The sequence below is a fragment of the Marinoscillum sp. genome, assembly GCF_965229915.1.
Classification (GTDB): Bacteria; Bacteroidota; Bacteroidia; order Cytophagales; family Cyclobacteriaceae; genus Marinoscillum.
Map to the genome: position 1 here is coordinate 1,760,515 of NZ_CBDDJZ010000001.1, position 461,373 is coordinate 2,221,887.

General features: G+C 43.0%; 386 protein-coding genes, 6 tRNA genes and 3 pseudogenes (2 of these 395 cut by a window edge). 166 read left to right on the top strand and 229 right to left on the bottom strand.

The window, feature by feature from the left end:
- Positions 1–297: the 5' end (the start) of a 3-isopropylmalate dehydratase large subunit gene (gene leuC, locus ACO067_RS07635; RefSeq protein WP_421872643.1), read on the bottom strand. Its footprint begins 1,101 nt before the window's first position; the window shows 297 of its 1,398 coding nt (coding positions 1–297); the start codon lies at positions 295–297; its stop codon lies off the left edge, out of view.
- A 157-nt stretch (positions 298–454) separates the two neighbouring features.
- Here leuC and ACO067_RS07640 point away from each other — a divergent pair, with 157 nt between their 5' ends.
- Both ACO067_RS07640 and ACO067_RS07645 read left to right on the top strand, forming a co-directional pair.
- Positions 455–2,002: a hypothetical protein gene (locus ACO067_RS07640; protein WP_421872645.1), complete on the top strand. Its 1,548-nt coding sequence runs from the start codon at positions 455–457 to the stop codon at positions 2,000–2,002.
- Positions 2,003–2,162: 160 nt separating this feature from the next.
- Entirely contained in the window at positions 2,163–2,726 is a 564-nt protein-coding gene (locus tag ACO067_RS07645; protein WP_421872647.1) for a SiaB family protein kinase, read from the top strand.
- Here ACO067_RS07645 and ACO067_RS07650 read toward each other — a convergent pair.
- The 10 genes from ACO067_RS07650 to ACO067_RS07695 all read right to left on the bottom strand — a co-directional run bounded on the left by ACO067_RS07650 (position 2,723) and on the right by ACO067_RS07695 (position 15,000).
- Entirely contained in the window at positions 2,723–3,784 is a 1,062-nt protein-coding gene (locus ACO067_RS07650) for a VOC family protein (RefSeq protein WP_421872649.1), read from the bottom strand. The two genes, ACO067_RS07645 and ACO067_RS07650, sit on opposite strands and share 4 nt — an antisense overlap.
- A 76-nt stretch (positions 3,785–3,860) precedes the next feature.
- Positions 3,861–5,882, bottom strand: coding sequence for an excinuclease ABC subunit UvrB (gene uvrB / locus ACO067_RS07655; RefSeq protein WP_421878284.1), 2,022 nt, complete (start codon positions 5,880–5,882; stop codon positions 3,861–3,863).
- 4 nt (positions 5,883–5,886) lie between these two features.
- Positions 5,887–6,630 (bottom strand): shikimate dehydrogenase family protein, encoded by a 744-nt coding sequence (locus tag ACO067_RS07660; protein ID WP_421872651.1) that lies wholly within the window; start codon positions 6,628–6,630, stop codon positions 5,887–5,889.
- Positions 6,631–6,723: 93 nt separating this feature from the next.
- Positions 6,724–7,620: a DUF368 domain-containing protein gene (locus ACO067_RS07665; protein WP_421872652.1), complete on the bottom strand. Its 897-nt coding sequence runs from the start codon at positions 7,618–7,620 to the stop codon at positions 6,724–6,726.
- Positions 7,617–8,378: a phosphosulfolactate synthase gene (locus ACO067_RS07670; protein WP_421872654.1), complete on the bottom strand. Its 762-nt coding sequence runs from the start codon at positions 8,376–8,378 to the stop codon at positions 7,617–7,619. The genes ACO067_RS07665 and ACO067_RS07670 overlap by 4 nt, the downstream gene beginning before the upstream one ends.
- A gap of 69 nt (positions 8,379–8,447) precedes the next feature.
- Positions 8,448–9,848: a tetratricopeptide repeat protein gene (locus tag ACO067_RS07675; RefSeq protein WP_421872656.1), complete on the bottom strand. Its 1,401-nt coding sequence runs from the start codon at positions 9,846–9,848 to the stop codon at positions 8,448–8,450.
- A 101-nt stretch (positions 9,849–9,949) separates the two neighbouring features.
- Positions 9,950–10,660, bottom strand: coding sequence for a tyrosine-protein phosphatase (locus ACO067_RS07680; RefSeq protein WP_421872658.1), 711 nt, complete (start codon positions 10,658–10,660; stop codon positions 9,950–9,952).
- A 39-nt stretch (positions 10,661–10,699) separates the two neighbouring features.
- A complete protein-coding gene (locus ACO067_RS07685) occupies positions 10,700–13,030 on the bottom strand; it encodes a polysaccharide biosynthesis tyrosine autokinase (RefSeq protein ID WP_421872660.1) in 2,331 nt (776 codons plus the stop codon).
- Positions 13,027–13,824: a polysaccharide biosynthesis/export family protein gene (locus tag ACO067_RS07690; protein WP_421872662.1), complete on the bottom strand. Its 798-nt coding sequence runs from the start codon at positions 13,822–13,824 to the stop codon at positions 13,027–13,029. The genes ACO067_RS07685 and ACO067_RS07690 overlap by 4 nt, the downstream gene beginning before the upstream one ends.
- 66 nt (positions 13,825–13,890) lie before the next feature.
- Positions 13,891–15,000: a glycosyltransferase family 4 protein gene (locus ACO067_RS07695; protein WP_421872664.1), complete on the bottom strand. Its 1,110-nt coding sequence runs from the start codon at positions 14,998–15,000 to the stop codon at positions 13,891–13,893.
- Between the two features lie 84 nt (positions 15,001–15,084).
- Between ACO067_RS07695 and hflX the strand changes: the two genes are divergently transcribed.
- From hflX to ACO067_RS07715, 4 genes are all read left to right on the top strand, one after another.
- Complete coding sequence (gene hflX, locus ACO067_RS07700; RefSeq protein WP_421872666.1) at positions 15,085–16,227, top strand: GTPase HflX; 1,143 nt, start codon at positions 15,085–15,087, stop codon at positions 16,225–16,227.
- Between the two features lie 63 nt (positions 16,228–16,290).
- Entirely contained in the window at positions 16,291–18,009 is a 1,719-nt protein-coding gene (locus ACO067_RS07705; protein WP_421872668.1) for a GMC oxidoreductase, read from the top strand.
- A gap of 2 nt (positions 18,010–18,011) precedes the next feature.
- Complete coding sequence (locus ACO067_RS07710) at positions 18,012–18,545, top strand: gluconate 2-dehydrogenase subunit 3 family protein (RefSeq protein ID WP_421872670.1); 534 nt, start codon at positions 18,012–18,014, stop codon at positions 18,543–18,545.
- Between the two features lie 12 nt (positions 18,546–18,557).
- Positions 18,558–19,478 (top strand): sugar phosphate isomerase/epimerase family protein, encoded by a 921-nt coding sequence (locus ACO067_RS07715; protein WP_421872672.1) that lies wholly within the window; start codon positions 18,558–18,560, stop codon positions 19,476–19,478.
- Here the strand turns inward: ACO067_RS07715 and ACO067_RS07720 are convergent.
- Together ACO067_RS07720 and ACO067_RS07725 are read right to left on the bottom strand one after the other, a co-directional pair.
- Complete coding sequence (locus ACO067_RS07720; protein WP_421872673.1) at positions 19,475–19,993, bottom strand: DUF350 domain-containing protein; 519 nt, start codon at positions 19,991–19,993, stop codon at positions 19,475–19,477. The two genes, ACO067_RS07715 and ACO067_RS07720, sit on opposite strands and share 4 nt — an antisense overlap.
- Complete coding sequence (locus ACO067_RS07725; RefSeq protein WP_421872675.1) at positions 19,983–20,774, bottom strand: hypothetical protein; 792 nt, start codon at positions 20,772–20,774, stop codon at positions 19,983–19,985. The genes ACO067_RS07720 and ACO067_RS07725 overlap by 11 nt, the downstream gene beginning before the upstream one ends.
- Before the next feature lie 199 nt (positions 20,775–20,973).
- On the opposite strand from ACO067_RS07725, the gene ACO067_RS07730 reads away from it, so the two are divergent.
- Positions 20,974–21,045 (top strand) — tRNA-Arg (locus ACO067_RS07730).
- A gap of 331 nt (positions 21,046–21,376) precedes the next feature.
- Here the strand turns inward: ACO067_RS07730 and ACO067_RS07735 are convergent.
- From ACO067_RS07735 to ACO067_RS07770, 8 genes are all read right to left on the bottom strand, one after another.
- Positions 21,377–26,431, bottom strand: coding sequence for a sugar-binding protein (locus tag ACO067_RS07735; protein ID WP_421872677.1), 5,055 nt, complete (start codon positions 26,429–26,431; stop codon positions 21,377–21,379).
- A gap of 263 nt (positions 26,432–26,694) precedes the next feature.
- On the bottom strand, positions 26,695–28,290 hold the full coding sequence (locus ACO067_RS07740) for a hypothetical protein (RefSeq protein WP_421872679.1): 1,596 nt from the start codon (positions 28,288–28,290) through the stop codon (positions 26,695–26,697).
- Between the two features lie 35 nt (positions 28,291–28,325).
- Positions 28,326–29,543 (bottom strand): glycoside hydrolase family 71/99-like protein, encoded by a 1,218-nt coding sequence (locus ACO067_RS07745; RefSeq protein WP_421872681.1) that lies wholly within the window; start codon positions 29,541–29,543, stop codon positions 28,326–28,328.
- Between the two features lie 42 nt (positions 29,544–29,585).
- The gene (locus tag ACO067_RS07750; protein ID WP_421872683.1) at positions 29,586–29,897 is read right to left on the bottom strand and encodes a RagB/SusD family nutrient uptake outer membrane protein; all 312 of its coding nucleotides are present in this window, start codon (positions 29,895–29,897) and stop codon (positions 29,586–29,588) included.
- A complete protein-coding gene (locus tag ACO067_RS07755) occupies positions 29,894–31,132 on the bottom strand; it encodes a RagB/SusD family nutrient uptake outer membrane protein (RefSeq protein WP_421872687.1) in 1,239 nt (412 codons plus the stop codon). Before ACO067_RS07755 ends, ACO067_RS07750 begins: the two co-directional genes overlap by 4 nt.
- A gap of 12 nt (positions 31,133–31,144) precedes the next feature.
- A complete protein-coding gene (locus ACO067_RS07760; RefSeq protein WP_421872688.1) occupies positions 31,145–34,603 on the bottom strand; it encodes a SusC/RagA family TonB-linked outer membrane protein in 3,459 nt (1,152 codons plus the stop codon).
- Positions 34,600–35,634 carry a FecR family protein gene (locus tag ACO067_RS07765; protein ID WP_421872690.1) on the bottom strand — a complete coding sequence of 345 codons (1,035 nt, stop codon included), beginning with the start codon at positions 35,632–35,634 and terminating at the stop codon, positions 34,600–34,602. Before ACO067_RS07765 ends, ACO067_RS07760 begins: the two co-directional genes overlap by 4 nt.
- Before the next feature lie 134 nt (positions 35,635–35,768).
- Entirely contained in the window at positions 35,769–36,434 is a 666-nt protein-coding gene (locus ACO067_RS07770; RefSeq protein ID WP_421872692.1) for an RNA polymerase sigma factor, read from the bottom strand.
- A gap of 188 nt (positions 36,435–36,622) precedes the next feature.
- Here ACO067_RS07770 and ACO067_RS07775 point away from each other — a divergent pair, with 188 nt between their 5' ends.
- Both ACO067_RS07775 and ACO067_RS07780 read left to right on the top strand, forming a co-directional pair.
- Positions 36,623–37,492 (top strand): sterol desaturase family protein, encoded by an 870-nt coding sequence (locus tag ACO067_RS07775; RefSeq protein ID WP_421872695.1) that lies wholly within the window; start codon positions 36,623–36,625, stop codon positions 37,490–37,492.
- Positions 37,489–38,310 carry a M23 family metallopeptidase gene (locus ACO067_RS07780; RefSeq protein ID WP_421872697.1) on the top strand — a complete coding sequence of 274 codons (822 nt, stop codon included), beginning with the start codon at positions 37,489–37,491 and terminating at the stop codon, positions 38,308–38,310. Before ACO067_RS07775 ends, ACO067_RS07780 begins: the two co-directional genes overlap by 4 nt.
- 20 nt (positions 38,311–38,330) lie before the next feature.
- Here the strand turns inward: ACO067_RS07780 and asnS are convergent, their stop codons facing one another.
- Positions 38,331–39,779: an asparagine--tRNA ligase gene (gene asnS, locus ACO067_RS07785; RefSeq protein WP_421872699.1), complete on the bottom strand. Its 1,449-nt coding sequence runs from the start codon at positions 39,777–39,779 to the stop codon at positions 38,331–38,333.
- Between the two features lie 109 nt (positions 39,780–39,888).
- On the opposite strand from asnS, the gene rpoN reads away from it, so the two are divergent.
- Together rpoN and ACO067_RS07795 are read left to right on the top strand one after the other, a co-directional pair.
- A complete protein-coding gene (gene rpoN / locus ACO067_RS07790) occupies positions 39,889–41,331 on the top strand; it encodes an RNA polymerase factor sigma-54 (protein WP_421872701.1) in 1,443 nt (480 codons plus the stop codon).
- Between the two features lie 12 nt (positions 41,332–41,343).
- Positions 41,344–41,949: a hypothetical protein gene (locus ACO067_RS07795; RefSeq protein WP_421872704.1), complete on the top strand. Its 606-nt coding sequence runs from the start codon at positions 41,344–41,346 to the stop codon at positions 41,947–41,949.
- Here the strand turns inward: ACO067_RS07795 and ACO067_RS07800 are convergent.
- Positions 41,946–42,635, bottom strand: coding sequence for a hypothetical protein (locus ACO067_RS07800; RefSeq protein ID WP_421872706.1), 690 nt, complete (start codon positions 42,633–42,635; stop codon positions 41,946–41,948). The genes ACO067_RS07795 and ACO067_RS07800 overlap by 4 nt on opposite strands.
- Positions 42,636–42,873: 238 nt before the next feature.
- Between ACO067_RS07800 and ACO067_RS07805 the strand changes: the two genes are divergently transcribed.
- Positions 42,874–42,947 (top strand) — tRNA-Arg (locus tag ACO067_RS07805).
- A 519-nt stretch (positions 42,948–43,466) separates the two neighbouring features.
- On the opposite strand, the gene ACO067_RS07810 is transcribed toward ACO067_RS07805, so the two are convergent.
- Complete coding sequence (locus tag ACO067_RS07810; RefSeq protein WP_421872708.1) at positions 43,467–45,197, bottom strand: ATP-binding protein; 1,731 nt, start codon at positions 45,195–45,197, stop codon at positions 43,467–43,469.
- Between the two features lie 66 nt (positions 45,198–45,263).
- The gene (locus ACO067_RS07815) at positions 45,264–46,391 is read right to left on the bottom strand and encodes an amidohydrolase family protein (protein WP_421872709.1); all 1,128 of its coding nucleotides are present in this window, start codon (positions 46,389–46,391) and stop codon (positions 45,264–45,266) included.
- Between the two features lie 79 nt (positions 46,392–46,470).
- Between ACO067_RS07815 and ACO067_RS07820 the strand changes: the two genes are divergently transcribed.
- Complete coding sequence (locus tag ACO067_RS07820; protein ID WP_421872711.1) at positions 46,471–47,208, top strand: murein L,D-transpeptidase catalytic domain family protein; 738 nt, start codon at positions 46,471–46,473, stop codon at positions 47,206–47,208.
- Here ACO067_RS07820 and ACO067_RS07825 read toward each other — a convergent pair.
- Both ACO067_RS07825 and ACO067_RS07830 read right to left on the bottom strand, forming a co-directional pair.
- Complete coding sequence (locus tag ACO067_RS07825; RefSeq protein ID WP_421872713.1) at positions 47,205–48,800, bottom strand: L,D-transpeptidase family protein; 1,596 nt, start codon at positions 48,798–48,800, stop codon at positions 47,205–47,207. The genes ACO067_RS07820 and ACO067_RS07825 overlap by 4 nt on opposite strands.
- 102 nt (positions 48,801–48,902) lie before the next feature.
- On the bottom strand, positions 48,903–49,328 hold the full coding sequence (locus ACO067_RS07830) for a hypothetical protein (RefSeq protein ID WP_421872714.1): 426 nt from the start codon (positions 49,326–49,328) through the stop codon (positions 48,903–48,905).
- Between the two features lie 310 nt (positions 49,329–49,638).
- On the opposite strand from ACO067_RS07830, the gene ACO067_RS07835 reads away from it, so the two are divergent.
- Both ACO067_RS07835 and ACO067_RS07840 read left to right on the top strand, forming a co-directional pair.
- Positions 49,639–49,908, top strand: a complete 270-nt coding sequence (locus tag ACO067_RS07835; protein ID WP_421872716.1) for a hypothetical protein — start codon at positions 49,639–49,641, stop codon at positions 49,906–49,908.
- Between the two features lie 2 nt (positions 49,909–49,910).
- Complete coding sequence (locus tag ACO067_RS07840) at positions 49,911–50,102, top strand: PspC domain-containing protein (RefSeq protein WP_421872718.1); 192 nt, start codon at positions 49,911–49,913, stop codon at positions 50,100–50,102.
- On the opposite strand, the gene ACO067_RS07845 is transcribed toward ACO067_RS07840, so the two are convergent.
- The 5 genes from ACO067_RS07845 to carB form a co-directional block, all read right to left on the bottom strand.
- Positions 50,103–51,269 carry a formimidoylglutamase gene (locus ACO067_RS07845; RefSeq protein WP_421872720.1) on the bottom strand — a complete coding sequence of 389 codons (1,167 nt, stop codon included), beginning with the start codon at positions 51,267–51,269 and terminating at the stop codon, positions 50,103–50,105. It abuts the gene before it with no gap.
- Between the two features lie 103 nt (positions 51,270–51,372).
- Complete coding sequence (nqrF, locus tag ACO067_RS07850) at positions 51,373–52,674, bottom strand: NADH:ubiquinone reductase (Na(+)-transporting) subunit F (protein WP_421872722.1); 1,302 nt, start codon at positions 52,672–52,674, stop codon at positions 51,373–51,375.
- Between the two features lie 128 nt (positions 52,675–52,802).
- On the bottom strand, positions 52,803–53,642 hold the full coding sequence (gene accD, locus ACO067_RS07855) for an acetyl-CoA carboxylase, carboxyltransferase subunit beta (RefSeq protein ID WP_421872724.1): 840 nt from the start codon (positions 53,640–53,642) through the stop codon (positions 52,803–52,805).
- A gap of 102 nt (positions 53,643–53,744) precedes the next feature.
- Complete coding sequence (locus tag ACO067_RS07860) at positions 53,745–53,996, bottom strand: DUF4834 family protein (RefSeq protein ID WP_421872726.1); 252 nt, start codon at positions 53,994–53,996, stop codon at positions 53,745–53,747.
- 14 nt (positions 53,997–54,010) lie between these two features.
- Positions 54,011–56,824, bottom strand: a complete 2,814-nt coding sequence (gene carB / locus ACO067_RS07865) for a carbamoyl-phosphate synthase large subunit (RefSeq protein ID WP_421872728.1) — start codon at positions 56,822–56,824, stop codon at positions 54,011–54,013.
- 166 nt (positions 56,825–56,990) lie between these two features.
- On the opposite strand from carB, the gene ACO067_RS07870 reads away from it, so the two are divergent.
- The 5 genes from ACO067_RS07870 to ACO067_RS07890 all read left to right on the top strand — a co-directional run bounded on the left by ACO067_RS07870 (position 56,991) and on the right by ACO067_RS07890 (position 60,132).
- Entirely contained in the window at positions 56,991–57,968 is a 978-nt protein-coding gene (locus ACO067_RS07870; RefSeq protein ID WP_421872730.1) for a helix-turn-helix transcriptional regulator, read from the top strand.
- A gap of 57 nt (positions 57,969–58,025) precedes the next feature.
- Positions 58,026–58,652 carry a GyrI-like domain-containing protein gene (locus tag ACO067_RS07875; protein WP_421872731.1) on the top strand — a complete coding sequence of 209 codons (627 nt, stop codon included), beginning with the start codon at positions 58,026–58,028 and terminating at the stop codon, positions 58,650–58,652.
- A 71-nt stretch (positions 58,653–58,723) separates the two neighbouring features.
- The gene (locus ACO067_RS07880; RefSeq protein WP_421872733.1) at positions 58,724–59,404 is read left to right on the top strand and encodes a VOC family protein; all 681 of its coding nucleotides are present in this window, start codon (positions 58,724–58,726) and stop codon (positions 59,402–59,404) included.
- A gap of 3 nt (positions 59,405–59,407) precedes the next feature.
- Positions 59,408–59,851, top strand: coding sequence for an SRPBCC family protein (locus ACO067_RS07885; RefSeq protein ID WP_421872735.1), 444 nt, complete (start codon positions 59,408–59,410; stop codon positions 59,849–59,851).
- A gap of 62 nt (positions 59,852–59,913) precedes the next feature.
- Positions 59,914–60,132, top strand: coding sequence for a hypothetical protein (locus ACO067_RS07890; protein WP_421872737.1), 219 nt, complete (start codon positions 59,914–59,916; stop codon positions 60,130–60,132).
- A 57-nt stretch (positions 60,133–60,189) separates the two neighbouring features.
- Here the strand turns inward: ACO067_RS07890 and ACO067_RS07895 are convergent, their stop codons facing one another.
- From ACO067_RS07895 to ACO067_RS07905, 3 genes are read right to left on the bottom strand one after another with little or no spacing between them, the layout of a single operon-like run.
- On the bottom strand, positions 60,190–61,923 hold the full coding sequence (locus ACO067_RS07895; protein WP_421872739.1) for an OmpL47-type beta-barrel domain-containing protein: 1,734 nt from the start codon (positions 61,921–61,923) through the stop codon (positions 60,190–60,192).
- Positions 61,924–61,950: 27 nt separating this feature from the next.
- Complete coding sequence (locus ACO067_RS07900) at positions 61,951–63,681, bottom strand: ATP-binding protein (protein ID WP_421872742.1); 1,731 nt, start codon at positions 63,679–63,681, stop codon at positions 61,951–61,953.
- A 58-nt stretch (positions 63,682–63,739) separates the two neighbouring features.
- Entirely contained in the window at positions 63,740–66,193 is a 2,454-nt protein-coding gene (locus ACO067_RS07905) for a zinc-dependent metalloprotease (RefSeq protein ID WP_421872744.1), read from the bottom strand.
- Positions 66,194–66,415: 222 nt separating this feature from the next.
- Between ACO067_RS07905 and ACO067_RS07910 the strand changes: the two genes are divergently transcribed.
- Positions 66,416–68,089: an FAD-dependent oxidoreductase gene (locus tag ACO067_RS07910; RefSeq protein ID WP_421872746.1), complete on the top strand. Its 1,674-nt coding sequence runs from the start codon at positions 66,416–66,418 to the stop codon at positions 68,087–68,089.
- A gap of 65 nt (positions 68,090–68,154) precedes the next feature.
- Here the strand turns inward: ACO067_RS07910 and lpdA (ACO067_RS07915) are convergent, their stop codons facing one another.
- The 3 genes from lpdA (ACO067_RS07915) to ACO067_RS07925 all read right to left on the bottom strand — a co-directional run bounded on the left by lpdA (ACO067_RS07915) (position 68,155) and on the right by ACO067_RS07925 (position 73,914).
- Positions 68,155–69,552: a dihydrolipoyl dehydrogenase gene (gene lpdA, locus ACO067_RS07915; protein WP_421872748.1), complete on the bottom strand. Its 1,398-nt coding sequence runs from the start codon at positions 69,550–69,552 to the stop codon at positions 68,155–68,157.
- Between the two features lie 92 nt (positions 69,553–69,644).
- The gene (gene odhB, locus ACO067_RS07920) at positions 69,645–71,189 is read right to left on the bottom strand and encodes a 2-oxoglutarate dehydrogenase complex dihydrolipoyllysine-residue succinyltransferase (RefSeq protein WP_421872750.1); all 1,545 of its coding nucleotides are present in this window, start codon (positions 71,187–71,189) and stop codon (positions 69,645–69,647) included.
- A gap of 10 nt (positions 71,190–71,199) precedes the next feature.
- On the bottom strand, positions 71,200–73,914 hold the full coding sequence (locus tag ACO067_RS07925) for a 2-oxoglutarate dehydrogenase E1 component (RefSeq protein ID WP_421872752.1): 2,715 nt from the start codon (positions 73,912–73,914) through the stop codon (positions 71,200–71,202).
- A 209-nt stretch (positions 73,915–74,123) separates the two neighbouring features.
- Here ACO067_RS07925 and ACO067_RS07930 point away from each other — a divergent pair, with 209 nt between their 5' ends.
- The 12 genes from ACO067_RS07930 to ACO067_RS07985 all read left to right on the top strand — a co-directional run bounded on the left by ACO067_RS07930 (position 74,124) and on the right by ACO067_RS07985 (position 85,228).
- Positions 74,124–74,807: a 30S ribosomal protein S16 gene (locus ACO067_RS07930; protein WP_421872754.1), complete on the top strand. Its 684-nt coding sequence runs from the start codon at positions 74,124–74,126 to the stop codon at positions 74,805–74,807.
- Positions 74,808–74,819: 12 nt separating this feature from the next.
- Positions 74,820–75,353: a ribosome maturation factor RimM gene (gene rimM / locus ACO067_RS07935; protein WP_421872756.1), complete on the top strand. Its 534-nt coding sequence runs from the start codon at positions 74,820–74,822 to the stop codon at positions 75,351–75,353.
- The gene (gene trmD / locus ACO067_RS07940) at positions 75,350–76,024 is read left to right on the top strand and encodes a tRNA (guanosine(37)-N1)-methyltransferase TrmD (RefSeq protein WP_421872758.1); all 675 of its coding nucleotides are present in this window, start codon (positions 75,350–75,352) and stop codon (positions 76,022–76,024) included. The genes rimM and trmD overlap by 4 nt, the downstream gene beginning before the upstream one ends.
- Before the next feature lie 111 nt (positions 76,025–76,135).
- Positions 76,136–76,759 carry a hypothetical protein gene (locus tag ACO067_RS07945; RefSeq protein ID WP_421872760.1) on the top strand — a complete coding sequence of 208 codons (624 nt, stop codon included), beginning with the start codon at positions 76,136–76,138 and terminating at the stop codon, positions 76,757–76,759.
- Complete coding sequence (locus ACO067_RS07950; protein WP_421872762.1) at positions 76,756–77,361, top strand: hypothetical protein; 606 nt, start codon at positions 76,756–76,758, stop codon at positions 77,359–77,361. The genes ACO067_RS07945 and ACO067_RS07950 overlap by 4 nt, the downstream gene beginning before the upstream one ends.
- Entirely contained in the window at positions 77,337–78,131 is a 795-nt protein-coding gene (locus ACO067_RS07955; protein WP_421872765.1) for a sensor histidine kinase, read from the top strand. The genes ACO067_RS07950 and ACO067_RS07955 overlap by 25 nt, the downstream gene beginning before the upstream one ends.
- A complete protein-coding gene (locus tag ACO067_RS07960; RefSeq protein WP_421872767.1) occupies positions 78,128–78,751 on the top strand; it encodes a response regulator in 624 nt (207 codons plus the stop codon). The genes ACO067_RS07955 and ACO067_RS07960 overlap by 4 nt, the downstream gene beginning before the upstream one ends.
- A gap of 100 nt (positions 78,752–78,851) precedes the next feature.
- A complete protein-coding gene (gene rplS / locus ACO067_RS07965) occupies positions 78,852–79,205 on the top strand; it encodes a 50S ribosomal protein L19 (RefSeq protein WP_421872769.1) in 354 nt (117 codons plus the stop codon).
- A gap of 160 nt (positions 79,206–79,365) precedes the next feature.
- Positions 79,366–80,145, top strand: a complete 780-nt coding sequence (dapF, locus tag ACO067_RS07970) for a diaminopimelate epimerase (protein WP_421872771.1) — start codon at positions 79,366–79,368, stop codon at positions 80,143–80,145.
- 46 nt (positions 80,146–80,191) lie between these two features.
- Positions 80,192–83,548: a preprotein translocase subunit SecA gene (gene secA / locus ACO067_RS07975; protein WP_421872773.1), complete on the top strand. Its 3,357-nt coding sequence runs from the start codon at positions 80,192–80,194 to the stop codon at positions 83,546–83,548.
- Complete coding sequence (locus ACO067_RS07980; protein ID WP_421872775.1) at positions 83,527–84,039, top strand: SPOR domain-containing protein; 513 nt, start codon at positions 83,527–83,529, stop codon at positions 84,037–84,039. Before secA ends, ACO067_RS07980 begins: the two co-directional genes overlap by 22 nt.
- Positions 84,032–85,228 carry a M20 metallopeptidase family protein gene (locus ACO067_RS07985; protein WP_421872777.1) on the top strand — a complete coding sequence of 399 codons (1,197 nt, stop codon included), beginning with the start codon at positions 84,032–84,034 and terminating at the stop codon, positions 85,226–85,228. The genes ACO067_RS07980 and ACO067_RS07985 overlap by 8 nt, the downstream gene beginning before the upstream one ends.
- Positions 85,229–85,231: 3 nt before the next feature.
- On the opposite strand, the gene ACO067_RS07990 is transcribed toward ACO067_RS07985, so the two are convergent.
- Positions 85,232–86,407: a porin gene (locus ACO067_RS07990; protein ID WP_421872779.1), complete on the bottom strand. Its 1,176-nt coding sequence runs from the start codon at positions 86,405–86,407 to the stop codon at positions 85,232–85,234.
- Between the two features lie 134 nt (positions 86,408–86,541).
- Here ACO067_RS07990 and ACO067_RS07995 point away from each other — a divergent pair, with 134 nt between their 5' ends.
- The 4 genes from ACO067_RS07995 to ACO067_RS08010 all read left to right on the top strand — a co-directional run bounded on the left by ACO067_RS07995 (position 86,542) and on the right by ACO067_RS08010 (position 90,258).
- Positions 86,542–88,263, top strand: a complete 1,722-nt coding sequence (locus ACO067_RS07995) for a Na/Pi cotransporter family protein (protein WP_421872781.1) — start codon at positions 86,542–86,544, stop codon at positions 88,261–88,263.
- A 33-nt stretch (positions 88,264–88,296) separates the two neighbouring features.
- On the top strand, positions 88,297–89,439 hold the full coding sequence (locus ACO067_RS08000) for a Na/Pi symporter (protein WP_421872784.1): 1,143 nt from the start codon (positions 88,297–88,299) through the stop codon (positions 89,437–89,439).
- Between the two features lie 71 nt (positions 89,440–89,510).
- A complete protein-coding gene (locus ACO067_RS08005) occupies positions 89,511–89,867 on the top strand; it encodes a phage holin family protein (RefSeq protein WP_421872786.1) in 357 nt (118 codons plus the stop codon).
- Entirely contained in the window at positions 89,854–90,258 is a 405-nt protein-coding gene (locus tag ACO067_RS08010) for a hypothetical protein (protein ID WP_421872788.1), read from the top strand. The genes ACO067_RS08005 and ACO067_RS08010 overlap by 14 nt, the downstream gene beginning before the upstream one ends.
- Here ACO067_RS08010 and ACO067_RS08015 read toward each other — a convergent pair.
- The 7 genes from ACO067_RS08015 to panC all read right to left on the bottom strand — a co-directional run bounded on the left by ACO067_RS08015 (position 90,255) and on the right by panC (position 95,962).
- The gene (locus ACO067_RS08015; protein ID WP_421872790.1) at positions 90,255–91,172 is read right to left on the bottom strand and encodes a helix-turn-helix domain-containing protein; all 918 of its coding nucleotides are present in this window, start codon (positions 91,170–91,172) and stop codon (positions 90,255–90,257) included. The two genes, ACO067_RS08010 and ACO067_RS08015, sit on opposite strands and share 4 nt — an antisense overlap.
- Before the next feature lie 126 nt (positions 91,173–91,298).
- On the bottom strand, positions 91,299–92,438 hold the full coding sequence (locus ACO067_RS08020; protein WP_421872793.1) for an acyl-CoA dehydrogenase: 1,140 nt from the start codon (positions 92,436–92,438) through the stop codon (positions 91,299–91,301).
- Between the two features lie 138 nt (positions 92,439–92,576).
- Positions 92,577–93,275: a zinc metallopeptidase gene (locus ACO067_RS08025; RefSeq protein WP_421872795.1), complete on the bottom strand. Its 699-nt coding sequence runs from the start codon at positions 93,273–93,275 to the stop codon at positions 92,577–92,579.
- A gap of 10 nt (positions 93,276–93,285) precedes the next feature.
- The gene (gene rfaE2 / locus ACO067_RS08030) at positions 93,286–93,762 is read right to left on the bottom strand and encodes a D-glycero-beta-D-manno-heptose 1-phosphate adenylyltransferase (protein ID WP_421872798.1); all 477 of its coding nucleotides are present in this window, start codon (positions 93,760–93,762) and stop codon (positions 93,286–93,288) included.
- On the bottom strand, positions 93,749–94,738 hold the full coding sequence (locus tag ACO067_RS08035) for a lysylphosphatidylglycerol synthase transmembrane domain-containing protein (protein ID WP_421872799.1): 990 nt from the start codon (positions 94,736–94,738) through the stop codon (positions 93,749–93,751). The genes rfaE2 and ACO067_RS08035 overlap by 14 nt, the downstream gene beginning before the upstream one ends.
- Positions 94,739–94,755: 17 nt before the next feature.
- Entirely contained in the window at positions 94,756–95,106 is a 351-nt protein-coding gene (gene panD / locus ACO067_RS08040; protein ID WP_421872801.1) for an aspartate 1-decarboxylase, read from the bottom strand.
- A 7-nt stretch (positions 95,107–95,113) separates the two neighbouring features.
- Positions 95,114–95,962: a pantoate--beta-alanine ligase gene (gene panC, locus ACO067_RS08045; RefSeq protein ID WP_421872803.1), complete on the bottom strand. Its 849-nt coding sequence runs from the start codon at positions 95,960–95,962 to the stop codon at positions 95,114–95,116.
- 107 nt (positions 95,963–96,069) lie between these two features.
- On the opposite strand from panC, the gene ACO067_RS08050 reads away from it, so the two are divergent.
- The 3 genes from ACO067_RS08050 to glmS are packed head-to-tail and all read left to right on the top strand — an operon-like array spanning position 96,070 to position 100,056.
- Complete coding sequence (locus ACO067_RS08050; protein WP_421872805.1) at positions 96,070–96,879, top strand: glycogen/starch synthase; 810 nt, start codon at positions 96,070–96,072, stop codon at positions 96,877–96,879.
- Entirely contained in the window at positions 96,872–98,203 is a 1,332-nt protein-coding gene (locus ACO067_RS08055) for a hypothetical protein (protein WP_421872807.1), read from the top strand. Before ACO067_RS08050 ends, ACO067_RS08055 begins: the two co-directional genes overlap by 8 nt.
- A gap of 14 nt (positions 98,204–98,217) precedes the next feature.
- Positions 98,218–100,056, top strand: a complete 1,839-nt coding sequence (gene glmS, locus ACO067_RS08060) for a glutamine--fructose-6-phosphate transaminase (isomerizing) (protein WP_421872810.1) — start codon at positions 98,218–98,220, stop codon at positions 100,054–100,056.
- Between the two features lie 168 nt (positions 100,057–100,224).
- Here glmS and ACO067_RS08065 read toward each other — a convergent pair whose 3' ends face one another.
- The 4 genes from ACO067_RS08065 to ACO067_RS08080 all read right to left on the bottom strand — a co-directional run bounded on the left by ACO067_RS08065 (position 100,225) and on the right by ACO067_RS08080 (position 103,665).
- A complete protein-coding gene (locus tag ACO067_RS08065; RefSeq protein ID WP_421872812.1) occupies positions 100,225–100,719 on the bottom strand; it encodes a hypothetical protein in 495 nt (164 codons plus the stop codon).
- Positions 100,720–100,804: 85 nt separating this feature from the next.
- The gene (locus ACO067_RS08070; protein ID WP_421872814.1) at positions 100,805–102,184 is read right to left on the bottom strand and encodes a HAMP domain-containing sensor histidine kinase; all 1,380 of its coding nucleotides are present in this window, start codon (positions 102,182–102,184) and stop codon (positions 100,805–100,807) included.
- On the bottom strand, positions 102,171–102,866 hold the full coding sequence (locus tag ACO067_RS08075; RefSeq protein WP_421872816.1) for a response regulator transcription factor: 696 nt from the start codon (positions 102,864–102,866) through the stop codon (positions 102,171–102,173). The genes ACO067_RS08070 and ACO067_RS08075 overlap by 14 nt, the downstream gene beginning before the upstream one ends.
- Positions 102,867–103,221: 355 nt before the next feature.
- Entirely contained in the window at positions 103,222–103,665 is a 444-nt protein-coding gene (locus ACO067_RS08080; protein WP_421872818.1) for a hypothetical protein, read from the bottom strand.
- Positions 103,666–103,820: 155 nt separating this feature from the next.
- On the opposite strand from ACO067_RS08080, the gene ACO067_RS08085 reads away from it, so the two are divergent.
- The 4 genes from ACO067_RS08085 (at position 103,821) to ACO067_RS08100 (ending at position 106,496) form a co-directional block, all read left to right on the top strand.
- Positions 103,821–104,198 carry a RidA family protein gene (locus ACO067_RS08085; RefSeq protein ID WP_421872820.1) on the top strand — a complete coding sequence of 126 codons (378 nt, stop codon included), beginning with the start codon at positions 103,821–103,823 and terminating at the stop codon, positions 104,196–104,198.
- A complete protein-coding gene (locus ACO067_RS08090; protein WP_421872822.1) occupies positions 104,195–104,665 on the top strand; it encodes a hypothetical protein in 471 nt (156 codons plus the stop codon). Before ACO067_RS08085 ends, ACO067_RS08090 begins: the two co-directional genes overlap by 4 nt.
- A 71-nt stretch (positions 104,666–104,736) precedes the next feature.
- Complete coding sequence (gltX, locus tag ACO067_RS08095) at positions 104,737–106,263, top strand: glutamate--tRNA ligase (protein ID WP_421872824.1); 1,527 nt, start codon at positions 104,737–104,739, stop codon at positions 106,261–106,263.
- A gap of 23 nt (positions 106,264–106,286) precedes the next feature.
- A complete protein-coding gene (locus ACO067_RS08100) occupies positions 106,287–106,496 on the top strand; it encodes a hypothetical protein (protein WP_421872826.1) in 210 nt (69 codons plus the stop codon).
- A 58-nt stretch (positions 106,497–106,554) separates the two neighbouring features.
- Here the strand turns inward: ACO067_RS08100 and ACO067_RS08105 are convergent, their stop codons facing one another.
- From ACO067_RS08105 to lpdA (ACO067_RS08135), 7 genes are all read right to left on the bottom strand, one after another.
- Positions 106,555–106,734 (bottom strand): PID-CTERM protein-sorting domain-containing protein, encoded by a 180-nt coding sequence (locus ACO067_RS08105; RefSeq protein WP_421872828.1) that lies wholly within the window; start codon positions 106,732–106,734, stop codon positions 106,555–106,557.
- Positions 106,735–106,857: 123 nt separating this feature from the next.
- Positions 106,858–111,123, bottom strand: a complete 4,266-nt coding sequence (locus ACO067_RS08110; protein ID WP_421872830.1) for an Ig-like domain-containing protein — start codon at positions 111,121–111,123, stop codon at positions 106,858–106,860.
- Between the two features lie 120 nt (positions 111,124–111,243).
- On the bottom strand, positions 111,244–111,852 hold the full coding sequence (locus tag ACO067_RS08115; protein WP_421872832.1) for a response regulator transcription factor: 609 nt from the start codon (positions 111,850–111,852) through the stop codon (positions 111,244–111,246).
- A 1-nt stretch (position 111,853) separates the two neighbouring features.
- On the bottom strand, positions 111,854–113,401 hold the full coding sequence (locus ACO067_RS08120; protein WP_421872834.1) for a tetratricopeptide repeat-containing sensor histidine kinase: 1,548 nt from the start codon (positions 113,399–113,401) through the stop codon (positions 111,854–111,856).
- Positions 113,383–113,721, bottom strand: a complete 339-nt coding sequence (locus tag ACO067_RS08125) for a hypothetical protein (RefSeq protein ID WP_421872836.1) — start codon at positions 113,719–113,721, stop codon at positions 113,383–113,385. The genes ACO067_RS08120 and ACO067_RS08125 overlap by 19 nt, the downstream gene beginning before the upstream one ends.
- Before the next feature lie 80 nt (positions 113,722–113,801).
- Positions 113,802–116,012, bottom strand: a complete 2,211-nt coding sequence (locus ACO067_RS08130) for a DUF2225 domain-containing protein (protein WP_421872838.1) — start codon at positions 116,010–116,012, stop codon at positions 113,802–113,804.
- Between the two features lie 150 nt (positions 116,013–116,162).
- Positions 116,163–117,557, bottom strand: coding sequence for a dihydrolipoyl dehydrogenase (gene lpdA, locus ACO067_RS08135; RefSeq protein ID WP_421872840.1), 1,395 nt, complete (start codon positions 117,555–117,557; stop codon positions 116,163–116,165).
- A gap of 235 nt (positions 117,558–117,792) precedes the next feature.
- On the opposite strand from lpdA (ACO067_RS08135), the gene fabG reads away from it, so the two are divergent.
- Positions 117,793–118,539: a 3-oxoacyl-[acyl-carrier-protein] reductase gene (fabG, locus tag ACO067_RS08140; protein ID WP_421872842.1), complete on the top strand. Its 747-nt coding sequence runs from the start codon at positions 117,793–117,795 to the stop codon at positions 118,537–118,539.
- A 70-nt stretch (positions 118,540–118,609) separates the two neighbouring features.
- Complete coding sequence (locus tag ACO067_RS08145; RefSeq protein ID WP_421872844.1) at positions 118,610–120,649, top strand: hypothetical protein; 2,040 nt, start codon at positions 118,610–118,612, stop codon at positions 120,647–120,649.
- Here the strand turns inward: ACO067_RS08145 and ACO067_RS08150 are convergent.
- Genes ACO067_RS08150 through ACO067_RS08165 form a run of 4 tightly spaced genes read right to left on the bottom strand, consistent with a single transcriptional unit; the run spans position 120,646 to position 124,358 of the window.
- A complete protein-coding gene (locus ACO067_RS08150; protein WP_421872846.1) occupies positions 120,646–122,727 on the bottom strand; it encodes a TonB-dependent receptor in 2,082 nt (693 codons plus the stop codon). The two genes, ACO067_RS08145 and ACO067_RS08150, sit on opposite strands and share 4 nt — an antisense overlap.
- Positions 122,724–123,449: a tetratricopeptide repeat protein gene (locus ACO067_RS08155; protein ID WP_421872848.1), complete on the bottom strand. Its 726-nt coding sequence runs from the start codon at positions 123,447–123,449 to the stop codon at positions 122,724–122,726. The genes ACO067_RS08150 and ACO067_RS08155 overlap by 4 nt, the downstream gene beginning before the upstream one ends.
- A 52-nt stretch (positions 123,450–123,501) precedes the next feature.
- Complete coding sequence (locus ACO067_RS08160) at positions 123,502–123,789, bottom strand: winged helix-turn-helix domain-containing protein (protein ID WP_421872850.1); 288 nt, start codon at positions 123,787–123,789, stop codon at positions 123,502–123,504.
- On the bottom strand, positions 123,786–124,358 hold the full coding sequence (locus ACO067_RS08165) for a hypothetical protein (protein WP_421872852.1): 573 nt from the start codon (positions 124,356–124,358) through the stop codon (positions 123,786–123,788). Before ACO067_RS08165 ends, ACO067_RS08160 begins: the two co-directional genes overlap by 4 nt.
- A gap of 247 nt (positions 124,359–124,605) precedes the next feature.
- Here ACO067_RS08165 and ACO067_RS08170 point away from each other — a divergent pair, with 247 nt between their 5' ends.
- Positions 124,606–124,803, top strand: coding sequence for a hypothetical protein (locus ACO067_RS08170; protein WP_421872854.1), 198 nt, complete (start codon positions 124,606–124,608; stop codon positions 124,801–124,803).
- 53 nt (positions 124,804–124,856) lie between these two features.
- Here ACO067_RS08170 and ACO067_RS08175 read toward each other — a convergent pair.
- The 3 genes and pseudogenes from ACO067_RS08175 to ACO067_RS08185 form a co-directional block, all read right to left on the bottom strand.
- Positions 124,857–127,399: pseudogene (locus ACO067_RS08175) on the bottom strand (ATP-dependent Clp protease ATP-binding subunit).
- A gap of 116 nt (positions 127,400–127,515) precedes the next feature.
- The gene (locus ACO067_RS08180) at positions 127,516–128,136 is read right to left on the bottom strand and encodes a WbqC family protein (RefSeq protein ID WP_421872857.1); all 621 of its coding nucleotides are present in this window, start codon (positions 128,134–128,136) and stop codon (positions 127,516–127,518) included.
- Between the two features lies 1 nt (position 128,137).
- On the bottom strand, positions 128,138–128,767 hold the full coding sequence (locus tag ACO067_RS08185) for an L-threonylcarbamoyladenylate synthase (protein ID WP_421872860.1): 630 nt from the start codon (positions 128,765–128,767) through the stop codon (positions 128,138–128,140).
- A gap of 126 nt (positions 128,768–128,893) precedes the next feature.
- On the opposite strand from ACO067_RS08185, the gene ACO067_RS08190 reads away from it, so the two are divergent.
- Positions 128,894–129,943: an inositol-3-phosphate synthase gene (locus ACO067_RS08190; protein ID WP_421872862.1), complete on the top strand. Its 1,050-nt coding sequence runs from the start codon at positions 128,894–128,896 to the stop codon at positions 129,941–129,943.
- Here the strand turns inward: ACO067_RS08190 and spt are convergent.
- Positions 129,940–131,130 carry a serine palmitoyltransferase gene (gene spt, locus ACO067_RS08195; protein WP_421872864.1) on the bottom strand — a complete coding sequence of 397 codons (1,191 nt, stop codon included), beginning with the start codon at positions 131,128–131,130 and terminating at the stop codon, positions 129,940–129,942. The two genes, ACO067_RS08190 and spt, sit on opposite strands and share 4 nt — an antisense overlap.
- 72 nt (positions 131,131–131,202) lie before the next feature.
- A complete protein-coding gene (locus tag ACO067_RS08200) occupies positions 131,203–131,937 on the bottom strand; it encodes an NTP transferase domain-containing protein (RefSeq protein WP_421872866.1) in 735 nt (244 codons plus the stop codon).
- Between the two features lie 96 nt (positions 131,938–132,033).
- Between ACO067_RS08200 and ACO067_RS08205 the strand changes: the two genes are divergently transcribed.
- Complete coding sequence (locus ACO067_RS08205; protein WP_421872868.1) at positions 132,034–133,155, top strand: hypothetical protein; 1,122 nt, start codon at positions 132,034–132,036, stop codon at positions 133,153–133,155.
- A gap of 46 nt (positions 133,156–133,201) precedes the next feature.
- On the opposite strand, the gene ACO067_RS08210 is transcribed toward ACO067_RS08205, so the two are convergent.
- Genes ACO067_RS08210 through ACO067_RS08230 form a run of 5 tightly spaced genes read right to left on the bottom strand, consistent with a single transcriptional unit; the run spans position 133,202 to position 137,791 of the window.
- On the bottom strand, positions 133,202–134,119 hold the full coding sequence (locus ACO067_RS08210; RefSeq protein WP_421872871.1) for a CDP-alcohol phosphatidyltransferase family protein: 918 nt from the start codon (positions 134,117–134,119) through the stop codon (positions 133,202–133,204).
- A 7-nt stretch (positions 134,120–134,126) separates the two neighbouring features.
- Positions 134,127–135,059 (bottom strand): fatty acid desaturase, encoded by a 933-nt coding sequence (locus tag ACO067_RS08215; RefSeq protein ID WP_421872873.1) that lies wholly within the window; start codon positions 135,057–135,059, stop codon positions 134,127–134,129.
- A 55-nt stretch (positions 135,060–135,114) separates the two neighbouring features.
- Positions 135,115–136,212 carry a phospholipase D-like domain-containing protein gene (locus ACO067_RS08220; protein ID WP_421872876.1) on the bottom strand — a complete coding sequence of 366 codons (1,098 nt, stop codon included), beginning with the start codon at positions 136,210–136,212 and terminating at the stop codon, positions 135,115–135,117.
- Between the two features lie 16 nt (positions 136,213–136,228).
- A complete protein-coding gene (locus tag ACO067_RS08225; protein WP_421872878.1) occupies positions 136,229–136,972 on the bottom strand; it encodes an aspartyl/asparaginyl beta-hydroxylase domain-containing protein in 744 nt (247 codons plus the stop codon).
- Between the two features lie 57 nt (positions 136,973–137,029).
- Positions 137,030–137,791 carry a DUF3108 domain-containing protein gene (locus ACO067_RS08230; protein ID WP_421872881.1) on the bottom strand — a complete coding sequence of 254 codons (762 nt, stop codon included), beginning with the start codon at positions 137,789–137,791 and terminating at the stop codon, positions 137,030–137,032.
- A 20-nt stretch (positions 137,792–137,811) separates the two neighbouring features.
- Here ACO067_RS08230 and ACO067_RS08235 point away from each other — a divergent pair, with 20 nt between their 5' ends.
- Positions 137,812–138,918, top strand: a complete 1,107-nt coding sequence (locus ACO067_RS08235; RefSeq protein ID WP_421872883.1) for a glycosyltransferase family 4 protein — start codon at positions 137,812–137,814, stop codon at positions 138,916–138,918.
- 7 nt (positions 138,919–138,925) lie between these two features.
- Positions 138,926–139,798: a DUF6492 family protein gene (locus ACO067_RS08240; RefSeq protein WP_421872886.1), complete on the top strand. Its 873-nt coding sequence runs from the start codon at positions 138,926–138,928 to the stop codon at positions 139,796–139,798.
- Here ACO067_RS08240 and ACO067_RS08245 read toward each other — a convergent pair.
- The 3 genes from ACO067_RS08245 to aepX all read right to left on the bottom strand — a co-directional run bounded on the left by ACO067_RS08245 (position 139,795) and on the right by aepX (position 143,549).
- A complete protein-coding gene (locus ACO067_RS08245; protein WP_421872889.1) occupies positions 139,795–140,901 on the bottom strand; it encodes a 2-aminoethylphosphonate aminotransferase in 1,107 nt (368 codons plus the stop codon). The two genes, ACO067_RS08240 and ACO067_RS08245, sit on opposite strands and share 4 nt — an antisense overlap.
- 152 nt (positions 140,902–141,053) lie before the next feature.
- Positions 141,054–142,172: a phosphonopyruvate decarboxylase gene (aepY, locus tag ACO067_RS08250; RefSeq protein WP_421872892.1), complete on the bottom strand. Its 1,119-nt coding sequence runs from the start codon at positions 142,170–142,172 to the stop codon at positions 141,054–141,056.
- 81 nt (positions 142,173–142,253) lie between these two features.
- Positions 142,254–143,549 (bottom strand): phosphoenolpyruvate mutase, encoded by a 1,296-nt coding sequence (gene aepX, locus ACO067_RS08255; protein ID WP_421872895.1) that lies wholly within the window; start codon positions 143,547–143,549, stop codon positions 142,254–142,256.
- Between the two features lie 237 nt (positions 143,550–143,786).
- Between aepX and ACO067_RS08260 the strand changes: the two genes are divergently transcribed.
- Together ACO067_RS08260 and ACO067_RS08265 are read left to right on the top strand one after the other, a co-directional pair.
- Positions 143,787–144,506, top strand: a complete 720-nt coding sequence (locus ACO067_RS08260; protein WP_421872898.1) for a sugar phosphate nucleotidyltransferase — start codon at positions 143,787–143,789, stop codon at positions 144,504–144,506.
- A 12-nt stretch (positions 144,507–144,518) separates the two neighbouring features.
- Positions 144,519–145,364 (top strand): aspartyl/asparaginyl beta-hydroxylase domain-containing protein, encoded by an 846-nt coding sequence (locus ACO067_RS08265; protein WP_421872900.1) that lies wholly within the window; start codon positions 144,519–144,521, stop codon positions 145,362–145,364.
- Between the two features lies 1 nt (position 145,365).
- On the opposite strand, the gene ACO067_RS08270 is transcribed toward ACO067_RS08265, so the two are convergent.
- Positions 145,366–145,860, bottom strand: coding sequence for a LicD family protein (locus tag ACO067_RS08270; RefSeq protein ID WP_421872902.1), 495 nt, complete (start codon positions 145,858–145,860; stop codon positions 145,366–145,368).
- A 130-nt stretch (positions 145,861–145,990) separates the two neighbouring features.
- Between ACO067_RS08270 and ACO067_RS08275 the strand changes: the two genes are divergently transcribed.
- The gene (locus ACO067_RS08275) at positions 145,991–146,905 is read left to right on the top strand and encodes a Stealth CR1 domain-containing protein (protein WP_421872903.1); all 915 of its coding nucleotides are present in this window, start codon (positions 145,991–145,993) and stop codon (positions 146,903–146,905) included.
- Positions 146,906–147,020: 115 nt separating this feature from the next.
- Positions 147,021–147,830: a hypothetical protein gene (locus tag ACO067_RS08280; RefSeq protein WP_421872905.1), complete on the top strand. Its 810-nt coding sequence runs from the start codon at positions 147,021–147,023 to the stop codon at positions 147,828–147,830.
- A gap of 75 nt (positions 147,831–147,905) precedes the next feature.
- Here the strand turns inward: ACO067_RS08280 and ACO067_RS08285 are convergent, their stop codons facing one another.
- Complete coding sequence (locus tag ACO067_RS08285; protein WP_421872907.1) at positions 147,906–148,697, bottom strand: glycosyltransferase family 92 protein; 792 nt, start codon at positions 148,695–148,697, stop codon at positions 147,906–147,908.
- A 153-nt stretch (positions 148,698–148,850) separates the two neighbouring features.
- On the opposite strand from ACO067_RS08285, the gene ACO067_RS08290 reads away from it, so the two are divergent.
- Positions 148,851–149,615 (top strand): hypothetical protein, encoded by a 765-nt coding sequence (locus ACO067_RS08290; protein ID WP_421872909.1) that lies wholly within the window; start codon positions 148,851–148,853, stop codon positions 149,613–149,615.
- Between the two features lie 18 nt (positions 149,616–149,633).
- On the opposite strand, the gene ACO067_RS08295 is transcribed toward ACO067_RS08290, so the two are convergent.
- The 4 genes from ACO067_RS08295 to ACO067_RS08310 are packed head-to-tail and all read right to left on the bottom strand — an operon-like array spanning position 149,634 to position 153,606.
- Positions 149,634–150,908, bottom strand: coding sequence for a glycosyltransferase (locus ACO067_RS08295; protein WP_421872911.1), 1,275 nt, complete (start codon positions 150,906–150,908; stop codon positions 149,634–149,636).
- Positions 150,901–151,551: an FkbM family methyltransferase gene (locus tag ACO067_RS08300; protein WP_421872913.1), complete on the bottom strand. Its 651-nt coding sequence runs from the start codon at positions 151,549–151,551 to the stop codon at positions 150,901–150,903. Before ACO067_RS08300 ends, ACO067_RS08295 begins: the two co-directional genes overlap by 8 nt.
- A 55-nt stretch (positions 151,552–151,606) precedes the next feature.
- On the bottom strand, positions 151,607–152,464 hold the full coding sequence (locus tag ACO067_RS08305; RefSeq protein ID WP_421872915.1) for a hypothetical protein: 858 nt from the start codon (positions 152,462–152,464) through the stop codon (positions 151,607–151,609).
- On the bottom strand, positions 152,461–153,606 hold the full coding sequence (locus tag ACO067_RS08310; RefSeq protein ID WP_421872917.1) for a hypothetical protein: 1,146 nt from the start codon (positions 153,604–153,606) through the stop codon (positions 152,461–152,463). The genes ACO067_RS08305 and ACO067_RS08310 overlap by 4 nt, the downstream gene beginning before the upstream one ends.
- Before the next feature lie 122 nt (positions 153,607–153,728).
- Between ACO067_RS08310 and ACO067_RS08315 the strand changes: the two genes are divergently transcribed.
- Positions 153,729–155,333 carry a cyclic peptide export ABC transporter gene (locus ACO067_RS08315; RefSeq protein ID WP_421872919.1) on the top strand — a complete coding sequence of 535 codons (1,605 nt, stop codon included), beginning with the start codon at positions 153,729–153,731 and terminating at the stop codon, positions 155,331–155,333.
- Here the strand turns inward: ACO067_RS08315 and ACO067_RS08320 are convergent, their stop codons facing one another.
- The 3 genes from ACO067_RS08320 to ACO067_RS08330 are packed head-to-tail and all read right to left on the bottom strand — an operon-like array spanning position 155,334 to position 158,148.
- A complete protein-coding gene (locus ACO067_RS08320) occupies positions 155,334–156,266 on the bottom strand; it encodes a glycosyltransferase (RefSeq protein ID WP_421872921.1) in 933 nt (310 codons plus the stop codon). It lies immediately after the preceding gene.
- Positions 156,256–157,197: a glycosyltransferase gene (locus ACO067_RS08325; protein ID WP_421872923.1), complete on the bottom strand. Its 942-nt coding sequence runs from the start codon at positions 157,195–157,197 to the stop codon at positions 156,256–156,258. The genes ACO067_RS08320 and ACO067_RS08325 overlap by 11 nt, the downstream gene beginning before the upstream one ends.
- A gap of 33 nt (positions 157,198–157,230) precedes the next feature.
- A complete protein-coding gene (locus ACO067_RS08330; protein ID WP_421872925.1) occupies positions 157,231–158,148 on the bottom strand; it encodes a glycosyltransferase family 2 protein in 918 nt (305 codons plus the stop codon).
- A 243-nt stretch (positions 158,149–158,391) separates the two neighbouring features.
- Between ACO067_RS08330 and ACO067_RS08335 the strand changes: the two genes are divergently transcribed.
- The gene (locus ACO067_RS08335) at positions 158,392–158,784 is read left to right on the top strand and encodes a hypothetical protein (RefSeq protein ID WP_421872928.1); all 393 of its coding nucleotides are present in this window, start codon (positions 158,392–158,394) and stop codon (positions 158,782–158,784) included.
- Here the strand turns inward: ACO067_RS08335 and ACO067_RS08340 are convergent.
- Positions 158,781–159,629, bottom strand: coding sequence for a hypothetical protein (locus ACO067_RS08340; protein ID WP_421872930.1), 849 nt, complete (start codon positions 159,627–159,629; stop codon positions 158,781–158,783). The two genes, ACO067_RS08335 and ACO067_RS08340, sit on opposite strands and share 4 nt — an antisense overlap.
- A gap of 99 nt (positions 159,630–159,728) precedes the next feature.
- On the opposite strand from ACO067_RS08340, the gene ACO067_RS08345 reads away from it, so the two are divergent.
- The 5 genes from ACO067_RS08345 (at position 159,729) to ACO067_RS08365 (ending at position 164,558) form a co-directional block, all read left to right on the top strand.
- A complete protein-coding gene (locus tag ACO067_RS08345) occupies positions 159,729–161,210 on the top strand; it encodes a hypothetical protein (protein WP_421872932.1) in 1,482 nt (493 codons plus the stop codon).
- Positions 161,211–161,277: 67 nt separating this feature from the next.
- A complete protein-coding gene (mltG, locus tag ACO067_RS08350) occupies positions 161,278–162,312 on the top strand; it encodes an endolytic transglycosylase MltG (RefSeq protein ID WP_421872934.1) in 1,035 nt (344 codons plus the stop codon).
- 5 nt (positions 162,313–162,317) lie between these two features.
- Positions 162,318–162,725, top strand: a complete 408-nt coding sequence (locus tag ACO067_RS08355) for an acyl-CoA thioesterase (RefSeq protein ID WP_421872937.1) — start codon at positions 162,318–162,320, stop codon at positions 162,723–162,725.
- On the top strand, positions 162,722–163,678 hold the full coding sequence (locus tag ACO067_RS08360; protein WP_421872939.1) for a YihY/virulence factor BrkB family protein: 957 nt from the start codon (positions 162,722–162,724) through the stop codon (positions 163,676–163,678). The genes ACO067_RS08355 and ACO067_RS08360 overlap by 4 nt, the downstream gene beginning before the upstream one ends.
- Positions 163,679–163,823: 145 nt before the next feature.
- Complete coding sequence (locus tag ACO067_RS08365) at positions 163,824–164,558, top strand: helix-turn-helix domain-containing protein (protein WP_421872941.1); 735 nt, start codon at positions 163,824–163,826, stop codon at positions 164,556–164,558.
- A gap of 5 nt (positions 164,559–164,563) precedes the next feature.
- Here the strand turns inward: ACO067_RS08365 and ACO067_RS08370 are convergent, their stop codons facing one another.
- Positions 164,564–164,935 (bottom strand): group III truncated hemoglobin, encoded by a 372-nt coding sequence (locus ACO067_RS08370; RefSeq protein ID WP_421872943.1) that lies wholly within the window; start codon positions 164,933–164,935, stop codon positions 164,564–164,566.
- Between the two features lie 181 nt (positions 164,936–165,116).
- Here ACO067_RS08370 and ACO067_RS08375 point away from each other — a divergent pair, with 181 nt between their 5' ends.
- Positions 165,117–165,677 (top strand): hypothetical protein, encoded by a 561-nt coding sequence (locus ACO067_RS08375; RefSeq protein WP_421872945.1) that lies wholly within the window; start codon positions 165,117–165,119, stop codon positions 165,675–165,677.
- A 114-nt stretch (positions 165,678–165,791) separates the two neighbouring features.
- The gene (locus tag ACO067_RS08380; protein WP_421872947.1) at positions 165,792–166,688 is read left to right on the top strand and encodes a YihY/virulence factor BrkB family protein; all 897 of its coding nucleotides are present in this window, start codon (positions 165,792–165,794) and stop codon (positions 166,686–166,688) included.
- A 701-nt stretch (positions 166,689–167,389) separates the two neighbouring features.
- Here ACO067_RS08380 and ACO067_RS08385 read toward each other — a convergent pair.
- Positions 167,390–167,584: a hypothetical protein gene (locus tag ACO067_RS08385; RefSeq protein WP_421872949.1), complete on the bottom strand. Its 195-nt coding sequence runs from the start codon at positions 167,582–167,584 to the stop codon at positions 167,390–167,392.
- A 146-nt stretch (positions 167,585–167,730) separates the two neighbouring features.
- Between ACO067_RS08385 and ACO067_RS08390 the strand changes: the two genes are divergently transcribed.
- Genes ACO067_RS08390 through ACO067_RS08400 form a run of 3 tightly spaced genes read left to right on the top strand, consistent with a single transcriptional unit; the run spans position 167,731 to position 169,340 of the window.
- Positions 167,731–168,501: a hypothetical protein gene (locus ACO067_RS08390; RefSeq protein WP_421872951.1), complete on the top strand. Its 771-nt coding sequence runs from the start codon at positions 167,731–167,733 to the stop codon at positions 168,499–168,501.
- 9 nt (positions 168,502–168,510) lie between these two features.
- The gene (locus ACO067_RS08395) at positions 168,511–169,128 is read left to right on the top strand and encodes a DUF5675 family protein (protein ID WP_421872953.1); all 618 of its coding nucleotides are present in this window, start codon (positions 168,511–168,513) and stop codon (positions 169,126–169,128) included.
- Between the two features lie 2 nt (positions 169,129–169,130).
- On the top strand, positions 169,131–169,340 hold the full coding sequence (locus tag ACO067_RS08400; protein ID WP_421872955.1) for a hypothetical protein: 210 nt from the start codon (positions 169,131–169,133) through the stop codon (positions 169,338–169,340).
- Positions 169,341–169,517: 177 nt separating this feature from the next.
- Here the strand turns inward: ACO067_RS08400 and ACO067_RS08405 are convergent, their stop codons facing one another.
- The 5 genes from ACO067_RS08405 to ACO067_RS08425 all read right to left on the bottom strand — a co-directional run bounded on the left by ACO067_RS08405 (position 169,518) and on the right by ACO067_RS08425 (position 172,895).
- Entirely contained in the window at positions 169,518–169,808 is a 291-nt protein-coding gene (locus ACO067_RS08405; protein ID WP_421872957.1) for a DUF6943 family protein, read from the bottom strand.
- 249 nt (positions 169,809–170,057) lie between these two features.
- Positions 170,058–170,387, bottom strand: a complete 330-nt coding sequence (locus ACO067_RS08410; RefSeq protein ID WP_421872959.1) for a hypothetical protein — start codon at positions 170,385–170,387, stop codon at positions 170,058–170,060.
- Between the two features lie 735 nt (positions 170,388–171,122).
- Complete coding sequence (locus ACO067_RS08415) at positions 171,123–171,899, bottom strand: ImmA/IrrE family metallo-endopeptidase (protein WP_421872961.1); 777 nt, start codon at positions 171,897–171,899, stop codon at positions 171,123–171,125.
- 2 nt (positions 171,900–171,901) lie between these two features.
- Positions 171,902–172,315 (bottom strand): hypothetical protein, encoded by a 414-nt coding sequence (locus tag ACO067_RS08420; protein ID WP_421872963.1) that lies wholly within the window; start codon positions 172,313–172,315, stop codon positions 171,902–171,904.
- Positions 172,308–172,895 carry a hypothetical protein gene (locus ACO067_RS08425; protein ID WP_421872965.1) on the bottom strand — a complete coding sequence of 196 codons (588 nt, stop codon included), beginning with the start codon at positions 172,893–172,895 and terminating at the stop codon, positions 172,308–172,310. Before ACO067_RS08425 ends, ACO067_RS08420 begins: the two co-directional genes overlap by 8 nt.
- A gap of 133 nt (positions 172,896–173,028) precedes the next feature.
- Here ACO067_RS08425 and ACO067_RS08430 point away from each other — a divergent pair, with 133 nt between their 5' ends.
- The 5 genes and pseudogenes from ACO067_RS08430 to ACO067_RS08450 all read left to right on the top strand — a co-directional run.
- Positions 173,029–173,202, top strand: coding sequence for a hypothetical protein (locus tag ACO067_RS08430; RefSeq protein ID WP_421872967.1), 174 nt, complete (start codon positions 173,029–173,031; stop codon positions 173,200–173,202).
- A gap of 8 nt (positions 173,203–173,210) precedes the next feature.
- The gene (locus ACO067_RS08435) at positions 173,211–174,341 is read left to right on the top strand and encodes a nucleotidyltransferase domain-containing protein (protein WP_421872969.1); all 1,131 of its coding nucleotides are present in this window, start codon (positions 173,211–173,213) and stop codon (positions 174,339–174,341) included.
- Positions 174,331–174,732: a hypothetical protein gene (locus ACO067_RS08440; protein ID WP_421872971.1), complete on the top strand. Its 402-nt coding sequence runs from the start codon at positions 174,331–174,333 to the stop codon at positions 174,730–174,732. Before ACO067_RS08435 ends, ACO067_RS08440 begins: the two co-directional genes overlap by 11 nt.
- Positions 174,733–174,738: 6 nt before the next feature.
- Positions 174,739–175,377: an STING domain-containing protein gene (locus ACO067_RS08445; RefSeq protein ID WP_421872973.1), complete on the top strand. Its 639-nt coding sequence runs from the start codon at positions 174,739–174,741 to the stop codon at positions 175,375–175,377.
- A gap of 266 nt (positions 175,378–175,643) precedes the next feature.
- Positions 175,644–176,357: pseudogene (locus ACO067_RS08450) on the top strand (cyclic GMP-AMP synthase DncV-like nucleotidyltransferase); the annotation flags it as partial.
- 16 nt (positions 176,358–176,373) lie between these two features.
- Here the strand turns inward: ACO067_RS08450 and ACO067_RS08455 are convergent.
- The 3 genes from ACO067_RS08455 to ACO067_RS08465 all read right to left on the bottom strand — a co-directional run bounded on the left by ACO067_RS08455 (position 176,374) and on the right by ACO067_RS08465 (position 179,166).
- Complete coding sequence (locus ACO067_RS08455; RefSeq protein ID WP_421872975.1) at positions 176,374–177,333, bottom strand: nucleotidyl transferase AbiEii/AbiGii toxin family protein; 960 nt, start codon at positions 177,331–177,333, stop codon at positions 176,374–176,376.
- Positions 177,330–178,058, bottom strand: a complete 729-nt coding sequence (locus tag ACO067_RS08460) for a DUF6088 family protein (RefSeq protein ID WP_421872977.1) — start codon at positions 178,056–178,058, stop codon at positions 177,330–177,332. The genes ACO067_RS08455 and ACO067_RS08460 overlap by 4 nt, the downstream gene beginning before the upstream one ends.
- 229 nt (positions 178,059–178,287) lie before the next feature.
- Positions 178,288–179,166 carry a helix-turn-helix transcriptional regulator gene (locus ACO067_RS08465; RefSeq protein WP_421872979.1) on the bottom strand — a complete coding sequence of 293 codons (879 nt, stop codon included), beginning with the start codon at positions 179,164–179,166 and terminating at the stop codon, positions 178,288–178,290.
- Positions 179,167–179,448: 282 nt separating this feature from the next.
- Here ACO067_RS08465 and ACO067_RS08470 point away from each other — a divergent pair, with 282 nt between their 5' ends.
- From ACO067_RS08470 to ACO067_RS08490, 5 genes are read left to right on the top strand one after another with little or no spacing between them, the layout of a single operon-like run.
- Positions 179,449–179,841 (top strand): lecithin retinol acyltransferase family protein, encoded by a 393-nt coding sequence (locus ACO067_RS08470; protein ID WP_421872981.1) that lies wholly within the window; start codon positions 179,449–179,451, stop codon positions 179,839–179,841.
- 1 nt (position 179,842) lies between these two features.
- Positions 179,843–180,346 carry a Pycsar system effector family protein gene (locus tag ACO067_RS08475; RefSeq protein WP_421872983.1) on the top strand — a complete coding sequence of 168 codons (504 nt, stop codon included), beginning with the start codon at positions 179,843–179,845 and terminating at the stop codon, positions 180,344–180,346.
- The gene (locus ACO067_RS08480; RefSeq protein ID WP_421872985.1) at positions 180,343–181,353 is read left to right on the top strand and encodes a hypothetical protein; all 1,011 of its coding nucleotides are present in this window, start codon (positions 180,343–180,345) and stop codon (positions 181,351–181,353) included. The genes ACO067_RS08475 and ACO067_RS08480 overlap by 4 nt, the downstream gene beginning before the upstream one ends.
- A 1-nt stretch (position 181,354) precedes the next feature.
- Entirely contained in the window at positions 181,355–182,002 is a 648-nt protein-coding gene (locus ACO067_RS08485) for a hypothetical protein (protein WP_421872987.1), read from the top strand.
- Between the two features lie 49 nt (positions 182,003–182,051).
- The gene (locus tag ACO067_RS08490) at positions 182,052–183,353 is read left to right on the top strand and encodes a hypothetical protein (RefSeq protein ID WP_421872989.1); all 1,302 of its coding nucleotides are present in this window, start codon (positions 182,052–182,054) and stop codon (positions 183,351–183,353) included.
- A gap of 14 nt (positions 183,354–183,367) precedes the next feature.
- Here the strand turns inward: ACO067_RS08490 and ACO067_RS08495 are convergent, their stop codons facing one another.
- The 12 genes from ACO067_RS08495 to ACO067_RS08550 all read right to left on the bottom strand — a co-directional run bounded on the left by ACO067_RS08495 (position 183,368) and on the right by ACO067_RS08550 (position 197,781).
- Complete coding sequence (locus ACO067_RS08495; RefSeq protein WP_421872991.1) at positions 183,368–186,421, bottom strand: type I restriction endonuclease subunit R; 3,054 nt, start codon at positions 186,419–186,421, stop codon at positions 183,368–183,370.
- 2 nt (positions 186,422–186,423) lie between these two features.
- A complete protein-coding gene (locus ACO067_RS08500; RefSeq protein WP_421872993.1) occupies positions 186,424–187,209 on the bottom strand; it encodes a hypothetical protein in 786 nt (261 codons plus the stop codon).
- Positions 187,202–188,341, bottom strand: coding sequence for an AAA family ATPase (locus tag ACO067_RS08505; RefSeq protein ID WP_421872995.1), 1,140 nt, complete (start codon positions 188,339–188,341; stop codon positions 187,202–187,204). The genes ACO067_RS08500 and ACO067_RS08505 overlap by 8 nt, the downstream gene beginning before the upstream one ends.
- Positions 188,341–189,720, bottom strand: a complete 1,380-nt coding sequence (locus tag ACO067_RS08510; RefSeq protein WP_421872997.1) for a DUF262 domain-containing protein — start codon at positions 189,718–189,720, stop codon at positions 188,341–188,343. The genes ACO067_RS08505 and ACO067_RS08510 overlap by 1 nt, the downstream gene beginning before the upstream one ends.
- Before the next feature lie 35 nt (positions 189,721–189,755).
- Entirely contained in the window at positions 189,756–191,117 is a 1,362-nt protein-coding gene (locus ACO067_RS08515; protein WP_421872999.1) for a restriction endonuclease subunit S, read from the bottom strand.
- A 1-nt stretch (position 191,118) separates the two neighbouring features.
- Positions 191,119–193,467 carry a type I restriction-modification system subunit M gene (locus tag ACO067_RS08520; protein WP_421873001.1) on the bottom strand — a complete coding sequence of 783 codons (2,349 nt, stop codon included), beginning with the start codon at positions 193,465–193,467 and terminating at the stop codon, positions 191,119–191,121.
- Positions 193,468–193,538: 71 nt separating this feature from the next.
- A complete protein-coding gene (locus ACO067_RS08525) occupies positions 193,539–194,687 on the bottom strand; it encodes an HsdM family class I SAM-dependent methyltransferase (protein WP_421873003.1) in 1,149 nt (382 codons plus the stop codon).
- 149 nt (positions 194,688–194,836) lie between these two features.
- Positions 194,837–195,019, bottom strand: a complete 183-nt coding sequence (locus tag ACO067_RS08530) for a hypothetical protein (protein ID WP_421873005.1) — start codon at positions 195,017–195,019, stop codon at positions 194,837–194,839.
- Positions 195,016–195,600, bottom strand: a complete 585-nt coding sequence (locus ACO067_RS08535) for a restriction endonuclease subunit S (RefSeq protein WP_421873007.1) — start codon at positions 195,598–195,600, stop codon at positions 195,016–195,018. The genes ACO067_RS08530 and ACO067_RS08535 overlap by 4 nt, the downstream gene beginning before the upstream one ends.
- A gap of 211 nt (positions 195,601–195,811) precedes the next feature.
- The gene (locus tag ACO067_RS08540; protein ID WP_421873009.1) at positions 195,812–196,546 is read right to left on the bottom strand and encodes an ATPase; all 735 of its coding nucleotides are present in this window, start codon (positions 196,544–196,546) and stop codon (positions 195,812–195,814) included.
- Between the two features lie 243 nt (positions 196,547–196,789).
- On the bottom strand, positions 196,790–197,203 hold the full coding sequence (locus ACO067_RS08545) for a hypothetical protein (protein WP_421873012.1): 414 nt from the start codon (positions 197,201–197,203) through the stop codon (positions 196,790–196,792).
- 299 nt (positions 197,204–197,502) lie between these two features.
- A complete protein-coding gene (locus tag ACO067_RS08550; protein WP_421873014.1) occupies positions 197,503–197,781 on the bottom strand; it encodes a helix-turn-helix domain-containing protein in 279 nt (92 codons plus the stop codon).
- 551 nt (positions 197,782–198,332) lie between these two features.
- Between ACO067_RS08550 and ACO067_RS08555 the strand changes: the two genes are divergently transcribed.
- Positions 198,333–198,551, top strand: coding sequence for a hypothetical protein (locus ACO067_RS08555; protein WP_421873016.1), 219 nt, complete (start codon positions 198,333–198,335; stop codon positions 198,549–198,551).
- 166 nt (positions 198,552–198,717) lie between these two features.
- Positions 198,718–199,572 (top strand): DUF4238 domain-containing protein, encoded by an 855-nt coding sequence (locus ACO067_RS08560; protein WP_421873019.1) that lies wholly within the window; start codon positions 198,718–198,720, stop codon positions 199,570–199,572.
- Here the strand turns inward: ACO067_RS08560 and ACO067_RS08565 are convergent.
- The 7 genes from ACO067_RS08565 to ACO067_RS08595 all read right to left on the bottom strand — a co-directional run bounded on the left by ACO067_RS08565 (position 199,565) and on the right by ACO067_RS08595 (position 210,010).
- Entirely contained in the window at positions 199,565–200,824 is a 1,260-nt protein-coding gene (locus ACO067_RS08565; protein WP_421873021.1) for a hypothetical protein, read from the bottom strand. The genes ACO067_RS08560 and ACO067_RS08565 overlap by 8 nt on opposite strands.
- A gap of 316 nt (positions 200,825–201,140) precedes the next feature.
- Positions 201,141–201,473, bottom strand: a complete 333-nt coding sequence (locus tag ACO067_RS08570; protein WP_421873023.1) for a hypothetical protein — start codon at positions 201,471–201,473, stop codon at positions 201,141–201,143.
- Positions 201,474–201,556: 83 nt separating this feature from the next.
- Positions 201,557–202,771, bottom strand: coding sequence for a TlpA family protein disulfide reductase (locus ACO067_RS08575; protein ID WP_421873025.1), 1,215 nt, complete (start codon positions 202,769–202,771; stop codon positions 201,557–201,559).
- A 190-nt stretch (positions 202,772–202,961) separates the two neighbouring features.
- A complete protein-coding gene (locus ACO067_RS08580; RefSeq protein ID WP_421873027.1) occupies positions 202,962–204,308 on the bottom strand; it encodes a RagB/SusD family nutrient uptake outer membrane protein in 1,347 nt (448 codons plus the stop codon).
- 24 nt (positions 204,309–204,332) lie between these two features.
- A complete protein-coding gene (locus ACO067_RS08585; RefSeq protein WP_421873029.1) occupies positions 204,333–207,878 on the bottom strand; it encodes a SusC/RagA family TonB-linked outer membrane protein in 3,546 nt (1,181 codons plus the stop codon).
- A gap of 247 nt (positions 207,879–208,125) precedes the next feature.
- On the bottom strand, positions 208,126–209,172 hold the full coding sequence (locus ACO067_RS08590) for a FecR family protein (RefSeq protein WP_421873032.1): 1,047 nt from the start codon (positions 209,170–209,172) through the stop codon (positions 208,126–208,128).
- A gap of 316 nt (positions 209,173–209,488) precedes the next feature.
- On the bottom strand, positions 209,489–210,010 hold the full coding sequence (locus ACO067_RS08595; protein WP_421873034.1) for an RNA polymerase sigma-70 factor: 522 nt from the start codon (positions 210,008–210,010) through the stop codon (positions 209,489–209,491).
- Positions 210,011–210,383: 373 nt separating this feature from the next.
- Between ACO067_RS08595 and ACO067_RS08600 the strand changes: the two genes are divergently transcribed.
- Together ACO067_RS08600 and ACO067_RS08605 are read left to right on the top strand one after the other, a co-directional pair.
- On the top strand, positions 210,384–211,463 hold the full coding sequence (locus tag ACO067_RS08600) for a ComEC/Rec2 family competence protein (RefSeq protein ID WP_421873037.1): 1,080 nt from the start codon (positions 210,384–210,386) through the stop codon (positions 211,461–211,463).
- A 25-nt stretch (positions 211,464–211,488) separates the two neighbouring features.
- Positions 211,489–212,511, top strand: coding sequence for a hypothetical protein (locus tag ACO067_RS08605; protein ID WP_421873039.1), 1,023 nt, complete (start codon positions 211,489–211,491; stop codon positions 212,509–212,511).
- A 113-nt stretch (positions 212,512–212,624) separates the two neighbouring features.
- On the opposite strand, the gene ACO067_RS08610 is transcribed toward ACO067_RS08605, so the two are convergent.
- Both ACO067_RS08610 and ACO067_RS08615 read right to left on the bottom strand, forming a co-directional pair.
- Complete coding sequence (locus ACO067_RS08610; protein WP_421873041.1) at positions 212,625–213,872, bottom strand: site-specific integrase; 1,248 nt, start codon at positions 213,870–213,872, stop codon at positions 212,625–212,627.
- 256 nt (positions 213,873–214,128) lie between these two features.
- Positions 214,129–214,213, bottom strand: a tRNA-Ser gene (locus ACO067_RS08615).
- A 400-nt stretch (positions 214,214–214,613) separates the two neighbouring features.
- On the opposite strand from ACO067_RS08615, the gene ACO067_RS08620 reads away from it, so the two are divergent.
- Positions 214,614–214,826, top strand: coding sequence for a hypothetical protein (locus tag ACO067_RS08620; protein WP_421873043.1), 213 nt, complete (start codon positions 214,614–214,616; stop codon positions 214,824–214,826).
- Here the strand turns inward: ACO067_RS08620 and ACO067_RS08625 are convergent.
- Entirely contained in the window at positions 214,816–215,847 is a 1,032-nt protein-coding gene (locus ACO067_RS08625) for a Gfo/Idh/MocA family oxidoreductase (protein WP_421873045.1), read from the bottom strand. The genes ACO067_RS08620 and ACO067_RS08625 overlap by 11 nt on opposite strands.
- A 151-nt stretch (positions 215,848–215,998) precedes the next feature.
- On the opposite strand from ACO067_RS08625, the gene ACO067_RS08630 reads away from it, so the two are divergent.
- The gene (locus ACO067_RS08630) at positions 215,999–216,367 is read left to right on the top strand and encodes a hypothetical protein (protein WP_421873048.1); all 369 of its coding nucleotides are present in this window, start codon (positions 215,999–216,001) and stop codon (positions 216,365–216,367) included.
- 79 nt (positions 216,368–216,446) lie between these two features.
- Here the strand turns inward: ACO067_RS08630 and ACO067_RS08635 are convergent, their stop codons facing one another.
- From ACO067_RS08635 to ACO067_RS08670, 8 genes are all read right to left on the bottom strand, one after another.
- Positions 216,447–218,903 (bottom strand): carbohydrate-binding protein, encoded by a 2,457-nt coding sequence (locus tag ACO067_RS08635; RefSeq protein WP_421873050.1) that lies wholly within the window; start codon positions 218,901–218,903, stop codon positions 216,447–216,449.
- Positions 218,904–219,099: 196 nt separating this feature from the next.
- Complete coding sequence (locus ACO067_RS08640) at positions 219,100–220,524, bottom strand: glycoside hydrolase family 30 protein (protein ID WP_421873052.1); 1,425 nt, start codon at positions 220,522–220,524, stop codon at positions 219,100–219,102.
- 33 nt (positions 220,525–220,557) lie between these two features.
- Positions 220,558–222,909, bottom strand: a complete 2,352-nt coding sequence (locus tag ACO067_RS08645; protein WP_421873054.1) for a glycoside hydrolase family 3 N-terminal domain-containing protein — start codon at positions 222,907–222,909, stop codon at positions 220,558–220,560.
- A 108-nt stretch (positions 222,910–223,017) separates the two neighbouring features.
- On the bottom strand, positions 223,018–223,860 hold the full coding sequence (locus ACO067_RS08650) for a hypothetical protein (protein WP_421873057.1): 843 nt from the start codon (positions 223,858–223,860) through the stop codon (positions 223,018–223,020).
- Between the two features lie 24 nt (positions 223,861–223,884).
- Entirely contained in the window at positions 223,885–225,414 is a 1,530-nt protein-coding gene (locus tag ACO067_RS08655) for a RagB/SusD family nutrient uptake outer membrane protein (RefSeq protein ID WP_421873061.1), read from the bottom strand.
- Between the two features lie 21 nt (positions 225,415–225,435).
- Positions 225,436–228,567, bottom strand: a complete 3,132-nt coding sequence (locus tag ACO067_RS08660) for a SusC/RagA family TonB-linked outer membrane protein (RefSeq protein ID WP_421873064.1) — start codon at positions 228,565–228,567, stop codon at positions 225,436–225,438.
- Positions 228,568–229,102: 535 nt separating this feature from the next.
- A complete protein-coding gene (locus tag ACO067_RS08665) occupies positions 229,103–230,569 on the bottom strand; it encodes a glycosyl hydrolase (RefSeq protein WP_421873066.1) in 1,467 nt (488 codons plus the stop codon).
- On the bottom strand, positions 230,566–233,277 hold the full coding sequence (locus ACO067_RS08670; protein ID WP_421873069.1) for a carbohydrate-binding protein: 2,712 nt from the start codon (positions 233,275–233,277) through the stop codon (positions 230,566–230,568). The genes ACO067_RS08665 and ACO067_RS08670 overlap by 4 nt, the downstream gene beginning before the upstream one ends.
- Before the next feature lie 257 nt (positions 233,278–233,534).
- On the opposite strand from ACO067_RS08670, the gene ACO067_RS08675 reads away from it, so the two are divergent.
- Both ACO067_RS08675 and ACO067_RS08680 read left to right on the top strand, forming a co-directional pair.
- Entirely contained in the window at positions 233,535–236,432 is a 2,898-nt protein-coding gene (locus ACO067_RS08675) for a triple tyrosine motif-containing protein (RefSeq protein WP_421873072.1), read from the top strand.
- 15 nt (positions 236,433–236,447) lie between these two features.
- Positions 236,448–236,624 (top strand): hypothetical protein, encoded by a 177-nt coding sequence (locus ACO067_RS08680; RefSeq protein ID WP_421873074.1) that lies wholly within the window; start codon positions 236,448–236,450, stop codon positions 236,622–236,624.
- Here ACO067_RS08680 and ACO067_RS08685 read toward each other — a convergent pair whose 3' ends face one another.
- The 3 genes from ACO067_RS08685 to ACO067_RS08695 all read right to left on the bottom strand — a co-directional run bounded on the left by ACO067_RS08685 (position 236,625) and on the right by ACO067_RS08695 (position 239,488).
- Entirely contained in the window at positions 236,625–238,496 is a 1,872-nt protein-coding gene (locus ACO067_RS08685; protein ID WP_421873077.1) for an ATP-binding protein, read from the bottom strand.
- 95 nt (positions 238,497–238,591) lie between these two features.
- Complete coding sequence (recR, locus tag ACO067_RS08690; protein WP_421873079.1) at positions 238,592–239,203, bottom strand: recombination mediator RecR; 612 nt, start codon at positions 239,201–239,203, stop codon at positions 238,592–238,594.
- 3 nt (positions 239,204–239,206) lie between these two features.
- Entirely contained in the window at positions 239,207–239,488 is a 282-nt protein-coding gene (locus tag ACO067_RS08695) for an ATP-dependent Clp protease adaptor ClpS (protein ID WP_421878286.1), read from the bottom strand.
- An 88-nt stretch (positions 239,489–239,576) separates the two neighbouring features.
- Here ACO067_RS08695 and ACO067_RS08700 point away from each other — a divergent pair, with 88 nt between their 5' ends.
- Positions 239,577–241,016: a sodium:solute symporter gene (locus tag ACO067_RS08700; protein ID WP_421873081.1), complete on the top strand. Its 1,440-nt coding sequence runs from the start codon at positions 239,577–239,579 to the stop codon at positions 241,014–241,016.
- A 17-nt stretch (positions 241,017–241,033) separates the two neighbouring features.
- Positions 241,034–241,210, top strand: a complete 177-nt coding sequence (locus ACO067_RS08705; protein WP_421873084.1) for a hypothetical protein — start codon at positions 241,034–241,036, stop codon at positions 241,208–241,210.
- On the opposite strand, the gene ACO067_RS08710 is transcribed toward ACO067_RS08705, so the two are convergent.
- Complete coding sequence (locus ACO067_RS08710; RefSeq protein ID WP_421873086.1) at positions 241,199–241,540, bottom strand: MGMT family protein; 342 nt, start codon at positions 241,538–241,540, stop codon at positions 241,199–241,201. The genes ACO067_RS08705 and ACO067_RS08710 overlap by 12 nt on opposite strands.
- 46 nt (positions 241,541–241,586) lie before the next feature.
- Between ACO067_RS08710 and ACO067_RS08715 the strand changes: the two genes are divergently transcribed.
- Positions 241,587–242,264, top strand: coding sequence for an SDR family NAD(P)-dependent oxidoreductase (locus tag ACO067_RS08715; RefSeq protein WP_421873088.1), 678 nt, complete (start codon positions 241,587–241,589; stop codon positions 242,262–242,264).
- On the opposite strand, the gene ACO067_RS08720 is transcribed toward ACO067_RS08715, so the two are convergent.
- Positions 242,261–242,683, bottom strand: coding sequence for a hypothetical protein (locus ACO067_RS08720; protein WP_421873090.1), 423 nt, complete (start codon positions 242,681–242,683; stop codon positions 242,261–242,263). The genes ACO067_RS08715 and ACO067_RS08720 overlap by 4 nt on opposite strands.
- A 92-nt stretch (positions 242,684–242,775) precedes the next feature.
- Here ACO067_RS08720 and ACO067_RS08725 point away from each other — a divergent pair, with 92 nt between their 5' ends.
- The 3 genes from ACO067_RS08725 to ACO067_RS08735 are packed head-to-tail and all read left to right on the top strand — an operon-like array spanning position 242,776 to position 245,135.
- The gene (locus tag ACO067_RS08725; protein WP_421873092.1) at positions 242,776–243,489 is read left to right on the top strand and encodes an ABC transporter ATP-binding protein; all 714 of its coding nucleotides are present in this window, start codon (positions 242,776–242,778) and stop codon (positions 243,487–243,489) included.
- Positions 243,486–244,046 carry a cob(I)yrinic acid a,c-diamide adenosyltransferase gene (locus tag ACO067_RS08730; RefSeq protein ID WP_421873093.1) on the top strand — a complete coding sequence of 187 codons (561 nt, stop codon included), beginning with the start codon at positions 243,486–243,488 and terminating at the stop codon, positions 244,044–244,046. The genes ACO067_RS08725 and ACO067_RS08730 overlap by 4 nt, the downstream gene beginning before the upstream one ends.
- Before the next feature lie 24 nt (positions 244,047–244,070).
- Positions 244,071–245,135, top strand: coding sequence for a branched-chain amino acid aminotransferase (locus tag ACO067_RS08735; RefSeq protein ID WP_421873095.1), 1,065 nt, complete (start codon positions 244,071–244,073; stop codon positions 245,133–245,135).
- 52 nt (positions 245,136–245,187) lie between these two features.
- Here the strand turns inward: ACO067_RS08735 and ACO067_RS08740 are convergent, their stop codons facing one another.
- Positions 245,188–248,577, bottom strand: coding sequence for an amidohydrolase family protein (locus ACO067_RS08740; protein WP_421873097.1), 3,390 nt, complete (start codon positions 248,575–248,577; stop codon positions 245,188–245,190).
- Positions 248,578–248,883: 306 nt separating this feature from the next.
- On the opposite strand from ACO067_RS08740, the gene ACO067_RS08745 reads away from it, so the two are divergent.
- Complete coding sequence (locus ACO067_RS08745; RefSeq protein ID WP_421873099.1) at positions 248,884–249,342, top strand: CBS domain-containing protein; 459 nt, start codon at positions 248,884–248,886, stop codon at positions 249,340–249,342.
- Here the strand turns inward: ACO067_RS08745 and ACO067_RS08750 are convergent, their stop codons facing one another.
- Positions 249,343–249,849: a ferritin-like domain-containing protein gene (locus tag ACO067_RS08750; RefSeq protein ID WP_421873101.1), complete on the bottom strand. Its 507-nt coding sequence runs from the start codon at positions 249,847–249,849 to the stop codon at positions 249,343–249,345.
- 169 nt (positions 249,850–250,018) lie between these two features.
- On the opposite strand from ACO067_RS08750, the gene ACO067_RS08755 reads away from it, so the two are divergent.
- The 4 genes from ACO067_RS08755 to ACO067_RS08770 all read left to right on the top strand — a co-directional run bounded on the left by ACO067_RS08755 (position 250,019) and on the right by ACO067_RS08770 (position 253,205).
- Positions 250,019–250,189, top strand: coding sequence for a hypothetical protein (locus ACO067_RS08755; protein ID WP_421873103.1), 171 nt, complete (start codon positions 250,019–250,021; stop codon positions 250,187–250,189).
- Positions 250,190–250,292: 103 nt separating this feature from the next.
- A protein-coding gene (gene prfB, locus ACO067_RS08760; protein WP_421873106.1) for a peptide chain release factor 2 occupies positions 250,293–251,385 on the top strand; the annotation gives its coding sequence in 2 pieces (ribosomal slippage) (positions 250,293–250,352 and positions 250,354–251,385; 1,092 coding nt in all).
- Positions 251,386–252,552 carry an MFS transporter gene (locus ACO067_RS08765; RefSeq protein WP_421873108.1) on the top strand — a complete coding sequence of 389 codons (1,167 nt, stop codon included), beginning with the start codon at positions 251,386–251,388 and terminating at the stop codon, positions 252,550–252,552.
- A complete protein-coding gene (locus ACO067_RS08770; RefSeq protein WP_421873110.1) occupies positions 252,549–253,205 on the top strand; it encodes a lysoplasmalogenase in 657 nt (218 codons plus the stop codon). Before ACO067_RS08765 ends, ACO067_RS08770 begins: the two co-directional genes overlap by 4 nt.
- Here the strand turns inward: ACO067_RS08770 and ACO067_RS08775 are convergent.
- The 7 genes from ACO067_RS08775 to ACO067_RS08805 all read right to left on the bottom strand — a co-directional run bounded on the left by ACO067_RS08775 (position 253,202) and on the right by ACO067_RS08805 (position 258,999).
- On the bottom strand, positions 253,202–254,086 hold the full coding sequence (locus tag ACO067_RS08775; protein WP_421873112.1) for a hypothetical protein: 885 nt from the start codon (positions 254,084–254,086) through the stop codon (positions 253,202–253,204). The genes ACO067_RS08770 and ACO067_RS08775 overlap by 4 nt on opposite strands.
- Positions 254,087–254,131: 45 nt before the next feature.
- A complete protein-coding gene (dnaJ, locus tag ACO067_RS08780; protein WP_421873114.1) occupies positions 254,132–255,256 on the bottom strand; it encodes a molecular chaperone DnaJ in 1,125 nt (374 codons plus the stop codon).
- Position 255,257: 1 nt separating this feature from the next.
- Positions 255,258–255,839 carry a nucleotide exchange factor GrpE gene (locus tag ACO067_RS08785; protein ID WP_421873116.1) on the bottom strand — a complete coding sequence of 194 codons (582 nt, stop codon included), beginning with the start codon at positions 255,837–255,839 and terminating at the stop codon, positions 255,258–255,260.
- Between the two features lie 99 nt (positions 255,840–255,938).
- Positions 255,939–256,928, bottom strand: coding sequence for a GTPase ObgE (obgE, locus tag ACO067_RS08790; protein ID WP_421878288.1), 990 nt, complete (start codon positions 256,926–256,928; stop codon positions 255,939–255,941).
- Positions 256,925–257,500, bottom strand: coding sequence for an adenylate kinase (locus ACO067_RS08795; protein ID WP_421873118.1), 576 nt, complete (start codon positions 257,498–257,500; stop codon positions 256,925–256,927). The genes obgE and ACO067_RS08795 overlap by 4 nt, the downstream gene beginning before the upstream one ends.
- 51 nt (positions 257,501–257,551) lie before the next feature.
- Positions 257,552–258,088 carry a hypoxanthine phosphoribosyltransferase gene (gene hpt, locus ACO067_RS08800; protein ID WP_421873121.1) on the bottom strand — a complete coding sequence of 179 codons (537 nt, stop codon included), beginning with the start codon at positions 258,086–258,088 and terminating at the stop codon, positions 257,552–257,554.
- Positions 258,085–258,999: a M20/M25/M40 family metallo-hydrolase gene (locus tag ACO067_RS08805; protein ID WP_421873123.1), complete on the bottom strand. Its 915-nt coding sequence runs from the start codon at positions 258,997–258,999 to the stop codon at positions 258,085–258,087. The genes hpt and ACO067_RS08805 overlap by 4 nt, the downstream gene beginning before the upstream one ends.
- A 90-nt stretch (positions 259,000–259,089) precedes the next feature.
- Between ACO067_RS08805 and ACO067_RS08810 the strand changes: the two genes are divergently transcribed.
- A complete protein-coding gene (locus ACO067_RS08810; RefSeq protein WP_421873125.1) occupies positions 259,090–259,545 on the top strand; it encodes a hypothetical protein in 456 nt (151 codons plus the stop codon).
- Here ACO067_RS08810 and sdaAA read toward each other — a convergent pair.
- Positions 259,542–260,450, bottom strand: a complete 909-nt coding sequence (sdaAA, locus tag ACO067_RS08815) for an L-serine ammonia-lyase, iron-sulfur-dependent, subunit alpha (RefSeq protein ID WP_421873128.1) — start codon at positions 260,448–260,450, stop codon at positions 259,542–259,544. The genes ACO067_RS08810 and sdaAA overlap by 4 nt on opposite strands.
- A 106-nt stretch (positions 260,451–260,556) precedes the next feature.
- On the opposite strand from sdaAA, the gene hemE reads away from it, so the two are divergent.
- On the top strand, positions 260,557–261,570 hold the full coding sequence (hemE, locus tag ACO067_RS08820) for a uroporphyrinogen decarboxylase (RefSeq protein WP_421873130.1): 1,014 nt from the start codon (positions 260,557–260,559) through the stop codon (positions 261,568–261,570).
- On the opposite strand, the gene ACO067_RS08825 is transcribed toward hemE, so the two are convergent.
- The 3 genes from ACO067_RS08825 to ACO067_RS08835 all read right to left on the bottom strand — a co-directional run bounded on the left by ACO067_RS08825 (position 261,571) and on the right by ACO067_RS08835 (position 266,223).
- The gene (locus ACO067_RS08825) at positions 261,571–263,892 is read right to left on the bottom strand and encodes a response regulator (protein WP_421873133.1); all 2,322 of its coding nucleotides are present in this window, start codon (positions 263,890–263,892) and stop codon (positions 261,571–261,573) included.
- A gap of 148 nt (positions 263,893–264,040) precedes the next feature.
- Positions 264,041–265,024, bottom strand: a complete 984-nt coding sequence (locus ACO067_RS08830) for a bifunctional heptose 7-phosphate kinase/heptose 1-phosphate adenyltransferase (RefSeq protein ID WP_421873135.1) — start codon at positions 265,022–265,024, stop codon at positions 264,041–264,043.
- Positions 265,024–266,223 carry a pyridoxal phosphate-dependent aminotransferase gene (locus ACO067_RS08835; protein WP_421878290.1) on the bottom strand — a complete coding sequence of 400 codons (1,200 nt, stop codon included), beginning with the start codon at positions 266,221–266,223 and terminating at the stop codon, positions 265,024–265,026. The genes ACO067_RS08830 and ACO067_RS08835 overlap by 1 nt, the downstream gene beginning before the upstream one ends.
- Before the next feature lie 125 nt (positions 266,224–266,348).
- Between ACO067_RS08835 and ACO067_RS08840 the strand changes: the two genes are divergently transcribed.
- Together ACO067_RS08840 and ACO067_RS08845 are read left to right on the top strand one after the other, a co-directional pair.
- Positions 266,349–267,329, top strand: coding sequence for an outer membrane beta-barrel protein (locus ACO067_RS08840; protein WP_421873137.1), 981 nt, complete (start codon positions 266,349–266,351; stop codon positions 267,327–267,329).
- A complete protein-coding gene (locus ACO067_RS08845) occupies positions 267,329–268,108 on the top strand; it encodes an HNH endonuclease (RefSeq protein WP_421873139.1) in 780 nt (259 codons plus the stop codon). The genes ACO067_RS08840 and ACO067_RS08845 overlap by 1 nt, the downstream gene beginning before the upstream one ends.
- Before the next feature lie 57 nt (positions 268,109–268,165).
- On the opposite strand, the gene ACO067_RS08850 is transcribed toward ACO067_RS08845, so the two are convergent.
- From ACO067_RS08850 to ACO067_RS08865, 4 genes are all read right to left on the bottom strand, one after another.
- Positions 268,166–269,038, bottom strand: coding sequence for a sigma-70 family RNA polymerase sigma factor (locus ACO067_RS08850; RefSeq protein WP_115867797.1), 873 nt, complete (start codon positions 269,036–269,038; stop codon positions 268,166–268,168).
- Between the two features lie 247 nt (positions 269,039–269,285).
- Positions 269,286–271,907: an ABC transporter permease gene (locus tag ACO067_RS08855; protein WP_421873141.1), complete on the bottom strand. Its 2,622-nt coding sequence runs from the start codon at positions 271,905–271,907 to the stop codon at positions 269,286–269,288.
- Positions 271,904–274,531 (bottom strand): FtsX-like permease family protein, encoded by a 2,628-nt coding sequence (locus tag ACO067_RS08860; protein WP_421873143.1) that lies wholly within the window; start codon positions 274,529–274,531, stop codon positions 271,904–271,906. The genes ACO067_RS08855 and ACO067_RS08860 overlap by 4 nt, the downstream gene beginning before the upstream one ends.
- Positions 274,532–274,858, bottom strand: a complete 327-nt coding sequence (locus ACO067_RS08865; RefSeq protein ID WP_421873146.1) for a PadR family transcriptional regulator — start codon at positions 274,856–274,858, stop codon at positions 274,532–274,534.
- A gap of 131 nt (positions 274,859–274,989) precedes the next feature.
- On the opposite strand from ACO067_RS08865, the gene ACO067_RS08870 reads away from it, so the two are divergent.
- Both ACO067_RS08870 and ACO067_RS08875 read left to right on the top strand, forming a co-directional pair.
- Positions 274,990–276,420, top strand: coding sequence for a bifunctional metallophosphatase/5'-nucleotidase (locus tag ACO067_RS08870; protein ID WP_421873148.1), 1,431 nt, complete (start codon positions 274,990–274,992; stop codon positions 276,418–276,420).
- 62 nt (positions 276,421–276,482) lie between these two features.
- Positions 276,483–277,613, top strand: coding sequence for a hypothetical protein (locus ACO067_RS08875; protein WP_421873149.1), 1,131 nt, complete (start codon positions 276,483–276,485; stop codon positions 277,611–277,613).
- Here ACO067_RS08875 and ACO067_RS08880 read toward each other — a convergent pair.
- Entirely contained in the window at positions 277,610–280,276 is a 2,667-nt protein-coding gene (locus tag ACO067_RS08880) for an ABC transporter permease (protein WP_421873151.1), read from the bottom strand. The genes ACO067_RS08875 and ACO067_RS08880 overlap by 4 nt on opposite strands.
- Entirely contained in the window at positions 280,273–280,623 is a 351-nt protein-coding gene (locus tag ACO067_RS08885) for a PadR family transcriptional regulator (protein WP_421873153.1), read from the bottom strand. Before ACO067_RS08885 ends, ACO067_RS08880 begins: the two co-directional genes overlap by 4 nt.
- A gap of 186 nt (positions 280,624–280,809) precedes the next feature.
- On the opposite strand from ACO067_RS08885, the gene ACO067_RS08890 reads away from it, so the two are divergent.
- From ACO067_RS08890 to ACO067_RS08920, 7 genes are all read left to right on the top strand, one after another.
- Positions 280,810–281,151 (top strand): PadR family transcriptional regulator, encoded by a 342-nt coding sequence (locus ACO067_RS08890; RefSeq protein WP_421873155.1) that lies wholly within the window; start codon positions 280,810–280,812, stop codon positions 281,149–281,151.
- A complete protein-coding gene (locus ACO067_RS08895; RefSeq protein WP_421873157.1) occupies positions 281,144–282,853 on the top strand; it encodes an ABC transporter permease in 1,710 nt (569 codons plus the stop codon). The genes ACO067_RS08890 and ACO067_RS08895 overlap by 8 nt, the downstream gene beginning before the upstream one ends.
- Positions 282,854–282,892: 39 nt before the next feature.
- Positions 282,893–283,714: an ABC transporter permease gene (locus tag ACO067_RS08900; RefSeq protein WP_421873159.1), complete on the top strand. Its 822-nt coding sequence runs from the start codon at positions 282,893–282,895 to the stop codon at positions 283,712–283,714.
- Between the two features lie 20 nt (positions 283,715–283,734).
- Positions 283,735–284,046 (top strand): MmcQ/YjbR family DNA-binding protein, encoded by a 312-nt coding sequence (locus ACO067_RS08905; protein WP_421873161.1) that lies wholly within the window; start codon positions 283,735–283,737, stop codon positions 284,044–284,046.
- Positions 284,047–284,127: 81 nt separating this feature from the next.
- Complete coding sequence (locus tag ACO067_RS08910; protein WP_421873163.1) at positions 284,128–286,467, top strand: TonB-dependent receptor; 2,340 nt, start codon at positions 284,128–284,130, stop codon at positions 286,465–286,467.
- Between the two features lie 4 nt (positions 286,468–286,471).
- The gene (locus tag ACO067_RS08915) at positions 286,472–287,407 is read left to right on the top strand and encodes a DUF4249 domain-containing protein (RefSeq protein WP_421873164.1); all 936 of its coding nucleotides are present in this window, start codon (positions 286,472–286,474) and stop codon (positions 287,405–287,407) included.
- Positions 287,408–287,503: 96 nt separating this feature from the next.
- Positions 287,504–287,674, top strand: coding sequence for a DUF4249 family protein (locus ACO067_RS08920; protein ID WP_421873166.1), 171 nt, complete (start codon positions 287,504–287,506; stop codon positions 287,672–287,674).
- 85 nt (positions 287,675–287,759) lie between these two features.
- Here the strand turns inward: ACO067_RS08920 and ACO067_RS08925 are convergent, their stop codons facing one another.
- Together ACO067_RS08925 and ACO067_RS08930 are read right to left on the bottom strand one after the other, a co-directional pair.
- Positions 287,760–290,402, bottom strand: coding sequence for an FtsX-like permease family protein (locus tag ACO067_RS08925; protein ID WP_421873168.1), 2,643 nt, complete (start codon positions 290,400–290,402; stop codon positions 287,760–287,762).
- Positions 290,399–290,725, bottom strand: a complete 327-nt coding sequence (locus ACO067_RS08930) for a PadR family transcriptional regulator (RefSeq protein ID WP_421873170.1) — start codon at positions 290,723–290,725, stop codon at positions 290,399–290,401. The genes ACO067_RS08925 and ACO067_RS08930 overlap by 4 nt, the downstream gene beginning before the upstream one ends.
- A gap of 118 nt (positions 290,726–290,843) precedes the next feature.
- Here ACO067_RS08930 and ACO067_RS08935 point away from each other — a divergent pair, with 118 nt between their 5' ends.
- Together ACO067_RS08935 and ACO067_RS08940 are read left to right on the top strand one after the other, a co-directional pair.
- On the top strand, positions 290,844–292,055 hold the full coding sequence (locus ACO067_RS08935; protein WP_421873172.1) for an MFS transporter: 1,212 nt from the start codon (positions 290,844–290,846) through the stop codon (positions 292,053–292,055).
- Positions 292,052–292,831: an SDR family NAD(P)-dependent oxidoreductase gene (locus tag ACO067_RS08940; RefSeq protein WP_421873174.1), complete on the top strand. Its 780-nt coding sequence runs from the start codon at positions 292,052–292,054 to the stop codon at positions 292,829–292,831. Before ACO067_RS08935 ends, ACO067_RS08940 begins: the two co-directional genes overlap by 4 nt.
- Here ACO067_RS08940 and ACO067_RS08945 read toward each other — a convergent pair.
- On the bottom strand, positions 292,828–293,487 hold the full coding sequence (locus ACO067_RS08945) for a DUF6090 family protein (protein WP_421873175.1): 660 nt from the start codon (positions 293,485–293,487) through the stop codon (positions 292,828–292,830). The two genes, ACO067_RS08940 and ACO067_RS08945, sit on opposite strands and share 4 nt — an antisense overlap.
- A 22-nt stretch (positions 293,488–293,509) precedes the next feature.
- Positions 293,510–294,724 (bottom strand): TCR/Tet family MFS transporter, encoded by a 1,215-nt coding sequence (locus ACO067_RS08950; RefSeq protein WP_421873177.1) that lies wholly within the window; start codon positions 294,722–294,724, stop codon positions 293,510–293,512.
- A gap of 162 nt (positions 294,725–294,886) precedes the next feature.
- Here ACO067_RS08950 and ACO067_RS08955 point away from each other — a divergent pair, with 162 nt between their 5' ends.
- The 8 genes from ACO067_RS08955 to ACO067_RS08990 all read left to right on the top strand — a co-directional run bounded on the left by ACO067_RS08955 (position 294,887) and on the right by ACO067_RS08990 (position 305,900).
- A complete protein-coding gene (locus ACO067_RS08955) occupies positions 294,887–296,527 on the top strand; it encodes a TldD/PmbA family protein (RefSeq protein WP_421873179.1) in 1,641 nt (546 codons plus the stop codon).
- A gap of 19 nt (positions 296,528–296,546) precedes the next feature.
- Positions 296,547–297,863, top strand: coding sequence for a TldD/PmbA family protein (locus tag ACO067_RS08960; protein WP_421873180.1), 1,317 nt, complete (start codon positions 296,547–296,549; stop codon positions 297,861–297,863).
- Between the two features lie 242 nt (positions 297,864–298,105).
- Positions 298,106–298,726, top strand: coding sequence for a DUF4159 domain-containing protein (locus tag ACO067_RS08965; protein ID WP_421873182.1), 621 nt, complete (start codon positions 298,106–298,108; stop codon positions 298,724–298,726).
- Between the two features lie 290 nt (positions 298,727–299,016).
- Entirely contained in the window at positions 299,017–300,012 is a 996-nt protein-coding gene (locus ACO067_RS08970; RefSeq protein ID WP_421873184.1) for an AAA family ATPase, read from the top strand.
- A complete protein-coding gene (locus tag ACO067_RS08975) occupies positions 300,012–300,899 on the top strand; it encodes a DUF58 domain-containing protein (protein ID WP_421873186.1) in 888 nt (295 codons plus the stop codon). Before ACO067_RS08970 ends, ACO067_RS08975 begins: the two co-directional genes overlap by 1 nt.
- Positions 300,899–302,050, top strand: a complete 1,152-nt coding sequence (locus ACO067_RS08980; protein WP_421873188.1) for a BatA domain-containing protein — start codon at positions 300,899–300,901, stop codon at positions 302,048–302,050. Before ACO067_RS08975 ends, ACO067_RS08980 begins: the two co-directional genes overlap by 1 nt.
- Complete coding sequence (locus ACO067_RS08985) at positions 302,047–304,239, top strand: hypothetical protein (protein ID WP_421873190.1); 2,193 nt, start codon at positions 302,047–302,049, stop codon at positions 304,237–304,239. The genes ACO067_RS08980 and ACO067_RS08985 overlap by 4 nt, the downstream gene beginning before the upstream one ends.
- A complete protein-coding gene (locus ACO067_RS08990; protein ID WP_421873192.1) occupies positions 304,236–305,900 on the top strand; it encodes a hypothetical protein in 1,665 nt (554 codons plus the stop codon). Before ACO067_RS08985 ends, ACO067_RS08990 begins: the two co-directional genes overlap by 4 nt.
- Here the strand turns inward: ACO067_RS08990 and ACO067_RS08995 are convergent, their stop codons facing one another.
- Genes ACO067_RS08995 through ACO067_RS09010 form a run of 4 tightly spaced genes read right to left on the bottom strand, consistent with a single transcriptional unit; the run spans position 305,901 to position 309,121 of the window.
- Positions 305,901–306,734, bottom strand: coding sequence for a DUF3667 domain-containing protein (locus tag ACO067_RS08995; RefSeq protein WP_421873194.1), 834 nt, complete (start codon positions 306,732–306,734; stop codon positions 305,901–305,903).
- A 23-nt stretch (positions 306,735–306,757) separates the two neighbouring features.
- A complete protein-coding gene (locus ACO067_RS09000; protein WP_421873196.1) occupies positions 306,758–307,204 on the bottom strand; it encodes a hypothetical protein in 447 nt (148 codons plus the stop codon).
- A gap of 26 nt (positions 307,205–307,230) precedes the next feature.
- The gene (locus ACO067_RS09005; protein ID WP_421873198.1) at positions 307,231–308,541 is read right to left on the bottom strand and encodes an MATE family efflux transporter; all 1,311 of its coding nucleotides are present in this window, start codon (positions 308,539–308,541) and stop codon (positions 307,231–307,233) included.
- Between the two features lie 37 nt (positions 308,542–308,578).
- Entirely contained in the window at positions 308,579–309,121 is a 543-nt protein-coding gene (locus ACO067_RS09010; protein ID WP_421873201.1) for an NUDIX domain-containing protein, read from the bottom strand.
- Between the two features lie 202 nt (positions 309,122–309,323).
- Between ACO067_RS09010 and ACO067_RS09015 the strand changes: the two genes are divergently transcribed.
- The 5 genes from ACO067_RS09015 to ACO067_RS09035 are packed head-to-tail and all read left to right on the top strand — an operon-like array spanning position 309,324 to position 312,468.
- Positions 309,324–309,923 carry a ribonuclease HII gene (locus ACO067_RS09015; RefSeq protein ID WP_421873203.1) on the top strand — a complete coding sequence of 200 codons (600 nt, stop codon included), beginning with the start codon at positions 309,324–309,326 and terminating at the stop codon, positions 309,921–309,923.
- 28 nt (positions 309,924–309,951) lie between these two features.
- Positions 309,952–310,584 (top strand): hypothetical protein, encoded by a 633-nt coding sequence (locus ACO067_RS09020; RefSeq protein WP_421873205.1) that lies wholly within the window; start codon positions 309,952–309,954, stop codon positions 310,582–310,584.
- Positions 310,585–310,603: 19 nt separating this feature from the next.
- Complete coding sequence (locus ACO067_RS09025) at positions 310,604–311,479, top strand: hypothetical protein (RefSeq protein WP_421873207.1); 876 nt, start codon at positions 310,604–310,606, stop codon at positions 311,477–311,479.
- A complete protein-coding gene (locus ACO067_RS09030) occupies positions 311,437–311,814 on the top strand; it encodes a tRNA-binding protein (protein WP_421873209.1) in 378 nt (125 codons plus the stop codon). The genes ACO067_RS09025 and ACO067_RS09030 overlap by 43 nt, the downstream gene beginning before the upstream one ends.
- Before the next feature lie 24 nt (positions 311,815–311,838).
- The gene (locus ACO067_RS09035) at positions 311,839–312,468 is read left to right on the top strand and encodes a CatA-like O-acetyltransferase (protein WP_421873210.1); all 630 of its coding nucleotides are present in this window, start codon (positions 311,839–311,841) and stop codon (positions 312,466–312,468) included.
- A gap of 7 nt (positions 312,469–312,475) precedes the next feature.
- Here the strand turns inward: ACO067_RS09035 and ACO067_RS09040 are convergent, their stop codons facing one another.
- Together ACO067_RS09040 and ACO067_RS09045 are read right to left on the bottom strand one after the other, a co-directional pair.
- Entirely contained in the window at positions 312,476–312,883 is a 408-nt protein-coding gene (locus tag ACO067_RS09040) for a DUF1987 domain-containing protein (protein WP_421873212.1), read from the bottom strand.
- Between the two features lie 2 nt (positions 312,884–312,885).
- Positions 312,886–313,311: a hypothetical protein gene (locus ACO067_RS09045; protein WP_421873214.1), complete on the bottom strand. Its 426-nt coding sequence runs from the start codon at positions 313,309–313,311 to the stop codon at positions 312,886–312,888.
- A gap of 178 nt (positions 313,312–313,489) precedes the next feature.
- On the opposite strand from ACO067_RS09045, the gene ACO067_RS09050 reads away from it, so the two are divergent.
- From ACO067_RS09050 to ACO067_RS09060, 3 genes are read left to right on the top strand one after another with little or no spacing between them, the layout of a single operon-like run.
- Positions 313,490–313,855, top strand: coding sequence for a hypothetical protein (locus ACO067_RS09050; protein WP_421873216.1), 366 nt, complete (start codon positions 313,490–313,492; stop codon positions 313,853–313,855).
- Positions 313,833–314,921 carry a PP2C family protein-serine/threonine phosphatase gene (locus ACO067_RS09055; protein ID WP_421873218.1) on the top strand — a complete coding sequence of 363 codons (1,089 nt, stop codon included), beginning with the start codon at positions 313,833–313,835 and terminating at the stop codon, positions 314,919–314,921. The genes ACO067_RS09050 and ACO067_RS09055 overlap by 23 nt, the downstream gene beginning before the upstream one ends.
- A 7-nt stretch (positions 314,922–314,928) precedes the next feature.
- The gene (locus ACO067_RS09060; protein ID WP_421873220.1) at positions 314,929–315,459 is read left to right on the top strand and encodes a heme NO-binding domain-containing protein; all 531 of its coding nucleotides are present in this window, start codon (positions 314,929–314,931) and stop codon (positions 315,457–315,459) included.
- Here the strand turns inward: ACO067_RS09060 and ACO067_RS09065 are convergent.
- Complete coding sequence (locus tag ACO067_RS09065) at positions 315,456–315,836, bottom strand: DUF1987 domain-containing protein (RefSeq protein ID WP_421873222.1); 381 nt, start codon at positions 315,834–315,836, stop codon at positions 315,456–315,458. The genes ACO067_RS09060 and ACO067_RS09065 overlap by 4 nt on opposite strands.
- Positions 315,837–315,929: 93 nt before the next feature.
- On the opposite strand from ACO067_RS09065, the gene ACO067_RS09070 reads away from it, so the two are divergent.
- The 4 genes from ACO067_RS09070 (at position 315,930) to ACO067_RS09085 (ending at position 318,981) form a co-directional block, all read left to right on the top strand.
- Positions 315,930–316,289 carry a glyoxalase superfamily protein gene (locus ACO067_RS09070; protein WP_421873225.1) on the top strand — a complete coding sequence of 120 codons (360 nt, stop codon included), beginning with the start codon at positions 315,930–315,932 and terminating at the stop codon, positions 316,287–316,289.
- Positions 316,290–316,364: 75 nt separating this feature from the next.
- Positions 316,365–317,144, top strand: a complete 780-nt coding sequence (locus ACO067_RS09075) for an exodeoxyribonuclease III (RefSeq protein WP_421873227.1) — start codon at positions 316,365–316,367, stop codon at positions 317,142–317,144.
- Between the two features lie 47 nt (positions 317,145–317,191).
- Positions 317,192–318,274 carry a glycine cleavage system aminomethyltransferase GcvT gene (gcvT, locus tag ACO067_RS09080; RefSeq protein WP_421873229.1) on the top strand — a complete coding sequence of 361 codons (1,083 nt, stop codon included), beginning with the start codon at positions 317,192–317,194 and terminating at the stop codon, positions 318,272–318,274.
- A complete protein-coding gene (locus ACO067_RS09085) occupies positions 318,271–318,981 on the top strand; it encodes a 2-phosphosulfolactate phosphatase (protein ID WP_421873231.1) in 711 nt (236 codons plus the stop codon). The genes gcvT and ACO067_RS09085 overlap by 4 nt, the downstream gene beginning before the upstream one ends.
- Here the strand turns inward: ACO067_RS09085 and ACO067_RS09090 are convergent.
- From ACO067_RS09090 to ACO067_RS09105, 4 genes are read right to left on the bottom strand one after another with little or no spacing between them, the layout of a single operon-like run.
- The gene (locus ACO067_RS09090) at positions 318,974–319,258 is read right to left on the bottom strand and encodes a YciI family protein (protein ID WP_421873233.1); all 285 of its coding nucleotides are present in this window, start codon (positions 319,256–319,258) and stop codon (positions 318,974–318,976) included. The two genes, ACO067_RS09085 and ACO067_RS09090, sit on opposite strands and share 8 nt — an antisense overlap.
- Position 319,259: 1 nt before the next feature.
- Positions 319,260–319,667 carry a DUF2721 domain-containing protein gene (locus ACO067_RS09095; RefSeq protein WP_421873235.1) on the bottom strand — a complete coding sequence of 136 codons (408 nt, stop codon included), beginning with the start codon at positions 319,665–319,667 and terminating at the stop codon, positions 319,260–319,262.
- A complete protein-coding gene (locus ACO067_RS09100; RefSeq protein ID WP_421873237.1) occupies positions 319,667–319,993 on the bottom strand; it encodes a nucleotide pyrophosphohydrolase in 327 nt (108 codons plus the stop codon). The genes ACO067_RS09095 and ACO067_RS09100 overlap by 1 nt, the downstream gene beginning before the upstream one ends.
- A 6-nt stretch (positions 319,994–319,999) precedes the next feature.
- Positions 320,000–320,569 (bottom strand): hypothetical protein, encoded by a 570-nt coding sequence (locus ACO067_RS09105; protein ID WP_421873239.1) that lies wholly within the window; start codon positions 320,567–320,569, stop codon positions 320,000–320,002.
- Positions 320,570–320,718: 149 nt separating this feature from the next.
- Between ACO067_RS09105 and ACO067_RS09110 the strand changes: the two genes are divergently transcribed.
- Positions 320,719–321,252 carry a DUF2911 domain-containing protein gene (locus tag ACO067_RS09110; RefSeq protein WP_421873241.1) on the top strand — a complete coding sequence of 178 codons (534 nt, stop codon included), beginning with the start codon at positions 320,719–320,721 and terminating at the stop codon, positions 321,250–321,252.
- Positions 321,253–321,286: 34 nt separating this feature from the next.
- Here the strand turns inward: ACO067_RS09110 and ACO067_RS09115 are convergent, their stop codons facing one another.
- The 3 genes from ACO067_RS09115 to ACO067_RS09125 are packed head-to-tail and all read right to left on the bottom strand — an operon-like array spanning position 321,287 to position 326,531.
- Positions 321,287–322,159 (bottom strand): YicC/YloC family endoribonuclease, encoded by an 873-nt coding sequence (locus tag ACO067_RS09115; protein WP_421873243.1) that lies wholly within the window; start codon positions 322,157–322,159, stop codon positions 321,287–321,289.
- 8 nt (positions 322,160–322,167) lie between these two features.
- Positions 322,168–325,491, bottom strand: coding sequence for a translocation protein TolB (locus ACO067_RS09120; protein ID WP_421873245.1), 3,324 nt, complete (start codon positions 325,489–325,491; stop codon positions 322,168–322,170).
- Positions 325,488–326,531, bottom strand: coding sequence for an NAD(P)/FAD-dependent oxidoreductase (locus tag ACO067_RS09125; RefSeq protein WP_421873246.1), 1,044 nt, complete (start codon positions 326,529–326,531; stop codon positions 325,488–325,490). Before ACO067_RS09125 ends, ACO067_RS09120 begins: the two co-directional genes overlap by 4 nt.
- Positions 326,532–326,588: 57 nt before the next feature.
- Here ACO067_RS09125 and ACO067_RS09130 point away from each other — a divergent pair, with 57 nt between their 5' ends.
- From ACO067_RS09130 to ACO067_RS09150, 5 genes are read left to right on the top strand one after another with little or no spacing between them, the layout of a single operon-like run.
- Positions 326,589–327,230, top strand: a complete 642-nt coding sequence (locus ACO067_RS09130; protein WP_421873248.1) for an MBL fold metallo-hydrolase — start codon at positions 326,589–326,591, stop codon at positions 327,228–327,230.
- A complete protein-coding gene (gene pssA / locus ACO067_RS09135; protein WP_421873250.1) occupies positions 327,227–327,913 on the top strand; it encodes a CDP-diacylglycerol--serine O-phosphatidyltransferase in 687 nt (228 codons plus the stop codon). Before ACO067_RS09130 ends, pssA begins: the two co-directional genes overlap by 4 nt.
- 24 nt (positions 327,914–327,937) lie before the next feature.
- Positions 327,938–331,276 (top strand): type IX secretion system sortase PorU, encoded by a 3,339-nt coding sequence (gene porU / locus ACO067_RS09140; RefSeq protein WP_421873252.1) that lies wholly within the window; start codon positions 327,938–327,940, stop codon positions 331,274–331,276.
- A gap of 30 nt (positions 331,277–331,306) precedes the next feature.
- Positions 331,307–332,527, top strand: coding sequence for a type IX secretion system outer membrane channel protein PorV (porV, locus tag ACO067_RS09145; protein ID WP_421873254.1), 1,221 nt, complete (start codon positions 331,307–331,309; stop codon positions 332,525–332,527).
- Complete coding sequence (locus ACO067_RS09150; protein WP_421873256.1) at positions 332,505–333,770, top strand: M16 family metallopeptidase; 1,266 nt, start codon at positions 332,505–332,507, stop codon at positions 333,768–333,770. The genes porV and ACO067_RS09150 overlap by 23 nt, the downstream gene beginning before the upstream one ends.
- Here the strand turns inward: ACO067_RS09150 and ACO067_RS09155 are convergent.
- Positions 333,767–335,929: a WG repeat-containing protein gene (locus ACO067_RS09155; RefSeq protein WP_421873259.1), complete on the bottom strand. Its 2,163-nt coding sequence runs from the start codon at positions 335,927–335,929 to the stop codon at positions 333,767–333,769. The two genes, ACO067_RS09150 and ACO067_RS09155, sit on opposite strands and share 4 nt — an antisense overlap.
- A gap of 32 nt (positions 335,930–335,961) precedes the next feature.
- Positions 335,962–337,224 carry a glutamyl-tRNA reductase gene (gene hemA, locus ACO067_RS09160; RefSeq protein WP_421873262.1) on the bottom strand — a complete coding sequence of 421 codons (1,263 nt, stop codon included), beginning with the start codon at positions 337,222–337,224 and terminating at the stop codon, positions 335,962–335,964.
- A gap of 117 nt (positions 337,225–337,341) precedes the next feature.
- Here hemA and ACO067_RS09165 point away from each other — a divergent pair, with 117 nt between their 5' ends.
- Genes ACO067_RS09165 through ACO067_RS09175 form a run of 3 tightly spaced genes read left to right on the top strand, consistent with a single transcriptional unit; the run spans position 337,342 to position 343,056 of the window.
- Positions 337,342–338,268: a ComEA family DNA-binding protein gene (locus ACO067_RS09165; RefSeq protein WP_421873264.1), complete on the top strand. Its 927-nt coding sequence runs from the start codon at positions 337,342–337,344 to the stop codon at positions 338,266–338,268.
- Positions 338,269–338,278: 10 nt separating this feature from the next.
- Positions 338,279–342,274 carry an AAA domain-containing protein gene (locus tag ACO067_RS09170; RefSeq protein ID WP_421873267.1) on the top strand — a complete coding sequence of 1,332 codons (3,996 nt, stop codon included), beginning with the start codon at positions 338,279–338,281 and terminating at the stop codon, positions 342,272–342,274.
- 2 nt (positions 342,275–342,276) lie between these two features.
- Complete coding sequence (locus tag ACO067_RS09175) at positions 342,277–343,056, top strand: DUF5995 family protein (protein WP_421873269.1); 780 nt, start codon at positions 342,277–342,279, stop codon at positions 343,054–343,056.
- Here ACO067_RS09175 and ACO067_RS09180 read toward each other — a convergent pair.
- From ACO067_RS09180 to recQ, 4 genes are all read right to left on the bottom strand, one after another.
- On the bottom strand, positions 343,053–343,526 hold the full coding sequence (locus ACO067_RS09180) for a gliding motility lipoprotein GldH (RefSeq protein WP_421873271.1): 474 nt from the start codon (positions 343,524–343,526) through the stop codon (positions 343,053–343,055). The genes ACO067_RS09175 and ACO067_RS09180 overlap by 4 nt on opposite strands.
- Positions 343,523–344,713: a PSP1 domain-containing protein gene (locus ACO067_RS09185; RefSeq protein ID WP_421873273.1), complete on the bottom strand. Its 1,191-nt coding sequence runs from the start codon at positions 344,711–344,713 to the stop codon at positions 343,523–343,525. The genes ACO067_RS09180 and ACO067_RS09185 overlap by 4 nt, the downstream gene beginning before the upstream one ends.
- A 77-nt stretch (positions 344,714–344,790) precedes the next feature.
- Complete coding sequence (gene purD, locus ACO067_RS09190) at positions 344,791–346,077, bottom strand: phosphoribosylamine--glycine ligase (protein WP_421873275.1); 1,287 nt, start codon at positions 346,075–346,077, stop codon at positions 344,791–344,793.
- Positions 346,078–346,168: 91 nt separating this feature from the next.
- The gene (gene recQ / locus ACO067_RS09195; protein ID WP_421878292.1) at positions 346,169–348,349 is read right to left on the bottom strand and encodes a DNA helicase RecQ; all 2,181 of its coding nucleotides are present in this window, start codon (positions 348,347–348,349) and stop codon (positions 346,169–346,171) included.
- Positions 348,350–348,454: 105 nt separating this feature from the next.
- On the opposite strand from recQ, the gene ACO067_RS09200 reads away from it, so the two are divergent.
- On the top strand, positions 348,455–349,588 hold the full coding sequence (locus ACO067_RS09200; RefSeq protein ID WP_421873278.1) for a mannose-1-phosphate guanylyltransferase: 1,134 nt from the start codon (positions 348,455–348,457) through the stop codon (positions 349,586–349,588).
- Here ACO067_RS09200 and rlmB read toward each other — a convergent pair.
- A complete protein-coding gene (rlmB, locus tag ACO067_RS09205) occupies positions 349,581–350,327 on the bottom strand; it encodes a 23S rRNA (guanosine(2251)-2'-O)-methyltransferase RlmB (protein WP_421873280.1) in 747 nt (248 codons plus the stop codon). The genes ACO067_RS09200 and rlmB overlap by 8 nt on opposite strands.
- Positions 350,327–351,475, bottom strand: a complete 1,149-nt coding sequence (locus tag ACO067_RS09210; RefSeq protein ID WP_421873282.1) for a GWxTD domain-containing protein — start codon at positions 351,473–351,475, stop codon at positions 350,327–350,329. Before ACO067_RS09210 ends, rlmB begins: the two co-directional genes overlap by 1 nt.
- 51 nt (positions 351,476–351,526) lie before the next feature.
- Between ACO067_RS09210 and ACO067_RS09215 the strand changes: the two genes are divergently transcribed.
- Together ACO067_RS09215 and ACO067_RS09220 are read left to right on the top strand one after the other, a co-directional pair.
- A complete protein-coding gene (locus ACO067_RS09215; protein ID WP_421873284.1) occupies positions 351,527–352,297 on the top strand; it encodes a class I SAM-dependent methyltransferase in 771 nt (256 codons plus the stop codon).
- Between the two features lie 15 nt (positions 352,298–352,312).
- Complete coding sequence (locus ACO067_RS09220; RefSeq protein ID WP_421873286.1) at positions 352,313–352,753, top strand: Dps family protein; 441 nt, start codon at positions 352,313–352,315, stop codon at positions 352,751–352,753.
- Here the strand turns inward: ACO067_RS09220 and asnB are convergent.
- Positions 352,734–354,623 carry an asparagine synthase (glutamine-hydrolyzing) gene (asnB, locus tag ACO067_RS09225; protein WP_421873288.1) on the bottom strand — a complete coding sequence of 630 codons (1,890 nt, stop codon included), beginning with the start codon at positions 354,621–354,623 and terminating at the stop codon, positions 352,734–352,736. The genes ACO067_RS09220 and asnB overlap by 20 nt on opposite strands.
- A 131-nt stretch (positions 354,624–354,754) precedes the next feature.
- Here asnB and ACO067_RS09230 point away from each other — a divergent pair, with 131 nt between their 5' ends.
- Positions 354,755–355,141 (top strand): C40 family peptidase, encoded by a 387-nt coding sequence (locus ACO067_RS09230; RefSeq protein WP_421873290.1) that lies wholly within the window; start codon positions 354,755–354,757, stop codon positions 355,139–355,141.
- Here ACO067_RS09230 and ACO067_RS09235 read toward each other — a convergent pair.
- The 3 genes from ACO067_RS09235 to ACO067_RS09245 form a co-directional block, all read right to left on the bottom strand.
- On the bottom strand, positions 355,138–355,839 hold the full coding sequence (locus ACO067_RS09235) for a potassium channel family protein (RefSeq protein ID WP_421873292.1): 702 nt from the start codon (positions 355,837–355,839) through the stop codon (positions 355,138–355,140). The two genes, ACO067_RS09230 and ACO067_RS09235, sit on opposite strands and share 4 nt — an antisense overlap.
- A 12-nt stretch (positions 355,840–355,851) precedes the next feature.
- Positions 355,852–357,615 (bottom strand): TrkH family potassium uptake protein, encoded by a 1,764-nt coding sequence (locus ACO067_RS09240; RefSeq protein ID WP_421873294.1) that lies wholly within the window; start codon positions 357,613–357,615, stop codon positions 355,852–355,854.
- Between the two features lie 91 nt (positions 357,616–357,706).
- A tRNA-Ala gene (locus ACO067_RS09245) sits at positions 357,707–357,780 on the bottom strand.
- Positions 357,781–358,053: 273 nt separating this feature from the next.
- Here ACO067_RS09245 and ACO067_RS09250 point away from each other — a divergent pair.
- From ACO067_RS09250 to ACO067_RS09260, 3 genes are all read left to right on the top strand, one after another.
- Positions 358,054–358,563: a hypothetical protein gene (locus ACO067_RS09250; protein ID WP_421873296.1), complete on the top strand. Its 510-nt coding sequence runs from the start codon at positions 358,054–358,056 to the stop codon at positions 358,561–358,563.
- 77 nt (positions 358,564–358,640) lie between these two features.
- Positions 358,641–360,377: an ABC transporter ATP-binding protein gene (locus ACO067_RS09255; RefSeq protein ID WP_421873298.1), complete on the top strand. Its 1,737-nt coding sequence runs from the start codon at positions 358,641–358,643 to the stop codon at positions 360,375–360,377.
- Between the two features lie 136 nt (positions 360,378–360,513).
- Positions 360,514–361,014 (top strand): uridine kinase family protein, encoded by a 501-nt coding sequence (locus ACO067_RS09260; protein WP_421873300.1) that lies wholly within the window; start codon positions 360,514–360,516, stop codon positions 361,012–361,014.
- On the opposite strand, the gene ACO067_RS09265 is transcribed toward ACO067_RS09260, so the two are convergent.
- Positions 361,011–361,472 (bottom strand): 3-oxoacyl-ACP synthase, encoded by a 462-nt coding sequence (locus ACO067_RS09265; protein WP_421873302.1) that lies wholly within the window; start codon positions 361,470–361,472, stop codon positions 361,011–361,013. The genes ACO067_RS09260 and ACO067_RS09265 overlap by 4 nt on opposite strands.
- A gap of 84 nt (positions 361,473–361,556) precedes the next feature.
- Between ACO067_RS09265 and ACO067_RS09270 the strand changes: the two genes are divergently transcribed.
- Positions 361,557–363,935: an ABC transporter permease gene (locus ACO067_RS09270; RefSeq protein WP_421873305.1), complete on the top strand. Its 2,379-nt coding sequence runs from the start codon at positions 361,557–361,559 to the stop codon at positions 363,933–363,935.
- Between the two features lie 145 nt (positions 363,936–364,080).
- On the opposite strand, the gene ACO067_RS09275 is transcribed toward ACO067_RS09270, so the two are convergent.
- The 3 genes from ACO067_RS09275 to ACO067_RS09285 form a co-directional block, all read right to left on the bottom strand.
- On the bottom strand, positions 364,081–365,631 hold the full coding sequence (locus ACO067_RS09275) for an aldehyde dehydrogenase family protein (protein ID WP_421873307.1): 1,551 nt from the start codon (positions 365,629–365,631) through the stop codon (positions 364,081–364,083).
- 141 nt (positions 365,632–365,772) lie between these two features.
- Positions 365,773–367,263 carry a Do family serine endopeptidase gene (locus tag ACO067_RS09280; protein ID WP_421873309.1) on the bottom strand — a complete coding sequence of 497 codons (1,491 nt, stop codon included), beginning with the start codon at positions 367,261–367,263 and terminating at the stop codon, positions 365,773–365,775.
- Between the two features lie 178 nt (positions 367,264–367,441).
- Positions 367,442–367,873, bottom strand: a complete 432-nt coding sequence (locus tag ACO067_RS09285; RefSeq protein WP_421873311.1) for an Hsp20/alpha crystallin family protein — start codon at positions 367,871–367,873, stop codon at positions 367,442–367,444.
- Positions 367,874–368,162: 289 nt separating this feature from the next.
- On the opposite strand from ACO067_RS09285, the gene ACO067_RS09290 reads away from it, so the two are divergent.
- Together ACO067_RS09290 and ACO067_RS09295 are read left to right on the top strand one after the other, a co-directional pair.
- A tRNA-Asn gene (locus ACO067_RS09290) sits at positions 368,163–368,236 on the top strand.
- Between the two features lie 535 nt (positions 368,237–368,771).
- The gene (locus ACO067_RS09295) at positions 368,772–368,954 is read left to right on the top strand and encodes a hypothetical protein (RefSeq protein WP_421873313.1); all 183 of its coding nucleotides are present in this window, start codon (positions 368,772–368,774) and stop codon (positions 368,952–368,954) included.
- A 166-nt stretch (positions 368,955–369,120) separates the two neighbouring features.
- Here the strand turns inward: ACO067_RS09295 and ACO067_RS09300 are convergent, their stop codons facing one another.
- The 3 genes from ACO067_RS09300 to ACO067_RS09310 all read right to left on the bottom strand — a co-directional run bounded on the left by ACO067_RS09300 (position 369,121) and on the right by ACO067_RS09310 (position 371,461).
- On the bottom strand, positions 369,121–369,840 hold the full coding sequence (locus tag ACO067_RS09300; protein ID WP_421873315.1) for a hypothetical protein: 720 nt from the start codon (positions 369,838–369,840) through the stop codon (positions 369,121–369,123).
- A gap of 145 nt (positions 369,841–369,985) precedes the next feature.
- Positions 369,986–370,567, bottom strand: a complete 582-nt coding sequence (locus tag ACO067_RS09305) for a hypothetical protein (protein WP_421873318.1) — start codon at positions 370,565–370,567, stop codon at positions 369,986–369,988.
- A 3-nt stretch (positions 370,568–370,570) separates the two neighbouring features.
- Positions 370,571–371,461 carry an NAD(P)H-binding protein gene (locus ACO067_RS09310; RefSeq protein ID WP_421873320.1) on the bottom strand — a complete coding sequence of 297 codons (891 nt, stop codon included), beginning with the start codon at positions 371,459–371,461 and terminating at the stop codon, positions 370,571–370,573.
- A gap of 499 nt (positions 371,462–371,960) precedes the next feature.
- Between ACO067_RS09310 and ACO067_RS09315 the strand changes: the two genes are divergently transcribed.
- Positions 371,961–373,358: a methyl-accepting chemotaxis protein gene (locus tag ACO067_RS09315; protein ID WP_421873323.1), complete on the top strand. Its 1,398-nt coding sequence runs from the start codon at positions 371,961–371,963 to the stop codon at positions 373,356–373,358.
- Between the two features lie 14 nt (positions 373,359–373,372).
- On the opposite strand, the gene ACO067_RS09320 is transcribed toward ACO067_RS09315, so the two are convergent.
- From ACO067_RS09320 to ACO067_RS09365, 10 genes are all read right to left on the bottom strand, one after another.
- Positions 373,373–374,698 (bottom strand): Gfo/Idh/MocA family protein, encoded by a 1,326-nt coding sequence (locus tag ACO067_RS09320; protein ID WP_421873325.1) that lies wholly within the window; start codon positions 374,696–374,698, stop codon positions 373,373–373,375.
- Positions 374,699–374,711: 13 nt separating this feature from the next.
- Complete coding sequence (locus ACO067_RS09325; RefSeq protein ID WP_421873327.1) at positions 374,712–375,923, bottom strand: Gfo/Idh/MocA family protein; 1,212 nt, start codon at positions 375,921–375,923, stop codon at positions 374,712–374,714.
- Positions 375,923–377,272: a 3-keto-disaccharide hydrolase gene (locus tag ACO067_RS09330; RefSeq protein ID WP_421873329.1), complete on the bottom strand. Its 1,350-nt coding sequence runs from the start codon at positions 377,270–377,272 to the stop codon at positions 375,923–375,925. The genes ACO067_RS09325 and ACO067_RS09330 overlap by 1 nt, the downstream gene beginning before the upstream one ends.
- Positions 377,273–377,370: 98 nt before the next feature.
- On the bottom strand, positions 377,371–378,384 hold the full coding sequence (gene mgrA / locus ACO067_RS09335; protein WP_421873332.1) for an L-glyceraldehyde 3-phosphate reductase: 1,014 nt from the start codon (positions 378,382–378,384) through the stop codon (positions 377,371–377,373).
- Positions 378,381–381,656 (bottom strand): VCBS repeat-containing protein, encoded by a 3,276-nt coding sequence (locus ACO067_RS09340; RefSeq protein ID WP_421873334.1) that lies wholly within the window; start codon positions 381,654–381,656, stop codon positions 378,381–378,383. The genes mgrA and ACO067_RS09340 overlap by 4 nt, the downstream gene beginning before the upstream one ends.
- Positions 381,657–384,932, bottom strand: coding sequence for a VCBS repeat-containing protein (locus ACO067_RS09345; protein WP_421873336.1), 3,276 nt, complete (start codon positions 384,930–384,932; stop codon positions 381,657–381,659).
- Positions 384,933–384,940: 8 nt separating this feature from the next.
- Entirely contained in the window at positions 384,941–385,516 is a 576-nt protein-coding gene (locus ACO067_RS09350; RefSeq protein ID WP_421873338.1) for a hypothetical protein, read from the bottom strand.
- Entirely contained in the window at positions 385,503–388,772 is a 3,270-nt protein-coding gene (locus ACO067_RS09355) for a VCBS repeat-containing protein (RefSeq protein ID WP_421873340.1), read from the bottom strand. The genes ACO067_RS09350 and ACO067_RS09355 overlap by 14 nt, the downstream gene beginning before the upstream one ends.
- Before the next feature lie 111 nt (positions 388,773–388,883).
- On the bottom strand, positions 388,884–390,515 hold the full coding sequence (locus ACO067_RS09360; RefSeq protein ID WP_421873342.1) for a RagB/SusD family nutrient uptake outer membrane protein: 1,632 nt from the start codon (positions 390,513–390,515) through the stop codon (positions 388,884–388,886).
- 13 nt (positions 390,516–390,528) lie between these two features.
- On the bottom strand, positions 390,529–393,459 hold the full coding sequence (locus ACO067_RS09365; RefSeq protein ID WP_421873344.1) for a SusC/RagA family TonB-linked outer membrane protein: 2,931 nt from the start codon (positions 393,457–393,459) through the stop codon (positions 390,529–390,531).
- 308 nt (positions 393,460–393,767) lie between these two features.
- Here ACO067_RS09365 and ACO067_RS09370 point away from each other — a divergent pair, with 308 nt between their 5' ends.
- The 3 genes from ACO067_RS09370 to ACO067_RS09380 all read left to right on the top strand — a co-directional run bounded on the left by ACO067_RS09370 (position 393,768) and on the right by ACO067_RS09380 (position 395,426).
- Positions 393,768–394,787, top strand: coding sequence for a LacI family DNA-binding transcriptional regulator (locus ACO067_RS09370; protein ID WP_421873346.1), 1,020 nt, complete (start codon positions 393,768–393,770; stop codon positions 394,785–394,787).
- A 92-nt stretch (positions 394,788–394,879) separates the two neighbouring features.
- Entirely contained in the window at positions 394,880–395,191 is a 312-nt protein-coding gene (locus ACO067_RS09375; RefSeq protein ID WP_421873348.1) for a thioredoxin family protein, read from the top strand.
- Positions 395,172–395,426 (top strand): DUF6952 family protein, encoded by a 255-nt coding sequence (locus ACO067_RS09380; protein ID WP_421873350.1) that lies wholly within the window; start codon positions 395,172–395,174, stop codon positions 395,424–395,426. Before ACO067_RS09375 ends, ACO067_RS09380 begins: the two co-directional genes overlap by 20 nt.
- Positions 395,427–395,473: 47 nt before the next feature.
- Here ACO067_RS09380 and ACO067_RS09385 read toward each other — a convergent pair whose 3' ends face one another.
- The 5 genes from ACO067_RS09385 to ACO067_RS09405 all read right to left on the bottom strand — a co-directional run bounded on the left by ACO067_RS09385 (position 395,474) and on the right by ACO067_RS09405 (position 401,969).
- Positions 395,474–396,040, bottom strand: a complete 567-nt coding sequence (locus ACO067_RS09385) for a hypothetical protein (protein ID WP_421873351.1) — start codon at positions 396,038–396,040, stop codon at positions 395,474–395,476.
- A 100-nt stretch (positions 396,041–396,140) separates the two neighbouring features.
- On the bottom strand, positions 396,141–397,292 hold the full coding sequence (locus tag ACO067_RS09390) for a PepSY-associated TM helix domain-containing protein (RefSeq protein ID WP_421873353.1): 1,152 nt from the start codon (positions 397,290–397,292) through the stop codon (positions 396,141–396,143).
- A gap of 150 nt (positions 397,293–397,442) precedes the next feature.
- On the bottom strand, positions 397,443–399,890 hold the full coding sequence (locus ACO067_RS09395) for a YbcC family protein (RefSeq protein WP_421873354.1): 2,448 nt from the start codon (positions 399,888–399,890) through the stop codon (positions 397,443–397,445).
- A 19-nt stretch (positions 399,891–399,909) separates the two neighbouring features.
- On the bottom strand, positions 399,910–401,568 hold the full coding sequence (locus ACO067_RS09400; RefSeq protein ID WP_421873358.1) for a proton-conducting transporter membrane subunit: 1,659 nt from the start codon (positions 401,566–401,568) through the stop codon (positions 399,910–399,912).
- Positions 401,569–401,651: 83 nt separating this feature from the next.
- The gene (locus tag ACO067_RS09405; protein WP_421873360.1) at positions 401,652–401,969 is read right to left on the bottom strand and encodes a hypothetical protein; all 318 of its coding nucleotides are present in this window, start codon (positions 401,967–401,969) and stop codon (positions 401,652–401,654) included.
- 102 nt (positions 401,970–402,071) lie between these two features.
- On the opposite strand from ACO067_RS09405, the gene ACO067_RS09410 reads away from it, so the two are divergent.
- Positions 402,072–402,986, top strand: coding sequence for a LysR family transcriptional regulator (locus tag ACO067_RS09410; RefSeq protein ID WP_421873362.1), 915 nt, complete (start codon positions 402,072–402,074; stop codon positions 402,984–402,986).
- Between the two features lie 534 nt (positions 402,987–403,520).
- On the opposite strand, the gene ACO067_RS09415 is transcribed toward ACO067_RS09410, so the two are convergent.
- A tRNA-Val gene (locus ACO067_RS09415) sits at positions 403,521–403,595 on the bottom strand.
- Between the two features lie 188 nt (positions 403,596–403,783).
- Between ACO067_RS09415 and ACO067_RS09420 the strand changes: the two genes are divergently transcribed.
- A complete protein-coding gene (locus tag ACO067_RS09420) occupies positions 403,784–404,305 on the top strand; it encodes a hypothetical protein (protein ID WP_421873364.1) in 522 nt (173 codons plus the stop codon).
- A 1-nt stretch (position 404,306) separates the two neighbouring features.
- On the opposite strand, the gene ACO067_RS09425 is transcribed toward ACO067_RS09420, so the two are convergent.
- Positions 404,307–404,969: a DUF2461 domain-containing protein gene (locus ACO067_RS09425; protein ID WP_421873365.1), complete on the bottom strand. Its 663-nt coding sequence runs from the start codon at positions 404,967–404,969 to the stop codon at positions 404,307–404,309.
- A 76-nt stretch (positions 404,970–405,045) separates the two neighbouring features.
- On the opposite strand from ACO067_RS09425, the gene ACO067_RS09430 reads away from it, so the two are divergent.
- Entirely contained in the window at positions 405,046–406,167 is a 1,122-nt protein-coding gene (locus ACO067_RS09430) for a TRAP transporter substrate-binding protein (protein ID WP_421873367.1), read from the top strand.
- 211 nt (positions 406,168–406,378) lie between these two features.
- On the opposite strand, the gene ACO067_RS09435 is transcribed toward ACO067_RS09430, so the two are convergent.
- The 24 genes and pseudogenes from ACO067_RS09435 to ACO067_RS09550 form a co-directional block, all read right to left on the bottom strand.
- Positions 406,379–407,113, bottom strand: a complete 735-nt coding sequence (locus ACO067_RS09435; protein WP_421873370.1) for a LytR/AlgR family response regulator transcription factor — start codon at positions 407,111–407,113, stop codon at positions 406,379–406,381.
- Positions 407,110–410,220, bottom strand: a complete 3,111-nt coding sequence (locus tag ACO067_RS09440) for a histidine kinase dimerization/phosphoacceptor domain -containing protein (RefSeq protein WP_421873374.1) — start codon at positions 410,218–410,220, stop codon at positions 407,110–407,112. The genes ACO067_RS09435 and ACO067_RS09440 overlap by 4 nt, the downstream gene beginning before the upstream one ends.
- A 228-nt stretch (positions 410,221–410,448) precedes the next feature.
- Entirely contained in the window at positions 410,449–410,628 is a 180-nt protein-coding gene (locus ACO067_RS09445) for a PID-CTERM protein-sorting domain-containing protein (protein WP_421873377.1), read from the bottom strand.
- Positions 410,629–410,779: 151 nt separating this feature from the next.
- Entirely contained in the window at positions 410,780–414,031 is a 3,252-nt protein-coding gene (locus tag ACO067_RS09450) for a BspA family leucine-rich repeat surface protein (protein WP_421873379.1), read from the bottom strand.
- A 129-nt stretch (positions 414,032–414,160) separates the two neighbouring features.
- The gene (locus ACO067_RS09455; protein WP_421873381.1) at positions 414,161–414,859 is read right to left on the bottom strand and encodes a LytR/AlgR family response regulator transcription factor; all 699 of its coding nucleotides are present in this window, start codon (positions 414,857–414,859) and stop codon (positions 414,161–414,163) included.
- The gene (locus ACO067_RS09460) at positions 414,856–416,724 is read right to left on the bottom strand and encodes a tetratricopeptide repeat-containing sensor histidine kinase (protein WP_421873383.1); all 1,869 of its coding nucleotides are present in this window, start codon (positions 416,722–416,724) and stop codon (positions 414,856–414,858) included. The genes ACO067_RS09455 and ACO067_RS09460 overlap by 4 nt, the downstream gene beginning before the upstream one ends.
- 198 nt (positions 416,725–416,922) lie before the next feature.
- Positions 416,923–417,102 (bottom strand): PID-CTERM protein-sorting domain-containing protein, encoded by a 180-nt coding sequence (locus tag ACO067_RS09465; RefSeq protein WP_421873385.1) that lies wholly within the window; start codon positions 417,100–417,102, stop codon positions 416,923–416,925.
- A gap of 151 nt (positions 417,103–417,253) precedes the next feature.
- The gene (locus tag ACO067_RS09470) at positions 417,254–421,630 is read right to left on the bottom strand and encodes an Ig-like domain-containing protein (RefSeq protein ID WP_421873388.1); all 4,377 of its coding nucleotides are present in this window, start codon (positions 421,628–421,630) and stop codon (positions 417,254–417,256) included.
- 111 nt (positions 421,631–421,741) lie between these two features.
- Positions 421,742–422,436 (bottom strand): annotated as a pseudogene (locus tag ACO067_RS09475) (LytR/AlgR family response regulator transcription factor).
- The gene (locus ACO067_RS09480) at positions 422,433–424,313 is read right to left on the bottom strand and encodes a tetratricopeptide repeat-containing sensor histidine kinase (RefSeq protein ID WP_421873390.1); all 1,881 of its coding nucleotides are present in this window, start codon (positions 424,311–424,313) and stop codon (positions 422,433–422,435) included. The pseudogene ACO067_RS09475 and the gene ACO067_RS09480 overlap by 4 nt, the downstream one beginning before the upstream one ends.
- 261 nt (positions 424,314–424,574) lie before the next feature.
- Entirely contained in the window at positions 424,575–424,754 is a 180-nt protein-coding gene (locus ACO067_RS09485) for a PID-CTERM protein-sorting domain-containing protein (RefSeq protein ID WP_421873392.1), read from the bottom strand.
- Between the two features lie 79 nt (positions 424,755–424,833).
- Positions 424,834–430,086: a hypothetical protein gene (locus ACO067_RS09490; RefSeq protein WP_421873394.1), complete on the bottom strand. Its 5,253-nt coding sequence runs from the start codon at positions 430,084–430,086 to the stop codon at positions 424,834–424,836.
- 129 nt (positions 430,087–430,215) lie between these two features.
- On the bottom strand, positions 430,216–431,781 hold the full coding sequence (locus ACO067_RS09495; protein ID WP_421873397.1) for a LuxR C-terminal-related transcriptional regulator: 1,566 nt from the start codon (positions 431,779–431,781) through the stop codon (positions 430,216–430,218).
- 354 nt (positions 431,782–432,135) lie between these two features.
- Entirely contained in the window at positions 432,136–433,056 is a 921-nt protein-coding gene (locus ACO067_RS09500) for an IS3 family transposase (RefSeq protein ID WP_421878294.1), read from the bottom strand.
- The gene (locus ACO067_RS09505) at positions 433,056–433,463 is read right to left on the bottom strand and encodes a hypothetical protein (RefSeq protein WP_421873399.1); all 408 of its coding nucleotides are present in this window, start codon (positions 433,461–433,463) and stop codon (positions 433,056–433,058) included. The genes ACO067_RS09500 and ACO067_RS09505 overlap by 1 nt, the downstream gene beginning before the upstream one ends.
- A gap of 90 nt (positions 433,464–433,553) precedes the next feature.
- Positions 433,554–433,733, bottom strand: a complete 180-nt coding sequence (locus ACO067_RS09510; RefSeq protein WP_421873401.1) for a PID-CTERM protein-sorting domain-containing protein — start codon at positions 433,731–433,733, stop codon at positions 433,554–433,556.
- Between the two features lie 65 nt (positions 433,734–433,798).
- Positions 433,799–441,703, bottom strand: coding sequence for a hypothetical protein (locus tag ACO067_RS09515; RefSeq protein ID WP_421873403.1), 7,905 nt, complete (start codon positions 441,701–441,703; stop codon positions 433,799–433,801).
- A 122-nt stretch (positions 441,704–441,825) separates the two neighbouring features.
- Positions 441,826–442,002: a hypothetical protein gene (locus ACO067_RS09520; RefSeq protein ID WP_421873406.1), complete on the bottom strand. Its 177-nt coding sequence runs from the start codon at positions 442,000–442,002 to the stop codon at positions 441,826–441,828.
- A gap of 136 nt (positions 442,003–442,138) precedes the next feature.
- A complete protein-coding gene (locus ACO067_RS09525; RefSeq protein ID WP_421873408.1) occupies positions 442,139–442,318 on the bottom strand; it encodes a PID-CTERM protein-sorting domain-containing protein in 180 nt (59 codons plus the stop codon).
- Between the two features lie 143 nt (positions 442,319–442,461).
- Complete coding sequence (locus ACO067_RS09530; protein ID WP_421873410.1) at positions 442,462–447,450, bottom strand: Ig-like domain-containing protein; 4,989 nt, start codon at positions 447,448–447,450, stop codon at positions 442,462–442,464.
- A gap of 122 nt (positions 447,451–447,572) precedes the next feature.
- Positions 447,573–449,087 carry a LuxR C-terminal-related transcriptional regulator gene (locus ACO067_RS09535; protein WP_421873412.1) on the bottom strand — a complete coding sequence of 505 codons (1,515 nt, stop codon included), beginning with the start codon at positions 449,085–449,087 and terminating at the stop codon, positions 447,573–447,575.
- Between the two features lie 60 nt (positions 449,088–449,147).
- On the bottom strand, positions 449,148–450,827 hold the full coding sequence (locus ACO067_RS09540) for a tetratricopeptide repeat protein (RefSeq protein ID WP_421873414.1): 1,680 nt from the start codon (positions 450,825–450,827) through the stop codon (positions 449,148–449,150).
- Positions 450,778–452,319, bottom strand: a complete 1,542-nt coding sequence (locus ACO067_RS09545) for a tetratricopeptide repeat protein (protein WP_421873416.1) — start codon at positions 452,317–452,319, stop codon at positions 450,778–450,780. The genes ACO067_RS09540 and ACO067_RS09545 overlap by 50 nt, the downstream gene beginning before the upstream one ends.
- Positions 452,320–452,378: 59 nt before the next feature.
- Positions 452,379–453,914 carry a tetratricopeptide repeat protein gene (locus tag ACO067_RS09550; protein ID WP_421873418.1) on the bottom strand — a complete coding sequence of 512 codons (1,536 nt, stop codon included), beginning with the start codon at positions 453,912–453,914 and terminating at the stop codon, positions 452,379–452,381.
- 110 nt (positions 453,915–454,024) lie between these two features.
- Here ACO067_RS09550 and ACO067_RS09555 point away from each other — a divergent pair, with 110 nt between their 5' ends.
- The 7 genes from ACO067_RS09555 to trhA all read left to right on the top strand — a co-directional run bounded on the left by ACO067_RS09555 (position 454,025) and on the right by trhA (position 458,419).
- Positions 454,025–454,981, top strand: a complete 957-nt coding sequence (locus ACO067_RS09555; RefSeq protein ID WP_421873420.1) for a hypothetical protein — start codon at positions 454,025–454,027, stop codon at positions 454,979–454,981.
- 108 nt (positions 454,982–455,089) lie between these two features.
- Complete coding sequence (locus tag ACO067_RS09560) at positions 455,090–455,308, top strand: hypothetical protein (protein WP_421873422.1); 219 nt, start codon at positions 455,090–455,092, stop codon at positions 455,306–455,308.
- Positions 455,299–455,751 (top strand): peptidoglycan-binding protein, encoded by a 453-nt coding sequence (locus ACO067_RS09565; protein WP_421873425.1) that lies wholly within the window; start codon positions 455,299–455,301, stop codon positions 455,749–455,751. The genes ACO067_RS09560 and ACO067_RS09565 overlap by 10 nt, the downstream gene beginning before the upstream one ends.
- Positions 455,752–455,753: 2 nt before the next feature.
- Positions 455,754–455,945: a hypothetical protein gene (locus ACO067_RS09570; protein ID WP_421873427.1), complete on the top strand. Its 192-nt coding sequence runs from the start codon at positions 455,754–455,756 to the stop codon at positions 455,943–455,945.
- Positions 455,942–456,727, top strand: a complete 786-nt coding sequence (locus ACO067_RS09575; protein WP_421873429.1) for a hypothetical protein — start codon at positions 455,942–455,944, stop codon at positions 456,725–456,727. The genes ACO067_RS09570 and ACO067_RS09575 overlap by 4 nt, the downstream gene beginning before the upstream one ends.
- Complete coding sequence (locus ACO067_RS09580; protein ID WP_421873430.1) at positions 456,724–457,713, top strand: patatin-like phospholipase family protein; 990 nt, start codon at positions 456,724–456,726, stop codon at positions 457,711–457,713. The genes ACO067_RS09575 and ACO067_RS09580 overlap by 4 nt, the downstream gene beginning before the upstream one ends.
- Before the next feature lie 64 nt (positions 457,714–457,777).
- A complete protein-coding gene (trhA, locus tag ACO067_RS09585) occupies positions 457,778–458,419 on the top strand; it encodes a PAQR family membrane homeostasis protein TrhA (protein ID WP_421873433.1) in 642 nt (213 codons plus the stop codon).
- Here the strand turns inward: trhA and ACO067_RS09590 are convergent.
- From ACO067_RS09590 to ACO067_RS09600, 3 genes are all read right to left on the bottom strand, one after another.
- Positions 458,416–458,841 (bottom strand): SiaC family regulatory phosphoprotein, encoded by a 426-nt coding sequence (locus ACO067_RS09590; RefSeq protein WP_421873435.1) that lies wholly within the window; start codon positions 458,839–458,841, stop codon positions 458,416–458,418. The genes trhA and ACO067_RS09590 overlap by 4 nt on opposite strands.
- Before the next feature lie 152 nt (positions 458,842–458,993).
- On the bottom strand, positions 458,994–459,206 hold the full coding sequence (locus tag ACO067_RS09595; protein WP_421873438.1) for a hypothetical protein: 213 nt from the start codon (positions 459,204–459,206) through the stop codon (positions 458,994–458,996).
- A 117-nt stretch (positions 459,207–459,323) separates the two neighbouring features.
- Positions 459,324–460,883, bottom strand: a complete 1,560-nt coding sequence (locus ACO067_RS09600) for an NAD(P)/FAD-dependent oxidoreductase (RefSeq protein WP_421873440.1) — start codon at positions 460,881–460,883, stop codon at positions 459,324–459,326.
- Positions 460,884–461,006: 123 nt separating this feature from the next.
- Between ACO067_RS09600 and ACO067_RS09605 the strand changes: the two genes are divergently transcribed.
- On the top strand, positions 461,007–461,373 hold the 5' portion of the coding sequence (locus ACO067_RS09605; RefSeq protein ID WP_421873442.1) for an EF-hand domain-containing protein. Its footprint extends 212 nt past the window's final position; the window shows 367 of its 579 coding nt (coding positions 1–367); it begins with the start codon at positions 461,007–461,009; the stop codon falls past the right edge of the window.

Genomic DNA, 461,373 nt, shown 5'->3' on the forward strand with positions numbered 1-461,373 from the left:
ATACAGCTCCACACCAAACTCTTCACAGTTTTCACGAAGTTTCTGTACTTGAAATCTCGACAACTCTTCCTTGATCGGAAGGTGTTGATTGATGGTAGGTACGTTGTGATCTGCTGTGGCAGTGGTCTGCTCTGGTCGCAGCACTGGTAGTCCTCTATTGCGCAAACCATCGAAAGCTTGCGGAGAGGTCACCTCATGTATGTAATGTCTGTCAATGTAAAGTACTTCCGGAAATCCCGGCTTGGAAGAAACCACGTGTGATTCCCAAACTTTCTCAAAAAGTGTCTTACCCGCCATTAAAACTTATCGTCTATTTCTATGCTCTTAATTGGTCACGTAATCTAGAGGTCATGGTAGGAAGTGTAAAACCAAATTAAAATTTAATTACGATCTCTAAAATGATTGATTAGAAATAATATGCCTAATTTTGAATTAATAAAGCAATTTAAGTACTATGTCTAAAGATCGCTCTGACCATTTGTACCTCCTCATCAAGTCGATGAAGAAAAGTGAAAAGCGTTATTTCAAAGTGCGGAATAAGGGACTTTCCAAAGACGAGTCAAAGTATCTATTATTGTTCGATGCATTGGCGGAGCAAGAGGAATTTGACGAAGTGCAGATTATTGAAAATAACTCATGGGTCAACCCGGTCCAGTTCAGCAACCTGAAAGCACATTTGTATAAAAAGCTCCTGCAAAGCCTTAAGGAATACACGGCTTCTACTAATGAAGATATCACCATCCGTGAGCAAATAGACTACATCCAAATACTGTTTGACCGAAGCCTGTATCAGCAAAGCATGCAACTCTTACAAAAAGTGAAGAAGGCCATGCATAAAAGTGATAACCTGGAACTGCAGCTGGAGGTGCTCAAATGGGAAAAGAACTTGCTTCCATTTACCCTTGGTAGAAATAACCAGCAGCGGGTTAATCAGATTGTGGAAGAAGCCAATAAGATCAACGAGCGTATCTCCAGAGTGAATATCCTCACGAACCTATCTGTAGAGCTAAACGCCATCTATCTAAGAACGGGCTATATCCGTGGCAGAGAGGACAAACAGCGAATTCAACGAATCTTTGATGAGCAACTACCAGCATGGAACGTGCGTGATTTTTCTGTTCGAGAACGACTACTTTGGTACGAAATCCAGCTGAGCTACTACAGCTTTATCCAGGAATTTGACGAAGTATATCATTATGCACGCCAGTGGGTAGACCTGTTTAGTAATGTGCCAAGCTCCGCTTACTACCTGGAGATGTACATCAAAGGGCTCAATCAACTGCTCAATGCCCAATCGCGACTCATGAAGTATGACGAGTTCATGCAGACGCACAAAAAACTACGGGAGCTATCCAAGCATCGGGTGATCAGTGTCAACGACAACCTACAGATCAGGTTATTTAAGTACAGTTATGCTCATCAATTCAATGGCTATTTCATGCTGGGAGAATTTGCTAAAGGTGTCAAACTATTAGAACGAATTGAAACACGTCTGGAAAGCTACATCGGTATGCTGGACAAGCACTCCGAATTGGTGCTCTTTTATAAAATTGCCTGCTTGTACTTTGGGAATGGTAACTACCGAAAGGCGCTCAAGTGGCTAAATAGGATCATTAATTCAGAAGATCAGGACATTCGGGAAGATGTGCACTCATTTGCTCGTATCATTAATCTAATCACACACTACGAACTGGGCAACCGCGATGTGATTGAGTACTACATCCGATCTACCTATCGATTTTTGCTCAAAAAAGATGACCTCCATGCCTTTCAGCAATATATTCTGGAATTCCTCAAAAATCTTTCACACGAGATCACACCTAATCAATTGATTGACAGATTCAAGGAGCTTCGTGAAAAGCTGCTGGTATTATCCCAGAGTAAGTATGACAAACGAGCATTCGTCTACTTTGACATCATTTCCTGGCTGGAAAGTAAGATTGAAGATGAGCCTGTGAGCACCATTATCCAGAAAAAGAGCCTTTCGCAAATGGAACATTGATCCTTCACCTCTGACAATAGAATGATATCAACCACTAATTGACAATCATTTAATTGAACCCTTTTAAAGTAACTATTTAAGTTTCAGAACGTTATTCTTTGCGGAAATGCAAATTCTGCACTATTTTTAGCAATTGTAAAGTCCGGGAGAGCGAAATACCATGAACTTAAATCTAAAATCTGACCAAATTCTCTTTTTGCATAAGGGAACAATCACCAAAGAACTGATCGAACTGGTGGTGGAAGCTTTGGAGCAAAGTGTGACCAATCTGGAAGGCGACAGAAAGGTCAGAAGAAAGATTACCAACGTGTTTATAGAGGTATTTCAGAACATCGGATACCATGGGGTGAAAGATCCAGAATTCAGTAGCTCCGACATGGTGATCGTACTATCTCTGGACAAATACTACAAAATAGGCACCAGAAACCTTATCAAAAAAGACACCCAGGATAAGATCTCAGATAAGATCAAGCAAATCAATGGGATGACTCCTGAAGAACTGCGTGAAGAATACAAAGTAGCCTTAAGTAGCAATGAACTCTCCGAAAAAGGCACAGCAGGTCTTGGATTCATTGACATTGCCAGGAAATCTGGAGAAAAACTCTACTGTGAGTTTGAAAAAGCCAATGATCAGTATTCATTCTTCTATTTTGAGACACGCATCGCCAAAGACCAGTCGTCCGGTGAAAAGGCTAAACATCGCGCTGCTTCTGTAAAGAACTAGTCTTTTATTCTACTAAACCGTAGTGCCTTCAGCATGAAATCGGGTAGTGGTTTCAGTGGATCTCTCTTTTCCACGTCCAGAAAGATTCCTAGTTTTTCAAGAATTGGAATTTTGTACACTTCGATCATCTCAATAAGAATTCCATCAGGATCATCTATGTAGGTACAGTGCACCCTTGTGGTACCACCCATGTCTAGCGTATCTTGAGTATCACAAGTAAACCCAAATCCTTTGGCATCCAAATCTTCTCCGAGACCTTTCATTCCTCGCACATCCAGTCCGATGTGCACAAATCCAACATCGCCCCAGATACGTCCTTTCCACACCTTTTGCGGAGTGTAATCAATTGCCTGAATCAATTCGATATAAGTATCAGCAGACACCTTGGCAAATCCTCCACCTGGAGGATTGGACTGTGTCAGGCGCACTCGTCTAAACTTCTTTTCACCACCCTTGAGGGACTTGAAATCTGCAAACTGATCGGTAAGATCATAGACCACCTGGTCATACCCCAATATGTCTGAGTACAATTTTCTCGACTTATCAATATCAGTTACCCCAACAACACACCCATTCGGACCACCAGTTACATGCTTGGTTTTGGTGTAAAAGTTCTTTCCTTCCACTATTTGGAAAATCAGCTCATTGGGGTCTTCCACATAAAAGGTAGAAGAACCATCTGGCATCTGCACGATTTCGGATAGGAGTTTTGCTCCCTTAGCTTTAAAATAATTGTACGCTTGCTGTACATCTCTGGATTTCACCTGAGTGATGTAAATCGCTATATCACCTAGCTCAATATCAAACTCGACTTTTCTCGGCTCAAAAGAAGTCGGGTTAACTACCTCCATGGCACAACCGCCTTGCAGGTTCAGAATCATAGAGGCACGTTTGGTGATGGTCTCATTATGGGTGTAGACATCCATCAATGGAGCAGGTGCTACTCCATCGAACATCCGAATGTCCATACCTAAAAACTGACGGTACCACTTCTGTGATTTCTCTGAGTCCAAAACTCCAACACCGATATGCTGGATGCCGTTGATGCGCTTATACATGTGCTTGCTGTTGATTGTGGGCAAAAATAATCAAGTAGGTAAAGAATGGGTGAGTTTTGCGGAAATAGTGCGGATGCTATTTTTTCAGCATCTTCTCTATCTCCATTAACTCATCTCGCAATCTTGCAGCTTCCATGAAATCCAGGTCTTTAGCTGCTTTTTCCATTTTCTTGCGAGTGTCATCTGCAAGCTTCTTCAGCTGGTCTTTGTTCATATAAGCTACCACCGGGTCAGCTGCCACAGAAGCTTCTTGCTCTTCACCGGTGTAGTATTTCTTGGAGCCCTTCTTCTTATCTGCTGCTGATGTTTGTCCCAAAATTGCCTCACGATTTTTAATAATCGTTTTCGGAGTGATCCCGTGCTCTTCATTATAGGCTTGTTGGATACTTCTTCTTCGGTTCGTCTCGTCGATTGACCTTTGCATGGAATCAGTCACTTTATCCGCATACATGATCACCATACCGTTTTCATTCCTCGCCGCACGACCAATAGTCTGCACAAGCGATCGTTCGTTTCTTAAGAACCCTTCTTTATCGGCATCAATAATGGCCACTAGTGATACCTCTGGAAGATCAAGTCCCTCTCTCAGCAAGTTGACGCCTACCAATACATCAAAAACTCCCAGGCGTAGTTCTCTCAGAATCTCCACCCGATCCAGTGTATCTACCTCGGAATGTATGTACCGTGTCTTCACGCCGGCATTGAGCAGGTATTTGGTGAGCTCTTCCGCCATTCGTTTGGTGAGTGTGGTACAGAGAACTCGCTCTTCACGCTCTACCCTTAGCTGAATTTCCTCCATCAGGTCATCGATCTGATTGATACTAGGCCGAACTTCTATGATAGGATCCAGAAGGCCAGTTGGTCGGATCAGCTGCTCTACCACCACTCCTTCTGATTTGCGCAGCTCATATTCACCGGGAGTAGCGCTAACAAAGACCACCTGATTGAGCATTTCTTCAAACTCATTGAACGTAAGTGGTCGGTTATCCAATGCAGAGGGTAATCTAAACCCAAAGTCTACCAGATTCACCTTGCGACTCCTGTCACCTCCCCACATGGCACGAACCTGTGGTACTGTGACGTGGCTTTCATCAATGACCATGAGGTAGTCATCTGGAAAATAATCCAACAGGCAGAAAGGTCTTGCTCCAGGAGTACGACGGTCAAAATAACGCGAATAATTCTCCACTCCAGAACAGTAACCAATTTCTCGAATCATCTCCAGGTCAAACTCTGTCCTTTCTTTAAGTCGCTTCGCCTCCAGAAACCTTCGCTCTTGCTCAAAAAACTGGACCTGAGCCACCAGATCGTCTTGGATTTCATAAATAGCCGTATTGAGTAAATCCTTACCAGTTACAAAAAGGTTGGCCGGGAAAATGGTGACAATACGTTCATCTGACAACTTCTCCCCGGTTTCCGGATTGATCCGCTGGATAGTCTCGATTTCATCACCCCAAAAAATAAACCGATAAGCAAAGTCAGCATAAGCTACAAACACATCTACTGTATCGCCTTTCACCCGAAAGGTTCCGCGCTTGAATTCCACCTCGGTTCTGCTGTAAAGGATGTCCACCAGGTTGAACAAAAACTGACTTCTCGGGATTTCATCACCTTCCTGGACTTTGATGACATTTTTCCCAAATTCCTCTGGATTACCAATACCATAGATACATGAAACAGATGCCACTACAATCACATCGCGACGACCAGAAAGCAACGCAGATGTGGCGCTTAGCCGCAGTTTTTCGATCTCATCATTGATGGAAAGATCCTTCTCGATGTACAGGTTGGTCGTAGGAATGAAAGCTTCAGGCTGGTAATAATCGTAGTAACTGATGAAGTACTCCACGGCGTTTTCGGGGAAAAAACTCTTAAACTCACCATACAGCTGGGCAGCCAAAGTCTTATTGTGACACAAAACCAAAGTGGGCTTCTGTACTTCCTGAATAACATTGGCCATGGTAAATGTCTTACCAGAACCTGTCACTCCTAACAACGTTTGGGCTGCTTCACCATCAATGATTCCTTCTTTCAATTGACTGATAGCAGTAGGCTGGTCACCCGTAGGCTCGTATTCCGAACTCAGCTTAAAATCCATGTGATTATCCGTTCCAAATTTCCCAGGCTCGATCCGCCTGTAGGTGTAGCATTTCCAAGCCATTTTTGGTTCTAGCTCCCTTCAGGCGACCCTCCTTCATAAAGGCAGTTTCTTCGGGATTGTAAACGAGATCGTAAATGTATTGTTCCGCATGAATTGCCTCGTAAGGGATATCAGGCTTGGTATCGATATCCGGGTGCATCCCCAAAGGTGTGGTATTAACAATCATATCCACTTTCTGGACATAGGTGGGATCGTTTTTCAGATCCACGTAGGTGAGGTCTCCTTTTAGTTTTTGCCTGGAAACGACCATGTATTTGATGCCCAGATCTAGAAAACCTGCCTCTACGGCCTTGGAGGCTCCTCCACCTCCCAGTATGAGGGCATTTTTCACCTTTAGGTCTCCCTGAAAATAGTTGATCACTGACTGCTTAAACCCAAAAAAATCGCTATTGTAGCCTATGAGTTTATTTCCCTCTTTCTTAATAACATTGACGGCCTCCACTTTGTGAGCACTACTATCCAGTCGGTCCAGAAATCTCCTAATGTTCTCTTTGTGTGGTACAGTGACATTAATTCCTACCAAATCAGGGTATCGATCCCAAAGAGATGGGAAATCCTTCAGGTATTCAATCTCAAATAAATCGTATTTATGATCACTTAGCCCTAATCGCTTGAATTTTTCGTTGAAGTACGCTCTTGAAAAGGAATGCCCCAAAGGGAAACCAACAAGTCCAAATCTCTTCATGTGCAGCTAGTTAATGTTAAAAATGAGTTGGGGCAATAACTAAATGCTAAATATAAAAAGAGTATTGCTAATAAGACTATCAAGCACTACTTATCAGGAGGTACTTTTAGTGGCATATTTTTCCATAAGCCAGACTAAGAGGAAACCAACAATCATGAGTACAATAGCAAGAACAAACTCACCATTGATATCAGGTAGCAACCATTCATAGCCTACAGCCTTTTCTTTGCCTTCCAGTGTGAGGTATTGAGTAGTCTTCCAGGGCCAGATAATCGCCAGAGAGCCAGCCACAAATCCCGTAAGAATACTTATCGTGAGATCTTGAAAGTTTTTGAATAAATAAGAAAGCAAACGAGAAAAAAGAACTAGTCCCAATACGCAGCCAACGGCTATAGGCACCAATACAGAAAAGTTCAAACCTCCGATGGCCTGCATCACCAGCACGTAATTACCCATCAACAACAGAATGTAACTACCAGACAACCCAGGCAAAATCATACTGCATATCGCCACAGCCCCGCAAATGGTGAGATAAAAAAAGGATGCATTCGGTTCAGCCGGTGGTAAAAAAGCGATTCCCGCTGCGATCAACACACCTATCAGCAATGCAAAAAGGTTAGCTGGACTAAATCGTGTGATTTGCTTCCCCACGCCTATGATGGAAGCTACTATCAGTCCAAAGAAAAAAGCGAGAGTGAGCACTTCATAGTTCACAAAGGCATATTCCAGCACCTTCGCCAGACTGAGTATACTCAGTGCTATACCAGCAAAAATAGCCGCCAAAAACGCAAGATCTGTTTTGAGTGCAAACACCTTAAAATCACCCGAAAGTAACATGCGCAATGCTCCTATGTCAAAAGACTTGAGTGCATCGATTAATCGCTGATAGATTCCGGTGATGAAAGCAATCGTGCCGCCAGATACTCCAGGTATCACGTTGGCTGCTCCCATCGCAAGTCCTTTCAGGAAAAAACTAAGGTAGGGTCTCATTGATTGAGGAAATGATCGAAGGTATCTCCCCGAAGACCTAGGCGTATAGTTTCTAAAGGAATCACTTCATTTGGTGCGATGTTCCCAAGATTCACATTACTCCCAATAAGCTTAATAAACCAAACCTGCTGGGCTTTCTGAGGAGCTTCCCAAAGGATTTTCTCTTCCGGAATTTTGGTCAAAATTTCTTCCACCAATCCCTGACGAACTTCTCCAGAGTCTCTAAAAAGACCCACATTACCACTCTCGCGCGCTTCACCTATCACTTTCCATGCTCCAGCATCAAGCTCGGTTTGCATCTGTTCAATCCACTTGTATGGAGGGATGATTTTCGCAGCATCTTTGGAACCCACCTCCGAAAGGACGGTTACTTGCTTAGCAAGCGTATTAATGTACTCGCACTTCTTGTCATGATCCAAAATGATACTTCCATCGGATACTTCAGCATATTCGAGGTTGAACTCATCCAAAACCTTTTGGTAGTCTTCAAATTGGTCTCGAACGATAAACGCCTCAAAGAGCGTTCCACCAAGGTAAACGGGGATGCCAGCTGCCTTGTAAGCGTCTAACTTCTTTTTGAGGTTCTTGGTCACAAAGGAAGTGGCCCAACCCAATTTGACAATATCAATATAGTCTCCTGAAACGTCGATCATGTCTTCCACCTCACGAACACTCAGACCTTTATCCATTACCATGGTAAATCCAGTGTTTCTAGGCTTGACAGTTCTCTCAGGAATTTGATTCAAATGATAATTCATAGATTGCTCTGTCGCTGATTTTTGCAAAGCCACAAAAATCAGCAATTCTGATGAAAATGACTTAGCTATTTAATTGTTTTTCCGGTATTGCTCTATGATTTTGTAGAGCGCCTTTTGGGTCTGCAAATTCGGAAAAAATTCGAATAATTGTAAATGGCCATCGAAATCTAACATTAAACCTGTTTCGAGTCTGTTTATAGCCATTTTGTATCTACCTCCCTCAATGAGATATACCACGCTTCTGTAGTATAGGTCAGGACATTCTGCACAGTCTACCAGCCCATCCTCTACAGTTTCCTGGGCTTTTTCAAAATCTCCCTGCTCATAATACACGTATGACCAGTCCAACCAGATGTGTGGATTCTCAGGGTCCAGCTGAGACGCTTCCATGTAGGCGTCAATGGCTGAGATGATATTGCCTGTCTTAAACTCAGCATCAGCCACAGCCTTCCAATAGGCTCCATTCTCAACATCCAATTTCAAGGCCTTATTAAAAAAATGAATGGCCTCATACCAGCGCTCTTTTTGTGATAAACACACCCCTAAGCCATACCACGCCTCATGATACAAATTGTCAAGCTTGGTGGCTTTCTGATAGTGCTTCACTGCCAGATCAAACTGCTCCATTTTTTCATATGCCGCAGCTATGTGACAATAGGTCTCAGCTGTAGGACCTTCCAGGTCCATGGTTTTCACATAAGAGTTGAGCGCTTTATCATACTGCAGCAAATTCATGTAGGCATTGCCCATATTAAAGTGAGCACTGCTAAAATCATCATCAATAGCCACAGCATATTCATAGGCGTCTATGGCTTTGTCGTATTGAGTGAGTTTGTTGTAAACGATCCCCAGATTGTACCAGGCATATTCCGAATAAGGATCCTGATCGATAAACTTATGATAGTAATCCAGGCTGCTCTCCAACTCTCCAGCAACATCCAGGCAGTAGGCCAGCTCGTAGAGTGCATTTTCATTGAGCATATTGCACTCAATAGCCTTCTTATGGCTCTCTGCAGCTTTGCGATGATCTCCCATCCCCTGGTACGCAAGACCAATAGAGTAATAGATTTCATCTTTATCCTCGGCAAACTCTAATGTCTGCTCATAGCACTCGATAGCCTGAGCATATTCAGACATCAATGCATGGATAGTTCCCTTCTGCACAAGTAACTCTGGGTCGTTTGGATGAAAGCTCAAAGCTGTCGCTAACGCATCTACTGCCTCACCATGCCGATCCAATTTCACCAACACATCGGCATGCTCCATTGTAAGGTCCAGCGAGAATGAAAACTGCTGAAGACCGAGTTCGCATGCTTTGAGTGCTTTAGAATATTTTTCGTGGTTCTGGTAGTAGTTAATGACTTCTAGATACGCGTCCTCATCAAAGTAGTAGGACTCTTTGTTTTTAAGGAATGCTTCGAACTTTCTTATCAACTCCCTCTCTTCCTTGCGCTTATACTCTTCTTGCATATAAAAAAGTTAAAAAGTATGTCATGGATGATGTATGAATATACACTAAATCAATCGCTATAGTGTTATTTGCTCATCAAAAGTTATCCACAACAAAACCCTCAAATTAGTTCATTATTCCTCAGTATTTGAGGCACAATTCTTTGTTTTAATGATTTTTCAAAAATTGGCAACTGGTTTGCTCGATGGAGGTCTGATCCCACAAAGTCAATCATCGACTCCTTAGCCAGCTGATTCGCTATTTTCTGCGCCTGCCGGCCATATACTCCCATAAATGACGAATTTGTCACTTGCAGGAGAACACCTTGAAGTTTGATTTTCTTCAACCAGGACAAATCACCAGTGAGATAAGTGTATCTTTCTGGATGTGCCAGGACCGGAATAAAACCTCCAGCCTTTAACTTAAAAACAACCTCATCGAATATCAGCGGTTTATTCATAAAGGGAGTTTCCATCAAAACGTACCGCTTCTCTCCGAAAGACAGTAACTCTTCCTCCTCTATGAGCCTGACAAACTCTCCGTCAATATAATATTCGGCTGCTGCCTCCACCTCAATTCCGAGCTGCTCTCTCTTTACTGCCTCTTGTAATTCTTGAAGCCCCGCCAGAATAATCTCCCGGGTATTGGGGTAATAATCTGAATGAATGTGTGGTGTTGTAATCACCTTCTTGTATCCGAAGGTTTTCAAAGTCTTCAGGATCTTAAGTGATTCCTGTTCCTCCTTTACACCATCGTCTATTCCTGGTATCAAATGACTGTGGATGTCGACTTCCACTGATATGGGCTTTTTGTTCCCGAACCAACCTAGCATTATCCAAAACCCTTTATTCCAGCCGCAAAAGTAGGTAGATTACTTGGAATCATCATAATACCCATAGCCGTATCCATACCCATAGCCATACGACTTAGAACCGGTGTTTAATGAATTGAAAATGACCGTAAGGTTGGAGAATCGATTGATTTTTTTCAGGTTATCAACAGACTTGGAGAAGGATCGCTTAGAGTAGTCTGCCCGCACAATGTAGAACTGAAGATCAGACATTTTCATGGATAGTACTGCATCAGTCACCAACCCAACCGGCGGTGTATCCAGAATGACCAAATCATATCTGTTTTTGAGCTCTTCTAGCAACTGTCTGTACTCATCATTCAAGATGAGCTCTGAGGGATTTGGTGGCAATGGACCTGCTGGTATATAGTCCAGATTTTCCACCTCAGAATGCATAATGCAATCGTCCAATTGATCTTTGCCAATGAGTAGCGTACTCATTCCTTTGGGAAATATGTTATTACCAAAAGCAAGGTGCACTTTAGGTTTTCTCATATCCAAATCGACTATACAGACTTTTTGATTAGAAAAAGCCATGATAGCTCCGAGGTTCACTGCCACAAACGTCTTTCCCTCACCAGAAATGGTGGAAGTAATGGTAATTACCCGATTGGGTTTGGTTCCATTCAAAAACTCCATGTTGGTCCGGATGGTCCTAAGTGCCTCACTGAGTGAAGATTTAGAGGACTGATTGATGACCATTTTGGTTGCAGTCAGTTTTTCCAGTCGATACTTAGGTAAAGTACCCAAAATCGGTACACTAAATAGGTGCTCAAGTTCTCTTAGTGAGGTGATCCTATCATTGAGAAGGTACTTCACTAAAATGAAGAAAATGGACAGAAAGAGCGCTCCGGCAAACGCTCCGGCATAAATCAATACGGTCTTTGGTTCTATGGGATCTGATGGCAGACTGGCAGGTGATAATACCACAAAATTCGTAACAGTACCAGCCTTCGTTATCTCCAGCTCCATCTTGGAGCGTGTCAGGTTCAGTAGGAAATTCTCCTGAAGGGAATAAAACCTTCTGTTTTTATTATACGCAGTACTCATGGATGGCATGTTGGAAAATGACCGCTCCAGCACGCTCTTTCTACTCTTCAGAGACATCAGTCGCTTCTCCAGGGCCTCTGTATAGCTGCTGAGAATTTCTCCAAACTTATCTTTCTGAGTATTGAGTTGAGTATTGAGCCGCTTGATCACATAAGTGTTCTCATTATAGCTTTGAAGCTTCTCTTCTCGTTCGGCATACAGGGTCTGATATGCGGCCAGATACGTTCCAATGATTTCGGGCACCTGACTTTTAATCAGTGGATTTACACTTAGAATTCCTTCGGATTCAATCTGCTCTAAAAGGAGTTCCAGCTCGGTAAGCTCGTTTTCCAGTTGTGCTTCTGTCGTGTCCAAAGAATTGAGCAGAACAATGGTTTTAGAAATCTCATTTTGATAGTTGGTAGTTCGGTTATCAATAATGAACCCTTCAAAATACTCTTCAAATTCTTCAATCTTGTTTTCCGTTTCGTCGATTTGAGAATTTAAGAAATTGATCTTTTGATCAATGGTTTGGTTTTTGGCCTGCTTGGTATGATCCAGATAGAGGGTGTCAATAGCCATTACCAGATCTCGCGCCTTGTACTTATTGTGATCGGTCAGTGAGATTTTAATTGTTCGGGCATTGAGGTTTTCGGGAGTGACACGCACATTTCTCTGTAGGTATCGAATCAACGCATCTTCGCTATTGATGGTAAAGAAGTACGTTCCTTTAACCTCTGGAAATTTGAAGTTCTCCGTTTTTTCAATGAGCAAATTGAATTCTTTGGTCTTGATTTCTTCTCCAAAGGAATGGACACTGCCATTTTCAGCTCCAGGATAGGTAAGTTGAAATTCAGTCGAGGAGATTAATTCTATATCAAATGGTCTGTTGTAATAATCAGCATTGTGTAGTTTATAAGAAACTACAAAAGGAGAGTTTTTGTATCGCTCGTCAGTCAGATATCGTCCATAGAAATGATAGGATACGTTCATATCCACCACATCCAATACTTTACTAAAAAACAATTTGGACTTCAGCAGCTCAATTTCTCCGGACATGTTATTGAGGGCGTTACTTGCCATTGCTGATCCTAAGCCAAGCGAGGTAGCTTCACTCTGGATATCCAGCTTGAGTAATGACTGAGATTCGTATAGTGGCTTTGTGTATCGCACATATAGAAATGCGGAGGACAGTGCTATAACGAAAAACAGCACTACCCATATCAGACTCCTCTTGATGGTATGCAGAAACTTCTCCAGGTCAAAAGAGTTAAGAAAATCCTCTGAAGAATAGTCCTTGTCCATGATACTTGACTTGTTCACCTTGCTGCGTTCTGTAAAAACAATATGAAAGTTAGTAGGCCCGTGGTTAATCCCACGATAGAAGAGATATCTCGCAATCCTTCCAGCCAAGGCCTTCTCCAAGGCTGAATATAGACAATGTCACCAGGCTGAACTTCCAGTATGGTGGACCTCATACCCGATATGGTGGTGAGATCTATTAGATATACCTCCGGATTGGATAAGTCACCTCGTATTAGTTTTACCTGATTGGCTTTAGCTCCAAAGTTAACTCCACCAGATAGTGCAAGCACTTCGGCAATAGACATGTTCTCATTCTGAAGCGAAATCACTTGTCCTCCATTCGCTCCTAGCACAATTACCCTTCTGTTTTGTACACGCAGACGCACATAGCACGATGAATAAAAGGTATCATACAATGCTGCCAACTTGATCTCTGCCTCGAGGGTTGTTAGCCCTTGTAAATCTATCAGTCCCACCATTGGAAGATTAGACGCTCCATCCTGATTGATGAAATAGGGAATCTGATTTTGATTGCGCTGCTGCATTTGATTCCCGCCGCCCATTTCTTTTCGCAATTCAAAATCCGGATCAATCAGACGCTCTCCTTCATTTGTATATACCTGGAAGTCAAAAAAGTCTCCTTTTTGTAGGATGTAGTTCTTCTCGGCATCCGCTATCGGTTGGGATAAATCCTCCTCGGTAAATTCCTCATCGAGTTGGAACAAAATATCTTGCTTGTATGCCTTGCAGCTAAACAAAAACAATGCAAACAAAACGATTACAAGCCTGATGGTTGTACTGCTATACTTCATATAAATCCTTGCTCAGGACGAATTTAAGCAATTAATAAAGAATACGGCTAAGTACAGCATATTCCCTTAGTAGTTCAATAATTGATCGATCAGTTTGAGGTAATGATCGACAACAATGCGTTCATCAAATTTTTCAACAATCAATTTCCTGGATGTTAGTTCCATTTGCGCTCTTTCTTCCTTGCTCAGCGCAAGAAACAACAGCATTTTAGCTGCCAAATCCTTTGGCGACTTCAACTTACACAAAAAGCCATTTTGTCCATCTATCACCACATGCCTACACCCTGGCACATCCGTAGCAATCATCGCCTTGGCCATAGCTCCAGCTTCTAGTAGCGTACGGGGAGTTCCTTCTCTATAGGAAGGCAACACCACAGCATCTGAAGTAGCGATAGCATCCCTCACATCGGTCAGGTGGGGTACATATTCTATTAAATCCTCAGCGATCCAAGACTCCAATTCACTCTTCTCAATACTCCTGGAGTGGGATTCGTCCAGCTCTCCAATAAGCCTAAACTTTACTTCAGGCTTCTTCTTCTTTACTATTCGAGCCGCCTCAATGAAGTCATAAATACCCTTCTCCACAATCAAGCGACCTATCATAGTAAATATGGGTGACGAGTTACCACTGGATTTGATGGGCTGAAAATGATTGGTATCAATACCAGACCCAGGTAACAAACTGGTCTTGTCACGGGAAATCGGTATCAGTTTCAGGAATTCTTCCCGGTCTTCATCGTTTTGGAAAAATACCCAGGAATTACGCTTGAAAGCTCTCTTGTAAAGTGCAACTGCCACTTTTTTGACGGTACCAGTCCAAAGGAACACAGTACCAAGGCCACTTACATTACAGACACAGGGGATTTTCAAACCACTACTGGCCAAGGAGCCATAAATATTAGGCTTGATGGTATAAGTCAGCAGCACATCAGGCCGTTCTTCCTTTAGTATTGATCGCATTTTAAGGATAAGACCGAAATCTGTCACAGGATTCATACCGCTGGCGCTCATCTCCAGCTCACGAAAAGTGCAGCCAAGTTCAAGTAACCTGTGACTGTAGTCATCTGATGGCGCTATAGCAACTACCTCATCTCCCCGGTCAAGTATGGCTTTGATCAACCCTCGACGGAAATTATAAATATTCCAACTGGTATTGATCATGATCGCTACCTTCATGTGTTAATCAGCTCTTTTTTTAGTTAATTTTGAACTTCCTAAGAACAATTTATGTACTGTAGGACAATAATTGAGTGAATCTATATGATAGAAACCAAAAAAGAGCAGGAATATGGTGTGGTGGTGGCTGTAGCTCCAAAGTTTCAGACCGATGATAAGACCCAGGAATACCTGGATGAGCTTGAATTTTTGGTACAAACACTCGATATCAAAGTGGAAAAGGCTTATTCCCAAAAGCTGGAACACCCAGACACTAAAACCTACGTTGGTAAAGGGAAACTCGAGGAGATCAAAGAATTTGTCAAGGCAAAAAATATTGGAAATGTGGTTTTCGATGATGACCTATCTCCCTCACAGCTTCGAAATTTGGAAAAAGAGTTTAAAGTGAAAGTCTATGATAGGAGTTTACTTATTCTCGACATTTTCTTGAAGCGTGCCAAGACTAACCAGGCAAAAACACAGGTAGAGCTGGCGCGTTATCAGTATTTACTACCCAGACTTACTCGCATGTGGACTCACCTGGAGCGTCAGCGTGGTGGTACCTCTACCCGTGGTGGAGCCGGTGAGAAAGAGATTGAGACAGATAGACGAAACATCCGGAACCAAATCAATATCCTCAGGAAAAAACTAGACAAAATAGAGACGCAGGCTGCTACCAGAAGAAAATCTCGAGATGGGATAGTGCGTGTGGCGCTGGTTGGATATACGAATGCTGGCAAGTCCTCCCTCATGCGATTGATCAGTAAAGAAAAGGTCTATGCGAAAGACGAACTCTTTGCTACGGTAGACTCTACGGTCCGTAAAGTAGTCATCAATCAGATTCCTTTCTTACTATCAGATACCGTTGGATTCATTAGAAAACTACCACACAATCTGATAGAATCATTTAAGTCCACATTAGAGGAAGTGAAAGAAGCAGACATCTTACTTCATGTCATCGATGCGTCAAACCCCTCATACGAGGATCACATTCAGGTAGTTGAGAATACACTGGAAGAAATCGGTGCAGCAGACATCAAGATGATCAAGGTGTATAATAAAGTGGACAAGATCGAAGATCTTGCAGAGTTTCATCCTGAAGGTTATAAACCCAATGGCAATGACTCGATTTTCGTCTCGGCCAAAACCAAATACCACCTACCAGAGCTCCGCGAACTATTGGAACTACAAGTGAAGAAGGAGCACATCAAGATCTACCCAAATTACCTGGAGCCCGAAAACTACTGATCACGTAAGAGTTTCATTTTTGGATTAGAAACATTTAACTTCTGATCTAATCCAAAAATGAAGATGAGTATTAACACAAGCTTTCAGGTTGGCGTACAATCCGAAACCTACGATGCGATCGTCATCGGATCGGGGGTTTCGGGAGGTTGGGCAGCTAAAGAATTGACCGAAAAAGGCCTCAAGACGCTGGTACTTGAGCGTGGCAGACCTGTAGAGCATCGCAAGGACTACATTACAGAGCATACGCCACCCTGGGAGTTTGACCTTCGTGGACAGCTCACTAAAGAAGAACAAGAAAAATACGCTCAGGCTACCAGAATCGGTTATCTGGCCAAAACTGCACTCCACTTCTTTGCACCTGACTCAGAAAGTCCCTACAAGGAAGAAAAACCATTCGTCTGGGCAAGAGGCTATCAGGTTGGAGGTAAGTCCATCACCTGGGGACGGTTCACCTTCCGCATTTCAGATCTGGACTTTGAGGCCAACCTCAAAGAAGGTGTAGGTGTCGACTGGCCGATCCGATACAAGGACATTGCCCCGTGGTATGACTATGTAGAAAAGTTTGCTGGTATATCTGGTGAGAAACTAGGTCTGGCGCACCTGCCGGATGGTCAGTTTCAAAAGCCAATGGAGTTGAATGTAGTAGAAAAACACCTTAGAAAACGCATTCGTGAACTGTATCCAGAGCGCTATCTGACCATAGCACGGGCAGCAGTACTCACCGAACAGATTGGCGAGAGGTCGCCCTGTCACTACTGCGGCCCGTGCTGGCGTGGATGTAGCACCGGCTCTTATTTTAGCTCCCTGTCCTCCACGCTTCCGGCAGCTGCAGCCACTGGCAATCTGACCATTCGACCATATAGCGTGGTGCATAGCATAGATTACGATAAGGAATCAGGTAAAGCAAAAGGGGTCAACGTCATAGATAGTGAAACCAGGGAAACCATTCAATTCAGATCCAAACTCGTATTTGTTTGTGCTTCTGCTATGGCGTCCACCCAGATCCTCCTCAACTCCAAATCCGATGAATTTCCTGATGGAATTGGTAATACGAGTGGGGTTTTGGGCCATTATTTAATGGACCATCACCTTGGATTGGATGTAAATGCTACCGTGCCTGGTTTTACCGACCGTACCACTTTTGGCAATCGCCCGATTGGGTTCTACATTCCTCGTTACCGCAACATTGGGGGAGAGACAAATCGTACTGATTTCACTAGAGGGTATGGATTTGAAGGATCGGCATATCGCGAAGGATGGGGACAAGCCTTCGGCATGGAAGGGTTCGGTGCAGACTTTAAAGAAAAAGTGAAGCAAGCAGGCCCATGGAAGGTCGCCATGTGGGGATTTGGCGAAACACTTCCCTATTATGAAAACAAAGCTTATCTACATGATTCTGAAACAGATGATTTGGGCATCCCCAAAATGGTTTTTGATGCCGAAATCAAAGAAAACGAGAAAGCAATGAGAAAAGATTGCCTGGAGTCAATCAGTGAAATGCTGGACAATGCCGGCTGTACAAACATCCATGCTGTAGACAACCCAGCAGGTGCGGTTCCTGGTTTTGGCATCCACGAGATGGGTACGGCTAGGATGGGTAGAGACCCAAAAACCTCTTACCTAAATGGCTATAATCAAGCACATGAAGTACCGAACCTGTTTGTAACGGACGGTGCATGTATGACTTCCGCACCTTGCCAAAACCCTTCGATCACCTACATGGCACTGACAGCAAGGGCAGTTGATTATGCAGTGAAAGGTTTAAAGTCTAAAACGATCTAAACATGGACAGAAGAAAAGCGATCATTAACATGTCAATGGGTGCTGCAGGAATTGGGTTGAGCTCTAGCTTCATTTCGCTCATGTCTAGCTGTAGTCAACCCGCTACTTTAACTTACGCCGCACTGACTTTTGATGCGCAACAGGACACTCTGGTACAGCAGTTGGTGGAGCTGATCATTCCTACTACTGACACGCCAGGAGCCAAAGCCGCTAAGGTCAATGAGTACATCGACCGGGTACTAGCTCTGGTGCGTGACTCTTCTGAAACCAATCTCTTCTTGCAAGGATTAGGCAACCTGGAAAAGGATTCCTTTCTCAGTCAAACCAAAAGTGATCAGATTACCTATTTATCCAAATTGGAGCAAGAAGGAATGGAAACGAGTGAATTGACCTTTTTTAAACTCTTGAAAAGTATGACCATTTATGGCTACTATACTTCTGAAATTGGGGCAACACAAGAACTCAGCTATGTACACGCTACCGGAAGGTACGATGGCGACTACCCGTATTCCGAAATTGGTAAAAACTATTACTAAAGCAATAAGATCATGAAGCTTGGATTTGTAACTGCAATTCTACCCGAACTTTCGTTCGAAGAGGTTTTAAAAGTTGCTTCTGACATTGGCTATGACTGTGTGGAGGTGATGTGCTGGCCAGTGGGCAAAGCAGAGCGAAGGTACGCTGGTGTTACGCATATTGATATTGCCAAACTTACTCAGGATTCCGTCAGCCAAATCCATGACATCACCAGCAAATACGGAGTTGCTATCAGTGCTCTTGGATATTATCCAAACCCATTGAGTCCCAATGAAGAAGAGTCTAAAACAAGCGTGGAGCATATCTATCGCTTGATTGATGCAGCCAAAGTCCTTGGAGTAAATCATGCCAACTCCTTTATTGGCCGGGATTGGACCAAATCAGTAGATGAAAACTGGCCAGAGTTCTTAAAAGTATGGAAACCGATCATCGCCCATGCCGAGAAACAAGACGTAAAAGTTGGTATTGAAAACTGCCCGATGAGTTTCACACAAGATGAATGGCCCGGGGGTAAAAACCTGAAAACAACTCCTGCCATTTTTAGAAGGATGTATGAGGATATCCCAAGTGATTACTTCGGTCTCAACTTCGATCCTTCACACTTCATCTGGCTGCAAATGGATTATGTAAAGGCTATCCGAGAGTTTGGACGCAAGCTATTTCACATGCATGCCAAGGATGTAAGGTTGGATCGTGATAGGTTAGATGAAGTAGGAATAATGGCTCATCCAAGCGAATACCATACGCCTAAGCTCCCAGGAATGGGTGATGTCAACTGGGGTAAGTTTTTCTCTGCACTGACCGATACCGGATACATCGGCCCTGTATGTGTGGAAGTGGAGGATCGTGCCTATGAGGGTTCTTTAGAACGCAGAATAGCGTCTCTTAAACAAAGCTACCATTACCTGAGGCAGTTTATTCCCAAAGATTAAAAGCCAGTAGGAGGCAACTCTGGATAAGGTACAAGTGCTTCAATCAACAATTTCACACCATCCTTCGAAAAAATGGTCAATGTAATGATGATACTGCTGACGATTATAGCAACCCCAAGATTGTCATTCCGAATTTCTTCAAATTCATCTATCGGTGTGATTTTGCTGTACAGAAACGTACTAATCAAACCAATTAGTACGGCTGCTGTGTAAGCAATGGCAATGTAAATGGCTCCGATACCGAAGTATTTCAATGAAAAAAGGAGGCTGCTTTCTCCGTTGCCCATTAGCCGAAAAGCAGAAATCAAAGGATCGATAATTCCCTCTACCATGATGCCAACAGATAGAATAATAGCCCCAGTAAAAATGCTGTAAGCCAGGTTATATTCTTCGATGCTATAATACCGGCGACCAACCCACTGCAAAAGCTTATAGGTGAGCGCCAGAATGAAAATGCCTATCGTCAGCGCCGAAAAGATCTCGATCAGCCCGATGATTGCTACGTTATAGTTCATGTGCAAGTACTATTTTCCAATAATCTACATTGTTGTAAGAAGGTGGCAACATTCCAGCCATCCACCCCTTGGCTGTAGTCTCCCAAAAGTAATATTTCTTACCTTGATGAAGGAGATAATCACCTGCGGTAGGAATGCTCAAAGCGATCATAGCGTGTGAGTACTGGTCACTCACTAATATAGCGGGATCAAAGCCAAATTCCTCCAGCACTGCATACACCAGTACTGCTCGAGTATCGCAATCGCCCATTTCTGTGTGGAGAAACTCATATGGAGAATAAAGACCCCAACGAACATCACCAACACAAGGCTTTCCATCAGTGTCGTACTCTTCACATTTTCCAGGAATGACAAAACTGTATGGAATGTCCTGAACCATAGTCACTATCATTTCTGAAAGCTCATACCCTTGCAGTTGTCTGTTCGCAGCAATAGCAGATAGACTATCCACCAAAAACGCAATAGATTCCTTGTCTTGAACCAGTTGATTATAGATATCTCCCCATGGATTTCGTGTGTCATGGACTTGTCCAATAGACTTGAGTCGAGAGTCTGTTGCGAAGTTGAATTGATCACTATTCGTATGATAGTTCACACAGAAAGAGGATGAACTAGAGATCAAGTGCCAACTTCTTTCATGGATGGTTAGATCCCTTTGCTCTTTCATAGAATCCACGCACTCGTCATTATGGTTTTGCGAAGCTCTAAACAAAGCGATCAAGGCAGTAAGGCTCCACCAAACGGCTAAAATCAATAAGAAAATCTGAAAGAGTCGTTTCACCTGACTAAAATGGGTAGAATTTCATTTCTGAATGCCGCTCTGATCAAATAAAGTGAAAAAATTGAACAGAGTATTTGATTTCCTTATTTTTGCCCTCTCTGAAAAGAGCTGGTCCCGTAGTTCTCCCGAAACATCGGGAGGATAGAATAGGCTACGTGCCCCGAGCTGTGTGCTCCGGAAGTTACCTAAACTCCAATATGGCCTCTTAGTTCAACGGATAGAATAGGCGTTTCCTAAACGCTTGATCCAGGTTCGATTCCTGGAGAGGCTACTACTTCCTAAACTTTAGATGCAGTGCGAGACGGCTAGTTCGGTTCGCCGCTGCGATTCGATTCCTTCCGGGACTACTTTCATCTTTCACGCTTGATCCAGTACAAACGGCTAGTTCGGGTGGCCGACGGTCCGCCGTTGCGGTACCATTCGATTCCCTGCTTTGCCGGCAGGCAGGCTGGAGAGGCTACTACTTCCTAAACTTTAGATGTGGTGCGAAACGGCTAGTCCGGGTATATCCAACCAATATGGCTCCATTCTGATAAAGTACAAATAATAAAAGCTCCCGATTGAATCAGGAGCTTTTCTCAACTAATGAAGAATCAATCAATCTACTTTACCAGTATTCTCTTCGTAATCTGCACATCTTGTCCAACGAATCTTATAAAATATATCCCTGGATTAATAGCATCGAGCTCAATAGACTCCGTTGATTTAGGTAAGGGGCCATTTTTTATGCATACTCCAGCTACTGAAATCAGTTCATATCGATCCACCTCTTGATCGCCCAACTCAACATAAAGCTTTCCATTAGTAACTGGAACTGGATAAAGTCTCAAAGGACTTGCTTCAACTTCGGCCTGATATGATGATGCCACACGAGAACCACTTACTGGCTCCAACACCCATTTAGCACTGGCCCAGGCTGTGTAAATGGTTCCATGTTGTGCTTGTCCAGTTTGATTTTCCACATGAATATAGTTATCCCCTTGCCACGCATTTCTAATGCGATCTTCTCCATTGCCAGCGTCTTCGATAGCCCATCTGGAGCTGTACCAACCATAGGTTCTACTTGTACACTCCACGTATCCAGTGAGGTTTTCGATATGCATGTATTCTCCGGTAGCCACATTTTTAATTTCCATATAGCCACCACCTACGTCTTCAAGCACCCATTCGAATGTAGTGCCAGATGCAGCAGAGGAGTAAGTCACTTGATTTCCTCCATCCTGGAGATAATCATTGGTCCATACGTTTCGGATGTGATAGACAGACACTCCCCCTCCTGATGTGACAGTGGCGGTACTGTTGGCTATAAATCCTCCATCTTGAGTGGTGACAGTAATGGTCGCTGAACCTGCCGCTATTGCGGTGACAAGTCCACTACTACTAACTGTTGCCACTGAAGTGTTATCAGAACTCCAGGTTACATTCTGGTTGGTAGCATTGGAAGGTGCCACCGTAGCTGAAAGTTGCTGCGTATTGCCTGTAACCATGCTAATAGATGTTGGAGTCACACTAACACCTGTAACTGACGTGGTTCCAGTACCCGACGTACTGATTGATACTTTATCCAGGTTATGATTTGGGTTATCAAAAGCAATTCGCATAATCTGCTGCCCGGCATTAAGCGCCACGTTATCCACACTCACTGTGGTCCAGGTCTGCCACCCACCTGTATTTTCACTTGTGACTGTTCCTGTAACATTCGTACCATCAAACTCTACATGAAAGGTTCCGCCGCTATAAATAGAAGCAACACGAAAGTCAAAGTCATAGTTACCTGCTGATGCCACGCTAACGGTATATTCCAGCCACTCTCCACCGGCGGTCCATCCAACATTAAGTCCACCTTCACTACAGCTTTCTGTATCTACTCCCTCTCCAGTTCTTCCCTGACCACCATTATTAGCCACGTCACTATCACTATAAGCAACTCCAGACCCACCGTCATCAAAGTTTTCTGCTTCGATGATGCCCGGTATGGCCCAGGGAACTCCTCCATATGGAGATTGAGAAGGTGTACTGTTGTCAACCGTAATTGTCACATCATCCGTATCGCTAGCTGAGCCATCATCTACAGTCAAACGGAAAGTATAACTGTTTCCATTAGACAAACCACTGATTCCGGTAGATGCACTTCCTGGATTACTAATGGTTACTGAAGTACCTGAAAGCTGAATCCAGGAATATGTCAGAGGATCACTATCAGGATCTATACCCGATCCATTCAAAGTACCCGTTGTAGTCCCTGCAGCCAATGACTGATCAGGTCCAGCATTGGCGCTAGGTGCCTGATTACCGCTAGAGTTGACGACTATTTGCACGTCATCTGAAGCACTCAATGACCCATCATTCACCGTCAATCTAAATACGTAGGTGTTTCCGTTTGAAAGTCCACTAACCGAAGTATTGGCGCTAGCAGGACTACCAATAGAAACAGAAGGCCCACTAACCTGACTCCAGTTATAAGTAATCGGATCATTGTCTGGATCGGAGCCTGATCCAGTAAGGCTAATGGTGGTGGTTCCGGCTGGCAAAGTTTGATCCTGACCAGCATTGGCCGATGGCGACTGGTTAGATGGCGATCCACTACAGTCTGTCAAATAGATAGACCCAAAAATACTTGGGTTAGTCCATCCAGCATCTGATGTGGCTATGGAGGTTACCTGGGCGTCTCGCGTACCTCCATTGTCATCATCATCTACTGCCACATCAAATCCAATTACAGATCCAATAGCTGGACTTGTACCGATGGTCGACCATGGGATTGCTGCTTCCAGGACATAGCCACTGCCTGATGCATACATGGAGAAATTGATTCCACTTGTGTTCTGAACTGAGTTACCACCTGCATTGACGGTGTTGTCATTCCATCTAAATCCAAGCTGAAAGTCATTTACACCATCATAAGAGGTCCCTTTGCTATTATCGCCATCGATGAACACTTCTACCACGTCATCTTCCCACCAACTACCACCGCTATCGTTGGTTCTGGTCGCATCGCCCACTTCCACTAACACATACAGGTTGCTAGCGTCATAGAGCGCTTTCCATTGACCGGAGTAATCACCTGGTGTTCCTCCAATGGTGGTATTATTAATCCCCATAGCTGGTGCTGTAGCCCAAATGGTTTCGATGTTTTGATTTATTGCCGGTGCTGTAGCAGCATAGCCAATCACTGGTGCGGTGCATGGGGGATTTTCGTTATCAGCAATAGTAACTGTGGCATTTCCTACTCCGATGTTATAGTTGCCATTGTCTACGAGTGTAACGGTTAAGTACTCCGCTCCCTCAAACTCCGTGTCGTCAGTAGCACTAATAATTATTGACTGAGATAGGCTAGAAGTAGACAAAGTAACCGATCCTGACAAGGCCGGGCTAGCCGAATAGTCTCCACCAGAGGCAGATCCGCTCACTGTATACTGGACCGTAAGACTCCCAGCTAGCTCAGTGGTACTAATGACAAACTCTCCAGCCGATCCACCTTCTGTGGCTACATTAGCAACAGCTTCTATGTTAATCGCCGCAGTTACATTGACCACTACCTGATCTGTAGCAGCAGGGTTGTCATCAGATGTGACAGTAATAGTAGTCTGACCAACTCCTGTAGCATTGAACACTCCAGTTACCTGATTGATTGTCCCAACTGAAGAGTTGCTGTTGGAGTAGGTGACTGATTTGTTAGAGGCATTCTGCGGAGCAAATGTAGGAGCCAAATTCGCTGACTGTCCCACGACCAATGATAGAGGCCCATCTGGAATGTCTACTGACTGCACACCCACAGGTTCGGTGAAGTAGGTATTCACCACCAGATTACCTGTGGTAATGATGCTATCTTCGGTCTCCCAGCTAATCCATTGAGGATTGTATAAATCAATTTGCCCGTTGGCACTCGCCGCGATTCCGGTACCTCCTTCTGTATAAACAACGGTATTATGATCGTAAGGATCCAGTCCCGTCCCATCCACTTTCAGGGAATGAAACTCAATGTTCTGATAGGGACCACCTTCCAGAGTGATGGCATGCCTTTGCGAATTGATCAGATCTATGTCTTCCCAATAAACATTCCATAGTCCTGCCGCTCCAGATAGGTAGATAGCTCCAATTTCTTCATTGAACAGATCATATGTTGTTCCGTGATTTATAATCGTAATGTTACTCATCACAGACTGATTGTTTTGAAGGAACTTAAATCCAGGAAAAGTATCTGTAAATCGAATTCCCGCACAGCCCCGGCCATCTCTTATCAACACATGGTTGACACCATGACCGTCTGCACCATGAAATGCCACACCTCCAGCACGCCAAACGTTTTCTACAGTGCTAAACTGCAAGGTGTTATTAGAGCCGGGAGTACCGTGACCGAAAGCATCGGAAGACCAAACTGCAAACCCATCATCTCCACTGTTTCTAATGTTGGTATGCTCTACAGTACAATTGTTACTTCCCTCAGCGAAATTGACACCATCTGCATAGTTGTTTCTGATCCTGGCGTTGGTGATGAGCATGTGATTGGTAATGTCTGGCTGTGAAGCACCTTCCACTGCCCAGTCATAGTCGGCAAACCACATTCCAGTTTCAAAGTGCTCTACCCACACATTGCTGATCACACTGTAGCTGCCCCAGGTACCGAAAATCCCTTTATAGCCTTTATAAGGCTCATTCCAGCCGGGAATTCGCTCATCATCTGGGCAAAAACGATCATTGTTGGCGGTGGTAATGTGCACATCAGAAAATTCTAAATTATCTGCTCTTGCTTTTACTCCGCCAGAGAATGCCAGATCCGATGAGAAGAAAAGCTCAGTGTGCCAAATTCCTGCTCCTTGTACCTTGATATTACTTGCATTTAATCTGAATTGGCCATCCAGATAATACTTCCCAGGAGGGATATACATATTCTTACCTTGCGCGTTGGCATCAGCCAAACATGCGTGGAATGCAACCAAATCATCTACCTGATCGTTCCCATTGGCGTTGTATGGTGCATCGGTCACTGATAGTGAATTAGCAGGCGCAGCTTTCACAGGGTCAATCTGTTCTATTTCAATGAAGTCAATTCCATACTCGAACGAACTTCCACCAGTCTTCTCCAGCCGAATAGTGCTACCAGGTGTAAGGGGTGTATTGAGCTTAAAATTGATATCATCAAAATACATCCTCACTTCAGTAAACCCCGCGTTGGGACTATTAGCACCACCAGCCCCAACAAACTTATTTAAGTAATGAAATGCCCAGTAAGAATCCAGAGTAATCGTCTGGTCTAAAGCTCCATTCACATATACATTAAGAGCGGCTTGATTGCCCGTACCTGAAGAATTGTCAGGAATGGTAAACCTTAACGTTACTCCGTCTGCATATTCATTGACTGTCCACTGTGCGTAATCTCCATCAGAGACCAAAGCAAGGTAATGCTGGGACGAAGCTTCCGCTGCTGGTACATCTGGTTGAAAATCATAATCAGTACGTGCCTGAGCTTGTGATTGGGAGGTGCTGTCAGATTCGTATCGTGTATATGGCATTTGATATGCCCCCCTCGGTAGTCCATCACCTTGGCCCCATACTGGTAAGCTCAAAGCGACTAGTAATAGAAACGTGAGTAAGTTTCCAATCATCGCTGACCTTAAAAAAGGCCATCTCGTTGATAGTTTTTCATCATTTTTCATAGGGTTTGAATTTTAGTGTAAGGTTCCCACCATACGCAGGAACGGGTTTCAATAATGATTTCTCATAGTTATATTTATTATATAGCGGTTTTATACAGATACTCTCTATTCATTTTGAACAGAGCTCAATAATCAATCTGAATCATTAAAGAGGTGGGTGAAAAAGCAGTCCGCCGCAAAGACGGACCGCAGAGATGATGGAGCCTTACTTCAGACTCAATACTTCTTCATACTATTACATCATCCTAATAGCTAGTTTACCGTTATTGGGCAGGCTCTATTACAAGAGTTCTTCCTTCGTCAACGGAACTTATCTTAAAAGTCAAGACATAATTGCCCCCTACAGCCACGTAGTAGTTATCCTGACCGTCTTCTTTGATGATTTGCTCATTGTCAAATGCAGAACCGGTTTTGTTGGCTCCTCCATAGGTGACCCACTCTCCATCGGGACTTTCTCTGATGACGAATGATCGGGACTCGATTAGTTCCAGCTCCCAGCTCCACGTGTAAAAATCTCCATCCATTTCTGGAGTTTTAGCAAAGTGTATGGCATCCCAGGCCCCTTCAGTGGTGCCATCCACATAGTATGCATTTCCAAACATACCATACTCCTTGGAAGACATGTCATCTGCCCCCTCTGATGGCTCTATTGTCAAGGTGCGACCATCATCTTCAGCGTTGATGGTGAAGGTCACATCATAGGTTCCCGCAGTGTTTACCCAATAATTATCCTGACCATCTTCTTTGATAATCAATTCATCGTCAAATGCAGAGCCTACTTTAGCTGCACCTCCATAGGTGATCCAAATAGTGCCATCAGGGTCTCTAAGTACAAAAGCTCTATCTGCTATCAACTCTACTGTCCAGGTCCAGTTGTAAAGGTTGCCATCACGCCCCGGTGTTTTGACCATATGGACCGTTTCCCATTGACCTGTAGGTTCTTCACCATCTATTTTGTAAGCATTTCCAAACCAGCCGATCTCCACAGTTGAATAGTCATTTTCGAGTGCTCCAGTTTTTTCTTTGTTTTCATCCCACTCTAGCGTGGATGCATTGAATGAAAGGGTGTAGGTAAAAAGGCCAGTCTCATGATTTGGCAAGTTGACATCTTTATAAACCAAATCATAACCATTAGCACCGGCGTCCCAGGCTGCCTGATAATCTTCTACTCCCAGGTAGTCAATCGTTGCGATTACTCCGTCATTGTATAATTCATACCCTTGATTGAATCGGATCTTATAACCGGATGCTCCATAGAGTCCTAAATCTGTCGCTTCAAAAGTTGCACCGCTTACGTTCGCGTCTTTCAATGGTATAAAAGTACTCTCTGTCCATTGACCTGGTGTGGCATCACCGATGACATTAGCTTCTATTTTCATCATCCGAAAAGACTCCGTGTTGATGTCTACAAATAACTTGTAAAGACCCTCTTCTGAAACTGAAATGGGTTCAGCGTCGGGAACTAACGTACCATGAATGATATCTGCATCAATGTCCGTGAAATCAAGTTCCAACCCATTGGTAACTGTACCTCCTCCATCAGCTCCATATGTTGTGGATACATCTCCCTCCACATGACTAATCTCAATGGTACTGTTTGCACCGATATAAAGTAGTTTACCAAAGTAGCCATCTACACTGGCAACTCCACCACTTTTGTCTGGATTGAGTACTGCCAGGCTCATTTTGGCAGAGGGCTCAAGGGCCGTCTCAGCTACGGTATTGGTGCCAAACACATAGACTCCATCTATAGCTGGGATCAGCTCTTCTGGTTCGGTGGGCTCATCCTCTCCACACGACATCATCAGGGATGTTGCCAGCATGGATACTAGCAGCAACCCTTTGGTTATGTAATTCATTTTCATAGTATTAGGATTATAATTGCGATTGATATTTAAAGTTTTTCAAGTATTGCAGACGCTTCTTCTGGCCTCAATTCATTGAGATGAGTAAATACCTCATCCAGTAATTGCTGCACTTCTGTATTGTCTCGGTATTCTTTCCTTTTCAAGTAATACTGGCAGACCAAATCCAACTCAGACTTACTGTAGCTCACTCCAGAAAACTCCTGAAGGATTTCTAAAAACTGGTATTGAAATTCATCAGTCGGTTCGATCATTGTTCCTTCTCCAAAGTCGTTCCAAGTGACGAGTTGTATAGTTCCCAAACTGAACTCCGCTGCTTTGGCGAGCTGATCCGAAAAGGTTGCTCCTCCTCGATGACTGAGATAGCCATATCCCTCTCCCCAGCCTCCTTCCTGATAATAGTCATCAAATCCTGGACATGCAGAACCTATGATGTGACCATCATAGGTAGAATAGAAATTGGTGAGATCGCGCATGTCAGCATTGAAATCTACCCACGAAAACTCTCCGATTCCATTGTCTCCTACATAGTAGTCGTGTCCCCAAAGTGGCATGAAATCAGGTTTTGATTCCAGCACTGAAAAGATCTCGGTCCAATCATCAGCTTTGCGGAATAATCTTGGACCGAAAGTGAGCAGTAATGGATTTTCCTCTTGTTTGATGTATTGCTCCCGACTAAAGTAATTTTCCTCCAAAAAAGTAAGATCCGCCTGTGCCGCTTCGATTTCGGTGATTCCTTTTCTAGTAGCTACAGCTTCAGCGGTGTATTCCTCATAAACAACTCCGAAACTCAACCCAATGGTATCAAGCCTGGTCACAAGTGCCTCTGTGTTCTCAAAATTTCGGTAATAATCAAGAGTTTTGTGTGTTCCATACCAATCGATCAGCACCCCATCAATACCTGCGTACTTCATGAGCAGTAAATGATACTCCACCAGATCAGGATCCGCTGAATCATAAGGTCCAATGAGCGGATAGTAGTGTGCTGCAATGTCCCTTTTGCCCTGGCCGTCAATGTTATCTGGATTGCTATTGGCCATGCGCCAGTGACTACCCCAGTATCCAGAAAAGTCTTTGGACTCAAACCACGGCATATAATGCATGTATAACCTGGTGGCATTAGACTTCTCCACCATCACAGGTATGTAAGACTGACCATCATCAAGTGCTGGATCAGACTCCTTACAGCCGCCCAAACCAAGAGAGATGAACATAGCTATCCCTACGATCCAGTTGATCAAATCCATATTTTTTACCTTCAAAATCACTTCTTTACACTTCTTTTTTTATTATTCGTAGCCTGTACTTGGCGTCATATTGGGATTGTTATCGATTTCCTGAATTGGCACAGGATAGTAATAGTCTTTGTCATCGTATATGATCATCCCCTGGGTTACTCTGAAGTCATTGTACTTCATGACTTCCTCCTCTACGATGCCCCAGCGGACGATATCATACCAGCGATGACCCTCAGCAAATAATTCTCTAAATCGCTCCTCCCTAATGGAATCCCTCAACTGAATGCCAGCGAGATTATAATCCACAGAAGGCTCAGCAGTTTCCGGATCATACCCATAGGCACGCCGGCGAACTTTATTCATAAATTCTGATGCAATGCATCATTTCCGGTAGTGTTGAGCACCTCGGCATACATGAGGTACACATCCGAAAGCCGCATGTTGATATAGTTGATGCCACTGTTTCTGTTGGTAGAGTACACAGAATAATCCTCCGGCACATACTTTCTAAAACTATGGCCGGTATAGTTAAACTCACTTTCGCCTACAGGCATCATTACACCATCCACATTAGCGGCAGAGTCCTCCGGAGCATAGGTGGCGATCTTAAGCCTGGGGTCACTACCAAAACGAAATATATTCACTCCATGTGGGGTACAATTACTCCAGCCTCTTCCGGGAGGTGCAAGAGTCAGCGCAATCCCTGATCCAAGGCCATTCTCCCAGATATTTTGAGTCATGTCTATGGAGTAGTTTAACTCAAATATGGTCTCATCACTAAACTCCAATTTGCCTTGAAACATATCATCGCATTCTTCAAAAGTGAGAAGTGAGAAAATGCCTGAGTTAATCACTTCCTCAAAGTACGACCGTGCCTGACCATACTCTTCCATGTAGAGATAAACCTTGCCCAAATAACCCTTGGCAGCATAATTCGTTACCCTGGCGATGTTGTCATCATTCCAGGTGGGAGGCAGTAGCTCCTCTGCTAGTTTTAAGTCTTTGATGATTTGAGTATATACTTGGCCAACACTGGCACGAGGCTTCATCATCTCATCCCTTGAGGTAGCTACTTTAAGATGCAGCGGCACAGATAATTTGCTACTATCCTGAGCATACCCCGCTTCTCCCCATAATCTCACCATGTGGAAATATGCAAACCCTCTGAGGAAGTATGCCTGCCCAAGTATCAAATCCAATTCTTCTCTCTGGGCTTCATTTGGGCTGTATTTATCTATGTATGTTGGTGCATTTTCAATCAAATCATTGGCACGAGCAACTACTCGATACCAACCTCTCCAGGCCAGGTACATGTTGCCATCTCCTGAAGTCACTTCATTTCTACACTGTGCATTCCAATAGTCAGAGGTATGTGGCAATGCCAACAGTGTTTGGATGTAAAATGCCTGTCCGAAGAGATCCAAACTTTTAGTAGCTGAGTAAACAGAATTCAAAGAATAATGGAAATTATCTACGTTCGTATAGAAGCTTTCAGCTACGATCTCATTAGGATTTGAGAGGGTTAAAAACTCATCCTCACAAGCCACTATTCCAAGTAGTAGTAATCCAAAGGTCAATATGTTTTTCAATTGCTTCATTTTCATCAACATTTAGAACTGCACCTCCAAACCACCTCCAAATGTCCTCGTATGAGGATACAATCCATGATCTACACCTCTGCCTACATTAGACCCAGCTATTTCAGGGTCCATTCCAGAGTAATTCGTCAATGTCAACAGGTTATTGGCATTGATATAAAGTCGGATTTTACCCACCCTCATTCTGCTCAAAAGATTCTGCGGTACATTAAATCCGATCTGTGCGTTTCTCAACTTCAGATAGGAGCCATCCTCTATGAAGTAGCTGGATGGTCTACTGAAATTACCATTAGGGTCACTGGCTATATTTCTTGGATGCTCTGTATGCTTTTCAGGAGTCCAGGCTTCATAGATATCAGTGGTGGTATTATTGTCTCCAAAAAAATTCCTTGAGTAAGCTTTGTTGGCATTGAATACTTCTACTCCCTGAATTCCTTGAAACTGTAATAGGACATCAACCAATTGATCATAGGATATGTTGATGTTGAATCCATACATCAATTTGGGCCATGGGTTCCCAATAAACGTACGGTCATGCTCCCAGGTGACCTGGCCATCCGGTACTCCTTCCGGACCACTGATATCCTTGTACATAAAGTCTCCCGGACCTGTACCCCCTTCCTGATAAGTTCCGTCTGGAGCCCAACTATTAATTGCATAGACGTCATTTTCAGAATTCAGCATCTGCTGAACGATAAATCCATAAAAGCTAGAAACAGGCATACCAGCTTCCGTGCGGGTCATTCCTCCAATCTGTCCTCCTCCACTACCCGCAGTGATATACTCATCTCCAAAAAGACTCAGCACTTCGTTTTTCATAAAAGAGCCATTGCTGTTGAGAGTGACATTGAACTTACCAAAATTATCGCGGTAAATAATCTCCAGATCCAGTCCTGTATTTCTCATGGTTCCAACATTTAACTCTGGGTTTATTGGATTGAAATTATGCACGGCCAGTCCTACAGATGCCGGCACTGGCACTGGATAAAGCAAATCTTTCGTATCCTTAATATAGTAGTCAGCTGTAAGGGTCAATCGATCGTCCAGAAGACCTACATCTAACCCAATGTTATGCATGTTGACTTCTTCCCATTTCACATCACCATTGGGAAACTTGCTAATGAAATAGCCCGGAACTTTGTTAGTCCCACTTCGGTCAAAAGCATAAGTGCTAAACTGTGAAGAATAGGTCTTTGACCAGATATACCCAGGGATCTTGTCAGAACCCAATTTGCCGGTACTCGCTCTTAATTTCAGGTTGGATACAAAGCTCACTGTTTTCATAAAGCTCTCCTCTGAGATTCTCCAACCTATAGAATAGCTGGGAAATATACCCCATACATTGTTGGGACCAAATTGAGGAGAAGAGGCATCTCTCCTTATGTTTGCTTCTAGCAAATAGCGCTCATCATAGTTGTAATTGATGCGTCCAAACTGAGATAGGATACGCGACTGTCTCAAGGTATATCTGTCTGCAATATTGGCATTGGGCCCCATCACATTGAAACTCCAGGCAACATCTAGAGGTGATCCTGAGGCTGTCACTGGAAAACCGCTACCTTCATATTGCTGAGCTTCATATCCACCCATCATCGTGAGGTTATGCTTACCAAATGTTTGGCTATATGTAGCGACTATGTTCCCAATGATGGTCTCATCATTTCCATCCACATAAGTGAGCCGACCGATAGGGTCTGCAAAAGCTCCATAGTTAAATGCTTCTTTAAAGGACTTACCTTGAAAGGCAAGATAGTTGTACCCTATTTGTCCGCGGATTGTTAAAACATCTAGAGGGGTTAGGCTTAAATAGACACTTCCATCTAATCGATTGTAAATTCTTTTTTCGTGCTGCTGGTACTGAGTGGCCACCGGATTTGGGCCTTGAAAATAGGCAGGTGCCATTCCCCAACCACCATAAGGGTTCGACTCGTCGTATATGGGCATAATAGGAATGGACCTATATGGAATAGCTCCGTTATAATCCTCATTGAAGTTATCAATGGGGTTTTCTGTCACTCTAGAAAGTAAAACTCGCTCACCAATAGTCAGCCATCTTGCCAGGTCAATATCTGAATTGAAACGCATACTGAATCGCTCAAACTGATTATCAATCAGTATTCCTTCTTCATCATCATATCCAAAAGACAGATAGTAGTTGGTGTTGTCAGTGGCTTTAGCAACAGAAAGATCATGATAATGAGAAAACCCCGATCCATTATAGTAAGCATCAATCCAATCAGTGTCGTATTCCCAATTGTCCCAGGCTGGCTCTGGATTTTGGCCAGCATTTAACCGAGACTGTTTCTTGTAGTTCACAAAATCTTCGCTACCCAATAGCTCAGGCAATCTGATGGGATTTACTTTGGCGAAAGAGCTCTTATAGCTAATTTGTGTCTTGCCTTCTTTACCTCTCTTAGTTGTTACCAAAATGACCCCATGAGCAGCTGCGGCTCCATAGATGGCTGAACTGGCTGCATCCTTCAATATCTCTATTGACTCTACATCATCCAGGTTAAAGTGATTTCCCGGTGCCATACGTACCCCGTCTATGATCCATAGGGGATCAGTATTGTTAATAGACCCAACACCACGAATGTGTATGGTGGGACTAGCACCAGGAGCACCTCCACCTTTACTGACAAACACCCCAGAGCTCATACCCTGCAGAGCCTGATCCAGCCGAATCACAGGTCGATTTTCCAGATTATCCACTTTGACGGAAGAGACCGATCCAGTGAGATTGGATCTTTTTTGCTGACCATACCCAACTACGACCACTTCATCCAGAGAAGAGATATCTGTTTTCAACACCACGCTTATTTCTGTCTGATCAACCACCAGTACCTCCTGGCTTTTATAACCTACAAAGGACACTATAAGCATGGCAGGAAATGCTTCTTCAGGCAAATCCAATTTGAAACTGCCATCAATATTGGTAATTGTACCTTCTCCAGACCCCTTCACAATGACCGTAGCCCCTGGCAAACCTTCACCTGTTTCATCTTTCACTGTGCCCACAAGTCTACGCGGACCATGTGCTGTGAGTTTATTAGTAGATGTCAGAGAAAAAGAGGAACCTTCCAATTGCTCGGTTGGCTCCTCCAAGTTGTTGCCCTGATCTGCTGAGTCTTTCGATTGTTTGACGATGATATAAGTAGTCTCATTCAGCTGCTCAAAAGTTAACTGATGAGGTTCTAATAAGCTGGTCAGAAAATCGTGGAGTTCACCTTTCTTTTTCGGGATTTCCAGGTCGGAATTAATCTCAAGGTCTTTCAGCAAGTCATCATCGTAGTTAAAAAACACATTGAAGTTCTTCTCTAATTCGAATAATAGCTCTTTAAAAGTGTCTGCCGTTGTATCGCCTATAGTTAGTTCAGTTCGCAAGTTGGTTTTGGCATGACCATATCCAAATGAACTGACCATAATAGCCATCACTAAGAGACGAAAGGTTAGGTTCATTAATCGATTCATTTAGTAGCTGGTTTGATAATTACTGTTTGCCCTTTTCTTTCTACCTGTAATGAGAACGTCTTTTCTATAGTAGTAAGAAGCAGGTCAATATTATCGGCTGGTACCGTACCGGTAAAGAAGTAATCGCTGCTGGCTCCATGAGTGAAAAAGACATCAATATTATAGTTGGCCTTGAGAAGTTCACTGATCTCTTCCAGCGAATTCCTACGGAAAATAAGTAAGTTGTCCTTCCAGGAAGAGATCTCAGCGGTGTCTATGGTCTCATGTTTTGGAGCCTCACCTGGAGCCTCATATGTAACCCGATCACCGGGGACCATATCCACCACCACATTGGTCAACTGATTGTTCAGGGCCACCTTTCCAGAAGCCAACTCCACCTGACTCTTTTTTCCACGGGTATAAACATTGAATTCTGTCCCCAGTACGTTCACATCCACCTTATTGGCATGAACGATGAATTTTTGATCTGAAGATGTATGGGTTACGCTAAAGAAAGCCTCACCATCCAGCCACACCTCTCTTGCGCCACTCTCTTCAAATTCGGCCACATAAAGCTTCGAATTGGCATTTAGAATCACTACAGACCCATCCTCAAGAGTGACTTCTTTTGTTTGACCAAAATCAGTGGTGTAGGCAAGTTGTTCGGATCGTTTAAACTCAACTATGGAATAAATCGCCATACACATGGCTAGCAATAGTGAGGCTGCAACGGCCAATTTTAAAGTTACCTTGGTTCTAGATTTGGTATAGCTGTCCACAGGCAAAAAGCGAACAGGCACCTCAGGTTCATCGCCATCGATTCGTTGATTGATGATATGAAACATAGACAGTTCATCTTCATCACTCAATGTGTAATTAGGAAAGTTAAGATTTTCAAGTATCCTCTTCGCTTCTTTAACCTCTTCGAGTTTTTCAGGATGATCGGCGAGCCAGCTATTCCAAAATGCCTCAGACCCACGTACTCCCATCACCCATTCTCTGAAGTCCTTATCCAGAACAAAATCTTCTACCGTGTACTTATTGTAATCCATTCTTTTCCTTTTCTGACCAGAGAAAGAAAGAACCGTTCACTTTTTCTACGACCGAAGCGAAGAATATTTCAATAATTACATTTTTTCAAAACTAATACACTGAATATTATGAATACATACAATATACTATTTTTCTATTGCGATATTTCCATAATATCAGCACTCACTTCAAGAGCAGAGGCTATCAGAATCGGGGATAAGTAGAAGAAATTCGATTTGGATAGCGACTTCCTTAAGGTCTCTACACCTCTCCACGCCAGGTTATAGACCGTCTTCACATTAACATTCATTATGGAAGCGGCTTGTTCGTAAGTAAGGTTTTCGTAATAGATGTGGTAAAGTGTTTCTTTTTGACGAACTGGCAATTTGCCTATAGCCTCGCTCAACTTGAAGGCGATCTCTTTTTCTGAAACATGTGATCTTGCCATAAATTGCTCCAGGGACTTTTTACCTATCAATCTGGAAAGCTTAATTTTTTCAGAAGAAGTAGATTCCCACCTTTTCTGATCAGATTGCGACTTGGAAATCCTGCGTCGAAGCGAACGCATTAAATAAAATTTAATATTGTCTGTATCACCTAAGCGATCCTTATGCGACCAGATATCGACAAATAAATCTTGAATGCATTCCTTTACGGTAAACGAATCTTCAATGAATGTCATTCCGTAGCTGTAAAGACCTTTTACATGCAGGTGGTAAATCCTCTCAAAGGCATCACGATCACCAGAGCGAAACTGCTTCCAAAGTTCCGTATCAGAAAGCTGATCAATTGAAAAATGATGTAGGGATCTACTGTTCAAAATATTGTAAATTTCTGGTGCCTAGTTCGTCCTCATTTCAATAATTAACATAAAAATGAGCCACTAAAAATCAATTTTAAATTTACTGTAAAATTTCTCGCATTTGCAAACACCTTATTTTCAGCGCTTAAACGCAACTTTTTTCCTTGATTAATGATTACTTTAGAGAAATAACAACCCAAAAATTGATGGAAGCGATAATTGATTTCTTTACAGACGTACCTACCTGGTTTCGATCGATGATTCTAATCGGAGGGATCGTCATATTCTGGATAGCCGAGGGCATATTACCTCTCTTTAGTTTTCAGTATAAAAAATTCAGACATGCAGGAATCAACCTGTTCTTCACCATGACCACAGCTATCATTGGTTTTGGGTTAGCAGGAGTATTACTGCTTGCTTCTAACTGGGTCTCTACCAACGAATTTGGACTGCTGTACCTGGTAGAAATGCCACTTTGGGCTCAGGTAGTAGTCGGTGTGCTTCTTCTGGATTGTATTGGTGCTTATTTCATCCATTGGACAGAGCACAAAGTCAAATGGATGTGGAAGTTTCATCTCGTTCATCACAGCGACACCACAGTAGATGTAACTACCGGCTTGAGACATCACCCTGGTGAAACGGTTTTCAGAATTACCTTTACCATTCTTGCAGTGATCGTGGTAGGGGCACCTATTGGCATAGTCATGCTTTATCAATCGCTCTCCGTTCTGTTTGCTCACATTACCCATGCCAACATCAACATGCCACCAAAAATGGATCGAGCATTATCCTTTGTGTTTGTGACACCCAACATGCATAAAGTACATCACCACTATACTCAACCCCTAACTGACACCAACTATGGTAATATTTTTTCCATCTGGGACCGCATCTTTGGAACCTTTGCTAGCGTAGAAGATACCAGTAGTTTGAAGTATGGTATAGATACTCACATGGACCCAGCAGAAAACGACCGATTGGGTAATCTATTGGGAATTCCATTTCAACCATACCGAACTCCAGAAGGAAAACTTGAAATCAAAGACACTGGCAAAAAGGTAGCTAGCAGTTCATGAGATACTCGGTAATCATCATCCTTACATTGATAACTTTTATTGCTTCTGCACAGAAAAAAGAAGTAGAGGTATATCATAAAACCCAGGAGGACGGCTCACTCAAAATCTTTGCTCGCAACAATACTGAATTCCTACAAAGTGTTCAGATAGAAGCCACTTTCAAAGGAATGGAAGCCTCTGAAGATTTGCCAATACTCAAGACTATTGAACCAAACCAGAGTGCTTATTACTTCTCTCTGACCCCAGTCAAAAACGCTTATTCTTATAATTACCGCTTTACTTACATCAAAGGAGATGTGACTGCCGAGCACAACGATGATATCATCTACTACCTACCTTATGCTCAAAGCAAGTCATATATGGTAGATCAGAGCTATAATGAGACACCAACCCACATGAATCAGTATGCCCTTGATTTTCATATGGACGAAGGAACTGAAATCAGGGCGATACGAGCTGGGGTGGTATTTGAAGTTGTTGACAACAATAACAAAGGCTGCCCAAGAGAGGACTGCTCCAAATTCAACAATTATGTCCTGGTCATGCATGATGATGGCTCCATTGCCGATTACTCGCACCTCCAGAAAAATGGGGCTCGTGTTGAAGTTGGAGATGAAATTACCTCTGGTGACCTGATTGGCCTAAGTGGGAGTACTGGTTATGCGAGTGGACCACATCTACACCTCGAAGTATACGTGATGCGCTTTAGCGGACAGCAATCAGTACGTGCAGAGTACTACCTGGATAAGAGCACTATTGGTGTACCGATGAGTAATCACAGATACACGCAAGAGATGGACAAAAAAAATCCCGACTGATTGTCGGGATAATAAGATTCTTAGAATTCACAGTTGCCTGGAGTTCTTGGAAAAGGAATCACATCTCGGATGTTACCCATACCAGTTACAAACTGGATCATTCGTTCAAATCCCAGACCATATCCACTGTGAGGAACAGCACCAAATTTTCGTGTGTCCAAATACCACCACATTTCTTCTTCAGGAATGTTCATCTCCTTCATTCGCTGGGTAAGCAACTCGAGGCGCTCCTCACGCTGAGAACCTCCGATGATCTCTCCAATACCTGGAAAGAGAATATCCATCGCTCCTACCGTTTTGCCATCGTCATTCTGACGCATGTAGAAAGCTTTGATGTCTTTCGGATAATTGTATAGGATAACTGGCTTTTTGAAGTGCTTCTCTACGAGAAACCGCTCATGTTCAGACTGTAAATCAGCGCCCCATCCTTCGATGATATAAGAGAATTTTTTCTTTTTGTTTGGCTTAGAGTTCCTCAGTATATCAATGGCTTCCGTATAGCTCACCCGTTCAAACTCATTTTCTAAAACGAATCTCAAACGCTCCGTCAAAGTCATCTCTGAGCGCTCATTCTGAGGTTTATTCTTTTCTTCTTCTAGAATTCGCTTCTCTAGAAATGCAAGGTCATCTGCACAGTTGTCCAGTGCATATTTGACCAGATACTTCAGCATTTCCTGAGCCAGATCCATATTGTCCTGTAAGTCATAGAATGCCATCTCTGGCTCTATCATCCAAAACTCCGCCAGGTGACGCGTGGTGTTAGAGTTTTCGGCTCTAAACGTCGGTCCAAACGTGTAGATTTCAGAAAGTGCCATAGCTGCAAGCTCGCCTTCCAGTTGGCCGGACACCGTCAAATTAGCTTCCTTTTCAAAGAAATCTTTCTCAAAGTCTATCTGACCATCTTCTGTCTTAGGGATGTTGTCTAATTCAAAATTGGTCACTTTAAAGGCTTCACCGGCTCCTTCCGCATCAGACGCAGTAATAATCGGTGTATTGATATAAAAGAACCCTTTGTCATTGAAAAACTTATGAACCGCAAATGCCAATGCATGTCTCACCCTCATTACCGCACTAAACGTATTGGTCCTTGGTCTTAAATGAGCAATCTCACGTAAGAACTCCAGACTGTGTTTCTTTGGCTGCAGTGGATATTTATCAGGATCAGCCTCCCCAAATACTTCGAGACTTTCAGCCACCAATTCACATGACTGTCCAGAGCCCTGTGATTCTACAACTTTTCCAGTGGCTGAGATACTAGCCCCGGTGGTGATCTTTCTCAATAGCTCCTCGCCAAACTTTTCTGCATCAGCAACAATTTGGAGGTTATTGATCGTAGAACCATCATTCAATGCAATAAACGCAACATTCTTACTGGCCCGTTTGGTACGTACCCAACCCATGACCGTTAGTTCCTGGCCTACTGGCTCCTCGGTCAAAACAACTTGAATTTTGGTTCGTTTTTCTTTCACAGGATCAACAACTTAAGTCTTTATAAAACACCGCAAAAAAAGGATATTTTGACGGTTTAATCAAAGAATCACAGAATTATGATAATTTTGATTTTGAGCTAGGTAGAACATGCAAAAACTCAACCTCACACAGTCATTATCTCAAAAACTGTCTCCTCAGCAGATACAGTTTATAAAGTTGCTTCAGGTGCCCACAGCTGAGCTGGATACGCGCATAGAGGAAGAACTGGAAGTGAACCCTGCTCTGGAGGAAGGTGCTCCAGAAAAAGAGGATGACTATGGTTCAGACGATGAATATGATGAGTATGAGAACTCAACAGATTCAGAAAGCATCGAAGAGTACCTTCATGATGACTACTCGGGCTATAAGATGCAGGGAGATGGTCGATCAGATGAGGATGACAAGGAAATGCCGATCTCAGTTGGTTCTACACTGCATGAGCGGCTGATGACGCAGCTGGGGTATCTACGTCTGGACGAGCGTGAGCACAAGCTAGGCGAACAGCTTATCGGAAGCGTGGATTCGGATGGTTATATTAGACGAGAGCTGGAAGCCATTGTAAATGATCTGATCTTCTCGCAGAATATAGAGACTGATGTAGAGGAGCTAGAGAGCATCCTCTACAAGATTCAGAACTTTGATCCTCCAGGGATTGCCGCACGTAACTTACAGGAATGTCTGATGCTTCAGCTTGAGCGGAAGGATGAGCATACAGAATATCTGGATATAGCCAAACAGATCATTGATAAATGCTTCAATGAGTTCTCTAAGAAACACTACGACAAAATATCCAAACGTCTGAACATAGAGAGTGATGAGGCACTGAAAGAGGCCATCTCATTGATCACCAAACTGAATCCCAAACCTGGTGGATCTGGAGAAGATGTTGCTAAAACAGCTCAATACCTCATCCCTGATTTCCTCTTAAATAATAACAATGGAAAACTAGAACTGACGCTGAATTCACGCAATGCCCCAATGCTCAAAGTCAGCAGATCTTACGCCGACATGCTGCAGGCATATGATAAAAGTGATAAGAAGGACAAAAAGCTAAAAGAAACCGTATCATTCATCAAGCAAAAGCTGGACTCAGCCAAGTGGTTCATAGATGCCATTAAACAGCGCCAAAACACCTTATTGAATACCATGCAGGCGATCATTGATTTTCAGTATGACTACTTCCAGGAAGGTGATGAGAGCAAGCTCAAACCAATGATTCTCAAGGACATTGCTGACAGAATCAACATGGACATCTCCACTGTATCTCGGGTTGCCAATAGCAAAAGCATCCAAACAGAGTTTGGTATCTTCCCTCTGAAATACTTTTTCTCAGAAGGAATAGCGACAGATTCTGGAGAAGATGTCAGTAGCAGAGAGGTCAAGAACAAGCTCAAAGAATTCATCGATGGAGAGAACAAGTCTAAACCTCTATCAGATGACAAATTAGAAAAATTACTTCGTGGAGAGGGTTACAATATTGCCAGAAGGACTGTTGCCAAATACCGGGAGCAACTTAATATTCCTGTAGCCAGACTCAGAAAACAACTTTAAGTGAATACTTTAATGAAAGTAATATCAGCAGTATTTCATCCACTGCTCATGGCTACTTATAGCTGTGCTCTGATGTACTGGATCATTCCAGAGATATACAGTCCGATCCGCTATGAATCCATCCCTTTCTTTATCGGCGTGGTGTTTCTGACCACAGCAGTAGTCCCTGCCTTGAGTATTCTTTTTTTAAAAATGACTCAAAAAGTGACTAGCCTGGAGATCACAAAACTTGAAGAGCGATCCCTGCCATTTTTATCTATTGGGACATTTTATGGGGTGACCACCTACATGTTTTATGCAAAAATGAGTGTTCCATTCCCGCTACTTATCATGATGATGGCTGTGACCGTGTTGATTTTTTTGATTTATCTGATCAGCTTCAACTTCAAAATCAGCGTACATTCTGCTGGAATATGGGGAGTAGCAGGTCTGTTTAGTGCATTGGCCATCAAATACCTTAGTACATCAGTCATTCCTATACTGGCTGCCATTTTCGTGGCTGCAGGCTTGACCACTATGTCGCGGCTGTACCTGGGAAGGCATTCTCCCGATGAGAGCTGGTCAGGAGTGACTCTAGGTTTTATCTTATGTTTTCTAGCCTTTTACCTATTTGGTTAGAATCCACTGAAATTTATACCAATAGTCCAGGCCTGTGGATTGTCCGTTCCGTCAGGTGAGCCGTTAAACACGTTGTTGAGGTAGTATTTATAGTAGAGATGGACTGTTCTAAAGCCAAACCTACCTTGCAATCCGTACCTGAAGTCAACCATATCCAGATTAGAGTATAATTTCTCTTTGAATTCACCATTCACAGATTGATACTTGATCTTAGTGTGTGCTCCAATTCTCCTACCAAGGAAACCTCCCAAACCGATAAACCAACCTTCACCATCTTTAGTCCCCAATGGATGAATTCTGAACTCTACAGGAAGTTCGGCGTAGACACCAACCAGCTTATTCTTTGAAAAACTCACTCCAACCAACGAATCAAAAGACACTACTCCAGCATCATCTCTGGACCAGGTATATTCCTTATCAGATGCATATTTATCGATGGTAACACCAAGACTAGAATGAAAGGAAATGTGTGAATTTATTTCCCATCTTTTGTTGTAGTAAATACCTATTGAGTTGGATCCCCAAAATTTTGTAGGAAAATTGTCTGGTTGATTATTCCAGAAATTAAATCCGTAATCGATCATTAAATCACCTGGAAAATTGGGCTGTACAGGCCGTTTGCTTTCCTGTGCGATCCCAACAGATGCTACAATCATTAAAAGAAAAAATCCTACTAGTCGCGTCATACAATCTTTAATTTCGGGGGCAAAGATAGAATCTATTTTAAAACCTAAGGGATTAACGTTGATATATAAGACAAATTATTAACTTTGTGCTCGATTTTGATCAACCTACCTCAATTGAGGTGCAAGATACAGGGAAGATAACAGGCATAATAGCCTAAACTTCTTAAAAAGTGTTAATCAAAATATGGACCCGTAGCCTGCCTCGCCGGCAAGGAGGTTAGAGAATAGTTGACATAATGGACCCGTAGCATAACTGAATAGTGCACCAGATTACGGCTCTGGAGGTTGCAGGTTTGAATCCTGCCGGGTTCACTAGGAGAGCAAAACCCATCAGTACACACTGATGGGTTTTTGTGTTTCTAAGCTGAAAAGAATTTGTTCTTTGAAGGTGAAAGGAACACAAAAAAAATAGATACCTGAAAGGTAGATATGGTTTTGCCCTCGGAATTAGGGGCTAAAAGGATCGCCGAAGGCAATCCTGCCGACCTCAACTTTAAATCAAACTCACAACCTCGGTTGCAGCCCTAGGCGGGCCCGACTAGGCGTCCCCGTTTGAATCCTGCCGGGTTCACTAGGAGAGCAAAACCCATCGGTACACACTGATGGGTTTTTGTGTTTCTAAGCTGAAAAGAATTTGTTCTTTGAAGGTGAAAGGAACACAAAAAAAATAGATACCTGAAAGGTAGATATGGTCTTGCCCTCGGAATTAGGAACTAAAAGGATCGCCGAAGGCAATCCTGCCGACCTCAACTTTACATCAAACCCACAACCTCGGTTGCAGTCTTGCTGATTTAATTATTTCCACCTTTGTGATTGGAGTCCGTTAAAAAACTAGGTGTATTTCTCCAGAGTGCTCTGTAAGTCACTAACATTAAAAGGTTTGCTGATGAAATCTTTGATCCCTACAGCAAAGCAAGCATCCTGATCTGCTTTTAGCGCATTGGCAGTGATGGAGATGATCACTGGAGCTTTGGCTCCTGAGTAATTACTCAATATCTCATTGGCGGCTTGTATTCCATCCTTCACCGGCATACGGATGTCCATCAAGATGAAATCATAATCGCCTTCCAAAGCCACATCTACAGCCTTCTGCCCATCTTCCGCCAGATCAATGGTGGTGACACCCAAGTTTTTCAACATCTTGGTCAACACCATCTGATTGATCGGTTGATCTTCAGCGATAAGCACTTTCAGCGCCCCATAATCCGTTTTTTGCTCTTTCTTAACAGCTATGGCCACCTCACGATCATCACCTTGATTCACTTTCATTTGTATCACAAAACTGAAAATGGAGCCACTATCATCCGACTTGTCCAGTGTCAACAAACCTCCCATCGATGTGACTATTTTCTTGCAGATCGAAAGCCCAAGTCCGGTCCCTTCGATACCTGAGACCTTTTCGTCGCGATGAAACTCATCAAAAATAAACTCCTGATGATGGGGGGAAATGCCCTTACCTGTATCTTCAACTGTGGTCTTAATGATCACCCCCGAAGCATCCTTGGAAAGCAACTTAGTGGTAACTTTTACATGTCCTTCCTCAGTAAATTTGATAGCATTGCTCACTAAATTGATCACCACCTGCCGTAAACGAGCTGGATCACCAAGTAACTTGACTGGTATGGAGAAGTCCTGATCTAGTTTCAATTCCAATCCTTTTTTGTCTGCCATTACCGGAGCAAAGAACTGTCCCACCTCACTGATTACCTTATAGTAATCGAATTGGGTGTTCATTAAAACCATCTTACCCTCTTCTATCATGGAGATGTCTAGTACGTTGGATATTAACCCTCGAAGAATATCACTGCTATAGACCAAATCTCTCACCAGATCAGACTGCTCATTGGTCAACTTGGTTTGCCTTAGTAACTCGGCCGTACCGACTATTCCATTTAAAGGAGTCCGCATCTCATGGCTGATATTGGCCAGAAAAGTCGTCTTGGCTTTGTTAGCACGCTCCACATTTTGCTTTTCAAACTCCAGGCTATGATTGACACGTTTAAGTTTAACCCGATCGAGCGAATATGCCCTTTTAAAAATGTACATCGCCAAAGCCATGACAGAGAGCATGGTAACGTTCGCTATCGCCAGATCTCTCAGCAATCCTCGATCACTGGTATATGGTGCCGCAGCATTAGGTACGTAAAACTCATAAATAGTGAAAACCAGCACCATTCCAATGGACACCAGTATAAACAGACGGAAATCGCGGGGATCTAAAATCAAGAGCCCCGACAGATAAACCAATACAATAAAATAGGTGATTGCTCCTTTGAGACCACCTGACGGAAGCCAGGCAATACCCAGAATAACGAAGATTAACAAATAATAAAGTAATGAGATAACCCGTAGGGACACACCGTTCTTATAGGCCCAATATAGTGCAGTGTAAACCAACGAGCCAGAGGAATAGACCCCCAATATAGGCCATTCATAACCAAACCACAGTCCAAGACCCGTCCATAAGTAGAAGATGATCACCGTGATGAACAATGATATCTCAAACAGCCTGGTTTCTACAGGAGCACTCAGATTTCTAGCAGGAAGGATTCTTTTAAACAAACTCACTTAACTCATTACGAAAAGCTCCTTAGTTGAAGCCATGTCAAGTTATGCATAATTCCTCAATCATTCAGGAAATAGACTACTATCGAGATTTGGAATAATCCTGAGGGCATTTTTGTAGTAAACCTTCTTCAACACCTCATCTGAAAGGTCTAAACCATACATTCTCCAAAAGGCATGGTACTTTTTGTAATATGGGAAGTACTCATCGGCTGTTTCCAAGACTCTAAAGTAAGTATAGTACTCCTGAGGATTATAAGCGTCTTTGGCAAAAAGAATTCGGTCCTGATACTTCTCAAAAAAGGCTTTGGCAAACCTTGGCTGACGACCAAGCTCTGCTATGACAGCCCCAATACCAACATTCACATTAGGATAGGTATCCAGGTGCTTAGATAACGCTCCAAGATCATTGGCCATCCAGCCCATATGTGCATTGATAAAGGTGGTCTTGGGGTGCTTTTGAAAAACGTCATGCTGCTCGGCAATGATCTGCTCCCAGGGAGCCGGATCATCCGCACTTCGCTTTCTACCCGGTCTCAATTTCAACTCCAGCCATCGCTCATTCTTTTCATCCATTGGGTCCCAGAATGATTTGGGGTCAGCCGAGTGTATCAATACCGGAATACCCAGCTCCCCACATTTGGCCCAAACTGGATCTAACCTCGGGTCATTAACTGGCACTCGATTGCCTTCACTATCATTAATTCCCATCCCAAGGCTTTTGTAGATTTTTAGCCCTCTAGCTCCTGCAGCCACATCTTCCTCCAACTGGCGAACAGCCGCATCTGTCCAACCTTCTTTGCCTATATCTTTAAAAGAAACGTTGGTGAATACAACGATTCTACCGGCAGCTTCTCCCGCAATTCTGCGAACCATAGAGGCCAGATATTCCTGTGAACCAATGTCTCCGGCAGCTCGATCATATCCTCTACCACTTAGGTTAACCATCACTCCCATGTTCAATTCACCCATCTCTTCCTCCAGCTTATTGATGCCGTCCACGGAGAGATTCCATTGATGACTGTGCACATCTATAAATGGAAACTTCGCCTTGGTAACAGGATGCTCAGGAACCACGAGTGTTGACTCAGGATCATAAGTCTCAAAGTCCATTTTAGGAGCGTCATCCTCCTGGGCAAAAACCGGGATACTAACGAAAACTGCCAGTATCAATAAGCTAAAACTCTTCATGAAATTATTTTTAAATAATACCTGTTTTACGTGCACCTTTTAATAAAGATTTACGTTATCGCTGTTACGATTTAATGCAATGCTATTAAAGTTTAAAGTCTTTTTCACAAAAGCCATTCTCACTGGGTGTTTTTTGGCTGTGATTCAGCATGGTTTTGGCCACAATGCCACCCAATTGGAGGGATATATTCAACAGCAATACGAATATCTCAAACCTCTCGAAAATAGTAAACCTTCCTTTGATCTCTATCAAAAAGGACTCATTGGTTATTACAACCTATTAGCCGCAGGAAAAACCATTCCCAACAAAAAAATCACGCTAATCGATTTTAGATTGTCATCCAATAAAAAACGCATGTGGGTGATTGATCTCAATTCCAATCAGGTGATATACTATCGACTCGTAGCACACGGCAAGAATACCGGTGAGGAGTATGCCAAAAGCTTTTCTAATGTGAAGAATTCGAATCAAAGCAGTCTGGGCTTTTACCTTACCGGTGAAAACTACATTGGGAAGCATGGCCTGAGTTTGCGATTAGATGGTATGGAAAAAGGATTTAATGATAAAGCTCGGGACAGGGCTATCGTGATGCATAGCGCCAATTATGTAAGCCGAGATTTTAGTAAAAAAGTAGGCAGACTAGGGAGGTCTTTTGGATGTCCGGCAATAGCAATTAAGGATCACAAAGAGATCATCAAGGGATTAGCTAATCAGTCAGTCTTGTTTATTTACTATCCGCTGGAGGACTATCTCGCCAAATCCAAACTACATGATATTGAAAAGGCAAATGCCTACTTTCAAACCCTTTCCCTCTAAAGACTGCTAAAAAAGGCTTTTCTCAAACGCGCATTTCGGTCGTATATATCAGGGCGAAAATTGAGCACTCCGGATTCGTCGACAAATGCTGTCCAGTATTGCATGTGAACAGGAATTGGCTTACTCAAAATGATAGTCTGATTTGTCTTACTAGCTGAGATTTCATCTAGTTCAGGCTTGGTAAGTGGCCTGTTCTGAAACTGACCCAGATAATAAGCTAACTCCAATGGCTGGGAAAGTCGAACACATCCTGAACTCAGCGCCCGATTGTATTTAGCAAACACTTCAGGATGATTGGTATCGTGCATGTAAATATTGAATTCGTTGGGGAAGATGAACTTGACTCGGCCCAATGCATTGACCTTGCCAGGTTCCTGACGCAGCGTATATGGGAAATTTTTAGTGTAGCCAGCCCAGTTGATGGTAGCTGGATCTACTTCCTGACCCGACTGATCCAATACTTTTATTTGTAAGGAATTGAGGTAAGAAGGATTCTTTATCTGTGCCGGAATCATATCCTGATAAAGTATAGTTGGGGGCACGGTCCAGTAGGGGTTGAGGACCATATAAGTCATATTAGCAGTGAAAACAGGGGTCTGGCGATAAGGCTTCCCAACTGCAACACCCATTTCCAGACTAACCTGACCACTACGAACCACTTCCATCTCATAGGCAGGTAGGTTCACAAGAATGTAATGATCTCCAAGTGTTCTTGGTAGCCACCTACAGCGCTCCAGGTTCAAAACTATGTCTTCAATTCTTGTTTCAACCGGCTCGTTCATGCTCATAAGCGTAGACTGTCCTATGGCACCATCCACTTCCAATCCATATCTCTGCTGATACTTCGATACTGCTTGCTTCAACTGATCATCATATAACTCAGGTTCATCATTTGTATAAGGCACCAAATCACCACTTGCCAACAAGCGCTTTCGGACTTGTAGTACTCGCTCATCAGACTGACCTGGTTTCAAAGTTGGACCATTAGCTATCTGTCCCCATCCTCCGGATTGTTCTATTTCACGGTATTTACTTAGCTTTTCCACCAGCCGGGTGTAGGCTTTATAAGTAGGCCTAGAAGCGCTAAATACGGACTTCATATCATTGGTAGTGATTGCTTGTGCTAATAAATCTACCGGATCACCTTCCCGCTTCACCACACGCCAGTCAGGGTTGAGAGTTGTCGGATTTACCTTACCCGAGAGGAGATGGGTGGCGAGGAGCAAGAAAGAGTCCGTCAGCAGAAGCTCATAGTTCGCACGCTCATATGTATTTAATTGATCAAGGCCATCCAAATCTGATAATATAGAGAGATGGTAATCCTCTGGATTGAAGCCTTCTAGCTCACTCTTACGAATCTCCTCCAGCAATTGACTTGCAAGGTTATCTGTCCAGATTGTTTCAAAAATCCTGTTGGTGTAGAAATTAGCAATTGACTGGCCGCAACATATCCTCTGACCCTCGATCTGTAATCCACCACCTCTCAACTGTTCTATTTTCAGTCTAAGTTGGGTAGCCAGGTCTTCGGTCACTTGAGCCTTACTTATCGCAGGTAACAGCACCAGTAGTATCGGAATCAGATATCTTTTCATACTTATCAGGTATAGAACCATAAAAATAGACAGACACGCATAAACAAAAAAAAGCCGCCTGCTTGATAGCAGACGACTTCCTTGCCATAGCTGTCTGGCTTTTTATGAGTTAAAAATGTTTTTTACTTTGTCTCCAAAGTCTTCCAATGACTTTTTCACATCACTTGAAGTCTCATTTGCAAACTCTTTGGTATCGTTCCAAGCCTGCTTGGTGGAGTTTTCAACTTTGTCGATTGCTCTATTGAGATCATCTTTTTTCTCATTCAAATCGGCTTTGATCTCTTCGAGTTTGGTTTTATTATCATCAGTTGCTTCTGCGATTTTGTCATCCAGATCATCCAATTTGGACTCCACATCCAATTTCATTTCTTCCAACTCATATTTCAAATCAGTTTTTTCTGATTCGAAAGAGTCTTTCACATTTTCCATGGCGTTTTCAGCTTTGTTCTCTTCCTTCTTAGAAGATGAACATGCCACAACGAATGAACTAATCAAGGTGATTACGATTATTTTAGATAGTAATTTCATGGTATTCATGTTTAAGTGGTAATATTCCTTTTTCATAACGCAATGAATGGTGCCAATTCCACACCAAAACCACTAACGCTTGATTTACAGCTACTTATGGGATTTGCGAAGGACAATTCTAATTCATTTTGAAAAAATCATTCCAGAAATGAAAAAGTGTACGATTGGTGATATTCATCGTACACTTCCGCACCTACAGGTGTTCATTTTCGATCATCTTCCAGTGGATGTTAACAGAGCCAGCATCATAACAACCTGATTTACTGTTACTTATAATTTTTGGCACAGGCCTTGCCAAGAGTAGAGTGTTATGTTAAACAAGAAATCAATTAGTAGCAGCGGATTTGGTAAGACACTCTTAATTATTATTGGAGTGATTGTCGCATTGCTATTGACATACAATAGTCCGTTGTTTACAGCAGACCTCATCAATCTACCCGGAAGTGAAGTTGAGCCGGTAGCCGAAATGCCTAAAGATCAAAACTCAAACTCAAAGGGCTACTCTGGCTCAAGCTTCAATTCTCAAGCCAACCTATTTCATATCTTTACGAATAACTTACCATTTTTGAACAAAAAATAACTATGACTACAAGACGCCTGCTTAGATCGAGAACAGAGTCCATGTTGGCTGGAGTTTGTGGCGGAATCGCCAAATATTTTGATTTGGATCCTTCGCTGGTAAGAATTGGCTATATCGTATTATCCGTTCTGAGCGCTGCCTTCCCTGGCATTTTGGTTTACATAATTCTCTGGATTGTAATCCCTGAGGAATAATCAGACGAATTTGGAATAGGTGGTAATCCAGCGATTGGGCACCTCCCCTTCGAGAGCCATTTCATAATCGGAGTAATTGCATGGAACCATTCTGCTTCTCAAAAATCCTGAAGTTGCTTCAGGGTGAGGAACTTCCATCCACCATTTTTCAGAGATTTTGCTTTTATAAAACTTAATAGACGAGGGTTCTCCGCCCAATGAAACCTCATAGATCAGATAATCGTTGGATCGGAAGTTCTTGTCTCCTTTGCGGTTATAAAATCCTTCTATAAAATACCAGATCATTGTAGCTATGACGAAGGCAGTTTTACGGTCGTCGGTATCTTTGAGCACATCATAGTCATAGAAGCCTATACTACTCAACTTATCATTAAGTCCTGCATACCAGCAAAGTTGGCAGGCCTCTTCGCCTGTTAGTCCATATACTTTTGAATCGACAGCTCCTGGACAATAGTGCGCTTGCAGAGCAGAAATATCAAAAGACATCATATCAGCATCCCGAACGATTGGCTCCAGGTCCTTAATGTTTTCCTTAACCACACCTAATCGCACAGCCTCAAAGTATAACTTTTCCAGCAACTCGGCTTCCTTCGCTTCGACCAGATAGGACTGATGAGCCAACTGATAATAACTAAAAAGGAAATTGGGGTCATGCTTGAATATCCTATGAATGTGAGCCGCTGAAGGAAGATCTGATTTAGGATCTCCCAAATCTAGTTTGTTGTCAACATTAAGGACGGTTATCAGTTTTTCCTGATTTTCATAAGCCTGATATTGTCCCAAATCCAGATCATGACTCCCTCCGATCAATACCGGAAGAACGCCATGCTCCATCAGGTATGCACAGACCTCTTGTAGTCGCTGATAGGTATCTGGCAACTCAGGTCCATTCCTGAAATTTCCCAGATCGACAACCTTCAGGTTTCCTGAACCCTTTTTAAGCTCATATAGCCGTTTTCGGATTTCCGTACAACTTGATTTAATCCCCTCCTGATGCACTGCTTCTGCTCCTCTGGACTCCTGCAAGCCAATGATCCCAATATCTCGCCCATCTAGCTCAGGCATTTGTCCCTGGTTGATATAAAAAGAATGCGCAATGGCACTAGAAGGAAGTTGATCAACATTTATGCCGTCTGAGATGGGATCAAAGAAAAGTTTTAAATCCATAGGTAAGGGTGAGTTTGAACAAATCTAACGAAAAATGATCTTGGCACTAGACATAAAAAAAGGGGAAAATTGCTTTTCCCCTTTTGGTAAACGTTTTGTTCGATTATCCCCCGAAATCATCGAAACGGATGTTCTCATCTGGAATGCCGAAATCTTCACCCATTTTCTGAACAGCTGCGTTCATCAATGGAGGCCCACAGAAATACAACTCAATTTCTTCTGGTTGATCATGCTTGCTTAGGTACTGATCAATCACCGCCTGGTGCACGAACCCTAAGAAACCATCACCTTCCTTGTCGTTGATATCTTCTTTCACTTTCCAGTTATCTTCTGGGAGCGGCTCAGAGAGCACCACAAAGAACTGGAAGTTCGGGAAGTTCTTCTCTAGATCATAGAAGTGATCCAGGTAGAACAGCTCTCGTTTCGAACGACCTCCGTACCAATAAGTAACTTTTCTGCCAGTCTTTAATGTTTTGAACAGGTGATAGAGATGTGATCTCATCGGTGCCATACCTGCTCCACCACCCACATACAGCATCTCTGCGTCTGATGGATTGATGAAGAATTCACCATAAGGACCAGAGATAGTTACTTTATCCCCTGGTTTTCTCGAAAAGATGTAAGAAGAAGCAATCCCTGGATTTACTTTCATCCATCCATTAGCTGATCTGTCCCATGGCGGAGTGGCCACACGAACGTTGAGCATGATTTCTCTTCCTTCTGCAGGATAAGAAGCCATGGAGTAAGCTCTTTCTACAATCTCAGAGTTGACCATTTTCAAGTCCCAAAGACCAAATTTGTCCCACTCCAATTTGAATTTCTCTGGATCATCGTGCTCTTCTGGGTGAGCAGTAATGTCCATATCTTTATAGTCAACCTCACATTCAGGGATTTCGATCTGGATGTAACCTCCAGCTTCGTAATCCATATCTTCAGGAATCTCAACAACAAACTCCTTGATAAATGAGGCAACGTTATAGTTTCTAACAACAGTGGCTTCCCACTTCTTGATACCAAAGATTTCCTCTGGAATCTCGATGCGCATGTCCTGCTTCACCTTCACCTGACATCCCAACCGAACGCCTTCCTTCTGTTCAGATCTGCTTAGGTGACCAACCTCTGTAGGAAGTACCTCTCCTCCTCCTTCTTTCACGGTACACTTGCACTGCGCACAAGTACCACCTCCACCGCATGCAGATGGTAAAAAGACGCTCTGTCCCGATAGAGTTGATAAAAGAGATGAGCCGGCAGGTGCAGTAATTGGATTTGCTTCATCACCATTCACGATGATTTTCACAGGTCCTGATTGAACCAGTCTTGACTGAGCAAACAATAAGATAAATACCAATAACAGAATAACTCCGGTGAAAGCAATGATGCCTGAAGTGATAATGACTGATGACATAGGTCTGAAGCCTTTTGTTTTAAATTAATCGGGTGCAAATATAAGAGATAAACCCTTGTGATTAAAGGTGATTACCTGCATTTCTTACACGATCGCTAACAGATTGTTTTTAGAAAAAGTTTGAATATTTAATAGATCATTTTCAATAGAGCAGTCAACTTATTCTTTAACTGTCTACGATCTACGATGAAGTCCAAAAATCCATGATCTAGCACAAACTCAGAACTCTGGAATCCTTTCGGTAGGTCCTTGCCTATTGTCTCTCTGATGACCCTTGGGCCAGCAAATCCGATCAACGCACCAGGCTCAGCAATATTGAAATCACCAAGCATCGCAAAGGATGCCGTCACTCCACCAGTAGTAGGGTCCGTCAGTAGTGAAATATATGGGATTTTTGCCTCCGACAACAATGCAAGCTTAGCAGAAGTTTTGGCCATCTGCATCAAAGAAAAACCTGCTTCCATCATACGAGCACCTCCAGATTTGGAGATCATCAGAAATGGTATTTTCTTTTTCAGGGAGTAGTCGATACCTCGTGCGATCTTTTCACCTACTACAGATCCCATAGAACCACCAATGAAGCTGAAATCCATGCAACAGATGGTGATTTCTTTTCCATTCATCTTACCATGTGCGGTACGTACAGCATCTTTCAAGCCTGTTTTGGACTGAGTGGCAGCAATACGATCAGGGTACTTTTTACTATCAGTAAACTTCAAAGGGTCCGCTGAGCTCAAATCTGCGTCGAGTTCAGTGAACTTGTTGTCATCAAATAGTATTTCGAAGTATTCCTTGGAGCCAATACGAACGTGGTAATCGTCATCAGGGCACACATAAGCATTGTTCTTAAGCTCACGCATGTGGATGATATTGCCGCTTGGGGTTTTGTACCAGAGTCCGTCAGGGGCTTCTTTTTTCTTTTCAGTAGGGGTGTGTATTCCTTTGTCTTGTCTTTTAAACCAAGCCATAAGCCGATTTTATGTGAGTGTGCAAAACTAAGTGATGTTGCCGAAATCAAATAACGCCCTATCGGATTTCTCCGCCAGGGCGCTACCTATTTTCACGTTCTATTACTTTACTTCCTCAAAATCAACGTATTCGCCTCCGCCGAAATTTTTTTTCGACTGCTTATCCTTCTGAGGAATATGATCAATATTTAAATTGCTATTGGGTGCTTTCCTGGCATGATGCTGGTGGTCTCCAGCTTGATACCCGCGGTTAAATTCCTGGGCTCCTCTAAAGAGTAAGCCAAAAAGATATCCACCAACCTTTACGAACAGGTAGGCCACCAATATCAGTATGAGTATAAATTTTAAAAACATAGTACTCTAATAACTTATCTACTCAAGTACAGGTTTCGTTCTGAGTAGATTTCTAAGAAATAATCGTCCATCAGATCATCGATAAAATAGATCGCTTCACCTGTAGACTTCATTTCAGGGCCCAATTCCTTGTTCACATTCGGAAACTTATGGAATGAGAATACGGGTTCTTTGATCGCATAACCGTGCTTATATGGCTTGAAGTCAAAATCCTTCACCTTCTTATCACCCAGCATCACCTTAGTGGCGTAATTCACATAAGGTTCTCTGTAAGCCTTGCAAATGAATGGTACTGTTCTGGATGCTCGTGGGTTTGCTTCTATGATGTACACCTTATCCTCTTTGATAGCGAACTGAATGTTAATCAAACCAACGGTTCTCAGTGCCTTAGCGATTTTCACTGTGTACTCTTCAATCTGACGCATCACAAAATCCCCAAGATTATATGGAGGCAACACCGCGTATGAATCTCCAGAATGAATCCCGGCTGGCTCTATATGCTGCATGATACCGATGATGTACACATCTTCACCATCACAGATGGCATCTGCTTCAGCTTCAATGGCGCCTTCCAAAAAGTGATCCAACAGAATCTTACCATCAGGCTTGTCCTTGAGTAAGTTCACCACGTGCTCCTCTAGCTCCTGTTCGTTGATCACAATTTTCATACTTTGTCCTCCAAGCACATAACTTGGGCGTACCAGCAATGGAAAGCCGATTTCTTTGGATAGTTCCACGGCACTTTCAGCATCCTCTATAGTTCCATATTGTGGATAAGGAATCTGTTGCTCTTTTAGTAAGTCTGAGAAACGTCCTCTATCCTCTGCCAAATCAAGTGCTTCGTAACTAGTACCAATAATCTTAATACCATAACGACTCAATTTCTCTGAAAGCTTCAGGGCCGTCTGACCGCCCAACTGGACAATCACACCCTCCGGTTTTTCATGAAGAATGATGTCGTAAATGTGTTCCCAGAATACCGGTTCGAAATATAGCTTATCGGCTGTATCAAAGTCAGTAGAAACCGTCTCAGGATTACAATTGATCATGATGGTTTCATAGCCTGCTTCTTTAGCTGCCAATACGCCATGCACACATGAATAATCAAACTCTATACCCTGACCTATACGGTTAGGTCCAGAGCCCAACACGATAATCTTTTTCTTATCAGAAGGCGTAGATTCATTTTCCTCATCAAAAGAAGAATAATAGTAAGGAGTCTGCGCTTCAAACTCTGCGGCACAGGTATCCACCAATTTATAAACCCGCTTGATGCCTTCATCATTTCGTTTGGCATAAACCTCACTTTCCAGGCATTTCAGGAGGTGAGCAATCTGCCTATCAGCATATCCTTTCTCCTTTGCTTCTTTGAGAAGGGTTTTAGGTAAGGACTCCAGCGTGTGTTTCTCGATATCTTTCTCTAAAAGTATCAGTTCCTCTATTTGATGCAAGAACCAAGGATCAATCTTAGTGAGCTTCTGAATGGTCTTGAAAGGAATACCCAGCTTGAAAGCGTCGTATATATGAAACAGTCGGTTCCAACTTGGATTTTCAAGACTGTAGAGCAAAGCTGCCTGATCTTTCAACTCACGACCATCTGCACCCAGACCATTTCTTTTAATCTCCAAAGACTGACAAGCTTTTTGCAGCGCCTCCTGGAAATTCCTTCCAATTCCCATGGCTTCACCGACAGACTTCATTTGAAGGCCTAGCTTTCTTTCTGATCCCTGGAACTTATCGAAATTCCATCTTGGTATTTTTACAATCACATAATCGAGGGCTGGCTCGAAAAACGCAGAGGTGGTTTTTGTAATCTGGTTTTTCAACTCATCCAGATTATATCCAATAGCGAGCTTAGCAGCGATCTTGGCAATAGGATATCCAGTTGCTTTTGAAGCAAGCGCTGATGATCGGGATACCCGCGGGTTGATTTCTATACCAATGATTTTGTCTGTATCTGGATCAACAGCAAACTGAACGTTACAACCACCAGCGAACTGACCAATTCCGTTCATCATTCGAATGGCCAGGTCACGCATGTTTTGATAAATGGTATCTGGCAAGGTCATGGCCGGAGCCACTGTGATGGAGTCACCTGTGTGAACACCCATCGGATCAAAGTTCTCGATGCTACAGATAATAATGATATTGCCGATATTATCACGCAGTAACTCTAACTCGTACTCTTTCCAGCCTAGGATACTCTGCTCTACCAACACCTCATGAATCGGAGAAGCCTGCAGTCCCGCATTCAACGCCTTGTCAAACTCCTCTGGATTATCAACAAATCCACCGCCATATCCACCTAGTGTGTAGGAAGGTCTGATGACCAATGGAAAGCCAATCTGTTGAGCGATTTCTTTTCCTTTTAAAAATGAAGTAGCCGTCTCTCCTTCACAAACACTCACTCCCAGCTCATGCATCTTCATGCGGAACTTCTCACGATCCTCGGTAGTCTCTATTGCATCGATATCCACACCAATGATCCTAACGCCATATTTCTCCCAAATTCCTGCTTTGTCACAGTCGATAGCCAGGTTCAAAGCGGTCTGCCCACCCTGAGTAGGTAGCACAGCATCTACTTGATGCAGCTCCAATATTTCTTTGATTGACTTTTTGGTGAGTGGCTTCAAGTATACGTGATCCGCAGTAACCGGATCAGTCATGATCGTAGCTGGATTGCTATTGATCAGGATCACTTCGATCCCCTCTTCTCTGAGGGATCTTGCTGCCTGTGAGCCCGAATAATCAAACTCACAAGCTTGACCGATGATGATCGGTCCACTTCCAATAATTAGTACTGACTTGATACTGGAGTCTTTAGGCATATTCGTATGAGTGGTTTACATAGGTACAAATTGTGGCAAATTTAAGTCAGGGATTCTCCACCGGAAAACTGATTAAAATTAAATTTGGTAATTATCTGATTTTTTTCACTTTTTATTGGCTAGTCCTCACTATTTGAGGATAAACACAATATCATTTCCAAATTCAATGAACCGAATTGATCGATTAACGGCCATTCTCGTCCAGCTTCAGAGCAAATCACGTATTCCACTGTGTGAAATGGAGGAGCGATTTGAGGTGAGCCGTCGCACCATTTTTAGAGATATCAAATCCCTCATGGCTGCTGGTGTCCCTATAGGTGGAGATGCTGGAGAAGGTTACTTCATAGTAGAAGGCTACCACCTACCTCCGGTGGTATTCAATAAGGAAGAAGCAACAGCGCTACTGATGGGAGCAAAATTCATCGAGAAAAATGCTGGAAGCCAGACTGCCAAAAACTTCGAAGAAGCGATGTACAAAATCAAAGCGGTATTGAAATACAGTGATCGTGAGTATTTGGAAAGTCTGGAGGAGAGCATCTCGGTGATAGGACCTCCCACCGCCACCAAAATGAATACTCCAGATCCACACATTGAGGATATTCAAACAGCGCTGGCAGCACAAAAAAGAATCAAGATTAGCTACTATTCTAACTACACAGAAGAAACCAATGATCGGGAGGTGGAACCGCTCGGCCTGGTGCACTACTCCGGCAGATGGCACTTAATTGCCTACTGTCTGCTTAGGCAAGATTTTAGAGACTTTAGAACCGACAGAATCCAACATCTAAGGATATTGACTGATTCCTTTGACCCTAAAAAACACCCCAACTTTATGGAATTCGTGCACAATATGGTCGGTGGAACTGATGCTAAAAAAGCAACGATTAGGTTTAGCAAACGAGTAGCTAGATTCATTCAAGATCAAAAGTACTATTATGGTTTTATGGAAGAAGAAAAGCACGAAAACCATGTAGACATGCAATTCATCACTCCTCACTATGCTTATCTGGCTAAGTGGCTCCTTATGTATGGTGATGGTGTGGAAGTGATATCACCAAGCGAACTACAAGGGTTAATTGCTACCTTCTCAAAAGAGTTATTTGAACATCACCAAAAATATTTTTTGATCAGTAAAAAACAGTGACATAAGGCTGTCACTCAGAGGTTTTTCTTTGATCTGGTAAACCAAACACAACTGATCATGGAAATGCTTAAAATCGACCTGTCAAAGTCTGACTCTACCTATTACAAGGCTGCTAAATCTCCTGAGATTGTTCAGCTTGGTGAGTACAATTACCTCACCATTTCTGGTCAATCTTCGCCCGAATCTCCCTTATTTCTCAATGCAATCGAGGCAATTTATTCAGTAGCCTATGGCATCAAGTTTCTTTGTAAAGCTGAAGACAATGATTTTGTGGTACCCAAAATGGAATGTTACTGGTTTGTGCAGGGAGGTCCTGAAAACCAGAAGCGCTTTGCTGATACACCACGTGATGAGTGGATGTGGCAGATTGCCATTAGACTACCAGATTTCGTAGAAGAAAACCACTTTGTCAGATCACAGCATCAGGCCCGAGAAAAAAAGAAAGAGCTCACCGCTATTGAATCCGTGAAACTTCAGAAAATCACTGAAGGACTATGTGCTCAGGTACTGCATCTGGGATCTTATGAAGAAGAAGAACCCACAATTCAAAAACTACATGCATACATTACCAACCAGAACCTGGTGATCAGCGGGTATCACAAGGAAATCTACCTGAGCGATCCCCGCAGAGTAGCTCCTGAAAAACTGAGAACCATCATTCGCTATCAAGTATCGAGACCATGAGTCTTAGATTGATCCTGTTTTTGCAATGCATACTTAGCATCGGACTACCACACTTAAAATGCCAATCCATTATGAATATTGACGCAAAAGGTCTACGAACGACTATCTATAAAGTAGATGATTTGAAAGCTGCTAAGGATTGGTATACCAAAGCATTTGGTATACTTCCTTACTTTGATGAGCCATTTTATGTCGGGTATACTATAGCCGGATACGAATTGGGCCTGATACCTGAACCTACCACTTCACCCAAAACCACCAATGTGCTTTCCTACTGGGGAGTAGATGATATCACTGATGCCTTTGACATCATGGTCTCCAATGGCGCCACAGAATTAGAAACTCCGAAAGACGTGGGTGATGGAGTCATGGTAGCCATGGTGAAAGATCCCTGGCAAAATGTCATTGGGTTAATTCACAATCCATTTTTCAAAACTGAATCTCCAGAAAACGCCGTGATAGAATGGGCTCCATTTCAGCTCAATGAACATACAACGAAGGAGGAGTTATTCAACATCAGCATACGTCTGGAGAAGGAATTTCTGATCCATCAGTCGGGATTTATCAAAAGAGAGCTTCTCCATGAGGGCAACAACAACTGGGTAGACCTTATTTATTGGGAATCTGAAAAGGTTGCTCAACTAGCACTGGATAAATGCAAGGACAATGAAGTAGCTCAACAGTACTTTTCCATGATGAAAGCCCTGGACGATAAAGCTGTAAAACATTATACCATTATTAAAACAAACTAAGCCATGCTGAACAAAAACATGAGAATCGATCTATCCATAGCCATTGACACCACTCCATCAAACGTTTGGGACGCCTTGATCAATCCTGAGAAAATCAACAAATACTTTTTTGGCACAAAGGCCAAATCCGACTGGAAGCAGGGTAGTGAACTAATCTTCGAAGGAGAGTGGGAAGGCGTGGCTTATGTAGACAAAGCAACAATTTTGGCTATAGAGCCTGAAAAATTGCTTATGTACAATTATATCAGCAGCTTTTCAAAGCTAGACGACTCACCGGAGAACAGAGCTGAAATAGTAATGAAACTTGAAAACACTCTCAATGGGACAACTCTGAATCTTTCACAAATTGGTTTTGAATCGGAGGAGAGCTTTGAGCACTCCCAAAACAGTTGGAAGAGCATCCTTTCTGATCTCAAAAAACGAGTAGAGACCAATGACTGGTCATGAAGTAATCCAAACCATTTTGCCAGAAAATGATTAAGTTAACAAGGAACAAACAATCTTAACTTATGAAAAATGGCATGATCCGCGGCGTTATTATGATTGCTGCAGGTATTTTTTTAGTCTATTGGGCTCAATCACATTCACCGAAAGACTTTGGTCAGGTAGTTGGGAATGCCGTTTCCGGCGGATATACTATGTCTGAACCCTGGTACTATGTATGTTTAGGGCTGGGAATACTGGTAGGTGTGCTGGGAGTACTCAGAACCTACAAATCAATGAAATAGCTCCACAGGCTTTTAAAGGAAGGACCCCATAAAAAAAGCGGCTCAAGGCCGCTTTTACTATTTTATTTTGAACTCAATGGTAGTCTCCTTCATATTGTTCAGCAAGTCAACTGCTCGAATCGTCATTTCATGCTTTCCCTTTTGAAATCCAGTAATTAATCCTCGATACGGCACAAAAGCTGATCCATCCAAGTTGTATGTCAGTGTTTTGATCCCAGATGTCTGATCTGTAGCAGACAAAAACAAACCAGAGGTTATTGGATAGGTAGGGATTTTAGCGCCTTCCACACTACCTGTGTTGAATTGTGTAAAAATCTCCGGCACTGTGGCATCATAGTAAAACGAAAACTCTGATACATTTCGGTTGTTCACATTGTCATAGCCAAAGTACTGAAGCGTGTAGAATCCATCCTTCTCATTCTGGATAGAAAATGGCTCTTCATACTCCTGCTCACCAACGTCTTCTTTAAACGAATAAGCAAATCGATTTAACCCTGACTCTGAGTCACGTCCCGAGAATTTGATACGGGTTTCTGGTCCTATGAACAAGGTGTCATCACGAACAAAAGAATGATTCAAAATGGCATGATCGACCAAAGGACCTGTTAAATCCACATAGAACTTATTGACATTATGTTTGAACTCTTCATATCCACCCTGGCCCAGATATCTACTTTTTTTACTATCAGCTGTGGAGTTGTTGAGGTTGTCTACCGAATAGTACTTCACATTGTGAATACCCGCTACACTAGGTAGATAAAATGGCTGGGTGTACGGCACAAACTCACCTTCGTCTATTGAGTACATGATTTCTTTCACCCCAACTTTGTTATCTACGGCCGTAAGTTTAAGCTTGGTTCTTCCTGAGAAGTATATTTCGTCCCCCACAATGAATCGATCTCCAAGCACGTCAGCCACCATCAGCGGTGCTGATCTGTCCAGATAAAATTCGAAAGTCTCAGGTTCTTCCTGATTGCCGACGTTATCGGTAGAGTAATAAGTGACCGAATGCTGCCCTTCACTCAAGTCTTTCACCACCAATTCTTTACCTGGATACTTCACATAGTCTTTATCATCAAACTTGTAATAAACGGCTGCTATACCAGAAGTAGAATCATACGCCTGAATATACATTTTGGTACTTAGTGATATGATGTTGTCCTCGGTGATGCCGTTGATGCTCAAGTCACTAAATGGCATATCCAAATCCACCATGAATTTCGCAGAATGTTTCTCCTCTACATTCCCCACATTATCAACTGCGTAGTAGTCCAAATTAATATCTCTAATCGAGTCTAATAAAAGTGGTTCGGTGTACTCCACCTCATCCGCGCCATTGATAGAATAAAGAATCCGACTTACACCCGTTAGATTATCGGAAGCTTCCAGGGATACTGTGACTCGAGATCCATAAAAGACTTTTTCTCCACGAAATCGCTTATCAAAATCAAAATCAACTTTAGTCTCTGGAGCGATCCCATCAGCATAGATTTCGAATAAAACCTCGGTATTGGGAATAATGCGCATGGTTTCTGGATCCACAGCTTCTCTTGACCGGATATAGTTGACCCCTTCAGTATCCAGATAAAAGGGCTCTGCATACTTTGGTGTGCTTTCACTCTTTAACCGTTCGCTGTTTTCACCAGTCGGTGAATCGGAAACGAAAAGATATACCGGAGTAGATTTTCGCCAGTAGATGGCACCAGTAGAATCCACAAAATGGGTTGGCTCTTGCTGTGCTAATGCTCCAAATGTGAAGCACATAAGAGCAACGAAATAGAATATCCTCATACTGGATAAGTTAGTTTGGTGTTGGCTTTAATTGTAAAATTTCAGTGAAAACTCGGTACCTGCACCCTCTTCACTGGTCACTGCGATCTCTCCTCCTACCTTCTCAATCAGCTCCTTACACAGGATCAATCCAAGACCGGACCCTTTCTCCTTCTCCGTACCATCAGTGGTCTTATTGGTTGTTATATCAAAAAGTGAGTTCATTTTATCTGAGCTCATGCCCACACCTGTATCAGCTACTTTCACGTATGAAGCCTGACCATTATGGGCAAGTCCCACACTTACCTTACCTCCTCTTGGAGTAAATTTGATGGCATTTTGCATCAGGTTTCGCACCACAATGCTGACCATTTGTGGGTCACTTTTTATCGTTTCTTTCGGACCAACGCTATTGACCAGTTCCACGTCCTTGGAGGTAGCCATATGCTGGAGCAATCTGAGGTTGTGATCTACCAGCTCTGACAATTTGAACTCCTGAATAGCGGGCTCTTCTGTTTCCAGCTGTGACCTGGACCACACAAGTAGGTTGTCCAGTAGGGTGGCACTGTTTGAAAGTTGGGATTCCACATTGGCCAGTGCGCCTTTCAAATCATCCGGAATCTCAAACTCATCAATAGCCATGAAAAATCCCTGAAGTGAAGTGATTGGACTTCTCAGGTCATGAGAGATTACTGAGAACATTCTGTCCTTGGTGTGATTAGCTATCTCTAACTCTTTCGTCTGACGCTCCAGTGATTCGTTAATAGCAGCCAGTTTATCATTGTGCTTTTTAGTACGTTGCTGCCCTATCCAGATTAAAGTCACTATGACTATCACAGCTATCACCGTGATTATAAGAATAATCCTTAGCTGTGCTTTCTGCTCCTGTAGCCTTTCATTTTCCAATTCCTGGTTTTGAGCTTTGGTTTCAGCTAGTTCTTTTTCTTGCTCCAACACTTTACCCTGAAGTTCTGCTCTGGTCAAACTCGAATTAAGACTCTCGTTGATCGAGTCTTTAGTTAAGAGTTGCTCATCTTTTTCATAGAGTTGGAGCTTTTGTTTGAGTAGCTCATTTTCTTTCTGAGCCTTCTCTGCCAACAGACGCTGGCGTTCCAGGCGTTCTGCTTCCAACTCTTTGTTGACTGTTTGAATCTGCTCTTCCTGAACTCTTTGATGGAATGTTCTGTAGAATTCGAAGTATTCTAAGGACTTTTCTACATCTCCCTTTTTCTCATAGGTCTCTGCAAGCATGCCATAAACACTCCGCATCTGTTCTTCATCGTACTTTTCTCTGGCCAAGTCCAGAGCTTCAGTGAGGTATTCGATTGACTTGTTATAGCTGCCAAGAGAATTGTGTACGGTTGATAAGTTGATGAGAGCGGATATGATACCTTCGGTTTTCTTCTCGGATCGTCTGGCGGCTAGTGTTTCCGTAAATTTCTGAAGGGATTCATTGTATCTGCCAAGGTCAAAGTACAACATACCTAAGTTGTTGTTGATCATGGCAATACCATTTTCATTTCCGACTCGTTTATTCAGAGATAGGGAGAGCTCGTAGTAAGAAGCGGCTTGTGCATAGTGGTTGTTGTTCCAATACAAGAATGCGACATCATTCAGCGCTTCTGAGGCACCCCGATAATCATTCTCTCTCTTGAGACGCTCGTACTTCTCCAAATTCTTAATTACAACGCCCGAATCACTCCTTGACAAAGGATGGATTTGCGCATTGAGCAGGTAAGTCGAAAGTAGACATACGATCAATACAGTTAGTCTAGCCATAACAGCACTAAAGTAAGTAATCGTATGTCTATAGTTCAAAATTTTTAGGTGAATGAGCTTATTTAGGGTTTAAAACTTGATTAATACGCTCTGAAAGATCTTCGAGATGGTATTTCGACATGGTATCAGACTGCCTTGAAATGCCTCTATCGATCTCACCTTTAAGCACTTTGAGGTTTCCTCTAGCCAACGAAGGTATGTCCGTAGTGCGTACATCTTCATCCTCAGAATTGACCAGTTCGCCTAAAGTTTCCACCATTGCCTTTTGCAGATTTCGGCGGTAAGTGTCAATGCTACGACCGGTTCTAACTTCGCTGTACACGCCTCTTCTCAGATCATAAAACATAGCAGCGGCTGAGTAGGCATCATTCCCATTTAGCGCTTCATTTTCTATCATTCGTTTCAGACGATCATCATCCATCAACCTATTGAGCGTTCTTGTTTGTAGCGATTTGATTCGATCTACGATACCATCTTGCTCTATTCTGCCCAGTATCTCAGGATCTACCATCCACTCCGGAGTTTCAAAAAGATACTCATTTAGAAATTTGATCGCTCTTTTCTGCTTATCCAGTTCTACGTGTGTGTACACAGCTCCGTCCTGATCAGCCGTCTTAAAAAACTCATAAACTCCACCAACATTGGCTGTTACATGTCCCATGTATCGGTTATACTGACCTATCACATTGCTGTACAGCTCATCCAGATCATCATAGTTCTCCCCTTCCTGGGTACCCCACTCGATCAGTCGGTCTTTGATACGCTTCAGGTTGGCAATACCAAGCTCAGAAGCAATCATGCTATCATCTCCCAGGTCCTCGGTTTGTGCGGACGGATCCACCACTCCTCCACGTTGCCTTCCATAGCGATATAGAGGATCTCCGGCTTTTTCCAATATCCAGGCATTCAGTGTGGTTTCCTCCTGCTCAGCTGTTTCTACATCCGGGATTGGTCGGTATCCATACCATATTGCCCAATCATCATACTCCCCGATACCAGGAAAGAAACTGGTGATCCCATCTCCTGGCTGTGCCACATAGTTAAACCTGGCGTAATCCATGATAGAAGGAGCAGTGCCGTGAGTAGAGGTAAATGACGGGGATCTTAGTGAGTCTACTGGATATCCTACTGATGAACCCATATTGTGAGGTAGTCCCAATGTATGCCCCACTTCGTGAGCTGCCACAAATCGAATGAGCTCACCCATGATTTCATCTTCAAACTTGATACCTCTAGCTGTTTCATTGATAGCTGCCGTTTGAACAAAATACCAGTTTCTCAGTAGGTTCATCACATTGTGATACCACAAGATGTCGCTTTCCAGGATTTCTCCCGTACGTGGGTCATGTACATGGGGTCCCTGTGCATTCTGAATATCGGTAGCTATGTATCGGATCACGGAGTATCGCACATCCTCTGGGCTCCAATCAGGATCTTCCTCAGGTGTCGGTGCATCCTTGGCGATGATCGCGTTTTTCAAGCCGGCTTTCTCAAACGAACGCTGCCAGTCCTCTACTCCTTTCTTAATATATGGTCTCCATTTCTCCGGAGTAGCTGGGTCGATATAGTAAACAATCGGTTTTACAGGCTCTACAGCCTCGCCGTTATTGAAAGCATCCCAATCGCTTGGCTCAAGTCTCCATCTGGTGATAAACCGGTTTCTAGCTGCTTTTTGCTCATCCAGGGAGTAGTCCAATTGACTAATGGAAAAATATCCTACCCGATCATCATGGTTACGTGGAACCATCGGGTCCTCTGGCAATAGAATGAATGATTGATTCATTTCTATGGAAAGCGTTCCAGTGAGTTGATTGTCAGGTATTTCAGATCCCTTATAGGTCAATACGTGACGCACTTCTACGTTTTCAGGGAAAGCTTTCACCCAGTTGATCATCGATCTCCCTTTATCTACTGTGGAGATTTTGAACTGTTTCCTCTGGTAATCATAGAGCGCCCCGATCATAGGAACGTCCGTCGTGAAAAAGTTTTCAATGTCGATAATATATGAGGCAGAGTCTTTACCCAAAGCTTCAATCTTGAAAGACTCGATAACTGGCTCAAAGTTGTTATTGACCACCGATCTGTAGATGGGATCGTCCTCACTGGCTACTGAATTGTAGCTCACTGATCGCATGATGATATTGTTGTCTTTTCGTTGAAAACGTATCACCTGCTGTGGACGCGATTTCATTCCCGCTCCACCAAAATTAAGACCTTTCACATGTCCTGATATTCTAGAAACAATCAGAATCTCCTTATCCAAAATCTCTGATGGCAGCTCAAAATAGTACTTATCTTCTACCTTATGGAAGGTGAAAAGTCCCTCATCGGTTTTGGCCTTATCGGTGATTACCTCCGAGTAGCTCTTGAATGGGCCTTTGTCTTTTTTCTTTGGTGTCTCTGCTGCATCCTTTTTCTTCTTCTTTCCGAAAAGTTGAGCATGGGTTGGTGTGGACACGACTGCCAACGCCATAACGGTCATTAACACAATCGCTGTTTTGTTTATTCTCATTCTATCCTCTTTTTAAATTTTACTTACGAACTAAAGTATAACAGCAAAGTTTTAATCTCCGATCAAAATCCACAGACGGCTAATAACTCTTTTAAACCCTTGATAAATGACTTATGTAGTGATTGGGGGTGATATGTATCACCTTACAGAGTCACCAATGTTACAATCAGCCTTTTCATTACTAATAACCTTTGCTTCTGAAGTAACGAATGGGAGTAAAGCATGAAAAGGAACAGAATACTAATTATCGGAGGACTATCTGCGGGTCCATCTGCGGCAGCCAAAGCCAGGCGTATCGATGAAAACGCTGAAATTCTGCTATTTGAAAAGACAGCACATATCAGCTATGCTACCTGTGGCATACCTTATGCCCTATCGGGCCAAATCCAATCACGAGACAAATTAATAGTAGTGCAGCCAAATCAGCTGATCGAACGATTCAAAATTAAGCTACACCTAAATGAGCCCGTGACAGATATTGACCCGAATGCACACATGGTTTACACGCACAAAGGAGCCTACCAATACGACAAGCTCATTGTAGCCACTGGCGGTAGGGCGATTTTGCCACCCATAGAGGGAATTGAGAATTATCACCATTGGGCGCATGCCAAAACACTCGAGGATTTTGATAAAATAATGAAACAGGATGTGGTTGCTAAATCTGATCACATCACCATCATAGGAGCGGGATTAATAGGGCTGGAGAATGCTGAGAACCTGGTAAAAGTTGGGAAAAAGGTAACGGTAATCGAATTGGGCGACCAAATCCTAGCTAATTGGGATCTCAAATTTGCTCGAATGGCTGAAAATGTTTTGTTGGAAAACGGCATAGATCTCAGACTAAGAACAAGCGTAGTGGGTGTAGACGCTTCCACCAATGAATTGATTCTCAATAATGGAGAAAGGCTATACACTGATTATACATTAATTGGTATTAGTATCCGCCCAAATACAGAACTGCTTACATCCAAGGGTGCAGACCATCTACCCAATGGAGCGCTCATTGTCAATGAAAAAATGGAAACCTCACTAAAGGATATCTATGCCGCTGGTGACTGTGCGAGCATCTCACACAAAATCACGGGTGACCCAGGCTGGTTTCCCATGGGTACACATTCCAATAAAGGAGGTAGGACTGCTGGGGCCAATGCCGCTGGAAGAGTAGAAACCTTTGATGGCGGGTACGGTACGGCCATTATGAAACTGTTCAATTATACCATCGCCAGAACAGGGATGGGGCCACGCGAACTAAAAAGAAAAGGTATTGAGTTCAATTCATCATTTACCATAACAGGTACAACACCAGGTTTCTATCCTGATCAGAAAGACATGTTCTTGGAAATCTACTTTGACCCCAAATCCAGAGCTCTACTAGGTGCAGAACTAATGGGTGAAAGAGGAGTGGACAAACGGGTGGATGTGTTATCAACCGCCATTTATGCTAAGCTCACGATTGATGACCTACCCAAGCTGGACCTTGCCTATGCTCCACCATTCTCACCTGCAAAAGATCCGGTGATTGTAGCGGGTTTTGTGGCAGGTAATAGCCTGGCAGAAGGATACCACGAGGTATCAGTAACAACAGCACATGAGACTTTTAGCAATCCTAATGTCTCCAATTACGCTATTTTGGATGTAAGAAATCCTTCGGAAATACATAAAAGTGGCATGATAGAAGACGCCATCAATATTCCTTTAGATGACTTGCGGGACCGGCTGACCGAACTTAACAAAAAACAACACCTGTTCGTCTACTGTGCCAAAGGTCTGAGAGGATATCTGGCCAGTCTGATATTATTACATCATGGCTTTGAAAATGTGAGCAATATTGGAGGGGGATTTACTGCCTGGAACAAAATCATTGGCAAATCTAAATTCATCGAGTTGGTATGATATAAAACAAAAAAAGGGAGTGCTGACTCCCTTTTTGTTTTTCTAAAATACAATACTCAGCACTCTTAAATATGGAGAGGTCTATTATCTGTTGCGGCCAGGCAAGCCTCTTTTACAGCCTCCATATAAGTAGGGTGTGCATGAGACATCCGAGCTACATCTTCAGCAGATGCGCGATATTCCATGGCAGTTACACCTGTGGCTATCATATCTGCTGCCCGTGCTCCGATGATGTGCATACCTAAAATCTCATCCGTTTCCTTATCAGCAAGCACTTTAACCATGCCATCCACATCCATGGATGCTCTCGCTCTGCCAAGTGCCTTGTATGGAAATTTACCAGTCTTGTATTTTCGTCCTTGCTCCTTTAGTTGCTCTTCCGTAAACCCGACACTTGCCACTTCCGGCCAGGTATACACTACACCAGGTATCAGGTTATAGTTGATGTGCGGTTTCTGTCCAGCCATTTGTTCGGCCACAAAAACACCTTCCTCCTCAGCTTTGTGAGCTAGCATAGCTCCTTTGATCACATCGCCAATAGCCCAGATGTTATCCGCACTGGTTTTAAGGTGATCATCTACTTCAATCTGTCCTCGGTCGTTGGTTTTAATCCCTACATTATCCAGGCCGAGACCTTCAGTATACGGTTTTCTTCCGATAGACACCAGGCAGTAATCACCTTTTAACTCAAGGTTGTCACCTTTTGAACTTTCGGCTTTTACTGTCACTTCTTTACCCTTGGCTTCTACAGATGTCACTTTATGACTGGTATAGATGTCAAAACCAAGCTTTTTGAGTGACTTTTGGAGTTCTTTACCCATCGTGCCATCCATAGATGGTATGAGGTTATCCAGATATTCCACCACAGAAACTTTCGCTCCAAGGCGAGCATAAACAGAACCGAGCTCCATCCCAATCACACCACCACCAATCACAATCATGTGCTTTGGCACTTCTTTCAGTTCGAGTGCTTCGGTGCTGGTAATTACCCGCTTCTTATCCAACTTGATAAAAGGAAGAGAGGCTGGCTTTGAGCCCGTAGCAATTATGATCTTTTCTGAAGATATCTCCTTTTTATCTTTACCTGAGGTAATAACAATGGTGTTTTTGTCTTTAAAAGATCCCACTCCTTCATGAACATCTATTTTGTTCTTTTTCATCAGGAATGATATACCCTCCACGTTTTGCTTCACCACGTCTGCCTTGCGTCCAATCATCTGCTTGAGGTTGACTTTTGGCTTAGGAATATCAATACCATGCTCCTTGAAGGTATGTTCTGCATTGTGAAAATGCTCTGACGAGTCCAACAAAGCTTTGGACGGGATACATCCGACATTGAGGCAAGTACCTCCCAGAGTGGGGTATTTCTCTATGATGGCGGTTTTGAATCCTAGCTGAGCTGCTCTAATGGCTGCTACGTATCCACCAGGTCCAGAACCAATGACTGTTACATCGTAATCCATTTTTGTAGTATTTATAGAAAGTCAGCTTCCGGTGTGGGGCTACCGATGCGGAGCAACATAGCGGAGAGGCTGACTCAAATTAGTATCAAAAATTAAACTCCCAGAAGAAGCCTTGTCGGATCTTCCAGTAATTCCTTCACTCGCACCAGGAAGCTTACTGATTCCCTGCCATCAATTACTCTATGGTCATAAGAAAGTGCCACGTACATGATTGGCCTTACTACAATTTCACCCTCCTCTACCACTGGTCTCTGCACGATATTGTGCATGCCTAGTATAGCCGATTGAGGGGCATTGATAATTGGTGTGGAGAGCATTGATCCAAATATTCCACCATTGGTAATGGTGAAAGTCCCACCTTGCATTTCATCTATGCTCAGCTTACCATCTCTGGCTTTGGTAGCTAATCGCACCACTTCTTTCTCTATCTGCTCAAAGCTCAACTGTTCGGCATTTCTAATAACTGGGACAACCAACCCTTTTGGAGTTGATACTGCAATGGATACATCACAGTAATCATGATAGACCAGTTCCTCTCCGTCGATAGCTGCTCCAACGGCTGGCCAGTCCTGAAGAGCCATACAAACAGCCTTGGTGAAGAAAGACATAAAACCAAGTCCTACTTCATGCTTCTCCTTGAAGCTCTCCTTGTATTTTTTACGGATGTCCATGATCGGCTGCATGTTCACCTCATTGAAGGTGGTCAGCATGGCCGTTTCATTCTTTACAGAAACTAACCTCTTGGATATGGTCTTCCGCAGTGAAGACATTTTTTCACGCTTCTGTTCTCTGCTCACACCAGTATTAAAGATCGGTGCATCATACGCAGGTTTAGAAGGTTTTGCTTCCTCTTTCTTTGGAGCAGATTTTGGTGCTTCCTGCTTCGGAGCACTTTTTTCTGCATTCATAGCATCTTCTTTGGTGATGCGTCCGTCCTTGCCAGTGCCTTTTACCTGATCCGCGGAAATTCCTTTTTCCTGAAGGATCTTAGCTGCAGCTGGTGAAGCGTGGCCTGTGGCATAGGTCTCGTTAGAACTCGTCTCTGCAGAGCTGCTCTCATCGGAGCTGGAAGTATCCGAAGAACCGGATGATTCTACACCCTCTGCTACTTCGATTTTGCAGATCAACGCGCCAATTTCAAGTGTCTCTCCCTCCTCGGCAATGATTTCCAACTTTCCGCTGGCCTCAGCCGTGAGTTCGAAAGTGGCTTTATCAGACTCAATCTCGGCTATTACTTCATCCAACTCCACCATGTCACCATTTGACTTGGTCCAGCCAGAGATGGTCACCTCATTGATGGATTCGCCCACCGCCGGAACATGCATCTCTTTCACCTCTCCTGTTGGTTTAGCTTCTTTCTTTTCCTCCTCTTTAGGAGCAGGTTCCTCAGATTGCTCAGCTTTTGACTCATCTATTTCGCAAAGGACACCACCGATCTCCAGTGTATCACCTTCCTGAGCTTTTATTTTCAATTGGCCAGCTGCCTCAGCAGTCACCTCAAAGGTGGCTTTGTCTGATTCGAGCTCGCAAATCACCTCATCCATTTCCACTATGTCGCCATCTTGCTTCATCCACTGGGCAATGGTTACCTCGGAGATTGATTCACCTACCGCCGGCACTTTCATTTCAAGGCTCATAATTGTTAGTTTATTTTTCGAATGCTTTTTTAACTATTTCTGCTTGTTCCTCTTTGTGAACTTTTGAATAACCGGTCGCTGGAGAGGCTGATGCTCTTCTAGAGATCAAGGTCAAATCAAGACCTGATACACGCAGCATGAATCCCCATGCACCCATGTTTTCAGGCTCTTCCTGTACCCACACCAATTTAGGGTTGTTATATTTCTTCAGTATTTTCTCTATTTGTTTTTTCGGAAAAGGATAAAGCTGCTCCAGTCGAACGATGGCTATATCTTTTACCTTTTTCTTCTGCTGCTCTTCCACCAAATCGAAATAGATCTTGCCTGTACACAACAGTACCCTTTTCACATTTTTGTTCGTCACATAATCATCTCCGATTACTTCCTGGAAACTACCCTTTTTGAAATCCTCGATTGGCGAAATGACTTTCGGGTGTCTAAGCAATGACTTAGGAGAAAAGACCACACACGGCTTTCTAAACTCCCAGGTCAGTTGTCTTCGCAATAGGTGGAAGAGGTTTGCTGGTGTGGTAATATCCGCAACGATCATGTTTTCCTGAGCTGTCATCTGAAGGAAACGTTCCATTCGTGCACTGGAGTGCTCCGGTCCCTGACCTTCATAGCCATGAGGGAGCAACATCACTAACCCATTCATCCGTTGCCATTTCGTCTCAGCACTGGTGATGAACTGATCAATCATCACCTGAGCACCATTGGAGAAATCTCCAAACTGTGCCTCCCAAATAACTAACGCATTTGGAGTAGCCATGGCATAGCCATATTCAAAACCCAGTACAGCATATTCTGATAGCAAGGAATTGAAAATCCTGAATGGCTCCTGCTTTTCCTGGATATGATCCAGATTGCAATACGGTTCATTCGTATTAGAATCGAACAAATAAGAGTGTCTATGCGAGAAAGTACCACGCTTCACATCCTGTCCAGACATACGTACAATATTGCCTTCTGCTAATAATGAACCGTAAGCCAGTAACTCGGCATCTGCCCAGTTAAGTACTTTTTCTTCGAAGAAATGTGCTTTACGCTCCTTTAAAAGCTTATCAATCTGTCTTAGAGGTTTAAAACCTTTAGGAATAGTTGTAAGGGCTTTTGCTACTTTTTCTAATGTCTCGTCACTAATAGAAGTATCCGGTGACTGATCAAAGTCTTCTAATTTAGATCTGCGAAGAAACTGCCACTCCTCCTCAATTTTCTGAGGCTTGTATGGAAGCGGTTTCTGTTTCACTTCATCCAGTCGATCCTGAAGCTGTTGTTTAAACTCCTTATCCAACTGTTCAGCTTCCTTCTTATCTATATCTCCTCGCTCGGTTAATGTCTGCACATAAATCTCACGAGGGTTGCTATGCTTTGCAATTAAATTGTAAAGCTTAGGCTGGGTAAATTTTGGTTCATCGCTTTCATTGTGTCCATGTCTTCTGTAGCACAATAAGTCAATGAAAAAGTCTTTTTTCCATTTCTGACGATACTCAATCGCCAAATTCGCGGCGAAGTTCACGGCCTCAGGATCATCACCATTAACATGAAGAACTGGTGCATCAACGATCTTTGCTAAGTCTGTGCAGTAAATACTAGATCTGGCGTCATCATAGTCCGTGGTAAAGCCAACTTGATTATTGATCACAAAGTGAATGGTGCCACCTGTACGATAGCCAGGCAATAGCGACATCTGGATACACTCATAAACAACCCCTTGTCCTGCCACTGCCGCATCGCCATGAATGAGTATCGGAACAGCTTTACTGGAGTCACCTCGATATTCATCATCAATCTGCGCTCTGGTATAGCCGAGCACCACTGGATCAACTGCTTCCAGGTGAGATGGATTCGGAGCCAGCTTCACATAAATCTTCTTGTCGCCAACCTGAATATGACTACTATAACCCAGGTGATATTTTACATCACCATCACCCATGGTCAGGTCTGGATCCGTGTTACCTTCAAATTCTGCAAAGATCTCCTCATAAGTCTTGCCCATGATGTTGGCCAGCACATTGAGTCGTCCCCTGTGGGCCATTCCAATGACTACTTCTTCTGCTCCTAATTCTGAGGACTTTCTTATGATTTTATCTAGTGCAGGAATGGTGTTTTCGCCCCCTTCCAGTGAAAATCGTTTTTGCCCTAAAAACTTGGTGTGCAAGAAATTTTCAAAAACAACTGCTTCGTTGAGCTTCTGGAGCATGCGCTTTTTCTCGGCATTGGATGGGTCGATGTTAGCTCCTTCGGTTTCCACCTTCGTTTTCATCCAGTCAAAAATCTCTGAATTTCGGAGGTGATTGTACTCATACCCGATATGCCCAAGGTAGATTTTGTCTAGTCGCTCCAGAATGGCCTTTAGACTTGCTCTACCCAGACCTATCTCAGCCCCCACCTCAAACTCGTCATTGAGTTCCTTTTCTGACAGGTCGAAGTTCTCCAGATTAAGCCGAACATTGTGCTGACGTCTTGGGCGAACAGGGTTTGTATCTGACTTAAGATGCGCACGTGATCGATGCGCATAGATCAGGTTCCTTACCTTTATTTCGGAAGACCCTTCGATACTTCCAGAAGGGGCTCCATTTTCTCCATATTTCTGCAAAGAGAATTCATAACCTTCAAAAAATTTTTGCCAGGTTTCGTCTACATTGGAGGGATCTTCTTTAAAAGACTGGTACAAATCGTCGATGTAGCCCACATCGGCGTTGGATATGTATGAGTATTTGTCCATTTTCTGGGCGTAAAACGCATTTTGTCTATTGGTGAACAAATATAGGCAGACAATGTTTCAAAATTAAACCGCTTATTCGCTTTTACAAATATCAAAAGCTAAGTACCTGTTTTTCAGACCACCTTTCAAAAAATCAAAATATCAGCTATCTTTGCGGTCCTTTTAAATAAAATCTTTGAATGGACGTGTTCCATAACTAAAAGAAAATTATGCCTGTAAAAATCAGATTAGCGCGTCGAGGACGCAAAAAGCAAGCCATGTACGACGTAGTAGTGGCTGACTCAAGAGCACCACGTGATGGTAGATTTATTGAGAAAATTGGGACTTACAACCCAAACACTGATCCAGCAGCTATCTCTTTGGATGAAGAGAAAGCGTTTGACTGGGTAATGAAAGGCGCTCAGCCAACAGACACTGTAAGAGCGATGCTTTCTTACCGTGGTATCCTTATGAAGAAGCACCTTCAGATAGGTGTGATCAAAGGAGCGTTAACTCAAGAGCAAGCGGACGAGAAATTCGAAGCGTGGTTGAAGGATAAAGAAGCTAAAATCCAAGGTAAAATGGATCAGCTATCCAAAGACAAAGCTTCGGAAGCTAAAGCAAGACTTGAGGCTGAGAAGAAAGTGGCTTCTGCAAGAGCTGAGGCTATTGCTGCTAGAAAGAAAGCGGAAGAGGATGCACTTGCTGCTGAAGTAGCGGAGGCAAATGCTGACGAATCAGAGAAAGCTTTAGAAGAGGAAGGTGAAGAGGCTGTAGCTGAAGCTGCGACTGAAGAAGCTCCTAAAGAAGAAGCAAAAGCTGAGGAAGCACCTAAGGAAGAGGCTCCTAAAGAAGAAGCTAAATCCGAAGAGGCTCCTAAGGAAGAATCTTCAGAAGAAGAGAAGAAAGACTAATAAGGATATACAATGGGTTTTGATGATTGCTACCAACTTGGTAATGTGGTCAAGACTCATGGTCTTCGAGGAGAAGTTGTTTTTTTCCTGGATGTAGACTATCCTGAAATTTATCAAGAAATGGAATCAGTCCTGATTGAAATCAACGGGAAGCTGGTTCCATTTTTTATTGAATCCCTTCATCTCAATGGCGACCGGGCAATAACGGCTCTGGAGGATATTGAGACTATCGATGATGCTAAGCAACTAGTTGGTAAAAACCTGTTTTTGCCACTCAGGAATCTTCCCGATCTTCCAGATGGTGGCTACTATTTCCATCAATTGATCGATTTTGATTTTTATGATGGAGAAACACTCATCGGAAAAGTTCGGGCTGTTTACGAAATGCCAACCAATCACTTGATCAGTGTGGATCATAAGGGCACCGAAATACTTGTCCCGGCAGAAGACTCCATCGTAAAAAAGGTCGATCTGGGAAACAAAATAATTCATGCCGATCTGCCCGATGGATTGATGGACATCTACCTTGAATCAGAAGCGACATGAGGTTAGACATCATTACCTGCTTACCCGAATTATTTGAAGGCCCTATTAATCAGAGCATAGTCAAACGTGCTCAACAAAAAGGGCTGGTGGAAATCGAGGTGCATAACCTTAGAGATTACTCCACCAACAAGCACAAGAATGTCGATGATTATGCCTTTGGTGGAGGTGCTGGCATGGTACTGATGATCGAGCCGATAGATGCATGTATTTCGAAACTCCAATCTGAGAGGGATTATCAGGAAGTCATTTACCTCACCCCTGATGGAGAAACTCTAAACCAGGGTATGGCCAATGGCCTTTCCATGAATGAAAACATGATCCTCCTCTGCGGTCATTATAAAGGAGTGGACCAGCGTGTTCGTGAGCACTTAGTGACTAAAGAGATTAGTATTGGTGATTATGTGCTGTCTGGTGGTGAATTAGCAGCGATGGTTCTTGCCGATTCACTGATCCGACTGGTGCCAGGTGTACTTAATGATGAATCATCCGCTCTCACTGATTCCTTCCAGGACAATTTGCTCGCTCCTCCCGTTTATACACGTCCTGCCGAATACAAAGGCTGGAAAGTGCCTGATATACTGACTTCTGGACATGAAGCCAAAATAGAGAAATGGCGTCATGATGAAGCGGTGAAACGTACTCAAGAAAGACGTCCCGATCTTTTGAGGTAATCCTTTACCTCTTTTTAGGTATTTACAATCCCTCCAATTTGTTGGACTTTTGGTTTAACGGTTTCTAGCCGTATATTCAATCAACTATTACTAACCTTAAATCTTTACAAAATGAGAACCTTAATTACCACAGCCCTCATGGCACTTTTGGTAAGTAGCTGTGTATGGAAAAGTGATTATGATGCCTTGAAAGCAGAAAACGAAAAGCTTAAAGAGCTCAACAAAAACTATGAAGGCTTCAATTTTACTCCGCCGACGGAAGATCAAACAAAAGCCTTTGACAATGCCATTTCTTTCATGCAAGGAAATCGAGATGTACACCAAGGTCTTGGCACAAGGGTCACGGTGCAAGATGTAATCAATGACACAACTGAATTTGGTAAATTCAAGCGCTACCTCATACCATTCATGAAATCCTATGGGGTTTACATTTCAAGCTCATACACGTTCGGATGGAAAGAAATGCAGTCCCTGGTTAATGATGTTAAAATGCTTCACGGAATAAATAAAAAGTTTGTAGGAATAGGAGTCCATCATGGAATAGATACTACTGATACAGGCTATCCTTATGTGAGCGTGTTTCTCAGCCCGGTAGATTCTCTAGGAAAACCAATTTTCAGCCATCCTAGAATCTCCTATCGTGATATTCAGAAGGACGGTTTCCCGAAACAAGGAGGGGGATCAGAGTCTGGTTCATTGGATAGATCAAACCCATGCCCTGACTATTGTCCATGAGTTTGGATGTAATCATCAGATCAGTTTCTACCTATTCACCATTGCTGATTTTTGCAATGGTGAATAGGCACTCATTAGCTAACTCCAATTCCCTTTTGATCATAATCCTTTCACTATGCTCATTTGCTGCTGATATGCTTACTCGCCACTTTTTCCCATATCAAAGTACCTTTATTTTTTCTGGATATGCTCTAATTGAAATTGGTTTGATTGGTCGTTTTTTCCATTTGACAACTAAGAAAAAATACCCATTTCTAGTTTACACAGCCATATTACTACTACTCTACGGCACAACCATCTATTTCTCTGGAAGTGAGTACAATTCGATTGGCGATACACTAGAATCAATAATAATGATCCTTTGGTCGATGATCTATTTTTATGATATCTATTATTATGAGCGAGACCTGTTTATTGAACATTCTGGCAATTTTTGGTTTGTAGTAGGCATTTTAGCCTACTTCTCTGGTGCTCTTTTTTCTTTTTTATTGAGCAAGGAAATACTCAATGGCCCGATGGTTTGGACCTTTCATAATCTGGCCAACATTCTTAAAAATCTTTGTTTTACAATAGGAGTATGGAAATGCAGAACAGCAGTCTGAATTCAGAAATGGTATTGGTCATTGGCACCTGTGGCATGCTGTTATTGACCACCGCAATCGTGCTATTCGTCTACCTCTACCAGCGAAAGCTGATCAAGCAGAAACTAAAGTTTCAGCAGATAGAAGACCTGCTTAAACAACAGGAACTCAAGTCCGCCTATGCCATGCTGGCTGGCCAGGAAAAAGCACACAAGCGTATTGCCCAGGAACTGCATGACAATCTCGGCAGTATACTGGTCACCCTCAACATGTTTGCTGATTCACTGCAAAACAAAAAAGACCCCGAAGCACAAAAGGAACTTGCCACTAAAATCAGTGATGTGGCCAGACAAGCCAATGAAACCACCCGTCAAATTTCTCACAGCCTTGATTCAGGTGTCTTGAAGCATTTCGGACTAGAGATTGCCGTGAAAGAACTCGTAGAAGCACTCAGCGAATCGGATAGTTTACAGGTAGAAAGTCATGTGCAGATCACTTCTAAGTTGGATAGCGAACTAAGTATGAACGTTTACAGAATCTTGCAAGAGCTAGTCAACAACACGCTAAAGCATTCCAAAGCAACCAGAATAACCCTTGATTTAAACCAAATAAAAGACGCTCTGTCCCTGATCTATCATGACAATGGAATAGGTTTTAAAAAAGAGGAGATTTCCCCTGGTCTTGGATTGAAAAATCTGGAATCTAGAGTAGATCAGCTGGATGGCACCATCTCCATTGAGAGCGAACCAGAAAAAGGAACAACCACCATCATAGAAGTACCAGTCTTATGAGAAACATCAAAATACTACTCGCTGACGATCATGCCATCGTTATGGAAGGAATCAAAGAAGTCCTTAGTGCAGATGAAGAAATAAATGTAGTAGGGACTGTCTCAAATGGCGAAGAAGTGATCCGCTATATCAAACATCACAAAGCTGAAGTGGACGTAGTGGTTTTGGACATCAATATGCCTGTCATGGATGGGATAAGTTGCTCCAGGGTTTTGAAAAAGGACTTCCCTGATATCAAAATCATCATTCTCACCATGTATGCCCAAAAAACCTTCGTGGAGGAAATTGTAAAACTGGGAATTGATGGCTGTTTACTCAAAAACAATACCGGCAAAGAACTGATAGACGCCGTGCTCCGTGTGATGTCAGGAAAACAATACTATGATCGAATCGGTACGTTCAATTCCGAAGAAGAGGAAGTAACTCAGTACAAACTCAGCGAACGGGAACTGGAAATCATCAAGCTCATGTCTGAAGGCATGACAAGTGGGGAGATTGCCGAAAAGTTGTTTCTATCTGATCACACGGTGAAAACACATCGCAAAAACATCCTACGAAAACTCAATGTTAACAATAGCTCTCAGGCAGTTCAGTTCTGTCTGAGTAATCAGCTCATTTGATGTTGAATTTTCTTGGAAATATTTCTTGCGTGATTATCTATTATGAATTTATTACCTATATTTGCACTCCTTTTTGAGAAACACTCAATAGAGTAAAGACATGAGCGAGCTAATAAAATTTGTAGAAGAAGAGAATAAGGCAACTAAAGAAAAGTTCCCAAAATTCGCGGCTGGAGATACGGTAAACGTACACTACAAAATTAAAGAAGGTAATAAAGAAAGAATCCAGCAGTTCCAGGGTTCTGTACTTCAGATAAGAAACGTCAACACTAGTGGTGAAACGTTCACTGTAAGAAAGATCTCTAGTGGCGTTGGAGTGGAAAGAATTTTCCCTATTTATTCTCCAAACATCGAAAAGATTGACCTGGTAAGAAAAGGTAGAGTAAGAAGAGCAAGATTGTTCTACTTGAGAGGTAGAAAAGGTAAAGCTGCTCGTATCAAGGAAAAAATCTAAGATTCAATTACATTACAATATCAAGCCAACTTTATGTCAAAGTTGGCTTTTTTGTTTTCAACCAGTTCATTCTGTCCCGCCCCACTGACTATTTGGCAGAATATTAATTTAATTTGCCTTCTTTTTTAGTTATGTATGGTTTTTGACCTCACATAAATTCATGCAGATTAGATTTCATAAATACCAGGGCACAGGAAATGATTTCGTGATGATCGATGATCGAGAGGAAACATTTCCGGCCAATGACTCCAAGGTCATTGGGTTCCTTTGTGACCGAAAAATGGGTGTTGGGGCTGATGGAGTAATCCTCATCCAAAACCACCCAACGGAAGATTTCCGAATGATTTACTTCAATCCCGACGGCAGCAAAAGCCTATGCGGAAATGGCAGCAGATGTGCAATAGCCTTTGCGCAATCCCTTGGGATTATCGATCAAAAAACCACATTTGAAACTACTGATGGCATTCATGATGCTTTTATCGAAGGCGATATCTACCATTTCCACCTGCATGATGTTGGTCAGGTAGAGCAAATAAGTGACACAGATTTATTCATCAACACCGGCTCACCACATCATATTCAGCTTGTAGATCAAGTGGATCAGGTAGATCTACTTCAAGTTGGGCGGTCTATTCGGTATAGTGACAAATATGCTCCTGGTGGGACTAATGTCAATTTCGTAGAAAAGAAAGAGCATGGGATCAAAGTCCGAACATATGAGCGTGGAGTAGAGAACGAAACACTCTCCTGTGGGACGGGCGTCACCGCATGTGCCTTGGCAGCTGAGCAACTAGCTTACAAAAGTCCGATAACTGTTGAAACAAAAGGCGGTATACTAATGGTATCCTTTGAAAAAGATGAATCGAACCGTTATAAAAACATCTATTTGGCCGGACCGGCGAAAAAAGTATTTGAAGGGGTAGTGGAAGTACCTCGTTAATCAACTTCCATTTTATAACTTTAGACCCAATTTTAAGAAAACATTCATGTTAGATATAGTCAATAAGGGATTAGCGAAGATATTCGGAACCAAAGCGGAAAAAGACTTAAAAGAACTGAGTCCTGTAGTGACTCAGATCAACCAACAGTTTGCACAGCTCGCAAACATCTCTGATGATGAATTGAGAGGTAAAACAGAAGAACTCAAAGAGATCATAGCTAATAAACTAAAGCATATTGATGATGAGTTGTCCAAGCTGCACGAACAGGTAGAAACCGATGAATCCCTTCAAATCGATCAAAAAGAGGAGATTTTTGAACGAATAGACAAACTGGAATCCAAAAGAGATGAGGAGCTTGAGGATGTGTTGAAAGAAATCCTTCCGGTTGGCTTTGCTGTAGTGAAAGAAACGGCACGTAGACTGGCAGAAAACAAGCAACTCAAAGTAACTGCTACCATCTGGGACAAGGAGCTGGCAAGCAAAAAAGAACACATCAAGATAGACGGTGATTACGCCATTTGGGCCAATAAATGGAAAGCTGCAGGTACGGATGTAGAGTGGAACATGGTTCACTACGATGTACAGCTCATCGGCGGTATCACTCTACACTCTGGTAAAATAGCCGAGATGGCTACTGGTGAGGGTAAAACCCTAGTAGCTACTCTCCCTGCCTACCTCAACGCACTTGCTGGAAGAGGTGTACACGTGGTGACAGTAAATGACTACCTGGCCAAGCGTGACTCTGAATGGAACGCTCCGATATTCGAGTTTCATGGACTAAAAATTGACTGCATTGATAAGCATCAGCCTAACTCTCCAGAGCGTAGAGCAGCTTATCAGTGTGACATCATTTACGGTACCAACAATGAATTTGGCTTTGACTACCTGAGAGATAACATGGCCAGAAACCCTGAAGAATTGGTTCAGGGCAAGCACCACTTTGCCATGGTCGATGAGGTAGATTCTGTATTGATTGATGAAGCGCGAACGCCTTTGATCATTTCCGGACCCATTCCGAAAGGTGACGAGCATGAGTTTTATGAGCTAAAACCCCGAATCAACAAGCTGGTAGAAGCTCAGCGCAAACTAGTAGGCGATTACCTCAATCAGGCCAAGAAACTGATCAAGGAAGGCAATGAAGCAGAAGCTGGTTTACCACTATTCAGAGCATTTCGTGGCTTGCCTAAAAACAAACCTTTGATCAAGTTTTTAAGTGAGACTGGAATCCGAGCGCTGCTCCAAAAAACAGAGAACTTCTACCTACAGGACAATCAGAAAATGATGCCTGAGGCCGATGACCCACTATTCTTCACCATTGATGAAAAGCACAATAGCATCGATCTTACCGAAAAAGGAATTGATCTGATCACTGGCTCGGGAGAAGATCCCAACTTCTTCATCCTTCCTGACATTGGTGATGAAGTGGCCAAACTAGAGAATAATACTTCTCTTGACGAAACTGAAAAACTTCAGAAGAAGGAAGAAGTCATCCAGGACTATAGTGTAAAAGCACAGCGAATACACAGTGTTAACCAGCTTCTCAGAGCCTATTGTCTTTATGAGAAAGATACAGAGTACATCGTTGTAGAAGACAAAGTAAAGATTGTAGATGAGCAGACCGGCCGTGTGATGGAAGGTCGAAGATACTCTGACGGGTTGCACCAGGCCATTGAGGCGAAGGAAAATGTGAAAGTAGAGGATGCCACGCAAACTTATGCGACCATCACACTACAGAACTACTTCCGTATGTACCACAAGTTGGCCGGTATGACCGGTACTGCAGAGACAGAGGCCGGCGAGTTTTGGGATATCTACAAACTAGATGTAGTAGTCATTCCTACCAATAGACCAATAGCCCGAGAGGATGAGCATGACAAGGTTTATAAAACCATCCGTGAGAAGTTCAACGCAGTAGTGGAAGAAGTAGTGGATCTGCGGGAAAAAGGACGACCTGTGCTGGTAGGTACCACTTCCGTGGAGATTTCCGAGTTACTATCAAGAATGCTCAAGATGAAAAACATTGAGCATCAGGTATTGAATGCGAAACAGCACGCCCGAGAAGCGGATGTCGTAGCTGAAGCTGGTAAACCAGGCACAGTGACTATAGCCACCAACATGGCTGGACGGGGTACGGATATTAAGCTGACACCAGAAGCAAAAGCAGCAGGTGGATTGGCCATCATCGGTACAGAACGCCACGAATCCAGACGAGTAGATAGACAGTTGAGAGGTCGATCTGGTAGACAAGGAGATCCAGGTTCATCACAGTTCTATGTATCTCTGGAAGATAATCTCATGCGATTATTCATGTCAGATCGGGTGGCTAAAATCATGGACCGCCTGGGACTGCAGGAAGGTGAAGTCATTCAGCACAGCATGATTACCAAATCCATCGAGCGAGCTCAGAAAAAGGTAGAGGAAAACAACTTTGCCATCCGTAAGCGACTCCTAGAGTATGATGACGTGATGAACTCACAAAGAGAAGTAATTTACAAGCGGCGTAGAAATGCACTCTATGGTGAGCGTCTTGAGTTGGATATTAACAACATGCTCTATGACACCTGTGAGGATATTGCCATCAATGCCAAGGCTGGAGACAACCTCGATGGCTTGAAGCTCAACACGATCAGTGTATTGGGAATAGACTTCCAAATCACCCTGGAGGAGCTTACAAAAATCAACGAAATGGAGCTAACACAAAAGCTCTATAATGAGGCACAAAAGCACTATTTGAATAAAAACATCAACATAGCGCAACGAGCCCTTCCACTACTCAAGCAGATCCATAAAGACAAAGGAGCCACTGTGGAGAACGTATTGGTGCCATTTACCGATGGGAAAAAACAAATCGGGGTAGCTGCACCACTCGAAAAGTCCGTGGAGACGGAAGGTCGTGAAATGATCAAGTCCATGGAAAAAATGATTACCCTGGCGATCATCGACCAAACATGGAAAGAGCACCTACGTGAAATGGATGATTTGAAGCAATCTGTTCAAAACGCGGTGTACGAGCAGAAAGATCCTTTGATCATCTACAAGTTTGAGGGTTTTGAGCTATTCAAAGGATTCTTGGGTAAAGTCAACGAAGAATGTACGAGCTTCCTAATGAAATCGCACATTCCGGTTCAGGATCCTAATCAGGTACAAGAGGCCAGATCACAGCGAGCCAAACAGGACTATAAAGAGTCCAAGGAAGACAGTGGCTCTTTACTCAACAGAGGTCAGGCAAACACCAACAGGCCTCCAGCAGAGAAGACTCAGCCGGTTCACACGACGAAGATTGCCAGTAGAAACCAACGTGTGACCGTGCAATATCCAGACGGATCAGTAAAGAAAGATGTCAAGTTTAAGACTGTAGAAGACGACTTAAAAAACAATAAATGCGTGCTCTTAGATTCATAGTATTAGCTGTAATTACCGTGGGTGTGTATAGCTGTAAGACTTCTTCAGTCACCACCACATCTACTGAAACGTATCGTGAGGACTTGTCTGTATTGAGACCAGAAATCCGTAGTGCAAAAGTGGATACTGTTGCTCTTGACTCCAGTAAAGTAATGGCTCGAAACGAGAAAATCGCCGGGCATATAAAAATGGAACTGGACAGTGTGAACCAAATCATTATTGAGCAGAATAGGGCACGTCGCTATGTAGATGGGTTCACCATTCAAGTCTATACCGGTACCGATCGGGACAAAGCCAATGAAGCCGTGCGGATAGTTCGTGAAATCAACCCAGAACTAGATCCTACTATGAGGTATGTACAGCCAAGCTATAAAGTAAAAGTGGGACAATACATTAGCAAACTGGAAGCCCATGCCATCTACGAATCATTAAGAGAGGAATTCCCTCTTGCCCTACTTATACCAGAAAGAATCCCTGTCGACTATGACTGATACGATATCCGCCATCAAGCGATTATCTGAAGAATACTATGAAGAAGTGTTAGCTTTCAGAAGGCATCTTCACAGCCATCCGGAGCTGTCCTTTCAGGAGTACAATACAGCAGATTTTATTGAGGAGAAACTCCGTGAAATGGGCATCACGGATTTGGAACGTAAAGCTGATACAGGCATTACTTTCCTGATCAAAGGAGCCAAAGACAATGGTAAGACGGTGGCAATGCGTGCTGATATTGATGCCCTGCCAATCAAAGAAGCCAATGAGGTTTCCTACAAATCACAAAATGATGGAGTAATGCATGCCTGTGGACACGATGTGCATACAGCTTCTTTGTTAGGTGCTACAAAAATTCTTACCCAACTCACGGATCATTTTGAAGGAACAATTAAGGCAATCTTCCAGCCCGGTGAAGAAAAACTTCCGGGAGGAGCCTCTTTATTAATCAAAGAAGGCATTCTGGAAAATCCGAAACCCAACAGAATATTGGGACAGCATGTCATGCCGCTAATTGACTCTGGAAAAGTAGGTTTCAGAAAAGGAATGTACATGGCCAGTGCTGATGAAGTGTACTTCACCGTGAAAGGAAAAGGTGGTCATGCGGCGATGCCTGAAAACGCAATAGACCCTGTGTTGATCACCAGTCATATCATAGTGGCCCTACAGCAGATTGTTAGTAGAAACTCCAGCCCTAAAATTCCATCGGTTCTTTCTTTCGGACGGGTGGAAGCCAATGGAGCCACCAATGTGATCCCCAACGAGGTAAAAGTACAAGGAACCTTTAGAACCTATGATGAGGAATGGAGAGCAGACGCGCACAAGCGTATGACCAAAATGGCCAAAGGAATAGCTGAAGCCATGGGCGCGGAGTGTGATTTTGAGGTAATGAAGGGATACCCACACTTAAAAAATCATCCGGAGTATACCGAAGACAATATCAAAGCTGCTGAAGAGTATCTTGGCAAGGAGAATGTGGTGGATCTGGACCTGTGGCTCGCAGGTGAGGATTTTGCATATTACTCACAGGAGATCGATGCGTGTTTCTACCGATTAGGCACCAGAAATGAAGAAAAAGGGATCACATCTGGAGTGCATACACCAACTTTCGATATAGATGAGGACGCTCTCAAGATCGGCATGGGATTATTCGCCTGGCTCACCATTGCAGAGCTGAACAGGCCTTAGTCACTACAAGGCCACCTCAAACTGTAATCTATACATCATGAAGTTAGATGCCGTCGTGGTTCGGTATGTCATGTCACTCTGCACTTTCAGGGAATGGCCTTTAATGTACTTAGATACACCTAATGTGTATTCTGACACATCTGAGATAGAGGAGGCTCCTGCTCCGGATTGAACATCAGTATACCTAAGTGCAATTTCTATATTAGGCTTGGTCACGTAACCGGCTGCAGTTACAAAGCCTCTGCCATTGCCAAAACCATCCGAATTGTTACTCGACCTCCGGTCTACATATTCAGCATTCCAGGAGAACCCACGATACTTAAACACGGCATCAACAAACAGCGTTGACAAATCCGAATAAATGTACTCACCATTTGTATCAGTGAGATAACCACCGAGATTGCCTCTACTACGTGGAGCATCTTGGTTGTAATCATAAGAGATAGCCACAGATAATTTGGGTGATTTATGTCTTGTTAGGTCAGCACCAATAAAATCTTCTTTTCCGTTAAACTTACCAAAAGGAAGTATTTCTACTCTTCCCGTAAATTCATGACCATTTCTAGGGTTAGCCCCTATTACGTTTCTACCTTCACCCATGGATAAAGCAAGAATCTCTCGAAATACGACACCAGAAACCGTATGCTCCTTTCGTAATTGTAAACCAATATCCCTATCCAAAGTAAATCTGCTGTTGACAAGGCTACGATCTACAAACTGAAGGTTTTGTGATGACACCACACGTTCACGATTACCTGGCAGCTTGGTCTGACCAGCCCATAGCTCCCATCCTTTAGCAAACTTCCACCGGACCAATGCATCCAAAACGATGTTGGAGGTATTGCCCATTTCAGGGATATGGCCACTTCTTTGATCACGATTAGAAACGGCCAATTCCAGTTTGTAGATAATATTTGGATGAAAAGCATACCCGTCAAACTTCAATCTGCATCTGCGAATCATAGCACGCTCATCGTATGTATCATTTTCAAGATTTTGAATACCCTGATATAATGACTGGAAACGAAACCCAAATTTGAGGTTAAAACTGGAGTCCTCAGCCTGTAGATATAAGCGCTTGCCCCATTCCGCTGGAACGATGATCTGCCCATTGCTGATATGACTACACAAAAAGCTACAAACAACTATAGTCGCACGAACAAATTTCTTGTAGAACATACTAAAGTTAGGATGATTTGAAAAAGGCAATGTTAAGGAATTATGAACTAAAGCTTATCAGGAACATCCAAGTAACTTAATATTTGGGTAACATTACAATAGTAGTTTTGCAATCAAATTTAACCCTCATACACATGGAATTCGGATTACTAGACTTGCTGAATCTTTTTGGGTCACTTGCTTTTTTCATTTATGGTATGAAAATCATGAGTGAGGCGATCCAACGAGTTGCTGGTTCCAAAATGCGGCAAATACTCAGTTCGATGACTTCTAATCGATTTAAGGGAGTACTCACTGGATTTATCATAACCGGATTAGTTCAATCATCTTCTGCCACCACTGTATTGGTGGTCAGTTTTGTTAATGCTGGTTTGCTCTCATTGGTGGAATCAATCGGGGTGATCATGGGAGCTAATATTGGTACAACCATTACAGCCTGGTTAATTTCTATTATCGGATTCAAGGTGAAAATCGATGCTTATGCACTGATCATCATTGCATTTTCATTCCCGCTTTTATTTTTTAGCCGTGACCGCATAAAAACATGGGGAGAAGTATTCATCGGATTTGCTCTGCTTTTTATGGGATTAGCATATTTAAAAGATGCTGTTCCTGATCTAAAGTCTAATCCTGAGATTCTTGCCTTCCTTAGTGAATACTCTAACATGGGATTCCTATCCACTATTCTTTTCGTGGCGATCGGAACCCTTATAACGGTTGTCGTGCAATCTTCCAGCGCTGCCATGGCACTCACGCTGGTCATGGCCAATAATGGCTGGATTCCATTTGAGTTGGCCGCAGCAATGGTTCTGGGAGAAAACATCGGAACAACGATAACAGCTAACCTGGCAGCCTTAGTGGGTAATGTTCATGCCAAGCGAGCAGCATTTGCCCATTTTATATTTAATGTCTTTGGCGTACTTTGGATCATCTTGCTGATGGGCCCATTTTTATCACTCATCAGTTCATATGTAAGTTATCAAACAGGCTTCTCTCCTGAAACAAACCCTGAAGCAATCCCTGTAGCTCTTTCAGTATTTCATACCGCCTTCAACGTTATCAATACGCTCTTACTGATCTGGTTTGTAAAATTCATAGCCTCAATAGTTATTAAAGCGATCAAAACGAAAGGCGATGAAGATGATGATTTCAAATTAGAATATATAGGCACCGGGTTGCTAAACACTGCGGAACTTTCACTCGAGGAAGCTCAAAAAGAAACAGCTTTGTTCGGTAAGACAATAATTAAAATGTCCTCTGTCATGAAAGAGTTGTTGGATGAGCCAAAGAAAAAAAGACAGAAGAAGTTGCTCAAAAAGATGAGAAAATATGAAGAGAATACTGATCAACTCGAAGAGGAAATCACCAAGTATCTTTCACGTGTTTCAGATGGAAGTTTGAGCTCTGCCACCTCAGCAAGAGTGGTGAGTATTTTGAGCATCATCAATGATATGGAACGAATAGGGGATGTGTTTTTTCAAATGTCCAAGGATTTTGAGACCAAACAAAAAGAAAAAATCGGCTTCAATAAGAAGCAAAGATCTAATCTGAATAAGATGTTTGAATTGGTAGACGACTCTATAAGTACTATGGTAGCCAATCTCAACAGTAATTACACCAATGTAACTCTGGATACAGCATTAGCCCATGAACAAGCAATTGATAATTACAGAAACAAACTTCGCAAGGATCTTATGGGGGACATGCAAAGTAAGAATTACGATGTTCAGATCGGTGCGCTGTACAAAGACCTGTTTCAATCCATGGAAAAAGTTGGTGATCATGTGATTAATGTGACTGAAGCCATCACCGGAGAGACTGAAAGGTCATTGAAGAGAATGGAAGACATTTCTTAATAAAGGCTAATTTCTAACCTAAAACTCCAACTTATGTCAGCCAAATCCTATACCAGGATAGGTGCTATTCTGGTGTCAATATTAGGTTTCTTTGGTGCTATCAGCTTTTTGGGAATCAGTTTTCAATCTATCGGATCTGATTTTTCTCAGAATTTTGAGATCGCTTTCAGTAATCCTGCCATCGGATTATTTATTGGTTTGCTTGGAACCGCCATTCTACAGAGTAGCTCCACTACCACATCCATGGCTGTGGCGGCAGTAGCGGCAGGATCTATCCCCATGGAAAATGCCATACCAATTGTGATGGGAGCTAATATAGGCACCACGCTCACGAGCACTATCGTGTCTATGAGTTATGTAACCAAAACTGCGGAGTTCAAGAAGGCTGTATCAGCTGGCACCTGTCATGACATCTTCAATGTGCTTACGTGTATTGTATTGTTCCCGTTGGAGCTCAATTATGGGCTGCTAAGCAACCTCAGTCACTCGATGGCTTCCTGGTTTGAAATTGCCAATACTTCTGAAACTGTCCATGAAAAGTTTTTTATCTACCAGTTTCTAGACAATATCGGTAAAACGTTAGTATCCTGGATGGGAGGATATCTCCTATTGATCCTTAGCATCCTGATGTTGTTTGGCACGGTGAAGGCCATTTCCAATATCTCTTACAAGCAACTCATCGGTACCACCCGATCGCGATTTGAAGCCATCGCTTTTCAGAATACCTTCCGAGCCTTCGGTTGGGGGTTTTTGACTACAGCCATCATCCAAAGCAGCTCTATCACTACTTCATTGATAGTACCACTTGTTGCCACGGGCAAAGTAACCATTAGACGAGCTTTTCAATTTGTGGTAGGAGCCAACATAGGCACCACCATCACAGCCATCCTTGCCGCTCTGTTCAAAAGTGAGGCGGCAATGAGTCTTGCCTTTGCTCACTTCCTATTCAATCTTACCGGCACCCTACTGTTTATTGGAGTTCCCTTTGTTAGACAATTGCCCATTTATCTTTCCAATAGATTAGGGTCAGTTGCACTTAAGTATAAAATATCAGCGTTTGCCTATATCCTTTTGCTTTTCTTTGTACTGCCCTTCACGCTGATATACGTTAGCAAGTCTGAGGCCTCTATTTCCACCGTGCACCAGCCGGATCAAGAGGTAAGCGGAAATAAATAACTCAAACATTTAGCGCATCATTCCTATTGTATATATTGATCAACTGATCGAAATTTGATCAATTAATCGTTATGGCTGTATTTAACAAACTGGTAGACAAAATCTCCGAGTACATCAGGTTAAAGGGAGAAAAGATAAAGCTTGACATCATTGCTCAGGTTTCTAGACTTTTAGCCCATTTTGTGGCCTTTCTGACCATCGGACTGATAGGTTTGTTTCTGCTTATCTTCTTATCATTAGCCCTGTCAGCATATTTGAACAGTGTACTGGAGAGTCCACATTTTGGTTACTTAATAGTAGGAGGAGTTTATTTCATTGTTCTGATAATCATCATACTGCTACTCCGGTCCAATCGACTGCAAAGTTGGTTAGAAACCCTTTTCGTGAACCTTAGTGAAACCATAGAACAGGAAAATGTCGAAGAATAGATCTAAAGCATGGACCAAACATCGCTCAAAGCTTGATCTCAAGGAAGACCACCTAAAAAAAGAGCTCGAAGATGTGTCTAATGATTTTGAAGACCAGGTCAAACGAATTGCCACTATTTCACTGATCTCAGGTGTGGCAGTGCTGGGCGCCTACGGATTGTACAAATTGCTAAGTCAAAACAACGCAAAGAGTACGAAAACAGAAGCTCAGTCAGCACCTATCCAGAAAACTGCTCCACAAGAAGTCAAGATAAAGAAATCAGGATTTTCGTTTAAGAACCTCCTTTTGGAGCGAGTTGCTGTAATCGCCCTTAAATTTATAGGAGCACAGCTCACTACGCTATTGACCAGACGGTTTGGACTGGAAGAATCAGAAGAAGAACAGGACTAGACGTTGATGAGCGATTCTCTTCGCCGCATTTTACCAGCAGGAATACCAAACATCATCTTGAATCGTCTACAGAAATAGGCCGTGTCTTTGTATCCTACCTCTTTGCCAATCTCGCGTATGCTCTTTTTAGAAGTGCGCAGCAGATTGACCGCTTCCTCCATGCGCTGATACTCAATGTAGTCCTGCGGGTTAATGCCTGTTAGCATCTTGAAGTATTGTCCCACATAATCTTCGGATACGTTGGCCACGTTTGCCAGCACTTTGTTAGAGAGATCTTCGCCCAGATTTTCTTTGATAAACGTGAAGATGTCAATCAATCGAGGGTCTTTGAAATAAGTGCTATTGGTAGCGAATTGCTCCACAAACAAACCCTGCTTGAGAATGTAACGAATCAGTTCCACCACCAGCTGCTCCGTCATCACCTTGATGATGCGCCCTTTGCCTGGAGCACTGTCAGCTACTTCGTGATTTATCGCTTTGATCAAAGTGGCAATTTTACCTGAATCATCGATTCGAAAAGCTGGAATGTCCAAAGAAGCGAAGAAGTTTACAGAATCAAAAGCTTTGGCTTCAAACGACACATAGCTATAACTGTCACTGATCGCTTCAGCTTCATTGCCATAACTCTGAAAATAAGATTCTTTATTATTGAGAAAGTCATCTTTGGATAGACTAACCGCCGAGCCAGAACCGTAGGTAATACTCACCTGCTTCCCTCCAGGCACAAAAAACACCTCTCCGGCTTTACAACCCTCTTTTTCTTTACCAAAAGCCAGAGATCCACTGTTTACTAAAATGAGTGAATTCTCAATATCATAGTTGTTCTCAATGGTGACAGACTTTAAAATATTAATATTCTTAGCTTTAATAAATCTGACACCAAGAGATTCTATGATCTTATTATAATCTTCCACGCAGCACTAATATGATTAAATACGGATAATCGAATGATTATCGAACAAATAATTGTATAAATCTAATATTAAAAAGTGGAATAATCCAAATATTGGGGGCTTTTACCCCCAATATCCAAATTTATATTATTTCAATAATCCCCGAGAAATGACAATTTTTTGGATCTCAGATGTCCCTTCATAGATCTGCGTGATCTTCGCATCGCGCATCAAACGCTCCACATGATATTCCTTCACATAGCCATAGCCACCATGAATCTGTACCGCTTCGATAGCGTTCTGCATGGCCACTTCCGAAGCGTACAATTTAGCAATAGCACTCGCATGAGAGTAGTCTTGCTTCGTGTCTTTCAAGAAAGCTGCTTTCAAACACAAAAGACGAGCTGCCTCCACTTTCACACCCATTTCGGCTATTTTGAACTGTATGGCCTGGTGATTGGCTATCTCTTTTCCAAATGCTTTGCGCTCCTTGGCATAAGCGATGGATCTTTCCAGAGCTCCTGAGGCAATTCCTAATGCTTGCGAGCCAATCCCTATTCTTCCTCCATTAAGCACCTTCATGGCGAATGTGAAACCGAAACCATCTTCACCGATTCGATTTTCCTTCGGAACCTTCACATCAGTAAACATCAGGGAGTGTGTGTCAGAACCTCTTATTCCTAACTTGTCCTCCTTTTTGCCCACCACAAATCCATCCATCTCTCTTTCCACGATGAGACAATTGATACCTTTATGTCCCTTTTCAGGATCAGTTTGTGCCATCACCAAATAGACCGAAGCAGAATTTCCGTTAGTGATCCAGTTTTTGGTGCCATTTAGCAAATAGTGGTCGCCTTTATCTTCGGCAGTTGTTCGCTGAGAAGTGGCATCAGATCCAGCCTCCGGTTCAGATAGACAAAATGCTCCAATTTTCTCGCCTGTCGCCAATGCTGGCAAATACTTTTGCTTTTGCTCTTCAGTGCCGAAAGTCTCCAATCCCCAACAAACCAAACTGTTGTTTACAGACATGCAGACAGATGCAGAGGCGTCAATTTTGGAAATTTCCTCCATGGCCAGAACGTAGGAAATGGAATCCATCCCGCCTCCACCATATTTTGGATCAACCATCATCCCCATGAATCCAAGCTGTCCCATTTGCTTCACTTGTTCCATTGGGAAACGCTGCTCTGTGTCGCGCTCAATTACTCCAGGCAGCAATTCTTTCTCTGCAAAATCTCGTGCGGCATCTCGTACGGCCAGATGCTCCTCAGATAAGTTAAAGTCCATTTCTCTTCTTTAAAGGTTGTTGTTGTTTATTCCTAATAACTACAAATTTACAAGAATTTTGTTATGCATGCATACCATATAAATACAAAAAGACCTCTCGTTTGAGAGGTCTTTTGCCAAATTTTCTTCTGATTACTATCAGTCTCTGCTACCGCCTAAAAATATCATTACCCAATACAGCAAAGTAGCAAGAGACGAAAGCGCTGCAATCAGGTACGTCTGAGCAGCCGTATCCAACGCATCTTTTGCCATCTTGTGCTCTCCCTGATTGACGATATTTCGATCTTGTATCCAGGCCAAGGCTCGCTTACTGGCATCATACTCCACTGGCAAGGTGATAAACGCGAATAGAGTAAACACCCCATAACAACCGATTATCACCAATATGGCCATCTGCGGAGCTATGATTCCTTGAATGAAAAAGGCACCAAAAAACATCAGCATGAACACCACATTGATGATCTTGGCACTTACATTTTGTATTGGCACCATTGCTGAGCGAAACTCCAAAAAGCTATAAGCTGTGGCGTGCTGTACTGCGTGACCACACTCGTGAGCTGCCACAGCTGCTGCTGCAGCAGAGCGCCCATTGTACACTTCAGGACTTAGGTTTACGGTTTTATTGGCTGGATTGTAATGATCCGTGAGCTGTCCCTGTACGGAGGTGACGCTCACATCGTTGATCCCATGATCGGCCAGCATCAGTTGTGCTATTTCCTTACCAGTTAGTCCGGTTGACAAAGGTATTTTAGAATACTTTTTGAATTTATTCTTTAAACGCGTGCTGACTACCAAACTGGCAATCATAAACACGATAATGATGACAAATAATCCCATTTTTTATTTTCTAAATTGATTTTATTTTTTTGACTAATTCACTGGTAGAAAAACCCGGAACTAAATTAATCAGTTCCACTTTTCCGCCATGCATTTCTACGATATCTGCCCCTACGATGTTGCTTTTTTTATAATCAGATCCCTTCACCAAAATATCTGGTAAAATAGTCTCTATCAGGTGTATTGGGCTATCTTCCTCAAATACAACTACAGCATCTACTACCTCCAAAGCAGCCAACATATCCACTCTACCTTGCTCAGCCATTATTGGACGATTTACTCCTTTTAATCTTTTAACCGATGCATCAGAATTCACACCAACTACGAGCCGATTACCAAACTGTTTAGCCTGGTTGAGACTGTGTAAATGCCCCGGGTGAAGCAGATCAAAACATCCGTTGGTAAAAACAATCACCTCACCTTGCCTGCGCCAGGTTGAAACCAGATCCTTGAGTTTCGCTAGATCGCACTGCTTATTTGGTTGCATTCTTCTCCTTGTGCTTGTTGATAAACAGTGAAATGATCAACGCCACTCCCCCAAACACAGCCACTGCCACAATCTGAGACGTGTGCAGCAATGTAGCCAAAAACACACCCGTAGTACGTTCTACAGCATAGAGCACCAGCATACTACTGATCAAAGCATGATATGTTCCTATTCCTCCCTGCACGGGAATAGCCAAAGCAATGCCTCCTGAAACCAGGAGCATCACACCTGCGCTCCAGGGCAGATCTGCCGTTTCCGGAATAGAAAATACGATCAGGTAAGACATGAAATAATAGGTTACCCAGAGAACGACGGTTGACAAGATGAATCCGGAAACGTTTTGAACCTCCTTCAGTGAAAGTAGTCCACGAATCAGTTCATTGAGGAAATCACGGACTTTTTCGACTTTCTGATAGAGAAAATAGAGCAGCAAAAGCCCAAGAATGCCGCCAACTCCAAGAACCAGCGCAGCTTTCCAGGCTAGATCAGTCGCATCACCCAAACCGGAAAACACATCTTGCAGCAAAGCTATAAACCGATCGTACTCCATTACCAGAGCCACTGCAATCAAAAAAAGCAGAGTGAACATATCAATGATGCGTTCAGAAATCACCGTCCCAAGGGAGGTGGAAACGTGCACATCATCACTACGCTTCATCATCCCACATCGGGTGATCTCTCCCAGACGGGGAAAGGCCAGATTAGCCAGATAACCCACAAGCACTGCCAATAAAGTACGAAATGAATTAAGCTGTGGATATCCCAGTGGTTTCATTAGAATGTTCCATCGGTAAGCCCGTGCATAATAGGACACCAATGACAGAATAATGGACAAAATCACCCATGTGTAATCTACCTCTGAGGCTTTGGCCCAAAATTCTTCCAAATCAACATTGCGAAAAGCAAAGTAAAGGAGGACACCCGCCAATCCCAGTGTGAGTACATACTTGATGACGGAGATAGCCTTCTTCAGCATTCTTTTAAATTATCAGCTTAGTTGCTCAATCGATTTTTCTCATCTGGAAATATCACCACAGGTTGATGTGTTTTTGCTTCTTTCTTATCAATAGAGCAATAAGAGATAATGATGATAATATCGCCTACCTGAGCCTTTCGTGCCGCTGGTCCATTCAAGCAAATCTGACCAGTGCCGCGCTCACCTGTGATTACATAAGTCTCCAGTCGTTCGCCATTATTGATGTTGACTATTTGTACTTTTTCATTCTCCACCAAATCAGCCGCGTCCATGAGGTCCTCATCTATGGTGATAGAACCCACGTAGTGAAGCTCAGCTTCTGTGATTTTTACCCTATGAATCTTCGATTTTAGTACTTCTATATGCATTTTTGGATCAATCTTGCCGCAAATATAGGTTATCAATTAATCTTACACCTTCTACGTATCCAGCTACACATATTACAGTAGCTTGATCATCATTGACCAGTTTGGCTTCCAGATTGCCCGGTGATACGATCTGAGTGTATTCTATAGATAATCCAGTTTGTTCTTTATAAAAAGCATTGACCGCCCGATTAGTTTCATCGGGAGTCTGTTTCTCTTCCCAAAGTTTTTTGGCCAAAAGTAACCCCTGGTAAATAGTAACGGCCAAATCCCTACCTTCGGCACTCAATCGTTGGTTTCGTGAGGACATGGCTAGCCCGCTGGTCTCGCGAACTATGGGCACGCCAATCACTTCTACTGGAATAGACAAGTCACTGACCAATCGACTGACCAAAAGATATTGCTGAAGATCCTTCAGACCAAAATAAGCTCTATGAGGATTGCATTGATGAAATAGTTTGGTCACCACCACCCCAACACCGGAAAAATGGCCAGGCCTAAACTCTCCTTCCATGACACGCTCCATTCTACCAAAGTCTAGACTCACCTGTGGTAATTCAGGATACATGTCCTGCTCGGAGGGCACGTAGGCTATGTCGACACCTAGTGATTGGAGATGCTGGAGGTCCGCTTCAACTGTCCTGGGATAGTTCTCAAGATCTTCTTTATTGTTGAATTGTAAAGGGTTAACAAAGATGCTCACCACGAGCAGATCGTTTTCCTGACGTGCCTTTTTGATCAGGTGAAAGTGTCCATCATGCAGTGCCCCCATCGTGGGTACAAGACCAATGGATTTACCAGCATTTTTAAGACGGATAGTCTCATTAAAAATCTCATCGGGGAGATTGAGTACTTGCATCAAGAAAGGAATTAATGTTGCGTAACTTATTGAAAACGTTGATTATATGGCAAATTTATGGTAATTTTGAGGTCATTTTAGTCAATCCTCAATAAAATAGCATATCTATGTCGAATTTAAGAATCCTTTATGTGGCAAGTGAGATCAATCCTTTTCTGAAGACTTCAGAGGTCGCTGATTTTGTCAGAAGACTTCCGCAAGCGATGCAGGAAAGGGGGATGGAGATCAGGATTTTAGTACCCAGATTTGGGTTGATTAACGAGCGTAAAAACAGACTACATGAGGTAGTCAGATTATCAGGTATCAACATTTCTGTTGGTGACGAAGAGAAGCCTTTGATCATCAAGGTCGCTTCTATTCCAAATGCAAAACTTCAGGTTTACTTCATTGATAATGAAGACTACTTTCACAGAAAGTCAGTGTTCTTCGATAAAGAAGATAATTTCTATGAAGACAACGATGAAAGAGCAATATTTTTCTGCAAGGGCGTTTTAGAAACAGTTAAGAAACTGGGATGGTCTCCTGACATTATTCACTGTAATGATTGGATGACAAGTTTGATTCCTCTTTATGTGAAATCAACTTACAAGAACGATCCAATATTTAAAGATTCTAAGACAGTATTCACGATTTATAATAATAAGTTTACGCACAAATTCGGCGAAGACTTGTTGGAGAAGGTGAAAATGATTGACATAGATGACAGCATGCTAGGACCACTGAAAACCGGAGATTACGAAGGTTTTGTGAAAATGGGTCTGGAATACGCAGACGCTGTGATCAATGCGAATGAAGAATCATCCGAAAGTTTCGATAAGTTGATGGACGACATGAGCGATAAGCGTGTCGATATTTCTGAAAAAGATGAAAATTTCGAAGAATCTTACTACAATCTTTACAATGACCTTGTTGGATAAACAAACACACTTATATAAGTCGGGACTAGCTTTATTGCTGGTCCCGTTTTTTTTTGCCTGTGATGACCCATCAAACCTGGGACTACAGGTGGACGAGCGGGAAAATGAATTCCAAACAGAAAAAGTGGAGTTCACTCTTCCTGTATCTACCATAGGCATAGATAGCCTGAGAACGGAGCACTTCAGTGCCTCACTAGTTGGCAAATACAGCGACCCGATCACCGGCACGGTGGAGGCCATCTCTTACAATTCGTATGGCATCAATGGAGGCCAATTACCAGATCAAGGTGATAGTCTTCAGTTTTCCAGAGCTTTCATCCGAATGAAAATCTTTGACTCAAGACTGAACCAGCCCTTGACTGGTGAATCACTGAGCATTCATCTGGCCGAGGATACCCTATACAGCCGAGCTGTCTATCTGGCAGATCGGGCCATCCCTTACGACCCTGAGCCAATAGCTACATTTACCTATGATTTCAATCCAGAAATTGACACGGTACTAGAAATACCACTATCGGATGATTTTGGTCGGTTTCTCTTTACCCGACTGGACAGAGTGACAAATCCAGGTGGAGACTATGCTGATTCGCTTACTCGCAGCCTTTACTATTATGATCCTCTAGTATTCGTGCCAGGAGCAGACAATCAGGGTATTTTGGGCTTTGATCTGGCATCAGACACATCGGCCATTTATGTAGAAATGGTCAACAGCCAGGGTACAGAGAGTTACTACACTTTTGATTTTCGAGAAGCCCACTATAACCAACTCAATCGTGATCGGTCAACTGGCCAGCTGAACGACCTATCCACAGAGTACACACCTAGTGCCAATACTGGAGACTACTCTTACGTGGATATGATAGCCGGAGTCTACACTAAGGTGGCCTTGCAGCCACTTTTGGATTTCGTAGAGCTTAACCCTGAAGTAATTGTGAACAATTCTGTGATTGAATTAAACGCAATCACTCCTGGCAGCTCTTATATAGACAACCTGGAAAGGCTGCAATACTACTTTCTTTTGGATAATGGCCGCATCAATGGACCTGGCGGACAAACTGCGGCCTCTGGTCAGTATGCAATGCTTACAGAAGGCTCCTATCTATCCAGTGGGACGGATGTACTCAATGCAGTAGTAGACAATCAACTCAGGTACCGATCCAACATCACACTTTTTTCACAAGTTCTGTTCAATAACTTTTCGAACGAAGAAGACTACCTCACCGAGGAGCTAGTTTTGTTAAGCCCAAGGACCCTGAGCTTAGATCAAACTACTCTGGTTAACTCAGAGGTCAAGCTTACGTTATACTATACATCTATTAAGTAAATAAGCATCTATCTATGTGTGGAATAGTAGGGTACATCGGGAACAAACCCGTATTTCCTATACTCATCAAAGGTCTCAAGAGACTGGAATACCGAGGATATGACAGTGCCGGCGTGGCACTGCTAGAGTCAGACCAGCTGGAGTTGTATAAGAAAAAAGGAAAGGTCTCCGAACTGGAGAAACTAACCGAAACGAGCTCTTTTTCCGCTACGGTAGGTATAGGTCATACCCGATGGGCTACCCATGGTGAACCCAATGATCGAAATGCTCATCCACACTATAGCAGTGATCAAAAACTTGCTATTATTCACAATGGCATCATTGAAAACTACGGTGCACTGAAGACAGAGTTAGCTGAAAAAGGTTACGAGTTTCGTAGTGACACAGACACAGAAGTTTTTATCACCTTCATTGAGGACATTAAAAAAACGCTAGACCTCAGTCTGGAAGATGCAGTAAGAGTGGCTCTGACCAAAGTAGTAGGCGCTTATGCTATTGTGATTGTCTCGCAGGACGAGCCAGGAAAATTAATTGCTGCTCGCAAGGGAAGCCCAATGGTGATCGGGCTGGGAAAAGGTGAATACTACATCGCTTCAGACGCTAGTCCCATTGTAGAATACACCAATGAGGTGGTCTACATGGAAGATGAACAAATAGCCATCATCACCAAAGACTCACTAGATATAGTGGACACCAAGGATGTGCCTCAAAAGGCTGAAATCCACAAACTGGATCTCAAGCTGGAGTCTATCGAAAAAGGTGGGTATGAGCATTTCATGTTGAAAGAAATATTCGAGCAGCCACGATCCATTGCCGATTGCATGCGCGGACGTATCAATGCTTCCGAGGGACTGCTCACCCTTGGTGGGATTCGGAATTATTCAGAAGCGCTGATCAATGCGGAGAAGATCGTGATCGTAGCGTGCGGTACTTCATGGCATGCAGGCCTGGTGGCTGAATACATTTTTGAGGACATGTGCCGCATTCCAGTGGAAGTGGAATATGCCTCAGAGTTTCGCTATCGAAACCCAGTGATCAGAGAAGGTGACATTGTCATTGCGATCTCACAGTCTGGAGAAACTGCTGACACACTGGCTGCCATAGAATTGGCCAAGTCTAAAGGAGCAATTGTTTTCGGTGTTGTTAATACAGTAGGGTCCTCCATTTCCAGAATCACTCATGAAGGCGCCTACCTTCATGCTGGTCCAGAGATAGGAGTAGCCTCCACCAAAGCCTTCACCGCTCAACTGACGGTATTGGCCATGATCGCATTAAGAGTAGCTTCTCGCAAAGGCACCATCTCCGAGTCCAAATACCTCGAACTCTTAGTAGATCTGGAAAACATTCCCAACAAAGTATCAGAAGCGCTTAAGTCGGATGATAAAGTCAAAGAAATCTCAGCGTTGTTTAAAGATGCCCGAAACTTCTTGTATCTGGGTCGAGGATACAACTTCCCAGTAGCTCTGGAGGGTGCGCTCAAACTTAAAGAGATTTCTTACATCCATGCAGAGGGCTATCCTGCAGCTGAGATGAAGCATGGTCCTATAGCTCTAATTGATGAGAACATGCCGGTGGTGTTTATTGCCACGCGTGATAGCTCCTATGACAAGATTGTGTCCAACATTCAAGAGGTGAAATCTAGAAAAGGCAAGGTCATTGCCATTGTAACGGAAGGCGATGTATTGATCCCAAAAATGGCAGATTTCACTATCGAAGTACCTGCTACTCATGAAGCACTCATGCCGTTGGTATCAGTGATTCCTTTACAGCTACTCTCCTACCATATAGCAGTGATGCGTGGAGCCAATGTGGATCAACCAAGAAATTTAGCAAAAAGTGTGACAGTGGAATAGTAAAGAAGCTGAAGGTAAGTTGGTTCCAGGTGTGAAGTGACGAATCCTTAGTACTTCACCCCACTCCTGGAAACCTTTGAAACATACCCGTCATCTTACGCACAAGATGAATGGTAACCTTAAATGCTTTTGAAGTTTCGATAGGTGAAAGAACGCCAACCCGTTCTTTCACCCAAACACCTTAGATAAACAGGACTCAGCGAAAGATCCCTTATACTCACCTTCGGAAATGTATCCGAAAAAAGGAATCTTATGTACTTTATCCATTTTTGCTATCAGCGGCGTTATATCGAAACCACCAGTATGACCATAATGAGACTGATAGTTCTTATAAATATATATCTCGTCGATCCTATTGCCTTCAAGAAAACTACCTATGGCCCTGTCAGTAGTTCCATAAAAAGGCTCTATTTGGATACTATTTATTCTAGTCTTTGACTCTTTTCTCATTGCCTGCACTGCTTCCTGAAAAGCGGCAGGAATAAGCGATTTCATCATTTTACTTCTAGAGTAAAACAATAAATCTGAGGTAGAAAGCGCAAGCTTGAATCCAAATGCTAGTATAATGTCCAGTGATTCGTTTGGATGCTCATCTATTGCTGTTTGGATCAACATTAATGAATGACCAGAAAAATCAGTTGGAATCAAAACCCGCTTGCACATGCTACTTCGACTAATTATCACTCCAAATGTGTAACCTACTGGGTTATAGGCAGGTTAAAGTCACATTAAGATCTGATTAGAAAGTTTACTGGTAGGGATTTTGGGCGATTGGCAGACTGATATGCACCGTGGTGCCAACGTCTCTCTTAGACTGTACAAATAGCTGCCCATTGTGAATCTTGATGATATTCCTGGCAAGAGGTAATCCAATACCATAACCCTCGTAACCCTGAGCATTGGAAGCCCTGAAGTATGGATCATAGATATATTGCATTTCCTCATCAGGTATACCAATCCCAACGTCTTTCACCTCGATGTGTATTAGATCTCCATCAGCACCTAGCGAAACCTGCACTGGCTTGTTCTCAGAGTATTTGCACCCATTGATTACAATATTGCACAGTGCCAGCTTCAGCAGTTGCTGATTGCCTCTGGTTTTCAGCTTCTCCGGCTGATCTGGTAAGGAGCTAAAGTCCAGATTAATACTAGCTTTGTTATTGATGTTTTCCACGGTCTCTTTGGCATCCAACACCAACTGATCCGTCCTTACAATCTCGTTGGTAAATTTCTTTCCTTTGTACCCCGTCTGAGCAAGGAGAAGAAGCGCTTTGGTTTTTTGGTCCAGTTTTTCTGCTTCACCCAGAATGATCTTGATTGCTTCGATGTATTCTTCTTTGTTACGCTCCTTGGTAAGTGCCAGATCGGCCTCACCAATGATCGTGGTAAGAGGTGTATTTAATTCATGGGAGGCATTGCTGATGAAGTTCTTTTGGGTTTCGAAAGAGGTCTCCAGACGATCCAGCATGTCATTGAATGTCTGAGTCAGTCTACTTAAAGAATCGTTTTGTTCCGGTACTTTGAGCCTTAAATGGAGATTCTCCAGTCCAATTTTTTTCACCTCATCAATAATGTTGTTAATTGGCTGAATTAAGGTTCGTGAAAATACCAACGAGATCATGGTCACCAAAATCAACGTGTAAGCCAAAGAAGTGAATAATAGGTTTCTCAAATAGGCCACGTGATGTGAGCTGAAATAGTTTTCAGCTGAGATGATAACCACATACTCTCCGTCATTAGTCGATTCATATCGAATACCAGAAAAGAAGATATTCTGGTTATTGTCACTGGCAGCCCCATCTCTGATGACATTTCTGACCAGTTCAGGATTGATCTCTTCCGGTATGGAATCCCAATTGATGGGCTGATCATTTTCTATTTGGATAAAGTACTCCTTTTGCTGTGGCAATTTTTCCAGGTAATCCTGCCGTAGCTCCTTGATTATAGTAACATCCTGGGGTAATTCCAGAGTGATCTTTGCCGCAGTAATCGCTCGTATTTCTAATCGCTTGTAAAAGTCCGTGTAGGAGTAATTAGAAATGGAATAGTAAATAAACCCACTAAAAAGTAAGGTGTAGATCAGGAAAATACTGATCAATGCATAGATGATTTTGTTATGAATCTTCATCGGCTCTCAATACATATCCCATTCCAATAACTGTGTGTACGAGGCGTTTTCCTCCATTTCTTTCCATCTTTTTTCTGAGGTAATTCACATAAACATCCACCACATTGGTGCCCAAATCAAATGTAATCCCCCACACTTCATCCAGAATATCTATCCTGGAAAGCACTTTATTCGGGTGTTTCATCAACATGAGCAGCAAACGATACTCGGTAGAAGTCAAAGATATAGGCACATCAGATCTTGTGACTTTTTTGGTGTGGTCGTCCAATACCAAATCCTCAAAAATATACTGATGAGAAGACTTAGAGATCGTTTCACGATTGTCCGTGCGTCGAAGGAGTGACCGGATTCTTGCCAGCAACTCAATGAACTTGAAAGGTTTGGTGAGGTAGTCATCGGCTCCTGTTTCAAGTCCAAGAACGACATTTTCAGCACTACCCAGTGCTGTAAGAAACAAAATGGGAATGTGCTGATCCTGCTTTCTCAATTCACGACATACCTCCAGCCCATTGATATCGGGCAACATAATGTCTAGTATGACCAAATCATATTTTGCCTGGTGGCTCATAATTATGCCTTGCTGACCATTCATAGCCACCGTCACTTCAAAGCCATTTTCCACCAACCCTTTGTTGACCAAAGAGCAAACTCGTGGATCATCTTCAACCAGCAATATCTTCATTTATAGGAAATTAGCTTCTGACAAAATAACAGTAAAAATAGGCAATCACCTTAGGTAGGTATTAGAATAGGATTAGAATTAGATCCCGAATTTACTGTTGGTTTTGATGATTATCGCCGATGGGCATTACCAAGTGACCATCTCTCATACAGAGCTTAAGGCAACAGCTCCAGATCATTGTAATGAATAAATGACCAGAAGTGTTCATGGTTTTTACATTGGGACCCAGAGAATAAGCCCAATGCCCGATGTAGTTTGCAAATGCAGTGGACAAAAGCTAACAAAGGCAAGGGGTTTTACCTTGCCTTCATTATTGCGGCAAAAAGACTTCCTAACCTAAAAAATGATTCTCACTTCAAGATTTCGCTTGCTTGGTTAGTGTTCCGGTAGTATGTATGTCTACAACGAATTCTTTGCCTTGCTCCTCTATTTCAAATCTGTAAACTTCATCCATTGTGGTGATTAACAAGTCTACCTTTTCAATTTCATAATTACCGACATTTTGATTGAGAATGGAGAGAATCGGTGCAGGAAGGTGATTCTTGTCCAGGGCATATTCTGTCTCTAACCACTTACCAGATGAGGAATAGATGGCAGAGTAGTCTTTCCCATGCCAGCTGAACCGAGCTACCCAATTTGAATCCCCTTTCTCTTGCCAAATCACTTTTTCAGCCTCCACAAATTTGACATGAAATGCTCTCTTTACTCGCTCAGGGGCAGAATCATCCCCTGCTCTATTCTCACAAGAAGGCAACACTATTATTCCTGTGAGTAAAATCAATACCAATAGTTTTTTCATGATCAATCCAGTTTAGATGTTTTGTAAACACAAAGTTTACATTACGAATCTGTAGAAATTCCGAACATTACCTTCCTCATCTCGATTTGTGTGGTATACCCTCTTGCTGCTTGAAGAATGTATTTATTATTGCATTAAACAAAGATCTCTTAACGATGAAAAAAATAGTACTCTCCAAAGATGCTCCCGCACCCATAGGTCCTTACAGTCAAGCGGTCATTCATGGCAATACCTTGTATGTCTCCGGGCAAATCGCGATTGATCAGTCCACTGGAAATATCGTCACTGACACCATTGAAAAGGAAACCAATCAGGTGATGAAGAACCTCGGGTTGATTTTGAAAGAAGCGGGTGCTGACTATAGCCAGATTATCAAGTGTAGCATATTTGTCAGTGACATGGGCAACTTTGCCAAAATCAATGAAGTATATGGCAAATACTTTCCCGAAAACCCACCTGCCAGAGAGACCGTGGAAGTAAGCTGCCTCCCAAAGAATGTGAATGTAGAGATTAGCTGCATTGCCTATTTATGATGACATGGCTTCCTCACAGTCAGCATACACTGGTATCTGAGTTTTCGAAAAACGAAGTGCTCAACAAAGTGCAGGCCAGGACTCAGGAGGTCAAATCTGAATACATCACCGAAAAGCCGCTCTTCAATGGGTCGGTCGACGAGGGCGGCTTTCGGATCTCCAGTGTGATTCATACTCCACAAAATGCACTCCCACTGATCGTTGGTAGTGTAGAATCAACTTCACGGGGTTCTATCATATTTCTAAAGCTCAAACTCTTTCCTGCAGCTATACTCTACTTAAAGGCATTTTCACTGCTCTCCTTTTTGATCTCTCTGGTGTTCTTACTACTATCCAAATGGTACATGGGTGGATTGGTGGCGCTACTCATTGGCCTTTTGAATTACCTGATTCTCACAATATCCTTTTCACGAAAGTGTAAGGAAGCAATCCATACCCTGGAGAATCTACTGGACCACCACCAATAAAAGCAAAGAACTGTCCATAAGTATTGTCTATTTAATAGCTTTGCAATCCTTAAAAAAGCACCCAAAATACTATGAGTCAAGTAAGAGTAAGATTTGCACCAAGTCCCACCGGAGCACTGCACATTGGTGGCGTTCGAACCGCACTTTTTAACTACCTATTTGCGAAAAAAAATAATGGCACTTTTATTCTCAGAATAGAAGACACAGATCAAACCAGATTTGTAGAAGGTGCTGAAGAGTACATTAAATCTTCACTGGAATGGTGCGGAATAGAGCCTGATGAGAGCCCGTGGCATGGAGGTGATTATGCTCCGTACAGACAGTCTGAGCGCAAAGAGATTTATCAGAAATATGCTCAGAAACTGATAGACGAAGGAAATGCATACTATGCATTTGATACGCCGGAAGAACTAGACGCCATGCGGGAGCGACTGAAGGAGGCAGGTGTAGCCACTCCTCAATATAACGCCGCTTCTCGCACCACAATGAAAAACTCCCTGACCCTATCTGAAGACGAAGTAAAAACGAAGATGGAGGCAGGTGAACCTTACGTGATCCGGTTTAAAATAGACCCTAAGGAAGAAGTGCGACTCAATGACATGATTCGTGGCTGGGTACATGTACATGGCTCTACGCTGGATGACAAGGTGCTGATGAAATCTGATGGTCTGCCGACTTACCATCTTGCCAATATCGTAGATGATCATCTGATGAAAATTACGCACGTCATTCGAGGAGAAGAGTGGCTCCCATCTGCCCCACTCCATGTATTGCTATACAAGTATCTAGGCTTTGCCGATAGCATGCCTCAGTTTGCTCACCTGCCACTGATCCTGAAGCCGGACGGTAATGGCAAACTCAGCAAGCGTGCCGCGGATAAACTGGGCTTCCCGATCTTTCCACTCAACTGGAATGACCCAGAAACCGGTGAATTATCCACAGGCTTCAAAGAGGCAGGCTACTTGCCTGATGCGCTACTCAACTTCCTTTCATTTCTCGGATGGAACCCTGGCACAGAGCAGGAGATTTTTAGCAAAGAGGAATTGACCCAAGCATTCAGCCTGGAAAAGGTAAACAAGGCTGGAACCAAGTTTGACATTGATAAGATGAAGTGGTTTAACCAGCAATACTTAAAAAACAAGGATGCTGCAGAATTAGCTTCGTTAATCCAAGCGGATCTGAAAGAAAAGTACAATATCTCCGCATCTGATGAAATAGCTCAAGCCATCTTTCATTTGCTGAAAGAACGGGTCACTTTCCCACAGGAAATGGCTCCAAATGCGCTCTACTTGTTCCAAAACCCTACAGAATATGATGAAAAAGTAGTGAGTAAAAAATGGGATGAAGAGGCTCAAAAAGCAGTAACTCTATATGCCGACGCGCTTTTGGGAAAGGATCAAATCAGTCCAGAAGAAGCTAAAGAGTTATTCTTTGTACTGTTGGAAGAGCACGGTATCAAAGCTGGAAAAAACATGCAAGCACTTCGCATGACGATCACTGGAGCTGGTTCAGGACCTGATCTGATGGAGATTATTTCCATTTTGGGAGGAAAAGCAGTGCATGATCGAATCAAATACTCCATCAATCAGTTAAAGTAATAGAGACTTTTACTGATTTGACTATGAGCAAGAAAAAAGAAGATCTAAATAAAAAACCTAAAGTCAACAAAGAACTGGAAGGGTTTGATGTGAGTATCGATTCGTTCGGAGAGCTTAAATCCACCATTGCTATTGACAAAATCAACCAGTTTCTCAACAATCAGGTCGACGACAAAAAGCTCAGAGATCGTGATGATCTAGAGGAGCTAAAGAAAGGAAAAAAGAAAAAGTAAGAGCCAGGCAAGCCTGGCTCTCAAGTCAACCTGCTAAGAATGCGGTGACCGCCCTAGATTATTTTTCTTTCCGGCAATCCCTAATTTTTTTCACACCGTAGAGGCCACCTGCCACTAGTAGTGCAGACAGGCCTCCATCAATAGGTGTGGCTGGTGGGGCCGACGGCTGAGCTACAGCCGGCAACACAAATAATAATACTGGTAAGACGAGTAGGGATTTGTATAGTTGATTTTTCATGGTTTTAGTGATTTCTCTTACCGTCGTGCTCCGACCAAACGGCGGTTGGGGAATCTGATTTGTTGAGATTCCCCGGTAAGATTCTCTACCTCGAGAACCTTCCGTGGAATGACGGTTAAATTATTATTTCAAAATGATTTTATGTGATTGCTCACCGTCTGTGACGATGTAGACACCTTGAGGTGTGCTGGAAAAGTCCTTGCTAAAATGACCCAAAACTTCACCTCTCCAAACTTCCTGGCCTGATAAGCTCATCATTCGCCACATCTTAGACGTACTCGAAGTGTTGGTGATATTTACTCGGCTTCCATGAGCATATACAGTCTCCTCTAGCAAATCTGATGACAGTACAGCAGCATTAAAATACACCTCAAAACGATCCCTGAAGACTCCCTCCGGGGAGTAAAATGTATAGTCAGAGCTCAAAAGATTATGGGTTACACTTTGATGCTTGTCATAGAGTATTATTGCTCTGTTGGTAGACAATTCATCAATAGACAGCTCGTACTCACCAGCTTGTTTTGCATGCAAGGCGAGTTCGATTGGTCCTTCATGGTCCAGCGGAACTCCCTGAATAGCCAGGTTTTTAGAACCAAGCGGCATATATAACTGTGAAGCATTATTACCAATCAGTTTTCTGGAATCGTATTTGATATCATACTCCGCAAGCGCATCTGACACCCAACCTATAATCACTTCACTGCGAACATCCTCAGCATTAGTCAGAGCAATTTTTACAGTCTCATAGGATTCTTTGCTCGTTCGGAAATAATTTGCGTCGGCATTGTTTCCATCCACTTTCATGGCATCCGTAAACGTCAGGGATGTATTGGCTTGGGTACTCTCCACAAAAAAGCCTTGAGCCACACCGATATGTCCGTTGAAATCACTACTCCTTCCAGAACCTCCTGTAACGCTACCGAGCGTGTTGACCGTGATGAAGTCACTTTGACTCTTAACGCCTGATCCTCCATCATCCCAGATGTAGACCGTGCTGGTAATGTCACCTGATCCTGAAGGCCCTTCGGCAGCCATTAGTGCATCATAGCTAACAGCGGCTGTATATGGGTTAGACACCAAGTTATAACCATAGCTTTCGCCGGAATTCTGAATACCGATGCTTACGTCTCCCGTAATCGGACTGACTCCTACAAATTCGATGTAATCATTATTTGCCAGGGTATAGCCACGACCAGCGATCATGTTGGTGACTCCAGAGGCATCAACATACGCATTGCTACCTTGATTGTATGAATGTTTGAAGTTTCCTGTAACAGTGGTGAAATCATAGTTGTAAAATGGAGCACCCACAAAACTATACATACCATCTCCTATACCGCCTGTAGTATTTCGCTTTACCGTCAGACTAGAACCTCCATTTCCTGTAAAACTTCCTTGAGAGTTGATAGAAGAACCTGACTCAATGATAATGTCCCCATCAGATTCAAGATTACTTTCATGTTTCAAAGTGGCGTTATTTTCAATACTTAAAGTAACCCCGGCCGGGACATAAACGGCATTGACTTCAAGAACTTCATCTGCGGTAAATGCATAGTCGTTTTTGAAAGTCACATTATCACCTGTCTGAGGTGTACCATTTGCCCACTGGCTACCATCCCAATAGTTATAGTCAGTCGTAAACCGCCAGGCACTTGTATTGGTATATCCATCAAAAAATCGGGTAGTATCAGAGGCAGCCATAATCAACCCCGTCGCTACTGTGATTGCATAAGTCGATTCGTAATTCAGGTCCACTGTTTTATCAATCGTAATCGTAGATCCACTTACCTGAAGTTGATCTTTTGTAAAGCTCTCTATAACCGAATTATCAGAGGTTCTAATTAACCTGAATGCGTTAACGCCTTCGGAAAAGCCTCCATTTACCAATACATCTTCATCAAACTCCAATACGATATCAGAATCAATGACTTGATGAGCCATAGCGTCAGGTGTTCTGAATATTACCTCTGGCTCATCCCACGAGGCTAGAAAGCGATATTCTGTATTAGATGTCACCCCAGTAAATGCATTGCCAGAATTGTCTGTAATGGCTAGGGGATCGATGTATAGGTAATAACTCCAATTGTGCCTAAGTCCTTCATAATTGATTGTAATAGATGAGGAAGTCGTCTGTTCTATGTTGGACGAAATGCTGTACTGAACAGCTGGTGACACAATACCAAGGCGAAACATATTAAAGCTATTGTCAACTACAACTGGTTCTGAAAAATTAACTGTAAATCTCAACGTGTAATTTTCATAGACTCCATCCTCAATCTCGGTCACAGAGGTTATGGTAGGTGCGAGTCCGTCATCAACTGTAAAATTCCACCATTCTGAATCGCCAGAGTAACCCGTCACTTTGTTCCCAGCAACATCGGCAAGGGTATTATCATCGATTGTGATGTAATAGGAATTTCCCGCTATGAGCGTACCTCTTGAAAATGAGATCTCATTACCACTGACAGACAGCCATCCCTGATTAACAGATTCAGTATAATATGGAATATTGGTAAAGGTGGAACCATCATCATTCTTGATCCGAATAATACCCGTGAGCGTTGCAACTGGAAGAGCAACATCTTCATCTAGTGTAATGGTGAATGTCTGATCTGTGGTAACTGTAGTAGCATCGTCAGCAGGAGATTTGGAAATAATGGTAGGTGCTGAATTATCCTCCACTGTAAAGTTCCACCAATCAGAATCACCTGAGTAGCCAGTCACCTTGTTGCCAGCTGCGTCAGCAAACGTATTGTTATCTATGGTGATGTAATAGGAATTCCCCTCTATCAAAGTACTTCGAGAAAAAGACACCTGATCCTCATTTACTGTAAGCCATCCCTGACTTTCTGAATCAGTGGTATATGGGATGTTTATAAACGGAGAACCATCTCCATTGATTATCCGAATAAACCCTGTCAACGTTGAAGTTGGCAATGCAACATCTTCATCAAACGTCATAGTGAATACTTGGTCTGTAGTGACCGTAGTAGCTCCATCAGCCGGAGACTGGGAAATGATCGTAGGAGCAGTATTGTCCACTTCCATATATTGGTATGAAGCCAGAACTATACCATCACCTAATTCATATCCATCAGATACGTCATCGTCAAAGTTATGGACCACAATGTCGTGCATGGCCCACATATACTGATCTGCGGCATATTCCGCTATATGAAGCGACACTGCCTCCGATTGCAGACCTGTGATATGAGGAGGGGCTATCTGAAAATCAATCGTGTTATCAGTAAGCAGTTTCAGAAATCTAAGCTCTCCTGACTTCCTGGTAACAAGAAGATCATCTTCTGAATTGATCGAAAAGCTAAAAGAATAAGTAAAATCCCGATCCCAGACCTGGGTACCGGAGGTGTTTATCTTGACTAAATGAGTTCCCATCGCTGCAAATAAGTTTCCAGATCCATCAAGTTTCACATCATCACCAGCACTTGCTGCGGTATATGTTTTCACGTCCTGAAACACTTTAGATGAATTGTAATAGGCAACATAAACATCAGACGTATTGGTCGCATCTAATACAGTGGCACCACCATCAAAATCAGCATTTTGCTCAAAGTATCCTGTGATGAAGATATTACCAGAGTCGTCCACTGCAATAGCTCTGCCGCCATTGTCCTGATCTGCAGCATAAGTACTTTCTGCACTTGCTATAGGATAACCCTGATCTACCCGGGTACCCGAACTATTGAACTTAGTGAAATAGGTTTGGCTCTGTGAGATATTTGCCACAGTGAATCCATTCATTTCATCAGTGAATTCACCAGTGATGTAAACATTCCCACCACCATCCACTGTGATCCCATAACCCGTACTGGAGGCAGCCAAATCTGTTTCGGTATTTTTGGCCTGAATGATGATGCTTCCATCCGAACTAAAACCTCTGACAAACGCTCTGGGATAATATCCATTGGCCACCTGAGCACCACTCACTTGATCCCCAATACCATCAGCGATACCGCGGATATCGCCAACCATATACACATTGTCTGAATCGTCCAAAGCCAGGTCACGAAAGAAGATCAATGGATCATGATCTGTACTCTGAAACGTGACAGGTCCACGAGTCCACATGGCCTTGACCCACCCTAAGGTGCCATCATTGTTGTACTTAACAATAAAAGCATCATTGTATGAGTCTGCTGATTTAAAGTTCCCTGGGTCAGGTGCATTGGTGGTGCCGGCACCCGGTTCAAAATCCGGATCACCTGAGAAGGTGCCGATTACATACGTGTTCCCAGAGCCATCAACGATAGCATCTGATGGATAGATGCCGCTTGCATCCAAAATACTAATTGATTCGAAGGTTGGTGATTGAGCATATATACAACCAAGTAATACCACTTGGGCTAGGCCTGTAAAGAGTAATTTCATAGCAGTAATTTTTTGTCCTGCTAAGCTCTTAACTCATTGAAATTCAATCAATAAGGAATATTCCTCATCCGCCTACGGAATTTTACGGATGTTATTGTACTATAAGGATAAGGGTTTGTACTAAGCCTGAATTATACCTTGTTTGATACCAATGCGTACCATCTCTACAATACTCTTCACGTCCATCTTTTTCATCAGATTGTTTTTATGGGTTTCTACCGTTCGCGGACTCATGTCCAGCTGTGCTCCGATCTCCTTATAGGTCAGACCATCAGCAAATCCCCGGAGCACTTCTATCTCGCGAGGAGTGTAGCTAAGTGCCTCGTTAATGAGCATATTGGAAAACGCTGAAGAGATATACTTCTGACCGTTTATTACCTGATCCAACGCTTGAAAGTACTCCGAGGTATCCATGTCTTTAGTCAGGAAGGCCATGGCTCCATTAGCTCTGGCTCGTTCCAGATCCACAGGATTTGGGTCACTGGTCAATAGCATAAAAATGGCATCCAGCTTTTGGGAAAGTTCGCCGACAAGCAACGCTCCATTCGCATCGGGAAGTTTTAAGTCCACCATGACCATGTCGGGATTTTTCTCGTAAATCGAGTCAAGTGCTTGTTTTGCTGAAGCCGCTTCACCAATTACCTGTATATCCGGCCGGCCGAGCAACATGGCTTTGATTCCATCTCGGACTACCTTGTGATCATCAATCAGAAATAACTTGTAAAGCATATTAGGCGGCTTTAGGAAAACTGATCCTAAAGGTAGTGCCTTCATTGATTTTGGACTGTACTTCCAGCTTACCATTCATCCGATCAACGAGTTCTTTACACAAAAGCAGCCCTAAACCGGTGCCTTTCTCCGGTGAATTCTGGATATCGTGCGCTATCAGGCTACCATTGAGTAAACTATCAATTTGTGATTGGTCCATGCCTACTCCTTCATCTTGTATAGTAATCACGCCCCGGTCCTCAGTACTTTCCACGGATACTTCCACGTTTTTCTCTACATCAGAATACTTCAGGGCATTGCTTACAAGATTGCGAATGACAATTTCCAGAAAGGCTTTATCTGCATGAATATTCAAGGCTTCTTGCTGAGCCACATGAATTTCCATTTTTTTAAGTTGAGCTACAGGAATAAGTTGCTTTTTTACTGCTGTGATAATTTCTGATGGATCAATAGAATCTGGAGAAAACTGTAGCTGATCCGTTTGAGCCAATGCCCATTTGAGCAAATTGTCCATCATGTCCCGAACGTTTGCAGAGCTATCACGCAGCGTAATTAAAAAATCCTTGAGCTGATCCTTTTCCAAATTATCCCAATTATCAGTGAGGCTCTTGGTGATCAGATGAAAACTGGATAGCGGACTTTTAAGATCATGAGAGATAATAGAAAACAACTTATCCTTTGTTTGATTGAGTTGGGCCAATTGATGGTTCGCTTCCTTCAATTGCTTGTTAGACTTCTCTTTAGATCGATAGAAGAAAAAGATAGTCACTACAATGACGACCAGAAAAAGCAAACTCAAAACTAAGATCAAACGCTCCTGCTCAGTCTGTTCAGCTCGCAGTTGTATGAGCTCGTTTTCCTGTGATAGTCTTTCTATTTCTTGTTCCTTTTGAGCGGTCTCATATTGTGTTTCTAACTCACTAATTCTATTAGTCACCTCTGAATCATAAATTTCATACTGTAAGCGGTAGGCCTTTTTCATCCACTCAAAAGCTTCCAAATAGTCTCCTCTAGCGGAATCAATACGCGCTATATGTATGTAAGCACTACGCTCTTGTGCCAAAGCTGAGTTTTTTTGTGCCAGGTGAATCGATGAGTCTGAATACATCCTGGCTCGGGTAGGATCACCTCCTGACATCAGGTAAATAGACAGGTTTTGGTAGGTATTCATCATCCCATATTCATCACCAAGATCACGCTTTATCTCCAGCGACTGCCTGGCGTAACTAAATGCCAGATCTACCCGATTCTTATCAAAATAATTCAAGGCCAGATTATTCAATGCATCCGCTTGTCCTTTTCTGTCATCTTGCTGTTCGAAATTATCTTTTGCAATCAAACCATAGTAAATGGCTGAGTCGTAGTTTTTGAGTAGCCTCCATACTACACCAAGGTTTAGATAACTTGTGCCCAGGTTACTGTGTTGCCCATTTTCGCGCTTCAAAGCTATGCCTTGCTTATAATAGTCTATCGCCTCCTCCAGCAGTCCAAGACGTTCAGCTACCAGACCTAAATTGTTTAAGGTTCCTCCTATTGATGGATCATCCATTTTTTCTTCAGCTGGTATGCCAATGAGAGGTATTTGTAGGCACTATCCTGTTTACCAGTATAGTTATAAATAATCCCAATGTTGTTAGCCATTTTGGCTTTTATCTGATCAGAATCGATGTATATCCCACTCAGGTTTTGTTTGTAATACCACAAGGCACTGTCGTACTGGGAACTAAAAAAATGATAATTACCTCTAATCGATAAGTATTGAGCCTTAATGGAGTCGGGTAGTGTTTCGAACCTAACCATCACCTCATTTAAGAGATAGTTACTTGAATCAGGATTCTTTCTGGATAACTCCTTAGCTCTCTGCAACATGTTGTAAGAACTCGAAACCTGACTGCTCAGGAAAGAAAAGTGCAAGAGGCAACAAATAAAAATCCAAAATCTAACCATTTTCAACCTGCCAGTGAGCTACTTAACGACCGATACAATTTATCCTTGACAATCGGCTTAAGCAAAAACCCATTGAAATAGGGTTCAAATAGTTTCCGCTGATGAGCTGTAATGTCTGCCGTAAGCGCATATATTGGAGTTGCTATGTTTGGATTGATAGTGGTGCGTATCCTTTTGGCTGCATCAAACCCATCCAACTCTGGCATGTGAATGTCCATGAGTATAAAGTCAAAAACGGTCTGATTGGCCAGGTCGATGACCTCCAGACCATTCTGAGCATGGGTAGCTTTTAGTCCCCAGCTTTTCATCAGTTTCATAGAGACCATGGCATTGATCATATTGTCCTCAGCAATTAGCACAGACTTTCCTTTCAGATCATTGGAATCGAAGAGCTCCTTGCCTTTCGGCTTTTCACTGCGCTTCAGGCTGATTTGAAAGAAAAACCTGGAGCCGTTTCCCTCTTCACTCTCCACTTCAATATTACTACCATGTAAATCAATGAGTTTTTTGACTATTGCCAGGCCAAGTCCGGATCCTCCGTGTTTTTTAGTAGTAAATGATCTGGGCTGAGAAAAACTCTCGAATATCTCATCCATGAACCCTTTTTCAATGCCGATACCGGTGTCCTGCACCGTCACCAGAAGTTGATCCCTCTCCTCCTGCCTACTGACCACCCGCACCTGCACCTCCACATAGCCTTCGTCGGTAAATTTGATGGCATTACTGACCAAATTTCCCATTATCTGAGATAGCTTGATTTCATCCAGCAGGTAGAAACCTTCCATCCGTTCATCAATATCCAACCTGAGATCAATGCCTTTTTCACTTGCCATCGATGAGTAGGTGTTGCAGATGTTTTCCAATAGGGCCTTGAAGTCCCCTGGTGAAAAATCCAACTGCACTTTTCCTAAATCCAGCTTACTGAAATCCAGGATATCATTAATGATCAAAAGGAGATTATTGGCGGAAAACTTCAAAGACTCCAATAACTTGTGGTCTTCCTCATTCGTACGCTCCTCCAAAAGAGAAGAAATGGTGATCACTGCATTGAGTGGTGTTCTGATCTCATGACTCATGGTAGAGAGAAACTCCTGCTTGACTCTGGAGGCCTGTTCAGCCCGATTCTTTTTTTCCAGGATCTCTGCCTTCTCTCTTTGCATTTGAGCTTCCTTCTGCAGCCGCTCCATAGTGGTGATGGCTTCATAGCTTTCAATCACCTTCTGTGTTTGCGTGTTGATGACACCCTCTTTTTCTTTGAGATATACCTCCAGGTACTCCAGTGCCTTTATTGGCTCACCAGTTTGCTTATGGAGGGAGTACATGAGGTAATTGCACTTAAACTTGATGATGGCAATCCGATACTCAGAAGCAAAACTGATAGCCTTGACCAACATATCTGCCGCCTGTTCATATCGTTCAGTTTCCAAATAAAGAGCACCTAGTTTGTGATAACACATCCCACAGCCTAGCTTTTCCCCCATTTGCTCATGAATGGCTATGGCTTGATTAAAAGTCGCCTCTGCCAGATCATATTTTTTCCTTTTCACAAACACCTTGGCCCTACCATAAAGTGCAAATGCCAACCCACGAGTATCTCCGGTTGCTTGCTTCATCTGAATAGATCGTTCGATCAACTCAGAGGCCCTTTCAAGATTATTCTGATTGAGGTAGATTCCTGAAAGCGGGTTGTAAGCATTGGACTCCAGGTTAAGATCGCCTACTTTCTGTGCTGCGCTTATCGCATGCTCATATGCTAGAATAGCACTGCGTTCATCCCCAAAATATTCATAAATGGTACCAAGAGACTTTTGAACTCGGGCTTGGTTATGTAAATCATCCAGTCGTCTATAAATTTCCAGACAGTCAATCAGGTAGATCAGTCCAAGATGGAAATTATCCGTTTTGTAGTATATCCCGGCGATGTTGTATTTCGTATCGGCAATCCCCTGATCATCTCCAATTACTTGAAAAAGCCCAATTGCCTGGTTACCTAACCGCATAGATTGTTCATATGAACCCCTAATCATATGAAACAGTGAAAGCCTTGACTTACTTCGTGCTATCAAAATGGTTTCGTCCAATTCAACACTTAATCGAAGCGCCTGCTCGGTCAGCTCAATACTTTTATTAAGATCATTAACCCTGCAGGTATAAGCTTCCTGGAGTAGGGCATTGACTTGCTGGGCTTTTTTCAGGTCCGTTTGATACGTCATTGGTCTTGCTTATGGGTTGGTTAAGCAAGTAGAAAAATAACCATATTTCGTGGAATTATGAGGCGAACTAATCATTACTATGCTATACACCAAAAACAAAAAAAGCCAACCCAGAGGATCAGCTTTCTTCCATTCTATATATTTCCTTGATTATATGTGAATCACTTCATCGTAAGCTGCTGCTGCAGCTTCCATTACTGCCTCACTCATGGTAGGGTGCGGGTGTACGGTTTTGATGATTTCATGTCCTGTAGTCTCCAGCTTTCTAGCTGCCACCGCCTCAGCGATCATTTCGGTTACATTAGCACCGATCATGTGACATCCCAGCCATTCGCCGTACTTCGCATCAAAGATCACCTTTACAAAACCTTCCTTGGCACCAGCCGCACTTGCTTTACCTGAAGCGGAGAATGGGAATTTTCCCACTTTGATTTCGTAACCAGCCTCCTTCGCCTGCTTTTCAGTCATACCAACGGATGCAATCTCAGGAGAACAATAAGTACAGCCCGGGATGTTGCCATAGTCAAGTGGCTGTGGATTCTCACCGGCTATTTTCTCGACACAAATGATTCCTTCTGCCGAAGCAACGTGAGCCAGTGCTGGCCCGTGTACTATGTCACCTATTGCATATACACCTTCTACATTGGTTTTGTAATAGTCATCCACCAATACTTTCCCTTTTTCGGTTTTTACACCAGTTTCCTCCAGGCCGATTCCTTCTAGATTAGTAGCTATCCCCACTGCCGAGAGTACAACATCACAGTCAATTTTCTCTTCTCCCTTTTTGGTCTTCACAGTGACTTTGCAGCCTTTGCCTTTAGTGTCCACATTGGTCACCTCACTGCTGGTCATTACGTTGATGCCTGATTTTTTAAAGCTTCGTTCGAGCTGCTTGCTTACTTCTTCATCCTCTACCGGAACCACTCGATCCATGAACTCTACTACAGTCACTTCAGTACCGATAGAATTGTAGAAATAGGCAAACTCAACGCCGATGGCTCCAGAACCAACCACAACCATTTTCTTTGGCTGCTTGTCTAGCACCATTGCTTGTCGGTAACCGATGATTTTCTTTCCATCTATTGGTAGGTTAGGAAGCTCTCTGGATCTACCTCCTGTTGCTATAATGATACTTTTTGCTTCGTAAGTGGTCTTTTTTCCTTTATCATCTGTGACCTCCACTTTTTTGCCTTTTTGCAACTTACCAAAGCCGTTGATCACTTCAATTTTATTCTTTTTGAATAGGAACTGAATTCCTTTGCTCATACCTCCTGCCACTTCTCTGCTTCGCTTCACCATGCCAGAGAAATCAACAGATGCATCTTTAACATCTATTCCGTAATCCTTTGAATGAGAGATGTACTCAAATACTTGAGCACTTTTCAACAGAGCTTTTGTAGGAATACAACCCCAGTTTAAGCAGATACCACCCAGCTCAGCCTTCTCCACCACAGCTACTTTCATACCTAGCTGAGAAGCTCTGATCGCTGCTACATATCCACCAGGACCACTACCTACTACTATCAAATCATAATTAGATGCCATATTACAAATGTTTTAATCCGGTTATTGCGGGAGCAAATTTAACCCAGTAGCTTTTAGAAAAAAATTTGATTCCTCAAATGGACTCACGAGTCGCCAGAATGTTGGAATCTACATATTAACCCCTGAGAATATCCTATGTTTTAATCGGTATTACCTGATTTGGTAAACTATCGTTAATTTGGCAACTTGAAATACTCAAAGCGAGATTCTTAGGATAACTATTGAGACGAATAAAATGAAATTACTAGAAGGAAAAAATGCGTTAATCACAGGTGCTTCTAAAGGCATTGGTCGATCAATTGCTATGAAATATGCCGAAAATGGCGCAAATGTAGCGTTCACCTACCTATCAAGCGTAGAAAAAGGAGAGGCTCTTGTCAAAGAACTTGAAGCATTTGGCATAAAAGCAAAAGGTTATCGATCTGACGCTTCAGACTTCAAGGCTGCTGAGGAACTGATCAATTCAGTAGTTGCGGACTTTGGTTCTCTTGACATACTGATCAACAATGCTGGTATCACCAGAGATAATCTACTGATGAGAATGTCCGAAGAGCACTGGGATGAGATCATGAATGTAAACCTTAAATCATGCTTCAATACAGTGAAAGCGTCTGCCAGAACCTTCATGAAACAGCGAAGCGGATCCATCATCAACATGTCCTCTGTAGTAGGGGTGAAAGGAAATCCCGGACAAGCCAACTATGCCGCATCCAAGGCTGGTATCATTGGGTTCTCTAAGTCTGTAGCGCTTGAACTTGGATCTCGCGGTATCCGTAGCAATGTGATAGCTCCAGGGTTTATCGAAACTGAAATGACTGATGCTCTTGACGAAAAAACCGTTCAGGGCTGGAGAGACGCCATTCCATTGAAGCGTGGTGGTCAACCAGAAGATGTTGCCGACGCCTGCGTATTTCTAGGATCTGACATGAGCTCGTACATCACCGGCCAGGTGCTACAGGTAGATGGTGGTATGCTTACCTAATATTTTATTTAACTGATTTCTTGATAGGCCGTTTATACCTCAGAAGTGTGTAAACGGCTTTCATTTATTTATGGAGAATAGTTGGTACTCATTTGATATTTCACCTTTGTGGGTAGTCTTGGCCCTGGTTGCAGCGCTAGCCGTGTCGCTTTTACTCTACTCCAGAAAAAAGATGCCCTGGAGCAAGTCGATGAACGTGCTACTTGGCTTTTTGAGGTTTTCGGCAATTTTCCTGACTATACTGCTTTTGATCAACCCATTGGTGGAGCTGAATCAAAATAGCACCAATGAACCCATCATAGTGTTGGCACTAGACAATTCTGAGTCCGTTACCCTACGAGAATCAGGCACTAGTCTTCCCGCTTACAACCAATGGTTGAAAAACACCAAAACCAGCCTGCTGGATGACTATGAGGTGGCAGTGGAGGGACTAAGCTCAGATACTATATCTGCCACCGACAAAACAACCAATCTCAGCCGACTACTGAAAAGCCTGGAAACGAAGTACGAGGAAGCCAATGTAGGTGCGGTCATTTTGGCCTCTGATGGAATTGTCAATAATGGTCAGTCACCTGATTACCTCAATTACAAATTTCCAATCTATACCGTGGGACTCGGTGATACCATTCCCCCAAAAGATGTGGTCATCCAGAACGTGCGCAACAACAAAGTGGCTTATCAGGGAAACAAATTCCCAATCATGGTACAGCTCTACCAAAAAGGATTTCAAGATCAATCTTTAGAAGTCAAACTTCTTGAGAATGGTCAGCAGATCGCTAATCAATCCATTAGCCTCACCCAGGCCACTCATCAGGTAGATTTTCTCATAGAAGCCAAAAATGCTGGACTTAGAAGATTCACTATTCAGCTCAATCAGCTGGATGATGAATCTTCTTATGAAAACAATCAAACAGATGTCTATGTGGATGTGATTGAGGGAAAAGATAAGATCCTACTTTTGGCACCTGCCCCACATCCAGATCTTCGAGCTATCCGCAGTGTGCTTGAAGAAACTGAGAACTATGAAACTACTTTATACATCCCAGGCATCAATGAAGCACCCAAAGAAGACAAGTTTGACTTAATCATAGAGCATCAAGCCTTTTCTGGAAGGAAGTATAAAGAATTTCAGTCGGCTGGCAGATGGTACATCATGGGAAATCAAAGTCAGATTAGAAGACTTCCAGAGGCCATCAGCTTCTTAAGCATTGATATGAAAGGAAATCAAAGAGATCAGGTGAGAGGAAGCTATAACAAGGCTTTTACTAAATTCAAATTGAATGATGAATTAATCAGCCGATCTGCTAACTACCCTCCGATTGAAGCACCATTTGGTGAATACACCGTGCAAGGACCAACAGAAGTGCTGCTATACCAGCAAGTAGGCAGTATCACCACTGGAAGGCCACTAATGATATTTTCTGATAATGGAAGTTCCAAAACAGCTTTATTGACTGGTGAGGGTATCTGGCAGTGGAAACTACAGGAAGCTGGACAACATGAGGAGTCCAGACTATTTGATGAGTTAGTTCTTAAGACTGTGCAATACCTGAGTATTAAGGTTAATAAAGATCGGTTTGTGGTCAAGCCTCGTGAAAGCAACTATCAGATAGGTGACCGGGTGATTATCGATACCGAGGTGTACAATGAGATTTATGAACGCACCTATGGCAATACCATCAATTTGACTATTACCGACCAGTCGGGAAACATCAACACTTACGAGCTGGTGGATAACCCGGCCAACAGCTCCTTTGCCATAGGATCTATGGAACCAGGTGTTTACACCTTCAGAGCAACGACTACATTGGCTGGTAAAACCTTCACTGAGCAAGGATCCTTCGCCGTGCGAAACATCCAGCTAGAAGGCATCAACCTTACTGCAGATCACAACATGCTGCGGAGGCTATCACAGCAATCAGGAGGAGCCTATTACCCGATAGAAGAGACTGATGCCTTGCTACAACAACTTGAGAACCAGGATTTCCCAAGTGTCATCAGTACTGAAAAAAACTCCTTCCCACTGATTCAGTCTCTATGGATTGTCTTATTGATTTTCATATTGCTCACTATAGAATGGTTTCTCAGAAAATACCTGGGAGCTTACTAAAAGTTGATTTGAAGTCCAGCATACACCATTCTGCGGCTGAGTAAATCAGCTGAACGCGTGTCATACTCAAAATCAAATCGATAGCTGCGAATATTCTCGTGATCGGTTAGATTATTAATGGAAGCAAAAGCTACCATAGTCAATTCCTCGCTGATTGGTAGTAGCCTACTGACTGCCAGGTTTAGGATAAAGTAATCCCTATATCTAGCAGTCTCTCTTGTAAACTGCGGCACATAGACACCCAGATCCTGATCAAAACTAACCGTCTCCAGCTCACCAAACGGCAATCCTTCTCTGTAGACACCATTGAGAGCCAGTGTCCAAAGCCCTGGTGTGTATTGTAGGTTTGACTTGAAAAAGTAACGAATATCGTATGACGAAAACTGGCTTGCCTTTAGGTACGTGTAGGTGAGATCCACAGACCAGTTTTTACCAAAAGACTTGTCTAAAAAGACCTCTATTCCACTGACATCAGTCTCTAACCCGTTATTGCTGACGGCTTTTGTAAAAATAGAGGCGGAGGCATCTATCTCTCCATCATAAAAAACATCAAGAGAAGCCTGGTCACTGCGGACAAATACTTTTTGACCTTGATCCGTATCCAGACCTAATTTATGATACCTTCCTACCCCAGCGATAAACTTCCACTCTGGGGTGAGCTGATAAGTAATGTTCAACTGGCCACTTAGAAAGTTATGTTGATCCAGTTGATTGAGGTTTTTACGCAATCCTCCACCTAGAATCCACTCATCAGTGAGATAATACTTACCATACACAAAGCCCTCTACATTGGATGTCTGAAGTGTATCATCTACCGACACAGTCGGGTATTCATCACCAATGGCATAAGCATGTTGAAACAACCTGCCATCAATAGCCGAATGGTTCATATCCCAATTGAACCCAGACTTTAACTGCCACTTTTCGCCACCATTGAACAGGCTCAGACCTTGATACAGCGACTTCCTACTCACAACAAATGAAGCCCTGCTGTAATCAAAGTTTCCGGATGAAAATGCGTACCCTTGATTCCAGGATAGCAATCCGAATGACGTATCCAGGTAGACATTGGATACATTAAAAGCCTTCGTACGTTTTTGCAGTAATGATCCATTGAAGGTTGGATGCAGGTATTGATAATCGTACTGCTCGAGCAACCCATAGTTGTACGTTTTATAACTAACCTTCTCGGACAATTGACCATAAAGATATAGCCCGCCATCCACCGACTGAAACGAGTTTAGCTGATTCAAGGCACCAGGATTCATCCACTTCAGCACCGTACTTGGTTGGTAATTGGTAAATACTTTAAGATTTTGTTTACCCATTTGCTGGTTGCGCTGAAATCCAATATTCGCGGGACTGATAATCACCGAATTGTTACTTGTCTGAAGCTGGTTGTCATCAGTAGTAATGGACACTACCCCAGCCGTACTACTGGTAAACTCGAGTGGCGGATTGCCCGGAAAGACTGTGACATCCTTGATCAAGGCCGTATTGAATAGACTGAATGTGCCTATGCCATTTAGCTGGCTGTAACGCACAGCGTCATATACGGGGACGTTGTTGAGAAATATTCCGGTTTCTACAGGACTACTCCCTCTCAGACTTATGGAGGCAGATTCATCTGTGGTGGTTGCTGCTGGCAACGTATTGACCGAAAGTAACGGATCAGCTTTGGAGGCTGGATTGGTATATATCCCCAGCTTGCTCACTTTGACGAACTTGAATTCTTCTGCCACTAATGGCTCGGCAATCACTTCTACTGCATTCATTTCCAGATCTCTGGAGGTCAACTCGATCTGCAGTGGCAATGCCTGTACTGGAATCATTCGCTCGTAATACCCCACGTAGGAGATCAGAAGCGTATCAGATAAATGATCGGAAGCTAGTTTCAGCTGAAATTCTCCATCAAAATCAGTGGTAGTTCCTTTGGAAAAATCGCTCAACAAGTACAGATTCACACCAATTAGTGGCTCGTGAGTATCGGCATCCACCACTGAGCCGTTGAGTACCTTTTGGGCACTCAACGCAAGGCTTGCCACGCAAGCAACCCACAGTAGTATCAGCGATTTCATTTGGATGCAAGGGTCTTTTCTGCAGAAGGTTTCAATGAGTATTTGATCCAGTTAAAGTCTGGCTCTAAAGCAAGTGCCTTGGTATACACCTCCACGGCTTTTTCAGGTTGTCCTACTTTACCATAAGCAATTCCCAGATGTGCCAGTGCATCCATGTACAGCCAATTCGAAGTGACATCTTCAGCTTCTTCAAATAACTGAACTGCGCGTTCAAACTCCTTCAGGGCTGTTTTTGGATCACCACCAAACATCTCTGGAGTGTACAACTTAGATGAGGCATAGAGCTTAACAACCAGCGGGTTATTTGGCTCACTTTCATAAGCCTCCTCGATTAGCCCTGAACTCTTCGGACCCAAAAACATTCCCTTCCAGCTGTCATACGCCATGGCTAAACCGTAAACGGATGACTTCACCGCCTGACAACTGGCCACATTTACTTTCTCTCCGATCAACTGATCAAGTAGATCGAGCGTTGGTTCATAGTACTTGTCAAAGGCTTTCTCATCCTTTCCTGCCATGGTTGCGTTGAGTAATCCGTACTGTGCCATGGCACGTTCATAACTCGCTGGAGCCGTTTGATCAATCTTTCGCTCCCATAAGGTCAAACTACTAGATAAATAAGCCTGGTAACTCAATGCATCTCCCTGTGCATTACCGGAGTGACACCAGAGTGACATGAAAATGGTCACTAATGCGATGGATGAATTTTTAGACGTTTTCATAATTACTCTTTTATAAACTTGTTTATATTATAAACTATATTGACAAAAAAATTTATTCAATGTATCCCTTCAGGGCGTTCACATAGTCTTCGAATGCTTCTATTCCCTGTTTGGTAATTTTGCAGGTGGTTACGGGTTTCTTGCCCTTAAAGGATTTCTCCACCTGGATATAGCCTGCTTCAGATAACTTATCCAGCTGCACACTCAGATTACCAGCAGTGGCTCCAGTCTTGTCTTTGATAAATGTAAATTCAGCTGATTCAACACCTAATAATAGACTGACTACAGCGAGTCTTAGCTGCGAGTGCAACAACGGGTTAAGTGGTTTGAAACCGCTCATTTCTCCTTATTTTTTAGTAGATATCCAGGAATCAAATATCCGGCGAAGATACCGATTCCTCCGACTAGATATTGATCCGTGACAGAGACATTAAAACAAACAATACTGGTGATTGCCAAAACCATCCCTCCTAAAACCAATGGTTTGAAACGTAGGATCTGACCAGAAACATAAGTACCCATTCCTGAAAACAGCATGATCACTGCATTGTGATTAAACTGTAAGTGACTCATGTAAAACAGCACAATTAAAATGCCTACACCAGCAGCGATCCAAACATGAGCATATAGCCTATCCAGATGACTGGATACCTGGGCCTTTCGTTTCAAATAGCTACCATACACACCCGATACAATGGCTGCTGGAATGGTAATCACCCAAACAATATAGGGATAGGCATAGTCAGTAAATGCATCCAAATAGTAGTGCGAGAAATTCGCCAACATGATCACCCAACCCCAAAGTAGAAAATAAAAGCTTCCTCCTTTTTGGTAGTTGCTCTTAGCCTGATTGATCATACTTGTGATCAATTGTAGGCTCTCATTTCCTGATAGTTCTTTATTAGACATAATCTCAAAGATAATTAAGTTTATATTATAAACTAGTTTATCTCTCATTAAGTTGCGTATTCTGTTCCTTTTTTTTGAAAAACTTATGCGAAGAACCCAGCATCGAGGGAATACGATGCGCTAACCGAACAAACCCAACCAAAAATCTGATAGATCAAACCTGTGATCGTTTTCGGATCCTGGAAGCCAATACCCCTGCGTACTTTTGAAATATCATTAACCAATAGAAGACAAATCAATGGGGCGATTGGAAGAAAAACAGTATTCGAATGTAAAAGACTTCCTGACACTATTAAGGCTGGAAATATCAGAACAGCGGATTTACAATGTGATCAATGAAAGAACACGGCTGATCGGGCAGGAGTACGGGTTTGATGATATGGAGATACAAGAAATAATAGAAGAGTGTTTCAATGAAATGAAGAACTCATTATATCATAAATGAGTGGCACTGGTAGATAGGTATAAATGAAAAAGGGCCTCACTGAGGCCCTTTTTCTATTTTTCTTTGTCTTCTTGCTTTACTTTTTTCTTCTTCAGTTTGAAATGTAGCTCTTCGGCCTTTCCATCCCAGTCTGCGACCAAAGTGTCTCCTTCTTGAATATCTCCTTTGAGTATTTCTTCAGCCACTGGATCTTCGAGATATTTCTGAATAGCTCTGTTCAATGGCCGTGCGCCATACTGTGGATCATATCCTTTTTCCGACAAGAAGTCTTTTGCCTTCTTAGTGAGCTCCACATGGTAACCTAGATCTACTATTCGTTTGAATAGCTTCTCCAGAGAAATATCAATGATTTGATGTATATGCTCTTTCTCCAATGTATTGAAGACGATCACATCATCCAATCTATTCAAGAACTCTGGACTAAATGCTTTTTTCAATGCATTCTGGATCGTAGACTTCATGATGTCGTCAGAGTTGTCTCTTTTAGAAGCTGTAGCAAATCCGATACCCGCACCAAAATCTTTAAGATCTCGTACCCCGATATTTGACGTCATGATGATGATAGTATTTCTGAAATCAACCCGTCTTCCAAGACCGTCCGTAAGAATTCCATCATCCAATACTTGCAGCAAGATATTGAACACATCAGGGTGTGCCTTTTCAATCTCATCTAGCAGTACCACTGAATATGGTTTTCTTCTTACCTTTTCAGTCAACTGTCCACCTTCTTCATAGCCCACATATCCTGGAGGCGCTCCCACGAGTCTCGATACAGAGAATTTTTCCATGTACTCGCTCATGTCGATGCGGATCAGCGTGTCATCCTTGTCGAAAAGGAAAGTAGAAAGCATCTTCGCCATCTCCGTTTTTCCAACACCTGTCGGCCCCAGGAAGATGAATGATCCAATTGGTTTTTTCGGATCTTTCAATCCTACTCTGGTTCGCTGAATCGCCTTGGTTAACTTAACGATCGCATCGTCCTGACCAATGACTTTCTTGTTCAGCTCTTCTTTCATAGCGAGAAGCTTCACACTTTCGTTTTGTGCGATTCGTTTGGTAGGTATACCCGTCATCATCGCGATTACCTCAGCAACGTTCTCTTCGTTTACCTCGTAGCGCTTGGTTCTGGTTTCTTCCTCCCACTTGTTCTTCTCTTCGTCGAGCTGGGCTAATAGTTTCTTTTCTTTATCTCTAAGCTGAGCAGCCTCTTCGTACTTTTGACTTTTTACTACTCTGTTCTTTTCTTTCTTGATCTCTTCGATCTGCTCTTCCAACTCCACCACTTTCTTTGGCACGTTGATGTTGCTGATATGCACTCTGGCGCCAGCCTCATCCATCACATCGATAGCCTTGTCTGGAAGGTATCGATCACTGATGTACCTATCAGAAAGTGCCACGCATGCCTTCACAGCTTCTTCTGTGTAGTTTACGTGGTGATGATCCTGGTATTTGTCTTTGATATTATCAAGTATCTGTATGGTCTCCTCTGGAGTGGTGGCATCCACCATGACCATTTGGAATCTTCTTGCCAAGGCTCCGTCTTTTTCGATGTACTGACGGTACTCATCCAGCGTGGTGGCTCCTATGCATTGGATTTCTCCTCTGCAAGAGCTGGCTTGAACATATTGGAGGCATCTAATGAGCCAGAAGCTCCGCCTGCTCCCACAATAGTGTGCAGCTCATCAATGAACAAGATCACGTCCGGAGACTTCTCTATCTCGTTCATCACGGCTTTCATTCGCTCTTCAAACTGTCCACGGTATTTGGTACCAGCTACCAATGAAGCCAGATCCAGCGTTACCACTCGTTTTCCAAATAATATTCTGGATACTTTCTTTTGCACAATTCTCAATGCCAAACCTTCGGCTATGGCCGTTTTACCTACACCTGGTTCCCCAATGAGAATCGGGTTATTTTTCTTTCTTCGAGAGAGGATTTGCGCCACGCGCTCTATTTCCTTCTCTCTACCAACGATCGGGTCTAGCTTGTCATCCTCGGCCAGTTTGGTAAGGTCTCTACCGAAGTTATCCAACACTGGAGTCCTGGATTTTTCACTTCCTTTGGAAGACTCTCTACCTCCACCTCCGCTAGATGATCCACCAAAGATTTTGCCGGTGTCTTCATCTCCATCGTCAGTGTCAGATTGAGCCAGTGGATTTTCTGTTTGATATTCCAGCAGTTCTTTCACCACATCATAGCTCACGTCAAACTTGTCGAGGATTTGTGTGGCAAGATTGTCTTCGTCTCTTAAAATCGACAAGAGCAAGTGCTCTGTTCCGATCAATTGACTTTTAAATATTTTGGCTTCCAGATAGGTTATTTTCAGTACTTTTTCTGATTGTCTGGTCAGGGGAATATTGGCAAGGTTTTTCACATTGCTCGTGGCAGTCCCCTTGGTAGCTTGCTCTATAGCCGAACGAAGCTCTTCCAGAGAGACACCAAGTTTTTTAAGCAAGCTTACAGCTACTCCTTCTCCTTCGCGAATCATTCCTAGCAGCAAATGCTCAGTACCGATGTAATCATGACCCAAACGCAAAGCTTCCTCGCGGCTCAGGGAGATTACTTCTTTTACTCTGTTTGAAAATTTAGCTTCCATAAAATGGATTATATGATAATGAGTACTCGATAAGTAAATTTAAAAGTTATGCGAGTCAAAACCTCAGCAATTACCGAGTTTTAGAAACACATATACTTTCGGAAATGTTCAATAGCTCAGCTCGATGATCTCGTCAGCACTTCTGACGCTCTTGAACCCTCACACATGATGAGGTCTAATATGCTCAAATTTGGGACAAAAATATTGCCAAAGGTTTGGGTGTAGGGAAAAGGTAGATATAAATCTCTTTCTTCAAAAGGCTTTTTCGGAAGTATTCGTTCTCTCAGGTCAATTAATCGATGATCGGGAATTTTTTGGTATTCGCTGGTAAGTGTAAAGGGCCTGTCATATTGTAACACTTTCAGACACATTGTCATCATTTCTGTAGTTAGGTCTAGCAAAAACTTGTGTCTTTGTTCCCAAATACTCCTAAAGTGATCCTCAAAGAACTCAAAAAAAGGAGCTTTGCCATATGCCGAGTAAAAGGCTCCCCAATGATCTCTGGCCCAGCTCTGCTGATGGTCAATCGTGACTTCTTTGTAAGGTGTTCTCTTATCAAAACTTACGGGAACAGACAGAGGCATGACACCACCTGAAGAAAGTATATAACAGCGGTTCTTGTAGGTCTGCTTGGTGAAGTGCTGACACACTTCCAGACGAATCTCATCGCTATTGACCAGCGCTACAAAATACTCCAGGCTCCCCAGGTAATGAGGCTCCACAATAATTCTCTGCATGCTACAAATATGGCGTAATATCCCCCAAGCCTTCTCTTACCAATTCTGGAAAATCTCCAGAACAATCAATCACTGTACTCGGCTGGTTGTTACCATAGCCACCATCTATCACGATATCTACCTGATTTTCAAACTCATCAAAGATCAAACTCGGATCTGTGGTGTATTCGACTATGTCATCTTCATCGTGAATGGAGGTAGTAATAATGGGATTTTCAAGGAGGCGTACAATCTCTCTTGGGATGTTATTGTCAGGCACGCGTATACCGATAGTTTTCTTTTTGACATTCAAGATCTTCGGCACTTTACTGGATGATTCCAATATAAAGGTAAAAGGGCCAGGAAGACACTTCTTCATCAGTTTGAAGGTAGGTGTGTCTACATGTTTGGCATATTCTGACAGCTGGCTCAAATCGTAGCAGATAAATGACAAGTTGATGTTTTTACCTTTGATCCCTTTGACGAGCTTCAGACGATCCAATGCTTTGCTGTTGAATATGTCGCACCCTAAACCATAAACGGTATCGGTCGGGTAAATAATGAGCCCACCATCCTTAAGTACCTCTACGATGTGTCGGATTTTATCTTCTTCTGGGTTTTCTGGGTATAGTCTGATGTATTCTGCTGCCATTCTGATAAGTGTAATAAACTTTTATCTGCGTTAATGAACAATTGACAAAGAATTTAGCCAGATGTTACGAATATGTTATGCGCCGACCAGTGAAATTTATTTAATTTGCCTCGAATTTTAAGAGATATGATTAGAGTTGTCATTGTTGGTCTTGGAAATTGTTCTTCCTCATTTATTCAAGGTATTGAGTTTTACAAAAACGAAAAAGAGACCAAGGGTTACGTTAGAAAGGAGATAGGAAACTACCAGATCAAAGATGTGAAAGTAGTTGGAGCGATTGATGTAGACAAACGATTAATCGGCAGGGACATATCAGAGGCCATTTTTTCTGGTAGCAACACAGCAGAAAAGTTTGCTGATGTACCCAAGTACAACGTGGAGGTGGTAAAAGGACCGGTATTGGATGGCGTGGCAGATCACATGCACGAATCCTTTCAGGTAGATGACAGCCAACAACCTATCGATGTGGCAGCCTACCTCAAAGAAGTTGAGGCTGAATTCGTTATTTGCTATTTACCTGTGGGAAGCGAAAAAGCTGCGAAATTTTATGCCGAAGAAGCTCTGAAAGCAGGTGTCGGGTTCATCAATGCCATCCCAGTATTTATCTGCTCTAAACCAGAGTGGAGCAACCGTTTCAAAGAAGCCGGACTTGTTTGTGCGGGAGACGATATCAAATCTCAGTTTGGCGCTACTTACCTAAACCGAGTGTTGGTAGAGAGCCTAATGAATCGAGGCTTCAACATCGATAACCTGTACCAGCTCAATGTAGGAGGCAATACGGACTTTGAAAACATGATTGACGAATCTCGTCTTCAGTCCAAAAGAATTTCAAAAACTTCAGCGGTTTCTACACTCTTCAAAGATGGCAAGGAGCCCGCATTAAGAATAGGACCAAGTGATTATGTCCCGCACCTGAAAGATGCGAAAATCTGTTATATCAATATCAATGGAACACAGTTTGGCAACCAGAAATTTGAACTGGAACTGAAGCTGAAAGTGGAAGACAGTCCAAACAGCGCCGGAGTGATGCTAGACGTAGTTCGTCTGGCTAAAGTAGCCAAAGACAAGGGCCTTGCTGGCAATATCCCTGAGGTGTCTGCCTTTGGCTTCAAATCACCTGCTGATAAGATGAGTGAAACCAATATTCTCAAAAAAATTGATGATTTTCTCGCCTAGTGGTGACCTATCTCTAAATTCTTAAATTCCTTATAGATTTTGTCGATAGCCTCATCTATTTGCTCTTTGGAGTGAGTGGCCATAAGGCTAAATCGGATCAGTGTATCTTCTGGAGCTACCGCCGGAGAAATAATTGGGTTCACAAACACGCCTTTCTCCAATAAATTCGTGGTTAGCTGAAAAGTCTTCATGTAATCTCTTACATAAATGGGGATGATAGGTGTCTCTGAGCTACCAGTATCAAACCCAAGGTCCTTCAATGACTTCAACGCATAGTTGGTGTTTTCCCAAAGCCTCAACCGGTGAGAATCATCTGACTCGATGATATCCAGAGCCGCTAGTGCAGCAGCACAAGAAGCAGGAGTGATACTGGCACTGAATATCATGGATCTGGAGTGATGCTTCAGGAAGTTGATGGTATCCTGATCACTGGCGATGAATCCTCCAAGAGATGCCAGTGACTTACTGAAAGTGCCCCCAATTAATTGCACCTCGTCTGTCAACCCAAAGTGTGAAGGCGTACCAGCACCATGATCACCAATAACGCCAATGGCATGAGCACAGTCTGTCATGACCACTGCTTCATATTCCTGCGCTAGTCTAACCACCTCTGGCAGTTTGGTGATATCACCTTCCATACTGAAGATTCCGTCCACCACGATGAGTTTGAATGATCCCTTAGGACATCTCTTGAGTTTTTTCTCCAATGACTCCATGTCATTGTGTCTAAACTTCAAGGTATTAGCTAATGACAACCGAGCACCTTCTATGATCGAAGCATGTACATACTCATCCATCAGTATGAAGTCACCACGCTTTGTCAGACAAGGGATGACACCCAAGTTGACCTGAAAACCGGTGCTGTACATCAATACCGCTTCTTTACCTAAAAAACGAGCCAATCGTTGCTCCAGTTCTTCATGAATGTCAAGTGTTCCATTTAGGAATCTGGAGCCAGCACAGCCAGCACCATATTTGGCCATGGCCTGGTGACCAGCCTCGATGACCTTGGGATGATTGGTCAGCCCTAAATAACTATTGGAACCAAACATTAGTACATCTCTCCCATCCACTTTCACGACAGTGCCCTGCTCAGATTCTATCTTTCTGAAAAACGGATAATAACCCAACGCTTTCACTCGCTGAGGCTCAGTATATAGTTTAGTTCGTTCCCTAAGTCTATTCATGTCATTCTTCGATCGCCGGTTCCAATTCGGTAAACAACCTCCTTTTCGAATCGGCAAATTAATTATTCAACTTCAAAAGTTAAGATTCAAGGAGTTCCTTAAATCATCGGGGTTATCTACATCATTCCAAACACAGCCCACCACATCTACAGTAATCGCCTGCCGGTCCAAAATCAACTGCGAAACCATATCCGATATGGTATATTTCTGCTTTTCAAAACAAGCTCTTAATGTTTCAAACACAGCCGGCTTCATAAAAAATAATCCAGTATCGTATCTGTTGTACTGCGCTATCATCTTCCCAATCATCATAATGTGTCCGCGTTCATTGACTAAAACTCGTGTCACATCGTCAATATCTATGTGATCGTTTAGATCAGACGGCACATCTACAGCCAGGCACAAATGCTGAGATATGTTATCAGACACCATTGCTGCATCAAAAGCTGGAATAAATCCCTGACCAAATACATGATCACCCATGGTCAGGTAAAAACCATCAGAGTGATGTGCTCTGAGCCAGTGCTCGGCCACACTGACAGAAAAACCATTTTCCAGGTCATATCGATCATTGTGAACCGTATCAATCGTCACTGGGTACTTTTCCTTCAGCTCGGCTAGCTTCTCTATAATGGGGCCTGGGTTGTGTCCGGTGACTACACAGAATTCATTGCACCCATTATGATGGAACGCTTCAATATGTCGCTCCAAAAGCGATTTTCCATTGATTTCTAAAAGTGATTTGGGTTTACCAGTGTCGAGACGACTGTTTTTGCCTGCGGCAAGTATGACGCACTGCTTGTTCATAAGCCAGCAAAATTATGATAAGTTTGTCAATACAAGCCATTATCTTAACACTAAGTTAAATTCATCCCAGTAGACAATTTTTTTTCAGTATAGACAATGAGCATATCCATCACTGAGGTCAGCTCCAAATCCGACCTGAAGGCATTTATCAAGTTTCCCATGAACTTGTACAAAGATGTATCATCGTATGTGCCGCCATTGATCAGCTTTGAGATCAGCACACTTGATCCCAAGAAGAATCCTGCCTTTAATCATGCGGAAGCCACGTATTGGGTAGCACGTAAGAATGATCAGCTCGTTGGTAGAATTGCTGGAATAATCCTTGATCAGGAGTTGAGTGATAAAAAGTTGGCACGATTTGGCTGGATAGACTTTGTTGATGACCTGGAGGTTTCTGCGATGCTACTAGATACGGTCACAGCATGGGCAAAGAGTAAGGGAGCGACAGGACTTCATGGGCCATTAGGCTTCACAGATCTGGATTTTGAAGGTGCTTTGATCGATGGCTTTGAACATACAGCCACACAAGCAACTATCTACAATGCTCCTTACTATCAGAAACACTATGAAGCTTTTGGTTTTGAAAAAGCGGTGGATTGGACTGAAACCCGCGGGGTAATCCCGCCAGACGTACCTGAAAAGCTCAAACGAGGAGCTGCAATGAGCAAAGAGCGTTACGGATTTAGGTCAGTCACTTTTAAGAAAAAGAAGGAACTATTAAAATATGCGACAAGAGTGTTCGAGCTCATTAATCGCACCTACAGCAATCTATATGGGTATTATGAGCTATCTCCTGCTCAAATAGACTACTATATCAAGCAGTATTTTGACTTTGTGAAACTTGAGCTTATCAGCCTGATTGTGAATGAAGAAGATGAAGTAGTGGCCATGGCAATCACCTTACCTTCGATCTCAGAAGCCCTTAAAAAAGCGAAGGGCTCCTTGTTTCCATTTGGCTTTATTCACGTATTGAAAGCTTTCAACACCATTGATCAAATGGATTTGTTCCTGATTGCAGTGGATCAGAAGTACCAGAAATCTGGAGTGCATGCCATCATTTTTGAAGACTTGCACACCATGTTTAATCAATTCGGTGCCAAAACGTTTGCTACGGGTCCTATGCTGGAAGGAAACCGTGGAGTTCAGAACCTTTGGACCATTTTTTCAGCAGAGGTAACTGCCACGATAAGAAGACGCTGTTATATTAAAACGATCTGATTAACCAAATGCACGTGTAATACAAGGAACGCTGAAGTGGGTGAACCTAATGTGCCGAGTTTACCAGATCCATAAGTTGACGATCTAGCTTTCTTTGTTTTGATACCAGTGGCCACAAGAAAACGGTGGTCACCACAGCAAACCAAAAATAAATGTCCATCCGTCCAAACAGGCTGGTAACCATCAATACGGTGCGATGTGTATTGGTTCCACATACCAAGGCCCACCAGGTCATTAATGGCTCGTTTATTTTGGTGTATTTGTTTCTAAAATCTTTTGAGTTCTGACCAAATGCATGCCGCTCAAATGCTTCTCTATGTACTCTAGATCGTCCATGAAACAGAGCTTGTTTACGAATATAATCTACCTCCAAATAGTAAAGAATAGTATACCAAAAACCTGACTTCCCTGGTGTTTTTTCTACTTCCTCTACATAGGGAATGCGATGATCTTTAACGCCTTTTATATAGTAAATGAACTCTGTTTTGTAGTACTCATACGCTGCGGACTTGGCACTATGAAAGTATCCTGCCAATGCTGCCAATGGTAAGATCCACCAACTGTACATGGTTTGAATAAAGAACAAAGCGCCACCAACATAGCAAGCAATGAAGACGAACGTATCGATGATTGCATCGATCTTCCTTCCGAGATCACTCGATTGACCTGTCATGCGGGCCAGCTGACCATCAGCGGAATCCAATACTCCGGATAGTGTTATGAAAAAACATGCCCAAATCATCAAACCAAGGTTGTCTTGAAAGTAAAACAAATAACCCGATATCAAACCTGCAATCAGGCTAGCCACAGACACCTGGTTTGGGGTTAGCTTCAACCACTTAGACAGTAGGGCAAAATAGTAGCCCGAGAAACGGCTAAAATAAATATCGAAGGTTTCCTCAATAGCCATCAGTTTGATGGATTCAGAAGACTTACGAAAATCTCTTTTTATGAAACTGAACATACGCAGGTTATTTGGCGCGCTTAACTCGTGAATTCAAGCCTACTTCCTTGGTGGTCAAGAAATTCAGAATCACGCGAGTCCAGGAGTTGTAGCTGTGTAAGTTATTGTAGTGCTCGTGGGCAACCTTCTTCAATTCAGGAAGCTTCGATCCTGGGATATTTGGAAAATCATGGTGCTCATTATGGTAGCCCACATTAAACACCAGTTTATTTAAAGGGCCATAGTATGAATAGGTTTCCTGACCTGGTTTGGTCACGTAATGCTCGGAAACGAAATGCCCAGCCAAAGGGTGAAGACCTGTGGCTAAAATCACTGATAATGTCATGTAGAGAATTCCAAACCATCCAAAGAAGTATGCATAGAGACCAACAAAGGCAATCTGTGTGGCAAAATTGATCACTTCCCATTTGTCTGGTTTTCTGGGGTAAATGAACAATGGTCGCAGTGCGTAAAATAATATTTGAAAAATCATCCAGAACAGTTTTCCGAAGAACCCTCTGAACAGCCTTGCTTCAAGTCTGGTTGGCAGATCCGTATCAACTCCATCCTCGCCCTGTTTCCAGTGGTGCTCCAAATGATAAGCTTTAAAAGCCATGGCAAAAGGGAAGACCAATGGAAAATTAGTGATTAAGGCCAACACATTATTCTTAGCCTCAGAGTGAAAAGCCAGATTATGAGATAGTTCATGAATAGCGAGTACCAAAATATGCACCAGGGTAGACCCAACAATGAATAAGGTCAAGACAAATCCCCAAAAGTTGGCAGGAACTAAAAATGAAGTACCAATCTGAAGTAGAGCTACGATGAGTACCTTGTATTTAAGCCATCGATCAATTCCAAACAGTTGCTTTACTTCAGGAATATCTCGCAGTATTTCCTTCCGCCTTTGAAAATGCGGCTCCCGATCCTCTTTCCAAATAAAATCAACCTTGGTACTCATGCCGCAAAAATAGGTATTAGAAGTTAAATGGATTGACGGATCAGACCCTAAACGATCACCGGTTCTTTGGCCTTAACAGTGATCTGGAAGCAAGCTCACAAAACCCTTTGAGTAAGCTCATAGTGATTTTAGCTTTGGTTGAGCCGGTGGTGCTTGTAGTAAATTCGACGGAAGCACTCATCATGGGATTTAAAACCTGACTCCTGAAACTTTTCACCAAATGTTCATCCTCCGATACCATCACCACCTCCTGCTCGAAGTGGTAACTGACCAGGTCATAGTTACTACTCCCAAAGACCAATTTCGAGTCATCAATCAACATAGCCTTCAGGTGAAACATCCCCGGATGATGCAGCAATGTGAAAAACCTTTTGCCACTTTGTGAAAGTAAATAGTCATGAAAGAGTCCTTTGTTATTCTCCTTTGGGGAGATAATCTCCACCGCTATTCCTGACTGAGCAACTTCTTTAAGTACTGGTAGAAGTGGTTCGGAAACATAGGGAGAAATAACCGTGATCTTACTTTGCGCGCCTCTCACTTCATCAAAAAAGTTCTCATAGAGATCCTTACTCTTTATTCCATTAAAAAAATAAAGTTGCTGAGATTCCAGATCAACTTTGATGGATTGATTGGCTCCATTCCATGTAGATAGAAAATCTGCTTGAATCGCCTCACCTATTGACTGGCCCTCCAACTCGATCATCATATCGTGCCAGGCAAAATTATGGTCACTGAAATTGATTCCACCCAGATAGGAATACAGTCCATCCACCACCATCATCTTTTTATGATTGCGCAATGGATACCGTAGCATCAAAGGTCCAGTCGGATTCACAAATTTGACTTGAACCCCATTGGCTTCAGCTTTATGGATAAGTAGATAAGTGTTTTTTACCTCACTTCTAAACGATGCATCCTTTAAGTATTTGGGTCCAAATACAAAATGATCGCTAACCACTGCCTTGGAAAAGGAATCAACTATCAGGCGTTTATCTCTCGCGGGACTATCGATCATCAAATCAATTAGCTCCTCACCTGCTGCATCCCCTTCAAAGGTCATGGCCTGGACATAGAGCAAGTCTTGAGCGGATTGAGCCCTTTCTCCCAATGCCTTCATAAATGCTGTCGACCCAACCAGAACTTTGGTTTTCATCCTCGAAGTGTGGCTATTAGAACTTCACCGTGGTATTCTTGCGAACTTTTTTGACACTCTCCGTCCTGTACGCAATGTTTAGAATCAACGTATTTAGCCATGAAAACGGCACAGGTAGCTTGCGCTCCATATCCATAAACAACACCACTCTGATTTGATCAGAATTATTGCATGCGTCGTGTGTGTAGTTATCATTGAAGAGAATCCCCTCCCCATTTTTCCAGTAATAGGTTTCACTCAATTCATCCATTTTTGACTTATCAATCACCGAATTGGCCACTCGTATCCAGCATTCCCCATTTGCATTATTATTGGGCACAATGATACCGAGGTGATAACGCATGTAGCCATCATAGTAACCCTCATGTGGCGTGATGTACTGATTGGGATCCAATATGCTAAAAAATGCAGTTCTTACTTTGGGTACTTGATCAATCAATTTGGCAGTTTCCGGACAGTGAACACAGTTTTCCTTCAGCAAGGTCCCAGACTTGATCATAAAAGTCTTCCACTTTACTGTATGAACAGAACTGGACGTGTGATCACCCAAAAGATCCTTCATGTCGGTGATCTTGTCTTTGTTGGTCAGTAAGCTGATGCACTCGTCTCTGATCACCTCAAAGTTTTCTTCTAACAGTGACAACTTTGGATAGTCCTTAAGGTAGTCTTTGGTTAGACTTGGGCTCCTTTTGATGACTTTTTTTGACTCTAACCATCTAAAAAAACTATTTAGTCGGTAAACAATACTCCGATCTGCCATGCTCTTCAATATTTACTACGAAATAAACGAATATATCTCTATAATATATAGCTGAACCTACTTTAATGGCACCTTCCTATCAACTAACTCAAACCTGAGTCGCCCAAGAGTTAACTCGATGACTATTTGCTCAGGAATAACCAATCCTCTTTTAGACCCCAACACATACGCGGCATTATTCTTTTTATATTGGTCTGATGCTGCCAGTATGAAATCATATTTTAGCAAACCATCCTCTACAGCCCCTGAGTGAACTATACCAAAAGGATAGATATCATTAGAAAAATGAATTTTAACTACAGTGGTATCAGATGGCTGATGCTCATAAATCTTATCTCGGAGATTTAGGTAAGTACTAAGCAGATCCAAAACAAGCGTATCCGCTAAGCTTGATTTCTTCACCTGATGTCGGTCAACGTCCTCTACATAAGTAGTGATGGTCAACGAATCGGCGTAATCATATCGGTCTGTCCGGACATCCACCTTCCTGCCAAAGAACACCTGGCGGTAAGAAGTTGCTGGCCTCAGGGAAGTCGTATCGATCCATGATTCCAAACAAATATCTGTGGAGGTGAAAAAATCAAAAAAACCAGTTGTCTGAACTCGGCATTGAATGTAATAGTGCGGCTGTCCATTCAGATGCCAAATCTCCTGATCCAAATAGATTTCGGCTCTTCCTATGGTGAACCAGCCATAGTTCATCGAATAGGTAAGCTCCTCTCCTGGCAGTATTTTCCGGCCCACCTCAGAATCATCATGTTGAGCATTTACACAGGTGCAAAAACCCAGAATTACCCACATAATTGTTAATCTTGCCATTGATAAAGGAAATCTTCCAAATGAAAATTGCACAGGTTTGTCCATATGATTTTTCAAGGCCAGGAGGTGTCAAAAATCACATCGAAAGCCTGAGCCGGCACCTTCGCATGGGAGGTCACGAGGTAAAGATAATCACACCTTTTCCAGATACTAACCAACCCGGAGTATATCATTTTGGATCGAACAGAAGCCTCAATATTGGCGGAACTAAAATTGATGTCAACATTGCTTTGGGTAAGGAGCGAAAGCAACTGAAGCAATTTCTGAAAACCGAAAATTTTGACATTATTCATTTCCATACGTTTTGGAATCCTGCACTGCCGTTACAAATCAGGCGATTTAGTAATGCCAAACATGTTGCCACATTTCATGACACACCCAAGAATCAGTTCATCGGTAAAAACATCATGCCGATTGCGGCTAAAGGGGTTTTCGCATTGATGGATGCCATCATCTCAGTAAGTGAAACACAAGCTGCTTATATCAATCGCTTTTCCAAAAGGGAAATCTCCATCATCCCGAATGGTATAGACCTGGAAGAATACCAAAAACCGGTTGACCCAATTGAGAAATACCTCGACGGCAAATTCAACCTACTCTTTCTCGGGAGACTAGAAGAAAGAAAAGGGTTGATCTATGCCCTGAAAAGTTTTCATGCAATCAAGCAACAAAACGATGAGGTACGTCTCATCATCGCCGGAGATGGGGATGAGCGCCAAATGGCTGAAGATTACATTAATCAGTACCAACTGAAAGATGTGGAAATGCTGGGATTTGTGCCAGAAGAGGAGAAGTTGCGATTGCTCAGAACGTGTGATCTGTATGTTGCTCCTGCTTTATTCGGAGAGAGTTTTGGCATTGTATTGCTAGAGGCCATGGCCATGGGCACACCAATCGCTGGATTTGCGAATCAAGGCTATCTGAATGTGTTATCTGAAGAACAAAAGGTCTACTTTGCTCCCCCTAAAGATCTGGACGGCCTGACGCAAAATATCATCAAACTAATGGAATCAAAAGAACAAAGAACCTCCCTTTCTAATAAGGGTCATGAAATAGTGAAAACCTATGACTGGAACATCCATACGAAAAAAATAGCTAAAATCTACCACCAGTTATTAGATCAATAATTCATCCATGAACTTATCTGCTGTACTTCCTCTTAAGTTTGAAAAAGGCAAAACCAACAGCTTTGAGCAGTGTAAGTTGCTTTTCCAAAGTCTGTTGAAATTTGGGCAGAATCTCCATTTTGAGGAGTTTTTAGTAGTGACTCCAAAACAGGACATGGCATCCATCGAGCAGGAATTGGAACTGTATAGTGCTCATCTGCCACTCCGCTTCATCGACGAAAAGAACTTAATACCTGACGCAATGAATAGGAAAGGTGTTGGTGGCTGGCGTAAACAGCAATTGATCAAGTTGGCGGTGAGTTCGATTGTTCGGTCTACGTATTATATTACGTTCGATGCAGACGTTCTGCTAAAGAACACCATCAGCAATGAGGATCTTATCATTAACGGAAAAGCACTGCTACAACACCAACATAAATCCGTACGGCCACTCTGGTGGAAAGGGTCCGCTGAAATCCTAAAAGTAGATCCAGAAATGGATACTTTGGGAATGAATGTTACTCCTGCCATACTGCACACCCAGACAGTCCAAAACCTCAAAAATCACCTTAGCCAAATGGAAGGCCGAACATGGATCAACCAACTGTTGCTTTCTTATCATGGACTCCCAAAAAGCCTCTGGAAAAAGAGCATCCCATGGACAGAGTACTCCCTTTATTACTTGTTTCTAAGCAACCTTGGTAAGTTGGAAGAAGTACACCAACTAGCTAAAAAGCCGGTTCTTGTTTCCAGTAAAAGCGTTTGGAGTACTGTTGATTTTGATCAATGGGATCCAACTATCGCTTTTCAGCAGGATAAGGTGCCCTTTCTTGTTGTTCAGAGCAACAAACAAATACCCATAGAAAATCTCCGTGATAAGTTATCCCCGTATCTGAACTAGGATAGGTACTCCGTCACTTTCCTCATCACGTAGCGTACATCTTCCAGTTGTAAATCACCGATTATTGCCACCCGGAAGGTATTGCTCTCCGGGATGACTCCAGGATATATGGTGATTTGATTATTATATAGAAAATCGTGCAGGTCATTGAAGTCCAGGTCGGGTTTGCTGTTAAGATCTATCGCTAAAAGGATTTTTGATTGGTACTCATCTGGTAGGTAAAAGTGAAACCCCAATGCTTTGAACCGATCATATAGCACCTGCCAGTTGGCCTGATACCTTTGCCAGCGAGCCTTCACTCCCTCCTCCAGCGTTTCCTTGATCGCCTCCATAAAAGCGTAGCAGATCTGAACCGGAGGAGTAAACCTGAGCTGATTCTTTTGCTGCAGATTATTCCACTGGCTGTAGAGGTCAAAATAAAAGGCACGTTGATTCTTTTTCAGCTCTTCAATTCGATCCTTGTGAAAAACCACGAAGGACAACCCTGCCATACCGTGAATACACTTATTACTGGACGAAAAGATATAATCAACAGGAGTCTTTTGCAGATCAATCGGATAGGCGCCATAAGAGCTCATCGCATCCACTATTAGCTTCACTCCTAGTTCCTGACAAACATCCGCTATCTCCTCCAGAGGATTCATCATCCCGGTAGAAGTCTCATGATGGATGATGGCCAGGTGAGTAAACTTGCCACCTTGCAGAGCCTTTCGAACTTTAGCAGGCTCAGGATAGTCTCCAAACCCAAAGGCTGTGTCATATTCCAGGCCGTAGCTCTTGCAGATGGACTCCATGCGCAGACCATAAGCTCCATTAGTCACTATCAATACCTTGTCATCATCGCCAATAGCTGAGACCAGTGTAGCTTCCATAGCACCCGTACCACTGGCCACAAACAGACCTACTTCGTGTGTCGCCTGACCATTTCCAATCTCCAGAATGCCATCACAGATCTGGTGCATCAAATCACCAAACTCCTGCTCACGAGGGCAAATATCTTCAACGATCATGGCTTCTTTCACTCGCTGAGAAGTGGTGGCCGGTCCTGGGTTGAGGAGTAGGTTTCTTTTAATGGCTTTTTGATGAGTGAGCTTACCTAGCATGTTGTTTATTGCTTGTGATGAGAAAGATTTTTCCAATGAAAACTTGCTTTCGTATAACCCTTTTAATTCTCCTAAGGGACAATTGTGTTAACTGCCTTTAGGGTATGGGCAATTTCAACAATTTCTGAAAAATCTTTCGTTTGAATCGATGATCATTTCAAGTTATCCATGAAATCCTTCTTGTTGTCGATCGGCTTGATGGTTGGTCTTCCAAGGTCCTTTCTTGCTCCTTTTTTGGTTTTGATCTCCAAAAAAACCGGCCCATCGGCTGAAACAAAGTCCTTCCACACCTCAGCTAGTTCTTTCCTATTGGAAACACTCAGAGCTGATTTATACCCACACCCTTCAGCAATCTTGCGCAGATCCAGGTCAAAACCAACTGTTGGCTGACCACCGACTGAATCGTGTGCGCCATTATTAATCACTATATGATAATAGTTTTTAGGTGCCTGATCAGCAATGATACCCGCAGCGCCCATGTGCATGATGAACGCCCCGTCCCCATCCAGGCAATATACTTTTCTATCTGGCTTGGCCAGCGAAATACCCAAGGCTATCTGAGAAGCATGGCCCATACAGCCAACCGTCAGAAAATCTCTTTGATGGCCCGATTGATCGGCTGCCCTTTTCTCAAAAACTTCTCTAGAGGTTTTTCCCGTTGTGGACACTACCACATCATTAGCTGAAAGTCTGTCCAGAATTTCCTTCACAGCATCTTCTCTGTTCATCTCAAAGTCTGGAACCTCAGGGAGGTTTTGCATTTTGTAAGGTGCAAAGGTGTCTTTGCGCACCAAGAGAATATAAGGCGCCTGATGGGTCTGCATGTAGCTCACCGCGGTTTCCACCTGTGACTTAGCTTCTTCCAGATCATCAGATAGTACGTCATAGCGAACCTCCAAAGCACTTATCAATGCTTCGTTTACTCGACCTTGCTTTACGTGCTGTGGCTCGTCTTTCACTCCCGGCTCTCCTCTCCAGCCGACCATGATCAGCATCGGAATGCTATAAACTTCAGGATCAACCAATGAAGTCAACGGATTGATGATATTGCCAAATCCAGAGTTTTGCATGTAGACAAAAGGAATCTCACCTGTGGCCAGGTGATGACCAGCAGCCAGAGCAACTGCTCCGCCCTCATTGGCGGCAATAATGTCTGTTCCCGAATCGGCAATACAGCCGCAAAAATCCTTCAAAAGAGAATCAGGCACTCCAGTGCTGAAGTGAATACCGTGTGATTTGATAAGGTCTAAAAAATCCTTTGGATCAAGCATGCAAGTGATTGTTAAATGTACTTCTTACAAAAATCAGGCAGTCCGTTGGCATAAGACTTTCTACTGACAGTATCTATAGCACTAGTTGGGCAAAATGGTCAAAATTTCTTTGATGGACATACAGTATTGATCTGCTGCTTCCTTGGATCTCTTATGCTCCAAAATAGACTGAGCCGTCTTCTGCATAGCCGGGAATGCACTTCTAAGCAGGTGATTGGCATAAATTACAATACTGAAACCCGCAGCCTGCAACTCATCTTCTGTAAACTGGTTGTAAGACGAAGGCACCGAAATCACTGGCACTTTCACCTCAAACTCCTCGTACCTCTTCATGAACTCCAATATCTCTTCACCATCCTTGTGACGGCTATGAATCATGATGCCATCAGCTCCCGCCTCGATATAGGCTTTGGCTCTGGTCAGCGCATCTTCCATTCCCTGCTCAGCAATCAAGCTTTCCAGACGAGCAAAAATCATGAAGTCGTCAGTCATCTGTGCTCTCTTGCCTCTAGAGATCTTTTCAGAAAAACCTTCAATGGTATCGAGCGTCTGCTCTACTTCTGTACCGAAAAGGGAGTTTCTCTTCACACCGGTTTTGTCTTCTATGACAATGGCCGAAACACCCAGGCGCTCCAGATTTTTGACCAGTAGCTCAAAATGCTCAGGAATTCCACCTGTATCTCCGTCCAAAATAATAGGCTTGGTGGTCACGTCCAGAATGTCGTTAATTGTCTGGAAACGAGAAGTTCTATCCACGTATTCGGTATCCGGTTTGCCTTTGGCAGTGGAATCGGTCAGGCTGCTCACCCACATGGCATCAAACTCCCTGATCTCGCCTTCGGCCTCAAACCTGGTGTCCTCCACGATCAGCCCGGAGATTCCATTGTGAGCTTCCAGCACGCGTACGATATCTTTAGAGTCCAAAAGCCTCTTTAGTAGACGTCTCCTGATGTCTGGAGTCGTTCCGACTTCCTTCAATGCATTGCGCAAGCCAGTGGATGAAATTCCATGCGTATATTCTGGCTCCACCAGTTCACCACCCCATTCTTTCAAAAGCTCAATCACTTTTTGTCGGACATGGCGCTGTGGCCCCGATTTCCAATCACTGCCATGCACCACATAGTCGGGCTTCAGCTTCCGTAAATTCTCTTCATAGTCAAGCTCGTATTGTGGAATCACCTCTTTAACTCCCTTGAGATTCTCCAGGATTTTTTTTCGCTCGTCGAAAGACAAAAAAGGCATTCTACTAAATTTTGCCACTGCCTTATCGGAAAGCAATCCTACAGTCACCTCTCCCAATTCTCTTGCAATCTCAATAATGTTAATATGTCCATGATGGATTAGATCCGTACCCATTCCCACATATACTTGCTTCATATATCTATTTTTAAAAAGATTGATTCTAATTTCGAGCAAATTAAACCCAAATTATGCATTAAAGCATAATTTGCCCTACGGGCTGACGAAAGCTTTGGCTTTGTCAGGGTTACCCTGACAAATAATTCTAGAATACAGAATTATTTCGTCAATATTCAATAGAGTATTTACCATAGCTACCCTAAATATTCAATTGAATAATCCGGGTTAAAGTGAATTCAGAAAGGGAGGAAAATAATGTCTAAAAGAATTGATACTGCTGTGATACTCGCTGCTGGTAAAGGGACCAGATTGAGACCCTATACTCACGACATTCCTAAAGGATTCATGCAAGTAGGCGAAGAAAGGCTGATTGAACGATCCATTCACTTACTCAAAAAAAATGGCATCCAGCATATCATTATCGGAACAGGACACTTACATGAGCATTATGAGCAGCTGGCGAAGGATCAGGGATTACAGACCTTCTTGAGTCCTGAGTTTGCTACAACTGGTAGTTTTCACACACTTTGTTATGGAAAACAGCTGATCAATCAGGATTTTCTACTCCTGGAATCTGACCTGCTCTATGAAGAAAAGGCCATAACTACGCTGTTGAATAACAGAAATGAAGACGTCATTCTCTGCAGTGGATTTACCCACTCGAACGATGAGGTTTATATTTCAGCGAGTGAAGGCCACTTGAGGAACCTTTCCAAAAAAAAGGAGGAGCTGGACTCAATAGATGCCGAGCTAGTGGGCATCTGGAAAGTGTCATTAAGGTTATATGAGAAGCTTTTGGCGTATCATCAGCAAACCCCTGAGGCCAAAAACATGGACTATGAAGTAGCCATAGCCAACTTATGCGCAAAAGGATATCCAGTGAGTTTAGCGCAAATAGAAGATTTGATCTGGTGTGAGATAGATAATGAGGAGCACCTGGAGCGAGCGAAAAAACAAATTCTACCTAAACTTTAATCAAGTTTTAACATGATAAAATCCTATCTGAAGCACTTATCCATTTCTTCGCGAATTGGTAAGCTGATTAAAGGAACAGAAATCATCAAGTCCTTGTATTGGTATGATCTACCCATCAAAGAGGCTTTGGGATGGAGTGGAATCAGAAGATTTATGCGTTTTAATCGCGTCTCCAAACAGTCGGATGAAATCGCGGGGAATTACAAGATCACTAGAATATATAACGGCCCGGCCATCAATGATGGCCTGTCCGCATCCGGCGCTACGGTATGGAACTATACCCGTCTTAAAAATCCACCGATCATAGAAGGAGACCAAACATGTGACGTCCTGGAAAAAAATGCCGCAAAAATCATTAAGGAATACAAAAACAACATCGATAAAATAGTCACTCACCCAGACAACACCAGCCTGGCCAAAGATGGCACCTGGTCAGGAATCTTTCTCTACGGCGTTGGTGGCAAAAAGGACCCAATGTACGAGCAGTTTTTCAAAGAAACCTACGAGGTTTTAGATCAGTTGCCCATTTCTAAAAACTTTGGTTTTGCTTTGATTTCCAAACTATCTCCTGGAGTGAGGATCTTACCTCATTGTGGGTCCAGCAACCTGCGCTTTCGGTATCACCTGGGACTAGATGTGCCCGAACCTGACAAAGTAAAAATTAGAGTAGGCAAAGAATGGAAGCACTGGAAAGAAGGCAAAGCGTATGGATTTGACGATTCATTTGAGCACGAGGTGATACACGATGGGGAAAAAGATCGAGTGGTACTAATTGTTGATGTTTGGAACCCTAAGATTACTCAGGAAGAAATCCAGATATTTGACAACAAGCTGTTCAACCAATTTGGTAATAGGTAATCTAAGCAGGAGGCTCCCACAGTCCAGTCTTTTTATTTCTGGTGCCTCCCATTCCCAGGTAACCATACATCTGTTGTAAATACCCTTCAGTGTCTTTCGGCACCTGCACGGTCTTTCCTTTAAATGTTGCTTCTTTCAGTGGAAAGATCAGTTTCTCGTGAATCAGTTGAGTTTCATTGAAAGGTGCTCCTTCCAAATAACACTTGAGGTGATCACCATGCTGTTTGTAAAAAAAGACATCAAAATCAAACCCCTTGTACGAAAAATAGACTTTGGGCCCGTTGTGATTGGCAGAGGAATCATGTAAACTCAATCCCGCAGGCATGCGGTCCCTCATCTCACAAATTTTCTCATAAGAGGACTCCATCATCCCTACATCAATATCAATGTCATGTGGAATGATATCTCCTCCACGGTAGTACCCCAAAAGTGTCCCAAAATCCAACCAAAACGGCTCTCCTAGTTCCTGAAGGACTCCTACACCAAGCTGATACATCTCGTTTAAGATTTGCAGCTTTCGCTTTCGGTAATTTCCTGGAAGTGCAAATAAAACTACATTTGCAACCCTCTGAACATGCCTACTGATTCTAGTCATAGGACAAAAAAAAGGATTTTAATTGGTAAAGATGACTTCTGACAGAAAGCAAATACCTATCGATCTGGTTTACACCTGGGTAGACGGAGATAATCCAGATTACTTACAGGTCTACAATCAGTATGCTGAAGTCCCAAAAGACCTGAATCCTGAAAGAATACGTGATAGCTTCCACTTATTGAAATATAGCCTTAGATCGGTGGAGAAGTACCTTCCATGGATCAGAAACATCTATATCATTACCTCCAGACCTCAAAAACCCGATTGGTTAAAAGATGATCATCACCAGGTAAAGATCATCCATCATGATCAGATCATAGAAGAGCAGTACCTACCCACTTTCAACTACAACACCATCGAAAGCTTCATGCATAAGATTCCCGGGTTGTCCGAGTACTTTTTGTATAGCTGTGATGACTTTCTCTTTGGCAATGAAGTGTCCATAGACGATTTTCTGGATCTACAAGGACGGATGACTGTCTTCGGAACTTTCTTTGGTGAGAATTTGAAGTTCCGAATTTTTGAAAGTAAAAATGATATTGTCAGCCTAGGAAGAGTGGAACACAACCCCATTCTTTATAAAAAATCGTTTATTGAGGAGTTGCAGAAGCATTATTCAGCCCTCTTCCACGAAACGAGAGCTTCCAGATTTAGACGTGATGACAACATCACCATGCAGAAGGTATTCAAGCAATGGATGTTGACTCATCACCGCGATCTGGCCAATCCGATAACTGTTTTTGAGCTTAGCAAGATCCATACGTTTCATAAAATCAAAAATAATTTCACCAGACAGCAGCGTGCTCTTGAGAAGCTAGAAAACAAAAAACCTAAATTCTATTGCCTAAATGATGATCAGCGTGACAAGCCCAACCCAAAGGTGGTGAGCCTGGTAAAAGACTTTCTGGAAAGGACATACCCCGATAAAAGTCAGTTTGAAATCTGAATGTTGATCACTACAATCCCACACCAGAGAACAGATTTAAACCATAAAAACGCACTACTTTGCTGACTCATTAAGCTTTTCGTTCTCAAACAAACATCAAAATCTCTCTGAAACCATGATCAAAATTATCCCAGTTGCTGGTTTAGCCAATCGAATGAGGGCCATTGATTCCGCCCTCGCCCTGAGCTTGGAAACTAACCAAAAGCTGGAGATTATTTGGGAAATGGATCAACTGATGAGTTGTCGGTTTGAAGATTTGTTCAAGCCAATAAAAAAGGTAAAAATCACCAACACCAGGCGACTTCCTCTGATCTATCGAAAAGCAGATAAACGAAATCTGAGTTTACCCCATTTCCTTCGAACCATCAAAGGCTATGAATACTTCTCAAACGAACGATCCGCAGCATTGGTAAATAAGAAAACCAACCTTAACGATCTTATCACAAGTAAAAAAACGATTATATCGAGCTATTCGAGATTTTACCCAAACCCTCATCCTTATCAGGCATTTGAGCCGATTGATGAGCTTCAGCAGCAGATTCTTGATCACACCAAGGCTTTCAATGAACATACCGTGGGAATCCACATACGCAGATCCGATAACACTAAATCAATTGAGAACAGTCCGCTCTCGCTTTTTGAGCAAGCCATAAGAAAAGAACTATCGAAGAATCCAAATGCCTCTTTTTACCTCGCCTCAGACTGTCAGGAGACAAAACAAGAACTGCTGGAAAAATTTGGTGACCAAATCGCAACTGACATGAGCCCAGTCAGTAGAAACTCCAGGGAAGATATTCAGCGTGCCTTGGTAGAACTCTATGTGCTTTCCAAAACATCGAAGGTATTCGGATCGTACTGGAGCTCATTCTCGGATACTGCATGCCATATCTCAGGCATCAAAAACATCACTGTTCGGAAAGTCTGAATCGACTATTTGTCGATTTAATAGCTCTGATAGCAAGCTTTGTTCAGATGATGGCTGAGGTCACATGCCTCCAACTCATTTGGCTAGCTGATCCAACAACCGCACCATGCTGACATCTTCTACCTCATTGCATCGTTGATTCTTTTCCTTAAACCCTTCCTCCCCTTCAGGACGCCCACGTGATACGTTCTGACGATGGAGATACTCCTCAAAAGACTTGATGTAGTAATGGTTAATTCGCCAGCCGATAGCTGCATGGTCAGTAAGCATCTTCCCAAACTTATGGGCTTTATAATGCCACCAGTGCGCACTGAAAGCAAATCGGTTATTGCTCAAAAAATCGCCATTGGCCAGATCCTTGTGATCAGAGTATAACTCCTCGCGTCTGGTGTAAGCCCGCAACACTGGCATATCTGGCGTCTGTTCATGGCCATTGTTTCCAAAATTGATGCGCGGCACTTTCACTCCTTTGATTTTCTCGGCATCAACAGTTTTCAACCAGTCGGTCAAATTGGTTGCTTCATTCAGCGGAAATAGAAACTCATCCACATCGATTTTCATCACCCATTGATAATCTTTCCGGTAGTTTTTGGCTGCATGAGCAAAGCCCATATGGTTTTTGTTGCGCTGGTAAAATTTGGTAGGGCCATCGTATTTGGTGCCATCCCAGTGAGTCCAGAGATGCCTGGTTACCTGGCCTTTCTCCTCGTAAGGTCTGAGGATCTCTCTAGCCTCCTCCCCACCATCCTGATCGTACAGGTAAAAATGCTCCACTCCCACGCTGAGGTGATAGTCTAACCATTCTTTCAGGTAAGAATTTTCATTTTTGAAATTGGTGGCGAACGTTAGGAAATACTTCTTGCTCATGGACAGCCGTAAGTAGTTTTTTATACTGAAATACGCCGCAAGTTAGTGATACATCATTACGCAAGTCCATTCGGTTTGGACATATCCCCTGAAAAGTTTCAAATTCCAAGCATCCTGAAGTTATTTTGGGTCTTCATTTTTAAATCAAATGCATTGGAAAAGCCAGCCATACTTATTCCCTCATGTGATAAATACGCCGACGTATGGCCTGCTTTTTTCTATACGCTTGACAAGTTTTGGGCGGAGTGTCCATATGATATCTACCTGGTGAGCAATCACTTAACGTATGATCATCCATCGGTTAAGCCTATTTTACTCGGTGATGACATTGACTACTCTACCAATTTGCTGAATGCGCTGGAACGGGTACCGCATTCATATGTCATAGTTTGGATAGAGGACATGATCATGTGCAGAAAACAGCCTGCTGAAATCGACAAGATCATGGCCAGAGCTATAGAAGAGAACATCTCTTATCTCAGACTCTGGAAAACGGAGGATAACCTGGGGGAAGTCATTTTGCCCGGTATTCATACCTTACCGAAAGGACTAAAATTTAGAGTGAGCTTAAAACCTGCTCTTTGGAAAAAAGAAACATTGCAAAAACTGATCGTTAAAGGGGAGACACCACATCAGCTGGAACGCATCGGCACCAAACGCTCCTGCGAACTTTCTGATACATTTTGTGGCCTCACCACCGACATGCAGCCATTTAGGCCACGGTTTATCAACTCCATTTATCGGGGTGGTTATGAACCAGGCGCGCTGGACTATTTGAAAAGTATAGGATTCGAATTTGACCAAATCAATCGACCCGTACGCTCGTCACCATACCAAAGAATTAGAAACAATCTCATCACTATGGCAAACGACTTGAGCTACTTCTTTCATAAACTTTTTATCAAAACCAAAAGGTAGCATTAGGTCAAAGACCTTCTATTTTGAATGATCTGGTAGGACTTGCGTTAAGATCTGATTCATTTTTTGCACCTGCGCTGTAACGGAATACTCTTCAATTGGTCCGTGATTATCCAAATCGTTGAGTCTTGATTGGAACAAATACTCCATTTGATCAGCGATTTGCTCAATGTCATCGGGTTGGCACACAAATCCAGATTTGGTTTCCTTAATAATCTCATTGACTTCCGTGTTTGCAGAAAGAGCGAGAATAGGCTTTTGAGCGGCCATGTAATCATACAATTTGGCGGGAACCATCCACTGATAGTAGTTGCTAACCACCAGCAGCAAAACATCCCAGGATTTCAATACCTTAATGGTTTGACTGACTTCTACTGCTGGTTGGATATCACAGAATGATTGCAGCTTCAGTTCGTTCAGATAATACATGAACTCTGAGTTGGGACTACCAGTCATCACCAGTCGAACCTCATTTGGAGAATGATCATACTTCTGCACAAAAAGCGCAAAGGCTTTTAAAAGGCTCTCTGGAGACACAAACTTTCTGAAAGACCCAAAGTATCCAAATCGGTAAACCTGATCCTTACCAGCATCGGAAGTAGCTGGATCGTACAAAGACTGGTCAAACGCATTTCGAACGAACCTAAATTTAGCACTCACAGACGCAGGATACACCTCCGTGTATCTTTCCTTACAGGATCTGGTGTTTAAAATGACGTGAGCTGCCGAATGAAAGAAAGTTTTTTCCAATCGGTGAATCCATCTCTGAATTACTCTTGGTCTAAGAGCCATTTTCTCTTCAAACACGGTCCACGGATCACGCAGATCAGCCACCCACGGAATGCCACTCCACTGACTCAGCCGGTGACCAACCAACAGACCTGACCAGGGGTCAGCATTGACAAGAATGACATCAGGCTTATGCTTTCGGATCAGCGCTTTCCCCGCCTTTATTGCTCCGGGGATGTCCCACATGTATTGATCTAGCGGTGTGAGGGATTTGGAAGGTTTTTTGGATAAATCCGGCTTGACAGAGGTCGATGATCCGGGCTTTGAAGTGAAGAGGTTGATGATGGGTCTAAGCCATGGAGTGATAAATCCATAATTCACAGTTGTCGTTGAATCCTCATGGAAGCTTGATACTTCTTTTTCTTGAAAATGTGGTGGAGAAGCCAATACAATCACTTCCCAACCATGAGCGGGCAGGTAGTTGACCATGTTCAATGCTCGCTTCTCCCCGACTACACCATGTGGAGGAAAATAAGGAGATATCAGCAAAAGCCGTTTATTCATATCCCTTATAATCCAAAAGTGAACTGCTTTTGTGTACAAAGAAGAAGTCTCCCCCCGTCAAAGCCTGATCATAGGGTCTATAGTGAAGGTCAATGATATCGTATAGTTTGTAATCATGCTGATACATGATGGCGATCAGATCATCAATACCAGAGCGGCCAACGTAAGCATCCAAACATCCAAATTCAATGATAAACAACTCCACCTTCCCGAGTAATTCTGTGCAGCCCTTTAGCGCCTCCACCTCGTAGCCCTGTAAATCTAACTTAATTAGATCCGGCTTGAGACCCTTCTCCTTACAATAGCCATCGAGATCAATTATTTCACAATCAACCTGCCTTGTGCCTTCGCCTCTTACATGATCCAGTAGTGATGATCCACTTAAATTCTTATCATTGTTCTCCCAAACGTTCAATTGCATGGTACCCTTACGTGCACCTACTGCCTTCTTCTCCAAAACGTAGTTTCCGGGTAGATGTCTTAAATTCTCTTCCACAAATTGATTGACCATCGGATTAGGTTCGAATAGCGTAAAATGAGCATTTGGAAAGAACTCATTCATGAGCTTCGTCCAGTTTCCTTTGTGAGCCCCTGCATCAATTACACACTTCGGCTCAAAACCAATTTGCTGTAAATTCAACATTCTGTTTTTCAAATGTGCAGACTTGACGCTTAAGGTCTTACGGGCAAATGGGTTCCTAAATTTCATGGATATGATATAATAAAGTTCTTTCATTGTTTACTTCCACTGGTGCGGACGTGCCAAATTTAAAGTCCAAACCTTTCAAGTCTGGATGAATTCTTTTGGAGTCGCTTTGTGGCACACTTACAAAATAGCAAGTCTCTTTTCCACAGACTGGACAGGGACTGTGTTTTCTAATTTTGCCAAAAACCAATTTTTCTTTCCTAAATGGAATTTGGTGATCCATCAGCAAATCTCTGAGGACCATCTCTGGATTCCATCGGTAAGCATGCTTAAACCATCCGAGTCGTTTTTTCTTCAAATGTGATCGATCCTGGTGGTAGCGATCATACCATTCATCTATAAAGTAATCATAGATTTTCATTCTCGCAGACATGCTTTTGCTGTCTCCATAGGAAAAACGATCGTTCACGCCATTGTGTCCATCCATGTAGGAGAAGCCAATACCGTGTGCCCCAGTAGCAGGCTTAAAGTCTTGTAAAAAGTACAAATCCGGGCGAGACCAAATGACCAAATCATACTTTCCATACTTCATCTCAAAAGATTCCTTCATCTCAGCGCATCGTTTCATGGACAGCCACTGGAGCAGGTTACCTTTCATCTGCTGGTTATCCATCAGATTTTCACTGTAGGCCTCCGGATCATTCAGCTCAGGATCTGGTTCAATGCGTATTTCATGATGATCAGCAAAACTCTCAATCAAATCGACCGATGCAGGATGTGGTGATTCAGGAAAATGCGCTACGACATCTATGGGTAAATCGAGATGCTTGAGCACATTCTGATGGAGACTTTCCAGGCCTATTTCAATATGGCGTGGTAATGAGGACAGACAGAGTAATGCTCGCTTCACTTTCTAATCTGTTTCATCAACTGGTATAGGTATTGGATGCCATATCGCTGTTTGCTGAATCGGCCTGTGATTCGCTCATGTATTCTGGGATTCATCGGGCGTTTAGATAAATCTACGTCTGCCTTTTTGGCCAGGTTGATTCCTTCTCCCTCTACCTCCATATAAACATTCATCTCCAGAGGCAACATAGTGGCTGCAAAAGTTCTAATGACATTTCTAACCCTGCGGGTAGTGAGTACATATTGGGTTTCGTCTCTGAACCGATGCTTATCACCAAACAGATCAAACTCAAGATTGGGGAATTGGTCCATCCAGGCTGACCGATTCACATCAGTTACAACTGGCTCGAAAAAAGCATCATATACCGCTTTAGACTCCTCCAACTTACATAACCGATGTGCCCGCTGCCCCATCTCTATTGGCACCTGATACCTGGCAAACTCGCCTTTATGGTTTTGTCCCAAATCTCCAAAATTAGTCGTATGAGACACCCTCGGGTAAAAGAAGTATTTGTCTTGGTCTACCAGATAACTAATAAAAGTCTTTTTCCAGGAGTGCTCCGGCCAATCCAATATAGCCGGGTGAATATCAGGTGAGACCAACTCTCCTCGATCTAACCAGCCACGGAACTCACCCCACCACTCTTTGGTCCAAAGTTGTCCCCAAGAGGAAGGTAGCTGCAGGTAATAGTTGTCAAAACCATCCTGCATGGCCATAAATCTCATGTGTTTGAACTCTCGCACATCATAAGAGTAAAGAGAGATACCGGCGAGGGAAGCGTCTGACTTACAAAAGTGTAAAGCCTCAAGGGAATAAGTATAGAAATATGGAGAAACCAACAGATCATCCTCCAGAATGATGACTGATTCGTATTGGTCTGTGAGATCTCCACACTGAAGCACGTGAGCCCTGGTGCCAAGCGGCTTATCACTTACGTTGATTTGTTTATTTCCATGAGGCCAATCAAAACTCTTCGCCAGATGCAAAACCTCAGGATGTGGATCATGGTCCAAACTAATGATCAGAGGAACCTGACCCGCTCCATATTCAGCACGTAATAGAGAACCCAGCAGTCTGGATAAAGGCTCCGGCCTATTGTAAGCCAGTACTACTATGGTAGGGATGTTACCTTGCTTATTCATCAATTTTACTATTGTGGTCAAATGACCAACACCCTAAAGGTAGGTCTGTCTCCATTACTAGAAATTCATTTTACTTTGAAGTAGACACTAATTGGCATAACCTTGCATTTGAAATATAGATTATGAAATTCATCTTAGAATCCATAAAGCCATATATTCCCAAAATTCTCTTTGGCACCCTGCTAAGCTCCGGTTCTGGATTGTGCGTATTGGTTCTTATCAGAATCATCAATTCGCACCTTCAAAATAAAATGACGCAATTTAATATATTCGATTTCTCATCAAAATTCGTCGTTTTATTAATTGGATTTATCATTCTGGCAGTTTTCGCCACATCAGTTCTTGCCAAAATTACTAATCAAATAATTCTGGACTTAAGACTGAGAGTCTCACGCATCGTCCTCAATTCTAGTTTTCAGCAACTAGAGTTCAAAAAACAATCCATCATGGTGGTGATGGTCCAGGACATTAAAACAATCGCTGGTGTATTTAATAGGATTCCTGGCACTATCTCTCGGTTGGTTATCGGTATTGGCGGTATTACCTACCTATTCATTATCTCCTGGAAGCTCTGTCTGGTCATATTAGGGTTGTTTGCGGTAGTTTCGGTAATCACTTACTTCACCAACAAGCGACTAAATGTCATTGCAGAATTGTCCCGAAAGAGCCAGGGAAAAGTTTATAGAGGATTTGCTGAGATGGTGTATGGCATCAAGGAACTTTACTCCAACCCGCTCCATAAATCTTATTATTTGAATAAGTACCTGCCGGAGGTCTTTCAGGAAGAGTACACGCAGACGGTACGTGAAAAGAAGAATGGTGAAATTACTGGCAAGGCCAATGAGGCGGTAATGCTCCTGGGAATCGGAGTACTCATCATATTGATCAATGTCTATGAGGTAGTAGAAACAGGGACTTTTGTGGAGTTCCTTACAGTATCGCTATTTATCATCGGCCCACTGTCATCGCTGGCTAGTTTTACCAAGTCCTTCAGCCCATTCAGAGCAGCACTGAAAGAAATCTCTGAACTAGGTCTGAAGATCAATCAAGTTACTTCGGACCAGGAAGTACTGGCTCCTGATACATTGAAGCAGAACATCCGCTATGAGGGCATTTCATTCAAATATTACAATCAGGACATTGATGATTACTTTCAACTCGGTCCACTTGATCTGGAAATTGTTCGTGGCAAAATCACCATGATTATCGGCGGGAACGGCAGTGGTAAAACGACCCTCGCCAAAGTAATCTGCGGGCTCTATCTCCCACAAAATGGAGTCGTCAAGATGGGAGATACTGAGATAAACACGTCAAATCAAGACAGTTTCAGAGAACTATTTAGTCCCATTTTCACGGACAACCACTTATTCAAGGATTTGGGTTACATCGATCCGTGGGATGAAACAAAAGCCAATGCACTACTGGATAAGCTGATACTGAGTCATAAAGTCGGGTTCAAGGATCAGAAAATCACGACAGACCTGTCCATTGGCCAGCAAAAACGGCTTGCAATGATCAAGGCTATAATTGAAAACAATGAGATCTTCTTATTCGATGAATGGGCAGCTAATCAGGATCCACGATTCAAGAAGGTATTTTATGAGGAGATTATCCCGGAATTGATCGAGCAACAGAAGACAGTAATTATCATCTCTCACGACGATGCCTACTTTGACCAGGCTGACTATTTGGTGAGGTTGAGAGATGGACAGCTCGTAAAGCAGTAATCAATACCCGTGGATTTGGTCATACTCTGAAAATGACCTTCCGAGTATTGCGGCTAGTATTCCATCTAAGTAGGCTTTATCTACGGCTAGCTGCCCTGCACTCACTCGGTGATTGAGTTTATCGAAGAAATATCTCCATCTCCGTTTGATCCAGAATGATAAATTCTTGTGAAGAGCTCTGCCGGTACCCAGACGATGCTTCTGCATCAGGTATCTGGTATATCCTGCTCTGAACATTCGCTGAAGCGCCCACTGGTCGGTAGCTCTGGATTCGGGCACTTCTTCATAGGAAATGGCCTCTTCACAGTAAACCAGCTTTCCACCCAGGTCTGCCATTTGGTAAAACATCAAGGCATCTGATCCACCTACATCATTGTACCGCTCATTGAGTCTCAGTGAGTGTTTTTCCAGGAATTGTACATCTAGGAGTGAGTTACCATCACCACTGGTCTCCAGCACATCGCCCGTCCGGTATACTTTCCGGTTATTGAAGACTTCAAAAATATCGGACGACATCTGCATGTTCTTTGGATAATTATAGACGACCTTCCCCCTCACCGCTGTAGCATCATACTGTTGTCGACAAGCGAGCAGTTCCTTCATCCAGTTAGTGTCCAGAGTCTGATCATCGTCAAATATCAGCAGGTAGTGCGCTCCCAGTTCGACCGACGTATCGATCAGCCTGTTTCGGTTGTTGGTAAACCCTTTTCGAGGCTCCTGCAAAAAACGGCATTCAAAAGGCACCGAAGTTCGAAACATCTCAAAGATCTCCAAATTCTCCTCATTACCTTCTTCGTTATCACTGACCAGCAAAATGGTCCGCACACCCTCTGGTAGCTCCACCTTCGCGAAAGAGTTTAGGGCTTTTTGGAGCATCCCTGGCCTACGATAGGTACACAAGCCCACACACACTATTTCCTTGCTAACTCCCATGTACTATTTGGTATTCAAAATAATCCTTCTCTTGCAAGCCGTGCCAGACACCTTTGGCAAACAACCACTTTGCTATCCATTTGATTTTAAAGTCTTCAGAACCTAACGGATAAAACGGAGCTCTGGAAATGCACCACATGAACTCTTTCAAACAAAATCTCTTGGAGTCCTTTCTGGCGTGCGCCAAACCGAATCTGTGTTTCAGTATATAGAATTTGTTGTAGCCATATCGATACCTTCTTTTCAAAAGCCACTCCCTGTTTGCTCTGCTCAAAGGAACTTTCTCATACGCCAGAGCCTCATTGCACCAGACTATCCTGGCGCCTTTATCATTTAATTGCTGGAAGAATAGCTGATCTGATCCACCTCTCAAATTAAGCTCATGGTGAAATCGGTGACCCTCACGAATCCAGTCTGTCTTGAACAGCACATTCCCGGTTCCTGATCCATGCTGCCGTTCACCAGTCTGGGGAAAATGCATTCGTTGCAGCATATTTCTAAGTCGAACATGCAGATTTACTTCATCTGGCCACAAAAACACCACTTTGCCATTAACCACATCTGCATCGTACTCCTCCATACATTGCAGAAGGGTTACGAGCCAGCCGGGTTCGACTGTCTCATCATCATCGAAAAAGGCAACGTAAGTCGCACTATGCTGGAGTGCTACCTCAAGAATTCTGTTTCTGGCAAACACAATCCCTCGATTTCCCTCTATTAAATACTCGATTGGAAAAGATAACTTAGGACGAAAGCTATCCACTACTTCCCGTGCACTAGCTTCAGCGTCATTGTCACATACCAGCAGTTTGAGATTGACATTAGATGGTAAGCGAAGCTGCGCTACCGAATCGAGTGCTTCGGTGAGCATGTCAGGTCTTTGATACGTGCACAACCCAATACACAAAAGTGGATTCTCTTCTCCCTTCATTTGGCCAAATTTAGGTCGATCAATTGACACAGCTTAGCTTCCCTTTCGAAAAGACAAATCGTATTCCATTTTGGTTTCTTGCCACACCGCAAACATGGACTTGTAACCTAGCCATAGAGAAGCAACATAAGACTGATGAGTCTCCTGACGAAAACGCTTGATGGTTTTCCTGGTATACTGGAAGAATTTCCAAAATCCGTGATCTACTAGAGGATTGAGCAGGTATAATGTCAATGCCTTTTTCATTTTTCCCTCAAACTCCTCTCTACGTATGGGCTCCTCTCTAAATTCGCGATCGTGATAAATGGATACTCCCGCCAATACACCAATTTGATAACCACTCGCTTTGACACGATGTGCATAGTTATCATCCTCGCCATAATGATGAAAAAGTGGATGAAACTTACCAACGGTCATTAGACAGCTTCTAGAAAGCATCCACGCCGCTGCATTGACAAATGGCACGTCAAATAGCTTAGAAGAAGAATCATTCTCCAGGTGACCTAGCAGACCAGGCACTAGCTGATCCCGCATGTACCATCGAAAGTTACGGTCCAGGTCGGTGCCAGCTCCATTCAGGTGAATCGGCGATACTATGCCATATTCATGTTTTTTGTTAATTATTTCTTGCAAAGCCCCCAAAGTATCTTCATTTACCCACGCATCCTGATTGAGCAGGAAAAAGCACTCATACCCTTGTTCCAATCCCTTTTGAATGGCCAGGTTGTTAGCCGCACCAAAGCCGAGGTTTTGATCAGAAGTAATCAATTTTACTTCAGGAAAATCCTGCTGAATAATTTTAACGGTTCGGTCGGAGGAAGCATTGTCAACAACGATGATATCAGTAGTTTTTACAGACTTCCTGAGACTTTCCAGGCATTTATGTATCCAGCGATCTCCATTGTATGTGACTATGACAGTCACCAAATCCTGTTGAGTGTCTCGATACATGCTGTTCAGTGAATACTTCTCTTTTGAGTGCTCGGCAAACTTACGTCGAAACCTGTGTGATTCGGGAATTCTACCGAAAGAATTGACCAAATTGAACCCGGATTAACATTGCGCCTGTGTATCCGTTGTTAGTCTGGCACAATATGTGTTCAGTACGCCATTGGACATTCATCCGGTCGGCTTTAGTCAGATTGGCAATTCCAATTACCTTTGCCGACCGCAAAACTCAGAAACACACAGGACATGAATATGTGGTTAACTCTATTTGTAACTCTTGGCTTATTTACCAATCCACAGCAAGATTATAAGACGATTGATTATGTCATTGCTTTTTATCGGATAGACAATCAGGTGGATATCATTGTCAACGACTCGCTGGTTTATACCACGGGGGTAATCGATCATAATCCTGACTTCAAGGGAGAGTTCACTTATTACATTGGCAATCACCTCACAGATCAGGAAGATCAGGTAACAGTCAGGTTATATAACGGTCGGCCTCCATATGACATCAAGGATAAGCATTGGGAAATTGAGTACGTTTTGAAGAAAAACGGAAAGGAATTTGACTACATGTGGGATGAAGGCGACAACAATGAAGTTGGGCTGGTGTTCGAGGAGAAATACTTGCTCTAGCCAATGATTTTTTCCAAACGAACCTTTAACTGGAAAAATCTCTTTTTCCAATTCCACTTTCTCTGTAATTTCTTATTGATATAGGGGACTTTACTATGCCGATGCTCAAAAGGTAAGCCTAGCTGATGGTGCTTGATATCAGTTAAAGGAAGTTCAGGAATCTGGTAAATCCCCATTCCGAAAACATGCTCTGGCCACTGTAGGCATGTCAATCCGTATCCTTTACTCATGATTGACCTGCTAAGTCCCAGCTCACCATTATTGATCAACTCGAGTCGGTCAGTTTCCCTGGCCCCTGGAAAATCATCAACCAAACCCCTGAGCACCTCAAACCTGGCCAGGTATAGATAGGTCTGTACATGGCAGGTTATTACCTCCTTATCATATGCACTATCCGGATGACCACTTTGATTGATGGTATTTCCGACCATGCCTATATCCTCCCTACTATTCAACAGATTGAGATATGCAGCGTACCAACCCGCTCGAAAGGGACCGTAAGCACTGCGGTTTCTAATCATAACCACATCATGGTCCTTGGCACTTGCTCTGACTGCCTTCAGACATACCTGTACCGAACTGAAATCTCTACCAACATTGTCTTTGAAATAAACCCCTTGGAGCTCGAACCAGGGTGACTTATCCAGCATTTCAGTAAAAATCGCCAGGGCTACATCGTCCGTTTCATGATGCTCCTCTACTTCGCTCACAGCCAGGTACACATGGATCTTTGACACCCCTGGATTTGACTGACACATCCTATTTAAGTTTGCATAATCCACCAAATAGTCAGAGTCATTTGCTGTAGCGTAGATCAGGTAATAATTGGTTTGGGGACTTGTCATGAAGGGGTTCAGCAAAAATGAGCACTCATTGATTATGTCCCAAATCTATTCATGCCATTTAGATTTCAATGGTTTACTTTGCAGATTATTTAGAATATCATGCGCATACAATTCATTTTCATGTTTCTTGCTTTTGTTCCCATGTGGTGGGCAAGTGCTCAGGTATCTGTTCCATCCGGATATTTGCAGCCGCTGGACATACTCAACGATAGCACAACGTTGGCACTGCATTCTTCAGTAAATTCTTCTACCGAAGATGCATTTGAGCTACTGAACCCACAGGCAAGAATCAGCTTCAACAACACCTATCCAAGGGGTTTTAACGACGGACCTGTATGGAAAGGAAAAGGCTTTACCACGGAAGCTCATTTTGGTTTTACCGGAAAAATCAAAGCCCTGTCCTACACCTTTTATCCAGTAGTGTACTATTCACAAAACCGAGGAGCACTAAGAACTCCTGTCAATCCTCGAGGCAACTATCCCTATGGCTATCAATTTCAGGTAGGTGGTGGTATTGATTTCGTACAGCGCTATGGAAGTGACCCATTTACCAAATTTCACCTGGGACAGAGCGAAGTAAGACTTCAGTTTGGTAAATTCATTTCAGCCGTTTCTACTCAAAATTACTCAGTCGGGCCATCTGTTTTCAATCCCATCATCCTCAGCAGACAAGGAGAAGGATTTCCGCACTTGCGATTAGGTACTGAACCTTTGGATTTACAAATCAAAGACATTGAGTTTGGTCGATTGGAGGCCAATTTCATTGTTGGTTACCTCAGAGAATCTGATTATTTCGATGACGATTCAGACAATGACAACAGCTACTTCAATGCGCTGTTTTTGGCTTATACTCCTCCCTTCCTGAAAAATCTAACGCTGGGGTTCAATAAATCCCTCTATAAACAAACCAACCGCTTTAGCAGTCAGGATTTGGTCTCAGTCATTCACGTGTTGGACACGGTGGGGCCCAATGATCAATTTGATCAACTGGCTTCCGCAACAGCAGAGTGGAGATTTCCTGATCATGGCTTCCGTGCTTATGCAGAGTTTGCATACAATGATTTCGGTGGAGCTTATAAATGGATAGAGCCTGAGCACAGCCGGGCATATACCATTGGTTTTGAAAAAGAGAGCAAATTCAAAAATGGACACTCGCTGAATGTTATTTATGAGCATACCAATCTATCGAGAAATCACACCTATCTATGGCGAGCCACTCCACCTTTTTACATCCACAGTGTCAACAGACAAGGTTACACCAACCGAGGACAATTGCTAGGAGCTGGCATAGGCCCTGGATCCAATAGTGATATCGTGCTGTTTAGATACCAGCTAAGCCGACACAACATTGGCCTGAGTGGCCAACGAATTGAATACAATAAGGATTATTTTGTCACCAACATTGCTGACCGAAGGAGCCATAATATTGAATACAGTCTGGGAGGATCCTATCAATACGAGTTTGATAAGGTCACCCTACGTGCTGAGCTGGTCAGAAGCAAGAGTAACAATGTCTACTATGAGCTGTTTGTAGACCAACAGAACTTCTACCTCTCCATTTCTGCCAAAGCAAAACTGTAAGGTTGGTAAGAGATAGAACCATTCTAAGACAAGCTTCACTACCTTTGCACAAACTCATAAAAAAGGCATGAACAAGAAAAATCTGATCGCAGCTGGCTTGATCGTCGGCTCAGTAATGCTGTCGTCTTTTGCATTTTATGCATATCAGATTCTGTATACTCCGAATATTCTGGTGGATCAGGAAAGCCAACTGTTTGCTATCTACGATGGCACAACATTCGAAGAAGTCAGAAACGAACTCTATGATCGACGAATCATTAATGATGCGGTATCCTTTAGTTTATTAGCCAAACTGAAGCGCTACGATGAAAACGTAAAACCTGGCTTATACGAGCTCAAATCCAACATGAGCAACACTGAAGCCATCAATATGCTTCGTGCCGGCCTTCAAACTCCCGTAAAACTGACATTCAGCACTGCTCGGAAAATAGAAGAACTGGCTGGCAAAATGACCACCACGATTCAGATGGATTCCACAGATCTCGCTCCTTTGCTCTCTTCCGATAGTGTGGCAAGTGCTTATGGCTTCAACCAGGAAACATTTATCAGCATGTTTCTTCCTAATACTTATGAGGTATACTGGACCATTTCTGAAAAAGAGCTTTTGGACCGAATGAAAAAAGAGTATGACAAGTACTGGACAGTCGAACGTAAAGCAAAAGCCGAAGAGATTGGGTTAACACCTGAAGAAATTACTACAGTGGCGTCTATTGTGAATGCCGAAACCAACTTTGCTGACGAAGCGCCGACCATTGCGGGTGTCTACCTCAACCGACTCGACCGTGGGTACAAACTGCAAGCGGATCCTACGTTGAAATTCGCCATGAATAATTTCGAAATCAGACGCATTCTAAATAAGGACAAAGAGTTCGATTCACCTTACAACACCTACAAATATGCCGGCTTGCCGCCCGGGCCTATTAATATGCCTTCTATCTCAATGATCGAGGCAGTTTTGAATTACGAAGATCATAACTACCTTTATTTCTGTGCGAAGGATGATTTTTCGGGCTACCACGTATTTGCCAAAACACTGGTAGAGCACAATATCAACGCTCGAAAATTCCAAAACGCACTGGATTTACAGCGGATTTACAGATAAAACGCATGTATCAAAAAGAAGTACAAATCAGAGTCAGATATGCCGAAACTGACCAGATGGGCTATGTCTATTATGGCAATTATGCCATGTACTACGAAGTAGCTCGTGTGGAAGCATTCCGATCGCTCGGATTTCCCTATAAGAGTTTGGAAGATATGGGCATTGGTATGCCGGTGTTATCAATGAACATTAGGTACCATCAACCTGCCAAATATGACGATCATTTGACGGTGAAAGTAACGATTCCTGACAAGCCCAGGGCTCGAATAAAATTCATCTATGAGGTTACCAATGAAGGTGGTCGGCTGATTAATACTGGAGAGACCGAACTGGTCTTTATAAACATGGATACTGGTCGCCTCACCAGAATGCCAGAGGTGATGGAGAAGCTCCTCGAACCACATTTTGCGTGAGAACAAGAGAAAGACTACATAGACACTTACTGTACACATCCTGGTACCTGAGGCTCGTCAAGATTCTTAAAGCCATCAAGATCAGACATGGTAAGGCTTCTCTCTACCGCATCCTGATCATCTTTATTGACAAAGTTGGTGACAACCAGTTGTTCGACAGGGCGTATGGTGTAGCTTTTAATTTTACTTTGTCCATCTTTCCATCAATCATCTTTTTGTTCACGCTGATCCCATTTCTGCACGAATTCATTCCATCCGTCAGTCAGGGTGAAATCCTACATTTTCTGGAAGATGTCATGCCCCGAACAGTATTTGAAGTAATGGCAGAAACGCTATACGATACCGTACAGATCAGACGTGAAGGACTCATGTCTTTTGGGGTACTCTTCGCACTCTTTCTGGCCACCAATGGAGTGAACTCGCTCATGCAGACATTCAACATGAGCTATAAGACAGTCGAAAATCGGTCGTTTATTAAGACGCGGTTGATCGCATTGTTTCTGACGATCCTCCTGGCATTTGCACTGATCGTCGGTGTGGTTTTTCTGATTGTCGGTCAGATCCTCCTCAACTGGGTGGTCGATATTGGGGTGGTTACTGAAGACCTCTTGGTGTGGATCATTGTGTTGCTCCGGTTTCTGGTGGTCTTCATTATTTTCTACAGTGCCATCGCTTCCATTTATTATTGGGGGCCAGCCATCCATGACAAGTGGCGCTTTTTCTCTATGGGATCTATCCTGGCGACAGGTCTTTGTCTGCTGGTATCGTTTGGGTTCTCCTTTTATGTAGCCAACTTCGGCACGTACAATAAGGTGTATGGCTCCATCGGGGCCTTGATCGCCCTGATGATCTGGCAGTGGCTGATGTCCTTCATCCTATTGCTTGGTTTCGAATTTAATGCAAGCATCGACAGGGCAGCAAGTGGAACGGTTTATGATCTGGAGAAGGATTGAAGATCATAACTATTAGAGTCAAATCCTGATGGTATAATATGATGACATTAGGTCAATACTATGATTGTCGTCAGAATGTCGGGGTAAAGTCCCATACATTTTTTGAAAGTAAAATGAATTGATTGTTCTATTGCATCGATTTCAAATGATGGAAAACAAAAGCATAGGAGAGAGAATCACGCAACTCAGACAACAAGCTGGACTCACTCAGGAAGAACTTGCAATTAAATGCAATGTGGCTACCAGAACGATCCAGAGAATAGAAGCCAATCAGGTTTCTCCACGAGTTTACACCCTGAGAATCTTATCCGAAGCTTTGGGAGCAGATCTAATATCTACGGATCAATCCGCTACTAGAAATCATTCGAAAGGGTATGTACTCCTTTGGTACATGCGTGATTTGTTCAACTTTAAAACCAATAGAATGAAAAAGATATCAATCCTTAGCACGACAGCATTATCATTATTTCTGGCCATATTTTTAATATCGGGAACCAGCCCTGAAAAAGAAAAATCAATTCGCATTGAAAAGCCACAAAGCGGCATCAAAGTCATTTATGATGAAAACAACAAGCTTGAACTGATAGAAGTAGTATTCAGTCAATTACATAGCTTGGACACCCTGGTACAAATGCAGGCAGATCTCCGAAAATACGATATAGAACTCAACTACCGGATGCTCAACTTTACAGACGAAGGACTACTGAAAGGTATAGAGTACTATGCCAGTGATGGTCATTCGAGTGGAAGTGCTGGTATTCCAAAGATGAAAGAACAGACCTTTGGATTCTATTTCAATTATTCAGGAAAGAAATTCAATGACAATTCCTTCTGTATTGGAAATTGCTGGGAAACAAATCCGAAGAATTCATCCAATTAATTGAATCAGTAGGATGACCTTATCGAGTCCAATTTAGCCATAAACACTTGTGCGATTTTCACTGATCGATCCCTGGCTTCATCTGCCACTGGTCCTTCAAAGTGTTCATCGAGCGTTGCATGAAAGAGTTGGATCCACCGATTGAAATGGGCCATTCCGATTGGCAATACCACGTGTGGAGGAAATGGACGCCCATTGTAAGTAGGCTCACCCAACAGGATTGACTGCCAAAACCGGTACATTTTCTCCAAATGTGCCGGCCACTGATCTTTGATCACCTGAATAAAGATCGGTCCAAGCTTATCATCCACTCTTACTTTAGCGTAAAACGTATCGACCAGTAGTTTGATGTCATCGAGTGATTGGATGTCTTTCATGAGTGCAAAACTACCTGCCAGAACACAAATATTGATAACCCTTGATATAAATCAGGTTTGACCTAACCTCAGCGTCAGCGCTACGATCGGTAACGACTTTTAACGAGCTCTTTCATGGGGTTTTGCTATCATTTCATAAGGTGAGCCTAAAGATCGACTGTCTTAGAAGTAAACTTTGACAATGAACTCTTCTTCCACACTTCTGAGCATTTTTATACTCACATCCAGTTGGAGTGTTGCTCAGGACACAGCAACCGACTCAAGCATATTTGGCAAGCCACACCCAGATGCTCCTAACGAGATTCGTGACTACCAACAACTGATAGGAACCTGCAACTGCCAATCATATAGCAGAAACCCTGATAAATCCTGGGCAGAACCTGTCGATATGACCTGGACTTTTAAATACATCATGGACGGCATGGCTGTACAAGACGAAACGATCAAAGAAGATGGCAAACACTCTGGCAGTATCCGTCAATTTCATCCTGACAGTGCCAGGTGGTATGTCCACTACTACTCTTCTGCTGCACCCACAGCATCGCTTGCCACCTGGGAGGGTGGTATGGAAAACGATGAAATAATTTTATATAGACCTCAAAAAGCCCCTAATGGCATGGACGGTTTTTACAAGATTCGATTTCATGATATCAATGACTCTGGATTCAAATGGGTAGGTGCCTGGGTTTCACCCGATGAGCGCTTTGTCTATGAAACCTGGAAGATCGACTGTAAGCGATGACCCATCACGGCCTCAAATCAAGATGGCGCAACGGATTTAGAATTGTGACAAACAAAATCCACGTCCTGGCTTGTTATACTTAACGTGCAATCAATCAGCTATATGAAAGAGCGCGTGAGTAGAATTAAAAGTCTGTTTAAGAATTCAGTGGAAATCTTCAAAGAACAAGACCCCATTGCTTATGCAGGAGCAATCGCTTTTTTCACTCTTTTCTCCTTGCCCTCGGTGCTCATCATCATCGTACAGTCAGCGGGAACAATCCTGAGCGAAGAGCAAATTCAGGACCAGTTGTCCAATCAGGTTTCCCAACTAATAGGGGCGGCCAGTGCTAAGGAAATGCTGTCCATCATAGAAAATCGCAGCTGGCAGTCATCCTCATGGATTGGTAATGTGGTGAGTATCGTATTTCTTTTCATCAGTGCTACGGCCGTATTCAACTTCATTCAGAAAGCACTCAACTCGATATGGAATGTGCAGCCCGTTCCACAGAAAGTAGTCAAGCGATTTTTCATTGACCGGCTGCTTTCTTTCTCCATTATCATCGTGATTGGCTTTCTTTTGCTGGTCACACTAGTAGTAGATGCAGCACTACGGCTCTTCAAAGATTTTCTCTACACGGTTTTCACAAAGGATTTTGGAGTCTATATTGTCGAAGGAGCCAATGTGATTGTTTCTTTGGTAATTATCTCCGGCATTTTTGCGCTGGTATTTAAGTTTCTCCCGGATGCTAAACTCAAATGGAAGGATGTATCGATTGGCGCCTTGATTACCGGAGTCCTGTTTACCCTGGGAAAATACGGTATAGGATTCTTACTCTCACAAACTCAGATAACCTCCACCTACGGAGCAGCAGGATCTTTGGCGGGGATACTAGTGTGGGTCTTCTATTCCTCTGTATTGGTACTGATAGGCGCCATCTTCACGAGAGCATACGCAGAAGAATTTGGCCACAACATTAGGCCACAGAGTCATGCGAAGTTGGTGAAGGAAACGGAGATGGGAAAAGGATAAGACGAGTGAGCCTAAAATGAAAAAACCCTGACTTTCAAAAGGCTTTATTGCAGAGGAGTCGGGATTACTCATACGCACAAGCATGCCGCACATCCCCTCGTGAATTGGGGTGACTTATATATTTATTAGTTAAAACCTGATTGACTTGAGAAACAGGGTTTGAAATTATCTTCTTTTGAATGCACTGAACTTTCTTTGAGGTTCAAGGGTAGTTCCCCCTACTTTTCCACCGCCTGGAAGGTTGATGAAAAGTACTCGCAACGGCGAACCGGCAAAAATCTAGGCTGCGCGCACCGGGCTGCGTTCATTTATTAACGCTTTTCCAGACAAAAATTGGCGAATAAAAGAAACTCGCCATTTCGTTTTTACATTATCGATTATGTGGATCCAAGGCTCATACAGTCTTTTATTCGTAATCCAATTTTCGTCTGTAAAACCTAAAATGAACGAATGCCCGTCCTCAAATAAATACAATTACCCCACATGTTTTAGATTGATCCCTTAAAATGAAAAAACCCTGACATTTCTGTCAGGGTTTTGATTGCAGAGGAGGAGGAACTAGAACCCTCAGATTAACCTGCTCTTTATCAGAAGGTTGCAACAACTTCAATTAACTCGTTAACCGATTTGTTAACCGAATTAATTGATTGTATTTGACCCCATATGGACTTATCTTTGAAGGCATATCCAACAAGCACAAACTAATCGAGGTACTGCTCTACCAAATCAGGGTCAATTCCTGAGTACTCAGAAAACTCATAAATGGTCACCAACTGGTGATCATCTTTTTTTAGATGACTTTTGATATCCTGTATCATTTTACGTCCGTAGCGCTCACTTCGGCCCGTAATTCGCTGAATATCCTTGGGATAAATTATGACTCTCTTTAGCTTCATTTGGGAGTGTTGATACTCTATCCATACTTAGTCCATACGGCATGTTCGGCAAAAACTACCAGAAGGTATTAAAGCCGGAAGCCGCTAGTTGTCAAGCATCTTTAAATATGCTCCTTTTAGGCCATAAACCAAACATTTTTAACATTATGGCTCGACAAAAAGGAATCATTAAACTAGAAGGAACCATCGGGGATGTCTCCTTCTACAAGAGTAAAGACGGCTACTTAGCCAGGGAAAAAGGTGGTGTAGACGCTGACAGAATCAAGAACGATCCAGCCTTCCAAAGGACTCGTGAAAACGGATCAGAATTTGGTAGAGCAGGCAAAGCTGGCAAGCTCATCCGCACAGCCTTTCGGCCTCTACTACTCAAAACTTCTGACAGCAAAATTACCTCTCGTTTAACTAAGCAACTTATGGCGGTTCTTCAATCAGACCAAACCAATGTCCGTGGAGAGCGGGTGGTATCTGAAGGTAACCTGGAACTCATTCAGGGATTCGATTTCAATGCTGACGGGAGACTTGAAGCAACCTTATATGCACCATATGAGGTTGCTTTTGATCGTGCAGCAGGTAGCGCTTCGATCAATGTTCCAGAGTTTATTCCAGCAAACAGCCTAGCCTACCCTCAGGGTGCAACGCACCTCAAGATGGTAGCCGCGGTTTCTGAGGTAAATTTTGGCAGTGATGAATTCACTTACAACATGGCAGAGTCTGCTGAGCTTGAAATTTCCAATGCAGCAGCAGGACCAGTTCAACTAGATCTTGCTATCAATGCAAATACACAGGAGCTACTCCTCATAGTATTTGGTATTGATTTTTACCAATCCGTGAACGGGCAGATGTACGCCATGAAAAATGGTAGCTACAACTGTCTAGCCTTGGTTGAGGTAGATAAGCCTGCGGTAGTTGAGAACTGATAACCTGTGATGGAATTAACCTTACTCAGGAAGTATCACGAAAATGGAACCAATGGGCAGCTCTACAATGGAGATCAATTGATTTGCTTCACCATAGAGTTGCCCTGGCTTCAAAACCGGAGAAATGTCTCCTGCATTCCAGAAGGTCGGTATCAGGTTGTCAAGAGAACCACCAAAGAAAGAGGTGATCACCTTCATGTGGTCGACGTACCAGATAGATCCTGGATTTTGTTCCATGCAGCCAATCATGCGCTAATAGATTTAAAAGGATGCATTGCACCAGTTAGCAAGCTGGATGGCCCAGGACTTGGATTCGAGTCCAGGGAGGCATTGGGCAAACTGGATAGCCTCCTCTTTAACGTCATGGACCAAAGCGAAGAAGTATTTATAACAATTAAAAAAGAAATCAATATGAATATCATTGATAGAGTGAAAGCACCCACTCCTAAGTTTTTCAAGGTGCTGAGAAATGTCGGTTTAGCACTAGCTGCAGCCGGTGGAGCTATTTTGGCTTCACCCATTGCCTTGCCAGCAGGCATTGTCACTGTTGGTGGATACTTGTTAGCTGGAGGCAGTGTATTATCAGCTGTGAGCCAGTCGACAGTTGAGGGAAGCGAAACCGATTAGCCATGAGTCAATCAGCTCATATTGGCACCAAAGCCGGAACTATTGGAGGAACATTACTCAGTATTATTCCTAATCTCACTGGAGCCGATATTGCAAAGACAATTATCCTGGCTGCTATCGGTGCAGTTGTTAGTTTCGGCATATCCATTTTAATGAAGTGGATTGTCAAGGCCTTTGGAAAACGTCCCACTTCAAACAAATCAAACTCATAAAACAGGCTCCTGGAAAATATCCGGGAGCCTGTCTTGTTTTAATCCAACCTCTGAAAAGTTCCCCTGATAAAAGCTTTCTTCAGCTGCTCCAATAAATCCAATTGTTTGGAGACATTTCTGGTCTTGGCCTCTAATTCTTCCAGAATTAACAATCTATCCCGAATAACACCTACCACGTCAGGGATAGTGGGAGCCAATGATTTGCAGGCCAATTCGAAGATCATTGATTCGAAGAAACGGGATGACAGATCCAACCAGATGTCTTTTGAAATATCCCGACTTCCATAAAGCAAAACAAAGCCAGTAGAACAAGTGGCGATTCTCTTCGAACTCTGTGCAAACCAGATAACAATTAGGGCAAGGTTTGTCGAGTGGCTTTCCAGCATTCAGACCTTTCGACAATACATAAAAATGAGGGGTTGTTAAATTCTCCTTTCCGGAGAAAGTGGATACACGGTATCTAAACATGGTTTGAGCATTTAAAAAGTTATGCTCAGTCCAGTTGGTCACCGCCTGCGGCGCTCATATTCCAAAAGAAAAAAAAGAGAAAAAAAGAAAGCTTTTTTCTCAGCAGGCGATAGCAGGCCTGGCAAGGAGGAACGGAATAAAAGAAAGTGTGTGGGGCGGAAGTGTTTATGCCGTAGTTCCTTGACAGGGCTCTCAGGGTTGGCATGGAAGCCTGCTAGTTTTGATTGTTTTTTTACTATTGATCAATCATCATTCTTCATATGTTTTCAGTTGCTGATAAACACTCAGAATCCCCGCTGCACAATTGATGCTACTTAAACGACCTTTTAACGATATGATATCCGGATATTTTTTAGATAGCTTATCAATGGCTTTATCAAAGTATTTCACGAGTCGCTGGATTCGTGCCTGGTGCTGTTTAGGACTACACATGTAAGTGTGTCCATTTTCATAGAGAACCAGACTTTCGTAAAACCCTTTTAAAGTTTGTTCATCTCTGGATCCTAACTTAACCTTAAGAACTCTTCTTAAAAAGAATTCAATTTCGGTGCTGTACTTGTATGTTTCAATATTGTTCATGATATGAATTTTTAAATGTTTTCAAATGAATCACAAGTTTTAAAAATTAAATAGGACAAGAAAGGACAGCCTTGAAAACACCAAGTAACATAACACTATAACCATCCAAGAACAATCAAAAAATGCGAGTTTAAGCAGGTAAAACAGCCTTGAGCTAGCGTTAGCATCGCGGGCCTTAGCGGGCGCCACCGCCAGCCTGCCAGAAGATAGCGACCAAAGGAAGTGGCTGGGAGTGCGTACAGCTTTGGATCGAGTGTTGGGATAGCGCGGCTGTACGGTACTGGTGGTGGCCGCAGGCCCGCACAAACAATGGGCAGTGGCTGGGCTGCCAGCTACCGCAATGGAGAGAAGTCGAGAGCCCGCAGCGAAACAAAATGAGGGTGCTGGCAGAACAGAGAAAACTGCCGTGGTGACCAGACAGAAAGTAAAGCAGAGGGTGTGACATACTCTGAAAGACCCACAGGGCAGACAGTGTGCACGAAGTGCGCTCTGGCTGGTATGGCGCAACTTCTGCCGCTCTGGCTGGGCAGCACTCCGCTTTACCTGCGTGGGAGACTGTTGTGTTAACGATGAATAAAGAAAAGTAGAATGCGGAGGAAAAGGTAAGTGTGGCCGACTGAAGAGGATTCGGCCTTTACCGAAGGAACGGAACGGCGGTCACTCTTGCCGCGGGTTCTGGAAGCTGGTGTACCATTCACGATTTATAATCGGGATGATGGCACGAGCTGAAAGAGACTACTCCTCCCATACCACGCTCAAAGCAGTATTGTATTTTTGTGTAATAATGCAGTATTCATAAAAATTGAAGTCATTATCATTTTCCAGAGAATTCAGTTCGAACCACGTCGACTTCCAAATTGGCTGTTTACTCTCTTTTTTCGAATATATCTTACCCGTCTTAAAATACTCAGTGGCAACTGAATCCTCGGGAGGAGATAAATTAGTTGTATTCTTCATATAATGATCATAAGGATCAGGACGCATCCAATATTTCACTTTGTTAGCATAGCTATAAATAAGACAGATGGGGTGGTGACCAAATTTAAAGTAGTGATAAGCTACCGATGTAATGCTAGTTTTAAAGTAGTCTGCAAGATATCTGAGTAATTCAGGGCCAAATTCATAATCATCTGATATTTCCTTAAAAAGTGCTTCAGGCATAAGTAGCTCAGATGCAAATTCATTTGCTTCCGTTTCCTGATTGCCTTTTCTAAAGTATTCCAAAGTTGCGTCCGTATCATTATGAAGTAAAAAATGCTGACGATGCATGCGAAGGTGCCCAATTTCATGAGCGAGAGTGAATCTCTTTTTGCCCTCATACTCAATATTAGAATTCACAGTAATTATAGTCTTACGTTTACCAAAGACAATTCTGCCATCGGAATTGGACATGGGCTTTTCTAATACTGTTGCTCCCAAACCAGAAGCAATAAGCTCTAAGGGAATGTCTGATAAATCAGTGAAGCCATGTTCAGACATTAACTTCTTAGCTGCAAACTGTCCTGGTGACATGATTAATCTTCAATATCCTCTAAATCCTCAAGAATTTTTGTCAAATCACTATCACTCAATACTTCTCTTAACTCATCATCAGACCATTTTTCAAGATTTCTAAATTGAAATGATGTACTTCGTTGTGCCAAAGCATTTTGGAGTATTTCCCCTGTCAATTGAGCATTATGTTGAATTAGCTCTTTCAACCTATCCTTTACTTGCTCTAAAAGCGACGCGTCTTTAGTTTGATTTTCCTTCGCTTTTGATAAAAAAATATATTTTTTGAAGTCATTAGCTCCCTGAACTCCAACTTCATTTGAATCAATATTCAATTCAGCCAAAAACTGTTGGGCAGCTTCAAAACTTTCATCAATCGTATTTAATGAAAGATCATCAAAACTGTCAAAGATTGATTTGCGTGATTTATTAGTCATTTGGAGAAATTTTTTGTCTTAGCTTAATAATTCGTCCATCTAAACGCCTGATGGCATTATGATAAACTGTTTCGCTCATACCCAAATCACCTTTAATCTCTTTGGGTTTAGTCATACCATCAGCCATGCACTCAAAAATCAATAATTCTTCATCTGTAGCACCATTTTGAGAAAGGAAATTAAAGCATTCATTTCTTAATTCCTTAGCCTTCATGTCATCTTCAGGACTTGGTTCCTTGGAATGATCTGGAATTTGAATTGTAGGTTCTTCCTTTGATTTCGATTTGTTTAAGGAATTATTGAGATGACTATCAATTACGCTGAGTAAGAAGTTTTTAAATGTTGAGTATTCTTCTGTATTCCACGTCCTAGCACCTTCCAGTAACACCTTGTCCATCACTTCACTGATTAGATTCTGAGCCATCTCTTTCAATTCCTGAGAACTTCCCTTTATCCCATACCTTCTTGTAAACCTAAAAATACAATGTGCAACCAATATAACTTGAAGCTGATTCCAGTCTTCCTTTTTAGCTACTTCTATTAGCGCCTGGCCCGATATAATTTTCGTTGCTACTTCCACTTTTCATACATAAATGCTGATACCACAAAAAAAAATACGAAGCGATCGTAAATTTTTTAAAACGGTCAGCATTTAATAATAAGGGTTGATACTAATTCAATCATAATGTTAAACAACTGAAAATAATAAAAAAATGGCAACTAACAAACCATACGGCGATAACGCCAGAAAAGGGCAAGTGAGAGGGAGGTCTCAAACCCTAAATCCAAAAACTGGTCAATGGACTAAAAGAGATACAGAAACCGGGAGGTTTATGGATGGTAAAAAAGATGGATCACCCTTTAAAGGTGTGAGAAAAGAAAAATAATAGAAATTATGCTTATAACATCGGATGCAAAAACCCAGTTAGAGGACACCCTCGCAAAAATGGCAGCAGCTGCCGAACTGGATCAGACTCGTTGGAATAGACTAAAATCTGCTTATGAAGCCATTAGTAAATGGTTAAGCGATGACCCTGAGTTTTTTGGTGAGGTAGAAATAGAGATTTACCCTCAAGGCTCTGTTGCCATAGGAACAACAACAAAACCCTACGGAAAAACTGAATTTGACTTGGACGTAGTTATACACATCAAGCTTCTTTCATCAAACTATGATCCTGAGACCATTTTTAACGAGGTGGTTAGAAGGCTACGGCAGCATGAAACCTATAAAAAGATTTGTGAACCAAAGTCAAGGTGTGTTCGGCTGAATTATCAAGGAGATTTTCATTTAGATGTTATTCCTGGCTGTATGGTGGTTGTATACAATGATGAACTCATTGATATCCCTGATTCAAAAATCAAAGAATGGTTGAGATCATGCCCTAAAGGATATCAGAAGTGGTTCATCGACATAGCGAATCGTATACAGATTACTCTGCTGGAGAAAGCTTTCTCAGCACATAAAGTTGAGATAGAAGAATATGCAAAAAAGAAACCTCTTCAAAGAGCTGTTCAACTAATCAAGATGAGAAGGAATATATATTTCAATGAAAATCCAGAGAATGCTCCAGCAAGCATTATACTCACAACTCTTGCAGCGCAATTCTATAATGGCGAACCTTCAATTTCAGAGACCTTTGAACATATTGTCGCTAAAATTAAGAATCATGTAGAAACGTTATATCCCCATCGCCCTTTTGAACTTCCCAACCCTGTTAATCCTAGTGAGAACTTGGCAGATGTATGGGTAGACAAACCACACCTATACCAACATTTCATTTCCTTCATTAAGAGTCTAGATGAAGAGTGGCAAGATCTAAAAGAAGCTCATGGCATTGAAGAAGAGGCAACTTTAATGAAAGGTATGTTTGGTGATGAGCCTTATATCAAGGCTATGCAGGCTAGAGCAGAAGTAGTGAACCAGAAAAGAGGTAATGGCCTAGGAATTCTCCCATCTGGAATGTTGGTAGATCGTGCCGTTGAGAAGAGTTTGCCGGTAAAACCTAATACGTTTTATGGAGATTAGTGATATACCAATACATTTTCAGCTTGCAGCTTTAAAAGCCAAAATACCAGATTGTGATCTTTATCTGAATAAAAACTACCTGAGAGCAAGAGGTAAGGTTAAGCCAACTCCTAGGAGCATCTGGTATGAATATGAAATTAAGTATCGGTTCCGTGAGAATATCACAATCTTCATCAAAGAGCCGCTAATTAAGACTGAACTCAACGGTAAAAAGGCCGAACATCTCTATCGGGATGGGAGCCTTTGCCTCTTTTTTCCGAAAGCAAAGGAGTTTGATTCTAAAAAATTGATAGTGGATTACATCGTGCCATGGATTGCTCTTTGGTTATTCTTCTATGAAATCTGGCTCGTAACCGGTGATTGGAAAGGTGGTGGCATTCACCCAAATTAATTCAAAATGAGAAAAATATTAAATAATTCATTTACAATCATAACGGTTGGTCTATTTGTACTCTGGCTTATACTTCCAGATAAACCATATTGGGAAGCCACAATTGGGATTCTCTTTATTGCTAAAGAAGTCATTATAAGGTGGCAAATGAGAAAAATAGAAGTTCTAGAATTCTCTCCAGCAATTTCTCTAGCTCACGGATATGTTAACAACTTTCTAGAGCCTGCAATTAATGAATTGCTTTCAAAATATGGAAATGACGTGAAGTTTATCATCTATATACCTCATGATCTGGAGGAGTTGTCAGATCAACAAATTGATCGAATGAAAATTCAAATTGAGGCGGATGGCTACAAGCTAAAGGAAATAAAGTTGAAAAGAAAATCAGGAAGACCCCATGATATATTAACCATTGAAAAGCACTCAGGAAGCGTATCCTATTTTGATTTTCCGAGAACCCTATTATCACTTCAGTCTTACATAGACTACAAAGTGGAGACGGCCAAAAATGAGCTTTCTGAAGAAAAGCAACTTAGATTGGGTAAGAAACTAGTTGATGCTTTTAAAAATGAAGTACAAAGACTTATAACCAAGAAGAACCTCAATAATAAAATCCATTTCGTGAACAAATCTCTCGAGTTGTAGACATATGATCGCTTTGATAAGAATTTTGATTACTCTTGGTGTTGTTAGCGGGCTGGTACAGTTTTTTTAGACAAAACGGAAAGTTAGTTATTCCCGAAAATTCCAACTGTCAAGATGAGTTCGAGACCTTTAACACGAATTTGAACATTCCACCTTCAAAAGTGAAAAGGTTGAAACAGGCAAGGAAAGCAATCCAAAATGCAATTCGAAAATACTTCGAAAGTCAGAAAAACTTTACAACACCAAAGTTTTAACAACAGGGATCTTACGCCAATGGGACTATGATCCGCAATAGTGAAGATCAATGTGATCTTGATGTAGGGATATACTTTTTCCAAAAGCCTGAAAAGGCGTACTCAACTATCCAAAAGCACATCAAGATTGCCTTAATGGGACATACGACTCTTGGTGTTAGTCTGTTATCCCGATGCGTAAGATTGAAGTATCAGGGGGATTTTCACATTGATATGCCTATATACTATACGGATAATGGTGAAGAGTACTATTTAGGCAACCTCGATAAAGAAGACGAATGGGAACTTTGCGATTCCAAAATATTTAAGGATTGGGTAGTTGAAAATACCCATTATAATGATCAGAAGATTAGGATAATAAGATACATGAAAGCTTGGTCAGATCATTATCATTCAAAAAAGAGAATTAAGATGCCAAGTGGGTTAGTTTTCACCATTTGGGCAATTCAATTTTATAAAGAAAACGAACGTGACGATGTGGCTTTGGTACATACTGCAGCGGCTATTCTGGAACACCTTAAGGATAATTTTCAATTTACATGGACATGCGAGATGCCTGTTGCTCCGAATGACAATGTTTTAGATAGACTTACCAAAGAGCAGCAATCCAATTTTCGTGAAGCTCTTGAGAGCTTTGTAACAAAAGGCTTTGAAGCGCTTTCATCTGAAGAAAAACAGAGAGCAATAAATATCTGGAAAAAGCTCCTTGGTAAAAGATTCGCTTAGAAGCCTTAATTCTACATTAAAATCTGTAAGTCTGGATGAACAACTTAATTTTCTTTAATGAATCCAGTATAGCATCAGAAGGTGGTAGATCATCTGACCAGATTAACTTAGAGAGTTCTCCCTGGTATGTTTCTTTTAATGGAGCCCACATTTGATTTATGTCTCTCAGTAATGGGGAATCATGAATAGGGAGTGATACCCAATCACCTGAGAAGGTATTATTCTGTTGATCATCCTGAAGCACCAAAGTAATGAGCTCAAAGTTCTCCTTCACTAAAAGTGAGTTCTTCAAGTCTGGCTCATTTAGAAGTTTATGTAGATCGTAGAAGTGTCGGATTTTCTGTTTTAGTTCATCTGACCCTTCATAGGATAGCCGAACCAAAGACATGAGTTTTTCATAAAAGGTTCGTTCTCGTTTTAATACATTGATTTCAAACGCCTCCAGATTATACTCCTTAATCAATTCCTCCTCACCTACATTGGATAGAAACTGAGCAACATAGGACTGAATAGTTTTCCTCTCAAAAGGAACAGGATTGGTAAAGCAATTGATCTCTAGCTGAATGTGTGGTTTTACAGGATCAAATGTCTCTTCTTCAACAGCACGTGGGTAGTTGTAAAAAGTCCTTCTGTTTCTACCTCTCTTTTCTTCATTAGGGTGTTTGAAGTATTCTAGTCCATTAGAAGATTCTGTCTCAACTGCCTTAATGATCCTTTTTAGTTGATTATCCGTTATACCCTCCTCTTTTAATATGGCCAGATCAATATCTTCAGAGAATCTATCGATACAATTGAAGGCCTTGGACAATGAGGTACCTCCTTTGAAAATTATTTGATCACTTGAATTGGCCTGTGCAACATTTCTTAAGACATAAGTCACCCAATAGTCCTTTTCTATAAATATGTCCCTAAGTCTGAAATGTGCTGCAGCTGCACGTATGGCATCTTCAAAGTCTGACGACTGGTGAAAGGTCATAGAATGTTCCAGTTTCTTTTGTCAGGCAATACTTGCTCACTTATTCCAATATTGTACTTAGTAAGCTTGTTCAATGACTTTGATAGCTGATTAAGCATTGTGTTAATACCAACCTTCTGAAAGATTGCCCCCAGTAAAGCTCTAGTAGCGGCATTGTAGTTCAAAGCTAATTTGGCTAAGCGTTGCTGCTCCTGAAGAGTAAGACTCTTTATTTGCTTGAGAACAACAGGCAATACCTGATCCGGAGAAGAATCAGGAATATCCTTGATGTCCTTTATAGCATCCAACAATTGAAGTAATGAAATGTCCTGATCTTTAATTGGAACTGTTCTTTTCTGATACCTTACACGATAGCCTTGTACCTCTTTTGATGGAAGTGGTTTATTGGTGGCAATCTCTAAGGTATTAGATACTTGCGAGGTTAAACCCAGTCTGTTGTATATAGGAATGCCCGTGAGATAGCCTATTCTTTGACCATTCTTTGTTGTGAGTGCCTCAATGATAGCTGACTCTTTTGGGCGTAATGCTCCAAATCTGGATATCTCGGGTTTGTAGTATTTTCCTTTGGCTATACGCATAATCTTGCCCTCCTTACTCAACCTACTCAAAGTCATGGCAAGAGCAGATTCTTCGATCTTATCTTTCTGAAAACGAGCATACCCAAAAACAGAACCTGGCTCCATTTTTTCAATTCGCTTTTTTACTAAAGATGATGAAGTAGACATGATAACAATTCAAGTAATACCAAATAGTGTGCTATCATATAAACCTATAGCTAATGCTATATATGATTATGATATAATAGCTGACAAAAATACATACGAATAACATATAATATAAGTTTTTAATATAATAAACTTAACAATTTGATATATGCAATTACTAAATAAACAACCTGGTTGAGTTTTAGAATTGGTGAATTAGTAATTAAGGCTATTCAGTATGGCTTATGAGTCAGGAGTATTTACGAGACATTGATTCAATGATTTCTTGCATCCTATTTCGCAAAGTAATTGGCTCCAGCACTTCCACCTCATCTTTATATGAAAACAACAGGTTTTCAAGCTCAAAATTTGGAATCACCTCGATAGAAACTATCAAACTACCATCTTCATCTATTGAAATCTTTTTCTGAGATCCATGAAGTGGCTTTGTTTTAACATAATCAGCCATTAGTGGCGAAAATTTCAACTTTATTTTTATTGGTTCGGCTTCATTGTCTTTTCTTATCCCAATCAAGTCTTCAAAATGAGCCATAAAATCAAACCTTGTATTCTCAATAAATCCCGCATTGATTTGGATAATAATCTCAACTATTCTATCGACACTTAAAGTAATTAAGGTGTCGTGTTTCGGTAAATACCCAAGAACATACCACCTGCTATCATACTCTTTTAAATGATAAGGATGGATAAGATGTTCTTTGACTGTGGTATCATCAAATTTCTGATACAGGATTTTTAGAACCTGCTTTTCTGTAATTGCATGAAATATCGGTCCAATAAACTCTTTCCCTTTCAGAAACTCACTGGACTCAAAGCTTATAATATTTGGGTCACCTACCTCCTCAAAGGTTCCAAGTTCTAATTTTGAAATGACATCATCCATCCATTCGAATCCCGGCAAACCGGAAAATCGTGATAAAATAAGAACAGCATCCTTAATATGCTCGATCTCCTCTTCATTCAACGGTTGATTTGCAAATGAATAATCAGGGTCTGTATAGCGATAAAATACTCTACCTCCCTCTCGGTATTTTTCAATAGGAGCATTGAATTCTACCTCCATATCCCTAATGTCGCTATAAAATGTAGTCCTACCTATTGGCTCCATTTTTCGATAGGTCAGGTCCTTGTTGACATAATCAAGTAACTCTTGATATCCCCACTTTTTAGCTGAGTTCATTAAACATCTATCATATGCTAAGTACCTAATTCGAGGTTTCTTATTCGGCGGCATAAAGGTTAATCGATTATTTATGATTCAAAATAACTGATTAAGGGGAATTATCACATTTTTTTCCACGGTAAACGATGTTGTTCACTATCACTGAACAATCACTGATAATGTTTGCAATATGGATAATTGAGAATTTTAATAAACAATATGACAAACATGGAAATAGCGTATTCCTTGCGGCCAGGAGATGTACTGGTAAGGAACAAAAGTTTTTTAGGGGTAATAGACCATTATGGCCTTTATGTGGGTAATGGTCAAGTAATTGATAACCATCCAGAACGGGGGGTAAGTATCATTGGTTTGAGTTCTTTTTTAAATGGAAGGAAGCTCGAACAGATAAAACGATTTGAAGGTAATTCCTACAAGAGAAATCAGGTAATCAACAAAGCCTACTCTATGATTGGAATGAATTATCACCTAACCCAATTTAACTGTGAGCATTTTGTTACAGAGGCCTGGGGAGCTGGAAGACAAAGTAGACAGGTTTCTGCGGCGGGACTACTCATTTTTTCTATTCTGGCTATTTGGGGATTAAATAAATCAAACTGATATGGATAAATTAAACCATCTAAAATTCATATTACAGCGAATTGACCACTACTACAATGGAGTGAACCTAAAGGGAACATTTTTCCTTGGAGTGAATACGTTCATTTTAGGAGGGTGCTTAGCTTCATTTCAATCAGATGGTGTTGTAAACACCTATGATATATGGCTCTTATTGACCTTTATGCTCGTTGTATTGCTTTCTCTTATATCCGTTGCCTTTGTGCTATGGGCGATTCTTCCTTTTCTAAATCATGGCAAATCCTATGATTATGAGTCCATGATCTTTTTTGGTTCTATTGCAAATAGATCATTCAAGCAGTTTCATCAAGAAGTAGAACAAATTAGTACTGATAGTTTCGAAAAGGATATTACTAGACAAATCCATATTCTTTCAGCTGGACTTCAGTCTAAATATATCAGAATCAGAAATGCTGGTGTTTTCCTGTTTCTGAGCCTCACATCTACCATTCCGTTTTTTTATCAAATACTACAAAGTAAGCCATGAACATATATCAAGACTATCTAGACAATATTCAACTTGCCATGCGCTCTGGCAAGAAAAGAAAAATGTACACCGAATCATTTGATTCTTTTGGAGGTAACATTCAAAAAGGTCTTTCAGCAATCAATCTAGCTCAGAAAATCTCCGATGATTCTCTACTTCCAAGCTTAAAAGAGTTAGCCAAGGAGATCGGTTCGACACCTAATTTCAATCAAAAGCTAGGTTTGCATCCAGATTTTTCACATTTGAAAGGAACCAACGATACTGAAAAGCACTATATCATATCTACATTCATAGATATCAAAAAATCAACGGATCTATTTAAGAAATATCTACCAGAAGCCGTTTTGATAGTGAATGACACGATCCAAAAAGCTGCAATACATACCTGCCTAATCTTTGGCGGATATATTCATCGTCTTCAGGGTGATGGCCTCTTCGTTTATTACGGAGGCAAGAATGTAACTAAGGAAGAAGGAGTGAAACAAGCACTTCTAAGCACTAGCTTGTTCAGCTATTTTGTTAAAAATGATCTTAAAATGGTGCTGAGTCAAGATGGTATTGAGGATATCAATACTCGTATTGGTATTGATCTTGGGCATGATGATGATGTGCTATGGCACAATGCAGGAATTGGAGAAATAAGTGAAGTTACTACCTGTAGTTTACACACTAGTCTTGCTCCAAAAATGCAAGCATTTGCGACTAGCAATGGTATAGTCATTGGAGATCATGTAAAGCAAGAAATGAAAACTGACCATGATTTAATTACTCCAGTATGTCATAGAACCGGAAACGAAAGTGATCGATACATTTTTGAGATTCGAGATGAGAATTTTAGATATACTCAACATGATTTCGATTGGTTGAAATTCCTCAAGCGTCAAGACTTCATTATCACTGATAAGGAAAACCGACTTTCATTTCAACTTCCAGCGCCCTACGAAGTTAGACATTCGGATAACATCAGGCCCATAGCCATCAAGAGTAATCCATATTACAATTTTTAAGTTGGACGTCAAGCTCTTTAAAAAGCAATTTAGTGATGTAGAAGATCGCTTTCCGAAACTAAGATATATCTGGTCTGAAGAATTCCATAGTATGGTCATCATTGGCAAATTGGACATTTGTGATCAGAAGGGAGTATTTTGGGATTCGTATGACATTCTATTGATCACAGGAAAGAACTATCCTTTTTCGGTCCCTATCCTCATAGAGACCAGCAAAAAAGTGCCTCACGAGGAGGAAAGGCATATTTCCAAAGAAGGAATATGCTGCATGGACATGGATCATAAATTATTGAAAGTAGCTTCGAAAGGAATCCATCTTTGTCAATTCATTTTAGACTTTGTCTATCCATTTTTTACCAATCAACTATACTATGATCAGGAATGTGAGTATGCGAACGGAGAGTGGAGTCACCATTTTGAGGGAATCGTAGAATTCTATCATCAAGAGTTACAATTAAGTGACCCGGTGTTGATTGTGAAATTCCTGGAACGGTTATTAACAAATAGCTTGCCTCCGAGAAATTCACCTTGCCTCTGTGGATCCAAAAAATACAAGGACTGTAAATGCAAACAGAGTATAGATTTTTTGAAAGGCTTGCCAACACATCGGCTACAAGAGGACCTGGAGGGATTTAGAAAATTAATTTAAATTGAAAATGGCACAATTTTTAAGGTAGAAAAGAAAAACACCTAACCTTATGAACCGCTATCTAATACTCAAAATGACCAATAGTTACATCTGGTATAATGAAACAGATGGTGTAGATATTGACAGAACAAATCTACCTATGAATTTCATGACGTTTTCCTATGATCGCCCCATTTACTGGAAAGTACGAATGGAAAGGTTCCATAAAGATTCTAAGGTTTTGCAGGTGGAAATTGTCGGTTATAATGAGAACGACCTCAATCTATTTAAGGATCAACAACCTAAGGAGTTAATCGAAGGCTTAGAGTTTATCCCAAGAGATAATGGGGAATTGTTCATTTGGGATAAATTGGAACCCCAGTTGATTAGCTACACCAAAAGCAAGCTTACGAATCACAAAAAAGAAACTTACACTCCGGTAAATCCCTTTGACAGTTCTCTTACAACTACGTATACTCCGCGTTCCAACGAAACCACAAAACCAGCTCAAAGAGAACAAACACTCGACCTTTCTCTTAAGAAAGAGTTTAGTGAGGTGACAATCGTTTTAGGAGGAGTAAGGTTTGACCATCACATCAGTATTTCCTCAAAAAAGGTGGACTTCCTAATCCCTAACTCACACCTATTACCTGAGTTCGATCATATCAAATTTTGGTTCGCCAAGAGGCTAGGAGTCAAAAAGATTCCAATAAAAGTCCATATTAAATTCAAGGACGGTGAAATAACAGAAGTCGAAGCTAAATCGAGTTTGATTGATCGCATCGACGAAAAACTGATCCATGGTGTGAAAGTGGATCGCACTATGGGGTTAAGAAAAAAACTGACCACTGGAACGGTTGATCAATCAATGTTCACCGCAGAAGAATTCTTTGGGAGTGATCAGGAGGAACCTAACCTTGGAAATGTATTTGGACAAACTGACAAGGATCTTCTTGACTTGTTCCTTGAAAACTCAGATATAAGAAACCGGAAAGAACTCATTTATTTATCCGGCAAACTACACTCAAACAAACACGAGCTCAGATTCACTAATCATCCTCATTTTGGATTTATCTTTTTTGTGGAGGGCAAAACTGAGAATCACTTTATTTGGGAGTTGTTGAATTCCAATGCAACCTACATCTGGTCCTTTGATAAATATACTGGCACTAATGAACGTCACTACCAACGCATGCAAGAGATACTCAATGTAATTCTTGAATCAGGTAGGGAAAACTACAAAAGGGCTTATCGAACCCAGGTTCAAGATCAGGATTTGAAATTCAATCATGTAAAGCATCAAAACAAGAACTCTTCCCTTATTGATAGCTTTCCACTCTGGAAGCATCGCATAGAAGAACTACTTACTTAAAACTTGAAAGGAGTCTACCCATTATTGCCCATTCCTTTCTGCCCTGTAATTCTTTTCATCGTGTCCAAAAACGCTCGATAGAAAGCGTCATCTTTGGTGGTCAACTTATACAACTCCAATTCTTGTCTGCGCTGTGCCGCTAGTACATCTCGAAGGATCTTATCAAAAGCAATGTCTCTATTCTGCGGATCTGAGTTGTTCAAGTACTTGGACTCATAGTCCGGATGGGCTTTGATGTGTCTGGAAATCTGAACAAACTTAACGCGCTGATCCTCTGGAGTGGCCTCCCAGTCCTGGAACCAACGCTCGTTGAAGGTGCGGATGATTTCAGATAACTCGTCCTTTTCTTCATCTGTACCATGTGCACCTCTAGGGTTAGCATTTTGCGGATCTAGCTCGGTTTCCTCATCATCCAAACCAATGGCATAATTGAGCTTGGTACGCTCCAAACCATAGGTGGAAAGATCAACCGACTCTAAGATGTCATCCATTTGCTGATCCTCAGTCGTCTTCACAATCAGTTTCGGTATCAAAAATTTGAGGTACCAGAAGAGCTTTTCCCAGTCAATCACTTCATAGGGAATAATGGAAGCCATCTGACCATAAATTTTCACAAACTGTTTGGCTTTGATCTTGAAATCGATCATTTCGTCATCTTCCAGATCCAGTTCTTGATCAAAACGCTCTACGGCTACTTCGATAATTGGACTCAACTCTTGGGCATCTACCCCATCAAAGTATTTGGAAGTGAAGTCTTCAACTTCTAACCACTCATACACCCCCACATCACTCAAAACTCCTTTTAACTCGTGCAGTACGCCTACATCAGTGGCTCCACTCAATGTGGTAGACGTATAGAATGGATCAAAGGAAGCTTTGATATCCTCAGCACTATTGAAGAAATCAAGAATGAATAAATCCTCAGTCTTCTTGCCCAACTTATCAGCAGCGCGATTCAACCTTGACAAGGCTTGTACTGCCAGGACTCCCTGTAGCTTTTTGTCCACGTACATTGTAGATAGCTTGGGCTGGTCAAATCCCGTCAGGTACTTATTGGCAACAACCAAAATGCGATAGTCATCTTCATCGAACTTATCCTTCGTGTCTTTTTCAGCAAAGCCATTGAGGTCTGCTTCTGTGTACTCTATGCCATCCACTAGCTTCTTTCCCGAGAACGCAATAACCACTTTGAATGGATTGCCACGCCCATCCAGTATTTGCTTGATGGACTGGTAATAGCGAATGGCCGACTCAATGCTCTGAGTTACCACCATTCCTTTGGCTTGTCCTTTGAGTTTTTTAGTATTGATCACTTTGGTGATGAAATGATCCATCATGATCTCCGCCTTGGTGGCTATGGTGCGGGCATCACGCTCTACATAAGCCTTTAATTTCTTTTGTGCTTTTTGGGTATCGAAGAGCGGATTGTCTTCTATCGATTTTTCAATCTCATAATAACTCCTATAGGTGGTGTAGTTGGCCAATATATCCAGGATAAAGCCCTCCTCGATGGCTTGCTTCATAGAGTAGAGATGAAACGGACGGAATGATCCATTCTCCTGCTTTACACCAAACCGCTCCAATGTGGCATTCTTTGGCGTGGCTGTGAAGGCCAGATACGAGGCATTGCCTTTCATCTTGCGCGCCTGCATGGCGCGGAGGATTTTGTCTTGCTCATCTTCCTCCTCCTCTCCACTTTGGCTCATACCCATGGCCTGGTTCATAGTGCTAGCAGCCGTACCTCCCTGCGAACTGTGCGCCTCATCGATGATCACTGCAAAGGTGCGATCACTCAGATCAGCAATGCCGTCTATGATGAACGGGAACTTCTGGATGGTGGTAATGATGATCTTCTTGCCCTGCTCCAGGCTTTGTTTCAAGTCTCTGGAAGAAAAAGCAGGTGCCACGATGTTCTTGACTTCTGAGAATTCTTTGATGTTTTCCCGGAGCTGCTTGTCCAGCAAACGCCTGTCAGTCACCACGATAACGGAATCAAACAGTGGCTGCTCAATGGTCTTACCTCCGGGCAGACCGTCCCGCTCTGGGTAGGTTTCTATCAGCTGATAGGCTGACCAGGTAATGGAGTTGGATTTACCCGACCCGGCTGAGTGCTGGATGAGATAGGTCTGTCCTACGCCTTTGGTACTAGCATCTTTGAGCAATCGGCGCACCACATCCATCTGATGGTAACGAGGAAAGAACAGCGTGCGACTATTCAGCGGATCGTTGGGCTTGCCATCAAAGCGTATGAAGTGTTGAATGATATTCGCTAAACTCTCTTTGGTGAAGACTTCCTGCCACAGGTAGGCAGATCGATGACCAAATGGATTGACGGGATTGCCTTTACCATGGTTATTCCCTTGATTGAAGGGTAGGAAAAAGGTCTTACCTCCATTCAGCCGAGTGGTCATATAGACCTCATCGGTATCTACAGCAAAGTGAACGATGCAGCGACCAAACTGCAACAAGGGCTGGCGGATGTCTCGCTGATATTTGTACTGCTTGATGCCATGTACTTTGGCTGTTTGGTGGGTCCAGGCATTTTTGAGTTCTAGGGTGGCAATAGCAATACCATTGATGAACACCACCATATCGATTTCTTCCCGGGCATTGTCCTGATTGTACTGTACCTGTCTAGTGACGCTAAACTGGTTCAGCTCAAAGTTCTTTTTTACCAGTTCACTACTACTGGCCAGGGGCAACTGATAGAGCAATGTGAAGTGGGCATCTTCTACCTCCAATCCTTTCTTTAGCAAGCGCAGGATGCCATACTTCTTGACCATGCGGTCATAGCGCTCCAGTATCTTCAGCTTCCAGTCCGCTGAGCGTTGCAGCTTCTCCAACTCTTTCGCCTGGGTCTGCTCCAGAAAGTCCCAAAACCGGACCTCATCTATGGCATAGCGCGGACTGAAATCACCAGTATTACCCATCAAGAACCCACGACCACCATAGCCGGATGGAGGCTCCTGTGCAGCACCACCAGCCGCAGTAAGTTCTTCTTGGCTAATACCCACCAGTGACTTTTCAATGGCTGATTCTAAGGCTTGTTCGTTGGTTTGGCTAGGCATGATTATCCACTAATTGTATCCAAATGACCCCCTATATACCCCACATACACTGTTCTTTCACCATCCTTCGGAAATATATGAAACCTCAAATCACCGGTTTTAATATGTAACTCAAAGATTTCTCTAGAACCATCAGGTAATGAAAATTTTCTTTGATTACCAAATTTGGCCATCGTACCAGAAGATTCTGGAGATAAGTTTAAGTTAGTTGTTTTATTAACCTCTTTGTAGCTAAATTCTCCTGAATTCCACTGACCTACGTATTGATTTAGCGTACAAAGACGATCTATAACCTGACGAAAATGAGAGGAGTCTCCCAATAAAAGGACCTGACTTTCAACATTATCACACAAGACGAGGTTGGGTAAAAGCCTTTCTCTATAACTCCAAAAGTTATTAGGATTAACTAAGCTCAGAACAAAATTTTTAAAATCCTTATAGGACTGGTTATTAGAAATTTGCCGATTATTAGATACTCCTAAACCAGCAAAATCTACCCCTAAAAAAGCACTAGGATTGGGATCAAAATAATTGGTAAGAATTTGTTCAGAATTAAGGTATGAATCCAAGTATGTGAAATCCTTTTCTAAAAAGCCCAGCAAAAAACCAGCAGTTTGACTTTGGTTTTGCATTAACAAGTTCCCAGCTTCGGAAGCATAAAAACTTTCATGCTTATAAAAGATGTCAGTTGATTCCTTTTCAATCAGCATCAAATCATCACAACCACTAATAAGAGAATCAAAATCAGCAAATTGCATAGCTTCATTGAGTAAAAATAAACTATCCATTCATTCTCAGTTTAATCAAAGAGCGATAATCAACCTGATTTTGATCAAAGAATCCATGGGGCCATTTTGACAACTCACCCCGGTCGTTTAGTAGAATGTGCTCAATATTTGGCTGATCACTACCTTCAAGTTGATCAAAGAAATTTGTTTGAATAATATTTGAACTGGCTCTTTTGTCCGCTACGGCTATTTGCACTCCATTAATTACATGATCACTATGAGTTTCAACAATTACTTTTACGCCCGATTCTGCGATAACAGCCAAAAACTGACCTATTTTAGATTGTGCAGATGGGTGAAGGTGAGCTTCTGGGTTTTCAACGATCATATAACTTCCCTTTCGAGCGATCAATCCGGTTACGATTACCGGCAGAACATAGCTTATACCAAAACCTATATTTGTAGAAATAATTGGTCTTCCCCTTGTGTATTTGTTTTCGAGTTTAATTTGTGCGAATCCTGTTTCAGTATCATAATTTGCCGATACTACTACCCCTGGCATTAAATAATCTAACCAAGCATTAACTTGCTGCTCAAGTCGCGGACTTTTTGAGTTTTGATTTCTACGAAGCTCATCTACCTTAAAAGAGTAATTCGATTCAGCATCACCAATTAATTGAGCTACGAATTCTCCTTTAAATCCAGTGTTTGGGAAATCATAAAATTGAATTGTCTGACTTAGTCTTGGACCAATTCTTTCAGCATTCAGGTAATAGAACTCCTGATAAAATAATGGATCATCTTTTAATGTATCACCTCCTTTTACATTAGATGGTTTGAGCCAAAGCTTATTATCCTCAACTTCATAATCCACCATAAACGCTTTGTCTTCGTGTTGAAAACCTAAGGAAAGCGATTTAGCATTTGAAGAATGAGGTATTATGCCGGAACTTGTCCCAAGAGACATACAATATGCCCCGTTAAGTTCTACACGCAAGTCTCCTGGTTCGAGCATTTGGTATTGCCCATCTTCCCATTTAGCACAATGTTCAATAGTCCTCCTTAAAAATAGAAGTGATTGAATCGCTGTACTTTTTCCATTTCCATTAGCTCCTGCAAATATTGTCAACCCATTTATTGGAATTTCTATATTTCGAAAGCACTTGAAATTATTGATTAATAGCTGTTTCATTATTGAAAATTGAGGTGCTGATTGATCAACTCTTGAACTTTACCAAAAGAATACAACAAGTTGCTTCTACCATTTGTACCATAAGATAAAAAGTTCCAGAATTCGCCGTCATCTTCAATAAGTTCTGCCAAAGGCATTTGCAGTGAATTCTGAGAGTTTTGATTTTTTATCTCCTCGTGATCGAATTCAGACAACAAAACAGACAAGGATGCGAAAAGAGCCTTATTGATAAGCTGTTTATAAGCATAAGGTTCCAAATCATCAGGTGTAATCTTTCTAAATGCATATCTTGCACCAAGGAGGTATTCTGCATTTTTCATGGAATTAGAAAACAGATCAACATACTTACTTAATTCTGATTCTTTTGAAAATTGAAGTTCATCTGTCAAATCATCTAAAGAAGGATCCATATAGCCATTGTATTGTTCAATACTTCCGTATTTTTCAATCATTCTATGAAATAAAACAAATCTTAATGCCACCTCATGATCTTCCATTCTTGTTGATTTTATAGAATGGTCCGTTGCAGATTTAAACTCTTCAAGTTCGGTCATTTGCTTTAACGTTGACCGGAGTGCTTTACCAGAAAGGCAGTTCCTTATCTCCTGATTATTCAAAGGCTTTCCACCGGTATTGATCCTTCTAAATATATCATACTTCACTTTGGAAGGAGAAGTAGGATCAATAACATTAACGGAAAACTGTGTTTGATTGAACCAGCGTACATATTTTGGATCAAGTCCCTTCTTTTTATCTTCATCCTGATAGTATCTTCCGTCGCAACTATCTGAGAGATATTCAAGATTTCTAAGCGGAAACTTATTATCCATAAATTCTTTGATTGTAGTTATTCTCTGTAGTCCATCTACAACAGAAATTCGTCCCTCTTCATCTTCCGAAAAGTAGAACATTGGAAGAGGGATTCTTAACAGAATGGATTCAATCAACCTTGACTTTTGAAAATTATTCCAAACAAAATTTCGTTGAAAGTCAGGTGACAAATCCATATCCTCACTATCAATCATCTCAGTAATTAACCTTAAGCTAAATTGTTTTGCGTTGACTTTAATTTCATCAGGATTGAATGGACGCTCCTCTTGAATAGTTGGCAATTCGGTTAAATCTGTTCCTTCCTGCTCTGCTTCTATAACCTTGATAACCAAAGAATCAAGTTTGTCTCGGATGATGTCATCAGGTTCATTTATTCTATTGTCTATTGACTCTAAGGAAAACCGACTATTATCCAGACTCAATTCCATCCAACAGTGTTTTTCTGAATCAAGCAATTGGAATTCATTCGTCTTTCCTTCTTTACCAATGACCCTAAAAGGAGAAACAACTACAAATTCTCCTTCAGCTATCTTAAATTCTATTTCCATGATTGTTTCAAATGTCTACTGCAAATTAACTTATTCTATACCATTACCTTCCCTGTCACTGCACTGTCTATCAGTGTGGCTTTGTACTCCCGCAGCTTCTCGATCTGCTGCTCCTGAAAGGATATGGATTGATCGATTTTGGAGGATTCTGAATGTATGAAATCGGAAATTAAATCTTGTATTTCTCTTGAAGGTAAGATCACATTCAATTGTTTGAACTCGTCCCAATAAAGCCTCTTTCTGAAATCAGTTATTCCTTTTGAAAATCGATCAATCTGCTGAATATAATCTGGTGTGCGATATTGAAACTCAAGAAAATCACTATTAAAATCAGCCAAAGGTTTAGCAACTACATATGCAGGGCTTACCATTCCATCTACTCTAACAGCACCGATAGCTCCTTGCCAAGCACGCATCATATTAAATACAATATCTCCCGATTTTACAAATTTATATTTTGACTTATCTTCAATTTTTATTCTTCCCTGAATATTATCTGTACTATCAATTTCTTCACTGGAGACTGCTGTATGAATAGAAACTGACAATAATGGAAGCCCTTCTTGTCCTGGCTCTTTTCTTTCTTGAAATAAGAGATTATTGGTTTTCACCTCCCACCCCACAGGTATTTTTCCAATCCAGTCTATGCCAGAGTCTTTAGTCTTTTCGGGTGCGGCCCAGGTGGTGCCGTTCCAGACTTTTTTGCCAGTGACCAGCTCTTGTATCATGATCTGCTTGCGCTCCTTCAGCAAGGTGATCAGCTGCTCCTTTTGCGCTATGGCCTGATCGATCTTAGCCGTCTTCTCATCGAGGAAGTGGGCAATGGCGGTTTGTTCGGGAAGTGGTGGAAACCACAGAGTGGTATTCTTTAATATCCCATTGGTTATACTGTAAACCTTAACACCTTTTACAGCCTTTCTAATTTGATCTCTAAAGGATTTTGAATCAATTTGATATGCTAAAAACCTATGATCTATATCCGTCTTTTTAAGTCGGGCAATTACCGTATGATATCCTGCAAAAGTTCTTGTATTGCTGTTGAGATATGTAAAGTTTCCAGAACCTTCAATATCTTCAGAAGTATCCGCAAAAACGAAATCACCATATTTCAATAAGGACTTAGGGGAATCTAGGAGATAATCTTCATCCACGCATTTAAGAACATTTATTTCAGGATTAACCTCGAACCCATATTTTGAATGAATTTCTCCATAATTAACACAAGGAATCCCATCTTCCTGCAAGTTCTCTTTTGTAATATTTAATCCTTTCGAAAATGAGAAGAGGTTCCTGAACCTATTCAACTTCCAATTATCTGGAAGGTCTCCAATATCGCAAATACCAGAGTCTTTATAAACGGGGTACTTTTCGAACGTGTTTTGCTGTATGATTTCCATCTTAGCTGAGGTTTAGAATATCCATAATTAAACCTTCACTTTCCTGTTCTAACTTTAAGATTTCAGTAGTTACTTCATCCAAACTTCTTAGTGGCTTGTGCTGGTAGAAGTATTTGTTGAAGCTGATCTCATAGCCGATCTTGGTTTTCTCTAGGTCTATCCAGGCTTCCCCCACATGTGGTTTTACCTCACGGAGATAGTAGGCATGGATTTCTTCCCTGAGCGGCACATTTTCAAAGTCGCGAAGGTCACTTTCGGATTCATATAGAACAAATTCTTCCTTCTTACCTGAAGGGTAATAGCCATAGTCCGGCAGTTGCTCTGCCGTGCAGCCCAGTCGTTCCAGTAGTTGAGTGAGCTTCTCACCCGAGAGTTTTTGCTTTTTCTTCACTACTTTCTCGGCAGACTCATCATACCAGCTCACAGCACTCAGGATGGTATTGACCTGCGCTCCGGAGAGTTTGCTTTTTTGGGCTTTCAGCACTTTTTGCACCAAGTCCTTGAATATGTTGAAGTCACTGTACTCTTCAGTGCCGATGGTTTTCATCAAATCAGATGCTGTATCGTAGAGTAGTTTGAGTCTATTCCAGGTATCTGCACTGGTGAGTGCTTTAGCCTTTTTGGCATTGAGATCCATGTCATTGTTCTCACACCAGTTGAGAATTGGTTTGGCTATGGACTTCAGGTCAGTGTACACTTGCTCTCCATAGGTTTCGTAAGCCCACTGCATCGGTTCTTTGAGTGTCTTATCGAAGCGTAGTTCGGCTATGCGCTCTTCGGTTAATTGTGCTTTCAGACGTTTTGGTCGATCAATTGTTACTTTGTAGTAGCCAAAGTCTGCATTGTCAAAAACCTTTGCTGCCAGGCCTTTTTCGTCCTTCCGCTCTACGTCCTGAAAGGCCATGTAAGCATCCTGTATCTCTTTGATGTGCTCAGACAAAAACTGACAATTTTTGTTACCCAAATTCTTGCGAAGCTTTTCAAAACGCTGTGAAGCGTCTATCAGTTGCACTTTGCCTTTACGGCTGTTTGGCTTATTGTTGCTCAACAGCCAGACATAGGTTGTAATGCCTGTGTTGTAAAAGAGGTTATTTGGCATTTGGATGATGGCATCCAACAGATCGTTTTCGATGATGTATCGGCGGATGTTGCTCTCACCACCACCAGCATCTCCTGTAAAGAGACTAGAGCCATTGTGTACCGATGCTATTCGCGATCCAAGCGGACTTGTGCCCAAGGATTTCATTTTGGAGACCATCTCCATGAGAAAAAGCAACTGTCCATCCGAAGAACGTGGAGTTGCATCACAGTCTTCATTGTTACCCCAGTAGTCTTTGAGTACTACTTCGAATCGTGGGTCGATCACGTCCTTACCATCCTTGATGTATTTTTGCTCCGTAGCCCATGATTTACCATAAGGTGGATTGGACAACATGAAATCGAAAGACGTACCTGCAAACTCATCGATAGAGAGTGTAGAGCCTACCCGAATGTTGGCCGGGTTGTTTCCTTTGATCATCATGTCCGACTTACAAATAGCATAAGTCTCATCGTTGATCTCTTTTCCATATAGGTACACGTCTCCAATAGCGCGGATCTCCCCTTCCTCGTCTTTGATGAAGTTCTGCGCTTCCGTTAGCATTCCACCACTTCCACAAGCCGGATCATAAATGGTGATTACTGGTGGAAGTTTGTCTTTTATGGGTTCGAATACTAAATGCGTCATCAGGTCAATTACCTCTCGCGGGGTGAAGTGCTCTCCTGCTTCTTCGTTGTTTTCTTCATTGAACTTTCGGATCAGCTCTTCAAACACATAGCCCATCCCCAGGTTGGTCAAGGCTGGCAGTTTTCGCCCGTCCGGATCTACCACTTCATTAGGCGTCAGGTTGATATATGGTGACGTAAACTTCTCCAACACGTCCATCAACACATCCTTATTGGCCATGTGTTGGATCTGGCTCGGCAGGTTAAACTTCTCTACTATCTCCTTTACGTTGGAACTAAAGCCATTCAGATACTCCTGAAAGTTGACCTGTAGGATTTGCTGGCTGTTAGTAGCTGTATTTTGCAGCCGCTGAAGCGTCCACTTGCTGGTATTGTAAAACACATAACCAGAAGCTTCTCCAAGTCCAATAGCGTCCAACTCGGTGAATCCAGCTTCTTCTCTTTGAAAGCGAACTTCCTCCATCACATCGTCTTTGGTTGGCTCCAGCAAAACATCCAGTCTTCTGAGAACCACCATTGGTAAAATGACGTCCCGGTACTTACCACGCACGTAAACATCTCTGAGACAGTCATCAGCGATAGACCAAATAAAGGAAACGAGTTTGTTATGAACAGCGGTATTCATCTAAGAGATAGGGTTAATTTCTTGAAAAGTATCATTTTTATCAAATAATGGTTTTGTTTTTAGTCGTTGCTTCACTTTTCAACCAAACTGCTGATCTCTTTTTGTATTGCAGATACTTTTGATTGAATGTCCGAGCATTTCTGTATTAGCTCGACACTTGAAGCATACTCTATTTGTCGTTGAAAACGTTTATTAAAATTGTAATCGAAACTGAGATTCAAGTTTTCATCTAATTCACCTGGGTTCACTACCATAAGGTGATCTTTCTCGGTCAGCAAGCCAGATCTAAAATCCGAGAGCTCTACAGACACTTGTTGAATAACCGATTGAGGTAGTTCATATCTTTCCTTTGATTTGCGACCTTTCTCTGACAGATTGATTAGTAGTATTTTGTCTTGTTTCTTTTGTTTGTTGACTACCCAGATCGACGTAGACACACCGGTACCGTAAAAGATTTTTTGAGGCAGAATGAGAACCGCTTCAAGCATATTCTTTTCAATAAGCTCTTTTCTCAAATCAACATAAATACCTGAGTTGGATAGCATTCCAGCGGGAGTCACTATGCCCAATAAGCCAGAATCCGAAAGCGAATCAAGTGCATGGGTAAAGAAGGAAAGCGCCAAGTCATTGGATTTGTACTTACTAGAGTAGTAGCCAAATCCATTATGTGTATCAGGCGGATTTTTACCAAAAGGAGGATTGGTCAGTATTAAATCGAATTTTTCTGTTGGTTCAGCTCCTCTTAACCCTACTACTGGTTTTTGATCAATTGATACATTGAGTTTCTGTAACAGAAAGAATCTTGTTTTTGCGAACCTAACGGAAAATGCATCCGGTGCTTCACCAATACCTAAATCACCATGACCGTTGGCCATATTTAGGAGGTTTCCTGATCTGCAAAAAGGATCGTACACTTTATGTATTTCTCTATTCTCTGGTAATCCAGATAATATTTGAGCTACATCAGAAGGTGTTAAGAGTTGGTGTGCGTTTTTTGATTTTGATATGACGTTTTCAAAAACTTCTAAAATCTCATCTATTGTTTCATTTGACCAAAAATCCTCATTTTCATGACGATTGAAGAACTCAATAATTGAATGGGTTATTGGGACGATCCTTTCTTCCACCCCCCGATACAGGCCCTGTATTTCTGCATACCAAATGTTTGCATCGGGCATATACTCTTGCAATTCATGCAAGAAAATATCAATATCCTTCAATTCATCTGAAGGTCTAATGATGTGGTATTTATAAGCTGAGAAAGCCCACAAATAATGAAATAGGAGAAAGTTGGTAACCTGATCTTCTCTTACTCCCAAGGAGTGAAATTTGGAATATGTATTCCATAGTAGCTTTTGAAATTCATGAGTCATGATATGTTTCCCTTAGTTAAGCCAACGAGTTTTAAGACACGGCCAAAGAATTTGCTGATTCTGGTGAAAATGGAAGTTTTCTTCTCTTTTTCAGGAGCGAATTGAATGGTCAAATTATCAATGTTGATGAAATTGATATTTCCTGAGTTGTTATTCATATGATCTTGTTGCCATTTCATCTTGTATGGATTTGTTCAAAGGCGTATGACTTCAATAATTCTTTTCTTGTCTGAATTAAATTCAGGAGTTCTAATTCTTCTGTCTGAACCAACTCTTTCATATGAACCACTTTCTCTTGCACATCAATCGGCGGCAGAGCAATGGTTAGCGACTCTAAAGACTTCTTATTTAATGAGGGGATTGTAGATGCTATTGAGCTTGACTTAAGGTAGTTTAAAGCCTCATCTTGTGTTAGATACCATATTAAAAAATCAGGAATGATTTTATTAACATCAGGAGATATTACAAAGAATGATGATGAGGCAACACCTCCAATGAGTTCGGCATCAATTAAGTATGTTGAAAACTTCACGCCTTTGTTTGCGATTAGAATCTCGTCCTTTTGAAGTGCATGATTTTGATAGTTGGAAATGAGTTGTCTATCCATTCTTGCAGGAGAAAAATCACCAGTTATATCCTTGGGTTGTACCACCGGAATAAATGATGAATCGAAACCCGATTCTATTTTACCTCGAAAGGAATATCCAGTACGTATGGTAGCAATTTCCTTTAAGTCTATTTCTTTTACACTATGCGACATGGAGCAAACATAAGACATGTATTTCGTATTTACAAATCTCCATACAATATAGTGCAACAAATAAATCTAATTCTTATGGCGCTATTTGTCTCAATAGCAAGATGGAGAGAGCATTGGTGTCTTTTGCCATTATATTTTGATTTGATATAAACCCTAATAATTGGGGTTTATCCTTTATTGAAATATAAGCGAATGCATTAAGCACATCTCTTCATTTTCTTTTATCAGGAGCGTTGTGTAATGAAATGAGGTTCAACGTTTCTCTCAATCTGGACCTAACTCTCTGACCATATACCTCCTCTATTTCTGAAGCTGAAAGATTTGTGGTAAGGTGTGTTAGCATGCCATGGCTGATGAACAGATCATATCTACTGAGAAGAATCTCAGCCATAACATTGCAGTCGGTGCCGTAGTACTTCATGATGGTCTCAGCTCCCAGGTCATCGAAGCAGTAGATCTTAGCTGTCCAGTCCTGGTTACTTGTAACGAAAGAGTGATCGCTGTATTTCTGGATTACAGAAAAGCCTTCTTTATTGAACTCAAAGGCTATCTTCCGACATGGCACCATAATGTGGTGGGTATGGACTGCTGAGATGTATCTCATCAGATTCAACAAGGATGTTTTGCCACAACCAATGGGGCCTGTGAGGAGGATGCCTTTTCTGAAGGAGATGCCTAACCGATCAGCGTTCTCCTGGTCGCGAAGAAAGTACACCAGAAGTTTGAAGATTACTTCGTGATCCTCCTCGATGATCCGGAAGTGGTCTCCATAGAGGCGTTTACCGGAGTGTTCCAGGATCGAGAGGCATTCGGAGAATGGGAATTTCTCTGATGAGAAATTTCCTTCATACGCGTTTCCAATCGGTGAAGATCCCGAATCTTCACTGCGCTGCGTCCGGGATGACGAACTACGATCATCGGCCATATTTACCTCCTCTCTTTCCACTCAGGCCGTGGAGGCCCATACTTTCTGTCTTGATCGGACTGCCGAACCAACAGAAAGTATGCAAAGAAGTCAAGCCTATAAATTCTGAGCGGAAAAATTTGGCTGATAGTGCACGCAAAAGCAAACTCATCCCGATTAAATCGGGACTCAAACAAGCTTTTGCACAATGATTTACACTGGCCCAATTTTTCTTTCGCTCATTATTTAAGGGCTGATTGAAATTGGAGGAGATCTTAGTCTCTTTCATAAAGGTTCATTGAAATTTTTATTGACATGTGTGTTTGATTGTTTTAAGTGTTTATTACTGTTTAATGAAGGGCTCAATGCTTGCACACTACTTGTATCATTTTTGGGGCGGGTGTTGCTCAATGCTTGTACATCACTAGTACTTCCAGTCGTATCGAAATTGTACATGTTGATGAGGCTTCCTTTGAGTGGGTTGTGTGACGGCAAATACTCCAGGTAGCCGAATTGGTCAAGCTCTTTCAAGCACTTGTGGTAAGTATTCCTGGAACCAATTTTACTGATCTTCATTACTTCTTCCCTGTTGATGGAGATGGGATTTTCAAAGCGGTTGAGGTTCCATAATGTGAATAGAGAAATGTACAGGCTGACATGTGTTGCATGCAGCCTTTTGTCTTCTGTGATTTTGTTCATTACAGCCAAGTAGTGTTTTATGAAGTTCATTCAAGGATCATACATAGTGATTCACGCTAGATCTGCGAGGAGCTCTTCATTTCTTTTGTCTTGACACAAAAGAAACGAAGCAAAGAAAAAGTCAAGGGGCTAGCCGCCCGCCTATAAAGCGCGAGCGGAAAAATTGAGTCGATACTGCACGCGAAAAAAACTCATCCCGACCTAGTCGGGACTCAGACAGTTTTTCGCAGAATAACTGTCATTACACAATTTTTCTAATCGCTCATTCTTCAAGGCCTCCATTAACATCTTTTTTAGAATCAGTATTTATTGTCGATGCGGTTTTCGGTGAGCATTTTTTGGATGTCCTGATAGTCGTAGTAGATGACTCCTCCGATTTTTGTGAATGGAAGTGTGCCGTTCACACGCATGTTTTGGAGTGTGCCTGGGGAGATACTAAGTAGTTTGCGGACTTCCGGGGACTTGAGCCATTTCTTCGTTTGGAAGCCCGAGTTTTCGGAAAGGATCTCTTTGATGTCTACTAGTAATTCATGCTTGAACTGCTGTAAATCTTCTGTAGTAATAATGGATGCTGCCATAGTTTTTGTATTGTTTTAGTTTGATGGCAAAGCAGGGAAAAAAGGAAATGAGAAAACAGTCACAGGGGTTGCATGACCCTAAGTACATTACTGATAATCAACGAATAACGGAATGAAAAAAGTTTGACATCAGAATTAGATGGTGCAATTCTGGATGTGATGATTTCAATTCCGTAAATTTCTTCTCAAAGCGATGCATTTAATTGAATATGTTAATAAATCCATCGCTTACAAAGGAACCATCCGTCAGGTGACGGATTCTCCAACTAAGTTTTTTAATTTTGTAGGTAAATAATTAGAAATGAAAAAACCTAGTTCTCGTTTGAACTAGAAAACGACATATTGAATAAAATACTATAGCGATAAGCTATTTTCTGTGCCTTAGAAAACCTCCAAATTTCAAATCGTACATGGGAAATAGACTGATCGCTCACGCTACGCGTGGGCTCAGTTTATTGTGTACGATGGGTGCTTGGAGGTACCTCTGAGGCCAATGGCTGATGTCCCACGCTACTTTTTTATAGTGGTGGGAATAAATTATACTTATGGTAATGAAAACCACCAACCTTCTAAATCAACCCATTTCTGAACTGAACCTCAGTGATGAATTTAAAGAAATGGCCAAAACCAATCGTTTTGAGATGCTCTCTGAGATGACGGAATTTACCTTATTGGAACTACAAGGGATGCCACTATTTAACCTCCGTATGGTTGTGGAGTATGTGAGCTTTCTAACTGATAATGGACTTGAAGGTATGGTGGAGGACTGAAGTAGGATATGCAGTCCTTGTTCTCCGGACTGGCTCCTACTTTTTCATATAAGGATAGCTGAAGGAATTTCCTGGTCTTGATTATCGCATAGTGATTGAGTATATTGCTTTATAACCTATAATGGTTTGTCAAGGATTAATGGTATAACCAATACAGCTTTTCGATATGGTTAAAAATCAAGGTCATCACAGGACTAATAAAATCTATTGGAGAGGTTTTGCCTTCAAAGACCTTAATCGTTTCGACTGTTTGAGTATCTGTAATCTGGAGAATTTCATTATTGATAACAAGCCGTTCCTTTGGCTCAAAAAAGAAGCCAATCAACCAGGTGAGATGCACATCAGATATTTTGAGGCTTTCAGTTCCAAATCTGAAAAGGAATACCGAAAGATACTTCGGCAAATAGACGAAGGTAAATTTGATGAGGAAATGAAACCTCATCTTCTTAGTTTTATTTGCAATTTATTAATCAGGCAAACCAGTTTTCAAAGTGAACATATTGCCGAAGGGTTCAAAAACACAGTATTAAGGAAGGAGCTAATTAATGAATTGGTTCGCTATAGACATGACAAAGTCTCGGCAGAAAAGGTCTTCCTCCAACTCCAACCCAACATAGCTCCTACAGATGAGTTGAGTCCCTTCGTCCGAGAAATTTGGAACCACCTCATGGCAATATTGAACTCCTTTACATTGGTTATTCTAAGAGCTCCATCTAGTTATTTTTGGTCTACAAGTGATTGTCCAGTATCTGTAGATCGTATGGGGTGTAATGACACACTGATGATTCCGATTCAAAGTGAAATCTATTTCCCCCTTTCCAGGAAATATCTAGCCTTTCTTTCCAATAAAAATTTAAGTCATAATCAGATCTCAAAATTTCCAGCAAATACCGTATCTACATGTTCTCATGAACTATACCAATCCATCATTGATAACCATATTATCCCCAATGCAAATGAATACCTGATATATGGAAATGACTTTTTTAAACTAGCACTGAGTCAAACCGAAATTATCTAGTTTCTTGAGATTGCTTCCTGATGCTGTTCAAGAGTTGGATGATGACATTCTTTACGGCTTCTTTAGTACTGGTATCGACATTGTAATATCTGGTGCGGAGGCTTTCGGCAGATACGTTCTCAGCCTTTTTAGTACGAACGAACCTGGCCAGAAACTTCAGTACTTCTCTTTGATTGTTGTTGAGGAGAATTTTTTCTTCCAAAAGTATCCGAGTTAAATAGGCCAGCTGTGCTACTGATAAACTGGTATTGAGTTTGAAGTCACTTAATTCCTCTGCCTTATTGATAGGTAGATTGAGGGACAATTGGTGTCTTTTCTCCAGAAAAGCCATCTCTTCGTGAATCCACTGCAGTAAACTTGATTTGAGTGAATCCCGACCCAACTTATAGGCTACTCCAGGCTTTTGCTGTGTCTGATTGATGAGTTTGGATAACCAGGCTAGCTTATCAATCTGACCAACCAATGTATCCTCTTTCTGATACATGGAGGTCAAATGAGTTGAACAACAAGCAAAGAACTTGTAGGAGTTGAAGTTGATATAGATCATGGTTAATAAGATATGCATCCTCTTGTCTTGCTCAGTCCAGTCCGCATTTGGCAGTTCTAACAACTGCTCTTGAAAGGTTTTCAAGTACATGAGTTCCCTGTAGGTTAAAGGCCTCTTGGTGCTGATGCTCCTTGAGGGGGCCAGCAAAATTGCTTGTACTTTTTGATCTACTTCAAATGACTCCAATACCTTTTCCATACGGCGCACCTTCTTCCGAAAGTCTTTGGCCACTATTTCTTTATAGCTATCAGGAATCTTAGTATCTACATTGAAGTACCTGGAGAAATGTTTTTCAACAAAATCCAAAAGCTCCTCAATGATCTTGTGTGCTTTAAGAAACAATAGGTGGAATACTTTCCTTTTGGTTTTATCAGCCGAATAGCTCCTGGTTAACTCATCCAACATTCTTGTGAGCTCTGCCTGGTGCTGCTGAATGTATCGTTCAATTTTCTGTTCACTTGCTATTCCAAAAACCGTATTGATAAAAGCTCTCTTTATTCGATCAAACTCCTGAGTGAGTTTAGCTTCCCATTGATCGATTGCATCTGTCCCATCTGGATCGGACAGCTCCAGTTCAAAAAAGATTAGGGAGTAAAGCGTTTCCAATTCGTAATTCACTGGTCGATTTTGTGGCGTTTGATACGCCAACAAATATTCTAAATACTGACAAGAAACGGTAGTTGCATTGGTTAAGCAATCCGGCATCAACCTTTTGATTAAATGAGCATAGAGGGTGTTTTTAACATTATTTGATTTAATAAATTAGTTAATAACGTATTTGCTTAATACCTCATTCCTTTATTTGGGCTATTCAAGCAGATGTGGAAGTGATCTACTGAAAGGTTGTGTAACCTAAAGAAGCCAATTTATTTTATCCTGGAATCACTGTAAGTACTAGATGCTTTATCTAATGTTATGGTTCAGTGAGACTCAAGGAATTAAGCATACTTTGTCAACTTCGCCTTTTTTACCCTGGTATCCCTAAAGGGAATGCGAAGAAAATCAATTTGACAAGGTAGGGTTAGATACTATTGATCAAATCTTCCAGGAAAGCTTTGGTTGATTCTTTGGTTGGCTGATCAACCGTATAGAATTTGGACTTGAGGCTTTTGAGTGAAATAGAGGTTGCATTGGAGGTAACAAAATTCTCGGCAATAGCACTCAATGCTTCACTTTTATTTTGATTGGTGAACAAGCCTGCTTCAAAAAAGAGACGTGAGAGAAATGCCAGCTGCGCTACGGTCATACTCGTTTCTATTTTGGTATTGCTCAGTTTAAGCGTGGTTGGTTGTTTAGAACCATTAGTTTCGAGGTTGATATTGAGATTGATGTCTAAGCTGTTCTTTTTAGTCATTTTGTATGGTGGGGTTTGAAAGAGTCAACCCTCCGAAAGATCCGGAGGGCTGAAGCTGGTTGTATGAAGAGGATTTTTAATGTTTAGAGTGAATTGTCGTTCACTTCTGAAATCACCACAACTTCTAGTTCCATGTCTTTCTCTACAAACTGGAGTCCGTATTTTTCCAGGGCTTTATTGACATTATTCAGATCATCTAAGCCTCCGGGAATTTCTAAATTGATATTTCCAAAGTAGCCAGTATCGTTTATCAAGGGCATTCCTAGATCGTTGTGGATATTGGCAATCCTATTAATTAGTGTTCTAAAGGATGCATTGGTAATCCTGTAGCTCTCACTTCGTTCACTAATCATAGACGAATTTTCTTGTGCGACATACCTTGCTCGGTTGTCGGTGGCTACCAAAGCTAAGCACCTTACTTCTCGTTTTTCCACAGACCCTTTAATCCCTATATAGCTAGAAAAGAAATGATTAAGATCACGCAACATAATTTCTGTTCGCGGAATAGAGGTTCTTTTGGGGTAAATCAGATTATAACAAAAAGTGTAATTCTGACGCCATGCTAACAATAAACTATCTTCCATATAAACCCCAGTAATACTTTTAATTTTCGGTCCTTGTATTACCTGCCTGAGTGAATCTTCCATTTCCCAAACAATGTGTGATTCATGAGGTACTGATGGCATCTCTGATGCTAATTGGTACAATTGGGCAATATCTGAGTTGACAATGAGCAATTGATCACCATTTCCACGAATACCCGATCCATGACTTAATGGAGGAGTAATTGCGGACATATAATGAGCGTCTATATTATTTCCCCTAATTAGCTGAGTAAAATCTATTGAGGATTCTGCCTTTTCGTGAAATCGGATTGTTTCCCCCGCTAAAAATCTTCTCACATTTTCTTTATTCGCATACTGCGCATAGGTAATGGCGAGTACTTGTTGATTACTAATCCACACTTGGTGAGGCACTGACAGGTATGGGAACATTTTACTAAGTATTGAGTCCTCCCATATGATTGGAAGTGTCCAATTCTCCTCTTTTGCTACTAGGCTGACTAAAGAATCTTCTTGTTGTGTAACAAGTATCACTTGTAAATCATTTGGAAAAGTATTCTGCAATTCCTGTAGGTGAGTTACAGATTTCCGACTGGCACCACACGAAGTGGAAATGAATTCAAGGATAATTAGTTTATTCTCTGAGCCATCAAGGTGGACTTCCTTCAAGTTATCATCAAGAGCCAATTTGACTTTTAAAGGAGGGAAACGATCTCCAATAGAAAGCGGCTCCATATATGTTGACTTACATCTCTGCGTAAGTATAACAACTGATAAGCATGTAATTAGGATGCTTATTTGTTTAATGAATTTCATAGCCAATAACTTTTGAATAATGCAAGCCGCATCATGTTGAAAAAATGCAGGAACATTACCTTGGTAAATAATTAAGAACAATTTGAGTTACAAAGTATGGAAATAGCAATCAGCGAGGGTTTTGCTCTATTCCAGATCGGTCAATCGCCTCTTGCGGTATCGGGAATACATACTTGTTACTGTTAGGTTCCAACTGGAAAGTCTGATCATTCACCTGTCTCTCCAGTGTAACCGCTATTTCAGGCTCCCGATTATATCGTCTCAAATCCATCCATCTGATTCCTCTATATAGCAGTGACTTCCTACGTTCTTCCTGAATCAATGGTAGCAATTCCACATCAGTTGAAACTGGTACATACTCATTTTCCTTCCAACGAGTGACCAGCAGTTCATTCAATAGTGCTCGGCTTTTGGTTTCATTTCCCTGTCTAGCCTCACACTCTGCCAATATCAAGTACAACTCGTCTACTGCCAGACCACTGAACGGACCATCAGACCCACCATAGGAACCTTTGAACTGGTGTCGGCCACCTTCCAGCTCTCGAAAATAGGTGGCTTTCCTTAAGTCCCCGGGCTTATAGGACTCATACAAATTTTCGTCTACCGTGTAAAAGGCATTGTTGAACACATACATGGTCAGATGCCAAATCACCTCTTCGTTAAATAGTTCGAAAGGATTATCTGCCAGGGAATCAAGTGAAGCATAGTCGAGCAACTCCTGATGCATGGTTAATGCTGTATTCGCATGGTTACCAGCGGCTTCATATTGATTCATCTGTAAATTTATCTTGGCCAATAATCCATATGCAGCGGCTTTATCCGGCCGAGTCTTGATGATGGTGTTTTCATCCAACAGCTCGGATGCTTCGATTGCGTCCGCCAGTATCTGTTCGTAGGTTTTTTGCAATGAGGACCGTTTAGCTACCAGGTTAATGTCTGATTCCAACCTCAAAGGAATGCCCAGTTGTGAAGTGGCCGTCTCTGCATCGTATGGAGCACAGAACAGCTGAGCAATTAGAAAGAATCGCCAACTTCGATGAAATAACGCCTGCCCGCGGATATGTTGCCACCGAGCAATCTCCTTTTCAGATGGCTCAATTTTGTCTAGCCCTTCTAATACGAGGTTGGTCACAAAGATCCCCTGATACAGGATTGCCCATTGATGGCTATAATTATCTGCATCGAGTACCTCCTCCCAGATGTAAGCGTTCTTTTCTTCTTCGTATGGCAAGGTTTCCCATTGACCATCCATTAATGACGGGTTGTCTGAAGCGATCAGTGACAAGTTTGGTGTCACATTTCGAGTCATCACTTCAGAATTATCTAGCAGTGCTTGCATGTCGTCCAGCGTTTGCGGAACCACATCACTTTTGTCCTGTTTGATATCCAGCCAATCTTCGGCACATGAACTAAGAGTGATTGCGAGTATGATATATGTGATTTTTATTGGTTTCATGATATTAGAATTTATGGGTGTTCGTTAAAACGTGGCGCTGATTCCAAGTGCATAAGATTTAGGAACCAAATAGGTGGCGTCCGGACTATCAGGATCTAGTTTGGAATCGGCTGCCCGCCATAGAATTCCAAGATTACGAGCGTACCCAAAGACTCGTACATTATGGAAGAAAGGATTGACTTCCTTACGTGGCTTCCAGGTATAGCTCAGATTAACATCCTCTAAGCGAATGTGATCACCTGGTTCTACCAGAAGTTCTGAAGACTGATAAACAAAATCTCTATAATCATCCACTTCTTCCGGCATGGACGGGACCTGCGTGAACTGTTCATCACCTGATTGCCGCCAACGCTTCACATAATCGTTATGCATTTCGCGATCTTCTATCAGATTCTCGTAAGACAATCCACTTTTACGGTAATGATACCCTGCCTTCCATGATAGGTTGATACTCAAACCGAGTCCTTTCCATGAAAAGTTATTTCTGACTGCTCCAAATGCCGGAGCTACACTCACGCCATTGTAAACGAGATCATCGTAAGTTAATCCCCGGGCATAGTCCCGATATTCTTTTACCAACTCTCCCTCAATTTCCACCAATGGGTCACCCGTTTCTGGATCGAGTCCCCACCAGGGGACACTGTACAGGGCATCAATTGGCTTTCCTTCTTGTGGCAGTACTGAACTATTGGTGCTGATGCCGCTGCGAATACTATTGTTATCAATGGATTCGTTGTAAAAATCCAGTATTTTGTTTCGAGTCATGCTCATGAACACATCAGAGGTCCATTGGAATTCTTGATCCACATTGACGGTATGTATCTGTAAGTCCATTCCTCTTGTTTGGGTTTGGGCATAATTGATGCGATTGATAGTAAAATAAGCTCCTGTAGTAGGGTCTACCGGCACATCACCAATCATGTCCTTTCCTTGTTTGTCATAAAATTCGACACTTCCAGAAACTCGATCCCATAATTCGAAATCCAACCCGACATTCAACATCCCGATCTTTTCCCAGCGTAGCTGTGGATCACCTGGAGTATTTACCCATAACCTTGGAAGTCCAGTAAGGCGATCTGTGCTATAAGAAGCTGTAGCGAAAGCGGTCAATGACTTGTCAATGTTGCCATTATAGCCATAAGTAGTTCGTAAACGCAAGTATGGTAACCATGCCGCCTGAAAGAAGGCCTCATCACTTAACTCCCAACTTGCTCCAACTGACCATAATGGAACCCCCTTCTGATTGGTTTTCACCCCAAAAAGGTTTGATGCATCGTATCGAGTGCTACCTGAAAGTGTATATCGGTTTTTATATGTATAAGAAGCATTAGCAAAGGAAGAAAAGTAGCGATCCATGCGTTCATCCAGAAAATTGGCAGGTATAGGAAGGGTAGCAGAGCCTCTTGGGATCGTTGGATACCGTGTTGTATAGTCCAGCATGTCGGTGGCAGTGAGTATGTCATCATTATATCCATAGATTTCATTTCCAAAACGCTGTGTATGCACCTGGCGAGCTTCCATACCCACGAGGGCGGTAATGGAATGTTGCTGAGAAAATGCATTATGGTAATTCATCTGTGCCCTGCCTGAGTGAGCCACCTGCTGACTATGATGACGTGTCAGGATATCTCCCTCGGGGAAAACCCGAGTTCCATCTGTCTGTGTAAAGCGATTCACTTGATAACGGACGAGGTAGCTATCTTCATCCTGTAGGTTTTGGAAATCTGTTTGCACTTGCTGATGCTGGTACTTCACCATTAGTTCAAGCTGATCCCTCAGACGGTAAGTGATTCCTGTATTGATCCGGTATTCTGAAATATCGGTACCAATATCATTCAGCAACTGCTCCTGAAGAGGGCGATAGTATCCATCGAGGTATCCTTGTTCCATCAATTCATCAATATATGCGAACCGTAACTCGTTGGTGACGGGAAGATGATTTCCCTGATCATCTGCAAAACGGTTGTAAGGAAGGTCTGTGCCGATGGATCCCCATCGAAAGCCATTCTGTTTTTTCAATTGATTCGTGACATTGATGTCTGCAGATATTTTTAGATCGTCAATGGGTTCAAAGCTGTTGTTAGAGACCAGCGTCACTCTCTGGGATTCATTCCCTTGGATATTACTTTGTTCCTTGTCGTAACCAGCAGAGAAATAATGGCTTGAAGCTTTCCCTCCGCCACGAAGGTTCACAGCATACTGCTGATGGATACTGGGTTGGTAAAAGTACTTTTCTACCTGATCCCGCACATCATAAGTAGCTAGTCGTGCGAGTTCGGCTTCCAACTCTTCTGTGGTTATGTTACCGTCCCGTTCCTGAATAAGGGCTTCTACTACTGGTGTTAGGCTCAAGTATGGAGCCACTGTTTCGTAAGGACTGTAATAGCCACGATCAAACAGTTCTTGTTCTAATCCAATGTAATCAGCTGACGGAATGTAATTTGCTGCATGATGCAGGTTGGGACGTTCGCCAAACGTAACATTGCTAGTGACCTCTACTTCAAGCGGTTGTTCAAACTCTCCCTCTTTCAGTGTGATGACGATTACACCATTGGCGGCACGAGCTCCCCAAATGGAAGCTGCTGCGGCATCTCTTAAGACGGTGATACTTTCTACATCATTGGGATTGATATTCTCTAATGGTCCATCATAAGGGAATTGATTCACAATTATCAAAGGGCTGCTTTCCGACTCAATGCTGCTGACTCCTCGAATGCGTAAGCTTCGGGAATTCATACCCGCTGCATCATCTGCCCTTCGCTTATCAAACAGTAAACTGGGAGTGACTCCTTCCAATCTTGAAATGATGTCCGTGCTTGTAGACCTTTGGATCAAATCCTCATCAACATAAGCAAAGGAGCCTGTCGCCCTTTCGGGTGGAAGCTGCTGGTAACCGGTAGAGTAGACTTCTACAGCACTTAGTGTAGAAACATCCTCCTCCATGGATATATCTATTCTGGTTTGACCATCTACTGGAATATCCATGGTTCTGTAACCAATAAATGAATATGTGAGTATGGCCTCTTCACTGGAGACGGTGATACTATAGTTACCATCAATATCGGTTACCGTGCCATTCAGAGTGCCTTTCTCGACCACATTGACCCCAGGAATGGGTTGGCCATCTGGGGCTTTTACTATACCCGATACTTTATAACTCGGCTGATTTTTCCCAACATCAGGGGTTAGTTTGTCTTTTTGATCCAATGCCTCCTTAAAAGGGCTCACCGAGATGTTCTTATTAACTCTATGGAAGTTTAAGTGTGCGTCGGTGCTAAGCTTGTCCAAGACAAGTCTTAGACTCTGATTTTGAGCTATTAGGCTTACCTTATGTTGGCTATTGATGATTTCTCTTCCATAACCGAAAGTGAACTTGGTCTGTTCTTCGATCAAATTAAACGCTTCAATCAATGAGGCATTGTTGAGCTCCAAGTTGACAAAGGTATCGTCCAGGTTCTGACCCGATCCTGATTTAGCAATCAACAGGTTCATTGCTATCACCTGGACCAGAAATAATCTAAATGTATGTTTGGATGCAAACATGAGTAGTTCTAGTACATCTGTTTTCATTAAATTTGAATTAGAGTGAATAATGTCTTTAAGATTTAAAGGCGTTGTTCTTAGTAGCCCGTGGTTGGTGCGAACAATCACGGGTTTTTTCATGCAACTGCCTATTCAAGATCCTTTTTCTTCTTTTCACCTGTTTCACCCTGAATCCCTAAAGGGAACAGGTTCAACATCAAATTGATGTAGAAGGAAAAGCATACTTAATCATTCAAATCATGGAGGTATCAATTGGTAAATCATTGCTTTCATATCAGTTTGGTTTATGGTTTGGTTCTCCACCAGAATGGCTTGGAGATTGATCACATCCTTTTCCAAAAAGGATGATGCTATTGCTTTCGTTATCGAATCGGTATTCAACCCCCAAAATGTGCTTGAAGCTTTCCAGAATATTGAGGAGGTTTTCATCATTGTACTCATTACGAATGATGCAATTGCCTATCAGTTTAGTTTCAAGTACGAATGAAACATTGTACCAGCGTTCTAAGATTAAGATCGCTTCCCCCAATGGGATCTCATCAAAGATGATCCTGCCTTCCTGCCAGGCAAGGTATTTACTCAAGTCAACTTCACGCTTCTGAAGTGATCCCGAGGGCTCATACACAGCTTGTTGGTTGGGTGTGAGTAATACTCTTGAACCCGCTCTTCCTTCGGCATCTCCCCCTTTAGAATGGGGAGAAAAAGCGGTCTCTACGTGGACTTTGCCAGTAGCTACGGTTACTTCAATATTCTTATCAGGGAAAGCTTTGATATTGAAGCTGGTACCTAATACTGTTGTATTAATCTCTCCAGACTCGACAATAAAAGGCTTCTGCTCATTACGAGCCACATCAAAGAACGCCTCTCCGGTTAACTTCACCCCCCTGGTTTCATTTGTAAAACTCTCCGGATAGGTCAGTGAGCTTTCGGAGTTTAGTCGAATTGTGGTGCCATCAGCTAAAACAATGTTTGCCTTCTGGCCCCTCTGGGTGGTTTTGGTGATCATTCTGATAGCTGGTATCTCCGATGACTGATAGAATTGTAGGTAGCCTAAAACCGCAGCAGCAGCCACCACAGCCACAATAGCGGCATAGCGCAGGGATCTTTGGAAGATTCCTGGTTCTTGTTTTTCTTCTATAGCCGCTCGTACTTTCATATAAATTCGTTCTCCTGTCTGGTCTTCATCTCCATGTTTCCAGTCAATCCACTCATTGTTCTTTTGATAGGACTGGAGAAAGTCTTCTACAAGCTTTTTCTCCGAGTCACTGCAAAGGCCTCTCTGGTATTTTTCAAGGAGCCTTTCCATTTCTACCTTATCCATATCACTGCCAGGTTAATTGCGTGTATAATTTGTTTTTATATATGTAAGTAGGTTTCGAGGGATGGAAGTACTATCGAGGGAATGAAAAAAGTTGAAGAAATTTTTAGAAAGTGGGTTTGAAGGGTTTAGAGGAGATTTTTGAAGGGTGTTTTTTTTGTGAAATGAAGGTGTGGGTCAAGAGTTACCTATCTGATCTTGTTGCTGTAGCCAAAATTAATAGCCTCATTTCCTCAAACTAATCCTTCATTTTCCCTTTCTTTCTTCCTTTGGCTTGATCCAAAATGCTTAAGCAGCCCGGAAGCAAAAAATCAATACCTTAAATAAAAGGTGAGTAGAGGAAAATGATAGAGATGGTGATCACATAGTCCAGCTTGGAGCGGAGGTATGTTAGTGCTTTAGAGATCTGATTCTTGACGGTCTGCACTGATAACCCAAGCTGATCTGCAATCTCTTCATTGGTGAGATTCTGCTGTCGGCTAAGTTTGAAGATCTCTCTGCAGCGCTCCGGAAGTTCGTTGAGGTGGCGCTCCAATGATGCTTCCAACTCACGAAAATTAACCATTTCTTCCGTGTGGTTGGAAAAGCTGATCGCGTTGATCCTTTCGACATGGTGTTGAGCAATCTTGTCATTCCTAAGGTGTTTGATCACCTGAAATTTGATGCTTTGGAACAGGTAGGGTTTTAGCTCGGATATACTCAGTTCTTTGCGCCTGGAGTATAGATAGGTGAAAATGTCCTGGACAATATCTTCACACACTTCCCGATCTTCCAAAATGCTGTAAGCGAATAGATATAGCTTCTTCCAGTAACGAGCGTATATCTCGTCGAAGGCCTTCATGCTATTCCCTCTTAATAGCTTGAGAAGCTTCTGGTCGCTATGGTGTTCAAAAGCATTCATCCAATAAAGGAATGGAGTCAAAAGAATCTAAATCGATCCAATTGAAATTCTAACGTAACATTAAATTAACATAAAGTCAAGTAAATGAGGGGAATAGGAAGGTATGGTCCTTATTAGGTTTATAGGCGATTAGTATTTTTCTGAGATTGAAATTCAACAATTCATTAAAGTGCAATAAAACATCTTTATTTAATCCTACCGTCAAGTGATAAATACCTAAAAAGGGGTATTGATCAAATTGTTGATAATCAGCAATTTGATTCTCACAAAATGAAACTCTCCATATAATTGGTTAGTCGATCTCTAACTCCTTATGACAAAGATCTACCTAATACATCTACTGACACTAATAGCCTTTCCTTCTATTTCTCAAGTTGGCAATCAGAATATTAAGGTTCATTATATCAACATAGGTCAGGCAGATGCCACTCTTGTTGAGTTTGAATGTGGTGTCATACTTGTAGATGCAGGAGCGCAAATCGGCTCTAAAGCCCATCAGCGATTAAGTTCTGAGCGATTAATTAACTACTTAAATGAATTCTTTGAGAGAAGAGAAGATCTCAAAAAAGAAATTAGCACAATATTGATCACCCATAATCACAATGATCATACCGAATCACTTGATGAAATTGGTAAGTATTTCAATGTGAAAGCTATTGTTTCAACCAAAGATTACTTGAGCAAAAACAAAGACGTCCCAAAATTTGCTAGAAGTGAAGGAGCGAAAGTCAAGTATTTAAACTATCAAGAAGCAATTAACTATAAACCTAATGGTCTTTATTATCAGGAAATAGATCCATTTGATTGCAATGGCTATGGACCAGTTATCAAAGTTTATTCTGGAGAGGTTGGATTGAAAGAACGAACTGAGGTCAATGGTGAGAAGTTCTACCCAAGTTATTTTTCTAACCCAAATAACAATAGTCTGGTGATTAAAGTAGAATATGGCGAAGCATCATTCATATTCACAGGAGACCTACAGGAGAAAGGCATTGAATATTTAGCTGCCCAGTATGTAGATTATCCTGAGCTCTTCAAATCGGATGTTTATCAAGCTGGCCACCATGGTTCTCACAATGCTACAGATTCAACACTTTTGCAAATGATTGATCCAAAAATCACCGTTATCAGTGCAGGACATCATAGTCAGCGAGGCTTAGGAACTGCTTTTGATTATGGACATCCGAATAAAGAGGTTATAGAGCTAATTAACCTTTGGCCATCGATGGAGAAAAGAGCTTTCCCTGTCGATCAGTTGATATTTGATGGTGAAGAAACTAATCCATTCAACTTTAATATCTCTTCAAAAACCTACTGTACTTGCTGGGAGAATAATATTGTGATCATAGCAGATCCGGAAACAGGAGAAATGTGGGTGAATAATAATCCGTGAGCGTACCTTCAAATGTGAGTAAACTATGAATACTATAGTAAATTCCTTAGTAATGCTATTATCTGTATCAATTAGTGGTCAGAGTCTACAACGTATTGGTATTGCCCCTACCAAATTCACCCTTGACCAATCAGAACCACAACTAATCGCTCAAGCATATTGCAAAGATGAAAATAGGCTCATCCCCGACGAGGTTGAATATGACATTATCCTTAGCCCTCAGGATAATGCACGAGTCACAATAGAAGGTATTGGAGCTATGAGTTTGAAGGAAGCCATAGTGGAGAAGTATATTAAAGCTACAGTAACTCAATTTGAAGTTTTGTTTGCTTTAGGCGAAAAGAGTAGAGATAAATCGATCTATATTGAAATACTTGGGGAGACAGTTCTTGGACAAGATCCTGATGATATTCAAAATTTAGTGTTTATTGATTACGAATCTTCCAAATGGAACGAATTGCTCATAAAAACACTAGGAAATAATCCATACAAACCTCGAGTTTTTGATGGCACGTTTCAAGAGCACGTGTGGAACTATAATGCAGAACAAATTTGGAACAAAGTTGCTAATGAAATAGGAGGCGAATATGTTATCTGGAATAACCAAATACATTTTGAATATGAAAACTTAGAAGGCTTTCACAACATATGGGAACAGTTGAAATCAGGTCTATCACTCTCAAAGATGGAGAATTTAGAATGTGAAATTGTTGGTAGTGAGTTATGTTACAGTAAAGGCGACTCCTATCCGTTTAGGATTTATGCAAGTGTAAAGTGCATGAAAAGAATAGAGTTCACTATTGGGACTGATGTAACATTAGAGATAAAGGCAAATGGGCGTATTGTTAAAACAAATCCCAATGGCATAGCAAAAATTGAATCGAGTGATAAATCAAAATCATACTGTGAAATTGAAAGTTTATGCATGTCCAAACAAGGCACAACCATTGAGTTGCAAGAGGGCTGTGGTATCACGGATTTGAGTTTTGGAAGTGAGGTTCAGATAATAGCAAAAAGTGGTAATCAAAGCAGGGAATTGACCTTCTAAAACGACCAAAACTATTATTTCATATTTGTCGGTTAATAGTTCCTCTAACACCAGCCGAAGACGGTATTAAGATTCAAGCCGAATCCTGGCACTGGTGAAGATAATGGATCAGCTCATTGGCCAGCTGCCTTTGAGCTTCCTAAGTCACCAAGTACACTCTTCAGCTTCTGCATATCCTGGCTTACTTTCTCCTGAACCACCTTTGCATAGATTTGAGTAGTCTTTAAATTCTTGTGCCCAAGCATCGAGCTGACAGTTTCAATCGACACCCCATTGGACAAAGTCACCGTGGTAGCAAATGTGTGCCTGGCCATATGGAAGGTGATATTCTTATTAATCTTGCAGAGCGTGGCCATCTCCTTCAGGTAAGCATTCATTTTCTGGTTGGAGATCACAGGCAATAGAGTCCCCGAGTTGACAGTCATTGGATGCTCCTTATATTTGTTCATGATCTCTGCGGCAATCGGTAGCAATGGCACATTTGATGAACTGCCAGTCTTTGTTCTATCTACGAATATCCAATATTCCCCATCTAGGCCTTTGGAGATATTGTCAGGCGTCAATTTCTTCACATCTGCATAAGCCAACCCTGTATAGCAGCAGAACAGAAAGATATCTCTAACCTGCTCCAGGCGCTCCATTTCAAATTCCCGATTGTAGAGTGCTTGTATCTCCTCTTTGGTCAGGTAATCTTTCTTCACCTCCTTCAGGGACATCTGATATTTTGCAAATGGATCTCTCAATATCCATTCATTTTTTAGTGCTATCAATACGATCTTCTTGAAGTTTCTCAGGTACTTCATGGTGGTATTATGTCCTATCTTCTTTACCGATTTCAAATAGAATTCAAACTCAGTAATGAAATCATATTTCAGCTCGTTGAGTCCATAATCATTCCTTCTATAGTGATAGTTGATGAACCCCTCGGTGTGTTTTCTGGTTGTCTCGTATCTTTCTAGAGTTCCTTCTGAATATCCTTGTCCAACCTGAGCCTTGATTTGTTCATTGTGATACCTGAATAGCTCAAGGAGTGAGTGCTGCTGAGTGGATTTCCCCTGGTAGATACTTTTGATGACTTGGGCTGACACATACTGATCTTTAGATCTAAGGTCATCATAGATTTTCTCGATGGCCATATACATATTTGTTATGGCTCGGTTGAATACCCGAGCCTCCTCTGAGCTTCCCTTCATTCTACCAGAGTTCACATTCCACTTGCTTGGTAGTATTTTCTTACCGGTAGCTATCTCAGCCCTTTTACCATTCACGGTAATTCGAACCATAATAGGAGCTTCACCGGTTTTCTTGCTTACGCGATTATTCAGGAGCCAAAAAAGGATGCTGAAAGAATGAGTTGCCATAGTCATTGGTTTTAAAGCGGTTATTTTGATGATTTTGAGAAGGATCGAGGGCTCGAATCCTTATTAAATATACTCAAAAACGATCAAAAAACCTCAAATAAAGCTAAATAAAGCACTTTCGGTTAGCAGTTTTCTTGTTAACCCAATTGTTAACCAATGATATGAAAAAAGATGAATAATATGGGTAGGATGCAAAAGAAAAAACCCTTCATACGTTAAATATGAAGGGTTTTGGTAGGATTTGACTTCTTGAAAGCAGAGGAGGAGGGATTCGAACCCCCGGTACCTCGCGGTACAACGGTTTTCAAGACCGCCGCATTCGACCACTCTGCCACTCCTCTAAGTAGTACTAGATTCGCTTGAAGTGAACATTAAAGGTTTTTATACCTTCAGGCGGTTCCGCCGCATTCGACGGGGACGCCAAGTCCACTCTGCCACTCCTCTGTGTATTTGTAGTCTAACACCTATTCGGTGCTGCGTTTTGTTTTCAGAAGATCTTAAAACATTCCTGTTTCGACCACTCCCCCGATAGCTATCGGGGCTCCTCTGTGTATGTGATCTCACACCTATTTGGTGCTGCGTTCAATTCCAATCCATCACATATGTGCCGAATTGGATCGCAAAAATAGCGGATCAATTGAATCTGCCAAATCTAATCGCCAGATTTTTGTCTTTAATTCATTCGTCTACCGAACAATTTAGAAGCACATGCTGTTTTTGTGTTCTAGCAAACTAATGATTATGACATACGAGGCTACATGGATCATGCTTTTACTCACCAATTTATTTGGTGGGATCATGATTTTTGTGGTGCTCTACATTCTACGAACTGGCAAGCGAAAGCGCAAAATCATTACCTACTCCGACTGGCATGGACAAAAAGAAAATGGCCCCACCCTGGAGTTGCCAGAAGGAATAGTATTGCCGGATAGCAAAACAGAGACTAAAGCTTGATCACTTTCCCTTGTTCAGCACTCTCAAACGCAGCATCTATCACCCGCATCACATTGATCCCATCTTCAGAAGAAACTGGCGCATCACACCCATTGCGGATGGCATCATATACGCCTTGATGAAAATCCATGTAATCCCCCCTTTCCGTGGGAATATACTTTCGTTCCTCTTCAGTATGTAACAACCCTTTAGCATCGTCGGGCTCAACTCCATATCGTTCATTATCAGGTTTTATTCCAGCTTTTAACTGGTCTTCCTGCACATCAGCTCGGGACTTGTGCATAGTACCTCTGGTCCCATTGAGCACAAACCCTGGCAATTCTTCTTTAAAGAAGTAACCTCCATGCACATGCACTCTGGTCTTTTCGTATTTCAGCAGTATGTCAAAATAATCATCCACTTCGGAATGCTCACGTGTGATTCCTACATCTGCCAACACACTCACAGGCATCCCGAACAGAGTCAGCGCTTGATCAATGACGTGGGCGCCAAGATCCTTGATGATACCAGCCCCTGGGCTTGGCTTTTCTTTATGCGCCTTAGGGCTCAACTCTGGTCGCCAGCGATCAAAAGCTATCCTCGCTTCTACAATCTCTCCCAGCACTCCACTATCTAGCACACGCTTCACCGTTTTGAAGTCGCTATCCCATCGGCGATTTTGAAAGACACAGAGTTTTAATCCCTTAGATTTTGCTAACTCATGAAGCTCTACAGCCTCATCGGTAGTAGCTACGAATGCCTTTTCTACCACTGCATGCTTGCCTGCTTCCAGCACTTGCTTACAGTATTCGTAATGAGTGTAGGTAGGTGTGTTGACAATCACCAATTCAATGGACGAATCCTTCAGAATATCCTCGATAGAAGAAAAGGATTGAACGTAGGAGTAATCCTGCTGAATCAGCTTTTTGGAACGTTCCCACGAGCCAACCAATTCGAACCCGTCATGAAGATGCAAAAAAGGTGCGTGGAATACTTTTCCGGACATACCATAAGAAAGAAGGGCTGTTTTAATTGGCTGCATAGCTGAATGTAAGTTTTATGGTGATCATGTATTTGGCCTTTTATCTCAAAAATTCTGGTTGATCCTAGTTATTACCCAGTCCATACATCTTTAAGTGTATACCCTGTCTACCGATACTAATTTTGAGTCATACAAAACTACCTAAAAGAAAATGTATCGAATTGAAGCCAATGTAGAAAGAAACCTTGTAGTACTTCATCTGGAAGGTTTTATGTCTGATGACGAGTTAAAAAGAGGTGCCGATGACCTAATCAATGAGGTAAACAAGCTGAAAGAAGGATTCATCGTCATCAATGATATTGCCAAGCTGAAACCTGCTAGCCAGGAAGGTGCAGAGCACATAAAGAGAGCTCAATTGCACGTAGTTAAAGCTGGTGTGAGCCGAATCATACGGGTAACTGATAATCCGATCTCCAAAATGCAACTCAATAGAACTGCCAAATCAGCTGGCTACATCGCTGAGGAGGCCAAAAGCATGGAGGAGGCTTTTGCGATGGCCAACTCTCTGATTGAGGCTTAGTATTCTGTTGAATCAAATACTTCTTCATATATTATGTTTCTAAAAGGGCTAAGACGAAATGCTTAGCCCTTTTTTTAAGCTATTTGAAAATAACCTTTCTGATGAGGTTAGTATCTTCTCCAGCTATTCGAATCAGATAAATTCCCTCTTCAGCACGTACTGGCCTGAGGATTTCTGCTCGCTGACCTATCTCCTTAGAGAGAAGCTGTCTTCCAGACAAATCGGACACAACCAACCGTGCCTTTTCCAACCCCAGACTAGTCAGATCAACCACAAATGATTGAGAGATAGGATTTGGATAAACCAGGGCACCAGCCTCCTCAACAGCCTGTACATTGTCTACTAGTCGCGAACCGGAAGCATTGCCCCAGGTAAAAACTTCCCACCCGCCTATAGACGGCCGGTCACATATCATGGCTGACTGACCATTCTCAGAGGAAACGTATTGGTCTCCAAAGCCTCGTAGAGCCACCGTATTATTCCCAAGGTCTTCCCAATAGAAAGCTTCCCACCCAGAAACAGCTGGACTGGTGCATGTCATGCCAGATTGTCCATTCTGGGAGTTTACGTACTGACCATTGCTGCCTTGAAGTGCTATCTGCCCGGAACCAACCGCCACAACGGTAAACTGTTCCCATCCACCAACCGACTGCCTGTTGCAATTCATCGGAGACTGACCGTTTTCGGAACTCACATAGAGACCATTGTTGCCCTGAAGCCAGATTGTCTGTCCAATTGGCGCTCCGCCAGACACCGGAGTGATATTCAGCCAATTGAGATTGAACCCACCCGAGAGAATAGATAAAGCTATGTCCTGATCTCCAGCATTTAGGCTAACTGTATGAGATACTGTAGTCCAGGACTGCCAGCCTCCAGTAGCTTGCACATCTACCGATCCGTACACAGATCCTCCTCCTAATGATTCGATCTGAAGTGAACCACCACCATTGAGACTCGCCACCCGATAAGTCACATTGTATAGTCCAGAAGTTGGGATATTCACCCGATAGGCCATCCAGTCACCCGCATCCAGATATCCAACATTCTGCCCTCCACCTACATCCGTAGTAGATTCAGTTTGCACACCCAACATTTCGCAAAAGCTCTCGGCTTCAATATTGCCGGAAGTGCTTTGAAAACTTCCTGTGCATCCGGCACTGGATGACCCAGAACATCCGCTTGTCCATGGTGCTGGCAAATCCTGAGTTACGGTGGCTATAGTATTCGTATTTGGTATGCAGTTCTCAAACTTAATCATCTCCAATACGGTGGACATAGCACTGGCTCCGTCGGTGGGATAATTGCCTCCAATGCGCATCAAAGCCGCATTCTGACCTACATCGTGTCGCTTGTAGGTCCAGTGGCACCATCCTATGCCAGCATTGTCCAGCTTTTCGATGTTTTGTCTGAGCCATGAATTGTTGTTTTCACCAGTCTCTCCCACCCACACGGGCACATTGTTGTTATCCCTGAAGGCAATCAGATTAGCCATCTTGTTGATTTGATTGGGGTTCGGATCAGCCACCCAATCATCTGCCGGATCTATCCAGTATCGATGCGCACTGTATACCAGCCCCCAATTAGGTGAGAATGTCCATGGCTCCATGTAGTCATAGTTGTTTCCCCAGCCATTGCCATGCACCATGATCATGTGGTTATCTCCATTGTTTCGGATAGTGGTAATGAGCCGCTGAGAAAGTGCATGAATCGCCTGTCCTCCGCCGGGCACATTGTTTGGCTCATTGATCAGCTCATAAAATGCAATGCGAGGTTCATTGAGATATCGCTCCGAAATACGATCCCAAAGTCGATCTGTTACATCCTGAAATACAGGGAACTGCCAGAGGTTATTCTCATGAAATATATCCGCTATGTTCTTATCACTACCCTGCCCACCGGGAGCAGCATGCAGGTCCAGCATCACATACATGTCATTGGCCTCACACCAGTCCAGCAGTTTATCAATGATCTGAAACCCTTCCAAATTAGGGTCATTGAACAGCTGATCGTTGTTGTACCAAGTTTGAAGGGAATTTTTGTAGGTATCGTGTGCGTAGTTGATGTCAGTGATCACACTGTTGCGCACTGCGCGCTGTGCATCGGTAAGAAACAGTTCGTAATGCATAGGCAGTCGAACGCTATTAAATCCCAGCGAAGCAATGTAATCGATATCTGCTTTGGTGATAAAATTGTCACGCCATTGCTGATAAAAGGCTTCTACCTGCGCCATGGACTGGCCTTCGTTGAGGTATTGAAGTTTCATCTGCCACTGCGTCCCAGGGCATCCCGTGCAGCCTTGTGGGTTCAGCATGTATCCTTCCTGCAAGGCCCAGTTTCCCAGACCTACGGCCCTGAGAATCACGGGTTGACCCGTAGAAGCGTTGACTATTTGTGTACCCGAGGCTTCCAGCCAGCAGGACTGAGCATCGGTCTGGTTGAAAAGAAATAAAATGATCAAGGCGCTGAGTAAATTGCGCAAGTGTTGCTTCAGAAACACGAGTGGTGTCCTGAAAATCCAGTTGTTGATTTTCATCATTTTTGTTGGTTTGGTTTAACAATAACTTCATCATGACGGAGTGTGATGATGGGACCAAAGCAGCCGTCTGCCGCTTTGATCCCTAATATGAAGAAGTATGTCTTTAGGCACTGCGAGAGCCTCTCTTTGAGAGAAGCATCTTCTCCTCTACCCCACCAACCAACCGCTCAGGTCTCGTGGCCTTTCCTTTTAAACCTTAATACACAATTGTTTGAATTCCGTGTGCCGGAATTGCCAGCCTGACGGCTTGATCCATCACGTAGAGCTGGTAGTCTATATCGGTATCACTTTGATTCATCACTACGGTTACGAGGCTGCCATCCTCATTTTCAAAACTCGTACTGAGAAGGTGGCTTCTGCTAGCTGCCGTACTCACACGGGTCGCGCCAGGCCTGATAAATCGTGAGAAATGCCCCAGGTAATAATAGATCGGTGTAATGATCAATTCATCGCTTCGAGTGTCGGCGTGAATGGGTGCGAAACAGAAGTTGCCAACATGGTTAGGCCCTCCTCTTTCGTCCAGTAGAATATTCCAATCTGTCCAGGCCACAGTACCTGCGTTGAAATCATTAATGATGGACCGGCCGTAACGTTCAGCATTGGGCCAGAACTGATACTTTTCCGGATCAAAACGCTCTGCACATCCTTCAGTGAAAATGAGGTTCATTTCCGGATAGGCCTCCTTCACATTGGACAGGTTGTCAAACATAGGCAGTCCTCCCGCCCAGGTCTCGTACCAGTGAAAACCTATTCCCCAGATGTATTTTGCTGCCTCCGGATCTTCAAAGATGGTCATCGCCCGGTGACTAATCAGGTCACGGTTATGATCCCAAACAACAATCTTTTTATCACCCAGACCTTGCTGCTTCATAGTAGGGCCAAGGTGATTTTTCACAAAATCCCGCTCTTCTTCTGCGGTATAGATACAGGATTCCCAGGTTTGTTTGGCCATTGGCTCGTTTTGCACGGTAATACCCCATACCGGTATGTCCTGCTTCTCATATGCCTGGATAAATTTGGTGTAGTACAGCGCCCAGGATGAATAGAACTCAGGCTTCAGACTACCGCCCTGTAGCATGTGATTGTTGGTTTTCATGAATGGTGGAGGACTCCATGGACTGGCATAGAACATAAAGTCCTCTCCAATTCTGGACTGTGCCAGACGGATCATGGGCACCCGATACTCCAGGTCATGACTAATGTCAAAAGTGGATAGTTTTTTGTCTTCATTGGATACATAAGTGTAGCTACCGCTACTAAAATCACAGCTATGAATGTTGGTCCTGATTACGTTGTAGCCTATCCCATTCTTCTTGTCAAAATAAAGTTCCAGCAGTTTCTGTTGATTGGTAGATGAGAGCTTTGCAAACACTTCTGCACTAGCATCTGTAATGGCGCCACCTATCCCCAAGTGCGTCTGAAATTGCTTATTGGGATTTACGAATATGCTGATGGCCGACTCCACAGGCTGCTCAGCAAGACCAAATGCTACATCACCAACCCTTGTGAGCCGGAGCTCGGTATTTTCAGCGGTGGTGTATACGCTAGCTGTGCCTTGTTTTTGGGCTATTCCCAATGTGCCCAGAGATAATACGAAAACAGTTATGATAATTTTATTCATGATGATTTCCAATCAGTATTTCTTCAGTATCCGCTACAGGACAGGTTTACTTTTCTGATAGACATGCGTGGCTTCTACTTCAAAATCCGCTCTTAACCCGCCTATTTCTAATCCATATGTTCCCTTTTCCACACGCCAATCCAGATCTTTCCCTACAAACCCAAGCTCTCTGATGTCTACATCGAAAGTGACGGTAGTAGATTCACCCGGATCCAATGTCACTTTCTTAAAACCTCGTAAACGCTGAACATCTGGAGTAACGCTGGCATACTTATCAGAGATGAACAATTGGGAGACTTCCTTACCTGCTACCTGTCCGGTGTTAGACACCTTTACACTAACCTGTAATTCTTCCTCTGGAGAAAAAGAGTATGCAGATAATTCCAGGTCGCTGTATTCAAATGTGGTATAGCTCAGCCCATGACCGAATGGATATTGAATAGCAAAATCCGATTCATAGTCATACATGCCCTCCATCTTGTTTTGTTCTTCGGAAGGCTTATGATCGTACGTAACGAGTGTGTTGGCAAACATCGGGTAGGTATAAGGCAGTTTACCACCTGGATTGGTTATTCCCAGCAGCGCATCCGCCAGCGCATCTCCTCCAAAGTTTCCAGGTAGGTAAATTTGAACGATAGCCTTCAACTGAGGCTCTATGTCTTTGATCAATCTTGGTCTACCTTCATTCAGCACCAATATCACTGGTTTTCCTGTCGCAATCATGGCTTCCGCCAATTGGACCTGAAGATTAGAAAGCTTTAAGTCGTGCAAGTCCCCTGGTTTCTCGGTATAGCTATTTTCTCCAAGACACAGAAGGATATAATCTACATCAGCCGCCTTTTGTGCTGCCTGCTCTATGCCTATTTCTCTTTCCTGCCAATAGTTGCCTTGCTCATCATATGACACGCCTGGCGCATAAACGATATTTTGCGACCCCACCTTTTCAATCAAGGCCTCCAGAATGGTATGATATTCTGAAGCAAATTCTTCCACTTTCTCACCCTGCCAGGAATAACTCCAGCCGCCATTTAGCGAGCGCATACTGTTGGCATTTGGACCAGTGATCAGTAGTTTACTGTTCCTCTTCAGTGGTAGCAGATTATCATCATTTTTAAGCAATGTGATTGCCTCCGAAGCTGCTTCATAGGCCTTTTTTTCAAACTTTTCACTTGCGAAATCCGGATACTCCTTCGGATCGGCCACAGGCCGCTCAAACAACCCCAGGTCATCCTTCATAGTCAAAATCCTACGAACTGCATCATCTATCCTCGCAATAGGTACTTCTCCCTCTCTGACCAGCTCCACCAGTGCCGTACAGAAGTTGTAGTCATATGGGATCATGGCCATGTCTATACCAGCATTAATGGCCATCTTGACCGCCTCTTTCGGCGAAGATGCAATTCGGTCACGGGAGTGAAGATTGTCTATATCCTTCCAGTCAGTCACCACCACTCCATCAAAACCCAGTTCGGTTTTCAAAAGATCTGTGATGATACCCTTGCTGGCATGAACAGGCGTGCCATTGATCAACCCTGAGTTGATCATGACAGACTTGGCCCCCGCATCCACTGCATGCTTAAATGCAATTAGATGACGTTCTCTCAGCTCTATCTCGGGAATAAAGGCAGGTGTTCGGTCTTTACCTGAATAGGGAGTGGAATACCCCAAAAAGTGTTTCAAGGTAGCTGCTACTCGTGTCCGATTAGATACGTCGTTGTTTTCTCCCTGGTAACCCAAAATCATCTGTCGGCCAAGAATACTCGCCAGGTAAGGATCTTCACCAAACGTTTCCCACATTCTAGGAAATCTCGGATCCCTCCCCAGATCTAACACAGGTGAGAAATTCCAGGGAATATTGGATGCTCTGGTTTCATAGGCCGTAATCTCCGCCGCAGCCCGGACCAGTTCAGGATTCCAGGTGGCAGCCATGGCTATTTGTTGGGGAAATAACGTGGCACCGGCTGTATAGGTGGTCCCATGAATGGCATCTATGCCATAGATAAGCGGAATTCCAAGCCGGGACTCGTTCACTGCAATCTGTTGCAACTGAGATATGATTTCGTGCCACTTTGCAACAGACCGGGCTCTGTTATTAGCCGTATTCAGGACAGACCCAACCTTATAGTTTAAGATCGCTTCTCGAGCCAGCGTCATGTCAAGCTGTAATGGTTCATGGCTCGAGTAAATATTTTCACCCTGTGTGATCACGTCCAGAGTAATCTGGGCCATTTGGCCGACTTTTTCTTCCAGAGTCATCTTAGACAGGATGGCCTCTACTTTAGGTGTGGTGTTGATGAGCATGGATGCCTCCATTAGTCGACTATCCGGAGCAGAACAGGCAAAAGCAAGTATGGTTAAGCAAAACACTCTCAAATAATTCATCATAATCCTTGTAGTGAGTTTTTTCGGGACAGCTCCCTGTATACTTTGAATTGATAAGTAAAACAGGGTCATCAGGCCGTAACCTGATGACCCTGGATTGATGGTTGGGACTTAATCCTTGGTGCCTCTCAGCTCTATATTGTCAATGGAGATACCGTCTGCTCCCAGATCTGCACCACCTGATTTGACTACCAAATAGATGGTACCAGACTGTGAGAAGGTGACTCTTCCATCAGATGACATGAGTTCTCCTACACAGCCTACATTCAGCAGCCCACCTGAAAACTGACCATTACCACATCCGGTCCAGGTGTTTAGGCCAGCCTGGATGGGTCCGTCTGCATAGTCACTTCCAGGTTGTGGTTGAGAAGTGCCGAAGTATACTTCAAACCACGTGTCAGTTGCCCCACTACCTGAAACCGTGGCATTGAAAGCATACTCCTTGTCGGCAATGACCTCAATGGCCTGATAGAATCCAGCATGACCCCAACCGCCACCGGTTCCGGTCATTTTGCCATCTACCAGCTCAAATGCCACTCCATCTGTAATGGTGAATGTGGTCCAGGCGTCAGGATCGTCCATTTTTCCTCCCACGACAATATTTCCAGCCTCAGGATCACTTGTACTCACATTGATCACTTCTACATCTGAGGTATCAGATCCTCCATTAGATGCAGTGACCATCTGTACTTCATAATCTCCGGCATCTGGCAGAAACAGGGTATCCACTGCTTCACCTTTACTAAATCCATTGCCAGTATTCCACATGGTAATGAAAGCATCTGGCGTAGTGTTGGTTAGTACATAGGTGTTGTTTTGGTTGGATACTGGCTCTACGGTAAAGCTTGCAGTTGGGGGTGTTCCCCCCAATGACAAGTCCTCATCTTCTGGGAAGCAGCTAGCCACTACAACAGCTACAGCTCCCATCATCATTAATATGCGTATATTTTTCATCTGATCTTTTCGATTTTAGGTGAATTAATAGGCAGGATCCTGCTCCAACTTACTGTCTGCAAAATCCAACTCTGATTGTGGAATAGGCAATGCATCATGCTTACCTTCTACATAGCCTCTTGGTCCCAGAATGTCGGCTGCCATACCCCATCTGACCAGATCAAACCATCGGTGTCCTTCACCTGCCAACTCGAGACGTCTTTCGCGAATGATGTTTTCAAAGGTGGCCGGAACTGGTCCTAGTCCTACTCTATTGCGTACGGCGTCCAGTAGGAGCTGTGCTCTGGTGGCGTTACCACCGCCTCGTACCAGTGCTTCTGCTTCGAGCAAGTAGGTGTCAGCCAGGCGTATTTCATATTCGTTGGTACCGAAGTTAAGCTCGAATGGCACTGTTGCATCTGCTGACCTGTTCTCCTCACGCCCGGCGAATTTTGCCAGGAAGTATCCGGTATTTTCATGTGCGTGAGTATAAGTCACGATACCCAACTGCTCCAGGCTATCTATATTGGCGATGGTAGTGGAGTAGCGTGGGTCATACACTCCCCCCTGCACAAATTCATCGACCAGACTCTGAGTGACCGTATTGAAACTCCAACCAGAAACGAAAGTCGGTGCCTGCGAAGGATCATTGATCACGTATCCTCTTGGAGCAACCATGATTGGCATCATATTACCTTCCGTACAGCCAACACAGCCCCAGCCTCCTTGAGAAGTGGTGTTGTGACTTACCTCAAATATGGACTCAGAGTTGAATTCATTGCTCAAAAGAAAGAGGTCAGAATAGTTGTCGATCAGGGCGTATCCATAGTCATTGGCTCCTCCAGGGGTGCCATTCACTTCTTCAAACTGCTCTGCAGCCAATGCAAACTTTTCTTGCTGCAGTAACACTTTGCCGTATAGCGCATGAGCTGCGCCCTTCGTAGCTCTTCCTGCCTCTGTGGTCAGGTCTATGGTGGCTGGTAGATTCTGGATGGCATATTCCAGGTCCGCTTCCATCAACTCAAAAGCCACAGAACGCTCGTTGACCTCTACATTGAAAATATCTGCAGCTGATACCGGCTCTTCAAATACAGGGAAGCGCTCAAAATAGCGTACCAAATCAAAGTAGTAATAGGCTCTTAGAAACCTGACTTCACCCATGAATCGGTTTTTGAGATTTTGATCCATGTCTACTTCAGGTAATTTTTGAATGAGAATATTGGTCCTGAAAACTCCTTGATAGTTTCTATTCCAGAAGTCACCCTGTGGACCTACCACTGGATCAAGTGTGTACTTGTCCCAGACCTGCATTTCATTGATATCTGTAGGTCCACCACCTCCAGCCATGAAATCATCCGATGCTGCATTGAGGCATGGGGTCTTCGGAACAAAACTTGCCCAACCCACCGGATCATAGGCAGCTATTAATCCATTGTAAGCCTCCTCGGCATTGCGATAGTAATTTTCCTCAAGAGCTGTTCCTTTAGGCTCCACGTTGACAAACTCGTCAGAGCAGGCGCCAAATATTCCAGCAATCAGGAACAAGGCCGTAATTCTGATATATTTCGTTTTCATAATTATTGTCTTTATCAATTCTTAAAATCCAACATTGATACCCACCATGAATGAACGCGCCTGTGGGTAAATCCCTCGGTCTATGCCAAATGAACCTCCGCCAATTTCAGGATCGTAACCTGTGTATTCGGTGAATGTGAGCAGATTTTCAGCCATCACGTAGATTCTTGCTTTCTTCATTTTGATGGTTTCTAACAAGGATGAAGGCAATGAATAACCAAGCTGCAACACTTTCAATCGGAAGTATGAGCCATCCTCTATGTAGAAATCAGATGGGTTTTGGAAGTTTTTATTAGGATCAGCGTCTGTCAGACGAGGGAAATCCGTGGATGTACCCGGTCCTGTCCATCGGCCCAAGGCGGCTACCTGATAGTTGGCGCCGTTGATATCCAACCTTCTCAGTCCCTGGAAAATTTCATTTCCATAAACTCCTTGTCCAAAAATCAACAGATCAAATCCTTTGTATTCAGCATTGATGTTCACGCCATATGACCAGTCTGGTATCGGGTTCCCTAGGAACGTGCGATCATCCGGGTCGATCGTTCCATTACCATCCAGATCAGCCCACTTGAAGTCTCCAGGCTGAGCGTTCGGCTGAACAGGAGTACCTTCAGGGCCCACATAGGCATCGATTTCCTCTTGTGTTTGGAAAATACCTAATCGCTCATACCCATAAAAAGAATTGATCGGTTGGCCCACGGCCATTCGTGCCATGGTTCCCATGTTTTGAATGCTGGAGGTATTGTAGAAGTCTACATCACCAAGATTAGTCACTTTGTTCTCAACATAAGAAGCGTTGGCAGATACCTGCAGGTTAAGATCACCTAGCTGCTTTCTATAACCCAGCTCGATTTCCACACCTTTGTTCTCCATGTCACCAATGTTGGCATATGGGCTACCGATTACGCCTGTATAGCTAGGTATAGGTCTGGTTCGCAAGATATCTGTGGTCACCTTTTTGTACCAATCGAAATTCAAATTGAAATCGTCAAAAAGAGTGGTCTCAAAACCGACGTTTAACTGACTGGTCTGTTCCCATCTTAGGTCAGGGTTTGCCGGAGCATCCGGGCTATTTCCCGCAACTGATGCGTCGGTGTTACCGAAGGTGTAGTTTCTTCCTGAGCCAATGGTGGACAAGTAGCGAAAGTCACCCAGGTTGTCGTTACCAACTACACCGTATCCACCTCTTACTTTCAGGAAGTTCACTACCTGATTGGATGGCCAGAAGGATTCACTGGAAGCTACCCAGCCGGCAGATGCTGACGGGAAGAACCCGTATTTATTGTTTGATCCAAATCGTGAAGATCCATCCCTACGGATAACTCCTGTTAGCAAGTATTTCTCTCCAAAGTTGTAGTTGAGTCGGGCAAACAAGGAAGAAACCGTGTGGATCACTCCCTCTCCAGCACTTGCTGTGATGTCATCCGGTGTTACATTGTAGATGAATGAGGCATCATCATAGTTGTCTACCGGAATGTTCGCTTTAGTCACTCCAAAACTATAAACCTTGTTGTCTTTATAGGCTCCCTGGCCTAAAAGCACGGTAAAGTTATGCTCACTAAGAGACCTGGTATAGCTTACCGTATTTTCCAGGTTCCAGTCAAACCGTCTATTAAGTCCGCCACTTATTCTGGCACTGGTCAGGTTCTGGTTGGTGGCACTGAGGAAAAATAACGGAGTAAAATTTCTATCTCCATAGAAAGCTATCTTGCTACCGAGTGTAGATCTTAATCTCAAGCCTTCGATGGGCTCCACCTCAGCAAACACATTACCAATGATATTGTCTGCATAGCTATGATTGCCCAATCTGGTTTGCGCATAAGCCAATGGATTGGTCATCTCCTGCAATACAATATCAGAAATTCCATATGGATTGCCATTCTCATCACGCATGACCGGATTGTTGGCGTATGGTGGAGCTCCAGCCACCGTAGGATCTGTGATCACCGCTGGCGTGATGGGATCCAGGTTGATCGCAGAACTCAAAGGACCTCCAAATTCACTGTTGGTGTTTCCGAGACCGATGGATTTGTTGTGCGCATAACCAATGTTTTCACCTATCGTCAACCACTCTTTGATTTTGTGAGTTGAGTTGAGACGGATGTTATCTCGGGTATACTTGGAGATCTCTGTGGAGACAATTCCTTCTTGTTCCAAGTGACCATAAGAGAAGTAAAAAGTGCTTCTATCATTACCACCACTGATGCTCAGTTCGTGATTTTGACGCTTGGCCTGATCATTGAAAATCAGGTCCTGCCAATCGGTACCTTCTCCATAGGCTTGCGGATTGGAAAACTGAGGGGCATTACCATCCGCTAAACGTGCTTCATTCCGCAAGGTGGCATATTCTGTCGCGTTTAATAAGTCCAGCTTTCTTGCCGGTCCAGATACGCCAAAGAACCCATTGTAGTTCACATTGAAGCCACCAGACTTTCCTTTCTTCGTGGTAATCAGAATAACACCTGATGCCGCTCTGGCACCATAGATCGCCTGTGAAGCAGCATCTTTCAACACTTCCACAGACTCAATGTCTGACTGGTTGAGGTAATTAATTCCTCCATTATCCACGATTACTCCATCGACTACCCACAGTGGGTCGTTGTTGTTGAGGGTCGTAACCCCTCTTACTCGAATCGTAGCTCCCTCGCCAGGTTGTCCGTTGTTGGAGGCGATGGTCACACCGGATACACGTCCCTGTAGTGTTTGGCTTACGTTGTTGAGTGGTAGGGATTCTAAATCCGAACCTTTTACACTAGCGATCGCTCCTGTAACCACACTCTTCTTTTGAGCTCCATATCCGACTACCACTACTTCTTCGAGGGATTGCACATCGATGGTCAAAGACACATCTACAGAAGTACGTCCATTAAGAGGTACCTCTTGTGTGGCAAACCCTACGAATGAAAAAGTTAGAGTAGTCTGATCATTGGGTACATTTAGCCCAAAATCACCGTTGATATCAGTGATCGTACCATTGGAAGTACCTTTCTCTAATACCGTCACACCGGGAAGCGCCTCACCGGTCTCCTTATCGGTCACGGTGCCTGTCACCCGAATATCCTGGGCATATGATGCACTCCAGAATATCGAAAGACCGAATACCATCAAGAGCTTCAAAAGGCTCTTGTACATGGGTAAAATTTTCAATCTCATATTTAGTAGGTTTATTGTGAATGGTTAATTGTTAGAATCTCAAAGAATCAAGGTTCATTTATGAAATTCCATAATCTCAAATATAGAATCTCCCTTTAGTGATATTGAATTTATCACTACACTTTGATTACTTCACTAAATAAACCACCTCGCCATCACTACTTCATTTTATATTAGGTACTGTTTTTCAATAACTTAAATGATGATATTGGCCGGTAAGTATTCAGTAAATACATTTGAAAATTTCCCTAGAACCTAATTTATATATTAGAATAGTACAATTTCAATCAGGAAATCAACTATATGAGCCCTGAAAGTGTGCGTTGGACTAGCTTATGATGAAAGAATACGCTACATGCGGTGTGACTAAAGCAGTTTGCCTTGAAACAATGATGATTTTGCACTTCAAATTTGAAATAATTTGAAGCTACACGAGACCTTGATTGGTCAGAAAAATGGCAATGGTACTATTCCAAGAGGTTGGTTGATGCATGCACCGAACAAAAGCTGAGAGTTTTGATTGATTGACCTAATTCTAATAGGTAGTTCGAATAAACTTGGACACCTGCGGGGAGCTACCAGACACACTAAAGATGGCAATGTATATACCAGGTTGCCACGAACTGATATCAATTTGCTGCAGGTCAGCTCTCTCACAGTCAGTCTGTCTTAGCACCTCTCGCCCATCAATGGCTGTGATAACCAGTGTATTCCTAACTTCAAAATGACCTGGAACTAAGCGGATTGCCTTCGAAGATGGATTAGGGTAAACAGCCAGGTCAGCAATCTCAGGACTGCTCAAAACAGGAGGTCGCTCCTCAAGAATAGCTATCCAGTTCAGGTTAAAACCAGATTGTAGCACCTCCAGACGAATAACATGCTCACCTGTGCTTAGCTCAATTTCGGATGGCAAGGTCCTCCACTTTCCCCAACCACCCGTAGATAGTAAGTCAATAGTGAACGTAGATTTGTCATCCACTGTGATGGACAGTTTGCCCGACCTATTAGCTGCATACCGCAGATCAAAAGTGAATGAACGGGACGACTGTACATCTACCTGATATTCTACCCAATCACCAACGTCAAGATGACTTAATTGTATCAGTCCATCTGTATCAGTTGTTAGTTCTAGTTGAGCACCATCCGTTTTTTGATAGTTTTCTGCTTCAATTTTAGCCGGCAGTTGCAAGTATTGGGTGGTATCATGGACTGGCATATTCACATAAAGCTCACCTAGTTCGGTTAACTGTCCTGTTGAACCAAGAATGGAAATATGGGGGCCGTTACCTCTTCCAGTAAACCAGGCGTAACGAAACACATTCGGATCGTTTTCCATCAATTCTACTGCATCGATCAGGAATCTCTTTTGCTGATCCAGACTGATATTCTCCTGATCCCAGCAGGCAATTTCCGTCACCCAAAGTGGTCTATCGTATTTCTTAAAAAGATCTAAATACCATTCCAATCCACCACATCCATACCAATGAACAGCAATATAATCTACCCGGCAGTCTACGCATTCGTCAAAAAAAGCATCCAGGTATTCAACGGGATCCGAATAATTTACACCATTTTCTGACACACAGTCACCACAGAAATTCACTGCGGGACCTACCAGTTTTAAGTTGAACTCATCTGCCAATGCTTCGAGCTCCGGCCAAACTGCAGCAGCCTCCGAAGGGGTCATATTGGCCTGATCGGTAAAATTGGGCTCATTGAACCCCAATAAATAGTCTATCTGTGGATTATTGGTAAGAAAGTCATACAGTCCATCTCTATCAAAAGCGCCATTCCATGCCATGGGGACAAATTGAACATTAAAATCCTGATAGTTGGCACGCACGCCGGCATCTGGAAGATGGTACCAGTTGTACCACCAACTCACTCCTGAAGAAATGGCTCGAAGATCGCTCCCAGTATGATGTCCATATCCCAGGCCGCGTTTCTGAGCATCAAGCCTAAGAAAAGTACTTAGGAGACATAGAAAAAAGAGCCATTTCACCTCTTGAGTATGATCTTTTGCTGGTAGGCAGTGCTCATGGAAACAAAGTTCAAAATGTATAAGCCCTCTGGTAAATGAGAAACACTTACTCGATCATTATGGACGGATTCTTGGGCGAAAACTCGTTGACCATCCATAGACCACAATTCCAGCAACCAACTTTCATCCATATTCGGGTAAATGTTTAGTTCATCACTAGCTGGGTTGGGAAAAATATGAGCTCCTCTGGTATTCTCTTCCAGTACGGTTCCATTAAAAGAGAACCGAAACCAGTTGAGGTTAAATTCCGGATCCACGATTTTGACACGTAGGATCCCACGTGCTTCTGTGAGTTGCATATTGGTCTTGACTGTTTGCCAGGTTTGCCACCCACCCGTTACGGGTACATCTACACTTACCTGATTCATTACCTCACCCTGATCATCCAGCTGTTCAAATCGTAGTTTACCAGAGTTACTTTCACAGGCAATGCGCACTTCAAGTTGGTACTGCCCAGTTCCTTCCACTGCTACATTGTACTCTAGATAGTCTCCTGCTGTAGTGTATCCTAAATTCTGACCTCCTCCCTGATCGGTCGTGTTTTCAAGTACCAGACCTTCATTAACCACAAAATCCTCAGCTTCAATCTTACCCGGTATGGGCGCGTGATAAGGTAGGCTATTTCTAATCTCAAGAGATTCAAACTGCTCCAGGCTGGTTCCATCAGCAGCCGAAATTTCAGTTCCGGAGTAGTCCAGCAACAATTCATCCGTATCCTTGAGAAGGGCAGCGGTTTTCAGCAGTAGCTGGAAATCCCCTAATACCGAGATCTCATCGATTGCTACGACTTCCCCGCTTACAGAAAGTGCAAACCCGTCAGAAGTCACCGTTGATTGATCTAATTCCTTATTGAGGTTGAGCACGATGGCTCCACTTTCTGTAGTCTCTCCAGATACTGCCCCAAACGAAATATCCTTGAGCTCACTGGTTAAAAAAAAACCGAAGTAACTCAAATTGGAACCACCCTGATCAATGACCAGCTTAATTCTTCGGGTTCCTGCTTTAATGGGCACTTCATTCACCACCAAATCGGTCCAATTTTGAAACCCACCAGTACCTGGCAGCTCTACAGATCCTGTGGCATCTACACCATCTATTTCCAAATGAACCACACCTGCAGCTTGCCCGGCATACCGAATGGTCAGGTCATACGCTCCGGATGAGTCCACTTCTACAGTATACAGCATCCACTCACCATCTTCTGTCCAACCCACATTGTATCCGTTGCTGTAATCGCTTTCATCTTCTGTCTCTTCGATATCCACTCCATCATTGCGGTAAGCATAGCCCAGGTTCCATGCCTGACCACCAGCACTTGTCGTGATATTGGTCACCTCTGTATCAGAATAGGCATAGTCTACCTTTCCTAAATCAAAGTCTGAGGCTGCAATAACATTTAGCTGATCAGGCGAAATTTGATGATTTTTAAATGGCTTGGTATCGTTGGAGTGTGGCTGACGGATTTTCGCATCTACTACATCCGGGTGAAAGATGTTGTTTTCAAGCTTCAGATCCTCAGCCAACTGCATCAAAGCCGTGTAAGCCTCTTCAGCTGATGGTTTGGCTCCACTTCCTCCCCAATAATCCAGCACCTTCTGGTAGCCTGGGTTCATTTTAATTTGAAGGGGGTTATTCCCACCTAGTTTCTTTAGCGGCCACCACGACCACCCAATCCCATTGCTCTCCAATAAATCAATGCAATTGGTAAACCACGTGTTGGAGTTTTCACCGGTCTCACCTAGCCAGATGGGTACATTCCGATCGCTTCGCATGTTCAGCATGCCTTGAATCGCACTTTGAGTATTTGGATTCCAGTATTTGTGATAGCTAATCACCAGGTTGTCATCCCAAAGTGTGGGTAAGCCGTTGTAATTATTACCCCAGCAGTTTCCCTCGATGACGATGATGTGTTGTTGATCCACTTCGCGTATTGCTTCCGTTACACGTTTCTGTAAATCCCACAAAAGGGTGTTTTGTGATTCCGCACATCCATTTGGATCATTTTCATGATCCTGAAATCCCCAGTTGGGTTCATTGATGATGTCATAGGCTCCCAACATTGGCTCATCTGCATAGCGTTCTGCCAGCCTCCTCCAAAGCGCGACCATTTTTTCCTGATTAGCCTCACTTTCCCATAGTGACGGTTTGGAGGAATCATAATCGCTAATGTCGGCGTTTTCACCCTGACCTCCAGGCGCTGCATGCAGGTCCAATATCAAATACATGTTATTGGCTTTACACCACTCCAGCAAAGCATCCGTCATTTCAAAGCCCCGATCCAGCCAGGTGATCTCTCCTGCTTCTGGCTCCTCTTCTATAGGTGGTGTGAATAGTTTATAGTGCATCGGCAAACGAATCATGTTGTAACCCCAACTTGCCATACTATCCACATCAATTTTTCGCATGTGATTGGCCCACCAGGCCTGGTAAAACTCCTGAGTTCGCTCTTCTCCTATGAGCGCTTCAATCTTTTCTTCTATTTCGTGCTGGGGTCCTGAGGTACGCAGCATGTAACCTTCCTGAAGCATCCAGCCTCCTAACCCGATCCCTCTCCATATGACCTCCTGACCAGACTCGTCTACAATTCTGGTGCCATCGGCATGTAAAAACTGAGCATTGGTGTTACTGAAGCTTAGTAGAAGTATAATCAGGCCAATCACCTGGATCATTGATCTCCTATTTTGAAAGTTTGATTTTTTTAGCATTAGATTTGATGTCGGTTTTGAGGATATTTGAAAATCCAATCGTTTTCCTTGATAATTCCCTATTTCACCAAAAATAAAAAGGCATCTGACTGATTGATAAGATTGAGTTACATCTTAAATACATCAGCAAAAATCGGCTATACATCATCACTACTTCATGTGATGCTATATATTTGATTTACTGGTACTTGTATCAATGAAAAACGAGTTGAATTTTGACTATGAAAGCATTTTTTGGAGCTGTACTTGGGATACTTTTGGCATGGACGATAACCGCTCAGGTATCTGGATCGGACCAGCATGTAGTGACCAAAACAGAAATCCGTGGTACTCCGAGACTAATTCACTACAGTCGGGAAGACTTCCATGGTGACCCGCAGATCTGGACCATGTGCCAGGACGATGACGGTATTCTCTACTTTGGCAACAATGATGGAACGCTGATTTTTGATGGGGCTCGATGGAGAAAAATCCCTTTGCCTAACCATTCCTCGGTTCGCAGCTTGCTTTATAGTAGTGATGGCAAGGTGTATGCAGGAGGGTTCAATGATTTTGGAGTTATTGAAAAAGACGAATATGGCAACTATAGCTACCGGTCCTACATGGATCAGCTTCGCGTAGAAGATAGAAATCTGGAAAATATCTGGGACATACATGAAGTACAAAACCACATCATTTTCAGGAGCTTTTCAAAACTGGTAGCTATCTCCAATAACAAGGCATTTACCATCCCCGCTGAAAACTACTACCACTCCAGTGTGATCAACGACCAGTTATATCTGGTAGATCCAGAGGGCATCAAGAGACTGGATTTAGAAACATTTGAACTCGAGACGGTCGTTTTATTAGCTCAAATAAACAATGAATCCATTGCAGAAATCATCGCAGGTCGGACACCTGACGAACTGACGATCCTTACCAAACCCGGATCCGCCTATCACTATCAGATAAGTGAACGAAATTTAACCCTCTACAAAAGATACCTGGAACCCAACTCCAATAATCAAATCATCTCCGCGATTAAGTCTACGGGTGGTAATTCGTATTTGGGTACTTTAAATTCTGAGATCCTTATTTTGGATGCCTCTGGAGAAATAATCTCCGTGAATGATGAATACCTTGATCTGCAAGACAACACCGTGCTTAATCTATTTGAAAGCTCGGAGGGAAACATTTGGGCCCTTCTCAACAATGGAATTGACTGCATCAATATCACCTCACCCGTCAGCATCCTGTTTGAAAATGCATCGGTATTTGATGTTATCATCAGAGGAGGGAAATTCTACGCAGCTACCAATCAAGGGGTTTTCATTTCCGAGAAAATCACTCAAAACCCCCACTTCACCAGTTTAAATTTCAAGCAAATCCAGGGCTTGGATGGTCAGTCATGGAGCATACAGGTATTCAATGGCAAAATCCTGGTAGGCCATGATGGCGGACTCTTTATCATCGATAATGATCAAACATTACGAATTCCCGGTGTATCCGGAGTCTGGAAAGTGATCCCCATCAAAGGCAAACCGGATCACTATTTTGTCTGCACTTATACGGGGATACACATGATGAACTATACAGAAGCTGATGGCTTTCAGGTTCTTTACCGGATGGAGGGTTTCAACGAGTCCAGTAGAGATATCATCCAAAGTGAAGAAGAGGGGGTATTCTGGGTATGTCATGGCTACAAAGGGGTCTTCAAAGTCCAGTTTGACAAGAATTATCAAAAGGTATTAGGAGTAGAAAGCTTTCGCGAGAAAGGATTGCCGTCACCTTTTAACATTAACGTGTACCGATGGCAAGGTGACATAGTCTTTACTACGAATTCCGGCATTTTTACCTATAACAAAGACGAGAATCAATTCGAGCCGCACACATCGCTCAACAGTATCTTTGGTATAGACAAAAACGTGAGAAAGCTTCTGGAATATGACGAACAAACATGGTTTGTGCATGACGATGAAGTAGGATACTTTGAAGAAGACCAGAAAATGCACAAAGGGCTTTTCCTGGAGCTAAAGGGCACTTTTAACCGCGGAATGGAATGCATCCTCCCAATCAACCGCAACAATGTGTTGATCGGAACGACCACCGGACTGTATGCCTACGACCTCACGATGCAACAGTCCAAAAATCAGAGTAGTACCTTACTGAGTGAAATCAGCTTTTGGCAAGGAGAAAAAAGGATAAAAGCTCCGCTCAAAGCATCGAACCTAAGACTCTCTCACGATACTTACGACTTTCGGTTTGAATATTCCGCTCCACAACTGAAAGACCAAAATCAGGTACAGTACAGCTACATGCTGGAAGGGGTGGACCAGAGCTGGTCAGAGTGGAGCACTAATCCCTATAAAGAATTCGCCCGGTTGTATCCTGGAAATTACACCTTTCGGGTAAAGGGAAGAAGTATGATCGGTGAGACCGCCTCCGAAGTGTCCTATAACCTTACCATGATCCCTATATGGTATCGAACGAAGGTGGCTTATGTCTCCTATCTGCTGGTAATAGCAATAGGATTGATTGCCTCACGAAAACTGGTCAAACGAAAAATCGCCACAGAAAAAGAAAAAACGCGAGTTGAAGAAAAGAAAAAGCAAACGGTATTGGAGCTGGAGCTTCAGCAAATGAAGCTGGAACGTGAAAAAGAACGCATCGAGCAGGACAAAAAGCTACTGGAAGAAGATGTCATCTTTAAGAGTAAAGAACTCGCCAATTACACCATGCTGCTGGTACGCAAACGAGAGCTACTGACAGATTTGCGAGAAGACCTTAAAGAACTGAAAGAGGTAGCCAAAAATGAAAAGTCCAGAAATATGCTACGCAACCTGGTGAGGAAAATTGGCATTCATCTCAACGACGAAGAGCATATTCATGTGTTTGAAGCCAACTTTGAACGTGTGCATCACGAGTTTTTTGAGGAACTAAAAACTCACTTCCCAGACCTCACAGCTAAAGAGTTGAGACTTTGTGCCCTGGTAAAAATGAACCTTACGAATAAGGAAATAGCCCCAATTCTCAATATCTCTTTACGTGGGGTGGAAACGGCGAGGTATCGGTTGAGAAAACGCCTGAGCCTGGAGCACGAAGAAAATATGGTGGAGTTCTTAGAAAAGCTGGCTCCATAACGTCATATTGCAACTATGAATCCACAAACCTTACGCTACCTGAGCTACACCCTGGTAACGGCCGTGATGGCTATCAGTGCTACTTATTTTTACACCACCTGGAAACAAGGTGAACCACGATGGTATTTTTTCATCCTGGCTGTGGCAATAGCTTTGCTGCTGTCTTACAATTTGCTGGTGAAGAAAAAGTAGTTACTTCGGAAATCGCATCTCAAACCTCACACCACCCGAAGTATTGCTAGCCCTAATGACCCCATGGTGCTCCTTCACAGCACTAAAAGCAAAGTACAACCCGAGACCTGGCGACTCCCCATCATCTTTGGTGCTATAAAATGGATCAAAAATTTTCAACAGATCTTCTTCTGGTATGGGTGGACCACTGTTTTCGACACTTACTATAAGTTCATTGTTTTCTACTCGTACTTCCACTTTCACGAAGTGCTCTGGTCCTGATTGCTGGAGTTCTGCATAGTAAAAAGCATTTTCCAACACAGCCTTCAGCGCATGATGAATTCGATTGGGAAAACACTTGAAAGTAACCGATTCTACTTCTTGCATGAATTTAACGGTACTCTTCTTGGTCTCCTCACGCAGAGCCAATTTTACATTGTCCACAATCTCCGTAAAGTCCACCTCCACGGGAGTTTGATCAGTGTAAGAAGCAATAATAAGCGCCTGAATGATACGGTTAATTTTGGTGATGCTAAACGAAGACTCCTTCAACATAACGTTGATGTCTTCTACCAGATCATTGTGTTTATCTTCGTCCAATTCCATCTCTTTGAGATTGCGCTCTATCACTTGCAAGCCACCGTTCAGGATATTGATCGGATTGTTTAACTCATGAGCCACTCCAGAAACAAAAGAACCAATGGAGGCCATCTTTTCCGACTGAATCAATTGTGACTGGGTTCCCTTCAGTTCCTTAATGGTTCTTTTCAATAACACGTTCTTTCCTTCCAAATCTTCACGCTGCTTGGAAATATGATCATTCAGATTCTTTAATTCCTTGTTGGTACGGTTTCTAATGATCAAGATCCGATAGCCAAGAAGTACTACCAGGGATAGAATCACCACACCTAAAAACAGCATCACCAAATAAGACCGACTCTCCTGTTGGCGCAATTCATATAGTTGATTTTCCTTCTCCAGCAATTCTATCTGCCCTTCTTTTTCCTGCAGCTCGTAGAGTTTTTGATAGTTAGCCAGTTGTGTGGAAAGGTCATTCTTGTAGAACTTTTTTAACTCATTGATATAAAGTCGCTGCTTTTCCAGTGCTCCCGCATAATCATCTGCAAGCGTATCAGCGATCACGTTCGTTTCTAAAAAATCGAGGGGGCTACGCACCTGATCTAAAGTCACGTGAAGAGAATCCCGCTTTTTCCTGTACCGCTGGGCCAGGTCTTGATTTCCAAGCTTATGATAAAGGGCACTGATGAAATTGTAGGTATAATACTTTGACGTAAGCGAGCCGGATTCAATACCCATTTTCTCGAGACTGAGCATGTCATTCAAAGCCACCTCGTATTTGCCTTCATTAATATTGAGACCAGCAAGCATAAGCAGCGACGAAACAGGCACTGAGTTAGTCGCCTCATATTGCTGCACTGCCATTCTAAAGTACTTTTCAGCCGAATCCATTTGATTCAGGTTGAAGTAGAGATACCCCAGCCGGTGAGTGGCTGCCTTTTTTATCTGAGGATCTGAAACGTAATATTCTGCATCCAAAGCATAGTTTAAGGCATTCTCAAACTCCTGTACCATTGCATAGGACTCAGCTATCCTACTCAAGGCATCATAGATTCCCGAGGAATCATTCAAATCCCGATAGGTACCAAGTGCCAGATTATACTGATCCAGTGCCTTGTCATGAAAACTCAAATTATGATACTGAATGCCCAACTCCATTCTGGCTTTTGCCACAGTATATTGGTCTGTCTGCTGGTCAATGAGTTGCTCATATGCCGCGATTCTCTCCTCCGGAAGTGAGTCTGCTACGTCCGTAATCGAATCTATCTGTAGAAGTCCTAATAATACGCTTAAAGCGAGACAAAAAGTAGGCATGGTGGTTGGTACGGCTCAGGCATGAACCTAAAATAGTTTTAATAACTATGAAAAGCTAGCTTTTGATCTGATGATTATGCAAACGGTATGTCATTCTATTCAGCGGAAAATAACGTCCTTGTGGCAATACTTCTACCCAGTGTCACCTCATCTGCAAACTCCAACTCACCACCAACAGGTATACCTCGTGCAATGGTTGAAACCTTTACTTTGGTGTCTTTGAGCATTTTGGTAATGTAAAAGGAAGTGGTATCTCCCTCCATTGTGGAACTCAGAGCTAAAATGATTTCATTCACTTGACTATCAGATGACTTTACCCGTTCGATCAATGAGTCGATGCGGATATTCTCAGGCCCGATTCCATCCATTGGTGAAATCCTCCCCCCCAACACATGAAACATGCCATTGTACTGACCAGTATTTCTAATTGCCATCACATCTGGTGTATCTTCCACTACACAGATAGTGGTAAGATCCCTCGATGGAGTCTTGCAAGTGCAGTCCTCAGTATCCGCTATGATGTGACATATGCTGCAATACTTGATGTTGGATCTTAGGTCTTTTAGAGATTCTGTCAGAGAAAACGTCTGTGAGTCTGGTTGCTTCAAAAGATGCAAAACCAACCTTAATGCACTCTTTTTGCCAATGCCCGGAAGCTTAGAAATCTCTTCCACAGCTTGTTCCACCAATTTAGAAGGGTATTCCATGGTCTATTCGATGGTGGCAGAAATTCCTGCATCGGTGACACCATCTTTCATTGGCTTTAACTCATGAAATGAGCCATTCTTAACGGAGCACTTGCCTTTATAGTGAATAATGTAGGTACACTGCTCTGCTTGATGTACATCATGCTTACACACTTTGATCAGTGTGTTGATCACATGATCAAACGTATTGAAGTCATCATTGTGAACAATCAGACTCTTGATGTCCTCCTGTCCAAGATCCTCTTCTACTTCTACTAATTCTTCAATTTCTGGTGCAACCTCCATCTCTAGCATAATCCTGCAAAATTAGTGTATGTGATTAATTTGCCACAATTTTGGGCGTTTTCTTATCAGCTAACTATTAGATAATCAGATGAGTCCGGTAATTGTTGGGAGTATTGTTCTCGGGTATTTTGTGATATTAATCGGTATTTCATGGCTCACGTCCAGAAATTCCACCGATGGTGACTTCTATAATGCCAACAGGCAATCGCCCTGGTTTTTAGTGGCATTCGGGATGATCGGTGCTTCTCTATCAGGTGTGACATTCATCTCCGTACCCGGCGAGGTGGGAAACAGCAACTTCCATTATTTTCAAGTAGTGCTGGGGTACCTGGTTGGTTATTGGGTCATTGCCAAAGTCCTACTGCCACTCTATTACAAACTCAACCTGGTCTCCATCTATTCCTATTTGGAGGAACGCTTCGGGTTTTGGTCGTACAAATCCGGAGCTTTTTTCTTCCTTATCAGCAGAATCATCGGATCTTCCTTTCGACTATTCCTGGTAGCCAGCGTGCTCCAGATTTCTTTTTTCGATGCATTTGATCTACCATTTTGGGTAGCCGTTTTGGTCACAATAGTCCTGATCTGGATTTATACCTTTAGAGGAGGCATCAAAACGATCGTCTGGACCGACACCTTACAAACCACTTTTATGCTGGCTGCTGTAGTCATCAGCATCTTCTTCATCAAAGATCAGCTGGATTGGTCCTGGGCAGAACTCACACAAAAAATGACAGCTGATTCGCGCATGACTATCTTCAACTGGGATTGGCAGAGCGGCAAGAACTTCTTCAAACAATTTGCTTCAGGAGCCTTTATAGCCATCGTAATGACGGGGCTTGATCAGGACATGATGCAAAAGAATCTAACCTGTCGGACTCTGTCTGACGCACAGAAAAACGTATTCTGGTTCTGCATCATACTGGTCATAGCCAACTTTCTATTTCTTAGTCTGGGACTTCTTCAATTTCAGTTTGCCGAATCCATCGGTATGGTCATTCCAGAAAGAACGGATTACCTCTTCCCAGAACTAGCCATCAATCATTTCCCGACCATTGGTGCAGTCGTCTTTCTTCTTGGAATCACAGCAGCCGCCTATTCCAGTGCTGATTCGGCATTGACTGCATTGACCACCTCATTTTGTGTGGACTTTCTGGGCTTTACTCCGGCTAACTACCGTGAAAAAAAGACGATTCGAAAAATTGTGCACCTTGGTTTTTCACTGGTGCTGTTTGTGGTCATACTCGTTTTTCAGGCTATCAATGACCAGAGTGTAATAACAGCGGTTTTTGTAGCAGCTGGCTACACTTATGGGCCACTGCTGGGAATGTTCGCTCTGGGTATTTTCACCAAAATCAAAGTAAAAGATCACCTGGTGCCAGCAGTGACGCTTCTTTCGCCAGCTCTCTCTTATGTCATCAACCTCAACTCCGAGGCACTACTTGGTGGCTATCGATTTGGGTTCGAGATTCTGATTCTGAATGGATTGCTGACTTTTGTTGGGTTACTTTTAGTCAGACAAAAGGAATAAAAGAGTATGACCAAACTTTGATCCTTTCTTTAATTACTCGACCAGGCAACCTGCTTAGGGCTCTTTTTGATTATCGAAAAAAGAGAGCTTATGAGAAGTCTTATCAAGTGGCAGGCCAAGATCAGGAAATGATGGATATTGCAGAGGAAGTCATGGAAGATTATCTCAATCAGCTAAAGTCTTTAGAGACCTAATTCCTTCATCGGATCCCAAAACACCTGGTTAAAATCTTGAATTTGGTCATCCTTCACCACAATACCTTCTTTCTCCAGGTGCTCCTGCATCATATTGGGTCCACCAGTAAAATGATTCTTACCAGATAGCACACCAATACGATTGACTACCCGGTGCGCCGGAATGGTGGGATCTGTATGTGCCGCGTTCATGGCCCAGCCAACCATGCGCGCACCACTTTTGAGTCCCAGGTAATTGGCAATAGCTCCATAAGAAGTCACACGACCTTTAGGTATCAATCGGACCACCTCATAGACGTCCTGAAAAAAACTGGATTTGGAATCTTGCATAACTTAGTGCCAACCTATCTGTTGTAAAGATAAACGAGGAAACCACATGACTAAAAATATATTCATCACAGGAGCTACAGGTAATTTGGGAAGTATAGTTGTTGACCACCTTCACCAGCTGGGTTATCAACTAATCGGCTCAACAAGACCTGGCAAATCAACTAAAAATGATCATATTGATCTTTTTGAATGTGACCTGTCAGATGAGGAATCTGTTCACCAGTGTTTCGATCAAATCAAATCTAAATATGACTCCATTTACGGAGCAGTGCTACTTGCTGGTGGATTTGGTATGGGAAGTATCCTGGATTCAGCAAAAGAGGACATCTTGAAAATGTACCACCTAAACTTCATGACAGCCTACCTTACCAGTAGAGAATGTGTACGTTGGATGAATGAAACCAATGGCGGCAGAATTGTTTTTACAGGTGCTAAACCGGCAGTGGAAGGCGGCGGCTCTGCGTTGCTTCCATATGCACTTTCCAAAAGTTCAGTTATTGACCTGGCTCAACTCATCAATTCAGATAAGCAACTAAAAAATATTCAGGCATCAGTGATAGTGCCCAGTATTATTGACACTCCACCTAACAGACAAGGAATGCCTGACGCCAACTTTGATGATTGGGTTAAGCCTGAAGAAATCGCAAAAAATATCGCTTACCTGTTATCTGACACAGCAAATGTGGTAAGAGGACCCATCCTGAAATTGTACAACAACGCTTAATCGAGCACTTCCACTGAAGCATCTTGAAGAATAAAAAAGAGATGCAGTGGGTCGGCATCATTGAGTTTGAGTTTACCAGTCACCCGTACACGCGCATCTTGGGTGGTGATTGGTTTATTGGTGTAAACTTCTGCCACGGTTTCGGGGCCTGCATTTCCACAGAAAAAACAATTGTTGTAAGGGAAGCGGGATAGGACGAAATAATCCTGCTCGGTCGATTGCTGCAGCGGAATCGTATATCCTTCGATAGTCACTTCTTTGCCATCAAACTGCTTCAATTCGTCAGAAAACACCGGCACATCAAAAGTCTCACCCAGCAAATCATCATAAGCTGACCTCACCTCTAACTGTTGAAGTGTATCCCAGCCGTTAAATGTACTAACTGTCCACCAGGTAAAAATTATTAGTGCCTTTGACATAATAAATTCAATTTTTTCAACCAAAACTATGCAATATCGCGTTAGTAGGTTAGTTAACAGAATTTTAAAGTTTTCGTTAGTTTTAAGCCAATATGGGATTAATAATCGACACCAAAAACCTAAAGAAGCAATACGTAATGGGAAGCGAAACCATTAATGCGCTTAAGGACGTTTCCATTCAGATAAATAAAGGCGAGTATGTGGCCTTCATGGGGCCTTCAGGTTCTGGTAAGTCCACGCTGATGAACATCATCGGATGTCTGGACACGCCTACTTCAGGATCTTATGTTTTGAACAATAATGATGTGAGTGATCTCACTGAAAACGAGCTGGCAGAAATCAGAAATAAAGAAATCGGGTTTGTATTTCAAACGTTCAACTTGCTTCCAAGGGCCTCTTCACTGGAAAACGTGTCGTTACCGTTGGTCTATGCAGGATATGGCAAGGATGACCGTGACGAATTGGCTCTGAAAGCTCTGGACGGAGTAGGGCTTGGCGAGAGAGCTTATCACAAACCTAATGAGCTCTCTGGTGGTCAGCGTCAGCGGGTGGCTATTGCCCGGGCTCTAGTAAATGATCCAAGTATCATTCTCGCGGATGAGCCTACCGGTAACCTGGATTCTAAGACATCTTATCAGATCATGGATCTCTTTGCTGAACTACACAAAAAAGGCAATACGATCATTATGGTAACTCATGAAGAAGATATCGCAGAGTACGCTCACCGTATCATCAGACTTAGAGATGGATTGATCGAGTCCGATGTAGTGAACGAAAATGTGAGATCAACTGCTCCTGTAGCATGAGTCTTAAGTTATACACCAAAACCGGTGATAAAGGACAAACCTCCCTTCTGGGAGGTAAAAAGGTGGCAAAATCCGACCTACGGATAGAGGCTTACGGCAATGTGGACGAGCTCAATTCTTTCCTCGGGCTATTAAAAGACCAAAAAGAAGTGCCTGCCAGAATCTCCAGTCAGTTTTATTGGATTCAGGAGAATCTTTTCTCCATAGGCTCCATACTTGCCACAGAATCAGGATTCAAAGGATTTGAGCTCCCAAAAATCACCGATGTGGAAGTGAAGCAAATAGAAGTGTGGATAGACAAGTACAGTTCAGAGCTTCCAGAATTAAAGACATTTATACTGCCGGGAGGACACCAAGTTGTATCTTTGTGCCATGTGTGCAGGACTGTTTGCCGCAGGACTGAACGTAGTATCATCGCACTTTCAAGTACAGAATCTGTAGAACCACACATCATTCAATTCATGAATAGGCTCTCGGACTACTTTTTCGTGATGGCACGCAAGCTTGCAAACATGCTCGAAGTTCCGGAAACACCATGGAGTCCGGATCAGGATTGAAAAAAACTAGACTTTAGAAAAGGTATGACAGAGACTATGGACATCAGCATCACTAAGGCAGCTGAATCTAAAATCAGTCAGGTTGATTTGGACAACCCGCAATTTGGCAAAGTTTATTCCGATCACATGTTCATCGCAGACTATGCTGATGGCGAATGGAAAGATCTGAGAATTGTCCCTTATGGCAACATTAACATCTCGCCTGCTAACACTACGTTACATTACGCATCTACGATCTTCGAAGGCTTAAAAGCCAATCGATCTGCGAATGGAGACGTACTCGTATTCCGTCCGGAAGCCAATGCCAAAAGAATGCAGGAAAGTGCTGTGAGAATGTGTATGCCTCCAGTACCGCAGGAACTTTTCATGGGTGCATTGGATGAGCTATTGCGCCTCGACAGCCAGTGGGTGCCCTCTGCACCTGGTACCGCGCTGTACATACGCCCATTCCAGTTGGCGATGGATCCGTATATCGGCATCCGGCCATCTGATACGTATCAGTTTCTGATCATCACTGGGCCAGTAGGCGCATACTACGCTGAACCAGTGAAAGTGAAAATAGAAACAAACTACACACGCGCCGCTAAAGGCGGTACAGGTTTTGCCAAAACTGGTGGAAACTATGCTGCGGCATTGAAACCTGCAGTAGATGCGCAGAAAGAAGGATTTAACCAACTAATCTGGACAGATGCAAAAACCCACGAATATGTAGAGGAAAGTGGCACCATGAACCTCATGTTCATCAAGAACGATACACTTCTGACGGCTCCAACTGGTGACACGATTTTAAGAGGAATTACGCGAGATAGCATCATTCAGCTGGCCAAAGACAAAGGCATGAAAGTGGAAGAGCGGCCAATCAAAGTAACGGAGGTGATCGAATCGATCAAAGACGGCAGCATGCAGGAAGCATTTGGCGCCGGAACAGCAGCAACGGTGGCTCAGATCAAAATGATCCACCACGAGGGTACAGATTATAACTTGCCACCGGTAGAAGGTTGGAAATACTCTACTGACTTCCTGGACACCTTGAATAAAATCAAAACGGGAGCAATTCCAGATCCACACAGCTGGATTCACAAGATCTAAAAAAGAAAAGGCGATCAATCGATCGCCTTTTTTAATGATCTTAAGTGTAACATCACTCACCCGGTAGCTGATTCCTATCCGGGCCATCCTTCACCCAATAAAATTTAGGCGCTTTCTTTTGACGTGGATACACTTCGTCCAGTGTATTACCATCATACAATCGACCATTCTTCATAACCTGTGAGATGGTATTGGTATTGCGAATGTCATCCAGAGGATTCTCATCCATAATCACCAGATCAGCCAGTTTCCCAGCTTCAATTGATCCCAGGTCCTCATCCAAACCAATGGCTTTAGCTCCAAGAATCGTTGCTACTTTCAGTGCGTCCAATTCTGGCATTCCACCACTCTGAATGGACCAAAGCTCCCAATGGTATCCAAGACCCTGAAGCTGCCCATGAGAACCGACACCAGCCAAACCTCCCGCTTCCACCAGATCACCAACAAACTCTCCATGTCTGGAGAAAATGTGTTCCTCAGGAATGAAATAAGCGCTTCTGCGTCTAGCCTTCTGGTCAATTTCTGACTTTGGCGTGAAGAAGTTGAGCTTAGCATCACCCACCACATTTTCAGTGGCATAATAATATTCCTCAGCCCACGGTCCTCCGTAAGAAACCAATAACGTTGGTGTATAAGCCATTTTTGATTTAGCCACAAGCTGCGTCACATCATTATAGATCGGGTAAATAGGGAATGCGTGTTCGTGACCTGGATATCCATCGATCAATTGTGTCAGATTCAGCTTCATATCTAGCGCACCTTCTGTAGTTGGCATAAGCTCCTGTTCTTTGGCTGCCTGGATGATCCACTGGCGATGCTGACGGTTACCAGTCATGTACATTTTGATCGTTTTGGTATTGAAATACTCGGAATACTGCTTCAGCACATTTCGAGCATGCTCCAGGCTCTTAATATTGTAATACCAAAATCCAACTCCAGGCCCGGTCGAATACACTCTCGGCCCTAGAATTTCTCCGGTTTCAACCATATCCGAATAAGTCAAAACATCCGTAGTTGAAGTTTGTGGATCACGAGTGGTGGTTACTCCGTAAGCCAGGTTGGCAGCATACATCCACACCTGATTTTTGTGCAGTCCCCAGTTAGGCCACATATGGGAGTGCGTATCTACAAACCCAGGAACAATGGTTTTTCCGCTCATATCCAGCGACTGTACCGCTTTATCCACTTCCAGGCTTCCGGATGGACCCACCGCTTTGATGCGGGCATTCTCAATCAGGATGTCCCCATTTTCAATGACTTCATCACCATTCATAGTGATAACACGAGCACCTGAGAGCAGAACAGAACCTTGAGGAATATCCTTTTCCACCATCACTTTGATCCGTATTTCGTCAGGCTTGTAGCCTTCATCCTCTTCTTCACTGTCTTTTTTCTCTTCTTCTTCATCTCCATCTTTATTGGCCTCTTCTTTCTCCTTAGCTTCTTTCTTCTCCTCAGCTTCCTGTTTTTTCTTAGCTTCTAATTCTTCAGTTACTCGCTTAGCTTCTGCCAAATCATAAGCGAAATAGGCATTACCAAGAGTGAAATTGACGGTATTGCCATCAGCATTCCAATGGGCAAATTCTCCACCGAATGTGGTGAGTTTCCAGGAAGGAAATGAGGCGCTCTCTGGATCCGAAACCGAAATAGAAACGGTCTCAGCCCCTACTGGAGGTACGGTCACTACATAGACGTCATTGTTGACCTTGGCCAACGCACGATCTCCTTTTGGTGCCATGTAGATATACTCCGAGTTACTTGGCTCACGTTTAGGCTCGGTATAGGTTTCTTGCAGTGCATGCTCATGGTTCAACGCTGGATAGGTCATGATGCCAGTGATTTTGAGTAGTTCCTTTTCATCGGTCCCATCCCATCGCATGGACATCAGGCCTTTGCTTCCATGGAACATATAAATGCGATCGTCACCATCTACAAAATGTAGGTTTGAGCGGCCAGATGCAGCTTCTATTTTATTGGTACTTCCTCCATTGGCACTTACCCAACCTATGAACTGCTGTGCACCATATGAAAATGGGTCGATGGAATTTTCATAAGCTTGTGCAGGTCCATAAACAAACACAATTCTATTAGTTTTCGAATCCCAGGCCAGATCGGTATAGGTGCCCTTTTGGTTGGTTAGTTTTACCGGAGTTCCGCCTCCAGCCTTTACCTTGTAAACGTTCCCTGCGCTTCCTTCCCACGTGGTAAAGGCCACATAAGCACCATCAGGTGACCATACCGGCATGGCTTCAGTGAAGTTGTTTTTTGTCAACCTTTTGGGCTTTCCATCAGGATAGTCCATCACATAAAGACGGTTTAAAGCTGTAAATATGACTTTGCTGCCATCTGGAGACCTTTTAGCATCTCTGATCTGAGTCACTGTCATTTCCGTCTCGTCAGAAATAGGATAGTTGAAATGAACTTCCGGTCCGAAATCCAATTCCTCATCCACTTCGAAAGGAATTTCAGTAGCCTCACCACCATTGATTGGGACACGCCAGATTTTACCTCCATAAGAAGCAATCACAGACTGGTTATCAGGTGCGAACGACATGGCCGGATATACTCCCAGTCTCGCACGAGACTCCTGGTCATCCCTTCTTACTGGGAATGCCAACCAGCTCTCTTCTCCGGTCAACAGATTGCGCTTCATCAATCCGGTCTCGGTATTGTATCGTGTGCCATAAACAAGCCATTTCCCGTCTGATGACAAAGTCGGACTAAATGCAGATCCATAGTTATTGGTCTGAGTAGCCATTTCACCGGTCTCGCGATCATAGGTCGCAATCTGATATTGAGGCATTTGAGCATTATAATTCCAGCTACCTGACCTTCTGGAAAACCAGATCAACCCTTCATCTTTCCCAAAAGCTGGCTCGATAGTTTGAAGCGAAGCTGGTTCTTTGATTAGTTGAATTCCACTTCCTCCATCCTTATGATACATGTGGAGTTGTAAAACTCTCCCGCCTTTGGAGGCAATAAGATAATTACCATCTGGTGTCCACTCTGCTGCCTGGTAGTACTTGTCCTTATCTTTAGTAATCTGCTTGGGCTCGGCTTCTGAATCTGTCAGATCGAGTGTCCAGATATTTTCTGCTCCACTTTTGTCAGAGGTAAAAGTGATTGACTTCCCATCAGGACTAAACCGGGGATGCGTGTCAAAAGCCATTCCCGAAGTAAGTTGCATGGCTTTCCCACCGGAGATTGGAAGGGTGTAGATATCGCCCATCATGTCAAAGGCAATCTTCGAACCATCCGGACTGACATCCAGTGAAATCCACGTACCTTCATTGGTCTGTAAACGGAATGTTCTTTCCGGCTCCAGAGGCAACTCTTTTGTCGCCTTTTTCTCCTCTGTGGTGTCTTTTTCAGTTGACTTTTCTTCCTGACCGAAAGCAAGAATGCTAGCTATCAGAAATAGTATTAATAGGTTATTTCTCATTAGGTATTGTATTAATCTACCCTACAAGATATTCTATATTCTGATGGTCTGTAAATGAAGTTTACATGAATGGATATTATTTTTTTATCTCTATATCTCCCTGCAAAAAGTTGAAAGACCCTGGGAATGAGTGCTAGAACAGAATGATATACAATGATTTAATAAAACAACGGATTGTTTAAATCGCATTAAACCATTTCCATTAATGTTTATTCTGATTTATAGTTATTTCACAAATTTTTCCTTAGGAAAAGTCAGTGATTTTTAGTATCTTATTAGACACACTAAACTCTAAAATGATCCGATATGGTAAAAAGTTATCGCGGAGTGCCTGTGGCAAAACCAGCTGCCACCACTCAAAAAGTTACAGTAGCAGATTACATGTCCACCAGGCTGATCACCTTCAAACCTGAACAGCACATGGATGAAGTGATCAATACACTACTCAAATACAAAATCTCTGGTGGACCAGTCGTTAATGATGAAAACGAACTCGTTGGGGTGATTTCAGAAGGAGACTGCATGAAGGAAGTGGTCCGTGGCAAGTACAACAACATGCCCAACCTCAACGGTGTAGTAGCGGAGCACATGACCTCAAATGTGATCAGCATACCACCCGAAACCAACATTTTTGATGCAGCAAAAATGTTCCTGGAGAAACGCATCAGACGATTCCCTGTAGTTAACCGTGGAAAGCTTGTTGGTCAAATCTCTCAAAAAGACATCATGCGTGCCGTGCACAACATGCAGAGTCACACCTGGTGATCAGAATTTGTCGTAGTTGAAAGCCTTGCGATCTATATCCAGATCAGCAAGTGCTACCAACTTGCGATCAATTTTCTTTTCTGTATCCAATAGTTGATGCAGAAGCTCTCCATCGTCATACACCCCCAACACTTTGGCATAGGTACAAACAGCTCCATAAGATGCAATCTTATAATGGATGACTTGCTGTAGAGTCAGTACAATGGCTGCATCAGTTACTTCAGCGGTCTGGCAAGCTTCCATGATCGATTGATTGTATTTGATCATAGACCTCACTGGATAGCTGCGTTCTCCAAATTCTATTGTGAAAAGATCATTGAATACCTGGAGTAAAGTCATGGAACTTTCTGTCACATGCGCTTCATATTGATCTAACACATTTCGTAGGCCTGTATGCCAGGCATTCTCTTTGAGTTGAGGCAAAGCTTCTCGTAAATACAACTCGGCATCATACAGCTCCCGGAGCTGTTCCACCAGTAAATCATGAAGGTCTAAAATGGTTCTCATCGCTATCTCGGGTTTGATAAGTGATAAGTTAGTCCCTGACTCCAAATCATGAAATGACGCCTGTCAGGGACCTATATGATCTGTTGGAAATCATTCTCAGAATTGACAGCCATCATACTATTATTGGTGGGACTTATCGATCTTCATACCATACAAACACCCTAAGACGATGAAAACCTCAGATAAACCCGGATCACATTTTAAGAGTTTCCATCACCGGATCAAAGATGGAGCTGCACACTATTTCGATAGTAATCATTTCATGGGAATAGACCCATTGGATCACGCCCGCTTTCATGAAATCTACTCAGATAAAAAAGCTGACGAGAAGAAAAAGTAGTTCTAAATCACATAAAAATATTGTGGAGCTATCACTGAGATGATCGAAGCATGTTTGTGTATCTTCGCAGACGAAATTTTTCACATAAAAATCAAGATCCAACATGACATCAGATCAGTTGAAAGACTTGAAGGCGCGTATCACGGCCTTGAGGAGGTATCTTTGACTATGATACCAAGAAGAAAGAAATAGAAGAAGAAGAATTGGTCACAGCCCAGCCTGATTTTTGGAATGATCCCGAAAAAGCAGAGCAGACCATGAAAGCAATTCGGGCAAAAAAAACCTGGACAGAACATTTTGAGCAAGTAGAAGCAGCCGTTGAAGAAGCGGAAACCCTGCAAGAATTTCTTGACGAAGGTGAAGGTACTGAAGCAGAAGTCAATCAAGCTTATGAAAAAGCATTGAATGAAGTGGAGGAGCTGGAGTTTAAGAAAATGCTCTCTGGTGAGGAAGACCAGCTGTCGGCCATGCTACAAATCACTCCCGGTGCTGGCGGAACGGAATCCAACGACTGGGCAGGTATCCTCATGCGGATGTACATCATGTGGGGTGAATCAAATGGCTATAAGGTAAAAGAGGTAGATTACCAGGCAGGTGATGTAGCGGGTGTGAAATCAGTTACCCTGGAGTTTGAAGGACCTTTGGCTTACGGCTTTTTAAAGTCTGAAAATGGAGTGCATCGGTTGGTGCGAATTTCACCATTTGACAGTGGAGGAAGAAGGCATACGTCATTTGCATCCGTATATGTATACCCGGTGGTAGACGATTCAATAGAGATCGATATACACCCCAATGACATAGAGATGCAGACTTCCAGATCAGGTGGTGCCGGTGGTCAGAACGTCAACAAGGTAGAAACCAAGGTTCAACTAACGCACAAACCAACGGGAATCGTGGTAGTGTGTCAAGTCGAGCGCTCGCAGCTGGCCAACCGAGAGCGAGCCATGCAGATGTTGAAGTCCCAACTCTACCAACTAGAGGTAGAAAAACGGAATTCAGAACGCGATAAGGTAGAAGCTGGTAAAATGAAGATCGATTTTGGATCCCAAATCCGAAACTATGTCCTTCATCCTTACAAGCTCATCAAAGATGCCCGTACAGGCCATGAACGTACTGATGTGCAAAATGTGCTGGATGGAGACATCAATGACTTCATCAAAACGTATCTATTGCACGGTCAGGAAGAAGGGGCTTAAATGCTGAGGCGCTATTCGAGTCAGTTTTGGCTGCTTTCTTTCAGTTCTTACTTATTCTTCTCCTCCTTTACCATGCTGATACCGGAACTCCCGGCTTATCTCAGCAGTATGGGTGGAGAGGAATACATCGGCCTGATCATTTCGCTGTTTACTCTAACTGCCGGTATATCGCGACCCTTCAGTGGCAAACTGACCGATCGTTGGGGACGAATTCCAGTGATGGTGGTTGGAGCAATGGTATCAGCACTCGCTGCCCTACTCTATCCACTTCTTACCACAGTAGCCGGGTTTCTGTTTATAAGGCTATTTCATGGGTTTTCCACAGGCTTTAAGCCGACAGGTACTTCCGCTTATATTGCCGATTTAGTACCCGCCCACAGACGTGGAGAGGCGCTTGGTATCAGCAGTTTCTTCGGATCTGTAGGGATGGCCAGCGGACCAGCTATCGGATCACAGATCTATTTAGCATATGGAATAGACAATCTCTTCTATGTGAGTTCAGTATTCGCATTTGCCTCGGTGGCCATTCTGTTTGGAATGAAAGAGACACTACTGGAAAGAAGTACATTTAAGATGGAGATGCTTAAGGTGAGCAAGTCGGATGTTTTTGAAAAGAGTGTGTTTCCTCCTTCCATCGTCATGATCCTTACGACGCTTTCATTTGGCACGGTGATTACATTAGCACCTGATTTCAGTGACTTTCTGGGCATTCACAATCGAGGGTTATTTTTCATCGTTTTTACCGGATCGTCTCTTGTGGTGCGGATCATTGGCGGCCAACTTTCGGATCGCTTCGGCAGACAAAGTGTGTTGGTCGCCAGTACACTTTTGTTATTCATCAGCATGTTGGTGATTGGTTTTGCCACTTCAAAAGCTCAGTTTTTCATAGGGGCAGTAATCTTCGGTTTTGGCTATGGCCTAAACTCACCGACGCTATTTGCCTGGACCATCGACTTGAGTCCTGAAACAACCCGAGGCAGAGGGGTGGCTACTTTGTTCATTTTTCTAGAGATAGGCATTGGTGTTGGAGCATTGATTTCTGGCACAGTCTACGAGGGGATGAGCGAACGGTTTCCAATCATATTTGGAGTAGCTGGACTTTTTTCTTTATTTGCTTTTTTTTACATCGTTCGGTTTCGACGAAAACAGTATTCTAAAACGCCATGAAACTAGCCACTGCCGTTTACCTGATTGTTGGATTGATCAACCTGTATGCTCAGTTCATTGGTGATCAGACCATCAATCAGTTCACCAAACCAGTGCTGATGCCTGTCTTGATCTACCTGATATTTCTCAAGGCAAAAGGGTTTGTCAATCTCCCCAGATTACTACTAGCACTTGCTCTCATCTTCGCCTGGATTGGCGACATGCTACTTCTCAATCAATCCGATGAAATGTTCTTTCTTGGTGGGCTCGGATCGTTTTTAGTGATGCAGGTTCTCTACTGCGTGGTTTTTTACAAAGCCATGAACAGTTCTCAGCAACCAAAACCAGCACTTTGGAGTCCATTTCTTGTGTTTTTCATCGTAGTAAGTTGCCTCGCTTACCTCCATGCGGGAGCCATGTGGCTACCGATTACCATCTATGCTATCACCATATTATCGATGTTGGTTTTTGCCGTCAACCGAAAAGATCAGACAGATGTTATAAGTTTTAGATTAGCTCTGTTGGGAGCAGCTCTTTTTGTGATTTCGGATTCACTTATTGGATTAAACAAATTTATCGTAGAAATCCCCCAGGCATCCTTTCTGATCATGCTCACTTACATCCCAGCACAATACCTCATCATGGCAGGAGTCATGAAGTATGACAACAATTAATTGTAGTGGAAAGCGACGTTTCCCAAAGAAACATCGATACGGAAGGTAATTAAATCCTGGGCGTCTGCATCATAGTTCATGTTCACGAACACGTTGCGCTCTACCTCCTCAAATCCATCTACCATTCGGCGACCGCATAGAGGACTATCGCTGAGATAGATAATCATGGGAACGTCCTCTGATGGAAGGTAAATATCCAGATTACCTGCACCCACCGAAGCTTCTACCAAACATTTCTCACCAGTAGATTCACTGAAATCCAATAATGCCTTGCCAAACCCAACATTGGCCATCACGTATTTAGCTTTGGCCAACTCTAAATGTCTGGCTACTACAGAGCCCATATCGGCCTTTACCCAGAAGGTGTCCATGACGATTTTGTTTGGCTTACGGTCATTGTAATCTACGATGATATCGGCACTGCCAGATCTCACCTTAAAGTTTTGTACTGAAGTTCCAGATAGATCTACATCGGCATTGCCAAATCCGTAACTCAGATTTAGGCGATAGATTTTTTGCTGATCGAACAGTATTTTCCAATAGTTGTTCTCTTCAGTCTTCTCACGAACCATTGCCATCAGCAAGCCGTCCCCGAAGTTGGACGAGCGATACTCTTGTAAATCTAAAGCGACATCACAGGTATTATCCTGTATTTTACTCTTGAAAGATGGATTGATCTTGTTGAGGTCGGGATTGCCATATATAGTCAATGGACCCTCCTCCTGGGAGGATTTGATATAACAGTTACCTGAAGTGGCTTCTAAAGAAAAGTTGACCGTATCGAATCTGGCCGTCTCTTTGAGTGTATAAAACTTCTTTAATTGCCCGTAACTGAATGAAAAAAGCAGCCCAAACGCTGCTGTAAATACCAACCGCAACATGCCTAAAAATACGTAGAAGTATTCATAGTGTTGCGGTTTTTAGACTTATGCACCAAAAAATTCCTTCATATTCTCGAAGAAACTCTTATCCCCTTTCGATGGGTTTGGCTGGAAGTTCTTAGACCCTCTTAAAGATTCCAATGTTTCCTTTTCTTCTTTCGATAGATTCTTTGGTGTCCAGACGTTTACATGGATCAGTTGATCCCCAGTACCATAGCCTTCGATATCCTTGATACCCTTACCTCTTAGGCGTAGTATTTTACCACTTTGGGTACCAGAATCAATTTTGATTTTCACTTTGCCATTGATTGTAGGCACCTCCACATCTGTCCCTAAGGCAGCATCCAGGAAACTGATGTGCAGGTCGTAAATGACATTGTTACCATCTCGCTTAAGCGTATCATCAGACTGTTCTTCTACCACGATTAGCAAATCGCCTGGGATACCTCCAGCCACTTCGTTTCCCTTACCACTCATGCTTAGCTGCATGCCTTCAGCTACACCCGCTGGGATTTTGATGGAAATCACTTCTTCCTGACGCTTCATTCCTGAGCTGTCAGTACCAGGAGCCCGACTATCTACCGTCTGTCCAGTACCACCACAGGTAGGACAAGTAGAAGTAGACATCATCTGCCCGAGCATGGTATTCATGACTTTTCGCACCTGCCCCGTACCATTACACGTACTACAGTTGGTGAACTTAGTCTCCGGGTCAACGATCAGTCGATTGACCTTGATTTTCTTCTCTACACCATTAGCAATCTCTTGCAGCGTAAGCTTCAACTTGATACGTAGATTGGTCCCTTTTCGGGTACGTCGACCTCTACCTCCACCGCCTCCAAAGAAGCTATCGAATGGACTGCCACCGCCTCCACCGAAGATGTCACCAAACTGGGAGAAGATATCATCCATATTCATACCTCCACCGCCGAAGCCTCCAGCTCCGCCAACACCCTGATGTCCAAAACGATCGTATCGCTGACGTTTCTCATCATTGGAGAGCACTTCATAAGCTTCTGCCGCTTCTTTGAATTTATCCTCCGCTTCTTTATCGTCAGGGTTTTTGTCCGGGTGAAACTTGATGGCAATCTTACGGTATGCCTTCTTGATTTCGTCTTTTGACGCTCCCTTATCTACTCCTAATATCTCGTAATAGTCTCGCTTAGCCATATTATGCTTTTGCTCCTGTTACCACCTTGGCAAATCGTACCACCTTATCGTTCAGAAAGTATCCATTTTCCACCACATCAACTACTTTCCCAGCCATGTCATCTCCTGCCGGAATCTGGGTGATGGCTTCATGAAAATCATCATTGAAATCATCCCCTTTGTTGATGTCCATTTTCTTCAGGCCTTTGGCTTCCAGAACTTTTTTGAATTTGTTATAAATCAAATCCGTGCCTTCCTGAGCTGGTTTTAGCTCTTCGTTTTCCTCCATGGATTTGAGGGCTCTCTCAAAATCATCTAGCACAGGAACAAGATTCTCAACAAGATCTTTATTGGCAGAGCCAATCAAATCAATTTTCTCCTTAGCTGTGCGTCTTCTGAAATTCTCAAATTCGGAATAAAGCCTCAGGTACTTGTCCTTAGCTTCTGTCACCTCCGCTTGAAGTTTGGTGATTTCATCCACTTCTTCTTCAGGCTCAGACTCTTCCTGGCTTGTTACCTCCTCTTGAGTTTCCTGATCTATATCTTGTTGATCTTTATCTTCTACTTGATCCTTTTCTTCTACTTGATCTTTCTCTTTCTGCATTGCTTCATTCAGATTTAAAGTCAGGATGCTTTTGACAATTTCTTTGCCAAAGCAAATTCAACTGACAAGATGTCAGCGATCTATGGACAAACAGGAAAATTAGTCGTTGAGCATGCTCCAGATCTTGTCCTTGAGCTCTTGAATGCCAAAATTTGTCACACTGGAGATAAACACGTATGGTATGTCGGGTATGTCAGCTTTCATCTCTTCGAGAAGCTCTTCGTCCAGCATGTCAGATTTGGTAATAGCCAGTAGCCGCTCTTTGTCCAACAACTCCGGATTGTACTTTTGTAGCTCTCCCAGCAAGATTTCATACTCCTCCCTTACACTTTTAGCATCAGTGGGAATCATGAACAGGAGCATGGAGTTTCGCTCGATATGCCTTAAAAATCGAATACCCAGACCCTTGCCATCTGCTGCTCCTTCGATAATCCCCGGTATGTCAGCCATGACAAAAGACCTTTCTTCACGGTACGGAACTACACCAAGGTTAGGCACCAGAGTGGTAAATGGATAATCAGCCACTTCTGGTTTGGCAGCTGAAACTACTGAAAGCAAGGTCGACTTTCCAGCGTTTGGAAAACCTACAAGACCTACATCAGCAAGAATTTTCAGTTCGAGAATGACCCATTTTTCTACTCCGGGTATACCTGGCTGTGCATATCTAGGTGCCTGATTGGTAGGTGTTTTGTAATGAGAGTTGCCTTGTCCTCCCATACCTCCAGGTAGGAGAATTTGTTCTTCTCCATCCTCCATGATTTCTAGCAGGTGTTCGCCCGTTTCAGCATCCTTGGCTACTGTCCCTATGGGCACTTCCAGAATGATATCTTCAGCATCCTGGCCAAATCGATTCCCTCCTTCACCATTTCCTCCATTATCAGCCTTGATATGCTTGCGGTATTTGAGGTGGATGAGGGTCCACATTTGTTTGTTCCCTCTCAATATGATATGGCCTCCTCTGCCTCCATCTCCTCCATCTGGCCCTCCTTTGGGGACAAACTTCTCCCTTCTGAAGTGCACAGAACCAGCGCCTCCATTTCCAGACTTACCGTAAAGCTTAACGTAATCTATAAAGTTCGATTCCATCAGGAAACGTGCTTGTTCAGCACTTCAGCTATTGAAGCAGATATGTTCTCTATTGCACCGATACCATTCACGGTACTCAGTCTGTTTTGGTGTTTGTAGTAAGGCAATACATGGATGGTTTTATTAAAATACTCCTGGATCCTTCGCTCCAGCTTATCATCTGCATCGTCAGCACGTCCTTCCAGTTCTTTTCTTTTGGCAATTCTCGATCGAACTTCCTCTTCTGTAACGTCCAACTCCACCACCGCATGTATTTCAGTGCCAAGCGACTTCATCAATTCATCCAAAGCCTCTGCCTGAGGCACTGTTCTTGGGAATCCATCGAAAAGAAATCCGCTTGCCTGGGGATTTTTCTCTACTTCTTCACGCAGCATAGCAATGGTGATATCATCAGACACCAGCTCACCACTATTCATGATCTCCTTCACCTTCAGCCCTAATGGCGTATCATTCTTTGTGTGCCATCTGAAAAGATCTCCTGTTGAGATATGAACAACGTTGTACTTATCGATAATCTTTTCACTTTGTGTACCCTTACCTGCACCTGGAGGGCCGAATATTACAATATTTAACATACCTTTTGCTTAATTCTGAACTAAATATAGTGATTCTGTTTTTATCGGATTTTAGTCGGTAGCGGCGTAAATATCAGGCAATTGACGTCCCTGACCATCATAATCCATCCCAAATCCGACTACAAATTTATTTGGAATTGCCAGACCTTGATAACGAACCGGAAATTTGTCTTGAAAAACGTCTGGTTTAATCAGCAATGTGGCTATCTCTACAGATGCTGGGCTATGAGATTCAATGAGGTCCATAATATACTGAAGTGTATGTCCCGTATCCACAATATCCTCTACCACCAACACGTGTTTTCCTTGAAGAGATGTAGTAAGACCTAGTAGTTTCTTGACCTCCCCAGAACTGCTCTGACCTTCATAAGACTTCAATTTGACCAGTTCTAAGGAGATATTCAAGTTTAGTCTTTTCAGTAAACTAGACAGCACCATGAATGCTCCATCTAACACACCAACCACACAGACTTCCTTGCCGAGATAGTCCTGATTGATTTGCTCAGCCATAGCCTTAATACTCTGCTTGATCTCTTTTTTAGGAATCAACAAGTCGAACTCTTTATCGTGCAGTGTGACAGAGCTCATAAGTGTTCCATTAAAAACTTGTAAAGAGAGATCATTGCCACCAGATCCTTGATATGCACGCGCTCATTTGGTGAATGTACATTGTCTTCCGGCGCACCTATGAACACCCAATCAATGGGATATGGTGAGTGGTGTACCTCACGGCCATCACTCGATCCGCCACCCTCTACTTCTAGCTGATAACTCACTCCAGACTCATCAGCCAAAGCCAGAATACGGTCAAGGAATTTCTTTCGTGGGATGTTTTTATCCCGAAGGGAGATTGCCACACCCTTGCCATGCTCTACTCCCTCAGTAACCCAGGTAATATCTGAAATGAGCGCTTGCTTCACTGAAGGATGATTTTCATGGATGTAACGTGTCAGCATGGGTACCGAACCTCCTCCGTGCTCCTCAAAAGAGCTGAACACTATCATCCCATCTTCCAAGGTCTCCGCCACCTTCAATGCATTGTAGATCCCCAGTCGGTTGTCCATATAGGGGCCTTCTATAAACTCCGCATTCGCTTTGAGGTTAGGCTTCCAGGTAAGTGTAGTACCGGTCTCAATAGCCCGGGGAAAATCATAAAACAACTGATGCTCTTCATCTACTCTGAGTCGTGCATCTATAAATCCCATACCATCACGACCAACCAATTCATAACCAGTCTCTGCATGAGGACCTCCTATCGGCACCAATTGATCCTGATACCTCACGGTGAAACCAATGGTATCCATGTGGGCAAATATGGCCGTACGAGGCTCACCAAAGACAAGAATCAAGTTGTCCTGCAGGTCTCCACCATAAACCAGCTTTGGCTTGACACTCCATTCCGGACTACTTTTTTTGACATAGTCGATGAGGAAGTCGCGCATTAGGAACTCACTTCCAGATGGAGATGGGATATCTATAAGGTTTTCGAGTAATTTCATTACAAAAAGGGCACAAAGATAACCCGAGCACGACACCTCCGCTCATTATTTTCGTATAAATTCACACCCTCATTTTGAGATTGACTATTCATGCCTACCATTATCAAGTATTTGATTGTCTACGCGTTGAGTGCGGTGAAAATCATTTTCGGACCTACACTGGGTCTGGCATATGATTTTTCCATAGCGGAAACCACTTTGCTTTCGCTACTAGGCATGATGACTACCGTATACTTGTTCAGCTATTTTGGCCATGAAATCAAAGCCTTTAGCGATCGGATTTTCCGAAGAAAAAAGCGACGAATCTTTACCAGAAAGAATCGCCAATTTGTAAAGATCTGGCGCCGTTATGGGGTTCCTGGCGTAGCATTTTTCACTCCTATCTTACTATCTCCTCCAGGAGGCGCCATATTGGCCAATGCCTTTGGGGGTAAGAAAACTGACATCATCAAGTGGATGTGGATATTTGGAAGTTTCTGGTCACTTGTTCTCACCTTGATGGTCAAATACGCCAGTTGGTTACTAAAAGATTTGGGGGTTATTTAGTCCTGATGATTCTCATCATCTAGAATCTCAATATCCTGTATCAGCACACGTTTAGAAATAGCCTGACCGGTCGGTGTGGCGGCTAGTCCACCTTGTGCGGTTTCTTTGTATTTGGCTTCCATGGAGTTGCCAATCTCTCCCATGGCGTCCACACATTCATCTACTGGTATCACCGGACTCACATCCGCCAGAGCAATCTGTGCCGACGAATTTGCAATCGCTGCGGCACTGGCATTGCGCACGACACATGGGATCTCCACCAGTCCAGCTACAGGATCACAAACCAACCCGAGCATGCACTGAATAGTGATCGCTACGGCATTAAACGATTGGTCAATGTTTCCTCCCAGCGCATATACAATGGCAGCAGAAGCCATAGCTGCAGCAGAGCCAGTCTCAGCCTGACAGCCACCCACCGCTCCTGCCAATGAAGCACGCTTCTCAAGAATCAATGCTACACCTGCACCAATGAGCAGTCCTTCTAAAATAGTGCGATCATCTAATCCGTGAATTTCCTGCAAGGTGACCAGTGTTCCAGGCAGAATACCCGAAGCTCCAGCTGTAGGTGCGGCTACTACCCGCCCCATACAGGAATTGACCTCCTTGGCGGCCAAAGCCCTGGATACAAGCTTTTGGAATTCAGGAGAAAGAACAGCGGTCGGGTGATTAGCCACTTTCTTGGCTCCTCCTTTGATCATGCCTGAATAGGAAGTCATCTCCTTGGTCAGGCCGGTTTGTACAGCCTCCTTCATGACCTGATAGGCCTGGTCAAGACCGGACCATATCTTCTCTTCAGACTTACCTTTTTGCTCTATTTCATAAGCCAATACAGGCTCATATATAGGTTTTTTGTTGGTCTCGCAATAGTCCTTCCACTCCTGAAAACTGTCAAAAAGTATGCACATGGGTTATGTTGTTTTTTGGGTAAATGCAAAGGTATATAGAATGCAAACCAATCAGCAATTCCCAAAGTTTGAGTTTGAATGAAACGGAGTTTCTATCTTTGCGACCATGTTGAAAAATGATCTGATATTAAAAGCAGCGAGAGGCGAAAAAGTAGACAGAACTCCCGTATGGTTAATGCGTCAAGCGGGCCGTATTCTTCCTGAATATCGGGCAGTTCGGGCCAAACTGAGTGGATTTAAAGAACTCGTAGAAACGCCAGAATTGGCTGCCGAAGTGACGGTACAGCCAGTAGATCTCTTAGGGGTCGATGCTGCCATCATTTTTTCAGATATACTGGTCATCCCTGAGGCTATGGGACTGACCTACGAAATGGTGGAGAAAAAAGGACCCCATTTTCCTAATACGATAAGCACGCACAAGGATCTGGACCAACTCAAAATAGCTCATCCTGAAGATCTCCAGTACACCATTGACGCTATCAGTATCACTAAGAAAGAGCTGAACGGAAGAGTACCGATTATCGGTTTTGCCGGGGCTCCATGGACCATATTCTCCTACATGGTAGAGGGCGGAGGCTCCAAAACCTTCTCCAAAGCACGCAAAATGCTTTACAACGATCCCGAGCTTTCAGATAAGCTCCTGAAGATGATTACAGAAAGCACTATCTCGTACCTCAAGGCACAAATAGCAGCTGGGGCGAACATGGTGCAAATTTTTGATTCTTGGGCAGGTGTACTGCCTCCCGGGCATTACAATCAATTCTCACTTAAATACATTCAGCAAATTGCCTCTGCCATTTCGGAGGTGCCGGTAACTGTCTTTGCAAAAGGAGCTTACTTCGCGCTGAAAGAAATGAATGATGTGAGCTGCCGTACGGTTGGCCTAGACTGGAACATGGATGTGGAAGAAGCCAAAAAACTACTACCTAATAAAACGCTACAAGGAAATCTTGACCCATGTGCGCTTTATGGTTCATTTGACCAGATAGAGCAAGAGGCTCACCGTATGCTAGACCGCTTCAAAGGCCACTCTCATATCGCTAACCTGGGCCATGGCGTCTATCCAGACACGGACCCAGAAAAAGTCAAGTGCTTCATTGAGGCTGTAAAAAGCTACTGATCAATGGATATTCTTTAGAAGTTTGCGCTTTAGCTCCTCAGGGTCGAATGGCTTGGTGAGGTAATCATTCATACCGGCCATCAATACCTTTTCTTTCACCTGAAGCAAGGCTGATGCAGTGAGCGCTATGATAGGGGTGGTAATGCCTGCAGTTCGAATTTCTCTTGAAGCTTCGTACCCGTCCATTACAGGCATCTGGAGATCCATCAAGATAACGTCATACACATTTTCCCGGGCCATAGACAGGCCTTCAGCACCGTTTTCTGCCACCTCCATGCTCATTTGCCAGTGACTCAAAAACTTCCCTGCCACCATCACATTGGTAGGATTGTCCTCCACAAGAAGAACTTTTTTGTTTTTGAGGGACTTAATGTCTTTTTGTGAAGGTTGATGATTGGCGCTGGCCTGCTTTATTTTGCCAGTTTTATACCACTGGGTAAAACTGAAAACTGAGCCTTCTCCTTCCACACTTCTCAAGTCAATTCTAGAACCTTGAAGCTCCAGGAGCTTTTTGATGATAGCCAACCCTAAACCGGTACCTCCAAACTCACGTGTAGTAGAGCTGCTCGCCTGCATAAACCGCTCAAAAATGATCTTTTCCTTATCCTTTGGAATACCAATACCCGTGTCCTCCACTTCAAACAAAACCTTAACCTTACCAAGATCCTGATCCACTTTTGTTGCTTTCACGGTAACCGTTCCTTGTCTAGTGAACTTGATCGCATTGTCAATGAGGTTGTTGAGTACCTGACTCAACCTGGTGCGATCCACATAAACCGCTTCATCCAGATTAGCATCCACTTCCAGAAACAGATTCAGCCCCTTCTCCACAGCCTTTGGCTGATAAGCTAGCTGGATCCCATGAAGAAGATCCGGAAGTTCGGTGGCCTGCTCTTCAAAAGATACCGTACCTGATTCTAGTTTGTTATAATCGAGAATATCATTGATCAACGCCGTAAGGTGCTGAGCAGAATACCTCAAAGAAGTCAAATTTTGGATTTGATGGTCCCCAGGTTTATCCTGGAGTAAATAATGAGACATTCCTACTACAGCATTGAGCGGTGTACGGATCTCATGGGAGATAGTACTCAGAAAATCTGATTTAGCCTGGGCAGCCTTCAGGGCGTCATCTTTCGCATTTTTCAGAAAGTAGGCAAATCGGTAAGACAGTATGAGCGATTGTGAAAAGAAGAACAAAATGTATCCCCAAAAAGAAGCCGCCATCCATTCATCTAACCAACCGAAGTAGACCAAAATGTTATAAGCAAATACCACAAAAACGATGGCCGTGCTAAAAAGTGCAAATCCTGATCCCGGTCGTTTGTGAATTTTGGCCCGGACATAAATGACGAGTGTCAACAGGATGTAAGCCAACAATATGACAAAAAATGGCTCCACCAGTAACGTGTAAATGGTCGGTGGCGTAATCAGGGTGATGGCAATAAAGAGTAAACTGAGTCCTCCTATAAAGTCCCAGATAATCTTCCTTGCCTCTGTCGGGTAAAGATTATGTACAAAGCGCCCAAACAGGAATACAGACAAAAACAAGGTGATGTATTCCAAACGGGTGGTCACGCTCCATGGTAAATCCACCAGCGAATGAAGGGTGTAATATCCGAATCCGGCAATCCGATAACTGTAGACAATACAGAACAATGAAAAGAACAAAATAGACTTATCATGTCTTCCGAAAAAATATAGTCCCAGGAAGAACAAGCCACCCATGATTAAGCTGCCCGTAAGTAACAGGTCATAAGCTACCAGCTCCAGCTCCTTGTCAGCCATAGACTGCCGCTCACCAATCTCCAATCCTTCTAGTGCTCCACCTTTGCTATGTGTAAAATTAGCAACCTGAATGACTAACTGATTGGTATCCTGAACTGATGTAATGGGAACAAATACGGGCTTCCAACATGGCATATAATCTTCTTGCCTATCGGCTACCACTCCATTTTTGGCAATTACCTGACCATTGAAATATATGGTAAAGGCAGTGTACATATCTTCTACGTGCATGGTGTATTGGATACTCGTATCCAATAGGACAGTGGTTACATAGGTAGCGTATCCCGTGGCTTCAAGAGTGTCGCCATCCATTACCTGGCCATTCCAAAGAGCAGGGAATTGAAAGAGCTGTTCTGTTGAGGAAATAGCATCCGGTGACAGTAGCTGTTTCCAATAGAAGTAATAGTCACCATCCAGTGAATAAGTCTTCTGTACATCAAATTCTCTGAGGTCGATCTGACCCTTTTCCACCTGCGCAATCCCATCAATTGAGAATACAGAGAAGATCAGATAAATGAGAAATGATTTCTTTTTCATAGAATCACCAGCACGGTGCTGTATAGTGACGCGGCAAATCCATTGAGGGATTACTGCAGATTTGATAATTGCAATATTAATGCAATCTTCTGCATTTTAAAGTGATTTATATCAGTAGATGAGGATGACCAGAGCGCTCAGGCAAAGGTCAATTAAAGGAAAGAAGTTCATTTGCCTCCTTCATCAGCTTGGACAAAGGAATGGGAACCACTCCAGAATATTCGCATACAATGCCTCCCGCTAAATTGGAAAGATCAGTAACCTGGCCAGGCGTTAATCCTATCGCAAGCGCCAAACTGGCTACGGCTATGACTGTATCTCCAGCTCCTGACACATCAGCCACTTCTCTCACTTTAGTCCCAGCTCTATAATAATCAGCAGTAGATTTCATAATCATCCCTTTTGATCCAAGCGTGAGTAACAAGTATCTGGGCTGCAGTAAATCAAACACCTGATCAATCATCACATTCAGTGCTTCTGTCCTTGTCGAAGCAATAGATTTCTCCAGCTCTTTCAAATTGGGTTTGAAAAGGTCCACTCCTTTGTAATCATGGAAGTTCCTGAACTTGGGGTCAACACACACTGGAATTCTTGTGTAATGCGCCGATGAGGTAATGCGGTGAATGAGTTCTGGAGTCAGTAGGCCTTTGTCATAATCCTCTATAATCACTACATCTACCACGCTCCATAGTGATTGAATCTGGTCCAAAAACCTGCTGGTGGTTTCTGATGAGATGGGATCTGTACACTCCTGATCAAGTCTCATCAAGTGCTTGGTACCGGATAAAACACGTTTCTTTTGGGTGGTAGGTCGGTCGGTAAGTGTAAGCAAATAGTCCGATGGCAGGTGATTACTCGCCATCAGCTCTCTGAACAAAGCACCATTCGTGTCGTCACCAACAATTGATGCCAGGATTGGCTCAGCTCCCAGCGCTTGTAGGTTCAGAGCTACATTGGCCGCTCCTCCGAGTCGGTGCTCTTCACTATGCACCTCTACAACTGGCACAGGAGCCTCAGGCGAAATGCGATTGACCGCCCCATAAACATAGGTATCAATCATCGAGTCACCGATGACCAATACCTTCAGATTTTTAAAAGCATCAAAGACTTCTCGGATAGAGCCGAAAGTCATTAGGATAGTTTAGCCAATGATTCCTTCATAGCAGCGATGGCCGTTTTCAGCTCCTCCACCGATGCAGCATAAGACAGACGGATGCAACCTGGATCTCCAAATGCCTCACCTGTCACTACGGATACTCGAGCATCTTCCAATAAAAACATGCTCAAATCTGTGGCATTCTCTATTTTCTGACCATTCACACTTTTACCAAAGTAGCTGCTCACATTCGGGAAGAAGTAGAATGCACCACCTGGCATATTCACTTTCAAGCCGGGAATTTCGCTCAATAATCCATGCACCAATTCACGACGCTTTTCATATTGCTTTACCATTTCGTACGATGGCTCATAGCTAGATGTCAGGGCCGTTAATGCTGCTCTCTGAGCGATGCTACAGTTAGCTGAGGTAATCTGTCCCTGTATTTTATTTGCTGCTTTGGCCAACCACAGTGGAGCACCAATGTACCCAACTCTCCAGCCAGTCATGGCAAAACCCTTAGCAAAGCCATTGACGGTCACCGTACGATCCTGCATACCAGGCATAGTACCGATGCTTACATGTTTGTCGCCATAGTTGATTAGCTCGTAGATCTCATCAGAGATGACGGTTATATTCGGATAGTCTTTCAGTACCTCAGCAATTTCTTTGAGCTCTTGCTCAGAAAATACCGAACCCGTTGGGTTACATGGAGAAGAGAAGATTAACGCTTTGGTTTTGTCTGTAATTGCTTCTTTCAACTGAGCGGCTGTAGCTTTGAAGTCATTTTCCAATGAGCCATTCACAAATACGCATTTTCCTTCTGCTAGCTCCACCAAAGCAGAATAACTTACCCAGAAAGGTGAGAACACAATCACTTCGTCACCCGGATCAAGTAATGCGAGAAACACATTGGCTATGGACTGCTTAGCCCCATTGGATACCACAATCTGATCTGCAGAATACTCCAGACCATTCTCCTTCTTGAACTTATCACTGATAGCTTGTCTAAGGTCCAAATAGCCGTTTACCGGAGGATAGGCAAAGTATTTACCTTCATCAATTGCAGCCTTGGCTCCCTCTTGAATATGCTTAGGTGTCTTAAAATCTGGCTCACCCAGACTTAGACTTATCACATCAATTCCCTGCTGCTTCAGCTCCCGCGCTTTTGCTGCCATGGCCAAAGTTGCTGACTCGGCCATACTTTTGATTCGCTCCGATCTTAAATCCATTATATTTATTTTTTGAGTGGCAAAATTAATGCAATAGCAAAGACATGCAAACAAGAAAAAGTATCGTTTTTATATTTATTGTAGGGCTTTTTTTAAAATATTTCAACAGTGAAGCTCAAGAAAGCCAAATGAAGTTTGGCGCATACCTGGATACCTACTATGCCTACGACTTTAGCCAACCTAATGGAAATTCTCGACCTTACGTGACACAGTATGCTCGCCACAATGAATTTACCATTAATCATGCATGGCTGAGAGGAAGTTACTCCTCTGAAAAACTGCGAGCCAACCTAGCCTTACAAACTGGTACCTATCCGCAATACAACTACGCTGCTGAACCGCTTTATGGTCAGCTGATCTATGAGGCTTTCGCAGGATACCGTATTACTGAAAAAGGCTGGATCGATGCTGGAATTTTTGGAGGACATTTTGGTTATGAAAGTGCCTTGGCAATAGACCGTGAGTTGCTCTCTCCAGCGCTGGCCACAGAATATACTCCCTATTATCAAACAGGAGTTCGCTACACCCAGGATCTTTCTGAAAAAACGCAACTCAGAGTGGTGATAGTGAATGGCTGGCAAAACATCAGAGAAACCAATAACGCCAAATCGATAGGAATGGCAATCGACCATCAGTTCTCTGAGCAGTTCTTTTTCAGTTATGGAAACTACTATGGCTTTGAGCCTAATGAGAGTGGAAGCGATGTGGCTCGATTCCATAATAATCTTGTTGCGCGGTTTACTCCGAGCGATCAGCTGGCAATCACAGGTATTTTCGATTGGACATTGCAGACAAAGTCAGTTTCTGTCACAGGAGAAAGTCCAAACGATTGGGCTACATTTTACACGTTGATAGGCGGTTATCAACTTTCTGATGTATGGAGCATCAGCGGGAGATATGAGTACGTGACTGATAACAATGAGCTGCTAATCAATGGAGCTGGAAATGGATTTGGCCAATCAATTATCAGTACTGCGCTGGATTTTCGTCCGGCAGAGAATGTTTCATTCAAAATAGAGCCTAAGTTTTACGCCGGTCCAAGTGATTATTTGGTAGGAACAACTTCTGCTTTCGTGATGCAAGGGGGATTGGCTTTTAGATTGGAGTGATGAATAAAGCAAAAGCAATAAAATCATGGCGTGAAGGCGGAAATAATTATGTCTTAAGAGGGAATTCAGAATTTAAGTGGGTTGGCTATCAAGATTCCGTAATCCAAACTCTTAAAGAAAATTTTGGATCAGGTTTTAACATTGTTATTTGGTCGAGCGACCAAATAGAAAATGATTACTACTGTATCCCTTTTGAGGAAGTATCTTTCTTATTCAAAGAGGAGCTAAAGACGTCAGGAAAGTATCCGAATCGATGGACAAGTACAATCGTAAACCATAGGTTTATGATGAAAAGTAATAATGCACACTCTGTTGATATCACGAAATATTACGGGATAGATATTCTATCGGCGGACAATATTCAAGTAGAAGAGGACTATTTCATTGAGAATGCCAAATCAGAAATAGCCATCAGAATAGGACAGTCTAAATTCAGAAATGGAGTGCTTAAAAATTATTCCTACAAATGTGCGTTAACGGGCATTAGAGAAAAAGACCTGTTGATTGCAAGTCATATTATTCCTTGGTCCCATCGAAAAGATTATAGAGGAGACATTTCAAATGGTATATGTCTATGCACCGAGGTTGACAGTTTATTTGATAAGGGATATATTTCATTTGATGAAAATCACGTGACACTTGTTCACCAGTCTTCAAAAATATCTCATGAATTAAACGAGAGGTTAAGAGTATTTGAAGGGAAAAGACTAAGGAAACCAAGAAAAGACATCAACCTCAAATACTTAGAATATCATCGTAGAGAAATATTCAAAGGATAAAAAAAACCCTGACAAATTTTCTTCATCAGGGCTCTCTTTAAATCTATAAACTAAAACTTAGTTTGCGACAAACTCTTTTAGTCTTCTGTTTTTACCAGGCTCTCTCAGTTTCTGAAGTGCTTTCTCTCTGATTTGTCTTACGCGCTCACGAGTAAGCCCCATTGCATCACCGATTTCTTCCAGTGTGTATGGGTTGTCATGACCGATACCGAAGCTCATCATGATCACTTCTCTTTCTCTAGCTGTAAGCGTGGAAAGTGCTCTAAGTGTCTCTACTTTCAGTGAATCATTGAATACCAACTCACCATCAGTAGGGCCAGTGGTTTCGTTTTCCAACACGTCCAGCAATGAACCAGACTCATCTTCACCAAATGGTGCGTCCATAGACATCTGCTTTACTTCAGCTCCGAGTGTGTTTCTTACTTCACTTGGCTTCATGTCCAGAATGTCAGCAAGCTCCTCTTCTGTTGGCTCACGCTCAAACTGCTGCTCCAACTCTGCATATGCTCTTCTGATCTGGTTGATGGCACCAGATTTGTTCATTGGTAGTCGAACAATTCTAGACTGCTCAGCCAAAGCCTGCATGATGGACTGACGGATCCACCATACCGCATAAGAGATGAATTTGAAACCTTTCGTTTCATCAAATTTCTTTGCTGCTTTGATCAGGCCAAGGTTCCCCTCGTTGATCAGGTCATTCAATGGTAAGCTTCTGTTTTGATATTGTTTCGCTACAGATACCACGAATCTCAAGTTAGCCTTTACCAATTTCTCCAAAGCCAATTCGTCTCCTTCACGGATACGCTTGGCTAATGTTACCTCCTCATCAGGGGTAATCATCGGGACGTTACTCACCTCGGTAAAATACTTCTCGAGCGTGTGGCTTTCACGTCTATTGGTAATGGATTGTGTAATCTTGAGTTGCCGCATATGCTAAACTATTTCTTTTAATTAATTCCTACGATACAAAATTCTTGATCAGATTCAAGTTGGAATGTTGTTGTTTTTCCTCGCAGAGAACCGCGAAGTTACGACTAAATCTATTATGAGTCAATCACCTAATATATTAAATTCCAACTAAATAGAAACCCGAATCAGATTAAATAGGTTTCACTAGCCCTAATAATTTTAGTGATTTACATATTAAACGACCAGTAAATATCGATAGACGGGAGAATTATTCGTATCGAAGGGAATTAGCTGGATCTTTTTTAATAACTATTCGTGCCACTATTGAGAGTACACTTACAATCACAAAAAATACCGATGCAACTACAAGGGTTAGATTAAACATATCTGGAGTGATACTATAGGCAAACTGATACAACCAGTTATTCATGACCCCCCATACGATAGGCACCACCAGTATCAAAGCCACTCCTACCTGAGGCATAATGATCCTGGCCAGGATATTCAAGATGTCCAGATATCGGGCACCCAAAACTCTTCTAATTCCAAATTCCTTTACCCGAGCATTGACTGAGTAGATCATTAGGCCAACCACACCAGCTAGTGCTATCACCACAGCAAAGAGCGAACTGATCTTTATCATCCGATTCGTTTTAAGCTCCGATTTGTATTCGCGCATTTTCATGTCATCGAGCATCTCCCAGGTCATCACCCCATTTTCGTCAAACTCATTATGAATGCGCTCTACGTAGGCAATCGTCTCTGGCTGATTCTCTGAGTTTAGCCGAATGACAATATCATCCAACCCTTCAAATGGATTTTTATAATGTCCCATCACTACCGGGCCGATGGTGTCGTGCATAGAGCTGTAATGAAAGTCTTCAACCACACCGACCACTCGGGTCCTGAACGCTAAGTCATCCTCTTGAAGCGTAATCCATTCGCCAACAATTTCATTGCCACCATAATAAGCTGCAGCAGATTCATTCAAAATCACCGACAGGCTATCTTGTCCGGAACCAGTAAAATCGGCACCCGCCAGAAGATGAAGCCCTAGTGTATTCACCCCATCTTTATCCATTCCATAAAACCGCACAGCTATTTGCTGCTCTGGATCATTGAGTCCTTGAGCGTAAATGGAGGCAGCGCTGCGATAGCCGCTGATCATCCGTGTTAGACCTGTTACGTTAGAGATCTCAGGTCTCTTTAGTAGCTCTGTCTTGATGGTTTCATAGTTGTTTCGAATTCCACTTCCGTTGATCTCCACAATCATCAAATCATCGCTATCAAATCCCAAATCCTTTTCAGTGATGAAATTCAACTGTTGGTTGAGAATGTTCAGAACCAATAAAACTCCAAAAGCCATCATCATCTGAAATACGATCAACGTTTTCCGCAAGGTGATAGCTCCAGGGTTTGGAGTCAGTCCCTTTACGGCCTGAATAACCCGAAACCGGCTCATAACCAAAGCTGGATAAAACCCCGAAAGAAGTGTAACCGCCAAAATGATGAACACAGCAAGTGGCACTAGCAAGGGAAGGTGACCCCAAGTGAACTGAAGTTTTACTTCAAATAGCTCATTGACCAGTGGCAAGAGAAAAGGAAGCACTCCAAGAGCTAATGCAAATGCACAAATCACGATCAATAGTGATTCGACTTTAAACTGTACTGATAATTGGGATCTCTGAGCTCCCATGACTTTTCTAACCCCTACTTCCTTACCTCTGTGTATAGACCGGGCAGTGGTAAGGTTCACATAATTAGCACAGGCCATCACCAGAATCAAAGCAGCCACAATTGAGAAAATCAACAGTTGTTGCTTATTGCCTTTGACGTAGTTGTTCACACGGCCATCTATCCCCACCGAGCCAAAATGAAGCCGCTCAAGCGATAGTAAGTAATGAGGGTTGATCGCCTGTTCATCCAGATGCTTTCGCAAGATCTGTTTAGCCTGACGGGGAAATAGTGCCGCTTGACTTTGATCCTCCAGAACCACAAACGTGGTGGTAGCGGACCCCTCCCAAGACTGAAAGAACGATGGAAAACGAGGAGCAACCATCGTGAAAAAGACCTCATAATCCTGAGTGATGATGTAGTCAAACTGCATGGTAGAGTTGGCAGGAACTGGTTCCATTATGCCTCTCACAGTAAACAAGCCATAGCGCTCAATCGATAGTACCTTACCAATAGGATCTTCCTCTCCAAAGTATTTGGACGCCAGGTTTTCGTCTAGCACAATGGATCTTTTGAGAGCAAGAGGATTCTTTGTATCGCCAGCACTTAGTTTAAAGTCAAAAACCTGAAAGAACTCCTTGCCAGCAACTATCCCTTCTTCCTCGAAGTAGCGCTCCCCATTCACCTCAAACCAAGTGGATGCAGCCCCATGTATTGTCACAGCCGTCTCCACAAATGAAACCTCTTCACGCAAGGCCTTTGATAAATTGAATGAAGTGAATATTTCTGGATCCGGCCCGTCAGGATTTTCGAATAGCTGAATCACTTCATAAGTCCGGTCACTTTTTTCATGAAATTTATCAAACGAAAGCTCGTGGATTAGGTAAAGTGTCATTATGGAAAACACCACCAGGCCTAATGATAGTCCCAATATACTGATGAAGGAAAACTGTCGGTCAACAAGTAATCTTCGATAGCCAGTCTTCACATAGTTGCGATACAATACCCAATTAATGGCACCCAGAGGCTCAAGGTTAACCCACCTAAATGACCTTATCACGTCCCACCAAAACAGTCTTCTGGCTTTGGCAGGATTCGATGTGTACCGCTGGTCAAACAGCTGAATCAGATCTCCTTCGATTTCTTCCAGAAAATCCGGCTTGCAGAACCATCTCAAAAATCGATGTGCGTATTTTGGTGGCCTTATCTTCATCATTCGTACCTCAGAGACTTTACAGGATTGGTTTTAGCCAAACGCAATACCCTGGAAATAACCGTGATAAAGGACACGCAGATTACTGCTACAAACGCAACCAGGAATAGCCAAATAGACAAATCGATTCGGTAAGCAAAATCAGACAGCCAGCTATTCAAAAAGTAATAAGCCACCGGAGCAGCTATACACAGTGCTATCAGCAAAAGCAGCACATAGTCTTTGAGCACTACTCTCAATATATTGGGAATAGAGGCTCCCAACACTTTCCTGATACCCACTTCCTTTGTCTTCCGCTCCACGGTGAAGTTAACCAGACCAAACAACCCGAAAACTGATACCAGAATGGAAATAATGGTGGCTACCAAAATGAGATAACTCCTGCTCTGATCAGCCTGATAGTAGCGTTCCCAGCGTTCATCCAAAAAATTGATTTCTGCTGGAGTCTGTGGATCATACATTTTCTGAACCTTTTCAATATGGTCCAACACATCCGCAGTATTGCTCATGTAATGGATAGTGAAGTAGTCAATGCTCATCAGAGGATTATTCCAGCTAGTAATGATCATAGGAGACATCTCCTGCCTCAGTGACTCGAAATGAAAGTCTTTCACTACTCCGATTACCTGCATTTTGTAAGTAGTATCGGCCTGCACCCAGATGTTTTGACCAATGGCGTTTTCCAAACCCATTGACTTCACGGCCGTTTGGTTCAGGATCACTTTCAAGGTGTCTGAGTTGGGGTTGCCAGAGAAGTTGGCTCCTGCTATCAGCTCCATACTATAAGTATCCAGCCAGTTTTTATCCGCTGCAAAATGTTTAGAAGAAATGGGTGTAGCACCCTTTTCCTGGAAGATCTCCAGTGACGGTAAAAACTTCCACTCTCCCGGCACACGCGAAGATGCCGATGCGTTGATCACATTGGAGTTCTTTTTCAGCTCATCCACAATACTTCTAAAATTGCTTCGTGCTGCTCCACTATTGATATCCAGCGTTAGTAAATGTTCGTTTTTAAAACCCAGGTCCTTGGACTGCACGTAGTTTAGCTGACGGTATAGTACCATTGAGCCAATGATCAAGCACATGGAAACTCCGTATTGAATCACTACAAAGCATTTTCTGAGCAATTCGCCCTTACCGGCGAATACGTTCTTTTTCAGAACAAGTGATCGATTGAGCTTCGAATAATAAAGTGCCGGTATCAAAGATGAAAGCAGCCAGATCAGCACAAACACCACCAGATGATAGGTCAGTAGCTGGGCAGTGAAAAATGCTGCCAAAGGAATCTGCTTTTGGGATAGATCTAAAAACGACTGATGGAATACCACCAGCAAGACCAATGAGAGCACATAGGCTATCATCAAAGTAAGAAATGTCTCTGTGAATAACTGAAACCTCAACTGACCAATGGTCGCGCCATTGATTTTGCGAATGCCTGCCTCGAGCGTTCGCTTGAGTGCCTGCACCGATGACAGATTGATGTAATTCAAGGAAGCAATCACTATCACCAGAATCCCGATCAGCAGAATGATGGATACAAACTCCTTGTTGGCATACTGGATCTGGGTTAATGGTTCCATCCCCATTTGTGTCAGATGTGATGACCCCAGATGCATTTCACCAATTGGCTGAAAGTAGAACTGATGTCCAGGTCGCAGCTCTTCTGGATAATACTTTGCCATGAACCCTTCACGTTTATCCATGACGGTAGCTGGTGTGGTGTTTTCCTTAAACAAGGCCCAGGTAGTCATACCTCGGGAGTCCCATATTTCAAACCACTTGTCGTATCCCATTGGAAACTGATCAAAGTGCGAGATGTAAACGGTATTGAACTGATACGTGGAGCTAACAGGCATGTCCTCATAAACCGCTATTACTTCCACTCCATCCATTTTACCCGGCAGGTCTACCAGCTTCCCAATAGGATCTTCCTCCCCGAAGAGTTTTTGAGCGCAAGTTTGATTCAAAGCCACTGCTAGCACACCTCCGAACTCCTTGTGCGGATCACCCATCGTTACATTGAAATCCAGAATATTGAACAAGCGATCATCTGCAAACACATAATTCCTATCTTGAAATTCATTCTGCTCATAGCGCAATCCACCAGAACCCATATAGATCATGCGGGAGGTCTCTTCTATTTCTGGATATTCCTCCTTCAGAGCTGCCGCCAGGGGATTTGCCGTAAGGCTATAATGCTGCACATCTCCATCAGCCACTCCTTCCTCCAAAACCCGATAAATCCGATCAGATTTAGTATGATAGGTATCGATGTGTTGTTCATCATATACATACATCAGTATGAAAAAGAGGACAGCAAATCCCAGAGCCAGACCTAGCGTGTTGACCAGGTAATGGGTTGGTTCTTTTCGGAATCTCCGGAAATAGATTTTGGTGTAGTTTCGAATCGAGTTCATGGTCCAGTTATTGAGTTTAATTGATCTGAGATTGATTGGCCTGAAGGATTTAATCACGTCCCACCAGAACATTTGTCGGGCACGCTTTGGCGATTGCTCACAGCGCAGCTCAAAGAGCTCCACCACATCTCCCTCAATCTCCTCGAGAAATGCTTCATGGCAGTACCAGCGCAAAAAGCGCAGTGCATATTTAGGTGGTGTAGGTTTCATTTAGTTAAATGAAATATTTGGAATCTCCTGATAAATGCTGGTCCTGACCTGATAATGAGCATCCAGAGCTTTCTTGCCAACAGCAGTGATCACATAAAACTTCTTACGCCGACCACCGCGATCATTCGTAATACCTCCAAAACGGGATGTCACAAACCCCTTCTTCTCCAATCGCTTCAAGGCTACGTGGATAGCACTAATATTGACTTTCTTACCGAGTTTGGATTCCAGGTTTTCTAAAATGGTCACACCATAAGCTTCGTCGTGCAAGGCGGCCACCATGAGCAAGACCAGTTCTTCAAATTCCCCAAGTGATTGTTCCTTCATCTTATCAATTGATTTACTTAACAAACGTGAATATAATATATTAGTTTCATAATTGTTAAGTAAATAGAGGATACTATTCGGTCAACATCAATTACCTATTGGCGTATCTTTGCAGGAAAGGTCTTAACTCGATGAAAAAACTTCTACTTCTTTTTCTGATATTGCTTGTCACCAGCTCATGTAAGGACAATGAGCCAACCAATGAACCCACTGCTGAAGAGTCCATCAATGCTGACACCTTGGCCATCTACTTTATCAACGATCAGCACGGGCAGCTGGATAACTTCGCCAAAATCAAACACATAGTAGACAGTGAGCGAGCCAACAACCAACATGTGCTGTTAGTGTGTGCCGGAGACATGTTTTCGGGCAACCCGATTGTCGATCAATACGAACAGAAGGGTCTTCCGATGATCGATGTGATGAATAAGGCTGGCTTTGATGTATCAGTGCTTGGCAATCATGAGTTTGACTATGGTCCTGAAAATTTAAAGAATCGCATGAATCAAGCTGAGTTTGCCTGGGTATGTGCCAATGTGGACATGCAAGAAAGTGGCGTACCACAGCCTCCTGCATTTGTTACCATGGATGTCGGCGACCTGAAAGTTACCTTCCTGGGGCTCGTAGAAACCTTTGGAAAACCCGGCGCTGTAATCCCAGCTACTCACCCGTGGAGAGTAGAGAAAATGAAATTCACGAGACATACCGAAGTACTGGATAATTTTAGAAATCTAAAAAGCGAAGAAGAAGCGGATTTACTAATTGCTTTGACCCATCTGGGCACGTCCATCGATACGGAGCTCGCTGAAAACTATCCCATTTTTGATGCCATTATTGGCGGTCACTCCCATCAATATGTGGACATGGATGTAGATGGCATTCCGATAGTCCAGGCCTCCTCTTACCTACAGTGGCTGGGCAGACTACAGTTCATCATTTCGGATGACAAAGTGATCTCTGAGTCAGTTTCCTTTACCAATCTGGATGACTATGGTCAAGTGGACGCCGCACTCAAATCAACCATAGATAGCTACAACAATACACCACAGTTTGATGAAGTAGTTGGTTATTCAAACAGCTATCTGGACCGCACGGAATTGGGTTGTTTTTACACTACTGCGCTGAAGGAATATATGGACGTGGATGCCTCGTTTCAAAATAGTGGGGGAATCCGATCCGAAATTGATCAGGGAGATATCACGGCCCTGGAAATCTACAATATGGATCCTTTCAATAATGGTAGTGTGGTATTCACTTTGACAGCCCTTGAGGTAAAGCAGTTCTTTATGCAAACAGGTGCAGGACTGCACGTATCCGGTCTGGAGTTTGAGAGAAATGGACAGGATCTTACAGTCTATGACGAGGCAGGCAATGCCTATGCCGATGATGACCTGGTTACCATTGGCATCAATGATTACATCCCAGCGGTACATGATACCTACTTCCCATTAGAAAAAGCAGAAATCAAAAACTACACCACTGCAGAAGCAATCATTGGGTATTTGCAAACAATCAACTCTACAGTGGATGAAGAAGGATGTAACCAGTATTTCAGCTACTGAATTTCTCTTCTGGCATTCGAATATTCTTCGTAATTTCATCCATCACCTTGCTTCCTGATCCCATGGATGAGATTTACGGCTTCAGTAAAATCGAGTACCTCGTCACTTTTCACTCGATCATTTTCGGCTACATAGCTTCCGTTTTTCTGGATGGGTGGGGCTATCTGCTCCGTCGCAGGAAACTCGTAAAAATGGATCGCTACCTACTCACATTTACCTATGTGATATTCATCCTGATGCTGATCCACTGGTGGCACCTGTACGATCGTGCTGAAAGCATCGGTCAGAATCTTGGAAATTTCCTTACCGTTTTGCCTTATTCATTACTGTTTTACTTTGTTGGTACCATTTCCTTCGCCAGGATAGACTCGTCAGATTACAAGAAACTATCCAACGTCTACTTTGATAACCGATTAAAACTATATGGTTGCTTGCTGTTATTCATTAGTTATGATTTTGCAGTGACTATCCACTTGGAAAATCATCTATTTCAGGTATTAGGACTGCTTCTATGCGCTGGCGCACTTGCTACTCCAGATAGGCGCGTCCATCAGCTGCTACTCACACTGAGTATGATCAGCGTGGTGGTGATCATTTTCAGAAATTTGCTAAACCCAAACCATCATTTTATATACGATGCTAGCAAGTACTCCAAAGTGGAGCACCTCACCATATTTATCTCTATGATCTATGGCTATGTGATTACGGTATTCTTTGTAGGGTGGTCCAAAATGCTCAAAACCCGAAAAAATGATCTTTCACTAACACAGTTTCTTTGGTCGGTATTTGCCTTCTTCTTCCTGATCGATATCTGGTGGGGTTCCTGGTCCCGAAACTCTCATGTGGCTAGTAGCATGCTTCACTTTCTGCTATCCGTAGGAACTCCGCTGCTGATTTTTGTCATTTGCATTCTACTGTTCCCAGGTAAAGAGGAAAGAAGAGATTACCTCAGTCACTTTCTTGAAAATAAATCCAAGATTTTCAGTGCATTTGCTTTGTTGTTTTTGACACAGATCATCCTTTCTTTTTTCTTTCTGGAGGATGACCAGTCGGAAAACTACATGCGACTGGTGGGGATAGTGCTTGCATTGATCAGCGCTCGGATCATCAACGTGACTTATCACCGTATCCTTGTGTCTGTCGCTTTCCTTTTGTTGTGCTGGAACTTGTACAGACAATTTGTGATCCACTAACCAACTAGCTCATTCAGACTCAACCGTGAAGCGGGATTAACTATAGCCGCCTTGATCGTCTCGATGCTGATGGTAGCCAGAGCAATGATTAACCCAATGGCTCCAGCCAGAGCAAACAAGTACCAGGAAAGATCTACCCGATTAGCCACGTCACCCAAAAAAGCGTCCATCATCAACCATCCTAATGGCATCCCAAAAATCATAGCAATCACCACCAATTTGATGAAGTCAAATGAAAGCAGGGTAAAAATACTTGTGACACTAGCTCCCAAAACTTTGCGTATACTCACTTCTTTGCTACGCTGCTCCACCACATAGGCCGACAATGCAAGCAGACCCAAACAAGCAATCACAATAGAGAGGAAGGCAAAAATGAGAAAAATAGATTTCGCACGGATCAAACTATCATACATCCGCTGATAGCTCTGATCAAGAAAGGTATAGCGAAATGGTTGGTTAGGCCTTAGGCTATCCCACAGACTACCAACAGCCGCCATGCTTTGCATCATATCATCTCCAGACACCTTGATAGACAGTACGGACTTGCCTCTACCATAAACCATGGCCAATGGCTCTACAGTGGCAAAAACCGACCGAAAATGAAAGTCCTTGACCACCCCTATGATCCGGTATTTCTCATCAAACATATCGATGACTTGCTGACCTACAGCCTCCTGTAATCCAAGTTCACCTCGCATGGTTTCATTGATGATGATGCTCTGCTCATCACTACGAGCACCAGTGAAATTAACTCCCTCCACCAGTGTCATTCCGTAGGTATCGAGGTAATCTTCATCCACGGTCCACCTTGCAGCTTCAAACCCATCGGTCATTTTCCGTTGGGTGGATAGCCAGTAGTTGCGATTGTGTATCGCACTACCTGCCACTGGCAGAAAGTCTCCAATAGTCGCACTAGTCACTGTAGGAATACTCAGCATTTCTGCCTTCATCAGCGCTTTTTTGGCCGAATCAAGTGTATTGAGGCCATGAATAGTTACCACCTGATCCTTTTCATAGCCTAGTGATTTATTCATGATCAGCTGAAATTGCTGGTGGGTAACAATAGCGGCAATCAGCAAGACGATAGTGACTGCAAACTGAAAAACTACCAGACCACTACGCATGATCGAAGCTCCTCTACCGAAAGTAATCTTTCCCCGCAGTATCTGCGCAGGTTGGAATCTGGTCAGGTACAAAGCAGGATATAGCCCCGAAACCAAACCAATCACCAAAGACACCAAAAGCAGCGATGGGATAAACCACCAGGACAACCAGGGGATTTGCAGTGATTTACCTGATATCTGGTTGAATACCGGCATGAATAGAAAGGTGAACATGGTAGCAAACACGATTGCCAAAACGCTGTAAACGATGGACTCTGAGAGGTACTGCCAGATCAATGCGGACCGATGTGATCCCATCACTTTTCTCAAACCAACTTCTTTGGCTTTGCCCACAGACTTAGCCGTGGAGATGTTTATAAAATTGATACTGGCAAGTAGTAAAATCACCACAGCAATTGCCGCAAATATCCAAACCAACTCCCGAGAGCCATGTTCTAAATCATCAGAGACAGCAGCGGTATTGAGGTAAATGTCCGAAACAGGCTGCAAGTAATACGAGTGATGGGCTCTCATCTCTTCTAATCCAGGCGCACCGACTGTTTTGAGTTGATCTATGACATAACTATCACGAATGCTCAGTAGCTTGTTTTCCACTACCTGTTTATCTACACTTTCCTGGATTTTGGTATAAAAGACATAGTTGGTACAGCACCACCCGCTCGTCCCAGGGCCATTTTTTCGACCAGTTAGCGTCATGATGAAATCTGCCTGCATGTGCGAGTTGGTAGGAAAATCCTCCATCACACCACCAATCGTGTAAATGGTATTTGGATCATCATTTAGAATCAAGTCACGACCAATCGGGTCCACCAGACCAAAATGCTTCTGAGCAACTGATTCGGAAATCACAATTGAATTAGGTGCAGTAAGAGCAAACTCCTGGGAACCGTACACCATAGGTATCTCCAATATGGAGAGTAACTCTGGGTCCGAATAGATGAACCCTTTTTCATCCAGATTATTCACATCATCTGGAGTTCTCACCAGATTAGCACCGGCATTTCCCCAGCTCCAAAATACTACTCGGGAGACTAGCTCCACTTCTGGTATGTTGTCTTCAATCACCTCTTTCAGTGGGCCTTGCAGATTGGTCCAACGTCCACTTTCACCCCCTTCTGTCCATTGATTGGTCATCCGAAAAACCTGAGACTGATCTACATACTCGGCATCATAGCTAAGTTCGTGCCCAATGAAAAGCGCAATCATCAAACAGGACGCTATTCCCATTGCAAACCCTCCAATTTTAATAGCAGAAAGAGATTTATTACGAAGAATGGATCGCCAGGATACTTTTAAATAATGAGTGAGCATAGGTACTTGTATTGAGTTTTTGGATTTTTTCATGGCAAATGGGCGCAAGTAATTGATCACCTGATACCAGTAATTGAGCTTTGCTCTCCATGCGCTTTGTTTCTCCAGCTCCAGAAGGAACTTTTCGTCCAGATCACCGAGAACCTCCTCTGCCAGCTCGTCTTTAAGGAAATATGCTAGAAGACGCTGAGCCCACTCTGGTGGAGTCTTATGGTCTGAATCTGTCATACCGGACCGATAAATTTAAGTTTGTCTACAGCAAGACCTGGATACTGATTCCAAAGATTGACCTTAAAATCTCTCGATGTTTGCAACGCATTTTTACCCGCGTTGGTAATGCTGTAAATACGTTTTCTCCTTCCTCCGCGCTCAGCTGTAGGGGCACTCATCTCCGAGGTGAGAAATCCCTTGTCCTTTAGCCGGTCCAAAGTGGAATGTACGGACCCAATCGAGGTGGATCGTCCAGACTGTGTCTGGAATTCTTCCGCTATTTTAAAAGCATAGGCCTCCTCATCTAATATACCCACTAACAGCAGCAGGACCTCTTCGAATTCTCCAAGTCGTGTCTCTTTCATTTTTCTTTACTTACTAGATTGTAGAACAAATATACGATGTGCTTTTCAATTTGTTCTACTATTTAGTAAGTAATCACTTATAAGTGTCTTAAAATCGTTTAAATAAGTTTTTCGAGTTATTTCTTATATTTTGTATAACATATTAAAACTAACCAACGTATATTTGTTATACTAAATAGATCAAATATGAAAAAAGATCACCTGGGAGAGCTTGAAGAAATGATTTTGTTAATCATTCTTCTATTAGAAGGAGAGGCCTATGGACTGGCTATTCGAAAAGCGTTAAAAGCAGAAGCCAACCGTAGTGTTACGATAGGAGCGGTACATGGAACGGTCAATCGACTGGAGAGCAAGGGACTGATCAAATCTCACATGGGAGAGGCGACAGAGGTGCGAGGTGGTCGGCGCAAAAGGGTGTTTCAAGTTACTGGCTCAGGGATGAATGCACTGGAATCCAGTAGAGACGTGAAAGTCAACTTATGGCAAAAAATTCCGCAGTTATCCATCAACAAACAGAATAATGGGTAGTAAAAACATCCGATGGGCAGAAAAACTTCTAACTCAGGTAATTGATGAACAATGGTTGGAAGACATCCTGGGCGATCTGGAGGAATACTTGTACGACCTGCAAGAACTGCCTTCCTGGAAGCGCAACCTCTATTTCTGGTTTCATGTGCTATGCTGCTTGCGTCCATCTTTATTAAAACCATTGTATCAACCCAACTCAACCATTTTTAGCATGTTGAAATTTAACACCAAACTAGCCATTAGATCGGCCATCAAACATCCCGGACTCTCAGGCGCAAGTGTGCTCACACTGATCCTTGGCGCCCTTTGTTTTCAGTTGATTTTTTCCTGGATCGCCAATGAGCGGTCAATGAATAAAATGCACAGCACATATGACCAGCTCTATATCACTGCTGTAAAAACGAATCCCAATGCGGATCTGACATCCATTAGTCTTCAGACCATGTTTCGTCTGGATTATGAGCAATTCCCGGAAATCATCGCAGCCTCACAAATACACGTGTACCAGAAGGATGAGATCAAACTCTCCACGGCCAGTCATGACCATAAGGGTAAAGCCTTAGTAGTGGATAGCACTTTTCTCCAGATGCTTGATTTCGACATCATAGCCGGGAATGACGAGGTGCTTTATGATCCTAGCTCCATTGCTATTACTCAGCAAATGGCCGAAAGGATGTTCTCTGGGAAAAATGCCATTGGTCAAACTGTGCAGCTGAGCTGCGACCAACAGGGCACCTATCAGATAGCTGCAATTATTGAAGATATTCCATCTTCCAGCTCCATAGACTTTGATTTTTTGGTACCTCGGCATTCTCAGGCATTCTGGAGGCGCATACCTCAAGAAATCGTCTTGACCAAACCAGACCTGGATAAAGTGGCCTTTAATGAGCGTATTAAAACCCTTGGTAGAGCAACCAATACTCGGTTTCCTGAAAGTGAGCTATACTTTATTCCACTAAGAAAGTGTTATGAAGACAGTATCATCAGCGCCTCCCTATTCAACAAATACGGCAACTCTACGACCATACAAATTCTGACTTTAATTGCTGCGATGATCTGGCTGATCACCATGTTTGGGTTCAACAACCTGCAGCTTACCCTGCAGCTCTCCATTGCTAAAAACCTGGGCATACAGCACATCATTGGCGGCTCCAAAAGAGACATCAACAGCGAAATGATCCTGGGTCGAGTGCTATTTCTCCTCATTGGACTAAGTGCGAGTTTGTTAATTTATCAGGGCCTATTTCCAGTAATCAGCCGGTTTTTAGAGATTGCTATTGATCAATCAATCGGTGTGGAGCTACTAGGTATGGGGCTATTCCTCAGCTCTGTCATCCTTATTTCTATCCTCACCGGCACCATCCACCTTATTCGTCTCAACCCTGCCAGAGCACTGCATAACGGGGCATCTTTGAAAATCCCCCTTCAGCAAAAAGTATTAACTACGACACAGTATGTGATCACAACGATACTGATCATAGGCACATGTGTAGTGTATCTGCAGTTTGACTATATGCTCAGTACGGACCTTGGACTTAAACACACGGATGTATACAGTGTGGATTTCTATGAGATGTCTTCCGCATCGGATGAAGCTCACAATGTGTCATACCTGCGGAACCAACTCAACAGTTTCCCTTCCATAGCCTATTATGCTCAAGGAGACCTTCCTATCGGCACCAAAGTAAACGCAACCTCCTGAAAGAGATCCGACTCAGACTATGAATACACTACCGAAAACATGATGATAGCCGCACCAGCCTACTTCGACTTATTAGGTCTGGAGTTAGTAGAAGGCCGCTTTTTCAGTGACTCATTGGATGAGCCCTCTCAGCAGAAAGTAGTCATCAATGAAAGTGCTTTGAACTATTGGAACATCACTGACCTGGATCAACAAAAACTTAAAAGCAACACCAGTGGAAGAAGTGAGTTTGATTTTGACATCATTGGTGTTGTTAAAGACTATCATTACCAACACATGGCCTTTGATATCAAACCACTCATATTGAGGTACAGGTCCTACGATGATGATCCGTTTTTGATCCGGTTCAAGCCTGGACAGGCTTCAGCAGGCCTGGCTTCACTAGAGGAGCTCTTCACAGAAATCAACCCAAAAGGCACCTTCGAATATGAATCGTTGCAAGAGCGATTAGCCACTCAGTACGGGGAAGAAAAGAAACTCGCAAAGATATACCTCCTATTTGCCGTAGTAGCTCTTTTGCTTTCATCAATCAGCCTGTTTACTTTCTCGTTTTACGAAGCAAAGCGCCGAACCAAAGAAATCGGTGTGCGGAAGGTGATCGGTGCGAGTACCGCAGAAATATTCTCCCTGCTCAGCAAGTCCTTTGGTAAGACAATCATCATTGCATACCTGCTCACCACGCCAGTAGCCTACTATTTTCAGTCTCAGTGGATGACTCAATTCGAAAACCAGGCAAGAATTGAATGGTGGGTCTATGCTGGTACGGGCGCTATGATCTTTTTCGCGGCACTAAGCGTAACTGGCTATCATACGTGGCAGGTAGCCAGACAAAACCCAGTGAAGGCATTGCGCTATGAGTAGATAACTCCTATATTGGTCACATGACCAACGATGAGTTTGCTAAACTCGCCATGAGTTTTCAGGGCGTGATGGAACATCCACATTTTGACAGAAGAGCTTTCAAAGTAGAGAAAAAACGTATTTTCACGACCCTGCAAGAATCCACCAACACAGCTAATGTCAAACTTGCTCCCGAGGAGCAGTTGGTATTTTGTGAGTTTGGAGACAGCATATATCCAGTTCCCAATAAATGGGGCCAACAAGGCTGGACCACTCTGCAGCTGAAAGATCTGGACTCGCAATTTGTTATGGAAGTGTTAAATTCTGCCTATCGGTCGGTGTTTGCGAAATAACATTCCATCCATTTCGTTTTCAAAAGGGTCTTTCATGTCGTAATAACACTATACTAAAGACCGCCTAACTAAAGAACTGCCTTGAAAAAACTCATCTTAACAGTCGGACTGATCGGGGTGCTAATACCCGTACTGGCCCAAAATTTTACCATTAGCGGATACATAAGAGATGCTGAGAATGGAGAAAACCTGATCGGGGCTACTGTGCAACGAAAAGGCACCACCATTGGTACGGTATCCAATTCATTCGGCTTTTATTCACTCACATTACCACCAGGTGAAGTGACCGTACTCATTTCTTTTGTAGGCTATCAGGCTATGGAACGGACCATTGACCTCAGCGAGGATGTCAGACTGAATTTCGACCTTACAGCTGGTGCCACACTAGATGAAGTGGTCATCACCGCAGAAGAACAAATAGAGCAGTCTCCACAGATGAGCACCATTGATGTGCCGATTGAGCAAATCAAAGCACTGCCTGTATTGATGGGAGAAGCCGACATCCTCAAAACCCTACAGCTACTACCCGGCATACAGAGTGGCACAGAAGGCTCCAGTGGAGTGTATGTACGTGGTGGCGGCCCGGATCAAAACCTGATCCTTCTGGATGGAGTGCCAGTATATAATGTGTCTCATTTATTTGGGTTCTTCTCCGTATTCAATCCAGATGCTATCAACAAAGTGAACGTAGTGAAAGGCGGGTTTCCTGCACGCTATGGAGGCAGACTCTCTTCAGTTATTGATATATCCATGAAAGAAGGAAACAATCAGAAGTTCTCCGGTGAGGGTTCTATCGGTCTGATCTCCTCTAAATTAACATTGGAAGGACCTATTGGTCAGAACAAGAAAACTTCATTCATCGTCTCAGGCAGGCGCACCTATATCGACCTGCTGACTCGACCTATCATCAGAGCTAGTACTGACGGTGAGGAGACGGGCGGATATTACTTCTACGACCTGAATGGTAAGGTCAACCATCAGTTTAGCGATAACGACAGGCTCTACCTTAGCTTTTATAATGGGTACGACAAAGGGTTCGGCAAGTCTAACTATAAGTACAATGATGGCCTCAGTGAAGTGGAATCCAAAGAAAGCTTTGGTCTTGGCTGGGGAAACACCATTGCTGCAGCACGATGGAATCACGTGTTCAACCCAAAACTATTTGCCAATCTCTCGGGCACATTTAGCCACTATAAGTTCAGGATCTTTAGTGAATACGAAGACATCATGACCAACTCTGACGGCAAGGAAGTGTCTAATGAATTTATTCAGTACTACTCTGGAGTTAACGATTTTTCGTTGAAGGCAGATTTTGACTTCCTCCCCACCCCTACTCACAATTTGAAGTTTGGACTATCGGCTACTCATCATCAGTTCAATCCGGGAATCTTTGGATACGATACCAACTCTGAAGACCAACAAGACACCGTGATTAATTCCTCACAAACTCAAGCGATGGAATTTTACACTTATGCAGAAGATGACATCAATCTCACGGCACAGCTGCGTGGCAATGTGGGAGCGCATTATTCCTCCTTTTTGGTCAATGGCCAGTATTATCACTCTTTGCAGCCTCGTATTTCTCTTCGCTATCTCGTGAGTAGCGACTTATCCATTAAAGCTTCATATGCCACCATGGCCCAATACATTCACCTCCTTACTAATAGCGGAATAGGACTACCTACAGATCTGTGGGTACCAGCCACAGACAGAGTGAAGCCACAAACCAGCTGGCAGGTGGCTCTTGGGGCTGCCAAAACGATAGAAGGGTATGAGTTTAGTGTGGAGACTTATTACAAAGAAATGGACAACCTGATTGAGTATGAGGAAGGCTCTTCGTTTTTCAACCTGGGCACCGACTGGCAAGACAAAATCACCAGCGGAAGTGGCACGAGCTATGGCGCTGAGTTTCTCATTCAAAAGAAAACAGGAAAATTTTCCGGTTGGCTGGGATACACGCTAAGCTGGACCAACCGCACCTTCCCCGAACTCAACTTTGGGAAAACCTATCCTTACAAATATGACCGAAGACATGACCTGAGTGTGGTGGGTGTGTACCAGTTTTCCAAACGATTCTCCGCTTCTGCTACCTGGGTGTATGGCACAGGAAATGCCATGACACTGCCTCAGTCTAGCTACCAGGGACAGGTCGGTCAGTATTATTGGTCCAACGAAATCGTTAATTACGGGAGCAGAAATGGCTACCGGATGGCAGCATACCATCGATTAGATATTGGGCTTACCTGGACCAAAGAAAAAGAGAAAAGCACCCGGTCCTGGTCTTTTGGGGCGTATAACGTGTACAACAGAAGGAATCCTTTTTATATCGATGAAGGGTATGACAACAATGGCGACAAACACTTCTATCAATACAGCCTATTCCCGATTATCCCCTATTTGAGATACAGCTTTAAGTTCTAACTCCATGAAAAAAAGCATACAATCAATCCGACCTATATGCCTGCTCGCGATTCTGTGGAGCTGTCAAACGATTATTGATGTGGACTTGCCAAAGCATGAACCACGGATTGTACTGAATTCCTTCTTTGGTACGGATACCACTTTTGTCTTCAACATAAGCCTGAGTAGGGGCATACTGGAGTCAGAACTATTTGGCTACACCAATCTGTCTGGCGCGACCATCGAGGTGTTTGAAGACGGAACATCTATAGGTTATGCTACGCTTACAGCAGATGAAGCCTATTATGAATTGCCCAAAAAGTCAAAGCCTGGCTCAACTTATTCGGTTCAAGCCTCAATGACGGGCTATCCAGATGTAAAGGCTACCGACCTTGTCCCATCCTATGCTCCTACTGTTACGATCGATAAGTTCACAACGGTAAAAGATGAATATGGTGGAGAAGCGAAACAGCTCACCTATCATTTTGATGATCCATCGGGGGAAGATTTTTACGAGCTACTCCTATACATGGAGGTCCCCAGATGGGACTATTATGAAGATGAAGACACCAGCTATGTCTACCAGGCTGGTACCATGAAAGAATTGATTTATTTTAACAAAGTTGGTGCGGAGCTCAATGAGTTTGAAGACTATGACGACACGGGTTTGTTTAACGACAACCTGTTTGACGGAAAGCGACACTCTGAGACCATCGAATATTATTTCTACTACTATGACAATGGTGAGACTGCCTCTGAAGACCCGAAACTGTATTTGGAGCTGCGAAGAGTGTCTGAGGCTTATTACAACTATAAAACCAGTAGATCACTTCAGCAAAACGCCGTAGATAATCCGTTTGCCGAGGCTGCCCAGGTTTACAACAATGTGGAAGATGGCTATGGGATATTTGCCTCCTATAATGCTAATGAAATATCATTCACCATCCCCCCAGATGAGTAATCGGTTCATTGGCCTGTGTTTTGATTTTTGTTTTCATTAGTTGCCAGGTCATTGTGGACATTGACCCTAAGGAGTAACCGCAAGTAAAAATCATCCTTGAGACATTGCTCAGAGGCTTACTATGCCTATTTTAAGAGTTTAGAAAATCAAGTCAATTCCAGAGAAAACCCCTTCAGCGAACCCATACTCGTTTACAATAACATCGAAAATGGCCTGGGTATTTTCGCCAGTCACAGCTCTAATGTCGACTCCTTTAGACTTAGATAGATGGCTACTTTCGATACATCGGCAACCTTCTGATCATCCAAAATCTCTTCCGACAGAGCAGACAAAGATTCCTTGCTTCCCTTCTTTACTCCGTTCTCAGTTTGTCGGCTGGATTAGCCATAGCTCCTTTCATTGCCTGAAAACCTACGGTAAGCAGTGTCAACAATAACGTGAGAATAATAACTAAAAGGAACACTCCAGGAGTAATAGCAATGCGGTAAGCAAAGTTATCCAGCCACATGGACGACAGGTAAGCAGCTAGTGGCAATGCAATCAGCAGACTGACACCCACTAATATCATATAGCGCCTGATCAATAAGCCAAAAATAGAGAGCTCTCCAGCCCCGAGAACTTTACGAATACCTATCTCCTTACCTCTGCTAACCACACTGTAAGACACCAGACCAAACAGTCCGATTGCCGCAGTAAAAATGGCTAGAAATGTGAAGGCTGTAAATAGCCTGCTCAACCTGTTCTCTGATGCATAAAACTCCTGAAACGATTGATCCACAAACTCAAACTCAAACAGTCTATTGGGCTCCATGGTACGGTATTGTTCCTCTAAATACCCGATGGTCTCCTGGAGGTTACCACTGCCTACTTTTAGCACCAACGATTGGAATTCGGTCCGGTCAATCTGGAGTACCACGTTTTCCACAGCGTTATGCAAGCTTTTGTAGTTAAAATCTCTGATCACCCCGATCACCTCACCCCGCTTTAGTGTATCACCATCATCCCACATCTCCCAGTTGAGCCGTTTGCCAAGAGCCTCCTGTGGGGAGCCAAAGCCAAAACTTTTAACAGCCGTCTCATTGATAATAAAGGCTCCAAATTCATCCGATTTACTATTCTTTTTGAAATTTCGTCCAGCTATCAGCTCCAGATCCAGTACGGGAATGTAGTTTTCATCTACCATAAACGCACTTACTGATTGTGCTTCATTGTTAAGATCAGGAACGTCAACATTATCGCCAGCTACGATGCCTCCCGGCACACCAAAGCAGGCAGTAATATCGAGAACATTGTAATGGCCAGCAAACCGATTGATTGTCTGGCTGATGTCATTTCTCATAGCACGAGTGATGGGAATCACCAGCAGGTTTTCCTTATCGAAACCCATGTCACTATTCTGCAGATGATCATACTGTTTCTGCATGATCAGAGAAATCAATACCAGCCCACAAGTAAGCACATACTGCGCGCCTACCATCAGTTGTCGTAGATCCAGTTTCAGTCCTGCTTTTTGCAATCTGGAGATACCATGCAGTACATTGAGTGGCTTAAATGAGGTAATAAGCATAGCCGGATAGATACCAGAAACGACCCCCAATACCAACAAGCCAACCACAAACACCAGCACAAACCTAATCTGGAGCAAGTCGCTGTAGCTAAAGCTCTTATCCACCAATTCATTGAAAACAGGTAGCAGCATAAAAACCAGCCCAACGCTTATCACTCCTGAGATGAGTGTATACACAAGAGACTCGATTACATACTGCACTATCAACTGCGACCTTCGGGCACCAATAAACTTCCTCACTACCACCTCCTGTGATCGCTTGACCGCTTGTGCCGTGGTGAGATTTATGAAGTTGAGACAGGCAATAAACAAGATAATGGCAGCTGCCAGAGAAAGAAACACCACCGCCTGGTAGTTCCCACGATCTGCTTCGTCCCACTCCATATTAGCGGAGTGCAAGTGAACATCAGTCACCCGCTGGAACTGAGGCTCATAATGCATATTGTACTCTGCGGTGACCGGCCAGGCTGTTTGCTCTATATACTCAGACATGAGGTCAAAAACCATCGGGTCCGTAGCATCGGCTAGTTCGATGTAAGTGTAAAACTGTTGCCAAACCCAGCTATTGATGCGCTCCTCAGAAACCTGTCGGCGTAAGTAGTTAAACGAGATGATGTAGTCTGGTTTGAGATGACTCTGTCTCGGAACATCCTCATACACTCCTACCACAGAAATGGTCGTTTTTTCTCCGATCATGACGGTCTGATTACCAAATGGCTCCTCACCGAAGAAGCGCTCATACGTCGACTCAGAAACTAACATAGAATTGGCCTCATCCAACCCGGATAATGAACCATGAAGCAGCTTAAAGTCCAGGATATCCAGTGCCTCCGTTTCGGCAAAATACCCATTGTCTTCTGCAAAAATTTGCTCCCCAATACGGAACATACTACCACCATAATCCAACATTAACCGCCCGGCTTTGATGACCTGAGAAAAATTAGCCTTGAACTCAGGAGCATACATCGGGGGAACTATGGCCAACTTTTTAGTGGCACCGGAGCTGCTATGATAGATGTTATAAATCCGGTATTTATTCGAATGCTGCGAAATGTGCTCATCGTACAGGATCTCATCATTAATAAACAGTGCAATGAAGATCACACTGGTGACTCCCAAAACCAATCCAATGATATTGATGAAAGAAAATCCTTTTCGCTTCCAACCCATCCTGAGTGCAGTAAGTAGGTAATTCTTGTATATGTCCATATTGTTGAGTTTTGAGTTTGATCTAATGAGTGGTCGAGCAACAGTTCTTCTCATGAGTGTAAGCACGTCCTGTACGTATAGAAATTTCGCTTTGAATGCCCCGTACTTCTCTACATTTCGATCGAAGAGTTCATACAAGTCACCTTCCAGTCCCTCCAGGTGATTTCTATGACAAAACCAGCTAAAAAAACGGTTAATCAGTTTTGGTGGATCAATCACTTAGCAGAGATGTTTGGTATCATCTGTATCATTTCCGAGCGCATCTCATGGACTTGCTTGATCGCTTCCAAACCAGAGGAAGTGAGTGAATAGAATCGCTTTCGGCGGCCTCTGCGATTTTCAGTAGCCCCTTCATAAACCGATTTGAGAAAGCCTTTTTCTTCTAGTCGGGTAAGTGCGCTGTGGAGTGCTCCTATACTTGGTGTACGCCCAGTTCTTTTCTCCAACTCATCCTTGATTGCCAGCCCATATGCATCTTCCTGTAGCACGCCTATTGTCAGCATGACTAGCTCCTCAAACTCCCCGAGATTGGTACTTTTCATTCGATCAACACTTTAATGATTCCTAAATGTAGAGTTATAAATTAATATTTCCTAATCGTAGAGTTTAAATATTCATTAAACACTGGCTCATTGCATATTTCCTGCATTCCTTTGTGGCATGTCCTACCTACGACTCACCAAAAATCATCCGGAAATTCTGGGATACGGCGCGCTTCACTATTTTTTCTCTGCGATTGGTCAGACATTTCTGATCAGTGTTTGTGTACCCTACATTCAGGCTGATCTAGAGCTGACCAGTCTTGGTTTTAGCAACCGATATGCGATAGCCACTATTCTCAGTGCGCTCACGCTTCCGCTTGTAGGTGGCTGGGTAGATCGAGCTAAACTGACTGTGATCAGTGCTTTGGGTGGGCTGGGCCTGGTGATCGCCTGCTGTGTGATGTTTCTAAGTGCCAGGTGGCCGGTTTTACTTCCCGGATTGTTTCTGCTACGCTTCTTCGGACAGGGAGGAATGATACTCATTGGGTCCACAGCCATCGCCAAGTTCTTCACCAAAAACCGTGGAAAAGGCCTCTCATTGAGCAGTATGGGGTTATCTCTGGCAGAAACCTTCATGCCCCTGGTCTTTGTATCCCTCATCGGTTGGCTTGGTTGGGAATATGCCTGGTTAGTGCTGGGAGCTGCAGCAGCAATGTTGTTCATTCCTGGCTCATTCCTGTTGATAAGAAACCATCACCCTGATGCTAAAGAAGAAACCATCACAGAATCAGAAACAGATAAGGACTTTACCCGCTCACAGGTTGTTCGCGACCCTTATTTCTATCTGGTGTTACCTGTTATGCTCTTTCTTCCTTTTTTCATTACGGGTATTTTCATCCACCAAAATCTTATCGCCTCCGCCAAGGGCTGGTCAATGGACTGGATGGCTGCAACATTCGTCGGGTTTGGCATCACCAAGGTGCTCATGTCCTTTGTCGGAGGGTCATTAATTGATCGCTTTACAGCGCGCAGGGTTTTTATTTTCTACCTGGTTCCGGCAGCACTGGGATTGCTAATTCTCCATCTAGGTGAACACAGACTGTTGGCACTCCTTTACATGTGTCTGTTAGGAATGACGGCAAGCCTGGGTACTCTTACCGGTGTAGCTATATGGGCGGAAATGTACGGATCCAAAAACCTGGGAGCCATCAAAAGCATGATCACGATGATCATGGTCATCTCCACCGCTTTAGGTCCCATAATCATTGGGTGGGGATTGGAAAAATCTCTTGAATGGACGCTTAATATCAGCGTGACCACCATTTTAATTTTGGTGTTTTTGAGCTACTTTGTGGTCACACGTAACCTGAAAACACCCACCACAAAATGAGCAATACCACACTAATTACTGGTGCTTCCAGCGGAATAGGTTTAGAACTGGCGAGAATCCACGCCTCTCATGGTAGTGACCTGATTCTCGTTGCTCGGAGTACCACCAAATTGACCAAACTAAAAGAAGAGTTAGAATCAGAATTCGGCATATCCGTTCTGAACATACCAAAAGACCTCTCTATCCCTGATTCGGCACAGGAAGTCTATGATATAGTTTCTGAGAAACAGATGGAAGTAGAATTCCTAATCAACAATGCCGGGTTTGGCGACTTTGGATTGTACCATGAAACCAGCTGGGAAAAAGAGGAAATGATGATTAACCTCAACATCCTTGCTCTATCTCAGCTCACCAAACTATTCGGATCAGATATGGTCAATCGTGGACATGGGCGTATCCTGAATGTGTCCTCCACAGCTGCATTCCAACCCGGACCTTTGATGACTGTTTATTATGCTACCAAACACTATGTGCAGGCATACTCAGAAGCACTCTATGAGGAGTGGAAAGATTTTGGTGTTTCGGTAACAGCCCTGTGTCCGGGAGCCACAGAATCCGGCTTTTCTGAGGCTGCCGATGCAGAAGAATCTAAACTCTTCAAAGGTAAAAAATTGCCTTCATCCAAAGAGGTAGCGGAGTTTGGTTATAAAGCCATGATGAAAGGTCAGATGACCGCCATTCATGGAGCTATGAATACCCTTATGGCCAAAAGTGCCAGGTTTGCTCCGAAAAAGGTATTGCTGAAAATGGTGAGAAAAATTCAGGAGAAGGATTAGTCTATTGTATGGCTCAGGATATGCTCTTTTAACTTGAGTCTGCGCTTCTCTGCTTGTTTGTAAATGCGCCTTTTTTGATTTATTGAAGAGGCCATCTTCATCAGATTGTTTTTCATGGCTGTGTATTCCAGCACCTGATCATCGGTGAATTGTCGGTTATAGAATATCAGTTTGTCGTTCAGAAAATCATTGAGATCCTCCAGGTAATCCCAAAACACACCTTCACCAAAAAGTATTTGCTCATCGTATTCATAATAGCTGACCATCGCTTTTTTCAGATCCAGATCATTTATGAGTGACACATTTCCAGTGGTGATGATTGAATTGTAAGAAGTAGCATTGATGGCATAGTGATTAAAATTATTGACCAGAATAACCAAATTGGCCAAGGTATCCAATGTATGAGGATATCCACTTTGATACAATGAATCTACCTTACCGAGATACTCCAGGTCGCCATCACAGTCCTTGATGGCATATACATACCCAAGGCTATCTTCGTCTAATTCCTGAATCATATTAGACAAGTAGAAGGCGGTCATCTCCGATTGTTTTTGGGTTTCCTGGCACTTGTTCAGTGAAAATGCGATACTAATCCCCAGTATCACAATGACCAGGTCGATCATCTTATCAAGAATGCTACTTTTATTGCTCATAGGATTAGATTATCCTATAAAGTTAAGCAGCTTTCTTTTCTGACAAGAATCGATATGAAAGAAGCATCGCCGTAAAAGCTAATACAGCAGCCAAATAAAATGGAGCGCTGGGAATATACACTTCCCTGGAAGCATCGGTGAAGTAGCCAAACACATTGGTCATCAGTGGTGGACCAACCACAGTAGTCAAACTCATTAGACTAGTCAGCCCTCCCTGCAGCTCACCTTGTTCATTGGCTGGCACGCTATTGGACATAAGTCCTTGTAACGAAGGCCCAGCAATTCCTCCAAATGCATAAGGTATCAACACAAGATAAAGCATCAATCCACTCCCACTCATCGCTATTAGAATAAATCCAAGGCAGTTAAAAGCCAAACCAACATATACACCTCGTGCTTGTCCGATTTTATTGATTATTGGCCGGATGGCTACTCCTTGCACTAAAGCGATCATCAAGCCGACGAAAGCCAGAGAATAGCCAACCTCAGCCTCGCTCCATTCGAACTTCTCAATGGTGAAATACGTCCAGGTACTCTGTGTGGCATGAGCAGCAATATATACCAGCACCAATGAAACCAGCAATCCGGTGACCACTGGATACTTCTTCAGCTGCATCAATGTTCCCCATGGGTTTGCCCGTTTCCAGCTAAATGGCCTGCGGTTTTCCTTAGAAAGTGACTCGGGCAATACAAAATATCCATAAAGCCAATTGAGCATGACCAATCCCGCCGAAGCAAAGAAGGGTACTCTTGGACCATACTCGCCCAACACGCCTCCGATTAATGGACCTATGATAAATCCTAGTCCAAAGGCTGCTCCCACCATTCCAAAATTCTGTGATCTCTTCTCAGGAGTGGACACATCTGCGATGTAGGCATTTGCTGTAGTAAAACTGGCGCCAGTCACACCCGCTACCAATCTAGCCACAAACAACCAGCCGATAGTGGGTGCAAACCCTGCGAGAATATAGTCGAGACCAAATCCAAAAAGGGATAAAAGTAGCACCGGTCTACGGCCATACTGATCGCTGAGTGCCCCTACGATAGGAGCACAAATAAACTGCATGAATGCATAGGCAAACATGAGCCAGCCACCCCAGATACTCGCATCACTAATAGTCCCACCAGTCAGCTCAGTGATCAAAGCAGGAACGACTGGAATGATAATCCCCACACCGATGACATCTACCAGTACAGTGACCAGTACGAAGCCTATTGCAGCTTTTCTATTCTTCATGATTTTCTGGAAAACGCTACGAAAGTACCGTATTTAATGGTCAATTTGACCATTAATGCTTTATCTGAAATAAATACCGCTTAAATAAATTGTATTTGGTTTCGGCCGATCCAGAAATAACTTATGTCCAAATAACAGTTTAACCATAAAACGAACTAGGCTTTGAAGAGAAGAGACTTTGCAAAATTGGCGGGTTTAGGGGCTGGAGCCATGATGATTCCAGCAGCTTCATTCGGCAAGATAATTTCTCCCGAACAGTTACTGAGTCCGGGACTTGATGTAGGCCAGAAGAAGACACTGGCAGATGTAGCACTCAATTCGGCAAGAAGCCTCGGCGCTAGCTATGCCGATGCACGTATTGGTCGTTACCTCAATCAATACGTATTTACCAGAGAAGATAAAGTACAGAATGTAGTCAATACCGAATCATTTGGAATAGGAATTCGCGTAATTGCCAATGGCACCTGGGGATTTGCATCTACCAATGACGTAAGCCCTGAAGGAATTAAAAAAGCAACGGAACAAGCTGTAGCCATTGCGAAGGCTAACTCTAAAATTCAAAAAGAGCCGGTGGTACTTGCTCCGGTAGAATCTCATGGTGAGGTGAGCTGGAAAACACCAATCGTCAAGAATTCCATGGAAGTGCCGATTTCAGAAAAGGCCGACCTGCTTCTTGAAGCAAATGCTGCGGCGATGAAAAATGGCGCCAACTATGTCAACACGGCCCTGTTCATGGTGAACGAACAAAAATATTTTGCATCAACGGAAGGATCGTACATCGATCAGGATGTGCACCGCATCTGGCCATACATGAATGTCACTGTAATTGATCCTGAGAAAGGAAAGTTCAAAAGCCGTCAGGGATTATCTGCCCCTATGGGACTGGGTTATGAGTACATGACTCCCGATCCAAATGAAACCTTCGAAGGAATAGGTGGAGTATCGCTTTTCAGAAATAGATATGATCTGGTTAAGGACGCCTCAGAAGCAGCCCTTCAGGCAAAAGAAATGCTTTCAGCTAAATCCGTAGAACCTGGAAAGTATGATCTAATGCTCGAACCAAATCACCTTGGATTGACTATCCATGAGTCTGTTGGTCACCCTCTAGAGCTTGATCGTGTACTTGGATATGAAGCCAACTATGCGGGTACCAGTTTTGCCACATTAGATAAGTGGAAAGCTGGTGACTTCAACTACGGTAGCGATATTGTCAATCTGGTAGCAGATAAAACGCAGCCCGGATCTCTTGGTGCTGTAGGTTTTGATGACGAAGGGGTACAAACTAAAAAATGGGATCTGGTAAGAAATGGTATTCTGGTGAACTACCAGGCTATCAGAGATCAGGTTCACATGATCGATCAAAATGAATCTCATGGATGCTGCTATTCTCAGTCATGGAATGATGTTCAGTTCCAACGAATGCCGAACGTTTCCCTTGAAGCAGGGAAAGAGAAGTATTCTCCTAAGGACATGATCAAGGACATTGAGAAAGGTATTTACATTGCCGGTAGAGGTTCTTACTCTATTGACCAGCAACGATACAACTTCCAGTTTGGAGGAACGGTCTTCTACGAAATCAAAAATGGTCAAGTAGTAGGCATGCTCAACGACGTGGCTTATCAATCGAACACCCAGGAGTTTTGGAACTCTTGCGCTAAGATCTGCGATGAGTCAGATTATCGATTATTTGGTTCATTCTTCGACGGAAAAGGTCAGCCTTCACAGGTAAGTGCCGTTTCCCACGGATCTGCTACTACCAGATTCAATGGAGTGAACGTGATCAACACTGGAAGAAATATTTAATCAAAAGCATCTAAGAAAAATGGCAATATATACGAAAGAAGAAGCTAAGCAGATCCTCGACAAGGCGCTTTCATTTTCGAAAGCTGATACGTGCGAGATCAATCTGAATGCTTCTAACTCAGGAAATATTCGATATGCCCGAAACACAGTTTCTACAGCGGGATATCAGTCCAACCAAACGCTGGTTGTACAGTCCAGTTTTGGCAACAAAGTAGGTGTGGCAACCATCGATGAGTTCGATGCAGCCTCCCTGGAAAAAGTGGTCAGGCGATCTGAAGAACTCGCCCGGCTTTCTCCAGAGAATCCAGAATTTATGCCGCCACTAGGTCAGCAAGAGTATCTGGAAACCAAAACTTTTCATCAATCGACGGCCAATGTGAGTCCCGAGTATCGAGCGGAAGTAGCTGCTGCGAGTATCGAGCCGGCCAGAGCCAAAGACGTCACTGCTGCAGGGTTCTTGAATGACTCTGCGGGAATGTCAGCTATGATCAACAGCGCTGGACTATTTGCATACAACCAGTCGACTAATGTCGACTTTACTGTAACCATGAGAACCAATGACGGAACTGGTTCTGGATGGGTAACACGTGATTTCAATAATGTAGACCGATTTGATGCTGCTGAAGCTTCACAGATAGCAATTGACAAAGCATTGATGTCCAGAGAAGCAAAAGCAATAGAGCCAGGAAAATATACGGTAATTCTTGAGCCTGCTGCTTCTATTGGCCTATTAGGCAACATGTTCGGTGCCTTCAATGCACGAACAGCTGACGAAGGTAGAAGCTTCATGTCTAAAGAAGGTGGCGGAACCAAACTCGGCGAAAAAATCGTAGACGAACGAGTCAATTTGTACTCCGATCCTATGAATCCGTTGGTACCAACAAGCCCATGGGCTGGTGATGGTCAGGCTTACAAGAGAATGAATTGGTTGGAAAATGGGGTCGTGAAAAACCTCGCCTATTCACGCTACTGGGCCAAAGAAAAAGGTGTGGACCCGGTACCATTCCCTAGCAATGGAATCATGGAAGGAGGAGATGCATCTTTGGAGGACATGATCAAGGATACCAAGCGGGGAGTATTGGTAACCAGACTTTGGTATATCCGATCTGTAGATCCACAAACCTTGCTCTACACTGGACTGACTCGAGATGGCACCTTCTTTATTGAAAATGGTAAAATCAAGCATCCGATCAAAAACTTCCGTTTCAACGAAAGTCCGATCATTATGCTGAACAACCTGGAAACACTAGGCCAGCAAGTTCGAATCAACGGAAACTTGATTCCTTACATGAAAGTGAGAGACTTCACCTTCACCAGTCTTTCAGACGCGGTTTAATAACTCAACTGTCATCCTGACGAAGGAGAGATCTACTTAGTTTTTTCAGGTAGATGCCTCCTTTGTCGGAATGGCATTCATTCAAGCTGTCATATTGAGGTCCTCGAAATGTAATTTTGTTTGACACAAAAGGCTTCGAGACCCTCAGCCTGACAATTCATAAGTCTTTTTGAGACAGCTTTTATTTTACCCAATCCAAAACTGATCCAAAGAAATTTAGAGCGTTCAACCGAACTCATTGAGTGAACACACAAGACAAATTTTTCTTTACCAGACTGCAGTATGAATCCGGCGATTGGGATGTGGATCAGCGCATGCCCTCCAACCTCCTCAATTCACTGATAGAATACACCACACTACCAGTGGACACGGTGGAGAATATCGTACCTCTTGGGAGCGATGAAATCTTCAATTGCCCATTTTGCTATTTGTCTGGCCACAAGCTGGTACAGTTTACCAGACAAGAACGAGAGAACTTTAAGAAGTATGTGGAGAATGGAGGCTTTGTCTTTGCCGATGATTGCAACCATGACATAGATGGACTTTTTGCTAAATCATTTGAACGGCAGATGGATGAGATCTGGCCTGGAGCACTAAAAAAAATCCCTAATAATCATCCAATCTATTCAGCCTTTTTTGAATTTGACGGACCACCCACCACTTCTCAGGAGCTCAATGGATGGGGTGATGACATTGTACATGATTACCTAAAAGCAGTCTTGATCAACGATCGAATAGGAGTATTGTACAGCAACAAAGACTATGGTTGCGAATGGGATTATGATTTTAGGAATAAGCGGTGGTACAAGATTGATAACACGCGTTTTGCTGTGAATATCGTGATTCATGCAATGACGAGTTGAGAACAGGTTTTAGACACAAGACTCTTAGACATAAGATTTGATGAAGTGGATTAATAGGATTAGACATACAAAGTTTTAGGCTAAAGCGCGTTCCAAAAAAATTAGCTGCCTTTCAAGGCGGACATTATATATGGTAAATAAAAATGGGCTTTAGCCCAAAACTAAAGAGTTGTCCCGAAAATTGAATTACGGGCTAAAGCCCGTAACATAAAAATTATTCACTTTCTCCAGCTTTCAAGCCGGAGATAAGACCAAGCAAAATGGGTTTTAACCCAAAACATTCAGAAAGAATGAACGAAGAATTAAAGAAAATCGAAAAAGAAGTCAGTGATTTGACAGGCAAACTAACAGAGCTAAAGCAGGAGATCCACAAAGTTATTGTGGGGCAGGAGGAAGTACTGGATCAGCTCATCGTGGCGATGTTGGCGAGTGGCCACATTCTGGTGGAAGGTATGCCCGGGTTAGCAAAAACGTTAATGATCAAGTCTGTATCCCAGGCATTGAGTTTGAAGTTTAAACGGATACAATTTACCCCAGACCTCATGCCGACAGATATTCTCGGTACGGAAGTTATCGAAGAAGACGAGCATGGCCACAAGAAATTTAAATACAACAAGGGCCCGATTTTTTCCAACATCGTACTGGCTGACGAGATCAACCGAACGCCACCTAAAACGCAAGCAGCACTACTAGAAGTAATGCAGGAATATAGCGTCACCTATGGAGGCACCGAATATGCGATGGACCGGCCTTTTTTTATCCTTGCCACACAAAATCCGGTAGAACAGTCAGGGACATTTCCTTTACCTGAAGCACAAACAGACCGGTTTTTGCTTTATGTATTGATTGGCTACCCAACCGAAACTGAAGAAACCCAAATCCTGAAGCAGACTACAGGCAAGCGACCAGAAGCCATCAAACCAGTGATGACTGGTGACGACCTCATCAAGCTCCAGCAATACACCAGAGAGGTACATATAGAAGATGAGCTGATCGAGAAGGTCAGCAAGATTGTACGCCTCTCTCGACCGGAAAGCACATCTGTGGAAGCGGTGATGAACTACATTGACTTTGGTGCCGGACCGAGGGCAGGTCAGGCCATTATTCTCTCTGCCAAAGCTCATGCGCTAATGAATGGTCGGCTGGCGGTTACCCCAAAAGACATCACCAGCGTAGTATATCCTGCAATGCGCCATCGGATGATCCTCAACTTCCGGGCAGAATCGGAAGGGGTCTCTACTGATCAAGTGATCAGCGAATTGATAAATGCATCGAAAATTATTTAGTGGTTAAAACGGATCCATATCGAGCACTGGGCCTGCGCAAAGAGCTACTCGCCAACATCGAAGATTTCGACTGGTTGGTACGAACACTGGCATTAGGTGAGCATCTGGGTAAAAAGTCCAGCAAGCGGCTGGGTTCTGGACTGGAGTTTAGCCAATACAGACCCTATAGCCAGGGAGATGATCTGCGCCAGCTCGACTGGAAGATTTATGCTCGTACAGATAAATTTTATACCAAACAATCTGAGATTGATACCAATATCTCAGTAACCTTCATCCCGGATCAGAGTGCTTCCATGAAGTACGAAGAAGCAGGTTGGTCCAAGCAAGCACATGCCAAATTGCTCATAGCCATACTGGCATTTCTTTCCTCTGAGAATGGCGATAAGTATGGTATTTCAGGCATCCACGAAAAGGACCTGGGACTCATTCCTCATTTGGGCAAAAAGCATTGGCAAAGGTTCCTAAACCACCTCATCCATCTGGATGAATCAAAAGCATACTCCAAACCAATGATCCCAAAGGTGCAAGAAAAAGAACTTTTTGTGGTTTTCTCAGACTTGTACGAGAAGGATCAAGAATGGCTCTCGTTCATTCGTACTCTCAAAACCAGAAGAAATGAAGTAATTGTTTTCCACCTCATGGGTGACCAGGAGCTAAATCTCAATTTCAATAAGATCACACTCTTTAAAGACCTGGAGGATGGTAGTGAGCTAAAAATTGATCCGACTGTTTTGAAAACTGACTATCAGGACCGATTGCTCGAATGGGTCGAATCGCTTAGAGAGGGGTTTAGAAACGAAGGTGTGGATTACGCCCTTATCAACATGGCTGAACCAATGGATCAACTGATCAATCGATTTTTGTGGCATAGAAAAAAGCTGATCTGATGAACTTTGGAGCTCCTATATTTCTCTATGCACTCGCAGCAATCGCCATCCCAGTGGTCATTCACCTGTGGAGTAAGAACACCAAGAGCAAAGTGCCATTTGGGAGCTTGAAGTTTCTGAAAGAAACCGAAACCAAAACAACGCGCCACTTATTTCCAAGCGAACTCCTTCTGCTGGTGGTACGAACAGCATTGGTTGCTTGTCTGGTCTTGCTCTTTGCACAGCCATTTATTTATCAACAAGCCAAGCCCAAAACTGCACATCTACTAGATCCAAATCTCGATGTGGAGACGCTTATTAAAATCAAAAATGATATCGTAGATGCCGACGCATTCTGGCTGAGCACAGAACGAACTCCAATCAATGAGCCTATTTCCATAGGCAACATCAATACATGGACTTCACTAAAGCAGTTTCGAGATTATGATAGTTTGGTAGTCTACAGCTCTAACCTTCTGAGCAACTTCAAATCAGATCATTCAGCAATACCTGCTAGTATCAACTGGATCAGTTTACCAGTAAAAGAACAAAATGAACAAATGGCGGTAATTGAGAAGCAGGGAGCATCAACAGCCATCCAGTTACAATCAAATGGTGAGTCTTTGACCTTTGATAGCAACGAATCAACCGATGGAGAACCAGTGCTTCTGGAAGTGATTCTATATGCTGATGATACTTACGAGGAACTCGCCAGCAACATTGAAACTGCCTTAAAAGCGATTAATAACTCTAGTCTTGTAAGCTTTAGACTAGAACGAGCTACTAGCACTCAAAACATCAACCCTGAGAGTTGGCTTATCTGGTTATCAGATGATAAAGCTCCACAACGTCTGCGACTCATTTACTATGAAGCAACGTCAAGTGGCTTTCAAAAGCAAGGCAAGCAGATATACAGCATTTCTAATTTGAGCATCAAAGAGATGCTGCAAACCAACTTCCCCTTGCAACTTGAAACAGCGCTTTTGTCACCTCTAAATTCTTCATTGGACACGTACGATCAACGTCAGATTCCGACAACTTACCTGACCTCAGGCAGGGGAAACGACCTTGCAGAGATGACTAAACACTCATTACTTTTTTGGGCTGTTATGATATTCCTGGGATTGTTATTACTAGAAAGATTGTTGAGCCAAATCGTGATTAAGAAATGACCGCAATAAAAGTCATATCACGTATTCATTTGAAATGGAAACTTCTCATCTGGTCTAAAATATTGGCTGGAGGACTGGGCATGTTGGCCTTAGCTTACATGAGTTTCGCAAGTCATATCAGCATAGGTTTTCAGGGACTATTAGTCGTTACTTCATTTGCCATTTCATTTATTCTATTTCGTGAGCAAATCCCATCATTAAGTGATGCTGAAGCTCTGATCAATGCCCAACTTCCTGAGCTTGAATACAGCGTATCCCTCGTCGACCAGGCACCCACCACAGATCTAGCTAGATTACAGCAATACAAGGTCATTCAGTTGTTAAGCCAGAAAACCAGTGAAATCGCTTATCCCGTTACCTTAAAAGATCTGGTGATTCTATTTTTGGTTACTGCTACACTGGGCTTTGGAGCGGTATGGATGAGTGACCTGAAAGAGGAAAGTTCTGCAGCCAAAGAAGTGCTCCTCCCAAAATCATCTGAAGCCGTCAGCCTTCAAAAGACTCCAATTTCCTTTACCTCGCAGATTCGAATTGATGCACCTAATTACACAAATCTAAAAACACGTTACCAGCGCCAGCTAGACTTGGAAAAAGTGATTGTTGGATCTAAAGTGATCTGGCAGCTCTCATTCAATCGAAAACCCAAAACTGCTTGGATAAAGCTTTCTAGTGGGGACAGTATTCCATTCCAATCAGGAGAAGATTTCAAAGCCTCCTTGACAGCAGAGAAAAGGGGGTTCTACACCCTCAACTTCATCGATCATCGAGGGAAGACTCATCTGTCTGATTATCACAAACTCGATGTTATTCCAGACAACCCTCCAGAAGTGGAAATTGTCGATATTCCGCAGTATCAAAGTATCTATCCGGGAGAAGCAAACGGCACTACTTTCACAGCCACTGCCACTGACGACTATGGATTGTCAGAGGCCTACATCGTGGCTACTATCACCAAGGGATCTGGCGAAAGTGTGAAATTTAGAGAGGAGAAAATTCCATTCCTCAAAGAAGTTGGTGGAAAGCAATTCGGTGAACGTATGACGTTCACATTGGACCAGTTTGAGATGGAGCCGGGCAATGAACTCTACTTCTACCTGGAAGCCTGGGATAACCAGCAACCACCAAAAGCAAATCGCACGGAGACCTACTTTTTCATACTGGAAGACACAGCAGAAATTGCCTTTAGCCTGGAAGGTGACCTGGGAATAGATCTCATGCCAGAGTATTTCAGAAGCCAACGACAGATCATCATTGATTCCGAAAAACTCCTAAAAGAGAAAGCCTCCATTAGCAAAGAAGAATTCAACCAACGCAGCAATGAGTTGGGGTTCGACCAAAAGGCACTTCGTCTAAAATATGGTCAGTTCATTGGGGAAGAAGCCGACAGTGGCCTGGACATAGAAAACGAGGTAGAAGAGGAACCACAAGCTCAGCAGCCTGGTCAAGTCGATGTGCTTTCAGAGTTTGGCCATGACCATGATCACGAAAATGAAGAAGGACAGATGATGGATAAGGGAACCGAACAGCAAGAAGACCCTGTCGAGGAACTGAGCCACTCACACGACGATACAGAAACGGCCACATTCCTGGAGGAATCCATGAAGTCGAAACTAAGAGCAGCCCTGACTGAAATGTGGGATGCCGAACTCTACCTCCGCCTGTTCAAACCCGAGGAGTCATTACCGTACCAATATAAGGCGCTGAAGCTAATCAAGGAGATCAAGAATCATGCGCGCATTTATGTACACCGAATGGGATTTGATGCTCCACCAATCAATGAAGCTGAAAGCCGACTATCTGGAGAGTTGGAAGAGGTGCACGGAGAGTCATTTAGAAGCACCTATGACTACCAGGAAACACTACCGGAAACCAAAGCCTTAATCGCAGCAATAAGCAATCTAATGACACAAGAGCTTCCAGTGTCAAATACCATCCAAGACCAGCTACAACAAACAGGCAATGAAATAGCAGGTCTTGCCATAACCGAACCCGGTAAGTATTTGAAACTACTCTCGACGATTCGCGATATTTCTGACCAGGAGCAGCTTCAGAAAAACGAGCTGGATGCACTAAAGTCAAAACTTGTGTTAATAGTACCAAAAGCCACGATGCCTCCAAAGTTGGAATCACAGCCATCTCATGAGTTGCTGGAAGAGTTTATCAAAGAACTAACCCGGTCCAAACCATGATCGAATTCGAGCAATCAGTGGACTGGATCTTAGGATTGATAGCTGCCATTTGGCTCATTGGACTCATTCTGGAATTTAAATTCAGGATAAAACGATGGAGAATGATTCGCTTGGGTTTATGGAGTATCGCCATGTTCTCCATTGCATGGTATTACCTCCAACCCTACACGTATGTTGAGCGAGAAAAAGAGAAAGGCGTATTAACCGGAGTGAATACCTCCATCCCAGACTCTCTAATAGGATACCAACCAATCAAGGGCGAAGCTGAATTGCTAAATAATTCCTATTCGCAACTAAAATTGATCGACACGCTATTGCAGCCCTGGCACCTCCAAAACTTGAGAGCCGATGAAGTGACCATTAGCCATCAGGAAATTAAGGGATTAATCAATTTCAAAACACCTTCATTTGCACAGAAAGGTCAGGAAGTATCCATAGAGATTTTAACGAACTATGACGATGCAATCAGCCTTCATTTACTTCTGGGTGAAGAATTGTTGACAAGCACTAAATCAGAGGGTGGACATCAACAATGGAATACACTCCGATTCACGCCTGTTGCGTCCGGCAATTTCACCTACACATTAATGGCTATTTTGGAGGACGACACGGTTGGCCGGGAGGTTATACCGTTGGTAGTGGAAAATGGCGACCAACCAAAAGTTCTTATGCTCCAAAGTTACCCGAATTTCGAGGCACGGTTTATCAAGAACTATCTAGGTGATTATGGCTATGAAGTCAGCAGCCGTACTCGTATTTCCAGGGAGCTTTTCAATGTAGAGTTCATCAACACCCCAAGGAAAAGTCTTGACCGACTTACCCAACAAAAACTGGAGCAGCATCAGATACTCATTCTGGACAAAGAAGCCTACGATCAGCTATCGTATAGAGAAAAGCAAACGATCAAGGAACTGAACGAGGTAGGCAATATGGGATTACTTGTCTTGAATACTTCTCCTTCCGAAATGGAAGGAATTTGGGATAGAAACTACCGATCCACATCAAACGAAGTAAATATCAGTGGCTTACGCATTCCGATGCAAAGAATTAACTCTGACCAGTTAACTGCCATAACGATAGATACACAACCGATCGGATACCTGGAAAATCACGGAATTGGCAATATCGGGTGGTTAGCTGCTGAAAACCTTTACCAGCTTTCCCTTCAGGGAAACTTAGAGGTTTACGAAAGGATTATCAATCGGCTAATTACAGTGCTACTACCTTATCAAAAAAATCAAAGATATGTCCAGTTCGATGGACTTCCGGTCAAAAATGAAAGAGTCTCTATTTCCTTTGTCTCACTAGATGAGCATCCTACCATTGCTATAAGTGGAGTGACTCATCCGATAAGAGAATCGGCCTACCGAGCTAATCTATTTGAAACAACCATCTGGCCATCTCGTGAAGGTTGGAATCAATTGACCTTCGAGTCAAATACTATAACTCACAGCTTTTATGTTTTTGGAGAAACTGATTGGACCTCAAAAAGGCAAACTGAATTACTCACTTACAACCAATCATTTATTGCAACGCGGGAGACCAATAGTAGTGCATTCCAACTTCAAGAAAAAAGCTTCTGGTCATCCTGGATATTTTTGATCACCTTCTTGCTTTCCATGGGTATGCTCTGGGCAGAACAACGGTTTATCAACCCCTGATCATAAACTCCAAAAAGTCACGAAAAAGAGCAACATGCGGTAAAGAAATAAAGAGAGGATGATCGCTACTATGACCAAAATGGTATTGAGCCATCTCTGCCAACCCATGATACCATAAAGGCTCTTTTCAGCTCTAAAAATAAAATAGGTAAGAAATCCCATCAAAGCCAGAGAAGAATAGGGTTCCGAACCCAAAACACCAAATCCAACCTGGGCTAATAAAAAGACCAAAATCCCAAAGAGTTGAATTCCATATACAATAATGTAAGTCATGAGTTCCAATGCAAAGATCAGCTGATCTGCAAACAAGTTTCGCCGAACTCCCAGATGAAGAGGCCAAACCAATAAGGATATCATAAAAACCATCAATATTAGAAGTAGCTTGCTCATCTCCATGGTTTTGGCATTGTAACGTGCCTCATATTCTTCGTATGATACCCAAGAGTCTGCCACTTCCTTTTCTACCATCCTATTGGCCAACTGGGTATGCAAATTATTCCCTGAGTGAAGCTGAATACGAAGCTGAGTACCAAATGTGTTGAAAGCAGGCAGCAAGAAATAGATAAAGTTGGCCAGGAAAAATAATGAGATCGGCTTCATGTAGGGAACTCGCCTACCAATGGCACAATCGTGAGCCATCTTGCCAGGGTTGAGCAAAATCGACTTCAGTGACCTCCAGAGTTTTGTATCGGCAAAAGTCAGAGCATTGATCAAGTCAACTATAAATCTAGAAAACTTACGATCACTCTGATGGATGATCTTCTCTCCACACTGATTGCAGAAGTTTCCGGTAAAGTGATTGCCACAAGAAAGGCAGGTGTGCTCATGACCCATAGAGCCAAAATAAGCAATTTAGGTCATTGATCCTCTACTGCCTCTTCGACAAGCTCTCTTAATTTTTCAATGGCCGGATTGATACCTTCTACTTCGGTCATGTATTCAAACGTTACACGCTTTCGCTCACCATTTACAGTAAGTTCCAGCCATTCCGCTCCACCATCTGCACAGTCAGGGCACCCGATGGTCTCTGGTAAGTCTGCGAACCTGTCCACATCAATTCCATCATTTAGTTGCTGCCACTCTGAGGGAGTAAGCGTACGTTCAAAACTCAAATCAGCATTTTGAGAATTCCAGGTCTTCCGTAGCACCTTCATTTCAGTTTCCTGAATGTAAGCCTCTGTAACGCAGTACCCGACGCATTCTCCAAAAGAAGTTCCATACTCAATCTCACCTTCCAGGGTGACCCGCTCATCATCACATGCATACATGGAAGCGGCCAATAAAATGAAGACAAACTTTTTCATACCCCTAAGACACCTGATTTCCAGGATCAGTTGAAATGCAATCTGCTGACCAAAATTCTAAAGCGATAGATATTCAAAATGGCAGCTATAGTGAGCCCTCCGGACAACCCATACCAAACGCCGTTCACACCCAGATCAAAGACGAAACCAAGTACATATCCTCCAGGTATGGCCAGTAACCAATAGGCCACAAACGTCACAAGCGTCGGTACTTTCACATCCGTCAATCCTCGCAATACACCAAGACCAACTGCCTGAAGACCGTCAGATATCTGAAAAGCAGCGGCTATGATTAGCAACCCAGAAGCAACCACCTGCACCTGCACATCTTTGACATACAGTGCGGTTAGTGACTCCCGAAAGATGATAAACATCAAAGCTGCCATGGTCATGAATATGGCTACTGTGGCAAAAGACGTATATCCGGCTATTCTAAGGTTACGAATGTCCTTCAGCCCCATTTGATTACCCACCCTTATGGTAGAGGCCGATGCTATTCCTGTAGCACACATGTATGTAATAGCAGCCAGATTAATGGCTATCTGATGGGCCGCAAGGGCCTCAGCACTAATCCATCCTACCATGATTGCTGCGGTAGCAAATGCCCCAACTTCAAAAACGTATTGCAATCCCGAAGGTATCCCAATCTTGATCATCCGTTTGGTTTGATGCCAATCAAATTGCCATCGAAATCCGGACAAGTGCTTACGTATCATCCAAATCATCAACAGCGCCATGGCTACACGGCTTATGAGTGTGGCCCAGGCAGCACCATTCAATCCCAACTCCGGGAAACCAAACGCACCATAGATCAACACGTAGTTCAGGGCCACGTTGAGCAAGTTGGACACAACCGATACAATCATGGGGTTGAAGGTGTCAGATTTTCCCTCTGCAAACTGACGGTATGTTTGGAAAACCATCAGTGGAATCAATGACGAAGATACGATGATCAAATAAGGCTTGGCTGCAAGTGCTACTGGCACTTCCTGACCGAAATACATTAAAAACTGACTGGAAGCCAAGGCAATCAACATCAAGATCAATGACAGCACCAGATTCAACCCCAAGCCATTTTGCAGCAAACGCATCAATCGTGATTGCTCATTGGGGTTAGTAGCTGCCACCAAGGGTGTCACCGCATAGCTTACCCCAATTCCAAACATCATCAGAACGTGGTAAATCGTTCCTGCAAAAGTAGCTGCCGCCAAAGGAATGACACCAACACGCCCTACCATCACTGTATCAGCCACTGAGACCATGATATGCCCCAACTGACCAATGACAACTGGATATGCCAGCACTATATTCTTGCGGAAATGTTCTTTTAGGGTCACTACTTTTTGAGTTTGGCGGGCAAAGATAGGCTTTTAATCAAAGGCCCAACATCCTGCCTAGCTTCAAAATGGCTGCAATGCTCAGACTGTCAGTGATCCGACCATCCATCACCAGTTGATGGGCCTCCCGAAACGGGAGTCGCCAGATTTTCAAGTCCTCCGTTTCTTCAAACTCCGTTTCTCCTTGAGTGAGTTCTTCAGCGAGATACACAAATCCTACCTCATCAGTCACAGAGTTGGATGTGTGAATTTTCAAAAACTCAGACCACTTCCCGGCGGTGAGACCAGTTTCCTCTTTCAGTTCTCGTTTGGCTGAGTCCAACTTATCTTCTTCCTTTGGACCACCTCCCATCGGGATCTCCCAGCTGTATTCTCCCAGCGTATAGCGCCACTGGCCTACCAACCAGGTATTCTGGTTTTCATCCAGAGGAATAATCCCAATGGCATAATTCTTAAAAAGCACTTTACCGTATTGACTGACACCTCCTCCAGGATTGATCACCTGGTCTTCTTCCAAAGTAATCCAGGGGTTGTCATAGATGCGACGAGTAGATTGTTGTTTCCATGGGTTTTCTTCCATAAAAACAAAGATAGGAATACTCCTGTGGCGAAATAAAAAGAAGCCCTACAAGAGGGCTTCAACGTTGAAACATACCCGTACAATTTATATAAGATAAACGCACGACTTATTGGATTAATCGTAAGCTGAACGCATTTTGTTTCACTTTTTATTTGAACGGTTAAATTCGGCATATTAATTTTTCTTAACCTACTTTTAAGCAATGTTATTAGCGTACTATGACAAGCACTTAATCGAGGCTGGATGTGACGAGGCTGGCCGTGGATGCCTTGCAGGACCTGTAGTGGCTGCTGCGGTAATTCTACCCAAACACTATCAGCATGAAGTAATCAATGATTCCAAGCAGCTTTCTGAAAAACAACGAATTGAACTTCGAGAGGAAATACTAAATGAAGCAATTGCTTATGGTGTAGGACTTGCCTCTCCAGAGGAAATTGACGAGATCAACATTCTCAATGCCTCCTACCTGGCAATGCACCGTGCTATCGACAAACTTCACCAAGCACCAGAGTTGTTACTAATTGATGGCAACCGATTCAAACCCAAGCAGGACATACCCTTTGAATGTATCATAAAAGGTGATGGAAAATACTACTCGATTGCGGCAGCATCTATTTTAGCTAAAACTCACCGGGATGAATTGATGCGCGATCTTTCAGAAAAACATCCTGGATATGGATGGGAAACAAACGTTGGTTATCCTACACGCTCACATCGCAATGCCATCAGAGAACAAGGGATTACAGCACATCACAGAAAATCTTTCCAGCTACTCCCTGCACAGATGGAGCTTTTTGATTAAAATACAACTGATTAATCCAAAAGCGCTGATGACTATAGCAGATCGTTTATCTTCTTCCCTCGGCGAACGCTCACAAATGCCGAATAAAGAGCTAGCACGTGATGTGGTCTCCTCCAGGGATCAAAATGCACTCCATGAATTGAGGCAACTCATCTCAGCAAAAGAAAATACCGATGTGGTTGGCGATGCACTAAAAGTGGTGGAAGTGATGGGCGAACTGGATAGTGAGTTCACCAAAGATGCCATAGCGGAAATACTACCCTTACTTCATCATAAGTCCAATAAAATTCAATGGCGCGCCATGTCTGCCTTGAGCACCATCGCATCACATCATTTGGATTTACTCATTTCTAGAGTTCCAGAGATTATAGACATCATGAATGCTGGTACGGTGATCACCAAAGACCATGGAGTGAAAATCCTGCTGGTGCTTTATACCCGTCAAGACTTTCGAGAGGCCATCTCTCACTTACTAAACGAACAAATACTCCTGGCTCCTGACAACCAACTAGGACAGTATGCCGAAAAATGGAGTCAAATTATTGCCAAAGAGCATGTGGATATGCTCATCAAAACACTAGAGATACGAGCGGTAGAACTTTATTCACCTTCCCACCAAAAGCGAATAGCAAGGGTCTTAAAAAAGCTAACCAAACTGTGAAACCTGCCTACCCCCTGCAATGACTCAACGCCTGACCTGCCTCTTACTGATACTGCTCTCGTTAAATGCCTGGAGCCAAAATACTCCAGAAGTCTACCTTGTAAAAACGATGAATGGCAATGTCTATGAGGGCATAATTGTAGAGCGCAATTCAGCATATGTCATCCTAAACACCAAAAGGGTCGGTGAGATCAGAATCTTCACGGAAGACATTGCATTGATCCAAATCAAAGGATCAGCTAGTATAGCAACAGAGTCTATGCAAGATAAGGCGGATAGTATCTCCAATTACGGGTACCAGCCTCCTCCCAACTATCTTTTTTCCAACAATGCCTTTGGCCTCAAAGCCAGAGAAGGATATTATCAAAACGCCTGGTTATTTATCAACCAGGCTGAAATTGCTTTTACTGACTATTTGAACCTGGGTGTTGGATTTATACCCATTTTTGGAGGTGATGGATGGCCTCTTTGGCTCAAACCAACTGTCAAAATACCAGTAGTCAAGGACAAGGTACAGTGGTCCATCGGGTCAACGAATATGTTCAATCCAGATGGCCTGGACCTCAATCTTGGAGTCATCCTCACCAAGATGTCTTTTGGAAATGAAAGAAGCCATATTGGCCTAGGAGTGGGTAAATCATATAATGATAGTGAGTGGAACAGTGGGGTGCTATACAACGTGAACGGTGTGCTGCGCATCAGTAAAAGAGCTTCACTTGCTGCTGAACTCTATGGTTTGAAATACGGCAGCCTCTACCTAATCAGTTACCATCAACCTCTCGGTGACGGGTCGGTTATTCTTGATATAGGAACTGTCGGTTTAGTTGAATCCGGAGACAACTTTTGGCTCCCATGGATCGGCGTAACAGTTCCTTTCTATGTACCACCAAAATAGAAGCAATGATAGACTGGAATGACTTTGAAAAAATAGACATGCGCATCGGTACCGTGATCGCATCTGAGCATTTCCCTGAAGCTAAAAAGCCTGCTTACAAGCTGAAAATAGACTTTGGTGAACTTGGAATCCTTCAAAGCTCAGCCCAAGTAACGGCTAGATATACAGTGAGTGATTTGGTAGGCCAACAAGTCATTGCAGTGGTGAATTTCCCACCAAAACAAATCGGGCCATTTGTCAGTGAGTGTTTGGTCATGGGGGTTTATGCTGAAAACAACGAGGTAGTACTCATTCAACCGGACCAAATGTGTCCAAATGGCTCAAAAATTGGTTAGTTTTCCGGCACACCGTACCATACAATGAAAACTAAAATTGATATCACCTCCTGGAACAGGAGAGAGCATTTCAACTTCTTTAAGGATTTTGACGACCCGTTTTTTGGCCTGACCACCTCACTGGATTGTACCAAAGCGTATCAAAAAGCCAAGTCGAGTGGAGCATCATTTTTTGCATACTACTTGTATCAAACCTTAAGAGCTGCCAATCAGATTGATTATTTCAAGTATCGTTTAATAGATGATGAAGTGTGGGCTTTTGACGAAATACATGCCTCCACCATTGCGCTCAGGGACGATGGCACATTTGCCTTTACCTTCATTGAATATTCCGAGTCGTTTGAGGAGTTTAGTGCACAGGTAAGAAGAGAAACTGAAGCTGTGAGAAATTCAACAGGGTTAAGGCTCAATGAAAATTCAAGCCGATTAGATGTCATGCATTACTCCACACTGCCCTGGATTGATTTCACCAGTATTTCACATGCCAGAAAGCACTCCAAAAATGATAGCATGCATAAAATCACCTTTGGTCAGATGACTCACCAACAAGGTCAATACCGTTTACCCTTTTCCATACACGCACATCATGCCCTACTTGATGGCAAACATATTGGAGAGTATCTCGAGCTGTTACAGTCTTTACTGAATGAATGAAATGCTACTAGCAAGCGATAGGTGTTGAGTCATTATCCATTTGTATCAATGGATGAAAATGAAAAGGCAAATCCAAGATGTCTGCATAGTCTTCACCTGTTTCTAACATATCCTCATCATCATGCTCGTAGTACCAATGAACACTCAGTTCTGCACCACGTCTCTCCAGCCTTTTGAGCTCTTTGAATAGATCAAACAAGCATTTGGAGCTACTCGTATTGAAATAGAGCAGGCTGATAGTCACATCTATTCTAGGGACATTTGCAAACAGCTTTTTCACTTTTTCAATGACCGGAAAATAAATACCAATGGAGCTTTCCGGAGTAGATCGTCCCTGGATGAGGATTCGTCCGGCATCAGATTCTAATCTGATCAGCGGACTATTCAACGTAGCTTCAATTTGAAAATCAACCATATCTATTCTGCTTTGACCGCTTCTTCCACTGATTCAAAATACTCGATTCGCAGCTGAGCCAGAAGTTCCTTGGGATACTTTGCCAAGAGTGGTTTACGAGCTGCTTCAACCGCACGTTTAAAATAATCCAGTTCCGGCAACACCTTGAAGTGCTTGGTCACACCATGATGGATCATTTCAGTCTTCCATTCCGTAAAGTACCATTTCATGGACGGTTGATGAAAGGTCCTCAGTTTCGATTTATCAAATACAAACTTGCTATAATCACCAGATTTGATTTCATCTGCCAGCATTTCAAAGATCTCCTTGAATCTGGTAATGGGAACATAGTCTTTATTGATAGCACAAGCGATCGTTTTCTTGTCAGTATGGATATAACCCGTTGCATATTCGTTAACGAAAATCTGTTCAAATCCTAACTGTTCCATTTGTCTACTTTTTATGTTTTGTTGGTTGTTTAAAAAAAATATGTCTTTACATGTACCTACACTAATCGATGAGATGTTACGATTGTTTGAATTTTTTGTTTAATTATTTTTTTAATCTATTAAACAAAACAATTTCTACTTTCAATGATTTACAACCATGTATTACCAATCAACCATTATGGATTTTGAACTTGACATATTGCTAGAAAAGTTTCTCTTTTCTTATCCCAATGCAAAAGGAGTAACTTTTCACAGCATGGAGCTACCCATCACCAAAAAGAATGGAGCGTTCACCGATACCCTGGAGCTTTATAAGGACATACCGATGATGTCTGTTGACGAATCATTTAATACCACATTTAACTTCATAGTCACGGAAGAGAGTACCATCATCATTTTCTTTATCAAAAATCTCCACTTTGTATCCGTGTTTGTGGATGGATCCAACCCCAACAAGGAGTTAGCGAATAAAATGTACGAGACTTTCAAAGATGAATTTGAAGCTGTAATTGACAAATTATATGAAACCCACGCAATTCATTAACCAACTAGAAAGCAATTTCACCGATATACTGGATATTGGCTTCATTGTCAATGGAGAGATAAAAGGTTATCAGCACAAATCTGATCTGGACCCGGAAGATGTAGAAGGTCTGGTCATGCGCCTCTATTTCTTGGGGATGGACCCAAACAAGCAAATCAAATTCTTCATCAATCAATACGCCGAAAACCGGTTCCTTTATTACATCAAAATAAGTGATGAGGTATGGCTGTTTGTGCTGAGCGATAACAACAATTTTGCAAAGCTTCACTTTTTCATCCAATACTTGCTATCAGATATTGATGCGACTTTTGAAGACGATGAGCATGAGGAGCAACCACTCACGGAAGAGCAAGAAAAAATGGAATCTGCCAAACGAATCCAGAACCTGCTTTTCCCGAGTATGAGCAAACTGCTCGAGCCATTTTCTGATGCCTATTTCTACTACGAACCCAAAGACGTGGTAGGTGGAGATTTCTACTGGGGCAAAACGACCAAGGAGCATCAATGGATTATTATCGGTGACTGTACAGGACATTCAGTAGAAGGAGCCTTGGGTTCTGTGAGTGTGATGTCCATACTCAACCAGGTATTTGAGCATGACATGTCTCCACATCTATTGATTAAGGCGCTGCATAAGGGCCTGAACGATATCCAGGAACAAGACCTTACACAGGGCTATGGCATAGGATGCGAGATCATGGTTATTAAGTACCACAAGAAGTCCCATACTGTAGAATACAGCAGTAATGGCCTGTCCATGTATCTGATGAGAGATGGAATTACCAAATACAAAACCAAAAGTTCCTCATTCGCTCCCGAGGGCGTGCTCAAATACATCAGATCAAGGAAAATAAAACTAGAACCGAATGATGCTATTTTCACCTGCTCCGACGGCCTTCCAGACCAAATTGGCAAGAATGGGCGTAAACTGAAGGTGAAAGGAATGCTGGCACCCATCAAAGAACATAAAGAAGTGAGCAAGAAAACAATAGAAGATGCCTTCATGAAGTGGAAAGGCAATGCACCTCAAACTGATGACGTCATATTTTTATATCTAAAAGCATAATTTTTTAATGAAAGGCACCATTCACTATTGTCTGGAGGAAACAATACTTGACCAATATGGTAGGGAGGCATGGAATCAATGCAAACTGGCAGCAGGCATCCCAAAAGAGTATTCCTTTGGCCAGCAAATATTGGATGACTTAAATGAAGAAGACACGATCAAACTATTCATCCAGTCAGCTGATACACTTGATATAGATCTCAAATCGCTCTTTGACCAATTCGGTATATACTGGTGCTGTACTTATGCGCCAAATCTCTATCCTCAGTTTTTTCAAAAAGCCAGGTCTACTAAAGAAATGCTACTTGGTCTGGATCATATCCACCAAATTGTGACCAGTAAAAAACCCGGAGCTAAGCCACCGCGCTTTACTTATGATTGGTTGGATGACGGAAGACTTTTGGTCAACTATCAGTCTGAGAGAGGTTTGTTTGAATTGTTTGAATCACTTCTGAGAGGATTGGATCATAAGTTTGGTAGTCACACTCAAATAGAGCGCACAGATGATAACGGCCTCATTCTGGCATTTGAGGCTTAGTACTCTAGCTCGATGTATTTAAATGCCATACCCAAAATGTCCTCATAATCTTCACCAGTCTCTAACATATCTTCGTCATCTTCTTCATAGTACCAGTTGACCTGAATGGAACGATCGGTAGACTCCATGGCTTTGAGCATTCTCAGCATGTCAAAAATGCACTTGCTGCTACTGGTGTTAAAGTATTCTAAAGAGATGTCTACATGTACAGTACCTGTTACGTTGCTAAAAAGCTTCTTGATGTTATTGATCACAGGATAGTAGAACTGTACGGCATTCTCTGGGGTACTTTTCCCCTTCAGTTCTATTTTACGATTGGTAGAATCCAGCATAATGTATGGCGAGATTCTGGTGCTTTCAATTTGTAAGTCAATCACGGCGGTTTTTTAATGCGGGTTAATTTATAGGCATAATTGCCTCATTTGTAATATATTAAGTTAATCAATTAAAGTCATAATTCGATACTTAGCATGAGTGACCAAACGATGTTTTCGCATGCCGCAACCATTTTTACGGTGAAAGACCCCGATTCTTCGACAAAATTTTATGTCGACCTACTTGGATTTGATGTCACCTTCAGATGGAAATCACCTTCGGAGTATGTGGTACTAAAGAGCGGCACGGTATCTCTGCACCTGAGCAAAGGTGACATCAAAGCTGGTAATGGCATCATGTATGTTTTCGTTTATGATGTTGGCAAGGTGTACAACGAATTTGTGCGGAGAGGGCTGACTTCCATCTCACAACCTGAAAAACAAGAATATCAAATGGAAGACTTTGATGTGACCGACCCGGATGGTAATCGCATCACATTCGGATGTGGCCAGTAGTAATCCATAGATCATACCTCTAGATTGAACTCTGGATATTAACTTCGAGCCTGAATTTATTAGCACAAAAAAGATATGCCTGAGTTGAAATTAGTCTCCTGGAATGTGAATGGTATCCGAGCCATTCTAAAGAAAGATTTTCTAAAAGACGTAGCTGAAATGGATCCTGATATTCTTTGTCTCCAGGAAACAAAAGCACAACCGGAGGATGCACAAACAGCGCTAGAGTTAGTTCCGGGCTACCAGTACTACTTCAACTCCTCAAAGGCCAGAAAAGGTTACTCCGGTACAGCAATCCTGACCAAAAAAGAACCTTTGGACGTCATATATGATATGGGGATAGAAGAGCATGATCAGGAAGGCCGTGTAATCACCGCTGAGTTTGACCAGTTCTATCTGGTAACCGTGTACACACCAAACTCTGGAGCTGGGATGAAGCGCCTGGACTATCGCTCCGAGTGGGATGAAGCCTTCAGAGATCACCTAATGGCCCTGGATGAGAAAAAACCAGTAGTCGTGTGCGGAGATTTGAATGTGGCTCATACCGAAATAGACATTGCCAGACCAAAGGCCAACTACAACAAGACATCCGGCTACACTCAGACGGAGATTGATGGACTGGACAATATTCTGGAAGCAGGATTTTTAGACACGTATCGTCAGTTCTACCCAGATGAGGTGAAATACTCCTGGTGGAATTATAAGTTTAAAGCTCGTGAACGAAATGTCGGCTGGAGGATCGACTACTTCCTTGCCAGTGAGCGATTGAAAGATCAACTGAAAGGAGCTGAGATCCACAATGAGTATTTTGGTTCGGACCACTGCCCAGTTAGTTTACAGCTAGCATTAGACTGATCATTTCCTTCTTTTTCTGCTATTTTTGCGGCCTAAACATTTAACCCATGGATACAAAACAAATCCCCCTGCACCAACTCCACACCCAACTCGGAGGCAAAATGGTGCCATTTGCTGGTTTTGAGATGCCAGTGAGATACACCTCTGACAAGGAGGAGCACATGAAGGTACGTGAAGCCGTAGGTGTGTTTGATGTATCACACATGGGCGAATTCATGATCACCGGACCTGGAGCGCTTGACTTTATACAGAAAGTAACCTCCAATGATGTATCGAAGATCGTGGATGGACAAGCCCAGTATTCTTGCTTTCCCAATGACAAAGGCGGCATAGTGGATGACCTGATCGTTTATCGTTTTAATCAGGAAAAGTTCATGCTGGTAGTAAATGCCTCCAATATTGAAAAGGATTGGAACTGGATCAAAGGCTACAACAGCTATGATGCACAAATGGAAGACATCTCTGATGACATGGTGTTGTTTGCCGTGCAGGGACCTAAGGCAACTGCTACACTTCAAAAGCTGACGGATGTAGATTTATCAGGCATCAAGTTTTACCACTTTGCTGAAGGTGAGCTAGCTGGCAAGCAGATGATCATTTCTGGTACAGGATATACAGGTGCCGGTGGCTTTGAGTTGTACATTCAAAAGGAAGATGCTGAAGAGGTCTGGCATAAACTCTTTGAGGCTGGCGCAGAGTTTGGCATAGCACCAATAGGGTTAGGAGCTCGTGACACATTACGATTAGAAATGGGTTTTTGCCTGTACGGCAATGACATCACTGACGAAACCTCTCCACTAGAAGCCGGTCTTGGGTGGATCACTAAATTCACCAATGACTTTGTGAATGCTGAGGCATTGCAAAGGCAAAAGGAAGAAGGTGTCACCAGAAAACTCGTGGGATTTGAGATGGTAGACAAAGGCATCCCAAGACATGATTATGAGATCATGAATGAGTCCGGAGAAGTGATCGGCAAAGTCACCTCAGGTACCATATCACCCATGCTCAATAAAGGCATTGGTCTAGGATATGTACAGGTAGGTTATCACCAACCAGACAGCAAGATCTTCATTGCCGTACGTAACAAGCAACTGGAAGCCAAAGTAACCAAGCCTCCATTTATCAAATGAATCAAGTAGAAGTTTGCCTTACCCCAGAACTGATCCATCAGTTCAATCTGTCCAATAAAATAGTGGTGGCCGTGGATATCTTCCGTGCCACCTCATGCATGGTCACTGGCATGGCCCATGGCGTGAAAGCCATCTACCCGGTAGCCACTGTGGAAGAATGTCTGGAAAAGGGGACCAAAGAAGGAATGATTACCGCTGGTGAGCGCGGAGGACAAAAACTAGAAGAGTTTACTATAGGTAACTCTCCCTATGAGTACATGCAGGATGAGTTCAAAAATCAGTCGATAGTGGTGACTACCACCAATGGAACACGTACCATTCTTGCCTCTTTGGCTGCAGATCAGATACTCATCGGTGCCTTTTTGAATTTACGTGCAGTAGCCAATCATCTTGTCTCTTCGAGAAAGGACGTTGTAATCCATTGCGCTGGTTGGAAAGGAACAGTCAATATAGAAGACACCTTATTTGCCGGTGCACTTATAGAAGAAATAATGGCCACTCATAAAATAACTGGCGATCCAGCTCTGATGGCCCACCAGTTATACAAGGCAAATTCCCATGACCTGATGACCATCTCAAAGGAATCGTCCCACGCCAAAAGGTTATCTACCTTCGGTATAGGTAAAGACATAGAGTTTTGTATGAACCAAAGTCTGTATAGCGTACTCCCTGAATTCAAAGAAGGAAAGCTTCAGGCAATTATGTAAAAAGTGGTGGAATAGCACACTCGGTGATTTCCACGCTTTCCCATACTCCTCCACTAATGTAAGGCTCTGATGACTTCCAGGATTCCAATTCAGCTTCGGTAGCAAAATTCATTACCATGACTGAACCGACCATTTTTCCCTGTTCAATCATTGCCACAGCGTACAGAATTTTACCCTCTTCTTTGAGTTGCTTGACACCTTCCAGGTGCGCAGGTCTATTGGCTTGTCTGCGATCTGCGGCATCCTTACCATCTCTTCCTATTACTAAATAATGCATGCTAAAACTTCAATTTTGATCCAAATTCCATATCGCTGAGCTCTATCTCCAATGCCTTAGTGGAAAGCTGGATTTCTCTAAGTGAGATAAACAGGCTCAACAGTAAAAAAACCAACGATACACCAAAGATATAACTCCCCCACTGGCCAATTTTCAAATAAATAAAAAACATGGCCAACACACATAAGAACAGACTAGCTACTCCCATAAATTGCATCGCTCTGATTAGAAAAAGTCGTAATCTGAGATTTTTTAACTGGCCTTCCAAAATACTTTTGGGGTTTTCCAAATACATGGAATGCAGCTGCCGAATGATGTTAGCAATGGCCAGAAAACGGTTAGTATAGGCCAGCAGGAGAAGAGAAATAGCCGGGAACAACAAGGCTGGAGTAGTAAGAGTGACTTCCATTATTGAAGCTTTTCATTATTCTGATGACGTGTCGCATCTCGAATGTTCTTCTTTTCAAAATTCTTCTTGAGCGCGTCCGTCAGATTTACACCGGTCTGATTGGCAAGACAAATGAGTACCCATAGCACATCGGCCATTTCATCATCCAAATCCCGATTCTTGTCGGACTCCTTGAACGACTGTTCTCCATACTTCCTGGCCATGATTCGTGCCAGTTCACCCACTTCTTCTGTGAGTATGGTCATGTTTGTAAGCTCATTGAAATACCGTACACCTACAGTTTGAATCCACTCATCTACTTGCTGCTGAGCCTCCTCTATGGTCATAAGTTATTAACGTTCTACGTTTGCATCCAGATTTTCATTCAAATGAAGGATCTCAAAGCCTTCAAGGTCTAGTTTAGAGAGGAAAAAAAACAGGCGCTCTTCTTCACTAGCCCGTAGAGAATCCCGATCTGGCTCAAATTCACTGAAATGCTCGATAGGGAAACGCTTCCCGGGAGTATAATGATCCTCCCAAAAGAGTGCCTCATCTACATATCCATCTTCTCCATAGTAGTACTTATACTCAGAGGCGATGTTGTCGTCCTTAGAGACTACCACATGCCCGCTAAATATTGGAGCCATGTCCTGAAAGTAGAAGTAATCGTCTCGATCTATATGTGAGGTGTGAAGGACACCTACCAGTTTCAACAATTCCTTGTCCATGAAATAACCTCGTATCTTGTAGATAGAATCCCCCTGGTGGAAGTCATCCTCTCTAATACTGACCCGATGATTCGCATCAATGTCATGCACTTTCTCGTTTACAGCATTTACTAATGGACGCTTTTCACGACTCACTTCGGAAGAACACCCGAATAATATCAAGACACAAGTAGTTAGGTAAGTCAGCTTGATCATTATAGTTCTGATTTTTACACAATATAGTGATTTCCTCTTTTTATTAACTTTCTGAATGACAATAGAAGTCTGCCTGCTATCCAATAATGCCCCATCGAAAAAGCAACTCAAAACTCCATAAATACGTGAACATACAAAAAATCAAACCTATGAAACAACTTCCAATAAATCTCAAAACAATTCTGAATATCATGGGCATCATACTGATGACTATAGTGGCTCAAGCGCAACAGGATAAAAGCAAGCGTCCAAGCCCTCCAGATCGCACTTCGGCTGACGTAGATGGCTTGTCAGTTACTATTGACTACAGTCAACCCGGAGTGAAAGGGCGAAAAATCTGGGATGGTTTGGTGCCTTATGGCAAAGTATGGCGTACTGGAGCCAATGAAGCCTCCTGGATAGAAGTAAGCGAAGATGTGCAGATTGCTGGCAAGACACTACCAGCAGGAAAATATGGATTGTTCACCATACCGGGTGAGGAAGAGTGGACGATTATTTTCAACAAGACCTGGGATCAATGGGGAGCATATGAGTATGACAGTGAAAAAGACGTACTCCGTGTCACTGCTCCATCTGGCAAATCAGACAAGTTTTATGAGCGTTTTACGATACAGGTTGACAACACAGGTACTGTCACAATGAACTGGGAGAACCTGGCAGTGAAATTTGAGATCTCAAAATAAACAAAGAGGCTGTATCAAAAAACAGCCTCTTTTTTTATATGATATTCATTGATTGCTCTTTGATCTTTTCCAGCTCATCTTTCATCTGAACCACGGCACGTTGGATCACCGCATCATTGGCTTTGGCACCAATGGTATTGATCTCTCGACCAATCTCCTGGGAAATAAAACCTAACTTTTTCCCTTGAGATTCTTTGGCACCCATTACTTCTTTGAAGTACTCCAGATGTCTGCCAAGTCTTACTTTCTCTTCGGTAATATCCAGCTTCTCTATGTAGTAGATTAGCTCTTGTTCGAATCTATTCTGATCTATCTGAGTCTTTTCGCGGATATCTTCGATACTATTAGTGATTCGCTCCCTGATGAGCTTGATTCGCTCGGGGTCTCTAGCAGTGACTTCTACCAGCCCGGCTGCTATGCCATCTATGTAACTCTCCAGGTTTCGCTGGAGGGTCTCTCCCTCTGCGGCTCTGAAGGCATTACACTTGGCTAAGGCTGTCTCCAGTGTAGATTTTAATAATTCCCAATCCTCAAAACTGGAGGATTCATCGGCCACAATAACATCTGGTGAATGGAGTGCCAGGCGAAATAAATCTTTTGGATTAGCAGCCATCTCATTGGCCAGTTCTTCGTACTGTTTGTAATAAGTTCGAAACAACCCTTTGTTGATATGAATGTTGGGTTCTTCTAGTCCCAGTGGAATCAGCTCAATGGTCAGATTAACCTTACCTCTTTTGAGATGGTTGGTAATGATTGATTTGATTTCCAGCTCCCTATCGAGTATCTCTCTAGGTAGCTTGGTACTGAAGTCAAGAAACTTACTGTTGAGTGTCTTGATTTCTATTTTGATACGGTATTTTGAAGACTCTGCCTCTGCAGAACCAAACCCAGTCATTGATTGAAGCATCCGCAAATTTAGAAATCTAATCCGAGAGTTAGGTATATCCTGGTATCTCCTACTTGAAAATCTCGAATTGGCTTGGCTATATCCAGCTTCAAATAGTATCCTAATAACACCGTGCGAATACCTGCACCATAGCTTGCCAACCATGGATTTTGATAGTTGGATAAGTTGGCAGTGAAGTTAGAAGTAACGTATTTTTTAGTAAATGCGCTATTCTCTTGAGTAAATGGAGGCTTACCAGTCCAGGCTGTTCCCACATCATAAAACCCAATAATCTGGAAGTTCCTTAAGAAGGCAGAAGAAATAGGTGCACTAGACAAGTATCTGAACAAAGGCAACCGTAGCTCTGCATTGAACAACAAGGAGTTGGTTCCATATACCTCATTGTAGTCAAACCCACGTAGATTAGTCACAAACTCCGTAAACAGAATGTCGGAATTGTTGATACCATTGGAGATTTGCAGTGGATCCTCCGATCCCTGGTCTTCAAAACTCTGGAACACCCAATTCTGCATCCCACCAAGAAGAAATTTTTGAGCGTTTGGCCCCATAGATCTGCCGTAGAAAAGTCTCATGGCTAATGTAAACTCTCTGTGAATTTTCTGATAGTGCCGCAGATCTACTCTCAGCTTATTAAAAGACTTCTGCCCATCCAGCACACCTAGATATTGCTCAAATTCCACAATTCCTCTTGTCCCCTGGTAGATGTTAAAGCCTCTTTCGATAGTATTGTCTACTACCAGAGCGGCTCTACCACCAGCATATTGATCATTGGAATCTTCGGCCAGACTGATACTCGGATTGGTGTTTCGTACCGCCTCCCATTGTAGGTTTCGGAAAGAGGTATTCACATAAAATGGAGATAACTCCATCCTAAAGGTGTTGGTTAGTGGTAACGCTGCAGCCAGTTCAATTCGATTGAGCGTATATTTTTGGATAACCTCCTCTTCGGTCCTGCCCCGTAAAAAAGGTGAGTTTGGATCGATCAAATAAGAGTTGCGCTCAAAACGCAAATGAAAATCCGTCCAGTATTTCAAGTACTGGTATTCACCGTAGATATTACCAGTTTTCAGATTGGTATTGGCCAGAACCCCACCATTGAGCCGGTGATTTTCCAACATGTCATTGATCTCAGTCTCCAAAAGGAAACTGAACCCACGGATGGGGTCAATGGCAAAGGAAGTAATCAGGTTATTGAAACTGAATCTTGGCTCATAAGCCCTTGGGCCAATCACTGTGGTTTCTTTTTCAAGCTTCCTGTAGTTGGCAAAAAATGATTCGGGACGGAAACTAGGTCTCCTTTCAGAAGTAGGCTTTGTTGCCCGCTCGTCTTCAAACACGTAGTTATCCGTATCTATGAAATCTCCATTTATCTGTGGCTCTGGCTCTTCCTCCGCCACCGGAACCTCCTTCTCCACCTCTTTTAGTGAATCTACCTCTTCTTCAAAAACGAACGAATCCGGTAAAAACAAGGAATCTACAACCGTGAGTACTTCAGATACCGGTTGCACTTTATCAGGTTTAGCCTTAGGTACCTCAACTTTTTTGGAGGTTCGCTGAGCCAGAAACTTCGCTTGAAACATCCGCTGGCGTGCAGTCTGCGGAGTAAACATGCGTTGATCCAGGTTATATTCCTTAGAGAAGACACGTGTACGTCCATTGCTCAGCATTAGGAAATTCAGCCTGTCCGGATTGTAAGTGAGGTCATAATCGCGAATGCTGTATTCAAAATTAGAAAGCTGAACGAATGTGGAATCATTAAGATTGTATTTGTACAAGTTGGTTATACCTTTTTGATCGCTCAAGTAGAAAATCTCATTGCGATTCTTGACCAGTGGTTTGCGATCTACGCTATAGGTATTGGTGAGTCTGGAAAAGGAAGTGGTAGTAGTGTCCAGATTATAAAGAAACAGATTGAAACGGTCGGGTACTTCATCCAAATCTACCTTGGCCACATCTACTGAATCAGTTATTCGGTTGGAACTGAACACAATAGTGGAAGTACCAGGAATAAACACCGGATCCAAATCATCATACAGGTCATCTGTTATTCGCTTAATGGCATTTCTCCTCATGGAGATGAGGTAGAGATCATTTTGACCGCCAATATCTCCGCTTATGACTGCTAGCTTCCCATTGTCATTAAAAGAGAAACTCTCCACTTGTCTAAATCTGGTCAACGGTTTTTGGAATTTCTTCTTGGTCTCTACGTTGTAGGTGTTCAGGTACAGATATCCTCGTTTATAGAGTAACACGCCAAGATTTTCATCATCTTGCCAATCGATAAGTGGCAGATGATAGTCAATTTTCTGTTCATTGATCAGATATCCTCCATTCAATACGGTCGTTTCCTTGCCAGATTCTACATCCACCACATTGACTTTATATCTTCCATTTTTATGGTAGACATACGCCACTTTATTTCCTGCCGCGTTGGTACGAACATGATTGAGAATCACTTCACGGTTGGAGTAAGATGCCAATTCTTTGTCTTCTTCGGGCTTTCGGTAATTTTCTTCGATCTCCTGCTTTTGAAATAAATAAAAGTTCTGCCAGTCGTTTAGAAACTGCTTGAATGAAACGCCCAGCGTGTTGGAGATACTCGTTTCTTCATTCCGGATGATTCGTGTCAGGTTCAGTACATTGGAGATGTTGCTCTTACCATACTGCAAGGCTATGTAGTTCCAGATGGATTGGCCTACAATTGCCGCCTCCTCATTCTGGATCTTCACCAGTTTATTAATGTTTCGTCGCTCCAGGTAGTCACGCACGTAATCATCCATTTCGGCAGACCATCCATAGGCAAGGTATCGTGCAGCTCCTTCCACAAACCACTCGGGTAGCGAAAGCAAATAAGAGTTTTGAAAAATCTCTGCCAGACTGCCACCAAACATCATGTCGTTGATCAGCATCTCGGACATGTTGTACATGATCTCTTTCCTAAACTGACTTGACTGCCCTGGATAAGCAAGCTCTATTTGCAATTTGACAAAGTCAGTCTTACCGCCAATGGTAAAGACATCTCCTCCGATACCCATATTGCTTTGCTGCAGGTCCTGGACAGAGTTATAGATGAAGATTTTGGTTTTGGTGTAAGGAGCGTATCCAAGAATGTCCGTCAGGTCTACGAACTCATCTTCCAGGTATTCCAACGCCTCCTTGGCATATTCCTGACCTCCAGGGTAATAATACACTTCGAAATTATTGGTGGAATAGTAATACCAGTCGAAACGCTTGTATTGGATTCGGTTGTGACCAAACTGCGTGTGATAGTACTGTGCAAACACACCCATACTGGCAAAGAATAGTATGATGGAAACAACCGTCTTTCTCATATTTTCACTCTCCTAACATCTACTTCAGGCAAAAGTTCACCGCTTCGTTCGAGGTAATTTACGTATTGACCAGCAAAAAAAGGAACGAGCGACACTCCTTTTGTACCAAACCCGTTGAATATGCCTACCTGTGGATGATCCGTATGCTGGCCTATGAAAGGCCGCCGGTCATATGTAGCTGGACGCACACCTGCTGATTTACTCACAATTGTATATTCTTTCTGATAGAGTTTATGTAACCTATCTTGAAGGTTTTTGATTCCCTTTTCAGAAGGAACATAGTCTAAATGATCGTGATCATAAGTGGAACCCACGCTAAAATGGCCATTCTTTGGTAGCACAAAAACCCCACGATTTACAATCATATCTTCAGGTAACGTAGTATCTATCTCCAGAATTTCACCCTTCACTGGTTTGAAAGGCAAGTAATTCCACAAAGGGTTATCAGTTACCATTGGCCCATCACAAAAAATCACATAGTCTGCTTTTATATTTTTGTAATGAGCTCCATCTGCCAATTTCAGCTGACTATGATCAAACAACTCATTGGTATAGTTTCCCTTATCCTCCAGCACGTGTCTAATCCCCCTGATCATATCTGGTAAGTTGACATATCCCGAATAGTTCAGCAACAAACCACCAAATTCATCCCTTACACCTTTTATCCCTGAAGCTTTAGTGAGAATCTCTTTGATATAAGGCTGGTAAGCCAGCTCAGCCGCTTTTCCTTCCCAGTCGTTTAGCTCCTCATGGCTATAAAACGGTCGATAAATGGATTTAGGATATAAAAACTTCAGATCAACTTCTCTTTCCAGCTGCTGATAATAAGGCTCCAGAATAGGAAAGAGCGAATCCGCCAACCAAGTCTTGACCATTTGCCTGCCAGTGATCGGGTTGTAAATACCAGCAGCCTTGTTCGACGAAGTATTTTCTGTCTCATGATTGATTACATGCACATCTCTACCAGCGCGAATCAATTCTACCGCCAGAAGACTTCCAGCTATTCCCTGCCCAACGATCAAATAATTTACTTTTTTCATCGGCTATCGTTATTTTCCACAAATTTGCAACACAACCACATGAAGACACACAGGCAAATGAAGATAAAATCTCTTGTTTTTAACCCCTTCTATGAAAACACTTACATTCTCTGGGATGACACTCAAGAAGCCATAATCGTTGACCCAGGGTGCTATGAAACCTACGAAATTGATGAGTTAAAAAGATTCATTCACGAGCAAAAGCTTCAGGTGAAGGCAATCGTCAATACGCACTGTCATATCGATCATGTGCTTGGCAACTACACGCTTAAAACTCATTATAATTGTCCTCTGTGGATTCCTAAAGGCGAAGCGGAAATCTACCGTGCTGTAGAAGCATATGCACCACAGTGGGGAATCAATGGATTTACCTATGCAGAGCCGGACAGCTTGATGGAAAATGATGCTGTGATCCGGTTTGGAAACACAGAACTGTCCTCCATTTTTGTGCCAGGGCACGCACCTGGTCATCTCATGTTTCATCATATTCAGGATAAGGTAATCATTGGCGGAGATGTTCTTTTCAGAGAGAGTATTGGTCGTACTGACCTTCCTGGTGGGAATCACGAGGACCTTCTAGCCAATATTCAATCTAAATTATACATTCTGGAAGATGAAATAGTAGTCTATCCAGGGCACGGACCAGAGACGACCATTGGCCATGAAAAACAATTTAACCCTTTCGTAAGAGCCCAATGACCAAACATCTACCCAACACACTGACCTGTCTGAACCTGATCACAGGTGCTATGGCGACTATCACTATCACTACTGGTGATTACCAGCAGGCCATCTACTTCGTACTAGTGGCTGGGTTATTTGATTTTCTTGATGGTTTTGTGGCCAGGCTACTTAAAGTACAATCCAGCATTGGTAAAGAACTGGACTCGCTGGCCGACATGGTTTCATTTGGTCTCGTGCCAGCCTTGTACATGTTTCGGGCTATCGGTGAGGAGACCACTCATCCTTACTTGCCCTATGCCGGACTGTTGATAGCAGCATTTTCTGCACTGCGGCTGGCTAAGTTCAACGTAGATGATTCGCAATCAGATCAATTTATCGGAGTACCTACTCCAGCTAATACCATATTAATTACCTCTTTGGCATTCTTACCTCAGGGATTCCCTATGTCCCTTGTCACCTTACTCGCATTAACCGTTGCTTCCAGTTTGCTATTGGTTGCCAACGTACCCATGATCGCTTTGAAGTTTAAAGGAGCTGGCTGGAGTGGCAATGAATTAAGGTATTCGCTGATAATCGCGCTTCTTGCCTTATTGGCTATTTTCAAATTAGCAGCTCTGCCAATGCTCATTCCTATTTACATCTTCTTTTCGCTCTTGGGGAATTTTGTGGCTAAAAAGGGCGTTTCAAAAAATAATTAGAAAAACGATCCGTTTGTGAACTATATGAAACCCCATCTATCACTAACCTTTATACTGTCCATACTGATGGCGAGCGGCCAAAGTGTGCTGTCCCAGGGGGAATGGATAAAAATCGGCATCACTCAAGAAGGTATTTATAAATTGGATCATTCCTTCATGACAGATGCTGGTATCCCAAGCACAGTCGACCCCAAAACGATCAAACTATACAGTCATGGATTTCGAGGCACATTACCTCAAGCAAATGCGGTCCAAAGGTCTTTTGATCCGGTAGAAGTGGCCATGCTCGGCATAGGTACCAATGACCAATCACTTGATCAGGGTGACTACTTCCTCTTCTATGGACAGGGTCCACACAAACTACTCTTTGATGCCGAAGGCAATCTGGATTACGAACACAACATTTATTCTGATACGCTGTATTTGCTGATGACCTATGGAGGAAAGGCAGGTAAACGCATTCAAACCAGGGCAACTCTTCCAACCACAGCAGAGACCAAATCAACCTATCAAAAACTGATCGTTTATGAAAAAGATGAGTACAATCAATTAGGCTCAGGGCGTAGATGGTTAAGCACTGGTGTGACCAGAAGTAATCCTATCATGGATTTCAGTTATAATGTAGCAAATGCGACAGGACCTGTAGATCTATGGACCTCATTAGCAGCAGATTCACAAAGGCCGTGTTCCTTTGATGTACTGATCAATGGCGAAGAACTGGGCCGGGTAAATATCGACTCAGTGTCAGGTGCCAGCTACAGCCAAAAACAGAAATACAGTGAAGGTTTTTTCAGTACGTCTATTAGTTCCAGCTCCCTGGACTTGAGGCTTCGATTCAATCATGGCGCAGGTAGTTCCAAAGGGTTTTTAGACTATTTTATCCTGGGAGTGACTTCTAACTTTAGCGATGATCAGGACATCATAAAGCTTGCTCCAGGCACTTCCAGCTCATGGGAAATTGGGGACAACCAGCTCGTATGGAACATTACATCCGTAACCTCACCAGAGGCAATTCCAAATGAGAGCGGGAAATTCACAAACAATACCACTGAGTCGGCCCTGGCTGTTTTCAATCCGGAATCAGCGCTAGAGCCAAAACTAGTTGGCAAAGTGGCGAATCAGAATATCAAGAGTCTGGCCAATGCTGAGGCCATAATTGTTACGCATCCACTCTTTCTGACACAGGCCAATCGTCTGGCTCAATTTCACCAGTCCTACGACCAAATGAATGTGGGAGTGGTCACTGTACAGCAAGTGTACAATGAGTTTTCTGCTGGCTCTCAAGACATTACTGCCATTCGAGACTTCCTTAGATACTGCTACCTCAATGGCGGAAACTTGAAATATGCACTGCTATTTGGAGATGCTTCATATGATTACAAAAACCGGGTAGCCAACAACACCAATTTTGTCCCCATTTACGAATCCAGAGAATCTGCACACAACATTTTCAGCCATTCATCTGATGATTACTTCGGATTCATGGAAGAGGACGAAGGCTACTGGAGCGAAGGGAAACTCCGAAACAATGGGCAATCCTATGACGAACCTTATGAGGATCACACATTGGAAATTGGGATAGGGAGACTGACAGCCAAGACAAAAGAAGAGGCCCAGCACATAGTAGATAAGATCATTCGGTATAAGACGGCCAAGCAGACTCTGGGTAAATGGAAACAGCAGATCGCCTACCTGGTAGATGATGGTGACAATAATGAACACATGCGACAGGCTGAATACTTTTCTGGAATAGTAAACGATAACTACTATGCCTACAATGCAAAAAAACTCTACCTGGACAGGTACGATCAGGATGTAGACCCCGGACCGGACTCACCAATCACACGTGATGTGACCAATACATTGAAAGATGGCGTATTCCTGTTCAACTATATCGGACATGGCAATGAATTCCAGTTAACCTCGCTGAACGAATTGGCTATTGATCTGGATGTAATCAGAAGCCTAAGCAATAGACATAAGCTGCCACTTTTTGTAACTGCCACCTGTGAATTTGGTAAATATGACAATCCCATTAGGGACTCTGGGGCGGAGCTTTTGTTGTCACATGACAATGGGGGCGCCATAGCGCTGGTAACAACCACTCGCCCGGTTTATGCCCATACGAACGAACCAGTAAATGTGGCCTTGCACGAAAATTTGTTTGCTAAAATTGACGGTGAGCACCCACGGCTAGGCGACGTTATGAAGAATGCCAAAAACCAAAGTCTAAGTGGTCCAATCAACCGCAATTTTGCGCTGCTCGGCGATCCAATGCTGCGACTGAATTATCCAGGATATGACATCACCATGGATCAATTCCAACAACAGGCAGATACCTTGAGTGCGTTAGAAGTATTTCGAATCTCCGGGGCTATCATGGATGGTGCCACACTGATGGAAAGCTTTAATGGAACGGCTACAGTGACCATTTGGGACATTCCACAAACCAAGATCACCAAAGGAGACGAGAGTGATCCATATACTTTTGAAGAACAAACCAATGCGCTCTACAGGGGTGAATTCTCAGTAGTGAATGGTCTCTATGACACAGAGATTATTCTCCCCAAAAACATATCTTACAAATATCAACCTGGCAAAATCACGCTCTACGCATCTGATAAGACCAACTTCATGGACGCCAAAGGTTCCACAAAAAACTTTGTGCTGGGAGGTACATCATCAAACCTCGCTGAAGACTCCACGCCACCAGAGATAAACCTATACCTCAATGAACCAGATTTTAATTCTGGTGGCACAGTAGGTCGCAGTAGTCTATTCATTGCAGAGTTGACTGATGAAAATGGGATCAATATATCCAGCAATGGCTTTAGCCAAGGCATCACACTCCAGCTAAACAATGAAGAAACCATAGAAGTCAATGAGTTCTACACTGCCGAAATGAATACCTATAAAAAAGGATATGTTGTTTACCCATTGCAAAACCTGGAGCCTGGAAAATATACGGCTACATTAAAAGTATCGGACACATACAATAATTTCACTGAGAGCACAGTTGAGTTTAAAGTATCGGACAAGCCGGTTCTGAAAATTTACAATGCCCTGAACTACCCCAATCCAGTCAATACTAACAGGCTCACCACTTTCAGTTTTGAACATGACCGGGAAGATGAGAAGCTGGAAGTAGATCTGGCATTGTATAACCTGCAAGGTCGTGTGGTCAATCAATGGGATTACACCATCGACAGCAGTCCTCGAAAAATTGACTACCTAACCTTACGATTGTCGAATTTTCAGGGAAGTGATTTAGAAAAAGGAATATACTTGTACCGGCTGAGAGTTAGCAGTACACTTGATGGCGCCTCCAATGAAATAGTGAAGAGGCTAGTAATCATTAATTAACTATCTTTGCCACCTTAAAATTTTTGCTTGATGAACGTACATCTGAAGAAGTCATTTTGGTTTCTAGCATTTATTGCACCACTTTTTGCAACAGCCCAATCCAACGCTCCCATCCTTTCGGGACAGGACACTTCCAGAAATCCCATCACCGTAGCGGTACCCTTTGTAGGGTTTGCTCCTGATAGTAGAGGTGCTGCCATGGGAGATGCCGGTGTGGCCAGCTCACCTGATGCATACAGTGTGCACTGGAACAATGCCAAACTGGCTTTCATAGAAGATGACCTGGGTTTCTCCTTTTCTTACTCACCGTGGCTTGGCAACATCGTGGATGACATGTCATTGAATTACCTCACTTTCTATAAGAAAATTGACAGAATACAAACCATTGGTGCTTCAGTGCGGTATTTTGATCTGGGTGAAATTCAGCTCACTGACGCCAACGCAGAACCTCTTGGACTGGAAAATCCTCGTGAAGCGGCATTTGATGCTACTTACTCTAGAAAACTATCAGAAAACATTGGTCTCGGAGCCACCATCCGCTACATCTGGTCCAACTTGTCTGGCAATATCACAGGTGCACCAGATGCCAAAGCGGGTACTAGTGTGGCGATTGACCTTGGATTCTATTACAACAAGGAACTTGTATTTAACGGTAAAAACTCTGAACTCTCATTTGGTGCTCACTTATCCAACTTTGGTCAGAAAGTAACCTACAGCAACGATTCCAATGAAGATTTTATCCCAACCAATTTAAGATTGGGTGGTGGATTCAAAACCAACATAGATCCATACAATAGCATTACGCTCCTTTTGGATTTCAACAAACTGTTAGTCCCTACACCTCCATTCTACCAACTGGATGAAAATGGAGAAGTAGTGAATGACGCCAACGGAAACCCCGTCATACTCAGAGGAAAAGATCCGAATAGACCACTGTTGAGTGGTGCATTTGGTTCATTTACAGATGCTCCAAATGGTTTCAGTGAGGAGATTCAGGAGATCATGATATCCACTGGTGTGGAATACAAATACCGAGATGTATTCGCTGTACGAGCCGGATACTTCCACGAGCACAAAAACAAGGGCGACCGAAAGTATTTTACAGCAGGACTTGGGTTTAAATACCAGGTTTTTGCTATCGACTTCTCTTATTTAGTTCCTCGCGACAATAACCATCCACTAGGTGATACCTTAAGGTTGTCTTTTGTGTTTAGCTTTGACACGAAAGATGAAGAACCTACTGATGGATAGAACCAAAGCCCCCGTATCTGTTGAGATCGAAAGACCCAATCTCCCTTCCATAGATCGGATATCGCTAACGAACGATCTAGAGATTCACGTACTGAATCAAGGAAAACAAGATGTGGTTTTATTCGAAATGGTCATACCAGTGGGGCGCTATCAGGAACCTGCCCCTGGTAATGCTTACTACCTATTCAAAATGATCACTGAGGGCACCTCCAAACACAGTTCAGAGGAAATCGCCAGCTTTTTCGATTTCTATGGAAGTCATCTGGAGATTACACCTACTCTGGATCATGTCAGCATCAAGTTATTCTCGCTGAACCGGTTCTTCCCAAAGGTGCTACAGATGCTGATGGATATGCTGATAGATAGTAGCTTCCCTCAGGAAGAATTTGAGATTCTGAAGCAGATTCGTGTACAGCAGATCAAACAGCAGGAGGCTAAAAACAATGTTTTTGCCAGTTTGAAATTTCGTGAGCTGCTCTATGGAACTGATCACCCATACGGTAGACGGGTGACGGCCGAGCAAGCAGCTTCCACGTTACTTGATGAAGTGATTGCCTTTAAAGGCGCACTTCTTACCAAACCTGTATTGTTTATTACAGGAAAGGTGACCGATGATGAACTGCAAGCTGTACGAAATAGTCTGACTCTGCCGTTTACCCCTCCAACAGCAAGGCGCTCCAACAGATTACACCCTGGAGTGTCAGAACAGATCACTAAGGAAGGCAGCACCCAGGCAAGTATACGTCTGGGCAAAATCAGCATAGATCGCCATCATCCAGACATCCACCAGTTCAAGGTTGCCAATGAACTACTTGGCGGATTTTTTGGCTCGCGATTAATGAAAAACATCCGTGAGGAGAAGGGTCTGACCTATGGCATTCACTCTTCCACTTTGCATTTGCAAAACTCTTCCTATTGGTACATTGGATCTGAAGTACTTCAGGACAAAGTGGAGTTGGCATTGTCGGAAATCCAGAAAGAAATGGAAAAGCTTAAGAATGAACCTCCTTCCAGTCAGGAATTTGGCATGGTGATTAACTATATGAAAGGCAAGTTTCTGGGTTCATTCGATTCGCCGTTTAGCTCTCACAACATGATGAAAAGCCTCACGCTAGACGGACTCACAGAAGGATTTTTCTATACGTACTTCGACACCTTACAAAAAATGAAAGCTGAGGATATTTGTGTCACTATGAATAAGTACCTGACAGGCGACCCGCTTACCACTCTCGTAGTATCCTAGTCTCCCTTCTTCTGCAGCAGTAGATAATCTCCTTTGATCTCTATTTGATTGTAGTCAAATGGCAATTTGGTGTAGCCTTGATAATCAATTAGTCCTTTGGCGCCATTGGATGTCACTATGAGCAGCTCCCTGTCCGTATCTACTACCTCAGCATAGTTGGGTCTTACAATGAATCGGCCATTTACGTCACAAATTCCTACCTTATTGTCCCAGTCGATTATTTTGTAGTTATCGGTAGGTAGACGTTCAATTCCTTTCCATTTTACATCCACCACTTCCTTACCTGAAGGCGTGATAATCCCATAATCTTCGCCAGTTTGAATAATAGCCAACCCATTCTTGAAGGTACTAGAATAGCGATAAAACGGTTGAATCTGTAGAATCTCATATTTATCAATGAAACCCCACTTTCCTAGCAACATTACCGGAGCAAGGCCTTCATTATATGCCTGAGCAGAATCATACCTATTAGCTACTCTAAGTTTGCCATTTTCATCTACGAATCCATGCTTTCCATCCTTAATGATGTGAAAGAATCCCTCAGAAAAACCGAGAACATCCTCCACCTCATCTGCAGCCTTTAATACCTGACGGCCCGACACATGTACCAATGTAGCTCCCGAACTGTCCCGCATTTCATAGTATGCATCATGCACGGAAATCTCATCATACTGCGAGTGGATATAATGTCCCAATGAAGTAATGGCTCCTACCTTGTCACCATTAACAAGTTGAAGATATCCATTAGCAGGAAGGACCTGATAAGGCAGGCTGTGAATCACCTCACCGAGTTCATTAAAAATGTAGCTGGCCTCTCCTTTTTCAGCTATGTAGAATTGATCATAATCATAGATGCTATCATACTCTGATAGGATGAGCCAATCATCGCTAAAGGACTTCACACCCCACTTTCCATAGTTTTTAGCTAGAAAGTGATTCGCGCTGAACGACTTTTGAACTTTTTCGAAGGTGTAGTTTAGCATCACATTGCCTCTAAAATCCAACCACCCCCAATATCCATTTCTTTTAGCAGGGATGTTTCGATTAGAAGCAAATCCCAACTGCTGAAACGGGCGCTCATTCATTTTCCTCCCAAACAAGTTGTAAACGTCCCAATCGCCTTTGCTATTGGTGAAAAAGTAAAGACTGTCCACAGCTACTGAATCAAATCCAGCAGCTACCTCTCGACCATCAGTTTTATAAATCCCCCATTGCTGCAGTTTGCGATTTTTGGTAATCAAGAACCCATTTCGAATGGACTTGAGAGAGTTCTGCTGGTCCGTGAAGAGCAAATCACTGGCAGCAAGAATATGTTCCGCATTGTTCACATGTGCAATGAGTAAGTTGTGGATGGGCTCGTGAGTGATGGAGTCGCAGGCAATCTCCAGCAGATTTTGATTTTGACCCATTAGATCTAATTCGGATACCTGCCAGGACGGAAATGGTACTGCTCCCTGATCAGTAATAGACTTGTACTTTATATCGAGAATTAACTTGCCATTGACATCAAGCTTTCCCTGATAACCTTCGTTGGTGACGACATATCCATCTGCCAATAGGTCTACATGATCTACCCAGCCATTTACCAGGTCTTGCCCGTCAAGTGAATAAAGCCTGCGCTTCATCCCTTTATTCCACACTTCTACCAACGAGCCCACCTTATTGAGGCTCTCATAAATCGTAGGGATAAAGACCTCTTCCGATCCAACCATTCCAAAAAGAATATCACTGTTGGTATATTCGGAAACTTTGTAACGATCCTCGGCTAATTCGTCAATCGTGAAGTAATTAAATCCCAGAATGACATCACCTTTGTCATTTATGAGTCCGCGTTTTACCACATTGGAGTAATGAGTGACCTTGCCAGCTTCAAATAACTGACCATTGAAAGGCTCCAGTACCTTATACCTTGGGCTCTCTATTTTTCTGGTTTTGATATTAATGAGGCCCCAGCTACCATTTTCATAAAAACCGATAGTCTGATTAATGATGTCATTCTTTCCATTAGACCATCCTAGCTTTTCATATATAGCCGGAACAACGACCTTACCTTCCTCATCAGCTACACCTTGGAGACCTCCTGAGGTATAGATTTTCAAATCCCCGGCGCTAGCTAGTAAGGATACAGAAACTAAGAGGAACAATGCACAATATCGCATGCTCAAATATAAAGAGGGAATTTTCAAGAAGATTACTTAGATGGCTCTGTTTTCTCTTCTTCTAGATTAAACAGGTCATTTAGCACACCAACGAGTGTCTCAGCCTCACCACGCTTGCAGGCAGCCTTCAGCTGAAGCACAGGCAACTTGATCACTTTTTGGATCATTCCTTTTGTGGCTTTATCCAGGATCTTCGCTTCGTTTGCACTCATCTTACCTACATACCGGGCCAACTCCTGCTTGCGGATGTCTTCAAGCGCCTGCTTTAACTTTTTGATGGTAGGGGATACTTCCATCTCTTGAGACCAGTTGTTGAACTCAGCAATACTCTCATCTATGATGGCATTAACTGCTGGAATAACTGATTGGCGTTGTTCTAAAGCTTTAGAAGCTTTTTCCTGCAGCTGATCCACATTGTAAAGAATGACACCTGATACTGCTTCTACATCTTCATCAATGCTACGTGGCACTGAAAGGTCGATGAGCATTTTTGGATGATGGTTATCTTTTAGTTTGGCTTGGGTAATAATAGGCTCAGGTACCTGTACAGCACTCACCACCACGTGCGACTCGGCCAGGACCGAATCCAGTTCTTCAAGTGGAGCAACATGATATCCCAGACTCCCAGCCAAATCCAAAGCCTTTTGCTCGGTCCGATTGACAAGCGTCACCTGAGCTTTTAGCCCTTTGAGGTTTTCAACCACATTTTCACCAATCTCCCCTAAACCAACTACTGCGATTTTGGGATTCGTAAAGGTGCTGATAAACTGCTCTACCACATTCACAGCAGAAGAAGCCACAGAAGCATTGCCATCTCGGAATGGGGTCTCCTGGACCATTCGCTTATTGGTATAGAAAATCGTGTGAAGCAATCGGTGTAAAAACGGCCCAGCCATTTGCTCATCTGCAGACCACTGATAGGCTTTCTTCACCTGGTTGGTGATTTGTATATCTCCCAAAACCATCGATTCCAATCCGAGGGAAACACTGAATAGATGCTTTACCGATTGGTCATAATCCATCTGCTGAAAGTAATCTGCAGAAGGTAAGGAGGTAGATATGCCATGAAAGACGTCTACCAGAGCAGCCAACTGCTCAGCAATATCCTCCGGTGCATTGTAATAAATCTCAGTGCGATTACATGTAGACAATATCAGCGCTTCCTCCACGGCCAATACTTCCTTCATCTGGTGAAGAAACTGCTTGGTTTGGCTTTCATCAAATGCCACAGCCTCTCTCACTTCCAGTGGAGTATTTTTATATGAAATCCCTATCGCTCTAAAGTTACTATGCATCTGCCAGTCCTTACGTACCTATAGTTTTACTAGTCTGCAAAAATAATCATCACAGAATGACTTACCACATGACAATTGTCATAAAAACTAATTATTTTGGTTTTGAACAGCGGTTCTATGCTAAGAATATTACGTCAATGGATTATCGACCACTTCGGATTTACCAAATCAGAAGCGAATGGTACTCTGATCCTCATAATCATTGTGGTCATCACCTTCATAGTCCCGAAAGTCTACCATATACATACAACTGGGAAGAATAAAAGTTTCACTGTGGATCAGGAAAAAATGGAGCAGTGGACCAAACAACTTGAAGCTTCCATCAAACCAAAAGAAAAAACCGACAAAGTAGCTGAGCGTTCTGTTCAGCGATTTCTGTTTGATCCAAACAATGCCAGTGAAAGCGAGCTGATTAGTTTAGGGTTTGCAGACAAAGTGGCCTCCAATATAGTGGCCTACCGAAACAGTGGGGGTGATTTCAAAATCAAGAATGATCTTAAGCGGATCTATGGAATCTCCCAGGATCACCTCAGCGAAATCTGGGATTTAATAGAGCTGCCAAATGAATATCAATGGACCGAGACGGATAAACCAACCTTTGATCAACCACGAAAAAAAGAACCTGAACCAAAAGAAGAAATAGTAGCTTTTGATATCAATGAAGCTAACGCCGAGCAGCTTCAGGACATCCGCGGGATTGGTCCCGTACTTTCTGAGCGTATCATTAAGTTTCGGGATTTACTCGGAGGATTCCACTCTACTAGTCAGTATCAGGAGGTTTATGGTCTGGATACGGCGGTAATCAATGCTCTCAAAGAAAAATCATTTATCTCTTCTGGGTTGCCGCATCAGTTAAATCTCAACAAAGATTCGTTGCAACAGCTATACCAACACCCTTATATTGATTACAAACTAGCTCGTGCCATTTACAACTACAGACTTCAACGAGGACAGCTTGATTCTGTAGCTCAGATTAAATCAATAAAGATTCTGAGTGACAGCCTATATGAAAAAATATATCCCTATCTTTCATTGAATCCGTGATGGAATCACTATGGAGAAAATACTGAAGACTTATTTACGTAGGTTAACAAATCTCTCCGGAAATAATCGATCGCTTTTACTGCTGCGCTTAATATCAGATCAATTTCTGGATTTGCACAACCTTGATTTTGCTGATGGCAAACCTAGTTTTCATATAGTTGAGGAGCTGATTGCCAAAAAAGACAAGATCAAACTGTGCGATGAATTTGATGCACGTGACAGCATGGTCAACGCCAACAGTGTGAAGCTTCGCAAAATCTCCAGGATCGAAGAGTTCATCTTTCAGGAGCGGGGCGCCAAAGACCTTTACATTGGTTGGCCGTTTATAAGAGGTAAGTTCAGTGATGGGACTTTGGTACGGTGTCCGTTGATCTTTTTTCCGGTTTCGCTTAGTAGAGAAAAGGGCAGCTGGTATCTGGAGCAACGTAGAGATGTCAATATTACCTTCAACAAAACTTTTCTACTGGGCTACTCTCACTACAATGACACTCAGCTGGACGAAGAGCTCATCGAAGCAGTGCTAAACGACCTTGACTCAGATAGCACGGTCTACCGCACTCAACTATATGAGATCTTAAAAGACAGTAACCTGGAGCTCAACTTCAACCAGCAAAACTTCATGGATAAGCTTCAGGTTTTTAGCAACTACAAAAAAGCTCAATTTGAAACTGTAGAGAAAAATGGGGTGCTCAAATTGCATCCGGAGGCTGTTTTAGGCATATTTCCACAGGCCGGGTCTTACCTGATGCCAGACTATCTCAAGCTATTAAATGACAAATCCATAAAGGACCTTTCGGAGTTTTTTGAGTCCAGAGTCAAAGACGACCCAGACGAAAATCAGAATATTCGCTTTTCTGATCAGGTGAAAGAAGAAACTACTTTCACACCATTTGACATGGATGCATCGCAAGAGCACGCCCTGAAGCTGGTAAAAAAAGGCAATTCACTGACGGTACAGGGACCTCCAGGTACTGGCAAATCGCAGTTGATTTGCAACCTGATCAGCGACTACATTGCCAGAGGCAAAAATGTGCTGCTGGTGTGTCAGAAAAGAGCTGCACTGGACGTGGTGTACCACCGTCTGCGTCAGCAAGAGCTGCATGACTTCATCGGACTGGTACATGACTTTAAGAATGATCGCAAGAATATATTTGAGCAAATAGCCAGACAGGTGGATAGCATAGATGAGTACAGGCAAAAAAACAATGGCCTGGATGCTATCCATCTGGAACGTACTTTTTTACACTCCAGCAGAAAAATAGATCAGCTAGTAGAGGAGCTTGAGGAGTTTAAAAAGGCGCTGTATGACGAAACAGAATGCGGCAAATCAATCAAGGAGCTGTATCTATCATCGAATCCCGACGAGCCATCCATTTCGCTAAACCAGGAATACCGACAGCTACATTATGATGTAATTCCAGATTTCTTGAGTAAACTCAAACGATACCTGGACTATTACGAGCGTTTTGAACAGCAGGAGTGTTTCTGGAATGAAGGACCTTCATTCGGCCATTTTGCTACTCAGGACCTACTCAAATTGAAAGAAATTGTGTCTGAGCTTCCTGCGTTTGAAGCCAATCTCAAACGGGAATCAAGTAGCTTCTCTCAAGAAGAGCTGGACTTTGAATCTTGCTTACATTTTCTGACCAACATAGAAGCGCTTGAGCAGCTTCAATCCAACCTGGATAATGAAACGGTTTTTGAGTATTACCAGCACATGATTGCCAATGACCCAAATAAAGATCCACAATGGCTATCAAATATGGAGCGCACAATGCTTCAATGCTTTAAGGGAGCTGGCGCTGAAATCTCTTTAAAGCCAGAAGAACTGGGAAGATTTCAAGAGTCTCTGGAGCACGCTATCAAAGCACGCAAAGGTCTCTTCAGCTGGCTGAGGTGGAGGCTTTTCTCTGCAGATAAAATATTTGTGACCAGAGTACTGGTGGCCAATGAACTAAAAAGCAATAAAGAAGGATTCGAAATCCTACTCCAGCGAATCGACAACCGTTTGAACTACGAGCACATTGTCTCCCAAATAGAAGGAACGGACTGGATGATCGATTTCCCAAAGTCGTTTAGAAAAATAGATATCCAAAACTGGTTTTTCTATCAAAAGCTGGCGCTGAAATGCATTCATTTAACCAGGTCTATCCGCACTCTGAATGACATACTTCCAGTTAAAAATTTTGATCGCAAAAGCTATGTAGACCATCTGGGCCAGCTCATCTCCTTCCTGGAGAAAATACCGGTACAAATGCAGCTATGGAGTAGATACATTTCCGAGCGACAGGTACGAAGCGTTTTGCTGGGGAAAAAACCACTGGCTGAAGTCCAAAAGGAATTGACAAGAGACTTTGATGCTTTGGTGGAATACCACAATCTAAAAGGCGAATTCAATGCTGACCAAACAAAAATCATCAGCACACTTTTGGACAGAGAATACCACACCAATGAGCAAATCATCGAATTATTTCAGAATAGCCTGGCACTGGCCTGGATCGATCATATCGAAATCAAGTATCCGAGTCTAAGGTCGGTTTCTTCACATCGCCTGGATCACCTCACTCAGGAGCTTCAGGAGACGATTATAGAAAAGAAGGATGTGAGCAAGGAAATACTCCTTCTGAAATCCCGAGAGAGAACCTATGCCAACCTGGAGTACAACCGCCTCAACAACCTGGTGACTTACAAAGACCTCTACCATCAGGTAACTAAAAAGCGCAAAATCTGGCCAATCAGGAGAGTGATTTCACAGTTCCATGAAGAGATTTTTTCTTTACTGCCTTGCTGGCTGGCATCTCCTGAATCTGCTTCTGCCATTTTCCCAATGGAAGAAATGTTTGACCTGGTCATTTTTGATGAAGCTTCTCAGTGTTTCGCTGAGCGGGGAATACCGGCAATGTATCGGGGAAAGCAAGTGGTTATAGCCGGGGACGACAAACAACTTCAACCAAACGATCTGTATCGAGTGCGCTGGGAAGATGATGATGAAGAGACTCCGGAGCTGGAAGTCGACTCGCTGCTTTCTCTCGCCAAGCAGTATTTGCTAGAATCTGGGCTCCGAGGACATTATCGCAGCAAATCTCTTGAACTCATTGAGTTTTCAAATATCCACTTCTACGACGGCAAGCTCAAATTACTCCCTGAGTTTCATCGAGAAGCCGATCGCAAACCTGCCATCGAATACCTAAAAACTGATGGCATTTGGGAAAACAACACCAATCAAAAAGAGGCCGGCATAGTGGTGGATATGATTGAGACGATCACTAAGAAGGCTCCTAACAAGTCCATTGGTGTGGTTACATTTAATGTCACTCAGCAAGCCGCCATTTTGGATCTAATAGATCAAAAATTAGATAGCGGAAAATTCACCCTACCTGAATCTCTTTTTGTTAAAAACATAGAGAATGTGCAAGGTGACGAACGTGATATTATCATATTTAGCACTGCATATGCTCCTGACACTGAAGGACGTATCCAGCTTCGATTTGGGAGCCTAAATCAGGCAGGTGGTGAAAACCGACTCAATGTGGCTATCACACGTGCTAAAGAACAGATATATATTGTAACCAGTTTGCTGCCACATCAGCTAGCCACAGAGAATACTTCCAACCCTGGTCCAAAGCTGCTTCGATCTTACCTGCAGTATGCTAAATCAGTAAGTGATGGCAGTTGGATTCCAAACAATCTGGAAGACACCTCTCAGAATAAGCAATGGTATCTTAGGAATATTCTGGAAAGCGAACAGGATGGAATTGCGGTAAAGAAAACACTTCCATTTGCAGACTTGTCAGTGGTCCAAAACGAGCACAATCTGGGACTGGTACTAACCGATGATGAACTGCTTTACGACACCATATCTGCCAAAGAAGCTCATAGCTATAGACAGAGCCATTTCATTGAAAAGAACTGGCCATTCGTACAGTTTTACAGCCGGGAATATTGGCTGAATAGAGAACAGGCCAATGAAAAACTTCACAAATTTATCCACCGAGTAGCTGAATAAGAATGTGTGAATCCATTGACGAAGTGCTGGGTCGATTGGATGAAATCATCCATGAATCCGAAATCAAAAAGAGTGTGCTTGGCTACTTTCCAGCACTCTATCGGCAGGTCACCCAATCAGTGAAGGATCACATTGAAGCTGGTTATTTCGAGGACAATGCACGAATGGAGCAACTGGATGTCATCTTTGCCAATAGATACCTGGAAGCTTACGAACAGTACACCAAAAAAGAAAACTGTACTGCCTCCTGGAAGCTCGCATTTGAAGGAGAGCGTAAAATCAAGCTGATCGTGTTGCAACATCTTTTTCTGGGCATGAATGCACACATCAACCTGGACCTGGGCATTGCTGCTGCTACCGTCTGTCCGGGAAGTTCTATCCAGGATCTAAAAAACGACTTTTTCAAAATAAATATCGTACTGAGTAAGCTGGTGAATGGGGTTCAAAACCAACTGGCCGATATCTGGCCACTAATGCGGGTGATTGATTGGCTATCGGGGAATTTGGATGAAGCCCTCTCTGATTTCTCCATGAACATTGCCAGGGATGGCGCATGGCGAGTAGCGCAAGACCTTGCTAACATGAATCCCGATCAACAGCAGGTATATATTGGTGATTTAGACCAGCGAGTGCACCGATTCGGAAGTGGCATCTCCCAACCAGGTTTTCTAATGAGACTGATTGTTAGTCTGGTTAGAATTTTTGAGAGTAAGGATGTGAGTAAAAACATTCAGATCCTCAATAAGCAGTCCTTGTTGATCCGCCAAAACCTCTCGGATTAATCAATCGTTGCGAGTTCCAGACGCACACCAACGCCATAGACTTCCTCCAGGGAGTCACGACGCATGTATTGCTGAAGTTCCACAGTGTAGCGACCTTCATCGGGAAAAGAATAGCTCTCCAGCAGTGGCAACTGATGATCAAACACATCTCCCAAGCCACTTCCCCGTGGTTCACCGGTTTTTGGATCAAATAAGATCAGGTTTGTAAGGTCCTTCTTTACCTCTCTGCCAGTGGAGTCCACAATGGTGTACTGCAAATACAAGTTATAAAATGGGTAGCTATGACCGTTTCTGACATTTGCATAGAGATTGTAAGGAAGAGAAGCGTCATCTACTCGCATCTCAAACTCAATAAGGGAATCTTCCAACCATACTCGATTTGGCAGATCAACATTCTTCTCATAGATCCTACTGGCATCACATGCTGCAAGTACCAGACAGCAGCAAATGAGATAATAGCTTTTTCTCATCCTTGATTATCTTTCTTGTTTCCCGGTTTGTTGCCCTTGTTATTGCCTCGGTTATTCTTAGGGTTGAATTTTCGCTTCTTGTTTTTCCTTTTTTTATTCTTCTTTCCCTTGGAAAACTTCTTGTCCATGGCCACCAGATCACTGTTGAGCCCTACGTCATCTGGGAGTTCATCAACCATATCCTCAGCCAAGGTCACTGGTTTTTTTCCTTTTTTGTTGAGTTCGATGATTTCATGCACCCGTTTCACATCTAGAGGATACCAGGTATTTTCATCGTCATATCCAAACCACATGATTTTCTTGAAAATATCTGTTTTCTGCAGCTTAGCCGGTCCTTTTTGAGTTTCTAATGGCCTGTTGACTTCTGGTATGTCCTTTAAGGCTTCCATGTAGGTGTCCAACTCATAGTTGAGGCAACATTTTAGTCGGCCACACTGACCAGAGAGCTTGCTAGGATTTAGCGACAGGTTTTGGTAGCGTGCAGCTTGAGTACTCACACTTTTGAAATCTCCAAGCCACGTAGAGCAGCACAACTCACGTCCACACGAGCCAATGCCCCCGAGTCTGCCCGCTTCCTGTCGCAGGCTAATCTGGCGCATTTCCACGCGAATCTTGAACTCCGAAGCAAGCACTTTGATCAACTCACGAAAATCAACACGATCATCTGCTGAATAGTAAAACGTAGCTTTGGTGTTGTCTGCCTGGTACTCAATATCCGTGAGTTTCATTTGGAGTTTTAAGTCCAGAATGATCTGCCTGGTGCGGTATAGCGTAGGCATTTCACGTTTCTTTACTTCTCTGAATTTGTCCAGGTCTTTTTGGGAAGCAATTCGATAAATTGACTTGATTTCATCGTCATCTTTGACGTTTCTCTTTCTCATCTGGAGCCTAACCAGCTCACCTTGTAGCGATACATGACCGATATGGTGCCCATTTGGCACATCCACCACCACGGCATCACCTGTGGTCAAATCAAGGTCATTGCTATTTCTGAAAAACTCCTTTCGGCCGTTCTTGAAGCGTACTTCTACTATATCATAATACTGCTGGGCAGGACCTTCCATGTCTGCCAGCCAGTCAAATACATTCATCTTGTTGCAGCCACCCGTGCTACAACCTCCATTATTCTTACAACCCAGTACCTGTCCGTCTTCTCCAACTGCCGTACTACACGATGCGCACCCCATGGATTAATTGTTTTGTTGTTAACTTATCAAATATAACGAACAAGAAATACAATCATTTGATCCCGATGAATTGAATCTTACTGACCCAGTTTTTGCAAGTCAAACCCAATGTCCTTTCGGTAATTCATATCTTCCCAGCTCACCAGATCTACCGCCTTGTAACATCTGCTAATAGCCTCGCCCATGTTCTTACCCAAACCAGTCAATGCCAAAACTCGACCTCCATTAGTCACTAGCTTACCATCCTCCAGTTTGGTGCCAGCGTGAAATGGCACTACAGATTTTATCGGTTTCTTAAATGTGATTTCTTTGCCCTTTTCATACGATTCAGGATATCCTCCAGAGACCAGGATGACCGTAGTGGCTGTGTATGGCTCTACTTCTAGTCGACTATTGGCAAGATTTCCAGTGGCAGCTGCCTCCAGCAGGTCTACCAGGTCATTTTTGATTCGAGGTATGACCACCTCCGTCTCCGGATCTCCCATTCGTACATTGTATTCTATGACATAAGGCTCTCCACTTTGATTCATTAGGCCAATAAAAACAAACCCACAATAGTCCATACCTTCCTGCTCAATCCCCTTCACTGTTGGGATCACTACTTTTTCCTCCACTTTTTTCATGAAGTCTTTGTCGGCAAAAAGCACCGGCGAAACTGCCCCCATACCGCCAGTATTGAGCCCTGTGTCACCTTCTCCTATTCGTTTGTAGTCTTTGGCTTCAGGCAAGATCACATAATCCTTACCATCAGTCAGTACAAAAACAGATAGTTCAATACCTTTCAAAAACTCCTCAATCAACACCCGGGCACTTGCATCTCCAAACTTTTTGTGTAGGATCAAGTCGTCAAGATTCTGCTTGGCTTCTTGCAGACTATCGGTGATCAATACACCTTTGCCGGCTGCCAAACCATCTGCTTTCAGTACGTATGGTGGACGAAGAGATTCTAAAAAGGTGTAACCTTCGTTAATGTTAGACTCATCAAAAACCTCAGCTGCAGCAGTTGGCACACCATATTTCTTCATGAAGTCCTTGGCTACCTGCTTGCTGCCTTCCAGAATGGCTCCTGATTTACCCGGCCCCACTACTAATAATTCAGTGAGTTTTGAATGTGCTTTCAGATCATCCACCAATCCATTGACTAGCGGATCTTCTGGTCCCACCACCACCATGTCTATTTGATACTCCAATACCGTATCGATTACTGCTTGATGATCCTTAGGATTGATGTCAAGGTTGGTAGCTACTTCTCCTGTTCCTCCATTTCCTGGTGCTAGGTAAAGCTTGTCACACTTAGGGCTTTGGGCAATCTTCCAGGCAAGAGCGTGTTCGCGACCTCCCGAACCGATAACTAGTATATTCATGATGATGATTTACTTCAGACTAAACGAAACGAAGTTCAAAAATAGAAAGTAATTCATCACCGCCTCCATAAGGCCAACGAAAATTGAAAAATTAGTGAGCGTGTTCGGACATGAATTTGATCCGCATGAGACGCACCTCATCTTCTGAATAATACTCTCCCAGTTCGTCCATGGCTTCTTCCATGCCATCTGTTTCGGCACTCATGAAATAATCGGTAATATCATCTTGTCGATCATCGTCGAGTAGTTGATCAATGTAGTAGTCGAGATTGAGTTTGGTTCCACCGTAGCAGATGTTTTCAATCTCTGTGATGAGGTCCTCGTACTTCATATCCTTACTCTCGGCTATCTCCTCAAGGTCAATTTGACGGTCTATCTGCTGAATGATGAATATCTTGTTTTTGGACTTGGCCCCTGCAGACTTTACCAGTACGTCCGAAGCTGTGATGATGTCATTTTCATCTACATACTTCTCTATCATGGTCAGGAATGGCTTACCAAACTTTCGTGCTTTGCTCTCTCCCACACCCACGATTTTTATCAGATCGTCCATGGTGGTAGGATACAGGGTGGCCATTTCTTCCATAGAAGGCTCCTGAAAAATGACATAAGGAGGCAATTCCTTCTCCTTGGCTACCTTTTTACGGAGACCCTTGATCATGTCGTAGAGGGTCTTATCGTATGCCGTAGTATTAATGGTTTCCTTTTCGATTTCCTCCTCTTCACCTTCTGTTTCGTATTCATGGTCTTTGACCAACTCCACCTCAAAAGGGTCGATCAGAAAATCAATGCCTTTCTGTGTTAGCTGAAATACCCCAGGGTGTTCTATGTCTTTTTTAATGAATTCATTTAGTAAGGTCTGACGAATCGTGGTTTTCCAAAAACGCTCATCACGTCCTTTTCCCTTTCCAAATACATCTAACTGGTTGTGATTATAACTTAAAATGTGCTCGGTCTCATTACCGACAAGTAGATTGGCAAGGTGATTTCTATCGAATCGTTCATCCGTCTGCCTTACGGCTTCTATGACCAGTTTAATTAAATCTGAACCTTCAAACCTTGGTCTTGGATGCAGGCAGTTGTCACATGCCTCACAGTTTTCCACCTTCCACTCTTCGCCGAAGTAATGCAGTAGTTGTTTTCTTCTGCACATGGCAGACTCAGCATAAAGTGAGACCTCATCCAGAAGAAACCTGGCGTTCTCGCGTTCTGTAACAGATTTGTCCTTATTAAATTTCTCCAGCTTTTGGATGTCATTATAGCTGTAGAACATGACCACCTTACTGACTATGCCATCTCTACCCGCACGACCTGTCTCCTGGTAATAGCCCTCTATGGATTTAGGAGCATCATAGTGTACTACATACCTCACATCCGGCTTGTCGATCCCCATACCAAAAGCAATGGTGGCAACAATCACATCTACATCCTCATTGAGGAATGCATCTTGATTTTTCATTCGTAGGTTGGCTTCCATACCCGCGTGATAGGGAGCCACATTTACCCCATTTACCTTCAAGAATTCTGCAATCTCTTCCACTTTTTTACGGCTGAGGCAATATATGATTCCGGATTCTCCCTTATGTTCCTTGACAAATTTTACCAACTGCTTTTTGGCTTGTTTTTTAGGCTTAACCTCATAGATCAGATTGGTTCGGTTAAATGAGCTTTGAAAAATCTCTGCTTCTTCCATTTCGAGATTCTTCTTGATATCAAGCTGTACTTTAGGAGTGGCTGTAGCTGTCAAAGCGATGATAGGAATATCTCCAAGATCTTTGATGATCGCCTTTATTTTGCGGTATTCTGGTCGAAAGTCATGACCCCATTCAGATATACAGTGCGCCTCGTCCACAGCGACAAATGATAAGTTGGCTTGCTTCAGAAAGTCAATGTTAGACTCCTTGGTGAGTGACTCAGGGGCTACATACAGCAACTTCACTTCTCCTGCCAAGGTCTCCTTCTTCACCTTGGTGATTTCCCCTCTGCTCAAGGTACTATTAAGGAACTTAGCATTGATTCCTACCGCGTTCATTTGGTCCACCTGGTTCTTCATCAATGCTATCAATGGTGAAATAACAATCGCGGTACCTTCCTTCACTATGGCAGGCAACTGATAACACAGTGATTTTCCCGCTCCTGTAGGCATGATCACGAAGGTGTTCTTACCCTCCATTACATGTTGAATGATTTGCTCTTGAGTACCTCGAAAGGTGTCGTAACCAAAAACTTTCTTTAAGGTACTTTTCAGCGTATTGTCAGTGCCTATCTCCATCATCACAAAAATTTCTGTAATTAACTATAATTTACACAAAATATACGACAGACATTCTCTCCATCTTCTATATTTTCCAGTGATTACGGCAAAGCCGCCAGGTTGATGAAATCACTATCTTTGTCTAAACTAATTCACAATACGGAGATTTCCTTAAGAAACATTATGAACAAGAATTTACATGTAGTGATAATGGCAGGAGGCACGGGAACAAGATTCTGGCCTTACAGCAGAAACGATAAACCGAAGCAATTTATCGATGCTTTGGGCACTGGCCGTTCACTACTACAAATGACTTATGATCGATTCGCAGCTTCCGTGCCGAATGAGAATATTTGGATTGTCTCAAATGAAATCTACAGAGATCTTTTGAGCGAGCAATTGCCAGAATTGAGACAGGATAACATCTTGCTGGAACCACTTAAAAGAAATACAGCTCCTTGTATAGCTTATGCTGCCTATAAGATCAAGCAACAGGACCCTAATGCGATCATGGCTGTGTTGCCTTCTGATCATGTTATTTTCAAAGAAGAGAAGTTCCTGGAAGTGATTAATACGGCAGTTGAAGGCTGCGATGATCAGGCACTGATCACTATCGGCATAGAACCCAACAGACCTGAAACGGGCTATGGTTATATTCAGTATTTGGACGATGTGGATAATCCGCTTAAACCCGTAAAAACCTTCACTGAAAAACCAGAATTAGATCTGGCAAAGAAGTTTTTGGAGAGTGGTGACTTTGTGTGGAATGCTGGAATATTTGTTTGGAGTGTAAAGGCCATCATCAGTGCATTCGAAAAACACCAACCGGAGCTTGCTGAAACTTTTGAAGAGGGAAAAGAGCAATACTTCACTGAAAACGAAGCCTCATTTATCAAAGATGCATATGCGGTAAGCAAGAGCGTATCCATTGACTATGCCATTATGGAAAAGGCCGATCACGTCAATGTAGTGCTAGGGGATTTTGGGTGGTCCGACCTGGGATCATGGAACGCACTACATGAAATCAAAGAAAAAGACAAGGACGGAAACGTATTGGAAGGGGACATCCTTACGTATCAATCCAAAGACAACTACATCCTGAGTAAATCCAAGCGTCTGATAGTGGCTGAAGGCCTGGAGGGATACCTCATAGCTGACTTCAATGATGTACTACTCATCTGCCGAAAAGAAGACTCCGGCATATTCAGGGAATTTGTCAGCGACGTAAAAGAGCAAAAAGGAGATAAGTTTATATAAAGCGCTGGCGATTGACCTCATATAGGGCCATTGCAGTAGCAGCAGCCACATTGAGTGATTCAATTTCTCCAGTGATAGGGATTTTCACTTGCTTGTCTACCATTTCCAGAAAGGCAGGTGAAATTCCCTCATCCTCTGATCCCATAAGAATGGCTGTAGGTCCCATCAAATCAATGTCCTGAAAAAACGAGTCAGCTTTTTCAGTACTAGCTACGAGTTGCAAGCCAGAATCTTTAAGAAACTGAAGGGCTTCTTTGAAGTTCGATTCTCTGCATACAGGTATGAAATTAAGTGCACCAGCTGAAGTCTTAATTGCATCTGCATTGATCTGAGCACTATTTTTTGTGGGTATGAGTATGGCATCTACACCCATACATTCAGCTGTACGAGCGATCCCACCAAAATTACGCACATCTGTGACCCTATCCAGTACCAATACTAAAGGCACTCGTCGGTCTTCAAATACAGCTGGCAGCACATGTTCAATCCTGTGGTACTGGACAGGAGAAACAAACGCTACAACTCCCTGATGATTTTTTCGCGTAAACCGGTTGATCTTCTCAACTGGCACTGTTGAAAGAGGAATTTTATGCTGATGCAATAGTCCAAGCAATTCCTTCACCAAATCTCCCTTCAGCCCTTTCTGAACGAAGACTTTTTCCAGATCCTTCCCGGAGTGAATTGTTTCGATGACGGCTCTGATGCCATATATGAGGTTTTCAAACTTTTTCTCAGCCATTACATTCCCTTTCTTAACTCTCCTACACGATTGTACCAGGTCTGCTCATAGGACCTGTCACGCTTCAGCGAATACATTGAGGATGTAAAGAGAGTTGAAATCCTAATGAATTCAAATTCAACTCCACTAATATATTTCCAGACTTCCTCGCGCTCCGTTCTGAAAACCTTGTCCGGTTTCCCAAAAATGAGGTATATCACTCCACGATCAGTTTTCCAACCTTGCTTGTAGTCTGTAAACAGCTCATTGACCCGCTCTATCTGATTGTAATAGTTCTTAATGGCAGTTTTAGCTCTAAACCGGGAACCGTAGGTATTTACCCAAAAATTCTCAAAGGACCCCTTATTCATCTTTCCCTTTAAAGTGTTGATTTCTGTTTCTGTGGTGATGTAGGTAAGTGGAGGTACGAGCTCCTCCAAGCGACGAAATTCTGGAAAGTAACTGGGACAGCTCAACAAGGTAATTGCCGCTTGCGAAAGCGTATCTTCCTGCACCAGGTAAAAACTGTACACATCCATACCAGAAAGTTGGTTCGAAAACATAAAGGAGCTATCAATCCTTAAACTAGGTGCGATGGGCTTCATGCGGCCCATGGCCGGATCTGCCGGGTCAAAATTATCGGTATACTGAAAAGCGTGATACTCCTCCATACCGATAAAACGCACGACCTCCGAGCTCACATAGTCTTTCAAAACAGGCATCCCTTCCTCATCTGCCGGATAAAAAGCTGGAAATCCCACAGGAGTCTTTACCCGCACATCTTCTACCCGATACACTCCGCGATTGAGGTCATACCAGGCAATGATCAGCAGGCTTTTTTTTGGCTTTACCATACTCAAACGATACACTCTTTCACCTGGCTGCTCACTGATCACATTTATCGAATAGGTTTTCAGGGTGTCATGCTCCATGGACTGGTAATGATCCTGAATCAAAAATGTCTGATTCCATGAGTTGATTGTATCAAAACGAACACTGTAGAAAACTGTAAGTGAATCTCCTGCATCGACCACCCGGTGATCGAAAAAAATATCAGACTCAGGATCGTACTGATAGGATAAGTTAACCTTGGACAAATCGATTGCCTGGCTGGTAACGATACTCCACAAAAAAACACTAAGAAGGGTAAATAATCTGGTTCTAAACATTAGTGGAAAAAGTTAACCAATAATTTGGTTTCTTTGTCAAAAAAAGATCGAATGAGTGTTTACACGACTGAAATAGCCTCCGACCAAATTCCTTCCGACAACCCAATTCATCAGCGACTACTTCAGGCATACTATGAAGCCATACCGTTTATAGAAGGGGATTTGCTGGAGCTTGGCTGTGGTGAAGGCAGAGGGGTAGAGATTCTAACAGATAGTGCTACCAGCTACCTGGGGCTGGATAAGATCGAAGAGGTCATTGAGAACCTGAAGGCCAAATACCCAGACCATCAATTTGAGTCGAGTGTATTCCCTCCGCTGAAACTTCCAGACAATTCCTTTGATACAGTGGTGAGTTTTCAAGTGATCGAGCACATCAAAAAAGATGAGGAATATTTATCAGAAATACACCGCATTCTCAAACCGGGAGGTAAAGCCATCCTATCAACACCCAATATCAAGATGACCCTCAGTCGTAACCCGTGGCATGAACGAGAGTACACCGCCGATGAACTTGCTACATTAGCTGCCAAATACTTCTCGAAAGTGGATATGAAAGGGATTGCTGGTAATGAAAAAGTGATGGAATATCATGAAAGAAACAGACAATCTGTTCAGAAAATCATGAAGTATGATTTTCTGGATTTACAATACAAATTACCTGCTTCTTTCCTGCGAGTTCCTTATGATTTGCTCAACAGACTCAATCGCAATAAACTCCAAAAACAATCCGATGACCTGGTCCTTTCCATCGATCGAAAAGACTACTTTTTGGCCGAAAAATCGGAAACAAATCTGGACCTATTTTGTATATTATATAAGTAATAAACACAAGATAAAATGGCTTCAGATAAATTAATCCATGAGCTAAATCAGCTCTTGAGTGACCTACACATTTACTACCAAAATACCCGAGGATTCCACTGGAATATCAAGGGTAAGCGATTTTTTGAACTACATATGAAATTCGAAGAGCTCTATACCGAAGCTCTGGAAAACATTGACGAAATAGCCGAACGAATTCTGACCATAAAAGGTCAGCCACTTCACTCATTTCAAGCCTATCTGGATACCAGCAACATCAAAGCAGTGACTAACATGTCCAATGATGAAAAGATAGTAGCGTCTTTGCTAGAACAACTAGATCAACTGGTCAAGCAGGAGAATACCGTAAAAGAACTTGCCAACAGTGAGGATGATACGGAGACAGAGGATATGATGATCGCTTTGATCAATTCTCAGGAGAAAACCATGTGGATGTTTAGATCCTGGATGGGCTAAAAAACTGATCGTACCACTTATTAAACACATACAGCTGCCAAGTCTGTATGGCCGAATCGCCAGGATCTAATGAATGCAACTTCTTTTTGATTCGGGCGATTTCGTTCCAGTCAAATATCCCAATTGATTCGACCCTCTCGCGAGCAAATACCACCTGATCCAGATCTGCACTCAATTCCTTTCTAAACCAATCCAATAAAGGCACCTCAAAACCATGTTTTGGCCGACTGTAAAGCTCCTCAGGCAAGTAAGATTTAAATGCCTCTCTCAATACAATCTTGCGATCCCTACTATTGATTTTGAGTCGCTCTTTCATATCAAAAGCAAGAGCAACTACACGATGATCTAAGAAAGGAACCCGCACCTCCAGACTGTTGGCCATGGACATCAAGTCCACTTTCTGCAACATATCCCCCTGCAGTACCATCTCTACATCAGCAGCCAGCACCTCATTTATTTCGCCTGTTGTGATCCGATTGGTAAACTGACCTATCTCCGTCGACACGTCACTTCGATAGTTATCATTGAGCAACCTGGAAACTGCCTTTTCCGTGACAAAAGAAGCTAAAAACCGGTATCGTTCTTGCAAACTCAGGCTACTCATTTCAGCAAACCGATCCAATTGCCTAAATGTGTTGGTCAATTTATTATTTCGTGAGTGTGGTAGCAACTTCCAAAGGGGGCCAAGAGCACCGATCAATCCAGCTTGCATGCTTTGTCCTCTGCTCATCAGCCAAGCACTGTGTTTGTTGTATCCGGAAAACAACTCATCAGCTCCATCACCAGATAATGCCACAGTGACATGCTCTCTGGTCTTTCTACTCAAAATATGAACTGGCAAAGCAGATGAATCGGCAAATGGCTCATCGAGGTAATTCACTACATCACTCACTTCAGCCAGCAAATCATCATTTGTCAGTTTAAATACCTGATGATCAGTTTGATACTTGTCCGCAACCAGATTAGCATAATAGGTTTCGTCAAAGAATTTATTATCCTGAAAGCCTATACTGAATGTTTTAAGATTGGTCACCTGCTCACTAGCCAGAGCCGTAATTATGGAAGAATCAATACCCCCACTTAAGAAAGCCCCAAGTGGAACATCTGCCACCAATCGATCCTGCACCGATGCTCTCAAGGTTTTGGTAAATTGTGGTTTTACCTCATTCAAGTCTTGAAATGTCGGTGACTCCTGATAAGGAAGTTCATAGTACTTCCTCTTAGTTACCGTCCCTGACTCCACTCGCAGGTAGTGCCCGGGTTCCAGCTTATTCACCCCTTCAAATATCGATTTAGGCGCTGGAATGTATGTCAGTTGGAAGTATAGATTAAGTGCTGCTCTATCGATCATCCGAGGTAGTCCATAGGTCATTAAAGATTTCATTTCAGAAGCAAAGATGAATTTATCTTCATCCTGAAAATACAGCAGTGGTTTGATCCCAAAGCGGTCTCGTGCCACAAATAGCGACTTAGCTGCTTGATCATAGATAGCAAAAGCGAAGAATCCATTGAGCCGCTCCAGCATTTGTTCATCCCATTGGATAAACGCCCTTAGTAATACCTCCGTATCGCTTTCAGTGTGAAAGGAATGTCCCAGAGATTGAAGCTCTTTTTTTAGTTGGCGGTAGTTATAGATCTCACCATTGTAGACCAATTGATACCGACCGGACTCATCAGCCATGGGTTGGTTGGCACCTGTGGATGTATCGATGATGGAAAGTCGTCTGTGTCCAAGTCCAACCACCTCATCAAACCAAGAGTTGTGCGCATCCGGTCCACGCCGAGACAAACTCCGTGTGGCCGCTTCTAGATGCACCAAATTGATGCGACCTATTGAGTTAAATGCAAAAATTCCTGTAATCCCACACATATGGCATTAAATTTATGGACTTAAGTAGACAATCAACTTAGGATATGAACAGTGTTTTTGTAAGGCTTGTATTTATCGCTCTTTTCGTATGGGTTCTAACACCAACTACTCAAGCTCAGAGTAGAAAGAAGATGAAAAAAATTGAGAAAGTAGTGTCCATGGCACAAACCTACCTGGGAGTACCTTACAAATATGGTGGGATGGGCAAAGATGGGATTGATTGTTCGGCACTCATCTACAATTCCTACAAAATCATCGATGTGAAATTGCCCAGGACGGCCAAAGAACAATCAAAAATAGGGAGTAGTAAAGGCTGGGGAAATCTTCGTGCTGGAGATGTGGTATACTTCAAGTTTAAGAACAAAGGTGAAAAATGGTACCATAGCGGACTAATCGTATATGTGGGAGATGATGACATCAAATTCATCCATGCCTCTAGTAGCCGAGGAGTAGTTATGTCCAGCTTAAAGTCCGACTACTACAAAAAAAATGTGAAGAAATTCAGACGCATCATCTAATCACCTAAACTCAACTCGCTCATCATATTTTTCAAAGCTTTTACAGACCCAAAGAGCACCAAACGATCGTTTTCTTTAAAAACTGTAGATCCATTCACTACACCAGATACTTGATGTCCTTCCATCTCTTTGCCCAGTATATTCTTGGACTTGTGCTGACATAAGATCGTCACCAGTGACACCTTGTATTTGTCTACAATACTTACTTCGTTAACCGTTTTACCGATAAACGACTCGGGCACTTTTACTTCAGATATCTCATAGTTTTCGTCAAGGACAAATGACTTAACCGAGCCAGAAACGACTAGCCTATTGGCAAACTGATGTGCAAAATCAGACTCTGGATTTACCACCTCAGTGACACCCATAGCTTCTAGTATAGTTTCATGCACTTTAGAGATGGCTCGACCAATGATCCGCACATTCTTACCATATTTTTTAAACAAAGCTGTAGAAGTCACCGAAGCACCGACATTCTCGCCAATACCTACGATCACTACATCGGTATCTTCCAGTGGTAGCTCAGCTATGGCCAGCTCATTGGTGGTATCCATTACTAGCGTATGGGTGAGTTTATCTTGCAGTTGGTTCACATACGTTTCATTGGTATCCACCCCAATGACCTCATGTCCTTCCTCCATTAGTTTCAATGAAAGCGCAGAACCAAAATTGCCTAAACCTACTACGATACACTTCATAATGACCTCAAATTAATTAATGAAAATCTTCTCTTCAGGGTACTGGATTGGATTGTACTTATATCTATAAATCTGTCGTGCTATTCCCGTCAGCAGTGTTAAGAAGCCCACTCTTCCCACAAACATAGTCACCACCAGCACCACTTTGCTTGGCACACTCAACCCAGCCGTTATGCCCATGCTCAAACCGACGGTGCTAAAGGCCGAAAAACACTCAAAAGCAATCTGCAGAATGCCTAGCTGCTCATCAAATGTCACGAGTAGGAATGTAGAAAACCCAATCACAATTAATGACAGAGAAATGATGGAAGTGGCCCGCTGCAAAGCTCCCTGATCAATTCGTTTCCAGCCAACCCGTATACTCTTAAACCCTATCGCTTGCTGAAAGATATTCAAGGTAGCTACCGCAAATGTGGTGGTCTTAATACCACCACCAGTAGATCCTGGAGAAGCTCCAATCCACATGAGCAAGATGATGATCATAATGCATGAATGACTTAGGGCGCCAGTATCGACGGTATTGAATCCGGCTGTTCTGGTGGTTATGGACCCAAAGAATGCTGTGACTATTTTCCCAAATGGACTGTGCTCCTTCAGCGACCCATTATACTCCAACATATAGAACAGAATGGCTCCAAAAATGATCAATACTGCTGATGTGACCAATACGATCTTTGTATTCAGTGTCAAACTCGGCCTGATTTTATCCTCTTTACCAATCACCAGATCAAACCATCTAAACGCCCGATAAGTGAAGGTCTTTTTACTAAACTGATACAGATTGATGATAACGCCATACCCTATTCCACCTAGTACAATCAGACCAGCAATGATCAAATGCAGCGGGTAATTGAACCGATAGCTTTCCTCATAAAGAGAGCTACTCAAAGTAGAAAACCCCGCATTGCAAAAGGCAGATATGGAATGGAAAAAGGCAAAAAACCACCGCTGACTGGTGAACCGAAATTCGTCTCCAATGGTATAAAAAATCAGCAGCGTACCAATGAGTTCTACGGTGAAAACAAACACCAAAATCTGAATTAAGGTCTTGAAAGTACTCCCCAGTGAGTCAGCATTGATTAGATTTTTGAGATTCAATCGGTTCTCATAAGAACCAAAGCCCTTGAACAGAAGCCCAAACATCGAAGTGAAACTCAGCATGCCTAAAGCACCAAACTGAATCAGAAACAGTATCGCCAATTGTCCTACATGAGTGAAATCTTTGCCCGTATCCAGCACAGCCAGACCGGTCACACATACCGCACTAGTGGATGTGAACAGCGCATCAATAAACGAAATGCCATTTTTAGTGGAATTAGGGAGCATCAGCAGGAGAGTGCCTATAAAAATCAGGATAAGAAAACTTAAGACGAATACTAGTGCCGGGTGCAGCGTCTGACGGTCCAGGGTAGCGAGGCGACCAGACAAGTCAAACATGGCCACTAGAAACACTAAAAGTGCCGTAAGAAAGTTGAGATCTTTGTTTTGAAATAACACAAAGAGAATGGTATTCACCACAGCAATAACCGCCAGCACCAGCACAATGCCAAAAACCACATAGGCTCCTTTGCGACGGATAGGCTTGTGAAAACCCGGAGGTCTCAGGGTTTGCTTCATAAACAGTAACACCGACCACCCATGAAGCACATAGTACAAATCGGTGATGAGGTGATGCCAGAAGTTTTCCGGGTATCCAAAATCCAACACCAATGCTACCAGCGCAAGTACGCTAATGACAAATATGTGCCAGTCTGATGTTTTGGTAGGTTGAGGCATTGTCTGTTAGTTCTCAAAGATAACTAGTCCTGCAAGCTAGAGTTCTTCCTGGAAAACAAAAAAACCACCCCGAGTCTCGAAGTGGTTTCTGTGGAGCATAACGGATTCGAACCGATGACCCCCACGCTGCCAGCGTGGTGCTCTAGCCAGCTGAGCTAATGCCCCATATTTTCTTAATGGGCTAGTTTCTTTTTTATATCTCAGCGTGGTGCTCTATCCTACGCGGACCGACCAGCTGAGCTAATGCCCCATTATTTGTCTCAATGGGTTAGTTTCTTTTTTATATCTCAACGTGGTACTCTATCCTACGCGGACCGACCAGCTGAGCTAATGCCCCATTAAGGATTGCGAATTTAATTTAAAAATCTTATTCAGCAAGAGAATTCACCAAACAACCTATTGCATCAAATCTGGGTCTTAGTTGCAAATATCACTAAGATGAAATCAATTATGTTGTTATTGTCAGCCTTGGTGCTCATGTGCATCAGCTGTGAGGATGGAATAAACCCAGGTTTCGAGGACTTACTCTATTATGAAAGTGCCTCCATCACTGAAGACCACCCATATGTATCAGATGGTAGCTCCATAGTCATCCATCGGCATTATGTCGCTGAGGACAAGGAAGACATTCAGGACGATGAGTATGCTGAAGATGTCTTTTTCCAAATTCCGTCCAGCATTAGCTCCTTTTCTTACACTGACTCTGAGATCAACGATCTCCATTTCTTATTCAAACAGTATTGCTATTGCGGTCTTGCGGAAGGTGTAGAGGTAGAGGCAGGAACTATCACCGGAAATAAACTAGGTAATGGCTGGGATATAAATGTAGACGTATCTCTGAGATTCGTCTACAGATATGACGAAGACAGCACTTTTTTAAGCCCTGAGACTCATCAGATAGCTTTTGCTGGTAATTTTCAAAAATCAAGTAAGCCCTCTGGAAATTAATTAATCTCTCTGCATTGAAATTACGTTAGGGATTGTTGTAACTTTTGAAAACCCTCTGTTTTCACCAACAATCCCTTATGAGTAAATCCAAAGTAACAATAGGCCATGTGTTTAAGACAATCGTATGGCCCAGAAAAAACATCTTGGCCGTTGGTCTGGTACTGATCATCATCAGCCGACTTGCGAGCCTGGTACTGCCTGGTGCAAGTAAATACCTAATGGATGATGTTATCGCTGATGGCGATATGCAAATGCTAAAAACGCTGGTCATGGCTGTCGCTGGGGCCATTGTAGTCCAATCGGTGACATCTTTTCTACTCACTCGAATACTAAGTGTAGAAGCGCAGCATTTGATAGCACAATTGCGTGCTCAGGTACAGAAGAAAATCATTTACCTTCCGATCCGCTTCTTTGACAATAGCAAAAGTGGTGAACTCGTCTCAAGAATCATGTCGGACGTGGAAGGGGTTAGAAACCTTGTGGGAACTGGACTTGTCCAGCTCGTTGGAGGGCTCATCACTGCTGTCATTTCACTATTTCTACTGATCAATATCAGCCCGATGATGACGCTGTATGTTCTAGTTCCCGTTTCCATTTTTGGAGTGATTTCCTTGAAAGCATTTGGTTACATCCGACCGATATTCCGTGAGCGGGGCAAAATCAATGCGGAGGTAACTGGTAGACTTACTGAAACGCTAAACGGTATACGAGTCATCAAAGGATTCAACGCTGAGAAACAGGAAGTCAAAACGTTCGAAGATGGAGTAGAGCGATTGTATCTCAATATCAAGAAGAGTCTTACCTCTACAAGTTTTGTGACTAGCTCAGCAACTTTCTTGCTTGGGTTGGCCAGCACAGGCATCATGGGAATAGGTGGCTATATGATCATAGAAGGTGACATTACAGTCGGAGATTTTCTGGCCTTCACGCTTTATCTGGGATTCATGATTGCGCCTATTGTGCAGATGAGCAACATCGGTAGTCAGCTCACCGAGGCTTTTGCAGGACTGGACAGAACCGAAGAGATCATGAACATGGATCCAGAAGACGACGGCACGGTCAGAAACATCATCATCCCGCAAATCAAAGGAGACATCTCATTTCAGAATGTCAGCTTTGCCTATGAGGAAGATAATCGAGTCATCAAAAATGTTTCATTCGAAGCAAAGGCAGGTAGTGTCACTGCGCTAGTGGGAACTTCAGGATCGGGTAAGTCCACCATTGCGAGTCTGGCGGCTTCATTCCTGAATCCAGACAGTGGCACCATACTGGTAGATGGTCAAGATCTTGCACAGGTCTCCCTTCACAGCTATAGAAGTCAGCTTGGTGTGGTACTTCAAGACGACTTTCTATTCGAAGGTACAATCAAAGAAAACATACTGTTCCCAAAACCAGATGCCACCGAAACCGAATTATTGGAAGCAGTAAAAGCCGCTCATGTGAATGAATTTACGGATCGGTTTGAGGATGGACTGAACACCACCATTGGTGAACGAGGCGTCAAACTCTCTGGAGGTCAAAAACAGCGTATTGCTATCGCTCGTGCCATTTTAGCCGATCCACGTATTCTTATATTAGATGAGGCCACCTCTAATCTAGATACCGAAAGTGAAAGCTACATTCAGGAAAGTTTGGCCCGACTGATGAAAGGACGAACCTCATTTGTGATCGCCCATAGGCTGAGCACCATCCGTCAAGCCAATCAGATTCTGGTAATCGAAAATGGTCAAATCTCCGAACAGGGTACTCATGACGAACTGATCGAGAGAAAAGGCAGGTACTTTGATTTGTATACCTACCAGGCTCGCATCTAGTAAATCGATGCGATGATTCACACTGAAATTTACGGTGAGATTTGTATATTTATCTTTCCCTAACCAAAAGAGACGAATTCAACGAGCAAACCAGCTATGCAACTAATTCAAGTTTAAGCAGAAATAGGCGAGATAAATGATAATAGGAATTGGCGGAGTGAGCCGCGCAGGGAAAACAACATTAGCAAAAAGACTTAAAGAACACTTCGAAAAAAAAGGCAAAAGTGTTGATGTCTATTGCCAGGATGAGTACGTGAAGCCGACTATTTCACTTCCAAAAGTACAAGGAGTGCCTGACTGGGAGCGACCTAGCACGATCAAATGGGACAAGCTCCTGAAGGATGTTCATAAATCGAAGAGCGATATCAAAATCATCGAAGGTTTATTCTCTTTTTATCCAGCGTCTTTGAGGTCTGAATATGTGATGAAGATTTTTGTAGAAATCGAGAAATCCACTTTTCAGGAGCGAAAATCAAAAGACATGCGCTGGGATGAGGAACCGGAATGGTACGCCGAGCACGTTTGGAGATCGTATCTGAAGTATGGACAAATGAAAGGTGACAAAGAAGAGTACATCCCCGTATCTGGAGAACAGGAAATTGATTTGACTCAAATAGTCAGTTTAATTCCCAATTAAGCGATTGCATAAATCGTATAAGAGACCGTATTGAATGTGATCAGGTCATCCTTTTTCGTGCCGAGAAATGCCTTTCCCAGTGGAGCCACTGGTGAAAGACACATGATCTGCAAGCCATCTACTGCCACCTTGCCCAGACTAGCTGACAAAAAGAAATAGCCTTTATCGGTCTCAATGAGGGAGCCTAAGCTGCCCTCTTCTTGCGCTTTGACTCCAAGTTGATCGAGCACTTTTTTTTGCTTTAATACCTCATTCAATGCATGAGCTACTTTTTCCTTCTCCAGGTGCATCATTGCTCTACCCGTTTCATATTTATCACCGGCGCTGCTTTTGGTCTCTTCGTTGGCAGCATCCTGAAAGCCCTTTAGGTTATTCTGAAGAGCCGTGATTTTCTCTTTCACCAGTGACTTACACGTCTCCTGCAAATGCTGTTTTAGTGTGATCAACTCCTGATTCATCTATACTAATTCTCGATTGGGTCAATTGACTATGCAACCTAGCAATAGTTTTTGACATCTTTAACAAGACTAATAGCTATCACCATGCTTAAAAACTTCTTTAAAACCACCTTCCGCAACCTGTGGAAAAACAAAAGTTATGTACTAATCAATATACTTGGCCTGAGCCTTTCTCTGGCATGCTGTATTGTGGGATATCTCAATTTCAAGTTCGCAGCAGACTATGACGCCAACCACGAAAATCAACAGCGAATCTACAAAATACAAGTAGCCAAATCAGTACAAGACTACATGGTACCATACGGTATCACACCGCTTCCCCTTGGTAACAACCTGGCCGAACAACTCAGTGAGGTTGCTTACAGTAGCCGTTTTACCCGTGGTGGAATTGTCATGAAAAAAGACAACAACGTATTTGATGAGGGTCTTGGATTCGCCGAAGATGACTTCTTTGACATGTTCACCTTCCCTATGAAATACGGTTCAAAAGATGCACTTCAGGATAGAGGAAAAATCATCCTCACAGAAGAAATGTCTGAAAAGCTGTTTGGTCCAATCGACCCTACTGGCGAAATGGTAACCCTGATCAAAGACGATGGTTCTGTGCTCACTAAGCTAGTTGGGGGTGTGTTCGAGAAAATACCCATGAACTCAAGCATTCATTTTAGCGCCCTAACTCACTGGGACAACTACCATTCGATCTATCAAATAGAGCGAAACAACTGGAAATCTTTCGTAGGTGCTACGTTCATCATGACCACCTCCAGCGAAAAGCCCAAAGAAGTGCTCAACACACTCAATAGCAATTACATTGGCATTCAAAATGAAGCGCGCGATGATTGGAAAGTCGCGGAATACACGCTGGAGCCATTGACCACTCTGGGTGTGAATGGTGAAGACTTAAGAGCCAACTGGCTAAATCAAGCACCGCCAAAGCCAGCTGTGATTGTTCCGTTTATCATGGCTGTGCTCATGCTGCTCATCGCCTGCTTCAATTTCACCAATACTTCCATAGCTATTTCCAGTAAGCGCCTGAAGGAAATCGGTATCCGAAAAGTAATGGGTGGAAATAGGCGTCAGCTGATCATGCAGTTTATGGGTGAAAATCTAGTCCTTACTTTCATAGCATTGGGACTGTCAGTAATCATCGCCATGTACCTCGTGCCGGCATATTCGGCCATGTGGGATTTTATAGAACTGGACCTGGATTTTACGGCCAATCCAGAGCTCTACTTGTTTTTGGGTGGGCTGCTGATATTTACCTCACTCATAGCCGGAGGCTATCCATCTTTTTACATTTCTTCTTATCAGCCCGTCAAAATCCTTAGAGGAAACCTGAGTCTGGGTGGCACCAGCGTTTTTTCTAAAGTGCTCCTTACCTCTCAGTACGTACTCACGGCTATTGCACTCATTGCCAGTCTGGCATTCTCACAAAATGCACACTACCAGAGTGAACTAGATGTAGGGTTTGAAAAGTCCAATGTTTTGTTTGTACGGGTGCCCTCCGAGTCAACATATGATCGTCTAGTGCAGCGTATTCAGCAAAATCGTTCTATTGAAAAAATAGCCCAAACGGAAGAGCACATTGGTATGTGGGACTATACACGTACATTGAAGAACGCAGACAAGGAACTGGAAGCGTTCATGCTTGACTTTGGACTGGACTACAAAGACGTTATGGGGCTGGAAATGGTAGATGGCCGTTATTTTACAGAAGATCTTTTTGAACATGACAAGGCCAACTCCATCATCGTCAACCAAAAGTTAGTGTCCGAATTTGGCTGGGAAGAACCTATCGGGAAAATGGTGCAAATAGATGACTCCACCAGACTGCAGGTAGTGGGTGTGATGAAAGATTTTTACATGCAGGGGTTTTGGAACCCGGTAGAACCCTACGGATTCCGGCCTGCACATAAAGAGCGCACAAATTTTGCGGTGATCAAAGTAGCTCCAGGCACTATCAAAGAAGTCAACAAATATGTGGAAGAGGCCTGGTATGAAGTGGAGCCAAATAAACCTTATCCAGGTAGATATCAGGATGAATTCTTGAGCGATTCTGAAGAAGTGAATGGCAATATAATGGTGATGTTTAGTTTTCTTGGGGTTTTAGCTTTAGTGTTATCCTCCATCGGATTATTCACACTAGTATCACTAAATATCATCAAACGTGTAAAAGAAATTGGCGTGAGAAAAGTACTCGGTGCTTCGGTAAGTCAGATTATCACTAAAATGAATGTGCAATTTGTCTGGATAATTGGCATATCTGTGGCACTGGGGAGTGCCTTGTCTTATTTGGCTATCGATGCACTGATGGGCTCCATTTTCGCTTACTACAAGGCCATATCCATATTCACGCTTACCTTGCCTATTTCGCTGCTTCTACTTGTTGCTTTTGCAACTTCTGTAGGACGAACACTCCGAGCAGCGACTAGAAATCCCGTAGACTCACTACGTTACGAATAACCGGAGGTACCCGGACAAAGCAAAGCTTTCGTCTGTACTTCAGTACAAATTATGCCAAAGCATAATTTGGGTAAATAGATCAAATACTCAAACTAGACTAAACTGAAAAGCTGCCTCCGGTGGAGGCAGCTTTTTTATTTCTGTCTTATCCTAAATCAAATTTGATTCCTTGCGCTAGCGGCAACTCAGTGGAATAATTGATTGTGTTGGTCTGACGTCTCATGTATGCCTTCCAGGCATCAGATCCAGATTCACGTCCGCCTCCGGTTTCCTTTTCTCCACCAAAAGCGCCTCCAATTTCGGCGCCAGAAGTACCAATGTTCACGTTGGCTATTCCACAGTCTGATCCTGCATGAGACAGGAACAGCTCCGATTCACGCATATTGGTGGTCATAATCGCTGATGAAAGACCCTGAGGAACGCCATTTTGCATGGCTATTGCTTCTTCAAGTGTAGAATATTTGATGAGGTACAATATCGGAGCAAATGTCTCATGCTGCACCATTTGGTAACTATTTTCCACTTCGAAAATGGCTGGCTTCACATAGCAGCCTGACTCGTAACCTTCACCGGATAGCACTTCACCTTCAATGATTGGCTTACCGCCCTCAGCAACTATTTTATCAAGAGCTTCCTTGTAAATCGCCACTGCATCTTTGTCGATCAATGGCCCTACGTGATTGTTCTCATCCAATGGGTTGCCAATTTTCAATTGACCATAAGCCTTCACTAGTCGCTGCTTCATTTCTTCAAAAAGACTTTCGTGAATGATCAGTCGTCTGGTACTGGTACACCGCTGACCGGCTGTACCTACCGCGCCAAAAACTGCTCCAGGAATGGTCACATTCAAGTCGGCATTTTCGGTAATGATGATGGCATTATTTCCTCCAAGTTCAAGAATCGTTTTGCCTAACCTTCTGCCTACGGCTTCTCCGACTGCCTTACCCATTCGGGTGGACCCTGTTGCAGAAATCAATGGGATTCGTGAGTCATTAGACATTTTCTTGCCTATCTCAGCATCACCAATAACCAATCCACAAACGCCTGGATGCACTCCGTTTCTCTCGAAGATTCCCTGTACGATCTTTTGGCAGGCAATAGCCGAAAGGGGTACTTTCTCTGATGGTTTCCAGACACAAACATCTCCACATACCCAGGCGATGGCCGCATTCCACGACCAAACAGCCACTGGAAAATTGAATGCAGAAATGATTCCAACGATTCCGATCGGGTGCCACTGCTCATACATGCGGTGTGCCGGACGTTCTGAGTGCATGGTGAGGCCATACAATTGGCGAGACAATCCAACAGCAAAATCACAGATATCGATCATTTCCTGAACCTCACCTAAACCTTCCTGCAGGGATTTACCCATTTCATAGGAAACCAACCGGCCCAAATCGTCTTTGTATTTACGTAGCTCTTCACCGATCTGTCTGACAATCTCTCCACGCTGGGGAGCAGGTTTCAATCTCCACGTCTTGAAAGCTTCCTGGGCAGAATTGATCACTTTTTCGTAGGCATCTTCATCTGCCAATGTTACCTCCGCGATGGCTTGACCATCTGCAGGCGAAAAAGAAGTTATCTTCTGACCTCTGGTTGGTAGCCACTTGGTACCAATAGCCGCACCGGGGTTGGATGCTTCTACTCCGAGGTTTTTAAGGATTGCACTGATATCCCTTGTTGAATTCGTCATTTTCTCGTTTGGTTAATTTGTTGTTTTGAGGCTGCAAAGCTAAAAAATTCTTGCACCTAAAGTCATAAAAAATGCCACTCCGTTTTGAGATCACAGAGTGGCACTAACCTAACTACCTAACCTTCCGAGTAATCGGATTTCTTACCAACCTATTCCGTAGTATGCTTTTTCGCCGTTGGGGTAAACACCTTCTACCAAGATTCCCTCACCCATAGCGTTATTCAATGAGGCCGTCAAGTCATCCATAGATCGGATAGGTCGCTTATCTATTTTTGTAATGACAAACCCCTCATCAATTCCTGCTTCTTTCCATTTACCATTGCCCAAATCCTTTACTTGAATACCATTTTCAATCTGCAATTTGGACTTCATGGTATTAGAAACAGGTTCAAAAGTGGCTCCATCAATTTCGAATGAATTGGAAGCTGTGACTACTTCTGTATTTCTAAACTGATTCTTCAGCGTAGCCTTCACCGTCTCGGTTTTGCCGTCTCGGATATAAGTCACTTCGATCTTATCTCCAGGTCTATTCAGCGCTACCTGCTCTTGTAGCTGTGCTACATTAGACACTTTCTTACCATCAATAGCGATGATTACATCTTTCTCTTTCAAACCTGCATCAGCCGCAGAGGTTCCCTCATTTACTCGAGCTACAAATACTCCTTTTAGCACCCCAAGATTTTCAGCGTCAGCTAATTCAGCTGACACGTCTCTAATTTGGATTCCAAGTAAAGGACGCTGTACGGCACCAAAATCTTTCAGGTCCCAAATAACTTTTTTGACCAAAGTAGCTGGTACGGCAAAACTATATCCCGCAAATGCACCTGTAGGAGAAGCAATAGCGGTATTGATACCTACCAATTCACCATTGAGGTTGACCAGAGCTCCACCAGAGTTACCTGGATTTACTGCCGCATCCGTCTGAATGAAGGCCTCTATTCGGGTATTGCTACCACTTCTTGCCAGGATATTGATATTCCTTGCCTTAGCACTGACGATACCTGCCGTCACTGTAGATCGAAATTCGAATGGATTACCAATTGCTAGCACCCATTCACCTATCTGAATGTTTTCAGAGTCACCAAACTCCATGTATTGGAGTTGTTCTTCATCTATTTTCAATAATGCCAGGTCAGTATCTGGATCCGTTCCGATTAATTCCGCACTATAGGTCCGGTTATCGTTGAGCAAAACTTCGATTTCCGATGCACCATCCACCACGTGATTGTTGGTGGCGATGTATCCATCAGGCGACACAATCACCCCAGAACCTGCTCCTTGTCTCGGGGCTCTTTCACGCCTGTCATATCGCTCGCCAAAATAGTCCTTGAAGAATTCCTCCATGGGATTTCTGGTTGCATACTCCGTATTGCCAGTATATTCTGTGCGAATATGCACTACCGCAGGAGTCGCTTGTTTGGCCGCATAGACAAAGTTCAACCCTTTCGGCACGACATAGTCAGTCGTATCAAAAACATAATTGGTCAAACTCACCGGATTACCTTGCCCGCTTACTGGGACTACCTGCTCCACTTTCTGTGGCTCCACTATGAGTGAATATCCACCAATGGCGATCACTGCTCCAAGGAACGATGAAAGCACCATTGCGAAATATACTTTTCTCGTATTCATGTCCATTTCCTTTCTTGTCTAAAATCGTACTAATTATACTCAATTGCTTCACTGAATGTTGTACCAAAAACGATCCAATTAAGGGATGAGTGTCAATGCTTAACAATTCTTAACAAAAAACCCTGACCACCCAGTTTTGGGATTTGGCCAGGGCTCCAACTTCACATCGTCTGTTCAATTACTTGATCGAAATCGTCTTTTTGGTTTCTTTCTTTTCGTCCTTAGGAATGGTAATGTTCAATATACCATCCTGATAAGAAGCGTCCACCTTATCCAGATTCACATTGTCTGGGAGGTAGAATGATCTGCTAAATGTACCATAGTAACTCTCCACACTGTGGTAGTTCTTCTCGTTCTTCTCGTTTTTGAATTTTCTCTCACCGCTTACAGTCAATCGATCGTCGTTAACATCGATTTTGATATCGTCTTTGTTGACGCCAGCTAAATGAAACTGCAATTCAAATTCTTTCTCCGTTTCAGCAATATCTACTTGAGGAGAAAAGCTTGAAGTTCTCTTTCCACCAAAGAATTCGTCATCAAAAAATCTGTCGATGAAGTTGCTAAATGTAGCTGGTCTGTAACCGTTTGGATTATACTTTATAAGTGCCATAGTTGTTAATGTTTTAGTTATTGTTGAATGTTTTAAATCAAATACACCATGCACTATTCGAATTCTATGCCAATCGATTTTTTAGACCTAATCATGCCATATTGGCCGATATGATTGATTTACTGCAAATAAAGCTGCCATTATGACTTATTCTCAGTGATTAATTGACACACTCCAATTTTTCCAAAATTTTTCTTTGCCAGCCATTGCAGAATATCAAACAGAAAATTAAGTTTGCAATCCTTTTTGGAAAGCAGTAGTTCATACAGTAATCAAAAAGACATAAAATTCCTCAGTAGCTCAGTTGGTTAGAGCATCTGACTGTTAATCAGAGGGTCGCTGGTTCGAGCCCAGCCTGAGGAGCAACCAAAGAATTAAGCCACTTGAAAGAGTGGCTTTTTTTATGGTTAATGGTGCATAGTTGATTTGAGCATTTAACGCGGGAAAGAGCATCACTTGGTTTTGAGTATCTATCCTATCGAAGTAAAATCCAAATCTGAAGGTCGCTGGCCGGTACGCCGGTCCGATCGAACCCCAGCCTGAGGAGCAACCAAAGAATTAAGCCACTTGAAAGAGTGGCTTTTTTTTATGGTTAATGGTGCATAGTTGATTTGAGTATTTGACGTGGGAAAGAGCATCACTTGGTTTTGAGTATCTATCCTATCGAAGTAAAATCCAAATCTGAGGGTCGCTGGCCGGTACGCCGGTCCGATCGCCCCGATAGCTATCGGGGCAGCCTGAGAAGCTAAAACAAGAAGAAGCCATCCGCTAACTAGCAGATGGTTTTTTTTATGCTTACTCTTGATTCAGCGGAGTTTTCAAACCGTTCGACGAAATAAACTATCAAATGATAGTAACTTAAACTAGGTTCACCAGACCAACTAAAGAGCATAGAATCATGAAACCAAAGTATTTCCCCAGACAAAGCACCATCCTACATGCCACCAGAATCGAGGTACATCAAGTACTTGCTGATAATTTTGGCTCTCCGCACAACCCAACGTCCCAGGGAATACAGAAAGAATCGGAGCAAATGAACTTCAAATTGGATAGGTTATTCACCGTTCTTCATAGTAACTGACACAAAAAAAGGGGCTGTCTCAAAAGCCTGAAATTGGTGTCATTCTGAATTTATCTCAGAATCTATGTAGTTGAATATCAATGCATTTTAGATCCTGAAACTAGTTCAGAATGACCAGAGCACCGCTTTTGAGACAGCCCATTTAAAGTTAGGATCTAAGCCTTCCTTAGGCTTCTGCCCAATTGGCTGCCATCTGATACATCTGATTGAATAGCACGCGAACTACGTCAACCATTTCTTCTTTCTGATCAACCGGTAGTAGATTAATCAAATGAGCAATCTCATCATCACTGATGCCAGTAGAATGGTTTTCTTCAGTGTCTTGATGTTTCTTACCAAAATACTCCAACTGGTCGTACAAGTCTGCATTCTTCAATACAGGATGAATAGCTGCCTTGAATTTATCAAAGGTGATCTCTAGCACCTCGATCATGAGCATACGTGCTACAGGATGGTCATATTGCTGGACGTAACGATTAAAAGAATAGATAGTTTTACGCACTTCCAGGGTCTCATCATCCCAGGTATGACTGATTAGATCTGCCCCTTTAAACTCCTGAAAATGACCCGACATGAAAGCCAAATCATTTAAATACCACTCCCAGTGATTGGAATCCTCATCACTATGGGTATTGACGCTTTCTTCCAGATCAGACAATTCCCCTTCATACCGCACTATTTGCATGATATCCTTGAACCCGAGTACAAAAAATAGCATGCGTGGGATGAATTTCAATTTATCCTGTATCGGTAGATCAGACTTCAACTTTTGATGAAGCGGATTGGAGGCAAATTTTTCAGCTCCCAAAAGGAACTCCTCTCTTAGCTGAAGGTCCAACTGCTCTACTTCCGATGAGGTAATTGGTTTTTCTGTTTTTGTTTTCATGTGAGTATCTAATTTAGTGAAAAGTTAATTCAGTTATATGTCATTAAAAATGGCAGACTACCTTCATTCCATAGCTACTTGATATGAAAGCAATCGGCGGTAAATGTTAATCAGTGATTAATCCAACTTGAGAATGCTAACCTAACTACCAGCTAATCTTGAAGGTGCACGTTTCTGCTCCTTTTCTTCTGGTCTCCTTGGATTCGTCCAGCTCCACCTTGGTACGAATAGAGCCCTCCGGCTTGAACCTTCGTACAATCTGCAAAATCAATCCCTCCTCAAACTTGCTAGGATAAGGTGTGTGACAAACCATTTCAGCAGTCTTTGCTGACGCATCGTACTTGGTGAGTTTGTAATGACCAATACCTTCTAGCATCTGTCCGTTTTCAGGATTGAACATTGGTTGACCTCCCTTCCGGTGATTCATATGATAGGCCACATCCAGGGACTGTAGCGCTTCTTCCAGACTGTTCATCGGAGGAAACTGCGCATTGTCTATCACGGCCTTACCAATTAAAAAGAGATTCATTTCTCCAAACTGATCTTTTACCTCCTCAAAGGCATTTAGAAATTTCTGTAAATCGTAAAACTGATTGGGGTCATCTTTGTACTCCAACCCATGATTCTTCAGTATGGACAATCTACTGTCTTTGGACATGGACCCAACCAAAAAGGGCTGGATAGCATTGGTTTCTATTCCTCCTTCAAAGGACTTAAACTCGCTCATTTACTATTTATGGTTTAGTTGATAATTAGTTCTAAAATATGTTTTGTCTGCTGCCACAAATTCCTTCAAGGAAACTGGCTTAGCCTCTGTAAGTCGCTCAAAATCCTCACTCCAAAAATCATAGCTACTTTTCCTAATGGACATAAACACTTCTGTCATCATCTCTACCCTCCAGTTGGGCAGACCTGCCTTTTCTAGTAGAGTTATCTGATCACTTAAAGGCATATCTATGTAGGTGAAGTCGCTGTTGCACACCTCGTTCAAAACACCCACCACCTCTGAGAAGGTATAAGATTCAGATCCTGTCAGATGAAAAACAGTTGATTTGGAGAGTTGCCAACTCAACCACCCTATCGCGCTTATTACCGCCTTAGCCACATCTCGCACATCGATATAATTGACCTTACCAGCACCCATGGCTAGATGGTATTCGCCCAATTCGTTTGCGGTAAAATGATTGATCAAATTCTGCATAAAAAATGTTGGGCGCAGAATCACTCCCTTCATATTTGATTGCACAAACTGTTGCTCCATAGCCCGTAGGCGTTGACTCAATACGTTAGTTGGAGCCAAAGTGACGCCTGCTCCACTAATGAGTACATACCTGGCAATGTGACATTCACTGGCACACCTAACAATTGCTTGAGCATGTAGCTCCATCTCTGGAGAGTCCGGAATGATCACCACTAAAGTACCCACACCACTGAAAGCCCTACACAGCAAATCCAAATCGTTATAGTCTACCGGTAATGAATTAGTGAGCCGATCATCTGACTGGCTTAGTTTGTTATAAATACCCGCTATCACAGGCTGATTGGCAACCGTAAGTTGTTTTATGACCTCTGACCCCACATTGCCCGTCGCACCTAAGACCAGTATACTTGCCTCGCTCATTTGGAAAAAATACAATCAGCTTAAAATCTATTTATTTTATCTGAAACGTTTACATTATTTGCAATATTATTTTAAATATTTTATTTCAAACAACGCATAGTTTTGAATCAATAGAATAATACCATATTTTAGGCAGGCTTTGGTAGTTAACTGAGTGATCACCGCATTCTGATTTTTTTGAATATAACTGTTTTATTGTAATAATACTATTGATTTGGAAAAGTTAATCGCAAAACTGAAGTCTCTATCTCCCCAACAATTTCTCTTCCTGGCTCTTGCATTAAGCGTTCTCGGCAGTTTGCTACTTTTAATTGTAAGTCTCACCGATCCTGTCTCTGTGTGGATAGTGATCACTAGCGTTCTATTATTATTGACGACAAGTGCTTCACTTTATTTTTACCACAGGTCAATACTCCGTCCGATCCAAAGTGCCGCATCACTTAGTCATTTCATTGCACATGGAGAGAGTGGAGCGCACCTATCAAGTAGCTTAACTACTTTGATAAAGAATCTTGAGCACATCCAAACTACGCAGAACAATACGACCAATTTTCTCAGCGATGTGAGACGCGGAGATTTCTTTACCAATTTTTCACCCAATGGAGATGCGCTAGGCAGAGAAGCAAATGATCTCAGGCGAAACATCACAGACTTCATCACCGAACAACGAATTATTCTGGAAGAAGCGGGTAAAGATGGAGACCTTGAAAAGAGAGCAGAAACCAATGGAAAATCAGGAGCCTGGTTGGTATTATCAGAATCATTAAATGAGCTATTGGAGGCTATTTCCCAGCCTATTGCTGAGATCATCAGGATTGTAAGCGCCATGTCAGAGGGAGATCTTACTAAACGATACACCGGGGACTCCGCTGGGGATTTGAGTGAACTAGCCTACGCTTTGAATCTTTCATTGGACAACTTGTCTTCATTGGTCCAAACTATTTCAAAATATGCGGAAAGCATTGAAGAAAAAGTAGTGGACATGCGTGTGAGTGGAAGCGAGATGGCTTCCAGTACCAGAGAGATTGCCACGTCTATTGGTGAGATGAGCCACGGAGCTCAAACCCAGGTGCAAAAGGTAGATGAATCCTCTAACCTCATAGAGCAAATACTCTCCAGCTCAAATAGCATGAGTGAGCAATCGCATTCAATCAATGATGCCGCTAAAAAAAGTGTGGAAAACTGCTTGCGGGGCACCAACATGATCAATGACGTAGTAGCCAAAATCAGTGAAATACATGGCATGTCACAGGAAACAACCGAATCCATGAGAGTCTTGTCCAAAAGATCGGCTGAGATATCCAGAGTACTGGCCATGATCACAGAGATTTCTGCTCAAACAAACTTACTTGCACTCAATGCAGCTATAGAAGCTGCTAACGCTGGTGAATATGGACGCGGATTCTCCGTAGTGGCCGAAGAAATACGTAAACTGGCAGAAGATTCTAAAAACTCAGCGAGAATCATTCAAGACCTGGTGGACAGTGTGCAAAAAGACACGCAACAGGCCGTCTCCATCACCGAGCGAATGAATGAAAATGTGACGTTCAGCGTGGATGCTTCTCGTGAAGCATCACGAGTCTTTGAAGAAATGGCTGCCTCATCCAATCAGACATTGGAGCAATCAAAAATTATACTGGAGGCAACTCAATCACAAAATAATAGTGTGACCAGAATGGTTTCCATCACCGAATCGATCGTAGTAGTAGCGGAAGAGACAGCCGCGGGAACTGAACAAATTGCCAGCTCAGCCACAGAGCTGTCTGCTGGAATGGAGAACTACACTCAAATGACGGAAACCCTGAGTGAGATCGCCAACGGGCTGTCTGCTGCGGTGGAGAAATTTAAACTACAAAATCAACCTGTACGAAAGGAAGAAATGGTTTCTTACGAATAAGTCAAATCAAATCATTATGCCTTGGGCTCCCATCCCGGTTCATAGGTTCGCTTCACCAGATTGGTGGCCGCTTCATTATTAATGATAGCACCCGTTTCATCCACATCCAAACTGACTTTTAAGTCCTGAGCAATATTACCCAAATGGCACATGTGAGTAGATAAACTTGCATCATCTATAGGAGCATTCAATTCTTCCCTACCTGCTATTGTGTTGACAAAATTCTGAATATGCTTGACCGTGAGTCCGTCAAAACCGCTTGTGTCCTGAGTGGATGCTGATGTTCCCGGACTTTCCTCTTTCATGAAGCTCAACTCATTTCCCTGTAAGTCCAGCAGCTGATACCCCTCTCTGTCCAGAAGTATTGATCCCTGTGTGCCATGAATGATCGCACCTCTTCCTCTTCCATATAGCTTCATCCCATTGCAACTCTTACCTTCCCAAACGATCGATTTACCATCCGGATATTCAAAGTTGGCTACCTGTGTATCGTAATATTCCCAATCATCATCGAAATGCAATCTTCCGCCAGTAGAAACCACTCGGGATGGTAGTCCCACACCCAACGCCCAACGGCACACGTCAATCTCATGCGTGCCATTGTTATGAATCTCTCCTGTACCCCAGCTTCGGAACCAATGCCAGTTGTAAGGATGTACATTGTCCCGGTAAGCCTCTCTCGGTGCTGGACCTTGCCACAGCTCCCAATCCAGGAAATCAGGAACAGCTACTTCCTGTCCATATCCAATCGAACCGCGTGTATTGGAATACCAGGCTTTGGCATAGTATACATCTCCGATTTTACCTTCCCTAATATCTTTAATGGCCTGATTCGAAGTAATAGATGATCGCTGCTGATTGCCCATTTGGCACACCTTAGCATACTTTTGATAGGCTTTGTTGAGCAATTCATTTTCATACAAATTGTGACTGCAGGGCTTCTCCACGTACACGTGCTTTCCTGCTTGCATCGCCATGATAGCCATTGGAGCATGCCAGTGCTCCGGTGTAGCTATGAAAATCGCATCTATGGATTTATCTTCCAACACTTTACGAAAATCACTTTCTCCCTTCACCTTATATCCCAAAGTATCTTTGGCATACGCCTGAAACTTTTCCAACCGACGAGCATCTACCTCACATGCCTTTGCCAACTTGATGTTAGAGCAAAGGCCAATGGATTGTGCCAAAGCGTAAGCTCTGCCGCCTGTTCCCAAGATGGCCACATTAACGGTCTCGTTTGGAGAAAAGGCCCACAGACGATTGGACGACAATAGGTAGGAGGTTCCAGCTACAGCAAAAGCTGAATTTTTTATAAATGTTCTTCTGGTAGGTTTCATAGGTATGAGTTGGTTAGCTGAATTTTAGCTCGGGATATTCATCCCATTTTTTGATTTGGTTTTGATAAAGCGCATCAAGAGAAATCTGAACACATTTTGCTGTGGTTGCTCCAGTATGCAAACTGGAAATGACCGTAGAACCATCCACGATAGATGCATAAAATTGCTTCAAAGCATCGAGAGTCGGATCATTGCCTGGTGCGTCAATAGGTGCCCCTTCTCCTTTTTGCCATGCCTGGATGGTAGCACCGGATACTCCATCTACCAATCCTTTCTCCGCTATCTCTTTTTGCTCCGCATAAATGGTTCCTTTCGTATAATCCAGCATTATAGTCCCTTCGGAACCCATTACTTTGATGCGATAATCTCCAAAGCCATTGGTGGTAGTACACTCAAATGATGCATCTAAACCAGAAGGGTATTTGAAGAGCAGATGCACATTGTCAAAAGTTTCCCGACCGTCTTTCCAGTGATCAATACCACCAAAACCGGTCACTTGCTCAGGGTGGCTTTCTGTGACCCAATTGATAAAGTCTATTTGATGGGACATCAACTCTGCCACCAGACCTCCAGAATACTCCCGATACATGCGCCAGTTGATCATGCGCTCCCATTTCGGGTCTGGAACAGGACGCCTCCAGTTACCATTTCTGTTCCACTGGCATTCGTAGGCTGTCACCTCCCCAATATAGCCTGACCGGATGATTGCTCTTGCCCGATTGTAAAGGGCACTACTATGGTATTGATGACCTGTTTGAAAGACCAGGTCTGTAGACTCCGCTGCAGTAATTACTGCTTGTATTTCATCCAGACCCTTAGCCATGGTCTTTTCACAGTACACGTGCTTACCTGCTCGCAACGCATCTATCGCAATCTCATCGTGGGTGCTGAAAGGTGTAGTCACTAACACCGCATCTACTTTATTGTCTGCCAAAAGATCTCTGTAATCTGGATAAGATTTAGCACCTTTTGACAATTGTATGGCGTCTGCTAATCGAAATGGAATAATATCTGAACAGGCCGTTACTATCAAACCATCAATCTGATTGATCAGTCGCATAAGACCTGTACCTCTGTCTCCAGTGCCTATTACCCCAATCCGTACAGTTTCACTTCCGAAATGAAAAGGCAGACTGTTTGCATAGCGCAAACCAAGAGTTGTTCCTCCCAGGATCGTCAATCCAGTTTTTAAAAAATGTCTTCTTGCGGTTTCCTGGTCTTTCATTAGTTAAGCTCTCGGATTTTGATGCTTCGATAACTCACCTGGTTGCCATGATCCTGAAGCAGGATGCTGCCTTCTGGCCATTGACCGAAGTTATCCCACACTTTGTATTTACTATAGGCCACAAGTGCCCTGAACATTTGTGAAAAACGATCATACTCGATAATCTTTTCATTATTCAACCAATGCTCAACCTTCCCATCTTTGGAGACAATACGGGCTTTATTCCATTGGCCAATTCCCTTAAACTGTTTACCACGCCCGGGAACTGAGAGGTTTTCCGCTGCAATCAGGTCATATAAGGAGCCCACTGTCCGGTTGCCATTCACTCCCATTTTGGCATCTGGGTGCTTCTGGTCATCCAGTATTTGAAATTCACATCCTATAGCTGATCCGCTATTTTTATTGAGAGATGGATCCACAAAGTATTTGATCCCGCTATTGGCACCTTCAGTGATTTTGAACTCCAACTCTAATTCGAAGTTGCTATAGTTACTAGTGGTCACTATATCTCCAGGCCCAGTGGCTTCACCTCCATCTGTGGCAAGTACGGTTAGCTCACCATTCTCCATTGTCCATCCGGAGCTTGGAAAGTCATCCAATTTTGCACCTCGCCAACCAGCATTTGTTTTACCATCCCAGAGCAGACGCCAGCCATTTCTTTTCTCCCAATCAGTCAGCTGGTTTTTCAGATAACTCATCTGCAAGACTTCAGGATCTGGATTATTGCGGTACTCAGCTACTTGCTCTGTCAAAATGCGGATATCTCTCCATTTGACCAGATAACCTTCCTCCTTCTCACCAATGCTATGCACTTGTAATCCGATGAAACCCTCATTGGTCATATCGTCCATCAGGTTACTACACATCTGGCCGTTGATGTAGGTACGGATTTCACTACCCAGGCATTCGATTCGAAACTTATTCCACATACCTAGCTGGAAAGCACTACTTGCCTTCTTATTCAAGCTGATCGGATACATCCACCCACGACGCTGCTCATCATAAACACCTCCCGAAAAAGCTCGATCCGATGGGTCAATCTCGCATTGATATCCCTTTACTACTCCATCGAAATTGCTACGAAACTGCACACCGGTATTTAAATGGTTGGGCAGAAATACCTCAAATTCAAGAATGAAATCGGAATAGGTCTTTTTAGTGCACAAAAAAGTATTAGGAGAGTTAAGAACAGCTGTTCCAATTATTGTTCCATTTTCTACTTTATAAGGAGCTTTGCCTCCTTTGGTTTCCCAGCCGGTGAGATCTGTGCCATTAAAAATCGGTTGCCAGTTTTGGGCAACTGCACTGAAGGATATGCCAATAACAAGGCAATAAAAAAGTGTTTTCATTTTTGGTAAGGATCAAATAATGGGGCAGCATCAAGTTAAGAATTAATCAGCACAAACGCTCACTGTCACGCTGCAATTCCCATTAGTGATCTTTGTGATCAATTCAGCACATTCTGGATCTTTTCCAACTCATCGCTACTGAAGCCTAAGTTGTCCAATGCTTTGACGTTAGCTACTAGCTGTTCAGAACTGCTCACACCAACCAGCACAGAAGTAACACGCTCGTCTTTCAACAACCATGCTATGGCCATATCACTCAATGATTGACCTCTGTTCTGAGCAATTTCGTGCAGTGCTTTGATTTTGGGCAAATTCTTTTCTACCGTTTCGCGTTCGAGATAAGTCATTGAGCGAGCGGCGCGGCTGCCCTCTGGTATGCCTTTTACGTATTTATTGGTCAGCATGCCTTGCTCCAGCGGGCTAAAAGCAATGCAACCGACACCAGTATTGCCCAGTACGTCAAGAAGACCACCCTCTACCCATCGGTCGAACATGCTGTATCTCGCCTGATGAATGAGACATGGGGTCCCCAGGTCATTCAATATTTCTATGGCGCGTTTGGCCAGGTCAGCTGGATAATTGGATATTCCCACGTATAGTGCTCGGCCCGACCGAACGATAAAATCCAATGCGCTCATCGTCTCTTCCAGTGGTGTGTCAGGATCAGGTCTGTGGTGGTAAAACAAGTCGACATAATCCAGGTTCATTCGTTTCAGGCTCTGATCCAGGCTGGAGATAAGGTATTTTCTGGAACCTAGATTGCCATAAGGACCAGGCCACATGTCATAGCCGGCTTTGGAAGAGATGAATAGTTCATCTCGATGCGACTCAAAATCTTCCTTGAACAATCTCCCAAAGTTGGTCTCGGCTGAACCATACGGAGGACCGTAGTTGTTGGCCAAATCAAAATGAACTATTCCATGATCAAATGCAGTACGGAGTATCTGTTGAGCCTTTAGCAGGTCATCAGCATGCCCGAAATTATGCCAGAGCCCGAGTGAAATCATCGGCAACTGGATACCGCTCTTTCCACACCTCTTATATTGCATCTGTTCATAGCGACCATCACTAGCAGTGTATGGTTTGTAGCCGGATTTATCATTGATTTTCATTGATTCAAGGTTTTATTGTAAACATAAACTTCCATGGGCTGGTCATTCACTCCGAAAACAAAGTAATCCTTGCCCTCGATGCTCAAATGAGCAATATCTCGCACATCTCCCCAGATATTAAGTCCCGCCTGACCCTGCGCAATCACTTCAAAATTTCCTAATCCATCATTGATCAATACCTGACCGTGGCTCGCATCACTGGCACCAAAATAGGTGTTTGCCCAGGTTTTATTGCCACCAGTGATCAAATCCAGGTTGCCATCACGGTTCACATCAAAAGGCTCTATAGCATAGATAGGGGATATCTGGGCCATTTCAGGAAGTTCCTTTACAGTAAAACTCATGTTTCCGTTGTTGATTAATACAATGGAACTGAACTCAGTCACCTCATACTTGAGACCTTTGTCCAGGGATTCTTTGTTCAGGACTTCCGATACCTGTTTGCCAGAAAAATCTCTGTAGTTTGTGAATGATTTTTTAATCATCGGCATTTGTTTTCCGAGTTCATCACGATTGGCTACTGGGTATTCTTCCCCATCCACACTGTAGGTGATGATTTGATCGAGATAGCCATTGCCATCAAAGTCGTTGACATACATGCGCACAGGATTGATGTTACTCGGTTTCAGTTTATTGTTATGGCCTTCGTTGCCAATCACAAAATCCTGATCACCATCGCCATCCACGTCTATCTTTTCCAGGCAGTTCCACCATCCATTCGTTCCTGACAAGGACTCGACTATTGTTTCGGTAAGTAATCCTGATTCATTCATAAATACCTTGACAGGCATCCACTCACCAACCACGAGTAGGTCCGGGAAGCCATTTCCATCCAAATCCTCCCATGCCGCATCAGTTATCATGCCGATGTACCGCATCTTACGATTTTCCTGCACTGAAAACTTCCCTAAACCATCGTTGATAAGTAAATAACTACTTGGTATCAATCCATACCGGGAAGACATCACCCGACCTCCAACAAACAGGTCCATGTCACCATCCTGATCTATATCAGCAGGAACAGCTACCGATGAATGGCTATTTAAGTACGGGATGGCACCTTGACTGATTTCAAAAACCCCTTTTCCGTTGTTCAGCAGCAAATAGTCCTGTAACAGCGGACTTCTATCGGAATACTCGTTGCCTCCAGTAATGACCAACAGATCATCATCTCCATCTCCATCTGCATCAAAGAGTAGACTGTTTGTTTCTTCCAGCCGCGGATCCAGCATCGATGTAGCCTCAGCTCCTATCGAGAGCAGAGCTCCAGCCTGTCCAGATGCTCCAGTGATGTACAGTTCGCTCATGCCATCCTTATCCATGTCTGAAACACTGATTTTCGGTCCTTCGCGCGAAATGGTATGCGGGATAAGTGACTGATGGTTGAAATCAACAAAGTTATTTTCCCGATGGGTAAAGGACATGTTGAAGTCTTCCAATCTAGTAAAATAAGGTTTCGGGATGTTGGTAGCTACTGAAGCAGTACTTACTGCCTTCCCATAATCCAACTTCAGCGTTTGATTGGCTTTTACATTCCTTAAAACCTGACTTTTACTTCCTGGCCAGGAAATAACTACTGAATCCACTTCTGTGTCTGAGCCCAATCCGAATACCGACTGCAATGAGCCAGAAGATTGGAAACCACGTACGTTATGCACCTCTTGTGTGAGAACTCCTGCTGAAGCATAGACCTTGATTTTTGTCCCAATGCCAAACGGATTACCAGATGGTCCATTCAATGAAAATTTCAGGTAGTTATTGGACGTTGCCTGGAGGTTTTCATAGATCATGGCCGGATCGTTGATGTTATTAACCACTATGTCCAAATCACCATCCTGGTCCAAGTCAGCGTAAGCGCCGGCCGTTGAGTAAGTAGGAATATCAGCGATCCACTCACCGGTCTTATCCGTGAACTGAACGCCATCGATGTTTTGAAATATTCGATTGGCCACTTTGCCATCTGGCATCTGCTGGATGAGTGCCTGATCGCTCACCTTACTATTGTTATCAAGATTACCTGCGCTGATGTTATTGCCCGAAAGAAAAGAAACATAATCCAGGTCATTTGGTCGCTTGACTATGCCATTGGTAATGAACAGGTCTTTGTAACCATCCAAATCAAAATCAGCCATCAGTGGGGACCAACTCCAGTCAGTAGCAGCCACTCCACGCATCAGAGCCACATCCGAAAACGTCCCATTTCCATTGTTTAGCTGTAGTGAGTTGCGAGCAAACTGTGATTCATAACCAAACTCAAGCTTTAGCTTGTAAATTTCAAAAGGGTCTTCACCAGCCGAGTTCTTTAAAACTTCTTCATCATCGGGCAGCATATCCAATGTCATAATCTCGGGATTTTGATCATTGTTCAAATCAGCTATGCTGTTTCCCATAGAAAATCGACTGGTATGACCGATCATTTTTTTGATCGATTCGGTGAATGTCCCATCCTGATTGTTGAGGTACAGGTAGTCATTTTCATGAAAATCATTGGACACATAAATATCCGGCCATCCATCGAGGTTTACATCCGATATAGCTAAACCAAGCCCATAGCCAATTTGAGAATTGTAGATTCCTGAGGATGCGGTGACATCAATGAATGTTCCCTGATCATTTCTGTAAAGTCTATCGCCAGCAAGCTCATCACTTTCTTGTCTCAGATTCACACGACCATAGCTGCGAGACGTATGAACGGAATGGTTGAGCAGGTACATGTCCAAATCCCCATCCAGGTCATAATCGAAAAATGCCGCTTGGGTGGAGAATCCAGAAAAGTCCAAACCATAATCAGCAGCACTTTCTGTAAAGGTGTTATCTCCATTGTTGATGTAAAGCTCATTGTGACCGGATATCCCTTTGTAAGCACCAACTCGGCACAAGTAAATATCCAAAAGACCATCAGCATTGATATCTGCCATGGTAACGCCGGTTTTCCATGGCCCAATAGAGGAAACTCCCGCCTGTTCGGTGATATCTTCAAACTTTAAGTTGCCCTTGTTCAAATACAGCTTATTGGGTCTCATGTTTGCCGAAAAATACAAGTCCTCCAGACCATCATTATTGATATCACCAACAGCCAACCCTCCACCATTATAATAATAGAGATAGTCAATAATGTTGAAGGCATCAGAGTCTTCAAGTTCATTGGCAAACGTAACCCTTGAAACATCTCCCGGGACCACTTGAAACAGTGTAGAAGGCTTGGGTTTCTCAGGTGCACAAGAAATAATGACTGATACTGTTACTAAAATGGCGACTAATGAATTTCGCATTTACTTGACAGATAATTTTACGAGAGTGTCATTGTTTCGAGATATGAGAATGGTCTTCTGGTCAACCAAAATATCACGAATCTCTCCATCTATTCTGAATCCTCGACCACTCTTGACTACAGTCAGCTGGCCAGTTCCATCATTTTCTAGATAAGTACCATAGCTGGCATCATAACGGCCCACCTCTGGCTTGGCGGCATACAAATTACCTCCCAGAATTACGTCCATATCTCCATCCTCATCAAAATCTGCTGCCTTGATTGCAAAAACTGGAGAAATCTGCACTGCCACAGGAAGAGTAACTGCCGAAAACTGAAAGTTACCATCATTGATAAACAGCATCGTTTCCAGTGTATTCACCTCCAGAATGTCTGACGCAGCTATTTCCTCCGCAGTAAAAATTTGATCCATCGGAGCATTCTTATAGGATTCGTAATCGGGGAAGCGTTTCTTCAAGCTCTTGATCTGATCAATCAGATTGTGCCGCAAAGCATAAGGATACTCTTTCCCATCATTGGCATATCCAGTAAGTATTGGATCTATAAATCCATTTTTGTCATAATCATTGATATAAAGCCGGATTGGTTCTGAATCGGTAGCACTAAATCGGCTATTAAGTCCGTGATTCCCTACCAATAGATCCTGGTCTCCATCACCATCTATATCGGCTGTCTCAATCGTTCGCCACCAGCCTCTGAGCCCTGAAAGACTATTCTCTATTTGAGTGAATTCTCCAGCATCGTTGCGATAAGTCAAAACTCCCGTAAACTCCCCTGCAACGACCAGGTCTTGATCTTCATCACCATCCAGGTCCACAAATCTGGAGCTAGTTATCATTCCCATCTTCTCAAACACAGCAGGAGTGAACGAGTCGAAATTGCCCTTGCCATCATTGATTAGTAAATAGCCGTTTCCAGGAATACCATAATTCACGGGCTTCATGCGTTCGCCCACGAAAAGATCGATATCCCCATCCTGATCTACATCTGCCATTGCAACCGTAGCACTACTCACATAGGTGCCAGAAGCTGGTAAGAATTGATCACTTTTGGTAAAGTTCCCTTTTCCGTCATTGATATAATAGCGATCCTTCAAAGCGGAAGATGACTGTGAAAACTCGACTCCACCACTACATACATATAAGTCCAGGTCTCCATCATTATCCCCATCGAAAAATACACTCTCGGCATCCTCTGACAGTTTATCCTGCTCGAATACCTCGACGCTTCCAAAAACAAAACTGACTCCTTTGGTGATTAGCAAAGTACCAGCCTGATCTTTAGCACCTCCAATATAAAAATCCAACTTACCATCGCCATTTACATCTCCAGAAGCCATTTTTGGACCTTCGGTACTATTCATATGATAGAGCAATCGGTCTCTGTCGAAATCAATGAATGTGTTTTCCACATGTTTGAAATCAGGAGCCTCCTGATAGGTGAATAGTTGCTGGTCAGTGATTTGATTTTCCTGACTTTCTGATTTTGGAAGTGTATTTTGGTCAAGTGTTACTGTTTGATCGACTGCTACATCGCTCAGTTTGGAGACGCCTCCATTAGGCCAAAATACAGTGATATTGACATTTGAAGCCTTGGGCAGACCAACATTTGGTCGAGGGTCTACGCTTGATTGGAATCCGCGGATTGGCTGTTGTTCTATGTAGTAACTCTCACCATCTTGAAGAACTTTGATCTTGGTTCCTATGGCATTGGTATTGGCACCCATTCCGATCACATCAAACTTGATGTAATGATTGTCTGTGATGGAGTCTGCATTATTTCTAAACACCCATGAAGGCATATTTACATTGTTGACAACCAAATCCAAGTCTCCATCATTGTCTAGATCGCCATACGCTGATCCATTGGAGAAGCTTGGTTCACCCAGTCCAAAATCATCAGCTGACGATTCGAATCTAAGATCACCGACATTTTTATAAGCATGATTGGGGATCGGATTGGAAGGAATCAAATCAATTAGTTTAGCATAGTCAACCTTGTTGTCAGACAGGATGCTTTTGATCACTTCTTCATTAGAAATGTACTGCAAGTAATCCTGATTGGTGAGATCCTGGTAGATACCATTGGCAATAAATAAGTCACGAAGACCATCATTGTCCATATCAAAAAACAACGCACCCCAACTCCAGTCCGAGGCTTCCACACCGGCTAGCCGTCCTATCTCACTAAATGTGCTGTCTCCGTTATTTAGCTGAAAAGTATTTCTAGTGAACTGGTGGTAGTAACCATTCTCCAGATTGTACTGATAGCGATCCCAGTTTTCAAAAGTGGTGACCGATTTTAAACGTTCATTGTCAGAAGGAAGCATTTCTGTAACAAAGAGGTCATTGTATCCATCGTTATTTACATCTGCCAGATCTGCGCCCATTGATGCTCCACTGATCGATTTCATCTGGCTGGTAAGGTCCTCTTTAAATGTACCGTCACCCTGATTGATGTATAGGTAATCTCTCTCGAAAAAGTCGTTGGAAACGTAGATATCATCCCAGGTATCGCCATTCACATCACCGATAGTCACTCCCAGACCAAAACCTATTATACTTCCGTAAACGCCTGCTTCCTTGCTCACATCTACAAAGAGTCCATTATCGTTTCTTAACAACTTATCTCCACCAAGAGAGTCACGTTTAGGTCGTTCGTTTCTCCTCAAATTGAACGAACCAATAGCCTGATACGAATTATTAAGCATATAGGCATCCAGATCGCCATCTTTATCATAGTCAAAAAACGAGGCATGCGTGGAAAAGCCCCGATCTGCCAGCCCATACTTTTCTGCGGATTCAGTAAAAGTGAGGTCACCATTATTGATGAATAACTCATTTTGTTTGTTGTCTCCTTCTATATCTCCAGAATTACAAACGTAAATGTCTAAAAGACCATCTCCATTGATATCTGCCATGGTCACTCCAGTAGACCATGCCCTGGACCCTTCTACACCGGCAGCTGCAGATATGTCTTTGAATTGGAAATTACCTTGATTTAAGTACAGCTTATTCTTGTCCAGATTAGAGGTAAAATAGATATCAACAAGACCATCCTTGTTTACATCACCTATAGCCACTCCACCTCCATTGTAGTAATTTCGATAAGTGTACACGTTGAAATCTGCATCGTACCGTAGTTGGTTAGTAAAGTCGATACCAGTCTCCTCAGGCGACATTTTTGTAAAAAGTGATAAGGACTCTTGTTGCTTTTTCTGCTCACAAGAGACCATTAACAAAACTGCCAACCCACTAACTAAAAAATATTTATACATGATCAAGTTTATTTCTGGTTATCCGGGTGATTCAAATCCTTAATGTATCCCTTTACATTTTGTTCATCGGCAATACCCAAAGATATGAGCCTATTGCCATCTACTTTAACCCAAATACTATTTTCCTGAGCCTCCAATGGCACCTCCAGGAATGGATTACCTCCATACCAGTTCATCAGAGAATCTTGTACGGCATATGCGAGTGAATCACTAAAAAATTTCCTATTCCATGGTGCCCATCCGGTATAATTAAAGGAAATGTTCATGGTTTTGATTTTTTGATCCTCATCAAAAATGGGATAAAATAGCATTTGAATAGGTGAATTCCCTTTCTCGCTATTTGGCATCACATATTTGATATTCATATTGCGAGGACCCTGAGCGATTAATCCCATTTTGTTTTGCTCCCAGCCTTTTTTGAAGAAATCTTCCCGTGAATCTCCAAATTTGAACGTTAGAAAAAGAGAGTCATTAACTTGCCCTGAATTCAATTCTCGCTTAACCAATCGCTCATAGGGTGATCCGGTTTCACAAGCCCAAACAAATAGCATAAGGCCTATTGCCAACCAACTACTTCTTCTCATAGATCTGAACCTTTGAATCATTATTAGCTACTATAATAAGTTGTTTACCATTGAGTGCCACAGTGGTAATTCCTCTCACCTGGTTCACTATGTTTGTCAGATGAACTTTGGGATAGAGCTCAAGACCGTCCATAACGAGCAGTGGAAGTGCATCATACCGTCCAAACTGTGGCTTCACCAAAAACTGATTTCCACCTACGACGAATTCAGCGTAGGGGTCATCATCCAAATCAGCCTTTTTAATTGAGTATATGGGGCCATACTGCAGAGGCCCTGGCATTCGCTTCCAAGTGAATTTACCCTGCTCATTTATCAAAATAGTGGATGCTTTTTCTGTAGCATCAAGTACGATGGAACTGTTCAGCTGTTCGTCTGTGAAAATATCCGTAACAGTCATGGATGCATAATCCTTGAAATATAGTAGTTTCTTTTTCAGAATAGGCAATTGGGAAATCAGATCATTTTTCTCTGCAACGGGATAATACTTTCCGTCAATTTTTTCGCAAAAGATGTAATCATAGGTGCCATTTCCATCAAAATCATTGACGTAAAGCCTGGTGGTATCTCTAAAGAAACTGTTCAATCCGTGATTTCCTGCCAAAGCATCAAGATCGCCATCCTGATCAATGTCCACTAGTTTAACCACTTTCCACCAACCAGATCTGTCAGACAAGCCGTATGCATCTGTTTGCTCTTCAAAAGTCCCTTCCCTGTTGATAAAAACACGAATGTCATCCCAATCAGAGGCTATGATTATATCCACATCTCCATCTCCATCAATATCACCTACATCAGAATCGGTGATCATGTTCACTCCCTGAAGAGCGTGTATTCTCTTAGCGCTAACGTCTGTAAAAACACCCTTACCATTATTTTCATACAAGAAAGCATCGACTTTGTCACCATATCTAAATGGATGAAAACGCTCAGTAACCAATAAATCCAAGTCTCCATCACTGTCATAATCCAAAACACTCACACTGCTGGTACTAAAGTATTTTGGTATGGGCAAATCAGTGGACTTAGCAAAAGACAGGTTGCCTTGATTTAGATACAATCGATCATTTAAGGCACTACTGCTTTGTGAAAAGGCTCTGCCTCCACTGGCCACATATAAGTCAAGATCACCATCATTGTCACAATCAAAAAACACTGCGTCCGTATCTTCTGATAATGAATCAATGGCCAAAACCGGAGACTTGACGCTTACATACTCTCCATCAATAAAAGTGAACAGTGCAGATTTTTGACCTTTAGCTCCACCGATGAAAATCTCGTCCAATCCATCACCGTCCAAATCACCTGCGGCCATCCCCGGGCCTTCATTGTGTAACATGTGGGGTAACAAACGATCTCTATCAAAGTCGTTGTGGTCGTTCTCAATATGGGCAAAATCAATTTGATAGCTTGAAGCGTTGAGATAACTAGAAGGTAAATTCCTGTCTGTAGCCATTTCTTGTCCGGTGACCTCACTAACTCTGATCATTTGGTTAGTAGGAACCGAAGTTATTGTGTTGATTTTTCCACTTTCCCAAATTACTACAAGTGAATCCACAAGCTGTGCATCACCTACACCGAAATGAATAATGGGTTCTACAGTACTTTGAAACCCTTTAAAAGGATAGTTTTCTGCTGATAACATCTGACCATTATGGAACAGCTTGACACTTGCTCCAATACCAAACCGATTATTCCCTTCACCCTGCAGTGATATGCGTACGCTCCTGTTAGTGGCAGTGTCAGCATTGTTTCGATAGACAAATGCTGGCATATTGACATTGTTGATGACCAGATCCAAATCTCCATCATTGTCCAGGTCTCCATAAGCGCTACCATTGCTAAATGAAGGTTCTCCGAGACCCCAATCACTACTTACATTAGTAAAATTGAATTGTCCTTTATTCTCAAACATTTGATTTGGGACCGCCTGTGAGGGCATGGCATCTATGAGATCCTTGATGACATTTCCCTTTTCTTTTAGTTGATTTCTAATCTGCTGATCATTGGCAGTATAGGTGAGGTAGTCTCTATCCAATAAGTCCTTGTAAATTCCATTCGCCACGAATATGTCACGTAAGCCATCATTATTGGCATCAAAAATCAACGCTCCCCAACTCCAGTCGGTGGCCGAAACGTCGGAGTATCTCCCAACCTCCACAAACAAACTGTCATTGATTTTTTGTTGAAGTACATTTCTGGGATATTGGTGAAAATAGCCTTGTCGCACGTTCAGTTGATACTTATCCCAATTTTCGTAGACCGCTTTAGTTCGTTTCCTTTGAACATTGGAGGGCAACATTTCGGTCACGAACAGATCAGGCTCAGAGTCATTGTCCAGATCAGCAGCATCTGCACCCATTGACCCCATGGAGATGCTATTGAAGTATTGTTCCAGACTCTCTTTAAACCGCTCACCTTTTTGGTTGATGTAGAGGTAATCTCGTTCGAAGAAATCATTGGAAATGAACAGGTCGGTCCACCCATCATTATTGAAATCACTAAGAGTAATCCCCAGACCAAAACCAATGGCACTGGTATAAATACCAGACTCTAAAGTCACATCTACATATACTCCATTATCGTTTCTAAGCAGCTTGTTACCTCCTCCGTTCTCATCTGGAATCTCACGCTGCCCTTTCACTAAATCAAAGCCACCTATAGATTTTAAGGAATTGGTCAGGACATAGCAATCAAGGTCTCCATCCTTATCATAATCAAAAAAGGCAGCATGTGTAGAAAGACCTGTGATATCCAACCTATATTCTTTTGACTTCTCGGTAAAAGTGAGATCTCCATTATTAATGAACAGCTCATTATGTCGGTTAGTCCCTTCGGGCTTTCCAGATTTGCATACATACAAATCTAAGAGGCCATCACCATTGACATCAGCAAATGTTGCTCCGGATGACCACACACCAGGGCATGCTACACCCGCCTTTATGGTGATGTCTTCAAACTGCCAATTTCCTTTGTTGAGGTACAGTTGGTTGTCTACAAGATTACCAGTGAAGTAAATATCCATGAGTCCATCATTATTCACGTCTCCGATGGCCACACCTCCACCATTAAAGAAGCTTCGATAAGTATATGGATTGAACTCCTCAGTATACTCCAAGTTATTAGCAAAAGGGATTCCTGAAGCTTTAGCCATTTCCGTGAACCTGCTTTCTTCTGTTGGAGTAGTACAAGCCAGGATAAAAATGAATGGCACAAAAAATAAAGCTTTCTCTAGTATGAAATTAGAGTAAATCTTCACAGACTGGTTTTTACTTTAAAGATGGACACAAAACGTAAGAATGTTCAATTGAATCCATAAAAAAAGGTTGCTGCACAGGGCAGCAACCTTTCTTCAAATTAAATTATTCTATTATCTATAAGGAACGTGCTGAGTCAATGGGAAATCAGCAGACGCCGCATTGATTTGATCCAAAGGAATAGGCATTACATTCTTATAAGTATCAGAGTGGGCTGATTTTTCCCACCATGCATCACCCCATTTACCAAATCTAATCAAGTCAGTTCTTCGAAGTGACTCCTGGAAAACCTCACGACCTCTCTCAGCCAAAAATGCATCTTCAGTGAAAGTGGTAATAGGCTGGTCCGGTTCAAACGCTCGAGCCCTAACCTGATTTACAAGTGCCCAAGCTTCTCCATTTGACCAGCTATTGTTCAAACGACAAAGGGCCTCTGCTTTTACCAACAACAGCTCTCCATATCTAAATAGTGGATAATCATTATCCATGTCATTAAGCTGACCTAGTTTGAATGAGAATTTACCCAATCTTGCACCTGCTTGTCTTGAACCATTAGGGAACAGTTCGTTAATTTCAGGAGTGTAATTAATTGGTGCTCCATCAGGATCTGCCTTATCAAATGCCACATCGAGAATTGGGTTACCATTCACGTCTGTCTGAGGTCCTTCGATAAAGAATGCCTCTTTACGCATATCAGCATCATCATAAGATCTATAGAACTCTTCCAAAGTAGAGTACCCATTCCAAGGTTGCTCATTCAGTCTATAAGTCAACTGTGATGGATAGTGAAGGGTCATCTGTGCAAAGTTCATTCCCCCTCCTGTGGCCTCATCAAAAGGCACAGCGTAGATATGCTCAATGTTATCCACGTTGGTAGGTGAGAATACATCAGAAACCATTCGTCCATCAGGTCCTTCAGTATAATTTGCATCCAAATCATAAAGACCTGAGTTGATCACCATATCAGCTGCAGCAATTGCATCCTGATAGTAGGAATTACCTGTGGTAGGATTAGTTACCGGATCTGCAATAGCTGCACTAGAGCTAACGCTACCCGCAGTGGATAGGTAACTTGGTGCATTCAGATACAATCTTGCTAGTAATGCGTAGGCAGCCGACTTATTGAAACGACCATATACGCGCGCATCTCCCATATCAGGAATAGCTGCAAGAACTTCTGACTCTACAAAATCAACGATAGCTCTGCCATCTTCATTTTGTGCTACGTCCTGACCAGTCGCAGTTTGAAGTTTAATTCTGTGACCAAACAAGTCTTGTAATTTCCAGTACAAATAAGCCCGAACCACTCTAACCTCGGCTCTTCCCTGATCTGAAAGATCCGTAGCCAGAAGGTCATTACATTGAAAAATACCACCGTAGATATCATTCCATGAACCATTCAAGCCTGGGTTGGTTGGTCGGAAATCATGACGGTGCATGTTCAACCAGATACCACCATCGAACCAGTCACCTCCCTTTTGGGTAATCACCGCCTCATCAGTCGAAATCTCAGCTACTGAAAAGTATGAACCGTGCCATGCGGTACCGTTTCTCAGTCTGTCATATGCAGCGTTAAGACCATCTGCAGGCAACGCCTTGTTGACATTAATACTGGCACCTCCTCCAGGATTCTGAGGAGTAAATGTCTCTGTAAAATCTGCTGTTAAATCCTCGTCCAGATCGGTACAAGCAAAGCCTGCACCTAGGAGCATGGTCAGCAATGTTAGTCTATTAAATATTTTCATTTTTCTAAATTTTTTAGAATCCTACGTTTATACCCAAGGTGAATGTTCTAGCGGTGAAGTAGTTATTTCTTCTATCAATACCCGGTGCTAGAACAGATCTGTTAGCTGGATCAACATATCCACCGTTGTCTGTTGGACCTACATCTAGCAATACTGGGTCAGGGTCTAGACCACTATATCCCGTAATGGTAAATGCGTTTTGAACACTGAAGTACAGTCTAGCACTTTTAAATGCCTGAGAGTTTCCTGTGTTAAGATTATACCCTATCGTAGCGTTATCCAATCTGAAGAAATCAGCCTTCTCAACATATAAAGAAGAGTACTGAGCTCCAGTCAGTCCATCAACAGCTTTATCGGTAACAATTCTGTTGTAAGAGTTGATAGCTCCTGGATCGATTGGCTCGTAGAACGCTCTGAAAGTATTCACCAGGCTGTGTCCGAATGCCGCTCTAAAGAATACATTGAAATCGAATCTTTTATAAGTCAACTGGTTAGACCATCCAAGTTCTAACTTAGGAAGACCGCTACCAAGTTGTTCGAAATCCCCATCTTCTGCCAAAGCAGATCCTGGATCAGCGTTGATCGTACCGTCACCGTTCAAATCTTTGAAGGTAGGAGAACCATTCTCATCTACACCGTCAAATACTGGACCCCAAATCTGGCCGATTTCCTCACCTACAGCTACTCTTACCATTGGTGTAGAGTTTTGTCCTGGTGAACCAAGATTGGCAAGACTTTGTTGGTCATTGATGTATTCTTCCAAAGTAGATCTATAAGTACTGGCTACGATTCCGGTTGTCCAAGTGAAATCTGGGTTTTGGAATGCATCATAATTCAATGAAAGCTCAGCACCATTAGTTTTCAAACTACCTACGTTTTCATATCGCTGAGACGCACCGAAAACTCCCGGGTCTACATTTCTTAAAAGGATGAAATCAGAGATGTTTCTTGTATAGACATCAACTGATCCGTTGAGTCTTCCTTGCATCATGGCAAAATCCAATCCAAGGTTGGTCTCAGCTTTTTCTTCCCATTTCAAATCTGGGTTAGCCGCACGAGCAAAGAACACCGTACCACCAGAAGTAAAGTCATAAGTGTAAGAATCTTGTGATTGACCAGACTCTGAAGGTAGTGATCCTGTCACACCATATCCAGCTCTCAATTTCAAAACAGAGAATGCACTAAGTCCTACGTACTTGTTGATATCTACACCAAGTCCAACTGCAGGGAAAACACCCCATTGGTTATCAGCACCAAGCTTCGTTGATCCTTCTCTTCTTACTGAAGCGTTGAAGAAGATTCCGTCATCGTAGTTTAAGTTTACTCTACCGAAGAACGCGATGATTTTTTCCTCAGGAGTAGCTCTACTGTCGATGTTCACATTAGATGCAACACCTAAAACTCTGTCATACGACAAGTCTATACCATAAAATCCAAGTTGGTCGGTTGGGAAGTTTTCTAATTCCAGCAATAAGCTCTCATAGAAATTCTCCTGATAAGAATAACCACCTGATACGGTAAGATCGATATCACCAAAACTACTAGCATAAGTAGCAAATGATTCAAATAGCGTGAATCGGCTATCATCAGTAAATCTCTGTGCACGGCCATTTCTCTGACCACGGAAGAAACTAGTACTTGGATAGAACTGACCATTCAAATTGTTGGTATACTGCTGAGCATAGTTAGCTGTTACAGAAAGAGCATCGGTGATGTTGTATTCACCTTGCATGTTGAAGTTCAGGTTCTTTCTTTTTCCAACGTTTTGATTTTGTTCAATCATCGCAACCGGGTTGAAGTTGTCAAACAGGATTGCCTGGAAGAATGAACCATTATCAAAATAAATAGGAGCTGTAGGGTTATACAAACTCGCATATCTCAACGCCTCATTGAAGGAGAAATTACTCTCTCTGTTGGTCAATGACATATTGAAGTCGATCTTCAATCGATCATTTAAAGCAAAGTGCGTGATACCTGCTCTAGCATTGATTTGATCAAAACCTGATTTTTCAAGAATACCGTTTACATCCCTGATGTTGGTAGATAGTCTGAAAGTAGTGTTTTCAGCACCACCAGAAACAGAGATATTATGAACTTGAGTAATCCCTGTCCTAGTCACCTCATCCAACCAATTTGTTTCAGAACCAAGATTGTTTCCTCCTGCTTCCAGGTACTCACTAGCTGATAAGGCAGGCAACTCTCTAGCGATAGTTGCTGCTGCAACATAGCCATTGTAGTTGGCATTGATACCTGCACCTCTTTTACCTCTTTTGGTTGTCACAAGGATTACCCCTGAAGAACCTCGAGATCCATAAATAGCAGCAGCAGATCCATCTTTCAACACGTTGATAGACTCGATATCATTCGGGTCAACGTTTTGCAAGGATGCCCCAATAACACCATCGATTACTACTAGAGGCTCGGTGTTAGCACCTACTGTGGAAATACCTCTAAGTCTGATGGTAGAAGATCCGTTCGGGTCACCACCTTTGTTGTAAACACTCAAACCTGGCACTTTACCTTGAAGTAATTGTGTCGGGTCGTTCACGTTACCTTTGTTGAACTGCTCTTCATCGAGGGCAACTACAGAAGAGGTAATCTCTTTCTTTTGTTGGGATCCATATCCCACAACAACTACCTCTGCCAGCTCTTCCACGTCGAGTGACAATCCTACATCAACCACACTTCTGTTACCTACAGCGACTTCTTTTGGGGCGTAACCTACGAAGGTATATACCAACGTAGTGTTCTCTCCCACGGAGATCTGATACTTTCCATCAAAGTCAGTGATTGTTCCATTCGTCGTTCCTTTTACAACGACGTTCGCGCCGGGTACAGCTTCACCTGTCTCAGCGTCTGTTACTGTTCCTGTTACCGTCCGCTCCTGAGCCCATATAGAGGCACTCAGGATTAGCGATAATCCTAAGAGTAAATACTTCTTCATACTATTACAATTTGTTTCTAAACTTTACTATTAACTAAAGTTGCTTAGTGAAATAGACCATATTTCACAGGCCAATAAAACTAAATTAACAGAATTTTAAAAAAGAATTACAATAAAAAGCAGATGATTTTAATAATTGTATAATTACAAACGTTTGCAACCAGTATTATTTTTTTGATGTCATAAATTATGACTTTTCTAAGAATACCCACACTATGTTATACATCAGTTAACGTTAACATCAAACACGCAAAAATCGGCCGGTGAAAACCGTCGGTCTTTGAAGAGTTGATTATCTTGCTTTTACCATGAAAAAAGGACCTATTACTATTAAGGACATAGCCCGAGAATTGAATGTATCGGTTTCCACAGTATCACGCGCATTGGCAGATAACCCTCTAGTGAAGCTACAAACGCGCGAAGCGGTAAAGGAACTAGCCAAAAAATACAACTACCGTCCTCACTTTACTGCACTGAGCCTGAGAAGTAATAAGACCAAAACACTGGGAATCATCATACCACAGCTCGTTCATGAATTTTTCTCCATGGTCATTCGTGGTATTGAAGATCACGCATATGCCAGTGGATACAACGTGATCATCAGCTCGTCACATGAGTCCTATGAACGCGAAGTGATCGACACCAAAGCACTCATCAATGGACGTGTAGATGGTCTAATGGCATGTATTTCAAAAGAAACCAACGATTACGAACACTTCAAGGAGTTCGTAGATAGAAACCTCCCTCTGGTATTTTTTGACTGTATCTGTGATGAGATAGAAGCACCTAAAGTCGTGCTGGATGACTTTGATGCAGGATACCAGGCTACCAAGCATCTCATTCAGCAGGGAAGTACCCGCATAGCCTATGTTGGCGGTCCAATCAATCTTCTAATCAACCAGGATCGTTTGGCGGGGTACAACAAAGCACTGAGTGAACACGGCCTGAACACCAAAGATGAATGGATTATTCACTGTGATTCGGGTGATTATGAAGATGGCAGAAAACGAACAGAGGCATTGATCAACTCCAAAGAAATTGATGGTTTGTTTGCTGCAACGGATATGCTGGCCATTGGAGCAATTAAAAATGCCAAGAAAATCGGACTCCGCGTTCCTGGAGACTTATTAGTGGTGGGCTTCAGCAATTGGTCCATCGGTACCTTATACGAGCCCGCACTCTCCACCATGTCACAGCCAGGCTACGAAATGGGCCTCAAAGCCGCCGAACTGCTGATCAAGCAAATAGACAACCCAGATCAAACCTTCAATGAAACAGTAGTGCTCAAAAGTGAGCTTATCGTGAGAGAAAGCTCACTGAATGACTAATAAGTTATTGTTATCAGAGAATAAATTAAATGAATCCTGGTGTTCACATTTTTGCACCTCAATTAACATCTACAGATAACTGACAAAACAAAATGATCGAATTAGCGGAAGATACATTAGAAGAAATAATCAACAGTAATGACCAGGTGATGGTGCAGTATGGAGCTACCTGGTGTGGCAACTGCCGCGTAACCAAGCCAAAATTCAAAAGAATGGCACAGGAAAATGATGGAGTTGTCTTTGTCTATGTAGATGCCGAAAAACTTCCTAACTCCCGAAAACTTGCTGATGTAAGCAACCTGCCCACTTTCGCTGGATTTAAGGGTGGAAATCTGGTATCACAAGCGGCTGGAAACAAAGTAGAAACCATAACGTCTATTCTCAATGAGGTTACCAGTAATTAAGCACATCGTAGATTTTGTAGACCAAAATGACGAAGACTGGGTGGTGGAGACCATTGAGATGCTAGAGCATCTGTCGGAAGCCAAAGGGATCAAAGATGAGGAGTTGGACGTCATTGGAGAGCTTCTGTCCAATATGTATGGTGCACTTGAGGTTCACAAAGAAGTGAAAAACGGCACACCTCAGAAGGAAGCCCTCAACGGGTTCATGAAACGAGTGATGGGTTCCATCAATTGACAACAAATTAACAATATACATAAGGAGGCTCCAGATTGGAGCCTTTTTCATTTAATCACTAATGGATCGAGGACTGCTGCTAACAGCCAGGCCAGAAAGATTAATGCCTGCAGGATGTTGTGGGCTAACTTACCTTTGACGTTCAAGCCTATGAACCCAAACAACACGATCATCATCGCATACTGCGGAATCTGTATGGTCCAATCATAGCCTGAAATAAATACATTCTGCAACAGACTCATTAATACGATCAGGAACATCACTACAAACAATGGCTTCCACTGATCATAGTAATACTTCTCCAGATCATTTTCATGACTCCTCAATCCAGTTGGGAACAGCATTCGGGCCAATAAGAAGAGCAGAATAGGATATACCAGAAGGAATAAAATCAAAGGAGAGGTCCACTCCTTGATTTCAAAAATGTATTGATAGCTATACCACCATTCCTGCAAGTGCATTAAGAAAACGACAAGAACAAACAAGGTGTGCGCTACTCCCAGCTTTGTGTTTTTCACGTTGGAGATGACATCAGCTGCACCAGTGAGCAACTGAGCAATGCCCAAACCTAAAATGAGGGACTGTAAGACTACAAAATACTCAAATGGATCCATTACCTCTTTGATTTAACCGCATAAGTATACCGCAACCAAAACTAGGGGTTGGGTTTAATGAACCAATTTATTCAATAATGTCAAACAGAAGACGATTTCTCTAAGCCAGGACTTTAGATCTCTTGACTTTCTTTTTCTTTAGCTTGTTAAACCAAATCAGTGTCCCAGTAACGGGGAGGCTGGTGGCAATCAGGCAGGATATGAAGTAGACGATTTTTGAGAAAGTGCCAAACACATTTCCCACGTGCAATGCTTTAATGGATCTGGCTATTTTTTCATTTAATGGCTTATCTGCGAACAATTCTCTACTAACCACCTCACCTGAATAACGGTTAATCGATAACACATCTGATGCCGGGGTGGCAAAAAAACCTGAGGGATATTTTCTTACGTCAGCTACTACAGCTTCTGAATTCAGTTCAACACGATACGCCCCAACAAAAGGTAATTCCGCTTCCGCTATTCTGATTAGCTCTGCTGCTGATAGTGCCCTGGAATCACTCGGAACCGATGGCAGATCCACTTGTCGCTCGGTACGACTATCTGACACCCCAAGTAAACTTCGCAATCCAGATCGATACCAGCTAAATGACCACTGCAATCCTGTAAGTGCCATTATCAATAGAAAAATGGCCGTGTAAAGCCCCAGTGCATTATGTAAATCATGATTAATGCGTTTCCAATTTGCTCGCCATTTGATCTTGAGTCCTTGTTTCCAGTTTTTCACTTTCTTGGGAACCCAAATAACCAGACCCGTAAGAATAATCACTACAAATACGATCGTAGCCCAACCGACAATAGGCCGACCGACGGAGGTGTCCAACATCAACCATCTATGCAACCTAAACATGACCATAAAAAACTCAGAAGCACTGCTATTGGTATCCCCCAATAGTTCTCCATTGTATGGATTTACCAAGTAAGTAGCGGCTCTGCGCTCGCCTTCCTTTCTTACAGTGAATTGATACGCCTCATCACTACTAGCAGGAATGGTTACGGCTATTGGCTCGCCTTCTACTGTGGCTGATAGCTTTTGAGACAGCTCTTCCACCAGTAGAGGGGATTTCCCAGCTGGGGCATTTAGGTAATATTTATCAGCATCTATCCATTGGCCGATTTCTTCATGGAAAGTGTATACGGTACCTGTGAAGCACACAACAAAAAGGATTAGCCCGGAGGCCAGTCCCAACCATAGATGAATGTCGTTTAGAAGTTTGCGAATGATTTGCCAGGGAGTCCTTTTCTGCTTCATTTTCCAGGAATTGATCAATCAAGCAAAGCTAGTACTAACTGAAACCGACCACAATCGCTACGAGTAGTGATTTTGAATGGGCTCCTATGAAGCAAAAAACCGTCTACCCTTACGAATAGACGGTTCTGAATTTACCTAATCAAAGATCAATCATACTGCAGAGACTTCAGACCATTGCGAGTCAGTGGTGTACTCACTCACAACCTGACCTTCATCATTCATGGACAGTAGCTTGACCCAATTATTATCGAATAACTGTCTTACTTCTGGATGCTTGACCAGCACCTGCCTCATTGCTTCCTGGGGTGCCTGAATAATCACATTCAGTCGCAGGGGCTGGTGCTGATAATCGGTACCATCATGTACAGATTGCCAGGCAAGTCCTTGTCTCAGATCACCCGAAGACCCTTCTATCACTCCCAATCCTGCTGTGACATTGTGCAAGGTTTTATTACCTGCCCCAAGCGTATGATTGTCCACGCTTGACCCATAATACTGCAGATTGATCCAACTGGTCACTATCATCGGAGCAGTCATGATTTGTTCCAGAACATTAAACTCTTTGTCCTTTTTCCAGTCATAAGAGTGCAAAAAGGATTTACCTTCCAGGTTCAATGCTTCCGTATGCTTTCTCTCTGCAACGACAAAGGCGGAACATCCCGCCAGACCCCACTCAGGACGCACCTGAGACCAGTCACGGGATCTAAAGGCGATATCCTTGGCTCCTCGCTCTGAAAACCTGGAGGAGCGTTCATTCCTACTCAAACCTCCAGCGGTTTCAAAAGCCTTTTTGATCTGTTCTATTTCCCCTGACGCTTCTGGCAGCATGTGTTGCAACCCGAAAAAAGCCACCTCGTCAGTGGTGGTGTCATGCAGACCTGCCACAAACCGTGTATCCTCTGGGATCACTATTCCCTCTTGAGACAGGAGTCTCCGAACCTCCGGATTGTTAAGCACAATGGCTGCTACCTTGGCATTGACATCACCTGCATGGCCTCCGCATGCACCACAGTCCAGGCCGGTAGCCTGAGGATTGTTTACCGAAGTAGATCCATGGCCCACTATGAGCACATACTTGGCAAAGTTGTCGGTAAGCGACATGGCCGTCAGTGCTCCTTTTGCCAGAGCTAGCTGTTCATCCAGTGAAATCCCAAAATCACCAGATTTTCGCAAATCCACCTCCAGATCCTGCTGTTCCTTTTTTGACAAGCCATGAGTCTTTGGATCAGGAACAGGTCTCGTCCACCCAAACGTGTCTGAAAACAGTTTCGGAAGGAAGCTAATGCCTAATGGGCTGACGAAACTGAAGCAAGACACCGCACCACTCTTAAACAACTTCCAGGTATAAGCAATTTGCCTGGAGAGTCTACGTCGGTTGGTCACTTGTGCCAGATGGTCTTTATTACTCATGGAATCTCCTACAGTTAAACCGGGCTTTAGTAGTACCGGGCACTGAGTTTCCGCTTTATTATGACCCACAGGTAGATGATTGATTGGGAACCCGAAAAACCCTGCAAAACCGATGGTCTCTATTTCAGGATTTGCCAGTTCCAGATTCCTCCTAAAGACTTCCGATCGTACGTCTATGCAAAAGATAGCTTGGGCTAGCGGTCTGCTATTCGTTTTTGGTTTTGAGGTGCTTCTTTGCTTGAATTTGAAGAGCAACTTCCGCTGCGCCGACTTTTCATAAGCTTCTTGTAAGATCAGTCGTGCTGCCAGGCTCTTGTTGGTCTGCTGAGAAGATAGAGACCGGCTAACCTGAGACAAGCGATCTTTGAAGAGTCGTCTATTTTGATCATGTCTTAGTGAAAGCGACAAGCACACATCCCAGCTTACCAACACTGCCAGAAACTGCTGTAAAAACACTTCCTCTTGACCTGCGAGTTTTCTTTCCCAGTCTAAATAAGCGACATAGGACGCCCATCCATTGACAGATCTGAGCAGTCCATGAAAGTAAACATCCAGTTCCTCATCATTTAGTGATGGCAAGTGGGACAAACACTGATCAATTGCTGAAAAGGAATCCTCTGGTAGCTCTATCACCTGCTTTCGAAACCCTTTTAAGCCCGTAAAGTCTGGTGTGCGATCGATCACTGCTTCCGCTCGCCAGGAAGCGAACATCTCCTTTTTATCAATGTATGATTGCCAGGTCGCTTGTCCTTTGTCAAAATAAGATCCTGCCCAGCTGGATACTCTATTGACCATAAATCTTTTCCAGTCTTTCTCACCAGTACTTCCGGCCAGTTCGGAAAGGATCAATGAGCGATCTGATTCGTCCGAAAATGCATCTATCTGAGCATCTCTAAGCCATTTGGTGACTTCTATTTCCTGACGATGACTTTTCAGTACCTGGTGCAAATCATCCAGGCTTATCTCACCTGATTCTAGCTTGCTCAGGTAAAATGATGTAGGCATGGTCATTTGCATCCCCATCGCGTCCATCTCTTGTGCTACGGCTTCAAAGCGCTGATCCGTCATTCCCAAGAATGGGTTTACGGCGACCATATTTTCCAGAGGCCACGCTGGTGCTACTTTTTTACACGCCTTAAGAACGCTACTTCTTAATTTCTCTTTGGATAACAAGGTTTCTTGTTTCATTTAAAGTTGATTAGATGTCTTAAGATTGAGTTTTGTATTCCAGTTTTAGGTCACTAACCAGATATTCCTTGTCTATCTTCTCAGTGCTTTCTGGTTGCATTTCAGGCATACGTATCCTCCAGGTGCCAACCATCCGGTCAAACAGGGTATTGATGTACAAGCCATTTTTCAAATGAATGACCAGAGCCTGATAGCTCGCTTTGTGGACTAACATCGGAGCCATCACTTGCAGGAGTATCACCGCAGCAAATCCCAAAGCAAGTACTCCCAGAGTCATCAGCTCTATCTGAGTTAATCCAGGGTCCACTGGAAGACTGGATGCCATCAGCACACTCACGCCTGACTCCAAGAATAAGAACGCTGCGATGACAGAAATACTTAAGACTAGCACTCTTAAGATCAACAGCATGTTATTGATCGTATCAAAAGCTGGAATCAAGAGCCTCGATAGACCCAGGGTGATTACAAGACACAAAAACATGAGTGCGTAGTTTTCTGAAGTATGGAGTCCAAACAAGAAGAACATGCCTGCAAACGAAGCGATTGCAACCAACAGTCCCGGCCCAATTTTTCGAATATCGCCGCTACGGCCAGTTACTGTTACATAACTCGCTCTTACCTGATCAATAACGCTGCCTGACGAAAGGAATGAATGTGCTTTGTAAAAGGAGTGTGCAACCAAATGCAACATGGCTGCAGGAAAAGCGCCCAATCCACAAACCAGCAGGCTAAATCCCATATGAGCAATGCTTGAGTAACTCAGGGCTGTCTTGATAGACGTTTGAGTCAAAAATACCAGTGACCCAAAAAGCGCAGTTAGAGCGCCAACTAGTATCAGCGTAAACGAACCTGAGATCCCTAGATTGAATAGAAATGCAAATCTGATGACTAGAAATGGACCGGCATTTAGCAACCCGGCATGCAAGAGGGCAGACACTGGTGTAGGGGTTTCCATTACTTCAATCAGCCAGCCATGAGTAGGCAACTGTGCTGACTTGAACATGGCAGCCAGAGCCAAGCAAAACACCGCCAGCTCAACACCCGGAGGCAGAGTGGCCCAGGAGATTGTCTCCATGTAGCTCATGATGGCAGTAAGCTCACCAGTTTTGAACTGCTCGTATATGAGCATGAAACCAATAGCAAGACACAAGTCGCTGATTCTAGCAACGATAAACTTTTTCTTCGCTGCAACAATTGCTCCCGGTCTGTCTGGGTAGTAAAGTAATAACCGATGTAATGAAATACTGGTGGCTACCCAGGCTACGAAAAGGATAGCCAGATTTCCTGACATCACCAGCAGCTGTACAGAAGCGATGGCTGAAGCCAATCTGCCCAGAAACGCACCGTGTCTGGAATCCCCCTCCAGATACTTGAAACTAAAGCGCATGACAATGTAGGCCAGCAAAGCAATCATGGTGTACATAATCACGCTGATTGCATCAAAACGCAAACTGATCCCCAATCCTTCATAAATGAACAAGGAGAAATTGGTCGGACCATTTGTGACCAGTATAGCAACTACTCCCACAGCTAGCAGGATGGTCAGGATGGATGCAATCTTGGCCAGACTTTTTACCAAAGTCGGGTTGATCCCTGGTTGAAACCAGGATGCTACAGCCGTGAGGATGTAGGCACAAACTGACAATAGTATAAAAACTGGTAAAAGTTGTATGAACATATCGTTTTCTCTTTTGGTATGTAGATAAAAAATGAAAGTGGGATGTGTGATGGGTTATCTGTTGTCCCTAAGTTCATTCAGCCTTAAGAGCAGCTGATATGAAATAAGCCTTCCAGTTTTATCTGTCCAGAATCCTGACTCAGCTCATCTATTAGTTGTTTTTGCTGCTCTTTAAGCTTGTTGAGGTGCTCTATTCGCTGATCAAATGCGGATTTAGAGGTGGAGTGATCACGTTCCCATTGGATCAAATACTGTCTTCGATAGAGTGCCTTGAGTCCTTCGATTACCTCCTCAAGCAAATGAGTCGCTTCTTCACAGCTTAGTTCTTCTTTCATGAAATTGAGAGGTGCAACATTTGCGGTTAGCACATCATTGTAACTTGTTGATTCGTGGTTGATCATGAGTAATTTGATTTAAGGTACAATTAAGTTCTCCGCAAATTTTAGAATTATATTTCATATAATTATATTTATGTTTTTAATACATATCATATATTTATACTTATGAATTACACTTTGCATCAACTTCAAATCTTTGTGGAAGTAGTACGGAAGCAGAGCATTACCAAGGCGGCCGAAGTGCTCCACATGACCCAGCCGGCTCTTTCAATACAGCTTAAAAATTTTCAAAACCAATTTGACATTCCTTTGACAGAAGCTGTGGGGCGGAAAATCATGATTACGGACTTTGGGTACTCCATTGCAGAAATAGCCAAAACAGTCCTCAACGAGGCTGAAGCCATCAAATTCAGGACGAAAGAATATTCTAATCTACTCAGAGGCTCACTGAGAATTTCATCGGCATCTACTGGAAAATATGTGATTCCATACTTCCTTAATGACTTTATTCAATCCAATCCGGGGATCGATTTGGTGCTGGATGTATCTAACAAATCCGCAGTGGTGGCTCAGCTTGAGCGCAATGAAATAGACTTTGCTTTTTTCTCTGTGCCTCCGATAAACATTCCTGTAAACGAGGAGCTATTACTGGAAAATAAACTCTATCTAGTAGGTGCTAAAAATACAAGCAAGGCTAAGAAACCACTGATTTTTCGAGAGAAAGGATCTGCCACCAGGCTAGCCATGGACGCCTATTTTGAAAACAAAGACAAGCGCAAAAGCATGGAGCTGACTTCTAACGAGGCAGTGAAGCAAGCTGTCATAGCTGGACTTGGTCACTCCATTCTGCCGCTGATTGGACTAAAAAACGAACTGACCAATGGCGATCTCAGCATCATTCCTTCCAGAGGTTTGCCAATTACCACCACCTGGCGTCTCGGTTGGCATAAAAACAAAAACCTGTCTCCGGTTGCTAAAGCTTACTTAGAGTTCATTCGTGAGAGGAAAGATGAGATTATCAAAAAGCACTTCAGTTGGTACACTGAATTTGAGAAAGTAGCATCCTCAAAAAAGGCATAAAAAAATGGAAGTGGGCGCTGAGACCCGCCTAGCCGGCGAGGCAGGGATTACTCATACGCACAACCGTGCATCCCCTCTTGAATCTCCACTTCGCTACGATTTCTTCCATAGGAATGCCTACGGCAGAATCGCAGCGGCGAACCGTCCCCGACCACCTCAGTGTAAACGAGGTGCTCTGATCTTCAAATAACAAAAGAGATTAGGCATTAAAAGAAATGTATTGATCCCAGAAATACAGATTGATCCTAAATCTTCAGCATTCCACAGAAATACAAGGACATAAAAAAACCCTGACTGAATCGTCAGGGTTGAAATCGAAGTGGGCGCTGAGGGATTCGAATCGCAGCGGCGAACCGTCCCCGACCCCCTCGGTGTAAACGAGGTGCTCTGATCTTCAAATAACAAAAGAGATTAGGCATTAAAAGAAATGCAGATTGATCCCAGAAATACAGATTGATCCTAAATCTTCAGCATTCCACAGAAATACAAGGACATAAAAAAACCCTGACTGAATCGTCAGGGTTGAAATCGAAGTGGGCGCTGAGGGATTCGAACCCCCGACCCCCTCGGTGTAAACGAGGTGCTCTGAACCAGCTGAGCTAAGCGCCCATTTTTGTAGTGTTTTCACTCAGATCTTTGCTAGACCTCTCAAAAACGGATGGCAAAAATAGCGGGGTTTTTTAATAATGCAAATAGTTAAAGAAAATTTATTCAAACTATTTGATCTATTCCCTGTTCAGGTTGACCCGAATCCATTTACCTGCTATTTTGAGTTTAATTAAACCTCCTAATGAACCATGAAAAATCTCATTTATTTATCACTATTAGCATGTTGGATGCTATCCTGCTCTACTGAAAAACCACAAGATAAAAACACATCTTTAACCATCGATAAAGAAAAAGCAATAGCCCAAATTGATAGCTTACGTGACCTTTACATGCGTGCCGTTAAAGAGCAAAACAGGTCACTACTAAAAGGTCTTGCCTCACCTGAAGCGGTAACAATGTATCCAGCCTCCTCAGATTGGCTACAAATGAAAAGGGAAGCAACGAAGGCTTTTTCTTACGATTCTCTACAGATTGTTCCGCTCGAAATTCAAATCATCAACAATGAGTGGGCTTACGAACTAGGCTATAGCAACTGCTTCTTCACACCTAAGGATTCCTCTTCTGCTAGAATGATCCATGACACTTATCTCCTGATTTTCAGAAATACAGGTAATGGTTTTCAAATGTATCGCGAACTGGCCAGTGGTAATATGCCTGATGATGAATGGATCAAAAAAGCAAACAAGCTGGGAAGACCTTATCCTTACTAAATCAACTCACTGCTACGGCGAGGTAATCATTGAAAGGTTTCATGAGTTGAAAATGCTCAACAATCAACTGGGCAAGTTGATCTGATTTGACCTTAGCGTCAGTAAGATCTGTCATTACCGTAAAACTCTTCAGCTTCAGAAATTCAATATTCGGATGATCTTTGGGATAACCCTTTGGGGCTGTTTTGAGTTTTTCTCCTCTTATCTGACCATAGATCTTCTTAAAGTCGGGCTGCTCCACAATTCGTTTTAACTCCTCCGGATTATAGTCCACTTCCTGACGTATTTTCTTTAATGTCTCCCCAGGTGGCATGTAGATACCTCCACCTACGAAGTTCTGCCCGGGCTGCAGGTGAAAATAATAGGAAGGATATTCAGAATGCTTGCCTCCCTCTGAGATAGCCACACCAAAGTTGGTTTTATAGGGCCGCTTATCGTTGCTAAACCGAATGTCTCTGTTGATCCTAAAAATACACTTCTTGGCCTCCAATCCCGCAACAGCTGGTTCAAATGGCTGCATGTCTTTAAGTATCTTTTCCACAAAATGGATGAATTCTTTTCGGCAATCCTGGTACCAATCTCTATTGGCATCCATCCATTCTTTGGTATTGTTTTGAGCAAGCTGCTCCAAAAAACTGAGGCTATTGGTAAGATTCATGTTCATATAAACTGAAAAATTCTCCCGGGGTTTTCTAGAAAGAGCTAATGTGTGACCGAAGAAAATAATTAATTTCATCGACATGTCTGAACAGAACTCGAACAACCGAAGAGGATTCCTTAAGAAAGCAAGCGCAGCGGCCATTGCAGGCAGTACCTTTAGTCTGGCGGCTTGCAATTTGGAAACCAGGAAAAATGTCAACATCAATTTCAACAATACCTACCGATGGAAAATGACAACCACTTGGCCACCCAATTTTCCAGTAGTGGGAGAGGGTTGTAAAATGATGGCAGAATGGGTGAAAGAAATGTCAGGAGGCCGCATGGAAATAACCGTGTATGGTGGTGGAGAATTGATCCCTGCTCTAGAAGGATTTGATGCAGTGAGCAGTGGAGCGATCGAGATGAACCATGGAGCGGCATACTACTGGGCTGGAAAGCTCCTATGCGCTCCGTTTTTTACAGCCGTTCCTTTCGGGATGAACGCCCAGCAAATGGGATCCTGGATTATCTCTGGAGGTGGACAACACCTGTGGGAAGATGTGTACCGGCCCTTTGATCTGCTACCAATGATCTGTGGCAACACGGGTGTACAAATGGGTGGATGGTTCAACAAAGAAGTCAACTCGCTAGAAGACATCAAAGGCTTGAAAATGCGTATACCAGGACTTGGAGGTAAGGTATTTGCTCAAGCTGGCGGTACTCCCATACTGGTTTCAGGTGGAGAAATATATACCAACCTGGAGCGAGGAGTATTAGATGCTACAGAGTGGATCGGACCTTACCACGACTATAAAATGGGCTTTCATCAGGTAGCTAAATACTATTATTATCCTGGCTGGCATGAGCCTGGACCTGTATTGGAGTTGATCTGCAACAGGTCTAAGTTCAACGAATTACCTAAAGACTTACAAGAAATCGTGCGCACTGGTGCCTATCGACTGAATCGCTGGATGATGGCCGAGTTTGATGCAAAGAATGGCGAATACCTACAAAAGATCATTGACGAAACTGATGTACGGTTAACTGCCTTTCCAGATGACGTAATGAGCGGGTTAAAAAAAGCTACCACAGAGGTGATAGGAGAGTTGATTGAGACTGACGCGCAGAGTAAACGCGTTTATGAGCATTACCATGCATTTCGGAAAAAAATCATGCCCTGGATGAATATCAGTGAGAAAATGTTTTACAACCAAATGACATAAAAAAACCGATCCTTCTCAAACGCGTTTGTCTGAGATTGGATCGGCCGTTGCCCCAACCAGCTATAAGCAACTGTGAAAATCTTGCTTAATCTTCAATGTTTCTTTTACCAGACCTAAGTTGATGAATCTGTGCTTAGCGATAAAAACTAATTGACCTAATCCTGTATTAGGTTGATGAATTTGCGAGTTAGGTTGATTAACAGAAATCAGCCTACAGCCGCTGCAAACGTGCAATCAACGCTTCACGCTTATCTTTGCCAAGTGGAATATGCTGGTCCCCAATGCTAATCTGCGAAAACCCTATGGTATCTACCTTATGCAAATTGACCACATAAGATCGGTGTATTTGCATGTAATGGTCCTGAGGTAAGATGCTGATCAGCTCCTTAAGCGTTTGCTTGACCAAATTTTTCTTTTTTGACGTATGGAGCTCTACATAATTGCCCTGCGCTTTGATATACAGCAAGTCCTCAAACTTCATCTTTACCAGCAAATACTCATCCTTGATAAACAGCGCATCTTTGGTACTGAATATAGGCTTATTGGTATCATCGGATTTGTTGGGAAACTGAAGGCTGTGATTGTATAGAGCTGTTTCAATGGTAGCGTAAAGTCCTTCCTTTTCAATGGGCTTAAGAATATACCCTGCAGGTTGTGTCTGAATGGCCTCTTCCACTGTGCGACGATCACCATGAGAAGTGAGATAGACAAATGGAATCTGATAATTCCTTTTGATCTTATCACCCAGCCATATGCCATTATGCTCCCCTTTGATCCGAATATCCAGCAAGATCATATCTGGCATATTATTCTCGATAGCGGCTAATGCATCCTCTGCGGACATAACCATATCTGTGACTTCATAGCCAACTTTGCGCAGCATGTCCGCTAGCGCTTCGGCTATGATTAGTTCGTCCTCTACAATTAATACTCTTATGTCTTTCATTTCTTAGGTATCATTAGCAGGCAATGGGCTCCCCCTTTGTTCTCAAAAAATACGTGCGCGCCAATCTGTCTTCCCAGGATTCGAATGAGTCGCAAACCTAAAGATCCATTGACTTCATCTAGCTGACTTGATGAGTACCCAGGACCATTATCGCTGTAGCTCATATTAAAAAATCCTTCGTGCTCAAAGACCTGCACCACGATCTCTCCTTGTTGTTCGTCGAATGCATATTTTACAGAATTGGTCACCAACTCATTGACAATCAACCCTAAAGGTATAGCATGGTCCAAAGTAAAGTCTAGTTCATCCAGCTTGAATTGGATGTCCACATTTTTTGCCATCTCCCCAAAACTGATCAATATCTCTCTACATAGTTCACTGAGATACTGATCCAGACGAATACGCTCCAAATGCTCATTTTCATATAACTTCTGATGGACAACTGCCATCGTTCGCACCTTACCTTTAGAGCTCTTGAGCACCTCTCTTATATGTGGGTCTTTCACATTCTCAATCTGCATGTCTAGAATACTGGCAATGATCTGCAGGTTATTCTTAACCCGGTGATTGATTTCGTGCAGGAGGACCTCCTTCTCTTCGAGCCTGCTTTGCACCTGTAACTTTTCATGGCGAAGTTCTTTGGTCTGGTCAGCAACCACTTTTTCCAAAATCCTTGCTCGCTTTTTGTCAAGCATACGAGTGTACTTCATACCTGCCCAAACGAGAACTATCACCAGTCCAACCATGAGCAAATAAAACCAGGTAGCCTCGTACCAGTAAGGTCTAACCCTAAAGTCTATGCGCATAGGCAGTCCGGTGTGAACACCATCGCTGACTCGCACCTCCAATGAATACTTGCCATGAGAGAGATTGTTAAACTCCACAATGTGCTCAGTCTGAGTCAGCCATTCTCCTGCTGGACTGGAATCCTGAGGGAAAAGGCGGTATTCGAGTGTGGCGGGTCTCCCCCAAGCAATGGGATTGAAGATGAATTTGGGCCGCTCTGACTGATTATAAACTGGCTTATACTGCGTAAGCTCCGAAAGACTTATCTGAGGTGGTTTACGGTTTTGAATGAGGGATGGTTGGAATCGAAATACCCCATTGGGTCCTCCCACCAAATAAGAACTTTCCGTCTCTTGACGAATCCAGGTATTGTTGACCATTTGGAGCCCATAAGTCACTCCATATAAAAATTGATCAAGCTGGTCATTTGTCGTCCTCTTTATAGATAATATTCCCTGGTCCGTAACCGCATAGAAACTGGAATCCGTCTCCTGCACCACATCTCTCACAATCACCGAAGACTTAGGTATGGACTGCAAAACACCAGAAGAGTTAATCCAATAGATATTATAAGCTCCATAAAGCCACAGCGCACCGTCCATATCTCGATATACACAGGTAATAGGCTCTTTTGGATATCCATTTTCTGAACCAATCATCCGAAACTGATTATTCTGTATGAGAACAATGCTTTCCTTACTATAAAAAACAACCTCTCCATTGCGCAACGTGCCGGTACTTTGAAAATCGATCCCCCGAAAAATGGGATGTTCAGAGTAATTGAAGAACTGACCGTTAGTGTACTTCAACAGATGCCCACTCAAAGAAACCGACCAAACATTGCCCAGGTTATCTCTGACCGGGTAAAACAACGTATTGTTAAAATAATCATCCGAGTAACTCAATGTGTGGTAACTCTCCTTGAGTGATTGGAAAATGGCAAGTCCATTGCCATAAGTAGACACCCACACACTGTCTCCATCCACAAACCCGGAAAAAGTGAACCGGTCGTCATCACCATCTGTGGAATACTGATAAAATGTGTCTCCTATTTTTTGAGCGAATGGTTGACCATTGGTAAAGTACCATGGGTCATTGTCCACTGACACCATGTAACTCACAAAGCCCTGTGAATGGTCCTCAGCCACCTCAAACACTGGCTGTTCAATTCTGGAAATTCCAGCTCCTAAATGCGCGACCCAGGTATTTCCGAATTGATCAACGAGTACATCGATGGGGCCTTTGCCCGACAGCCCTTCATTGTATTTATAATAGCGCTGAATACCCGCTGTATCAATCTTCAAAACCCCATAGCCATAGCAGGCTATCCACAAGGCCTCCTCGCTTGACGCCATGTTGTGCCCGGCATGATTAGCCGCTTCCTGCATCAAGTCAATTTTGAAAAAACCATCCTCGCTGTACTGATAGGTGCCAGCATAAAAAGTAGCGATCCACACCTTGCCATCAAACAACTCAAAACTACGTGCCTGATTGATGTTTTTAATTTTGAACAGCGAGTCATTTCGCTGCAATACGGGGTGGATTCGCTCTGTGGCTATCCAGATTTGACCGTTTGGGTCCTTTATACTATAAGTAGTCCAGGGGGACTCAATAGCTGCTTCATAACTGAGTACCTGACCATCTTCATAGAGCAATAACGCATTGGTCTTGGTAGAAATGGCAAGCTCTCCAGAACTGTATTGATTGATTTCCGTCACAAAAATTCCTGGGAGATCCATGGAATAAAATGTGCTATCCTGTAGATAACCCAGCACATCCCTCCCGCCAATCCATATCTTGCCATCCTGATCCTTCCAGCAGGCTTGCAGTTCAGAAAAAAAAGTAGAGTCGATTCCTATCTCATAGGCTTCATGGCCATTGTAGATGTAAAAGCCATGTTCTCCCACGAAAAACATCTCCCCAGACTCTCCCTCAGCGATATCATAAAGATCGTTTTCTGGAAAACCGTGAGATTGGTCCAGATACCTGACGTTAATTTTCGCATTATCCTTGTATAGTAATTCGTTTTGAGTTGGGTAACTATTACCGTAGTTAACCTGATGTGGTGTGAATGTTACTGATTTCCATTTAGAGGGAGCCTGGCCAGTGTACTCCAATTGCATAACTTCTTTCTTTAGGGAAATCCCTTGTTTTGGCTTCACGATAGCCTTTGCTTCTATGGACACGGGAAACCTGCTAACGAGAGCAGGCATACCTCTGAGTACGGGTAAATCTACCCAGGATGTATCCACTTGAGCATATCCATAATGACAGTTAATCAAGAGGTAAAAGCCAAACAATATTTGACTGGTTCTTCCCATTAGCAGCTGGAAGATTGTCCAATTTTAGCGAATAGGCAAATTCAATTGACGGATTATGCATATCATACTTCGTAAAGGCTTTTATGAGTGATGGGAATAAAAAAAACCGACCCTCCCCCTATCAGAGAAGAAGCCGGTTTTAATTTCACCCAAATGCGATTCACATCGATTCAGGACGCCCTAGACCTCACCCTAACCCTCTCCTAGAAGGAGAGGGAATAGGTTCCCTTAATGATTTTTTCGATGATCTCTCAGCTTCTTGATGCCATAGGCTCCGCCTGCTGCCAGCAGGATGCTCAACCCACCATCTATCGGTGTGGCTGGTGGTGCACCCGGTTGTGCAAAAGCCGGCAATACAAGTAAAAGTGCTGGTAGGACAAGTAGGGATTTGTATAAAAGATTTTTCATGGTTTTTGTGTTTTTATGTTAGCGTCAAAAGCCTTAAGTCATCTTGAACTTGTTCCGCATGGAATGTCAGGATCTCTTTAATAGCGACCTGAACGATCTCGATAGATTCTGAAATAAATTCAGAATGACCATCTTTTTGGGCTTTTGACTTCTATTTCAAAATAATCTTGTGTGACTGCTCTCCGTCGGTGATGATGTAGACACCTGCCGGGAGATTCGTTTCGATCTTAGCAGACCTGCTGAGTTTTATGCTCAACAGTCGCTGGCCGTCCAGGCTAATCAAATCGATGGTTCTTTCTGAGCCTTCAGGTAGGTTGATGTAGACTGTCTGCTCGTAGGCGTAAACCTGAATGTCATTGGTTTCTAACCCGAGTACTCTTGCATTGGTTACCAACTCAAAGCGATCAGTGAACTGACCTGCAGCCGTAGTAAACTCATAGCCATTGTCGGAATGAACCAATTCGCCGGTCAGCCTATCTCTAAGGTATAGGAACTTATCCGTAGCCTCCGCCATATCTATCTCAATAGAATAAAGGCCGGCCTGATCCACTGAGTAACCGAGCTGTATCACCTCCTTATTTGAAGTAATCGTCTGGATCGCTAATGGTTCATGAGCTTTTATGCTATAAACTGAATAGGGTATGTTGGTGGAAAATACTTTGGAATCATAACCTTTGACCAGAGTATCATCACTTACGGATTCATTCCAGGCCAGAAGTGTTTGTTTGAAGAGCCCTTCCTCATGTGTCAGATTGATTCTAACTCTTTGTGGAGTGCTAGTGGAGGTTCTAAAATAATTATCATCGTCGTTCTCACAACTTACCCGCATGTTTTCTTTGAATAGTATGTTGCCTTGTTCACCATCCAGCTTAACAAAAAAACCTTGCATAGACCCAATGTGACCATTCCAACGAGCTTCATTATCAGGGCCATTGTTATCTGTGGCTCCAGACTTGTTGGCCACAATGTAATCGCTATTCGAACCTCTTCCTGTCTCAGATCCATTATCATCCCAGAGGTAAACATCTCCAGTGATATAGCCATTACCGTCTATAAATGCATCTATATCGAGCGCTGCAGGGTAAGGATTGCTCACCAAGTGCCATCCATCATTATCATAGCTTGCACCTCCCAAAATCACATTGCCGTCATTTGGTCTACCGGTAAATTCAATCAATTGCTGGTCTGCCTGCGTATACCCTCTACCTGGAATAAGCTGATCATAGAAAGCATCAATCCACCTGTCCAATGAGTTGGGGTCTGCACTTGCAGATTCATCGTATTTGTATACATGATCACCGAGGTTTTCACCCGTGGTTGTACCAAACTCAACCGGAGAACCAATGAAACTGTATTTTCCATCGGCATAGCGTGTGTTTCTTTTAAACTTGATATTCCCAGCTATGGTATTTCCATCAAATGTGATGAGTGATGCTCCAGACTCCACCGTCATGGTGCCATAGTTTGTTAGGTTTCCATTCACCACTACTGTACCATTCACCATCAGCGAATTACCAGATGTGATCGTGAGGTCATCACATTCGAACCCTGCTGATTCGCTATAGTCCCCATCTATCTCTACATTATCAGACGCTGTAGGACCTTCACCATTATCCCATACTGACCCATTCCATATGACTGGTGGACATAGCTGGCCTGCATCAGATATGGTCCAGCTATGGTTATTAATTAGTGATTGGCGAGCGTCACTTGCTTCACAGTAGTTTAGTCCTGTCGCTCCCAGGGAAACTGAACCGGGCACTGAGCCACTACCTTCCCAGCCAGTAAGTGTTGCATCATAGTTAGCCGCAGTAAGTGCCGTACCGTTCAGCATCCCGTTCATATTGGTAATGGTGCTAATATCCCATGAGCCTAGATCTGCATCAAACGATGACGCTCCAGAGAACATCTCCTGCAATCGTGTAACACTTGATAAATCTGGCGCATCTGTCGCTGTGTAAGTCAAGTTGGTACAGTTTTGGAAACTACCCCAAAACTCTTCCCAAACGATATCTCCCCACTGACTAATCTCCACTAATTTCGATCTGTCCTGAAGTCTTATGGTAAAATAAGGATAGTCTCCTGTGATTTTAACGGTATACTCACCTTCGGCCGCATAGGTATGTATGGGTGCAAAAGTCCCCGTATACGTATTTCCGTCACCATAATCAACTGTATAGCCCTCTGAGGTCAACCCTGGCCTTAATTGTAACTCATTCCATGTAGAGCTACCATCATTGGTAATCTGATACTTCATGGTAAAGGCCGCCGCCTCTTCAACTATCAGAGTTTGAGCGGCAACATTCGATTCGAAATAGGACGAAGTTTCCTCAGCCTGAGCCGAGATAGTAGTGGTACCAGGACCCTGGATGACCACTTTATAAGTGTACTGTGGAGACTCCACAATAGTAGCTACATCTGTGTCTGAACTAGTTACAATAGTAGGTGGCAATCCAGACGTGTTATCAAAATCGAGCTCAATCTCACTCACATCTCCGTAAGTAATATCATCAAATGGGTCAAAACTTAATACTTGAGGACATTTACTGGTAGCTCCTGAGATGGTCCACGAATGATTGTTTTCCAGATCATCGATACCGGTAGTTTCACAGTAATTCAATCCATCAAGACTTAGTGTAACGTTACTCTGAATAGTAGTGAGTTCTGACCATGCTAAAAGCATCGCATCCACATTTTCCTGAGAAATTGCCGTATAACTTAGCATTCCTCCCATGCTGGTTACATTACCTACATCCCATCCACTCAAATCTCCTGAAAATGGATCTTCATAGTAACTTAATGACCTAAACATATTGGCCATGGTGGTTACGCTACTGACATTCCAGTCTGACACGTCTCCATTGAAGTTGGGACAATACGCAAAGGTCCAGCTCATATCAGTGATGGAGCTGACATCCCAATGATTTAAGTTGACACTGTTGATGCCTGATTCCTGAAACATACCCTGCATACTTGTAACTCCTGAAAGATCGGGTGCATCAGTAGCTGTAAGCGTCAGGTTAGTATATCCCCGGAATGCGTTGGCCATTGTGGTCCATTCTATGTCACCCCACTGATCTATTGACCGAAGCTTATCCGCGGTACCTGTTGGTAAGCCACTGATCGTGGACACCATCCCGGAGAAATTTCCACTGATCTCCACCACATAAGTCAACCCATTGGTTAGTGAAGAAATCTGAGTGGAGAACCTTTCATTGGAAAGAGTTGTCGATGCTCCGGGGTTAGATTCCAGATAATAGGTCACATCATAAAACCCAGAACCTACATCATCAATATCTATGGTCCCGTCATCGGTAACCCACGTAGTGATGAAGGCATTTTGAGCCATTAAGCCACTTGAGGTCGCTATGTATAACAAAATTAGAGGTAGTATTTTTCTCATATTCTTAACTGAATTGGTTTAGCATTTCAGTGGTGAATATGATTTATTAGCCTACCAGATCACACTCGATTTTAGTAAAGGGCGAGTAAAACCTAGTGAAAGGAAAAATAAAATGAGGCAAAACGATGACTAGAGTAATGGCAAACTTTCCATAAATTCTCTACGATAGGACTTACCAATCTGCACCTTTTTAGATCCAATGAATACGTAACCCTCTGATATTGCATCAATCTTATCAAAATTGACCAGGTATGAGCGATGAATTCTTCTAAATCCGAAAGGATGCAACTTATCTTCAATACTTTTGAGGGTATGACTTATTAGAAACATACCTTTATCTGTGTAAATATTCGCATAATTATCATCTGCCTCTACATAGTGAATCTCAGTCGGCTTGACAGAAACGATCTCTTGTCCATCTCTCACAAAAAATTTTTCAGGTAAATCTGGCTTTTCTGGTTTTTTAGTTTGCAGCCTTGAAAGAGCCATTTCTATATTCACTAAAAGATCCCTTTCATTGAATGGCTTAATCACATATCCCGCGGGACTTGTTCTTTTGGCTCTGTCGACTGTTTCCTGATCATGATATGAAGTCAAAAAAATATGAGGTATCTCTAGTTTTTCTGCTAATGAAATTCCATCCTCATCACCTTCAATATTTATGTCAAGCAACGCAATATCAACAGTCTGACCCTGCAAACAATTCAAAGCCTCTGTGGCTTCATCAGCCACTGCAACCACCTGGTAATTATTCTTTTCCAATGCATCAACGATCACATCTGAAATAATAGGCTCGTCTTCAACTACTAATATCCGTGCTTTAATCATTTAACCAATTTGTATCGAGACATTACAATATTCACTACAGTGCCTGATTTTGTTACAATCTCAATTTCTGCCTTTAGTTTTCTGGATAGTGACCTGATCAATTTCCAGCCAAATGAGTTAGATTCTGACAATTCCTTCTCATCCATCCCAACTCCATTGTCCATAACCTGGGCAACCAGATTATCAGCTTCCTGTTTTATTTCTATTCTTAATAAACCCTTACCGGTGGAGAAGGCATACTTCAGTGAATTTGTTACCAATTCATTGATGATCAACCCAAGTGGAATCACAGTATCAATATCGAGTTTCAGACCATTGGTATTTACTTCGTAATCAACCCTTTCCACATCTACTCCAAATGCGACAAACAATTCAGAACAAAGACTTTCAAAATAATCTTGAATGTCAACACCACGAACATCATCTGTAGAGTAAAGTCTCTGGTGTATTAGTGCCATAGATTTTACCCGATGTTGACCCTGTTTTACTGCGTCAATAGCTGCTTCGTCTTCCAGCGAGCCAGCCTGTAGCTGCAGTAAACCTGATATAACCTGGAGGTTATTTTTCACGCGGTGGTGAATTTCTTTCAGGAGGGTTTCACGCTCTTCCAGAGCTGATGAGATTTGTAAGTTTTTGTGTGAAAGCACATCAGAGGTTTTCTTTTTTGTAACGTACCCAAAGTATAAAAAACCGGCTACTACCAGCAAAAGACCAAATCCAAGAAGAATTAAATTACGCTGATTTTTAGATTTGGCTAGCGACAAAGCGGCATCTTTTTGCTCAAGCTGAAGCTCGGCTATTCGTTGCTTATTTGTAGCTGTCTCATACTTTACATTAAGCTCACGTGCCAATTCTGATTGCCGTTGACGGTGCAAACTATCCTTGAGAAAATCGTACTTTTCCATCAGATACTCCGCTTTTTTATAGTCACCTTCTAACTTTTCAAATTCCACTTCTATGCCAAGAAGTTTAATGAAGACATTCAAGTCACCCACGCGATTAGCATAAAAATAGCCACTATCGAGACACACTCTGGATCGCTCATACGCTCCACGTAAAAAATGATACTGAGTCAGATTCTGATAGATAATACCAAGTGAAGCCAGATTACCAAGCTCTTTATTGTACCTGATAGCCTTTCGGTTGTATTCAATGACTTTTTCATGATTACCTAGTTGGTCATAAACGATCGCTCCATTAAGGTGTATTCTGGACATTATTAAGTAGTCATTTGCTATCTCAGGGATAGTCAAAAGGCTATCATATATTCTTAAAGCAGAATCTGGTTGGTTCATTCTGCCATGCCAGGTGGCCAGGCTGATTAACAAATGATACTTCTCATCACTTGGCTGCAGAAGTGCCTGATCATACATTTTACGCGCTAGACTCAGGTCATTCGATCGCTGAAACAGAAAGCCAATGTAAGTCAGTGTCTTTACCACCTCATCGTTCATTTCATGATCTTCAAAGTACTGCAGCGCACTTGTAAAACTCTCCTGAGCATCGCTCATGCGTCCTTGAGCAAGTAGTGTTTGTCCAATACCAAGACGGCAAAGTGCTTCCGTTTGCATGTTGTTCTGAGAAGAGGCTAGATTTTGTCCCTTTTCAAAAAATAGAAGTGCAGAATCAAATTGGGACTGGATGCGATAACACTCACCTAATATCCGAAATACTTCTGACTTTTGGGAATCTGTAAACGTTTTGTCATTGAATACTTGACTCAACAGATGCTGCACCGTATCAGGGTTTTTATTGATTTGCTCCCTGGCAAAATCAAATACATTAAAAGACGGAGGCTGGGAATAAGAGACTACAACAAGAAAAAGGGCGCAGGCAAACCAAGCTCCTCGGACGATTCTAAGCATATCTATTAGTCGAAATAGAATTTAAAGCCCAAAAGATATAATGAAATCAAGAGGAATGCCTGAAAATTTAAAAAAACCGACCCTCCCCCTATCAGAGAAGAAGCCGGTTTTAATTTCACCCAAATGCGATTCACATCGATTCAGGACGCCCTAGACCTCACCCTAACCCTCTCCTAGAAGGAGAGGGAATAGGTTCCCTTAATGATTTTTTCGATGATCTCTCAGCTTCTTGATGCCATAGGCTCCGCCTGCTGCCAGCAGGATGCTCAACCCACCATCAATCGGTGTAGCTGGTGGTGCTGATGGCTGAGCCATTGCTGGTAAGACTAGTAATAATGCTGGTAGAACGAGTAGGGTTTTGTATTGTAGATTTTTCATGGTTTTTGTGTTTTTATGTTAGCGTCAAAAGCCTTAATTCATCCTGAACTTGTTCCGCATGGAATGTCAGGATCTCTTTAATAGCGACCTGAACGATCTCGATAGATTCTGAAATAAATTCAGAATGACCATCTTTTTGGGCTTTTGACTTCTATTTCAAAATAATCTTGTGTGATTGCTCTCCGTCGGTGACGATGTAGACACCTGCCGGGAGATTCGTTTCGATCTTAGCAGACCTGCTGAGCTTTCTGCTCAACAGTCGCTGGCCATCCAGGCTAATCAACTCGAAGGTTCTTTCCGTACCTTCGGGTAGGTTGATGTAGACTGTCTGCTCGTAGGCGTAAACCTGAATGTCATTGGTTTCTAACCCGAGTACTCTTGAATTGGTTACCAGCTCGAAGCGATCGGTGAACTGGCCTGCAGCTGAGTTGAAGCTGTAACTTTCTCTGCTTAAGTCGATGGTCTCTTCTGTGTGCTTATCTATGAGGTAGAGGGTTTGTCCTTGAGCCGCATCCAAATCGAGAGAGAAGGTGTAGATTCCCGCTTCTTCCACCTGGTAAGTCAGTGGGATCAGCTCCTTCTGGCTGGTGATGGTTTGGATCGCCAGGGCATGCTCACCTTTCATCGTATAGAGCATATTGGCTCCACTTGTACTAAACACTTTCCCATCATAGCCTTTTGTCAGTTCGGTATCACTCACCTCCTCATTCCAGCCAATTACTGCCTGCTTGAAGAGTCCCGCTTCATTGGTCAGATTAATTCTGGCAACGGGCAATGAGGTGCTACTTGTTCTGAAGAAGTTTTCGTCAGCATTGCTGCCTGATACCCGCATAGATTCTGTGAAGCTCACTGTTCCAGGGGCTCCATCCATTTGGATGAAAAAGCCCTGCATCGCTCCTATGTGATCGTTCCACCGGGCTTCATTGTCTGGGCCGTTGTTATCGGTAGCGGCTGTTTTGGTCACGACTATGTAGTCACTATTTGATCCTCTTCCTGTATCAGAGCCATTGTCGTCCCAGATGTAAATAGTACCAGTAATGTCTGCATTGCCATCAATAAAATCATCTACGTGAATGGCCGCTGGATAGGGATTGCTGACCAAATGGTAGCCATCATTAACCCTGGAGGTGGTGTAGCTGATGGTGCCATCATTTGGCCGTCCGGTAAACTCAATGAGTTGTTGATTGGCCTGGGTATAGCCCTGACCTGGAACTAGTTCATTGGAAGAAGCATCAATCCATCGAGCCAGTGCATCGGGATCGGAGGAAGCCGCTTCATCGTATTGGTAGACATGAGCTCCCAAATCAGTTCCGGTGATACTGGCATCCTGCTCTACGGGTGTTCCCACAAAACTGTACTTGCCATCGGCATAGCGGGTGTTGCGCTTAAAAGTAATGTTGTCAGAAACCGAAAAGCCATCATAAGTTAACAGCGAGGAGCCTGAATGGATCGTCATACTGCCATTATTGATTAGGTTCTCCTTCACTTCAAGTGCCGAACCATTGTTCACACTGACACTCCCTGTAGTGGTGATCGTGAGGTTTTTGGCGGCAAAGAGACCTTGTATAGAGAATGCATAATTCTCGCGAATCTCTACATTATCTGTATTATCCGGAATCAGGCTCGGCGATGAAGACTCACCTAGATTCCAAATGCCGCCTTCCCAGATATACGTTCCTTCTGTGACGGTAATCATCTGCTCAGCATCTAGAGCAGCGAAATAGTAATCATTTCCTGCTTGTGATGCTCTAATGGTGGCAGTACCCGGACCTTCGATGACTAACTGTCCGTTCGAAATGGAAGCAACCGATGCATTATCACTTTGATAGTCCAGAGCAAGACCAGAGCTCGCGTTTGCATAACTGCTCAGATTAAAGTTCTGATCTCCTTCTGTTTTGTCTGGTAATGGGTCAAAAGTGATTGTCTGACCAGCTTTGGTTACCGTCAACACCTGCTCAACATTCTCAGGAGCATTCCAATCATCATTGGCCGTCAAGCTTGCTGTAATCGTAATTGTACCAGGCTTATGGAGATTGACTATGCCACTACTGCTCACTGATGCAATTTCAGAATCAGAACCTGACCAGGTGATATCTCTATCAGACCTGGAGCTACTCTCATCACTCAAATCAAGATCATCTGCGTTCCAAACCACCTCATCGAGTGATTCAAAGAAAATCTCATCATCTCCTTTCAAAATAGTAACAGTTCGCTCCACATTTTCAGCAGCATTGTATTCACTATTCCCGGCTTGACATGCGGTCACAATAACGTCTCCGGCGTGTTTTGCGATCAAAAAACTACCAGATAGCTCTGCATTGTCATTATTCAGTGAATAAGAAACTTCCAAACCTGAAGAAGCAGTGGCTCCAAGACTAATCGCTTCATCTCCCAACTGCATATCTGACGGTTGGTCGAAGGTTATGGTTTGGTCCTTCACAGCATAAACGGTCTTGGTAATGGCTGCCGTAGCTTCTCCCGTACATACATTTCGAATCACTACACTCACTTGACCGCTAGAAGCATTTTCGGCCACAGCCACTTTCACCATTATTTGAGAATACTCTGTAATCTCCCATCCCTCTGGAAAAGTCCATTCAAAAAAGGAGCTTAATTCATCTTCTCCTGGAGTAAAACCAGTCAATGAATAGGTACCCGTTCCCCCCTCTTCAATAGATCCTGATCCAGCGACACTCAGATTCACGAGATATGTTTCCATCTGTTGCATCGTATACTCCGTGCAGCCATTTAAAGAGAAAAAAGGAGTTGAGCCTCCGGTTACATCGTCATCATTTTTCGAAGCAACACTAAAACGCGAAAAAGTTCCGGAGCTGATTTCAATAACCTGTGAATTGGATGTGGATGAGTACTCAGATGTAAATTCACTTCCTAAATCCGGATAAACCTGACTTACTACATGACTGGTGGCTAAGGGATCGTCATTAGACCAGTGTATACCTACATCCGCATATGGAGAGCCAGACTGCTCAATGGTGGGTTGCAACATGGTAGGTTTAGCGGGAGCAGGTAGCAAAAAGTCGACGATGATTTCATCAGATGAGGAACATCCATTGGAATTCGTAACCGTCACACTGTATGTACCATCTTCTGTTACATCGATGGTTTTGCTGGAAGCTCCTGTGGACCAGGAATAGGTCATCCCTGATGGCAGATCGCTTCCTAGTGTTTCTGTTTCGCCTTCAGTGGATGTAAAATCTTCACCCAAATCAATGGTAGGAGCATCACATTGGGCATAAAGCCTAATACCTGTCCCTGTTTCAGCAACAATAATATTGTCATCATTGACGCCATTCATCATGAAAGCTGGAGTAGTGGAACTCACCGAAGTATAAGGTGAAGCAATGCCTTGACTATATGTACCATCTGATCCTGTAAATGTGACTGACCCTGTATAGGTGCTTCCATCGGCCAAGATGATCCCTCCCACGTCGTAGCCTCCGGCATCATTTTCATGAATGCTATAACCTACTGTGCTTGACGAACCATGGGTTGCATCGAATAGCACTTCATCCGATTTTGTGAGGCCAGAATAATTTAAGAACACAAGTTCTTCATGTCCGGAGACTGTTTTCGAACCCGTTAAAACAATCTTATCATCAATCAAGACATCATGAATGGTATAGGTGCTGGGAATGATAACGCTGGATTCTGCAAAGGAGGTACTCAAATAAACCAGACTGGTGGTGCCGTTAGCCATCGCAGCAACAATGAAATAATTTGAGCCAATGATTCCTCCATTCAGGATTTCACTGACAGCCGAGCCTGCATCAAAACTTTCATCTCCTCCTGCAGTAGATGAGCTACTATTGAACGAGTAGCCATAACCCACAAAGCCAACTGTGGAGCCACTGTAGTAACTGAGATACACCCCTCCACCAACGACATAGATATGTCCAGAAATCTCATCTGAGGTACCTCCATACTCTACGTCATCAGAAAATGTGACATCCGTGGTGTATCTAACTATTCTCACATTGTTTGCTTCACCTGACACTTGTTTGTGAGCACTTACATAAATGTTCGAGCTAGTGTTGAGATAGTTGAGAAAAGTGATATCGGAAGAAACAGACCCAATCATACCAACTGACTCAGTAGAGCCCAAGAGTGTTCCGGAGGAATTGTACTTTCTGACAGCATATCCATTTTGGCTTGTTGTTACTGCATCGTCAGGGTTGATATTGATCAGCGCATAGATGTTCTCTGAATCGTCAAAGGTTAGTGCTACTCCATGCTCTTCAGAACTTCCATGTGCAGTGGAGTAGACTTTTTCCCAATCCTTATTACCATCCGAGTCGTACTTTAAAAGATGCGCGTCATAATCAGAACCAGTAAATACTGTCGCGAGTATGTATACATCACCATTGGAATCGGAAAGCACATCGGCTACTTCTATAGATCCCGGACCATTGGGGTTACTGTAGGAAACGGACCACTTATCGGCCAATTGGGCACTCAGTGGCTGCAATGAAAGTAGTAAAGCAGCAGAAAATAATAGTAAAAATTTCATAGGACGTAAATTGAATTAAGGATTCAAATTCGTCCTCCTGAGATAATTATAACAAGACAATTTAGTAGGATGACCATTTATCCTAGTAGGATGACCAATCGATTTAGTGAATCAAATCAGCGTGAGCCGGTCCATAAGTTCCTTACGATACGACTTGCTTATTTGCACCTTGTGTCCTTTCAAAAAGACATAATTTTCTGAAATACTGTCGATTGCATGGAAATTGATCAGGAATGAACGGTGGACTCTAAAAAATCCAGGTGTTGCAGTTTTTCCTCCACACTCTTCAGCGTATGGCTGATAATGTATTTGCTACCCTCAGTGTACACATTGGTATAATTATCAAACGCTTCTGCATAAAGGATTTCATCTGACATGAGAGAAATGATTTCCTGATCTTTTCTAACAAATAGCTTCTCAGGAGCACTATTACTCTTGGTGATGATCCGCTTTCTATTCAGCCCTAACTCGACATTGGCAATCAGGTCATTTTCTTGAAATGGCTTCACCAGATACCCTGATGGGTTTGTTTTACCCGCTCGTTCAAGGGTTGCTTTGTCGTAGTATGATGTTAGAAAAATAAATGGTATTGAAAGCTGCTCAGCCAGCGAAATTCCATCCTGGTCACCTTCAATATTGATGTCTAGCAAAGCCAGATCCGGGCTGTACTTGGCTACTGCATTTAAGGCATCTTCAGCCTCATCTACAATGTCACAAACTGTAAATCCATTAGCTTCTAAGGTCTCCGCAATGTCATCAGCAATAAGCGGTTCGTCTTCCACAATCAGAATGGTGGGTTTACTCATACCACTAACTTATACTTGTGCATAATCAAATGAACAGCCGTCCCTTGATCATTTATTATATTTATCTCAGCTTTTAGCTTTCGAGAAAGAGATTTTATCATTTTCCAGCCAAAAGAATTGGAGGTTTTTAAAGCCACTTCATCCATCCCCTCTCCACTGTCTCGAACAATTAGTTCCAGCCTACCGGAGGTCTCGGTAAGATCAATATTTAACACTCCGGCTTCTTTACCAGCAAAAGCATACTTTATAGAATTCGTAATGAGTTCATTGACAATCAATCCAATCGGAATTACCGTATCAATGTCCAGTTTGATGCCATTAGTGTTTACCTGATGATCAACATGGCTTACTCCAAACGCGGCAAAAAGAGCAGAAAGCAGGTTTTCGAAGTAATCCTGAATATCTACACCCCTAATATCCTCTTCGCTGTACAGCTTTTGATGGATTAGAGCCATTGATTTTACCCGATGTTGCCCTTCCTTCACAGCACTGGCGGCAGCTTCATCTTCCAACGAACCAGCCTGTAAGTTGAGCAGGCTGGAGATAATTTGGAGATTATTCTTCACACGATGATGAATTTCTTTTAGCAGGATTTCACGCTCCCTTAACGATCTTCTTTTACTTCTAAATAAAAGGAAGAGCAATACGGCTGCAAGAAGTACAACTGCCGAAATAGCAATAAGAATATTTCGTTCGTTTTCAGATTTTGCCAGAAGCAACTTACTTGTTTGTTGATTGAGTTCCAGTTCTGTGATTTGGTTATCCTTCTTCTCAGACTCATACTTTTCCGTCAGCTCCAATACAGTCTTGTTATTCCTATCATTCAGCAAACTGTCCTTGTATAATTCATAATCCAATCGGTACTTATAGGCAGAAGCGTAATCATTCGTACTGGCATTTACTCTTGCCAAACCAAGAAGCGCATCTCTTATTTGTTCTTTACTATTAGCTTTTCGGGCTCCCTCCAGGCTAAGCTCCAAATTCGTGAGTGCTGACCCATATTGCTCTTGCATCCTATAAAGCTCCGAAATGTTAAAATAAGTGCGTGCTAGTTCTCTTTGCTCCCCTATCTTCTCATAGGTCTTAAGAGCTTCTTTGAAAAGAATAAGTGTAGAATCCTTTTTACCCAAGTAATAATATAGAATCCCCAGATTGCTTGAGCTTGCAGCCAAATCTCTGTATGCTTTTGCTTGTTTTCTATATTTGATTGCAAGTTTGTTGTACTGGAGAGCTGAATCGTACTGCTTTCGCTTTCTGAATTCAATGGCGATATTGTTATAGACATTACCAAGGCTTTTATCATCCTTCGCTTCCTCTTTTATTGGAATGGCTTTTCGATAATATTCTAATGCTTCGTCCACTCTATCAATATTGGATAGCACAATCCCCAGATTAATGAAATTTGAGCCCAGCAATTCGAGATTTCCAATACGCTCATTAATTGCTATTGATTGAAGGAGGTATTCAGAGGCCTCTTCATAATTTCCTAGATCTTGTTCCAGATAACCTAGATTATTTAATGCAACAGCCTTCCCTTTCTCATCCTTGATCTTCTCAAAATAAGTAATTGCCATCTGATAGTAAACTCTACCAGAGTCAAATTGGCTTAATGTTCTGAAAGCCGTACCAACATTATTATAGCTCTCAGCCAGGCCCCGTAAGTAATTAGACTCTTGACTGAGTGACAGGGCACGCTTACCAAGTACCACAGCACTATCTGGAAACTCCGAGGAAAGGTTGTATGCACTCAAATAGAGTGCGCTGATTTTGGCTGTATCAGATTTAGAATCAATATGATTTCTCAGGCTGTCCCACTTAATTGATTGCGAAAAAGTCAAAGTGGGGAACATTATAAATAGACAAAAGAAAAATCTCATTCAGTCTTTGCTTAGGAAGAGTAACTCCTAAAAATACACAAATGGCTTGTAATTTTTCGCCTGGACACAACAAATGAAAACCGGCCCTCACGATTTCTCGCAAGTGGCCGGCTTAATTCCTGAATACGAATCATCATCGATCCAGGACGCCCTATGCTGTTTGCCACCTCCGCCTGTCGATGGCTCCAACATGACATATCATGTTGGGATTCTGTCTATCACCTCACCCCAACCCCTCTCCTCGAGGAGAGGGACTTCCTATTAATTGCTCTTTCTGTGATCTCTCAACTTTTTAATTCCATAGACACCGCCAGCAGCCAATAGGATGCTCAACCCGCCATCAATAGGAGTAGCTGGAGGAGCTGAAGGTTGCGCCAATGCAGGTAGTGCACATAGTAAGACTGGTAAAACAAGGATTGATTTATAAAATAGATTTTTCATGATATTATCTTTTTAACCTCACCCCACCCCCCCGAGTCGTCGGACCGCTCCTAAAGGAGAGGGGTCTATCGGAGAAAGTTTATTTTAAAATGATTTTGTGTGAATGCTCTCCGTCAGTGATGATGTAGACACCTGCCGGAAGATTCGTTTGGATCTGGGCTGAGCGACTCAGCTTTCTGGACATCAACTGCTGACCATCGATACTGATCAACTGGAAGGTTTTCTCTTCACCATCCGGCATGTTGATGTGGATCGTTTGCTCATGAGCATAGACCTGGATTTCACTTCCGTCAAGAGCTAGTACTCTCATGTTGGTCACCAATTCGAAGCGATCTGTGAACTGACCTGAAGCTGTGTTGAAGCTGTAGCTTTCTCCACTTAAGTCAATCGTTTCTTCGGTATGCTTGTCTCTCAGGTAAAGCAATTGACCCTGTGCTTCCTGAAGATCCAGCTGCAAGGAGTAAACCCCTGCTTCTTCTACTTGATAAGTAAGTGGAATCACCTCTTTTTGACTTGTGATCGTTTGGATGGCCAGATCATGTTCACCTTTTTTTGTGTAGAGCATATTCGCTCCGCTGGTGCCAAATACTTTGCCATCGTAGCCTTTTGCCAACTCTGTATCACTCACCTCTTCGTTCCAGGCGATGACCGCTTGTTTAAACAAGCCGTCTTCATTGGTCAGATTAACTCTTGCGAGTGGATTCGAATCAATGCTTGTACGATAGAAGTTAGCGTCTGCATTGTTTCCAGTCACACGCATTTCTTCTGTAAAAGTCACAGTACCTGCTGATCCATCCATCTGGATGAAAAAACCTTGCATGGAACCAATGTGGCCATTCCATCGACTGACATCTGGGTCTCCATTATTGGTGGCTCCGGATTTTGTCACGACAATGTAATCGCTGTTAGAGCCTCTCTCGGTATCGGACCCATTGTCATCCCAGATGTAAATTGTCTCCGTGGTAGCACCGTTCCCATCTATGAATGCATCTACATCAATGGCTGCAGGGTATGGATTTCCTACTAGGTGATAGCCATCGTGAGTGGCTGAAGCAGTATAATTAATAGTACCTGAGTTTGGTATTCCCTCAAATGAAAGTAGCTTCCTATTGGCTTGTGTATACCCTTTCCCAGGGACTAGCTCATCTGCAGCTGCGCCAATCCAGCGACTCAGTGCATTCGGATCAGAAGACGCAGCTTCGTCGTATTTGTAGACATGTGCTCCCAGATCTGATCCTGTGACACTTGCACTTTGCTCCACCGGTGAGCTAACAAAACTGTATTTGCCATCAGCGTAACGTGTTTCTCTTCTAATCTCTATTGGATTTCCTGTTACAGAATGACCATCATAGGTGATCAGTGTTGACCCTGACTGAGCAATTATACTCCCAAAGTTGAAAAGATCCGTACTTATTTCAACGAAGGAGAAGGACTCCATCAGGATATCGCCATTGTTGAGTAGCAGCCCACCAAGCTCCAAGTTTCCTGATCCTTCGATGGTTAAAACCGCCGGCGAATTGACCGTGAGATCAGTTGCTTCGAAGGTAGTTTCGTTTTCAATTGTGTAATTTCCATTAATAATCGCGCTGGAAGTTGCTATTGGCCCAGTTCCATTGTTCCAGGAAAAGCCATCCCAGGTAATGTCTTGAAAGTCTACAGTAAAGCCACTATTGAAACTTGTGACATTGTTGAATATGGATGCGTCATTTCCAGTGAATGCACTGTTTTCAAACGTAAAAATCAGCCCGTCTACATATGCATTGCTTGTTGCACTTCCCGAGAGCGTCAGTGTAGCACTAAAACCATCGTCACTTACAGTGAGTATTGGCGTAAGTCCGTTTGGGAGGTTACTAATAGAGTAGTCACTTACCGAAAGTGTAGTTCCCGCATTCGTAAAAGTTTCGTCTATCAAATGAATTGTGGCACTTCCAAGCAACATAGTTGCATTTGTAGGAGACTTGTAAAAATTAAGATCATTTTGTTCGTATTTAAAAATACGATCGTATCTAGATCCAGTAACAAATAGCTGAGTACCATCTCGACTAAATGCTATGTCACCTATGAGGTCATCTTCACTCCTAAAACTGAAATTCCCGACATACGTTGCACCTTTTGTCAGATCAAAAGGCACATTTAGCATGTATTCATTTACATCATCTCCTTGGTTTCCAGAGATAAACAGCTTAAACCCATCGTTAGAAATCACTATACCGCTTGGATTATTTTCTTGAGTAAAGCCGAATGGCGTACCATCAAACGTTACACCTGAAGTGATGTCAAAGGGAGTTGCCAAACTGTATTGATTCACCTCTTTCCCAAATCCACCTAGCATATACAGTTTGCTTCCGTCTGGACTAAACGTTAATTCAAGAGGCTGAATATCTTCAGAAGTTACATCTAAAGGATTACCATCAGGTGTTACACCAGATGAAATGTCAAATGGATTCGAAAGGGAATACTGGTAAATTGCGTCGGTATTTCCCACGATATACATCTTTGATCCATCTCTGCTGAACGCCATACCAAATGGATTGTCCTCTTCATTGGAAACGTCAAATGAATTGCCACCATATTCTGCTGTAGATAGGTCGTAGGCAGTAGATAGGTCGTACTGAAAAACCGCATCGTTATCCCCACCCAGAATGAATAAACGTGTTCCGTTATCATTGAAATCAAAAGCACTAGGTGACATGTCTTCTGCTGTGTAGTCAAAATTTTCTCCTCGATAAAGCGTTTCAGATGGATCAAAGGTTGATCCGTAAACAAGAGAAGGGTTATCATTATTTCTAAAGTCAATCCCAAAGCCGCTTGCATGCATGACGGCATTTTGGACGTCATCAGCTACACTTGAGGTGAAAGCTGCATCAGTAAAGGTGAAAACCAAGCTGGCAATGTCATCTGCGTTTTGGTTGTTCGTAGCCCTTCCGCTGAAAGATAGCGTTGCTGATTGACCATCTACAGCCACTTCCAGCTCTGGTATCAAACCAGCAGGAAGATTGTTAATATTATAGTGAGTGCTAGAAACAAGAGCACTACCAGCATTTACGAAAGTATCGCCACTTAGGTCAATACTGAGCTCCCCTTCCACAGAGCCATTGTTTAGGACTTCCAAAAACTCATCTTGGACAGATATATGACTGTAGGCCAATTCCCTAAGGCCGTTTTCAAAAGAGATACCAAATCCACTTGAAGCGTTAGTAGCGTTGGATACAAGAGAAGCATCTCCTGACCCAAACGCAGAATCTTCAAATGTAAAAGTGAGATCAGCTACACTATGTATAGCTAGGTGGTTTTGCGCATTTCCAGAGAGCGTAAGCGTGGCGGCAGTGCCATCATCGCTTACGGTAACGATAGGGATCAAACCGGTTGGCAGATTGTTGATTGAATAATCAGTACTATTCGTCAACGTACCTGAAGGGTTACTGAAGGAATCATTCGTAATTCTCACCACAATGGATCCATCCACTGAACCATCATTAGTCTCAGTTTCTTGAAATCCATTTTCAGCAAGGTCAAACTCATGGATACCTGTGTTTGCTGCAGCTACGAAAAGTTTCCCTTCGGATTCAGCATAGAAAAGATCCTGAGGAAAAGAACCTACTGTGCCGCCACTGTTTACTTCGAAAGGTTCGTTGGCTTCTGTTAAGTTGGAAGTAATGTCAAATGAAGTTTCTACGTCATACGTATGTATTAACGTTCCATTCTGAGATGTGAGGAGCAGTTTGTCACCAGACGAATTAAAGGCCAAGCCTGTGCCGGAGAATATAGCCAACTGACCTGAAGTCCCGGCTAAAGTCGCAGAACTCAGATCATAGGCTGTACTCAGATCAAATTGATATATCTCTGACTGATTACCTGAGTCTTCAAAGAGTACAAAAATTCTCGTTCCGTCATTGTTGAATGCTATCTGCTGAACATCTCCACCACTAGGTTCGGTGATATCCAATGTGGCTTCAAATGTATCGTCCGATAAGTCGTAGGCACTACCCAATCCATATTGGTATATACTGACCGTAGTGCCAGCAGTACTGTGCGTATAAGCATCGCCAGCGAAGTAAAACTTAGATCCATCAGAATTGAACAGTAAAGAACCAATGACGAAAGACTGGAGGAAACTAATAGTAGGCCCATCTGTCATACTGCTTGACAGATCGAAAGGAACCGATAGCATGCGTGAATTAACTCTGTAATTGCTATTGAATGTAGAGAAAAATACCTCTGTCCCATCATCACTAAATATGAAGCCCGTTTCTGATCCAGATGGATTAATACTTGCCGCTAGTGATGCAGTCCCTGCTAACTCTAATTCACCATATCCATAGGAAAGAGACCCAGAGCAGTCATCCGAAAAATTATCAAAGTCTCCGAATCTCGTAAAAGTGGCATTGGGGAACGGATCAGTAGGATCATCCACCTGTACGCATGTCAGGTTATCATTGCCGTCAAGTCTTATAAAAGTAATTGCTTCATTATTTCCATTGACTAAGTTGATCGTCTCTAAGAGGCTCTCTGTACTGGAATTGGAAGAATTGAAATCAACACTTGTCAAATTGAAAAACCCAGAAAAATCCCAGTGCTTGATAAAGGTGCCTCCGGCACCTATCCCTTGAAGACCTGTATTCTGAGAAAGATCAATAGCACTAATGGGATTATCACTAATGGTCAAAAAATCAAGATTGGTAAGTGTACTTACATCTATGGAAGTCAAACCCAGACCTCCACAAGCCAGCACTTCTAATCCAGGAAGCAAAGTGAAATCAGGTATGGTTACAAATGGGTTATCACTGTACAGGAGAGCTGTCAAGGCTGTATTTGCCGAAAAATCCAGACTTGTTAACTGATTCTGTCGGACATCTAGTCGTACCAATTCGAGATTGTTAGAGATATCTAGGGCAGTCAGGCCATTGCCAAATATGAGAAGAGTATCCAATACCGTATTAAGAGAGAGATCAATAGTGGTCAGACTATTATTGCCAATGTTGAGCAATGTCAAATCTGAGAATGGTGTGGCATCAAAACTTGTGAGGCTGTTGGTCGATATCTGCAACTTAGTAAGATTGACAAAAGCTTCGAGCCCGGTATCATCACTGATACTCTTTGCCACCAGATTCAACTCTCCGGTGTAGGCTTCTGCTTCAGCTATTTGTATTTCACTATCTCCATTGATATCAATTACTGGATCGTGCGCTAAGAGAGCGGCTTTAAAATTCGCATCAGGTATGGTTACATTTTGAGCGTGAACTTTGAATGATATCAGCGCACAAAACAATGTGAAGAGTAGAAGCCTGCTGTAAATAGGCACGTGTGTCTTTGGTATTAAATAATTATTCATAGCATAAAATTTTTAGAGCGTTTTATGCCGTGAAATTGGTGAGGTGGACCCTTGGATCTGCTATCCAAATAGGGTAGTAATGCCACTACCCCATGGGGTAGTTTTTATTAGGTGCTGATAATCAGATGCTTATAAGGTGGGTTTTTCTTGCTTTATAGCAAAGTGTAGTGCTTCCTTTCTATTGGCAACACCCAGTTTTTCATAAACTTTCTTTAGATGAAACTTTACGGTGTTGACAGAAAGAAACACTTTTTCAGCTATTTCACTATTGGAGTGCTGGGAAATAGCCAGCTCAAAAATCTCAAACTCACGCTCAGTAAGCGGAGTAAGTAATCGCTTGTTGAGTTCCTCTAAATCGATCTCTGGTGCCTCTGGGGATTGCTCAATTAAAGAGGTTATTCTAAGACGCAAATTGTCCGTTTCTTCAGTCAGCAATCTCTCCTTCAATCTTGCCTGACGAATGATGAAATATGTAACCGAAAGCCCTATGATCAAAAGAACAATGGCCCCAATGATAACAGTCATTTGCTCTCTACTTTTCTTCTCCAGGCTAATGGCCGAAAGTTCGTTTTGAGTCGTAAGTAATTCTATTTGCTGTTGCTTTTTCTCTGTCTCGTACCTGGCCTCAACATCTGCCAAACGTTCCATTGCTTCTGCTGCATTCAACGAATCATTAATAGCAGTAGATAATAGTTTTTCCTCCAGTGCTTTTTTATAATCTCCGCTTTGTCTGGCAACCTTGAATAACAAATTGTGGGCATTTTTGGAGTGAATCGGATACTTTCCCTGTTCAGCAATTTTTAAACCCGTCATCGCAAAATCCTTTGCCTTGTATAATTGACCCAATTGCAAATAACAGTTTCCAACAGAAAGATTTGTATGAGCTTGAGTCTCTGCATCCCCTAGTGTAAGTGCATATTTAGTCGCCCTCAGATAATGAATGAGTGCTTCTTTATATTTCTGATCACTCTGATAAAGGTCCCCAAGATTATTTTCAACATAGGCTAATGAATTAATGTCATCAGCTACTTCTAGATAAGCTAGCGCTTGCTTATTGTAATTGATACTTTGTCTTATAGAGTCTAGAGCTTCACTAACTATGGCTAACATCAGATAGCCATTCCCGATGGCAGCAGTATCTGCAGTCTGCAATGAATTGTCAAGAGACTTTTTTGCGTACAGCCAGGAAGATTGGTAATCTTTCAGTTGATAAAATATTCCCCCAATGTTCCCGATGATGTCAGATTTGGCCTCTTGAAAACGTAACTCACCAGCATTCTCAAGCGCAATCTTCTCTGCATTTTGGAAAGCACCCAATGATCGCTCATGATCTCCTTGTATTCGAGATAGTACACCTATTGAATTGTAAGCCCTCATCAGGGTATAATCATCCTTTGATACTTTGGCGGCATCAACACACTTAGTTAAATAATATATGGATGAGTCGCCTTTGCCTAGCTGTCCATATGCAATTCCAGATGCGAGGTAGTATTTATTTCTAAGCGTATCGGCTAATTTATCAACATCATTAACCTGCTGTAGAAGGTTAAGTGATTCATTCGGATTTTGAGCATCATAGGCTTTATTGATAAGCTCAAGATCAGATATGGCTTGTGCGCCAACCAGTTGTACTGCAATCAATACGATTACAATGTTGGCAGATTTACGAATCGGTAATAGCCGGTCAAATTTCATCTGACTAAAATAGCCGTATTTGTGGAAACACATAAAAAAACCGACCCCTTAAAGAAGTCGGTTAAAATTCCCGAATGCGATTCACATCGATCCAGGACGCCCTATGCTGTATACCATCTCCGCCTGTCGATGGCTCCAACATGACATATCATGTTGGGATTCTGTCTTTGTCCTGTGAGGGTGACTGGTTGGTGCCTCCTCACCATTCTGTGTATTCTTCATCATCCCGAAGAATGAGGTGTCTCTTCTCGAAAGACTCCCCTTCATCGGAATAGCTACTATGAACGATTGACCCGTCCTAAAATAAGTTTACAAGTTAAAAGATACGTCCTATTATTTATTTACAATTTTTGGTTAATCCGATTCTAGGTTTACAGTTGTTGAATTCGGATAATAATTCTTCCATATTCTGGATACTTTCAAAGAATCCGAATTATGTACCTGAGAAGGTTTCTTATTTGAAATACTCATGTGAGGCCTCTGCTCATTATACAGCCGTACAACTTCTTCAAGTAGCTGTTGTGCTTCTTTCAAATTGTTAACCTCATAGCACTCGAGGTATTCATTTTTAATAATACCATTTACACGTTCAGCAACAGCATTTTCCAAAGGGTCACTGTTTTCGGTCATGCTGATCTGAATAACATTATCCTGCAATAGCTTTACATACTCACTACTGCAATATTGTATTCCTCTGTCAGAGTGATGGATAAGGTTTTCTGCAGGATTCTTTAGCGATGTTATAGCCATTTCAAGAGCCTTAATGGAGGCAATAGCTTCTAATGTTTCTGAGACAGAATAACCCACTATTTTATGGGAATACGCATCTGTAATAAAGCTGATGTATAAATATCCATTAAGCATTTTCCAATAGGTGATGTCGCTGACCCACAATTGATTAGAAGATGTTGGAACAAACTCCTTTATCAGGTTTGGATATTTTTTCAACCAATGAGATGAGTTTGTAGTATAAACCCTTCTTTTTCTTTTTTTGACTAGCAAATTATTGTCAGCTAAAAGATTAAAAAGAGCATCTCTACCCATTTTTATTTGATGATCAAGCATGAACGGATCAAGTAATTCATACAATTTTCTAGTACCCATACGTGGATGGCTTTGACGAATATTTTTCACTTCATTAATAATCAAATGATGTTCAAACGTTGTTTCTTCAACATTCCAGTAATGTTGGTAATATGATTGTCTGGTAATACCAAATAATAGGCATAAACGTCCCAGGGCAACTCGTTGATGCCTTTCCTTTAAGGTGGTTATTACTTGGTATCGGACTTTTTTCGAATAGGTATTTTTAGCTCTTTTTCAGCAATGTCAATCATCAACTCATAGCCCTCTACTTTGAGCTGAGCTACTTCCAATTGCTTCTTTAGTTCCTTGATCTTCTTTTGAAGCTCTACCGGGTCTTTATCGTTTTCTGGTTTATCCAATATTGTAAACTGCTGTCGAGGTGAAGATACCAACTTCGTTTGTTTTAACTTAGGATCTCCCTGGATATAACCTAGTTTCCGCATCCAATTGAGGAGCTGACCGTGCTCTTCTGTCTGTCCAGTATATTTTTTCCAAAGCTCAATTTTGGAATAGCAGCCTGACAGATACTCCTTGATCATCTCTTCACGTTCAGCCCAGCTAATCGAGCCACCTGTCCTAATATTAGTTTTGTCCATTTTTTAGTTTACATTTTGTGTAAACTCATTTCAGGACAAGTCAGATTCTTAATGACCCTCCCTCATACAAGGAGGGGAAAGAGGAAATGATTATTGACCTTTCCTGTGATCTCGCAGCTTCTTGATGCCATAAGCCCCACCTGCGGCTAGCAGGATGCTCAAGCCACCGTCTATCGGTGTGGCTGGTGGTGCACTGGGCTGGGCCATTGCTGGAAGAACAAGAAGCAATGCTGGAAGAACAAGTAGGGTTTTATATAGTAGATTTTTCATGGTTTTAGTGTTTTAGAACCCACCCCTAAATCCCCTCCGAGGAGGGGACTTGAGGCTATAGGTATTTATTTCAAAATGATTTTATGTGATTGTTCTCCGTCGGTGACGATGTAGACACCTGCCGGGAGATTCGTTTCGATCTTAGCAGACCTGCTGAGTTTTCTGCTCAACAATCGCTGACCATCCAGGCTAATCAACTCGAAGGATCTTTCCGTACCTTCGGGTAGGTTGATGTAGACCGTCTGCTCGTAGGCGTAAACCTGAATGTCATTGGTTTCTAACCCGAGTACTCTTGCATTAGTTACCAACTCAAAGCGATCAGTGAACTGGCCTGCAGCTGAATTGAAGCTGTAACTTTCTCTGCTTAAGTCGATCGTCTCTTCCGTTTGCTTGTCCAGAAGATAGAAACTTTCGCCTTGGGCATTGGTCAAGTCAAGCTCAATGGTGTAAACGCCTGCTTCAGCTACATTGTAAGCTAACTGGACCACCTCGCGTTCATGGCTGATCCCTTGTATGGCCAAAGCTTTGTCATCCTTTAACGTGTAGATCAAATCTGCTGCTTTAGAACTGAACACCTTCGCATCAAAGCTGCGATCAAATTGATCATCACTTATTCCTCCAATACGACCAACTATAGCTTGTTTGAACAATCCCTGCTCATTTGTCAGGTTCACACGGACATAAGCTGGAGTACCAGCTGTACGGAAGAAGTTGTCATCGGCATTGCTGCCCACTATCCGCATGCCAGGAGTGAATGTGATTTCAGTATCCGAGTCATCAACAAGTTTTACAAAGAAGCCCTGGGCCGAACCAAGATTGCCGTTGTATCGGGAAGCTCCTCCTGCCGGAGTTGGCGTGGTGTTGATGGCAACCGTTCCATTAGCGATGATGTAGTCCGCATTAGTACCTCTGCCATTGTCCGAACCATTGTCATCCCAGATATACACAGCCCCTTCTATATTGGTCTGAGCCAGGAAGTCCCCCACTTCAATAGCAGTAGCATAAGGATTGGAAACGAATACCCAACCTTCGTTCTCTTCATTCACACCATCATCGTAAGTTCCAGTGTACGTTCCGTTTACATTGACAGTACTTACATTTGGGACTCCTTCAAAGATGATCTCCTGCTGATTGGCCTGCGTATAGCCTACACCCGGCACCAGCTGACCACTATGAGTAATCCATCGATCCAGCCCATCGTTTGGATCAAAAGCCTGGCTCTCATCATAGCTGTATACAAATGAACCAAGTGTTGCATCTGTCACATTTGCCGTTTGTTGAACTGGAGTCCCCACAAAACTATATCGTCCGTCAGCATAGCGTGTATTGCGCTTGATGATCGCATCATTTCCAGTGAAATCACCAGCTTCATGTGTCATCAGGTCGGCACCAGACTCCACCACTAGAGATCCATCGTTGGTGATGTCTCCCACCACATACAGGTAGTTATCAGGAGCTACGGTCAGGGTTTTTCCTGAGTTGATTACCAGACTATTTACTTCAAGGGTACCATCGTCTGTCGTATTGTAGTCTCCGTCGATGATTACATCATCAGTCCCGGCTCCAGGAGTACCATTCAGCCATGCAGTACCTGTCCAGATTAGCGGTTCAACTGTATCATCAATAATGGTGATAGTGAATTCCTCTAAGTAGGTGAAAGTCCCATCACTTACCTGAACATTGATGGTATATGAGTTTTGAGACTCATAGTCAAACATTTCGCTGGCAAGGAGCTCTCCATCTACAATATCAAACGAAGTATTGTCTGGATAAGTCGCATTGTCTTCCAGAGTGAATGTGTAATCCTCACCCTCATCCTCATCAGTAGCGGTGAATGCCCCAATTACTGCATCGATACTATTATTCTCCGTTATTGAGGCATTATCAAGAATGATATCTGTAGGTGCTTCGGTTATATCATTTACCGTGATCTCCCAGGTAACCTCTGTAAATAAGCCACCTTGATCTGTACTTCTGATTCTGATATAAATTGGATTCGAAATGGATTCATGATCAAAGGAAGATTTGGCACGAAGGACATCTCCATCAATTTCGAATAAGGCATTGCTGTTATCACCAAGCCCTGAAACCAATGCATAAGTATGGATATCTGAGCTATTTGGATCGTCCGTAGACAAGGTGCCTACTGCAGCATTGTCACCGGCATTCTCATCAATGGAGGTGCTGGTAATGAATAGGTCATCTGGAGCACCGTTTAATTCAGTAATAGTAACCGTATAAACCTCGGTGTTTCCTGCCTCTGCTGTGACTGTGAAATCTACTGGATCTGTGAAATCTACTGTGGCTCCACTAGCTGGGCTAACTGTAGCTCCAGGAGAAAGTGAGATGGTCGGCTGCAAAGCAGAAATGTCCGTTCCGGCTTCTACATCCAGTGTAATAGACGTGCCGAAAATCACCTCATCCCCATCCTGGCCAGATACATCAAATGATAAGAGGCTAGTAAATGTATTTGGATGCTCATAAGCACCTTTTGCAGGAGCATATGTGCTTCGGGTTGTACCTTCTATGTCTTCAGTGATCTCTGCAACAGGCGTACCTCGAAATGATTCTGAAGTTAAATTAGTAGATGACAAAGAGAAGTCCATTGCAGCGACATCCGTAAATATTGGTGCGTCGAAAGTCATCCCGGTAAGGCCTAGAGTTCCATAATCGGTTTCATTATAACTCACTCCAGCTACTTCAATTGGCACCCTGGAATGGCCATTATCTGGCAAATAGATGTTATTATTTGACACATTTGTTGTGCTCAAACTTCCCCAGTCCATACCAATAGCTGATCTTATACCAGCGTCTCTGGTAACGGAAATCACATTATTTTGGAAAGTAGCATCCCCACTTCCATGTGCATATAATCCCGTTAAATACTCATCTCCATCTCCAGCACCTTCTATCAGGATAGTATTATGACTAATCATTGTGGTTGCTAAAGAAGCAGCATTAATTCCGACTATGGATACTGCCCCAGTTGGGTTAGCATAAATCACATTGTTATAGAACTTGAGATTTGTGCCACCAACCTGAGCTACTGTGAGATAAGTTCCATTCACCAATGCATCATAATAAAACACATTATTTCTTATAGTCACGTCTACATTGTTAGGTTGAATATAAATTCCCCTCCGCTCACCTGAAATAGTTTCTACAGGTCTTATTAAGCAATTCTCAACCAAAATATTAGAGGAACTCGAAGTTGTCATAATACCATAAGATGCCTTAGCCGTTAGATCTCTTACTGTGATATTATTTGCACCAAACACATCAATTGGATAATGTGATGTAAACTCTTCAGTGGTAAGTGTTAACTCTCCCTTTCCATCGATGGTCAAATCATCAAATCCATTGATATCAATAAACTCCACGACTGTTACATCGGTGACACCACTAGCCGGGTAGATGCTAAGTTCAAAAGTTGCTCCATTAGCTGGTTCCGCAAAAATTGCTGTTTGATTGCTAGCAGTAGTTTGAGTCTGGAGCAATTCCAGATTTACCGGACTGGTAGCTCCTCTCCAGCTCAATTCCAACGCGGCTTCTTTTAGTGTCTCATAATCTCCACCAGTCCCCACGGTATATGTTCCTCCAGCAATAGCAGGTTTCAAAATAATAATCGTCCAAACGGAGTTGGTTCCGTCTTCTGCTCTTAGTCCAAGATTGGCAGAGCTTGAAGTGTAACTGTATGCTACTCCTGACTCAGGCCCATAATTTCGCGTTGTTCCCTCAGTCACTGTGTAGGTAGCAGTTAAAGTTGAAGAAGCCTCTTCGGCCACCTCCACTGTTACAGTCTTATTAGCTACATCGATTACTGCCGGAGAAGTCTGATCCTCCATAGTGAATGTCAATATATTGGACTCTGTATTTACCAAACGAGAAGAAACATCCCAATCTTGATTTGCTCCTGTTTCACTAGTTACTGTGTAGGTCACAGTACTTGCAAAGTCTTGAGACACCCCACTTAGTGGACTAATGGATCCTCCAGAATTAACTGTAACTGTTGGTATCTGAGTTGTCGGGTCTCCTGAATTCAGAACAAGCTTTACCGTATGGTTATCATAATCAATGATCGAAGATATGGCCTGCTCTGGCACTGAAAATGACATAATATCAGTGGCAATGTTGGCATATTCATATGCGCCAAGAGAAGGACCTTGAGTGCTTCGGGTGGTGCCTAAAATATCCTTTGACACACCAACTACAACTCCTCTCAATGCACCTGCAGATAATGATGTACCCGATAAATTCAAATCTCCACTGGCTGCATCCACAAAGTCCACATCATACTTGGTATGGCCAGGATAGGCTGTGATGAAAGTTTCCCACTGATCAGATTCAGCATAATTACCTCCGAGTAGTCCATAACTCTGGAGAGAGCTTACAAATGGAAGATGGAAATTGTTAGCTGTAAAAGTTAAATCATTGGTATTTGCCGATCCGGAAATGTAGAATCCCTGCATTTCGCCATTACCTTCCATCTGGATGATATTATTGCGGATATCCATTTCTCCAGTGCCGAAAATCATAAGACCATAAGATAGATCAAACGTATAGGATACATTCAAATAAATGGTGTTGTGAAACACGTTCGCAGAACCTGAAGGCTGAACGAGTATTCCGGAAGTATGCTCCCCAGTGGCCGAAATAGTATTATTATAGACATTGGAGACACCTGTTGTTCTAGTGGCGATCGCAATTCCACCATCCACATTAGTCAACAAAAATGTATTGTTAAATATGTCAGCACTGGTGCAAACTGTAGTAGTAGCAATAACCGGGCTTGACGGGTCATCTATCACAATATCATTATCATGAACACTGATATAATCAACCTCTCTAGCTTCCACAAAACGCTTTCCATAGTGAACAACCATATTCTTTACCTCGATATTCTCGCATGGATTAGCTGAATCATCGTCTTCAAAAATGATGTTGTAGTTAGATGAAACTGACTTAATTGACAAAATGTCCTTACCATCAATGATCAGGTTTTTAACCCCTCGGACATACCAGGAATGGTACTGTACACTAGCCGTGGTGGCACCATCCACTACTGTAATAGTGGTAGTGAACTGATCGCTTCCAACATATCCATAGAGGTATTCAAAATAAACGCCTACCTCCTCATGGCCATCCATGATTTTGAGATTCACATCAGCAGCAATTCCAATGGATTCCAGTGCATCAAAAGCATCCGATAACGTGGTGTAATCTCCGCCAGAACCTATGAGATAATCACCTGCAAGTAAATCAGTAACAGTCACTGTCCAATTCTGGCTAACTCCAGACTCAGCCGTTACCGAAAAATTCACAGGCGATGAAAAATTTTGAGCTGTTGTAGGTGAGTAGTTACCACCAGAGCTCACTTCTACTGAAGGAAGCAAAGATGTCAGATCCGTTCCGGGAGCCACGTTGATAGATACGGTATGATTAGTATTATTGATAACTGCCGGAGTAGTTTGTTCTGCAAAGCTAAACGCCAGAATGTCATTGCCACTTTCGATCACATTGGTGACCGTGATAACAAATACTTCCTCCAAATAATAGCCATTCTGATCAGTGGATCTGATGCGAACTGAAGCAGAAGGCATAGTTTCAAAATCAAGAGCAACTTTTGGATAAAGACCGGACCCACTTATTTTGAAAAAGTCATTGTGATCGTCACCTTCTCCAGATACCAGTGTATATGCGTGAGTATCACCTGGATCATCTGTGGTACTTAATACACCTACCGGGTTTTTTGTGCTATTTTCACTGACGGTATTGTTGCTTAGTTCCATATTAAGTGGCGATCCCGGAAATCTTTCAAAGGCAGCAAACCCATTCAAAAAACCATCGGTTAAGTAAAATCCGGAACTTGCAAAAAACACACTAAAGTCATCCACCAATAGATCAGCATAATATGGTATAGCACCATCGATGATCCATTCCTCAACATCTCCAGTTACTTCATTAATAACTCCAATATCCGTTGTTTGACCTGATGTAGTCGTAGTGAAAGTTCCTCTAGCATATACTACTCCTGCATCTACTGCGATTGCACCAACCAAAGACGAAGAGGCCGAAGGATCCCATGAAGTGGAGTTCCCAGTAGAAGGATCTATTGCAGCAATTCTCGATCGAGCATTTCCACCTACATTAGTAAAAAAACCACCCACATAAACTAATCCAGATTCAGCCACAGTTAAAGCATAAATATCTCCATCCGCGTTAGGATCCCAGGTTGTAGCAAGCCCATCACTGATATTAATTTCTGCAATTTTATTTCTCGTTTGACCTCCAATGGAAGAGAAAGATCCACCAGCGTAGATGGTATTATCTCCAAATTCCATCTCCCTTACCGCGCCTGTAGCTCCTGGGTTCCAGGTTTCAACATTACCTGTTGAGATATTTATTTTCGCAATATAGGACTGTGAAACACCACCAATACTTGTAAATAAACCTGAAACATAAAAGTAGGTGTCATCAATCAGCATATCTTCAACACTGTTGTTTGGTGCAGGATCCCAAGATGACAACAATCCAGTGGAAGCGTTGACTACTCCCAGATTCTCCCTGGATGTTCCATTGATCTCATCAAAATTTCCACCCACAAACACAGCTGTTGCTTCTTTAAGAATCTTATAGACACTTCCTGTTCGCTCGATGTAGGGCGCCCATGACGTTACATCCCCAGTAGATAGATCAATAGCAGCAAGACTCATTCTAGCTTCACCCCCAATGGCTGACAAAGCACCACCTACGAATACATCGGTTCCTGAAACACCAACCGCATAAGCCTGACCCGCAGCTCCTGGATTCCATGATACAAGCGCTCCGGTACTGGTGTTTATGGCAGCTACTGATTGCTGTTGTTCTCCGCCTACAGAGGATACTCCACCGGCCGCATAAATAGTGGTACCCGAAATAGCTAAATTATAGACTGTACCAATTACGGTCGGATTCCATGAGTTAATCGTTGCTGTTGAAATGTCAAAAGAAGCTAAACCCCTTCTTGCAACACCATACATGGACGTAAAACCACCTCCCACATACAATGTACCACCATCTACCAATATGGCGGTAATAACCCCAACCTGATTAAATGACCAATTCGTATTGGTGCTACCATCAGAGGCATATACCGATGCCACTCTTCCAGCAGCGACCCCATTAACTGTACTGAAATGACCAGCCAGAAATACCTCTGTACCATCTGTAGCTATAGCTCGAACGGTACTACTAACATTTGGGGCCCAGGTAGTCAACTCCCCTGTAGAGGTGTTATAAGCGGCTACATTTGCTCTGGACTCTCCATCCACCGTACTAAAGCCTCCGCCTATATAAAGCGTGGTTCCACTAACAGCCATTGCACTCACGGTACTGTTTACAGTTGGATTCCATTCCACAAAGGCTTCAGCCGACAAATCATAAGCAGCAAGCTTTGGTTGTGACTCTCCCCCAATAGTGTTAAATGAACCTCCTATGTAAAGCACATTGCCATCGAGTACCATTGCTTCGACGTAACCACCAGTGGTATTGAGTGATAAATCTGTTACCGTACCGGAGCTATTTATATGCGCAAAGCCATTTCTGGTCAAGCCTCCCACTTCCGAAAACCAACCACCAATGTAAAAGCCTCCTGAACCATCAGAGATAGCTGCATTGACTCGTCCATTAATTCTTGGATAACTTGAGGAAACCGCGCCAGTACTGCTATTCACAGCAGCACCATTGCGATGCATATCTCCTATATGAGTGAACTTACCACCGACATACAAAATATTATTAGCTTCATCATGAGCCATGGTGTTGATCGTGCCATCGGTATTAAAGTTTTCAAATTCACTGAGGATGGTCTGCCCGGTCAGTGAAAGACTACCAAAGAAGCATAGCATTAACAGCCAAGCCAGCCTGGTACTTTTTGTTGTGGTGATTTTACGAGCGCCATCTGGTACACTCGATCGTTTGTAGAAATTCATAGCATAAATAATTTTAGAGCGTTTATGCCAGTGAAATTCTCGGATTATAAAGGCAATCTACCTGACCCCATGGGCTAGTTCTTCACCTACCCAGTCGGGTAGTTTTTGTATTCAATTGATTTTCAGTTGGTTACAGACTCAAATATCAGAAGCTCCTCTTCTAAAAATAAAGAACCGACCCACTCCAGCAAGCCAGAATGTGGTCGGTTCAATTCCTGAATTCGACTAAGTCCCGATGCTTCGGGAGATTCAGGACGCCCTATACTGTCTGCCACCTCCGCCCGTTGGTGACTCAGCATGACAAGATTTGGTCATACTGGGATTTTGTCTATTCCTTTGGAGGCGTGACTGGTTGGTCTCCGCACGTTGTTCCAATAAGATTCCCCGGTAAGATTCTCAGCGATGAGAATCTTCCGTGGAATGACGATCAATTATTTATTGACTTTTTCGATGATCTCGCAGTTTCTTGATGCCATATGCTCCGCCTGCTGCCAGCAGGATGCTCAGTCCGCCATCAATCGGTGTGGCTGGTGGTGCACTTGGCTGGGCCATGGCTGGTAAAACGAGTAGTAATGCTGGTAGAACGAGTAGTGATTTGTATAGTAAAGTTTTCATGGTTTTAGTGTTTTTATAATGGCGTCATTCTCCGACGAAACGGTGTGGAGATCGGGGTACCCGACCAGGGGAATCTTCTCTACCAGATTCCCCGGTAAGACTCTCCTATCTGAGAGCCTTCCGTGGAATGACGTTCGTTCATATTATTTTAAAATGATTTTGTGTGATTGCTCTCCGTCGGTGACGATATAGACACCTGCAGGAAGGTTGGTTTCGATCTCCATAGATCGATTAAGCTTTCTGCTCATCAATTGCTTACCATCCAAACTCATCAGTCGGAATTCTCTTTCCAACCCCTCGGGCATATTGATGTAGATGGTCTGGTCATTCGAATAGACCATTACCTCCTCCTGGTCGAGAGCCAGAACGCGTGAAGTCAAGCGCACTTCAAAGCGATCATTGAATATGCCCACATCTGAGGTGAAGGCATACTCACTTTCCGGCTCCAGCGTAATTGACTTCTTCATCTCGTGATCTACCAACTCTATGTGGTATTCACTCAACCCGGCCAACTCAACTGGATTGATCGTAAAGACTCCTGTCTCAGTCACTTCGTAGCCCAGACGAATTATTGCTTCGTCTGCCGGGGCAATAGCCTGAATAGCCAGCAGACTTTCGCCCGTCAAAGAATATAGCTCCACAGGCAGTCCACTCTTCCTCAAGACAGCATCTTTCTGCAAGTCATAACCGGCTGTGGCCTGATTATCCATAGCAACAAGTGTCTGCTTTTGTACCTCACCATTACTCAGACTTAGTTTGATCGAATGCGATTCGGATTTTCTAAAGAAGTGATCATCATCGTTATCACCGCTGACTCGCTGATCTTCTTGAAACGAAACCGAAATATTACCGGCAGTTTCTACAAAAAATCCTTGAGCGGTTCCTATATAACCATCGTAACTATTGCTGTTGAGGTTACTGGTAGCAGTGACACTGCCCATATCATTCACCTGAATAAAGGCTCCTGATTGCTGGCTACCGCCTGATGCTCCGCCATCGTCCCAGATGGCTATGGAAGAAACAGACGCATTGTCACTGAAAAACTCATCCACATCCAATGCAGCCGAGTACGGATTACCGACCAGATGAAATCCGCTGTTTTGTGAAGTATTCACATATTCGGTGATGGTACCAACTGTAGGTTTACCGATAAATTCAAATACCTCCGGTGAAAATGTGGCTGCATATCCTTTGCCTTGATCAATAACCGCTAATTGATTCATCAGCGTGTAGCCATAGCCGTTGTTCTCATTGGTCTCCTGGGCTTCATTGTAACTGTAAACCCGGTTGCCCAGTTTGTTCATTAGATTAGCGGTGCTTGTGACCGGCAAGCTCACAAAGCTGTACTTCCCAATGCTGTTGTCACTAGATCCGAAGGAGGCATTTCTCCTTACCCGCACATTTCCATCTACTGTATTTCCTTCAAACGTGATTAGTGATGCGCCGGATTCTACGGTAAAAAGTCCATTGGCATCCAGATTACCATTCACAATCAGTGTTGCTCCTGGCTCGATATTGAAAACTACTCCATTAGCTGTGGTCAGGTCATTGACTTCTAAAATCTCATCATTGGCAAATGAATAGTCTGATGTAAAGAGCACGTTTTCACTAGCTCCAGGTGCTCCCAAAGACCAGGAGGTTCCATTCCAGGTATTGGTCGCAGCCTCAGTAGTAAACGTCCAAATGTCCGTCCACTCACTATCTCCATCATCTCCATGTGCCATGACACGCCATGAGTACTCGGTTTCGGAATCAAGTCCAGAAAGCATGTAACTCGTACCGCTAACATTCTCATCCAGAAACAGACCTGACTGATCACCTACCTGAATGGTATAATCATTCGCTCCTGAAACGGTATTCCATGTCAACGTGGGAGTTATGGACACATCGGTAGCTCCATCAGCTGGGAAAGTAAGCACTGGCACATCCAGCGGCTCAGGCTCAGCTCTGGTGGTGAAACTCCAGATTTCGGACCACTCACTATAGCCTTCCGAATTGTCAAGAGCCCGTACTGTCCAGGTGTATTCTGTGGAATACTCCAGTCCACTGATCTCGTAGCTCGTTCCTATAATGTCTTCTACATCCTCTTCATAAATCTGATCTGCATCTGACACGTATAAGTGATACTCATCTGCATTTGCCACGGCACTCCACTCTAGTGTAATGGTGACAGCTACATCCACTGCTTCATCTGTAGGAGATACTAACTGAGGAGTGGCAATTGGTGCAGCCTCTGTAGTAAAGCTTCGCTCCTCAGACCACTCACTTTCATTTTTACTGTCATGTGCCTTCATTTTCCACACATAAGAGGTCTCGTATAGCAAGGGATCTTCCAGCTCTGTACCCAAGTCAAGGCTTGTGCCAGTGATGCTAGCTCCCTCATAAACCGGGTCAATTTCTCCCTGCTCAGTAACCCTCAGCGTATAGCGCGTAGCACCAGACACGGCACTCCAGGTCATAGTAGGAGTGATAGAAACATCCATAGTTGCATCTGCAGGACTGGTTAACAAAGGCGCATCCAGAGAGGGATCTTCCTCGGTGGTAAATGTCCAGGCATCATCACCATTGTTATCAATGGCATCTGGTATTGGGACGCCGATACCAATATGCCCAACGCTGAAGCCAAACTCATCTTCAAAAACACCATTGGTAGAATTGAAGACATAAATCCGATATTCTTTTTCGTATAGTAGATCAACATCTGGATTGATGGTCACTACATTACCACTCACAGAAATCTGAGCTGAATTGGCTGGAATGGTGGTAGTGATCCCATCGGTGACGTTGATTATCTGAATCCGATCACCAGCCACTACGCTGTTTGTTTTGAAAACAGGTCCATCAAAAGTCATGGTAATATCTGTGTCTATAGCTACATCTGAGGCCCCATCTACCGGACTAACGGCTGATTGTTCATATGGATCACGAATGGAAAATACCAAATCATTGATAAGCAAGGAAGAGGATGGATTACCTGCTGCATCTTCGAGGGCTCCGGCATCTATCGAAACTGAGACAGTATATCCATGAAAGATCGGATCTGCCGGGTCAATGGTCAGCTCTGAGCCAGAGATGGTAATTTGTGAGCTTCCGATAGCTATTGTTTCATGTGTGATGGTACCATTTACCTTAATCGTCACATTTCCGCTGCCTTTTACTATCGGCTCGGAAAACTCAATCACAATGTTTTCATCAGGTTCTACATCGGTTTCATTGTCTGTTGGTGAAATAAAACTGCTTACCGTTGGGCCTACTTCATCCAGATCACCAGTGGAGAAATTCCAGGCATCTGTTGTGGTCATGCTAGCCATCATATTGCCTAGCTCATCTTCGAAAGCATCAAAGAACTGGACGTAGTAGCTTTCATCATCTGTCAGGTCATTGGTAGGATTTATCGTGATCGTGGACGTGCCATAGCCTGTTACCTTGGCTGATGGCAACAAAAAGGTTTCGACAGTCGTACCATCCGCCTTTCTAATCCTGATCAATTCAGTATTTCCTGTCACAGGCAGCTCCACTACTTCATCAAATTGAATGACCAGGTTAGCATCTACAGCTACGTTGGTGGCATCATCCGCTGGAGAGAGGCCGGTAATAACTGGAGCCTGCGTATCCAGTACTCCCGCGGTGGTAAAGGACCAATCACCTACACCAACTCCCGGGAAGTAACCGCCTTTCAGGTCGGAGAAAGAAAGCGAAGAAACAGAGATGTACATTTCTGTACCCGTTGGTAGATCGGTAGACGGGGTGAAAGAAACTTCATTGCCAGAAACCGTCACATCATCTGAGAAGAATTCTTCAAACGCTGTGTGATTCATATGGCTCAGTTTGATATATACCGTTCGTTTCACGACAGGCTCATCAAAAGTTAGTGTAAAGGTGTGGTCAGCAGCTACGTCGGTAGCATCTAGTGCTGGCGAATAGCTGGATACTCCCGGCGGAGTGGCTTCTTCTGAAGTGAAGTTCCAGATGGTTTTGTCATTAAAGCCTGCAAAATAGTTGCCCGCAGTATCTACGAGAGCATTAGTAGAAATATGCACATAATATTGCGTATTCAGCACCCACAAATCTTCGTCGGGTAAGTCTATGGTGACCACTTCTTCATCAATGTTCACACCCGGATCATTGAAACTAATGGATGTTTTCTCTGCATTATTGCTGTATCTGCGCAAATACAAGGTCCCCCCATTGGAGACCACTGGCTCGTTAAAGGTGATGACCAAATCGGAAAATATATCTACTCCTGTGGCACCGTTTGTCGGAGTGGTGCTGACTATCTCAGGTGGAAAAGGATCTGATACTGGTGTGATAGCGAAGGTGGAGGACACTGTCTCTCCGTCGGCATCAGCTGCCTGCACTCGAATATTCAGCGGATCAGGAATGGTCAAAGACGACCAATCTCCATTGGTAAGCAGATCGCCATCAACTATTCTAAAGTAAGAATTATGTGTATCTCCAGTTCCTGAAACCAGAGTGTAGGTAAATGTATCTCCAGCGTTAGGGTCTGTGGTGTAGAAGTATCCTACCTCTGTACCATCAGCGGCTGCATCGTACACCTCGTTACCTACTAGGCCCACATAGGTGGGTGCCTGATTGACTTGAAAATACCAACTAGACTCTCCTGTCCCGGCAAAATCATTTCCTTCCAGGTCTTCAAAAGCCCCAGCAGGAATCTCTATGTAATAGATACCACCATTAGAAAGTGGGGTAGTCAAACCAAAGTCGATTGAAAAAGAAGTGTTACCTGCACTAGCGGTGAGATCTGTAGCAGTACTCGCCGTGGCCTTTTCGAAGTAATTTCCGGGTGAGCTAAAGGCCATCAACCGAATGGTAACTCCAGCCGCATTTGGCACTACTTCCTCAGAAAAGGTAATGATGTATTCATGGTCCGTCTGGGAGGCCCTGTTGTAGTTATGCTCAGGGAATAGAGAACTAACAGTAGGGGCAGTTGCCAACGTAGGGGTAATGCCCCCAATCGTTATCAAACCAATGAGTAGCACTGTTTTGTGCCTGCAAAGATGATCTATCAGCATGTCCAGCCATCTCAGCATTTGGTTACTTTTAAATGCCAGGCGGTGCTTCCGATGGTGGAAGTAATGCCTGGCAGAATTCATAGAGCGATTTGATTTCATAGCATTGTGATTTGTTTAAAAAAACGCAATGCCAAAGTGGATCAAATCAAATACTCCTTCACCGCCCAAGTCGGGTGGTTTTGTACCTACCCATTGGGGTAGTTTTTACAAAATCTTTGTTTTTAGCCTTTAGAGAGGATTTTCTCCAAAGCTTCTTTTCGGTTAGACACCCCTAGTTTTTCGTAGATATTTCTGAGGTGATACTTCACGGTGTTCACAGATAAATAGACCGAGTCAGCTATTTCGCTATTGGTTTTGTCAGAAATGGCTGCTTTAAGCACCTCAAATTCGCGTTCAGAAAGCGGCCGATACAACTTCTGATTAATATGCTCCCGGTCCAGATCAAGTTGCTCAACACCACCAGTGAATACCTTGTTGATCTGCATCCTGAGGTTATCCATTTCCTGAGATAGCAGTTTTTGTTTTAAGCGATGACGCTGGATAATGAGCAAAATCGAAACAATGCTGAAGAGTACTATCACCCCGATAATGATCACCAAAAAAAGCTGAAAACGTTCCTTGCTTTCTAACTCCTTGCGGGTAGCAAATATCTCTCGCTCTTTCTCGGCAGTCTCATACTTTACCTTGAACTCCTCAATGCTAGCCAGGGTCTCCCGACGCTGGATACTGTCCTTTACAGCATAATATTTCTGTAGATATGACAGGGCATTGGTGGATTCTTTATTATTAATGGCCAAATCATAAAGTAACTGATAAGCACGCTCCTGATGGGTCAAAAGACTTTCTTCCAGAGCGACTTTTAAAGCGTGATCTGCATAGCTCTGTGCCAGGCCCAAATCTCCGGTTTCAAAAGCAATACGGCCCAGGGCACTCAGGCTCCCGGCATAGGTCTCACGCTCATCAAACTCCTCCGATAGCTGCAAGCATCTGTTGAAGTAATCTCGTGCCTGACTCAACTCCTGCCGGTTGAGCAATTCGTTGCCCAGACTATAGTACTGATAAATCAGCATCGGTCGATTGCCAATAGCTTCTAAAATGGACGTGGCCCGTAAATTGGCTTTGTAGGCTTCTTCGGTTTCTTTCAGGGCATTGTAGCTGTATGCCATCCGAATCAGATTCAATGCAATATTGGCAGAGTCTTGGATCTCCTCAGAGTTGCCTAACGCATCCTGCGAATACTTGAGGGAAGTTTCATAGTCCTTCAAATCGAAATAGATACCAGCTAGATTTCCTAATAGATCAGAACGCCATTTGTAAAAACCATCTCGCTCCACACTGGCGGCCAGGTTGAGCCCCGACTCAAAATACTCCTTGGCACGATCATTCTGATTGCTCATCCGTGAGACATTGCCCAGGCCATTGTAAGTACCCATTTGTGTCAGTGTATCACCAGCCGACCCGGCAAACGTAAGGGCCAATTGGAATAGGGAATCAGCCGTTTCCAGCTCATAGGTCATTCCATAGCCAACCCCCAGTTGGTAGTAGTAAACCCCTTTTATAGAATCTGATTGCTCTGCCAAGAGCGATCCAACCTCCCGTAGCTTTTGGATGGTTTGTTGAGGATCTTCAGATGACTGAGCCTCGTTGAGAGCCTGTATGAATGCCGGTGATTGCGCATGGCTAGTAAAGGCAGTCAGTGCAGTACAAAAAATAAATATGGCGTGCTTAACATTCATCAGGAGCTCTGGATACTACTCAATATATCACCATTTCGATCAGAATCCAATTGGTGAAGATTAAGTAGATGTGATCTGAACAGCATATTTCAGTGCTTCTTTTCGATTAGAAACACCCAGTTTGGAGTAAATATTCTTCAAGTGATACTTAACCGTATTCACAGACACGTGGATTTCATCAGCAATCTCATTGTTGTTTTTGTTGCTCAGAGCCAGGTTGAGAATTTCAAACTCCCGATCTGAAAGGGAGTCTTGAAGCGAATCATTTATTTGCTCCTTTACGATCCCCACTTCCTCTGGCTTAAACTCCAGTATTCCCCTGATCCTCGTCCGAAGTTCATTGATTTCAGCCTGAAGAAGTCTGGTTTTGTATTGAGCACGCATGATGATGATGACGATTGCTGCAATGGCAATAATGAGTAAGATAACTCCTAGAAGAATCAAATTGCGAATTTCCGCCTCTCGTTCTGCCAGCTCGGCTCGTGTCACTTCGTTTTCCAACTGCAGGACTTTGTTTTCACTTTCAATTTTCTCCGCATCATATCGTACCCGCATGCGCTCGGTTGCTTTGTTCGTTTCCAAAGTGCTTATGGAGTCAGCTAGATCGCTAGCTATCACTGATTGTTGGTAGGCGGTTCGGAAATTGCCTTGTAAGGCATAAACCTGAGCCAATTGCTCATATCCTTCATGTAGTTCGTATAGCAGTCCCAATTTTTCGGCCAGTAGAATATTTTCCTTCAGCAGATCAGTTGATTGAGCATAATTTGCCTGGAGGCGATAGGCGCTGATCAGGGAGGCATTGGCATATAATTGATTGCTGCTTACCGGGTAGGACTTAAACAAATTTCGCGCCTTTCTTCCCCAGCTAAGTGCTTCTCTTGCATTATCTTGTTCATTAGCAATTCGGGCCAAAAGCACCCACTGCTCTCCAATGTGGACACTATCACTTTGCTCAGAATAGGCCGCAATTGACTTCTTGGTGTAGTAAGTTGCACTATCCCATTTGCTGGCACCCATAAACGCTTCTGCCAGCAGTCCATAGCGTTTGGCCAATGAATTGTAGTTACCGGTGCTTTTAACCAGCAATTCGATAGATTCTCGATAATAATCAATGGCCTTTTCTGGATTCCCAGTTTTTTGCATGGCATTACCCATCATGGTCAGGTCAAACCCTATAGCTGCGGTATCCTTTCTGATCACGTCAATCTCATAAGCCTTTTGGAGTAAATCCATGGATTCGTCCAACATCCCCTGATTGAGCAAGACGGTGGAGATATTGTAGTAGCAAATGGCAATCTCCACAGAGTCTCCCAGCACGAACGCTTGCTCCAGCGCAGCTCGAAAATAGGTCTCAGCCTGTTCATCCAGACCTAGTTCCCTGAATACAAAACCAGCGTAGCTTGTGGTTTCTTCTTTCAGAAGCAAGTTTTCGGCATGATCAATATTGGGCTGCTCCAATGCCTGCAAATAGTACTTTAAGGACTGCTTCAGATCTCCCAGGAAATAAAAAACATCTCCTTGCTTGGATGCGTAGTAAGCCCAGTTATTCTTCTGGGAAGAGTCATTCAGTACCGAATCGCAGAGGATACGTGCTCTTTCATATTCACCCGTATCAATTAACTCCTGGACTCTAGAGACAGGTTGCGCATTGACAAAAGTGAAGCAAAGTAATACCAGCAAAAAGGAAGGGCTAAGCCTTTTCAACCACATATTCGAATGCTTCTTTACGATTATTGACACCTAATTTAGCATAGGTGTTTCTTAAATGAAATTTTACAGTACTGACTGTGATGAATAATCTATCTGCTATCTCACTATTTGTTTTGTTCTCTAGGCTCAAGCGTAGAATTTCAAACTCTCGTTCGGTGAGGTCATTATGCAGCTTTTGATTGAGCTCTTTCTGGTTGAGTGATAGGGACAGTTGTGACTTATCCCACTGTATTTCAAAAAACCGTTTCTTCAGTGCCTCTATCTGAAACTCCTGGGCCTCACGTTCTGCCTGATGCTTTTTGTGGCGCAGCACAAAAAAGACCACCAGCAGGATGATGAGCAACCCACCCCCTACACCCATGGCTATGAGGGCATTTCTGTTACGAGCCAGATCAGCCTGTTGCAAAGAGTTACTGAGTGTTAGTTGTTTTATTTCAGCCTCCTTTCTGCTGTTTTCATATCTGGTTTCCAACTCAGCAATTTTCTTGTTTCGATCTTCATTGATTTCGGAGGTGTTGGTAGCATAGGCCTGTTGATGCACCTCATAGGCCTCTTTGTAGCGGCCCAGATTTGCCAGTACTTCAGATTTTAGGAGCAGTACTTCAGTGGTATACAGATTCTGACCAATCTGTTCGCTCAGTGCATCGGCTTTGTTGAGCAGTGACAATGCCTCTTTGGTCTTTCCCATTTTATTGAGCAAGGTGGCATAATTGGCAAAACTATTATACAATCCAGCAGCATTGTCAAGTCGTTCTTTTAGCCGAATAGCCTCCTTGTAATGATAGTCAGCTTGCGGAAAAGTTTCTTCATTTCGCTCGTATAGAATGGCCAGATTATTATGGGCATTAGCCCTCATAAGTACATCCTCAAACTCTTCTGCAATTCGAAGGGCCTTCTGATAGTTCTCAACTGCCTCTTCATACTTACCTTGCTTTTTGAGAATAATTCCAATGTTATTGATTGTTGTACTCAGGGATCGCTTTTGTCCATCTTGCTCTTTTAACTGGGCAGCCTTTTCGTAATAGGGCAATGCTCTATCATAATCATCCATCCTTAAGTATGCATTACCCAAATTATTTAATGTACTGGATAGCTTTTCATCACCTGTTGCTTCACGGAGAGATTTCGCTCGTAGCAATAAATGAATGGATGTGTCATAAGCGGCTTTATACGTGTAAACTGACCCTAGATTATTCAGCATGGCACTCATGAGCAGGGTGTCTCCTGCATCTAAGGCCAGATTATGAGCTGTAGTAAAATAGACTATTGCCGAGTCGTAGTTGGAGTTTAAAAAGTGCACATTACCGATCAGATTGCAAACTCTGGTTTGCCATCGGTAAACCCCTTCTGTTTGTCCAATATACCCTACCTGCTTTGCATAATAGATACTCGAATCCGGATTGCTACGTAGATATCCAGCGCTTTTCTCCAAATAGTTTTCTACCTGCAAACTATCAATAGGATTGATAGAAATACTGGCGGACCAGTCAAGCAAGATTGAGCATATGAATAGCCATTTCATAGGGCGTTGCGGTTGGCTAGCTAGTGAAAATAGACCAATTACCTGACAAAAACCAGCAGTTAGGCTTTCTTGGCCACATAGTCCAAAGCTTCTTTTCGGTTATTGACACCTAGTTTAGAATAAGTATTTCTCAGGTGAAACTTCACCGTACTCACTGAAATATATAATTCCTCGGCGATTTCACCATTGGTTTTACTCTCCAGACTTAGTTTTAAAATCTCAAACTCACGTTCGGTTAGGTCATTGTGCAGCTTCTTGTTCAGACCATCCAAATCGCCAAGCAAATTCACCGATGGCTTATCAGTCTGTATCTCAAACAACCGCTTTTTAAGTGCTTCCAACTGTAATTCCTGTGCCTCTTTTTCGGCTTGATGCTTTTTATGCCTCAGCACAAAGAATACCACGAGTAGAATGATCAGCAAAAGACCTCCTGCGATTGTAGCTATCAGTGCAGTTCTATTACGCGCCAGATTGGCTTCATGCAATGAGTTTTCTAAGGTAAGTCGTTCTATTTCTGCCTCTTTCTTTTGAGCTTCGTACTTTGCTTCCAGCTCGGCTATTTTTGACTTGACTTCCACATTACTGATAGAGTCCTTAATGGTGATGTAGTCATTGCGATGGGTGAGTGCCTCTTGATAGTGACCCTGATCATGGTAGATCCTGTACAAAATATCGTGTGCCTGACTGATCCGATCAGTAAGCTGATTGGTGGTGGCCAGAGTCAAGACCTCTCTGGCATTTTGCTCTGCCAATTGATGCTGGCCAATGTTCAGATACAAATCTGCTATTGAGGCTTTTGCAAACACGATATCTTCCGTATTGGATATCGATACAGCCAGATTCTCTGATTCTTTGAACTCCTGCAGCGCTTTTAGGTACTGCCGACGCTTCTGATAAATACCCCCCAATGTGTTTTTGGAATAGAGCAACATGATGGTGTCCTGTTCTTCTTCCAGTAATTGATTGGAGGTTTCCAGGTGCTTGATACTCTGGGAGAGACTATCCAAATCTTTGTATAGAATGGCCATGCGCAGATAACTTACTCCCAGACCATGAGATAAGCCTATCTTTTTGGAAAACTCAATGGCTCGGTTCATGTAATCGATAGCCGAAGACAAGTCTCCTATTTGATAGAAGACACCTGCTGCATTGCCAATGATTCTAATGGCTAGCGTTTTTGATTCTTGATCATCCCTCAATTCGGCTATTTTCAGAGCTTTTTGGTAATAGTCCAGAGACTGATCAAAATTTCCTGTGGCCATATAGACCAGGCCTTTGGTATTCCATACGTCGATAAGCGGTCTATCGGAGCTGTTCTTTTGGGCTATTTCTTCTGCTTGATCGAGGTAGATCAAAGAAGAATCGTTGACTCCAAGCTGTCCGTAAGCAATTCCTAATCCCAGGTAAAACTGAACGCGGGACGAATCATCGACTACCGGGAGCTCAGATTCGACAGATCTGAGAAACTCAAGGCTAGTATTGGGATTCTGAGCATCGTGAGCTTTTTGGAGAGCTTCCTGAAAGTTTTGACTTGTAGCAAAAAACGAAAGGAATAAGCTACAAAGACAAGTACATATTCTTAGTGTAGTAGGCATAGGCAATAGGGCAACTCTAACAAATATAGCTTCCTTAACACCATTTAACACAGCTTAACGGTACTTAACACCATTTCACACTAACCTTGTCCTACCAAGCTGCCTCACCTATGAGAAATCTAGTCTTTGTCCTTGTTTCACTGATTGCCTCTTTTGCCATCGCCCAGTGTCCAAAAGAATCCATTATCCAGTTAATTGAGGTAGCCAATCAACTAAAAACCCAACTGGTCGAAAGCTACTGGCAGGAATGGTCAGAAGTGAAGATGCCCATACTCCAAATAGATGATGAATCAGAATTCCTTTTTAACACTCAGAGTTCTGACACCACTTTTCACCAGAGCTGTGAGAACTATCTCTCCAGACCTACTTCACTCAACAAATCTCTGCTGGCTACATTCCCTTTGGTAGATGGACAACCGACCATCGTAGTAGGAACACCAGAGAATACGGGTAAGTCTCCTGAGGCATGGACCATAACGCTACTTCACGAGCATTTTCATCAGCTTCAGTTTTCCCACCCCAATTACTACTCCGCACAAAAAGCGCTTCAACTGGATAATGGTGACCAAACGGGTATGTGGATGCTGAACTATCCTTTTCCCTATGATCAAAAGCCTGTCAATACCCACCTCAAAGCTATAGCTGCTAATTTGCTGAGATTGGATTCACTGGACCCGAGGGAGGTTTTACTCACTCACAAGACGCTCAAGAATCAGTTACGAGAACAGCTGGGTGAAGACCATTACAAATACCTGAACCTACAACTATGGCAAGAAGGATATGCTCGATTTGTTGAGCTGGACCTGACTCAAAAGTGGATTGAGAATTTTGATCAAATAAAGCAGAACCAGTTTCAGCTAGAAGAAATCCTCACACTGCAACAGCAGCAAGAAGAGGAATACACAACACATCTGGAGAGGAGTTCACCAATGGAGCTCAAACGTGTCTATTTCTACGCATTGGGAGCTGCTGAAGCCAATCTCATCAACGAGGTAAATCCCCAGTGGAAGTCTGCCTACTTTGATAGTTTGTTCACCACAGATCACCTATTGAAAACAGTGGAATAACGCGCCCATCGGTTTTTAAGCTATAGCTTAAGGATTAGTTGAAGAAGATTTTTTAACTTCAATGAGGTAAATGTCATGTTTATCGCCAATTCACCTAACCTAACGCCTATGTCTAATCTTCTCACCATTGCCTCCTCACAGCTAGGCCAAAAAGAAATCAGCGGTCCTGAAGACAACCCCACCATTGTCAATTATGCACATGATATTGGTCTAAACTGGATCAATGACGATGAGACCCCATGGTGTTCCGTATTCATGGGATGGTGTGCCAAGCAAGCCGGTCTCAGTTTTCCTAAAGTGCCCTTGCACGCTCCTGGATGCGAGTAGGTCAGAGCACCTCTGATCCTGAGCCGGGAGATGTGGTGGTGTTCTGGCGTGAAAGCATTGAGAGTTACAAAGGTCATGTTGGTCTTTTTCTGGGTTATTCCATAGATCAGTCACGTATCTACTGTCTTGGAGGCAACCAGGGGAATCAGGTGAGCATATCTGCACAGCCAGCCAACCGGCTTCTTGGGTTCAGGAGGTTGCAGCCAAGCAAAATCTGGAAGTTACCAGCCGTGTATTTACGCCTAGACGATACCGGTGCACAAGTAGTGCTGCTACAAGACATCTTAAAGCACCTGGGATATCCAGTGGGAACTTCGGATGGAATTTTCGGTCCAAAAACGGAACAGTGCCTCCGGAGACTGCAGGCGGAAGGGAGACTCCAGGCAGATGGCGTCTATGGCCATGACACCAAAAATTATCTAAACACAGTACTGAACGAATAGCTATGACTGCTTTTGCATTTTTAGACCTGGTTATAGGTCTTGTTTTCATTTACCTCATCTTCAGTTTGGCGGCCTCCACCATTCGAGAGATGTATGCTAACCTTCGCAACCTTAGAGCCAAAAACCTGGAAAAATGGGTGCTGAATAGCTTGCAGCAGGAAGGGTTTGGCCAGCAACTACTGGATCATCCGTGATCAAAGGTATTTCTAGAAAAGGTCGTAAACCTAGCTACATTCCACCAGAGCTTTTTGCGGATGTATTTCTCCAGATCATTCATGATCAGGATGACACTCATACGACTTACAATGCACTTAGCCTGGAGCAGAAAATTAGGGTTACAGACTTGCTGACCAATGGTTTCAAAACTTATCTCCTGCAAAAAATATCAGATGCCAAGGGAGATGTCAACGAGGGCAAAAAAGCCATTATGGACTGGTTTGATAATTCGATGATGCGGATCGGCGGTACTTACAAGAAGAAGAGCCAGCGTGCATTACTGATCATTTCTCTGGTGCTTGTTTCCTGGGCCAATGTGGATACGCTCAGGATTGCGAGTCACTTGCACGAAAACCCCAAAGTGGCGGAAAGCATCGCTAATAAAGCGGCACTCTATGTTCAGGATTCCACCGTCATAAACTACATCAATAAGCTCAAAAGTCAGCGTGAGACACCATCTGACAGTGTGCTAACGAGGATGCAACAAGACTATCAAAAACTAAAGAGCCTTCAGACTGAATGGGAAAATCATGAGTTACCCATCAGCTGGACCAACGATCCCTGGCGGTTGAGTTTGAAACAGGAAAACACCTGGTGGAATCACACCAAAGGGTTCCTGGCCAAGCTCATAGGTCTCCTGGTTTCGGCAATGGCCATTTCCCTGGGTGCACCCTTTTGGTTCGAAATGCTCAACAAACTGGTCAACCTCCGCGGTGATGGCAATAACCCTTCAGGAAAACCTAAACCAAGCAAATCATGAAGCCTATCAACATACTCTCCATCGATGGTGGTGGCATTCGGGGAATTGTACCCGGCACCATATTGGTCCAATGTGAGCAGGAATTTGGGATCAAAGTAGCCGACTACTTCGATTTCATAGCTGGTACCAGCACCGGCGGAATACTCACCTGTGCCTATCTCTGTCCATCTGATGATGACCTTACCAAGGCAAAGTTTACCGCAGAAGAAGTTGTGGGTCTCTATTTTGACAAAGGCAAGCAGATTTTTGATGACCCGTTTTTTCATAAGCTAAGGTCCATTTGGGGAGTCTTTGGGGCCAAATTCCCCGGCAAAGGTATCGATAGCGCACTGCAGGAGTATTTCGGTGAGGTTTGGCTGAGTCAGCTATTGAAGCCTTGCCTGATTACGTCCTACGACATCACCAATCGCAATGGTCACTTCTTCACACAGCATGATGCTAAAGTGAAGACAGATTATGACTTTCTAATCAAAAATGTTTCCAGAGCCACATCCGCTGCACCTACCTATTTTGACTGTGCCCATATCGAAAACAAAGATGGGGAGACTTTCACGCTGGTGGATGGCGGAGTGTTTGTAAACAATCCCGCCATGTGCGCTTATGCGGAGATCAGAGATGGTTTTAAAAATAGTGAAGGAAACCCTGCGACGGCCAAAGACATGAAAATTCTTTCACTGGGAACAGGTTTTTCCAAAAAACATTACCTCTACCAAAAGGCCAGGAAATGGGGTATGGCCCAGTGGGTGAGACCAGTTATTGATATCATGATGTCCGGTAGTGTGGAGGTGGATGATTTTTATCTCAAAAGAATCTTCGAAACCACAGATCACCCGAATCAGTATTTGCGGATCAACTCCAAGATGCCCGGAGATGTAGATCCGGAAATGGACAATGTAACGCAAGCCAATATGACTGCACTCAAAAACCTGGGTGAAGAACTTTTTCAAGCTAATAAAGAACAATTAGCCAGGTGGTTTGAGGTCTAAATATTTCATTCACATTTGATGGGGCAGGCGCACCAATCACTCATCATTTTCGTTAAGAAAAAGTATGAATAATCCTATCACCTATTACAAACGAAAGGAGGAACTGCTAAATGTGATTACTCACCTGGCAGGATTGGTCCTAAGTATAGCCGGATTGGCACTTTTGGTCACTTTTGCCTCTATCTATGGTTCGGTCTGGCACATTGTGAGCTTTTCTATTTTTGGATCCACCCTGGTGTTGCTATACCTGGCATCCACCTTGTATCATGCCGCTAAAAAAAAACAGCTTAGAAAACGTCTCAATGTTTTTGATCACTCTGCCATCTACGTACTGATAGCAGGGACTTATACTCCCTTTTGTCTGGTGACCCTCAATGGATGGGTGGGATGGACACTGTTTGGCATTACCTGGGGATTAGCCATTGCAGGAGTAACACTTAAGGTGTTTTTTACTGGCCGGTTCAACCTACTTTCTACGATAGGCTACGTAGCGATGGGATGGATAGCAATCGTTGCAGCTAAACCGCTTTTCGAACAGTTGTCAAGTGGCGCACTTTGGTTTTTGATATTAGGTGGAGTGAGTTATACCATTGGTGCAATCTTTTACCTATTGGATCGCATGAAATACAACCATGCCATCTTCCATGTATGGGTGCTACTGGGTAGCATACTGCACTTCATCGCAGTGTTCTTCTTTTTACTCTAAGCCACAGCCTCTAACTGAAAATCCAGGTCAAACAGCTCAGAAAAAGCTTCACCTAATTCTCGCATGTTATCATCCTCGGATTGATACTTCCAGATGATCCTGGCTACTCGGTTTCTTTGCTTGAAGTATTTCAGGTTATCAAAAAACTTGAACAACACTTTAGTGGTCTTATGGCCAAAAATGGTCAACTCGAACGCTACAGTAGCTGATCTCTTTTCATGAAGGTCATCATAGACCTGATCCACGATCGGACGAAAAAATGCCTCAGCCTCTTCTAGCGTAGATGGCCCTACAATGTCCAGTCTTCGTTCACAGGAATTGTACAAAATCCGTGGTGACTGATCAGATCCTGGATGCTCGATGCTGGTATCTGAGGAGTAGCTAACGTTAGCTGGTATCAAGGTTTCAATAGCTGAATTCATATCACTTTTGAGTTGATTATAAATGATTGATGATACAAAGGTGATACGATCTTAGGACGGGTGAAACAGCAGAATACGTATTGTAAAAGATTAGGGGTATCACTTACCTGACACTTAATAATACCTACCTGAATTAGGGTAGTCGAGGAGCGCTAGTGAGTGGCAGTGATAGCATCAGCTAATTCGAGATCACTTTCATCATAGCTGGTATTCCCTATTTTATCATCATGGTATTGCCAGGAACACTGGTACCTGATCTTACCAAATTGATTATGGTATATTTTTCTAACAATCATGGGGAGTGGCGATACCTCGTCTTTGAGTACGACTGGATCTCCCACCGAAAAAAGTGGCGTAGTTTTCATACAAACATTGGTTGAACCTGAATAGCTGTATATCAAAACTAGCTCATCCCCGAACAAAGTCTATGAGTAAATTACCAGCATTGAACAATTAGGTAAATCCCTGATTTACAAGCGGATTTAGCTCAGCTTCCGGGCCACTGCCTCCATGACTTTCTCACCATCCATAGCTGCAGAGGCTATACCTCCAGCAAACCCGGCACCTTCCCCACAGGGAAACAAACCACTGATCTGAGTATGCTCCATGGTATGTGGGTCTCTAGGTATCCGCACCGGTGATGAAGTGCGGCTTTCTACCCCGATGATCTGTGCGTCGTTGGTCAAATATCCCGGCATCTTTTTGCCAAAGGCCCGAAATCCCTGTTTGAGTCTGGACGAAATAAAATCAGGTAGCACTTCGTCCATCGACACGGAATTCAATCCTGGCTGGTAAGAGGTGGTGTTGAGGGAAGAGGAGGTCTTGCCTTCAACAAAATCAACCAGACGCTGGGCTGGGGCCACCTGGCGCTTACCTCCAGCCTCCCACGCACGTTGCTCCACAGATGCCTGAAACTCCATAGCGGATAGCTCGCCATACCTAGCGAAGTGCTGGATATCTTCCAGTTCCACTGCTACGACTATCCCGGAGTTGGCAAAGGCGCTGTTCCGTCTGGATGGACTCATTCCATTGACCACTATCTCCCCAGGTGCAGTTGCAGCCGGTACAATAAAGCCCCCAGGACACATGCAAAAGCTGAATACGCCACGCTCCACCTGATGATAATTGGTTTGACTAACCAGACTGTAAGACGAAGCAGGCAAGTAGAGCCCTCTGTCTTCACAGTGATATTGGATGCGATCTATTGCTTGCTGGGGATGCTCTACACGTACACCTAGTGCAAAAGGTTTAGCCTCTATAAGTATGCTCCTCTGGTGTAAGAGTCTAAAAATATCACGGGCAGAATGACCTGTCGCCAGAATAGTGGCCACTCCTCGTACTTGCAAGCCGTCCGCCAAAACCACTCCTCGGAGTTGATCGCCATCCAATATTAAATCAGTCACCTTGCTATCAAATAAAACCTCTCCTCCAGAACGAATGATAGTTTCTCTCAGTGCTGTAACCAGGTTGGGCAACTTGTTGGTGCCAATGTGCGGGTGTGCATCCACGATAATCTCAGGTGTGGCCCCATGAGCCACCAATATTTCAAATACCCGCCTTACACTACCTCTTTTCTTTGATCGGGTATAAAGCTTCCCGTCTGAGTAGGTACCAGCGCCACCCTCTCCAAAACAATAATTACTCTCTGGATTTACCTGATGTTCTTTATTGATGGCAGCCAAATCTCTCCGGCGTGCGCGAACGTCCTTTCCACGCTCCAGCACAATGGGTCGGTAACCCAGCTCTATCGCTCGCAGTGCTGCAAACAATCCGGCGGGACCAGCACCAACTATGACCACTTCCGGCTGTCCGGATACATCGTGTTGGTCCGGTTGATACTCTACATATTCTGTGGTGATGGGTCTGGTATCTGCCTCTATGCGTAAGTTTACTTTGATCTTTTTTTGACGTGCATCTATAGACCGCTTAGCCACCATGAAGTACTCCTCACGAGATATCAACCCCTCGCTGATTAGATGATTTTCGAGATGATTTTCATCCAGACCTACCTCAGGTGACACTACAATGTTGAACTCACGCATGTCTGCAAAAGTAGAATAAACACCGCAGGAATATTTCGACCGCCTGTCATCAATTTGATCAAGTGTTATGGAATTCGTTGAGATTCTAACTATTTTTAGTGAACCACCATACCTAGACAGCATATGAACACGCCAGATGATGTGAGAAGAAAGAAGCTCTCTTACTTATTTGATATTCTTGATTCCAATAAAAATCAACTACTCCAACCTGACGACTTTGTGGAAGTAGCTGAGAAAATGTGTGACACGCTCAATTACTCGGAGAGCGATAAGGATAGACTACAACTGCGACTCAAAGCACTCCGTATTTATGTGCAGCTACTTACTGACATGGGCAAGTCAGATGTCTCCATAAACCGAGAGGAGTGGTGCCAGTTTTTCACAACAGATAGTGACTCAGAAACGTCTACTGCACGGAGATACATCTTCCGTACAGCTGCTTATATCTTTCACCTTTTTGACCAAAACTCAGACCATGTGATCTCCAGAG

What these genes read in the sequence shown, in the direction of transcription:
- ACO067_RS07640 (WP_421872645.1), top strand. Translation starts at nt 455, where the DNA reads ATGTCTAAAGATCGCTCTGACCATTTGTACCTCCTCATCAAGTCGATG.
- ACO067_RS07645 (WP_421872647.1), top strand. Translation starts at nt 2,163, where the DNA reads ATGAACTTAAATCTAAAATCTGACCAAATTCTCTTTTTGCATAAGGGA.
- ACO067_RS07650 (WP_421872649.1), bottom strand. Translation starts at nt 3,784, where the DNA reads ATGTATAAGCGCATCAACGGCATCCAGCATATCGGTGTTGGAGTTTTG.
- uvrB (WP_421878284.1), bottom strand. Translation starts at nt 5,882, where the DNA reads ATGGATTTTAAGCTGAGTTCGGAATACGAGCCTACGGGTGACCAGCCT.
- ACO067_RS07660 (WP_421872651.1), bottom strand. Translation starts at nt 6,630, where the DNA reads ATGAAGAGATTTGGACTTGTTGGTTTCCCTTTGGGGCATTCCTTTTCA.
- ACO067_RS07665 (WP_421872652.1), bottom strand. Translation starts at nt 7,620, where the DNA reads ATGAGACCCTACCTTAGTTTTTTCCTGAAAGGACTTGCGATGGGAGCA.
- ACO067_RS07670 (WP_421872654.1), bottom strand. Translation starts at nt 8,378, where the DNA reads ATGAATTATCATTTGAATCAAATTCCTGAGAGAACTGTCAAGCCTAGA.
- ACO067_RS07675 (WP_421872656.1), bottom strand. Translation starts at nt 9,848, where the DNA reads ATGCAAGAAGAGTATAAGCGCAAGGAAGAGAGGGAGTTGATAAGAAAG.
- ACO067_RS07680 (WP_421872658.1), bottom strand. Translation starts at nt 10,660, where the DNA reads ATGCTAGGTTGGTTCGGGAACAAAAAGCCCATATCAGTGGAAGTCGAC.
- ACO067_RS07690 (WP_421872662.1), bottom strand. Translation starts at nt 13,824, where the DNA reads ATGAAGTATAGCAGTACAACCATCAGGCTTGTAATCGTTTTGTTTGCA.
- ACO067_RS07695 (WP_421872664.1), bottom strand. Translation starts at nt 15,000, where the DNA reads ATGAAGGTAGCGATCATGATCAATACCAGTTGGAATATTTATAATTTC.
- hflX (WP_421872666.1), top strand. Translation starts at nt 15,085, where the DNA reads ATGATAGAAACCAAAAAAGAGCAGGAATATGGTGTGGTGGTGGCTGTA.
- ACO067_RS07705 (WP_421872668.1), top strand. Translation starts at nt 16,291, where the DNA reads ATGAGTATTAACACAAGCTTTCAGGTTGGCGTACAATCCGAAACCTAC.
- ACO067_RS07710 (WP_421872670.1), top strand. Translation starts at nt 18,012, where the DNA reads ATGGACAGAAGAAAAGCGATCATTAACATGTCAATGGGTGCTGCAGGA.
- ACO067_RS07715 (WP_421872672.1), top strand. Translation starts at nt 18,558, where the DNA reads ATGAAGCTTGGATTTGTAACTGCAATTCTACCCGAACTTTCGTTCGAA.
- ACO067_RS07720 (WP_421872673.1), bottom strand. Translation starts at nt 19,993, where the DNA reads ATGAACTATAACGTAGCAATCATCGGGCTGATCGAGATCTTTTCGGCG.
- ACO067_RS07735 (WP_421872677.1), bottom strand. Translation starts at nt 26,431, where the DNA reads ATGAAAAATGATGAAAAACTATCAACGAGATGGCCTTTTTTAAGGTCA.
- ACO067_RS07740 (WP_421872679.1), bottom strand. Translation starts at nt 28,290, where the DNA reads ATGAATTACATAACCAAAGGGTTGCTGCTAGTATCCATGCTGGCAACA.
- ACO067_RS07745 (WP_421872681.1), bottom strand. Translation starts at nt 29,543, where the DNA reads ATGGATTTGATCAACTGGATCGTAGGGATAGCTATGTTCATCTCTCTT.
- ACO067_RS07750 (WP_421872683.1), bottom strand. Translation starts at nt 29,897, where the DNA reads ATGAATAAAGTTCGCCGGCGTGCCTATGGGTATGATCCGGAAACTGCT.
- ACO067_RS07755 (WP_421872687.1), bottom strand. Translation starts at nt 31,132, where the DNA reads ATGAAGCAATTGAAAAACATATTGACCTTTGGATTACTACTACTTGGA.
- ACO067_RS07760 (WP_421872688.1), bottom strand. Translation starts at nt 34,603, where the DNA reads ATGAATCGATTAATGAACCTAACCTTTCGTCTCTTAGTGATGGCTATT.
- ACO067_RS07765 (WP_421872690.1), bottom strand. Translation starts at nt 35,634, where the DNA reads ATGGATTACAATAAGTACACGGTAGAAGATTTTGTTCTGGATAAGGAC.
- ACO067_RS07775 (WP_421872695.1), top strand. Translation starts at nt 36,623, where the DNA reads ATGGAAGCGATAATTGATTTCTTTACAGACGTACCTACCTGGTTTCGA.
- ACO067_RS07780 (WP_421872697.1), top strand. Translation starts at nt 37,489, where the DNA reads ATGAGATACTCGGTAATCATCATCCTTACATTGATAACTTTTATTGCT.
- rpoN (WP_421872701.1), top strand. Translation starts at nt 39,889, where the DNA reads ATGCAAAAACTCAACCTCACACAGTCATTATCTCAAAAACTGTCTCCT.
- ACO067_RS07795 (WP_421872704.1), top strand. Translation starts at nt 41,344, where the DNA reads ATGAAAGTAATATCAGCAGTATTTCATCCACTGCTCATGGCTACTTAT.
- ACO067_RS07800 (WP_421872706.1), bottom strand. Translation starts at nt 42,635, where the DNA reads ATGACGCGACTAGTAGGATTTTTTCTTTTAATGATTGTAGCATCTGTT.
- ACO067_RS07815 (WP_421872709.1), bottom strand. Translation starts at nt 46,391, where the DNA reads ATGAAGAGTTTTAGCTTATTGATACTGGCAGTTTTCGTTAGTATCCCG.
- ACO067_RS07820 (WP_421872711.1), top strand. Translation starts at nt 46,471, where the DNA reads ATGCTATTAAAGTTTAAAGTCTTTTTCACAAAAGCCATTCTCACTGGG.
- ACO067_RS07825 (WP_421872713.1), bottom strand. Translation starts at nt 48,800, where the DNA reads ATGAAAAGATATCTGATTCCGATACTACTGGTGCTGTTACCTGCGATA.
- ACO067_RS07830 (WP_421872714.1), bottom strand. Translation starts at nt 49,328, where the DNA reads ATGAAATTACTATCTAAAATAATCGTAATCACCTTGATTAGTTCATTC.
- ACO067_RS07835 (WP_421872716.1), top strand. Translation starts at nt 49,639, where the DNA reads ATGTTAAACAAGAAATCAATTAGTAGCAGCGGATTTGGTAAGACACTC.
- ACO067_RS07840 (WP_421872718.1), top strand. Translation starts at nt 49,911, where the DNA reads ATGACTACAAGACGCCTGCTTAGATCGAGAACAGAGTCCATGTTGGCT.
- ACO067_RS07845 (WP_421872720.1), bottom strand. Translation starts at nt 51,269, where the DNA reads ATGGATTTAAAACTTTTCTTTGATCCCATCTCAGACGGCATAAATGTT.
- nqrF (WP_421872722.1), bottom strand. Translation starts at nt 52,674, where the DNA reads ATGTCATCAGTCATTATCACTTCAGGCATCATTGCTTTCACCGGAGTT.
- accD (WP_421872724.1), bottom strand. Translation starts at nt 53,642, where the DNA reads ATGGCTTGGTTTAAAAGACAAGACAAAGGAATACACACCCCTACTGAA.
- ACO067_RS07860 (WP_421872726.1), bottom strand. Translation starts at nt 53,996, where the DNA reads ATGTTTTTAAAATTTATACTCATACTGATATTGGTGGCCTACCTGTTC.
- carB (WP_421872728.1), bottom strand. Translation starts at nt 56,824, where the DNA reads ATGCCTAAAGACTCCAGTATCAAGTCAGTACTAATTATTGGAAGTGGA.
- ACO067_RS07870 (WP_421872730.1), top strand. Translation starts at nt 56,991, where the DNA reads ATGAACCGAATTGATCGATTAACGGCCATTCTCGTCCAGCTTCAGAGC.
- ACO067_RS07875 (WP_421872731.1), top strand. Translation starts at nt 58,026, where the DNA reads ATGGAAATGCTTAAAATCGACCTGTCAAAGTCTGACTCTACCTATTAC.
- ACO067_RS07880 (WP_421872733.1), top strand. Translation starts at nt 58,724, where the DNA reads ATGAATATTGACGCAAAAGGTCTACGAACGACTATCTATAAAGTAGAT.
- ACO067_RS07885 (WP_421872735.1), top strand. Translation starts at nt 59,408, where the DNA reads ATGCTGAACAAAAACATGAGAATCGATCTATCCATAGCCATTGACACC.
- ACO067_RS07890 (WP_421872737.1), top strand. Translation starts at nt 59,914, where the DNA reads ATGAAAAATGGCATGATCCGCGGCGTTATTATGATTGCTGCAGGTATT.
- ACO067_RS07895 (WP_421872739.1), bottom strand. Translation starts at nt 61,923, where the DNA reads ATGAGGATATTCTATTTCGTTGCTCTTATGTGCTTCACATTTGGAGCA.
- ACO067_RS07900 (WP_421872742.1), bottom strand. Translation starts at nt 63,681, where the DNA reads ATGGCTAGACTAACTGTATTGATCGTATGTCTACTTTCGACTTACCTG.
- ACO067_RS07905 (WP_421872744.1), bottom strand. Translation starts at nt 66,193, where the DNA reads ATGAGAATAAACAAAACAGCGATTGTGTTAATGACCGTTATGGCGTTG.
- ACO067_RS07910 (WP_421872746.1), top strand. Translation starts at nt 66,416, where the DNA reads ATGAAAAGGAACAGAATACTAATTATCGGAGGACTATCTGCGGGTCCA.
- lpdA (WP_421872748.1), bottom strand. Translation starts at nt 69,552, where the DNA reads ATGGATTACGATGTAACAGTCATTGGTTCTGGACCTGGTGGATACGTA.
- odhB (WP_421872750.1), bottom strand. Translation starts at nt 71,189, where the DNA reads ATGAGCCTTGAAATGAAAGTGCCGGCGGTAGGTGAATCAATCTCCGAG.
- ACO067_RS07925 (WP_421872752.1), bottom strand. Translation starts at nt 73,914, where the DNA reads ATGGACAAATACTCATACATATCCAACGCCGATGTGGGCTACATCGAC.
- ACO067_RS07930 (WP_421872754.1), top strand. Translation starts at nt 74,124, where the DNA reads ATGCCTGTAAAAATCAGATTAGCGCGTCGAGGACGCAAAAAGCAAGCC.
- rimM (WP_421872756.1), top strand. Translation starts at nt 74,820, where the DNA reads ATGGGTTTTGATGATTGCTACCAACTTGGTAATGTGGTCAAGACTCAT.
- trmD (WP_421872758.1), top strand. Translation starts at nt 75,350, where the DNA reads ATGAGGTTAGACATCATTACCTGCTTACCCGAATTATTTGAAGGCCCT.
- ACO067_RS07945 (WP_421872760.1), top strand. Translation starts at nt 76,136, where the DNA reads ATGAGAACCTTAATTACCACAGCCCTCATGGCACTTTTGGTAAGTAGC.
- ACO067_RS07950 (WP_421872762.1), top strand. Translation starts at nt 76,756, where the DNA reads ATGAGTTTGGATGTAATCATCAGATCAGTTTCTACCTATTCACCATTG.
- ACO067_RS07955 (WP_421872765.1), top strand. Translation starts at nt 77,337, where the DNA reads ATGGAAATGCAGAACAGCAGTCTGAATTCAGAAATGGTATTGGTCATT.
- ACO067_RS07960 (WP_421872767.1), top strand. Translation starts at nt 78,128, where the DNA reads ATGAGAAACATCAAAATACTACTCGCTGACGATCATGCCATCGTTATG.
- rplS (WP_421872769.1), top strand. Translation starts at nt 78,852, where the DNA reads ATGAGCGAGCTAATAAAATTTGTAGAAGAAGAGAATAAGGCAACTAAA.
- dapF (WP_421872771.1), top strand. Translation starts at nt 79,366, where the DNA reads ATGCAGATTAGATTTCATAAATACCAGGGCACAGGAAATGATTTCGTG.
- secA (WP_421872773.1), top strand. Translation starts at nt 80,192, where the DNA reads ATGTTAGATATAGTCAATAAGGGATTAGCGAAGATATTCGGAACCAAA.
- ACO067_RS07980 (WP_421872775.1), top strand. Translation starts at nt 83,527, where the DNA reads ATGCGTGCTCTTAGATTCATAGTATTAGCTGTAATTACCGTGGGTGTG.
- ACO067_RS07985 (WP_421872777.1), top strand. Translation starts at nt 84,032, where the DNA reads ATGACTGATACGATATCCGCCATCAAGCGATTATCTGAAGAATACTAT.
- ACO067_RS07990 (WP_421872779.1), bottom strand. Translation starts at nt 86,407, where the DNA reads ATGTTCTACAAGAAATTTGTTCGTGCGACTATAGTTGTTTGTAGCTTT.
- ACO067_RS07995 (WP_421872781.1), top strand. Translation starts at nt 86,542, where the DNA reads ATGGAATTCGGATTACTAGACTTGCTGAATCTTTTTGGGTCACTTGCT.
- ACO067_RS08000 (WP_421872784.1), top strand. Translation starts at nt 88,297, where the DNA reads ATGTCAGCCAAATCCTATACCAGGATAGGTGCTATTCTGGTGTCAATA.
- ACO067_RS08005 (WP_421872786.1), top strand. Translation starts at nt 89,511, where the DNA reads ATGGCTGTATTTAACAAACTGGTAGACAAAATCTCCGAGTACATCAGG.
- ACO067_RS08010 (WP_421872788.1), top strand. Translation starts at nt 89,854, where the DNA reads ATGTCGAAGAATAGATCTAAAGCATGGACCAAACATCGCTCAAAGCTT.
- ACO067_RS08020 (WP_421872793.1), bottom strand. Translation starts at nt 92,438, where the DNA reads ATGGACTTTAACTTATCTGAGGAGCATCTGGCCGTACGAGATGCCGCA.
- ACO067_RS08025 (WP_421872795.1), bottom strand. Translation starts at nt 93,275, where the DNA reads ATGGGATTATTTGTCATCATTATCGTGTTTATGATTGCCAGTTTGGTA.
- rfaE2 (WP_421872798.1), bottom strand. Translation starts at nt 93,762, where the DNA reads ATGCAACCAAATAAGCAGTGCGATCTAGCGAAACTCAAGGATCTGGTT.
- ACO067_RS08035 (WP_421872799.1), bottom strand. Translation starts at nt 94,738, where the DNA reads ATGCTGAAGAAGGCTATCTCCGTCATCAAGTATGTACTCACACTGGGA.
- panD (WP_421872801.1), bottom strand. Translation starts at nt 95,106, where the DNA reads ATGCATATAGAAGTACTAAAATCGAAGATTCATAGGGTAAAAATCACA.
- panC (WP_421872803.1), bottom strand. Translation starts at nt 95,962, where the DNA reads ATGCAAGTACTCAATCTCCCCGATGAGATTTTTAATGAGACTATCCGT.
- ACO067_RS08050 (WP_421872805.1), top strand. Translation starts at nt 96,070, where the DNA reads ATGTCGAATTTAAGAATCCTTTATGTGGCAAGTGAGATCAATCCTTTT.
- glmS (WP_421872810.1), top strand. Translation starts at nt 98,218, where the DNA reads ATGTGTGGAATAGTAGGGTACATCGGGAACAAACCCGTATTTCCTATA.
- ACO067_RS08065 (WP_421872812.1), bottom strand. Translation starts at nt 100,719, where the DNA reads ATGTGCAAGCGGGTTTTGATTCCAACTGATTTTTCTGGTCATTCATTA.
- ACO067_RS08070 (WP_421872814.1), bottom strand. Translation starts at nt 102,184, where the DNA reads ATGAAGATTCATAACAAAATCATCTATGCATTGATCAGTATTTTCCTG.
- ACO067_RS08075 (WP_421872816.1), bottom strand. Translation starts at nt 102,866, where the DNA reads ATGAAGATATTGCTGGTTGAAGATGATCCACGAGTTTGCTCTTTGGTC.
- ACO067_RS08080 (WP_421872818.1), bottom strand. Translation starts at nt 103,665, where the DNA reads ATGAAAAAACTATTGGTATTGATTTTACTCACAGGAATAATAGTGTTG.
- ACO067_RS08085 (WP_421872820.1), top strand. Translation starts at nt 103,821, where the DNA reads ATGAAAAAAATAGTACTCTCCAAAGATGCTCCCGCACCCATAGGTCCT.
- ACO067_RS08090 (WP_421872822.1), top strand. Translation starts at nt 104,195, where the DNA reads ATGATGACATGGCTTCCTCACAGTCAGCATACACTGGTATCTGAGTTT.
- gltX (WP_421872824.1), top strand. Translation starts at nt 104,737, where the DNA reads ATGAGTCAAGTAAGAGTAAGATTTGCACCAAGTCCCACCGGAGCACTG.
- ACO067_RS08100 (WP_421872826.1), top strand. Translation starts at nt 106,287, where the DNA reads ATGAGCAAGAAAAAAGAAGATCTAAATAAAAAACCTAAAGTCAACAAA.
- ACO067_RS08105 (WP_421872828.1), bottom strand. Translation starts at nt 106,734, where the DNA reads ATGAAAAATCAACTATACAAATCCCTACTCGTCTTACCAGTATTATTA.
- ACO067_RS08110 (WP_421872830.1), bottom strand. Translation starts at nt 111,123, where the DNA reads ATGAAATTACTCTTTACAGGCCTAGCCCAAGTGGTATTACTTGGTTGT.
- ACO067_RS08115 (WP_421872832.1), bottom strand. Translation starts at nt 111,852, where the DNA reads ATGCTTTACAAGTTATTTCTGATTGATGATCACAAGGTAGTCCGAGAT.
- ACO067_RS08120 (WP_421872834.1), bottom strand. Translation starts at nt 113,401, where the DNA reads ATGGATGATCCATCAATAGGAGGAACCTTAAACAATTTAGGTCTGGTA.
- ACO067_RS08125 (WP_421872836.1), bottom strand. Translation starts at nt 113,721, where the DNA reads ATGTTGCAGAGAGCTAAGGAGTTATCCAGAAAGAATCCTGATTCAAGT.
- ACO067_RS08130 (WP_421872838.1), bottom strand. Translation starts at nt 116,012, where the DNA reads ATGACGTATCAAACGGACCTGAAAAAAGCCCAGCAAGTCAATGCCCTA.
- lpdA (WP_421872840.1), bottom strand. Translation starts at nt 117,557, where the DNA reads ATGGCATCTAATTATGATTTGATAGTAGTAGGTAGTGGTCCTGGTGGA.
- fabG (WP_421872842.1), top strand. Translation starts at nt 117,793, where the DNA reads ATGAAATTACTAGAAGGAAAAAATGCGTTAATCACAGGTGCTTCTAAA.
- ACO067_RS08145 (WP_421872844.1), top strand. Translation starts at nt 118,610, where the DNA reads ATGGAGAATAGTTGGTACTCATTTGATATTTCACCTTTGTGGGTAGTC.
- ACO067_RS08150 (WP_421872846.1), bottom strand. Translation starts at nt 122,727, where the DNA reads ATGAAATCGCTGATACTACTGTGGGTTGCTTGCGTGGCAAGCCTTGCG.
- ACO067_RS08155 (WP_421872848.1), bottom strand. Translation starts at nt 123,449, where the DNA reads ATGAAAACGTCTAAAAATTCATCCATCGCATTAGTGACCATTTTCATG.
- ACO067_RS08160 (WP_421872850.1), bottom strand. Translation starts at nt 123,789, where the DNA reads ATGAGCGGTTTCAAACCACTTAACCCGTTGTTGCACTCGCAGCTAAGA.
- ACO067_RS08165 (WP_421872852.1), bottom strand. Translation starts at nt 124,358, where the DNA reads ATGTCTAATAAAGAACTATCAGGAAATGAGAGCCTACAATTGATCACA.
- ACO067_RS08180 (WP_421872857.1), bottom strand. Translation starts at nt 128,136, where the DNA reads ATGCAGAGAATTATTGTGGAGCCTCATTACCTGGGGAGCCTGGAGTAT.
- ACO067_RS08185 (WP_421872860.1), bottom strand. Translation starts at nt 128,767, where the DNA reads ATGGCAGCAGAATACATCAGACTATACCCAGAAAACCCAGAAGAAGAT.
- ACO067_RS08190 (WP_421872862.1), top strand. Translation starts at nt 128,894, where the DNA reads ATGATTAGAGTTGTCATTGTTGGTCTTGGAAATTGTTCTTCCTCATTT.
- spt (WP_421872864.1), bottom strand. Translation starts at nt 131,130, where the DNA reads ATGAATAGACTTAGGGAACGAACTAAACTATATACTGAGCCTCAGCGA.
- ACO067_RS08200 (WP_421872866.1), bottom strand. Translation starts at nt 131,937, where the DNA reads ATGAACAAGCAGTGCGTCATACTTGCCGCAGGCAAAAACAGTCGTCTC.
- ACO067_RS08205 (WP_421872868.1), top strand. Translation starts at nt 132,034, where the DNA reads ATGAGCATATCCATCACTGAGGTCAGCTCCAAATCCGACCTGAAGGCA.
- ACO067_RS08210 (WP_421872871.1), bottom strand. Translation starts at nt 134,119, where the DNA reads ATGTTCAGTTTCATAAAAAGAGATTTTCGTAAGTCTTCTGAATCCATC.
- ACO067_RS08215 (WP_421872873.1), bottom strand. Translation starts at nt 135,059, where the DNA reads ATGAGTACCAAGGTTGATTTTATTTGGAAAGAGGATCGGGAGCCGCAT.
- ACO067_RS08220 (WP_421872876.1), bottom strand. Translation starts at nt 136,212, where the DNA reads ATGAAAACCAAAGTTCTGGTTGGGTCGACAGCATTTATGAAGGCATTG.
- ACO067_RS08225 (WP_421872878.1), bottom strand. Translation starts at nt 136,972, where the DNA reads ATGGCAGATCGGAGTATTGTTTACCGACTAAATAGTTTTTTTAGATGG.
- ACO067_RS08230 (WP_421872881.1), bottom strand. Translation starts at nt 137,791, where the DNA reads ATGGCAAGATTAACAATTATGTGGGTAATTCTGGGTTTTTGCACCTGT.
- ACO067_RS08235 (WP_421872883.1), top strand. Translation starts at nt 137,812, where the DNA reads ATGAAAATTGCACAGGTTTGTCCATATGATTTTTCAAGGCCAGGAGGT.
- ACO067_RS08240 (WP_421872886.1), top strand. Translation starts at nt 138,926, where the DNA reads ATGAACTTATCTGCTGTACTTCCTCTTAAGTTTGAAAAAGGCAAAACC.
- ACO067_RS08245 (WP_421872889.1), bottom strand. Translation starts at nt 140,901, where the DNA reads ATGCTAGGTAAGCTCACTCATCAAAAAGCCATTAAAAGAAACCTACTC.
- aepY (WP_421872892.1), bottom strand. Translation starts at nt 142,172, where the DNA reads ATGCTTGATCCAAAGGATTTTTTAGACCTTATCAAATCACACGGTATT.
- aepX (WP_421872895.1), bottom strand. Translation starts at nt 143,549, where the DNA reads ATGAAGCAAGTATATGTGGGAATGGGTACGGATCTAATCCATCATGGA.
- ACO067_RS08260 (WP_421872898.1), top strand. Translation starts at nt 143,787, where the DNA reads ATGTCTAAAAGAATTGATACTGCTGTGATACTCGCTGCTGGTAAAGGG.
- ACO067_RS08265 (WP_421872900.1), top strand. Translation starts at nt 144,519, where the DNA reads ATGATAAAATCCTATCTGAAGCACTTATCCATTTCTTCGCGAATTGGT.
- ACO067_RS08270 (WP_421872902.1), bottom strand. Translation starts at nt 145,860, where the DNA reads ATGTATCAGCTTGGTGTAGGAGTCCTTCAGGAACTAGGAGAGCCGTTT.
- ACO067_RS08275 (WP_421872903.1), top strand. Translation starts at nt 145,991, where the DNA reads ATGACTTCTGACAGAAAGCAAATACCTATCGATCTGGTTTACACCTGG.
- ACO067_RS08280 (WP_421872905.1), top strand. Translation starts at nt 147,021, where the DNA reads ATGATCAAAATTATCCCAGTTGCTGGTTTAGCCAATCGAATGAGGGCC.
- ACO067_RS08285 (WP_421872907.1), bottom strand. Translation starts at nt 148,697, where the DNA reads ATGAGCAAGAAGTATTTCCTAACGTTCGCCACCAATTTCAAAAATGAA.
- ACO067_RS08295 (WP_421872911.1), bottom strand. Translation starts at nt 150,908, where the DNA reads ATGAATAAACGGCTTTTGCTGATATCTCCTTATTTTCCTCCACATGGT.
- ACO067_RS08300 (WP_421872913.1), bottom strand. Translation starts at nt 151,551, where the DNA reads ATGTTGAATTTACAGCAAATTGGTTTTGAGCCGAAGTGTGTAATTGAT.
- ACO067_RS08310 (WP_421872917.1), bottom strand. Translation starts at nt 153,606, where the DNA reads ATGAATAAGCAAGGTAACATCCCTACCATAGTAGTACTGGCTTACAAT.
- ACO067_RS08315 (WP_421872919.1), top strand. Translation starts at nt 153,729, where the DNA reads ATGAAATTCATCTTAGAATCCATAAAGCCATATATTCCCAAAATTCTC.
- ACO067_RS08320 (WP_421872921.1), bottom strand. Translation starts at nt 156,266, where the DNA reads ATGGGAGTTAGCAAGGAAATAGTGTGTGTGGGCTTGTGTACCTATCGT.
- ACO067_RS08325 (WP_421872923.1), bottom strand. Translation starts at nt 157,197, where the DNA reads ATGAAGGGAGAAGAGAATCCACTTTTGTGTATTGGGTTGTGCACGTAT.
- ACO067_RS08330 (WP_421872925.1), bottom strand. Translation starts at nt 158,148, where the DNA reads ATGTATCGAGACACTCAACAGGATTTGGTGACTGTCATAGTCACATAC.
- ACO067_RS08335 (WP_421872928.1), top strand. Translation starts at nt 158,392, where the DNA reads ATGAATATGTGGTTAACTCTATTTGTAACTCTTGGCTTATTTACCAAT.
- ACO067_RS08340 (WP_421872930.1), bottom strand. Translation starts at nt 159,629, where the DNA reads ATGACAAGTCCCCAAACCAATTATTACCTGATCTACGCTACAGCAAAT.
- ACO067_RS08345 (WP_421872932.1), top strand. Translation starts at nt 159,729, where the DNA reads ATGCGCATACAATTCATTTTCATGTTTCTTGCTTTTGTTCCCATGTGG.
- mltG (WP_421872934.1), top strand. Translation starts at nt 161,278, where the DNA reads ATGAACAAGAAAAATCTGATCGCAGCTGGCTTGATCGTCGGCTCAGTA.
- ACO067_RS08355 (WP_421872937.1), top strand. Translation starts at nt 162,318, where the DNA reads ATGTATCAAAAAGAAGTACAAATCAGAGTCAGATATGCCGAAACTGAC.
- ACO067_RS08365 (WP_421872941.1), top strand. Translation starts at nt 163,824, where the DNA reads ATGATGGAAAACAAAAGCATAGGAGAGAGAATCACGCAACTCAGACAA.
- ACO067_RS08370 (WP_421872943.1), bottom strand. Translation starts at nt 164,935, where the DNA reads ATGAAAGACATCCAATCACTCGATGACATCAAACTACTGGTCGATACG.
- ACO067_RS08375 (WP_421872945.1), top strand. Translation starts at nt 165,117, where the DNA reads ATGAACTCTTCTTCCACACTTCTGAGCATTTTTATACTCACATCCAGT.
- ACO067_RS08385 (WP_421872949.1), bottom strand. Translation starts at nt 167,584, where the DNA reads ATGAAGCTAAAGAGAGTCATAATTTATCCCAAGGATATTCAGCGAATT.
- ACO067_RS08390 (WP_421872951.1), top strand. Translation starts at nt 167,731, where the DNA reads ATGGCTCGACAAAAAGGAATCATTAAACTAGAAGGAACCATCGGGGAT.
- ACO067_RS08395 (WP_421872953.1), top strand. Translation starts at nt 168,511, where the DNA reads ATGGAATTAACCTTACTCAGGAAGTATCACGAAAATGGAACCAATGGG.
- ACO067_RS08400 (WP_421872955.1), top strand. Translation starts at nt 169,131, where the DNA reads ATGAGTCAATCAGCTCATATTGGCACCAAAGCCGGAACTATTGGAGGA.
- ACO067_RS08405 (WP_421872957.1), bottom strand. Translation starts at nt 169,808, where the DNA reads ATGTTTAGATACCGTGTATCCACTTTCTCCGGAAAGGAGAATTTAACA.
- ACO067_RS08410 (WP_421872959.1), bottom strand. Translation starts at nt 170,387, where the DNA reads ATGAACAATATTGAAACATACAAGTACAGCACCGAAATTGAATTCTTT.
- ACO067_RS08415 (WP_421872961.1), bottom strand. Translation starts at nt 171,899, where the DNA reads ATGTCACCAGGACAGTTTGCAGCTAAGAAGTTAATGTCTGAACATGGC.
- ACO067_RS08420 (WP_421872963.1), bottom strand. Translation starts at nt 172,315, where the DNA reads ATGACTAATAAATCACGCAAATCAATCTTTGACAGTTTTGATGATCTT.
- ACO067_RS08430 (WP_421872967.1), top strand. Translation starts at nt 173,029, where the DNA reads ATGGCAACTAACAAACCATACGGCGATAACGCCAGAAAAGGGCAAGTG.
- ACO067_RS08435 (WP_421872969.1), top strand. Translation starts at nt 173,211, where the DNA reads ATGCTTATAACATCGGATGCAAAAACCCAGTTAGAGGACACCCTCGCA.
- ACO067_RS08440 (WP_421872971.1), top strand. Translation starts at nt 174,331, where the DNA reads ATGGAGATTAGTGATATACCAATACATTTTCAGCTTGCAGCTTTAAAA.
- ACO067_RS08445 (WP_421872973.1), top strand. Translation starts at nt 174,739, where the DNA reads ATGAGAAAAATATTAAATAATTCATTTACAATCATAACGGTTGGTCTA.
- ACO067_RS08455 (WP_421872975.1), bottom strand. Translation starts at nt 177,333, where the DNA reads ATGACCTTTCACCAGTCGTCAGACTTTGAAGATGCCATACGTGCAGCT.
- ACO067_RS08460 (WP_421872977.1), bottom strand. Translation starts at nt 178,058, where the DNA reads ATGTCTACTTCATCATCTTTAGTAAAAAAGCGAATTGAAAAAATGGAG.
- ACO067_RS08465 (WP_421872979.1), bottom strand. Translation starts at nt 179,166, where the DNA reads ATGGAGCCAATAGGTAGGACTACATTTTATAGCGACATTAGGGATATG.
- ACO067_RS08470 (WP_421872981.1), top strand. Translation starts at nt 179,449, where the DNA reads ATGGAAATAGCGTATTCCTTGCGGCCAGGAGATGTACTGGTAAGGAAC.
- ACO067_RS08475 (WP_421872983.1), top strand. Translation starts at nt 179,843, where the DNA reads ATGGATAAATTAAACCATCTAAAATTCATATTACAGCGAATTGACCAC.
- ACO067_RS08480 (WP_421872985.1), top strand. Translation starts at nt 180,343, where the DNA reads ATGAACATATATCAAGACTATCTAGACAATATTCAACTTGCCATGCGC.
- ACO067_RS08490 (WP_421872989.1), top strand. Translation starts at nt 182,052, where the DNA reads ATGAACCGCTATCTAATACTCAAAATGACCAATAGTTACATCTGGTAT.
- ACO067_RS08495 (WP_421872991.1), bottom strand. Translation starts at nt 186,421, where the DNA reads ATGCCTAGCCAAACCAACGAACAAGCCTTAGAATCAGCCATTGAAAAG.
- ACO067_RS08500 (WP_421872993.1), bottom strand. Translation starts at nt 187,209, where the DNA reads ATGGATAGTTTATTTTTACTCAATGAAGCTATGCAATTTGCTGATTTT.
- ACO067_RS08505 (WP_421872995.1), bottom strand. Translation starts at nt 188,341, where the DNA reads ATGAAACAGCTATTAATCAATAATTTCAAGTGCTTTCGAAATATAGAA.
- ACO067_RS08510 (WP_421872997.1), bottom strand. Translation starts at nt 189,720, where the DNA reads ATGGAAATAGAATTTAAGATAGCTGAAGGAGAATTTGTAGTTGTTTCT.
- ACO067_RS08515 (WP_421872999.1), bottom strand. Translation starts at nt 191,117, where the DNA reads ATGGAAATCATACAGCAAAACACGTTCGAAAAGTACCCCGTTTATAAA.
- ACO067_RS08520 (WP_421873001.1), bottom strand. Translation starts at nt 193,467, where the DNA reads ATGAATACCGCTGTTCATAACAAACTCGTTTCCTTTATTTGGTCTATC.
- ACO067_RS08530 (WP_421873005.1), bottom strand. Translation starts at nt 195,019, where the DNA reads ATGAAATGGCAACAAGATCATATGAATAACAACTCAGGAAATATCAAT.
- ACO067_RS08535 (WP_421873007.1), bottom strand. Translation starts at nt 195,600, where the DNA reads ATGTCGCATAGTGTAAAAGAAATAGACTTAAAGGAAATTGCTACCATA.
- ACO067_RS08545 (WP_421873012.1), bottom strand. Translation starts at nt 197,203, where the DNA reads ATGAACAAAATCACAGAAGACAAAAGGCTGCATGCAACACATGTCAGC.
- ACO067_RS08550 (WP_421873014.1), bottom strand. Translation starts at nt 197,781, where the DNA reads ATGGCAGCATCCATTATTACTACAGAAGATTTACAGCAGTTCAAGCAT.
- ACO067_RS08555 (WP_421873016.1), top strand. Translation starts at nt 198,333, where the DNA reads ATGAAAACCACCAACCTTCTAAATCAACCCATTTCTGAACTGAACCTC.
- ACO067_RS08560 (WP_421873019.1), top strand. Translation starts at nt 198,718, where the DNA reads ATGGTTAAAAATCAAGGTCATCACAGGACTAATAAAATCTATTGGAGA.
- ACO067_RS08565 (WP_421873021.1), bottom strand. Translation starts at nt 200,824, where the DNA reads ATGCCGGATTGCTTAACCAATGCAACTACCGTTTCTTGTCAGTATTTA.
- ACO067_RS08570 (WP_421873023.1), bottom strand. Translation starts at nt 201,473, where the DNA reads ATGACTAAAAAGAACAGCTTAGACATCAATCTCAATATCAACCTCGAA.
- ACO067_RS08575 (WP_421873025.1), bottom strand. Translation starts at nt 202,771, where the DNA reads ATGGAGCCGCTTTCTATTGGAGATCGTTTCCCTCCTTTAAAAGTCAAA.
- ACO067_RS08580 (WP_421873027.1), bottom strand. Translation starts at nt 204,308, where the DNA reads ATGAAACCAATAAAAATCACATATATCATACTCGCAATCACTCTTAGT.
- ACO067_RS08585 (WP_421873029.1), bottom strand. Translation starts at nt 207,878, where the DNA reads ATGAAAACAGATGTACTAGAACTACTCATGTTTGCATCCAAACATACA.
- ACO067_RS08590 (WP_421873032.1), bottom strand. Translation starts at nt 209,172, where the DNA reads ATGGATAAGGTAGAAATGGAAAGGCTCCTTGAAAAATACCAGAGAGGC.
- ACO067_RS08595 (WP_421873034.1), bottom strand. Translation starts at nt 210,010, where the DNA reads ATGAAGGCCTTCGACGAGATATACGCTCGTTACTGGAAGAAGCTATAT.
- ACO067_RS08600 (WP_421873037.1), top strand. Translation starts at nt 210,384, where the DNA reads ATGACAAAGATCTACCTAATACATCTACTGACACTAATAGCCTTTCCT.
- ACO067_RS08605 (WP_421873039.1), top strand. Translation starts at nt 211,489, where the DNA reads ATGAATACTATAGTAAATTCCTTAGTAATGCTATTATCTGTATCAATT.
- ACO067_RS08610 (WP_421873041.1), bottom strand. Translation starts at nt 213,872, where the DNA reads ATGGCAACTCATTCTTTCAGCATCCTTTTTTGGCTCCTGAATAATCGC.
- ACO067_RS08620 (WP_421873043.1), top strand. Translation starts at nt 214,614, where the DNA reads ATGACATACGAGGCTACATGGATCATGCTTTTACTCACCAATTTATTT.
- ACO067_RS08625 (WP_421873045.1), bottom strand. Translation starts at nt 215,847, where the DNA reads ATGCAGCCAATTAAAACAGCCCTTCTTTCTTATGGTATGTCCGGAAAA.
- ACO067_RS08630 (WP_421873048.1), top strand. Translation starts at nt 215,999, where the DNA reads ATGTATCGAATTGAAGCCAATGTAGAAAGAAACCTTGTAGTACTTCAT.
- ACO067_RS08635 (WP_421873050.1), bottom strand. Translation starts at nt 218,903, where the DNA reads ATGATGAAAATCAACAACTGGATTTTCAGGACACCACTCGTGTTTCTG.
- ACO067_RS08640 (WP_421873052.1), bottom strand. Translation starts at nt 220,524, where the DNA reads ATGAATAAAATTATCATAACTGTTTTCGTATTATCTCTGGGCACATTG.
- ACO067_RS08645 (WP_421873054.1), bottom strand. Translation starts at nt 222,909, where the DNA reads ATGATGAATTATTTGAGAGTGTTTTGCTTAACCATACTTGCTTTTGCC.
- ACO067_RS08650 (WP_421873057.1), bottom strand. Translation starts at nt 223,860, where the DNA reads ATGAAAAATATACGCATATTAATGATGATGGGAGCTGTAGCTGTTGTA.
- ACO067_RS08655 (WP_421873061.1), bottom strand. Translation starts at nt 225,414, where the DNA reads ATGAAAACGAAATATATCAGAATTACGGCCTTGTTCCTGATTGCTGGA.
- ACO067_RS08660 (WP_421873064.1), bottom strand. Translation starts at nt 228,567, where the DNA reads ATGAGATTGAAAATTTTACCCATGTACAAGAGCCTTTTGAAGCTCTTG.
- ACO067_RS08670 (WP_421873069.1), bottom strand. Translation starts at nt 233,277, where the DNA reads ATGATCCAGGTGATTGGCCTGATTATACTTCTACTAAGCTTCAGTAAC.
- ACO067_RS08675 (WP_421873072.1), top strand. Translation starts at nt 233,535, where the DNA reads ATGAAAGCATTTTTTGGAGCTGTACTTGGGATACTTTTGGCATGGACG.
- ACO067_RS08680 (WP_421873074.1), top strand. Translation starts at nt 236,448, where the DNA reads ATGAATCCACAAACCTTACGCTACCTGAGCTACACCCTGGTAACGGCC.
- ACO067_RS08685 (WP_421873077.1), bottom strand. Translation starts at nt 238,496, where the DNA reads ATGCCTACTTTTTGTCTCGCTTTAAGCGTATTATTAGGACTTCTACAG.
- recR (WP_421873079.1), bottom strand. Translation starts at nt 239,203, where the DNA reads ATGGAATACCCTTCTAAATTGGTGGAACAAGCTGTGGAAGAGATTTCT.
- ACO067_RS08695 (WP_421878286.1), bottom strand. Translation starts at nt 239,488, where the DNA reads ATGGAGGTTGCACCAGAAATTGAAGAATTAGTAGAAGTAGAAGAGGAT.
- ACO067_RS08700 (WP_421873081.1), top strand. Translation starts at nt 239,577, where the DNA reads ATGAGTCCGGTAATTGTTGGGAGTATTGTTCTCGGGTATTTTGTGATA.
- ACO067_RS08710 (WP_421873086.1), bottom strand. Translation starts at nt 241,540, where the DNA reads ATGCAAGATTCCAAATCCAGTTTTTTTCAGGACGTCTATGAGGTGGTC.
- ACO067_RS08715 (WP_421873088.1), top strand. Translation starts at nt 241,587, where the DNA reads ATGACTAAAAATATATTCATCACAGGAGCTACAGGTAATTTGGGAAGT.
- ACO067_RS08720 (WP_421873090.1), bottom strand. Translation starts at nt 242,683, where the DNA reads ATGTCAAAGGCACTAATAATTTTTACCTGGTGGACAGTTAGTACATTT.
- ACO067_RS08725 (WP_421873092.1), top strand. Translation starts at nt 242,776, where the DNA reads ATGGGATTAATAATCGACACCAAAAACCTAAAGAAGCAATACGTAATG.
- ACO067_RS08730 (WP_421873093.1), top strand. Translation starts at nt 243,486, where the DNA reads ATGAGTCTTAAGTTATACACCAAAACCGGTGATAAAGGACAAACCTCC.
- ACO067_RS08735 (WP_421873095.1), top strand. Translation starts at nt 244,071, where the DNA reads ATGACAGAGACTATGGACATCAGCATCACTAAGGCAGCTGAATCTAAA.
- ACO067_RS08740 (WP_421873097.1), bottom strand. Translation starts at nt 248,577, where the DNA reads ATGAGAAATAACCTATTAATACTATTTCTGATAGCTAGCATTCTTGCT.
- ACO067_RS08745 (WP_421873099.1), top strand. Translation starts at nt 248,884, where the DNA reads ATGGTAAAAAGTTATCGCGGAGTGCCTGTGGCAAAACCAGCTGCCACC.
- ACO067_RS08750 (WP_421873101.1), bottom strand. Translation starts at nt 249,849, where the DNA reads ATGAGAACCATTTTAGACCTTCATGATTTACTGGTGGAACAGCTCCGG.
- ACO067_RS08755 (WP_421873103.1), top strand. Translation starts at nt 250,019, where the DNA reads ATGAAAACCTCAGATAAACCCGGATCACATTTTAAGAGTTTCCATCAC.
- ACO067_RS08765 (WP_421873108.1), top strand. Translation starts at nt 251,386, where the DNA reads ATGCTGAGGCGCTATTCGAGTCAGTTTTGGCTGCTTTCTTTCAGTTCT.
- ACO067_RS08770 (WP_421873110.1), top strand. Translation starts at nt 252,549, where the DNA reads ATGAAACTAGCCACTGCCGTTTACCTGATTGTTGGATTGATCAACCTG.
- ACO067_RS08775 (WP_421873112.1), bottom strand. Translation starts at nt 254,086, where the DNA reads ATGTTGCGGTTGGTATTTACAGCAGCGTTTGGGCTGCTTTTTTCATTC.
- dnaJ (WP_421873114.1), bottom strand. Translation starts at nt 255,256, where the DNA reads ATGGCTAAGCGAGACTATTACGAGATATTAGGAGTAGATAAGGGAGCG.
- ACO067_RS08785 (WP_421873116.1), bottom strand. Translation starts at nt 255,839, where the DNA reads ATGCAGAAAGAGAAAGATCAAGTAGAAGAAAAGGATCAAGTAGAAGAT.
- ACO067_RS08795 (WP_421873118.1), bottom strand. Translation starts at nt 257,500, where the DNA reads ATGTTAAATATTGTAATATTCGGCCCTCCAGGTGCAGGTAAGGGTACA.
- hpt (WP_421873121.1), bottom strand. Translation starts at nt 258,088, where the DNA reads ATGAGCTCTGTCACACTGCACGATAAAGAGTTCGACTTGTTGATTCCT.
- ACO067_RS08805 (WP_421873123.1), bottom strand. Translation starts at nt 258,999, where the DNA reads ATGAAATTACTCGAAAACCTTATAGATATCCCATCTCCATCTGGAAGT.
- ACO067_RS08810 (WP_421873125.1), top strand. Translation starts at nt 259,090, where the DNA reads ATGCCTACCATTATCAAGTATTTGATTGTCTACGCGTTGAGTGCGGTG.
- sdaAA (WP_421873128.1), bottom strand. Translation starts at nt 260,450, where the DNA reads ATGTGCATACTTTTTGACAGTTTTCAGGAGTGGAAGGACTATTGCGAG.
- hemE (WP_421873130.1), top strand. Translation starts at nt 260,557, where the DNA reads ATGTTGAAAAATGATCTGATATTAAAAGCAGCGAGAGGCGAAAAAGTA.
- ACO067_RS08825 (WP_421873133.1), bottom strand. Translation starts at nt 263,892, where the DNA reads ATGAAAAAGAAATCATTTCTCATTTATCTGATCTTCTCTGTATTCTCA.
- ACO067_RS08830 (WP_421873135.1), bottom strand. Translation starts at nt 265,024, where the DNA reads ATGACTTTCGGCTCTATCCGAGAAGTCTTTGATGCTTTTAAAAATCTG.
- ACO067_RS08840 (WP_421873137.1), top strand. Translation starts at nt 266,349, where the DNA reads ATGAAGTTTGGCGCATACCTGGATACCTACTATGCCTACGACTTTAGC.
- ACO067_RS08845 (WP_421873139.1), top strand. Translation starts at nt 267,329, where the DNA reads ATGAATAAAGCAAAAGCAATAAAATCATGGCGTGAAGGCGGAAATAAT.
- ACO067_RS08850 (WP_115867797.1), bottom strand. Translation starts at nt 269,038, where the DNA reads ATGCGGCAACTCAAGATTACACAATCCATTACCAATAGACGTGAAAGC.
- ACO067_RS08855 (WP_421873141.1), bottom strand. Translation starts at nt 271,907, where the DNA reads ATGATGAAGATAAGGCCACCAAAATACGCACATCGATTTTTGAGATGG.
- ACO067_RS08860 (WP_421873143.1), bottom strand. Translation starts at nt 274,531, where the DNA reads ATGAAACCTACACCACCTAAATATGCACTGCGCTTTTTGCGCTGGTAC.
- ACO067_RS08865 (WP_421873146.1), bottom strand. Translation starts at nt 274,858, where the DNA reads ATGAAGGAACAATCACTTGGGGAATTTGAAGAACTGGTCTTGCTCATG.
- ACO067_RS08870 (WP_421873148.1), top strand. Translation starts at nt 274,990, where the DNA reads ATGAAAAAACTTCTACTTCTTTTTCTGATATTGCTTGTCACCAGCTCA.
- ACO067_RS08875 (WP_421873149.1), top strand. Translation starts at nt 276,483, where the DNA reads ATGGATGAGATTTACGGCTTCAGTAAAATCGAGTACCTCGTCACTTTT.
- ACO067_RS08880 (WP_421873151.1), bottom strand. Translation starts at nt 280,276, where the DNA reads ATGACAGATTCAGACCATAAGACTCCACCAGAGTGGGCTCAGCGTCTT.
- ACO067_RS08885 (WP_421873153.1), bottom strand. Translation starts at nt 280,623, where the DNA reads ATGAAAGAGACACGACTTGGAGAATTCGAAGAGGTCCTGCTGCTGTTA.
- ACO067_RS08890 (WP_421873155.1), top strand. Translation starts at nt 280,810, where the DNA reads ATGAAAAAAGATCACCTGGGAGAGCTTGAAGAAATGATTTTGTTAATC.
- ACO067_RS08895 (WP_421873157.1), top strand. Translation starts at nt 281,144, where the DNA reads ATGGGTAGTAAAAACATCCGATGGGCAGAAAAACTTCTAACTCAGGTA.
- ACO067_RS08900 (WP_421873159.1), top strand. Translation starts at nt 282,893, where the DNA reads ATGATGATAGCCGCACCAGCCTACTTCGACTTATTAGGTCTGGAGTTA.
- ACO067_RS08905 (WP_421873161.1), top strand. Translation starts at nt 283,735, where the DNA reads ATGACCAACGATGAGTTTGCTAAACTCGCCATGAGTTTTCAGGGCGTG.
- ACO067_RS08915 (WP_421873164.1), top strand. Translation starts at nt 286,472, where the DNA reads ATGAAAAAAAGCATACAATCAATCCGACCTATATGCCTGCTCGCGATT.
- ACO067_RS08930 (WP_421873170.1), bottom strand. Translation starts at nt 290,725, where the DNA reads ATGAAAAGTACCAATCTCGGGGAGTTTGAGGAGCTAGTCATGCTGACA.
- ACO067_RS08935 (WP_421873172.1), top strand. Translation starts at nt 290,844, where the DNA reads ATGTCCTACCTACGACTCACCAAAAATCATCCGGAAATTCTGGGATAC.
- ACO067_RS08940 (WP_421873174.1), top strand. Translation starts at nt 292,052, where the DNA reads ATGAGCAATACCACACTAATTACTGGTGCTTCCAGCGGAATAGGTTTA.
- ACO067_RS08945 (WP_421873175.1), bottom strand. Translation starts at nt 293,487, where the DNA reads ATGAGCAATAAAAGTAGCATTCTTGATAAGATGATCGACCTGGTCATT.
- ACO067_RS08950 (WP_421873177.1), bottom strand. Translation starts at nt 294,724, where the DNA reads ATGAAGAATAGAAAAGCTGCAATAGGCTTCGTACTGGTCACTGTACTG.
- ACO067_RS08960 (WP_421873180.1), top strand. Translation starts at nt 296,547, where the DNA reads ATGGCAATATATACGAAAGAAGAAGCTAAGCAGATCCTCGACAAGGCG.
- ACO067_RS08970 (WP_421873184.1), top strand. Translation starts at nt 299,017, where the DNA reads ATGAACGAAGAATTAAAGAAAATCGAAAAAGAAGTCAGTGATTTGACA.
- ACO067_RS08980 (WP_421873188.1), top strand. Translation starts at nt 300,899, where the DNA reads ATGAACTTTGGAGCTCCTATATTTCTCTATGCACTCGCAGCAATCGCC.
- ACO067_RS08985 (WP_421873190.1), top strand. Translation starts at nt 302,047, where the DNA reads ATGACCGCAATAAAAGTCATATCACGTATTCATTTGAAATGGAAACTT.
- ACO067_RS08990 (WP_421873192.1), top strand. Translation starts at nt 304,236, where the DNA reads ATGATCGAATTCGAGCAATCAGTGGACTGGATCTTAGGATTGATAGCT.
- ACO067_RS08995 (WP_421873194.1), bottom strand. Translation starts at nt 306,734, where the DNA reads ATGGGTCATGAGCACACCTGCCTTTCTTGTGGCAATCACTTTACCGGA.
- ACO067_RS09000 (WP_421873196.1), bottom strand. Translation starts at nt 307,204, where the DNA reads ATGAAAAAGTTTGTCTTCATTTTATTGGCCGCTTCCATGTATGCATGT.
- ACO067_RS09010 (WP_421873201.1), bottom strand. Translation starts at nt 309,121, where the DNA reads ATGGAAGAAAACCCATGGAAACAACAATCTACTCGTCGCATCTATGAC.
- ACO067_RS09015 (WP_421873203.1), top strand. Translation starts at nt 309,324, where the DNA reads ATGTTATTAGCGTACTATGACAAGCACTTAATCGAGGCTGGATGTGAC.
- ACO067_RS09020 (WP_421873205.1), top strand. Translation starts at nt 309,952, where the DNA reads ATGACTATAGCAGATCGTTTATCTTCTTCCCTCGGCGAACGCTCACAA.
- ACO067_RS09025 (WP_421873207.1), top strand. Translation starts at nt 310,604, where the DNA reads ATGACTCAACGCCTGACCTGCCTCTTACTGATACTGCTCTCGTTAAAT.
- ACO067_RS09030 (WP_421873209.1), top strand. Translation starts at nt 311,437, where the DNA reads ATGGATCGGCGTAACAGTTCCTTTCTATGTACCACCAAAATAGAAGCA.
- ACO067_RS09035 (WP_421873210.1), top strand. Translation starts at nt 311,839, where the DNA reads ATGAAAACTAAAATTGATATCACCTCCTGGAACAGGAGAGAGCATTTC.
- ACO067_RS09040 (WP_421873212.1), bottom strand. Translation starts at nt 312,883, where the DNA reads ATGGTTGATTTTCAAATTGAAGCTACGTTGAATAGTCCGCTGATCAGA.
- ACO067_RS09045 (WP_421873214.1), bottom strand. Translation starts at nt 313,311, where the DNA reads ATGGAACAGTTAGGATTTGAACAGATTTTCGTTAACGAATATGCAACG.
- ACO067_RS09050 (WP_421873216.1), top strand. Translation starts at nt 313,490, where the DNA reads ATGGATTTTGAACTTGACATATTGCTAGAAAAGTTTCTCTTTTCTTAT.
- ACO067_RS09055 (WP_421873218.1), top strand. Translation starts at nt 313,833, where the DNA reads ATGAAACCCACGCAATTCATTAACCAACTAGAAAGCAATTTCACCGAT.
- ACO067_RS09060 (WP_421873220.1), top strand. Translation starts at nt 314,929, where the DNA reads ATGAAAGGCACCATTCACTATTGTCTGGAGGAAACAATACTTGACCAA.
- ACO067_RS09070 (WP_421873225.1), top strand. Translation starts at nt 315,930, where the DNA reads ATGAGTGACCAAACGATGTTTTCGCATGCCGCAACCATTTTTACGGTG.
- ACO067_RS09075 (WP_421873227.1), top strand. Translation starts at nt 316,365, where the DNA reads ATGCCTGAGTTGAAATTAGTCTCCTGGAATGTGAATGGTATCCGAGCC.
- gcvT (WP_421873229.1), top strand. Translation starts at nt 317,192, where the DNA reads ATGGATACAAAACAAATCCCCCTGCACCAACTCCACACCCAACTCGGA.
- ACO067_RS09085 (WP_421873231.1), top strand. Translation starts at nt 318,271, where the DNA reads ATGAATCAAGTAGAAGTTTGCCTTACCCCAGAACTGATCCATCAGTTC.
- ACO067_RS09090 (WP_421873233.1), bottom strand. Translation starts at nt 319,258, where the DNA reads ATGCATTATTTAGTAATAGGAAGAGATGGTAAGGATGCCGCAGATCGC.
- ACO067_RS09095 (WP_421873235.1), bottom strand. Translation starts at nt 319,667, where the DNA reads ATGGAAGTCACTCTTACTACTCCAGCCTTGTTGTTCCCGGCTATTTCT.
- ACO067_RS09100 (WP_421873237.1), bottom strand. Translation starts at nt 319,993, where the DNA reads ATGACCATAGAGGAGGCTCAGCAGCAAGTAGATGAGTGGATTCAAACT.
- ACO067_RS09105 (WP_421873239.1), bottom strand. Translation starts at nt 320,569, where the DNA reads ATGATCAAGCTGACTTACCTAACTACTTGTGTCTTGATATTATTCGGG.
- ACO067_RS09110 (WP_421873241.1), top strand. Translation starts at nt 320,719, where the DNA reads ATGAAACAACTTCCAATAAATCTCAAAACAATTCTGAATATCATGGGC.
- ACO067_RS09115 (WP_421873243.1), bottom strand. Translation starts at nt 322,159, where the DNA reads ATGCTTCAATCAATGACTGGGTTTGGTTCTGCAGAGGCAGAGTCTTCA.
- ACO067_RS09120 (WP_421873245.1), bottom strand. Translation starts at nt 325,491, where the DNA reads ATGAGAAAGACGGTTGTTTCCATCATACTATTCTTTGCCAGTATGGGT.
- ACO067_RS09125 (WP_421873246.1), bottom strand. Translation starts at nt 326,531, where the DNA reads ATGAAAAAAGTAAATTATTTGATCGTTGGGCAGGGAATAGCTGGAAGT.
- ACO067_RS09130 (WP_421873248.1), top strand. Translation starts at nt 326,589, where the DNA reads ATGAAGATAAAATCTCTTGTTTTTAACCCCTTCTATGAAAACACTTAC.
- pssA (WP_421873250.1), top strand. Translation starts at nt 327,227, where the DNA reads ATGACCAAACATCTACCCAACACACTGACCTGTCTGAACCTGATCACA.
- porU (WP_421873252.1), top strand. Translation starts at nt 327,938, where the DNA reads ATGAAACCCCATCTATCACTAACCTTTATACTGTCCATACTGATGGCG.
- porV (WP_421873254.1), top strand. Translation starts at nt 331,307, where the DNA reads ATGAACGTACATCTGAAGAAGTCATTTTGGTTTCTAGCATTTATTGCA.
- ACO067_RS09150 (WP_421873256.1), top strand. Translation starts at nt 332,505, where the DNA reads ATGAAGAACCTACTGATGGATAGAACCAAAGCCCCCGTATCTGTTGAG.
- ACO067_RS09155 (WP_421873259.1), bottom strand. Translation starts at nt 335,929, where the DNA reads ATGCGATATTGTGCATTGTTCCTCTTAGTTTCTGTATCCTTACTAGCT.
- hemA (WP_421873262.1), bottom strand. Translation starts at nt 337,224, where the DNA reads ATGCATAGTAACTTTAGAGCGATAGGGATTTCATATAAAAATACTCCA.
- ACO067_RS09165 (WP_421873264.1), top strand. Translation starts at nt 337,342, where the DNA reads ATGCTAAGAATATTACGTCAATGGATTATCGACCACTTCGGATTTACC.
- ACO067_RS09170 (WP_421873267.1), top strand. Translation starts at nt 338,279, where the DNA reads ATGGAGAAAATACTGAAGACTTATTTACGTAGGTTAACAAATCTCTCC.
- ACO067_RS09175 (WP_421873269.1), top strand. Translation starts at nt 342,277, where the DNA reads ATGTGTGAATCCATTGACGAAGTGCTGGGTCGATTGGATGAAATCATC.
- ACO067_RS09180 (WP_421873271.1), bottom strand. Translation starts at nt 343,526, where the DNA reads ATGAGAAAAAGCTATTATCTCATTTGCTGCTGTCTGGTACTTGCAGCA.
- ACO067_RS09185 (WP_421873273.1), bottom strand. Translation starts at nt 344,713, where the DNA reads ATGGGGTGCGCATCGTGTAGTACGGCAGTTGGAGAAGACGGACAGGTA.
- purD (WP_421873275.1), bottom strand. Translation starts at nt 346,077, where the DNA reads ATGAATATACTAGTTATCGGTTCGGGAGGTCGCGAACACGCTCTTGCC.
- recQ (WP_421878292.1), bottom strand. Translation starts at nt 348,349, where the DNA reads ATGGAGATAGGCACTGACAATACGCTGAAAAGTACCTTAAAGAAAGTT.
- ACO067_RS09200 (WP_421873278.1), top strand. Translation starts at nt 348,455, where the DNA reads ATGAAATCACTATCTTTGTCTAAACTAATTCACAATACGGAGATTTCC.
- rlmB (WP_421873280.1), bottom strand. Translation starts at nt 350,327, where the DNA reads ATGGCTGAGAAAAAGTTTGAAAACCTCATATATGGCATCAGAGCCGTC.
- ACO067_RS09210 (WP_421873282.1), bottom strand. Translation starts at nt 351,475, where the DNA reads ATGTTTAGAACCAGATTATTTACCCTTCTTAGTGTTTTTTTGTGGAGT.
- ACO067_RS09215 (WP_421873284.1), top strand. Translation starts at nt 351,527, where the DNA reads ATGAGTGTTTACACGACTGAAATAGCCTCCGACCAAATTCCTTCCGAC.
- ACO067_RS09220 (WP_421873286.1), top strand. Translation starts at nt 352,313, where the DNA reads ATGGCTTCAGATAAATTAATCCATGAGCTAAATCAGCTCTTGAGTGAC.
- asnB (WP_421873288.1), bottom strand. Translation starts at nt 354,623, where the DNA reads ATGTGTGGGATTACAGGAATTTTTGCATTTAACTCAATAGGTCGCATC.
- ACO067_RS09230 (WP_421873290.1), top strand. Translation starts at nt 354,755, where the DNA reads ATGAAAAAAATTGAGAAAGTAGTGTCCATGGCACAAACCTACCTGGGA.
- ACO067_RS09235 (WP_421873292.1), bottom strand. Translation starts at nt 355,839, where the DNA reads ATGAAGTGTATCGTAGTAGGTTTAGGCAATTTTGGTTCTGCGCTTTCA.
- ACO067_RS09240 (WP_421873294.1), bottom strand. Translation starts at nt 357,615, where the DNA reads ATGCCTCAACCTACCAAAACATCAGACTGGCACATATTTGTCATTAGC.
- ACO067_RS09250 (WP_421873296.1), top strand. Translation starts at nt 358,054, where the DNA reads ATGAAATCAATTATGTTGTTATTGTCAGCCTTGGTGCTCATGTGCATC.
- ACO067_RS09255 (WP_421873298.1), top strand. Translation starts at nt 358,641, where the DNA reads ATGAGTAAATCCAAAGTAACAATAGGCCATGTGTTTAAGACAATCGTA.
- ACO067_RS09260 (WP_421873300.1), top strand. Translation starts at nt 360,514, where the DNA reads ATGATAATAGGAATTGGCGGAGTGAGCCGCGCAGGGAAAACAACATTA.
- ACO067_RS09265 (WP_421873302.1), bottom strand. Translation starts at nt 361,472, where the DNA reads ATGAATCAGGAGTTGATCACACTAAAACAGCATTTGCAGGAGACGTGT.
- ACO067_RS09270 (WP_421873305.1), top strand. Translation starts at nt 361,557, where the DNA reads ATGCTTAAAAACTTCTTTAAAACCACCTTCCGCAACCTGTGGAAAAAC.
- ACO067_RS09275 (WP_421873307.1), bottom strand. Translation starts at nt 365,631, where the DNA reads ATGACGAATTCAACAAGGGATATCAGTGCAATCCTTAAAAACCTCGGA.
- ACO067_RS09280 (WP_421873309.1), bottom strand. Translation starts at nt 367,263, where the DNA reads ATGAATACGAGAAAAGTATATTTCGCAATGGTGCTTTCATCGTTCCTT.
- ACO067_RS09285 (WP_421873311.1), bottom strand. Translation starts at nt 367,873, where the DNA reads ATGGCACTTATAAAGTATAATCCAAACGGTTACAGACCAGCTACATTT.
- ACO067_RS09295 (WP_421873313.1), top strand. Translation starts at nt 368,772, where the DNA reads ATGAAACCAAAGTATTTCCCCAGACAAAGCACCATCCTACATGCCACC.
- ACO067_RS09300 (WP_421873315.1), bottom strand. Translation starts at nt 369,840, where the DNA reads ATGAAAACAAAAACAGAAAAACCAATTACCTCATCGGAAGTAGAGCAG.
- ACO067_RS09305 (WP_421873318.1), bottom strand. Translation starts at nt 370,567, where the DNA reads ATGAGCGAGTTTAAGTCCTTTGAAGGAGGAATAGAAACCAATGCTATC.
- ACO067_RS09310 (WP_421873320.1), bottom strand. Translation starts at nt 371,461, where the DNA reads ATGAGCGAGGCAAGTATACTGGTCTTAGGTGCGACGGGCAATGTGGGG.
- ACO067_RS09320 (WP_421873325.1), bottom strand. Translation starts at nt 374,698, where the DNA reads ATGAAACCTACCAGAAGAACATTTATAAAAAATTCAGCTTTTGCTGTA.
- ACO067_RS09325 (WP_421873327.1), bottom strand. Translation starts at nt 375,923, where the DNA reads ATGAAAGACCAGGAAACCGCAAGAAGACATTTTTTAAAAACTGGATTG.
- ACO067_RS09330 (WP_421873329.1), bottom strand. Translation starts at nt 377,272, where the DNA reads ATGAAAACACTTTTTTATTGCCTTGTTATTGGCATATCCTTCAGTGCA.
- mgrA (WP_421873332.1), bottom strand. Translation starts at nt 378,384, where the DNA reads ATGAAAATCAATGATAAATCCGGCTACAAACCATACACTGCTAGTGAT.
- ACO067_RS09340 (WP_421873334.1), bottom strand. Translation starts at nt 381,656, where the DNA reads ATGCGAAATTCATTAGTCGCCATTTTAGTAACAGTATCAGTCATTATT.
- ACO067_RS09345 (WP_421873336.1), bottom strand. Translation starts at nt 384,932, where the DNA reads ATGTATAAATATTTTTTAGTTAGTGGGTTGGCAGTTTTGTTAATGGTC.
- ACO067_RS09350 (WP_421873338.1), bottom strand. Translation starts at nt 385,516, where the DNA reads ATGAGAAGAAGTAGTTGGTTGGCAATAGGCCTTATGCTATTTGTTTGG.
- ACO067_RS09360 (WP_421873342.1), bottom strand. Translation starts at nt 390,515, where the DNA reads ATGAAAATATTTAATAGACTAACATTGCTGACCATGCTCCTAGGTGCA.
- ACO067_RS09365 (WP_421873344.1), bottom strand. Translation starts at nt 393,459, where the DNA reads ATGAAGAAGTATTTACTCTTAGGATTATCGCTAATCCTGAGTGCCTCT.
- ACO067_RS09370 (WP_421873346.1), top strand. Translation starts at nt 393,768, where the DNA reads ATGAAAAAAGGACCTATTACTATTAAGGACATAGCCCGAGAATTGAAT.
- ACO067_RS09375 (WP_421873348.1), top strand. Translation starts at nt 394,880, where the DNA reads ATGATCGAATTAGCGGAAGATACATTAGAAGAAATAATCAACAGTAAT.
- ACO067_RS09380 (WP_421873350.1), top strand. Translation starts at nt 395,172, where the DNA reads ATGAGGTTACCAGTAATTAAGCACATCGTAGATTTTGTAGACCAAAAT.
- ACO067_RS09385 (WP_421873351.1), bottom strand. Translation starts at nt 396,040, where the DNA reads ATGGATCCATTTGAGTATTTTGTAGTCTTACAGTCCCTCATTTTAGGT.
- ACO067_RS09390 (WP_421873353.1), bottom strand. Translation starts at nt 397,292, where the DNA reads ATGAAGCAGAAAAGGACTCCCTGGCAAATCATTCGCAAACTTCTAAAC.
- ACO067_RS09395 (WP_421873354.1), bottom strand. Translation starts at nt 399,890, where the DNA reads ATGAAACAAGAAACCTTGTTATCCAAAGAGAAATTAAGAAGTAGCGTT.
- ACO067_RS09400 (WP_421873358.1), bottom strand. Translation starts at nt 401,568, where the DNA reads ATGTTCATACAACTTTTACCAGTTTTTATACTATTGTCAGTTTGTGCC.
- ACO067_RS09405 (WP_421873360.1), bottom strand. Translation starts at nt 401,969, where the DNA reads ATGATCAACCACGAATCAACAAGTTACAATGATGTGCTAACCGCAAAT.
- ACO067_RS09410 (WP_421873362.1), top strand. Translation starts at nt 402,072, where the DNA reads ATGAATTACACTTTGCATCAACTTCAAATCTTTGTGGAAGTAGTACGG.
- ACO067_RS09420 (WP_421873364.1), top strand. Translation starts at nt 403,784, where the DNA reads ATGAAAAATCTCATTTATTTATCACTATTAGCATGTTGGATGCTATCC.
- ACO067_RS09425 (WP_421873365.1), bottom strand. Translation starts at nt 404,969, where the DNA reads ATGAACATGAATCTTACCAATAGCCTCAGTTTTTTGGAGCAGCTTGCT.
- ACO067_RS09430 (WP_421873367.1), top strand. Translation starts at nt 405,046, where the DNA reads ATGTCTGAACAGAACTCGAACAACCGAAGAGGATTCCTTAAGAAAGCA.
- ACO067_RS09435 (WP_421873370.1), bottom strand. Translation starts at nt 407,113, where the DNA reads ATGAAAGACATAAGAGTATTAATTGTAGAGGACGAACTAATCATAGCC.
- ACO067_RS09440 (WP_421873374.1), bottom strand. Translation starts at nt 410,220, where the DNA reads ATGGGAAGAACCAGTCAAATATTGTTTGGCTTTTACCTCTTGATTAAC.
- ACO067_RS09445 (WP_421873377.1), bottom strand. Translation starts at nt 410,628, where the DNA reads ATGAAAAATCTTTTATACAAATCCCTACTTGTCCTACCAGCACTTTTA.
- ACO067_RS09450 (WP_421873379.1), bottom strand. Translation starts at nt 414,031, where the DNA reads ATGAGAAAAATACTACCTCTAATTTTGTTATACATAGCGACCTCAAGT.
- ACO067_RS09455 (WP_421873381.1), bottom strand. Translation starts at nt 414,859, where the DNA reads ATGATTAAAGCACGGATATTAGTAGTTGAAGACGAGCCTATTATTTCA.
- ACO067_RS09460 (WP_421873383.1), bottom strand. Translation starts at nt 416,724, where the DNA reads ATGCTTAGAATCGTCCGAGGAGCTTGGTTTGCCTGCGCCCTTTTTCTT.
- ACO067_RS09465 (WP_421873385.1), bottom strand. Translation starts at nt 417,102, where the DNA reads ATGAAAAATCTACAATACAAAACCCTACTCGTTCTACCAGCATTATTA.
- ACO067_RS09470 (WP_421873388.1), bottom strand. Translation starts at nt 421,630, where the DNA reads ATGAAATTTTTACTATTATTTTCTGCTGCTTTACTACTTTCATTGCAG.
- ACO067_RS09480 (WP_421873390.1), bottom strand. Translation starts at nt 424,313, where the DNA reads ATGAGATTTTTCTTTTGTCTATTTATAATGTTCCCCACTTTGACTTTT.
- ACO067_RS09485 (WP_421873392.1), bottom strand. Translation starts at nt 424,754, where the DNA reads ATGAAAAATCTATTTTATAAATCAATCCTTGTTTTACCAGTCTTACTA.
- ACO067_RS09490 (WP_421873394.1), bottom strand. Translation starts at nt 430,086, where the DNA reads ATGAATAATTATTTAATACCAAAGACACACGTGCCTATTTACAGCAGG.
- ACO067_RS09495 (WP_421873397.1), bottom strand. Translation starts at nt 431,781, where the DNA reads ATGAAATTTGACCGGCTATTACCGATTCGTAAATCTGCCAACATTGTA.
- ACO067_RS09505 (WP_421873399.1), bottom strand. Translation starts at nt 433,463, where the DNA reads ATGGACAAAACTAATATTAGGACAGGTGGCTCGATTAGCTGGGCTGAA.
- ACO067_RS09510 (WP_421873401.1), bottom strand. Translation starts at nt 433,733, where the DNA reads ATGAAAAATCTACTATATAAAACCCTACTTGTTCTTCCAGCATTGCTT.
- ACO067_RS09515 (WP_421873403.1), bottom strand. Translation starts at nt 441,703, where the DNA reads ATGAATTTCTACAAACGATCGAGTGTACCAGATGGCGCTCGTAAAATC.
- ACO067_RS09520 (WP_421873406.1), bottom strand. Translation starts at nt 442,002, where the DNA reads ATGCTGAGTCACCAACGGGCGGAGGTGGCAGACAGTATAGGGCGTCCT.
- ACO067_RS09525 (WP_421873408.1), bottom strand. Translation starts at nt 442,318, where the DNA reads ATGAAAACTTTACTATACAAATCACTACTCGTTCTACCAGCATTACTA.
- ACO067_RS09530 (WP_421873410.1), bottom strand. Translation starts at nt 447,450, where the DNA reads ATGAAATCAAATCGCTCTATGAATTCTGCCAGGCATTACTTCCACCAT.
- ACO067_RS09535 (WP_421873412.1), bottom strand. Translation starts at nt 449,087, where the DNA reads ATGAATGTTAAGCACGCCATATTTATTTTTTGTACTGCACTGACTGCC.
- ACO067_RS09545 (WP_421873416.1), bottom strand. Translation starts at nt 452,319, where the DNA reads ATGAAATGGCTATTCATATGCTCAATCTTGCTTGACTGGTCCGCCAGT.
- ACO067_RS09550 (WP_421873418.1), bottom strand. Translation starts at nt 453,914, where the DNA reads ATGCCTACTACACTAAGAATATGTACTTGTCTTTGTAGCTTATTCCTT.
- ACO067_RS09555 (WP_421873420.1), top strand. Translation starts at nt 454,025, where the DNA reads ATGAGAAATCTAGTCTTTGTCCTTGTTTCACTGATTGCCTCTTTTGCC.
- ACO067_RS09560 (WP_421873422.1), top strand. Translation starts at nt 455,090, where the DNA reads ATGTCTAATCTTCTCACCATTGCCTCCTCACAGCTAGGCCAAAAAGAA.
- ACO067_RS09565 (WP_421873425.1), top strand. Translation starts at nt 455,299, where the DNA reads ATGCGAGTAGGTCAGAGCACCTCTGATCCTGAGCCGGGAGATGTGGTG.
- ACO067_RS09570 (WP_421873427.1), top strand. Translation starts at nt 455,754, where the DNA reads ATGACTGCTTTTGCATTTTTAGACCTGGTTATAGGTCTTGTTTTCATT.
- ACO067_RS09580 (WP_421873430.1), top strand. Translation starts at nt 456,724, where the DNA reads ATGAAGCCTATCAACATACTCTCCATCGATGGTGGTGGCATTCGGGGA.
- trhA (WP_421873433.1), top strand. Translation starts at nt 457,778, where the DNA reads ATGAATAATCCTATCACCTATTACAAACGAAAGGAGGAACTGCTAAAT.
- ACO067_RS09590 (WP_421873435.1), bottom strand. Translation starts at nt 458,841, where the DNA reads ATGAATTCAGCTATTGAAACCTTGATACCAGCTAACGTTAGCTACTCC.
- ACO067_RS09595 (WP_421873438.1), bottom strand. Translation starts at nt 459,206, where the DNA reads ATGAAAACTACGCCACTTTTTTCGGTGGGAGATCCAGTCGTACTCAAA.
- ACO067_RS09600 (WP_421873440.1), bottom strand. Translation starts at nt 460,883, where the DNA reads ATGCGTGAGTTCAACATTGTAGTGTCACCTGAGGTAGGTCTGGATGAA.